Raw genomic sequence first — 457,812 nt, 5'->3', positions numbered from 1 at the left:
TAGACGTTGTAGGTGACACCGTTTTCGACGATGAGCCGGCGCGTCAATTCGAGCGAGCGGCGCACCGCATCGGGCGATTCGTCGGCGCGCAGGCGGTCGATGAGCGGCCGCCAGTGCGCACGCATCGCGCCCTGCGAATCGCTCAGCTCGTCGTATCTACGAAGGTCGGCCGGCTCGAGAACCGCGCGCATGTCAGCAGAATTCACGCATCAGACTTTACGCAGGTCCAGCGTGAACGGGAATTCGACATTCGGCGATTCCGGCGGAGCTGTGACTCCGTTCGGCGTGTGGCCCATTCTGACAAATCGCGCCAGCCGCCGGCTTTCCGACTCGAAGGCATTCACCGGGAAAGTGTCGTAGCTGCGGCCGCCGGGATGCGCGACGTGATACTGGCAGCCGCCCATCGAACGATTCATCCACGTATCGACGAGATCGAACGTCAGTGGCGACTGCGCCGGGATTAGCGGATGCAGCGCGGATGGCGGCGCCCACGCCTTATAACGCACGCCCGCGACGAATTCGCCGACACTTCCCGTCGGACGTAACGGGATTTGCCGGCCGTTGCAGGTCATCGTGTAACGGTCGGGCGCGAGTCCCGTCACCTTCACCTGCAGCCGCTCGACCGAGGAATCCACGTAACGCACGGCGCCGCCAGCGGCGCCTTCCTCGCCCATCACGTGCCAGGGTTCGAGCGCCTGGCGCAATTCGATGTCCGCGCCGTACACCGAGAAATCGCCGTACTTGGGAAAACGGAACTCGAAATGTGGCGCGAACCATTCGCTCTTGAGCGGAAAACCCGCGGCCTTCTGCTCGGCAATGACGTCGGCCAGGTCCTTGTCGATGAAGTACGGCAGCATGAAGCGGTCGTGCAGCTCGGTGCCCCATCGCGCGAGGCGCGGAGGTGTGTACGGTTCACGCCAGAACCGCGCGATCAGCGAACGCAGCATGAGCTGCTGCGTGAGGCTCATGCGCTCATGCGGCGGCATCTCGAAGGCGCGCATCTCGAGCAACCCGAGCCGGCCCGTGTTGCCATCGGGCGAGAACATCTTGTCGATGCAAAACTCGGAGCGATGCGTGTTGCCGGTGGAATCGATCAGCAGGTTGCGGAACAGCCGGTCGACCAGCCACGGCGGCGCGGTCTGCCCAAGCGGCGGCAGCTGTTTGAAGGCGAGCTCGAGCTCGTACAACGAATCGTTGCGTGCCTCGTCGATGCGCGGCGCCTGCGATGTGGGGCCGACGAACAATCCGCTGAACAGATAGGACAGCGCGGGATGGTTGTGCCAGTACGCCAGCAGGCTGCGCAACAGATCGGGGCGGCGCAGGAACGGCGAATCCGCCGGCGTCGCGCCACCGAGCACGAAGTGGTTGCCGCCGCCGGTGCCGGTGTGGCGCCCGTCGACCATGAACTTCTCGGTAGTTAGCCGGGTCTGGCGCGCCTCGGCGTACAGGTGCGTGGTGCGATCGACCAGCTCGTTCCAGCTGCCCGAAGGATGGATGTTCACTTCGATGACGCCCGGATCCGGAGTGACGCTGAAGCGATTCAGGCGCGGATCCTTCGGCGGCTCGTACCCCTCGAGCACCACCGGCACGTTCATCGCCGCCGCGGTGGCCTCGACCGCGGCCACCAGCTCGAGGTAATCCTCGAGGCGATCGGCCGGCGGCATGAAGATATAAAGAGTGCCGTTGCGCGGCTCGGCGCACATGGCGGTGCGCGTGATCTCGGTGGCGGATTGCAGGAAGCCGGGCGCGGCGGCCGGGCTGACTACTGCATCGCGTGCGCGCGCCGCGCGGCCCGGCGCAGGCTCGGGACGCACTTCGCCTTCGCGCAACTGCCGGCGGATGTCGGCGTGTGGCGGCAACGTGACGGGCGGCGCCATCGGGTCCGGCTCCGACATGTACGGGTAGTCGCTCTTCTTGACCCAGGGCTGCGAATCGAGCGGCAGGCGATAACCCACCGGTGAATCGCCCGGGATCAAGTAGCAACGTTCGCGGCGCAGAAACCAGGAGCCGGTCCGCCAGCGCTTGCCGGAAGTATCGCGAGCGACCGGCAGGATGTGACCGACGACACTGTCGAGTCCCTGTTCAAAGACTTTGGCGAGCCGTTCGCGCTCGATCCGGTCTTCGAGTTTCGAATTGAATGGATCGACGTTGACCGGCAGGCGGCGCTCGCGCCACATGTAATAGAACGCGTCCTCGAAAGCCTCGAACACATTCTCCGCCGGCATGCCGAGACGTTCGGCGACGCCGGCGAGAAACGCACCGGACACTTCGGCGGTGGCGCCGCGGCCCGGGCGTTCGTCGTCCAGTAACGCGGCGTTCTGCCACAACGGCTGGCCGTCGCGGCGCCAGAAGCAGTTCAGCGACCAGCGCGGCAATTGCTCACCCGGGTACCACTTGCCCTGGCCGAAATGCGACAGGCCGAGCGGCGCGTATTTTTCCTTGAGCCGGTTGTAGAGCCCGACCGCAAGCTGGCGCTTCTTGGGTCCCAACGCAGCGGTGTTCCACTCCGCGCCGTCCGGATCGTCTACCGACACGAACGTCGGTTCGCCGCCCATCGTCAGGCGCACGTCGCCGCTCAGCAATTGCGCGTCGATCTGGTGGCCCAGCTTCTCGATCTCGGTCCACTGCGCTTCGGTGTACGGCTTGGTGACGCGCGGCGCTTCCCACACGCGCTCCACCTTCATGTGGTGCTCGAACTTGACCTCGGCCTTGTCCACCGCGCCGGTGACGGGCGCCGCGCCCGTGGGCTCCGGCGTGCAGGCCAGCGGGATGTGTCCTTCGCCGGCCAGCAGGCCGGAGGTGGGGTCGAGACCGACCCAGCCCGCGCCCGGTAGATAGACCTCGCACCAGGCGTGCAGGTCGGTGAAATCCTTCTCCGGCCCGGAGGGGCCGTCCAGGGATTTCATGTCGGCGGTCAGCTGGATCAGGTAACCGGAGACGAACCGCGCCGCGAGGCCCATGTGCCGCAGCAGTTGCACCAGCAGCCAGGATGAATCGCGGCACGAGCCGGATAGTTTGGTCAGCGTGAGCTCCGGCGTCTGCACGCCGGGCTCCATGCGAATGAGGTATTTGATGTCGCGCGCGAGCTTCGCGTTGAGCTCGACCAGCCAGTCGATGGTGCGTTTGCGTTCGCGCGGGATGGTGCGCAGGTATTCCTTGAACAGCGGCTCGCCGCGGAACATCACCAGATACGGCGCGAGGTCGCGTTTGTCGACACCCTGGTAGGCGAACGGATAGGTCTCGGCGTACGGCTCGAGGAAGAAGTCGAACGGATTGAGCACCGCCATCTCGGCGACCAGGTCGACCTCGATGCGGAACTCGTCGGTCTTCTCGGCGAACACGAACCGCCCGAGGTAGTTAGCCTCCGGGTCCTGCTGCCAGTTGATGAAGTGTTTGGCCGGCGTGACCTTGAGCGAATACGAGAGGATGCGCGTGCGGCAGTGGGGCGCCGGGCGCAGGCGGACTATCTGGGGGCCGAGCGAAACAAGCCGGTCGTACCGATAGTGCGTGACGTGATTGAGTGCGACATGAATGGACACGCGGGCATTCTACACAGGACCCCTGTTAGTCAGGTCCGCACCAAATTGCGCCAATATCGCACGCCCGGCACCACGGCGATGCGTGAAGCGGGTCGTTCTGCACTTATTTGAACGCGTTCATTTGGCTCTGGTATTTTTGGGCTGCGCGATGCGTAAAACATGAAGACCGACTGGACCTCTTACCCCTCTCCCGGATTCCACGACGAACTCGTTGGGCCCGGCGGTGGCGCCCGTGCGGCGGGTCGCGCGCTCATGCGTTATTTGACGGATATGGATGGCGGCGAGATCGCGGTCCGCCAGCAGGCGGCCGAAATCGCGATCAAGGCGATGGGCATCACTTTCACCGTCTACCACGAGCAGGACGGCTCGATAGACCGCTCCTGGCCGCTCGACATCATCCCGCGCACGATCTCGCGCAAGGAATGGCAGAAGATCGAGGCCGGGCTGATCCAGCGCGCCGCCGCCTTGAACCTGTTCATCGACGACGTCTACCACCAGCAGAGATTCATCAAGGACGGGCTCATGCCCGCCTCGATCATCGCGACCTCGAAGAACTTCCGCGCCAACGTCAAGGGGATAAAACCACCGCTCGGCACCTGGGCGCATATATGCGGCTCGGATCTGATCCGCGACAAGGACGGCACGGTGTACGTGCTGGAGGACAACCTGCGCGTTCCGTCGGGTGTGTCCTACATGCTCGAGAACCGGCAGGTCGTGAAGCGCGTGTTTCCCGAGTTGTTCGAGAGCGCGGCCATCCTGCCCGTCGACGACTACCCCTCGCAGCTCTACGACATGCTGGCGGCGCTGAGCCCGCGCAAGGAGACGCGGCCCGAGGTCGTGGTGCTGACTCCTGGCATCTACAACTCGGCGTACTTCGAACACGCCTATCTCGCGCGCCAGATGGGCTGCGAGCTGGTCGAAGGCCGCGATCTCGCGGTAGATAGCGACGACGTGGTGTACATGCAGACGGTGCGCGGCTGGACGCGCGTCGACGTCATCTACCGCCGCATCGACGACGATTTCCTCGACCAGGAAGTCTTCCGCAAGGATTCCTCGCTCGGCGTGCCGGGCTTGATGCGCGCCTGGGCCAAGGGCAACGTGGCGCTGGCGAATGCGCCGGGCGCGGGCGTGGCGGACGACAAGCTCGTCTATACCTACGTGCCCGACATGATCAAGTACTACCTGGACCAGGATGCAATCCTGCCGAACGTGCCCTCGTGGCGTTGCGGCGACGCGAAGCAGCTCGAACACGTGCTCGGCAATCTCGAGTCGCTGGTGGTCAAGCCCGTGGATGGCTCCGGCGGCTACGGAATGTTGATGGGCCCGATGTCGACCAAGGCCGAGCGCGCCAAGTTCGCGGACTCCCTTCGTGCCGATCCGCGCAGCTTCATCGCGCAGCCGATCGTCACGCTATCTACCGTGCCGACCCTGGTGAACGACAAACTCGAGCCGCGTCACGTCGATCTGCGGCCATTCATCCTGAGCGGGCCGCAAACATCCGTGACGACCGGCGGCCTCACACGCGTGGCGCTGCGCAAGGGCTCGCTGGTGGTCAATTCATCCCAGGGCGGCGGCAGCAAAGACACCTGGATCGTGGATACGGATAGTTAGTGGTGCCGGGGTGCAATTCTCGTAATTGCGCCGGCGCCGGAGAAACCATGAACGATCGCCTAATTACGAGAATTGCACCCCGGCACCGCCATGCTTGCTAGGGTCGTCGAGAACGTCTATTGGCTCTCGCGTTATCTCGAACGCGCGGAGAACACTGCGCGCATCATCGGCGTGAACACCAACCTGCTGCTGGACCTGCCGGGCGGCATCGCCCCGGGCTGGTTGCCGCTGGTGGATATCTCCGGCAATCGCGCGGAGTTCGACGCGCGGAACGAGGGCAAGGGCGCACGCGGCGACGAGCGCGATGTGGTCCAGTTCCTCATATCGGACAAGGAAAACCCTGGCTCGATCTGCTCGTCACTCGCGGCTGCGCGCGAGAACGCGCGCACCTTGCGAGAGATCCTGCCCACCGAGGCATGGGAGCTGCTCAACGAGTTTTTCGCCGAGTTCAACAAGGATGCCGCGACCGGCATCAACAAACGCACGCGTTTCGATTTCCTCAAGCGCATCGTCGTCGCGCTGCAAACCATCGCCGGCATGCTGGACGGCACGATGAATCGCAACGACGCGCACACCTTCAGCACGCTGGGACGCAATCTCGAGCGCGCCGACATGACCAGCCGCATCGTCGACGTGCGCTCCGCCCAACTACTGCCCGCCGAGACCCCCGAATTGCGCCCGTTCGAAACCGTGCAGTGGATGAGCGTGCTCAAGTCGCTGTCGGGTTACCAGATGTATCGCCTGCGCATGCGTACGCGCGTCAGGCGCACCGACGTGCTCCAGTTCTTGTTGCGCGACGACCAGTTCCCACGCTCCTGCCAGTTCTGCCTCACGCAGCTCGACAATTCCCTGAAGCCGCTGCCGCGCAGCGAGGGCGTGCTCGAGCAGATAGAGACCGCCGCGAAGTTCATCGAACGCGCGCCGCTCGCCACGCTCGATCAACCCGGGCTGCATGAATTGATCGACAACATCCAGCTGCACATCCACAACGTGCACAACGGGATCGCGGAGAGTTACTTCCCCTCGGGCAACGTCAGCGGCGTGCAGCGCATGAGCTTGCAGTCGCAGACCCAGTCGCAGCGGCAGACGTCCCTGTCTTTCGGCGAGCGCGCCAAGGCCTGAGGTAGACCGCCGACCGGGAGGCTAGAATGCCGCGGCCACTGAGGAAGTGGCATGGGACAAGGAATTCCCGCATGGCGGTCACCAGCCCCGAAAAGCTCAACGAGCGTTACGACGCGCTGTTCCGGGTCGCCGACCTGGAGAATCTCCTGGCCCTGTATGAGCCCGACGCGGTGCTCTCGGCGGTGCCGGGAAAAGAATTGCGCGGCCACGCCGAAATTCGCGCTCAACTCAAACGGCTGCTCAAGTTGCGCGGGGAGCATATTTCGACTCTGTTGACCTGCGTCCGCCAGAGCGACATTGCATTGCTCCAGGTCCGCTGGTCATTCAGCGGAAAAGGGCCTGGCGGCAGCACGATCGTGATGGGCGGCGTGTCGGCGAAACTCGCGCGCCGCGGCACCGACGGAGAATGGCGCTATGCGATCGATCTGCCGGCGACGCCGCACGCATGAAACGCCGCGTTCAGGCCGAAGCCTTCCTCCCCCCACGCTCGATCGACGCACACGCAAACTCCCGCTCGAGCAGCGCCTTCGACATGTCGACACCGCGGCCGACGAGCGCACGTGCGCCGGCCCGCAACGAATCGCTGGCCTCGACATAGTCGACGTTCCTCTCCATGTCCTCCGCCTCCCATCCCAGCGAATGCGCGATATACGGAAACTGCGGCAGTAGATAGCCGATCTCGCTGAAGAACCCCATCATCTGCCCCGCCACCGCCTGGATGCCGTCCTGGCCGCCGGTGATGATGAACGAAGCCACCTTGTTCCGGATCAACACCTTGTTGTTGAGGGTGATCTGGTTCTGGATGCAGTTCATACGCTCGACCATCTTGTAGTACAGCGAGCTGGCCGCGCCCCAGCGGATCGGCGTCGCGACCAGCAGGATGTCGGCCCAGTGCACCGCCAGCTCGTATACTTGGTCGAGCTGGTCGCCCTGATCCATCGAGGTGATGGAACACGGCCAGGTGCAGGCCTTCGCGGACTTGGAGTAGTAGCCCTCGCAGTTGCGGAATTTGAGGTCGTTGAGCCGTATCAGTTTCGTCTCGGCACCGAACTCGGCGGCGGCATGTTCGAGCGCCACTCCTAACAAGTGTTCCGAGGTGGAGAAGCGCGGATTGCCCGCATCCATCGCCGTGCTGGAAATACCGCCGACCCGCAAAACTCCGGGCGCGCGTGTCGTCGGCCGCGTCAGCGGATGCGGCTCATGAGGCAGATGTCCGCGTTTGCTGGTGGCTTTGGCAGTGACCCACAGCCGGCCGCCCTCTTCCTTCACTCCGTAGCCCGGCACCTTATCGGCTTCGTAACCCGGTTCGCCCTCTCCCGTGCAGCGATGGAACTTGTATTGATGCCAGGGACACACGACGAACTCGCCGTCGAGGCGGCCTTTCCCCAAAGGTCCACCGACGTGATTGCAGACATTGGAGATGACGCCGAACCTGCCGTCCTTGAACGATACGGCCACGAGCCGGTCGCCGAGTTTTGCTTCCCGCAACGGCGCGCGCTTGAAGTCTTCCGCGGCACCGACGTCGATCCACTCTTCACCTGGCTCGCCCATGTTCACCTCCCGAACGTTGGCCGCCATGATATGCCCTACACTGTCGCCGATCATCGGGGAGCGGAATGACACAGCAAACAATGTCGGAGCTCGAGCGCGTGACGATGGCGCGCGTCACCTGGCGTTTGTTGCCGTTCCTGCTGCTGCTGTACATCGTCTCGTGGCTGGACCGCGTCAACGTCGGCTTCGCCAAGCTGCAGATGAACGCGGATCTCGGCTTCAGCGAAACGGTGTACGGACTCGGTGCCGGCATTTTCTTCGTCGGCTACGCCTTGTTCGAAGTACCGAGCAATCTGCTGCTGGTGAAGTTCGGTGCGCGCCTGTGGATCGCGCGCATCATGATCACCTGGGGCCTCATCTCCGCCGGCATGATGTTCGTGCACGACACGACCACTTTCTACGCGATGCGGTTTGCGCTGGGAGTGGCGGAAGCGGGCTTTCTGCCCGGCATCGTCTTCTACCTGAGTCAGTGGTTTCCGCGCGAGCAGCGCGCCCGCGCGGTGTCGTGGTTCATGATCGGCATTCCGCTGTCGGTGGTCTTCGGCGGCCCGCTGTCTGGCTGGTTGTTAGGCTTCGACGGCCACATGGGCCTCAAGGGCTGGCAGTGGCTGTTCCTGGTCGAGGGATTGCCGGCGGTGTTTCTCGGTTTCGTGGTGCTCGGCTTCCTGACCGACAAACCCGCCGAGGCCCGCTGGCTGACGGCGGAACAGCGTTTATGGCTGAGCGAGCGCATCGAAACCGAACACGCGGCGGCGCAGAAAAAACACGGCTTCTCGGTGGGCGAGGCGCTCAGGCACCCGACGGTCTGGCTGCTCGCCTTCATCATGTTCTGCTGCCAGACCGGTAGTTATGGGCTCACGTTCTGGGTTCCTTCCATCGTGAAGGGTTTGTCCGGCTACACGAATCTCGAAGTCGGCCTGTTCTCGGCGTTGCCGTACATCGCGGCCGCCGCCGGCATGGTGCTGATCGGCCGCAGCTCGGATCGCAGCGGCGAACGATTCTTCCACGTGGCGATACCCACCGCGATCGGCGCGCTGGGTTTCATTGCGACGGGCCTGCTGCATTCGCCCATTCCCGCCATGATCGCGCTGACGGTCGCAGCCGTCGGCGACTACGGCACGCGCGGGCCGTTCTGGGCGATGCCGGGCAAATTCCTCTCGGGCAGCGCGGCGGCCGGCGCCATCGGCCTGATCAACGCGATGGGCGCGGTCGGCGGCGCGATCGGCCCGCCCGCGGTGGGTTACCTCAAGGACGTCACCGGCTCGTTCGTCGGCCCGATGTTCCTGCTGTCGGGCATCCTGTTCGCCGGCTCATTGATGACGCTGGTGCTGCGCAAATCGCCGGCCCTCGGAGACTAACTACCAATGGGAAAGGCGCCAGCAAGGCTGTACGGCATCCCCAACTGCGACACGATGAAAAAGGCGCGTGTCTGGCTCGACTCGCACGGCGTCGAATACGAATTCCACGATTACAAGAAATCGGGTGTCAGCCGCGCAAAACTCGAGGCGTGGGTGAAAACCACCGGCTGGGAAGTGCTGCTGAACCGCGCCGGCACCACGTTCCGCAAACTGCCGGAACCGGCGAAGGCGAATGTGGATCGGCGCAAGGCGATCGAGCTGATGCTCGAACAGCCATCGATGATCAAGCGGCCGGTGCTCGAGCGGGGCGCGGCGCTACTGGTGGGCTTCAGCCCCGAGAAGTACTCGGCGCTGGGCCAGGCACGGCCGCAAAGGTCAGGGAACAAGAAAAAGGCGCCGCCGGATTGACCGGCGGCGCCTACCTGAAGGGGAGCGACTTTTATTTCCGCCGGAAAGTCAGTCTCGTCCCCGTTCCCCCTCGCCTTGAATCTGCAACGCAAGCCGCGCCGCTTGCGCGTTCGCATAGATACGCCTGCACGCGGCAAAAGGAAAGCTTTTGTTGTGCCAAAGCGACCGAAAAACTTCGGCGTGGGCTGCATCGAAGCAAATATTGTGGACCGTGAGCAACGAGTGGTCGCCGCCCAGGAGAACACGCCCGGCGCGGCCGCCGGAGCAGGCGATCTACGACCAGAAGGCAATTGAAGTGGCTCGTGGCGGCTGGTAGATGTGCGCGGCGGTCGAATGGGAGTTCGAATGAATTTGAAACAGCAGGCGCGCATTGCGGTACTGCGCTGCTTCTTGATATGCGCATTGGGCGCGTGCGTTCTTGGCAGCGCTCACGCCGAGGACGGGCGCTTCTACGGCATGTTGCGATCGCGCGATCTCACCCCGTTCGGCGGTCTGCGCCTCGACATGCGCCCCGCCCACGCCGTCTCCATCGAACCGCATTCGTTCGCATTCGAGGCGGAGCTCGGTTACCAGAACACCTGGGCGCTCTCGGCCAACGTCGAGAAATACCTGACCGAACTCGAGAAGACGGGCGTGCGGCGGGAAATCGGGCCGGCGGAGGTCCAGGCGATTCGCGATCTGCCCGGCGAGAACTACCTGCTGGATCTCGAGTCCGCGACGCTCGACCTGACCATGCACTACAAGATATCGAGCCAGTGGTCGGTGTATGCCATCGCCACCGCGGTGTCGTATCACGGCGGCTTCATGGATTCGGGAATCGAGAAATTCCACGAGACCTTCGGCTTCAGCACGTTCGGCCGGCATGCCGTCGCGCGCAACCAGACGAATCTGGTCTACGACCTGAAAGGCTCGCAGGCGGTGCTGATAGGTGCGCCGCAGACTTCCGGCTTCAGCGATCCGACCTTCGGCCTGCGTTACACGGGGTTCAAACTACCGGGGCGCTGGCAGATGTCGGTCGAGACCGCGGTCAAGGTGCCGCTCGACGGCGAACGATTGTTGCTGTCGACCGGACGCACGGACTACGGACTGCAGGCGTCCATCCGGCGGCTGGGCCGGCGCAATGCGCTGCACATGGATTTCGCCGCCGTCTACTACGCCGGCCAGGAGATTCCCGCCGAGCAGGATGCGCAGGTCGTACCGACGATCGTCATAGGCTGGGAACGCCAGATGACCGGCCGCACCAACGTCAATCTGCAGGGCTACGCCAGCAAGAGCGTGTACCGGCGCGAGCAGACGGATCTGAAGGAATTGCTCAGCGACAAGTTTCAATTGAGCCTGGGCGTGAGGCATCGTTTCGATTGCTGTGTCGCTTCGTTCGCCGCCACCGAGAATCTGCAGAATCTCAACAACACGCCGGACATCGGGTTCCAGCTCGGGTTCGCGTGGGTGCCGAAGATCAGGCCTCAGCGGTGAGCGGTGCCGGGCAGGGGTTTCCGGGGTTGCGAACCGTCAGCGCACATTGGATGCGCCGGCCGAACGCAACCCCGGAAACCCCTGCCCGGCACCGCTCTCTTCCCGCGCGTGCAGCGCGCTCGTGACGGTGGTTTCGCCGGCCGTGAGCATGGCCGTGGCGTTGAATTCGACGATCCATGCCAGGCACTTGTCGGCCGACAGGGCGCGCGAATAGTGAAAGCCCTGCGCATAGTCGTAGCCCGCGGCGGCCAGAAACTGCGCATCCCACTCGGTCTCGACTCCTTCGGCCACGAGCTCGAGCCGCAGCGCATTCGCCATCTGCGCGGTCGATTCGACGATGATGCGGTCTTCGGTGTTGTTGCGCATGCCCATCACGAACGACTTGTCGAGCTTGAGCGAATGCGCTGGCAGGTCGCGCAGATAACCGAGTGACGAATAGCCGGTGCCGAAATCGTCAATCGAGATGAGCACGCCGAGCTTGTCGATCTCCTGGATCACGCGCAGCGCGCGCGCCGGATCGAGCATCATCGCGCTCTCGGTGATCTCGAGCTCGAGCGACGCGGCGGGAACGCCCGCCTCTTCCAGCAACTCGCGTAGTCGCACCGGGAAGCCGGTGTCCTGCAGCAGGCGCGCCGACAGGTTCACGGCGATGCGCACGTGCACGCCCTTGTCGCGCCAGCCGCGGATCTGCGTGAGCGCGCCCCGCAGTGTCCATTCGGTGAGCGGCCGGATGAGATCGGTGGCCTCGGCAATCGCGACGAACTCCGCCGGGCTGATGGAACCCTGCGAGGGATGAAACCAGCGCACCAGCGCCTCGGCGCTCTCGACCATGCCGCTGCGCAGGTTGACCTGCGGCTGGAAGTGCAGCTCGAGCTGGTTGTTGGCGATCGCCGAGCGCAGCTCGCCGCCGATCGCCAGCTTGCGCACGGTGTTCTCGTCGTGTGCGGCATCGTAATACTCGTAGGACGCGCCGCGCCGTTTGGCTACGTACATGGCCACGTCCGCGTGGCGCAGCAGTGTCTGCGCGTCGCCGGCGTCATCGGGGTATCGCGCGATGCCGATGCTGACGCCGACTTCGATGGAGATGCCGGCGACGTCGATGGGCGCGCGCAGCGAATCGGCCAGCGCCTGTGAGGTCTGCGCAATACCTTCGGCGCTCTGCGCCTGGTCGAGAACGACGGTGAACTCATCGCCGCCGATGCGCGCGATGAAGCCGCGCTCGCTCAGCGTCTGCGCGAAGCGCTGCGCGACTTCGCACAACACGCGGTCGCCGATGTTGTGGCCGAGCGTGTCGTTCACTTCCTTGAAGCGGCACAGATCGAGCATCAGCAGCGCGATGGACGGTGGCGCAAGCCGCGCGGCCAGCGCCATGTCCAGCCGAGTGATCAGTGCGGCGCGATTGGGCAGGCCGGTCAGCGAATCGTGCGTCGCCTGGTGCTGCAGGCGGCGTTGCTGCGCACGGCGGTCGCGGATGTCGCGCACGATGGCGGTGTACAGGCGTTCGGTGTTGAGCCGCACGCGGCTCACGGAGATCTCGACCGGGAAGACTTCGCCGGTGAGCGTACGCGCGTCGCATTCGCGGATCACGCCGTGCAACGCGCCGAGCCGCGCGCCGGAATTGTCGCCGGCGAGCAGCGTGATGAATTTCGCGATGGGCTCGTCGAGCAGCTCGTAGGCGGCGCAGTTGAACAGGCGAGTCGCGGCCGGATTCGCGGTCTTCACGATGCCGGCTTCGTCGACGCAGATGATGGCGTCGGTCGAAGACTGCACGACGCTCTTGAGCAGGGCGTCGCGGCGGCGCATGCCGAGGCCGTATGCCAGCGCGCGCCAGGTCTGCAGGTCGAGCGAGCGGACCGTGGCCGCGATGAACAGCAATGCGATCGCCAGCATCGGCGCGGCCGCGTCCAGCACCAGGCGGCTGCCGGCAAAGGCGTAGCAGGCCGCGCAGGCCGCCGCAGCCATCCCGGCACTAACTACCGCGAGGTTGCGGCGCCAACTGCTGCCGTGTTTGCCGGAGAACAGCAGCGCGGCCAGCGCGGTCCAGGCCGCCAGCAGCGCGAGAGCGGCCCAGTCCGGCAACACGCGCGGCGCGCCACGGTTGACGGTTTCGGTGGCCAGCGCCTGCAATTCGACGCCCGGTAGCGAGCCGTAGACCGGCACCGCCAGCATGTCGCGCAGTTCGAGCGCCGTGCCACCGACGAACACCGTCTTGCCGGCCAACGCCTCGCGCGGCACGAGGCCGTCGAGTACGTCGATATAGGAAACGTGGACGAAGGATTGCGGTGAGATCGAGAAGTCGATGCTCACGGCCTGGTCGTCGGAGAGCAGGCGGTGTGGGTCGATGACGCTCGGCATCCTCTGGCCATCCAGCGTCCAGGAATTGCGCCATTCGCGCGTCAGGCTGTCGGGAGCAGGCTGCGCGTTCACGGCGGCGAGCTCGACGCGCCGCGCGAATCGCGGCCGTGGTTTGCGCACCACCAGCGTGTCGTCCTCGGCGCTGCGGTACTGGAGAAACGCCGGCAACACGACCGGGAAATCCCGCGGCCGCGCCAGCGCGGATTCGAGCAGCGCGTCGTCGAGCGGGTTGGACGCCGAACTGAAATCGATGTCGAGGAACACGCGCCGCGGCGCGGCTTTCGCCAGCTGGTTGATCAGCTCGGCATGATTGCGGCGCGGCCACGGCCACTGGTCGAGCGCGGCGATGCTCTTCGCGTCGATGGCGACGATGACGATGTCGCTCGGCACCTCGCTCCTGAGCAGCCTGGCGCGCACGTCGGAGACGAAGTTCTCGAGCGGACGCAACGCGCCGCCCAGTCGCAACGCACCCACGACGACGAATGCGGCGAGCGCGATCAGCCACCAGACATGACGGCGGCCGATTCGGATCATTTTCTGCCTGGCCGCCGCAGCAGACCGTCCAGCAATCCACCGACGTCGATCACGGGTGGCGTGGGAGTGGTGGTGGGCGTGGTCGTGTCGGTGGTCGAATCCTTGCCGAGGCCCAGATCGAGGCCGACGTTCAGCTCGATACCGGCGACGTTGACACCGAGATCGACATTGCCGGCGGCCACGTCCACGCCGGTCGTGACGGCCGCGCCGATGCCGGCGACATTGGCGCCGACATCGACATTGGCCGCGACATTGTTGCCGAGATCGACCGCCGCTCCCGCGCCGGCATCGACCACCGCAACGCCGCCGACATCGGCGTTGGCGCCGAGATCCACATTCGCGGCGACATTGCCGGGCGCGACGTCAACCGCGGCGCCCGCGTTCACCTCGGTGACCAGCGGACCCGCATCGATCGCGGCGTTGGCCGCGACATCCACCGCCCCGGCACCGAGATCCACATTCGCTGCGGCGCCGACATCGACCGCGGCCGGGCCGGCATCGATGCTGGCGGCAACGCCCACGTCAACTGCGCCGCCACCGACGTTCACGGCGGCATCCACGCCGGCATCGACGGCGCTACCTAGGTTGACGCCGGCATTGACGGCGGCACTCACGCCACTGGAATTCAGATCAACAGCGGCGCCAACGTCGACGGCCGCTGCACCGAGGCTGGCCGCGACGCCCGCGTCCACAGCCACGCCATCGCCCACTGCGACGTTTGCGGCGACATCCACGTTGAGAGTGGCGGCGTTCACCTGCACGCCCGCCGCAAGGTTCGCGCCCGATTCGTTGCCGCGAACATCCACGTCGATTCCGGCATCCGCGGGGCTGCGCAGTGGCTCCGCGAGCGGGGCTGCCGCAACGGCGCTGCCCGGATTCTGCCCGCGATCGGCGAACAGCGGATCGCCACTCACGACCGGTGCCGGCCGTGTCGAACCGGGCGCGGAATTACCGCCGTTCGAGCCGCTGGGGCCTGCGGGCCCGCGCTGCGTGGGCGGCGCCTTGCCGCTGTCCATCTTGATGACGCTGATCGATTTGTCGCCACGCTTGCGGGAGGCGATCTCACCCGCCTTCAGATCGATGACCGCGCTGTCATCGCTGGCCCGGACTTCGAGCAGGCCTTCGAACAGCGAGATCGTCGTCGCTTCGTCCTGCGCCGCGACGTTGAACTGCGTGCCCTTGATCACTCCGACCAGGTAGGGCGTCTCGACGCGCAGGCGGCGGCCTTCGCGTTTGCCGATGTTGTAGAAGGCATTGCCGCGCGGTTGCACGATGCGGTCGATGGGAGCGCCGCGTTTCTCGAGCGCGGGAAATTCCAGCCGCGTCTGCGGACCCACACTCACGGTGGTCGCGCCCTGGCGCAGCTCGATCGCGCCGTCGCGGCCGGTGTCGACAGTCGCGGGCAACTCGAGTACCGCCCCCGCGCGCACCGCGGCGGCGGCGCCATTCATCGTGACATGCACTTCGCCGCGGACGCTCTCGACGACGATGTCACCGCTGTCAAGCGCGAATGCGGCGCGCGGCAAACACGCGGCCAATACCAGCGCCAGCACGGCGATCGATCTAACTAGATTGGTCATACCCGGCTCATTATGGTTATTCGCACAAAACCCGGCCCACAGGCCGCTTCATCGCTGCGGTGGATCGTACTAAGAGAGCGCCGACCACAATGTGAGTCGCATCTCATCGTGTGTTGCGCGGTTGAAGGAGAATGCCCGCCGGTTTCCCGCCGCAGCGAAATATGCACGCCCTAATAACAATAACCAGCCCGGCAACTCCCGGCGCGCCACATGCGCGGTCACGCGGCGGCATGCTTGTCATAATTGCCGCGGGCATATTCACGGCCTTTTCCGCGATCTGCGCCAGCGCGGAGCGGCCATTGCTAACTACCGTCGCCGTCCCGGCGCCGGCCGCGAAGGCCGCCGTGCCGACGCTGACCACGGTCATCGTCGCCGGCTCGACTATCTATTCCACGCCGCGGCTGTTCGCCGCCTACCGCGATCAGCTCGGCCTCGACATCAACCGCGACAACGCACGCGCGATCGTGGACGCGCTGACGGCGCTCTACGTGCGCGACGGCTACGTCAAGCCCGAGATCTCGCTCGACGACTCGATGACCGGGCGCGGAGTGTTGCGCGCGCAGGTGTACGAGGCACAGGTCACGCGCGTCGTTTACGAGGGTGACGACGGTGCGTTCCTGCCGGCACTCAAACGCATCGGCCAGGAGCTCGAAGGCGCTCGGCCGCTGCGCAAGGACGATGTTCCACAGGCGCTGCGCCGCATGCGCGAAATCGCCGGCCTCGCGGTCACCGCCAGCACCCGGCGCGATGCGGAAACCCGCAATGCTTTTGAACTGGTCGTCGATTCGGATTATTCGGCCATCGACGGCGTGCTCCGCATGAACAATCGCGGCACCGACCAGGTCGGTCCCCTGTTCCTGCTCGGGCAGGTGTTCGCCAACGGGTTGTTCGGCCACCAGGAAAAGATCGGTCTCATCTTTGCCGCCGCCACCGATCACGAGGAATACCTGGGCGGCGGGCTTTATCTCGACACGCCGCTCGGCGACCGCGGCACGCGCGCCAACGCGCTGGTGTTCAGTTCGCACTCCGCGCCCAACGAAGCGCCGGTGAACCTCGACGACGAGTACACGCGCGAGCGCGCCACGTTCAAGCTGAGCCAGCCGCTGCGGCAGGACGCCGCGTTTTCGCTGACCGGCAGCGTCGGTCTCGAGGCCGACGATCTCACCATCAACCGCGCGGGTACCGCGATCCGCGAAGACCGGCTGCGCATCATCGAGACTGCGCTGCGCGGCGGCTTTCGTGCTGGGGCGATCCAGTACTCGGCCGGCCTGCAGCTGCGCAAGGGTCTGAACGGGCTCGGTGGTGGCTTGCAGGCCGCCGATCTCGCCGAGGATCCGCGGCGCGCGGACTTCCTGCTCACGCAGCTCACAGCCAGTGCGTATCGGCGCTTCGCCGACCGCTGGTCGCTGCGCCTCGATCTGCTTGCACAACACACCGGCTACGTGTTGCCCGACAGCGAGCGCTTCAAGATCGGCGGCGACCGCCTCGGTCGCGGTTTCGAAGTCGCCGAGATCGCCGGCGATCGCGGGCTGGGCGGCAAGATCGAGCTGCGCCGCGATCTGCTCAACACCGAAACTTTGATCGGCCGCCTTTCCACGTACGGCTTCTACGACATCGGTTCTGCGTGGAAGCAGGATCGCCCGGGCCGTGAATCGGCCGCGACCACGGGCGTGGGATTCGCGATGCAGGGCGCGAAGCTCACCGGTTATCTCGAGCTCGCCGCGCCGATCTCCGGTCCGGACATCGAAGGCCAGCGTCACGCGTCGGTGTTCGGCGAGTTGAGCTACCGCTTCTAGCCGCATCATTCGCATGCGTCGTCGACGCATGGCTATCGTCACGCCTGCGGTTTATAAGAATCGTCTTCCCATAAACAGCCTGGGTCGAGAGGCGCCTTAGCAGCATGTTGTTCGAACGAATCGATCCGCTGGACCGCGTGCTCGACCAGCACGCGGGCGCGCTAGGCGCCGATTTCACGGCCTATCGCAACCACACCTACCGAGTTGCGAACCTGTGCATGGCGCTCGCACCCGGCGGCGATGCCGTTCTCGAGAAGGTGGCGCTGGCCGCCGCCTTCCACGACCTCGGCATCTGGACCGCGCGCACCTTCGACTATCTACCGCCGTCTATCGAGCTCGCCTGCGACCACCTCGCCTGCTCGGGGCATGGAGACTGGCGCGATGGAATCGCGGGCATGATCCGCGAGCACCACAAGATCCGCCCGGTTCGCGGCGATGCGGGTGGGTTGATCGAGCCGTTCCGGCGCGCCGACTGGATCGACGTATCGCTGGGCGCGTTGTCGTTCGGCCTGCCGCGCAGCGAGCTGCGCGCCATCCGCGCCCGCTGGCCGAACGCCGGCTTCCACCGGCGGCTCGCCCAGCTGGCATGGAAACGATTCCGCGAACATCCCCTGAGCCCGCTGCCGGTGCTCAAGTGGTGAGGCGCGGCATCAGGCCTTGCGAAGCAGGTTCCGTATGAGCAGCGAGACGAGCACCACCGCGAGAAACCCGAAGCTCGCGTAGAGCTCCGTGTCTTTCCCGGCGATCTGCGACATCGCCACCATCACGATCAGGATGGCGGCGGCCGCGCCGCCCGCCAGCACGTTCGCCACGCGCGGGCTGCCGGAGTTGCGCGCCGCGTAGGCAGAATACGGAAAACGGAAATGCGCGAGCGCGACGAAGAAGTAGACGATCAGCATGATCGCGCCCGACGCATTGATGAGAAACGAGAACAGCTTCGACATGAACTCGTTGTCCGGCGAATCGCTGCTGATCAGCATCGCGATGAAACCGAACGCGCTGCCCAGCAGGATGGCGCGCGTCGGCACCTGCCGCTTGTTCACCGCGGTCAGCCACTGGGGCGCATCACCCTTGTCTGCCAGCGCGAACAACGTGCGCGCCGTGACGTACACGCCCGAATTGAGGCAAGACAGCACCGCGGTCAACACGATGAGATTCATGATGGTTCGCGCGCCCGGAATCCCGATGCGTTCGAGCGCCATGGCGAAGGGCGAGTTGCCCGGCTGGATGTCGGTCCACGGCAGGATGCAGAGGATCAGCAGGATCGCGATCACGTAGAACAGCAGGATGCGCACCACCACGCTGGCCGCGAGCCTCGACATGGTCTTGCCGGATTCCGCCGACTCCGCGGCCGCCACCGTGATGATCTCCGCGCCGCACATCGAGAAGATCACCGTCGTCATGCCGGCGAACACCTTGCCGTAGCCGAATGGCGCGAAGCCGTCGTGCGCGGTCAGGTTCGAGAACCCCGGGCTCGCCGGGTTGTGGAAGCCGAGCAACCAGGAAGCCGCGACGACGATGAACACGATGATCGCGGCCACCTTGATGGACGCGAACCAGAATTCGAACTCACCGTACGAACGCGCCGAGGTGAGATTGACCAGCGTGAGCACCACCATGAGCCCGATGCCGATCTGCCAGTCCGGGAAGGGCATCCATTCGGTGAGGATCTTTGCGCCCGCGATCGCCTCGATGCCGACCACGATCACCCAGAAGTACCAGTACATCCAGCCAGTGACGAAGCCGGCGCCCGGCCCCAGCGCGACGCGCACGTATTCGGTGAATGCGCCCAGGCCCGGCTGATCGACGGCCATGCCCGCGAGCACCTTGATGACCGCGAACACGATGATGCCGGCGAACAGGTAGCTGAGCACCACGGCGGGGCCGATCTGCGCGATGGCCGTGCTGCTGCCGACGAATACGCCGGCGCCGATGATTCCGCCGATGGAGATCATCGCGAGATGGCGGGCTTTCAGCGTTTTGGAAAGGCGCGCGGAGGCGCTGGGGATCACTGCGGGATCGGTGGCGTTCAAGGTGTTCGCTCTTGTTGTGTGCCTTGCGGCCGCACCATACCCCGGAAGCGCCACCTTGAAAATGGCGGGCGGAAAAAGGGCCCCGGAGAATCCGCGTAGTCGCGGTGGCCGTGGATGTGAGGATCCCCGGTTCGGCACGTCGCGTCACCCTGGCGGTAGAACCTCGCATACGGGCCGGAACATGCCCGGTGGCGGCTAACTACCGCAGCGCCTCAACCGTATTTAAGCTTGAACCCGAGAATGGTCGAGGCCAGCGCCAGCGTGATCGAATTCGCGGCGATCATCGGCCAGGAATCGATCGCGATGCCGTAGGCCAGCCAGACCGCCACACCGGCCGTGAACACGAGGTACATGCCGAGCGAGATTCCGCTGGTATTGCGCGTCCGCAGCGTCATGAACGCCTGCGGGATGAAAGAACTCGTGGTAAGCGCGGCGGCGGCGTAACCCAGCCAGTCGGAATGCATGGGAGCGGCTCCAGCAATTGAAGAATGGGCGGCCGGGTTGGCGAGGCCGTGTTCGGCGAGCGAGCCCCTGCTTGGCCGCCATCGTTCAACTTTTCTCGCCGCGCAAAAAAATGGTGGCCGGGGTCGGAATCGAACCAACGACACGCGGATTTTCAATCCGCTGCTCTACCAACTGAGCTACCCGGCCACGGTTGGAATCCCCCTCCAGGAGGGGCCCTCGATCGAGGGGCGCGTATTAGAACGGCAGGCCCCCGACCCGTCAAGCAACCGGGGCCTCAATGCCTTGATTTGCGGTGCTTTGCCACCACGTCGGGCCGACCATGAATACCGAATCCATTGTTGCCACCAGCCCGCGGGCGGTCATCCAGACGCTTCGCGGCCAGCCAGCCTCCGACGGAGCCGGCGTCAAGCTCACTCGTGTGATCGGCCAGCCCAAGCTGCCGGATCTCGACCCGTTCCTGCTGCTCGACGAGTTCGGCACGGACAAGGCCGAAGATTACATCGCCGGGTTTCCGGAGCATCCGCACCGCGGCTTCGAAACGGTGACGTACATGCTCGACGGGCGCATGCGCCACAAGGACAACCACGGCAACGAGGGTGTACTCGAGCCGGGCGCCGTGCAGTGGATGACCGCCGGCCGCGGCATCGTCCATTCCGAGATGCCGGAGCAGCGCGAGGGGCGCATGCGCGGCTTCCAGCTGTGGATGAACCTGCCCGCCAGGGACAAGATGACCGCGCCTAACTACCAGGAGTTCGGCGGCGAGAAACTGCCCGTGGTGCAGCAGCCCGGCGTGAACGTCAAGGTGATCGCCGGCAAGCTCAATGGTGTCGAGGGGCCGGTGCGTCAGCCGGCGACCGATCCCATCTACATGGACATCCGTCTCGATGCCGGTGTCGATTTCGCGCTGCCCGTGCCGGCCGGCCATTCGGCCTTCGTCTATGTGTACGAAGGTGGAGTGGCGGTGGGTGTGTCGCGCGAAGCGGCGACCATCAACGCGCAGGAGCTGGCGGTGCTCGGTGACGGCGGCGAAGTCCGCCTGCAGGGCCGCGCGCCGCAGAGCCGTGCGATTCTCGTCGCGGGCCGCCCGCTGCGTGAACCGGTGGCGCGTTATGGCCCGTTCGTCATGAACACCCGCGAAGAGCTGCAGCAGGCGTTCGCGGACTATCAGTCGGGCAAGTTCTAGTCGGGTGATGCCGGGGACGTGAATCCCGGCATTGCCCACTCAGGGGCGGCTACCCCTCCGCCCCACACCTGGGACGGCGCAGACAACTGCGCCGTCTTTTTTTTGCGCGTCGACACCTGCGTGACCGCTACGGCGGCGGCACGAATTCCTTCGGCGCGTTCGAGCCCTCGCCGAAAAAGAACTTTTCCATTTCGAATTCGAGGCGCTTGCGATGCGCGGGCTCGATGGGCGTGAGCCGGTATTCGTTGATCAGCATGACCTGGTGCTTCACCCACTGCTGCCAGGCTTCTTTCGACACGTTGTCGAAGATGCGCTTGCCGAGCGCGCCCGGGTACGGCGGCTTGTCGAGGCCCGGCGCTTCTTTCTTCAACAGGACGCATTGAACCATTCGGGTCATCACTCGTTCCCTTCCGTCAAACTACCCAGCAGTGTCTTGATGGGCGCGGGCAATCCCACGCGCGCGGGCTTCGCAAGGTCGTACCATAACGCGCCTGCTTCGCCGACGCCGGGTAACGTGCCGACCTGCGCCACGATCGGCGTGATCACCAGGTCGAAATGCGTGAAGCTGTGCTCGATGTCGGGCAGCGGCGCAAGCACCAGGCTTACGTTGGTGAGCCGCGCGACGGCAAAGGATTCGGCGGCGTCGCGATCCGCGAACTCGGGCAGGCACCACAGGCCACCCCAGATGCCGTTCGGCGGACGCTGCACGAGCAGCACCGCGGAATCCTTGCGCGCCACCAGCATCACGGCGCGTTTGAGTTTGCGCGCGGCGCGTCTGCGTTTCGGCTCGGGCAATTCCGTTTGGCGCCCTTCGATGCGGGCCCGGCAATCGGCGGCGATGGGGCAATCGTCGCAGAACGGTTCGGGCGCGCGGCATACCGTTGCGCCCAGGTCCATGATCGCCTGCGTGTAGGTGGCGACGTTCTCCTCCGGCGTTTCGCGCTGCGCGAGCTCCCAGAGCTTCGCCTGCGTCGCAGCCGAGTCCACCGCGCCGGGCACGGCGAGAAACCGCGCGAGCACGCGCTTCACGTTCGCGTCGAGGATGGCGTGGCGCGCGCCGGTAGCCAGGGCCAGGATCGCGCCGGCTGTCGAACGCCCCACGCCGGGCAATTCCACCACTGCGTCGAGCGTGCGCGGAAATTCGCCACCGTGTTCGTCACGGATGAGCTGCGCGGCGCGATGCAGATTGCGCGCGCGTGCGTAGTAGCCGAGCCCCGTCCACAGATGCAGGACTTCGTCGGCCGGCGCGTCCGCGAGCGCATGCACATCGGGAAATCGCCGCATGAAACGTTTGAAGTACGGGATCACGGTCGCAACCTGCGTCTGCTGCAACATGATCTCGGAGACCCATACCCGGTAAGGGCTGCGGTCCTGCTGCCAGGGCAGATCGTGTCGGCCCGCTTTTGCATGCCAGGCCAGCAAGCGCGGCGCGATGGGCGCCGGAGCAGTCACGGCGCGGCTTCCGCGGGTTTCGATTCACCGTGCAACCCGCGCTCGTCCAGCACCAGCCGCAGTGTCACGCCTTTCATCACGATGTCGTCGTAGGTCGCCTGCTCCAGCTCGAGCACGCCGCGGTACTTGAGATCCTTGAGCATGGCCGTGGGGAACACGAACGGTTCGCTGGCAGGGTCGGCTGGCGGAAGGTAGCGCGAGATGTTCAGCGCATCGCCGCGCAGCGTGAATTCTCCCACCGGGTCTACCCCCGCGCCGCGCAGGAAATCGCCCGCGAAATGCGTGTCATCGAGTGTCAGCGCCAGCGGCTTGATCGCGACCGCGCCACGATCGAAGGCCCAGGAGCCCTTGAAGCGAAGCTTGCCGAGGACGCCCGGGTCGGTGGTCTTCGGCGCTTCGATGCCGACAGCGGCCAGCAAGGAGCGTGGATCGAATTCATTCGTTTCGATCGCGCCCGACAGCTTCGGCGCCTCGCCGAGCGAGCCCTTGACGCCGCCCTGCGCTTCGAACCCGCCGAACGAGAGTTCATATTCTTTTACGTCGACGCTCGAATAGTCCGCGGGCAATACGGCCTCCGGGACTTCGAGGCGAAACGGCACACCCGCGGGCGCAAAACCGTCCGTGTGCAGCACCCCCGCGACCTCGTTGCCGGTGAACGGCGCGCCGGGCGCTATTTCTTTGGTAGTTAGATTGAACGCAGTCACCTCGACGCGGCGCGGCACGGTCTCGTCGACGTAGGAAATGCGGCTGTTCCTGATCTCGACGCCGTCGATACGCAGCTCCATGGGTTTGGCGTCCGGAGCGGCGGGCTCGTTGCCGCCAATACCGTCCCAGTTGGCGGTTCCATCGGCCCGCCGCACCAGCGTGACCTCGACGCCCTCGAGGCGCACTCGGTCGGCGATCAGCTGACCACGCAGCAGCGGAAACAATTTTGCGCCGAGCTGGGCGCTCTTCCAGCTGACCATGGGCTCGGGGCCGAAACCGGGCGCATTCCCGAACCGCCCCTCACCGGCGCGCAGCGCCAGCCAGGGAAAGAAGCCGAGATCGATGTCGCCTACCAGCGTGAATTCCCGGCCAGTGGCATCTCTAATCGCCGCTTCAATGCGCGGCTTGAATACGTTCGGATCGACGAACCAGACGATCGCCAGCACGCCGAGCAGCGCGAGCACGACGAGGCCCGCGAGAGACAGGGAAATCCATTTGAGTAACCGCACGCGGCCGACATTGTAGCGATGTCGGCCGCGTGAAAGGCTGGTGGCGCTAGGGTTTTGCCCCGCGCGTTTCGGGCCGGTCTGCTAGCGGTCGCAGATCTCGATGTCGCCGGACAAGGTCTTGGCACGCACACGCGCGCCGCCGCTTTCCACGGCGCGCAGGTTGAGGCGCGTGCCCGGGCCGTATTTGCTCACGCGTTCCACGGAGCCCGCGAGACAACCTTCGATATCGCCGCTGAAGGATTCGATTTCCGTGGACAGGCCGCCCGGCGCCGACACATTGAGCGTGATGTCGCCGCTCACGCCTTCCACGTCGACGCGGCCGTCGCGCGTGAGTTTGGCGCTCAGTTCGAGATCGCCCGAGGTGGTGCGCCCGCGTATTTCGGTGGCCTCGCCCATCTGCACGCGCGCATTGCCGCTCACGGTGACCAATTCGAGCTTGCCGGCGCCGTGCGTGAGGTCGAGGCTGCCGCTCACGGAGTTCGCGCGCAGCGAGATCGGCTTGCCGCTGCCGCGCACGGTCAGATCGCCGCTCACCGAGCGCACTTCCGAATCGTCGCCCGTGATGTCGGCGGTGATCTCGCCGCTCACGCTCTTGAGCCGCTGCGTGCCGAGCACGCCCTGCGAAGACACGTCCGCGCTGACCGCGGCCACTTCCACCGTGCTGTTCTTCGGCACCTGCACCGAGATGTCGGCGTCGCCGTCATTCGAGCTGCCGCGCGGCAGGACGACCTTGACGATGGTGCGTCCGCCGCTGGTCGTCAGGTCGAGCCGTTCGACGTCCTCGCCCAGGTGGCCGGTAACCTGGACTTCGTTGCGATCCCAGCCGCGCACGTCGATCGAGCCCGACACGTTCGAGATCACCACCTCGCCGTTGGGCTCGACCGCGATCCGGCGGTCGACATTGCCGGTTTCGCGGGCCGGCGCCAGCAGCGGCAGCGCCGCGGCAACTAACAAACCGGCGAACCGGTAACTGGTCGGAATTCTCATGATCAGGTCTCCTGGTTGCCGGAATCGCGCACCGCGGTCAGCGCGCGCATTTCTTCCTGGCAGGAATTGACTAACAACTCTTGCAGCAGCGCGTTGGCCGGATCGCGTCCGAGCGCCGCTTCGATTTCGCCGATGGAGCGGCGCAGCGTGGCGAGACTGGCCGCCACCTTCACGCGCTCCCCGGCGGGCATGGTTTCCAGCTTGTGCTGGACTTCGACCAGCAGCACGTCGCGCTGCTTGCGGTAATTCGCGTCGCGCAGCGCGGCCGGAATCACGTTGGATGCGGGCTGACCCGTGCTGGCGGTTTCGACGAAGCGGACCGGGCCGAAGCTGCGGCCGATCAACACGCCGATCGTGACCAGGACCACCGCGGCGGCCATGCCGGCCGCGGGCAGCCAGCGCTGGCGGCGTTGCGGAACCGCGGCAGCGGTGACGGATTTCTCCGCCTCGATGGCCGCGGCGATCGCGGGCCACAGATCGCGCGGCGGCGGCACGGTCTGCGCCAGCTCATCGATACGTTTGATGCGTCGCATGTTCATCAGACACCTCGTTCCAATCTGTCCCGCAGCAGGCCGCGTGCGCGATGCAGCTGCGCCTTGCAGGTACCCACGGCGATGCCCAGCATCGACGCGGCCTCCGAATGTTCGTAGCCATACACGCCGCACAACACCAGCGCGTCGCGTGCGCCCTGCGGCAGCGATTCGATCGCCGCCTCGAGTTCGTCCTCTTCGACCGGTGAATCGAAACTCAGCACCGGCTCCTGGTATTCCGTGGGGTCTTCGACCGCGATCTCCGCATTGGCCGGGCCGCGGCGCTTCTCGAGCACCGTGTTGACGGCGATGCGATGCAGCCAGGTCGAGAAACTGCTGCGCGCCTCGAATTTGGGCAGCGCCTTCCAGGCCTTGATGAAGGCATCCTGCGCGCAGTCGGCGGCGAGATCGGGGTTGCGCGTCATGCGCAGACACAGGCCGTGCACCCGGCCCACGTGATCGCGATACAGACGCTCGAAGGCCCGCGAATCACCGCGCCGCGCGCGCTCGATGAGCGCCACGTCGAAATCGACGACCGTGTCGGATTTGGTCATTCGGGCTGTCGCGCCATCCGCCAAGCGAATCTCCTCGAAGCGTAGTGACAGACGGCTCGTCTGTCCCTACATGCTTAGAGGGGCGCGGGGCCGCGCGGGTTTGAAAACGCGCGTAAGTTACGGATGCAGCGGAAGATTTCTGAAGTGGTGCCGGTGGAAGTGGTGCCGGGGTGCAATTCTCGTAATTGCGCCGAGGCCCGTTTTCACGCCAACGCTGGCGCAATTACGAGAATTGCACCCCGGCACCACTTCCGACGGCACTCTTCAGCTGCGCTGGGTGCCGCCGCTGAACCACTTCATGGCGTATTGCAGGAGCTGGCTGTTCGTCGCGAGGCCGAGCTTGTGTTTGATGGTCTGGCGATGCGACTCGATGGTCTTGACCGAAAGCGTGAACTCTTGAGCGATTTCGCGCGAACTCATGCCGCGACCGATCATGTTCAGGATCTGCACTTCGCGATTCGACAACCGCGCCACTGGATCGTTGGTCTCCGAACGGCTCTCACCGGCGCGCTGATCGAGCGAGCGCTGTACGGTTTCGCTGACATACGTACGGCCGTCGAGCACTCGCCGCACCGCGATGAGCAGCTGATCGGACGCCGCCTGCTTCATGATGTAACCCATCGCGCCGGCGGCGAGCAGCCGTTCCGCATAGATAGTTTCGTCGTGCATGGAGAGCACCAGCATGCGCAACTCAGGCATTTCAGCGTGCATCTGCCTTACGAGCTCGATGCCGTCGCCGCGCTCCAGGGACAGGTCGACCACCACGATATCGGGCTTGCGGGCGCGAATCGCCTCGCGCGCGGCCGGCTCGCTGTCGGCTTCGCCGCAGACGGTCAGGTCCGGCTCGGCCTCGAACATGCGCCGCAACCCCTGCCGCACGATTGGATGATCATCGACTATCAGGATCTGGCGCTTGGTGGCCATGGCTGCGGTCATTGTCCGTCCCCTACGCGCATTTATTAGGTGTGAATCGTGACTAAGAAGCAGCGGAGCGTCAATCCTTTGTCCTACGTATACCTGCGTATAGTTAGACAGGAGTCCATTCCGCGCCTCAATCCTTCAATGGAAATCCACCGCGCGGCAACGAATCCCCGCCGAGCGGCGCCCGATGCGGGCAAGTGCAACGAACGACTACTCCTCCGCCCTTGTTATTCGCGATGGTGACGTCTCCGCCGAGCATTTGCGCGCGATATCGCATGAGTTTCATGCCCATTCCGTTGTTGCTGGCGTTTCTCTCATCGAAACCCCTACCGTTGTCCTGCACGCTCAGGGTCAGAGTGCCTTCTGCCGTGGCCAGTTCAATCGTGACCTGCGTAACTCGACCATGGCGAATCGCATTCGTGAACGCTTCCTGCGCGATCCGATAAAGGTGCGTAGCGGCGCCGTCGTCGAGAGTCAGCGGTTCCTTCAAAGAGGTATTGAACTGGGCTCTCACCCCATAACGTTCCATACCGCGCACGGCCATCGATTGCAGGCCGGCGATGAGCCCACCGCGATCAGCACCCACCGGCGCCAGACCGCGCGCCATCGCGCGCGTGCTTTCGATGGCCCCATTGACCAGGCTGATGATGTCTTCGACATCGGTGCGGGCCGAGGAATTTTCCTTGCGAAGCTGGGCGACCACGCTGCGCAGCATAAGCGCAACACCGGTGAGGTCCTGACCGAGGCCGTCGTGCAGATCCGAGCCGATGCGCAGTTGTTCGCGGCCGGCGATTTCGAGGATCTCGCGCTCGAGGCCGCGGCGCTCTGTCACGTCGGTGATGACGGCAAGGCGATGCGTGGCGCCATCGACGTGGGTCAGCGTCGCGACGCAAGCCGCATCGAACGTGGATCCGTCGCGGCGCCGGCACTTGAACTCCACCGGCGCGAGCCCCGGCGGATCGCTCATCGAGCCTAACAACTGGTGATCGAGCCGGTTACGGCGCACGCCCGGCGCCTGCGCGATCAGATCGTTGATCGAAGTGTCGACCGCGGTGCCGGTGGCGAACCCGAACATACGTTCGAAGGCCGGATTCGCCATGCGGATCATGTCGACCGCGTCGATGACCACCACGCCTTCGTGCAGCAGCTCGAACATGCGCGCCTGCGTTTCGCGCAGATGCATGGCGGCATGTTTGTCGGTTATCTCGGTGATGTTGATCACCGCGCCGGTGATCTGGCCGGAGGACCGCACCGCGCGAATGCGCGAATCGAAGCAGCGGCCGCCGTACTGCGAGCCCGAGCTCGTGAGCTGCAGATCGAGCGATTCACCCGTGGTGAGCACCTGCGTGAGGGCCGCCAGGATCCTGGGCTGATCCTCGGGCACGGCGATCTCGTCGAGACGCTGGCCAATGATGGATTCGCGTGAATGCGAGCGGATGCCGCGATTGATGAACTGCACGCGCCGCTCCGTGTCGACCAGGATCAGCCAGTCGCCCGTGCCGGCGGCGACGATCTGCAACATTTCCTGCGACGCGCGCAGCGCCTCCTGGTCGCGCGCCTGCTCGCTGATGTCGATCGCCACGCCGACCACGCGAACCACCCGTCCGGCCGCATCGCGCACCACGCAAGGCGAGTCGAGCAGCGTGACGTAGTGGCCGTCACGATGGCGGATGCGGTACTGGAGCGCGACCATCGACTCCGCGTTGCGGTCGAACCATTGGCGCAACAACGGCTGGTCGTCGGGATGGACCAAAGCAGCCCAATCCACGGCGCGCGGCAGGGCGTCCGCCGGGTATCCGAGGACGCGTTCGACGCCTTCGCCGGTGGAAAGCCCGGTCTCGGCGTCGATCTCGTAGATCACGCAGCGCAGTTCGCGCGCCACGGCGCGGAAGCGCTGGTCGCCGGCCGACAGCGCGGTCTCGCGGATCTTGCGTGCCGTGATGTCGACCACGAGGCCGAGTACCCGGCGCGTCGTACCGTCCGCAGACCGCTCGACCACGTGGGCGCGATCGAGCGCCCAGTGCCAGCTGCCGTCGGTATGCCGAAAGCGGTATTCGGTTTCCAGCACCTGGGCGGATGGATCCACCTGCCGCAGCCGCTCGCGAAACTTCTCGATTTCCTGGTCTGGATCCGTGCCGAGCATCTGCCGCCAGGTACGGATGTTGGCGCGGCCGAAGGCGGGGTCGACCCCGAACACGTGGTAGTAGCCATCGGTGTGATTGGTCTCGTTGTGTTCGACGTCCCAGTCCCACACGCCAGCGGTGGTCAGATGGAGCGCCGTCTCGACCCGTTCGTTGCGCGCGTTCGCGCGGCGCTCGGCGACCTTGGTCTCGTCGAGATCCATACACACGCCGAGCATGCGGATGGCCTTGCCGTTCGCATCGCGCTCGACCACGCGGCCGCGTTCGAACACCCAACGCCAGATGCCGCTCTTCGTCTTGATGCGGTATTCGGCGTCGTAGTAGTCGGCCTTGCCCGCGACGTGTTCGCTGAACTTGCGCGTGGCCTCCGGACCTTCGTCCGGATGCAGATTGTCGTCCCAGCGTTGCACGTGGCCGTCGCCGTCGCAGGGATAGATGTCGTGCCGGTCGCACCAGTCGTTGAACCAGCGCGTCTTGTCGGTGATGAAATTCGTCTCCCACAGGCCCACGCCCGCGCCCCAGGCCGCGGTCTCGAGCATGTGTTCGCTCGACGACAGATGCGCCTCGGCGCGTTTGGCGCCATCGATGTCGAGCGTGACGCCGATGACCAGCACCGGGTGCCCGTCCAGATCCCATTCGACCGCGCGGCCGCGGTCCTGCATCCAGCGATATTCACCACTGGCCGTCTGGAAGCGGTATTCGAATTCGACCGAGTCGCGCAATCCCTGCGTGTGTTCCTGCAGCTGCCGGTCGACGCGCTCGCGATCGTCGCCATGCAGATTGCTGAACCACGGGTTCGGCATCGCGTCCCACTGCGCGCGCGAATAACCCGTCATCGCAAGCCACAGCGGACTGGCGGTGCGCGCGTTGCTGGGTACGTGCCACTGCCAGAACGCGGCGCGCGCACCCCACAACGCGGTGGCGAGGCGCGACTCGCTGTCGCTGCGCGCCACCTCCTCGCTCTTGCGGCGGTCGATATCCAGCAACAACCCGGTAATACGCGCGGCCGCGCCATCGCGCTCGCGTTGCACGACACGGCCACGGTGCAACACCCACAACCAGCGATGCCCCGCGGCTAACAACCTGTACTCGCATTCGAAACGATCGCCGCCGTGGTGACACGAATCGGCCGCGGCGTTGAATGCGCCAACGTCGTCGGGATGAATGCGGCGTTTCCACTCGGCGATCGTGTTGGTGGCACTGACCTCGACGCCGAACGCGCGCACCCAGGCCTCATCGATCTGGAACCGGTCGGCGGCCAGCTGCCAATCCCAGACTGCCGCCTGCGCCAGTTCGAGCGCCGAACGGAATTCGGCGGGCAAGGCAGCGGCCCCTTCGGTTTGCGTGGCTTCAGGACGGGCGTTCATGACCAATTATTGTTACCTGCGCCGGGGCAAACACACCTTGACCTACTCGCCAGATTTCCACGATTCAGGCCCCCAGCCAGCGGATTTGAGTCCGCTTCCACGATTCTGCGACTATTGGGCGGCCGGATAGGGCTTCTCGTAAGGGTCGTACGGCTACTGCCGGTCATAACCTGTCAGTATTCTCTGACATAAGGTTTTGACAAAACCTGCTTCGAATAACTAATGGACTAGCGGGGACGACACAGTGATTGACGGCAGCACGACGCGAAATCCCATGGTCGCGGACTACTCGGAATGGAAGGCTCGCGACTACTTCCAGACGTACTACAGCGAGGTAGTACTCCCGGACGAGCAGGCCGTCCTCGCCTATCAGATCGATGTACTGCGCGCGGCGCGCGCGCGTTTCGGCCGCGGTCTCGAATACGGCTGTGGGCCCACGCTGCACCGGGCCATCGCGGCGTCGAAGTATACGTTTCGCCTCGACATGGCCGACTGGCTGGCGGACAACCTGGCCGAAGCGCGTGAATGGCTGTGCGCGGATGAAAGCGCTTCCGAGTGGAAGCGTTTCACCCGCTACGTGCTCGCCTGCGAAGGGCATGCGCGACCGAACCTCTCGCGGGTCGTCCAGCGCGAACAACAGACGCGCAAGGTAGTTAGAGGGCTGTACGTGAGCGACGCGCGCCTGCGCCAGCCGCTCGGGCCCACGCGCGAAGGGTTCTACGATCTCATCATCACCGGCTTCTGCATCGACGCGATCTCGAGCGACCGCTCGGTGTGGCGCAACTGCATGCGCAACGTCACCTCGATGTTGCAACCGGGCGGCACGTTCATCATTCACGCCTTGCACCAGTGCAAGGCGTACAAGTGCGGCGACCGCATGTTCCCGGGGTCGAACCTCTCCATCGACGACATGCATGAAGCGATGCTCGACAACGGCTTTGCGCCCTCGAGCATCGACGCGCAGGTGATTCCGTGCCGCGACAACAATATCTACGGTTATTCCGGAATCCTGACGGCCTCGGGCCGCAAGGCGATCAAGAAGCGCTAGGGGAAGCAAAAAGGGGACAGATCTATTTATTGGATGGCACAACAAGCAGAGCCAATAAATAGATCTGTCCCCTTTTTCGCATTCCCCATTTCATAGGCGCTGCAGCAGCCAGACGACGCCGGCGGCGCCCAGCGCGCACGAACCTAGCGGCATCACGCCGCCCGCATACCAGCGAGTGCCGCGCGCCATATAGATGAGCGGCAACACCAGCGCGACGATGCCGAGCTGCGCAATTTCCACGCCGATGTTGAAGCCCGCCAGCAGCGGCAACAGCGCGATTCCGGTCGCGTCGATCTCGCCGAGCGCGTTCGCGAAACCGAAGCCGTGTACGAGTCCGAACCCCAACGCCAGCGGCAGACGTAGCCGCGACAAGCGCGGCAGCAGGTTGATGCCGCCCGCCACCGCGATCGATGCGGCGATCGCGACCTCGATGGGCTGCGTCGGCAGATGCACGGTGCCGGTGACCGCGAGTGCGAGCGTGGTTGAATGCGCGACGGTGAACGCCGTGACGATGGTCACGATGTCGCGCGCCACCTGCGTAAACCGCGTCTGACCCTGCCACTTGCCATCCACCGGCCGCAACACCGACGGCAACAGCAGCAGCAACACGAACGCGATGTGGTCGTACCCGATGACCACGTGCCAGATCCCTTCGCCGACGAAGCGCTCGAAACTCGCCCAGGCCGAAGCCCTCGCGGGTTCATTCCATTGCGGCGCTTCGGCACCGATCGTGCCGGCGAGTTGCTCGTTGCCACGCGTCGCGCTCAACAACAGCCGTTGCGAAGCAGCGCCGCTCATGAACAATCCGCCCGACAGCGCCAGCAAGCCGGGGTGCGGGCAATCGGCAATCATCGCAACCGACAGGAAGGCCTGGTCCGCACGTGTGGTCAGCGCGAGATCCTCGACGCGCAGCGCACACGCCAGACCGCCGCGATACAAAACGATCTGACCGCGTACCGCGGTCTCTATGGTCGCCCGCGCGGTCGCGACTTCCGCCGCGGTGACCACGCCATCGAAATCGCGATCGATGAACACGGTCCAGACGAGATCGTGCAGCGGCAGGTCCCAGCGCACACCGACCGGCCCAGCCGCGTCCGGCACGTCGAGCCGCACGAAACTCGTGCTGACGGCATGAGCCATCGCCGGATGGTGGCCCAGGACACCGAAACTCAGCAGCGCGGCGAGAGCCAGACGTTTCACGCGCACACTCTAGCTGCCGCGGCACGGGAAGGTCGATACAGGGACGCGAGCGCTGCGTACGGATATATTCCCCCGCACATGTCGCCGATCCCTTCGCACAAACTCACCGCGTTGAGCCGCCTCATCGGCGGCACGCCGCTGCTCGAGATCCACTGCCGATATCGCGGGCGCGCGCAGCGCATCTACGCCAAACACGAGGCGTACAACTTCACCGGCAGCATCAAGGACCGCATGGCGTTGTACATCCTGCAACGCGCGTACACGAGCGGCGAGATCGCGCCAGGCGATGTGATCGCCGAAGCCACGAGCGGCAACACCGGCATCTCCTTCGCCGCGATCGGCCGCGCGCTGGGCCACCCCGTGCGCATCTACATGCCGGACTGGATGAGCCGCGAACGCGTGCTCGTCATCCAGAGTCTCGGCGCCGCCGTCATTCCCGTGTCGGCGGAGCTGGGCGGATTTCTCGGCTCCATCCGCATGGCCGACGAGTTCGCGCGTGAGTCCGGCCATGTGTTCCGGCCGCAACAATTCGACAACGCCGCAAACGTGCAGGCGCATTACGAGACCACGGGTCCTGAGATCACGGCGCAACTGGCGACCATCGATCGCAGGCCGAGCGCCTTCGTTGCCGGGGTCGGAACCGGCGGGACGGTCATGGGTGTGGCGCGCCACCTGCGCGAGACCCTCGGCGCCGTCGCGGCCCATCCTCTCGAGCCGGCCAATTCACCGACGCTGCGCACCGGTCACAAGACCGGCCGCCATCGCATCCAGGGCATCAGCGACGAATTCGTGCCGTCCATCGTGAAGCTGGGCGAGCTCGGCCGCATCCTCGACATCTGGGACGGCGATGCCATCGTCATGTCGCAGCGGCTGGCGAATGAGCTCGGCATCGCCGTGGGCATCAGCTCCGGCGCCAACCTGCTGGGGGCACTGGAGATCGCGCATGAACAGGGCGACGCCGCCTGTGTCGTCACCGTGTTCTGCGACGACAATAAAAAGTATCTTTCCACCGACTTGTGCAGCGACGAGGAATGCAAACCGCACTACCGCTGCAACGACGTGGAGCTGCTCGATTTCCGCGTGATCCAGCCCTGTGCGTCCGGGGCGCGCGGCTAGAACCCCGCGAGTAACGCAACCGCAACGTGCTGCGTTGTAGGCTGCGCGAAATTCCGGGGTTCCAAAACAATGAAGCAGGTTGGCTTTCGCCTGAGCGTCCTTGCGCTCGGCACCGTGGCATCGCAGGTATTCGCCGCCGGTGTGCCCACCGACGATCTCGACGAGGTCGTGGTCACGGCGCGGCGCCATAAACTCATCGGCAGGGTCGAATCCTCGAGCCAGGGCACCGTGACCCGCGCGCAGCTCGAGACGCGTCCGGTGCTGCGCACCGGCGAGCTGCTCGAGACCGTTCCCGGCCTCGTGGTCACGCAGCACAGCGGCGACGGCAAGGCGAACCAGTATTTCCTGCGCGGCTTCAATCTCGACCACGGCACCGATCTGGCGACCAGCGTCGACGGCATCCCCGTCAACATGCACACGCACGGCCACGGGCAGGGCTACACCGACATCAACTTCGTCATCCCCGAGCTGCTCGACCGCATCGAATACAAGAAGGGCACGTACTACGCCGACGAAGGCAACTTCTCCGCGGCCGGCGCGGTGGACCTGCGCTACCGGCACAAGCTCGACGACACATTGCTGTCGCTGACCGTCGGCGAGGATTCATACACGCGCGGGTTGTTAGCCGGTTCGGCCGGCCTCGCGGGCGGCGATCTGCTCTTCGGTCTCGACTACAGCGCCACGGATGGTCCGTGGGATCTGAAAGAAGACCTGCGGCGCGTGAACGCCCTGATCAAATATTCGCGCGGCGAGCGCCACGACGGATATGCGATCACCGCTTCGGCCTACGACGGCCGATGGAACTCCACCGACCAGATTCCCGAGCGCGCCGTGACTTCCGGCCTGCTCGACCGCTTCGGCTTCATCGACGGCAGCGACGGCGGCGAATCGCACCGCTATGCATTGTCGCTGGACGTGGCCAAACCACTCGGCGACTGGAACCTGAACGCCAATGTCTACGCGCTCGATTACCAACTCGATCTGTTCTCGAACTTCACGTACGCATTGAACGCGGTGGATGGCGACCAGTTCGAACAGTTCGACGACCGCAAGGCGTATGGGCTGCATGCCGACATCAGCCGCGCGACGAATTTCGGCGGCCTCACGGGCCAGCTGCGTTTCGGCCTCGAATCGCGCTACGACGACATCGGCCGCGTGGGGCTGTACCTCACCGACGAGCGCGTGCGCCTGACGACCATCCGGCAGGACTCGGTCGAGCGGCTCGGCCTCGGCTTCTATGTAGAACAACAAGTGCAGGCCACCGACTGGCTGCGCGTGATTGCGGGTTTGCGTCACGACCGCGCGGATTTCGACGTGCGCAGCGGCCTCGCGCTCAACAGCGGCAGCGCCAGCGACTCCATCACCAGTCCCAAGCTCTCGCTGGTGTTCGGGCCATGGGCCGAGACCGAGCTGTTCGTGAACGCCGGACGCGGCTTTCATGAAAACGACGCGCGCGGTACCACCATCCGTGTCGATCCGGTCGACGGCACGACCGCGGCGGATCGCGTGAACCCCATGGTGCGCGCCACCGGCGCGGAGATCGGCGTGCGCACGGCGCTGGTGCCGTACACGCAGCTCGCGGTCACCGCGTGGACCCTCGACCTCGATTCGGAATTGCTCTACGTCGGCGATGCGGGCGCCACCGAGGCGAGCCGCGCCACCAAACGGCACGGCGTCGAAGTCGGCGTGTACGTGATGCCGCGCGCGTGGCTCACGCTCGATGCGGACCTCGCCTGGTCGCACGGCCGCTTCAGCGAATTCGACGCCGCGGGAGATTTCATCCCCAACGCCGTAGAGAGCGTCGCGTCGGTCGGCGTCGCGGTCCAGCATCCCAGCGGCTGGTTCGGCGGCGCGCGTTTCCGCCACTTCGGCGCGGCGCCGCTGGTCGAAGACAACAGCGTGCGTTCCGATCCGACCACGCTCGTGAACCTCGAGATCGGGCGACGGTTCGGCAAGCGGTTCTCGGTTTCGCTCGCGGCCTACAACCTGTTCGATTCGAACGACAACGACATCACTTATTTCTACGAGAGCCAGCTGCCCGGCGAGAGTGCGCCGGTCGAGGACCGACATTTCCACCCGGTGGAGCCGCGCACGCTGCGATTGACCCTGGAGACTCGTTTCTAACGAGTTGTGAGGCGATGCGCGGCCGCGCGTAGAATCGCCGCCATGCTTGGCCTCAGATCGCGCGCCGTTTCCGTGGCTTCGGCATGTGCCGCGGCGTGTTTGCTGTCGTACACCAGCTCCATCGCCGCGGCGACCGACGCGCCGGACAAGAAGGCGCCGACCACGGTGAAGAAGCCCGTGCCGGCAGGCCCGAAGCCCGCTGCGTCCAAAACCAGCGCGGGTGCGGTCAAGAAAGCGCCGCCTGAGAAAGCCGCTCCGCCGCCGCCCCCGGTCGAATTGATCGGCTTGATCGTGATGCCTACCAATGCGCTGCGTGACGGGCCGCCGTCGGGCCAGTTCGACGGCGCAGGCCGGCGCGGCGCCGCGGCGCGATTCGAATCGCAGCCGGTTCAAGGCGTCAGCTCCATCAAGCCCGGCCCTACCGCCGGCGCCTGGTGGGCGCTCTCCGACAACGGCTTCGGCGCCAAATGGAACAGCTCCGACTACCGGCTCTGCATCTATCTATTCGACGTGCGGCCCCGCACCGAAGCCGGTACCGATTCGCGCACCGCGTTACAGGCGGTCATCGAACTATCCGATCCGGCGAAATTCTTTCCCTTCCGGCTCACCGACGAGAGCGAGCCCGAGCGCCTGCTGACCGGCGCCGACGCCGACCCGGAATCGCTGGTCGCGATGCCCGACGACACCTTCTGGGTGGGCGACGAATTCGGACCGTGGCTGCTGCACTTCTCGGAGGACGGCGAGTTGCTCGCGCCGCCGGTCGAATTGCCCGGCGGATTGCATTCGACGGATCACCCGCTGGTGATCGCGCATGCCGAAGAACCGCGCATCGCGCATTCGCGCGGCTTCGAGGCGATGGATCTGTCGGGCGACGACAAGACCCTGGTGACCATTCTCGAAGGCCCGGTCGCGGGCGACCCGCCGAAAACATTGCGCGTGCAGCGATACGACACCGCCGCCGGCAAGTGGCTGCCGGTCACTCTTATATATGAGCTCGACGCGGATACGGTTTCGGTCACCGACATGTCGCGGATCGAGGGCAATCGCTTCGTGGTCATCGAACGCGACAGCCTCGAAGGTGACGCGGCGAAGGCCAAGCGCGTCTATTCGATCGATCTCGACAATGCGGCGCCAGGCAAACCGCTGCAGAAGAAGCTGGTCATCGACCTGCTGTCGATCGGCAATGCCCGCGGTCTCGCGCAGGTCGCGACACCGGGGGCGCCGTTCCGCTTCCCGTACCTGACCATCGAATCCATCCAGGTGCTGGATCGCAAACACGTCGTGATCGTGAACGACAACAACTTCCCGGCCACCGGCGGGCGCGGCGCGAATGTGCCGGACGCCACCGAGTGGATCTGGCTCGAACTGCAGAATCCGTTGTGACGCTGATCGCCATCAAGGATGCCGGACTCGCGTTCGGCCTCACGCCGCTGCTCGACGGCGCCGCGCTCGCGGTGCAGGACGGCGAACGCATCGGGCTCATCGGCCGCAACGGCACCGGCAAGTCGTCGCTGCTGTCGGTGTTGCTGGGCAAACTCGCACTCGATGAGGGCGAAGTGCAACGCAAGCCGGGGCTGACCATCGGCAGCGTCGAGCAGGAGCCGGTGCTGCCGCCCGCCGATACCGTGCGCGAGTCGCTGCTGCTGCACGGCAAGTTCGACGACATGCACGACGACCGCCGCCGCTATGCGATCGAGGCGCGGCTCACCGAATACCTGCACCGTTTCGAGGTGAACGAGGAAGCGAATCCCGCGTCGATGTCGGGCGGCGAACGCAAACGCGCCGCGCTGGCGCTGGCCTTCGCGCTCGAGCCCGAGATCATGCTGCTCGACGAACCCACCAACCACCTCGACTTGGACGGCATCGAGACGCTCGAAGAGCTGCTGCAGAAGAACGTCACCTGCATCGTCATCACGCACGACCGGCGCTTTCTCGACAAGGTGGCGACACGCATCGCCGAGCTAGATCGTGGCCAGCTGCGCACCTTCCCGGGCAACTACAGCGTCTACGAGCAACGCAAGGCCGAGATCAATCTCGCAGAAGACCTGGCGAAGCGCCGCTTCGAGAAATTCTGGGCGCAGGAAGAAGTGTGGATCCGCAGGGGCGTGGAGGCGCGGCGCACGCGCAACGAAGGCCGCGTGAAGCGGCTCGAACACCTGCGCGAGGAACGCGCCGCGCGGCGCGAACGCATCGGCAGCGTGCGCCTCAACGTGGACACGGGTGAGCGGTCGGGAAAACTCGTGGCGGAGTTCGAGAACGTCAGCAAGACTTTCGGCGAACGGAAGATTCTCGACGATGTCAATTTGCGCGTGATGCGCGGCGATCGCGTCGGGTTGTTAGGGCCGAACGGCGCGGGCAAGACGACCATGATCAAGCTGATCGTGGGCACGCTCGAGCCGGACAGCGGACGCGTCAAACGCGGCACCAACTTGCAGGTCGCGTACTTCGACCAGTTGCGCGAGCAGCTGGATCCCGAGCGCACGCTCGCGGAGACCGTGAATCCCGGCTCGGACTGGGTGGAGATCGGCGAAAGCCGCAAACACATCTCGAGTTACCTCAACGATTTCCTGTTCGACAGCCGGCGCGCGAACGCGCCGATCCGCATGTTGTCGGGCGGCGAGCGCAATCGCCTGCTGTTGGCGCGGCTGTTCGCGCGGCCGGCGAACATGCTGGTGCTCGACGAACCCACCAACGATCTCGACATCGATTCGCTGGAATTGCTCGAGACGATGCTGGTCGATTACCCGGGCACGCTGCTGCTGGTCAGCCACGACCGCACGTTCCTCGACAATGTCGTGACGCAGACGATCGCCGCGGCGGGCAAGGGCCAGTGGCATGACTACGTCGGCGGCTATACCGACTGGCTCAGGCAACGCACGTTGCCGCGCGCGGTGTCCGTGCGCCGCGCCGCGCCCGCGGCGCCGGCTGCGCTGGCGCCGGTTGCCGCGGCACCAAAACGCAAACTCAGCTTCAAGGAGCAGCGCGAGCTCGAATCGCTGCCCGCGGACATCGAGAAACTCGAACGCGAGCAGCTCGAGTTGACGGAGAAGAGTTATTCGCCCGATTACCACAAGGCGGGCGCGGAGCAGATGCGTCGCGATCGTGAACGCGCCACCGAACTAGCCACCTTGATCTCCACCAGCATGGAACGCTGGGAGACATTGGAGGCGCTCGCCTCGAGCATTGCGGCGTCGAAGTCGTGAAACCCGGCCAGCCCAACAAACCACCCGCCATTCGTATCTGGAAGGAAACTGCGCATCGCGGCGGCAAGGGCGTGAGTGCGATCAACGGAATTCCGCTGCCCGGTCCGCAGCTCGAAGAGATCTGCAGCATGCTCAAGAAGAAGTGCGGCACCGGCGGAACCGTCAAGAACGGCGTCATCGAAATCCAGGGCGATCATCGCGACCGGCTGGTGGAAGAGCTCAAGAAGCTCGGTTACACCGACGTGAAAAAGGCGGGCGGGTAGATTTAGCCGTTTTTACACAGTCCTGTTATGGAATTGCAAAGTTGCGCTGGCGAAATCGTCGCCATGATCGCCTCAACCTTGCAGACCGCGAGCCGCGCCGTACCGACCGTCGGCGTGGTGTTTACAACCTACAACCGGCCCCAGGATCTGCGCCGGGTTCTCGCGGGATACGCGCGGCAGAGCCATCGCAAGTTCGAAGTAGTGATCGCCGACGACGGCTCCGGCAGCGAAACTCGCGAGTGCATCGAAGAGGCGCGTCGAGAATGGCAGCTCGACATCCGGCACGTGTGGCACGAGGACATCGGTTTTCGTAAATGCCGCATCCTCAATCGCGCCATCGCGGAGACCAGCGCCGAGTACCTGATCTTCACGGATGGAGATTGCATTCCGCATCCCGAATTCGTAGCGGGGCATCTGGCGCTCGCGCGGCCAGGTTATTTTGTTTCTGGCGGCTGCGTCCGCCTCGGCAAGACGGCGACCGACGCCATCGACTCGCGCCACGTGCTCGCCGGCAGCGTGTTCGAGTCGCGCTGGCTGGCCGAACTTGGCGAGTCGCCGGTCAACCTGCGCAAGCTGCTGTTTTCGGTGCGGCCGTGGCACAACCTGATGAACGGCATCACGACCACCCGCCCCACCTGGAACGGCCACAATTCATCGACGTGGCGCGAAGAAGTGCTCGCGGTGAATGGGTTCGACGAGCGGCTGGGTTACGGCGGCCTCGACCGTGAGTTCGGCGAGCGCCTCGAACGCTGCGGCATGCGCGGCATCCAGGCGCGTTATTCGCTGATCTGCCTGCACCTCGAACATCCGCGCCCGTACCGCGCGCGCGAAATCATGGACGCCAACAAGCAGATCCGCCGCGACAACGCGCGCCGGCGCGTGCGGCGCACCGCACACGGCCTCGTCGCCCAACAACCCGGAGTGCAGCGCTGGTAGTAAAAGGGGACATGCCTATTTATCGGCGGCCGATAAATAGGCATGTCCCCTTTTACTTGCCGCGTACGCCGCCGGTGAGCACGATGCGCATCGCCTGCTCGACTGACAGATCCGTCTCGTGAACCTTGCTGCGCGACACGTACAGCGTGTACCCGCCGATCTGGTAGCTCATCGGTAGATAGACCGCGACGAGATCATCGCCGCCGCCGATACCCAGCGTGTTGGCGTGTTCCTGGGTCACGAAGCCGATCAGCTTGCCCGGGCCGTAATCGAGCGTAACCACGCGGTCGAGATCACCTTTCTTCTTGTCGGTGTTCACCAGCCGCGTCATGTCACGGATCGCGCTATACACCGTCTTGACCACCGGCACGCGCAGCAGCAGGTCTTCGCCCAAGCCCAGCACGCGGCGCACGACGAAGGCGTTCACCGCGAGCCCGACGAGGAACAGGATGACGAAGCCGGTGACCAGACCCATGCCCGGCCAGTAATTGTCCCCGACCACGAACTTGATCGGCTTCGACAGCAGACTCTCGGTGGTGATGCCCAGCCAGTACACGAAGTACACGGTGAGTCCGATGGGCAGGATGGTCACCAGCCCCTTGAGAAGAATGCTGCCGATCTGCTTCATCGATTACTTCTTCGGCTTCACGAAGCGCAACGTCATGCGATCGGATTCGCCGATGGCGTCGTACTTGGCGCGATCGAACGCAGGATCGACCGGCTTGCCGTCTTCCGACGACTGGCGCGTCGGCGGCAGCGTCCAGACGCCAAACGGATGATCCTTCGTGTCCTTGGCGTTCGCATTGATCTCCGACTTGCCGTCGAGCTTGAAGCCCGCCTTCTCCACCGCGTCGATCACCGTCTTCTCCGGCACGTAGCCGTTGAACACGGAAGGATCCTGGTCCGCCTTGGCACGATGCTGCTCGATCGCGAGCACGCCGCCCGGTTTGGTTGCCTGGAACACGTTGGCGAGGTTCTTGTCGACCGAGCCACCACGCTGCCAGCCATGGAAGCCGCGCGTCAGCACGACGAAATCGAACTTGTTAGCCGGCAGCGGCGCTGCATTGCCGCCCCAGTTGACCAGGTTCACCTTGCCGTAGACCGCGACGTCGGAATATTTGGCCGCGAAATCGGCGCGGCCCTTCTTGGCGTTCTCCGACAGCTTAGGATCGCCGAGGTCGGCGGCTGTCGCATAGAACTCGCCTTTGTTGGCGCGCGCAAACGGCGCGAGAATTTCGGTCCACCAGCCACCGCCCGGCTGGATTTCGAGAATGGTGGCGCCGGGCTTCAGGCCCCAGAACTCGAGCGCATCGACCGGATGGCGAAACGCATCGCGCTCCTTGGCATCGGCGCTGCGCCAGCTGCCGGCGACGGCCTGCTCGATGGCAACCACGCTCTTCTTGTCAGCGGCCGCGAAACTGGCGCTGGTGGCGAGAGCTCCCAGCGCTACGGCTGCGAACAGGGTTTTGAACTTCATTGAGGTCCCCTCTCGATTCGATTTGCGGGCAAGCATGCTAATGAATCCGCACGCGTTCGGCCACGGATACCGCCTCGCCTACGCCTTGGCGATCAACTCGAAGGAACGCAGCCTTGCCGCGTGTTCATAGACATCGGAGACGATGATCAACTCGTCGGCGGCGGTCTCGGCCACGAGCGCGTCGATCCCCGCACGCACGGTGCTTTGAGACCCGACGATCGAGCGCGCGAGCATCTGCATCGCCTGCGCCTTCTCCATCGGAGACCAGTAACTCTCGATGTCATCGATCGGCGGCTGGCTCAAGCCGCGCGCGCCGCGAAACATGTCCGCGAACGACATCTGCTGCGTGGTGAACAGCCGGCGCGCTTGCGCATCGGTCTCGGCGGCGATGATGCTCACGCCGACCATGACGTAGGGTCTGTCGAGTTGCCTCGAAGGCCGGAAGCGGCTGCGATAGATCTGCAACGCGGACATCAGCTGCTGGGGCGCGAAATGCGACGCGAATGAATATGGCAGCCCGAGCTGCGCGGCGAGCATCGCGCCGAACGTGCTCGAACCCAGGATCCACAACGGCACACGCGTGCCCGCCGCCGGCACCGCCTGGATCTGCTGGCCCGGTTCGACCGGCTCGAAGTACGCCTGCAACTCGAGCACGTCCTGTGGAAAAGCCTCTGCCGCAGCCGGCGAAGTGCGCAATGCCTGCACCGTGAGCTGATCCGTTCCCGGCGCGCGGCCGAGCCCCAGGTCGATGCGTTCCGGGAACAGGCGCGCGAGTGTGCCGAATTGTTCCGCGATGACCAGCGGCGCGTGATTCGGCAGCATGATGCCGCCCGCGCCGACGCGGATGCTCTTCGTTCCGGCCGCTATATGCGCGATGACGAGCGACGTCGCCGCGCTCGCGATACCGGGAAAGTTGTGATGCTCGGCGACCCAGATGCGGCGATAGCCCAACGCCTCCGCATGCCGGGCGAGATCACGCGCGTTGTCGAGCGCGCCCCGCGCATCGGTTTCCTGGGTGACGCGAACCAGGTCGAGGATCGACAGTGCAACCATGGGGGATCTCGGTGCGATTAAATCTGGAGTCGTGGCTGACGGCTATGTTGGCTCGTCACTGTGGAGGCGATTTACTGTTCGTCAATCTCAGAAAGGTCTCCTAGCGGCTTTTGGCTCAGGGTAGATGTGTCCGGTGCGGGTTGCGGCCTCGTTCATACGTCCGCGCCAGAAATTGCACGCAAACGCGCGGCGACCAGACGCGACTTCCCTTCGTTGGTGTCGTCCTGAATGATCCCGGGCAGGTAATGATCGAAATCCAGCATGGCCAGCAGTTTGCGGCACTGTTCTTCAAGGTATCTCCGCAATTCCGCCGGCGCTGTCACGACCTCTTCGATCAGCTCGGTGCGGCCTGAGACGACATTCAGGATGTCTTCCAGATCGTGGCTTGCGAGCAGGTCACCCTTGCCGCGATTGCGAAACGCTTCGAACTTGGTGGCGAGAAATGCCGGTCCACTGATCAGGCGAATTTGCCGGCCACTCGGCAACTTGACTGCCAATGCCGTATCGGTTGCGACGGAATACCACGGATGCTGAAGCCCAGTACGGATGGATCGGTAGGCATCAAGTCCACTTTTATGGTGCCGTGCACCCAGCGGCAGATCGGTGCGTCCTGACTGATGTCGTGTTTGAATCCCAACGATTCGAACTGCCTCTCCACGTGTTGATAGTCGACGCGTGTGGTCGCACGAACCAGCAAATCCACGTCCAGCGTCGCACGTACCGGCGGCGCTGCTCTGTCCGTGATCAGCAGACCGGCGGCACACCCACCCACGAACACTAACTGCTCGCGCAGTGAGCCCAGGGCGTCGGCAACCAGTTCCAGCTGCTCGACGTTCGGATCCTGCAGTGTCACCGCAGCCGCTCTTCCAGTATTTTCTGTGCCAGCGCGCGCTCTCGAGCCTGGCCGGCTCGCAATCCGTCGAACAACGCAAGTAGTTCGTAGAGCTTCGGATCGCGTTGGGACGCATCGGGCACGGATGGATAAAGCGGCGCCAGCGTCACTCCACGAGTGTCGCCATTCTTGTGAGGCCAGACCGGGACCGGGTCGGAAGATGGTGCAATCTCTGCGTTCAACGGCGGCGCTGCGTACGCAGTAGCTACCCCACGGGCCAAGCGTCCGTGAACTGCCGGAAAGGCATAACGCGCGCCATGCAGAACGAACTCCCGAAGCTGGGGTTTGAGAAGCGCGACCTTGCGGTCGCGGATCGAGGCAAGACCCGCCGCTACCGCCCGTTTGATAGACGCGTGAACGGCTGAAGGGGCCAGGCCTGTCTGGGCCGAAAGATCCGGGTAGGTGACACTGCCATCGCCGTGAGTGAGCAAGGCGAACAGGACGAGTAAATCCTGCGGCTTCAGTGCGATTTGGCTGCTGCTGAGCTTGGCCATTCTTGATTCTTGAATTGAGAATAGGGAAGGAAAGGGAAGGTATATGGAGGCCCCCGCGCACGTCAATGTTCTCATTTCAAGAATCGAGAACGGGCGCAGGAGTCTGTTCACTATTTTCAAGCAATATCAATCGATTGGACTTCAGGAGTGCAAATCAAACACCGTGTGAATCGCTGTAATCCCGTTAACTGACTGCCAAAATCCACTCTTCTATATTCGATCCACCGCTCCCTCGCGACAAAGGCGCTTTAAAGGGAGCCATGAATCAGTCTGCGGTAAATGCCCGTGCCGCGTTGGTCAGGAGTCAGACCGTACGAACAAATTCCGTTTCAGTGGTCGTGCCACATCGAACACAGGCAGGGCGTATTCGAACATCACAACTTCCTCGATTTGACCGGCAAGGATCCCTCGCTCGAATGCATCAAACGTATGTGCGAAGTCATTCGCGCCGACGACAATGGGCCCATATTTGTGTACTACGCAACTTACGAGAAAGGCCGCCTCAAGGAATTTGGACAGCGTCATCCTGAGTTCGAGCGCACGATGGATTCGTACATCGCGCGCTTGTTCGATCTGCATCCGCTCGTCAAATCGCATTTCTATCATCCGGCGATGCGCGGCTCATTTTCGATCAAGAAAGAAGGGCGGGTTTGCTCGCGTATTGCGGACAGGACACCTGGGCCACGATCGAAGTCGCGTACTTTCTCGAGGACAAAGCCCGACCGATGCGATCTCGTTGACGGAAAAATTGGAGCGGGTGATGGGAATCGAACCCACGTTAGTAGCTTGGGAAGCTACAGTTCTACCATTGAACTACACCCGCGCGGGGAAGCGAGAATAGCCGAGCCGCAAACACCTTCTCAACAAAACGCATGTCCCTACCGCGAATATTGATCGTCATGGCGCTGCCGCAGGAGTCGCGCGGCCTGCTGGAGCGCGCCGGAGCAGACGTGCTTTATACCGGCGTCGGCAAGGTGAATGCCGCGCTGACGCTCGCGCGCAGGCTCGCGGAAATCCGCTGCGCGGGCAATGGCCTGCCGCTGGTGGTGAACATGGGCACCGCCGGCAGCCGCAGCATTCCCGCCCATACCCCGGTCGCGGCCACCCGCTTTGCCCAGCGCGACATGGACGTGAGCGGGCTTGGGTTCGCACCCGGCACCACGCCATTCGACGCCACGCCCGCGATCATCGAGTTCCCGCCGGTGTTCACCCAGCTGCGGCCCGTGCTGTGTTCCACCGCAGACTCGTTCGCCACCCATCGGCACGAAATCAGCGGCGATGTAGTCGACATGGAGGCGTTCGCGCTGGCGCGCGTGTGTCTCGCCGAAAACGCAAGCTTCGGCTGCGTGAAATACGTCACCGACGGCGCCGACGCGGATTCCGCCGCGCACTGGGAGGCAGCCCTGGATAATGCGGCGCACGCCTTCGTCACCGCTTATGAGTCCTTGCGCACAACCTGATGAACGAGATTCGCAACCGTCCGATCCGCAGCTTCGTGATGCGCACCGGCCGCATGACGGTCGCGCAGACGCGCGCGCTCGAGCAGCTCTGGCCGCGGCACGGCGTCGATTTCTCGTCGCAGCCGTTGCCGCTCGACGGCCTGTTCGGACGCCGCGCGCCGCGCACGCTCGAGATCGGCTTCGGCAATGGCGAACACCTCGCGGCGTTGGCCGCCGCACACCCCGGGCGCGACTATCTCGGCATCGAGGTGCATCGGCCCGGCGTCGGTCACCTGCTGCTCCAGGTGGAGACGCACAGCCTCAGCAACGTCCGGGTGATCTCGCATGACGCGGTCGAGGTGCTGCGCGAGCAGATCGAGCCCGCCTCGCTCGACGAGGTGTTGTTGCTGTTCCCCGACCCCTGGCACAAGAAGCGCCATCACAAGCGGCGGCTGATCCAGCAACCATTCGTCGAACTCATTGCTTCGCGGATGCGCCCCGGCGCCGTCTTCAAACTAGCTACCGACTGGGAGGAATACGCGCTGCAGATGCTCGAGGTGCTGGGCGCGGCAACGGCGCTGTTCACGAATCTTTCCCCCACCGGCGACTGGATGCCGCGCCCCGAAGAACGCGCGCCCACGCGTTTCGAGAAGCGCGGCGCGCGGCTCGGCCATGGCGTGTGGGACCTGAGTTTCGAGCGGCGCGCCTGACTACTGCGCCTTGAGCACGGCCTGCAGCCCGGGCACCAGCGCCTGCATGTTCGCATCGCCGCTCTCGCGGGCATTCACGTACAACGCGTAGAGGAATGCATTCAGGTTGTGATGCCTGGCCAGGCCGGCACGCGTGCGATAGGCATCTTCTTTGCTGGTCGACGCTGGCGGCGCCGCCAGTGCGCGCAACCACTGCTCCCATTCCGCCGCCGTGAACAGACCGCGTTGGGCGATGAACAGCACCGGCCGAGCGAGACGCTCGGATTCGCCGTCGATGTAGGAGTGATCGCCGGCCGGCGCGACCTGCGCGGCAACCGCGCTCAGTAACCGCTCGAGAGCGGCACGGTCCACCGCCGGATTCAACGCGAGCTGCAGAACCAGGTCCGCACCATGCGCTACGCCGTGTCGCCAGCCTTCCTTCGGATCGAAGCCCCGATAGTCGCGGACCGAGGCGAGGTAGCTCGCAGCTTGGACGACCAGAGTGGCGCGCTGCGCGGAAGTGAGCCACGGCGTCACGCGATCGGTGCGTGCGACTTCGGACAAAGCGAGCGCGGCAAATGGCTGACGGAATCCGCCGCGATCGGCCTGCCCGGGTTCGAGCATGGCGCTGAGGCGTTCGAGCAGCTGCGTCCGCGTATCAACATCGAGGCGATTCGCGCGCAGCCACGTGTAGTAAGCCTCGAACGCGATGCCGTCGCGCAATTGCGGGTCGGCAACGGCGAGGCAAGGCAGCAGCGCCAGCGCGAGTGCCTGGCGCCGTGCGTCGTCGGCAATCTCGAAACCCGCAGTCTTCAGGGCCGCGAGTGAATCGCGTTCTTCACCGGGCGGCGGGCAGGCCGCAAGCCCGGGGCGCGCCGCCGCAAGGCACGCGAGCATCGCCAGTAGATTGAGGAGCGGCGCCCGGCCCACGCGATGTCCGTCACAGGCCCGCGAAACTGGCGCGTAGTCCATCGACGACAAACTGAACGGCCAGTGCTCCCAGCACGACGCCGAACAATCGGTTCGCCACGTTCGTGCCGGTGACTCCGATGATGCGCATGAGCGGAGCCGCCACCCACATGGCGAACAAGCAACATGCGAGCACCACGAGCGCACAGCCGAACATCACCAGGAACTGCACAGGATGCTGCGTGACCGGAATCGGTCCGAACCAGAGCAACAATGTCGTCAATGCACCAGGACCGGCCATGAAGGGGAATGCAAGCGGGAAAACCGCAATGTCCGCGCGCTTGCGGCTCTCTACTTTCTCGTCGCTCGAAGTGCGCGTGCCGGATTCGCGGGCGAAGACCATCTCGAGCGCGATGAGGAAAAGCAACAGTCCGCCGAAAATCCTGAACGAGTCGATCGAGATTCCCATCGCCGATAAAAATCCGGCGCCAACCAATGCAAACAGCAGAAGTATTCCGCTTGCAACCAGCACGGACTTGAGGGCCATCTTGTGTTTGAAGCGCGCGCTCGCGCCATCGGTGAGCCCGGAGAACACCGGGATCAGCGAGATCGGTTCGACCACGACGAAGAACACGATGAAAAACTTCAGTGCTTGTTCGAGCATGATGCTTTGCGCAAGAAATTCGTTCTTGTAAGTGCCACTTTTCGGGAGCAACATGATTGCGACTCACGGAAAAGCCCGGTCAGCATAGCAGCAACGCGATTCGGAGGGATTCGATGAAACCCACCATCGGCAACTGGTATCGCATTCAAGGAAGCGAGTCGTTCGAGGTGGTCGCCTTCGACGAAGACGACGGCACCATCGAGCTGCAGTACTTCGACGGTACGGTTGAAGAGATGGATCTCGAGGACTGGAACGCTGCGAAGGAAACCGGCGCGCTCGAAGAAATAGAACCTCCCGAAGACTGGACTGGCTCCGTCGACGTCGATCCCGAGGAAGACGAAGCGCGCAGCGCCACCGGTGGCTTCGACAAGGACGACGACCGGCGCCAGAGCGCCAGCAAGCTCGATGGGCTCGACCTGTTCGAATAGCCGTCGTCAGTAGTTAGAGACGCCTACAGCGCGTTCGCCAGCGCCTGCGGATCTGCGCCTTCCGCCAGCAGCACGAAATTCCCCAGCACCTCGATCGGCACCGCCGTCAGCGACTGTCCCGGGCACGGTCCGGCGATACACAGGCCATTGTCGCGCGCGAACAGCGCGCCGTGCGAGGCGCACAGGATCAGGTTGCGATCGGACGTGAGAAACCGGTTCGGCCGGAAGTTGAGCGGATGCCCGGCGTGCGGGCAGGTGTTGACGTAGGCAGCGACTCCCGTGGCCGTGCGCACGACGAAGCCGCGCAACGGCCAGTCGCCCTCGCCGACGGCGAAGCCGCGGCTGCCGGTCTCGTCGAGCTCGCTCAGCGAGCACAACACGCGCGTGGTATCAATTTCGCGCGGCGGCGATGTCATGGCGCGAGAGCCACAGCAGCAGCAAGAGCCCGGGAATACTCAACGTGGCGGTGTACAGGAAGAAGTCTCCGTAGCCGAGCGCGTCGACCATGAAACCGGACGTGCCCATCAGCAGCTTGCCCGGCAGCGAATACAGCGACGACAACACCGCGTATTGCGTGGCGGTGTACTTGGCGCTTGTCAGGCTCGACATGAAGGCGATCAACGCGGTGCCGTGAACGCCGAGCGCGAGATTGTCGAACCCGACGATGAACGACAGCCCGAGGTCGGTCGCCGGTCCGCGTGCGGTGACGTGGCTCACCCAGAACGCAAAGGTGCCGTTCTGCGCGCACTCGAGCGGCATGTGGCACGCGTATGCGCCATAGGTCGCATAGAACACGTTCGAAATGATGACCAGCACACTGCCCAGCAAAAGGCCGCGGATGCGGCCGATCTTCGCGACCAGTACGCCACCGAACACCGCGCCCACCAGCGTCGACGGCCAGCCGAAGAATTTCGCGATGACGCCGATCTCGGCCACGCTGTAGCCGATATCTATATAAAAGGTGTTGGCCATCGTGCCGGACACGTAGTCCGTGAGCCGGTACGACGCGATGAACGCGAAGATGAGCAGGCCCAGGCCCAGGCCATAACGCCCGAAGAAGTCGACGATGGGCGCGACGACGGCGCCGAAGAACCACGCGCCGGCGCTCTGCAGCCAGCGCGGCCAGTGCGCGCGCGTCGCCAGCCAGTCGACGGCGCGTTGCTCGCGCTGCTGCGACACGTTCGCGATTTCACGCACCGGTTCGAGCACGAGGAAAGTGGTGATGATGCCGATGCCCATGAGCGCGGCCATCGTCATGTAGCTGGCGCGAAAACCCGACTCGCCGGCAATGACCAGCGCGCCGGCCGAGGCCACCATGAGCCCGCTGCGATACCCGATCTGGTAGGCGGCAGCCATCGCACCTTGTTTGTCAGCGGGGGCGGACTCGACGCGCCAGGCATCGAGCGCGATGTCCTGGGTGGCGGCAAAAAACGCGACGCCGAGCGCGAACACGGCGATGTGAGTCACCCCCTGCGCGGGATCGCTGAGCGCGACATTGAACAGGCAGATCGCGACGCCGATCTGCGCGACCAGCATCCAGGAGCGGCGGCGGCCGAGCAGCTTGTCCAGCACCGGCAGGCCGACACGATCGACGATGGGCGCCCACAGAAACTTGAACGAATAACAGAGGCCCACCCAGGCCAGCATTCCGATGGTGGCGCGTTCGATGTGCGCGGTCCGCAGCCACGCGGACAAGGTCGAAAAAACCAGATAGAACGGCAACCCCGCCGAGAAGCCGAGGAACAGCATCGACAGCACCGGCCGCTCGGTGTAGACGAGCATTGCCTGACCCCAGCTGCGTTTTGCGGGCGTTTCAGCAGCCATCGTTGGGTATCATTCGCACCGCCGCATCATACGGAACACGACGCACGTGCAGGAATACCAGCGAACCTTCATCGATCTCGCCATGTCGCGCAGCGCGCTGCGCTTCGGCAGTTTCAAACTCAAGTCCGGGCGCGAGAGTCCGTATTTCTTCAACGCCGGATTGTTCAATGACGGCGAAGCCATCGCCGTGCTCGGCCAGTGTTACGCCGCCGCGCTGACGCGTTCCGGCCTCGAGTTCGACATGTTGTTCGGCCCTGCCTACAAGGGCATCCCGCTGGCGACGACCACGGCCGTGGCGCTCGCGGAACACCACCATCGCAGCGTGCCGTGGGCGTTCAATCGCAAGGAAGCCAAGGATCACGGCGAAGGCGGCAACATCGTCGGCGCGCCGCTCAAGGGCCGGGTGGTCATCGTCGACGACGTCATCACCGCCGGCACCGCGATCCGGGAATCGGTCGAGATCATCCGCGCGGCGGGGGCGGTTCCCGCCGGCGTGGCGCTCGCACTCGATAGGCAGGAGCGCGGCCAAGGCGCGCAATCGGCGGTTCAGGAAGTGTCGGCGCAGTTCGGTTTGCGCTGCGTCAGCATCCTGACCCTGGCCGATCTCATTGATACGTTTGAAAAAGAGCCGAGTGATGCAGTTCGCATTTCTCGCGATCAGTTCGCCGCTTTGCGTGCTTATCAGCAGAGTTGGGGCGTCGGCGCCGTATCCGCAGGCGGATGAGCTGGGGCAGAATACCGCGCATGCGCAATGCCACTCCCTTCCTGGCGACCGTGCTCGCCGGCCTCATGCTCGGCCCGGCCGTGCATGCGCAGGACAAGGGCAAGCAGACTTTCAAATGGGTGGATGAAAAAGGCGTCATCCACTACGGCGACAGCATCCCTGCCGAGTATTCCCAGCGTGAATCGCGCGTGCTGAATTCCCAGGGCGTGGAAGTGCAGAAGTACCGCGCGGAAATGTCGCCGGCCGAAGCGGCCGCGTACGCCGCGAAACAGAAAGAAGAAACGCAGCGCCGGCAACACGACATGTTCCTGATTTCCACTTACCCGTCGGTGAAGGAAATCGAACAGGTTCGCGACACGCGCCTCGACCAGATCAACGGCCAGGTCTCCGCTGCGGAGGCCTACATCTCGAGCCTGAATTCGCGCGTCGACGGATTGAAGCAGCGCGCGATGCTGTTCGCGCCTTACAACAAGAAACCGGACGCGCGCCGCATGCCCGACGATCTCGCCGAAGAAATGGTGCGCGCGTCGAGCGAGCTGCGCACGCAGAAATCGGCGCTGGCGCAGCGCCGCAGCGAATTGCAGAACGTCGTCGATTCCTTCGACGCCGACATCCGGCGGTTCAAGGAATTACGCACCTCGGCGGCCGCGCGCCTCAACGACGCCAACCGCACCAAGAAACAGTAGTTAGTTCTTCAGCGGGTGCCGGTGTGGCCGAAGCCACCCGCGCCGCGTGAGCTCGCGGCGAAGTCTTCCACCACTTCCAGCCGCACCTGCACCACGGGCACGATCACCATCTGCGCGATGCGTTCGCCCGGCTGCACCACGAAATCCGTGGAACCGCGGTTCCAGCAGGACACCATGAGCTGGCCCTGGTAGTCCGAATCGATGAGCCCGACGAGATTGCCGAGCACCACACCATGTTTATGGCCCAGGCCCGAGCGCGGCAGGATCACGGCCGCGAGACCCGGGTCATCGACATGGATGGCGAGCCCGGTGGGGATCAGCTCCGCCTTGCCGGCAACCAGAGTCAGTGGCGCATCGAGGCAGGCGCGCAGATCGAGCCCGGCCGAGCCAGCCGTCGCATAAGCCGGCAACGGAAACTCCTTGCCGATGCGCGCATCCAGGATGCGAACTTTCAACGCGCGCTGCGCGCCGCGAGGATCGATCTGCGTGGATACCTGCGCGTTCATGCCGACACGCTGGTGAGGCGGGCGCCGGATTTGCGTTCGGCGTACAACTCGGCGATGAGCGCGATCAGATCGCGCGCGAGCGCCACCTTCGGCGCATGCGGCAATTCGCGGCGGCCGTCGCGCCACAGCACCAGCAACGCGTTGTCGTCCTTCTCGAACACCTTGTCGTGTCCGACTTCATTGGCGGCGATCATGTCGAGGTTCTTCTTGAGCAGCTTCTGACGCGCGTATTGTTCCACGGAATCCGTCTCGGCCGCGAAGCCCACCACGAAGGGGCGCGCGGCGCGCGCGGCCACGGTCGCGAGGATATCCACGGTGCGTTCCATCCGCAGGTCCATGGACTCGGAAGTTTTCTTGATCTTGCGTTCCACCGGTGAGGCCGGGCGGTAGTCCGCCACCGCGGCGGTGGCGACGAAGATGTCCACGCCCTCGATGTGCTGCATCACCGCGTTCAGCATGTCGGCGGCGCTTTCCACGTCGATGCGTTTCACTCCGGGCGGCGTGGCGATGTTCACGGGGCCAGCCACTATCGTCACGTCCGCACCAGCTTCGCGGGCGGCGGCGGCCACCGCAAAACCCATCTTTCCCGAACTGCGATTGCTGATGAAACGCACCGGGTCGATGCGCTCGCGCGTGGGGCCCGCCGTGAGCAGCACACGTTTGCCGGCCAGCGGGCCGGTCGGTGCGATTGAATTCGACACATAGTTGGCGAGCTGCGTCGGCTCGAGCATGCGGCCCGCGCCCACTTCACCGCAGGCCTGGTCGCCTTCGCCCGGACCCCAGACGTGAACACCGCGCGCCTTCAGGGTGGCGACGTTGGCCTGCGTGGCCGGGTTCGCCCACATGAGACGGTTCATGGCGGGAGCCAGCGCGATCGGTGCGGCGGTCGCCAGGCACAGAGTAGTTAGTAAATCGTCGGCCTGGCCGGTGGCGAGGCGCGCCAGGAAATCCGCGGTGGCCGGCGCGATGATCACGAAATCCGCCCAGCGGGCGAGCTCGATGTGCGACATCGCCTTCTCGGCTTCCGGATCCCACAAGTCGCTGCGCACTTCACGGCCGGACACGGCCTGGAACGTCATGGGAGTCACGAACTCGCGCGCGCCCGCGGTGAGCACGACCTGCACTTCGGCGCCCTGCTCGCGCAGGCGACGGACGAGGTCGGGGCTCTTGTAGGCGGCGATGCCGCCCGTGACGCCGAGGAGAACGCGTTTGCCGTGCATGGGCGGGCATTATCGGCAGGGCCATGCGCAACGCGCCAGTCACATAAGTTTCACAACTAGTTTCTGCGGTTATGAGCCCAGTAACTGGTCATTCGCGCCGCTTTGGCGAGTGCATGACAGCACCCGCTTTCGCCCATGATTGCTCGATGGATCAGCAGCTTATGAGTGGCGTAAATCCCCGGAACATCAACACGTGGCCGCACGCGGAACGCCCGCGCGAGCGGCTCATCGCGCGCGGCGCGCAGACTCTCTCCGATGCGGAGCTGCTGGCGGTCATTCTCGGCACTGGTTCCGCCGGCGCCAATGCATTGGACATAGCCCGTCAGCTGCTGCAGCACTTTGGCGGCAGCCTGAGGCGAATGCTGACCGCGGACACGCAGGCTTTGCTGTCGCGCCGCGGGCTCGGCCCGGCGCGTTACGCCAGCCTGATGGCCGCGCTGGAGCTCGCGCGCCGCCACTACTGCGAAGCGCTGCGTGCCGGGCCCGCCATGAACGCACCGGCGGCCACGCGCCAATTCCTGACCGCGCAGCTGCGCGATCGCCCATATGAAGTGTTCTGCTGCCTGCACCTCGACAACCGCCATCGTCTCATCCATTTCGAAGAGGTGTTCCGCGGCACCATCGATGGTGCGAGCGTGCATCCACGCGAGATCGTCCGGCAGGCGCTGCGGTACAACGCCGCCGCGCTCATCTTTGCGCACAATCATCCGTCGGGTGTCGCCGAGGCGAGCCAGGCGGACGAACTCATCACGCGCCGGCTGCGCGACGCGCTGGCATTGGTCGACATCCGCGTGCTCGACCATCTCATCGTCGGGGACAACAACTGTCTGTCGTTCGCGGAGCGCGGCCTGCTGTAGCGCTCAGGGGTTGAACTGTCTGTCCAGCCAGGCAATACGCGCCTCGAGCCACGTGTCTAGATAGGCGATTTCGCCGGCGTAGCTGCCGGGGATCATGTAGTTCGGCCAGACGTACATCTCGAGAATCGGCCAGCGCTGGAAATTGTTGAGCTGCGGCTGCTGCAACTTCGCCGCATTGACGGGGATGGACTGAAGCATCGCGGCCAGTTCATCGTTCTTGATCTCATTCCACAGTAGTTTGACGCGCGCGGCGAAGGCCGGATCTTCGAACAGGCGCGAAAACCACGGCCCGGTGCGGACCCGCCAGCCGTCGGTCTTGAATGCGTCCTCGTAGTTGACGTTGCCGGCGCCGAGATCGAAATCCCACAGCGGGCCCATGTGCAGCTTTCCGCCGCGCGGTTTGAACATCCAGCAGCTCGTCCACATGTTCGCGTCGACATTGCGGAAGACCTCGTTGACGAGGTACCAGCGGACGAACGAATCGACGTCGATATAAGCGGCATATCCCGTTGCCGGGTCCGCGAACCCACTCGAATGCAGCACGGTCTCGAACTCGTCGACATAACCCTTGATGTAGGTCTCCTGGGCCGGCGCCGGCTCCTCGGGAGACTGGAACACGATCGGCAGATGGTCGACCGCCGAGAACATCGTGTGCCCGTCCTGGCGGAAATCTACTTCGAGCAGATAACCGCCGGTGATCTTGTCGGCGCCCACATCCGCGAGTGCGAGCTCATCGATGTTCACGCGATCCTTTGCGACCTTGATGTTCTCCATGAGCTGGTAGACGCCGTCGTACCTGCCGTTCAGGTACACCTCGACGTACGCCGAGCGCGGGCTCCAGGGCAAACCCAGCTTCGTGCCGAGATCGAGCGCCAACGCATTGCGCAGCAGCGTCTTGTCGGAGTAGTTAGCGAGCAGCACCCAGTCCCTGGATGACGGCAAACCGAGCAGCGACTGCTTGTCGGTGAGCTTGAGGCGATAAGGCTTCTTGGGCATGTCCCAGGTCGAATTGCCGCGGCCGCGGATCTGCAGGCCGCCGATGACCGCGGCTTCGCCCGCCACCGTCGATGCGAGATTCATCTGGCCGGTGATGTAGACGTCCTTGCTTACGATCGGGGCACCGTTGTCGGTCGTGATTCGCAGCACCGGCAAAGCCACGTGTTGCGGCAGGAATGCGGCAGGCACGCCGGGGGCGGTGAACACATGGGTCGCGGTCGTGCGCTGGCCGCCGGCGGCGTCGACCGTGAGCTTCAGCTGCACTTCGCGGACGGTCTTCGACGCGCAGGAATTCGGGATCGTCATGGTCGCGGAGGTCGCCGTCGCGGGCAGCGCGCCCGCAGACACGACGCAACTCGTCTGCCCTGGACTCGTGCCCGATAGCGCGGTGGCATCGAGCGTTACCGCCGTGATGTTCGCCCCCGCCGGCAGTACCCACTGGACCGTAAAAGGTTGGCCGAGCTCGGCATCCGCGGGCGTGGTGCCCGTCAGGTCCTTGAAGACGACGGGCGAGAGCCCCCCAGGCGGAGGAGCCGGGGTGCCGCCGGAATCCGCTCCGCCCCCACCGCCGCAACCCGACAACAGACTGGCCGCGACGAAAACGAGGATATTGAGTGGTTTCATATGCCTTGCACCGTCTCGCACCTCGGCGCCGCCCGCAAGGGTTCGAGCGGTCGTCTGGCCGCGCTGGACAGCGGTTCGATGACTTTGGCAGCAGGCTGTTGCTCGCGTTCTGGGGGGCTGGTATAAAGACGGCCCTCTGAACGGCCGGAAAACCGGCTTTTCACTAGTTAACTAACTGATTTCCGGGATTTTTATGAGCCGCGTCTGCGAAGTCACGGGTAAGAGCGTTGCGGTCGGCAACCGCGTTTCCCACGCCAACAACAAGAAGCGCCGCCGCTTCCTGCCCAATCTGCACACCCAGCGCTTCTGGCTCGAGGGTGAGCGCCGCTGGGTCAGCCTGCGTGTTTCCACGCGCGGCCTGCGGACCATCGAAAAGAATGGCATCGACTCCGTGATCTCGGATCTGCGTGCCAAAGGCAAGAAGGTCTAAGCCATGCGTGAAAAAGTAAAACTGCTGTCGTCCGCCGGCACCGGCCACTTCTACGTCGCCACGAAGAACAAGCGCCTGCACCCGGACAAGATGAGCATCAAGAAATACGATCCGGTGGTGCGCAAACACGTCGACTACAAGGAAACGAAGATCAAGTAAGCCGATCTTCCGGTCCGCGAATAAAAAGGCCCCGCCAGGCAACTGGCGGGGCCTTTTCTTTGCTCACTCCACAGCTCATGTAAACGATTGTGGGTCGGGCGGCTGGTAAAGTGTCGCGGCCGCCTTTAACAGCAGTCCGAAGTTGGGGTGGCGGCCGGCTGTGTTTCGCTCGGGGTTACGAGCTCCGCACGGGTTCTCTTTGCAGGAGGGTCCAGCCGCCACCCACAATCGTTCGTGCCTGATTAGACGCATGAGCCGGGCAAAACGTTGCAGGTCATTCGGCGGACCGTGTCAAACCAGCGACGAGCCGCCGCAGCCAGACGCCAACCCGTGCCAGAACTTCCCGAAGTCGAAACAACCCGCCGCGGCATCGAGCCGCACGTCGTAGGACGACGCATCCATCGGCTCGTCGTGCACGATCGTCGCCTGCGCTGGCCGGTGGAGCCCGGGCTCGCCGAACTAGTCGGCGGAAGCGCGATTCGCCGCGCCGGCCGCCGCGCGAAATACCTGCTGCTCGAAACCGACGCGGGCACGTTGATCCTGCACCTGGGCATGTCGGGCAGTCTGCGGGTCCTGCCGGTGGCGACACCGCGCATCGCGCACGATCATGTCGACATCGAGCTCGACTCGGGCGTGACGCTGCGCTTCAACGATCCGCGCCGTTTCGGTAGTTTGTTGTTCACTGCCGGCGATCCGGCGCTGCATCCGCTGCTGGAGGACCTCGCCCCCGAACCGCTGGAAGACGGTTTCGATGCCGACTACCTGTGGAAGGTAACGCGCCGCCGCAAGGTGGCGATCAAGCAGCTCATCATGAACGCGAAGCTGGTGGTGGGAGTGGGCAACATCTATGCGAGCGAGGCGCTGTTCCGCGCGCGCATCCGTCCGCGGCGCCAGGCGCGTTCGCTGAGCCGGGCCGAGTGCGTGAAACTCGCCCGCGCGATCAAGACGACATTGGCGATGGCCGTGAAAGTCGGCGGCACCACGTTGCGCGACTATGTCGGCGCGGACGGCAGTCCCGGGTACTTCCGCCAGAAGCTCTATGTATATGAGCGCGACGGCAAGCCCTGCCGCGTGTGTGGCAAGCCGGTCAAACAATTCACGCAGGGTCAACGCTCCACGTACTGGTGTTCGAACTGCCAGAAGTGACGGCGGCGATTAGAATCGGCGCATGAACACTCCCGCCTCGATGTGCACGCCGGCACAGCTCGCTTCCTTCAAGCGACGTCTGGCGAAAATCGACCCGATCCTTGCGAACCTGATCCGCGCCGCCGGAAAGTTCACGCACACCACCAGCGCGCAGCATTCGCCGTTTTATTCGCTGGCGCGCGCCATCGCACACCAGCAGCTCAACGGCACCGCGGCGGAGAGCATCTTCGGCCGCTTCGTCGGCCTCTATCCCGAGGCGCTGCTCGAGGCGGAACTGGTGCTTGCGACTGCCGACGAAAAGCTCAGATCCGTCGGCCTTTCGTACGCGAAGATCGCCAGCATCAAGGATCTTGCGGCCAAGACGCTCGCGGGCGTCGTGCCACCGCACGAAATCCTGCACACACTAGCCGACGACGAAATCATCGAGCGCATCTCGCAGGTGCGCGGCATCGGCCGCTGGACGGTCGAGATGATGCTGATGTCGCGGCTCGGGCGGCCCGACGTGTTGCCGGTGGACGATTTCGGCGTGCGCAACGGATTCCGCCTTGCGTACGGGCTGCGCGGCATGCCGACGACCCGCGCACTGGCGGAATTCGGCGCGCGTTGGGCGCCGTATCGTTCGGTGGCCGCGTGGTATCTGTGGCGCGCCGTGGACCTGCACCGCGCAGGCAAACTACCCGCGCCCGCCACGCCGACGCGTATCAAGATCGTGAAGACGAAGCCGAAAAAGGCGGCGGCAAAGAAGACCGCAAAGAAACCAAAACGCGCTGCCAAGAAAGCGGCCCGCAAGAAATAATCAGTAAACCATCCCTTCGCCGACGCCGCGCGGGTCGGAGGCGGCTTCCACTTTTCCGGTCTTGTAGTCCCAGGTGACCACCTGGGTATTGCCCCACTTGCGCGAACCTTCCTTCAGCGTGTGCCCGCGCTTCTCGAGTTCCGCGCGTTCTTCGGCCGTGAGGGAGCCCGGTTCGAATTCGATGACGTCGGGCGAAAACTGATGATGGAAACGCGGCGCCGCGACGATCTCCTGCGCGTTCTTGCCGTCCATGAAATTGAGCGTGCCGAGTATCACCATGCCCGGAATGCGGCTGCCACCCGGAGACCCGATGATCATGAGCCCATTGGGCGCTTCGACGAACGTCGGCGTGGAAGACGACAGCGGGCGTTTCTTCGGCGCGATCGCATTGGCGTCGGCGCCGATGAGCTGGAAGCCGTTCGGGGCGCCGGGCTTGACCGAAAAATCATCCATCTGGTTGTTCAGCAGGATGCCGGTGCCGGGGATCATCAGCCCCGAGCCGTAGAAGAAATTGAGCGTGATGGTGGCGGCGACCATGTTGCCCTGGCCATCCAGCACGGAGAAATGAGTAGTTTGAGTGCCGGCCGGCGCCGAATCGACACCGGGCAACGAAGCGCTCGGCGTCGCCCGGTCCATGCGGATCGAGGCGCGTTGCCCCGCGGCGTAGTACTCGTTGATCAGGCGCGTCACCGGGACGTCGACGAAATCGGGGTCGCCGAGATAGATGGCGCGATCGCGATGTACGCGGCGCATCGCTTCGACGACCAGGTGCGTGCGCGTGGTGTTGTCGACCTTGTCCAGATCGAAACCTTGCAGGATGTTCAGCGCATCGATCAGCGCGATGCCGCCGGAAGTCGGCGGCGAGCCCGACACGATGCGCGCACCGCGGTAGTGGCCCACCACCGGCGCACGCTCGACCACCTTGTAGTTTGCGAGGTCGGCTTCGGTCCAGTTGCCGCCGAGCTGCCGCACGCCCGCGACCAGCTTCTTCGCGAAGGCGCCCTTGTAGTAGCCGTCGGCGCCCTTCGTGGCCAGCAGCTCGAGGCTGTCGGCAAGATCGGGCTGCTTGATGACGTAGCCGATCTCGGGCGCCTGGCCATTGACCAGATAGACGGCGGCCGCGTCGGGTGTCTTGAGGAAAGCATCCTTCTTGAAGGTGACGGAGCCGCGCATGCGTTCGTACAGCGGAAACCCTTCGCGCGCCAGCTTGATGGCCGGCGCCATGCTGACCGTCAGCGGCAACTTGCCGAACTTCTTCGCCAGGTACACGAGGCCGGCCGGCTCGCCGGGGATTCCGGCGGCGAGCGCGGAGTCGCGCGACAGGCTGTCGACGGGATTGCCGTCCTTGTCCAGGTACATGTCGCGCGTGGCGGCGCCGGGCGCCATCTCGCGCAGATCGATCATGGTCTCGTAGCCGTCGCTGGCACGCCGCAGCAGGAAGAACCCGCCGCCACCGAGGCCTGAGCAGCATGGCTCGACCACGGCCAACGCCGCAGCAGTCGCCACGGCGGCGTCGAATGCATTGCCGCCCCTGGCGAGGATCTGCTTGCCCGCATCGCTCGCGAGTGGATAGGCGCTGGCGATCGCGGAGTGGCCCGGGCCCGCCTTCGGGATCCCGGTTTTCGCAACGGCCGGCTTGGGGGCGTCGGCCCGGGCAGGCGCGAGCTGCAATACAACGGCACAAAGAACGAAGACTCGCGCGAGACGCGTGGCGGGCGCCTTCATCCCGGTCAGACCCGCTTCATCTTCTTGAGCTCCGCTGCCACCAGCGGATGCACGAATTCCTTCACGTCGCCGCCGAGAATCGCGATTTCGCGCACCAGTGTCGAAGAAATGAAGGTGAACTGTTCCTGCGGCGTGAGAAACACGGTCTCGAGATCGCGGGACAGGTGCCGGCTCATGTTCGCGAGCTGGAATTCGAACTCGAAATCCGACATGGCGCGCAGGCCGCGCACCACGACCTGCACACCTTGCGCGCGCGCGAAGTCGACGGTGAGTCCCGAATAACCCATGACCTCGACGCCGGGAATATCAGCCAGCACCTGCTTGGCGAGCGACACCCGCTGCTCGAGCGGGAACATCGGTGTCTTGTTAGGGTTCGACGCGATCGCGACGATCACGCGCTCGAACACGGACGCGGCGCGGCGCACCAGGTCCTGGTGACCGTTGGTGATGGGATCGAAAGTTCCGGGATAGACGGCGCTGCGTTTCATGTGGCGAACAGATGATACCCGACCTCACCGGCCCGTCCGTCGCGAAGGCTTCGCCAGCCTTCCGGCAGCCGCGGCAGCGGATCGCGCGCACGGCTTTCCAGATAGACACGGGCATCCGGCGCGAGCCTGCCGCTTGCAGCAAGCGCCTCCGCCGTCGCCGACAGCAAGTCCGCGTCATAAGGCGGATCGAGGAAAACGATATCGAAAGGCGCGGAGTCGCGCGGCGCCTGCGCCAACCAACCGAGCGCGTCGGCACAGACTACCGACGCCGCGCCTTCCTGCCACTCCTGGATCAGCGACTCGATCGCCACCGCAGCACGCCGATCTCTCTCGACGAAAGTGACCTGCGCGGCACCGCGCGAGATGGCCTCCAGGCCGAGCGCGCCACTGCCGGCGAATAGATCGAGCACGTGCGCATCGGCGGTGCGCTGCTGCAGCCAGTTGAACAGGGTTTCCCGCACACGATCCGGCGTCGGACGGATATCGACTCCGGCGGGAAAACGCAGCTTCCTGCCACGGTGACGGCCACCAATGATGCGCAAGATGCGCGCGCTCGCACTCGCCGCGCGCGCACCACGAACCGCATCACTCGCGCGTGCCGGGGCACGATTTTTTCCGCTGTTTTTCGCCTTCGCCAAAGATTGCGACCGCATCCGCGTGGCTTGCCACCTTTTGGGGCCCAAGCGTACGCTACCGCCCCAATACGACAAGTTCGGCGCATCGTTCTGCACGGCGAGGGAATGCGACCGGATTGAACTTCCGAAACAGAATTCCGAGGAGCGAACTCATGAAGAGGCTATCCGCAGCCGCAGTTGTACTCGTGGCCGCACTGACGGCGGCCGGCTGTTCGAGCTCCACGGGCAATTCTCCTGACGTGGGTCCCACCGATCCGACGACCGGCAACCTCAATCCAGGCACCGGCAGCGCGACGCCTGCGGCGACTGCGGCGCTGTTCCAGCCTGCGCAGGGCATCTTCCCGTTCCCGAACGACCTGTACTTCTCGGGCACCACCGACGGCACGATCAACATCCAGCCGGCCAACGGCCTCATTCCGAACCAGGTGGGTCTCAATGCGCTCGATGGCTGGTCCACCACCGCCCCGATCCGCATCCGTTTCGGCGGCGCGCTCGATCCGGCGTCGTTCAGCGCCGCCAACATCCGCGTCTATCAAGTACGTATCAGCAACACTAACAAGTCGGTCATCGGATTCACGGCGCCGCTGACCTACGGAACCGATTTCTCCGCCAGCGTCGCCACCGATGGAGGCGTCGGCCCGACCATTCTCGAGATCCAGCCGCTGAAGCCGCTCCAGCCGTCCGCGGGACCGGCATCGCCGAGCGATCCGGTGCCGGATGGAACCGGTTATCTGGTGTTGTTGACCGACGGCATCCGCATGGCCGGCGGCGCCGCGGCCACGGCGGACACGGACTACGCCACGATCAAGACGACGCTTGGCGCCACGCCGAGCCCGGCAAGCGCCGCCAACTGCGCCGCGCTGCCAAATACACCGATGCAGGGCGCCTGCGGTCTCACGCTCTCGCACCTGCTGGTCGCGGGTAATCCTGCGCTCGGCCCGCTCGCGTTGAATCCCGCCAATGTCATCGTGTCGTTCCACTTCACGACGATCGCCACGCGCGACACGCTGCGGGCACTCGGCCTCACGATCTTCAATCCGGCCGCGCCGGTGCCCGCGATCGCGGTCGCCCCGGGGCCGGGCATTCCGCTCAACAACATCAACGCGGCGTTGCCGACCTTCGCCAGCGCGCGTTTTGGCACGGTGACGGTGCCTTACTACTCGTACATCCCGCAGACTGCCGCGCCCGGCGTCATCAGCACCGACGCGGCGACCCTGCGCACCGCCTGGCGCGCCGCGAATCCGCCGCCCGCTCCGCTCGCGGATCCGGCCGCTGAATTCAACTTGACGAGATTCAATCCGATCCCGCTCAAACGCGCGGACAAGGCGATTCCGTTGCTCGTCATCGTACCGAACGTCGCCGTCAAGCCGACCGCCGGCTGGCCGGTCGTCATCTTCGAGCACGGCATCACGCGCGACCGCAGCGATGCGTTCGCGCTGGCGCAGGCGTTCGCGTCGCAGGGTTGGGCGATTGCGGCCGTCGATCTGCCGCTGCACGGCATCACCGCGACGGCGAGCCCGCTTTACCAGGCGGCGAACGAACAGACGTTCAATCTCGACCTGGTGGTCAACGCCACCGGGGCATCCGGTCCCGACAGCGTCATCGATCCGACCGGCACCCACTTCATCAACCTCCCCTATCCACTCGCGAGCCGCGACAATCTGCGCCAGGGCGTGGTCAATCTGCTCGCGCTGACGCGCGCGCTGCCGACGCTCGATCTCGACGGGGATGCCAACACGGTCGATATCGACGGCGCGCGCATCGCGTTCGTCGGCCAGTCGCTCGGCTCGATGGTGGGTATCACATTCGGTTCGGTGCTGCCGAACCCGGCGCTGGTCCGCACGATGACCTTGTCGGTGCCGGGCGGTGGCGTGGCCGCACTGCTGCAGGGTTCGCCGACTTTCGGCCCGCGCATCAATGCGGGCCTGCAGGGCCAGGGGTTGCTGCCGGGCACGTCGCTGTACGCGCAGTACTTCCGCGACGTGCAGAACATCGTCGATGCCGGCGACCCGCTGAACTTCATCGTCTCCACGGTCGCGCAGCGGGCTATCTACATTCAGCAGGTCGTCGGGGGCAGCGGCAGCCCGGCATCCCTGCCGGACCAGGTCATCCCGAATTCGGCAACCGCCAGGTTGCTGACGGCGGCCGGCGCCACGGCGCTGCCGCGCGTCCCACCGGGTCCGCGTATCGGCTCGGGCTACGTGAACTTCGTCGCCGGTGACCACGGTTCGCTGCTGTCGCCCACGGCGAGCGGCGCGGCCACGGTGGAGATGCAGACGGAAACCGCGACGTTCACGTTGTCCGGCAACCCGCCCAGCCCGGGTGTATCCACGCCGACGATCAATGTCTCAAACGCGGCGGTGGTTCAGCCTTAGACTTCGCCACTTCGAATCACGGGGCGGCCCTGCATTCGGGGGCCGCCCTTTTCATTTCCGGAGCCGGATTCTTGGCTGAAGACAAACCACAGTCATTCATCGCGCGCATGCGCGCGAAGATCAACCGGCCGGGTTCCTGGCTCTCGTACGACCTCGCCAATCTCGTTCCCGGCCGCAAGATCGACGCCGAGGTGCTCGACGAACTCGAGACGCGCCTGCTCACCGCGGATGTGGGCGTCGAAGCGACCGAAGTCATCCTCGAAGGGCTGCGCAAGAAAGTGGCGCGCCAGGAACTCGACGACGTCGACAAGCTGATCAAGGCGCTCACCGACGCCATCACCGCCATCCTGCTGCCATCGCAGCAGCCGCTCGAGATCGGCAAACACAAACCCTTCGTGCTGCTGGTCGTGGGCGTCAACGGTTCGGGCAAGACCACGACCATCGGCAAACTCGCGCGGCGCTACAGCGACGCGCGCAAGCAGGTGATCCTCGCTGCCGGCGACACCTTTCGTGCCGCGGCCATCGAGCAGCTCGGCGTCTGGGCCGAGCGCAGCGGCGCGGAGATCATCCAGCAGCAGGCGGGCGCGGATCCTGGCGCCGTGGTGTTCGACGCCGTGCAGGCCGCGCGCGCGCGCCGCGCCGACATCGTCATCATCGACACCGCCGGCCGGCTGCACAGCCAGTCGCATCTGATGGATGAACTCAAGAAAGTGAAACGCGTGATCCAGCGCGTGGAACCGGGCGCCCCGCACGAGGTCTTGTTGGTTCTCGATGCCAACCAGGGCCAAAATGCGCTCACGCAGGCAATCCAGTTTCACGAAGCGGTCGGCGTCACGGGCCTGGTGCTCACCAAGCTCGATGGCACCGCCAAGGGCGGCATCGTGATTGCGATCGCGCGCAAGCTCGGGCTGCCGATCCGTTTCATCGGCGTCGGCGAGCAAGCCGAGGATTTCGGCGAATTCGACGCACGCGCGTTCGCCACGGCGCTGGTCTCGGGCAACCAGCCCGCGGCGAGCTAAGATCGCGGCCCATGATTTCCTTCGACAACGTCGCAAAGCGGTACCCGAACGGGCGCGAGGCGTTGGCGGGCGTCACCTTTTCCGTTCAGCCCGGCGAGTTCGTGTTCCTCACCGGGCGTTCGGGCGCCGGCAAGAGCAGCGTGCTCAAGCTCATCGCACTGCTCGAGCGCCCCAGCCGCGGCACCGTCACGGTCGCGGGGCAGAACACCGGCAAACTCAAGCCCGGCAAGATCCCCGCGTTTCGCCGCGCCATCGGCGTGGTTTTCCAGGATCACAAGCTGCTGGTCGACCGGCCCATCTACGACAATGTCGCGCTGCCGCTGGTGGTCGCCGGTACGCCGCTCAAGGAAGTCGACCGGCGCGTGCGCGCCGCGCTCGACCAGGTCGGGTTGTTAGGCCGCGAACGATCGTCGCCGCTGGAACTGTCCGTGGGCGAGCAGCAACGTGTCGGCATCGCACGAGCCGTCGTCAGCAAGCCGCAGCTGCTGATCGCCGACGAACCCACGGGCAACCTCGACCCGGGCCTCGCGGTCGAAGTGATGCGGGTGTTCAAGCGTTTCCAGGAAGTCGGCGTGACGGTGATCATCGCGTCGCACGATCCGCACCTGGTCGAACAGTTCGGCCAGCGCGAGATCGTGCTCGATGCGGGACGCATCGTGACCGACACCTTCCGTGGCGACCACGCTGCGCGGATGACGGCGCAGGGGCCGCGCCTGTCCGACCTGCCAGAGATCCACACGTGAGCGGCGCGGTTTCCTCGTATGGCACACGCCACCTGCAGGCCCTGTTCGGCGCGCTGGGTAGATTGGTGCGCGCGCCATTCGCAACGCTGCTGACCCTCACTGTCATCGCGGTTGCCCTGGCTCTGCCCGCGGGTCTCGCATTGATCGTGAACAACCTGCGCGCGGCGACCGGCGACCTCAGCAACGCCGTCGACTTCACCGTGCACTTCAAGCTCGGCACCCCCATCGAACGGGTCCAGCAAATAGCCAGGAGCGCGCGCGAACGTGCGGGCATCGATTCGATCACGGCGGTCACGGCGGACCAGGCGCTCGAAGAGTTCAAGCTGGCCTCCGGCTTCGGCGACGCGCTGGCGGCGCTCGAGAGCAACCCGCTGCCGCATCACCTGGTCGTGCGTCCCGCCAGGAACGCCAGTGGACCGGCGGAGATCGAATCCCAGCGGCGTTACTTCGCGGCGTTTCCCGAGGTGGAGATCGTGCAGCTCGATCTGGACTGGGTGCGCCGCCTGCACTCCCTGCTCGAAGTGCTCCGGCGCGTGTTGTGGGTGGTGATCTCCGTGCTGGGACTGGGCGTGCTTGCGGTCATCGGCAACACCATCCGCCTCGAGATCCAGCAACGCCGCCCGGAGATCGAGGTCACGAAGCTCGTGGGCGGCTCCAATGCGTTCGTCCGGCGGCCGTTCCTGTACACCGGCCTCTTCTATGGCCTCGGCGGGTCCCTGCTCGCGGCACTCATCGTCTTTGGCGGCATGGCCTACCTCGACCGTGCGGTTGGGGTGCTGTCGGCCCAATACGGCAGCCAGTTCCGAATGGCTGGGCTGGACGGCAAGAGTCTGGGGTTGCTGCTGGCCGTGGGCGCCGGGCTCGGCTGGTTGGGAGCCTTGATCTCGACCGGCCGGCACCTGAGGCAGATCGAACCGCGTGCGTGAGCAGCGCGTTTTATATAGATCAATAACTTATGGTTTCGGTCTCTCGTCCGAGGGATGGAACTGATGGGGTCCTTAGCACTCTAATCACCCGACTGCTAACATCCCGGCCCACGAGATGAGCAGATCGCCCAGGAGGTTTCGCTACATGACCACCATTGCGCCCGCTGCCACTGCCCTGACCCGCAAGAACGACTTCGTACTCGCCGGCCCCATCGGCAGTTTCGATGCGTACATGGACAAGGTGAGCCGCATCCCCGTGCTGACGCGCGAGGCCGAGGCGGTGCTTGCCCATCGCTTCCGCGACGAAGGCGACCTCGGGGCGGCCCGTGAACTCGTCATGTCGCACCTGCGCTTCGTGGTGCACATCGCGCGGGGCTACTCCGGATATGGCCTGCCGCTGGGCGACGTCGTCCAGGAAGGCAACGTCGGCCTCATGAAAGCCGTCAAGCGCTTCGACCCGAACGTCGGCGTGCGCCTGGTGTCGTTCGCGGTCCACTGGATCCGCGCCGAGATCCACGAATACGTGCTGCGCAACTGGCGCCTGGTGAAGGTCGCCACGACCAAGGCCCAGCGCAAGCTGTTCTTCAATCTGCGCAAGATGAAGAAGAACCTCGCGTGGCTGTCGCACGAGGAGACGCTGGCCGTGGCCCGCGATCTCAAGGTGACCCCGGCCGAAGTGACCGAGATGGAAAAGCGCCTCGCGGCGCGCGACCTCTCGTTCGACCCGGTTCCGGACGCCGGCAGTGAAGACGGGGACGAGACCTACTCGCCCGCCGCCTATCTACCCGCGCCCGATTCCGACCCGGCCATCCAGATCGAAAACGCGCAGTGGGAAGACACCACCGGCGATCGCCTGCAGGCCGCCATGAAGACCCTGGACCCGCGCGCGCGCGACATCCTGGTGAATCGCTGGACCGGCGAGGCGAGCGCCACGCTGCACGATCTCGCCGAGAAGTACGGTGTGTCGGCCGAACGTATCCGCCAGATCGAAGCGAATGCGATCAAGAAATTGCGAGGCCTCATGGTCTGACCGCGGGCCGCCAGCGGGCGGCTCCGGTTCCGACCGGCAGCTCTGACAGCTATTCAAACCCCGGCGCCTCGCCGGGGTTTTTTCTTTTGATCGCTTCAACTTTTTTTGGTTGTGCCCACGGTTCCGCCGTGAATAAATCCGCCGTCATGACCAGCACTGCACTCAATCCCCAGGGCGAACAGATGGCCGACGAATCGATGATTCGCAACCTCGCGGCGCAGATCGAGGCGATCTGGCCGCAGGAGAAGCGCCTCATCGACCTGTACCGCCTGCCGCGTAATCCGCGCGTGCTGGACGTCGGCGCGGGCAGCGGCGAATTCAGCGCGCGCTTCGCGCAGACGCATCCGGACGCGACGGTGCTCGGAATCGAACTACTGCCCGCCTCCGTGGAATACGCGCGCGGCAAACACGCGGCGTTGGCGCCGCGGGTGCGGTTCGAGACCGGTGACGCCTTCCACCTCGCACAGCCCGATGACAGCTTCGATCTCGTGGTCAATCGCCACATGGTCCAGTCGGTGCCGCACGTCGATCGGATATTCGCAGAGCTGGTGCGCGTCACGAAACCCGGCGGCCGTGTGCACGTGCTCGCCGAGGATTACTCGATGCTGCACATGATGTCGGGCCCGCTCGACCCGGATGTGCTGTGGCGCAAGGGACCGATCGAATTCTCCGAGCGGACCCACACCGATTCGCGCATCGGCCGGCGCGCTTGGACGCTGTTGCGCGCCGCCGGCCTGCAGGACGTCCGCGTCGACTACGTCGTGATCGACACATTGCGGGTGCCACGGCGCGTGTTCGCGGACATCATCACGGCCTGGCGCGATGGCTACACGGAAGCTTTGTCGACGCCGGAATGGCCCGCTGCTGTGGTTCGGCAGCACTTCGACGAGATCATCGCTTCGATCATGAATCCGGATCACTATGCGGTCTGGCACCTGCCCATTGTTTCAGGATTGAAATAGTCAGGCGCTGCGCGCCACAACGGAAAACGGCGGCCAAAGGCCGCCGTCCGTGAGTGTGTCGAGAGTTCTCTTTAGCCTTCGGTGATGGGCTGCAGCTTGAGCTCCACGCGGCGGTTCTGCTGTTTGCCTTCAGCCGTCGTGTTGCTCGCAACCGGACGCGCTTCGCCGGCGCCGAACGTCACGATGCGCTGGCCGTTCACCCCGTGCGACTGCAGGTACGTACCAACCGAAGTCGCACGCTCGAGCGACAACTGCTGGTTGTAGCTGTCGCTGCCATCGCTGTCGGTATGGCCTTCGACGTCGATGAGCGTCTTGTCGAACTCCTTGAGCACGAGGCCGACGGAATCGAGCACGCGGAAGAAGCTCGAGTTGAGATCGGCGCTCGCCGTCTTGAAGGTGATGTTGCCGGGCATGTTGAGTGTGAGGTCGTTGCCGTTGCGCGTGACCGAGACGCCCGTACCTTCGAGCTGCGCGCGCAGCTTGGCTTCCTGCCGGTCCATGTACGCACCAACGCCGGCGCCAGTGAGCGCACCGACGCCCGCGCCGATCAGCGCGCGCTTGCGACGCTCCTTCGAATTGTCGCCGGTCGCCGCGCCGAGTACTGCGCCGGCCAGGGCGCCGATGCCCGCGCCCTTGGTCGTCTTGTTCACCTTTTTCTCGCCGGTGTAGGCGTCGGTGGTCTGACAGGCCGTCACCGTGAATGCGGCGGTCATGACTAACAACATGCTGCGGACGAGGATCGAGGTCTTCATGTGCTTTATCTCCTTAAGGCAAGCGTCGGGCAAACATAGCGGCGTGCATCTGAACGCCGAATGAACCCGCTTTCCGTGTTCCAGTTCTCAGTCGACGGCTTCGGACGAAGCCGGCGGCGTGGTCGCGCGTTGGTAGCCGCGCGGGCGAATCGCGACCGTATTGCGTATCACCGTGCAGCGCACACCATCCGTGGTGTTGTAGCCGTATTCAAATGTCGGTGTTGAACGACCATCGCGTTCGAGTTCCAGTCTAACTGCCTGCTCCTGTTCGGGAGTCAGTGAAAACCGCATCTCGAGGTCGGAATTGCCGCCGTGATCGAAGGAAATCGTCATGGCGCGCGTCCAGACGGAAAAACCGGGGAATACGCGTGCACACGCCAGCGCGGCGATGGGGTCGGCGAGCGCGGCCTGGTACCCACCGAACATCACGCCGCCGGGATTGCGCGACATCGCATTCAGCGGCAGCAGGATCCGCACGCTGCGCCATCCGGCCGAGATTTCCAGCACCTTGATACGCATCGGCCGGAACGGCGGATACAGCTCCAGCAGCCGTGCATCGGACAAGATTCCGCTGCGCGACATGAATCGCATGAATCGCTGCATCAGCGGCATGACCATTCCCTGTGTTGCATGGCACTTTGCGCGGGCGTAGCGTTCCTGCCCATGCGCACGGTCGAACAGTGGTTCGGTGAATATGGCGAAAGCCACAGCCACCCCGGCAATGAGCTGCTGCACATCATATGCGTGCCGCCGATCGTGATGACGGTCATCGGATTCCTCTGGTCGATCCCGGTGCCCGCCAGTGTCGCCGCGGTTTCGCCGTGGCTCAACTTCGCCACCGTCACGGTCGCCGCCGCGATCGTCTACTACTTCCGGCTGTCGTTTTCGCTGGCACTCGGCGCGGCCGCGGGCCTCGTCGGCCTGCTGTTTGTTGTTAGCTGGCTGGATACCCTCGCGTGGCCGCTGTGGCTCACCTGCAGCGCCATCTTCGTGGTCGCCTGGATCGGCCAGTTCATCGGCCATTCCATCGAAGGCAAGCGGCCTTCGTTCATGAAAGACATCCAGTTCCTGCTGATTGGCCCCGTGTGGCTGCTCGGGCACCTGTATCGCAGACTCGGCATCCCGATCTAGGAAGTGGTGCCGGGGTGCAATTCTCGTAATTAGGTCGCGGTTGCGCGCCCGCGCAACGACAGCGTAATTACGAGAATTGCACCCCGGCACCACTTATCATTGCGGGCATGCTCAACCCACTCGATCTCTACGACGTCCGCGGTCTGCTCACCGAGGACGAACGCGCGGTGCAGGATTCCGTCGGCCGTTTCGTCGACGAAAAAGTGCTGCCCATCATCCAGGACTGCTTCGAGAAGCATCATTTCCCGAAGGAGCTCATCGCCGAGATCGCCGATCTCGGGTTGTTAGGCTCGTCCATCCAGGGCTACGACTGCGCCGGCCTGAATGCCGTGAGTTACGGCCTCATCTGCCAGGAGCTCGAGCGCGGCGATTCGGGCATCCGCAGCTTCGTGTCCGTGCAGAGCTCGCTGTGCATGTACCCCATCTACGCCTTCGGCAGCGAGGAGCAGAAACAAAGATTCCTGCCCGACATGGCCAAGGGCAAAAAGATCGGCTGTTTCGGCCTGACCGAGCCGCACGGCGGATCGGATCCTTCCAACATGAAGACGCATGCCAAGAAGAAAGGCGGCGACTGGGTCATCAACGGCGCGAAGATGTGGATCACCAACGGCGCCATCGCCGATCTCTGCATCTGCTGGGCGATGACGGATGACGGCATCCGCGGCTTCATCGTCGAAAAAGGCACCAAGGGGTTTTCGGCGCCGGAGATCGAGCGCAAGTTCAGCCTGCGCGCCTCGGTCACCTCGGCCCTGTTCTTCGACAACGTCGTCGTGCCCGAAGCGAACCTGCTGCCCAACGTGAAAGGACTGAAAGGCCCGCTGTCCTGCCTCACGCAGGCACGCTATGGCATCACCTGGGGTGTGATCGGCGCGGCGCAGGCCTGCCTCGCGCAGCTGATCGAATACACCAAGACCCGCGTGATGTTCGGCAAACCACTGGCCGCGACGCAGGCCATCCAGCTGCGGCTCGCCGAGATGGCGCGCAAGATCACCACCGCCCAGCTGCTGAGCCACCAGTTAGGCCGGCTCAAGGATGCCGGCAAGATGCAGCCGCCGCAGGTGTCGCTCGCGAAGTGGAACAACTGCCGCATCGCGCTCGACATCGCGCGCGATTGCCGCGACATGCTGGGCGGCTCCGGCATCAGCGCCGAGTACGTGCCGATCCGCCATGCGCTCAATCTCGAAAGCGTGATCACGTACGAAGGCACGGAAACCATCCACCAGCTCACCATCGGGCGCGAGCTCACGGGCATCAACGCCTTCTAGCCATTCGGGACGAAGAACGGCACGCGGGTGTCCTGGAACACCGGCAACGATTCGCAGCGCGCCGCCAGGGTGGCCAGCGACTGGAACATGACCTGGTCCGCGCCGACCCGCAGCGCATCGTTGAGGAAGGTGAACGAACACACCACGGTGATATCGGCTTGCGTCATGCGTTTGCCGACCAGCCACTGCGAGACGCCACGCTCGCCCAGGTAGCGATCGATCTCGCCCAGCGACGAGCTCATCTGCAGCCGGCAACGATCCACCCAGGGCGCGTGCCGCTTGGCCTCGGGGCGAAACACCCGCTCGTACACCTGCAACACGCCTTTTTCCGCCGCACCGGTGGCCATCGCCATGAGATTCAGCGCCTGGCGCCGCTCCACACCAGCGGCCGGCAACAATGCGCGATCGGGACCCGCGAGCTCATCTAGATAGTCGAGGATCGCGGCCGACTCCATGAGCTTCTCGCCTTTGTCGGTCACCAGTGTCGGCACGCGCCCGAGCGGGTTGTACTGGCGGATGCGGTCGAAATCCCGGCCCACCGACCAGTTCGCATGTTCGAACGGCATCTCCAGGAGCTTCAGGGTGATCGCCACGCGGCGCACGAAGGGCGAATCGAACATACCGATCAGGAGCATCAAACGCTTCCTCTATAAAAAAAGTAATAGATGAGGCCCGCCGCGATGAGCGCATCGACGAGCAGGAACCACATGAAGATCTTGCGGCGCAACGCGCGTTGCTGCGTTTCGAGCTGAACGCGCAGCATCGGGTCCTGCGCGATGTGCCAGTCGACCCAGTCCTTGGCCTGCTTGAGGTCCAGCCCGTGCGAGGCGCGCAGCACCTTGATCGCTTCGATCACCTTGCCCTCGGTGAGCAGCGTCGCAGGCTCCGCCGGCAACGGTTTGAACTTCGGGTCGGCTCTCATGGTGTTTTCCGCGCGCAAAAACCCGGCGCCATGCGGCCGCGCGTTATGCCTTGTACGAGGTGAATCATGTCCGCCGGGTCTCCCACCGTCGAGCCGCAGATGAACGCCACGCCGCTCATCGACGTGATGCTGGTGCTGTTGATCATCCTGATATTGACGGTGCCGGTCGCAACCCATGCCGTCAAACTCAATTTGCCACAGCGTGCGCCGGGCGCGCCACATCCGTCGGTGCGCCTCGACATCGCCTTCGATGGAGCGATCTACTGGAACGGTGAGTTCGTCGCATCGATCGAGGCGTTGCGACCCAGGTTCGAGAGCGTGTTGCAGCGGGAAGACCCGCCCGCGATCAGCGTAGTCGCCGAGAAACGCACGCGGTACGAACGCGTGGCGCAGGTGCTGGCCGCGGCGCAACGCGCGCACGTGACGAAGCTGAGCGTCGCTCCGGTTGCCGACCCATAGGCAGCACCCACGAATTCAGAAGCCGCGCGCAGCGCACAGCGACGCCTCGGCAATCCAGCAAACAACCAGCACGCCCACCGCGATCCACGAATAGATCTTCTGCACGGCGTTCATAACGGCAACCAGCGCGTGCTGTTCGCCTCGCGGCGATGCAGATAGGCAAAACGCGCTCGCGAGAGCCGCGTGGCGAAGTCGTTGCTGGGTGTCCCGACCCTTTCGAGAAAGCGGCGCCAGCGTTCGCCCTGTGCCGTCGCGAACTGCGGGCTGTGCTCTCGTCCAATGTCCGGCGTGTGTGTCATGGCGGCTTCCTGGCGTTGATCCGAGTCACATTCCGCGCCCGGCCGCCGGCCATGCCGTGATGACTTGATGACGAACCACCGCTGGAAAGTGACCAAATGTGGCCGTGCCACCGGCGCGGGCGCCGCTGCCTTACACTTGCCGCCTGCATGAAAAAGCCGGCTGCATGAAAAAAACCATCGCCATCGTCGAAGACGAACGCGCCATCCGCGACAACTACGCCGCCGCCTTCTCGCGCGAGGGTTACGCCGTGCGCGGCTACCCCAACCGGCGTGAAGCCATGGCGGCTTTCGTGGCGCGGCTGCCGGACCTCGCCGTCATCGACATCTCGCTCGAAGACGAACCCGAAGGCGGCTTCGAGCTGTGCCGCGAACTGCGCGGGCTGTCGCCGGAGCTGCCCATCATTTTCCTGACCGCGCGCGACAGCGAGCTCGATGCGGTTTCTGGGCTTCGTCTGGGCGCCGATGACTTCCTCACCAAGGACCTGTCGCTCGCGCATCTGATCGCGCGCGTGAATGCGCTGTTCCGCCGCGTGGACGCATTGCGCCGGCCCGCCGAAGAAAAGCAGGTGATCCGCCGCGGCGCGCTGTCGCTCGACAGCGAACGCATGTCGGTGGAATGGAATAGTCAGGTCGTGCTGCTGTCGCTGACCGAGTTCTGGATCGTCTACGCACTCACCAAACATCCCGGCCACGTGAAGAACCGCCAGCAGCTGATGGACGCCGCGAACGTCGTGCTCGACGACAACACCATCACTTCGCACATCAAGCGCATCCGCCGCAAATTCCAGGTGGTCGATGAAAAATTCGACGCCGTGCACACGGTGTATGGCATGGGATATCGCTGGGTAGAGTGAACGTGGCGGGTTTCCTCGAACTACTGAAGGCCGGTCCGATCTCGGGCCTCAGGCTGCGCACCAAACTACTGTTGCTGGCGCTGACCACGCTGGCGCTGCCGTGGGCCGGCTGCCAGTACGCGCGCGAGATGGAAACGGTGCTGCGCGAAAGCGAGCAGCAGTCGCTGCTGGCCGTGACCACGACCATCGCAGGGTCGCTGAAAGGCCGGCAGGAACTGCTGTTCCGCGCCGACTCGCTGCCGGCGCTCGACGGCAACAACGCCCGCGACATCACACCCGTGGTGTTGTCGGGCGCGCCGCTCATCGATGGCCGCAGCGACGAGTGGGACACCAACGAACGCAACCTCGTGCGCGTCGCGGGACCGGGCGGCGACGGCCTGAGATTGCTGGCCGCCACACACGAGCGCTGGCTGTACCTGGCGCTGCTGGTCCGCGATCAGAAGGTCGTGTTCGACGCCTACGAAATGTCGCCGCTCGATTCGAACACGATCGGCGACCGGATCTGGCTGGCCTTCGACGACAAACGCGGCGGCCAGCAGCGGTTGTTCTTCGGCGGAGCCGGCACCGGTCCCGTGCCGGCGCGCCGCATCGAGACGCGCGAATACGGCCGCGAGGAAGCGGTCGAGGAACCGCGTATCGAAGCGGTCTGGCAGCGAGCGAAGGAGGGCTACGTGCTGGAGATCGGCATTCCGCTGTCGCTGGTCGGCCAGCACATCGGCGTGCTCATCGACGATCGCGACCGGCGCGGCGCCGCGCGCCAGAGCTACGGCACGCTCGACGTCGCCGATCTGCGCGCCACCGGCCGCCTGATCGCCGCCTCACCCGATCTCAACGACCACCTGCGGCAGTTCTCGCAGCCGGGCGTGGAATTGACGGTCGCTTCGTCGAGCGGCGCCACGCTCACGCGGCTCGATGCACCGGCGCTGCCCGGTGATTACACGAAGATGCGTGGCTTTCTGCCGCGCATGTACCGGCTGTTCCTCGATGGCGGCGCGATCCCGCGCAGCGTTTCCCAGCCGGAGCGCGAGCGCTCGGCGCAGAGCCTCACCGCGAAGGCCGCGCGCGGCCAGCCGGAGACCGCGCTGTTCGCCGGGCGTTATGAAAACAGCGTGATCGTCGCCGCGGCGGCGCCGATCTTCTCGGCCGACGGCAAGCAGGTGCTGGGCGTCATCCAGCTCGCCCAGACCGCGGATCGCTGGCTCACCTTGCGCGACCGCGCGCTGACGCGGCTGCTGAACCTGACGCTGATCGTCACGCTGTTCGCCGTGGGCGCGGCGTTCTGGTTCGCGGGTCGCATGACCCTGCGCATCACGCGGCTCGGCACCGCCAGCGAAAATGCGCTCGGGCGCGAGGGCAGTCTGTCGCGCGTGCTGCCCGAGGCTGATGCGAAGGATGAGCTCGGCGAGTTGTCGCGCAGTTTCTCGTCGCTGCTCGGCCGTCTGGATGAGTACACCGGCTACCTGCGAACGCTGGCCGGGAAGCTGGCCCACGAAATCCGCACGCCGCTCACGATCATCCGCTCTTCGCTCGAGAATCTGGAGTCGGAGGCGCAGGGCTCGAACGGAATGGGCGACAACGCCCGCCTCTACATTGCGCGGGCGCGCGAGGGCAGCGAGCGGCTGGGCGCCATCCTCACGGCCATGGGCGCGGCGACCAAGGTCGAGGAGGCCATCGCCCATAGCGAACGCCAGCGCTTCGACCTGGCGGCGCTGGTGCGCGCCGCGGTCGGCGCCTATGGAAGCGCATTCCCGCAGCGGCGGTTCTCTTGCGAGGTGCCACCCGAACCCGTGGAGATCACGGGCGCACCCGAGCTCATCGTGCAGCTGCTGGACAAGCTGATCGACAATGCCGTCGATTTCAGCGCCGATGGCGCCACGATCTGCGTGGTTCTGCGGGCGGATTCGTCGGTTGCCGAGCTCACCGTGACTAACCCCGGCCCGCCGCTGCCGCCCGAAGGAGCGGCAAAGCTGTTCGAGTCGCTGTGGCAATCACGGGTGGAAACCGACAAGCGTCCGCACTTCGGGCTCGGGCTCTACATCGTCCGGTTGATCGCGGAATTCCATGGCGGTACCGCCCAGGCCGCCAACCTGCCCGACGAGTCCGGGGCGAGCTTCTCGGTCCGCTTCCCGCGCTGATTCGCAAAGGCCGACCGCGTCATCTCCCGCGTCCCGTCTTTGCGCCGATATGTTTCCTGACCCGCTGTCGCGCCATTGAGACATTGTGGCGAAATGGATTCGGCGTATGATCCTGCCTCGCGTAGCCCCGAAACCGCCGCTAAGTGTCTGCATTTAAAGGCCCACAGCGCCGGTTGTAAGAGTTACGAGTTGTTAGTCTCCCGCGCTGCGTCAGCGAGTGATGCGCCCAGGACACAAACAACGACACGCAGAATTTGCGACGAGATTGACTATAGAAACTCGGGATTTGCTCACGGGCACGGGTGCAACCGGTAGCTGAAATCTGGCTACTGGTGGGAACGACAAATGCGTGGCACGACACGCGGGCTTAATTGTTTAGCCGGAGGCCGAAAGGCCGCCAACGTTCCAGCCGGATGAATAGCAGCACGTGAAGTCGACGCGGTCGGCTGACAGCGATTACCTAAGTCGACGTAGACGCAACTAACAAGCCCCGCGCAAGCGGGGCTTTTTTTTTAGGGTGCCGGGTGGGGAAAGTGGGGAGAGGTGCTTCGCCCACCTGTTTTGATTGAAACCGTGGACCTCTCCCCACTTTCCCCACCCGGCACCCTCCTAAAATCCGGCGCATGCGTTTCGTCGCCACGGCAATGTTGTTAGTCCTGTGCACGCCGCTCGCCGCGTGCAAGAAGGAAGTCACGCGCCAGGAGGTCGCCGAGTTCATCGATCAGGCGGACAACGCCGCGCGCAAACGCTTTGCGCCGGAGATCTGCGAGCTGCGCGGCAAGGATTTCAAGATGAAGCTCAGGTTCCAGGGCTACGAGCCGCACATGCAGCCCACCGAAATGGAAATTGGCCGCAAGCTCTACTGCGCGAACGCCGGCAGCTTCTCGCGCCTGCGCCAATACCGGCTCGAGCGCAAATCGATGGACATCGACATCGCGACCGACCGGCGCACCGCGCGCGTGACCGCCGAGTACGTCGAGACCATGCCGTACTACGAACCCGACATGAGACCCGCGACGCCGGACGACTTTCGCAACTTCCAGGTGGTCGAGTCGCGCGATGAATCCGTCGTCGGCGTCGAAGATGGCGACCTCGTATTCCTGAACACCGAATCCGACGCGCACCAGACGCTGATCGGCAAAGGCTCGGTCGATATTCCGTATGACTGAGCGGCGCACGCGACGCGAGGCACCTCGATGAAAGCGCTGGCAGGCCCCGCGATGTTGCTGGTGGTATTCGGTGGCCTTGCGATCTACCGCATGGCATCGAAGGAGGACGCGCCCTCGCGCGACTTCCTCGAGCTGGAATTCGCCGGCGCCGATGCGGACCACACCGGCAGTTGTTATTCGCTCAGCACCGTACTCATCGCCAACGGAGTGTTCGGTGGCGCGACGCGCACCTGGAAGGCCGCAGGCGAGGATGCCTGGACGTTGGGCGTGGAAGCCGTCACGCAGGCTAACAACGGCCCGGTACACGAATTCCAGAATTTCACCTTCGGGAAATCCGGCGGCCACGCGCGTCTGAAATCGGTCGAGGCTTCGAAGGGCCGCCCCACGGACGTCAACAAGAACATCGACCTGCTGCTCGACGCGCCGGAGGCGCGACGCTCCACGCCAGTCGATCGCTGCAAAGAGGCCGGCGCGTCCGGATACCGCTTCAAGCCGCGCAAATGATTCGCCCGCGCTGAACATTTGCAGGCCGATGTGGCATCGTTCGGCGCCATGCGTACATCATTCACGGCCACTGCCTTGCTTCTTGCGGCCGTCGTCGCGGCCTCACCAAGAGACACTGATCCATGAATTTTTCGCAGACACCGGCCTCGATGCTCATCCTCGGAGCCATCGCCGTCGTGAGTTTCCTCGCGCTGCGCGTGTCGCCGCAAATCCTGCAACGCAACCTGCTGCGTCCGTACTGGATGCTGCGCGAGCGCACCTACGACACCGTCATCACCAGCGGATTCATCCACGGCGATTTCGGCCATCTGCTGTTCAACGGGCTGACGCTGTATTTTTTTGGTCCCGGGCTCGAGGCGCGGATCGGCACCGCTCGCTTCGTCGCGCTGTATTTCATCGGGCTCGTCGTCAGCAGCCTCGGCACCGTCTACAAACAACGCAACAACCCCGACTACGCTGCGCTCGGTGCGTCGGGCGCGATCCTCGCGGTGTTGTTCGCCTATATCGTCTATTACCCGACGCGGATGCTGTACCTGTACTTCGCGATACCGATCCCGGCGGTGTTGTTCGCGTTTGGATATCTCGCGTACAGCTGGTGGGCGTCGAAACACAAGCGCGACAACATCAATCACGACGCGCATCTGGATGGCGCGTTCACCGGATTGATCTTCGTGGGCCTGACGGATTTCCCGGCCTGGCGCCGCGCCTTCGAACAGGTCGCGGGGTGAGGAAAAAGGGGACAGATCTATTTATTGAAAAGAGGGCCGGCAGGACCCCTTTTCAATAAATAGATCTGTCCCCTTTTCAGAACCAGCTGTAGTTGAACGAAATCGAAATCCGTTCGGCTTCGCTCGGGTTCGGCGCCACCTCGTGGCGCAGCCAGCTCTCGAACAACACGAGTTTGCCCTGCTCCGCCGGCACGGTGACCCACACCTTGTTTTCCCGCCGCGCCGTCGACTTGCGCGGCGGCGCGGCCATGAAACGTTCTAGCCGCGGATCCTCGAACTTGAGTCCCGAACAGCCGCGTGGCGTACGCACGTAATACGTCCCGCTCAGCGACGCGAGCGGATGCAGGTGCAACCCGTGCACCACCTGCTTCGTCATCACGTTGACCCAGCAATCGGTCATCGCGAGCTTGCGTCCCGCGAGGTCGAAATCCAGCGTGCGCGCGAAGCCGCGCACGTGCGCATCGATGCGCTTTTCGAGCGCGGCGAACGTCGGGGACATCCGGTGCATGCGGGCCGCGGAGTTGTAGGACGTATACCCGCCTGGATAGTTAGTCGCGGACCAGGCCCGCCCCGCGGCGTCATCCTGCGCCAGCACGCGGCATTCGCGCAGCAACCGAGTATTCAAGGTGTTAGCCGCCGCTCCCGAGAGCTTCGCGGTGTACACACGGGTGGGGAACAATGTCTGCAGGGGCATGCGGGCAGCATAGGCAATCTGTGGCGGCACGCAAAGCGCCGGGCCTATACTTTGCGTCCCTTCCGTCACGGCGCCATCCAAGGATCGACAGTCATGAAGAAGCCTCTCGCCACGCTCGGCGGTTTCGCGCTCGCGCTGTCACTCGCCGCGGCCGCGCACGCCGATCACAAGCTCGCGAAAACCTGGGAATCCGCCGCCACCCTCAAGGTCCCGGAATCCGTGCGGCTCGATGCAAAACGCAAGGTGCTGTACGTCTCGAACATCGACGGTGAGCCGTGGAACGCGGACGGCAAGGGCTCGATCGCAAAGCTCGGCCTCGACGGCAAGGTCATCGCCGCCGAATGGGTGACCGGCCTCGATTGCCCCAAGGGCCTGGCGCTCTCGGATGACGGCAAGTGGCTGTACGCCGCGGACATCGGCGGCATCGTGGTCATCGACATCGAAGCGGGCAAGATCAAGAACAGGATCGCGATCCCCGAGGGCATACAGCTCAACGACCTCGTCAACGACCACGGCACGCTGTACGTCTCGGACTCCAAGGGCAAGAAGGTCTACGTCGTCAAGAATGGTGCCGCCGCCGTCTATCTAGATGAAAAAGCGCTCAAGGGCCCGAACGGCCTGCTGGTGCACGACGGCGCGTTGTACGTGCTCGACAACGACAGCCTCAACCGCGTCGAGAAGGACAAATCCCTCACGGTGCTCGCGAGCGGCATGCCGGGCGGCGTCGACGGCCTCGAGAACGTCAAAGGCGGCGACTTCCTGGTCTCCGCGTGGAGCGGCGCCGTGTGGTACGTGAAGGCCGACGGATCCAAGGAACTGCTCTTCGACGGCAAGGCCGAGAAGACCAGCACCGCCGACATCGGCTGGGATCCGGCGACGCAGACCGTCTACGTACCGACGTTTTTCAAGAACACGGTCATCGCGTTCAAGGTCGAGTAGCTAGTTCCGGTGCGCGGGGTGGGCACCCTCGGACGCCTCACCCGGCACGCATCGTGAGCCACAGTCCGAATGCGCCGGCCAGCAAGATCGCAGCGCAGATCCACAACAGCATCCGGCGGATGGCGGCTTTTTCGGCGCCTGCCGGCGCCACGGCTTCGTCGATCACGTCGTGTTCGCCATCACGGATATGGCGCGGGACCGCCCGCCGATCGGTAGTGGGTTCCCTGGAAGGATCGTGCGGCAGATTCATGCCGCCGACTCTATGCGCGCCGGCTCCCGGCGGCCAGTGTGAATTGCTCCACAGTTAGGCCTTCGCGCCGCCGCTGCCGTGCCGCAACAAACCTCAGTATTCCCCCCGCGTGCCGACACCAGTTACAGGAGTGGAGCGTTCCGAGGTCGCGCCTTGCGCGCATGAATCAAGTGAACCCCGATTTGAAACTACAACTGGCGCGCGCGTTCGGCCTTGAGTCGGATGCCGACGTCGAAGCCCTGATCGCGGCGCTGCGCTCGGGCGGCGACGTCGATTTGCAGACGCTGCGCAAGGGCTGTCTCGCACTGGTCGACAACGTGCACGAGGCGCGCACCGCGCACGCGGAAAGCGCTCAACGGCTGAAGATCGCGCTCGAAGCGACGGACCTCGGGTTGTGGGAATGGGACATCGCGACGAACGAGGTGTTCGTCGATCACGTCTACTGCAAGTTCACCGGCCGCGGAGATGAAGACCGGGTCTGGCCGCTGCATGTCCTGGCCGAAACCGTGCACCCGGAGGACCGCCCGCTGTTTCGCGCCGCACTGAACGCCGCGGTGGATGGCACGGCGCCGAAATTCCAGATCGATCATCGCGTCCGGCATGCGGATGGCCGCTGGGTCTGGCTCGAAACCTTCGGCGATGTCACGCAGCGCGATGCCGATGGCCGCGCGGTACGTATGACCGGCACCCACGCCAATATCACAGAACGCAGACAACTCGAACGCGCGCTCAGCAATACGCTGCGCGTGATGCACGCGCTGCTGGAAACCTTGCCGCTACCCGTGGTCATTCGCGACGCCGACCGCCGGGTGACCATGGTGAACGCCGCCTGGGAGGAGATGCTGGGGTTCTCGCGCCAGGAAATCATCGGCAAGACGCTCGATGCGGATGCCGCACGCCCCAAGACGATCGGTCACCGCGAGACCGATGAAGAGATTCTCGCCACGAAGAAATCGATGCGCTACGAGACCGAGATCCACGCGAAGGGCGGCGCCGTCTACAACGTGCTGGTCGCGAAGACTCCGCTGCTGTCGGATGACGGCTCGATCGTCGGCATCGCTTCGGTCACCACCGACATCTCCGAGCAGAAGCGCACGACCGAAATGCTCGAACGCGCGCGTGTATCGGCCGAGGCGGCGGTACAGGCCAAATCGCGGTTCCTCGCCAACATGAGCCACGAGCTGCGCACGCCGCTGAACGGCGTGGTCGGCATGGCGTCGCTGCTGGAAAACACCGCGCTCGATGCGAAACAGCGGCGCTTCGTCCGCACGCTCAAGAGTTCCGCCGAGGCGCTGATCACGCTCATCAACGACGTGCTCGATCTGTCCAAGGCGGAAGCCGGCAAGCTGGAACTGGCGCGCGCGCCGTTCGAGCTGCGGCGCGAGCTCGAGCAGGTGGTCGGTTTGTTCGGCGCGCGCGCCTACGACAAGAACATCGAGGTCGCGGCGCACATCGCGCGCAACGTGCCGGCGACGATCCACGGCGATGCGATCCGGCTGCGCCAGGTGCTGGGCAATCTCGTCAACAACGCCGTCAAGTTCACCGAGAGCGGTGTCGTGTTGCTGGCCGTCACGGCCGTGCCGGGCGAGGGCCGGGAAACGATCCTGGACTTCTCGGTGACCGATACCGGTGTGGGCGTCGCACCGGACGAGCAACGGCGGATCTTCGAAGCCTTCGAACAGGCGGACGGCAGCGTCACGCGCAAGTTTGGCGGCACGGGCCTGGGGCTCGCCATCAGCCGCCAGCTGGTCGAGCTCATGCACGGCAGCATGGATCTGCAGAGCGAAGCCGGCGTCGGCAGCCGCTTTTCATTCCGCATTCCGGTCGGCGTGCCGCGGGTCGAACTACCGCAACCGGCGCCGGCGGCGGATCTCGGTGTGCTCCTGATCGGCGCACACCCGATCATCGGCGGCGCGATGCGCGAAACCCTGTCGCTCGAAAGCTCCCACGTAGTCAGTGTCGATTCTTCGAGCGCCGCGATCGCAGCGCTGCAGGATTTCGACCCACAGGTGAAACGCATCCGCGTCGTCATCGATTCGAACGCCGTCGCGAAGCTGGAAGTGGCGGCGAACGCCATTCGCACGGCCGCCGCGCCGCGCCAGGTCGAAGTGATCGCGTTGTTGCCGCCCGATGCCGACGCGACGCCGCCCAAAGGAGTGAACCGCGGCTTGGTGAAGCCGCTGTGCACTGTGGACCTGCTGTCCGCCCCAAAGCCGGCGGACACCGCGCAGAGCATGCGCGTACGGGTGTTGCCGACCAGCGGTTCGCGCGGGCGCGCGCTGGTGGTCGAAGACAACGCGGTCAACCAGGAAATGGCGCGCGCGATGCTCGACATGCTCGGCTTCAACGTCACCACCGCATCGAATGGTCGCGAGGGCGTGCTGGCCGCGGCGGCCGACCCCGACCTCGACCTCATTCTCATGGATTGCCAGATGCCGGTCATGGATGGGCTGGCCGCCGCGCGCGCGATCCGTGAAGCGGAAACCGGCGGCGCACACGTTCCGATCGTCGCGCTCACCGGCAACGCGATGCCGGGCGATCGCGAAGCCTGTGTAGCCGCCGGCATGGATGACTACCTCGCCAAGCCGTTCTCGCTGACGGCGCTCAAGGCCATGATCGACAAATGGACCGGCAGCGCGACCCTGCCCGCCGGCAAGGCCGCCATCGTCACGCGCCCCGGTTGACTAGCTACTTCGCGCATAAAAAAAGAGCCGCCATCAGCCACGTTCGAAGCGCCGCAATACTAACAATGTCAGCCGCCGGCAGCCCTCTTCCGTAAACGTACGAGCTCGATGCGCGCGCGCAGCTGCTCGGTCATGCCCCCGGCGGGCTGCGTGCCGATCCAGCGTGCGGCGGCCGCGAAATCTTCCATCGCCCAGCCGTGCACCAGATTCTCCAGGTACCCGTCGTCACGGCCGATGCCGAATACATAGGCCACCTCGATCGCCTGGCCGGGCGCGCTGGCCGCGACGGAATCCACCGCGGCGGCGGCGGCCGCGCTGCGCTCGGCGTCATCGAGGGTTTTCAGCCACTCGATCGCCGCCTCGGGATCACGCGTGATCCACAGCCGCGCGACTTCCGTGCGCAGCGTCTCGCGCGCATCGCCCGGTGCCTGGCGCGCGACCATCGCCGCCACACGCGCCGGCTCGAACTGCAGCAGCTGCGACAGTAGATGGGTGAAGGCCGTCTCGAGCTCCACCGGGTTTGATGACCGCAACGCGCGCTCGATTCCGCGCGCGAGTTCGCCATTCCGCTCGCGCGCGTCGCGTTCGATTTCTTCCTGGGTGGGCGCAGGGTCTTTCGCCGGATGAAATTCCGCCGAGGGAGCGGGCGGTGGCGCCGCTTTGGGATACGGCTTGCGCGGCGCGTCGGAGTTGATCCGCCAGATGCCGCCGACCGACGCCAGACCCAGCAATGCGGCCAGTACGACTGCGACGATGGAGGTGGTTTTCATGAGCGATGCGCAAAAAAAAGAACGGGCAGCATTTGACCGCCGCCCGCAAGTGTAATCAGGCATCAAGCGAAGTTCAGCGGCTGCTGTTTCACCCGCGCCTGGCGGGGTATCGCATCCAATCGTCAGAAAAACCTGACACCATGGTGTGCGTTTTCCCGGCCAAGCGTTATACGTACCTGCCGCAGGCCGTCGTCGCGGCTATTTCCACTCGAGCTGTTGCAACGCCGCCGCGACGTTGGCGCGCGCCTGCTTCTCGTATTTTGCGTAAAACCAGTCGTGCTGATAGATAGCCGGGCGTTCGAGCAGCGAACGCAGCAGCTTGCTTCGGCCGGCCACGTACCGGGCGCGCGGCGCCCACCAGTATTCGCGCCGCACCGCGCGTTCGAACTGACTGTAGATTTCCGGCGGCGCGCCGAGGATCGCGAGGTCGATGTCCAGGATCAACGCCGTGTCGCCGCTGAAGCCGGCATCGCGATGCGCAGTGGCGAGAATCATCTGCCGGATCCGGTCGACGACATCTTCGCGGGCTGCGCGCAATGTACGCACCGCCAATGCCGCGCTCTGCGGTTCGTTGTCGCGCCGCCAGCTCTTGTAGATCGCATCGTGAAACCACAGCGCAAGTTCGACCTCGGCGGGTTCGAGCACGAGCTCCCGTGCGGCATCGAATTCGCGCAGGCAGGCTTCAAGATGCGAGAGCGTGTGGTAGTGGCGACCCATGCCGCGCCAGGCGCTGCGAATGCGCCGGTAATCGCCCTGGTCGGGGACGACGCCCACCGCGACACAGATCTCGCTCCATCGCCCGAAAGTGACGAGGGGAGTCATGGCACTAGAGTGCGCGCGCGGCGGCCGCAAATCCATAGAAGGGGTGGTCCCCAAAGGCCGACCAGAACGTTCCGGGCAACTCGGTTGGCAGCATGCGGGCAGGAGTGTCGTGGGAACACGCCTGGCCGGCCCTCAGGGTGGAGACAGGCTAACAACGTCGCGTGCGCCCCGTAATTGCGCGTGCACGAGATGTGCGGGACGGCGCAGTCCTACCGGCGTGTGAGCATCAGCTCAGGGCCGGAGGCATGGGTATTACCGGATCAACCCGAGCAGCAGCGCCGCGGCGAGAAAGAAAAGAGTCGTGAATGTCGCAGGTAGATACGAAATCGAAGTCACTTCATCGGCCCCGGTGTTCGCCTGGCCCCGGCTCTTCTCTGAGAGCGCTTTGAGCCATTTGTTTGAATGCGTGCCCAGTGTGGCGTGTGCGCAGGCGGCCCGGCAAGCCAGGAAATTTCGGGATACCTGCAAACCGAGACTTTTTCCCGTTTTCGCCGGCGCGCCGGACTTGCATGTAAACAGCTGATATCAAAGGGGGCGGTAGCCGCGAGGCAGTTTGGGGCGGCCTTGAGGCCGCGGTGGCGGCGCTTCTCGAGCCCGCATGAGTGACGCACACCATCATGCGGCGCGTTCCGACAGAACCCGCGGGTGCCGCGCGGCAAGTTGCGGCTCCATGGCCCTTACCTTGAACGCGGACAGCCGCGGCACGGGCGGCACGCCCGTGTTGTTCGTGCACTCCTTCGCCGGCGATCTGACCCATTGGAGCGCGGCGCAGGAGCACCTCAAGGCAAAACGCCGCAGCGTGGCGTTCGATCTTTCCGCACACGGCGCATCGCCCGGTGCGCTCGGCAGCTACACGATCCAGGAGCTCGCGAAAGACGTCGCGGCGGTCGCCGGTTCGCAGGGACTGGAGAACTTCGTGTTGGTAGGGCACGGCACCGGAGCGCAGATTGCGGCCGAGTACTCGAGGAGGTATCCCCAGCGCGTCAAGGCGCTGTGCCTCGTCGATCCCCCACCCGCCCCGGCGTTGCCGAAAGAGCAACTTGAGCAGCTGCGTGCCGCGGTCGAGTCTGATCCGTACGGCGCCATCGAACGGTATTGGCGCGAAGGACCGTTTATGGGCGCGCGGGCGGAAACGCAATTGAAACTGCTGGCGTCGCTGCATCGTCTGCCGCGCAAGACGGCGATCGAGCTCACCGCGAGCAGCCTGGAATACGATGCAACCGCGCCGCTGCGCGGTTACACGGGGCCGAAGTTCGCGATCGTCACGCCTAACAACGATACGGCATCGAGCCTGCACAACGTGGTGCCGGCGTTTCAGCACACCGTCGCCAAGGGCACCGGCCACTGGATCCAGCTCGACGACCCGCCAGTTTTCAACCAGCTCCTGGATCTCTTCCTCCCTCCCTGAAAAGGGGACATGCCTATTTATGAAAAGGGGACAGATCTATTTATTGGTCCACCGCCGTCTGGTCGGCACTGCGAGACTCAATAAATAGATCTGTCCCCTTTTCATAAATAGGCATGTCCCCTTTTCTGGTATGAAGGGCGCTAGGGGGAATCTGCTTGGACAATACTCAGCGCCCGACGCGCACTCGACACGTGGTCGTGTTCTTCATGGTCACGCTGGCCATGGTCACCTACCTCGACCGCGCCTGTATCGGTGTCATGGCGCCGAAAATCTCCGCGGAATTCGGCCTCGACGAGGGCCAGATGAGCTGGGTGTTCTTCAGCTTCATCTTCGCCTACGCCCTGTTCGAAATCCCCACCGCGCGCTGGGCCGACACGCACGGCGCGAAATCCGTACTCATCCGAATCGTGACCTGGTGGTCCGCCTTCACCATGATCACCGCCGGCGCGTTCAACTATGTCTCGTTGATAGTCGCCCGTTTCCTGTTCGGCGCGGGCGAAGCCGGCGCGTGGCCCTGCGTCGCGCGCGTCATGTCGCGCTGGATCCCGCTGCGTTCGCGCGGCACCGCCAAGGGCATCTTCTTTGCCGGCGCCTATGCTTCGGCAACGCTGACAGCCTTGCTCGTCACGCCGCTGCTCAACTACTTCAGCTGGCGCTCCATACTCGTGGTATTCGGCTGTATCGGACTCGTCTGGGTCGTCGCCTGGCAACGCTGGTTCCGCGATGAACCGGCCGATCACCCCGCGACCAACGACGCCGAACGCGCACTGATCCTTGCCGATCGCCCGGCCGTCGCGCCTCATCCCAAGGGCTGGCCATTCTGGAAGAGCCTGTTACGCCAGCGCAATGTGCTGCTGCTGTGCATCACCTACATGCCGAACTGCGCCACGTTCTACTTCTGCATCACGTGGCTGCCTACCTACCTCATCAAGCAGCACGGATTCGAGAAGGCCGAGCTCGGCATGTTGTCGGCTTTGCCCCTGGGGTTGAGCGTGATCACGCAGTTCCTCGGCGGATACGTGTCCGATGGCATCACGAAGAAGTTCGGCATCAGGGCCGGGCGGCGCACCCCCGGCGCGCTGGGTTACACGCTGGCCGCGGTGTTCATTCTCGGCGCCGCGCTGTCGACTGCGCCCGTCGCCGCCGCCGTGTTGATCGGCCTCGCCGCCGCGAGCTGCATGCTGACCACCGCGCCCGCGTGGAGCACCTGCCTCGACATCGGTCACGAACATTCCGCGACCGTCGGCGCCACGATGAACACGGCCGGCCAGATCGCCGCGATGGCCAGCGCGCCGATCGTCGGCTACTCGGTGAAATGGTTCGGCGACTGGAACATGCCGTTCTGGTTGTTAGGCGCGTTGTACCTGCTGGGCGCGCTGTGCTGGCTGTTCATCGATCCGAAGGAGCCGCTGTTCGCGGCAGAAGCTCGGACGTAAATCCTGCAGGCGCAGTGAGGCTCTCACCCCGCCCGCGTCACCTCACGTTGCGCAGCCGGTATTCCACGAAGAAACCGGCGATGCCCGCGAAAGTGAACAAGGTCCCGAACAGCATCAGCCAGCGCTTGATATCGTGGATCTTGCGCAAGGCATTGGCATTGAGAAGGTTGGCGACGTCCGGAATCTGCCGCAGATCGCCGTGGACGATCTTCTGGTCGACACCTTCGAGAAAGCCGGCGACGTCGATGGAAAAGGCCTTGAGCACAGCCTGGAAGATATCGGCCGAGGGCACCGATTAAATTCCCGCGCGGATTGAAAGATGAATATCGGCGAATAGTAAGGAATGATCGCGTCAATTCGTGTCGACGGCGCTTTCGCGCACGATCACGAGCAAAGGCGCACCGTAGCGTTCGAGCTTGGTCGCGCCGATGCCCGATATTCCTCGCAACGAATCCAGCGAGCCGGGCAACACCCGCGCGATCTCCGCCAGCGTGGCGTCATGGAACACGGTGTACGCCGGCACCCCGTGCTCCTTCGCCACGCCCTTGCGCCATTCGCGCAGCGCCTGGAACACGATCTCGTTGCTAGAGCCGCCCGCGAATGTTTCGCGCGCCGGCCGGGTGGATAGTTCCGCCCGCTTCCCCTTGCGTTGCTTCGCCTGCTTTTCCGACGGTTTGCGAAGCTTCAGCACGCGCCGGCCGCTCAGAACCTCCCGAGCCGCCGGTGTCAGTTGCAGGATGTTGAAACGGTCGTAGTCCACTCGCAGCAGCCGCAGCGCGACGAGCTGGCGAATGACGGCGCGCCACTGCAGGGCGGAAAGGTCTTTGCCGATGCCGAAGGTGCTCACCCGGTCGTGACCGTATTGCTCCACCTTCGGCGTGCGCTGACCCGTGATCACATCGATGATCTGCATCGCGCCGAATCCGAAACCACTCGCCTGCTCGCAGCGGTAGATGCAGGACATGAGTTTTCGCGCCGCCTCGGTCGCGTCCCATTCTTCCGGCGGCACGAGGCAGTTGTCGCAGTTGCCGCAGGGCTGGCTCGCCTCGCCGAAGTAGTCGAGCAGACGCACACGGCGGCAGTCCACGGTTTCGCACAGGCCCAGCAACGCGTCCAGCTTCGCGCCCGACACGCGTTTGTGCTCCTCGCCCGACGGTGACTGGTCGATGAGCCGGCGCTGCTGCACGACATCCGCGAGGCCGTACACCATCCACGCATTGGCCGGCAGACCGTCGCGGCCGGCGCGGCCCGTCTCCTGGTAATACGCCTCGATGCTCTTCGGCATGTCGAGATGCGCGACGAAGCGCACGTCGGGTTTGTCGATGCCCATACCGAAGGCGATGGTCGCCACCATCACGATGCCGTCCTCGCGAATGAAGCGGCCGAGATGTTCGCCGCGCGTCTCGTGTTGTTTGTCCGCGTGGTACGGCAAGGCGTTGATACCCGAATCCACCAGGAACGCGGCGGTCTCGTCCACGGATTTGCGCGTGAAGCAGTACACGATGCCCGAGTGGCCCGCGTGTTCTTCGCGGATGAACTGCAGCAGCTGCTTGCGCGCATTGTCGCGCTCGGCAATGCGGTAGCGGATGTTCGGGCGGTCGAAACTCGAGATGAAGACGCGCGCATCCGCAAGCCCGAGGCGCGCGACGATCTCCTTGCGCGTGGCGGCGTCCGCGGTCGCCGTCAGCGCGACGCGCGGGATGCCTGGGTAACGCTCGGCCAGCACCGACAGCCGCATGTACTCCGGGCGGAAATCGTGGCCCCACTGCGAGACGCAGTGCGCTTCGTCGATGGCGAACAGGGAGATAGTCGCCGCATCCAGCAATTGCAGACAGCCATCCGTCACGAGCCGTTCGGGCGCGACGTACAGGATGTCGATTGCGCCGGCTCGCACGGCCTTTTCCACGCGCTGCTGCTCGGACCACGACAACGATGAGTTGAGGAATTCCGCGCGCACGCCCGCTTCACGCAGCGCCGCGACCTGGTCCTGCATGAGCGCGATGAGGGGCGAGACCACGACGCCGATACCGTCGCGCACGAGCGCCGGCACCTGGTAACACAGCGACTTGCCGCCGCCGGTGGGCATCAACACCAGCGCATCGCCACCGCCAGCCACGTGACCGATGATTTCCGCCTGCGGCCCGCGAAACGCCGGGTAACCCCAGACTTCGTGCAACACCTGGCTCGCGCGGCTCATGACTTCGTCCATAAGGCCGCGATTGTTGAGAGTTTTGGCGGCGGCGCAAGCCTTTAATCAACGCGAATGGAAATAAAGACAGACTGCGGGATCCTCGGCCGCGGCAAGCGGGGACTCGCCTCAGCGAGGGCTCGCCGGGCACATCGGGATGAACCTCTCGAGCAGGAAATCCGTCAGCACGCGCACTTTGCGCGGCGGGTGATCGCCGGGCGGGCGCACGATGAACAGCCCCGCCGCCGGAATCGGATACTCGGGCAACAGCCGCACCAGTCTGCCGGTGGCGAGATGTTCGTTCGCGAGGAATTCCGGCAGCGCGATCACGCCGAGACCCGCCAGCGCGGCCTGCACCAGCGCCAGCCCGTTGTCGGATTTGAATCTGCCCTGCGGATGGACGACCACGATCTTGTCGCCATCGCGGAAGCGCCAGGACTCGGTGCCCTGCATGAGCGCCGGATGGCTCTGCAGTTCTTCGAGCGACTTGGGCGCGCCATGTGCCTTGATGTAGTCGGGGCTCGCGACCAGCGCTCCGCCCACGTCACCCACGCGTCGCGCGACCAGCACGGAATCCTGTAGATAGCCCACGCGGATCGCCAGGTCGAAGCCTTCGCTGATCAGATCGACGAGGCGGTCGCCGTACGCCACGTGCAATTGCAGCAGCGGATGACGCGCGGCGAACTGCGCGAGCATCGGCGCGAGTTGCGCGACGCCCAGCGACATGGGCACCGCGATGCGCAGCAGGCCGCGCAACTCACCGTTCGGCGAAACGCTTTCGCGCGCCGCGTCGATCTCCGCGACCGCGCGCGCCGCATGTTCGCGGAAGGTGGCGCCGGCTTCGGTGAGCGCGGCGCCGCGGGTGTTGCGCGTGAGCAGTTGGGCGCCGAGCTCGTGCTCGAGCCGGCCCAGCCGGCGGCTCACGATCGACTTCGGCAGGCCCAGCCGCCGCGCGGCGGGTGACACACCGCCGGTGTCGGCGACAGCTACAAAAGTCTCTAAATCCTCGAGATTTGGCATTGGCGTTCCACTTCATGCAACACAGATACGCGGTTTTAGCGGCTAGTGTGCCGTTCCGCGGGACGCCAGACTGCGCTTCAAAGAGAAAAGGAGCAAGTCATGACAAACCTACTGGTCATCAACAGCAGCGCCGCCGGCACGGATTCCGTGTCGCGCGTGCTGGTCGCGGATGCCGTTTCGAAACTGCTGGCCGCGCAGCCGGGCGCGCAGGTGACGCATCGCGATCTCGACGCGTCGCCGGTGCCGAATCTCACCAGCGCGACCCTGGCGGGTGTGCGCGGTGTCGCGAAGACGCCTGTGGAGATCGAAGCACGCAAACTTTCGGACCAGCTGATCGCGGAGCTGCGTGCGGCGGACACCATCGTGATCGGTGCGCCGATGTACAACTTCAGCACCTCGACGCTGCTGCGTGCGTGGTTCGACTACGTACTGCGCGCCGGCGAGACATTCAGCTACTCCGAAGCGGGCCCGAAGGGTTTGTTAGGTGGCAAACGCGTGATCGTCGTGGAAGCGCGTGGCGGCTTGTATAGCGAAGGTCCCGCGGCGGCGGCGGATTTCCAGGAACCGTATCTGCGGCATCTGCTGGGCTTCATCGGCATCACCGATGTGACGTTCGTGCACGCCGAGAAACTCGGCTACGGCCCGGACGCGCGTGAAGCGGCGTTGAAGAGCGCGAAAGCACGGATCGGCGAGATTGCCGGCGCGCCGGCGAGACAGGCGGCATAGGCCATTGCAAACGGGGACGTCGAGGCGCGTCCCCGTTGCCGTGCTTTCCCGGGGGCATGCCACCGCTTGAATCCCGCGGCGCTGCCCTGACGATGCGAGAGTGGATTCTCCCCCTTCCCCGATTCCCGCCGACGATGGCGATCTGCTCGACGCCTATTCGCAAGCCGTGACCACGGCGACCGACGCCGTCGCGCCCGCCGTCGTCCATATAGAAGTGAATGCCGCGCGCGACGGCAAACAACGTCGCGGCACGGGTTCCGGCTTCTTCTTCACGCCCGATGGCTTGTTGCTGACCAACAGCCACGTGGTACACGGCGCGCGCGAGATCAGGGTTTCCACCCAGGATGGCGAGCGCTTCGCCGCCGATATCGTGGGTGACGATCCCGACTCCGACCTGGCGGTCGTGCGCGTCAGCACGCGCGGTGCGCCACACGTGAAGTTCGGACAGTCCGCGAAGCTGCGCATGGGCCAGATCGCCATCGCGATCGGCAATCCGCTTGGGTTCGAACATACGGTCACCGCGGGCGTGGTGAGTGCCCTCGGCCGATCCTTGCGCGCGAGCACGGGAAGGTTGATAGACGACGTGATCCAGACGGATGCCGCGCTGAACCCCGGCAATTCCGGCGGGCCGCTCATCAATGCGCGCGGCGAAGTGATCGGCGTGAATACGGCCATCATCCCTGGCGCGCAGGGTATCTGCTTCGCTACCGCGAGCGACAGTGCGCAATGGGTGCTGCAACAGTTGTTAGCCCATGGGCGCGTGCGGCGCGGCTGGCTCGGTGTCGCCGGCATGAACGCGACGCTGGCGCGGCGCATCGCGCGGCATCATGAGATCGGGAATGCGTCGGGCGTACGTGTGCGCAGCATCGAGCCACGCAGCCCCGCGGCGGCGGCTGGAATCGAAGCGGGCGATCTGATCGTGGGGCTCGATGGCGAAACCATCACCGGCATCGACAAGCTGCAGCAGACTTTGAACGCGCAGCGTATTGGCAGGCCGATCGAGCTCGTGTTGTTGCGTCACACGCGCAAGGTGACACTGCGGATCACAGCCATCGAACGGCCGTAGCAGCGCTTCACGCTGCTTTCTTTTTCTTCGCCACCGTTTTCTTTCGCAGCCCCGCGAGATCCCAGACATCCGCCGCCGCCTTCTTGAGCCAACGCGTCATGTCCTTCGAACTGATCTGCGACGCATCCGAATAAACAATGTGCGCGGCCTTGAAGCTGCCCACGGCCTCGAGCGTCGGCTCATCGAAAGATTGGCCATTCCAGAACATCAACGCCACGCCCTTCGGCTTCTTCGTGTAACCCACCACCGGGTTGTCGCCGATGAACCAGACCGGGATCGCGTGCCAGATCTTCGACGTAGCCTTCGGCAGCCGCGCGTCGATGGATTTTCGCAGGCTCGCGCAAATGGCCGATTGCTTCGGGCTCAGGGACTTGGCGTACGCAGCGACGGGATCGTCAGCCATGGGTTCTTCCTCTTTATGGGTGGACTGTAGCTGATGGTCGAACGGCCAGTCGCAGGATCGACATCGGAGGTGCCGGGAAGGGGAGTGGTGCCGGGGTGCAATTCTCGTAATTGCGCCGGCGCTGGCGCGCGCACGAACGGCTACTCAATTACGAGAATTGCACCCCGGCACCGCTGCGCGCCACCGCTGCCGTGTTTCAGAGCACGACGAGCGTGACTTCGATGTTTCCGCGCGTGGCGTTCGAGTACGGGCAGACCTGGTGCGCCTTCTCGACCAGCTCCTGCACCTGCTCCCTCGGCAGGCCGGGCACGGAGATCTCGAGCTGCACTTTCAGTGCGAAGCCGGTGGCGATCGGACCGATGCCGACCGAACCGGTGATGTTCGATTCCGCGGGCAGCGCGATCTTCGATTTGCCGGCGACGAATTTGAGCGCGCCCAGGAAGCAGGCCGAGTAGCCGGCAGCGAACAGCTGCTCGGGATTCGTGCCCGCGCCACCGGCGCCGCCGAGTTCGCGCGGCGTGGCGAGGGAAACGTCGAGCACCTGGTCGGATGAAACGGCGCGGCCGTCGCGGCCACCGGTTGCCTTCGCCTGGGCGGTGTAGAGGATCTTTTCGGGGGACATGGTCGACTCCTTGCGGTTGGGTTAATACGTTTGGTGGAGTGCACTTTGCCCGCGGAATCGATACGATTGGCTACCTTACGTATTGGTTACTTGATCGAGAGTATTTCCCATGGCAGATCGACTCCAGGCCCTGCTCGCCCATTTCGCTGTCAGCGCCCGCACGTTTCACGCCGGCGCGTTGTGCGGCATCACTTCGCTGGATGGCACAGGCCCGTACGGACAACTGCACCTGGTCCGCGCCGGCAAGGTGGAAGTGCGGCATGACAGAAGCGTCGCAGCACGTATCGAACAACCGAGTCTGCTGTTGTATCCGCGGCCGATGGCGCACCGCTTCATCTCCGATTCCGAACGCGGCGCAGATTTCGTCTGCGCAAACCTGAGCTTCGAAGGCGGCAGCGCGAACCCCATCGCCGCCGCGCTGCCGCCCTTTGTTTGTTTGCCGCTCGATCAACTGCACGGTTGTGAGGCCGTGCTGAACCTGTTGTTCATCGAAGCGCATGAGCAGTACTGCGGCCGGCAGGCGATGCTCGACCGGCTGTTCGAAGTCGTGTTGATCCAGGTGTTGCGCCAGCTCATGGAGCAGAAAAAGACGCAAGTGGGCATGCTCGGCGGAATGGCGCATCCGCAACTGCGCCACGCACTCACCTCGATGCACGATGAGCCGCACAAGGAATGGTGCCTGGAAGACCTCGCGGCCGTGTGCGGCATGTCGCGCAGCGTGTTCGCCAACAGCTTCCGCGACACCGTCGGTGCGACGCCCGGTGCCTATCTACAACGCTGGCGCGTGGGCCTGGCGCAGAAGGCCTTGCTGGCGGGCAAGTCGCTCAAGCTGATCGCGCAGGATGTCGGGTACGGCAGCGAGGCCGCATTGTCGCGCGCGTTCAAGGCGCAGAGCGGCCGCAGCCCGCGGGAGTGGCGGAAGGAAGCATCCGCGTGAGCCCGCCCGCGCTCGCGGGCTTGGCACGCCGCCCTTGTTAAGCGTAGGTTTGCCATCAATGTCGAGGGCACTATGAAGCGAAAAGTGGGACACCCATTCAAACTTGCGGCCATCGTCCTGGGCGCGTCCGCGATGCTGGCCGGCTGCGCCTCCGCTCCGCCGGCGGCGGCGGAAGTTTCGGACGACGGTCTGCAGCGCGTCGACGTCTCGCTGTTCGACGAGCTGTATGTCGCCCCGGGCGTGTCGCTCGCGAACTACCAGCGCGTGATGCTCGACCCCATCGAGATCACGTTCAAAAAGGACTGGCGCAAACAACATCCGGATCTGAGCGACCGTGAATTCGAAGCGTTTCGCGGTGAACTCGCGCGGCTGCTGCGCGAGAAGCTGGTCGCCGAGCTGGCGCACGGCGGCTACACGATCGCCGAGTCGCCGGACAAGGATGTGATCCGCTTGCGCGCCAGTATCGAAAAGGCCGACTTCGCGGGCCCCGAACCGCTGGGTGACAAGAAGACGCTCGCGTATACCGATGGCGAGATGACATTGCGCGTGCTGGGGTTCGACGGGCCGAGCGGCGCATTGATCGCGCGCGCGAAGGACTATGAAGAGGATTCCGAGACGCAGATCCTCGAGCGCGCGGATCGCATCAGCGCGTATCACAACGCGCAGAAGATGTTCGCGAAATGGGCGGAGGCGCTTCGCAGCGCGCTGGATGTGGCGAAGGTGCGCGCCGGGGCCCGCTCGCCCAATCAATGAAGCTGAATCCACGCGTCTCGGGCGTTCCTACACGGTTGCACGGCGCCCGCTGATCACGGCGCGCCCGCGCGGCCCGCAGGCTGGCGGCAAGAGGTGCATCATGCCGAAGCCAAATCCCATCGATCTCGATTCGCTGCTCGATGAATCGGGCAATGAATTTCCCAAGGGCCACGACATCCGCTCGCTGGGCCCGAGCGACAGTTCCGACACCGGCGCCGACATGGTGGGCGTTGGCGGGTTGGATAACACATCCGATCGCAACGGCACCGGCGAACGCGCCAGCGTGGAGAACGATGCCGAGCTGGATCTCGAATCGGACATCGGAGCCGATGGAATCGTTGCAGCGGAAGAAGCAGGTCTCGGCGGCGGACTCGACCAGGCGGAAGAAGCGCAGCTCGGCGTCACCGATGAAGAGATAGACGCGGCAGTCCGCGAACGGCTGGGGCTCGACAGCAAATAACAGCGCGTGCAGGACGGATGACGTCGCTGGCGCGCGACGGTCCTCGGGTCCATTCGGACGCGGCTCGCCGGAACGCGGGTGTTTGTCTTACACGGATTCTTGTGAGGCCTCGTTATGGTGGGCCCTAACAAGTGAGGAGCTGATCATGCGTATATCCAGTGCATTCCTGCCGCTCGCGGCGGCCACTATCCTGATGATGGGCTGCGGCAGCGAAGAACCCGCCAACAAGGCCGTCGCACAAGCCACCGAATCGGTGGAAACACTGCGCCCCGAGGCAACCCAATTCGCGCCGAAGGAGCTGGCCGCGGTGGACGCCACGCTCGCCCGCATGAAGGCGAATCTCGCCGCGGAGAAGTACTCGGCGGTGATCAAGGATGTTCCGCAGATCAATACCGAATACGCCGCGGCGTATGAGGCGACGAATTCGATGAAGACGTTGAGCGCCGCGGCGCATAACGAATGGGAAGAGCTGAATACCGAGGTTCCGAAAACGGTGCAGGAACTCGAATCGCGCGTCGCAGCGCTCTCCGGTGGCGCGTTGCCGAAGGAGATCAGCAAGGAGACGCTCGCGTCGGCGAAGGAAGAGCTCAAGGGCATGAAGGCGACGTGGGCTGAAGCCACCTCCGCCGCGTCCTCGGGCGATACGTTCGCGGCCACGGACAAGGGCCGTGCCGTGCAGATGAAGGCCGAGAAGCTCAAGGATCAACTCGGGATCGGTTCAACCGTCGCATCACTCTAACTAGCATCCGGGAAAGCCCGGCCGGGTCGCAGGACCTGGCCGGGCTTTTTTTTGGAGCTGGAGAAGACTCCGGACTCCCGCCATCAAACGCCGGGCATGCACGATTCTCGGGTACATCCCTCCTCATCCCCTTCGGTGTGATAATTTCCGCGCAGCTTTTCGAAGGGGGCTCTCGATGAATCACTTGCGCGCCGCCTTGTGCGTGGCTGCTGTCTTGACCGCCGGAGGCCTTCCGGCCGCAGCGCCAGCCGCCGACACCATCCGCATCACCGTCGATGCCGCGAAACCCGGCGCCACGATCGACCGCAACATCTTCGGCCAGTTCGCCGAGCATCTCGGCCGCGGCATCTATGAGGGTATCTGGGTCGGGCCGGATTCGAAGATCCCCAATACGCGCGGCATCCGCAACGACGTGGTCGCGGCGCTCAAGGCCATCAAAGTGCCGAACGTGCGCTGGCCGGGCGGCTGCTTCGCCGATGAGTACCACTGGAAAAATGGCATCGGGCCGCGCGATAAACGCCCCGCCACGCTCAATCCCAACTGGGGCGGTGTAATCGAGCCGAACACTTTCGGCACACACGAGTATTTCGATTTCCTCGAGCAGATCGGCGCCGACGCCTATCTATCCATCAATGTCGGATCCGGTACCGCCGCCGAAGCCGCGGACTGGCTCGAGTACCTGACGACACCCCAGCCCACGGCGCTGCAGCAGCAGCGCGCCGCCAATGGACACCCCGAACCGTATCGTGTACCGATTCTCGGCCTCGGCAACGAGACCTGGGGTTGCGGCGGCTCGATGACGCCCGAGTACTACACCGACCAGCTCAAGGTGTACGCCCGCTACGCGCGCAACTACAACGGCAAACAACCCATGCGGCGGATCGCCGTCGGACCCGACAGCGGGCACACCGAATACACCCAGGCCGTGATGGCCGCGTGGAAGAACAAGACCTGGGCCTGGGACATCGAGGGCATCTCGCTGCATTTCTATACCGTCGTGAAATTTCCGCCGGCGTTCAAGTCCGTGGATTTCGACGAGGACGACTACGCCACGCTGCTCAAGGAAACGCGGCGCATGTACGACCTGCTGAAAATCCACGGCGACATCATGGATAGATACGACCCCGGGAAGAAAGTGTTGCTGTCCGTCGACGAGTGGGGCGTGTGGCTGGAAAAGACGCCAGGGACACAAGAAGGGTTTCTCGAGCAGCAGAACAGCCAGCGCGATGCCGTCATCGCGGCGCTCAACATCAACGCGTTCGCGCGGCATGCGGATCGCGTACGCATCGCCAATATCGCGCAGATGGTGAATGTGCTGCAGGCGATGATCTTCACGCGCGATGAAAAGATGCTCCTGACGCCTACCTACCATGTTTTCAAGATGTACGTGCCATTCCAGGACGCGGTGTTCCTGCCCGTGCAGTTAGACGCCGGCACGTATGAACATGGAGATATCGAAGTGCCGCGCGTGGATGCCATCGCGGCGAAGGGCAAGGATGGCAAGGTATGGTTGGCGCTCACCAACCTCGATCCGCATCGCGCGGTCACGATCGATGTGCAGGTTCCCGGTGTGAAGGCAACGCGCGTGCGCGGAGAGACGTTGAGCGCGCCGCGGTTCAACAGCGTGAATACGTTCGAGGCGCAGGAAACGGTGAAACCGAAAGCGGTGAGCGTGAAATTGTCGGCCGTGACTCTGGCGCCCGCATCGGTGACCGTGGTGGCGCTGGAATAACATGGCGCTCGGGGCAACCATCTACACGTTCGACATCGAACTCGCCGATTCCGATCGCGGCGTCTACGAGTCGCTGAACCTGCGCGTGGCGCAGCATCCGAGCGAGACGCCGGACTATCTGCTGACGCGTGTCCTTGCGTACTGCCTGGAGTTCTCCGAGGGCATAAACTTCTCGAAGGGGCTATCGGATCCCGATGAACCGGCAATCTCCGTACGCGATCTGACCGGTGCGCTCAAGACCTGGATCGACATCGGCCTCCCGGAGCCCGATCGGCTGCATCGCGCCAGCAAGGCGGCGCCGCGTGTGGCGGTGTACACGCACAAGGATCCGGCGCAGTGGGTTGCCAAACTCGACGCGGCGAAAATCCACCGCGCCGAGAAACTCGAAGTATTCGTGTTCGATCGCGCGTGGCTCGCGCAACTCGTCACGCGCCTGGAACGGCGCATGAAGTTCTCGCTGGCGCGCTCGGAAGGAGAGATGTATCTGACCGCCGGGGACGTCACCTCCCAGACCGTACTCGCGCGACCGCTGGGTTGAGCCAGGCGCGTCCCTAATCGCCGCGCGGGTCGCGCGGCTTCTTCCGCAGGTGCCGGATGCGGCGGAAGCTCACCAGCTTCTTCGACGTTTCATCCCACAGCCGGAAATTGAGGGATGTCAGGCTGCCGAACAGCGTGATCGGTGTGACCTGCTGGAACACCGGGTCCGCGAGATGGCAGCGCTCCAGATTGTAATTGGGGATGTTCGAAGCCAGGTGGTGGATGTGATGGAACCCGATGTTGCCCGACAGCCATTGCAACAAGCGGGGCAGCTTGTAATACGAGCTGCCCTGCAGCGCGGCGGCCGTGTAATCCCACAACTCGTCGCGTTCCCAGTATGCGTCTTCGAACTGGTGCTGGATGTAGAACAGCCAGATGCCCGACGCGCCGGCCACCATCCATGCCACGCCCTGCAGGAGTAGATAGGTCCAGAAGCCGAATGCCCAGCTCATCAGCACGGCGACCACCAACAGCGCGAGATTCATGAGCCACACCGAGTAACGTTCGCGCGGGCTCGCGTCGGAAGCCGCGAAGCGCTGGCGGAACAGGAACACGTACAGCGGCGCGATCACGAACAGCACGAACGGGTTGCGCACGAAGCGGTAGGAAAAACGCTTCCAGCGCGTGGATTCCAGGTACTCCTGCACCGTCATCGTCCAGATGTCCCCGACGCCGCGTTTGTCGAGGCGGCTCGACGTGCCATGGTGAATCGCGTGCTGCCAGCGCCAATGGTAGTAAGGCGTGAACGTGAGGACACCGCACAGGAACCCGAACACGGCATTCGCCCAGTGCGATTTGAAGAACGAGCCGTGGCCGCAGTCGTGGAAGAAGATGAAGACACGCACCAGCAGCGTGCCGGCCAGCACGGCAAGCGGGACCGCGAACCACAGCGAAATGTCCTTCACGAACCACATCAGCACCCAGAGCAGCGCATACGGAATGATGGTGTTGAAGAGCTGCCACAAGGCGCGGGCCGTCGAGGGTTTCTGAAAGTGCACGAGCACGGCACGCAGGCGTTTCCGTTCGTCGCGATCGAGTGCGCCGGGTGCAGGTGGTGGGATGGTCACGGCGGCCATGATGCTCCCGAAACGGGCGTTTCGCAGTCCGAGAAGTCTGAGTGTGGCGTCGTCTTTGTCCTTGTTGCGAAGAGCGGCGCGGCGCTCTTAGGCGAGCGCCGATGATCCATGTCAGCTGAATGCCGCGCGATCAGCCCAGCCGATCTTCCAGTTCGTCGATCAGGGCGCGCAGCCGCGTACATCGCGCGACCACCGCATCGAGCCGCGCACGCGCGGCGGCCACGAGTTGCGGTTTTGCATCGCTACGGCTGGCCAGCTCACGCAATTCCGCGCGTGCCTTGTCGTAGGCGTCACGGGCCGCGGCATAACGTTGTTCCGCGAGCGCCAGGCGGCGCTCGCGCTCGTCGCCGCTGACGACTTCGGCGCGAGGACCGGTGTTGCCAGAATGATTCACTGTGTCCACGTTGACGTCCTGCAGCAGCGGCTCGATGGACGGCAGCGTGCCAACGCAATCTGATGGTTGTGTGGCAGCCCCGTGAATCGGGCGCATGGCCGCACGGGTCCTGACGATTCGCGGCTTTGAACGTCCTTCATTGCCAGCACCGTTCAAGGGCCGTCATAAGAACCGCCCATGAAACTCTCGAATGTCTTCGCGCTTGCCGCGTTTGTCGTTGCCGCCTCGGCGCAGGCAGAGCAGCGGCAGACGGAAATGGCTGCGCAGTCCGCCGAGAGCTTCGCCACATTCATGGACAACCAGCACCGCTTGCAGGAGCGACTCAGCGGCCAGGTCTAGGAGGACCGCGCGATGTTCCTGACCACAGCGCCGCTGCCGGCGCAACGCAATGGCTTGTTAGGCCAGTGGAAACTGGACAAGACGAAGACCGCGGCCGCCAACCCGTTCGCGGAATTGAACGCGATGATTTCGCGGCCGGCGTGCGAGATGGTGTTCGGCGACGGGATCTGGGATTTTCGTGCCGAGGCGTTGTGGAGCAACGACGAAGGCTTCGGCGAGCAGATGATGACGGAGGTCGATTACCGCGGGAACGAGGGCATCGTCGGCGTGGTGCCGAAGACGTTCATGCGGTTGCTGGTCTTCAAGGTGGTCGATCGCAATCGCGTGCAGGAGCTCACGTCGACGCGGATCGGGGCGGATCCTTGTACGTTCGTGCGCGTGGGCGGCGGGAAGGCTGTGACTGCGCCCGCGCCGGCTGGCCGGGTGGCGAGTGCGGTTGCGACGAACGCACCGGCGGTGGCGCCGCCGCGCTCGACGCTGGATCGCCCTTCACGCGAGGTCTGCGCGATGACGCTGCTCGACAAGTTAGGCCAGGTCGGCGTCAACCAGGCGCGGGCGATGTCGGATGTGCGGTTCAAGGAGCCGGCAATCGAAGGCGTGGCGCCGGGAACGGGCGGCCTGCGAATCGATCTGCGTGGCAGCGTGTGCGACGACCAACGTGGTCACGACCCGACACAATCTTCTTCGCGAATCCAACAAATGCGCCTAACAACAGTCCGGCAGGGACGATGTACTGAAGAAATGCCGCAAGAGTCTGAATGTACGCAGCACTGATGTGCTGACTCAAGTCCTCGACGCTCTTCACCGAACGTGGATCCGACTTTTGATCCGCCAATTGATGCAGACCCACGAAGGCTACGAGCGCGAGTGCGACACTGGCCCACCAAGGGATCGTCGATGCGACTTTGATCACGTCGTCAAAGCTGGAGAGCTTTTTACGTGCCATTGCGCTACAGATTGGTGATCAGATCTTTACGCTTCGATTCGTACTCTTCCCGGGTTATCAACCCCACATCGAACGCGTCTTTGAGATCGGACAGTTTCCGAGTGAGTTCGCTCGTTGGCGCAGGATCAGCCGCGCGGGCGGAACTCTCATTCAGGCTCACTGGCACGTCAGGATTCGCCGTCGCGATCGAGGGGCCGCTCGGCCGGACCACCTGGGCGAGCACTTGATCCATGACCGGCAAGATCTTTGTTCTCGTATTGGCCCATTTATTGAGCGAGAAGCCGCCGCCGCCCTTGAGATGGTAGTTGGCGGTCGCGATCTGTCGGCCGTCGCGGAGAATGTCGATCTGCGCATCCGTCATGTACATCGCAAGATCCCAAGTACGCCGGGCGGTGTATTCGGAGGTAAAGGGACATCCCGGCGCCATCGATCCAGTAATCACTTGGCTCGTGATCCCGTACTTTTGGAAGCCCTCCCGCATGACGTCGACAAAATCGCCGACCATTACGCGAGGGTTGTCGCTGATACAGACGTGGGTAATTTTGTGCTCGGCGCTAACCGGCTGAACGCGCACCGAGGTGCAACCTCCAAGAGCAAAGCTTCCGATCAGCACTAAAACGCCGAAATTCAGCTGATTATGTGATAACCGCACTGACGTCTCCTTTTGGTCACGACAAGGCTCGACCGGCCCGGTCACCTTGGCGTTTCGAAAGGAGAAGCCTAAATCGCGTTGAGGAATCGGCCGTTGACGTATTTCACACTCAATCCCTTAGGTCTAACTAAATTAGACGGCATCGCGATTGAGTGCGAGTAGCTGTGATGAGCCCGCGTACTCAAAACCACCCATGGACTCGCCGCGTTTCACAAGCAGAGTTACGATTCATGACGCTTCCGCAATTGCTGTCCTGAACGCCTTGCCTGGATCAACAAGACGCAGAAAACTCCGGAAATTCCATCCTCGAGCCGGGAGGCGAATAAGACTGTGACAGAATCGGGACATGTCCAGTCTCCCGCCCTGCCCGAAATGCGCGTCCACCCTCACCTACGACGATGGCGCCCTGCTCGTCTGTCCGGAGTGCGCTCATGAGTGGAAGGAGTCCGCGATCGTTGCACCGACCGAAGAGACGTCGGTCATCCGCGATGCTTTCGGCACGCCACTCACCGACGGGGACAACGTCACCGTGATCAAAGATCTGAAGGTGAAAGGATCTTCGTCCGTGGTGAAGGTGGGAACGAAGGTCAAAGGCATTCGCCTCGTGCACGACGGCGATCACAACATCGACTGCCGCATCGAGGGCGTCGGCGCGATGGGGTTGAAGTCGGAGTTCGTGAAGAAGGCGTAGAGACGTTATTCGCGGAAGCGATCTGCGCGCGGCGCGTTTTTGAACAACGCGCCGCGCGATGGCGAAGCCGGTAGATCAGTTGGCGGTGAACCCGTTGCCCGTCGCAGCCCAGTAGATGCCACCGTAGATGTGGTGCATGAAGCTCGCATCGCCATACGTCGCGGGCAGGTGCCCCAGCGCCGTGTAGAACGCGCGGCCACCGTCATATTCCTGGTACCACGCGAGCGGATGGAAGTTGCCCATGCCCTTGCCTTCCTTCGTGCCCCAGTTCGCGTAGGGTTTGTACGTCTTCTCGTCCACGCTGAGTAGATAGTGCAGTTTGTTCGAGCGCGAGGCGTCGAACTCGTACCACTCCTCGGTGGCCAGGAACCGCTTCGGGAAGCGGTCCATGCCCGGGAAGTTCGCGTCCTCGACGTTGATGGCCGCGGTCTGCACCAGCGGATGGATGTGGAACATGTGCCCGACCATCTTGGTGTACCAAGGCCAGCCGTATTCGGTGTCCGCCGCGGCGTGGATCCCGACGAAGCCGCCGCCCGCCTTGATGTAGCGCTCGAACGCGGCCTGCTGATCGTCGTTGAGGATGTCGCCGGTGGTGCTCAGGAAGATCACCGCCTTGTACTTCTTGAGCTCCGCGTCTTTGAACACCAGCCCGGCGTCTTCGGTCCAGAACACCTTGAAGTCGTGCAACTGCCCGAGACCACGGATCGCGTTGACACCTTCGAGAATGGATTCGTGGTGCCAGCCGGCGGTCTTCGAGAACAGCAGCACGCTGAACTGTTCCGCGTGGGCGGCGGTCGTGGCTAACAAACCGAGCAGGGAAAGCAGGAGCAGGCGGCCGTGTTTCATCGTGTCGAACCCCTCAGACAAAAGATTTGATCAACTGGCAGAGCCATCGTCGGCATGTAATGGGCGCGGCGACTGCCGCGGCGCGTTACGTCTTGCCGCCGCGAGGCCCCAGGAAATACCACAGGATCAGCCCCAGCAGCGGCAGCAGCAGCACCACGACCGTCCAGAGCAGTTTCTTTTCGTTGGATGCGGAGCTCTGGAGGATATTGATGATCGCCCAGACGTCGCCGATCAGGATCAGCAGGCCAAGGAGGCCGCTGTAGCCAGTGTTGAACATTGCTCGATTCCTTCCGCTTTTTTTGTCGAAGTGCTGAATGACCGGGCGCCATTCTGCACCTTTGGGACGAAAGATATAGAGGTGGAACCCCATCGGGCGTTTTCATTCCACCGGGTATCCGTGCCTGTTCGTCCCGGCGGCGTATGTGATCAAATTGCCTGAAATGACCGATGACAACCTCCCTCCGGCCAAGCGCCGCGAGAACCTGCGCGAAGAAGCCCTGGCCTACCATGAGTTCCCGACGCCCGGAAAACTCTCGGTCGTACCAAGCAAGAAACTCACCAATCAACACGATCTCGCGTTGGCCTACTCGCCCGGCGTGGCGATCGCCTGCGAAGAAATCGCGGCCGATCCGCTCGCGGCGCTGCGTTACACCACGCGCGGCAACCTGATCGGCGTCATCACCAATGGCACGGCCGTGCTCGGGCTCGGCGCCATCGGTCCTCTCGCGGCCAAACCCGTGATGGAAGGCAAGGCCGTGCTGTTCAAGAAGTTCGCCAACATCGACGTGTTCGACATCGAGATCAACGAACGCGATCCAGCAAAGCTGGTCGAGATCATCGCCGCCTTGGAACCCACTTTCGGCGGCATCAATCTCGAGGACATAAAGGCGCCGGAGTGTTTCGAAATCGAGCGCGCATTACGCGCGCGCATGAAGATCCCCGTGTTCCACGACGATCAGCATGGCACCGCCATCATCGTCGCCGCGGCGACGCTCAATGGGCTGGCCGTGGTCGGCAAGAAGCTAGCCGACGTCAAACTGGTGGTCAGTGGCGCGGGCGCTGCGGCGCTGGCCTGCGTGGATCTGCTCGTGGACCTGGGTTTGCCGAAGGAAAACATCTGGCTTGCGGATCTCGCGGGCCTCGTCCATGAAGGGCGCACCGAGCTCATGGATCCCGACAAGGCGCGCTTCGCGCAGGCGACTGCGCAACGCACGCTGGCCGAGGCCATCGTGGGGGCCGACATGTTCCTGGGGCTTTCCGCCGGTGGCGTGTTCAAGCCGCCGATGGTCAAGGCGATGGCACCACGCCCGCTCATATTTGCGCTCGCGAATCCCACGCCCGAGATCCTGCCCGCCGAAGTGCGCGCGGTGCGCGACGACGCCATCATGGCCACCGGACGCAGCGACTACCCGAACCAGGTGAACAACGTCCTGTGTTTTCCGTTCATCTTCCGCGGTGCGCTGGACGCGGGCGCGACCAGCATCACGCGCGCGATGGAAGTGGCGGCCGTGCACGCGATCGCCAGTCTCGCGCGCATGGGACACAGCGACGTCGTGGCAAGCGCCTACGGCATCGCGGATCTGACGTTCGGACCTGACTACCTGATTCCCAAGCCCTTCGATCCGCGGCTCATCGTGCACGTGGCGCCGGCCGTCGCGAAGGCCGCGATGGACTCCGGCGTCGCCATGCGCCCGATCGCCGACTTCGATGCCTACCGGCAGCAGCTGCAGCAGTTCGTGTACCAGTCCGGCACCATCATGAAGCCCGTGTACGCCTCCGCGCGACGCGCCGAGCTCAAACACTCGCGCATCGTGTTCGCCGAGGGTGAAGACGAGCGCGTGTTGCGCGCCGTGCAGATTATCGCCGAGGAGAAGATCGCGCATCCCGTCCTGGTCGGGCGGCCGCGCGTGATCGAGTCGCGGATCAAGAAGTTTGGCGTGCGCTTGCAGCTCGGCGAGGACTGCACCGTCGTCAACCCGGAGCAGGACGATCGGCATCGTGAGTTCTGGATGGAATATCACGGGCTCATGAACCGGCGCGGCGTCACCGCGCAGTACGCCAAGCTCGAAATGCGCCGGCGCACCACGCTCATCGCCGCCATGCTGCTGCGCAAGGGCGCGGCCGACGGCATGATCTGCGGAACCATCAGCACCGCGTCGCGGCACCTGAAATACATCGACCGCGTGATCGGCAAGGCGCCCGGCGCCACGGTCTACGCGGCAATGAACGCGTTGATCCTGACCAACCGGCAGATGTTCATCGTCGATACACACATCAATCTGAATCCCACCGCCGCGCAGCTGGCCGAGATCACGCTGCGCGCCGCTGCCGAAGTCCGCCGTTTCGGACTCGTGCCGAAGGTAGCCTTGCTGTCGCACTCGAACTTCGGCACACACAGCGACGAATCCGCGCTCAAGATGCGCGAAGCGCTGGCGCTGCTGCGCGCGGCGGACCCCACACTCGAAGTCGATGGCGAGATGCATGGCGACTGCGCGCTGGACGAGACGATCCGCAGACAGATCCTGCCCGACAGCACGCTCACCGGCGCCGCCAATCTACTCGTGATGCCGAATCTCGATGCCGCGAACATCTGCTACAACCTGCTCAAGACCGCGGCCGGCAACAATGTGGCGGTGGGGCCGATTTTGCTCGGCGCCGCGGCGCCGGTGCATATCCTCACACCGTCCACCACCGTGCGGCGCATCGTGAACATGACGGCGCTGACGGTGACCGAGGCGAATGCGGTGGATCGCGGGGCGGTGACGCCGGCGTGAAATGAGAGGCGCGTTGATGATGCGCGGGTCGCCCGCGTCACTTCGCCTTTGCGCGTCCGCGCTTTTGCTTGGCGGGTTTCTTGCGGGCCGGTGGGGCCTTCGACTTGCGCTTGGCCGCCGACTTCGCCTTCTGCTGGCGTGCCACCTGCTTGCGCAAACGTGCCTCGCGTTCGAATTCCACTTCCGGCACGAGATCGGCGAGATCTTCCATCGAGTAACACGGGCGAATCTCCAGCACTCCTTCCTCGCCGGGCATGGGGTTCGGACATTGCCTCGCCCACTCGACTGCCTCGTCCAGCGACTTCACGTTCCAGATCCAGTAGCCCGCCACCAGCTCCTTGGTTTCCGCGAAGGGGCCGTCGACGACGACCGCGGGGCTGTTGTCCGAGAACTTGATGCGCTTGCCCGCGCTGCTGGGTTTGAGACCGTCTGCTTCCTGCATGATGCCGGCCTTGACGAGTTTCTCGTTGAAGCGGCCCATGTCGGCGAAGAGTTTGTCTGTGTCCGGAGGGAAGACGCCCTTTTCGCTGTTGGGGGTGGCTTTGACGAAGACGAGGAATTTCACGGGGGGCTCCTGGGAAATGAAGTGTTCGCAGGGTAGTCGAACGGAGCTGCGGTTTTTCGACAGGACGTTTGAAGCACGGGCCTATCCATACGCGGGAGGACTCGCGTCTTGAAATCGCAAATTGCGATTTCAAGCGCGCAAACGGCTGATTCATTTCGAGAATCGCTCATGGGTGCGATGGCAGTCGCTGGGAGCTTTTCGAAAAGCTCCATCTGAAGAATGCAGGCGGCACCGGCCCTAGCTGCGTGACTTCCAATATCCTGGCTCGCGCGCGAGATGGGCCACCGCCAGAATTAAAACGAACTCGCGTTCGACGGTGTATCGCATCAATAAATCTATTTCCGAGGCCGGGTTGACGCGCTTCGTAGTACTCGACAGCGCTCGCCAACTCTGCGAGCGCATTCGAGTGAAACTCCAGCTTCATCGTTTGAGCGTATCGCGTACCTGCCGCATGACGTCAGCTGCGGGAATGGTGGACACGCTGCCCGATCTCACCTCGTCGCGCCGACGCTTCGCCTCGTCCAGCCACACGCGGTCAATCCTGCTCAGCTGCGCGGCGTCGAGACTTTCAACCAGGAGATCTGCCAACTGGGCACGGCCTTCTGCAGGCAGTTCCATCGCCTTTTGCGCCAGTTCTTCAGGAGTTACAGGCATGGTCCGCACGATAGCCCCTCGCGTATTCGTGTCAAGTAAACAGCCGAAGCTGGATCCAGCCTGAACAAGGACCGCAGTCTCCTCAAGCGGAATATATGCCGTGTTCACGCGGAAATGCTTTCGGAAGGCGCGCGCCTCCGGCGTCCAGTTCCATTCCGTTCAAGGTCACAATTTGTGACCTTGAACACCTGAACGTCAGTGGCTGCGATCTCAAACCACCACCAACTGCACATCTACATTCCCCCGCGTCGCATTCGAATACGGGCACACTTGGTGCGCCACTTCGACCAGCTTCTGCACCTGCTCCTTCGGCAATCCCGGCACGGAGATCTCGAGCTTCGCCGCGAGCGAAAACCCGCCCGCCGAGTTGGGGCCGATGCCCACCGTGCCCGTGATCGACGAATCCGCGGGCAGCGCGATCTTCTGTTTGCCCGCGACCAACTTGAGCGCACTCAGGAAGCAAGCCGAGTAGCCGGAGGCGAAGAGCTGCTCCGGGTTCGTGCCGACGCCGCCGGCACCACCCAGTTCGCGCGGGGTTGCGAGCGCGACGTTGAGCACTTGGTCGGATGAGATGGCGCGGCCGTCGCGGCCACCGGTGACGGTGGATTTGGCGGTGTAGAGGATTTTCTCGGGGTTCATGTCTTGTCTCCTGTGAGGGGTTGGGTATTCGTCTGGAGCGAACTTTACGGCTGAAAGCTGGACGAATTACTACCTTCAGTCCCGGTAACTTGATCCGGAGTATATTTTCTAGCCGCCCGCCTCCAAGACAACTCGTTCACGCCGTCAGCGCGCGCACGTTCCAGGCCGGCGCGTTGTGCGGCATCAACCCGCTCGACGGCACCGGCACCGACAGCCAATTACATCTCGTCCGCGCGGGCGAGGCGGAGGTGCGGCACGGGAAGGGTGTCGTCCACGTCCGCGAGCCCTCACTACTGCTCTATCCGCGGCCGATGGCGCACCGCTTCATCACCGATGCGGAACGCGGCGCGGATTTCGTGTGCGCGAACTTGAGCTTCGAAGGCGGGAATGCGAATCCGATTGCGTCAGCGCTGCCGCCGTTCGTGTGTTTGCCGCTCGAGAGCCTGCAAGGTTGTGAGGCGGTGCTCGAGTTGTTGTTCCGCGAGGCCGAGGCGCAGTACTGCGGGCGACAGGCGATGCTCGATGCGTTGTTCGAGGTGGTGTTGATCCGGGTGCTGCGGCAGCTCATGGAGCAAGGGCAGACGCAGGTGGGGATGCTGGCGGGGTTGGCGCATCCGCAGTTGCGGAAGGCGATCGTGGCAATGCATGAGGAGCCGCAGCGGGAATGGAGCCTGCCGGCGCTGGCCGCGAAGGCGATGATGTCGCGGAGTGCGTTTGCGAACGGGTTCAGGAAGGCAGTGGGGGTGACGCCGGGGGGCTATCTACAGAGGTGGAGAGTGCGGTTGGCGCAGAAGGCGTTGCTGGAGGGGAAGAGTTTGAAGTTGATTGCGGGGGATGGGGGGTATGGGAGTGAGGCGGCGTTGTCGCGGGCGTTTAAGGCGGTGGGTGGGAAGGGGGTGAGGCAGTGGCGACACGAGAAAGCTTCGAGCTAGTTGAGAATGCGCCTGCCGACGTAGACGCTCATCCGTTCCGCGCGTGGGCTGTTGCTTCGCTGATAAGCGTGGCATTGTCCAAAACACTAGCGACACATCCTTCGATCCGATGTCATGGGAGTGGGACATCCATCAGAATGACCAATAACCAGTGACTCAATGGTCTTCGACAATGAATGGCTCAACTACCTCAAAGCGTCCACTCGCGCTATTGGTTCTTCTTTCGGTGCTTGCGGGTTGCGGTGGTGGCGGTGGCGGTGGCAATCCGCCTCCCGCCGCTCCGCCGAATCCTCCGCCGCCCACCGTCCCGCAGGTGACGGTGACGTATCTCCATACTTTCCAACTTGCCCAACTTGCTTCTTCCGACGGCGGTCAGCCGAACGGTCCGTTGCTGCAAGCGAGCGACGGCAATCTGTACGGAACGACGCGCTCAGGGGGCGCCAATACTTGCAGGCCAGCAGAACCAATTCGCTGCGGCGCAATTTTCAAGGTCACGCCCGCCGGTGTTGAAACGGTGTTGTATTCATTCGGCACGTCGGCGAGTGATGGTTACTCGCCTTCCGGGCCGTTGATTCAAGGACAAGACGGTGCGCTCTATGGCGTAACCGACAACGGTGGCGTCTATGGTGCAGGCGGCACCGTGTTCAGAATCACGCTAGACGGAATTTATAGCGTGCTGCATTCGTTCGGCGCCTCTCCAACCGATGGCATCGTTCCGTTGGGAGGTCTGGTCCAGGCGAACAACGGCGATTTTTTTGGAGTCACCGCCTCCGGAGGCGAAAACCACTGCGCGCAGATTCCTCAGGGCGGAAGCAATTGCGGCACGGTCTTCAAAGTGACGCCAAATGGCGTGGGGACGATCGTGTATTCGTTCGGCAGTTCGCCGTCAGATGGTGTCACTCCTATCGCCACACTAGTCCAGGCGAACGACGGCAATTTCTACGGGACAACTATAAACGGCGGCGCCAACAGCTGCGGCGGTCCCAATAGTTGCGGCACGGTGTTCAAGATCACGCCCGCGGGAGTCAAGACGACGTTGCACTCCTTCGGTACTGGATACACTCCTGGGCTCCTTCCTACCGACGGCATCGCTCCTCAATCGGGCGTGATCCAGGGGCGCGACGGCGCACTCTACGGAACCACTGCCTCCGGAGGTACTGGACGATGTGGCTTCGAGTACGGGTGCGGTACGGTGTTCAAAATCACTCTGGCGGGTGAGCTAACTATTGTGCACGCGTTCGCGGTCGATTCTCGGGAAGACGGAATCGGTCCAACGCAGTATTTGATCCAGGCAAGGGACGGCAATCTCTACGGCATGACACGTTCTGGCGGTGCTCATCTTGCGGACCTGACCGGAACCGTTTTCAGGATGACCACTTCCGGGGTCAAGACGACGCTCTATTCCTTTGGGCCTTCTGGTAGTCAGCCGACGAACCCGGAGGGCGGTCTGATTGAGGGGAGCGACGGCGCGTTTTATGGTGTCACGGCCTATTCCGCGAATGCCGGCGGAACGGGCACGGTGTTCAAGCTAACCGTGCAATAGGACAAAGGGCGCCTGCGAATATCCGCATCAAGTGCGGCAACGGATCGCTCCAGCGCTTCCATCTTCCGCGAGGACGAAATCGTCAGGAAACGATGCTTCAGCCGGTCCGGTGGGCATGGAGAGTAAGCGTCCGGTCTGGGCGCATTGACACGCGATCAGGCGGCGAGCTTGAGCTCAGGTAGTTCGGCGGCGATGGCCCATGGCAGGAGTTCATCGACGTGGTTGATCGGATGCTCGGGCAGGCGTTCGAACAGGTAGCGCAGATACGCCTCGATGTTCAAGCTGTTGAGCTGCGCGGTCGCGATGAGCGAGTAGATCCCGGCAGCACGCTCGCCGCCATCATCGCAGCCGGCAAAGAGCCAGTTCTTGCGCCCGAGCGCGACCGTGCGCAAGGATCGCTCCGCCGCGTTGTTGTCGATCTCGATGCGCCCGTCGTCGCGATAACGCGTGAGCGCCGTCCAGCGCGAGAGCGTGTAACGGATCGCGAGCGCGAACTGGCTCTTCTGGGCGACCTTCGACAACTGCTCGTGCAGCCAGGCGTGCAAGGCGTGGAGTGCGGGACCGGCGCGGGCCTGGCGTACTTCTCGACGTTGATCGGGCGGCGAGCCTCGGATCTCATCCTCGATTGCGTAGAGTTCGCCGATGCGCGCGAGCGCTTCGGCGGCGACGGGAGAGCCGTTCGCGGCGTGCAAGTCGAAGAACTTGCGCCGCGCGTGCGCCCAGCAAGCCGCCTCGATCAGCGGATCTTTGGGTCGGTCGTACAGTCCCTTGAACCCGGCATATCCGTCGGCCTGCAGGACTCCGACGAACGTAGTTAGGTGAGCGTTGGGCCGCTCGGCTTTACGATCCGGCGAGTAGCGCATGAGCACCGCTGGCGGCTCTGTGGATCCGGCAGGCCGATCATCGCGCACGTAAGTCCACAGCCGTCCTTGCTTGGTCGTGCCACGACCAGGGGCCAGAACCGGCACCGGCGTGTCGTCGGCGTGCAGCTTCTCGGCCGACAACACGTAGCGGCCCAGTGCCTCGAGGAGCGGCGAGAGCAACTCGCTTGCGCCTCCGACCCAGTCGGCGAGCGTTGAACGGTCCAGATCGATCCCATCGCGGGCAAAGATCTGGCTCTGCCGATACAGCGGCAGATGATCGGCATACTTGGATACCAGGACGTGTGCGAGCATCCCGGGACCGGCAAGGCCTCGGGCAATCGGACGAGCAGGAGCCGGTGCCTGCACGAGCTTCTCGCACTTCACGCACGAGAACTTCGGCCGCACGTGACGGATGACTTTGTAGCGCTCCGAGATCCACTCGATCATCTCGGCGACGTCTTCGCCTGCGGGGCGCAGCGCGCCGCCGCACTCCGGGCAGGCGCAGGCGCTCTCGTGCACGATCGACTCGCGCGGCAGATGCTCGGGAAGCGGCCGGCGCACGGGCTTGACCGCCGGCTCCTTCGGGGGCGGTTGCGTGTGCGCGGGACGGGCGGCGAGCTGCGACTCCAGATCCTCGAGCCGAAGCTGCATCTGCAAGAGCTCCCGGTCGGCTTGTTCTGAGGATCGGCCGTACTTCTGGCGCTTGAGCACCGCGATCTCGAAGCGCAGCTTCTCGAGCTCGAGTGCCTGGGTGAGCGCGAAGGTCGTGAGAGTCTCGAGATCCTTCGGCAGTTGCTCGCGTGTGAGCGCCATGGGTGCGCATGATACCGCACCCGATCGACAGTGGCTAACTACTTATCACACCGCCAGCGTCGGCTCGTACGTGCGCTCGATACGCCGCCAGTCGATCCCTTCCAGCAGCATCGACAGCTGCGCGCCGGTCAAGTTGACCGAGCCATGGGTTGCCTGCGGCCATACGAACCGGCCGCGCTCAAGTCGTTTGGCAAAAAGACACATCCCATCACCGCTCCACCACAGGATCTTCACCCGATCGCCCGCTCGGCCACGAAACACAAACAGCTGTCCGGAGAACGGATCCTCGGCGAGTTGCTCCTGCACGCTTGCAGCAAGGCCGTCGAACCCTTTACGCATGTCAGTGGCGCCGGCGGCCAGCCACACCTTCACTCCCGCCGGCAGCGCGATCATCGACGAGAAGCCCACTCGAGGATGTGGGTGAGCGTCGCGGGCGGGATCTCGCCGTGTAATCGCACGCTCACGGCGCCCGCGAACGCGATCTCGACACAGATGGGAGTCTGCGCTGCGGGAACCTTGGCGCGCGTCGTCGCCGGTGCCGTTGCCCGCTCGCTCGGCGTCAGCGTCGGCATCGTCACCTTCACCGGCAGCAGCCGCGGCCCCATCTCGCGCTGGCGCTCGAGCAATCCGCGCCGGTGCAGTCGTCGCCATCCAAACACCAGGTTGGCGTTCACGCCGTTACGAAGCGCCACCGCCGCAACCGACGCACCAGGCCGGCTCGCTTCTTCGACAATCCGCAGCTTCTCTTGCACTGATCGAAACTGACGCTTGCCGCCTTGCTCACTCTTGCTCGAAGTGTCCATCTGGGCTCCAAGTGGACACGACCTCCGTGCCACTCATCGCCCCATCATGCGTCGACGCGATCGATCTCAAGAGTGTGCCCAGACCGGACGCTTACCATGGAGATAACGATGCCCGTAATTCTGTTCGGCGCACAGACCGCTATCGAGTGTGAATGGGCAGAAACGTAGCGTGGCCGCCTGAAGAGGGAATTTGGATGAGACTCTTTTATCAGGCGCCTTTCACTCGCCTGACCGAGACGACTTTGTCCTGACGACGCAACTCAAAGTGATTCGATGCTTCGAGCAGATCGCTCAGCTTTGAATAGCCGTAATTGCGGGAATCGAAATCCGGCTCTTTCTTATTCAGTATGCCACCCACTGCGCTCAAGTGAGCCCAGCCACTATCCTCCGATGCGTCATCTACGGCGCCACCCACCAAATCTATGAAGCGCTGATTACGGTCCAGCTCCGCCGCTGATTGCCGGCGCGGTGCCTGGCCCTCTACCGAGGTGAAAATCTCGGTGTAGATGAACCGGTCGCAAGCGGCAACGAACGGCCGCGGTGTCTTCTTCTCTCCAAAACCGTAGACGCGCCTGCCTGACTCCTTGAGCCGCGAAGCCAGCCGCGTGAAGTCGCTGTCACTCGACACGATGCAGAAGCCATCGAGATTGCCGGCATACAGCAGGTCCATTGCATCGATGATGAGGCTGCTGTCGGTCGCGTTCTTGCCTTTGGTGTATGCGAACTGCTGGATGGGCTGGATCGAATGCTCCAGCAACGCTTCTTTCCACGAACCCAAATTCGGCGTAGTCCAATCACCGTAGATTCGGCGAACCGTGGCACGGCCTAGCTTTGCAACCTCGTCTACCAAACCTTTGACGATGGCCGGGCTCGCATTGTCGGCGTCAATGAGGATGGCGAGGGTGCCGCTGGATTCTTGTGGGTTGAGCATAGATTCAGCTCTGTCACTACGGACGGCTACGTGACATCCGAAGTACGTTTCGCGATGGTATTCAAGAAAGGCGCGCCATCCTTCCGAGAACACACATACGCGAGTTGGGTGACCTAGTGCGCGAGGGAGCGGAGCTGTTAGCCTTCGTGCATCAATAAACGAAGGTGCGTTCGATGGCATTTCTAAAAGCTCAGGACGTATATCTGGCACCGCCTGCGCGCGGCTGGATTCCCTGGGGCGCACTCGCGCCATTCCTGTTGCTGGTGTTCGTGATCGCCACGGCACTGCTCGGCGACGGGTTGATCGCAAAATTCGTCAACATGAGTGCGGAAGGAAATCCGCTTGATCCGACCGCGCTGGTGGCGTTCACGCTGGTGCCATTCAGTTTCCTGCTCCTCGTGTTGCTGGCGTGGGTGCGCTTCGTGGAGCGGCGAACCATCGAGAGCATTGGCATTCGAGGCGAGCACAGGATGCGCGATTTCCTTCGCGGCCACGCGTTCGGACTCGCGGGAATATCCGGGATCGTCTTGATCATGTGGATCAGCGGCGGGTTGCAGCTCGTGGCGGTGGCGCCCGTGTTTTCTCAACCCGCGTTTCTCGTGCCGATCGTGCTGCTGTTGTTTACGTTCGCGCTGCAGGCGAGTGTCGAAGAAATCCTGTTCCGTGGCTGGTTGCTGTCGGTGCTTGCGAAGAAATTCAACCTGCCCATCGCGGTCGTCGTGAGCTCGGCGCTCTTTTCGCTGCTGCACTTCGGTCGCGGTCAGCACTGGCTCGTGACCATCGGCACGTTTCTCTTCGCGTTGTTTGCCTGCGCCTGGGTGCTGCGCACGCGCAGCGTGTTGGGGATCATGGGTTGGCACGCCGGCTGGAACTGGTTGCTGGCCGTCGGCTTTGGCCTGCCGGTCACGGGGCTCGACGTGGGAATTCCCGCGCTGTTGGTCGATATGCAACCGGGGGGACCGCTCTGGCTGACGGGTGGTGCGCAAGGACCCGAGGCCAGCGTCGTGTGCCTCGGCTATTTCATCCTGGGAATCGCCGCGATGCGGTTTCGGCTCGGAAAATCCGGCATCGCATCCTGAGCGCTGGCGGGCTTGCCCGTCGCAAACGTCGGACTGGCTATTGTCCTTCGGAGAATATGGCAACGTTCAGCACCGCACGCGGACTGTTGAGAATGCTCGCCGCCATGATGGCGCCGTACTCCGTGAATACGCGTGGTCGCTTTCGACGTCCGCCATGAGCGCCGGTCATCCAACTTGATGTCGCAAATTGCGACTTCAAGTTTTCAACCTCCTGATCTGAAAGCTCAAAGCTGAAATCAGCGGGGAAGCGGGGCCTCATTCCGGCGCACTTGTTCGTTGAACCGACGAGTCGACACGCCATAGACCACTGCCAAGTCAGAGTCGAGCATCACACGCTGGCCACGGATGTTCATGATTCGTGTGGTGATTTCGGATGTGGCGTCCGTGGGCGTATTCGACATCTGCGAAGACTATGCCGCTCCTCGTTCGCTGCGCCCACGCGGAAATCGTATGCGAATGCGCGGAAACGCCGTCTTAACTCGTCGAATTCGACGGGATTAGAAAGCTCGTGTTATCCCGCTCATGGCTCGCGACCAAATGCTCCAGCCGCTCTACCTTCGTCACCCGACACGCGCGCTCGACTCCCTGCACGTTGGCGCGAAATCTCCCCTGCCCCACGCGCGCCTGGATGATGGCTTCGCGCTGGGTGTCGGGAATCTTTGAATCCTCGCGAATGTCGTGTTCAACGCGCTCCTCCCATCGCTCGAGATCCGGCTCCCGCGATGGGCTCAACTGCTCCGCGCGATCGACTTCCTTCGCGACATCCGCAACCTTGTTGGCTTCGCCGCCGATGAGACGGAACAGCGCCGCGGCGAACGGCCGGCCGACTTAGGCGTGGTACACGCTCTGCAGTCCGTCGCCGTTGATGCGCAGCGGTGAGTACTTCTCCGGCAGCAGGCGACGCAGCTCGTCGATGTGGCTCTTGGGATGGATGCGGTTGTCCAGCTCGCTTGCGCTCACTCTTTGGCTTGCTCCATTTCCTGCAGGGCACGGAGCGCCCCCTGTCCAAGCGTCAGCGTCTGCATCTGACGGATGGCGATAGCATTGAGCCGTTTGAGCCGATCTCCTTGCGTTAGCTTCATGTGGATGAACTCGGCGTTCATACCTTCGATGTTTGCCAAGACCAGCAATTGCTCGATGGTGGCATGGTCGCGCATGTTGCCGTCGAGTTCAGGGTTCGCGTCTCGCCACTGCTTCGCGGTTCGGCCAAAGAGCGCAACGTTGAGTACGTCTGCCTCGTTTGCGTACGTCGTTGCCGCCTGCGCAGGCGTGACTTCAAGCGGCACGAGGTGCGCTTTGACGGCGTCGGTGTGGATCCGGTAGTTGAGCTTCGAGAGCGTGCGATTGAGATTCCAGGCCAGTGACATTCGGCGGCCTTCGTCTTCCTTGAGGCGCTGAAACTCTTTGATGAGGTAGAGCTTGAACTCCACCGAGATCCAAGAGGCGAATTCAAAAGCAATGTCTTTGTGGGCGAAGGTGCCCCCGTAGCGCCCTGGCTGCGAGACAATGCCGATGGCGCCTGCCTTCGCAATCCACTGCCGAGCGGTAAGGACGAAACTGTTGAGCCCCGCCTGTTTTCTAATCCCATCGAATTCGATGGGATTAAAATCCGGGTTGTTGAGCTTCTCCCATATCCCAAGGAATTCGATCGTGTTCCGACTCCGCATCCAGTTCTGGATGATGTAGTCGGTTCTTTCGCTGTCTTTGTGCCGTGCAATGTCGGTCAAGCTGATGAAATCGGCATGCTTCCGCGACAGAATGGCAATGGAAGTGCCTCGAACATCGATCGTGGTTTGCTTCCGCTTGGCCATGAACTTCCTTGTTCATCGACGTAGCAGGTTGCAGGCCGCACTTCGAAAGCGCCACACACAAATCTCGTCTCATCGGCGAGAAATTCGCAATTCGGCGTCGTCACCAAGTGACGAGTTCGAGATCGGCTATCGGGTAGCTCAACTGCCCCGCGCGATCGACTTCCTTCGCGACATCCGCAACCTTGTTGGCTTCGCCGCCGATGAGACGGAACAGCGCCGCGGCAAACGGCCGGCCGACTTCGGCCCGGTATACGCTCTGCAGTCCGTCGCCGTTGGCGCGCAGCGGTGAGTACTTCTCCGGCAGCAGGCCGCGCAGTTCGCCGATGTGGCTCTTGGGGTGGATGCGGTTGTCCAGCTCGCGAAAGTTCACGTCTATCTTCCAGCCGATCGCCTCCCAGTAGCTGCCGGCGCGCATGTGCCGACTACTGCTTCTTTGCCGCCGGGCTCATCAATCCCAGGATCGCCTCGTACAGCTGTTCGAACTGATTGCGAGTATCAGCGTCGAGCGTATCGACGCGGCTCTTGAGCGTGGCGAGGTCTCGCGCCAGCACCGTGTGCGCCGCCAGCGACTCTCGTATTTTCACGAAAGCGCGAACGACGTAGACGCTCATCTGCTCAGCGCGCGGGCTATTGAGAATTGTCGCGGCCATGATGGCGCCATGTTCGGTAAAGGCCATTGGCAGGTATTTGACGTTGGATCCGCGCCCGCTGTTCAAGGTCACAGATTGTGACCTTGAACGCGCAACTTCCTGATTTGTCAGCTCGAACAGAAAATCTCCCGGGAAGCGGCTGCGATTGCGCCGGACAGCCTGATTGAAAGCTTTGGTCGAAACGCCATAGAGCCGCGCCAGATCAGCATCCAGCATTACCCGATGACCGCGTACGACGAGAATGCGGCTGGCGACATCGGCCAATGGATTGATGGCGTCCTTGCCCATGCGGTGATGGTAGGTCGGACGCGCTGCGAGACATGAGCAGCTTTTCGGTGTCTTTGCGCAAATTTGGCACTGCAGCCTCCTCCCATCGCTCGAGATCCGACCCCCGCGATGGGCTCATGTCCGTTACGCCTTCCTTCGCGACATCCGCAACCTTGTTGGCTTCGCCGCCGATGAGACGGAACAGCGCCGCGGCGAACGGCCGGCCGACTTCGGCCAGGTACACGCTCTGCAGTCCGTCGCCGTTGGCACGCAGCGGTGAGTACTTCTCCGGCAGCAGGCCGCGCAGCTCGCTGATGTGGCTCTTGGGGTGGATGCGGTTGTCCAGCTCGTGAAAGCTCACGTCTATCTTCCAGCCGATCGCCTCCCAGTAGCTGCCGGCCGTGCCGAACTCCGTCGGCTTCGGGCTCTCGTAGCAATAGGAGCGCGCGATGCCGAGCGCAACGATGCGCGTGTCGCGGAAGGAGAAGATGATGTCGCCCGGCGCGTCGCATGGCGACTACTGCTTCTTCGCTGCCGGGCTCATCAACCCGAGAATCGCCTCGTACACTTGGTCGAATTGACTGCGAGTGTCGTCGTCGAGCGTATCGACACGGCTCTTGAGCGTGGCGAGTTCGCGCGCCAGAACGGTATGCGCCGCCAGCGACTCGCGCAACTTCACGAATGCACGGACCACGTAGACGCTCATCTGTTCCGCGCGGGGACTGTTGAGAATCGTCGCGGCCATGATCGCGCCGTGCTCAGTAAAGGCAAGCTGCCGATACTTTCGATGCTCTCCCCGTCCAGTCTTTAAGGTCACAAATTGTGACCTTAAAGACGCAACTTCCTGATTTGTAAGGTCGATCAAGAAATCTCCGGGGAACCGGACGCGATTGCGACGCACAGCCTGATTGAAGGCCTTGGTAGAAACGCCGTAGAGCTGCGCGAGATCGGCATCCAGCAAAACCCGCTGCCCACGTACGACAAGAATGCGGCCGGCGATTTCGGCCAGCGGATCGGTGACGTCCTTGCCCATGAGGTGATGGTAGGCGGGACTCAAGCCGAGATAAGAGCCGCATATCGGCCGCCTTTTTGCAGATTGGCGTTGATTCACCAGCGAGCTATCGGCGCCTCGACATCCTCAGTACATTTTCTCGGTGATAGTTCAGAAACACTCGCTGCCCTTCCGAAAACACTCCAACGTTCACCTTCCCTTCCGGCTTGATCCCCATCTTCAGCAACGACGGCCGATCCGCCACAGGCGAAACAATGAGATCACCGCTGTTCTCGAACGAAATGAACCCCTTATCGAACAGATGATCGATCGTCGGCGTCAGCAGCAGCCCGTTCTCCCCATCAAGCCGCTCCTCATTCGTGCTATCCCGCCACGGCTTGGTATGGCTCGCGACCAGATGCTCCAGCCGATCCACCTTCGTCACCCGACACGCGCGCTCGACTCCCTGCACGTTGGCGCGAAACCTCCCCTGCCCCACGCGCGCCTGGATGATGGCTTCGCGCTGGGTGTCGGGGATCTTGGGATCCTCGCGAATGTCGTGTTCAACGCGCTCCTCCCATCGCTCGAGATCCGGCTCCCGCGATGGGCTCAACTGCTCCGCGCGATCGACTTGCCTAGCGACATCCGCAACCTTGTTGGCTTCGCCGCCGATGAGACGGAACAGCGCCGCGGCGAACGGCCGTCCGACTTCGGCCAAGTACACGCTCTGCAGTCCGTCGCCGTTGGCGCGCAGCGGTGAGTACTTCTCCGGCAACAGGCCGCGCAGCTCGCCGATGTGGCTCTTGGGGTGGATGCGGTTGTCCAGCTCGCGAAAGCTCCCGTCTATCTTCCAGCCGATCGCCCCCCAGTAGCTGCCGGCCGTGCCGAACTCCGTCGGCTTCGGGCTCTCGTAGCAATAGGAGCGCGCGATGCCGAGCGCGGCAATGCGCGTGTCGCGGAAGGAGAAGATGATGTCGCCCGGCGCGACTTCGCGCATGGACTCGTAGAAGGGATTGCGGGCTTTGTTAGTGTTGCGCTTGGGCGACCAGAGATAGCCGCCGGCAATTTCGTGGCGGTAGGTTTGGTTTTGGTTGACCCACCAATAGCGCATCGAGGGCTACGAGGACCTGCGTTTGCTGGATGCCTGCAGAATAAGCTTCAACTCGCCAATCAAAACTGCCGGTCTCTTGCGATGAAGCATCGCATGGCAATTCGGACATACCGGTCTTAGGTCTCGAATCGGATTGGTTTTTGCGCCAGTACCCATGAGAGCCACCTGGTTCAAGTGATGAACGTGAATAAATCCCTGACCGAGCTTTCCGTAAACCTTTCGAAAATCGAATGAACATACGTAACAAACAGTTCCGTAGTGATCGATGCACTTCTGACGGGCCTCAGGATCACGCTCATATGCGTTTACTTGGACAGTCTTCTTCATACCTTCCGGGTACTCAATACTCGGATCAACTTCGTCCGGCCGAGGGTCAGCGACCGTAGCTAACAAATCTCTGTCACCCTCAAAATATCCGAACTCGTCCAGCCGAGATCGCGCGACATCCAGTTCGCCTTCAGCAAAAAAATGACTCCAGCGAGGATTGAGAACGACCGCTTCTACGCTAATGTCCATACGATTTTGCCGAACCAGACGCGCGAAGCCCTCTGTCGGATCTTTGTCGGCTCGCAACCAATGCCTCGCGGCGGCTAGACCACCGTCGTCCACGATCTTTCGACGAAGGTAGTTGGCGACATACCCTAACTGGGACTTAGCATCTTCGTAAATCCGTAGCATTCGCTCTGTGAACTCACTTTCGCTGCCTTTGGCGAAAGCCGCGATATTCGTTCGAGTCATTTGCAGATCCTTCGGCCCCTCGCTCACTTGCCAGAGCATCGGATCAAACGACGTCCCGCGTGCGGTTTTCGATCCGGATTTCCCATCTTCCACAACAACTACTCGAATCAGTTTCCCAACGCTCGTGCTGACGCCTTTGAAAACCTTTTCCGCTTTTCCGGATAGATGCCCGTTCTTACCCCAAGTTCGCACATCAAGATCTGCTATCAATCCCCTATCGCTCACCCGCAAATAGCTACGCCATAGGCAGAAAACTGGCATTCCGTCATCAGCTTCCACGATCCATTGGACGTTTCGTTGACCAACAGCACCTGCGATCCCAGCATCCCGAAATGATTGATAAAAGGGTTGGCGGCCGAACGGAATCTCGCGAAAGATCTGTTGCGCTTCGATTTCGGAAGGATTGATCATCGCGAGAGTTTCCTTTTCATCGATCAGAGAAGATCGCATCGCCGTCATTACATTTGTAGTCTGCGGCTCTCGAAAATCTACGACGCCTTTCGCTGCCAAAGCTCCCGGAAACGCTTGTATCCCAGTTCTGGTCGTGCCGAACGATAGTTATCTTCGAGATCTACGATTTGACAGGTGGCGGTCCCACCAAATCGTGGTCCACGCAAGCCGCGTCCGACCATCTGCTCATACAAGACCTGACTAACGGTTGGTCGCGCCATGATTACGTGCGTGACCTTTGGCGCGTCAAAGCCTGTAGTCAGTACTTCACAGTTGCAAAGAACCTGAATTCTCCCCGCCTTGAAATCACCAATGAGTTTTCTACGGGATACGTCTCGTGTTTCGCCGCTAACAAATGCAGCCTCAATACCTTGCTGACGTAGCAAGAAAGCCATGCATTCGGCATCTTGAACTGTTGGACCAAAGTAGATGACGAGCGCTGCCGGATCGCGACAGAGTTCAACAATTCGATCAAGCGCGATTAGCCGGCGATCTGGCTTGTCGGCGCGAAGCTTCAATGCGTAGTCGATCTTCTCAATATCGTCTTCGGTAGGATTGTCTACGTTCACACCTTCAGGAGTTCTAAGGCGTGTTTCCGTCTTGATCACGTCAAACATGGGCTGGGCAAGATAGCCCCGTTCTTGAAGCGTCACGCGCGGATCCTCACCCAGAACATCGATGGGCTCGATGATCGTCCGAAATAGCTCCCGCAGCTCCAAGGTACCGGCTGTTGGATCGTTCGCTGAGTATTCCTGTCGGAATGGCGTCGCGGTTAGCCCGACGATCGCAGGTTCCTGAGTCGCTGGCGCGAAGTGGCCGATTAGCTGCCGATATGTTGGGGCTGCGGCTCGGTGTGCCTCATCTATTACGATCATTCCGACTAGCGACATGAGGGCGCTAAGAATCGGTTCACTGTTCGCGATTTTTCCGTCGATCAGGTTTGACAGCCGCTGGGGAGTCGACACCAGAACAGCCGGGCGTTGACCCATAGTCAGGAGCGTCTCGCGATGCTCTTCTAGGTCTCGTGTATATCCGCCCCAGAATCGGAAAAGGAGCATTGGGCACACATCGCTCGATCCCTGCCAGACTTCACGAAAGCAGATGGTTGCCTGCTCACACAATTCTTCGGTGTGAGCGAGCCACAACACAACATTCCCCGTACCCGAGGCATTCAATCGAAATCGATTTGTCAGCCAGTCCCGAATCGTGTCCACGGCTACACGGGTCTTTCCGCCACCCGTCGGAAGGGTGACGATTGCACGACCCGCACGACCATCGAGCACTCCAAGCAGCTTCTTCTGCACCTCGAGCTGAAAATCTTGCAACGGATGGAGATCCACGCGGCCTTCCAGGTACTCGAAATCATCCGGCGGCTCTTCGGCTGGAATCCCCGCGTACTCCGCAGGAAACACCAAAGTCTCCACAAACTTAAGCGCTGTTGCTTTTCCCGGATGCCATCGACCTGGAGATTTCACTTTCGCCCGCTTAGCGATCAGCCCTCGAACTTCGGTGTCACTGAGCAGATCAATCCCGTACTTGGTCAGCAGCGCGGCGGCCAACTCTGCTTTCGTGCCACGGCGGTCCTCGCCCGTTTGACGAGACCGCGCTCGACGAATCGTATAGACGAGGTCGCCGAGAAGTTCTTCAAGATCAGCGTGAGAGAGCAGCTCGCGAAGTCTTTCACAGGCAAGCCGCTCAAACTCTGACTTAAATGTGGGAATCGGAATGTCTTCATCGTCCACCGCTTTCGGACGGCGGTTGTATCTCGCGATGAAGCCCCCAATGCGCCGGGGTCCAGGCTCGATGAGCTTTTCGTCTTCCAATCGGAACTTGAGGGAGGCGTACTCTTCTTCGGCCAGATTCCAGAGTAAACGAATGTCGTCTTTGCTAAGACGTCCTCGGTCCAGAATCATCTGAATGATGTCATTGACCGGTAGTGTGCGGCCGGACCCGAGTGCTAGTTGTTCTTGTTTCATCTGGAGCTATCTCCGCGGAACTTGGATTGCCTATCTTTGCGATTACCGTAGCTGAAACAGAGCCGGAGCGGTGGCAGTATCACCAATGCTTGAGAAGTTAGAGGTCCCGCCTGACTCACCATCTTTCCTCACGTACATTCGCTCATCTGCAGACCTAGGGATGCCGCCCGATGTGCGCGACGACCGTGGCGCGCAACTTCTCGTCATAGTCAAAGTAGATCCGCACACAGCGATCGGGATGCGTGCCTTCGGCGGGCTTCAGGTGAAGATCGAAGTATCGCTTTCCTCCTCCACCGTCTCCCCATGTGCGGCGACTTCGCTCAACAGTATTGTTCTCGACAAGCTGGCTTTCTCCCGAGCACTGAATTCCCTGATCCCGCAGCCATCCGAGCGGGTCCTTTCCTAAGCCACCATTGCGGCGGGCACGAGTCATGTCCGCCAGTACTTCCAAGTATCGAAGGATTTTCGGTGGTGGGCCGGCATCAGCGACAATCTCGCTCACGGAGCCATCCACGTCTTCCCCGAATACAAGCAGTCCGTTGTATAGCTCCTTTGCGCGCGAAACCGCTTCTTCGACTGTTTCTGGTGGCGTGTCGGTATCTGGCGGTATATCGCCAGCGACCGTATTTGCTGCGTAATCTTGGTACTGCCAGACCTGTTCCAGGCTCGCGACCTGAGCTAACAGGTCCTCATTCTTTTGACGTTCGATCGCCAGCTTCTTCTCCAGGCCATCACATCGATCGAATAACTCTTCGGACAGAGACTGATAGTTTCCTTCCTCCGCTGCTTTGGCTTTCGCGGCTTGGAGGTTCGCACTGGTGGCATCTCGTCTCAGGTCGAAGAAAGCGGATGGTTCGTCCACCGCATAAGTAGAGAGCTCGAACAGCCAGCGTCGCAGCTGAGCACGTATTTGATTTGACGCAGCCTCTACTGTCCCAGCTGCCTCGCGGAGGCGGTCCAAGGTCCACAAGGGGCAATCGCGAAAGCTTGCAACGCCGGTGCGCATCGGCCAATAGAGTCGAATCGCGCCGTTGAAGCATGCCCACTCTCGTCCTGCCACTTCCGTCAATGCCCAGCTTGCGGCCTCGTCCAGGTCCGCCACAACTGCCAGCGCCCCTAGCTCTCGTCCCAGATCCGCGGCTAATGTCGTCGTCAATGCCTGACCTTGAAACCGCGAAACCGCGATAACCGGCAGATTGCGCTGGGGATGCCTAATAACCTTCCAGAGCTTGTGTCCAGCTGCCGAGCCATGCCACGGAATCGGTTTGGCAGAAATCAATGTCTCGCCAACTAGCCAGGACCTCGAGCCCAGCAGATGTGCCAGAATTTTGGGTGTGCGCACTTCGAAGTGGACTGGTGCCATGTGGTAGCCTTCAGCACCCGCGCGCATCTCGAGGAATAAGTGCACCGTCGAGCCCCGCACACCCAAAAGTACTCGGGTGAGAAAGCGTCGGCCATCTCCGGGCTCATCGAAGGTGACCTCCCATTCCACATCTTTACCTGCGCGCGTCTGTGTGATGGTTGCCAATGCGTTGCGCCCGCCCTTGGGCACTAGCGACTTTCCCTCACTCCATTCCGCGAGGCCTTTCCCAGCTAGCCATACCCTCACGTGGGCTAGCAGTTCTTCGATCGCTCCGGAGGACGTCTCATCATCCTTTAGAACGGAGGATGCGACGAAGCAAGCAACACGTCTCACCGGGTGGTCGCTCTTGCTAGCTGGTTGATTTCTTCTGGGCGCATACCTAAATCTCTATTCCTTTCGTGGTCCGCCGGCATTTAGCAGTCCATCTGTCTTGAGCTTTTCGCCTAGTTTGAGAACTGCTTCCGCAAGATCGCGGTAGCGATCTATCGACATTGCAACGCCCTGCTTGCCTGGAGCCCATTGGCCGGTCTCGGCGCGGTAGTGCACGCGCACGTTGATGATTTTCCTGCCGCGGAAGTCGTCGACACTTACCCAGATTTCCTCGCGGGAGTTCTTTTCGAACTTTGCGACAACTTCGGTACTGCTAGCCTGTTCCATGAACTACCTCCGGTGAACGGTGTTAAGCGAGGAGCAACTTCAGGTCGGCCATGATGGCGGGCGTATCCGTGGCACCCTTGAGCGAACGCTCTTCCGCTGGAGTCAGCTTGAGTCCGAGCTTCAGCTTCAGGAAGGACGATGTGTCCATTCGGCTTTGGCGGCGATTGACCACGTCATTGCCGCTCATCGCGACGCCTTGCCATTCCTTGTTAGTTCGACGCCAGTCGATGACTCGCAGCGCATCGAGCTTCTGCTTCCAGTCATCCGGATAGGTCGAAATCAAGGTCTGGCCCATGGCGCCGATCGCCCAAAGCATTACCGCATGGGAGTGGATGTACTCCTGGCGGAGCTCGACCGGCTTCAGAATACCGCTGGTCACTTTGCCCCACTCCGACAGCACATCAGCAATCGCTTGGAAGTATTCGATTGCCAGATCTCGCTTCAGATCGAAGTCGGGCTCCGACACTGAGCCGAGCAACGCATTTATTGCATCGTAAATCGCACCGAGCGTGAACAACTTTGGCGAACGAAGGGGAAGCGAGATGCGGTCCTTGTCGACCATGCCCTTGAATGCGTCGACCTTCTCAATGACCGTGAGCGCGATCTGGCTCATCAGGTCACGGTGGTTGTAGAGGATGTTGAGGGACTTCGACGTGGTGCGCGCCGTGCGATTCAGGTCAGAGAACATCTGCTGCATGCGGTCGAGGTCCTCCCACGGGAAGAGAACAACCGAGATGGTCTCGTTGCCTAGCAGCGGATTTTCCTTCAGTGCTTCCTCAATGGCCGCCCGGCGGTGCTGGCCATCGTTCACGACGAGATCCGCCTCGAAAGGAATTTCAAGGACACCCATTTCCACCTGTTCCTGCATCGGATGGAAAACCGGGTCACAGTTGTAGGAGGCGGTCAGCGACGAAAACAGATAGCCGTCCTCGTTTTCCAAGATGTACTGCGTGATCTCTGGGATGCGTGACTTCTGGATCACGCGCTGCGCTCGCTGCTCTGGCGGCAATTCCGCCCAATCACGGAACTTGAAGAGCTTGGGGATGAGGGACAGCTTCATCATCGCGACGTAGTAGTCGCGGCGGCCCATACGGCCTCTCATGGCGGGAAACGACAGTTGCATGGCACTTTTCCTGTGAAAACGTGCCGACGTTCTACAGTATCGACGTACAGTACGTCAATATTGTGAGTTATGTTGAGTTTTGGCTACGTACGTTAGGTGGCGAACAGTCGGTACGAATATCCACTTTGACCCGTTTCTCTGTTCCCCACGGGCTCCCGCGATGGACTCAACCGCTTCGCGCGATCGACTTCCTTCGCGACATACGCAACCTTGTTGGCTTCGCCGCCGATGAGACGGAACAGGGCCGCGGCGAACGGCCGTCCGACTTCGGCCAAGTACACGCTCTGCAGTCCGTCGCCGTTGGCGCGCAGCGGTGAGTACTTCTCCGGCAACAGGCCGCGCAGCTCGCCGATGTGGCTCTTGGGGTGGATGCGGTTGTCCAGCTCGCGAAAGCTGACGTCTATCTTCCAGCCGATCGCCTCCCCAGTAGCTGCCGGCCGTACCGAACTCCGTCGGCTTCGGGCTCTCGTAGCAATAGGAGCGCGCGATGCCGAGCGCGGCGATGCGCGTGTCGCGAAAGGAGAAGATGATGTCGCCCGGCGCGACTTCGCGCATGGACTCGTAGAAGGGATTGCGGGCTTTGTTAGCGTTGCGCTCAACGCGGGCGGGTTGCATTTCTTCCATCAAGAAGAGCGCCTATTTTCTGCTCCCCCACATATCCTGCACTCAGTACTTGCCAGCGAATTGCGCTTCACGGTTCCCTCCGCAAAAGAGAACGCCATTCGATTTGGCGGAGATTGGGTGCCTGCGAATGAGGTCACCAGTCGCATGAACTCGATCACTCCCGCTCCCGCGACGAAGGTGTTGAAAGCCATCACGCTCGGCTGAGCTTCATGCGCACCCTCAATGTAGCCCTCGCGGACTAAAGCCTCCCGATCAGTCGCCGCGAGCGACTCGATTCGAAGCGCATGCGGGTCAATATGACCCCAGCACGAAAGGCACGGGCGACCCGGCCCGATTACCACGACGCGTCCTGCATCACTCACCATCGAACCGGAGTCATCGACACGGAAAACCGTTCCGAGATCGATGGTCGGCACAAAGTACCGATAGGCGATTTGGTTGAGCAACGCGCGTGGCAATTGGCGGTCCACACAAGAAAACGCAACATCGCAACCTGCGAGTAGAGCTTCGTGTTCCGGGCCTAGGTAGGCCGGGTGAATCTCGATTTTCGAGAATCCCAGCGACTCCGCATAACGCCGAGCGACCTCCACCTTGGCCGTTCGACCAACATCTTCCTGTGTCGCGCCCACGATCCGCGACAAGTTCGAAGCTTCGACGACATCGCCGTCGATTAGAACTAGTTCGCCTACGCCAAGATGCACGAGTTGCATGGCCACCACCGACCCGATGCCGCCTAGTCCGACGACCGCGACGCGCACCTTCCGCAGCCGCGCTTGCCCGCTGCGCCCAAGTGCAACCTCTTGGCGCGCAAACCAAGGCTCAGAGCGGACGGATATTGAATTGGGCGTGTGCAGTGTTCTGCCCACGGCGCGCACCTCCATCGGCTGAAGCGCGCCGTTCGATTCAAGGCTTCGCGCAACGACGTGTCCGCTATCCACAACGACCAGCGACCCGTGAGGTGCATTGGGCATCTGGCACGCCAGCGACGGCATCAATCGAGCGTCTCCCGCATTGTCTGCATGGGAAAACCACGCTTCCGACGCGCCCGGATGAGTGTGGATGGTGAACACTCCCCACCCGCGATCGCGGGCGGGACGGGTGAGGCGATTGAGAGCTATTGGGTCGATGGAGATTTGATCGCGACGGCGAATGGCGTAAGCACTCTCGGGCAGCGCAAACGCTTCGCGCACCACCCCCACCGTGCCTGCCATCGTCTGGGTTGACTCGACGAGCATTAGGCCCGCCGTTTCGACATCGTCACGCACGAAGAGCTGCGTGCGCAACGAGCTCCAGAGCTGTTCAGAGATTCGGAGTTTCATGGCGCGCTCCCCTAGTTCCGCTTCTCGAAACGCGCGCGCACGCATCGCATGTAGTCGCGCAGCGTACTTGCACCGGCGCGCCACGCGCCGGGTTGTAGATGCCACGAGAATCTCTGCCACTGAGATCCCAGCAGATCCTCCTTCGAAGTGCCCTGAGGCATCGCGCCGAGTTCAGTCTTCACGTCCGGGCTGATCCAGAACATGTCGGGCGCGGCGTCCGGAAATAGCGGCGGGAGCTTGATGAGCAAACGTGCGACACGCGGAAGAAACCCTTCGGGCAGCCTGTACTCGGGGACCACCAGAAACGTCCACCCGTCCGGCTGCTTCAGTGCCTCGTATCTCTCGTAGCCGACGTCAGCCGCCGTGATAAGGGTTCCGTCGCCGTAGTTCGCGGGCGGAGAACTGTGGAAGCAGTCGCCGTGCCGTAGAACCACCTTCGCATCGTCCGGAATGACCTCGTCTTCCCCGGGCCGGTCGCGGAAGAGAACGTCACCCAACGGGATTCCCGCGCGCTCTTTGATGGACTTGCCGGTCTGCCGAGGGCTCGGAAAATCATACGACTTGCCGTTGATCGTCACCTTCACGCCATGCCCGGACGGCGCAATCGACCAGAAGTGCTGGTGATCCTTGAGATGCAGCACTTCGTCGTCACCGACGAAGCTCAACTCTCCATCGTGATATCGGTCGCCGTGCGCTTGCGGGTCGTCGTCGTCCACGCAGAGCTTGTGGTCGATATGAATATGCGCACGCTCCTTGATGGAACGGCCAGTCTGTTCGTGGTGATCGAACTCGACCTTGACCTGGTTGACCAGGACTACAACTCTTTCGTGCTTCGGCATTTCCTTCTCCAATCGCGGGGGATCCGCGTGAAGAAAGGATGCGGGTCGACATGCTCGATGTCGGTGCCGACGTGGTGACCTAGAATGCGCGTGTGCCTAGGCCGCGAAGTCACCGGAAAGGCACTGCCGACCTACTCGAGTACTTTGGCGGTCCCTTGCAGGGCATATCCATTTGCTATTGCCCTGAACAGGGCTCCGATCTCCGGTGGGCTTGAAAGACCCTTGGCCTTAAAGCTGGCTCTAACCGCTTTGATGAAGCCAGACTTCGCCTTTTTGGCAGGCTCATCATCACTGCGATTCGCGGAAAGCAAGGAATTGAGATCATTCTTTGACACCACGTTGCCACCGGCCTTCGCCACTGCAGCTGCAAATTTGAACGCGTGTGTATCCGGGCGAAGTTCGTCCAGCGCGGTTCCTCGATACCAACCCAAGCCTTTGGCCGAGTCGAGAATAAGATCGGCGGAAGACCATATGTTTGCCGGTACAGATGCTTGCCAGCCGAGCTGAACAACTATTTTCTCGACGACATCATCGTACGGTCCATGGGGCAGTCGGCACGCGACGCCCGCTCCAGGCGCAACAGGATTGTGTCCGCATTCCGGATACAACACGACAGCCGTTCCCCGAGTTTTTGCTTCAGTGTCGACGACAGCGGCGACTGCATCGTTCGGTTGTCGAAGACAAAGAAAGACGGCGATATCGCGATTGAGTTGGAAGGTTCTTTGACCCAAGCACCATAGACCATTGCTAAGCTCTCGACATTCGCCCTGAAGGCCAATTTTTTGCTGAATTTCTTGCGCGAGATCTGCGGGCTCAAGTTGGTAGCCTTCGATATCCGACGACGTCAGCATCCGCACCCCAACGGCTTCATCCTCACTCGCGCCAATCAGAGCACCACCCTCGGTTCCTACGACCTCCAAAGCCACGCCCGATGTGTGACCAGGGTGTGAAACTGCTGCAAGCGATATCGGTCGCAGCGTCCTGCGCCCAACAAGCTCGTCAAAGGAACTTCCGAGCCTTCGACGCCACTCAGCCTCTTTCAGACGCCACGGGAAAAGACCCCAGAAGGTTCGAGGCGCGCCATCATCAGCGAAAGAGCCACGCAGGCGAACCGAGTCTAGGAAGCGCTCGACCAGAGCCTCGCGACCTCCCGCCTTGATATCGATGATGTTCGGAATTTTAAGAACCACTTGACCGGGGCGGCCACCCACCGAGAAATGCACGAGTAATCTTGCTTCGGCAATTTCCCCTTCCTGGAGTTTCGCCTCCAAATCATCCAAAACCTTGAAGCAGTCACGACCTCTTACCCAGACCTTATCGCGCTCGCCACGTCGCCAAAGCAACTCGACGGTGTCGATGCGCCGAATTCCGAGAGGAAGCCTATCCTCAGCAAACAGCGCGCCACGCTGCTCTTCAAGCGGCCTGAGAGAACAAATGTTTTCACCGGCAAAGAACTGCTCATCGCCAGCCAAACAGCTGCCGAGTACTGCGCGATACCCCTGAATCATCTGCCCATAACGGGTCGCTATACCGATGCGACCTGTCTTCGGATCAAATCGAAGCAAATCGGTAGCGGCGGGGCGGTATTGCAGCGGGACAATGGCTTGGCCCTTGACCTCCATCACGCGCTTCACGTCGTCGCCGCGCACGATTTGGCAGTACCACTCCTCGTTAACCAAATGCACCTGGACAGTGACAACATCGTTCTTCTGGTGGTCGCGACACCAACTCTCAATTGCCGCTTTTAGTTTCTGCGCGTTTAGTTTCGCCTCAGTTGGAGTTGTCTTACCGACGTACTCCCGATACTTACGCGGCGACTCAACTGATCGGAGCGAAAGCTGCGCGACCTGCAAGAGTTCATTGATTTTCTGTTCGCCCGCCCTGCGCAGAATCAGCTGGGCGGCGAATTCGCGCGCCGGAAGATCCGATGCCGAAACAGGCAGCGAAATACTCTGCTCGTTGGCAAGTTGCTGAATGTGCGCTCGACCGTCGTCCGTCCCTAATTCCTGGACAATCTCGAGTGCGCTGTAAAACTCTGGCGCAATGTCTCCAGCTACTAGAGACGCTATCAGCTCTTGATGCGAGAAGGCCTTCCCTGAAAGCCGTGCCTGTTCACCGTTCGCGTCCAGCAAGGCGCGCCACGTCGCTACTTCAACTTCCATAAACATGGAAGCATCCTGGAGCGGAGCTGAGAGCATCGTCGCCACTTCCTTGCCGGTCGATACGGCATCGCCTACTTACCCGATTCATGGGCAGGCCGACACTAATCGGCCTGCCCCATCACTTCACAACGACTACTAGGACGATTCTACTTGTGAAGTTAGTCGCTTCGCGAGGCTAGTGACGCGATTTTGCGATGGAATCGATGAAGAGGCGATGAGCGTCCGCCGTCGCGCCGTTAGATAAGCGGATTCTGGTTAGACCTCGTTGGCGCGGGAAACGGCGACAAACGGCGTCATAGGCCCCGGGCTTGCGATAGCCCTGGAATTGCGCTACGAACTAACAAAAGACTGTGGGAGAAACCAATGGCTGCAGTACGCAAGAGGAATCGCGAGAGCATCTATGCTGCGCTCGGTGAATATCTGTCTAACCTTCCGCATTCGACACGGGAAATAGTCTTGACCTTTATCGAAGTCGAAGAAATTCTCGGCAGAGAGTTGCCGGCTACCGCGCGCAATCACAGGCAGTGGTGGGAGAATCAGGAATCGAGCCCACAAGCCGGTCAATGGCAGAGAGCCGGATTCAAGACCAGCCCAGTAGAGATGGACGATGAGACCGTGCGCTTCTACCGCGATGGATCAATTGCGCCCCGGACTCGCCCGCGCGCAATGAGCTTACAGCAGGTTGTGACGGCGCTGAACGAACATGCCCTGGCCCATCCCATCGGCGGCCTGCCGGAGTGGCGAAAGCAGCACAAGAGGAAGGAGCGACTGCCGCGCACGATCTTCTACGCAAAGGTTCCTGACGCCGACAAAGACAGAGACTATGTTTTTCACGTCGGCGGCCTAAGTGAGCTGCAGTTCAACGTGGGCTTCGAGCTGGTAGACGACATTAGAACCTTTCGCTACGGCATCGCTTTCTCATTGCAGCCGACGCGGGAGCTTCCCGAGGATAAGGTCGTCGCTCTTTTGGCCCCAAAAATCGAGCGCTTCAACAAGTTTTTCCGCGTCTATCCCGAGACATTCGAGGGGTTTGAGATGTGGCGCTGGGATAGCGGGCGCAAGCCGAACCATCCGGTTGCCACGATTCCAACTGAAGACATTCACCTCGGCAATTTCATCTTCATCGGCAAGCTTCAACCCGCCGATGCAATCGACTTGGATGCCGCTCTGGATGACCTGGATCAGCTATTGCCGGTGTACGAATACGTCGAGGGCGAAGAGAGCTTCCCGGCAGGCACCGCCGAACGCGAACGGCAAGGTTCCCGCGCCAAGTCGCGCGCAGCCAAGACCTCTTACATACGCACTGCAAAGACGATCGAAGTCGATCTGCATCACAACAAGATCGGTGACGCGCTCGCCGTTTATCTTGAAGCGATCCACGGCGAAGGCAGCACCAAGAAGGAGTATCCGACAGGCAACGGCACGAGCATCGATGTCTACGTGCGTGGCGGTAACGAGCGCGTCTATTACGAGATCAAGACCGCCGGATCGGCGCAAGCATGCATCCGCGAAGCACTCGGACAATTACTTGAATATTCCTGCTGGCCGGGTGCAACGAGAGCCAACCGACTGGTCGTTGTCGGCGAAGCTGGCTTTGACAAGAAGGCAAAGGCCTATATCGAATGTCTGCGTCGGGACTTCGTCCTGCCCATTGAGTATCAACAGTTCGATATGAAATCAAAGCAGTTGAAAACATCATGACGAACGAAACCCATGATGAAATTCTGGCTGTACTCTCCGAGGCGAAGAAGCTCGCCCGGCGCTACCGCACATTGACCGGCAAGCCGCTCGGCGTCACGGGCGAAGTCGCGGAATTCGAAGCGGCGCGCATTCTCGGCCTGGAACTGACGGAAGCCAGAACGGCGGGCTATGACGCGATCCGTCTCGAGAATGACGTCCGCGTCCGTCTTCAAGTCAAAGGCCGCTGCATTCTTCCGGGCAGCAAGCAAGGTCAACGCATCGGCAAAATCGACATCAAGAAGGAATTCGACGCCGTGCTGCTTGTGCTGATGGATGAGGCGCTTGATGCGACTGCAATCTACGAAGCCAACCGCGAATCAGTCATCGCGGCGCTAACAGCGCCAGGATCGAAGTCGCGCAACGAGCGGGGAGCGCTCGGCATCAGCAAGTTCCGATCCATCGGAAAATGTGTCTGGAAAAGACAAACTACAACGAAGGGAGCCGCGTGATGCCGCTCATTGCGTGCCTGGGCTGGGGATCGCTGGTCTGGAAGCCTGAGAAACTCCGCCTGAAGACCGCATGGCTCACAGACGGCCCGCAGGTTCGCGTGGAGTTTCTTCGAAAATCGGATGCCAAGAAAACGGCGAACGGTCGATTGACGCTCGTACTTCACCGCTCCGCCGATCCGGTACCAGCTCTGTGGGCCGTTATGGACTATCCGGACATTGTTTCGGCGATAGAAGGATTGAGAATCCGAGAGGGAACTGCCGCTGCCAGTATCGCTTCGTGGACGAAGGGACGTTCGCCAAAGAATATCGTTGGCCTTCCTGCGTGGGCGCGGGAAAGAAGGATCGACGTCGTGATCTGGACGGCGTTAGGGCCTGACCTCCCTCGAAAGCGCACGGCAAAACAGGTCGTCAAATACCTCGGCGGCTTGACCGGCGAAGAACGCCAAAATGCAGAAAACTACATTCGGTTCGCGCCGCCTCAGATCGCCACGAGCTATCGTAAGAAAATAGAAACCGAACTCGGCTGGACTCCCGCCTCACCTGCTTGAGCAGGCGCTACAGGTCTTTCAGTAACTCATCGCGCTCGGCATCGGTCGGCATCCGCGCGAAAGTCGGTTCGCGCTTTTCGCTGCGATGACGGCGAACGCCGAATTGCTTCTTGCCGTAGCTTACATTCTGGATGTGATTCACCTCGATTGAGTCGAGATCGATCTTGAGGGTCGTCGGTCGCGTATCGTCATCGCGCGGCATTCCAGGATGGCGAGTTAGCGCCTCGATGAAGTCGGAAACGCGATCATGTTTCTCCGGCTCCTTCTTCGCGGGCGGCACTTCCTCGTGCACCGAGTAGTCCGGAGACTCGCCGTCCTCATCGTAGTGATGCAGGAAGGAACTGATTTCAGTTCCAGCGGGAAGATCGAGATTCTCGACCCGCGCCGCCTTGTGAAGCAGAACGATGTTCTTTTTGTTGCCGCCATCTTGAACCGATGGATAGATGATGCCGTCAATCGCGAGGTCACTGCGGCCCGCTAGATAGTCGGCTATCGCCTGTGTAACGAGATAGTCGAACAGCTCATCATCCGGCATAACTGGTGCAGTAATTCGGTGACTCACCGTGCGAAGGAATTTGGCTTTCTCCAGCCGACCCAGAAAGCTGCTATCGAAGATGCTGCCTTCGACAAAAATTTCGCGCAGTACTTCGATATCAAGGAGCCGGAGCGGGCGCGTAATCTCAAATCTCGCGACAGCCACCTTGCTCCCGACCGGGGGCCTCGTCTCGGCGAGCGCGACATCAGAGTCAGTCGCGCCATAGAACACGGCGATTCCACGCGCGTTCATCCTTCCCGCCATCGCGAACTTGGGTGGCGGCGGCCCCAAATCGCGGTCCGGCCGCTTGAGCGCGTCCTCGAGCTTCTCACCAGACTGAAAAACCCGCGCCCGGTACAAGGCGCTAATCGGCTTGCCCGGCCCCGCATCAACAATCGCCGAGCGCCCGTCGTGCGTCTTGTGCTCTTCGACCTTCTCAAACACCGAATCCAGCGTCGCCGCCGCCGCGCTGTTAAACAGGCGCGACTCCGTCTGCAGGCTTTTTTGAAAGTGCTGCCATTCCGCTTGCAGCTCGTAATCCTGGACGGGCCCTTCCTCGTAGTGGGCGTCCTCGTCAAACTCACCCTCCGCCCCGGTCTTCGCCTCATGGTGATCGTAGTGCCGGTCGGAGAGAATCTGTCGCACATGCTCAGCGGGGTCTTCGTCGATCCGGGCTGCATTGCCTATGGCGTCGGTCGAACGCTCGCCTGCGCGCTCCCAATTGCCCTCCTTCGCCATGAGCCAGTCGATTCCATCTTCGGGATCGGGCGACGTGCGGTGGTAGTGCTGCTCGAACGCGGTATCGATGTAGTCCGAGAAGTCTTCCAGCGAGATCGTCTTCTCCTCGCTGTCGCAGTACGAGCAAGCTTCGTTCGTGCCGAGGCGTTCGATTTCAGCGCGCAGAAAATCCTCGCCGACGCAATCGACGCAAATCCAGTTCTTCTTTAAATCTTCAACATCAAGGTCGTCGTCGCTCACATCGCTCTCCAGCCACTCGCCACGCTTAAGCCCAGGCTAGCTTCTCGGAAATTGCCGCTGCGCACACACAGGCCTTAGCTTGCATCCGGATCACGCAACCCACTCTCAGGGCGCTTCCCGTCGGTCTTACTCCGGACCCGGTTGAAGATTTCGGCAGCCAGGTGCTGATGCGCGGCGGTACGGAATGCGTTGTCGGTCATGACTCGCGAGAAGATCTCTTCGTTGCCTTCCATCCTATCGATGAACAGTTCGTCCAGCACGCGATCCAGATAGGCGGTGAAGTCCGGCAGGTTGTTCGCGCGCGCGGCTTCCGCGATCTGTTCGCTCTGCTCGGCAGTGGCGCGAATTTGGTCGAAGAACAGCTGATCTGCCTCCGTGAAATTGGTGCCAAAGCGCTCGTTCAATCTATCCACCAGGCTGGATAGAGGCACTTCTTCGTCGGCGACGCGTGCCGTGCCCACGTCGGTAGGGCCCTTCAGCGGCGCCGCATAGCCTTCGGACAACTCGATCGATCCTTCCGTCATCTGCTGCAGCCGGTAATAGCGCAGCGCCACCTCGTCATCGAGCACGAAATTCCCGCCATCGTCAGGCGGCGGCAACTTCGCGATCAGGTTGCGCGAGAAGGTGTAGAGCTTTTCCAGCTCGGTGTCCTGGTAAGGAATGATCTGCGACAGAAAGGCATAGAGGTTGCGAAAGGCTGTCAGCTGTCCACGGAACTCTTCCCGCTCCTCCACTTCGCGCTCGCCGAACTGCTGCACCACTTTGTCCAACACCGAGTTCATCAGGCGGTGGTCGCTGGCGGAATGGTCGCGCTTGCGTCGATACCAGACTTCAGCGAATACCTGAACATCGGCGGGCGTGAATATCGCCGATTGCAGCAACCTGTGCTGCAGCTCCGACAATTGTCCGGGGTCGGCGTTATCACCCACCGGAGTGAACTCATAGTAAGGCTTGAATGCGTCGTAGATCTCCGCTTCCTCGTTGACGAAGTCGAGTACGAAAGTTCGCGCCTTGCCCGGCGCCATCCGATTGAGTCGCGACAACGTCTGTACCGCCTGCACACCGGCCAGCCGCTTAACTACGTACATCGTTTGCAGCAATGGCTGATCGAAACCGGTCTGGTACTTCTCCGCCACCAGCAGAACACGGTAGTTATCGCCGTCGAAGGCCTCCGGCAGTTCGCTCTCGGACAATCCTTCGTTCATCGACACTTCGGTATAAGCCGAGCCGGGATCGTCGGGATCTTCCACCGTGCCGGAAAACGCAACCAGAGAACGGATGCCTTCGTAACCTTGGTCTCTGATGTAGCGATCGAATGCCAGCTTGTACTTGACCGCGGACAGGCGAGAACCGGTCACAACCATCGCTTTGGCGCGGCCGCCCAGTTCGTGGAGCACGTTCAGCCGGAAGTGTTCGACGATGACCGACACCACCTGTTCGATGTTGACCGGATGCAGCTCCACATGCCTGGTCAACGCCTTGGCCGCCTTGCGCCGCGGAACGTCCGGATCGTTCTCCACCTTCTTGATCAAGCCGAAGAACCGCTTGTAGGTGGTGTAATTCCGCAGCACGTCCATGATGAAGCCTTCCTCGATGGCCTGACGCATGCTGTATTCGTGGAAGGGCGAAGTGCCGTTCGGTCCCGGCTCGTCGAACAAGGCCTTGGTCTTGAACTTGGGGGTTGCGGTGAAAGCGAAGAAGCTCAAGTTCGGTTGGCGCGTGCGTTTCATCGCGTCGCGCAGGATGGTCGCTCGAACCTCTTCGGTCAGACTGTCATCCTCTTCATCAGATAGCTGCGCCGCAATTGCCGATTCGATACCGGCGCGATTCAGCATGCCGCGCAACGCGGTCGCCGTCTCGCCACTCTGCGAGGAATGCGCCTCGTCCACGATCACCGCGTAGCGCTTGCCGGCGGTATCTATCTTCACGCCCTCGCCCTTCTTGTCCAATGTCGCCAGCGCCTGCGAGATAAATGGGAACTTCTGGATGGTGGTGATGACGATGGGTGTACCACCGGACAACGCGCGCACGAGCTGCTGCGTGTTCTCGTCGATCTTTTCGACCACGCCGGTCTTGTGCTCGAACTGGTAGATAGTGTTCTGCAGCTGCTGGTCGAGCACGCGGCGGTCGGTGACGACCACGACGCTGTGGAAAACCTTCTGATCCTGCTCGTCGTGCAGGCTGGCAAGCCGATGCGCCAACCACGCGATGGAGTTCGACTTTCCGGAACCGGCCGAATGCTGAACCAGGTAGTTGCGACCCGAACCGCTTGCCCGGGCATGGGCGACCAGCCGGCGCACCGCATCAAGTTGGTGGTAGCGCGGGAAGACCATCGTTTCCTTGACTATCGTGCGCACACCTCGATCCGTCTTGATCTGCCGTTCCTTCGTTTCCAGATGCATGAAGCGCTGCAGGATGTCGAGGAGGCTGTCGGCCCGAAGCACTTCATCCCAGAGGTAGTGGGTCTTCCAGTTGCCTTGGACCGGCGGATTGCCGGCGCCGTGGCCATTGCCACGATTGAATGGCAAGAAGACGGTTTCCTTGCCCTTCAACCGAGTGGTCATGCGCACTTCGTCGGGATCCACCGCGAAATGCACCAGCGCGCGTTTCTTGAACGCGAACAGCAGATCGCGTTCGTCACGATCGTTCATGTACTGATGCACGGCGTCGGCGACACGCTGTCCGGTCAGCGGATTCTTCAGTTCGGCGGTAGCGACGGGGAGGCCATTGACGGCGAGTGTCACGTCAATGATGCACCTGCGCTGGCCACCCTCTGGCTTCTTCAGCACCGACGTAAAAGCGACCTGGCGAGTGATGGTGAAACGGTTGTGAATGTACTTTTCCACCGCCTCGGGGTTCATGCCGGTGTTGGGCCGAAAGTACGCCAGCCTGAAGGTTTTGCCGTAGCTCTTGAAGCCGTGGCGCAGCACGTGCAGCGTGCCTTTGATTTCCAGTTCTCGGGTGAGGTCGCTGAGGAGCGTGTCTCCGGTTTTGTCACCAAGCAGCTTTTGCAGTTGATCCCATTTGAGAGGTTGGCTGTCTTTCAGGAAGCCGATCACGTCTTCAGGAAACAGTGCCAAAGCTCCGCTATAGGCGCTTGGCGAGCGTTTCTCGTAGTCGCCCGCGCCAACAAGGCCGGCTTCAATCGCGGCTTCGAAATCGTTCTCGGTATGGCCGGACATGCAAACTCCCGACGTTCAGCGCAGTTCTGAAATCTGACCTGTGACAGCGGAGGTTATTAGCGCCGCGCGGTATTCCGTCAGTTTCTCAACTGACTTCCGAACGCGCATTGCAACCTGATCAATTGCGGTCGCTCTCTGGAAGACGAAGTCGACGATTGCTTTCTGTTCATGGAGGGGCGCGACGCAAATCTCCAGACCAGCGGCAACCCCCTGATAGATAGTCTTGTGTGTCGAACCGCTTGTGCTTTCTTCGAATTTTTGTATCATCGCGCGGAAGAGCAACAATAAATACTCCGGGTGCAATCTTGGTCCGCAAATCCAGTTCCAAAAGTCCTGAGTTGTCGCCATTGCGACAGGCATGATGCCCGAGTATCCAACTGATGCAGTTCTGGAGAAAATGACTGTACCGGCCGGAAGTAGCTCCGCCGCGGAGTTTGCTAGCCCGAGTTCACTGATTTTTTCCTCCGTTTCCCCCAGATACCAACGCGTGCCATCACGTAGTTGCCAGACATCGGTCAGAGAGAACCATGGAATTTTGCAGTCATCCCAGTACTCAGCAACTAATCGAGACGGCGTGTGTCCGGTTCTCATCTGCGCGAATCTACGGAGGTTTCCTATCTCCCAATGCGCCGGAACATCTCCTAACCAGTTAACACCTGACGGCTTCGTTGGTACTTGAGTATTCAAGCCCCTAGTCACGACCCGCGCGATGAGCGCCTGACGCTTCTCGGCCAGCCGCTCCAGCAGCGCACGCTTCCTGGCGATCAGCGCGTCGATTCGCGCGGTCTTTTCATTCAGGAACGCAGCAATATGACGTTGAGATATGAGCGGCGGCAAAGGCACATTGATCGTGACTAACTCGCTTGAATTGATCGCCGGATAGCTGACACCAACCGAGCGTGAGACGACTTCAGAAACAAAGGGTTCAGACTTCGCAACCCAACCTAGAAATTCCGAATCAACAGCATCCCCCGGTCGAACTACGCAGAAACCCGTCGACGCAATCAAGTTATCTGGTGCGAGCTTGATTGCCGCAATTGCCCTCAAATAAGTGCGCACTGTTGAAATCAGGATGTCGCCACTCTTAACCCTTCTCCGTGCACGCGAAGGCGCTTTATAGAACGCGAGTCTGTTGACCTCTTCGAGTCCACCAATGAGCGACACGCCGGAAATCTCGACGTAGTGGATCTCTGTCAGATCTTCCGTATTTTCAGGCAATACTTCATCGTTATAGGTGGCGACGAACTTTAGCCGCCTTTGCGACCAACCTGCGGGATGGCTCATTTGCCTGTTCTCCCACAGATCAGTAGTTGGCCTTCGGTGGCTGGCGCGATGTCCTTATTCACGAGACCAAGCCTTTCAGCAACCGCGCGATTTCGGCTTCCAGCCCCGCAATGTCCGCCTCGATCTCGGCCAGCGGACGCGGCGGCTTGTATACGTAGAAATGCCGGTTGATCGGGATTTCATACCCGACCTTGGTCTTGGAGTAGTCCACCCACGCATCGGGTATATGGGGCAGCACTTCGCGCGCAATGAAACCGTCAATGTCCTTGCGGAACTTCTTTACCAGGTCCGCGTTGTCTTTGTCCGGGCCGAACGCCATCGGCAGCGGTAGTTTGGTGTCCGCTGGCAGAGGAATGTTTTCGGTATCGCGCAGTTCGCTGTCCGGCTCCGGATTGCCTTTGGCATCCCGGCAGATTTCCGCTTTCGGATCTCGTTCGCCCAGCGCCGCGAGCACGGCGTTCTTTACCGGCGCTGCCAGCTTGATGTCGGTGCGCTTTGCCGAATCCGTCAGGTCAATTTCGAACTGCGCGCGATCCCGGTAGCGTCCCTTGCCAGCCATCGAAGCCAGCAACTTCCGGATCAAATCTTGCTGGGCTTCGCCTTCGGCGACTTCACGCTGGCTCGCCTTGGTGTCCTTGCGCTTCTTTGAGACGGCCAGGTTGACGAATGCCGTCTGATCGTTCAACCGCGCGATGCGCTCGGCGCTGGCCTCGAAATTCATTCTTAGCGAACGCTCGACGGTTACTTTGAGATACCCGAATTCGTGATTTTGAAAGATGCGGGAAACCACTCGGGTCTCAATCTCGTCGTCGATCTTCACCCGCGCGGTCTCGCCGTCCCGGTGGTTACCGTATAGGTGCGTCAGCTGCCGGATCTGCTCTTCGGTGATCTCGTTACGCTTGTTGTTCAGGCTCTTCTTCATCTTCTGGAAGAAGCGCGTACCGTCGATGAGCTGCACCTTGCCTCGCCGCTCCTTCGGCTTGCGGTTGCTCACCAGCCAGACGTAAGTGTAGATGCCCGTGTTGTAGAAGAGCTGGTCCGGCAATGCGACGATGGCATCCAGCCAGTCCTTTTCGATGATCCAGCGGCGGATGTTGGAAGGGCCCGAGCCCGCGTCGCCTGAGAACAGCGGGGAACCATTGAAGACGATGGCGATCTTCGATCCCACCGCATCCACGTCACCGTGTTTGTACGGGTACATCTTGGAAATCATGTGCTGCAGGAACAGCAGCGAGCCGTCGTTGATGGCAGGCAAGCCTGCGCCGAAGCGGCCGTCGAAGCCGAGATCGTTGTGCTCTCTCTCGACGGTGACCTTCTGGTCCTTCCACTCCACGCCGAACGGCGGGTTAGCCAACAGGTAGTGGAAGTGTTTGCCTTGGAACCCGTCACGGGTCTTGCCGTCGCCCAGAGTGTCGCCGAGGACAATGTTCTTAGTGTCTTCGTCCTTGATGAGCATGTCTGAGCAGCAGATCGCCCAGGACTCGTCGTTGTATTCCTGCCCGAAAAGCGCGAGGTTGGCTTGTGCGTTCTGATCGAGGATGAACTTCTCGGATTCAGACAGCATGCCGCCGGTGCCGCAGGTCGGGTCATAGATGGTGCGGTAGATGCCGGGCGTGTAGACATCCTTCTCCCCGGTGTAGACCAGGTTGGCCATCAGTCGGATAACTTCGCGCGGTGTAAAGTGATCTCCGGCCTCTTCGTTTGCCTGTTCGTTGAAGCGCATCACTAGATGCTCGAACAGGTAACCCATCTGCAGGTTGTCGATGCGCGATGGGTGCAGATCGATCTCGGCCATCAACTTAACGATGGTGAACAGCCGGTTGCTGGTATCCAGCTTCTCGATCTGCTCGCTGAACTTGAACTTCTCGAAAATGTTGCGTGCGGTGGGCGAGAAGCCATCGATGTACGACACGAGATTGGACGCGATGTTCTCGGCGTCGCCCAGGAGTTTCTGGAAGGTGTACGAACTGGTGTTGTAGAGGACAGTGTTCTTGCGCTTCCGGTCCGCGGCCTTGCTGAGGATTTTCTCGAGCGCGGCCGGAGCCAGCTTCTTGTTTTTCTCGTGTGCCTTTAGAACCGCATCCTTGGTCGGTTCGAGCACGCAATCCAGGCGCCGCAGCACCACAAGCGGCAACATGACCAAGCGGTACTGCGGCGGGCGGTATGGGCCACGCAGGCGGTTGGCGATATCCCAGATGTGGCTCTTGAGTTCTTCGTGGGTGTGGACATTCATTGCGTCAGTGGCATCTTATTGGTTCTCTCGACTTTTCTTATGCTGCCGCTAAGCCCCAATTCAGTTGCTGGGGCCGGGCCGAAGTGTAGCCTAAATCAATATTTCGGACCGATCTCGGCGGTTGTGCGGCCACTTGTCCGGCCCGTCCACTTGATGGCCCCGGCGTGGTAGTTAGCCGTGGGTAGGATGTGTGTAACTGCGAGCCTGACAGGCATAGCCGCGGATAGTGAACGCGAACTTCTACCCCACGCTCTTTCATCGCATCTTCGATGCCTCCCCGCGATGCCGTTGGCGTAGCAAAGAATCAGCACGGGTTTGCTGGCCGCCCGCGCCAGATGTTCGGCGCGAAAGGCCAGGATGAGCGTCTTTCCCGATCCGGCGACGCCACGAATGATTCGGTGGCCTTCGCCTAATGACCGCGCCACCTGCTCCTGATGCAAGTCCATCACCGCGAGGATTTGATCTCTTTGCCCTGACGCCTTCGCTTCCAGCGGAAGCGCGATCTGACGAATCCGAATCTCGGGAAAGAGTAGGCCGCGCAAGCGATCGAACTCGGGGAGAGTCAATGTCGAACCCACCCGCGGCGGCACCATCTTCCAGAGCCGAGCGCAAAAGGCTTCTGGATCGACACTCTCACTCATCTCGTCTTTGAACACACAGCGGTCTTCAGGAAAAGCTTCATGCAGGTCAGTCTGCGCGAACTGTTTGCGAATGATGTTCGTGAACACGACGCCATACCCAAACGGCACGATCGACTTGCCCTGATACGGGTGACCCGGCGGATGGAGAAGCACCCCATCGCTCTGGATCAGCTTCATCACATCGAACATGTAGCCGCGGGCTTGTTCGAAGAGGCTGAGCGTTCGAACCGTTCCACCGGTTGTCACGAGCTCCACATCCGACTTGTTCGCGGACGCAATCGTGTCCATCCGCCAGTCTTTCACCTCGAGCACCAACGCGCCCTTAGCAGGGTGGACGATGACAAAGTCGGGATGCCGGCCGCGCGGGCCCATCGGCAGGTTGTGCCAGATGTAGGCGTTCTCTTCGAGGAAGTCTTTGAGGCGTTCGGCCAGACGCAGCTCGCCGCGGCTGTCGAAGCGGGCGGAGCCGAGGGAGCGGATCAGTGTCGCCATGATTCATTCGGCGCGAGCATAGAGGGCTGCTGCGGCCAGCGGTCTCGTTCAATGCACATGTCCGCCTCTAGCGTCATCTCAAGTCGAACCCACTTTCCACCCGGATTCTGCCAGATGGGAAAGCTAGACCCTGGAGGCAGCGCCCTGCATGCGCGGCCCGAGTGACGAGATGTTCATGAACGTCACGTCCCGGATCCGAGTTTGTCCAGGTAGGCCTTATAGGAGAACGAACGATCGCGCTTTCTGCCCGTGGTTTCCACGAGCACGCTGGCCGCGACGAGGGTATCGATCGCCTTCGCAGCAGTCGGTTTGGTGGTGCCAAGCATCCGCATCGAACTAGTAACGCTCAGCACCGGGTGGGCGGGCAACATCTCGAACAGCCGCGCGGCGGCGACCGATGTCGAGCTTTCCTCCAACACCTTCGCGCGATCCACGGCGACCAGGTTGAACAACTCCCGCGCAAGCGTGACCGCTTCTTCGCCCACGGTGGCCACTCCATCGAGGAAATAGTCGAGCCACCCTTCCCAATCGCCATCCGTGCGCACCCGACCCAGACGGCGGTAGTACTCGGACTGGTGCCGCCGAAAGAACAAGCTGAGATAGAGCAACGGATACGGCAGCAGCTTCCAATGTTCGAGCAGCAGCGAGATGAGCAAGCGCCCGATGCGGCCGTTGCCATCGAGATATGGATGAATGGTCTCGAACTGAACATGGACGAGCGCCGCACGCGCAATCGGCGGCAGCGCATCGTCGCCGTGCACATACTTTTCGAGCGCCGCGAGTAGTTGGGGAACCGCCTCCGGCGGCGGCGGTACGAACGCGGCGTTGCCCGGACGCGAGCCGCCGATCCAGTTCTGCGTGCGACGGATCTGCCCGGGTGCTTTGTGCGCCCCACGCGCGCCGCGCATGAGTCGTTTGTGCGTCTCGTTGAGCAGGCGCATGGAGAGCGGCAAACCCTTGCGTGATGCCAGCTGCGCACGCGCGTATTTCAGCGCCTCGACATAGTTGCAGACTTCTTCGACGTCAGGCGTGGGCTGCGTGTCTTCACTGGCTTCGAATTGCAGAAGATCGGTGAGCGTCGCCTGCGTGCCTTCGATCTGCGACGACAGGACGGCTTCCTTGCGCACGAAGCCATATAGAAACCACTCGACCGACGGCACCATCTGCGATGCGAGATCGAGGTGGCGCAGTGCCTGTTCCGCAGCGACTAGCCTCTGCGCGAGGATTCCATCCAGGGAGATGGGCGGATGGGTAACGGGCAAGGGCGCGGGCACGAAAGCCCGCACTTTTTCGCCTGCTGCCGAGTTGGATATATAAGAGCCGGTGGTTCGGGGCACTTTGCTTTCCTAACGAATGTATCTAGGAAAGAAGTCTTTCTTATACGCATTATACAAGTCAAGATATCTTTCTTAACGGATGCACCGGTTGAAATTACTTCGAAAAATCAACGGTTTGACGGTCATAGGTTGGACCGCTTCTTGCGGGCCAGAACGAAAAAGCCCCGGAAGCTTTCGCTGCCGGGGCCTTTGGACTACTGGCTGGTCAACGATCAGGTCTTGGAAGCCTGGTAGATGGATTCAATCGCCGTATCCAGCGACTTGTTGAACTCCGCATCGCTCTGCTGCGCCGTGAGCCCTTCAGAGAGCGCCCGCGAGAAGCTCGCAATCATCCCGTTCTGCCGCGCCAGCCGCTTGTTGGCCTCGTCGCGCGAGTAACCGCCCGACAACGCCACCACCTTCAGCACGCGCGGATGCTTCACGAGATCCGCATACAAATTGTCCACATCCGGAATCGTGAGCTTCAGCATCACCTGCTGATTCGCCGGTAGTTTGTCCAGCTCCGCGAGGATTTCCTTCTTGAGGATCTCTTCCGAACCCTTCTTGTCCGGATTCTTGATGTCCACTTCCGGCTCGACGATCGGCACGAGATCGTGCGACAGCACCTGCCTTGCGATCTCGAACTGCTGCTTCACCACAGCCTTGATGCCTTCCGCATTGTTCTGCTTGATGACCGACCGCTCCTTCGTGCCGAAGATGCCCTTGCTCTTCGCCTTCTTGAGCAGATCATCGAGCGTCGGCATGGGCTTCATGAGCTGCACGCCATTCACCTCATCCGCGAGACCCTTGTCGATCTTGAGGAACGGCACTACCTGCTTGCCCCACAGATAGTCAGCCGCCGGCTTGCCACCGAACTCGCGATCCATGGTCGCCTCGAACAGGATGGCGCCCGCGATGCGCTGGCCGGTGAACACGGGGCTGGTCACGATGCGCGTGCGCATCTGGTGGACGAGATCCATCATCTGCGCCTCGCCCGAGTAGGTGTTCTCTTCAACGCCGTAAAGCTTCAGCGCCTTCGGCGTGCTGCCGCCGCTCTGGTCCAACGCCGCGATGAATCCCGGCTGGTTGCGGATCTTGGCTGCCTGCTGCTCATTGATCATTGAATCGCCCCTCTGGTTAGCCTTTTATAAGAGGCGGGCATGGTAATGGGGGCCCCCGCATCAGGCAATCGCGGACTCAACCGCCCTCGACGTCGCTTTCGAGATCCTCTATCTCGTTGATTTCAAGCGAGGATTTGGCGCCCGCACTACCCGGAGCCGCGCGATCACTGCTGACATCCGCATCCTGCTCCGGCGCTTCGTTTTCCTGGTTGGAAACGGCGTCGACCGCCGTGCCCGGCTTGGCGGAGGCATTGGGACGTTCGGGGCTGATGGGCTGGATCGGGTTCATGGCAGTCCTCCTGGAACGGCAGCCTACCGGGCTGGCTACTCCTCTCTATAGGCGCTGGCCGCGCCCGGCCGTGAGACGGCGAGCCAGCTCACTGCTGGATCAGCTTGCCGCCATCGTTGAACCACAACGCACCTTCCACGGAAGACAGCCGCACACCAGCCGCCCAATCGTCGACCGGATTCGCCGGGTAGTTTGACGCGGCACCTTTCACGACCTCGGCGCCGAACGGGGTGAGCTTGGCTTCGGTACTGCGGATGCTCGACTGATCGCCGCTCAGCGCAAGCAACGGTTGCGGATTCCGCTCGCCGCCGAGCCGCAGCAGCCGGCCGAAAAGGTACCAGTCGCCGACGAGATCGCCTTGCTCGAAGGTATCGGCCATGGTGTAACCGATGATGCGCGACACTTCCGGCCCACGCGCCTCGACGCGCGACAGCAACGCGTGATCCCAATAACTCAACCCGTTACGTTTGTCCGGATACCGGCGCGTCATCAATTGCATCGCAAGCTTGAGCCAGCGGTTTGCCCGCGGATGCTCGCGCACAAAACCCGCGAGCAGCGACGGATCGGGGAACGTCAACGCTTCCCACGCGCGCAGGTAATGCTGTGTCATCTCCTCCGGCATCGGCCTCGGTTCGGGAGCAGCACGCATCTGGCCTTCGTTCAGCTCGCCGAGCCCGATGATGCGGCGGCCATTCATCATCTCGCACTCCACCAGCGAGATACGCGCGAGGTCCCCGCCGACCAGCTTCACTAGATAGACGGCAAACGCGATGAACAGCTGCTCGCTGACCCCCGTGGCCGCCCAGATGTTCACGCGCTCGGCATCCGCGAGGCGCTGCGCGTTGTCGACGAGATTGAAACGCGAATGGACGTGTTCGCTCGCGCCGCCGGGCACGAAGCTGCTCCAGTAGTCGAAGCGCAGCTTCGTCCACGCGGCGAGATCGGTGACGTACGGCGTGGGTCCGCAGGACAATACGTCCTGGTCGATCAGCAGCCGGTCGCGCGCGAAGAACACGCGCGTGAAGATGCCGCCCGCGGAGTCGCCGAGGATCAAGTGCAAACCGGGCGGCAACAGCTTGATCACTGCGGCACTTTCATGAGGAAGGAGAGGGCTTGTGAGGCGAAAGCATCAGGCGTCGATCCTAACGCGAGAGCCCGCAGGCGCGGCAATCGGTGCGGCATCTTGTAAAAGTTTCCAGCCGTCTTGCGTATTTGCCGGTCGCGGCCGGGGCAAGGCTCGAAACCGGCGTAACGAGCAGTCGCCACCGCTCGCCGCAATCTTCAGGGCGGCAGCGATACCGAGGCGAGCAATCCCAGCAAGATCGACGCGAGCGCGGCAGACTCCGGATTCACGGATAGCTGCGCGACAGATGCAGCGCCATCGATGCGTCGAAACCGCGCTGCTGTCCGGCGTTCAGCGTGTCGCGAATCGCCGCCGCACCGGCGTTCATGGCCCTGTCGCCCTCCGCACCCGCCGCCGGGTCGCCAAACAACCCGCTCGCAATGTCGAAGCCGAGCCAGTAGGAGCCGTCTTCCTCCAGCGCAGAGCGCGATGCAGATAGTTCGGTGTCCGCGGCCGCGATCGCACCACCGACACCGACCAGCGCGGCGTATTTGTTGCGCGTCAGCGAGTACGCGGCCGCAATGTCGAAGCCGCGCTGTTCGGCGCTCGTCAATGCATCGTGATAACGCTGCTTGCCGGGGCCGGGCGCAGTGTTGCCTTCCCAGATCCCGAGGCCGATGACGAACCCGCGCCGGGCCGGGTCGTCGGGCAGGCGGGCCAGCAGCATCGTGGCCAGTTCGTCGCTGGCCGCCATCTGTCCACCGCGCACGCTCATGGCATCGAGCTCCGCGTTGGCAGGGCCCGCGGCGGCGTTGCCCCCGTTTCCGCGGCACTGGTTGACGAGACTGGGCGCGGCGGGCGACTTGCGCGCCAGCGCGTCGCGCGCCGCGTCGCAGATCGAGCGCGTCGGCAGCGGCGCCGAGCCGGTATTCACGCGGCCTAACGACTTCACCGGCTGCTGCTGTTGGGCCTGGCATTGCTTCTCGAGATTCGGCGCGGCCGGTGAATTGCGCGCGCGGGCTTCGCGCGCCGCCTCGCAGATGGGTTTCGGCGGCCCCGACGGTGTCCCGGTGTTCACGCGGCCCAGCGATTTGACGGGCACCGACGGCAGCTTCGAGGAATCGAGATACAGCCGGCCGCAGATGAGGCCGACGGCATCGACCCAGATCCCGGAGCGGCCGTGGATGCCTACGGGAACTAGGCCCGCCGGGCAGGTCTGCATTCCGCCGTACAACAACACCGGGTCGTAGCCGGTGAAGGGCCCCGCGTCGGTGTGATGGATCTGCTTGCCATCGAACATCGCCGTGGGGTAGTTAGTCAGCGGCTGATTCGGTTTGGCGATGCTGCAGTACAGCCGGACGTTGTTCACGATCACGGTGTCCTGCCCCTCGTACTTGATTTCGAGGCCGGCGATCGCGGGCGCGTTATCCGGGCACAGCAGCGTCAGCGGGCCGCCGCCGCCACTGCCGCCAAAGCCGTTCGAAAAGGCGTGCCGCGGCCCGATGACGTCCGGCGCATACGCGGAGACGCAGACGGGGCGGATGTTGTCGACGTCGTTGCCGGTGCGCAGCTCGAAGCCGGTGAGGATGTCGCCGCCAGCGCAGCGCGCGACGAACCGTCCGCCGCCCTCGCCGCCCTGGGGCGGCAGGAATTGATCGACCTGCGCGAACGCGGGGCTCGCGAGCAGCAGGCCGAAAAACAGGGTCGAGGCGAAGGATTTGCGGATCATGTTGCGTACTCCCTATTCAGGAATACGCGGCGGGTGCGGCGTGTTGGACAGCCCGCGGGCTATTTTTCGGGGGAGCCTCGCAGGCGCAGCGCCCGCAAGGACGGCGGCGCGATGAATTGCGGCGTCTGGGGCCCGATACGCCGGTCGCGCAGCTGCTCGACCGTGCGTGCGGCGCCGGCAAACCAGTCGGCCACGGTGAGGACGCCGTCGCCCTTGAGCCCTTCGATCAATCCATAGGTGAACAGGCCGTGCCGGCCCGGCTCGTATTCCTGCGACTCCTCATCGCCTTTGGATGCGAGGATGAACGCGACGCGCGACGACGCCGAGCGCTTGAGCAGCGAAAAATCCTGCACGGTGCCGAAGATCTGCCGCGCGGCGCAGGTGTCGACGATCAGCAAGCGCCGGCCTGCCGTGTTGCGCAGCGCCGCGGAGACTTCCTGCCAGCCGACCAGCGACGACACGGCCGGCAGCGAACCGCCGCCCAGCAACGTATCGATGTCCGTGCGTTTCGCATCTCGCGGCACGAAGAAGTAGTTTCCTTGTTTGTCCGAAAGACCATGCGAGGCGAGGAACACGACCACGGTGTCCGCACCCGTCGCGACGCTCAGGCCGTCCAGCGCTTTCAGGACGGCCGCGCGAGTCGGCAGTGTTCCGTTGTCGCTCAACGTCTGCTGGTGCACGCGACGGAATTGCCCGGCGCGCGCCGCCACGAGAGTCTTCGCGAACTCCTCCGCATCGCTGGCGCTGTATGAGAGCGACAGGTCTGCATCGAGATCGGTGAACTTGTTGGCGCCCACCGCGAGCACATACAAGTCGCCGGCGGGAGCGCTCGCCGTCTCGCCCGTGACGAACTTCTCCGTCTCGCCCAGCGAATGGCCGTTGGACACTTCGATGCGCACGGTGTTGTCGCGGTCGGTGATCGGCACGTCAAGCTCGCGCGTGAACTTGAGCCGCTCGTTCGCGCGTAACGCCCGACTCGCCGACGGCGTGACCGGTATGTCGTTCACGTACGCGGCCAGGTCGCTCATCGGCAGACCCAGGCTCTCTGCCCGCACGCGGATGCGGCGTGTATGTGTCGCGGGCGAAACCGACAGCAGCTCGACGCTGATGCGCGGCGGCGCGCTGTCGATGAGCGGCGCGGCCGCCTGCGGCGCTTGGCCCGTGAACGGACCGCCTAACAACTCTGGCCGGTACAGGGTGCGTTCGAACTGCACGGCGCGGAAGAAATCCGGTTTGGTGTCCGCGCCGCGATTGATCTGCCAGCCGACGATCCGGTCCCCGTACGGCGACGCGGCGTAATAGCCCTGCGGCGTCCAGGCGACCCAGTCCTCGCCGTTCGCGTGAATGAAGGCGGACGCAAGCAACGCGCCGTCGACGGAAAACCAGTGGATTGCGCCGTCGCCCAGAACCACGACCACGGCGTGTTCGTCCGCGCTGACGTTCACCGCGCGCACCACCGTTGGCATGCGTATCGACCAGCGCTGCACGCCATTGCGGTCGAGCGCGCGCAGCGCCCATTCGGTGCCGAGCACCATCAGGCCGGCGCGCGGCGCCAATGCATACGCGTGCGGTGTTTCGAAGGGCTCGAGCGCGGGCGGCTTGGCGTTGATCGTGAGCGGCGCGTCTTTCGCCTGTTTTATCTTCCAGCCGGGGGCGCCGACGGTCGGTGGCAGCAGCGCAGCGTCTGGGGCCGCGGGCCGCGCCAGCTGCGCGCGCAGCAGCGAGAAGCGCCGCAACGATTGCGGTTGCGGCGCGAGCGCGATTTCGATCGTCGCGCCGTCGCGGGCCACGCGCAGCGTTTGTTGAGCGGTCCGGTAGTCGGGCACGCCGGACAGCAGCAGATAGCGCCGCCGGCCGGCGGAGTCGATGAGCCCGAGCGCCGGATCTTCGGCGGCAAACAACACGCTGTCGTCGCTCGTGACGGCGAGGTCGCCGATGCGCGCGTGGGCCAATGGCATTTGCAGCGGCGGCCCGGGCGCGGTCACCACCCAGCGGAAGACGCAGGCATTCTGCGGCGCGACCGGCTCGCCGGTGGCGATCAGCGCCAGGGACTTCCGGTTCCACGCCACGCGCGTGAGATTGCGCGGCGCGCTGGCGCCGTCGAGTTTCAAGGTGCGCAGCACCGACAGATCCGCGGCGTTGAGGATCGAGACGCGCGGCACGTCGTTGTACCCCACGGCGACGTAGCGCCCGTCGGGGGAATAACGCAGGCCGAACGGCTCGTGGCCGGCAAGTCCCGCGTTCACCCGGCCCGAGAGCTTGAACGCGCCGTCATACACGCGCAGGAAGCCGTCCAGCGAGGAGGTGATCAGCGTGTTATGCGGACTGAAGTCGAGCTCGAGCAGCTTGCCGCGGTATTCGGTATCCGCCGCTACGCGCAAGCGATCGGCGACTCGATATACCTCGAGCCCCGCCGCGCCCATCATACCGGCCGCGAGGTGTTTGCCATCCGGGGAGAAACGCAGCGTTGCGACCACTTCGGGCAGCCCGGCGATCCGGCCGCGCAGCTCGCCCGTGCCGGAGTCCAGTAGATAGATGCAGGCGTGATGCTCGGTGTCCCAGCAGGTCCAGCCGGCGGCCGCCAGCGTGCGACCATCGGGCGACAGTGCGAGTGCGTAGAGCTGGCCCTCGGCCTGCAAACCCGCCGGCACGCGGAACGTATCGAGCAGCCGGCCATCGGCCAGACGCCACACGCGGATGGTCTTGTCTTCAGAGGCGGAGTACGCCTTGCCGGCGGATTCGTCCAGCGCCAGCCCGTGGATGAACGCGGTGTGCCGGCCCGTATCGATGCGCAGCAGCGGGGCCGTTGGCAGCGGCTCCGCGTGCGCGGCCGCGCAGGCCATGGACGACAGCGCGAGCAGCGCTGCTGCCAGGCGCGCGTTCACATCCCGACTTGGATGCCGAAGAAGAACCGCGCGTCGCGATTGCCTTCGGCGGCCACGTCGCGGTCGAGCGGAATGGCGTACTCGATCGCGCCCTGCCAGCGCTGGCTGGTCAGGCGCAGGCCCACGCCCGCGGAACTGGCATGCTCGCTGGCGCTTTCATTCACCGGCTCGCGGAATCTCACGCGGCCGACGTCATAGAAACCGTACACCGAATACCCAGCGACACCGCGGTCCGGCAACGCGCCGGCGTAGCGCAGTTCGAACTTGAAGGCCTCGCCGGAATCGCCCGCGAGCTCGCTTGCGTCGTAGCCGCGCCCGAAGGTGTCGCCGCCGAATGCAAACAGCTCCGGCGCGAGCAAGGTGGTGAAGGCGTGCTGCGCGCTCACCGCCGCCAGCGCCGACCACGATCCGCCCCAGGCGTTGCCCAGCGATTGCAGTCGCGCCAGGTACAACGTGGCCTTCGTGAAATCGCTGCGGCCGCCGGCGCGCGACAATGGCGCGGTCGCCGTGCCCTGCTTGCGCGCGCCGAGCGCGTCGAGGCCCTGGGCGATGTCGAAGTCCACGGTGTTGATGCCGCGCGCACCGTCGGCGACATCGAACGACACGCCAAGGTGAATGGCGCGGATGCTGTCGTTCGACAGATCGGCGCTCTCGAACTCGCTCTGGCCGTCGAACGTGGTGAGTGCTGCGCGTAGATAGAGGTTGCGGGCGCGGGAACGCGCAAGCGGCGCGCGCACTTCCAGCTGCGAGGCGATGGATTTCGTCTCGAGATCGGCGGTCTCGAGGTTGGCGGCGCGGCCCGGCCGGGCGCGTACGCCCGTCGTGCTCAGGTCCCACTGGAGGCCGTGGGCGCCGAACGCCGAGCCGTAGTCGAGGCCGACAAAGGTGAGCTTGTCGTCGAGGCTCGAGCCGGCATGTACGCCGAGGTGATCCCACTCGCCGATCAGGCCGTAGCTGCCGAAGTCCAGGTTCGCGCGCTTCGTGCCGAGCGAGCGGCTGCTGCGGTTGTTGCTGGCGACGGAGACGGTGGTGTAGTCGCGTGCGACGTCGACGACCAGGTCGGCCGCGCCTTGCGTCGTGGCGGACGGCACCAGCGTGCCGCGGCCGCGCACGCGCGCGAGATCGTTGATCAGCAGCAGGTAACATTCCAGCGCCACCGAGGTCAGCGGCCGCGTGCCCTCGAGCTGCGCGCCATATTTCGTCAGCAGCCTGTCATCGGCTGCGACGTTGCCGCGCAGCTGGATGTGATCCACGTAGCCTTCCACGGCCAGTAGTTTGAGCTGGCCGGACTTGATGTCCTGCGCGGGCACCAGTACCTGCGACAACACGTAGCCATCGCGACGGTAGCGCGCGGTGAGCGCATTCGCGATGCTGAACACCTGCGCTACGGAGATCTCCTGGCCGATCGTGAACGCGCTGGTCAGCGTCGATGTCTCATACACCGTCGCGCCTTCGATGGTGACGCCGCGCAGTGTGAATTTGAGATCGGCGGCATTCGCGGGCGGCACCTGCTCGGGTGTCGGCGGCGCCACCTGCAGCACGCTGCGCTCCGGCAATCGCAGCTCGTGCAGGCCGCGCTGGATCTGGCCCGGCTCGAGGCCGGGCGGGATCACGATCTGCGCGCTCGCCGCAGAGGCCACCAGCAGCAACGCCAAAGTTCTCGGGATGAATGAGTGGTGCACGGCTCGTACTCAGCGGTGATGCAGCGTGATGGTGACCTGCCGCGGCGACATGTCGCCCGAACCGAGCTCGGCGGGAGAAATCGGATCGAGCGCGAACGCGGTGCCGCCTTCGACCGACACCTTGCGGATATCGCGCGTCTTCGGCGTTTTCTTGAGGCCGCGCGTCGCCGTATTGTTGCAATCGTCGAATCCCATCGGGTTGTTAGCCACCTGGTTCGGCGCGCCCTGTGCTTTGACGATGGTGCGCGTGATCGCGTACGTCTGCGGTGTGACGCAGGCCGATAGCTTGAGGATCAGCGTTTCCTCGCCCTGGCTGTCGGTGAACTGGTACGGGCCGAGGCTCGCGAGCTGGCCGGCCGCGACCACGCTCGAATCGATCTGCGAGTTCTGGCCGAGCGCGTTGATGTTGAACACGTCGACGCGTCCGGGCAGCGACGGCCGGTAGTACACGCGGAACTGGTCGCCGGTGCGAAAGTTGTAGCTGGCGGGATCGACGGGCAGCGTGCTGCCATCCGGCTGCAGCAAGTGGATCTCGTAGGCGATGCCGGCGTAGAGCTGCGACGGCGGCGCGGCGGCCGGCGCCTGGTAACCGCCGCCGGCTGGTGGATAGGTATTCGTCGGCGGATAGGCGTCCGCCGGTGGATAGGCATCCGTCGGCGGATAACTCGCATTCGGATCGTATGGGGCGCTGGCCGGGTAGGCATTCGGATCGCCGGGCTGCGGATAGCTGCCGCCGTCGGGCGCGGTCCCCGCGGGATAACTCTGCGGTGTCATCGGTGTGCCGGGGATCGGCGCGGCCACCGGCGCCGGGTAATAGTTGTTGCCGAGCGCGCCATTCGCGCCCTTCTTCACGCGTTTGTTGTCGAACCAGGTCTTGAGCGCGCCGGTCAGGCCGTCGGCCACGGCCACGATGGCCGCGCTGCCCGTGGCCTGCGCCATCTGCGCGACACTCGAGGCGAACATCGCGCGCATCGGGCTCTGGCCCGCGGGCTGCTGCTGAAACTGCTGGTAGGGCTGCTGCGGATAGCCGGTCTGCGGATAAGGCGTCTGCGCGGCGCAGGTGCCGATCAACGCGAGACTCAGAACCACGCAACGTGTGGTCGTTTTCATCGAAGCCCTCCAAACACAACTGCCCTATCCATGAATACGAAGTTGGCGGCGCGCGTGGACATCCTTCATGCGTCTTGTTCACCGGCTCTATTTGTGTGCCGCGCTGTCCGCGAGCGTCCCCGTGCGGCGTATGTTTGTTATGACCTTGAAACGCAGCGCCGCCCAGTACGCGGTTCTCTCGCGCCTGCTCGATGAGGCGCTGGAGCTCGACGAGCTGGCGCGCCTGCGCTGGCTGGCGGAGCTATCCGGCGAGCATGCCGGTGAGCGAGCGGCGCTGACGCGCATGCTGAGTTTCGACCAGGCGACTTCGAACCGCAGGTTGGCGGATCTTGAAGTGAGCCTGCGCAGCAGCGCCCGCGGAGTGCGGGCGCTGCGCGACCTGGTCTGCGACAACTAGCGACTAGTTAGCGGGCTTCGGCCGGCAGGCATTCGCGGCGAACGGCGTCAGGCACAGGTAATCCGCGATCTGCGTATCGTCCGCGCCGCCGGCGGGTGCGAGCACGGAGTAGTTGGCGCCGAAGACGTCGGGGCTGGCACCGGCGACGGGACCGGAGCGGCCAAGATCCGCGACCTGCGCTACACCAGGCCCGCCCACCACCAGCAGCATGGGCGTATCGCCCCCCACGTCGTTGCGTCCCGCCTTGACGATGGCGTCCGTGGTGTCCGCCGCATCGCGCGTCAAACCATTGGCCGTGTTCGCCACCTGGTTGTTGAGATTGTCGGGACCGGTTCCGGGACCACCGGTCGACGGCGGCGGGAAGCTCACCGGGATCGCGGCCAGCGTATCGCTGGCGCTCGACGCGAAGCTCGACGGCGCGCCGCCATTGGGTCGCAGTGTGCCCACCGGCGTTTCGACGCCCGCCGCATCGATGGTCGGCAAATGATTCGTGTAGTCGGACACGCCATTGTTGGTGTACGCGTGGATGAGCACGGGCTGATCCGTCTGCCGCGTGACGAGATCCGGATCGTTGACGAAATTGCGCGTCGTGGCGCCGGGGTTCGAATCCCAGATCAGGCGCGGGCTGCCGTCCGGCAGATTGCCCACGGCGTCTCGCATGCTCACGAGGCTGGTCGGCGCGAGCTCGAGTGTGTTGCCGATGATGGCGGCGAAACCCGCGAGCTGCGCCTCGCCCGTGATGCCGATCATGCGCGCCTGCGAACCCATCGACGTCACACCGCTGTCGCTGACGACTTCCATGATGCCGGCGCGATTCACCGCGCCGGAGGAGACATTGATCTCGCCGTTCAACGTGGTCGCCAGCGTGGAATACAAACGAATGGTGCCGCCGTCGCCCGCGCCGCCTGTGCCGTCCTGCGCGCACGCGGCCGTGCCGCAGGCGCTGACGAGCGCGCCGAGATCGACGGTAGTTTGGCCGGTGGTTGTCGCCGCCGTACCGCTGCCGAACGAGCCCGAGTCTTTGCCGCCGAGCACGACCATGCCGCCGCCGCCGAGGCCCGAGGCGTTGATCCGGGCGGTATTCGTCAGATGCAGGGTGCTGCCGATGACGGACACGTCTCCGCCCTGCACGCCCGCCACGGCGGAAGACGCATCGATGCCGCCTCCGATCGTGATGGCGCCCTGGTTGGCCAGCAGCGAGATCTCGCCGCGCTGGTTCAGGCCCACGCTTTGCGCACGCAGGACACCGGATAGATTGATCGCATCGTTGACCACGCCCACCGCCGCCGGCACGGACAGCAACACGATGCGTCCGCCGTCGGCCGTCAATTGCCCGCCCGCGCCGATCTGCGCGGTGAGCGCGCTGCCGGTGTTGTCCATCAGAGCGCCAGCAACGGAATCCCCGAGCGCGAGCCGGATCAGATCGTCGCCAAACAAGTCCAGCGTGAAGTGCGTAGCCGACGCGAGCTCGATCGTGCCGAGCCGCGCCGTGATGACGCCGGAGTTCTTCACGCCCGGCGCGACCAGCGCGACCATGCCGCCTTCGGCCACGGTGATGTTGCCGGCATTCACGATGCTGGCCGTACCCGCGCCCGGCGCGAGCTCATCGAAAGCGTACCTTCCCGCCGCGGCCACCGGATCGCGCATGAACGCCGCGGTCGAGATGTTAGCCGTGCTGACAAAGAACGAGCCCACGTTGATCGTGGCGCCGTTGCCGATCAGCACGCCATTCGGATTCACCAGGAACACCTGGCCGTTCGCGGTCAGCGTGCCCTGCAGCGAGGAGAACTGGCCACCGGTCACGCGATTGAGCACCGCCGCTTGCGCGTTCGGCTGCAGGAAATTCACCGTCTCCGCCGGTGCGATGTTGAACGTGCGCCAGTCGATCACCGCGCGGTTCGAGGTCTGGGTGACGGTGGTGGTGTTCGCCGTCTGCGAGATCGTGGCGGTTCCGCCGCGAACCACACCGTCCGCGGGCCCGGCGTTGGCGCAGGCCGCAAACAACAGGCCGGGCAATGCCAATTTCAATGAACTCATGGACGGCTCCCCAAACAACGGAATGGCGGTCCCGCCGCCAGACGGCGCGACTCTTATATATGCATACGCGGTGGCCGCCGTGGTTTGGACAGCGCCCGTTCCGGGCCAGCGGGCTTTTCTCGCGTTTCGGTTCAGTGCCCGTTCAAAATGCCGCCCGTATCGTCTGGAGGCCTTCATACTGAGGCCACTCGAGAGAACAACGTCATGGGGAATGTCAGGGTGATGACGGCGGACGAGTCAGGCAGCGTAACCGGCATGCTCGAGGCGGCGGGCCAGGGCGACAAGACCGCGATCGGCCAGCTCTACGGAATGCTCTACCCGGAGTTGCGCAGCCTCGCGCACCAGCGCGTGCGCAGCTTGAACAACGTGCAGATGCTCGATACCACCTCGCTGGTGCACGAATCCTATCTACGGCTGGTGAAAGCCGGCCGCGTCAACGTCGAGAATCGCAAACACTTTCTCGCCTACGCCGCGCACGTCATGCGCTCCGTGGTCGTGGACTTCGTGCGCCACAGCCGCACGGAGCGCGCCGGCGGCGCGGAATTACACGTCACGCTGAATTCGGACGTGCTCGACGCAGTCGCCTCGCCGGCCGACGAGATCCTGCGCATGCACGAATTCCTCGAAGAGCTCGCGCAGGTCGACCAGCGCCTGGTGAGCGTGATCGAGATGCGTTACTTTGCGGCGCTCGACAACGACCAGATCGCCGAAGTGCTGGGCGTCACGGATCGCACCGTGCGCCGCGATCTCGAAAAAGCCAGGCTGCTGTTGTTAGACGCGCTGCTTTGAAACGCGACGCCGCCGAGATTGCCGAACTCTCGCGGCTCATCGATGCGGCGCTCGAACTACCGCCGGAAGAGCGCGCGACCTGGATCGAGAACCTGCCGGCCGCGAACGACACGCTGAAACCGGCGCTGCGCAATCTGCTGACCATCCCCCCGGGCAACAACTCCCACACGCTGAGCGACGTGAGCCGCCAGGTGCATGCGGCGATCGCGGGCGCGGTCAGCGTGGCGGATGCCGTCACACTGGCCGCGGGCGCGCGCGTCGGCCCGTACGAGCTCATGCGCGAACTCGGCCGCGGCGGCATGGGCGCCGTGTGGCTGGCGCGGCGCACCGAAGGGCTCACGCGCCGCACCGTCGCGCTCAAACTACCGCACCCCGGCATGTTGCACGCGGAGTTCGCCGCGCGTATGGGGCGCGAGCGCGACATCCTCGAAAGCCTCGCGCATCCGAACATCGCACGGCTCTACGATGCCGGCGTCACGGCCGGCGGCCAGCCGTATCTGGCGCTCGAATACATCGAAGGTGTGCCGATCAATGTGTACTGCGATGAGAAGCAGCTCGGGGTGCGCGAGCGTATCCGTCTCTTCATCCAGGTATTGCAGGCGATCCAGCACGCGCACAGCCACCTGGTCATCCATCGCGATCTGAAGCCGGCGAACATCCTGGTGACGGCGGCGGGCGCCGCGGTGGTGCTCGACTTCGGCATCGCGAAACTCACGGTGGAAGGCAGCACCGCCGACACCGCGTTGACGCAGTTCGGTGGCCGCGCGCTCACGCCCGACTACGCCTCGCCCGAGCAGATCGCGGGCGCGCCGCTCACGACCGCGTCCGATGTCTATTCTCTCGGCGTCATCCTGTACGAGCTGCTGACCGGCGAGCGTCCTTACAAGCTGGCGCGCGGTTCCGCCGCGGCGCTGGAGGAAGCCATTCTCGCGGCCGACATACGCCGGCCGAGCCAGGCCGTGGGCGATGAAACCAAGGCGGCCGCGCGCGCAGCCTCGCCTAACAAGCTGGCGCGCGCGCTGCGCGGCGATCTCGACACCATCGTGTTGACCGCCATGCGCGCCGCATTGAACGAGCGGTATCGCACGGCGGACGCGCTGACCGTCGACATCCAGCAGTACCTCGACGGGCGCGCGATCAACGCGCGGCCCGAGAGCTGGTGGGAAGGCGCGCGCCGATTCGTGCTGCGACACAAACTCGTGGTGGGTTCGGCCGTCGCGGTCACACTGGCGCTCGCCGTGGGCTTGAGCACCGCGCTGTGGCAGCGGCGCATCGCGCAGCTCGAAAGCGCGAACCAGAAGGCCAGCAAGGAGTTCGTCATCGGCCTGTTCGAGTCTGTGGCCGAAAACACGCCGCAGGGGTTGTCGCCCGCGGATGCGACCGCGAAGCAGATGCTCGACCTCGGAACCCGCAAGCTGTTCGCCGAACACAGCGCGGATTCGCAGGTGCGGCTCGATCTGCTGATCCTCATGGCGTCGCTCAACGATTCGCTCGATCTGCTCGACGCCGGGCTCAAGGCCGCGGACGAAGCCGTCGGGGTCGCGCGCCGGCTCTATGGAGAACGCGACCTGCGGTACGCCGAGGCGCTCGAGGCCAAGGCCGAAGTGCTGGTACGCAAGGGAGATTTCACGCAGGCGACCGCGGTGGCGGACAACGTGCTGACGGCGCTGGGTCCAGCGAATTCCGCCAACTCGGCCGTGTTTGCGCGCACTCATATCCTGTTAGGCAATGTGCACAACCAGATCGATCCGCCCGAAAGCAAGGTGCCGCGCGAGCACCTCGAACTCGCGCTGAAGTCGCTCAAGGCAGCCGGCGCCCACAGTGCCGATCTGTCGCGCGCGGGTTTCTACCTGGCGCGGACGCTCGAAAGCGCCGGCGACTATGCGGGTGCCGAGCCTTATTACGTCGATGCCATCAAGGCGGCCGAGCAGAACTTCGGTGCCGGCACCTATCTAGCCGCGTTCGGTTACGACAACTTCGGCGACATGCTGCGCCACGTGCATCGCTACGCGGAGGCCGAGAAATACGTGCGTGCCGCAGCCACGACCTACCAGGCCTTGTACGGCCCGGAGCACGCGAACGTCTCGATGACGAACATCAATCTCGGGTTGATCCTCGCGGCCGAAGGCAAACGGGCCGAAGCGGATCAGCGCATGAACACCGCCATCACGAGCCTGGTGGCGAGCCGAGGTCCGGACGATCGCGTCGTCTCGTACTTCCGGCTGCACCGCGCGCGCGCGACGCTCGCGATGGGCCAGCTCGAAACGGCGCGCTCGCTGCACGATGCAACGCTGAGCTCACCGTATGCCAAGGACCCGGCGAACCTGCGGCAGATCCTGATCACTGGCGTCGAACAGGCGCAGATATTGATCCTGCTGAACCGCCTCGACGAAGCTGCCGGTTATCTGAATGCAGCCGCGGCAGGATTCAAAGGCACCTCCGATACGGGCACGACGCGCGACGTGCGGCTGCTGCTGCGCGAAGGTGAGCTCGCGCATGCCAGGCACGATGCTGCCGGCGCGCAGTATCCGCAACAGGCGCTCGACCTGGTGCTGAAGCTGGGCGAGAACGCGAGCGATGCGCTGCCGGAGACGTTGTTCTCTTATACGCAGCAGCTGCCGACGGCGCCGCTCGCACGCCAGACGCTGACGCGGCTCGAATCGCAGCCGCTGATCAAGACCGTGCGCAGCGGGGGCGCGTTGAGCGTCGACGAGGCGATCCAGCTGCACACGGCGCTCGGGCGCCTCGAGCAGGCGGCTGGCGATCTTCCGGCTGCGCGCAAGGACCTGGACGCGGCATTGGCGCTGCGCACGAAGTACGACGATCCGGCGAGCCCGTGGGTCGCGCAGCTGCAGGGCATGATGGCGGAGTACTTCCTGCAGGCCGGTGACCCCGCGCGGGCGCGCGGCGCGTTGGCGCGGGCCGAAGGCGTGCGGAGTGCGGCGGCGCTGCCCTGGTTCGCGCAACCGCTGGCACAGCTGCGCGCACGCCTTCCGGCTAACTAGCACCGCGACTTTCGGACCGGCTGCTGTCCGGAGTGAAGGGCGCTTCTCATATTCTTGAACGAGGGCGCTATGTCCGGCGTCCGCTAAGGGTGTTTAGTTAGCCGGCTCGAATGCGGTTCCCGTTCGAGTTGGGGATGAGTTTCAGGATGAACGCAGCGGATTTGCGGCTGTGCGGATGTCCAGGGTCGAGGGAAACTGTAAGGACGATATATAAGAGTGGGTATGAGCCATGGATGGCGCGATTACCGTCGGTGTGGCGAAAGAAGAGCCGTCGCTGGAAAGTGTTGCGGCACCCGTCGACATTGATGCGCGAATTCATCGGGTACGCGGCTCATCCATCATGCTGGATACGGACCTGGCGACGCTCTATGGCGTGACCGTGAAAGCATTGCTTCAGGCGGTGCGTAGAAATCGAAAACGCTTCCCGTCAGATTTTGTTTTTTCCCTTACTCGTCAAGAACTTATGCGTTTGAGGTCACAGTTTGTGACCTCAAACATTCCCGAGGGGCGCGGTGGGAGGCGATATCAGGTGATGGCCTTTACCGAACAAGGCGTCGCCATGCTCTCCAGCGTTTTGCGCAGCGACACCGCTATCCGCGTCAACATCGAGATCATGCGAGCGTTCGTGCGCCTGCGGCGGGCAGCGGTAGTTAGCGAACGGCTGATGGCATTCATCGAAGATCTATCGACGCGAGTCGAGGCGCATGACGTCGTGATCTCTGATCTGGTGGAGTCGATCCGACAGATCGTCGAAGTGCCCGCAAAGGGGCGCGCGCGGCCGATCGGTTTCACGGCAGACGTTGAAGGCGGAGATCCGTCGGCTCGGCGGAAGGCAAGACGGTGAGCGTGCGCAGCACTCGTCCGGCGCGATATCGCGCTGGCGAGTCCCCCGCTGCTCCATCCGGAAGAGAATCGCATCCACTGTTTTAAAGGGGACATTCCGAATTACTCAGAAATTCGGCATGTCCCCTTTTCTCATTCCACTGGTTGCGGCAAGCTCGGCGCGTGTTCATCCACTTCGACGCCGAGCGGACTTCGGACTCTCCGTTCATCGAGCGGGTCTGGACCTGCCACAGCGAAAGCGGCGGCAAGTTTCTTGCGGTGGCATCCAGCCACTGGGAGTTGGTGGTTACGCGTCTCGCTGGCGCCACGACCGTGACTATTCACGGCCCGGAGACCCAACCCCGCGAGGTGTATTGCCCGCCAGACGGGGAATGGTTCGCTATCCGCTTCAAGGCGGGCGCGTTCATGCCCGAACTACCCGTGTGGCGACTGCTGAACGGCAATGACGTGAGCCTGCCGCCGGCGTTTCGCAAGCGCTTTCGGCTCGCGGGCGATGCCTGGGAAATCCCCGGCTTCGACAATGCCGATGTCTTCGTGAACCGGCTCGTGCGCCGCGGCCTGCTAGCGCGCGACGCGGCGGTGTCGGCGGCGCTCGCCGGCGACCGCACCGCGCTCAATATCCGCAGCGCCCAGCGCCACTTCCTCAATGCGACGGGCATGAGTCACGCGGCGCACCGGCAGATCGAGCGAGCCCGCCGTGCCACCCAACTATTACGCGCGGGCGCATCGCCGGGAGAAGTCGCGCACGACGCGGGCTACTTCGACCAGGCGCATCTCACGCGTTCGCTGCGCAAACTCATCGGCCTCACTCCGGCGCGGATCGCGCGCGGGGAACGGCAGCTGTCGTATCTGTACAAGACCTGAGTCCGCCCGCCTCCTAACATCCAGCTCCCTGACGAAAGGTGCAGAACCATGCGAGGAAAAATGTGGTGGACGGGTTTCGCGATGAGCGCGCTGGTGGTGTTGTTCCTGCTCGCCGACGCGGGCGCCAAACTCGCGGCGATCCAGCCGGTGCTCGATGCGGGCGCGCAAATCGGCTTCCCGGGCTTGGATATGGCCCGCAAGCTCGGCGCCATTTTGCTGATTTGCACACTGCTCTACGTCTATCCGCGCACGAGTTTTCTCGGCGCCATCCTGGTCACGGCCTTTCTCGGCGGAGCCGTGGCGACGCACCTGCGGCTGGGCAATCCGCTGTTCTCACACGTCTTGTTTGGCGTGTACGTGGGCGTGTTGATGTGGGGCGGCCTGATCCTGCGCGACGCGCGCCTGCGGGTTTTGCTGCCCTTTTGAGCGGGCACCCTACGATCATCCTTCCATTCGTCCTACACCGCTGTTAGCTTCCGCGCACGTAACCTAACAAGGTTGCTTGTAAGGAGTTAATCATGCGTATACCAAACATCATGCTGGCGATCGCGGCGACCACGCTGCTGGCGGCCGGCTGTGCCCAACAAAAGGCCCCGGCGAGCAAGGCGCTGGAGCAGATCGAAGCCTCGCTCAAGGACGTGAGGAGCGAAGCGGCGAAATACGCGCCGGACGGCCTCAAGGGCGTCGAAGCGCAGTACGACCGGCTCAAGGAGAGCCTCGACAAGAAGGAGTACGAAAACGTGCTCGCCGGAACGCCGCAGCTGCAGAAGGCGGTGGATTCGCTGAAGGACGCGGTCAACGCCGGCAAGGCGCAGATTGCCGCGGCGACCAAAGTCGCCAAGACGGAATGGGCGAATCTCAAGGACGAAGTGCCGAAGATGGTGGACACCATTCAGGCGCGGGTCGACACGCTCGACAAGTCGAAGCGTCTGCCGTTCGGCATCAGCAAGGATGAGTTCGAAGGTTCGAAGTCGGTACTCGAGTCGATGAAGTCCACGTGGGCCGAAGCCACGAAGGATTACAAGGCGGGCAACGAGATCGAAGCGGCGAGCAAGGCGAAGACCGTCCAGGGCATGGGCGCGGAAGTCATCGAGAAGCTCAAGATCAAGAAGGCCTGATCGAGGAAAAGGGGACAGATCTATTTTTGCCCGACCGGCCTGCCGCGCTCGCGCACCTTCATCAAAAATAGATCTGTCCCCTTTTCCCGTCCCCTTCTCCGTCAGCGCGGCAGCAGCATCGCCAGGAGATCGTGCTGCACGCGGCAGCGATGCGCGAACTGCCAGCGCGTGAACAGGAGCGCCGCCCACTTCGCCGCGAAGCCGAGGGCGAACGACAGCGCGAGCACCAAGGCAAGCTCGGCGATCGGCTGCCATCCCAGCAACGATGCATTCTCGTGCAGCACCTTGCTCACGCCCGCGAGCATCGCGATGAACATGACCGCGGCGCCCGCCAGGCTGCCACCACGTTCCTGCAGGCTGTTGAGCGCATCCTGCGCGCGCATCAGCATGGGGCGCGACAACTCGGGGATGTCGAGCATCAGTGGCACGCGGCCGCGATATCCATTGACGTGCCGGTCGTGGGGCAGCGTCAGCAATTCATCCAATGAACGCACTACTCGCATGAGTAAATCCTCCCTGTGCGAGGAGACTAGTCTCGTGCGGCGCGGCAAAATCCACGCGCCAGTTTGACAATTTCTGGTTCTGTGAAAAATTCCCGCAGAAAAGAAGGGTCCCCGATGAGACTTCGACCTTGGCTGGGCGCGGCCGCGCTGATGCTCGCTTCGTTTTACGCCGGAACCCTGTGGGCACAGAAACCCGCAAAGCCGCCGCTCGAGAGCCATATCTGGAAGGCCGCGGACGCGCGCAGATCCACCGGGTCGTGGGGGTGGATATCGATCTACACCGAAGACGGCCAGCCGACTTCAGGCACGTCGAGCGTGTTGACCGCGGAGCTGGAGTTTCTGCCGGGCAAACAACTGCAGCCGCCGCATCAACACGCGGACGAGGAATTCCAGTACGTGATCGAAGGCTCGGGCACGTGGTCGCTCAATGGCAAGGACGTGCCCTTGCAGGCCGGCGACCTGATGTATTCGAAGCCGGGCGATCTGCACGGCATCCGCAACTCGGGCGACCAGCCGATGCGGTTCTTCGTATTCAAGTGGAAGGCGGCGGCGGACGCCGCCTCGCCTGCCAGCCAGTGAGGCGCGTCCCCACTACTTCGGTTCGGACTCGACCTTGCGGCAGTTCACCTCACCCTCGAGTTTCACGCCGCCGGCGGTCTCGCCGCTGAAACTGAGCAGCACGGTGTTGCCGCGTTCCATGAGCATCGTCGTCGCCTTGCCGGTCATTCCCTTGTTGGCCCGCTCGGCGCGCTTCGATGCATCCAGCACCGAATCCGGCCGCGTATCGATTTCGTACGTGAGGCTCGCGACGCCGTTCTTCGTACCGCCCGCGGCTTTCAGATGCGAGATCACCAGCACGATCTGAATCTCGTTCGCATGTTTCTCGTCGATGTTCGGCATGTCGACGGACAGCGATGAATCCACGCCGGAAAACACCGCCGACAGACCGAGCGGCTTCGTGCCGAACGCCACCAACACGCAGGCATCCGACGGCGACGCATCGTACTTGCCCGCTTCGGGGCCGGTCTTCACGGTGACGCTGGCGGTGCTGCCCGCCTGCGGCCACGCGGCGCCCGCGGCGAACACCAGCACCATGCCCGCGGACCACGCCGCCTTCATGTAGTTGTTCATTTGATGTTGTAGACCAGATTTATCGTGACCAGGGTATCCGTGCTTTCCGCGAGCGGCGGCGGGTTCGAGTTGTATCGAATCGCATAACCGACCGCGAGCGCCAGCGCATCCGTCATCGACACCTGCACCGCGAGATCGTTCTGCACCGCCGTATTGTCGGAACCCGATTCCGCCAGCAATTTGTTGGTGAGCTTCGTCGTGGCGGTGAAAGCATTTTCGTAATTGGAGCTGAACGTGGCGACGGGCTCGTCGTCGGCATCGCCTTCGCTGCGGTCGATGACTTCGCCCGCGTCGGTTTTCACCAGCGTCTCGCCCTTGGAACGGCGCAGACCGGCACCGAGCGAAGCGCTGAGCTTCGTGGTCGGGCTGTCGATGAACTGGTAACTCGCACCGCTCGACACCGTCGCCTGGTAGGCGAAACCGCTGAAGCGATCCTGCTCGCCGCGGATGCCGCCGAACCAGCTCGCGCGATCGGTGATTTTCCAGTCCGCCTGGTAACGCGCCTCATAACGTTCGGCGGTGGAGAATTCCGCGTTTTCGCCGTACAACGCGCCGACGAAAAAGTTGTTACGCCACTTCGCGCCCTCGTGTGTCAGATCGAACTTGGTATTCGCGGAGGTCGACTCGCTGTTGCCGCTCGAAGACAGAAAGCCGAGCTCGGCCTTGCCGGTCCACTGCGCCTGCGCCGCCGGCGCGGCGATGAACGCCAGAATGAACACTGCGAATCCCCGGAATTTCAACTGCACAGGCGCTTCCTTTCGTTTGCTTGTTGTTAGGCGCGGAGTGTAGCGGCCTGCGCTACTCCGCAGCAGCTTGACAACGTAGATTCGGAAACGTCCTACGGGGTTCCCGGCCGCGGGCGAATATTTCGCCGCATTGCACTGCGCAATCCGATCGGAGCAGGCCGTCGTTCAGACCAGGTGATAACTCACGTTCGGTCCGGTCTGCGTCACGTACTTGAGCCGGATCAGCTCGTCGATCAGGTGCTCGATGGTCTTCTCCGGCAGCTCCCCGCCGTGTTGCTTGAAGTAATTGCCGATGGTTTGCCCGAGCTTCTTGCGGGTGCCCGGTTTGCCAGAGAGCGAATGCAGCTGCTTGATGATGGGTGCGAGTTTTTCCGCATGCGCTTTGCGCGGCGGCGGCACGTGCGGTGTGGCCGGCGCACGCTGCGGCTTCTGCGCCGGGCGGGCACGCACCGCGGTCTGCGCGAGTTTCACGACCTCGGCAATGGTCTTGGAGCGTTTGCACGCCACGCCGGCGGCGCGCAGGTATTCGAGCAGCGGATCGAAATCGGTGTCCTTCGAAATGATGTGGATCACCGCGTCACGCTCGCGTTCGAGGATCTTCCCGACGAAATACGCGATGTGCATGTCGACGGCGTTCGGCCCGCTGCGCGCGATCTTCACGTACTCGGCGTTCGCACCCAGCATCTGCATGGAATGCGACAACTCGAACGAGATACGTCCCTTCGCCTGCGCGGCGCCGACGAACACCTTTACCTTGAATTGCCCTTCGGCGAGTGATGCCAGCGTGTCGGGCTGGACGTTCTCGAAATCGACCAGCACGTAGTTAGTGGTCATCGGCGGCTCCTGGGGTCTCGGGGGGCATTCTGCGCCGTGTTCGCCTTTCGTGACCACGCAGCGGCGCGGCAGCGCCGGCCAGCAAATGTAAAAGATCGGCGGGCCTGGCGGGAAGAATGTGTGCCCGGTTCCACCCATTGCAGGCCGCGCGAACTAGTGCTTGCTTCGCCCCGGATTCCCACGCACCATGTCACCGGTGTCATTTTAAGCGTCTGGAAAGGCGCAGACGCATATTCGGCAATTTTCAGGGGGAAATTGATGTTTATTCCTGGCATGTCCCGGAGACCTGGGTTCTGTATGTCTACCGGTTTCCTGCTCGAGGCGGCCGCCGCTGCCGTCCCCGCCGCCGGCCCGTGGCGCTGAGATTCACCCCATGGCTCGTTATCGATACGTCATTCGACGAACCTACAACCGCTTCGCGGATGTGCACCTTCTCGACGACTCGCAGCCGGTGTCCTTCGGACCCGGCTACCAGGTGCACGACGGCCTGCTCGACATCATCCATGAGTCGGACTGCGTCACCGTGTCGTGGAATCAGTTTGTTTCCCACGACAAGGCGCTGCTGTTCGGCCATTCCGCTGAAGCGGCCGCGGACCGCGGCAGACTGCGCGTCGCGCTGCATCACAATCTGTTCGAGAATCTCCGCCAGAGCATGCCCTGCCTGCGTTATGGGCGCGTGCACGTCTACGACAATCTCTACCGGATCAGCGGCGATACCGACTACCAATCGAGCTGGGGTGTGGGTTTCGAGTCGCGCATCTACGCCGACAACGATTATTTCGACTTGAGCGCGCGGTTTTGCCCGATGGAAGTCCTCGACGGTAGGAAGGGCATGGGGCCGACGGCGATCGGCAATTGGTGGACTGAAAAGGCCGGTGACGAGCCAACGGAATTCGTCGCGGTGTGGAACGCCACGTTCGATGTCGCTGTGAATGCAGAAGCGGGCTGGTCGCCGGCGCTGCATGGCGCGGCGCCGGTGGAACTTGCGCGGAGGCGGATTCTGAGTGAGCACGCGCCTGCGTGGGCTAACAAGAAGGAGTGAAGGGAGCCTTTTGGCTCGGCGGCTTCGAAGAGGGGACAGTCCCCTGTGGGGACAGTCCCCCTCAGAACTCGGAGTACTTCTTCGCGCTGCCGCGCGCCTTGTCCACCGGATACTTCTGCGCGTTGAGTTTCATCTTCTCGCGCGCGGCTTCCAGCAGATTCACGTCGAGCTTGTCCGCCAGCCGCACCAGGTAATTCAGCACGTCCGCCATTTCGTCGCGCACGCGCGCGAGCTCGGCGGGCGGCAGCGAACGGCTCTCATCCTCGGTCAGCCACTGGAACCGCTCGAGCAACTCGGCGGCTTCGACGGATAACGCCGCAGCCAGATTTTTGGGGCTGTGGAACTTGTCCCAGTCCCGCTCGGCGGCAAATTCCCGCAGGGCATCCCGGAGCTGCGACAAACCGTGCGAATTCGGTGCGGTCATGGGCGCGGACAATAGCACCGGCCTACAAAAAGCCGTGACCTGATCGCGATCTGGCGGCCGCGCGCCGGGCTATTCTTCTGCCAAATCGGAGGACGCTCCACCTCATGCCCACGCCGCTTCGCCGCCTGGTTCCAGGCCTCGCCGCCCTGCTCCTGTGCACCGCCGCGCACGCCGCGGAGATCTGGGACGCTCCTTCGTTCACCACGCCCGCGCGCGAGTTGCAGCAGAGCGCCGCCAGCATCAAACGCGAACGCGCCGTCGACATCGTCGTGATGCTCGACGAGCGCATTTTCATCCTCGACGAGCAGCATCGCCTCACGCGCACCAACCGCATGATCTATCGCGTCGATTCGCCGGACGGCGTCGAGCGCTGGGCGGCGAGCAGCGCGCATTGGCAGCCCTGGCACCAGGCGCGCCCGACGATCCGCGCCCGCGTCATCACGCGCGACGGCGGCGAGCACCAGCTCGACCAGAAGCTGTTGCAGGACGCGGGCACGCGCGATCCGGCCGTCAACCAGGTGTACGACGACGATCACGTGCTCGAAGGGCCGTTGCCGGCGGTCGAGATCGGTTCGGTGGTCGAAGAGGAAATCACCGTACGCGACGAGCAGCCGTTCTTCGCGGCGGGCTCGGCGTATCGCGAATTCGTCGGCCGGCCCGTGCCGGTGATGCACACGCGCGTGATCATCGATGCCCCGGAGTCGCTGCCGCTCAAGCGCATGACCCGCCTCCTGCCCAATGCGCAGGTGAAGGAGACGCGCGCCGCCGGCCGCGTGCGCTGGGTGCTCGAGCAGGGTGCGCTCGACGAGATGAGCGAGGTGGCTTCGAACCTGCCCTCCGACACGCCTTCGTGGCCGAGCGTGGAGTTCTCGTCCGGCGCGTCGTGGCAGGCCGTGGCAGCTAACTACCGGCAGATGACGGAAGGCCGCATCCGCAGCGAGGACGCCAAGCCGTTGCTCGCGGGCCTGCGGGTGCCGCCGCGCCTGGGCGCCGCGAACGGCAGCGCCGGCGCCACCATCGGCTCGGGCTTCGCGGATTCGCTGCCGCACTCGCCGACGCGCGAATACATCGGCAAGGTGGTGGAGCGGCTGCATCGCGAAGTGCGCTACACGGGGGTGGAGTTCGGCGCGGCGCGGCTGATCCCGGAATACCCGTCCGAAACGCTGCGGCGCCGCTTCGGCGATTGCAAGGACAAATCCACCTTGTTGGTGGCGGCACTGCGCGCGTCGGGCATCGAGGCGTACCTGGCGCTGCTGGCCGCGGGCGACGATCAGGACATTTCGCCCGATCTGCCGGGCATGGGCATGTTCGATCACGCCATCGTCTACGTGCCGGGCGTGGAGGATCTGTGGATAGACGCCACGGCCGAATATTCACGCGTCGGCACGTTGCCGCCGCCCGACGCGGACCGTCTGGCGCTGGTCATCCGCGAGGGCACGACGGGGCTGATCCGCACGCCGGCGATGCGGTCGCTCGACAACCGCCAGATCGAAACGCGGGATTTTTTCCTCGCGGAATACGGCCCATCGCGCGTGATCGAGACCACGGAAACGCACGGCACGATCGAAGGCGAATATCGCGGCTGGTACGCGGGCCCGGACACGAAGGCGCGGCTCGACGATCTGAAGACCTACGCGCACGACGCGTATCGCGCCAAGGCGCTGCTCAACTACGAACACACGGCGAGCACGGACTTTTCGAAACCGTATTCCATGAGCATCGAGATGAAGGATGCGCCGATCGGCTTCACCGATCTGGAAACCGCGGCGGTGGGCATCAATGTGGCGAACATCGCCGCGCGGCTGCCGGAGTACTTCGACTCGCGTTTGGCGAAGGACGACGAGGAAGACCGCACGCGCACCGCGGATGTGGTGTTCGAGCCGTTCGTCACCGAATGGCGTTATCGCATCCAGCCGCCCGCGGGGTTCCAGGCGCGGCGCCTGCCGTCTAACAACATCGTGAAGCTGGGGCCCGCGGAGCTGATATCGGAGTTCAACGTGACGGCCGACGGCGCGGTGCACGCGTCCTGGCGCTTCGACACCATCAAGAGCCGCTACACGCTCGGTGAAACCGCGGCGCTGCTCAAGGCCTTGCGCGAGCTGACCGCGGCGGAAACGCTGCTGATCGCATTCGACCAGGTGGGCGTGGCCTTACGCGCCGACGGAGATTTCAAGGGCGCGTTGCAGGCGAACGACGCGCTGGTGGCGAAGTATCCGCGCAAGGCGGTGCATCACCTGCGCAGCGCGTCGGCCTTGCTGGACGCGGGCCTGGGTGCGCGTGCGCAGCGTGAAGCCTTGGCCGCCACGAAACTCGAGCCGAAGTCCGCGCTGGCGTGGAAACAGCTGGGCTGGGCGCTGCAACACGACGTGGTCGGCCGCCGTTTCGGTGCGGGTTACGACCGCGCGGGCGCGATCGCTGCGTATCGCAAGGCACGCGTGCTGGAGCCTTTGAACGCCGACATCGCCGCCGACCTCGCGGTGCTGCTCGAACACGATGCGGGCGGCGTGCGTTATTCGCCCTCGGCGAACATGAACGAAGCGATCGCGGAATACCAGGCGCGCCGCAAGATGCTGAGCGAGGACGACGCGAAGTCGGACGAGTTCGCCAACAACCTTTTTTATGCATTGCTGTACGCGAAGCGCTACGAGGAGCTGCGCGAGGCGTTGCGCAAGCAGCCTGCAAACGCGGCGCAGCGCGCGTTGTTGATCACGTCGGTGGCCGCGGAACAGGGCGGACCGGCGGCCATCGAGCTCGCGCGTGCGCTGGTCAGCGGCGAGACGGACCGGCGCAATGCACTGGCCAGCGCCGGAAGCATCCTCATGCGCCTGCGCGAATATTCGAGCGCCGCGGACCTCATCGAAGCGAGCACGCGCGGCCAGACGACCACGGCCGCCAACACGCAGCGCATCGCGATGCTGCGCAAGACGCAGCGGTTCGATGGTGCGTCGATTCAGCCGGTCGATCCGCGCGGCGTGGTGTTGCGTTCGTTCGTCGAGCTGTTGACGGCGGACGGAAGCGAGGCCGGGTTCCGCAAACTACTGAGCAAACGTGCGCAGGCGGCCAACGCGGAGGATTTCCGGCGTGCGCAACGCAGCCTCATCAACGCGCTGACACGGCAGGAGCTGCCGTTCGAAGTGGGCGCGGACCTGCTGTTCGGCAACGTGCGCGTGAACGTGGATGGCGATGACGCGCTGGGTTATCGCGTGCAGTTGCGCGCTGCCGGCGAGTCGCAGGGTTTCTACGTGGTTCAAGAGGGCGGGGCTTATCGCATTCTTACGGTGGCGCCGATGGCCGGGCCGCTCGGGGTGATGGCGCTGGAGCGCATCGACGCGAATGATTTCGGCGGCGCGCGCCGCTGGCTGGATTGGGCGCGTATGGAACTGCGCGCGGCGAATTCCGAGGATCCGCTGGAGGGGCCGGCGTTCGCCCGTGCCTGGACGGTGGGCGCGGAGGCGGACATTGCGGCGGCCCGCGCCGCGGCGGCGATGTTGTTAGCCGACTGCGCGATGGGTGAACGCGCGTTGCCGTTGCTGCTGGTGGCGCGGGCGGGCGCGGTCGAATCGACCGACAAGCTCAGCCTCGATCTCGCATTGGCGAAGGTGTACCTCGAGCTCGGCCAGTGGCCGCAGCTGCAGGAGGTCGCGACGCGGCTGGTGAAGGCCGTGCCGGCATCGGCGCTCGCGTTCCGGTATCAGCAATGGGCCGGCATCCAGTTGCGGCAGTGGGATGCGGTCGAAGTTGCATCGCGCGAACGGCTGGCGCGCCTGCCGGACGATTCCATCGCGCGCGAGATGCTGGTGCATCGAGCCGAGGCGCGCGGCGCGTTCGGTGAGATTCCCGCGATCATGCAGCCACTGCTGGATAGCGGGCGCGCGAGCGCGGCTGACTACAATCAATACGCGTGGTCGGCCTTACTGGCGCAGCCCGTGCCGGAGCAGGCGGTCGAGGCCGCGCGCATGGCGTACGACGAGTCACAGGGACGCAGCTTCGCGATCGCGCATACGCTGGCGTGCGTGTATGCTGCGAGCGGCAAACCCCGCGAGGCACGCGATCTGCTGCTGAAAGGGATGGAACAGCTCGGCATCGACAAGCCCGATGATTCGGCCTGGTATGGCTTCGGCCTGGTAGCCGAGGCGTATGGCGATGCGGGTTCCGCGCGCAGCTACTACGCGCACGTTCAGAAGCCGACGAAGGGCGTGATCCAGGCGAGCAGCGTGTATGCGCTGACGCAAGCGCGCCTAGCGGCCCTGCGGTGAGTGGTGCCGGGGTGCAATTGTCGTAATTAGCTCGGCCGCGCAATGCGCGGCCGAGCTAATTACGACAATTGCACCCCGGCACCACTCACGGTTCGCCCAGCGGTTTCCTGCGCTTCACGCGGATGCTCTCGGCCCATTCCTGCGCGAAGTCGCGCTGCAGGCGCCGGTTCACCAGCGCGGTGACGACCATCGCGATCAACGCGCCGAGCGACGCCAGCGCCATGTCCTTGTGTGCGTCCCACACATCGCCCTGCGTGCCGAGATAGGCCATGCCGAGCTCGCCACCGAAGTACTCCGCCGCGGCCCATTCGATCAGCTCGTACAACATCGACGTCGACATCGTGAGATCGAGCGGCAGGAAATAACCCCAGAAGCCGCGCACGTTGCCGATGCGCAGGAACATCTCGCGGATCGGGTATGCCAGCAGCAGTCCATAGGCGAAATGCACCAGCCGGTCGAAGTGGTTGCGCCCGCCCGCAAGGACCGGAAACCATTCCTGGTACGGCACCTTTGCATACGTGTAGTGCGCGCCGAGCGCGTGCAGCATCATGAAGACGAAGATGCAGGTGTACGACACGCGCGACAGCGGAAACGATTTGTACGACCACACCAGCAGCCCTATGCCGAGCACCACCAGAAAGTTCTCTAGCAGCCAGTCGCTGAAATCCAGCGGCTTGATCGCCATCAGGATCCACCAGACCAGGTAGACGCCACCTAACAACCACAGATAACTCTTGCGCGACATTCTAGGTTTTCCCCACGGAGCGCTTGAGCACGACGCGCTGCCAGTAGCTGGCCAGGTCCGCGCGCAGCTCCGGTATCAATAGATAGACCGCGATCAGGTTCGGGATCGCCATGCTGAAATTCAGCGAATCGACGATGTTGACGATCTGGCTGAGCTTGAGCGTACCCGCGACCGACAGCACCGAGCACAGGAACAGCCGGTATGCCACACGGCTGGAGTAGCGTTCGGAGAACAGCCACGTCCAGGCCTGTTCGCCGTAGTAGCCCCACGACAACACCGTGGACAGCGCAAACAGGATCGCGACCACCGCCAGCACGATCGGAAACCACGGGACCACGGTGGCGAAGGCATCCGACGTCAACGCGATGCCTTCACTCGAGCTGGTTTCGTTCACGCCGGTCACGACGACCACCAGCGCCGTCAGCAGGCAGATGATGACCGTGTCGAGGAACGGCTCCATCAACGCGGCGAAGCCCTGCGACATGGGCTCGTTGGTGCGCACCGTCGCGTGCGCCATCGGCGCGGAGCCGAGCCCCGCCTCGTTAGCGAAGAACGCGCGGCGAAATCCCTGGATCAACGCGCCGACGATACCGCCCGTCACCGCGTCCGCATCGAACGCGCCGCGCACGATGCTCACCAGCGCGTCGGGAACACGCGAGTAGTTCGCGCCTAACACCACCAGCGCCGCGACCACATAGAGCAGGCACATGAACGGCGATAGTTTGTCGGTCCATTTGACGATGCGCTGCACGCCGCCGAACAGGACGATGCCGATCCACACCGCGATGACCAGGCCGAACACGAAGCCGTGGTCGAAACCCGTGACCGCGTGAAACTGCGCGTACGCCTGGTTGACCTGGAAGATGGTGAGCGAACCGCCCACCGCCGCCACGCAGAAAAAGCCCGCGAGAAATTTGCCCAGCCGCGGCATGCCGCGGCGTTCGAGCGCCACGGGGACGTAGTACATCGCGCCGCCCGATACCGTGCCGTCGGGCCGCACCTTGCGGTATTTCACCGAGAGCGTGACCTCGGCGAACTTGGTGCTCATGCCGAGGAATCCCGCGACCACCATCCAGAATGCGGCGCCCGGGCCACCCAGCGTGACCGCGACTGCCACGCCGCCGATGGCGCCGAGTCCGACCGTTCCAGACACTGCCGTGCTCAAGGCCTGGAATGGCGTCGCCTCGCCCGGATGCGATTTATCCGAGTAGTCGCCGCGAATGACCTGCAACGAGTGTTTGAAGCCGCGCAGATTCACGAAGCGGAATGCCAGCGTGCAGACGATGCCGCCCATGATCAGCCAGACGAGAATCAACGGCAGCGGCGCGCCGTGCACGGGGATCGAGAAGAAGACCACTTTTCCGAACCAGTCGGCGACCGGCGCCAACCATGCGTTTATGGTTTCGTCGAGATTCATAAGTGGCGGATTATGGTTCATTGGAACCTGTCAAACCGCAAGAATCGCGACTTGTTTGGCGAAAGGGATGCGCGCCTCGACGCTTTCTCCCGATTTACGTTTCCACCTATTGCGAGCGCGCCGCGACGGCTTCTAACCTGCGCCATCGACATCCGCACGAGGTCGTTCGAGATGGTCCTCCGGGATCGCTTCTTCGGGTTCGCGCTTTGCCTGTTAGGGGCGGGCTCGCTCGCCTGTGCCGGCGACGATCGCAACGAACGCCCGGCCGCCACGCGGGCACCGATGCAGATTCCGCACGCGCAGGATATCGAGCTCGCGTACCAGGCGCGCCGCCGCGATCGCAAGCCGGATAACGTCGAATCCTTCCAGTTTCTCGACTTGACCCCGGGCCTCGCCCCGCTCACCTGGCCCAGGAACAGCGACATGCGCGCGCGCCTGCTCACGCCGGAATTGCGCCGCACACCGGTGGTCGGGTGGATCGCGGAGAACCTCTATCGCAGCAAACGCGACAACGGCTGGTGCCTCGAGGTCGATCCGGGCGAAGGCGAATACGTCGTCTTCTATCGCCTGCACCTGAATTAAAGGGGACATGCCTATTTATCGGTCCGCACCACCTGATCTCGGATGAGCGATTTCGATAAATAGGCATGTCCCCTTTAATTCAGATGCAGGCGCGATACACCTGCGCGACCGAATAACAACGCGCATCCATCGCACGCAGTACCTCCGCCGCTCGCGTCGCCTTCACCGCGTCATTTGCACAGATTTTCCCGGCCAGCCGCAGCGCTTCATCCGCGGCGAGGCTGCGCAGGTTCTGCACCGCGAAACAACGCCCCGGGCGAACCAGCGCGTCGTCGATGTCCGTGACGTTCGGCAGGTTCGTCGTGAAGATGATCTTGCGGCCCTGCGAACGCGCCACTCCATCGGCGATCGCGAGGAACCGGTGCATCTCCTCGTTGCCGCTGGTGCGCGCCTTGAGCAGATGATCGGTGTCTTCGATCACGAACGCGTCGTGCGATCCGGTGATGAATTCGACGAAGATCTCGTCGCTCTGCAACGCGCGCTTGTCCGCGGTGTACATGACTTCGGCGTTCTCGCCCTTGCGGCGCGAGACTTCCGAAAGGATTGCGCGCACCAGGCGTGTCTTTCCCGTGCCCGGCGGGCCTAACAGGATCAACACACACTCCGACGCATCGAGGTATCTGGCGATGAACTGCTGCGCCGGCATTCCGAGCGATGGATAGGCTTCGTCGAGCAGCAGCGGATCGGCCAGCTCCTGGAACGACGCGCTGCGCAGTTCGCCGCCGCTGTTGGTGAATTGCCAGTCGAGCGTGAAGGTCTCGTCGTGCATGCGGGTTTCCGCGGCGATCGTCTCGAGCTGCGCGATCACCTCCTCGGCTCGCACACGGCTTTCGGCCCACAGCGAGAACCAGCACGAGCTGTAGCTGCCCTTGCTGTGTCCCTGCGCGTGGACGAACACGCCGGGCGCGGCGAGCAGCACGACACCTTCGCGCGCGCGATGCGCAACGAACGCGGCATCGAGCGCGAGATCGTCGAAGAAATCCGTGAGTTTCCGGCGCACGGACCAGCGCAGCCGACGATGCACCGGCAGTTGCCGCAAGTCGAACTCGCAGCCCTGCGCGGCGCGCGCCCGCACGATGGCGTCGCCCAGGTTGTACATGTCTTCCTGCAGCGTGACGCTGAGGCTCGCAGTGGCCGCGGCGCGGCTTTCGCGCTCCGCCGGCAGTTTGTAGATCGACATTTCTCTGTTCTCTCTGGCGCGGGGGCGTCGCTCCAAATGACGAGGCCCCGGGGGCGACTGCCGACCGGGGCCTCGTTGAGAGACTTTCCGGAGGGCGGCCTTTGGCAGGCCCTCCGTTCGCGAAGAGCTAGCCGTGTTCCATATCGTCCGCATACGAACGCTTCGCCGGCGGTGCCGCCAGCGCATGCGAAAAGTGCGAATTGGAGTAGTTAGGATTCACAGGGGCGCGCATTGTAGGCGCGTTTGTGTGGCTGTCAAGCGGCGACGCCGATTATTTCGGGAAACTCCTACGGCCCGATCCAATTGCGCGGCGGGCGCTCCCGCACGCCATGGCCCTTGAGCCACTCGTACACCGCCTGCGTCCGCTCCGGATCGATCCAGCGCGTGCCGTGGATGTAGAACGCCGCGACCCGGTTGCCGCTGAAGATCTGCACCTGGTTGTATTTGCCCATGTGCTGCAGGGCAACGCCGTCCATGTTGGTGAGCGTCAGCTGCAGCTCGGAGATGAGATAGCCGTCTTCGAGGGCGAACAGATTGAGGTCCTTCTCCGTCTGCACGTACACGCAGTTGAAGAACTCCGGCGGATCGTCGGTCTCGACCACCGCCGCGGAGCATTGCTCGCGCAGCTTCGCTTCCGTCGGCGTGACACCGGCGGATTGCAGCAGCGTGTCGTCGGTGACCGCCTTCTGCACATCGCGATAGTTGGATGCCGCGGCGACGCCCACGACGAGCGACAAGAGGCTGACGATCAGGGTACGCATCGCCCGACTCTAGGCAGCGTGCCCGCCGCGCGCGGTCAGACGGCATTACCTCGCCGCGCGGAAAAGGGGACATGCCTATTTATGAAGAAGGGTCCCCTTTTTCATAAATAGGCATGTCCCCTTTTCCGCAGGCAAAAAAAAACGCGTACAGGCCCTTCCGTTCCTGTACGCGTCTGTCCAGCAAAAAGTCTCACGAGGGGGGAGGAGAACATTCCGCAGACGATCTAGATAAAGCAATCGCCGTGCCAACTCCAAAAATCCCAAATCCGGCGGGCAAAGGCGCAAATCGGCCGTTTGACAGCCTGTCTGGAGAATGACGTCCCAGGATGAGTGCACTCGGGCCGAAATCGCTTCGATCCGGTGCAATGTGCGGTGCGCAAACCCGGCGAAATGGCCTAGTTGACCCGCACGCGGAATTGCACGGTAAACGTCGGGTTTCCGGTGCCCGCGGCGCTCATGATCCCGCCCGGCGCGACGCGCACGGCCTTCACATTCGCGTCGTAGCCGTTCACATCGGGCACCGGTGTGTACGTCCACGGTCCGCTCGCGCCTACCGACGAATACGACACGTTGCCCGCATAAACGAACGTGAGCCCGCTGGCGTTCGCGCCCACCCCATTCGTGAACACCACCGGGTTCGCCGGCGTCGTCGACACGTACATCGTGGCGCCCGCCGGTACCGCATCGGTGATGACCAGCGTATTCGCGTCCACGGTGCCGGGCCCGCTGTTGGTCACGCTGATGTCGTACTGGATCACCGACAAGGGAATACGCTTCGGCACCGCGCTGCCCGTGGGATCCGAAAGCACCGACGAGGTCTTCACCATCGTGATCGACGGCTGCGGCATCGCCACGATGAAGCTGCCGACACCGAGATCCGTCACGGTGCCCTCGACACCCTCGTTCGCCGTCACGCGCACGGTCCAGCCGCCGAGCGCCGGCGACGCCGGCACGGTGTATTGATACTGCAGCACGCAGGTCGGCGACGTCGTGAGTCCGCAACCGGCCGCCGCTCCCTGCGCCGTCATCGCCACGTTGTTGACCTGTGCGACGTTGGCCGGGTCGACGATCGAGACCGCGGCCCCCGCGATGTCGAAGCTGCCGAACGGATCGCCGACCGTCGCGCGCACGAACACGCTGGTACCGGGATAAAAGGTCGTCTGCACCGCGCCGCCGTTCCAGGCGGCGCTGAACATCTGCACGCTGTCGACATTGATGACGGTGGTCGTGTTCAGCTCGACGCGCGAGTTGTTGGGCACACCGCCCGTGGCGCCGCCGTTGCCGTTGGGCCAGACGTTGAAAGCATTGTTGCCGGCATTGGCCACGGTCAGCGTCAAGGTCGCGCCCGCGGGTACGGTGCGCAACACCGTATTGTTGAGCGTGAAGCTCGCGAGCGCCGGCGCGGTGGTGCTGTTGTTGGGATTGATCGACAACGTCTGCGAGACGCTGAGGCCACCCGCGCTCGAGGCCAGCGTCACGGTGATGTTGCGCGCGCCGGTACCGCCATTACGCGACAACCACAGGCGCACGGGAATGTTGCCCGCCGGCACGACCAGGTTTTTCTGCAGCGCCGGCGCGATGACCCAGGTGTCGTTGCCGTTGGCGGCCACGGACTCCGTGGTATCGGCGGTAGTTGGGCGCACGCGCGACAGCGAACGCACGCCGCCGGCCGTGCGGCGCAGGTACAGGAATTTCACGCCCGCGGCTGGAATCAGCGAGGGATTCACGACCAGCTGTGGCGCCGCCGGACTGTTCTCGGGACCGAATGGATTGTTGACGACGGCCGTGTTGTCGATCGTCTCGCCGGGCGCGGTGCCGGCCACGACGGTCACGTCGAACACCACGGCCGCCTGGCCGCTCGCCGGTACGGTAATGCCCGACACCGTGATCTGGCCATTGTTGTTGGCGCCGGCCGGGGCCGGTGCGAACGCGGTGGTCGCGCCAACGGGCACCGAGACAAAGCCGGCAAACGTCGTGTTGTCCGGAATGCTGTCGACCACCGAGACGTTGATCGCCTGGCCGCCAGCGGACTCCTTGAGCGTCACGGTGTAACGCAGGATGTCGCCCGGAGAGGCTTCGCCACCGTTGATGTCCACCACCGTCTTGGTCGAGGTAGACACGTTCGGGTCGATCGTCGCGGTCACGTCGGTGGCCGTGTCGTTCGCGGCGTTCGAGTCGTAGCTCGCAGAGCTCACGGTGACGGTGTTCGTCACGGACGCGGCCGCGGCTTCCAGCACGTTCACGGTCAGCGTGATCGGCGGCAACGACGCGCCTTCGTTGAGAATCGGCGCGTGGGTGCAGGTGATCACCTGCGCGACGGCGGCGCAGGTCCAGCCCGTGCCGGTCGCGGAATTGAACGTGAGCCCGGCGGGCAAGGTGTCCTTGACCGTGACGATGTTGTCTTCGCGCTCGATGTTCGGGCCGGAGCCGTTCGACACGGTGATCGTGTACTGCCCGGTGGCGCCGGATATGAACGTGCCCGTATGCGACGCCGTGACGCCCAGGTCCACCGCCGGATCGGAGGTCGCACTGACCACCTGCGCCATCAGCAGCACGAGGTCCGCGCCCGCGGAGTAGACCGTGGTGGCGCTGGTCTGCCCGGGCGCAAGCAGCGCGCTCACGTCGTACTGGTCGACGTCGATGCCGTAACTCGTGACGCTGCCGGCGCTGCTGATGGTGCCGTCGAACTGCTGCACGACCGGGTCGCTGCCGGCCGGTACGAGGCCGTCGTCGAGCAGCGTGCCGTTGAATCGCAGCGCTTCGCTGACGCCGCCCGAGGCGGTGGAATTCTGCGGATCGCCCTCGAGCGTGAAGACCGCGATGCGGCCGTCGATGTTCGTCGCGGGTACACGGAAGCCGCTCGGCGTCTGCGTCATCTGGCTGCCGTAGAAATAGTCGAGGCCGTCGTAGATGTTGATGGCGCGCAGGCGCTCGGCCGCGCCTTCGTACACCACGACCAGCGACCAGCCGCCGACCACGGCCTCGGATCCGCACCATGGCGTGCCGGTGCTGACGGTGAGCCCGCCGAACGTATAACTGCCGTTGCCGGGGACGAGGCTGGTGACATCGGCAAAGGCGCCGAAGAAATTGAACGCGGTGCCGTTGTTGAACGTACGGGCGAAAGTGCGCGTCGCGGTGACGGTGGTGCCATTCAGCGTGACGCTGGTGTCGGCCGAGTTCCCCGAGCCGCCCCAATACAGGTACGCGTTGCGCACCGTACGCAGGGCGGGGATGCCGGAGAGATTCTGCGTGCTCGTCGTGTTGATGGAGCAGGCGTTGGTCGTGTTCGGTGCGCTGCGCAGCGAACCGCCGGTGGTGACGAAATTGATGTTGCCGGTGTCGCGCTTGTAGAGCGATATGGTCTGCGCGAACGCGGTGTTCGCGCCGCACAGCGCGAGCAACAGCAACGCAAAAAGACATCCACGGCTCTGGCGGCCGCGGATGCCGCTGACCGACGGCTCTCTCATGGGTTTTACTTTAAGCACTCACGCTGCAGCGCGACTGTGCACGGCTCTCAGAATGCGGGCACCCGTAAGTGCCGGATTGCGAACGAGTTCACACCGCCTGGAGCGGCGCGACGTGCAGCACGGGACCGGTCGGCAAGCCCGTTGGAGAGCCCCCGGCAGGCTCCAGGGTGACGGCCAACTGCTTGGCGCCATGCAGTGCGGACCGCTGCGCGGGGTTCAGGGCCCGGTGGTGGTCGCCGGTGACCGGCAGCAGACCCAGGGACACCGGCGTGCCACTCGCAGTCAACGCCCACAACTCGAGCGCTTTGCCCGGCGGCAGATCGTGCACCACGTGCACGTGCATGCTGAGCTCCTGGTTGTCGCCGAGCAGCTCGACGCGCCAGTAGATAGTCTGCGGGTCCGCCTGGATGAACGCCTTCTGAGTCGCCGCGAGCTGCGGCGCCTTGATGACGGTGCCGCCGAACCGCTGTACGGCGAACACGCCGAGCAGCGCGACGAACAGCAGCGACGCGGCAAGGGCGAGGTAACGCGCCACCGGCGCGCGGCCGAGCTTGCGCAGTTCGAGGCGTGACTCGATGCCCTGCCACACGGTGGCCGGCGGCGCGATCGCCGTGAGCGGCGGCTCGAGACCCGAGAGTCTTTCTTCCCACGCCTTCACCAGAGCCTCCACCTGCGGCGACAGCAGCCAGCGCTCGAAACGCCGGCGCGCGCGAAATCGCAGCGTGCCCAGTACGTATTCCGCCGCGAGCCGGTCCAGCAGTTCACGGTTGGCAGTCTTCACGTGGGCTGCCCCTCGGAAGAGAGACATTCCTTGAGGCTCAGCAGGCCACGGCGGATCCAGCTCTTGACGCTGCCGAGCGGGCTCGCCGTGGCGCGCGCGATCTCATCGTGCGAACGGCCTTCGACGAAGGCGAGCGTGAGGCAGGTACGCGTGTTGTCGTTGAGCTGGCCGATGCAGAAATCGAAGTTGTTAGGCTTTTCGATCGCGTCGGGTACGGATTCATCTGCAATGTCGTTCAAGGCGTCGTCGCCAACCAGTGTCATGCGCTCGCGGCGCATGAGGTCGATGGCGCAATAACGCGCGATGGTCACCATCCAGGCGAGTGCGCGGCCGCGGTGCGCCTCGAACTGCGCGGCCCTCTCCCAGATGCGCACGTAGACGTCCTGCAAGGCTTCTTCCGCCACGCTGCGCCGGCGCAACATGCGCAGCAGACGGGCGAACAGGATCGGCGAGGTCTTGTCGTACAGCGAGCGGAAGGCGGCCGGATCGCGGGCGGCACAGCGCTGCAGGAGCTGGGCGAGCTCGATCTCCGGCGGCAGGCTGTCTATCCGGTGCATGTGCTGATCTACGAAGGCGTTCCTTTGCCGGATGCAAGGCTAGCACGGCGGGTTACATATGCCGGAGAATGCGCGGCCCCATGACTTCATCACGCGCCGCACTCACCTTCGTCCTGCTGTCGGTATTCATCGACAGCCTGGGGTTCGGCATCATCATCCCGTCGCTGCCGACGGTGATCATGCAATTGACCGGTGAGCCGGTGAGCACCGCCGCCGACTGGAGCGGCTACCTGATGGCGGTGTACGCGCTGCTGCAGTTCTTCATGGCGCCGGTGTTCGGAAACTTGAGCGACCGGTTCGGGCGGCGGCCGTTGCTGCTGGCGTCGTTGTTCGCGTTCGGCGTGGATTTCCTGCTGACCGGCATGGCGACTTCCATGTTGTGGCTGTTCATCGGGCGCGCGTTCGCTGGCGTGTTCGGCGCGTCGTTCTCGGCGGCGGGCGCGTACATCGGTGACATCAGCGACGACAGCAATCGTGCCAAGAACTTCGGCTTCATCGGCGCGGCCTGGGGCTGCGGGTTCACGCTCGGGCCGGTGATCGGCGGATTCGTGGCGGAGCACATCGATCCGCGCGCGCCGTTTTTCGTGGCGGCGGGGCTGGCGTTTGCGAACGTGGCGTTTGGACTGTTCGCGTTGCCGGAGTCGCTGCCGGTCGCGTTGCGCCGCCCTTTCGATTGGAAACGTGCGAATCCATTTGGGGCGTTCAAGAGCCTGGCCCATCTACCGATGGTGGCGGGATTGTTGTTCGCGATGTTCCTGTACCAGATCGCGCACGACTCGCTGCCGGCGGTGTGGATGTTCTACACGCAGTACAAGTTCGGCTGGACACCGGCGCAGATGGGGTTGTCGCTCACGTTCGTGGGGATCATGACGGTGATCGTCATGGGGGGATTGACCGGCGTGGTGGTGCCGCGGCTCGGCGAGCGGCGGGCCATCCTGCTGGGGTTCGGATTGATGACGGTGGGTTTTCTCGGCTACGCGTTCGCGTCGCAGGGCTGGATGATTTACGCGGCGCTGGCGATCGGGTCGCTGGGCGGCATCGCGAACCCCGCTGTGCAGAGCGTGATGTCGAAGCAGGCCGGGCCGAGCGCGCAGGGAGAGCTGCAGGGCGCGAATGCGAGCATCACGAGCGTCGCGGCGGTGTTGTCGCCGCTCTTCATGACGCAGACGTTCAGCTATTTTTCCGCGGCGGATGCGCCGGTACATTTCCCCGGCGCGCCGTACCTCGTCTCCGGCGTGCTGGTGTTCTGCTGCGTGCTGATCTGCGCGCGGGCGGTGAGGTTGGGGGCGTAAGTCGGTGCCGGGTGAGACTTGTGAAAAAGGGGACAGATCTATTTTTCACGTGAGTGCTTGGAGTACGGCACGGCGCCCGAGAAAAATAGATCTGTCCCCTTTTTCACAAGTCTCACCCGGCACCGACTTACTCCCGCTACATCGCCACCTTCGGCCACAGCCAGCCGAACACGCCGGCCATGACGAGGCTGTAGATCAGGCCGTCGAACATCAGCTTGAACGTCGTGCTCCACTTGCGCGAATACCAGATCGAATTCACCGGCAGACCTAGCACCAGCGCCATGAACGCGGCGCTGCCGACGTAGCGGAATACGTCTAGATAGTGGGCGCCGGGCGCGAGCGCATGCGAGGCGATGTACCCCGCGAACAACGCGATCAGCAGCAGGTGCAGGAACCACAGCGCCATCATCGGCCCCATCCCGGGCATGCCGTTCGGGCGCACCGTGAGCATCAACACCGGGCCCTCGTTCATTTTCTGCAGGAATTCCGGCGAACGCATCTCGGCGTGTGTGTCACAACGCGGCAGCATGTACTCGCCGGGCGGAATCCCGAGCGGCCCGAGCGCGGCGCGCGTCCGGTCTTCTTCGGGGACCTTGGGAAAATCGTTGCGATGCCAGAACGGCCCCACGTGGAAAACCGCACTCAGCAGGTGGACGAAAACGGCGGCTAACAGGATCGGCAGCCACAACGCGGCTAGTTCGGTCATCTCGCTCTCCCCGGTTCTTGTTGTCGTAGGCCGCGTGCATTCTGCAGCGGAACTCCTTGGCAAACAACCGCTTGCGCCGAAGCGAGTGGATCGCGATGCCGCACGGGCGCGGGGCAGCCGATGGCGGCCGGTCACACCATGTCAGCCGCCTCCCACACCCACCCTGCCTGCGCCGCCGAGTGCGCGTGACCCGCGAATGGCTTTTGCTAGGCATGTTCTTGTTTGGCCGACGAGCCGGCGGTGCGCCCCGGGGCGCAAGCGTCGAACGTAGTTAGGCAACAGGGAAATCGCCAGGGAATCCGCGGACGGCATGTGCGGCGCCCGTTCGCCTCGCGACCCGCCATCGTCCGGCTCGTCGGCCGGAACATCCGCACCCCTCGTCCGGCGGGCGCGGCCCGCATTTCTGCCACACTAGCGTCCCGATTCGCGCGGACGCCCATGGAAAACATCTCGGTCTCGACGGTTCTCACGATGGACGACTGGCGCGCGCTGAGCGCCGCCGCGCGGCAGCGCCTGTGGACACCGGCAAGCCGTTGGCGCCGATGGCTGCTGCGGGCGCCGTTCATCCTGCTCGTGCTGATGCTGCTGGGCGGAATGCTGCTCATGCCGACCGACCCGGAAATCCGCGCCTTCGTGATCGGCATCTTCGGCACCTTCCTGCTAGGCGCCATACAGGCACAGATTGCCGGGCGCGGCGCGGACCCCATGGCCGACGGGATGTTCCTCGGCCCCACGCGTTTCGTGTTCGGTGCCGATGGCATCCAATGGGAACACGTCGACTCGTCCGCGCACGTGGCATGGGCCAAGGTGCTGGAGATTGAAGCGACTTCGACTCACGTCTTCCTCTGGGTCGCCGTGAATTCCGGCTACGCGGTGCCCGCGCGGGATCTGTCCGGGGGACTGAACGCGACGATCCTCGCGCAACGGCTGCGTGCATTCATCGCCGACGCAAAAGCCGGCGGCGCCCTGGTGGCGGCGTCCAACTTCTCCGTCCCGCCTCCGGCGCCGGACACGCTGCCCTCACCGCTGCATTTCAGCATCGCGCAGCAGCTCGCCGCTGCGGGCAAACTACTGCTCCTGCTGCGCGCCGACGCCGCCCGGCTCGCCGGCAGCGACGGCGCCATCGCGCTGCTTGGGGCGATGGCGTTGGCGCTCTGGCTGCCGCTCGACCGGCTCATTTTCCCGGGCCCGATGGATTTCGTGCTCGAACAGATCGGCGGCCTGAGCTTCGTGATCGCGGGCGCACTGGCATTGGCCTGGATCGCGGGGCGGCTCAGCGTGCCGCGCATCGAGTACCGGCGCGCCCTGCTGGTCGTGACTGCCTCGATGTTCATTGCGATCGCGGGCTCGGCGTCGTTCAACCTGTTCGCGGAGCGCTGGTTCCCGGGCACGCTGGTGGCGCTCGCCGCCGCCGCGTATGCGACGTTGTTTTTCAAGCGGGCGCTGCGCACGCTGACCGGCTTCGTCCAGACCCGTGCGCTGCTGGTGGGTGCCGTCGCGACTTTCGTGTTCGTTCTGACGATGGACCGCCTCTATATCACACCCAGCCTGTGGGCCTACCCGGATGAGGACGGCGCCGGGCTCGACGGCGGCGCTAACTACCAGGATGCGTGGCGGCGCATCGAAGACCTGCAGTTCGATCAGCGCGCCCGCATCGATGCGCAGGTGGCCGGCATCGCGGCGCAATCGGCCGCGGATGCACAGGTTTATTTCGTCGGGTTCGCAGGTTACGGCGAGCAGCGCGTGTTCGCGCAGGAGATCGGGCTCGCGGCAAAACAGGTGGCGCAACGCTACGACGCTGGCGAGCGCGAAATCCTGCTCGTCAACGACCGGCGCGATCTCGAGAAGTATCCTTTGGCGACGGCGCGCGCGCTGCGCCACACCCTGGTGTCGCTCGGCAAGGTGATGGACGCGGACGATGTGTTGTTCCTCGCGTTGTCGTCACACGGCGATGAGGATGCGACTTTGTCGGTTTCCAACGCCGGGATGATGCCGGGCGAGCTCGATTCCGGGCAGGTCGCCGATGCCCTGCGCGAATCCGGCATCCGCTGGAAGGTGATCGTCATTTCCGCCTGCCATGCGGGCAGCTTCATCGAGGCGCTCGCGGATGATCACACGATCGTGTTGACCGCGGCCGCGGCAGACAGGACTTCGTTCGGCTGCGCGGACGACCGCGATCTCACCTACTTCGGCGAGGCGTTCTATCGGGATGCGTTGCCGAAGGCGGCTTCGTTGCGCGCCGCGTTCGAGGCGGCCAAGGCGAGCATCGCGCAACGCGAGAAGGCGGAGGGGATCGACGCGTCGAATCCGCAGGCTTCTTACGGCGCGGCGATTGAGGCGAAACTCGCCGGCATCGAAACGGCCGCGGGCGCGCGGTAAGGCGGTGCCGGGTGAGACTTAGAATTTGAAAAAGGGGACAGATCTATTTTTCGTGAAACTTCATCAAGGTAGCACGGCAGTCGGCGAAAAATAGATCTGTCCCCTTTTTCAAATTCTAAGTCCCACCTGGCACCGACTTACGGTAGTTCGGTCGCGCCCATCAGCCAGCGGTCGCACTCGCGCGCGGCTCCGCGGCCTTCGTTGATGGCCCACACGACTAGGCTCTGGCCGCGGCGCGCATCGCCGGCGGCGAAGACGCCCGGCACGCTGGTGCCGTACTTGCCGTACTCCGCCTTCACGTTCGAACGCGGGTCGGTCTCGACCTTGAGATCCTTGAGCAGCGCCTGCTCGGGTCCGAGGAACCCCATGGCCAGCAGCACCAGCTGCGCAGGATGTTCTTTTTCGCTGCCAGGCTCTTCCACCGGGACGAACTGACCCTTGTCGTTCTTCTCCCAGCGGATATTCACGGTGACGACCGCGGCGAGGTTGCCCGCGCCGTCGTCCTTGAGCTTCTTCACGGTAGTCAGATAGACGCGCGGGTCAGCCCCGAATTTCGCGGCGGCTTCTTCCTGCCCGTAGTCCATCTTGTAGACCTTGGGCCACTCCGGCCACGGATTGTCCGCGGCGCGATCCATCGGCGGCATCGCCATGATCTCGATCTGCGTGATGCTCTTGCAGCCATGGCGCAGCGAGGTACCGACGCAATCGGTGCCGGTATCGCCGCCTCCCAGTACCACGACATCCTTGCCGTCCGCGTAGATCGGCGTGGAACTCGGCTTGTCCCTGAGCACCGCCTGCGTGCTGGCGGTCAGGAAATCCATCGCGAAGTGCACGCCCTTGAGCTGGCGGCCCTCGACGGGCAAATCGCGCGGCACGGTGGCGCCGGTGCAGATCACCGTCGCATCGAAATCCTTCATCAGCAGTTCCGCCTCGACGTTCTCGCCGACGGTCGCATTGCACAGGAACTTGACGCCTTCTTTCTCGAGCAATGACACGCGCCGGGCGACCACCTCGCGCTTGTCGAGCTTCATGTTGGGGATGCCGTAGGTCAGCAAACCACCCGGACGATCCGCGCGCTCGAGCACGGTCACGTTGTGCCCCGCCTTGTTCAGCTGCGCCGCGGCCGCCAGGCCCGCTGGGCCCGACCCGATCACCGCGACTTTCTTGCCGGTGCGCGTGGTGGGTGGCTCCGCGACGATCCAGCCTTCGTCGAAGCCCTTGTCGACGATGGCGTTCTCGATGTTCTTGATGGTGACCGGCGGCTCGTTGATGCCGAGCACGCAGGACCCTTCGCAGGGCGCCGGACACACGCGCCCGGTGAACTCGGGAAAGTTGTTGGTGCGATGCAGCCGGTCGAGCGCCTCGCGCCACAACCCGCGGAACACCAGATCGTTCCACTCGGGAATGAGATTGTTCACCGGGCACCCCGACGCCATGCCGGAGATCAGTTTCCCCGTGTGGCAGAACGGCACGCCGCAGTCCATGCAGCGCGCGCCCTGCTGGCGCAGGCGCTTCTCGTCCATGTGGTGGTGGAACTCGTTCCAGTCGCGCACACGCTCGACCGGCGTGCGATCCACCGGCAGTTCGCGCAGGTACTCTATGAATCCGGTTGGCTTTCCCATCTAACTTCTTCTTAGTTTCCGCCGACGCGCGACAGGTCGCGCGCGTTTTCTTCGAACGCCGCCATGATGGCTTCGTCGCCCGACAATCCCTGGTCGTGGGCCCGCTTGAGGCAGGCCAACGCGCGTTTGTAATCCTTCGGGATCACGCGCACGAACTTCGGCAGCTTGGTGGCCCAGGCCGCGAGAATACGCTGCGCGTGCTCGCTGCCCGTGTACAACACGTGTTTCTCGATCAACGCCCGCAGCGCCTCGGCTTCCGCCGGATCCTCGACGCGTTCGATGTCGACCATCTGCGCGTTGATGCGCGTGCCGGATTCGTTGTGCTCGTCCAGTAGATAGGCAATGCCGCCCGACATGCCGGCCGCGAAGTTGCGGCCGGTGGGGCCCAGCACCACCACGCGCCCGCCGGTCATGTATTCGCAGCCGTGGTCGCCCACCGCCTCGACCACCGTGTCGACGCCCGAGTTGCGCACCGCGAACCGTTCGCCCGCCATGCCGCGCACGAACACTTCGCCGCGCGTCGCGCCGTACAACGCGACGTTGCCGATGATCATGTTGGTCTCGGACGGGAACGACGACAGCGGCGACGGGAACACCGCGAGCTTGCCGCCTGACAGCCCCTTGCCGAAGTAGTCGTTGGCGTCGCCCTCGAGCGTGAAGCTCATGCCGTTCGGCACGAACGCGCCGAAACTCTGCCCGGCCGAACCCTTGAACTTGATCTTGATGGTGTCCTCGGGCAGGCCCCCGACGCCCCACTTCTTCGTGACCTCGCTACCGGTGATGGTGCCCACCACGCGGTTGACGTTGCGCACCGGCACTTCGGCCGTCACCTTCTCGCCACGCGCGATCGCCGGTTCGCAGATCTTGAGCAGCGTCGTGACGTCGAGCGACCGGTCGATGCCGTGATCCTGGCCGATCTGCCGGAAACGGCCGATCTCCGGTCCCGCGTCCGGCGCGTACAGGATGTTGCTGAAGTCGAAGCCCTTGGCCTTCCAGTGATCGATGGCGGCACGCGGCTCGAGCATGTCGACCCGGCCCACCATGTCCTCGAGTTTGCGGAAGCCGAGCTGCGCCATGATCTCGCGCAGGTGCTGCGCGATGAAGCGCATGAAATTCACCGCATGCTCGGGCTTGCCGGCGAACTTCTCGCGCAGGCGCGGATCCTGCGTCGCCACGCCAGCGGGGCAGGTGTTGAGATGGCAGACGCGCATCATGATGCAGCCCACGGCGACCAGCGGTGCCGTCGCAAAGCCGAATTCCTCAGCGCCTAACAACGCGGCGATGGCCACGTCGCGGCCGGTCTTCAGCTGCCCGTCCGTCTCGACCACGATGCGCGAACGCAGATTGTTGATGACCAGCGTCTGGTGCGTCTCGGCGAGGCCCAGTTCCCAGGGCAGACCGGCGTGCACCAGCGACGTCAGCGGCGATGCGCCGGTGCCGCCGTCAGCGCCGGAGATCAGCACCACATCGGCGTGCGCCTTGGCGACACCCGCGGCGATCGTGCCCACGCCCACTTCCGCCACCAGCTTCACGCTGATACGCGCGTCGCGGTTCGCGTTCTTGAGATCGTGAATGAGCTCGGCCAGATCCTCGATGGAATAGATGTCGTGATGCGGCGGCGGCGAGATGAGGCCGACGCCGGCCGTCGTGCCGCGCGTCTTCGCGATCCACGGATACACCTTGGTGCCGGGCAGCTGTCCGCCCTCGCCGGGCTTGGCGCCCTGCGCCATCTTGATCTGCAGCTCTTTCGCGTTGACGAGGTAGTGGCTGGTGACGCCGAAGCGGCCCGACGCCACCTGCTTGATGGCGGAGTTCTTCGAATCGCCGTTTTCCATCGGTATGTAGCGGTCCGGATCTTCGCCGCCCTCGCCCGTGTTGCTCTTGCCGCCCACGCGGTTCATGGCGATGGCCAGCGTCTCGTGCGCTTCCTTCGAAATGGAGCCGTAGCTCATCGCGCCCGTCTTGAAGCGCTTCATGAGGCTCTCGACCGACTCCACCTCATCGATTGAAATCGCTTCGCCCTGTTTGAAATCGAGCAGGCCGCGCAAGGTAGATAGATTCTTGGCGCGATCATCGATGAGCTCGGCATAGCTCTTGTACGTCGCGTACGAACCCGTGCGCACCGACTTCTGCAGCCGGTGGATGGATTCCGGGTTGAACAAATGGAACTCGCCATCCGAACGCCACTGGTACTGGCCACCCGAGGGTAGTTCGGTCTGGCTCTGCGGCTTGCGCTCGGCGAACGCGGCCGTGTGGCGCATCAGCACTTCACGCGCGATCACGTCGAGACCGACGCCGCCCACGCGCGAAGCCGTGCCCGAAAAATACTCGTCGATCACGTCCTGGCGCAGCCCGACCGCTTCGAACACCTGCGCGCCGTGATAACTCTGCACGGCCGAAATGCCCATCTTCGACATGACCTTGACCACGCCCTTGACCGCGGCCTTGGCGAAATTCGCGCAGGCCAGCTTGTGTTCGATGTTCGGCAGCAGGTCTTCGCGGATCATGCCGTCGATGGTTTCGAACGCCATGTACGGGTTGATGACGCTGCAGCCGTAGCCGATCAGCAGCGCGAAGTGATGCACCTCGCGCGCGTCGCCGGTCTCGAGCGCCAGCGACACCTTCATGCGCAGGCCCTGGCGAATCAGGTAGTGATGCAGGCCGGACACCGCCAGCAGCGACGGGATCGCCGCGTATTCCTTGTTCACGCCGCGATCGGAAAGGATGAGGATGTTGACCTCGTCCTCGTCGATGAGGCGCATGGCTTCCGCGCGCATCTCCTCGATGGCCTGCACGAGTCCGTCTTCACCGCGCTCGGCACGGAACAGTATCCGCAGCGTGCCCACCTTGAGGCCCGGCAGAGACAGGCGCCGCACTTTGGCGAACTCTTCGTTGGTGAGCACCGGGCCCTTCAACTCGAGCCGCCGGCAGTCGCCCGGGCGCGGGTCGAGCAGATTGCCCTCGGAGCCTAACCACACATCCGACGAGGTGATGATCTCTTCGCGGATGCAGTCGATCGGCGGATTGGTGACCTGCGCGAACAGCTGCTTGAAGTAGTCGTACAACATGCGCGACTTCTGCGAGAGCGCGGCCAGCGGCGTGTCGTTGCCCATGGAGCCGACGCCTTCATTGCCATCGCGCGCCATCGGCGCCATCAGGATGCGCTGGTCTTCGAAGGTGTAGCCGAACGACACCTGGCGCTTCGCGAGCGTCACCGGTTCCGGCAGCGGCATTTCCGGCGCGGCCGGCAGATCTTTCAGATGCACGAGATGCTGCTTGAGCCATTCCGCGTACGGACGCTCGTTGATGATCTGCGACTTGATCTCCTCGTCTTCGATGATGCGGCCCTGTTCGGTGTCGACCAGGAACATGCGGCCCGGCTGCAGCCGGCCCTTGCGCAGGATCTGCTCGGGCGGGAATTCGAGCACGCCCGCTTCGGACGCCATGACGACGAGATCGTCTTTCGTGACGTAGTAGCGGCCCGGGCGCAGACCGTTGCGGTCGAGCACCGCGCCGATACGTTTGCCGTCGGTGAACGCGATGTCCGCCGGACCGTCCCACGGCTCCATCAAACTACTGTGGTACTGGTAGAACGCGCGGCGCGCCGGATCCATCGAGGTATGTTTCGACCACGGCTCGGGGATCATCATCATCACGGCGTGCGGCATCGAGCGGCCCGAGAGCACCATGAGTTCGAGCACGTTGTCGAACATCGAGGAATCCGAGCCGTTGGGATTCACGATCGGCGGGATCTTGCGAATGTCATCGCCGAACACCGGCGACTGGAACAGCGCCTCGCGCGCGCGCATCCAGTTGATGTTGCCGCGCAGCGTATTGATCTCGCCGTTGTGCGCGATGCAGCGGTACGGATGCGCGCGGTCCCAGCTCGGGAACGTGTTCGTGCTGAAGCGCGAATGCACCAGCGCGATGGCGGTTTCCATCGCCGGGTTCTGCAGGTCGAGGAAATACTGGTCGAGCTGCATCGTGGTGAGCATGCCCTTGTAGACCAGCGTCTTGTGCGAAAGACTAACTACGTACCAGAACTCCGCGCCGCCGATCGTCGAGACGCGGATCTCGTTGTACGCGCGCTTGCGGATGACGTAGAGCTTGCGTTCGAACTCCGCCTCGTCGGGGGTATCCGGCCCGCGGCCGATGAACACCTGGCGCGTGAACGGCTCGGAGGCCTTCGCGGTTTCGCCGAGCATGGTGTTGTTGGTCGGTACGCTGCGCGCGCCGAGATACACCTGGCCTTCCGCCTGCACGACCCGCGCGAACACTTCTTCGATCTTGCGGCGCTGCGTCGCGTTGCGCGGCATGAAGATGTTGCCGGCCGCGTAGTGGCCCGGCTCGGGTAGATCGATGCGCGAATCTTTCTTGGCGACCTTCTTGAGGAAGGCGTGCGGCATCTGCATGAGCAGGCCCGCGCCATCGCCGGTGTTCACCTCGGAACCGCTCGCGCCGCGGTGATCGAGATTCTTGAGGATCTGAATGCCTTGCTTGAGGACGGCGTTCGATTTGCGACCCTTGATGTCCACGACGAAGCCGACGCCGCAGGCGTCATGCTCGAACTGAGGGTCGTAAAGGCCCTGCTTGGCAGGCGGTCCCAATCGAATCGCGGTCATTTTCGAATCCTCCAAACACGAACGCGCGGGGCGCAACTTCCCCGCGCTATGGACCGGCGGCCCATAACTTCCTCGTTTTCAATTGGTTACATCTGGAGGCACGGCCGCGAGGGCGCGCTAAGTCAGTCAGATATATATGAGTCAGATCATACAGACCGACACTCATCGGTCAATCACTGATGTGGGCTCCGTAACCCGATTCTTTCGGGACTGCAGCCAGCCGTGGCCGAACACCGCGGCGAGCACGATGACGACTCCCACATAGAAGAGTGAGTCGAGCTCGCGCGCCTCGCCCAGGAACAACACCGCGAGCGTGATCGCGTACAGCGGCTCCAGGTTGATCGCGAGCTGCGCGGTGAAAGCGGACAGATGCCGCAGCGTGGCAAGCGACATCGCGAAGGGAATGAGGGTGCAGAGGATGGCGAGAATGACGAGCAGCGCCCCATCGCGGACATCGGGCAGGACAACGGATCCGCCCGCCGGGCTGGCGAATGGAACGATCGCGGCGACCAGCAGAAAACCCGCACCAAGCTCGAGCGAGGTCACCGCCATCGCATCGTGATGGCCCAGGAAACGCTTGTTCAGCGCGATGAACACCGCGGCCAGCGCCGCCGACAGGACGCCCACCCAGAAGCCGAGGTGCATGTCGCCCGGAATGCCGCCCATGACCAGCGCGACGCCGGGAATCACCAGGATTCCAAGCAGGAGATTATGTCGCTCGAAGCGCGCACCCGTGATCCACGGCTCGATCAAGGCAGTGACGGCCGGCGCCAGCGCCATCGTCGTGGCGGCGACGGATGCGTTCGCGAGCTTCACGGAGCCGTAGAACGCCAGCCAGTGCACGGCCACCACGCCGCCGATGCCGCAGTAGATGAGGATGAGCCGCGGCGGAATGGTCTTGAGCGCCCGCCAGACGCGCGGAAAACACGCCAGCGCAATGCTGACTAACAACAGGCGCCACCACACCAGCTGCAGCGCCGGCAGCGTGATGAGTTTGCCGAGGATGGCGGTGAAGCCCCAGAGCACGACGCAGATATGCATCTCGAACAGCGCTCGGGCGTGGGCGGTCATGGCGCTAGATAGACGCAGGTCGGGCGGGCGAATAGTCTACCGTCATGAACGCGAAGCGTGTGGCCTTGACCGCCTTCTCCGGCCTGTTTGCGTTCTGCGCGGGTGCGCGCGAGCCGGATGTGTCGGGTTTGCGGGCGTGGTCGCTGCCGGAGTACACAGTCGTCACCCACGATCCGAAAGCCGTCGGCTGGGTCGCGCAACGCACGCCCATCGTGGACCAGCTGCTCGTCCGGTTGCTGGAGACCGACAAGCGCCGCAGGGCCACGCCGACGTACATCTTCGTCGTGCGCAAGAGCCTGTGGCAGGACTGCTTCCAGGTCAGCGACGCCATGGTTTCCGAGTTCGCGCCGGCCCGTTTCGCGAACTACCTGCTCATCGGCGCGCCGCCCGACGAGTATTCGGTGACCGGCGCGGTCGCGCACGAGTACAGCCACTATTTCCTGCACACGCAGTTTCACGGCGGATTCCCGCTGTGGTTCGACGAAGGGCTGGCGACGCTCGTGACCTTTACACAGGTGTGGCGCGGCATCGTGACCGTCCGCAATCCGTATTTCGGCGAGCACCTGTCGCGCCGGATTCCCATGGAGCGGCTGCTGCGGATCGACAAGTCGTCGCCCGAATATCTGAACATGCCCACCGCGAGCGGGGTTCACGAACAATCCTGGGGGATCGTGCACAAGGGCCTCATCGACGATCTCAAGTTCGGTTCGCGCATGTTCGCCTACCTCAAGGCCGTCGACGACCTTCAGCCCATCGACGCGGCCGTCCCCGAATATTTCAAGATGAGCGTGTCCGAGCTCGACGCCGAGATCACGCGTTACCTGCACCAGTGGTCGTTCGCGCGCGCCGAGTTTTCGTACCGGGCGCCGCGTTCTGTCGCGGCCGGCGCCGGCCGTGCGCTTGGTGAACGCGAAGCACTGGAAATGATCGCGGGCGTCATGCTCGATACCGCGCTCGATGCAGGCTGTCTTGCCGCGAGCATCGATGCCGCGCAGAAACGTGCGCCGAATGCCGCGAGTGTGCAGGTGCTGCGGATGCGAATGGCCGCGCGCGCGCGTGACGATGCCACGTTGAGTACTCTGCTGCTCACCCTCGGGAACGAGACGCAGGATGCCGCCGTCGCGCGCGGCGCCGGTCTCGCGTTGTTCGAGCGGGTGCGTGAAGAACGCGACGGCGGATCGCTGACTGCCGCCCAACGCCAGGCGTGGAGCGCAGCGGCGCTGGAAATGCTGGATCGTTCGCTCGCGGCGAATCCGGATGACGTCGAGGCCGCGTGGAGCTTCGGGGTTCTGTCGGCGCGACTGGAGCGCGACCGCGAGCTCGCCTTGCGGCGCCTGCAACGCGCCAGCGAACTCATGCCGGGAAACGCGGATCTGGCGAAGGCCAGGCTCGAGTTGTACGAAGGAAGCGGTCAGTCCGAACAGACGATCGCGCTGCTGAACGAGATCGCGGCGTTCACGGATTCCGCCGAGGTGCGGCAGTGGGCGAAGAAGCGCATCGCCGCGGCAAAGGTGGGGCAGTAGATCGCGCTCGAGGCCGCCGCGAGCGGCTACTTCTTCTTGCCGAGCAGCTGATCGAGCACGGCGCCGCGGTCGGCGGAACCGGTGACACCCTGGCGCTTGGCGGCTTCACCCGGACGCTGGCCGCTGCCGCGCTGGTTGTACGGATCGCCGCCGCCGCCGACATCGCGGCCCTGCGGCGCGATGGTCAATTTCGTCGGAGCCGTCTCTTCGATCTTGAGCTCGTCGATGGAAAGTTTCTGCATCGCGCGCGTGGTGGACAAGGTGGCGAACTCGCCGGTGGCCACGGCCCAGTCCCAGACGGCCATGCCGCGCTCGTCGTGACGCACGCGTCCGGACGGACGATCGCCGGACAACATGTCGGCTGCTTGGGCGCGTGCGGATTTCTGTTCGCTTTCCGCCTTGCCGGTCTCGGAGCGGCGCAGGGTCAGCGACTTGAGACGCATCGTGGTCGTCTCGATGCTGAAGCCGACCGAATCCGACGGCAGCAGAGCGCCATCGGGGCGGCTGCTTGTCTCGACGGGCGGTTTGCGGCGGTCAGGCATCGTGGGGCTTTGAAGAAGGGTTTACTGCTCTCTCACAGACAGTTGTCGGCGCCGTTTGATCCGGATTAAACCGCAGAAAGGTGACTGCGGTCACATATTGCCGTTGATGGCGATGCCTGTGCCGAAGCGAAGCCCCGCTCAGCGCACCACCCGGTCCGCGCGGGTGACTAGCCACTCTGCCGCCGGCCGGCGCAGCTCTACATCGAGCGTCACCGAATCCCCGCCGAGCTGGTCGAGGGCGACCGACACCACGCCGACGCGCGCACGCGCCAGGCCGTCGGCAGGGAATTCGAGCGACTCGACGTTCACGAGCAGTTCGATTTTGGGATGCGACAGGAAAAATCCGCGCAGGAAATTCTGCAGCTGGGGTTTGTCCAGACCTTGCCTGTCGGAGTAGTCCGGCGCGACGTGCGCGAGAACGTCGCTGGTGTCGCGCGCTTCCGCGGCCTCTTCCACGCTCGCGATGAGCGCGCGAATCTGCTGCTCGTCGCTCGACTTCGCCGTGCACGCGGCGAGCAGACTTGCGGTGATGAGAAGGGTGAGAAATTTCATGGTGCGTCCTATTGCAGTTGAGTTCGCTTAGCCCTAATGTTCGCGCGCGTTGCGGGGTTGGGAACCGGTCGTGACGTCCAGAAATGGTGCCCCGGACCCAAGTGGAGGTGGATGACTGAAATGAAGAAACTCGTTGCGTCGAATGACAGCGACTCTGGCCCTCGTCTTCATACCGTCAATCAGTATCTCGAGAAGAATTTCCCCGACTTCTTTGCCGAAGCCCGTTTCCACGTTGGGAACGACGATTACTTCCTGTACGCCCGCTTCGGCAAGTACCTCGCCAGCTCGATCGAGCACCGGCGTTTCAAGAGCGACAAGATTTCCCGCGGCTTCACCGTGCTGAACAAGCTGGCGCGCAAGGCCGCGAACGATCCCAAAGTGCGCCACATCCTCGTGAGCGGCCCGCTGGAGCAGATCGTCGACGAACCCAAGGCCCGCGAGATGGCATTGAAACGCCTGTCGCCCGCCGCGCAGGGCTATCTCGAAGGCCTCTGCGAGTAAGTCGGTGCCGGTAGTGGTGCCGGGGTGCAATTCTCGTAATTAAGTCAGCGTCGGCGCGAACGCGGACGCTTGCTTAATTACGAGAATTGCACCCCGGCACCACTACCTCCACAACCCGCCGGTCTTCCAGGCGTTGAACGCCCAGCGCAGCCAGCCGACCAGCGCGAACGCCATCCAGCCGGCCCAGACGAAGAACAGCAGCCGGTAGCTCCACATCGGCACCGAGTAGATGGTCGGCGACTCGAGCGCGCCCGCGGTCTGATCCTGAAACCAGGCGAACCGCCCGAAGCCGGAGCCGGGCCCGGTCACTCCCATGTCGGGCGCGGACAGAAGCCCGTTGCGGATTCCCGAGAACACCAGCGTCGACACCGCGATCACGGTGAACGCCGCCAGCAAAACCTGCACGCCGTTGAACCGCCAGCGCGCGAGCGCCTCGCCCGGCTGCCACTGCTCGCGCCAGCGCATCACGATCAACCACGCGGCCGTGAACGAAAACACCCACCAGGATTGCGTCGACAATCCGAGGCCGAGCAGCAGCCACTCGTGGAACTTCAACGGCGAATGTTTCCAGCGCCCCAGCAGCCAGGCGAGCGCGATGAACACCGCCAGCTCGCCCCAGTACAGCACCGCCGGCCCCACGCCGCGGCCGGTGGCGAACAGCGGCCAGCGCGACTGCGGGATCTCGACGGTCCGCGTGATGTTGCTGGCCGGTGAACCCAGATCCACACCCGACGGCCGCGTGCGGAACGACACGTCGTCCGACTCTTCCCAATCCACCCGCACGGCGTGTTTGCCCGGCGCCAGCGCCAGCGCCAGCTCGCCCTTCGCCGGCCGCACCTGCACCGGCTGGCCGTCGAAGCTCACCTGCGTCACGCGCGCCACCGCCGGCAGCTTGACGATGTGACGGCCCCCCTGCGTGCTGCGGTACTCGAACTGCAGCGTCGAATTGGCGGAGCGATTGCCGACCGTCGTCGACAGACGCACGGAATCGATGGCGAGCGTCGCGCCTTCCACGCCCTTCGGCCGTGTCACATGCACGACGAGTTTTTCCCCCGGCCGCGGGATGAAACGAAACACCCAGCTGGGCGCGTTCTCCTCGTCGGGCAGGACGGGCGGAAAGCCCTCGAAGTCCACGTGCCATTGCGGATTCACGAGGAAGCTCCACACCTCGGTGCGCGCGGAGCCCTCGGGCAGCGAAACCTCCAGCGTGTCGGCACGCGCCAGGCCCGACTGCCACTGCGTGTTCGATTCACCCGTGCCGAGGCCGACCAGCGCGTACGCGCCGTCGCGCACCTCGACGCCGGGAGTCAGCACCGACTCCCCCTTCACCAGCGGAATCTCCACCGACACCGCGGAGCGCAGCGGCGCGATGCGCGTCACCACGGTCGTCACCGACCAGTCGAGATCGAGATTGAAGACGCGATCGACGCGCACGAAGGCCGCGAACTCGCTGCCCGTCTCGAGCTGCTCGCCAGCATCCGAACGTTGCGCGCCGCGCTCGCGTGCCAGCTCCAGCGTGCCGGACACCAGCCGTCCTTCGTTCGTGCCGGTGACGCTCCAGCCCGACGCGCTGACGTCCACGGCGCGCGGCGGCTGCGGGAAGGCGACCTGGATCGACTCGGCGGGCGCGAGCCGCCCGGCGAGCCGCACGGTATGCGCGCCCGGAGCGAGGGGCACCCACAACGTGGAATCGCCTTCGCGCGCCATGGCCAGCGACGCGCGAGCGTCGACCGCGACGTCGTCGAGCTGCCAGCGATCGCTGGCGTGCGGCATGGCCACCGCCACGTTCGCCAGTGCGCTCACGCGCAGCGTGATCTCGAGCCGCTGTCCGTCGACCACGACGCGCGCCTCGGTGATCTCCGCGCAGTGCGGCGCGCAGGGCGGCGCTTCGATCAAGCGCTGTTTCAGTTGCGTGAGCAGTTCGGCATCCGGCGCGGTTTGCGCGGCGGCCGGTGCGGATATTCCGAGCACGAGCGCGGTCAGCAGCAGCAACGGAGTGCACGTGGCGGCCACAACGCCAGCCGACGCGGCCCTGCGCGGCAGACCCGGCAGCCGCCAATTGCCACCGTAGCTGACGGATGCGAGCCACAGGAACAGCACTCCCAGTGCGGCCACTCCGAACAGGCGCCAGAAGAACAAGGTCGCGGGGCCGAGGTATACGAAACGCACGGTGTCGCCGGCTTCGACCGGGCCGGACCAGTGGTAGTCATACGAGTTGTAGCGCCACGCGGGGATGCCTGGACCGGTCTGCAGGCGCGTACCGCTCGCATAACGCTGCACGACATTCATCGAATTGAGGCCGGACACCTTGTTGCGCAGCGAATACGAATTCGCGAGATAACCATCGGCGGATGCGTCGGCGCGCTGCATCGCTTCGGGTGCGGGTGGAGGTGCTGGAGCTGCCGCGGCATCTGCCGCCACCCCGATGTCCTCGGCGACGATGTTGGCCACGATCGGCGGGGCCATCTGCTGCATGGGCGCGGCCTGGCCGACGGCGGCGTAATAACCCTGGTTCTCGAGCTGCGGATACAGCGCGACCCGCACCTGCATCCACATGAACGGCAGCAACGCCAGCGCGAGCACGACGAAACTCGTGGTGCGGTAGCCGTTCGCGAGGCGCCGGAAGCGGCCTTCGGGCGCGGCGCGTGCCACGGCCAGCGCTGCGAGCAGGTTGCCCCACAACCAGATGTACGCCGGCTCCTCCTGGTACGTCAGCACGAATGCGAACGCGGCGATGGCGGCGGGCACCAGGCCCGCGGTCCAGTACACGAATGCCACGACGATCAAAACGCCGAACACGCTCCACAAACCCCAGCGTTCGAACCACGAACCCGGCGCCGAGTCGGCGCCCAGAGCCGCGATCAGCCGATGGCCGGGCGGCAGGTGCAACGTGCCGTCGACGCCATCGAAGCGGCCGGTCCAGCCGGTGGCGGGCAACGCGCCGCCGGCGTGCACGCGCGCCACGGTAGTTAGAGAGAGCTGCGGGGTGCGCACTTCGAGCCCGGTGTGCCCGTCGGCGCCGGCGGTGACCAGCAGCGGCTCGCCGCCGGACGAGGCGCTCTTGAGCTCGAAGGGCGCTGCCATGTCGAGCCGCCACTCTCGGCGCATCGTGCCGGTGATGTTGTCCATGGCCGTGAAGCCGCCGTGGTCGAAATCCAGCCAGAGACTGCGATCGAGCTGCAAGCGGTTGTCGTCGGCATTCGCCAGGCCGCGACTGCGCTCGACGACAGTCAGCTTCGAATCGCCCGCCATGCGGAACGCCGGGTATCGCTGCCACTCGCGCGGCACGTTGGCCTGGATGGGATCGATGCCCTCGGCGCCTTCGGCCGCCGCGACACGCAGCGCGTCGTCGGCCGCGAAACTCCACACCTCTTCGCGCGCCCATTTGCCGCCGCCGGGGTCCGGGCGTGTGAGTGTGGCGGCTACATTCATGGCGCGCGCGGTCAGGGTGATCTCGTGCGAGCCGGCGCGGGCCTGCACGCGTAGTTTGCCGTCGCGCTCGAGGCGCGCCGGCAGACCACCGGTGAGCGTCAGCGGCGTGAAGCCGTTGGGCAGCGCGGTGCCCAGCAATTCCTCGCGCGCATCGCCCGACACGTTCAGCCGGATGCGGGTGATTAGATAGGCCGGCACCTGGTCGCGGACCAGGCGGTACACCTGGACTTCGAGCGCCGCGGGTTGCTCGGCGCTGCGGCGTTTGCCCAGCCACACCGCGCCTCCCAGGCGCTCGGGCTGCGTCACGCGCTGATTGTCGACGCTGAGATCCACCAGCGCGGTGAGATCGGCCAGCGGCAAGGACTCCGGCCGCGTGCTCCAGGAGAAGCGGCCGCTGACCGCATGGGCGCCGGGTTGAAGCCGCAGCGTCGGCGCGCCGTCCACGGCAACCACGGCCGCGGGCGCGCCGTTCAGGCGCACGTCGAGCGGCCAGTGCTCGAGATTGCCGGGCAGCGTCACCCAGCTTTCGGAGAACACCTGCCAACGTTGCGCGAACGTGCCGCCGCGCGCGTCGACGTTCAACGTGAGCCGCTCCGGCCACACGCAGCGGAACGCGCTGGCGTCGATGGGCTGGGCTGGCTGCGGATTTGCCGAGGCGAGAAACGGGCAGCGGCGGAATTCCTCGCCGCGCAGTACCCAGCCCTGCCAGTCGCGCAATGGCGGCGGGAGTGTTTGCTGCGCCTGTGCCACGCTGGATCCCAGCAACGCCAACGCGACGAGCCCCAAGCGGATCAGCGTAAACATGACTGGCACCCTCTACCCCGTAACAGGCGCGAGTGTACCAACGCGCGCGGCGCCGCAATTGGTCTAACATGCCGCGCTGCATGCACAGCGCGCGCGAGGTACTCGAATTCTGGTTTGGCGCGCCGCCTTTCGATACCGCACGTCTCGAGGAACGCAACCGCTTCTGGTTTGGCGGCGACGGCGAAGCCGCTCAGGCAGCGCGCGATGTATTGATCCGCTCGACGCTCGAGCCGATGCTCGAGCGCGCGGCGCGCGGGGAGTTCGCCGCCTGGGCTGCGAGCCCCAAGCGGCGGCTGGCGCTGATCATCCTGTTCGACCAGGTGCCGAGGAATGCGTATCGCGGTACCGCCGCGGCGTATGCATTCGATCGCGAGGCGCTGGCGCTGGCCTTGGAAGGGCTGCAGCTCGCCGCCGACGCCGCGCTCGATCCGGTCGAGCGCCTGTTCTTCTATCTACCGCTGGAACACGCGGAGTCGCTCGACGTGCAGAACGCATCGATCGTGGCTTTCGATCGCTTGGCAGCCGAAGCGCCGCCAGAGCTGCGCGAGTTCGCCGAATCCCTGCGCGGCTATGCGCGCAAGCACCGCGACGTCATCGAGAAGTTCGGCCGCTTCCCCATGAGGAACGCGCCTCTGGGCCGCGAGAGCACACAAGAGGAGCTCGAGTGGCTCGCGTCCGGCGCGGCGTGGGGCTAAAAGGGGACATGCCTATTTTTCGGGCCTGCCCTTTTTTCCGCGCAGGTTTTGACCCTTCGCTCGCGCGAATGGAGCGCGCGGAAAACGAGGCGTGAAGCGAAAAGCCCCTGATACCCGTCAGCGCAGCCATTTCTGAAAATGTAGCTTTTCGTAGCCTCGTTTTCCGAAACCCGAAGGGCGCGCTCCCTTGAGTGCGAGCGAAGGGTCAAAACCTGCGCGGAAAAAAGGGCAGGCCCGAAAAATAGGCATGTCCCCTTTTAGTCCGCGACGTCGGGTTCTACGAAACACCACACGACTTCCGGGAATTTTCCTTTGATGCGCTGTTCCAGCGCGTTGATATGCGAAACCGCCGTCTCGATGGCGATTCCCGGTTTCATGCGCACCTTGAGCGCCAGCATCACATCCGGCCCGAGTTGCATCGTGATCGCGTTCAGCAACGCGGCGATGTTGGGATCCGCGGCGATGTCCGCGCGGATCGCTTCCTGCAGGTCATCCTCCGCCGAGCGCCCGACGATCAGCGACTTGATACGCACCGCGACGAAGATTGACACGCACACCAGCACCACGCCGATCACGATGGAGCCGATGGCATCGAACACGGGATTGCCCGTCGCGGCCGCGAGCGTCACGAACACGAATGCCAGCACCAGCCCGACCAGCGCCGCGACGTCCTCGCCCAGCACGACGACCAGTTCCGCGTTGCGCGTGTTCTTGAGCCAGTACCCCAGCGACCGTTCCTTGCGCAGCTTCCGGATCTCGCGCAGGCAGCCCATCAACGAGCCGAACTCGAGGCCGACCGACACGGCCAGCACGAGCAATGCCACCCACACCTTGTGCAGCGGTTCCGTCGAATGCAGCTTGTGCCAACCCTCGTTGATCGAGAACAGCCCGCCCATCGAGAACAGCAGCAACGCGACGACGAAGCTCCAGAAGTACGTGACCTTGCCGTAGCCCAGCGGGTGCTTCGCATCTGGCGGCTTCTGCGCCTGCTTCAACCCGATGAACAACAACACCTGGTTGCCGCAATCCGCGAACGAGTGGATGGCTTCCGCCAGCATGCTGCCAGAGTGCGTGTAGATAGCCGCCGCCAGTTTGGCGAGCGCAATCCCCAGGTTCGCGACGAACGCGTAGAGAATCGCCTTGGCGGACGAGCCGTGATCTGACATCGCCAGCTTCCTTAAGACACGGGCGCGAAATCGGGCTGCGAGAGCTTCATCTCCGTGACCGCGCCGTACTTCGCCGCCGCCGCGCGGATCTTCGCCGCATCGCCGATCAGCACCAGCACGAGATCCGCCGGCCGCGGGAACGCGTCCGCCGTCACCGCGGCAGTCTCCGCCAGGTCCACCTTCGCCAACGCCGGCCCGTACCCTTCGATGTAGTCCTTGCCGAGGCCGTAGAACTCGAGGTCGGCCAGCGTTGCGGCCCAGTTCGCCGCGGTTTCGAGCCGCAGCGGGTACTGGCCGAGCACGTAGGCGCGCGAGGACTCGAGCATCTCGGGCGCGAGCGCGTCGTGTTTGAGCGTATCGAGCGTCTGCAGCGTGAGATCGAGCGCCTGGCCGGTGGTATCCGTCTGCGTGAACGAGCGGATCGAGAATTCGCCCGGCACGCTGCCGCGCACGAATGACGAATTCGCCCCGTACGACAGGCCCGACTTGATGCGCAGCTCGGTGTTGAGAATGCTGGTGAAACGTCCGCCGTACAGCGTGTTCACCAGATCGAGCGCCGGGCGGCCACTGTAACGCCTGTCTACTCCGACGTTGCCGAGCCAGAAATAGGTCTGCACCGCGCCGGGCGAGTCGATCAGCAACACGCGGCGGCCGGTGATGCGCGGCGCCGGCTTGAGCTGCGGCGGCGCGGCTTTCGCCTTCGCCCAGCCGCTGAACGCCGTGGTCAACGCCTGCTTCATCCACTTCGCGTCGAGATCGCCGGCGAACACCAGCGTGGTGCGATCCGCGCCAAAGTTCGTGGCGTGATAACTCACCACATCACCCTGCGTGATGGCGGCGAGCGAGCGCTCGCTGCCGCCCTGCGGACGCCCGTACGGGTGCGCGCCGAACAAGGCCGCGCGGCCGTAGATGCCGACCAGCTGCGACGGATCGGAATCCTTCGCCGACTTGATGAATTCGATCTCGCGGTCGCGGTAGCTCGAAAACTCGTCCGCTGCGAAATGCGGCCGCATCAGGGCATCCGACAGCAGCTCGACGAGCAGCGCGCGGTCGCGCGCCAGGAACTGGCCGGACACCGTGATCGCCTCGGCCGTGGCACCCGCGCTGAAAGTGCCACCGACGCCTTCGACGGCATCCGCGAATTCATACGCGCTGCGTTTGCCCGCGCCGCGATCGAGCAACCCCGCCACCAGCGAGGCGACACCCGGCTTGCCGTCCGGGTCGACCAGCGCGCCGCCGCGGACGAAGCCGCTGAACGCGATCAACGGCACGTCTTTCTTCGGCACGAGGATGACGGTGAGGCCGTTCGGCAATACGAAGCGCGTGTGGTCCGGCACCTTGACGCCGGGTGTGGCCACCTCGGCAGCCGCCGCACCGATGGACACGCAGCCCAGGACCAGCGCAACGAAGGCAGTAGTGAGGCGGGTTTTCATGAGGCGCTTCATGGCTTCGCCTCCCGGGTTGCGGCAGCCGGGGTAGCGGGCGCCTCCGGCGGTGACTGCAACAAGCCGACCGTGCGATGGTTTTTCTGGAACACCAGCGCCGCCGCCTTCTGCACGTCTTCACGCGTCACTTTCTCGTACACGGCCGGCGAGTCGAACAACTTCCGGTAGTCGCCTTCGTAGACCTCGAAGCTGCCTAACAACTCCGCCTTGCCGTCGATGGTGGCGAGCTGTTTCCAGAACGACGACGCGTACTGGTTCTTCGCGCGCGTCAGCTCGGCCTCGGTGACGCCCTGAGCGACGACCAGGTCGAGCGCGCCGTCGAGCGTCTTCTCGGCTTCGGCCGGATTCGCGCCTTCGGGCAACGTGAGCAGCAGCCAGGACAGGCCGGGGTCGAATCCTTCCTGGAAGCTCGCGCCGACATCGATCGCAATTTTCTTTTCTTCGACCAGCAGCCGGTGCAGGCGCGACGAATCGCCGCCGGCGAGGATCGACATCAGCAGATTGATGGCGGGACCCTCCGGGTCATTGGCCGCGGGCGATTTGTACGCGATGTACAGCAGCGGTGTCTGCGCATTACGTTCCACCAGCACGCGTTTCTCGCCGAGCTGCTCAGGCTCGGTGGTGCGCACCTTGGGCGGCGGGGCCTGCCTGGGTATCGGTTCGAGATATTTCTTCGCGAGTGCGAAAGCCTCCTCGGCGCTCACGTCGCCGACCAGCACCAGCGTGCAGTTGTTAGGCGCGTAGTTGGTCTTGAAGAAGGTCTGCAGGTCCTCGATCGTCCAGCCCTGGATGTCGGCGGGCCAGCCGACGGTCGGAATCTGGTACGGGTGCGCGACGAACGCGGTGGCCTGCACCTGTTCGGCGAGAAAACCTTCGTTGCTGTCCTCGGTGCGCAGCCGGCGTTCGGAATAGACCACGCCGCGTTCGCTCTCGACCACTTTCGGGTCGAAGGAAAGATTCGCGAGACGATCCGACTCGAGGTCGAAGACCAGATCGAGCGCGGTGCGCGGGATCCAGTCCTGGTAGATGGTCACGTTGTCGCTGGTGGAGGCGTTGTTGGATCCACCCTGCGCTTCCATCTGGCGATCGAACTCGCCCGGCGGGCGTTTGCTCGTGCCGTTGAACATCATGTGTTCGAAGAAATGCGCGAGGCCGGTGATGCCGGGCACTTCGTTGCGGCTGCCGACGTGCACCCAGTTGTACAGCGCGATGTTCGGGATGTCGCGGTCGGGCCAGACGATGACCTTCATGCCGTTCGCGAGCGTGATGGATTGCACCTGCTCGAGGCCGGGCACGCGTGTCGCGGCGGGCTTGGCGGGTTTGCCGGCGGCGCCGGCGGAAACGTTCAGGCCAAGCAGAACGCAGCTGGCCCAAGCCCAGCCGAGTGAATACTTCGACATGCGCACACCTCGAATTTTGCGATGCGCAACTCTACTCGCTCGGCTTGCAGAAAAGAAAAAGCGCCGCGTACGGGGGAAGTCGTGCGCGGCGCCAAGAAGCGAACACCGGGGAAGAGTTGTTCGCAGACCTTTTTGAGGACCTACCTCTGTGAGGTATTACCTCGAAACCTTGACCGCCTGGATCGCGCTGATCTGCGCGCGCGCGAGCCGCGCGTCGACCGGAGCGAACATCACGCTGCCCGCGCGACGCCGCTTGATCATCATTCCCGCCAGCGCCGGCCGCGTGCTCGCGACGCCCTGCGCGTGGGGAAGAATCAGCGTTACTGTGGATCTGGCAATCACGGTGTAGGACAAAGCAATGCGCGTGCCAGCACGCGACATTCATACAAATCAGTGAGTTAGGAGACCAGCGCGGCGGCCCGCCGTGGGCCGGGTGACGTGCAGCGTCACGATGTGACGCGCGGTATGCCGGCCGCGCTGATTATTGCCGTCGTTCTGTCAACGAGCGGCGCGACCTCATGGCCCGTGGTGCGGAATCACCGGCACGCAGGGTTTGTTCGCGAGCTTGAGCCCGCCGCAGATCGCACGGGCCTGCGCTTCGTCGCGCACTTCGGCCTGCAGCCGATAGATAGTCTTGCCGCCGGCGTCGCCGACGACCACGCGGGGGCTCAGCCCGTCGAGCGAACCGGAGGCTTCTTTCTGAAGCTTTTTCCATTCCTCGTTGGCGCGCTCAGCCGAGGAAAATGCGCCGAGCTGAACGCCGAAACCGCTGCCCGCGCCGTCGGCTGGCGGCGGCGCCGTGGCCGGCAACGAGGCACCCTCGCCTGCCGCCGATGGCGCTGGCGCCGCGGCCGCGCCCGCGGCGGCTCCCGCGCCGGCGGGCGCGACATTGCCAGCGAAGCTGTCGATGCGCACCTGGGCTTCGTGCGCCCACTTTCCGGCCGGGTATTGCGTGAGGAATTGCTGGTAGGCCTCGAGCGAATCCGTACCCGCCGCGCTGCGCCAATCCTTTTCTTCCGCGAGTTGCCCGAGCCGCTCGCGCGCGGTGACGGTCAGCGTGCTGTCCGGATGCGCCGCGAGGAACTGCTGGTACGACTCGGTGGTGTCGGCGGCCTGGGCCGAACGCCAATCGCTCTTTTCGCGGCTGCAGGCGCTCAACGCGAGCAGCGGGACTGCGAACAGCATCACGAGAGTTCGGGTGGACATGGTTATGATCCGGCGGCAACGACCGATTTATTGTAAACGCTGCAGCTTGCCGGAGTGACCGCCATGAGCGATGAACCCAAACGCAGACTCGCCGACCGACTCGGCCTGTCGCCCACCGTCATCGCCGAAAGCACCACCGTGGTCGGCAACGTGGAGACCCGCGGACCGCTCATGGTGTCCGGTCACGTGCAGGGCAATGGCCGCATTGGTGGCACGCTGAGCGTGGGCAAAAGCGCGCACTGGGAAGGCGACATCACGGCCAGGCAGGCCGTGCTCGCGGGCAAGGTCACCGGAAAAATTGTCGTCGAAGACAAGCTCGAGATCAGCTCGAGCGCCGTGATCCACGGCGAGATCGTGGCGAAGATCCTGGCGATCGCGAACGGCGCGCGTATCGAGGGGGAAGTCACCGTGACTTCCGGAAAGCCGATCCTCAAGTTCGAAGAGAAACGCACGACCACCGTCGCCTAAAAGGGGACATGCCTATTTTCGGGCGTGGCTTCTTTCAAGCCGGCTTTGGCCCTTCGCCCGCGCTCAAGGGAGCGCGCCCTTCGGGTTCCGGAAAACGAGGCTACGAAAAGCTACGTCTTCAGAATTTGATGCGCTGAAGTGCATTGGGGGCTTTTCGCTTCACGCCTCGTTTTCCGCGCGCTCCATTCGCGCGATCGAAGGGCCAAAGCCGGCTTGAAAGAAGCCACGCCCGAAAATAGGCATGTCCCCTTTTAGTTGCAGGTGGTCAGGCCGTTCACCCAGTTGGTGAGCAGCTGTACTCCCGCCGTGTCGATCTTGTGGCGCATGAGCGGCGGCATGGCGTCTGCGTCGGTGCGATTCACTCGCGCCACCACGACGGAGCGCGCGGCGGAACCGGGGGCGATGCGGCGCGGGTCGGTGATTCCCAGGTCGCCGCGGTCCGGCGTGATGTCGCAGGTATTCGTCGCCGACAACGCTGTGGTGTATCGGAAGTCCATGTCGGTCGGGGCGGGGCCGCCGGGCTGATGGCAATACGCACAGTTCGAATGCAGGTAGGCCCGCGCGCGCTGGCCGAGCGCAGCACTGCCGAACGGGTTGGGAATCACCGGCAGCTGGGCCGGTGCCTGCGCCAGCGCCGGCGTCAGCGTATCGATGGCGTTCAAGGTAGTTAGCTGATTGGCGGTGCGCCCGGTCGGATAACCGAAGTCGCCGTTCAACTGGCCGATTTCGAGGCCGAGCGTGCGCCCGGCTGCCACGGAGTGGCATTGCAGACATTGCGCCTCGCTCGGGAACTGCCAGGTCTGCCCACCCACGGTCACGGTCTTGCCGCCGACGACGCGCGTGGCCTCGGTGCCACCCGCGTTCCACTCATAGGTATATCCGGCCCAGACGCCATCGCTGTGACGCATGAACAGCCGCGTCTCGACCAGCTGCGCACCCAGCGAGAAGTTCTTCACCAGCACGCTGCCGTTCGGGAAATCGAAATCATTGCTGGCGGTGACAGTGATGCGCTCCGCGCCCGGCAACGCCAGCCAGCGCCCCTTGATCGCGTCGTCCGAGTAGAACGGCGCGTTGGGCGCGTACGGAATCAACCCCGCCGCCGGTAGTTTGGGATCGGCCGGATTGACACAGCCGGTCTGCGACAGCTGGTTGGGAATCGCGCGGCCACCGCCGCTGCCCGGCACGATCTTGTGCAGCGTGCCGCCGAGGTGAACGATATAAACCTCGCCGTCGGTGTCCTGGCCGAAGGAGGATATCTGCAGCCCGGTAGACAGGCCGGCACCCAGCGTCTGGGTCGGTGTCGTGGCGCGCGAGATGTTCCACAGGCCGCCGCCGAAATCGCCGAACACGTAGCGGCCGTGCAGGTTCGGGATCGTGCTGCCGCGATAGACGAAACCGCCGGTGGTCGAAAAGCCGAACGAGTGCGTGTATTGCGCGACCGGCGGGATCGGATTCGGGTTCGAACCGCAGGTGCTGTTGAACGCGTTGGTGCCCTCGAAACAGCGCCAGCCGTAGTTTCCGCCCAGCGTCACCTTGTCGACTTCCTCGATGGCGCCCTGGCCGACGTCGTTGAGCCACAACTCGCCGCTGCCGCGGTCGAAACTCCAGCGCCATGGATTGCGGAAGCCGAAGGCGAAGATCTCCGGGCAGTTGGCCGAACCGGTGCCGTTGGTATTGCAACGCGTGTTGGCCGCGTACGGGTTGGTCGGCGGGATCGTGTAGGTGTTGGCCAGCGTCGTGGCCGACACATCGATGCGCAGCATCTTGCCGAGCAAGGTAGTCAACAACTGGCCATTACCGATGCTGCCGTGCCCATCGTTGGCGCCCCCACCGTCACCGATTCCGATGTACAGGAAGCCATCCGGCCCGAACGCGATGTTGCCGCCGTTATGGTTGGATTCCGGATCGGCGACGTTGAACAACACGATTTCGCTGGCCGGATCGAGTGTCGCGCCGCCCGCGGCCAGCCGGAACTGCGACACGCGATCCACCAGGCCCGGATTGCTGCCCGTGTAATAGAAGAACACGCGCGGATCGGCCGGGTAGTCAGGATGAAACGCCATTCCCAGCAGACCGCGTTCGTCCTGGTCGCTGCCCGGGGCGGAATTGAGTCTCGAGGCGAGGTTGATGAACTCGCTGGTGGTCGAAACTCCCGGCGCGTTGTCGAACACGCGCACCGACCCGGTTTTCTGCACGACGTACCAGCGGGCGGAGTTGCCCGGCGCCTGCAGCATGGCGACCGGCTGGGTGAAATTCGGCAGGTTCGGGAAAACGCGCTGCACGGCGATCGAAATGTTCGTGCTCGGCGGATCGCCCGCGAGGCAGGTGGCATTCGCGGGCCGGCCATCGAGACCGCCGGCGGACGGCGCGGCCGTGGTCGCGCTGACCGGTCCCGACAGCGCCGATTCGTTCACCGGCGTCGCGGTATCGAAGGCGCTGACGGTGTACGTGTAGGCCGTCGAGGCGGTGAGGCCGCCGTCCGTGTAGTTAGTCGCGGTCACGGTCGCGATGGCGGTTGCGCCGCCATTGCGGAACACGTGATATCCGCCGATGCCGCTGGCATCGGTCGACGCGCTCCAGCTCACCCGCACCTGCGTCGAGGACTGCGCCACGGCGGTGACGCCCGCCGGCACGCTGGGCGGAGTCGTATCGGCCACGGGCGCGGCGGGCGTGGTCGCATTGGCCGCGGCGGATGGCGCGGATTCATTGCGCGGCGTGGCGCGATCGAAAGAACGCACCGTGTAGCTGTAGCTGGTGGCGGCGGCGAGCGCGGTGTCGGTGTAACTCGTCCCCGTCACGGTCGCGATCGCCGTGGCGCTCGCGCCGCGGTACACGAGATATCCGGCGACACCGGTGCCGGCATCGGTGGATGCGGTCCAGGTCACGAGGATGCTGGTGGGGCTCTGTGCGACGGAAGTCACGCCCGCCGGTACCGTGGGCGGCGTGATGTCTGCCGCCGGTGGCGGCGGTTCGCTTTCGGACGTGCCGCCGGTACCGCCACATGCCACGAGCAGCAGCGCCACCGCCTGAATGAACAGACACGCAGCGTTTCGCGCCGATTTACGCATGATCGAGACCTCACCTTTCCGGGCCCTCGTCCCGGGTTGTTAGCAGCTCACCACACTCGCGTGGGGCCGCCTAGCTGTCCCGGTTCCGCGACAGCAATTCGACCATCTGCCGGTCGATCCAGTTGCCGTCGCGCAGGCCTTCGATGAAGCCGCAGTGGCCACCGTGGGCGGTCGTGACGATTTCCAGACGGGGCGCGCGCGCCAGCCGGTTCAGATCATTCGCCGCGATGATCGGGTCGTCGAGCGACGTGAACACAGTGGCTGGAGCCGTGAGAGTTGTCAGACGATCGCCCGTGATGGCGTAGCCCGCGAGATACTCCTCGAGGGACGGATACTCGGTGTGACGCAGAACCATCTGCCGCGTCATCTCGCGCAGGCTCTTGAGTCGCAACATCTCTTCGAAATCATAGAGGTCGGGCCAGGCCAGTTGTTTGCGACCGAGCGAGCGGCCCCACTTGAGGATGAAGTAACGCTCGTAGATGGAGAGGCCCTGCTCGAGCGTGTCGATGGTGATGGCCGGATCGAGCACGGGCGAGATGGCGATGACGCGCTCGATCGGCAGTTGCCGCCCCTCGCGATGCGCGGCCACCCGCAGCATGAAATTGCCGCCGAGCGAGAAACCCGCCAGCACCATCGGCATGGGGAAACGCCGCGCCAGCGCCTGCACCGCCCCGACGACTTCAGGCAGGCGGCAGGAATGAAACAGTTCGCGATTGAGGTGATGCGTGGCGCCGTGATCGCGCAGGTTGAGGCGCACGACTTCGAGTCCCTGCTCGAACAGCGTCTGCGCCAGCGACAGCTGGTACTGCGATTCGGCGCTGCCCTCCCAGCCGTGCAACAGCACCGCCACTTTTTTCCCGGGCTCGCGGCCGCGTCTGGCGGGGCTCGAATGAAAGGCCTGGAGCGTGACGCCATCGCCGCAGTCGAGCAGCAGCTCTTCGCTCGCGGCGCGCACCGGGATCGCGCGCCGCTCGACGCGTGCGCGGCGCGCCGGCCAGTTCGGCAGGATGGTCTGGAAATGCCGGCCGCGCAGCCAGCGCGGTGGGGAAAACGTGTCGCCGGGCGCGTCCGTCACTTCGCCTGGATGGGCTGCGGTTCGGCGGTGGCCGCGGGCGCGCTCGAAGCCGCGGGCGCCGGCTGTGTCTCTGCCGCGGGCGCGACCACGGCCGGTGCCGGCGTATGGACGGCAACCGCCGCGGGCGGGGCCGCCACCACGCTGCCGTTCGCGGGGACCAGCTCGACGGCAGCAGAGCTCGCGCTGGCGGCATCGGGCGCATCGGCGGCGGGCACGACGGCATTCTCGTCGACCGGCTCCGCGGCCGGCGGCGGACTAACTACTACCGGGCGGGCGCGCAGCGTTTCGACTTCCGCATACGCGGCATCGAGATCGGTATGCAGCGCGGCGATCTCGGCACCCTGGTTCCACCACAGGTACGACATCACCGCGGCACCCGCGAGCGCGAGCACCGCGAACGACCAGCCGAAAACCGCGGCGGTGCGCCGCTCGGGCACGAGCGTCGGCATGTCGAGATCGGGCGAGCGCGTGGCGGGCAGCAACGCGGACAGGTCGCCCTGCAACCGCTCCGAATGGGAGTCGAACGTCGCGCCGATATAGCTGCGCAGCGCGGCAATTTCCTTCTGCAGCGAGTTGTCGAGCGCCGCACGGATCTCGAGCGTCATCCGCGGCAACAGCTGCGAGAACTGCGAGGAGTCGTCGGGGCCGGCGGCGGCGGTGTCGCTGGGCGCCGGCGTAGGCTCGGCCGGCGGTTTGTCGTGCACGAGGATCGTCGATTCGTTGGCGGGCGTCAGATCCCCGGCGCGGGACAACGCGCGGAATGTAGTTTGCTCGCCGCCGCGGCGGTCGGCGACCAGGCGCAGCTGATAGAGCATCTTGGTGACGTCGGCCTGCTTGATCTGCTTGGGCAACACGCCTTCGGCACCGAGCGCGCGCGCCTGGCCGAGATACAGGTCCCCTTCCTGCGAGGTGTACATGAGGATGGGAATGGTCGAGGTGCGCGGATTGTTCTTGATCGATTGCACGGCCTGGAAGCCGTCCATGCCCGGCATCATGTGATCCATGAAGATCACGTCGGGTTTGTTGCGCGTGAGGTAGTCGATGGCGGCCTCCGCGGACTCCGCGGCGTCGACGGCGATCTCGTGACGCTCGAGAATTCGCGACAGGAACGCGCGCGCGGACTTCGAATCGTCCACGACCAAGGCTCGCTTGGCAGACATCAGTACTCCTCCCCAATTCAACGGATCGGCGGAACACATCAGCGGATTTATGGAAAGTTTAGCGTCATCGCGCGCGGGATGCGCGCGTTCCACCCGGCGACACCCCACTTTTTTTCAGTTGGGATTCGTGACTCGCAGGAAAACCGTAAACTTTTTCGGCACTGTCGCATCGGCGTTTGTCGCAGATATCGCGGTCGCGCGCCGCGGACACGGTTCGCGCATGGTACGCACCCGACGCGAAACGCGACCGCGCTTTCGAACCTGCCAGCATCAGCGCACCGAAAACGGGCGCACGGGCACGCAGGGGAATGGCGCGAGTTGAAGTGCGAAATGTCAGGGGCGCGTGACAAGGAATCCGACACCGCCAACCGCGCGGCGAACTACCGGATATCAGATGTCCTCGAGCACTCCACGACCTGTGTGATCCAGCGCACGAATGACGAATTTTCCGGCGCCACCGCGCGCAATCCTGCAAATCGCGAGTCGCATACTCGCGCTGTCGAAGTTTCCTGCGATGGCGAAGGTAAGTGCGTCGAGCAGGTGACAGTGGATCGACGGCCCTGAAATTTTTGGGCAAAGTCGATCGGGGTCTTGGTGCGAGCCACCCCAACCGCTGCGAGATGTGCTTCATCCCGCAGCATTCTTCGGAGCTACGGCTCCACGCGCGACGGGGTCCGGAACGGGCCCCGTCCGTTCACTCGAACCGATTCCTGCGCCTCCGCGATGACCCGTTCGTAGAACGAGATCAACCGCCGCGCCATCGCGTGCGAGGCCCAGGATTCGGCGTGAGCGCGCAATTGCGCGCGGCGCGGATCATCCTGCTTCAGCGCCAGCGCGTTCACTACTTGCTGCGCGAACACCTGTTCCTCTTCGGGAACGACGAAGGCGCCGCACCCGGGCGTGAGTATCGAGCGCGTGCCGAGTTCCGCGGTCGAGACGACCGGCGTGCCCTGCGCCATCGCCTCGAGCAGCACCAATCCTTGTGTCTCGGTGCGCGAAGCAAACACGAACGCATCGCCCGCCGCATAACAATTCGGCAGGTCGGTGCGGCGATCGAGATAACCGATGAAACGCGTCGACTCGGCGACCCCGAGCTCGCGCGCGAGTTTCACCAGGTGTTCACGCGCCGGGCCTTCTCCCGCGATGACGAACAATGCGTCGGGGCGTTGCGCGCGCAGTTTCACGAACATGCGCAGCAGGAAATCGATGTTCTTCTCGAATGCCACGCGGCCGACGTACAGCAGCAGCGGCTGAGCGGCCGGCAGATCGAACTGCTGGCGAAACTTCGCGCCGTCGCCGCGTAGCAGCGTTTCCGCCGGCAAGCCGGTCGGCAACACTTCGATCGGGGTGTTCACGCCGTAGGCGAGCAATGCATCGCGCATCGGGGCGCTCGGCGAGATCAATGCGGCGACGTCATCGCACTGGGACAACGTGAAGCGGCGCGCGAGGAAGCGGCCGATGCGACGCGGCAGCACGGGCACGTAGTGGTGCAGGTAGTCTTCGAAGAAGGTGTGATACGTCGCGACCACCGGCAAGCCGTACTGGCGCGCGAACCGCACACCGGCGTAGTGGGCGATGAACGGTGTATGGATGTGCACCAGATCCGTCTGCGCCGCGAGATCTGCATTCAGCGCGCGTTTGAGCGGGCCGCCGAGAAAACGCCGGTCTTCGGGATCGCGCGGCACGCCGCCCGAAGGGACGCGAATGATGCCGGGCTCGGTATCCGCGGGCGCACCCGGATATTCAGGGATGACCAGTCTGGTTTCGACACCCGCCTGCGCGAGATCGCCGCGAAACGTGCGGATCGAAGTGGAGACGCCGTTGACTCGCGGAAAATAGACGTCCGAGACGAACGTGACCCGCATCGTCAGGTGAACGACGCGCCGATCGCGCCGCTCGCCACGCCTAACAAGGCGCCGACCAGCACGTCGGTGGGATAGTGCAGTCCCAGCACGACACGCGACGCGGCGATCGCCAGTGCCAGCGGTATCAATGCCGGCGCGAGTTCCGGAAACGCGGCGCAGGCCTGCCAGGTAAAAGCGGCGGCGTGCAACGTGTGGCCAGACGGGAAGCTGTAACGATCGAGCGGCGCGCCGGCGAGCGAAATGCCCGCGTGACGGATGAACGGCCGTTCGCGCACGAAGGTGCGTTTGAGGAGTTTGTACACCGCAAGACCGACCGCGCTGGTCGCCAGCATGATCAAGGCGACCTTGAAGCCGCGCTCGCCGTACATGAGGGGCAGCACCGCCATCAGGATGTACCAGATGACGCCGTCGCCGAGCCGGCTGGCGGCCATGAAGAACACTCGCACCGAGCGGTGTTGCACTCCGCGGTTGAGACGGCGGCAGAACCGGTATTCGGCGGCGTCGAATCGTTCGAGCAGCGAGATAGGGGTAGCCATGGGACAGGCAGTCTCGGCCGGGCACAAGGCAGCGCAATGACGGGAGTGTTAAGGAATTGTTGCCAAGTACCTGAAATCGTTAAATGGGAAGCCCTTCGGGGCATTCGGCCTTCCGGCAGGGGCACGGGCGGGGCCGGCGCTACAATCGCGCCCCATGTCGCGGCACGCCCACTACCGGTACCTGGCTCTGACCGGCGCCTTGTCATTGATGAGTCTCGCGCCGGTGGCGCGGGCGGTAGACGCCATCGTGCTCGAAGTTCGTGAACTCACCGTGGCGGGTATTCCGGTGGCCGGCGCGAGCGTGCGCCTCGACCTGCTCGCCGACCAACAAACCAGCCTGACTGTGAAAGCCCAGGCGGCGACGCTGCCCGATCCGGTGGGCAGGCTCACCAATCTTTCGCTGACCTGTGCGCGGCCCGTGATCGCGGATCCGAGATTCGGCTGCGCCGCGGGCCGGTTCACCGGCCGGGGTGGCCCGACCGGCGTGCTCGACATGAATATCTCGGCCGAGCTGCGCGCCGACACCGGCGTCACCACCTTCAGCGGCCGCGATTTCAAGGTGGCCGGAACTGCCGCGGCCTTCGAAGGGCAGATGGACGACAAGGGCTGGCAGGTGAAGGGGCGAACGGGCACGACGACCCTGCCGGCGCTGCGCAAGTTCGCGAAGCCGTGGATCGAGATTCCGGCCGACCTCACGATCGACGGGAAGGTCAGTCTCGAAATGGCGGCCGCGGATTCGGGCTCGGGCGTGGTGGCGGATATCGACGCGAAACTCGAAGGCGTGGACCTCACCAACGAGGCCAGCACCATCGTCGGCGAGAAGGTCAACGCCACCGCCCGCCTGCGCGCGACGTTGCACGACGCATCGACCGGTCTCGACGTGTACCTCACGGGCACGCAGGGGCAGACTTTGTTAGGGCCGGTGCTGCTCGATCTTTCGAAGAACCCGCTGGTGCTCGAGCTGCGCGGCACGCTCGCCGGCGACGTGCTCGCCATCGACGCGTTGCACTACACGCAGACGGAGCTCATCGACGTGAGCGGCGCCGGCCGGGTGAATCTCGCTGGTGAAACGCCTTCGTTCAGCGGGGATTTCAAGCTCGCGAAACTGCAGTTTCCGGCCGCGTACACCAGCTTCATGCAGATCACCCTGGCGTCGAGCCTGCTCGGCGATCTCGCGAGCGAGGGCGGCTTGAGCGGCGAAGTCAGCGTCGCCGACAACGCGGTCACGTCGTTGCACGTGTTGCCGCGAGACCTGGAGTTACACGACAAAAAGGGCCGGCTCGATCTGTCGAAGGTCAACGGAGACGTGTACTGGGCGCCGGCCGGCGGTGTCGAGGCGCGCGCCTCGAAACTCTCGTGGGCGTCGGGTGGCGCCTATGGCCTGTCGGGCGCCGGCGCCGAACTCGAGTTCATCGCCTACGGCATGAACTTCGCGCTGACCCGTCCCACCAAACTACCCATTTTCGACGGGGCGCTCGCGATCGACCATTTCGTCATGGGCAATCTCGGCGCAGACAACATGGAGGTCGCGTTCAAGGGTGCGGTCGAGCCGATCAGCATGCAGAAGCTTGCCAAGGCGTTCGGCTGGCCGGAATTTTCCGGCACCCTGGCTGCCGCCATTCCTGGCGTAACGCTGAAGAACAACATGCTGACGTTCGACGGCAACGTCGAATCGCAGGTGTTCGGCGGCAGCATCGTCGGCAGCAACATCCGGCTGCAGGATCCGCTCGGCAACTTTCCGCAATTTTTCGCCGACGTGCGCGCGCGCGATCTGGACCTGGGCCTCGTGACGCAGACCTTCGAGGTGGGCAGCATCACCGGCAAACTCGAGGCCGACGTACTGGGGCTCGAGTTGTTTGCCTGGACGCCGCAGAAATTCGACGCGCGGCTCGCGACTCCCAAGGGCGACAAATCGCGGCATCGCATCAGCGCGAAGGCCGTGAGCAGTTTGTCGAACGTGGGCGGCGGCGGTGGCGGCGTGGTGCAGGCGCTGCAATCGGGCGTGCTCAAGTTCTTCGATGAATACACCTACGACAAACTCGGCATCACCTGCAAACTGCGCGGCGATGTGTGCGAGATGTCCGGCATCGAGCCGGCGGGAGCGGGGTACTACATCGTCAAGGGCGCGGGGATTCCGCGCATCGACATCGTCGGCAACGCCGGGCGGGTCAACTGGAACCAGCTCATGTCGTCGATCAGCACGACGGAATTCGGCGATGCGAGCGTGCAATGACCCGGATGGACTCGGCGCGCGTTCGGGCCAATAATCGCGCGCACATTTGACGTATGACGCGTTCAGGGCGCATTCATCGATCCGCCCCGATCATGTCCGCCAGGGAAAATAAGGAGATCTCAATGCGACGTGTATTGCCCTTGAAAATTGCGCTGGCGACGATGCTGATCGCCGCGTGTGTCACCATCAACGTCTACTTCCCGGCCGCCGCCGCCGACAAGGCCGCGGACCAGGTGATCAAGGACATCACCGGCGCCAGCACCACGCCGCCCACCGGTTTCTACGTGCCCGCGCACGCCGAGCCTAACTTCCTCGTGGCGGCGCTCGGCTCCGCGCTCGACACGCTGGTGCCTGCCGCGCAGGCGCAGGGTGCCGAAGCGCTCAACGTGAGCTCGCCGGCCATCACGCGGATCACTGCGTCCATGGGGCAGCGTTTCGGCGAACTGCGCAAGTTCTTCGAGAGCGGCGCCATCGGCCTCACGAAGGACGGCAACGTCGACGTGCGCGACCTGAACGCGGTCGGCCTCGCGGACCGTGCCACGGCCAAGCGGCTGGTTTCCGAAGACAACGCCGACCGCGCGCAGCTGTACGCGGAGATCGCCAAGGCCAACAACCACCCCGAGTGGGAAGCCGACATCCGCAAGAGCTTCGCCAAGCGCTGGGTGGCGACCGGCGCGCAGCCGGGCTGGTATTACCAGGACGACAGCGGCGCCTGGAAGCAGAAGTAACTAGTTAGATGATGGAGACCGGGCCCGAACCGCGACGCGGCTCGGGCCCTGTTTTTTTCCGGCGACGCAGCGTCATCGTCGCCGCGGTCGTGCTGGCGCTGTTCGTCATCGGGCCGTTGATCGCGACCTGGGCCATCCAGCGCTACGTCACCTTTCCCCGCCCGCCCGGCAGCGCGTGGAATCCGCAGGCCCGGGCCGAGAACGGCGGCGAGTTGCTGTGGCTGGATGCGGACGGTGCGCGGGTCGAGGCCTGGTATCTGCCACCCACCGCAGGTCCGGCCGCGACGCCGCTCATCATCTATGCACACGGCAATGCGGAACTCATCGACATGCGCGCCGGCGATTTCGCGACGCTGCGCGCGGCCGGCATCGGAGTCCTGCAGGTCGAATATCCAGGATACGGCAGATCTGCCGGATCGCCCTCCGAGGAAAGTCTGATCGCGGCGCTGGTCGCGGCCTACGACTGGGCCGCGCATGATGCCCGCGTCGATGCGCGGCGCATCGTGGGATATGGCCGTTCGCTGGGCGGCGGCGCGATCGCGCAACTCGCCGCGCGGCGCCCGCTCGCGGCTTTGGTGTTCGAATCCACGTTCTACAACTTCGACGATGTGGTGATGGCGTACGGCGTGCCGCGCTGGTTGCTCATCAATCACTTCGATACCGGCGCGGTGGTGCGGCAATATCCGGGGCCCGTACTGCTCCTGCACGGCACACGCGATCGGGTATTTCCGAGCGAGGATGCGGAGAAGCTGGCGGAGGCCTCGGGACACGCGACCCTTCACCTGGACGCCTGCGGTCACAACGATTGCCCGCGGCACTGGGAACTGGTCCGCAGATTCCTCGCGCAGAACGGGGTATGTAGGAAACCTGATCCGGAGATTCCCCATGAAGACATCAGCGTTTGTTAGCGGATTCGTATTCCTCGCCTCGTCGGCGTTGCTGGGCGGTTGCGGACTCGCGGAGACCAGCGCCGTGGCGGTGAGCCAGGCCGAGTCGGCCGCCGAGCAGGCGAAGCAGGGCAAGGAAATGGAAGCCAAGGTGCAGCGCGACATCGAGGCAGCGCAGAAAGCTGCCGCGGATCAACGTGCTGCGGCCGAAGAACAGAGCCAGTAGCGGGAGACAGCAAAAAGGGGACAGATCTATTTATTGACCACTGCCAGCGACGCGGCGCAGTCCTGGGCAATAAATAGATCTGTCCCCTTTTTGCTGTCTCCCTTTTTCGCTACTCGCGCATGCCGGTGCCGCGGTTCATGAAGAACACCGCGGTGGCAAACAACACGACGGCCGACGCCAGCATGATCGCGAACGCGGCGTAGACATTCACGTCGCTGGTACCGAGGAAGCCGTAGCGGAATGCGTTCACCATGTGCAGGATGGGGTTCGCGTACGACACGTGCTGCGCCCACTCCGGCAACAGCGTGATGGAATAAAACACGCCGCCGAAATACGTGAGCGGAGTCAGCACGAACGTGGGGATCCAGTTCACCTGGTCGAAATTCTTGGCGAACATCGCGTTGAGGAAGCCGCCCAGCGAGAAGACGACGGACGTCAGCACGACGGCGCCCACGATCACCAGCGCATGATGCACGTGCAGGTTGGTGAAGATCAGCGACACGATCGTGACGGCGGCGCCCACCAGCAGGCCTCTGACCAGCCCGCCGCCGACATACCCCAGCACGATGATCCAGTTGGGCAGCGGCGCCACCAACATCTCTTCGACGTGTTTGCCGAACTTCGCGCCGAAGAACGACGACACGACGTTGCCGTACGAATTGGTGATGACGGCCATCATGATGAGCCCGGGCGCGATGTACTGCATGTACGGCACGCCATCCATGAGCCCGACGCGTTTGCCGATCAAACTACCGAAGATCACGAAGTACAGCGCCGAGGTGACCGCGGACGGCACGATGGTCTGGGCCCAGATGCGGATGATGCGGCCGTACTCACGGATGACGATGGTCTTGAGGCCGGTCCACTGCGCGGCGCCCAGGGCCCTGGGAGAATCGGCCTTGGGTGAATCCGCCGGCGGCACCGCTTCGGCAGCGTCGGTACTCATGGGGCTGCCACGCCGCCGGGCTTGCGCTCGACCAGTTTCATGAACAGCTCCTCGAGCCGGTTGACCTTGTTGCGCATCGAAAGCACGCCGATGCCCTGCGCAGTCAGGCTCGCGAACACTTCGTTGAGGCTCTGTTCCTTGGAAACCTCCACCTCGAGCGTGTGCTCGTCGATGAGATCGAATTCATAACCGGCGAGCAGCGGCACGCTGCTCACGGCTTCACGCAGGTTGAGCACGAACGTCTCCGCCTGCAATTTGCGCAGCAGGCTCGACATGCGATCGCGCTCCGCGATCAATCCGCCATTGATGATGGCGATGTTCCGGCAAAGGGTTTCGGCTTCTTCCAGATAGTGGGTAGTCAGGATGATCGTAGTGCCGCGGGCATTGATCTCGCGCAGAAAGTCCCACATCGAGCGCCGGATTTCGATGTCCACGCCGGCGGTGGGTTCGTCGAGGATCAACAGGCGCGGCTCGTGCACCAGCGCCCGCGCGATCATCAGGCGGCGCTTCATGCCACCCGACAAGCCGCGCGCCATCTTGTTGCGCTTGTCGTCGAGCTGCAGAAGCGCCAGATATTTTTCCGCCCGCTCGCGCGCCAGCCGGCGTTCGATGCCATAGAAGCCGGCCTGGTTCGTCAGGATGGTCAGCGGGGTTTCGAACTGGTTGAAATTCAGTTCCTGCGGAACGATGCCGATGCAGGCCTTCGCCGCCTCGAGCTCGCGATCGAGATCGTGACCGAACACGCTGACACTGCCCGCGGACTTGTTGACGAGCGAGGTGAGGATGCCGATCAGCGTGGTCTTGCCCGCGCCGTTGGGCCCCAACAGCGCGAAGAAATCGCCCTGCTCGACATCGAGGTCTATGCCCTTGAGCGCGTGGACGCCGTTCTTGTAGGTCTTGGTCAGGCCGCGAATCGACAATGCATACATGGTGCCGGGAGCTTGAGCGTTCACGGCACGAATTCTATCGTCCAAAGGAGAGAGGTCCATCGGAGAGATTCCCATACGGGACTAGCCCCGGGCGAAAGACCTTCACTTCGGAACGGCTTCGTCCATGACGGGCTTGAAGACGCCCTCCCAGAACGGCGCCTGCGGATTCTCGCCGCAGCGCTCCGCGGATTCCTTCAGCGCCTTGAGCGCCACCTTCCAGACTTTCACATCGACGTAGTCGCCCGCTTCGGTACGTGCGGCGGCGTACATCGTCGTGGCGATGCGCGGCATGAATTCGGAGGCGGCCGCGGAGGCGGCTTCCTCGCGGATCAGATCCCACTCCCAGACGAAATCGGCGCAGCGCATTTTCCCGATGCGCGCCTTCTCCTTGTCGGTGAGCTGGGGATCCGGCTTCGCGGCCACCGGTTTGGGCTCGTCGCCGGTGGAGGACCGCAACTCGACTTTCATGGCGATACTGGCTTCGACAGGTTTGCCGGCGGCGTCGATCGCGGGCCTGAAACGCGCGCTCTGCAGAACCTTCGTGAGCTGCGGTTCGAGCCCGGCATCGGCGGTGTTCTCCGTGACTTCCACCGCACGCACCCGGCCGTCTTCACCGACGCGCACATTGGCCAGCATCTGGCCGGCGAGTTTCCGGCTGCCTACATTGACCTTCGCGGTGGAAGCCGCGGCAATGACCTGCGGATCGGCGGGACCGGTCTGGCCCAGGGCCGCGAGGGGAACCAGAAGCGAGACGAGAGATACCACTGCACGGACAGTCGAAAACATGTGTGAGCTGACTCCGTTACGTCGGTAGTTGGTTCGCCAACAACGGCCGGCACCCGCCTTTTGGCGGATGCCGGCCCTGATATGTTGTTAGAAGCCGCGGGTGGCGCGCAGCGCCCGCTGCGCGTCCACGAATCCGAATCCGGTATCGAAATCGAATCCGCCGGCATTATCGACCCGTTGCGGCCCGATGTCGCCCCCGAAATTACGCAACTTCAAATCATCCGCCGTCAGGCGAATGGCCCAGTAGATGGCGTCCGGATCGAGATTTCGGGGCCCAATGAAGCGCTTGCGATCGGCGATGTCGCGCGCCCGCTGATCCAGAATGAGCGCGGCGACTGCCGCGACGTGTGGCGCGGCGGCCGAAGTTCCGAAGAAGTTCGGATAACCATCGGGCTCCGTCGAACCAGGCACTTCGAAATCCATGTCGAAATAGAAAAAAGAAGTGTTACCGCCATCCGGCCCGGTGACTCCGGGTTTTATGCGCACCTCGGGCACGCCCAGGCGGCGGCCGTTCTTGCCGAAGAACACCGGCGTGCCGCCAGCTGATGAGAATGAGTTGAGGCAGGCCGGCAAACACTGCGGGCGTAACGGGCTGCCCCACTCCTGTGTCTGGTACCAGGCGGCCGCACCGACCGCTTCGGCACCCGCGGCGTTGGCGTGGCCATATACGGTGCCGCTGGCGGTGTCGTATTCGTCGACCGTGAACACGCCGGCGTCGAGATCGAACCACACGTACTTGATGTAGTTAGGCACCGGACCCTCGTACAGCTCCACGCCGATCTGCACGGTGATGTCCAGTTCCGAGAAGTTCACCATGATCGGTGTCTCGACCGCGTCCACGCCGACGTTGGCATCGAAGCCCGGGATCTGGCAGACGAGCTGCTCCGGGTCGTCCGTGCAGATCTCGAACGGCTCGCCGTTGGCATCGTAGAACCACACATCGATGTCGCTCTGCGCGCCGCGTTTGCCGTTGGCGGAAAGCGATGGCTGGTCCCACTGCAACGAGAGCAACGTGGCGCTGAAAGCGGAAGCGGTGGCGCTCTGCAGGCCGTCAACCTTGCGGCGTCCGGTGGCGAAATCGTGACGCCGGCCCGACAAGCCCTCTTCCGCGGACAGGCGGAAGGGTGACTCGTACGAGAGGCGCGCGTCGTTGCCGGCGGCGGAGAAATACGCGACGCCTTTCTTGTAAACGTCGTCCACCGCCTGCGCGATGATGCCGTCCTCGAACATGGGCTCGGCGTAGTAAATGATGTCGTCGACGATCACCTTCGAGCCCGCCTTCGCCAGCGCGCGAATGCCCGCGGCGAAATCTTCCTGGCTGACGAACGCCGTGTAAAATGCGAGCGGCGCGCCCGGCGCCACGTCGTGGATGATCTGCATCATCGCGCGGCCTTCGTCGGAACAGTCGCTGCTCGGTGCGGTTTCGAGATCCTTGAGCAGCAGCACGTCGCGCGGCAGATCGCCGCGGGCGATGTCCTGCGCGGCGCGCGTAAACGGCGCGCCTTCGTCGAAAGCGCCCGGTGCGCAGTCGTAGCTGTCGGACAACACACCGACCCGCACACCCTTCCCGGTGACACCGGAATCGCGCCGCGCGCGGTCGGCGCGCAGCGAACGGTCGCCCTGCGAAACGACACCGGTGTAGGTGCGGGCCATCGCCAGGGTGGGCCGCAGCGATTTGAGGCCGGCGGTTGCAGCCATGTCGCCCAGCGCCGCGATGGGGGCCCTGCCCGACACGGCCGTTTCATGCCGCGTCGCGTCCTTCAGGCCCTTGGCCACGAGTTGCACCTCGAGCGCGGCGAGGTCGTCGCCGTAAGCACTGACGGATACGTAGCCCTGGCTCGCACGCAGCGCGGGTAGTTTGCGAGTGAGGTTGCGGGTGACGTCCGAGACCGGAACGCGGCGCGCAGCCGCCCTTTGCAGGATCGCCAGGCTCGCGCCGAGGCGCGCTCCGTCGCCCGACTTTGCGGCGTTCTTCGCGGCAATGACCTGTTCACGGGTGGCGCCGACGGCGCCCATTGAAAACAACACGGCCACTGCGGCCAACGCCGCGATGGCTGACTTCTTGCTGATCATTTTGCTCCCCCGATATTTGAGTGGCAGGCTCCGCCCGCATCGTCCGAGACCGCTGATTCGCGAGATTTTCGTCCATGAATCCCGCATGAATTTTCAAGGAGCATGCGCCGCGAGGGATTCGGCCGCAAGGCGCTGGATCCCTCCGAGCAGCAGCTCGTGCAACCGTGTGTCGGCACCGATCGACGATGCGGACAGCAACGCGTTCCAGAACGCAATCTGGTTGGGCCAGCGCGGCCGCAATGCATCGGCGTTGCGTTCGGCGGCCGCTTCGAGGGCCGTGAGTGAACAGGCTGCCAGCGACTCGATGGCGGAAATGGTGGAGCCGAACACCAGGCAGGCCGCGCGCGGCCGGCTGCGCGCGAGGTGCCAGCCGTAGACCAGCATGCGCCGCGTGATGGAACGCGCCGCAGCGAGCTCGAAATAGGCCGGCTCGACGCGTTGCGCCTGGTCGTGCACCCCGCGGGTGCGTAGCTCGAGCCAGCGCGGCGCCGATGCGAAGCCGGCATCGAAAAGGCTGAATGGCGCGGCAGACAGGCGCCGCACGGCCTGTGCCGACAACGCAGCCCATGAGCCGCGCAGCGCCACCAGCAATGGTGGCGCCACCTCCGCTACGCCCAGGTCGGCGGCGCGCATCACCAACAGCCCGAGGCATTCGGCGTTCAGTTCCGCCAATGGCGCCGGATCGACTCCCTGTGAAGGCAACCAATGCCGCCCATCGTCGCGGCCCGGTTGACCTGACCGACTAACCATTGTCATTCCTCCCTGTTCGCGCGAGATATCTTGCGCCCGACCCCCTTGAAAGTCATTTCGAAATTTGGGAAATTTTTCCCAAAATTGCGACTGATGAAAATTGCACTCAAACAGGGAAAAACACACATGAGAATCTCCGACGACCGCTACAGCCGCGACCGCCTGCGACTCGACCTCGCACTGCGCTTCATCCATCACGAGGCACGGACGCACACCATTCGGATATGGACCGGCCTGACCGACGATCGCATCCGCAAGCTCTATCGCACCTATCTGCACGAGGCCGATGGCTCGGGGGTTCCGCGTCACCGCGGCAAGTCGCCGCGGCAGGCGGCTTTCTTCACGCGCAGCCTGCGCATGCGGCGCGAGGCGGCGGTGTTCGCAAGCGTGAGCAGCCTGTTCGGATTGATCACCGCCCAGGCCATCCTGCTCGAGCGCGGAGCGCAGCCCGCACCCAACGTCGCGCGCGGCGCGTTGCTGTGTGAGGCATTCGAAACCTACAGCGCGCTGGTCAACGAGCCGCAGATCTCCTTCGAACACGCCGTGTACCTGCTCGGCGCGCTGCTCACCGGGGACGAGTTACGTGTCTCTCACTGTCGCGACTGCGCGGGCGTGCTGGTAACCGACCGGCTCGCGCTGCGTACGCCGATATGCAACGACTGCGCGACGGTCAGGTTCCCGGCGGCCGCACCCGATCCGGACACCGGTCCGTCCGCCTAGGCGCCAAGCTCACCGCGCGGATGGTAGATTCGCGCGGTGAGCATTCGCCCGACCCTTTTTTCCGTCCCGTTCCTCGAGCGCCGCGCCGAGCTGCGCGACGATCCGGCGTGGCTCGCCGCGGCGCGCGGCGATCCGGCCACGCGTTACCTGATCGCCGCGGGTTCGACGCAGCTGGTCGCGCCGGGCGAACCGGTCGAGATTGCTTTCCTGCCCGGCGATCATCCGCTGGTGCTCGCGGCGCGCGCGGAAGACCTGACCTTGTTGGGTTGGTTCCGTGGTGAGCGTACCGTGTTGATCGAACTACCCGCCGCGGTGGCCGACGCGCAGCTGCCGCCCCACACCGAGTTGCGCGAGTTGCGACCGCTCACGCCGGTGCTGCTGCCCGAATCGGCCTCGCTGCTGGCGTACGCGCGTGCCCTGTCGCTGTGGAAGGCACGCCACCGCTTCTGCGGCGTGTGCGGCGCGCCGAACGTCCCGGCGCGCGCCGGTCACGTGATGCGTTGCAGCCGCGAGGGCTGCGCCAGCGAGACCTTTCCACGGCTCGATCCGGCCATCATCGTGCTGGTCAGCGATGCAGGCGGCGAACGCGCCTTGTTAGGTCGGCAGGCTTCGTGGCCGGCGGGCCGTTATTCCACCATCGCCGGTTTCGTGGAGCCCGGTGAAAGCCTCGAGGACGCCGTGGTGCGCGAGGTCGAAGAGGAAACCGGCGTCCACGTGACGGACGTGCGTTACGAGTCCTCACAACCTTGGCCGTTCCCCTCTTCGCTGATGCTGGGATTTCGCGCCGTTGCGCGCACGCACGAGATCACGCTGCGCGACGGCGAACTCGAGGATGCGCGCTGGTTCACACGCGCCGACCTGGCCGCAGGTCATCCGGCTTTGCCGCCGGCGGGCTCGATCTCGGCGCGGCTCATAGACGGCTGGTACAACGCGGCCGCCGGCCCGACGCTCGACGGTTAGGCCACCATGTGTTTGTTAGTCCTCGCGTGGCGAACACACCCGCGCCATCGGCTCGTGGTTGCGGCGAACCGCGACGAGTTCCACGAGCGGCCGGCCGCGCCGCTCGCCGCCTGGGAGGAGCCCGCGGGCGTCGTGGGTGGGCGCGACCTGCAGGCGAATGGCGCATGGTTCGCCGTGGATACGCGCCGCCGCTGCGGAATCGTCACGAACTTCCGCGAGTTCGGCCGCCGCCGCCGCAGCGCCCCGTCGCGCGGCGGGCTCATTCCCGCCTTCCTCGCGCGGGACGAGGCGCCGGGCGCGTACCTCCAGTCGCTCGAAACCGATGCGCCGGGATATGCGGGGTTCAACCTGCTGCTCGCGGACCGGGAATCGCTCTGGTACGCCTCCAACCGCGCCGACCAGTTCGCGCGCGAGCTGCCGCCCGGCGTTTACGGCTTGTCCAACGAATTTCTCGACACCCCGTGGCCCAAGCTGGTTCGCGTGCGCGCACGGTTCACGGCGCTGCTCGAGGCCGATGCCACGGCGGCCCACCCCGCCTTGGCCGACAGCTTGTTTGCCCTGCTCGCGGACCGCGAGACAGCGCCTCCCGACGCATTGCCGGCCGGCGATTTGTCCCCCGAATGGGCCCGGAAACTCTCCGCGCCTTTCGTGCTGGACGAGACTTATGGCACGCGTTGTTCGACGGTGCTGACGATCTCGACGGACGATACGCTGCGAATCGCCGAGCGCCGGTTCGACGCGCGCGGCATGTCGAGCGGTGAAACTGAACACGTCCTGAACGCCACGTCGCGGGGTTGATCGGCTTCTCATCCGGGCGCGGAACCCGCGCGTAACTGCGCGACTCTCATTAGAATCTCCGCCATTCCCGCCCCAAAGCGGTGTCATGCCGACGTTGCAGAACAACTATTGCGCGCGCCTTTCCGCACTCACGCTGCTCGCGTTGGGTATGGCGCAGTTTGCGGCGCCCGCCTGGTCCGGCATCGAAGTCGAATTGCACGGCATCGACGACGAACAGGGCATGCGCTCGAACGTGCTCGCCTATCTATCGTTCGAACGTTACAAGAACTCCGACGACCTGTCGCCCGAGTTCGTCGAACGCCTGCAGGAACGCAGCGAACGCGAAGTGCGCGCGGCGCTGCGCCCCTTCGGCTTCTACGAGCCGACCGTCAAGTCGGAAGTGAAGCGTGAGGGTAACGGCAGCGAGCAGAACTATCGCGTCACGTTGACCATCACTCGCGGCGTGCCGGTGGTGGTCGAAAAAGTCGATGTCAGCGTGGCCGGCCCGGGCGCGAACGACGAACGTTTCACCAGGATCACCAACGACCTGCCTATCCACCCGGGCGACCGCCTCAATCACGCCGACTACGAGAAGATCAAGGGCGACCTGCTGCGCACCGCGCTCAACTTCGGATACCTCGATGCGCGCATGGTGCGTAACGAGATGCGTGTCGATCCGCAGGCGCGTATCGCGGACATCGACATCGCCTTCGAAACGGGCGAACCGTACCGCTTCGGCGCGACCACGATCAGCCAGGACGTGATCGACGACGCGCTGGTGCGGCGCTTCCTGCGTTATCACGAGAACGAGCCGTTCAACGCTGGCGAACTGCTGCGCACCCAGTTCGCGCTCGACGACAGCCAGTATTTTTCCACGGTCGAAGTGTTGCCCGAAGATCGCGACTCCGTGACACACATCGTCCCCATCAGCATCAATGCGGAACCCAATCGCCGCAGCCGTTACTCGTTCGGCGTGGGTTATGGCACCGACACCGAAGCGCGCGGCACCGCCGCCTGGGAGAACCGGCGCGTCAATCACAATGGCCATCGTTTTCGCACGGAGATCAAGGCGGCGGCGCTCGAGCAATCGATCGATGCGCGGTATCTCGTGCCGATCGGCGATCCGGCCACCGAACGTTTCACCATGCAGCTCACGGGCGGGCACGAACGTATCGCCGACTTCGATACGCAGTCCGTCAATTTCACGCCGAGCTTCACACACCTGCGCGGCTCCTGGTTCGGCAATCAGAGCTGGCAGCGCGTGACCTATGTCGAGCTGCTCGATACACAATCCGAGGACATCACGTCGGGTGACCGGGACGACCAGAAACTGCTGATTCCCGGCATCAGCTTCGCACTCGTTCCCAAGAATTATCTCGGCGAGGCGTTGTTCAGCCGCGCGATCTTCGCCGAGCTGCGCGGTTCGCACACGTCGCTGGGATCGGACTCCGACTTCCTGCAGATCCGCCTGCAGGCGGAGCGCGTGTTCGACATCGACCGGGTCGAGAAGAAGTGGCACCTGCTGCTGCGCGGCGATCTCGGCGCAACCGCCTTGTCGAAAACCAGCGCGCTCGCGCCGACCCAACGCTTCTTCGCGGGCGGGGACCGCAGCGTGCGCGGCTTTGGCATCAACGATCTGTCGCCGGTGGAACAGGCCAGGGACCGGGACGGCACACTGCTGTTCAACGAGGACGGCACGCCGAAATATACGAAGGTCGGCGGCAAACACCTGTTCGCCGGTTCGGTGGAGCTGGTGCGCGATCTGCCGCGAAACCTCGCCGTCGCGGTATTCGCCGACGCCGGCAACGCGTTCGACAACTTCGGCGATCCGCTCATGTATTCGGTCGGCATCGGCATACGACTGCGCCTGCCGGTGGTTTCAGTGGGCATCGACATCGCGCAGGCGCTGACCACCCCGGCCGGCAGCACCGAACGGCCGGGGCCGCGCCTGCACCTGAACTTCTCGCCCAAGCTGTGATGAAGCGCCGGCTCAAGATCGCAGCCCTGCTCCTCGGGTTGTTAGTCCTGGTTCTGCTCTCATGCGTCGCCTGGGTGGTGTACACCGAGGCGGGCCTGCGCTTCGCGGTGGCACGGTTGCCGGAGAAGCTGGGCAAGGTCACGCTCACGATCCACAACGTGCATGGCACGATCGCGGGCGGCTTCGGCGCCGACTGGGTCGACGTCGATCACGAGCGCACCCACGTGCGCGTGGAACGCGGCCAGGCGCACGTGAGGATCTGGCCGCTGCTGGCCGGACGTATCGCGGTGCGCGAGGCGCGCGCCGAGCTCGTGTTGATCGAGGTGAAACGCCGGCTGACCCCGCCGCCCGACACCGAGCAGAAATTCCTGCCGCGGCTGCTCAGCATCAGCGCCGAGCAGGCCTACGCGAAGAGCCTGGTGATCGTCGCGCCGAACGGCCGCCGCGTGGAGTTCAACGAGGCCAGCGGCGCCGGGATCGTCGCCAGCAAGACGATCCGGGTGTTCGAGGGGAACATCATCTACGGCATCCTGCAGGCACGCGCGATCGGCGAGCTGCGCGCGGCCGATCCGATGCTGCTGCGTGGCGAGGCAACCACCCGCATGATCATCGAAGGCCAGCCCGAGTGGCGCGCCGACGCGAACTTCGACGGCTCGCTCGACAAACTACCGCTCACCGCGAAGTTGCAGGAACCATTCCGCGCCGACCTGCGCGGCGAATTACTGGAGCTCGCAAGCAATTTCCACTGGACCGGCAAGGCGGACGTCCACAATTTCGACCTGCGCGCCTTCGGGGCGGGCGGCGCGCTCGGCATCATCGAAGGCCCGCTCGAGGTGGGCGGCGCGATGAACGAATTCCATGCGCGCGGCCCCTTGATGGTGCCGGGTCTCGGCGCGGGGCCGTTCGACCTGGTATTCGAAGGGAACTATGCCGACCGCGTGGTCAACGCCACGCACTATGAAGTCACGCACCGCGCCACCGGCAGCCACGCGGAAGGCCAGGGTACGATCGAGACCGCCGAGAACGGCCCCAAACTACTGCTGCACGGCGACTGGCGCGGGTTGCGCTGGCCGCTGGCGGCGCGTTTCACCGCGGAATCTCCGCAGATCTTCTCGAGCCCGCAGGGCAAGTACCGCCTCGAGGGGTTGTGGCCCTACGCCATCACGGCAGCCGGCGATCTGCACATCCCGCAACTCGACCCGATGGCCGTGGAGCTGCGGGGCGCCCTGCACAAGGATCACCTGCAGATCGATCAGCTCGACCTCGGCGCCTTCGGCGGCCACGCACAACTTGCCGGCGAAGCGCGCTGGACTCCAGGCGAGAGCTGGTCGCTGGCCGGCAGCGTGAAGGGTTTCAATCCCGCCGAATTGCGGCCGGGTTTCAGCGGTGCGCTCGACTTCGATCTCAAGGCGAGCGGCGCACCCTTCGGCGCCGGTGCCGCGCTCGACATTGCGTTCAGCGATCTCACCGGCCGGCTGCGCGGCAACGCCGCGAGCGGCAGCGGTCGCGTGCGCAATCAGGGCGACGACTGGAGCTTCGAAAAGCTGCGCTTCCGCGCCGGCAACACCAGCATGGCGATCGACGGCTCGCTGAGCGCAAAACGCGACATCGATCTCGATTTCAGTCTCGACGCGGACAACCTCGCGTTGCTGGCCGAAGGCGCGCGCGGCGAACTACACGCCAGGGGAAAGATCGGCGGCACCGCCGCAGCGCCGGTTATCAAGTTGACGGCGCAGGGCAGCGGCATCCAGCACGAAGACGTGAGCGTCGACAAACTATCCGCGAACATCGATCTCGACTGGCGCGGTCAACGCGCCTCACACGCCGACATCGCGATCTCGCGGCTCGAAGTCGATCGGCGCGTGCTCAACCAGTTCAATGCCGCGCTCGATGGATCGACTTCCGATCACAAGCTCAAGATGGACGCACTTGCCGGCAAGACCGCGCTGCACCTGTCGGGCAAGGGTGGCTTTGCGAACGGGACCTGGAGCGGCACGATCACCGACCTGTTCATCGACGACACCGAGAATCTCAATCTGCAGCTCGATGAACCGGTGGCGCTGACGGTGAGTGCCGCGGCGGGAAAACTGAATTCGCTGTGCCTGCACGGCAAGATCGCGCGGCTGTGCGGCGGCGGCGAATGGACGCAAGCCGGATGGAGCGCGCGCGCCGACGCGCGCGATCTGCCCATCAGCACGCTGACCGCCGGCCTGACTCCGAAGGTCGAATACCAGGGCACGCTGAATGCAACGGCCAGCGTGAGCTCGACCGGCGGCGCGCCTTTCCTCGGCGACGCGCGCGTCGACCTGACAGACGCGGCGATCCGTCACAAGCTGGCGAGCGGCCGCACCGACGTCATCACGTTCGGCTCCGGCTTCGTCACGCTCAAGGCGGAGCCCGATCACATGAACGCGGAGCTGCGGCTCGATGCCGCGGAGCGCGGCCTCATCTCCGGCCGCATGCGCGCCGACCGCAACGGCGACGACATGCTGAATTGGCCCATGCACGGGCAGCTGCAGATGGCGACCGGCGAGCTCGGCTTCATCACGCTCTACGTACCCGACATCGACCGTGCCAGCGGCCACTTCGACGCCAATCTGAGCTTCGACGGCACGGTCGGCGCGCCCAATGCCAGTGGCGTGCTCAAACTATCGCGCGCCGAGCTCGATCTCTATCAACTCAATCTCTCGTTGCGCGAGCTCGAGATGGAGGCGCGCATCGTGCGCAACAATCTCGAGTTCACGTCCGCCGCCAAGGCGGGCGCCGGCAGTCTCGCAAGCTCGGGCAAGATCGAGTGGCGTGAGAATCTGCCGTACGGCGACCTCAGACTCTCGGGCGAGAACCTGCGGGTCGTGGACGTGCCTGAAGCGCGCATCGACGCGTCTCCCGATCTCGATTTCCATATCGCGGGGCGCGAGATTCTCGTGAAGGGTGAAGTCAAGGTGCCGCTGGCGCGTATTCAGCCGGCCGATCTCACCAACGCCGTATTGCCGTCGGCCGATGAAAGGCTGGTCGGCCCTACCGAGGAAGTCGAGAAGGATCCTTTCCTCGTCACCAGCGAGATCACGGTGACGCTGGGCGATAAAGTGACGATCGAAACTTACGGTCTTTCGGGCCACGTCACCGGCAGCATCACCGAACGCACCTTGCCGGATCAGCCGAGCCGCGCCACCGGCGAACTGCAGGTCAAGGACGGACAGTACACCGCGCTGGCGCGCAAGCTCGATATCGAACGCGGCCGGCTCATCTTCAACGGCGGTTTGCTGGCCGATCCCGCGGTCGACATCCGCGCGGTGAAAGTGCTGCCCGACGTGAAGGCCGGCGTGAACGTGCGCGGCACCTTGCGCGAGCCGCGGCTCACGTTCTTCTCCGAGCCGTCGATCCCGCAATCGCAGATCGTCTCGCTGATCCTCGCCGGCAGCTCGCTCGAATCTGCGCAGCGTTCGGATCGCGTCGGCACCGGAGCGGCAGGCCAGGAAGTCGCGGGGCAGGCGGCCGCGCTGCTGGCGGCGCAATTCGGCAGCAAACTTGGCATCCCCGACATCAGCGTCGAATCCGATACGTCGAACGATACTTCGCTGGTGCTCGGCAAATACCTGTCGCCGCGGTTGTTCGTGAGTTACGGCGTGTCGCTGACCGAATCCATCAACACCATCAAGATGCGGTACACCATCGACGACAAGTGGACGATCAAGACCGAGGCCGGCCAGGAGCGTTCGGCCGACCTGGTCTTCACCATCGAGAAGTGAACACGCTCGAGCTCTTCGCGAACCCGGGCGCTGGCGAGGCGCTGGTCCTCGAGCCCGGGATCACACTGCTGCGCGGCTTCGCGCGTTCCGCGGAGCTGATGCCGCTGATCGAAGCCGTGTCGGCAGCCGCGCCGTTCCGCCATCTCGTCACCCCGGGCGGACAGACGATGTCCGTCGCGATGACCAACTGCGGGCCCGTCGGGTGGGTCAGCGATCGCAGCGGATACCGCTATAGTTCGCGCGATCCGCTCACCGGCAGGGACTGGCCCGCGATGCCCGGCGGATTCGTCGCGCTCGCGCTCGAGGCGGCCCGGCGCGGCGGCTTCCCCGATTTCGTGCCCGACGCCTGCCTGGTCAATCGTTACTCGGCCGGCAGCCGCCTCACCCCGCACCGCGACGCCGACGAACAGAACTACGCGCAACCGATCGTCTCCGTGTCGCTGGGATTGCCCGCGAGTTTCGCCTTCTATGGGCTGGCGCGCGGCGGCAAGGGCCGGAGCGTCGCATTGAACGACGGCGACGTGCTCGTCTGGGGCGGGCCGGCGCGGCTGGTGTATCACGCGGTGCGGCCGGTCAAACCGGGCAATCACGCTCTCACGGGCGAGTTCCGCTACAACCTGACCTTTCGCCATGCCCGCTGAGGGTAGTTAGCCCCGGGTCCGCGGCAACCGGCCATGGCGGGGACAGGCCACATAGGGGTCTCGCCGCTGAAGAATTCGCGCTGCGCGCGGCAGCGCACTGAAATATCATGCAGGCGCCACCCCTGCCCCGAGACCGCCATGCACTTCCTGCTCTTCTATACCTACGTTCCCGACATCCTCGAGCGCCGCGCGCAGTTTCGCGGCGCGCACATCAAGCTCGCCTGGTCGGCGCAGCAGCGCGGAGAACTGGTGCTCGGCGGCGCCCTGACGGACCCGGTGGACATGGGCGTATTGCTGTTCTCAGTGCCGTCGAAGGAAGTCGTCGAGAAGTTCGTGGCCGAGGATCCGTACGTCCAGGGCGGGTTGGTCACGAAGTGGTCGATCCGCAGCTGGATGACGGTAGTGGGTGATGCCGCCACGAACCCGATCCGGCCCGATGCGTAATTCCACCGCAACGCCGCACATATAGAAGAGTGGCCGGTGTCCAGAATGCCGCAATCGGGCATTGACGCCTCCTGCATTTTTATGCACCATGCGCGCTCTTTATTCACGGGTGGATTCATTTCCATGCTGACCGACCATCACCGCGAGGCGCGTCGTACCGCCATCGTCCGCCTGCTGCGCAGCTCCCCGGTGCGCCGCCAGCAGGAACTCGTGCGCCTGTTGAAGCGCGAAGGTCATGCGGTCACGCAGTCGTCCATCAGCCGCGACCTGCGCGAACTCGGTGTCATGAAAGCCAGCGATGGCTACGTCCTGCCCGACACCGCGGAGCTGTCTTCCCGCACTCAGGACAAGTTTTCCGCGGTGGCATCGTTCGTGCGCGAAGTGCGCACCGCCGGCCCGTCGATCACCGTCGTCAAGACCACGATCGGCTCCGCCGGCAGCGTGGCCGCCGCCATCGACAAGGCCGGCTGGAACGAAGTGGCCGGCACGGTGTCCGGAGACGACACGATTTTCATCGCAACCGCCGACGCGCGCGCCCAGGGCGCGGTGTTGGCGCAGTTGCGCAGCGCCTTTGGAGTCTGAATAAAAATGCCTGCTGAGAAGAATTCATCGCCCATCGTGCTGGCCTATTCCGGCGGCCTCGACACCTCGTTCCTGGTGCCGTGGCTGACGGAGAACTATGGCCGTCCGATCATCACGGTCACCGTCGACACGGGTGGCATCGACGCGGCTGGTGCAAAAACGCTGGCGGAGCGTTCGAAGGCCTACGGCGCCATCGCGCACCACCAGATCGACGCGCGCGCGGACTACTTCGAGCAGGTGCTGCGTTTTCTCGTCATGGGCAACGTGCGCCGCGGCCAGCTCTATCCGCTGTGTGTGGGCGCGGAGCGCGTCATGCAGGCGCAGCAGATCGCGCTCATGGCGCGCAAGCTCGGCACGAATTCCATCGCGCACGGCTGCACCGCGGCCGGCAACGACCAGGTGCGCTTCGAAGTGGCGATGCGCACGCTCGCGCCGGAGCTCGAGGTGATCGCACCGGTGCGCGACAAAGCCTTCAAACGCCAGGAAGAGCTGGACTACCTGACGGCGCGCAACCTGCCGTTGCCGCCGTACGGCGCCGCGTATTCCATCAATCGCGGCCTGTGGGGCGCCACCATCGGCGGCAAGGAAACGCTGACCTCCGAAGGCAGCATTCCCGATTCGGCCTGGGTGTTGTCGAAGGATGCGTTCACGAATCCGCGCCCGCCCGCGAAACATACGATTCATTTCGAAAAGGGCCGTCCGACCGGCATCGACGGCAAGACGATGTCCGCCGTCGAAGTGGTCGAAGCGCTGGAAACGCTGGGTGCGCCCTACGGCATCGGCCGCGGCATCCATCTCGGCGACACCATCATCGGCACCAAGGGCCGCGTGGCGTTCGAAGCGCCGGCCGCGGAAACGTTGCTCACGGCGCATCGCGAACTCGAGAAGCTCGTGCTCACGCCGCGCCAGCAGCGCATCAAGGAATCGCTCGCCGGTCCCTACGGCGACTGGGTGCACGAAGGCCAGTTGCTCGACCCCGTGTGCCGCGACATCGAGGCGTTGTTCCTGTCGTCGCAGGAACGTGTCACCGGCAAGGTGCACGTGTTGTTCCGCGCCGGTAGTTTGTTCATCGAAGGCGTCGAGTCGCCGCATTCGCTCATGGCCGTGTCCAAGGGCGTGTATGGCGAGTCGCATGGCGAGTGGTCGCCGCAGGATGCCCTGGGCTTTTCCAAGATTGTTTCGCTCACGGGCATGTTCCATGCACGTGCGGGAGGAAAGTGATGCGTACGGTAGTCGTGGACAAGATCGCTTCGGTGACGCAGGCCTGCGGCCTCGGTAACGAGGTGCGCGTCGCCACCGACAACATTCCCGCCGAGGAAGGCGTGGTCGTGGTCGTGGAGATCCTGACCAACAAGTCGACCTACAACACGCTCGAGCTCACCAGCGGACGCATGGCGAAGGTCGGCAAAGGCGATATCGTGGTCGGCGCCCTGGGGCATCGCAAGGCGCTGTTCGGTTATTCGGGCCACGTGCCCGAAAGCGTCAAACCCGGCGACGTCATCCAGATGCTCAACATCGGTGGCGTGCTGGGTCTCGTCGACTCGGTGAACCCGGACAAGGGCAAACCCTTCGACTGCCGCGTGATCGGTGGCGTGCTGCATTTTCCGTATCTCGGCGAGCGCATCGGCATTCCGGCGCGCGTCGGATACCGCAAGTTCGATCCGGACGCGAAGCTCGTCATCGACAACGTGCCGGTGGTGGCGCTGGCCGGCACCTGCATGGAGGCCGGCAAGACCGCCGCGGCTGCCGCCATCATCTCGCGCATGCGCCATCGCGGCCTCACGGTCGACGCATTCAAGGCGACGGGCGTTTCCCTGCGCCGCGACATCATGGCGTTCGAAGACGCCGGCGCGCGCAACACGCTCATCTTCACGGATTTCGGCATCGTCTCGACCACTCGCAAGGTGGGCCCGGCCTTGACGCGCACCATGTTGACGGAGCTCGCCGAGAAGAAACCCGACGTCATCGTGTTCGAACTCGGCGACGGGTTGTTGGGCACGTACGGAGTCGATTCCATCCTTGAATGCGAGGACATCCGCAAGGCGCTGACCGGCGTGGTGCTCTCGGCCAACGACCCGGTGGCGGCCTACGGCGGCGTCGACATCCTGCGCAAGCGCTTCAGCATCGAACCGATCGCCGTCACCGGGCCGGCGACTGACAACGACGTGGGTGTGGCCATCATCCGCGATCAATTGAAGGTGCCCGCGTTCAATGCGTTGGCGGCCGGCGCGGCGCTGGGCGACTCCATCATCGAATCGGTCGGGCTCACGCAAGCGCGGCCGCTCGATCGCGTCGCCAACGAGTAGCTCGGCCATGACTACCATGCGCATCCCGGCCATCGTGCTCGGTGGCACCGGCTACGTTTCGGGCGAACTGCTGCGGCTGATCCTCGGACATCCGGATTTCGCGCTTGCCGGCGTGTTGTCGGACAGCCAGCCCGGCGAACTGGCGGGCAAATCGTTTCCGCATCTGGCCGGCAGTCTCGGCGATACCGCATTTAAATCGTTGGCGGACATCACGGCGCTGATCGCTCACGAGCCCAAGTCCGCGGTCTTCTGCGCGGCACCGCATGGCACCGCCGCGGCACTGATCGATTCGCTGCTGAAAGCCGCCGAAGCCGCGGGCACGAAACCCCGCGTCGTCGACATCTCGGCGGATTTCCGCTTCACCACCGCGGCCGCCTACGAGGCTGTCTACAAACATCCGCACGGCGCTCCGCAGCGCCTGGCGCAATTCACCTGCGCCGTGCCGGAACACCTCGCGGCCGTGAAGACGCCGCACGTCGGTCACCCCGGCTGCTTCTCTACTTCCATCCTGCTGGCCAGCGTGCCGCTGCTGAAGTCCGGCTGGGTCGAGCCCACGTTGTTTGTCAGTGGCGTCACCGGCAGCACGGGCTCCGGGCGCAAGCCGGTCGAAGGCACGCATCACCCGACGCGTCACAGCGATCTGTATTCGTACGGCGCGCTCGGCCACCGCCACACGCCGGAAATCGTGGCGCTCGCAAAAGCGGCCACGGGCATCGAGGCTGACTACTCGTTCGTGCCGCATTCGGGTCCGTTCGCGCGCGGCATCCACGCCACCGTGCAGGCGCGGCTCAAATCGCCGCGCGATGCCGCCGCCGTGATCGGCCTGCTGCGCGACTTCTATGCCGGCTGCCCGTTCGTGCGCGTGCTGGATACGCCACCGCGCGTGAAGGACATCGTCGCCAGCAACTTCGCGCATCTTTCCGCCGCGGCCAACGGCCGCACCGTCGCGGTGATGAGCGTGGTCGACAACCTCAACAAGGGCGCTGCCGGCGGCGCCGTGCAGTGGATGAACCGGCTGTTCGACCTGCCGGAGACCGCCGGTCTCACGGCGCCCGCGCCCGGCTGGACCTGAAGCCGTGAACGCAGAGATCAAACAGACAACCTCGCCGGCCGACGGTCTCGCGCCGGTTTACGCGCAGTACCCGATCGAAGTGGTCGGCGCCGACGGCGTGTGGCTGCACACGCGCGATGGCCGCAAGGTGCTCGATCTGTACGGCGGCCACGCCGTGGCATCGCTGGGTTACGGCCACAAGGGCTGGACGAAAGCGCTGAGCCAGCAGGCCGCGCAGATGAACTTCCAGACCAACGCCGTGCCGATGGAAATCCGCGCGCGCGCCGCGCAGCGCCTGCTGAAATTCTCGAAGCTGCCGTTCGACAGCGTGTTCTGGATCAACTCCGGCGCCGAGGCCAACGAAAACGCCTTCAAGCTGGCGTTCAAGACGCGCCCCGGCCGCACACACGTGGCAGCGGTGGAACAGAGCTTCCACGGCCGCACCGCGGCCTGCGCGTCCACCACGTGGAACGCGCCGCAGAAGTGGTTCTTCCTGCCGCGCGCGCCGTTCGACGTGAGCTGGATCAAGCGCCGCGATGTGGCGGACATTGCGAACCACGTCACCGAGAACACCGCCGCCGTCATCGTTGAACCCGTGCAGGGCGTGGGCGGCGCATTCGACATGGGCCAGGAATTCCTCGCCGCGCTGCGCAAACGCTGCGACGAGACCGGCGCGCTGCTCATATTCGACGAAGTGCAATGCGGAGTGGGCCGTTCGGGCACGCCGTTCGCCGCTAACTACTACGGCGTGATGCCGGACATGATCACCACCGCCAAGGCGCTGGGCAACGGCTTCCCGGTGTCGGCGTTGCTGCTGACGCCGCCGATCACGGCCTCGCTCAAGCTCGAGAATCTCGGCACCACGTTCGGCGGCGGCCCCATGGCCTGCGCCGTCGCGGAGGCGACTCTCGATGCGATCGAGCAGGAAGGCCTGCTCGAGAACGTCACGCGCGTCAGTGCCTACCTGCGCAAGACCTGCAGGGTCGGCCCGGTGATGGATTTCCAGGGCCTGGGTTTCCTGCACGGACTGCGCATGAACAAACCCGCGAAAGACATCCAGCAGGCGCTGCTCGCGCGCGACATCCTGGCGGGCACGGCGGGCGATCCTTCGATCCTGCGTCTGCTGCCGGCCTTCATTCTCAAAGAGGAACACATCGACCTGCTGCGCGCCGCGCTGATCGATCTCTAACCCATGAACCATTTTCTCGATCTGGCGGATATGCAGCGCGAGCAGGTCGTCGAGCTGCTCACGCTCGCCGACCGTCTCGCCGCCAAGCCGGAACCACACGCGCTGGCTGGCAAGATTCTCGGCCTGCTGTTCTTCAACCCGAGCTTGCGCACGCTGGCGTCCTTCCAGGCGGCGATGGCGCGGCTCGGCGGCAACTCCTTCGTGATCTCCGCGGGCCAGGGCACGTGGCAGCTCGAGACGCGCCGCGGCGCCGTGATGAATGGCGCGCCAGCGGAGCATGTGCGCGAAGGAGTGCCCGTATTGGCCCACTATTGTGACGCTCTGGGCATTCGTGCCTTCGCCGGCGGCACGGATCTCGCGGCCGATCTGGCCGAGACGTCCTTTAAAGAGATGGTCGGCCTGGCCAACAAGCCGGTCATCAACATGGAGTCGGCGGTTAATCATCCCTGCCAGGCGCTGGCTGACTGGAAGACGCTCGACGATCTCGCGGTGCCGAAGCGCGCCAAGTTCGTGTTGTCGTGGGTGAACCATCCGCGCGCGTTGCCGCTGGCGGTGCCCGCCGCCACCGTGCACATGGCCGCGATGCGCGGCATGGAAGTCGTGGTCCTGCGGCCCGAAGGTTTCGCGCTGCCCGCGCCGATCATGCAGAAGGCCGCCGCCGCCGCGGCCGCCGCCGGCGGCACGCTGCGCGAGACCGCCGACCGCGACGACGCGCTGAACGGCGCGCACGTGGTCTATGCCAAGGAGTGGGGCGCGACGAAAAGCTACGGCGACGCCGAAGCCGATGCGCGCCTGCGTTCATCGCTGGCCGACTGGTGCGTGCGCGACACCTGGTTCTCGCGCGCCGCGGTCGACTGCAAACTCATGCACTGCCTGCCGGTGCGGCGTAATGTCGCCGTCGCCGACGAGGTGCTCGATGGCCGCCGCAGCGTCGTGCAGCGCGAGGCCTACAACCGGATGGTGGTGCAGACCGCGGTGCTTCACCGCCTGCTCGCCACGCCGCAACACTAACAACCTGCCGAACGGAATCTCAGCATGATCATGCATCGCCCCGACCCCGCCGCCGCCATCCGCAGCCTGCGCAGCGCGGCTCCCTACATCCGCATGTACAAGGGCAAGACCTTCGTCGTGAAGGCGGGCGGCGGCGTGTTCGCCGACGCGGCCGCGGTGCGCGGCCTCATCGAACAGATTGCCATCCTGCACTACTTCGGCGTACGCGTCGTGTTCGTGCACGGTGGCGGGCCGCAGCTCACCGAGATCACCGAGCAGCTCGGCGTGCCCACGCGCATGGTGCAGGGCCGCCGGGTCACGGACCAGAAATCGATCGACGCCACCTCGATGGTGCTCAACGGCCTCATCAATACGAAGCTGCTGTCGCTGTGCCGCGAAATGAACATCGACGCGGTGGGCATCAGCGGCGTGGATGCCGGCCTGATCCGTGCTCACAAACGCCCGCCGGTCAAGCTGGCCGACAGCGGCGAGACGGTCGACTACGGTTTCGTCGGCGACATCGATGCCGTCGACACGAACGTGATCATGAAGTTGCTCGACAACGGCCTGATGCCGGTCGTGAGCCCGCTCTCCGCGGACGAAAACGGCGTGCTGCTCAACATCAACGCGGACACGGTCGCCGCGGCGCTGGGCGCGGCGTTGTCCGCCGAGAAGCTGATGTTGTGCACCGGCGCGCCGGGCATCCTCGAACGCGTCGACGACCCGAGCTCCATCATTTCGTACACGGACCTCAACGGCCTCAAGCGCCTGCGCGAAGAGAAACGCATCGTCGATGGCATGTTGCCGAAGGCGAAGGCGATCGAAGAGGCGCTGCGCGGCGGCGTGCGCCGCGTGCACGTGATGTCGTACAAATCGCCGGAAGGCATCCTCGCGGAAGTGTTCACCAACGAAGGCGCGGGCACGTTGATCGTGGCCGATGTCAACGCGTTGTCGCCGGCCGAACAGCTGGTGGGCAAGTAACGGCCATGAGCCGGCTCTGGGACAAGGGCGTCGAACTCGATCAACGCGTGCTGGCGTACACGGCCGGAGACGATTTCGCGCTGGACGAGCGGCTCGTCGAGTACGACGCGCGCGCTTCGATCGCCCATGCCGAGATGCTGCATGCGGCGAAGCTGCTCGGCGACGCCGATCTCGCCGCGATTCGCGCGGGGCTCAGTGCGCTGGCGGAAGAACATGCGCGCGGCGAATGGAAAATCGAGCTGGCGGACGAGGACGGCCAGACCGCGCTCGAGAAACGCCTGACGGCGCGCATCGGCACGGCGGGCGGCCGCGTGCACCTCGGACGGTCGCGCAACGACCAGGTACTGACCGCGCTGCGCCTCTATCTACTTGATGCCGGCAAGGACTTGGCCGCGGCCGCCAGCGCCGTTGCCACGGCCCTCGACGCCCTGGCGCAACGCGAGGGCGGAACTCCCCTGCCCGGCTACACACACATGCAACAGGCCATGCCGAGCAGCGTGGCTTTGTGGGCGGCAGGCTTTGCTGCCGAGTTGCGCGACGATGCGGCGGGGCTCGCGGCCACCGCGCGCCGCGCGTCGAAGAGTCCGCTGGGTTCGGCGGCGGGCTACGGCACGCCGGGCCTGCCGCTCGATCGCGAAGCGACGCGTGCCAGGCTCGGCTTCGCGGAAGTACACGCGCCCGTGACCGCGGTGCAGCTCGCACGCGGCAAGGCCGAGGCGCAGATCCTGTTCGAATGCGCCTTGCTCATGCAGGACCTGGGACGGCTGGCCGCCGACCTGCTGCTGTTCTACACGCAGGAATTCGCGTTCGTGACGCTGCCGGATTCGTTCACCACCGGCTCGTCGATCATGCCGCAGAAGCGTAACCCCGACGTATTCGAGCTGGTGCGCGGCCGTTCCGCGGTGGCGCAGAGCTGCCTCGCGGAAGTGCTCGGTATTTTCGCGAAGCTGCCGTCCGGTTATCAGCGCGACCTGCAGTTGATCAAGCCGCCGCTGTTTCGCGGCATCGACCTGGCGCTCGCCACGGCCGCCATCATGGCCGTAGCCATCGACGGCGTGCGTTTCCGGCCCGAGCGGATCAAACTCGACCCCGCGATCCACGCCGCCGAAGAAGCGAATGCGCTGGTGGTACGCGAAGGCATCCCGTTCCGCGAGGCATATCGCCGCATCGGCGAGAAATACCGCAAGTAACGCGCGGATACGCGCGCCTTCTAGTTAGCAGCGCGAGAGGTCAAGATGGCAATCTGGTTCGCCCATCCGAGCATCGAGGACGCGAAAGCGAGCCAGGTGGGCCTGCTCGCACCCCACCTCGGCATCGAGATGACGGAGTTCGGCGCGGACTTCCTGCGCGGCACCATGCCGGTGGAACCGCGTACCCGGCAGCCGATGGGTTACCTGCACGGCGGCGCGTCGCTGGTGCTGGCGGAAACCCTCGGCAGCGTCGCGGCCAATTTCGTCGTCGATCGCGCAAAATTCCGTTGCCTCGGCCAGGAAATCAACGCCAATCACCTGCGGCCCGTGTCGGACGGCATCGTCACCGGCACCGCGCGGCCGTTTCACATCGGCGCACGCAGCCAGGTGTGGAGCATCGAAATCCGCGACCCGAAGGAACGACTGGTGTGTATCTCGCGTCTGACCGTGGCGGTGGTTGAATGGCGGCCCAGGTCCGAGGATCCGAATTCGTGGAAGTGATGCGAGCCTGCAAAACGATGGCAATCCGCGCCGCTTGCGCGCTGCTCGCGGGCACACTGGCCGGTTGCGGTCTCAAGGGCCCGCTCTATCTACCCGAACAATCCAGCGGGATCGTGACGCGGCCCACACAGACGCCGCCCGAGGCCGCGAGCGCGCCGAACTCGCCCCAGACGGTCGATTCGCCGCAGGACGGCGCTGCCCCCGCGCCTGAAGTCACGCCGCCGCAGTCCGTCGAAGACGAGGCCAAGAAGAACAAAGACCCGGACAAGAACGGAACGGGCGCGATCGCGCCGCCGCGTTGAACTCCATGAAACGGCCCGATCTCGTCCTCGTCGACGGCTCTTCGTATCTGTATCGCGCGTTCCACGCGTTGCCGCCTTTCTCGAATTCGCGCGGCGAACCGACCGGCGCGGTGTTCGGCGTGCTGAACATGTTGTCGAAGTTCCTCAAGGACTACGACCCCGATCGCATCGCCGTGGTGTTCGACGCACCCGGCAAGACCTTCCGCGACGAACTGTTCGCCGAGTACAAGGCGCACCGCCCGCCGATGCCGGACGACTTGAGATCCCAGATCGAGCCCTTGTTCGAGGCGGTCCGTGGCATGGGTCTGCCCATCCTGCGCGAAAGTGGTGTCGAGGCAGACGACGTGATCGGCACGCTGGCGTGCGCGGCGGCGAAGGCGAACCTGAGCGTGCTCATCTCCACCGGCGACAAGGACATGGCGCAGCTGGTCTCGCCGCACATCACGCTGATCAACACCATGAGCAACACGGTGCTCGATCGCGAGGGTGTCAAGGCTAAATTCGACGTGTTCCCCGAGCAGATCATCGATTACCTCGCGCTGGTGGGCGACAGCTCGGACAACATCCCCGGCATCGACAAGGTCGGACCGAAAACCGCCGCCAAGTGGTTGGGCAAGTATTCGACACTCGATGCGTTGATCGCGGACGCGGCCAGCGTCGAGGGCAAGGTGGGCGAAAACCTGCGCGCGGGTCTGGCCACGCTCGAGCTGGCGCGCAAACTTGCGACCATCCGCACCGACGTCGCGCTGCCCGTGTCGCTCGATCAGCTCAAGCGGCAGCCGCCCGACACCGAGGCGTTGCGCGGCTTGTACGGCAGGCTCGAGCTGCGTTCGTTGCTCAAGCAACTCGACGGCGCGGCCGCACCGGCCGACTCCGGCGGCACGCCCGCCGCAGCCGCCACCGGCCACGCCGTCGTCGTCGGCGCACCCGCGGCGGCTGGAATCAGCCAGGGATTAAGCGACAGCGCCCAGATCATCGCCGCGGCGCCGCGCAACTACGAAACCATCACCACCGAGGCGCAGCTTGAGAGCTGGATCGCCAAACTCAGCGCGGCGGAATTGTTCGCGTTCGACACCGAGACCACCAGCCTCGAATACATGCACGCGGAAATCGTCGGCGTGTCGTTCGCGGTGGCGCCGGGTATCGCGGCCTACCTGCCGCTGCGGCACGACTACGCCGGCGCGCCCGACCAGCTCGATCGCGATGCAAGCCTGGCGAAGCTCAAGCCGCTGCTGGAGTCGGAAACGCACGCGAAGGTGGGCCATCACCTCAAGTACGACGCCCACGTGCTGGCCAATCACGGCATCAGCCTGCGCGGCATGCGCTTCGACTCGATGCTCGAGTCGTACATCTGGAACAGCACCGCCACGCGCCACGACATGGACTCGGTTGCGGAACGTTATCTAGGCCTGCGCACGATCCATTACGAGGATGTCGCGGGCAAAGGCGCGAAACAGATTCCCTTCAGCCAGGTGCCGGTCGACAAGGCGGCGGAGTATTCCTCCGAGGATTCCGACGTCACGCTGCGCCTGCATGAGGTGTTGTGGCCGCAGATCTCGACCGTCCCCGCGCTCAAGACCTTGTACGAGGAATGCGAGCAGCCGCTGGTGCCGGTGCTGCTGCGCATGGAAGACCGCGGCGTATTGATCGACCGGCAGATGTTGCGCACGCAAGGCAACCAGCTCGCCAAGCGGCTCATGGAGCTGCTGGCCGAAGCGCACAAGGAAGCAGGCGCGCCGTTCAACCTCGATTCGCCGAAACAGCTCGGCGCCATCCTGTTCGAGAAGATGCAGCTGCCGGTGGTGCGCAAGACCCCGACCGGGCAGCCGTCGACCGCCGAGGACGTGCTCGAAGAGCTCGCCGAGACGTACGCGCTGCCGAAGCTCATCCTCGAGCACCGCAATCTCTCCAAGCTCAAGTCCACCTACACGGACAAACTACCCGAGCAGATCAACGCGAAGACGGGGCGCGTGCACACCAGTTACCACCAGGCGGTGGCCGCGACGGGCCGGCTCTCCTCGCAGGACCCCAACCTGCAGAACATCCCGATCCGCACACCCGAAGGACGGCGCATCCGCCAGGCCTTCGTCGCACCGCAAGGGCAGGTCCTGCTGGCTGCCGACTACTCGCAGATCGAACTGCGCATCATGGCGCACCTGTCGGGTGACGCCGGGTTGTTAGGCGCGTTCGCCAGCGACCGTGACATCCACCAGGCGACCGCGGCCGAGGTTTTCGGCACACCGCTGGCCGAGGTCAGCGCCGACCAGCGCCGCTCGGCGAAGGCCATCAATTTCGGGCTCATCTACGGCATGAGCGCGTTCGGTCTCGCCAAGCAGCTCGGCATTGCGCGCGGCGCCGCGCAGGAATACATCGACCTGTACTTCGCGCGTTACCCGGGCGTGAAACGGTACATGGAAGAGACACGGGCGCAGGCCAAGTCGCAGGGTTACGTCGAGACGGTGTTCGGCCGGCGCCTGTACCTGCCGGACATCAATGCGCGCAACAAGCAGTTCCAGCAGGCGGCCGAACGCGCGGCGATCAACGCGCCCATGCAGGGCACCGCCGCCGACATCATCAAGCGCGCGATGATCGCCGTGGACGCGTGGTGCACGCCGTCAAGCGGCGCGCGCCTCATCATGCAGGTGCACGACGAACTGGTGCTGGAGGTCGAGAGCGGCAAGGTGGCCGAGGTCTCGGCCGCCGTGCGGCAGCACATGGCGGCGGCGGCGAACCTGCGGGTGCCGCTGCGCGTCGACATCGGCACGGGCGCGAACTGGGACGAGGCCCACTAGTTCGGCCCTAACATTCCTTGTTTGTGTCGGCGACTGGCGACGGTTTGTGTGGGAGCCCGCGCTCCCCGTCACAATGCCGTCCGCAGTTCAGGAACCGTTAAGTGTTCCTGCTCTCTAATCCTGCTTCCCAAACGAGGAGAGGTCTCATGAACATGAAGTTCGCCGCGCTCGCCGTGCTCGGCACGTTTTCCGCAGTTGCACTCGCCCCCCATGCCGACGCCGCCGACAACGGCTTCTATCTCGGCGCCGGAGTCACCCGCACCGATTTCAAGCTCAGCGTCGACGGCATCGATGGCGATGAGACCCTCGATGACAGCTCATTCAAGGTGATCGCAGGTTTTCGCCCGCTCGACTGGCTGGCGGTCGAAGCCAACTATCTCGACCTGGGAAAGGCGGAGTTCGAGGATGGCACCGGCGTATCGATCGACTCGAAGGCGCTCAGCGCCTCGGCGCTGTTCATCGCGGAGTTCGGCATCGTCGATCTGTTCGGAAAAGTCGGCGTCGTGAAATGGGATTCGGACTACCGCCAGACCGACGTGGGCACCGTTTCCGATGACGGCGTCGAGCCGATGTTCGGAGCGGGCCTGGGACTGCACTTCGGCAGCATCGGAGCGCGGCTCGAATACGAGTTGTTCAAAACCGAAGCGCTCGACAACGAAGTGAACAACGACATCAAGACGCTTTCGCTCAGCGTCACCTACACCTTTCTGTAGCGCCGACGCGACAGGTCGCGTCGTAACCACATGATTTTCCGGCAGTACTTTTTTAAAAAGATTGGAACCTTTCCGGAGGGTCCGATGTCTCATTACCCGAGCGCGTAAAAACGCTCCACGCTTCCCTCCCTGAGCGTGTAGCCCGGAACACGAGACCTGTGCCGGGTTAGTCTGGCCCCGGTGGTTTACCACCGGGGCTTTCTTTTTATGGGGTCCCGTTCGGAGCCGGAAGCCGGAGCATCTGATCCAGCCGCTTCTGCGCCGCCTGAATGCCGATCTTGTCCGTCGCCGAAAAGACCTGGGCAGTCATTCCTTCCGCAATCCGGTCCTGGGTGTCCTTGAGCGTGGCTGCCCGCTCGCGCTGATTGATCTTGTCGGCCTTGGTCAAAAGGACGTGCACGTTCCAGCCCGAGGCGTGTGCCCAGTCCAGCAACTGCTCGTCCCCTTCCTTCAGGCCGCGCCGGATATCCACGATCAGGAACAGACCGCGGATGGATTGCCGTGCCGGCAAGCGCGCAATGAGCCCGATCCACTGCTTCTTCTCGACGGGACTCGCCTCGGCATATCCATAACCGGGCAAATCGAGAATGCGTCGCCCCTCATCGACCTCGAAGAAGTTCAGCAACCGCGTCCGGCCCGGGGTCTTGCTCGCGCGGGCCAATCCATTGCGAACCATGATCGCGTTGATCGCGCTCGATTTGCCGGAATTGGAGCGTCCCGCGAACGCGACCTCGGCACCCACGTCCTGCGGAAACTGTTCTTCACTCGCCGCGGACAGCAGGAAGCGGACATTCGGAAACTGGCTCATGGGAGGCTAGGCTGATGCGACACACGCTAGTGTACAATTCGGCGCCTTTCAGGGAGCCCGCAAGACCATGATTGAGAGCAGATTTTCCTTTGGCGTAGCCGCGGCGTTCATTTGCGCCACGTTGAGTTTCGGCGGCGTTGCCTCCGCCGACGACGTCCTCAAGGGCTCGGCCGACGCCGGATCCACGAAAGCTGCGGTTTGCACCGCCTGCCACGGCGTCAACGGCAACAGCACGAACCCGGAATGGCCGGTGCTCGCTGGCCAGAACGCCGCCTATATTCGCGAACAGCTCGCGGCGTTCAGGACGAAGAAGCGCAACAACCCGATCATGCAGCCGATCGTCGATTCACTCACCGACCAGGACGTCGCGGATCTTGCCGCGTTCTATTCGGCGCAGACACCGACCGGTCTCGAAGCCGATCCTTCCTACTGGAAAGCGGGCGAGGCGCTGTACCGTTCGGGCGACCTCAAGCGCAACATCCCGGCCTGCACCGCCTGCCATGGACCCGCCGGCCAGGGCAATTCGGGCTCGGGGTATCCGGCACTTCGGGCGCAGCATTCGGTCTACACCGTGAAGCAGCTTCAGGACTACCTGACACAGAATCGCTACCGTGACGCCACCGATCCGGCGAAGGTTTATCAGACGCGCAACAGCGTGATGATGACGACCATCGCGGCGCGGCTGACGCCGGAAGACATCCGCAATGTGGCGTCGTATCTGCAGGGGCTGCGCTAACTACCATCGCCCGGAGTTTCGACGATGACTCGAGCGTACATTCTCGCCAGCGCGCTCGCGGCCGCCGCCATCGCCAGCTCGTTTTCGCTGCAGGCCTGCGCCCGGGTCGCCGCCCCGGCGCCCGCCGCAGCCGCCACCGCCGGGCCAGCGCCCGCACCGGCTGTCAACCCCCGGGCCATCGGCGACTGGCGCCTCGGAACTAACTACACGCTGCTGGAAGAACCGCAGCCGCCGAACGTCGGCGCCGGCAAGGTCGAGGTCGCCGAAGTCTTCTGGTATGGCTGCGGCCATTGTTATGCGCTCGATCCGGCGCTCGAGAGCTGGAAGGCGGGCAAGCCCGAGTACGTCGAATTCGTGCGCATCCCGGTCATCTGGGGCCCGCCGCATCGTCAACACGCGAAGCTCTTCTACACGATCCAGGCGCTCGGCCGCCCCGACCTGCACGCCAAGATCTTCGACGCCATTCATCGCGGCGGGAAGACGCTGTCCGCGCAGCGTGACGAGGATGCGCGCGCGCTGCAGCTCGAATTCCTGAAGGATTACGGCATCACGGAGAAAGCTTTCAACGCCGCATACGATTCGATGCCGGTCGCGACCAACGTGCAGCGCGCGGAGGCACTGACCCAGCAGTACTTCGTTTCCGGCGTGCCAACCATCGTGGTGAACGGCAAATATGTCACGGGCGTCGGTCAGGCCGGTGGTGCACCCCAGTTGCTTTCGTTGATCAACGACCTGGCGGCCAGCGAGAAGGGTCGCTAGCGGCTCGCCGCTGGCACTTTCCCGGGCGCTTCGCAGACAGCAGCCATCATGCTGAGCGCCTTCGTCGCACAACCCCAGGGACTCGCGCGCTTCGAGCTGCGCTCCGGCGCCGCGATTCCGGGCGAATCCATCTGGCTCGATCTGCTCGAGCCCACCCCGAGCGAAGAGAAGCAGGTCGAAAGCTTTCTCAGCATCGATGTCCCGACGCGCGACGAGATGCGCGAGATCGAAGCTTCGAACCGCCTCTACGAAGAAGACGGCGCGCTCTACATGACGGCCACCGTCGTCACCAAACTCGACAGCGATCTGCCCGAGAGCACGCAGATCACGTTCATCCTCTCGGCGGCCAAGCTGGTCACCAACCGCTATGTGGATCCGTTGCCGTTCCGGCGCTTCATCGCATATGCCGAACGCCACCCGAATTCCTGCAATTCGCCGCCGGCGGTGCTGGCCGGCCTGCTGGAGTCCGTCATCAATCGGGTTGCGGACGTCATCGAAAGGGTGGCCACCGATCTGGATTCCGCTTCGGTCGAAGTCTTCACTGCTTCACGCAAGAAGCGCGGCGCCTTCCGCGATTTTCGCAAGACTCTCGAGCGCCTTGGCCAGAACGGCGAACTCATTTCCAAGGCCCGCGAGAGCCTGGTGAGCCTCGGACGCCTCCTGACCTTCGTGCAGCAGAGCACCTCGGTGCCGATGTCGGCGGAAGTGCGGGCCCGGTTTCGCACGCTGACCCGCGACGTGATGGCCATGAGCGATCACGCCTCGTTCCTCGGGACCAAGGTGTCGTTCATCCTCGACGCCACCCTGGGCCTCATCAACATCGACCAGAACAACATCCTCAAGATCTTCTCGGTGGTCACGGTATTCCTGCTGCCGCCGTCGGTCATCGGGGCGATTTTCGGCATGAATTTCTCGAAGATGCCCTGGCTGCACGAGGAATGGGGCTTCTGGGCGGCCATGGGCGTGATGGTGGTGTCCGCCATCGGCCCTTTTGTGTTCTTCAAGCGGAAAGGCTGGCTGTGAACGGCTAGAATCCGCACCCCCGCGCCCGTAGCTCAGCTGGATAGAGTACTGCCCTCCGAAGGCAGGGGTCACTGGTTCGAATCCAGTCGGGCGCGCCAGATTACTGATCGATTAACTGACAGATATACTTCGCGCCCATGAGCAAACAAGACTCGCACTTCTTCAACAATTTCAGTCTCGTCCTCGGCATCTTGTTTGCCGTGACCCTGGGGCTGTTCGCCTTTGCCCGTCATGTCGGTGCCGAACACCAGGGCAAGCAGGTCACGACCGATCCGCGCTTCATAGAGAGCACGGAAGAGCGCCTGCAGCCGGTGGCCCACGTGGCCGTAGCCGGGCAGGACAATTCGGCATTGAAGATCGAAAGTGCGGGCCCGCCGGTCGCCGCCGCCGCATTGCCGGAGAACGGCACCGCCGCGTACGAGACTGCCTGCGTCGCCTGCCATGGCGCAGGCATCGCCGGCGCCCCGAAGGTTGGCGACAAGGCCGCCTGGGGTCCGCGCATCGCCCAGGGCAAAGAGACGCTGTACAACCACGCGTTGCATGGCTTCAACGGCAAGACCGGCGTGATGCCCGCCAAGGGTGGCCGCACCGACTGGCCGGACGATCTGGTCAAGCAGGCCGTCGACCACATCATCGACCTGAACAAGTAACGCCGAACTACTCGATCGCCCGCCGCAGCTGCAGGGCTTCGGCGAGATGCACGGGGCCGATGGATCCATTCCGCGGCCCCGTTTGCATTTCTGCCTCTTGCAGATCGGCAATGGTGCGTGCCACGCGCAGCACACGATGGATACCGCGCGCCGACAGGTTCAGCTTCATGCGCGCCTGCGCGAGCAGCCGGCGGCAATAACGATCGAGCCCGCAGGCCTGCTGGATTTCCACGCCGTTCAAATCCGAGTTGAGCTTGCCACCACGAGCCTGCTGCAGCTCGCGCGCGGCGCGCACGCGCCGCGCGCACCCGGCGGTGCCGCCGGCGTGATCGGGCGCCGCGCCTTCGCCTAACAACTCCTCGCTCGGCAACGCCGGAACTTCGACGCGCAGGTCGATGCGGTCGAGCAGCGGCCCGGAGATGCGCGACCGGTAGCGCGCTATTTCCGGCGGCGCACAGCGGCAGCGGCCGGAAACATCCCCCAGGTGGCCGCAGGGACAGGGGTTCATTGCGGCTATCAACTGGAAGCGCGCCGGATACTCCACCTGCAGCTTCGCGCGCGCGATGGCGACGACGCCCGACTCGAGCGGCTCGCGCAGGGATTCGAGCACCGCGCGATTGAATTCCGGCAGCTCGTCGAGGAACAACACGCCGTGGTGCGCGAGGCTCGCTTCTCCGGGGCGCGCGTGCGGTCCGCCGCCGATGATGGCGCTGGCCGAGGCGCTGTGATGCGGCGCGCGGAACGGGCGCCGGCCGTAGTCGCGCGGCGCAAATCCGCGGCCGCTCACCGACGCGATGGACGCGACCTCGAGCGCCGCGCCGGCATCGAGGCGCGGCAGCAACCCGGCCAGCCGCTGCGCCAGCATGGTCTTGCCGGTACCCGGCGGACCCACGAGCAGCAGCGAATGCGCACCCGCCGCCGCGATCAGCAGCGCACGCTTGGGCTGCGCTTGCCCGCGCACGTCGGCGAGGTCGAGAGTTCGTTCGCCGATCGAAGCTCCCGCTGCGTCCGCATGGGAGATCGCGGCGCACGGCAAGGTGTCGAGAGAGGCACGACGGCCGAGTTTCTCGCACACCTCTGCCAGGCTGGCTGCGCCATGCGCGCTTGCGGGCGCCGCGAGGCGGGCCTCGGCGAGATTGACCGCCGGCACGACCACGGTGCGCGCCTCGCGCGCGGCATGCGCCGCGGCCAGGATCACGCCTTTGATGAGCTTGAGCTCACCGGCAAGCCCGAGCTCGCCGTAGAACTCACAGTTGTCGAGCAGGTCGGGCGCGAACTCGATCTGCCCGGAGGCGAGCAGGATGCCGAGCGCGATCGGCAGGTCGTATCGGCACCCCTCCTTCGGCAGATCGGCCGGCGAGAGATTGACGGTGATGCGACCGGCCGGAAATTCGAAACCGGAAGTCGCAATCGCCGCGCGCACGCGATCCCTGCTTTCCTTCACCGCCGTCGCCGGGAGCCCGACGATGTTCGAGGTCGGCAAGCCACCGCCCAGGTGCACCTCGACCATGACTCGCGGAGCTGAAAGCCCAAGTTGCGCGCGGCTGGCCACGCGTGCGAATCCCATGACTCCTCCTTGAGTCAGAGCTGGCTTGAGTCACAGCTGGCGTGGGCCAACCTGGACTGGACGCCGGCATCCGTGCCGCCGTCGTGTAATGCGGAAAGTCAGCCGCCGGTGTTGTCCGGCGATTTCGCTTCCAGTTCGGCCACCCGCTTTTCGAGCGCCTCGAGCCGCGCGCGCGTGCGTTCGAGCACCTTGCGCTGCGCGTCGAATTCGTCCCGGCCAGCGAGATCCAGCTTGCCCAGGTTGGCACGCAGCACCGCGCGAAAGTTGCTTTCGAGATCCTCGCGCAATCCGCTGGCACCGGATACGAGCCCGGGAGGCAGCCCTTGCATCAGGCTGCGCAGCAGTTCTTCGACCCTGGGAATCTCCACCGATGGCTCTCCTAACAAGTTGTCATGCGTCTGCCCCGTTTTGTTGCGCACTCGATTCCATCGCCCCAACTTTGGGCGCGGCCGCGAGAAGGCGCCCGCTTTCGCGCCGCAGCGGCGCCCTCCTCGCATGCGAAGGGGCTGGCATGGAACCTGCACTTCGAACACAGGCAAATGAACAAGTAGCTGATTGGGAGCATACGCGTGTCCGACGGACACGCTCCATCGGATAACAATGCCAAAGCGATGAAAATGATCACTGCAATCATCCGCCCGTGGAAGCTCGACGACCTTCAGATGGCCGTTGCGCGACTGGGCGTGCAGGGGATCACCGTAACCGAGGTCACCGGTTACGGCAGACAGCGGGGGCATTCGGAGCACTACAAGGGCTCTGAATATCAGGTGGAGTTCGTGCCAAAGCTGCGCGTCGAGATCGTGCTCGACGAGGCTTCAGCGGAGGCCGTCGTAGAAGCCATCAGCAACGTATGTCGCACGGGAAAAACCGGCGACGGCAAGATTTTCCTGGCGCCAGTCGGTGAAGCGGTGCGGATACGTACCCGTGAATCCGGCGCGGCGGCAGCCTGAGATGTCGTTGAGGAGCTTTTACATGCATCAAGATAAGAAGATAACGAAGGGTAGCAGCCTGATGCGCGGTCTCGGCGCAACGCTGTCGAAGGTGGGGTTTGCCACACTGGCGGCAATGACGCCGATGCTGGCGGCTGCGCAGGACGCGGCGGAAGCGGCGCCGGTTCCGAACAAGGGCGACACCGCATGGATGATCGTCGCCACCTTGCTCGTCATCATGATGGCGGTGCCAGGACTGGCGTTGTTCTACGGCGGCATGGTGCGCGCCAAGAACATGCTGTCGATCTCCATGCAGGTGTTCATCATCTTCTCGCTGTGCACGGTGCTCTGGATCGTCTATGGCTACAGCCTCGCGTTCAACGGACCGGGCGAGTGGATAGGCGACGCGAGCCGCTTCCTCATGCACGGGCTCACGGCCGATTCCAACGCGGCGACCTTTACGAAGGGCGTCGTGATTCCGGAGTTCGTGTTCGTGGTCTTCCAGGCGACCTTCGCCGCGATCACCACCGCCCTCGCGATCGGCGGCTTCGCCGAACGCACCAAGTTCAGCGCGGTGCTGATCTGGGCGGTGCTCTGGTTCACCTTCTCCTATCTGCCGATCGCGCGCATGGTCTGGTACTCCGAGGGCTACCTGTTCAAGCTCGGCGCCCTCGACTACGCGGGCGGCACGGTGGTGCACATCAACGCCGGCATCGCAGGCCTCATGGGTGCGCTCATCGTCGGCAAACGCACGGGTTACGGCACGGTGGCCATGCCGCCGCACAACGTACCCTACGTGATGGTCGGCGCCGCGCTGCTGTGGACCGGCTGGTTCGGCTTCAACGTGGGTTCGGGTCTCGAAGCCAACAACTTCGCCGGCCTGGTATTCCTGAACACCTACGTCTGCACGGCAGCCGCTGCCTGCGCGTGGAGCCTCGGCGAATGGATCTTCCGCGGCAAGCCGACCATGCTCGGCGCAGCCTCCGGTGCCATCGCGGGTCTGGTTGCGATCACCCCGTCTTGCGGTGTGGTCGGCCCGGGCGGCGCGATCGTGTTGGGTCTCGTCGTCGGCCTGGTCTGCCTCTGGGCCTGCTCTTGGCTCAAGAAGAAGCTCGGCTATGACGATTCGCTGGATGTCTTTGGCGTTCACTGCATCGGCGGCATCATCGGCGCCCTCTCGTGCGCGGTCCTCGGCCATGCGTCGCTGGGTGGTGTCGGCACGTTCGAGAGCATCGGTGCGCAGCTCGGTATCCAGGCCACGGGCGTCGGCATCACGCTGCTCTGGTCGGGCATCGTGTCCGCCGCGATCTTCCTGCTGCTCAAGTTCACGATCGGTCTGCGGCCGAGCGAGGAAGTCGAGCGTGAAGGCCTCGATACCAACGAGCACGGCGAACGCGCCTACGACGCCTGATCCGCGTCGACTCGTAGGACGAGATTGATCGTCAGGCCCCGGCAACCCGCAAGGTTGCCGGGGCCTTCTTCTTTGCGGAGCCCTCTTCGCCGGATAAGGCGCCGAAAGAGGCCGCCGTAAGGCAAAACGCCGAAAGAGGCGGCTTTTGAACGCGTTCGCGGCCCGAATGCCCCTTGTCTGTGATGGAGATCAAGGGTTCTCATACGCCTCTACCTGCATAATCCGGCAACCGGAGGAAGCGCATGCGTCACTCGAAATATCTGGTCGTCATTGCGGGCGTTCTGCTCGGCGCGGCAGCGCAGGCGGGCGACGTCTACAAATACGTGGATGAGCGCGGCAATACGCTCTACACCGACAAACCCATTCCGGGCGCCGTGCGTGTCGCCACCGGTGCGCAGCGTCCGCCCGAAGCCGCCGAGCGCGCCTATGCATCGCAGCAGTCCGCGACCAATCGCACGCTCGCCGACAGCAATCAACGTATCGCCGGCGCGCAGAGCGATCAGCGCGTCGCCGCCACGGTCGCCAAAGATCTCGAAGCCACGCGTGCCGCGCGTTGCAAGCAGGCGCGCGCGGACTACCAAAGCGCGATCCAGTCGCGTCGCATGTACAACGAAGGCAAAGACGGCAAGCGCACCTATCTGAACGATGCCGAGTTATCGCAGCAGCGCGTCGACTTGGCCAAGCAGGTCGAGACCATCTGCGGCCCCCAGGGATAACTACCCTTTATAGATCTCCACGGACGCCGCCCCTTTCTCCTGAAAGGGGCGGCGTTTTCCTTTGTGGCGCTCGCGCCTGAAATAGCGGCGTTTTCCTTTGTGGCGCTCGCGCCTGATAATCCCTGCCTATGACACGTGTCGGATTTGCAGGTCTCGGTGCCATGGGTGCTCCCATGGCGAAAAATCTTCACAAGGCGGGGCTGCTGGCCGCCGTCTGGAATCGCAGCAGCGACAAGGCGCAGGCGCTTTCCGCGGAGCTCGGTTGCGCGGCACCCCCAGCCCTCGACAAGTTCGCCACCCTGCTCGACGCGGTGGTGATCTGCGTTTCCGCGGATGCCGATGTGCGGACCGTCGTGGAAGCGATGGCCCCCGGGCTTGCCCGTGGAGCGCTGGTCATCGACTGCTCCACGGTGAGCGCGGGCACCGCGCGCTGGGCGGAAAAATTTCTCGCCGAACGCGGCGTACGCTTTCTCGACGCGCCGGTCAGCGGCGGCACGGAAGGCGCCAGGAACGCCGCGTTGGCCATCATGTGCGGCGGCGAACCCGCCACGTATGAAGCGAGCCGCCCCATCCTCGCCGCCATGGGCAAGACCATCGAACACTTCGGTCCGGCGGGCTCGGGCCAGGCGACCAAGGCCACGAACCAGATCATGTGCGCGGGCATCATCCGCGCCTGCGCCGAGGCGATGGCCTTCGCCGGCGCGCATCAGCTGCCGCTCGAACGCGTCGTGACGACGCTCGGCGCCGGCGCCGGCTCGAGCTGGTACTTCGTGCACCGCGCACCGAACATGGTGCGCGGCAGTTACCCGGCCGGCTTTCGCATCCGGCTGCACGCCAAGGATCTCGGCATCTGCCGCGACATGGCGGCGCGCTTCGGCGTCTCGCTGCCGGTGGTCGACTCCATGCTGGCCGAATACGCCGAGCTGATCGCGCAGGGTTACGGCGACGAGGACATCTCGGCGACTCACCGGCTCAAGCAGGCGTTGTTCGACGACGCGTCGCGTCGCGACGCATGAGCGGGCCGCTGCGCGAAGTCGAGGGAGCCCGCCAGCTCTATCTACCCGACTTCTGCAAGGCGCACGCGGTTCTCGCGGTGGTCATCATCTGCGAACTGACCGCGCTGATCCTGTCGCTGGCGCGTACCGAATCGACCTCGGGCTTCTGGCCGGATCTCGGCCGCACTTCGATGTTCCTGTTGTGGGTCGGCCTGTTCGGCGCCGCGCTGTTGTGCCTGCTGCGCGGTTATCTCACCCGCCAGACGCTCGCGAAGGGGTCGGCGATCGTGCTCGCGATGACCGCGTCGCTGGTCGCGATGATCTCCGCGGTGGCCTATTTTCTCGGCAGTCGCGCCGGCTGGTTCGCGGATAGCGGGCTGATTCCCGACGACCAGTGGCCGTTCCTGGTCCGCAACGTATGCATCGCGCTGATCGTCACCGCTCTGGCGCTGCGCTACTTCTACGTGACTTACGAATGGCGGCACAACGTCGAGCTGCAGGCCCAGGCGCGCGTGCACGCGCTGCAAGCCCGGATACGCCCGCACTTCCTCTTCAACAGCATGAACACCATCGCCGCGTTGACGCGCAGCAACCCGGCGCGCGCCGAAGAGGCCGTGCAGGATCTCGCCGACCTCTTCCGGGCCAACCTCAACGAGAAGCGCAACCAGATCTCGCTGGCGGAAGAGATCGACGTGGCGCGCACCTACCAGCGCATGGAACAGCTGCGCCTCGGCAACCGGCTGGTGGTCGAATGGAAGATCGACGTATTGCCGAACGACGCGCTGGTGCCGGGGCTCACGCTGCAGCCGCTGCTCGAAAACGCCATCTACCACGGCGTCGAGCCGCGGCCGGAAGGTGGCACGGTCACGGTCACCGGGGAGTTCAACAAGGGCATGATCACCATTGTCGTCCGCAATCCATTGCCGCTCGCAAACCTGACGGTGCGCGACGGCAACCGGCTCGCGCTCGCCAACATCAAGGAACGCCTCGACCTCATGTACGGCGAACGCGCGACGGTCAAGGCCGGGCGTTTCGACGACGAATACATCGTGACGCTGCGTTTTCCGTTCGCCGCCGGCGAGGGCGCGCGTACCGCATGAACATGCGGGTGCTCATCGTCGATGACGAACCGCCGGCCCGCGAGCGGCTGCGTTCGATGCTGGCGGAGGATGGCGGATTCGAGGTGGTCGGTGAAGCGGGCCACGGCGAGCAGGCGCTGCAGCTGGTTGAAAGTCTCGTCCCCGACATCGTGCTGCTCGACGTGCGCATGCCGGGCGTGGACGGGCTCGAAGTCGCGCGGCAACTGGCCATACATCCTGAGCCGCCCGCGGTCATCTTCACCACCGCGTTCGACGAATACGCGCTGCAGGCTTTCGAATCGGAGGCGGTAGCCTATCTACTGAAGCCCATTCGCGCCGAGAAACTGCGCGCGGCGCTCGCCAAGGCCGCGCGGCTGACGCGCCCGCAGATACAGCGGGTGTCGCTGGCCGCGCGCGAACCCACCCGGCGCTCGCACGTCGGCGTGCGCGGCCGCGACGGGCTCAAGCTCATCCCGATCGAGGAAGTGTTCTGTTTCCAGGCCGACCAGAAATACACCACCGTGAAACACCTGAAGGGCGAGGATCTCATCGAAGATTCGCTCAAGACACTCGAGGACGAGTTCTCGGCGAATTTCCTGCGGATCCATCGCAACGCGCTGGTGAACACGCGGTTCCTCGAGCGCATCGCACGCGATGCCAGCGGACAGCATTTCGTGCACCTGCGCGGATTTCCCGACGCGCTCGAAGTCAGCCGCCGCATGGCGGGCGATCTCAAGGACCGCTTCCGGATCTAGCGGCGCTAGCGGGGGCGATCGAACGGCCCGGCGATGCGCAGTCCACTGCCGGCAGCCGGTTTGCCGTCCAGCCATTGACGCAACGCGCTGCCGTCCGGAGTCGACTCGACATCGATGATGCCGGCATCCACTCCGACAACGGCGAGCCGCTCGGCGTCGCCGGCGGGATTGCGCAGCTCGACGAACTGCCCCGGCCGCGCGTCGAGCGAGCCCGACACGATGCGCAGCCGCACGCGCAACGCGCCGAGCGGCAATACATCGGTCGCCAGCAGTTCGGCCGTCGCGAAGGCGGATACGCGCAATGGCATGCGGCGCGATTCAATGGACAGATCGCTGCGCGGCCGGGCCTGGCAGAGCAATACATCGCCACGCTCGACTTCCGCCGGCGTGATGCCCGGTGGCCGGCCGGCCGGATATTCGATGACGCCGGACAACAGCCGCGACTTGCAGGACGCGCAGCGACCTTCGCGGCAACTGTGCGGCATGGGAATTCCGGCGGCCAGCGCCGCGGCCAGCACGTTCGCGCCCGGCGGCACGAGGATGTCGTGACCGCCCGGTTCTATGTGCACGCGAAACCCTGCCGGCAATACTTCGCTCAGGTGTTTGCGTCCTTCTTCTTGCCGAACAGCTTCGCGACGTACCCGCCGATCGCGAGCACCGCCACGATGATGACCTTCTTGGCGGCCAGCAACAGCGCCAGCAGCTTGCCGAACAATCCAAGCTTGGCGGCCACGCCCGTGGCGATCAACGCGCCGAGTCCGTATTCCGCCATGCGATCGGTGCTCTTGTTGAACTCCGCGTATCGATGCCCGGTGTTGAATTCCGCCGCCTCGAGCAGCGGCCGCATTTCGCCGCGGATCATGTCGAGCTGATCGATGTTCGCAACCGCCTCCATCGACAACACGCCTTCGCGGCCGAGCACGCGCACGTCGTAGTTGAGCGCGTGCACGGGGCTACCCTCGAAGTCGATCTCCTTCGCCCAGTAGAGTTTCTTCGTGGCCGCGTCGTAGCGCGGCGGTTCGGCCCACTTGACGAGATGCAGGGCGCTGTAGCCCTGCTGCTTGCGCGCCGGGTTGTTGTCCTCGGCGCTTTCCTTCATCTCCTTGAACATGTCGTCGTAGTCGATCTTCGCGGCATCGGAATCGTCTACGTGGCCATCGTCTATGTAGGTGAGGAACACTGCCCAGGCGCCATCCGTCAGCGGATCGACTTGCGCGGGCAGGATCGCGCCCTGCGTTTCCCCGTCGGGCGGATTGCCCCATTCCATGAGCAGCCGGTTGGTCTCGGCGACGTCGAGGTAGTGGTACTTGTCGCCGAGATGCAAGGTCGCTACCTTGTTAGGCAGCACGACGTCGCCGGTCTGGTACTTGAACGGAGCGATGTCGCGGCCGGCGGATTCGGGCGCCGCCGCTTCGGGTTCGGGAGCGGCGGGATCGTCCGCGAAGGTGGGCGCCGCGAATGCGGCGCAGGCTATCCACACAGCCGTTATATTGGTAACACTCATCACGACCCTCCCAGGTTGAGTGCCGGGACGCTAGCACAACACGAGGCGCGCTCATGTTCGAGAACCCCACGAAAACCGAGATCGACGCGTTCCTGCGCCGGATCAAGAGCATCGCCATCCTGGGACTTTCCGAAACTCCCGGGCGCCCGAGCTACAACGTGGCGGCCGCGCTGCAGAACTTTGGCTATCGCATCGTGCCGGTGAACCCGACCGCGCGGGAAATTCTCGGGGAACGTGCCTGGCCGGATCTCGAATCCGCGCTCGCCGGGGCGGGGCCGGTCGACGTGGTGGATGTCTTCCGCCGTCCCGAACACGTGGCCGCCATCGTCGACGACGCGATTCGCCTGAAAGTGCCGGCGTTGTGGCTCCAGCAAGGTGTGATCGACGCGGACGCGGCGGAGCGGGCGCGCGCCGCCGGCATCTTCACCGTCATGGACCGCTGCATGTTCCGCGACCGCTCGTCACTCGGGGACTGATGCGCTTCGACGCACGGCCGAAGTAGTTCGCACCAGACGCCGCGACCGGATCGATGTCGCGCACCCGCAGGCCGAGGTGCTCGATGCCTGCGTTCATGGGCTGAGATCGCAGAGCAGTACGTCGTCGGTCTGCGGATCGCTGCCAACGACGAAGATGTGATTGCCGACTTTGCGGAAGCCGTGTTTGGCGTAGAACGCCTGCGCGCGCGCATTGCGCTCCCACACACCCAGCCACAAGCAGGTGGCGCCGCGCCGGCGCGCACGGGCCTTGGCGGCCTCCATCAGCCGGTGCGCGAGCCCGCGCCCGTGCCAGGGCTGGTCGACATAGAAGCGCCACAGCTCGATGCTGCCCGTGGCCGGCACGCCGTCGGACACATGCCCGGCGCGAAGTTGCGCGTACGCGATCGGGGTGCCGCCGTCGATGCGCATGAGCAAGGTGTCGATCGCCGGATTCCGAATCTCCGCCAGCTGCAGCTGCGGTGTGTAGGACTCCTCGAGATGCCGGCGCATGTCGTGCGGATCATTGTCGGCCGCGAATGCCTCGAAGAAGGTGCGCGCGGCGAGCTCGGCCAGCAGCGGCGCGTCTGCGGCGGTGGCGTCCGCGATCGAAACTTCACTAACTACCTGCGAATCGGCCACATTCATGTCAGGGCTCCAGCACGCGTGCGTACGAGGCCAGCAGTATCTCGCAGGCCCCGGCGCCGGTGTCGCTGCGCGACAGCGAGGTGGACATGCCGCCTTCCCGGCCCTCGATGTCGACCAGCCGTCCGCGCAATGACACGACGTTGCCCGCGCGCAGACTCCCGAGCACGCCTCGTACCGCCTCGTTGCCCGGGATCAGGTGCCAGTTCGCCGAATGCGATTCGATCTCTGCGCGCCCGATCGGCCAGTCCTGCGTGCGCCAGAAATAGAAGCGGTTGCCCTGGCTGACTTCGATGCGCTCGAGCACCGCGCTGTCCGACATGCGGCCCCAGCCCACCGCGAAATCCGTCGGCACCAGCGCCGCCATTGCACCGATCGAGTAATCCTCCCGGCGAAGGACACGCACCGTGGCGTCGAATTCCGCGCGTGGCCGCAGGCGGAATTCCCCGCGCTCGATGACCGGCGCTGCGTCGATGATGCGTTGGACGGGATCCGCGGCCGCGAGCACACCGGGCGGATGATGGATGTCGCGGGTCGAGTACAGCCGCCAGAACGCAAGAAGCGCGAGCGCGGCAACTAACCAGGGCGTTGGACGCATACCTCCAAAGCGTAAGGTATTCTTCCGCGCATGCAGCTCGAGTTCACCAAAATGCACGGCCTTGGCAACGATTTCATCGTCTTCGACGCGCCGCTCGACGGCCAGTTGCCGACGCCGGCGCAATGGCGCGCGCTGTCCGCGCGGCATACGGGTATCGGGTTCGACCAAGCCCTGGTGCTCGAACCGCCGCGCCGCCCCGGCACCCAGGTCTATTACCGCATCTTCAATGCCGACGGCGGCGAGGTGGAACAATGCGGCAACGGCGTGCGCTGCCTCGCGGCGTTCCTGCACGGTCGCAAGGGCGTGCAGCCCGGCGGCGACCAGGGCGAGATCCTGCTCGACAGCCCCGCGGGGCTCATCCGTGCCCGCGTCCACGACGCGAATCTCATCTCGGTCGACATGGGCGTGCCGAACTTCGACCCCAAATCCCTGCCGTTCGAAGCGTCGGCCGAAGCACACGTCTATCCGCTGGCCGTCGCAGGCACGGAAGTCGAGATCGGCGCCGTGTCGATGGGAAATCCGCACGCCGTGCTCACCGTCAATTCCGTGTCGAATGCGCCGGTGGATCGCCTGGGGCCCGCGATCGAGCGTCATCCGCGTTTTCCCAAGCGCGTGAACGTCGGATTCATGGAGATCGTCGATCGCGCACACATCAAACTGCGCGTGTTCGAGCGCGGCGTCGGCGAAACCCAGGCCTGCGGTACCGGCGCCTGCGCGGCTGTCGCGGTAGGCAGACGTCATGGACGCCTCGATGAGACCGTCAGCGTCGAATTGCCGGGCGGAAAACTCGAGATCACCTTCCCCGCGCCCGGCGAACATATTTGGATGAAGGGCCCAACCGCTGTATCTTTCACGGGCCGAGTCGAGTTCTAGAGTTTCGGTAGAGGAGATCCGCACAGCATGAGCACGCTACCCGCACGTGGTTTGGCCGCAGGTCAGACGGATGAGGAACGCATCGAGCGTTACCTGAGCCTCAATCCCGATTTCTTCGAACGCCACCAGCCGCTGCTTGCACGCATGCGCCTGCCGCACATGCGCACCGGCTCCACCGTCTCGCTGGTCGAGCGCCAGGTGGAAGTACTGCGCGAACAGAAAACCGACGCGGATCGCCGCCTCGCCGAATTCATCTCGGTCGCGCGCGCCAACGATCAGCTCTCCGAGCGCATCCATCGCTTCACGCGGCGCCTGCTGCGCGCGCCGTCGCCGGTCGCCGCGCTCACCTCGCTCGAAGCCTCGCTGCGCGAAGACTTCGACGCGTTTCATTCGGTGCTGCTGCTGACCGCGCCCATCGAAGCCCTTCGCAATGGCGCGTACGAACCGTTCCTGCGCGCCGTCGCGCCCGACGACGCGAACCTCCGTTCCTTCGAAGCGTTGCTCGCCACCGGCAAGCCGCGCTGCGGCCAGGTACGCGACACGCAGCGCGATTTCCTGTTCGGTCCCGAAGCCGCGAGCATCGGCTCGGTCGCGCTGGTGCCGCTGGGTGATGGCGGCTCCGTGGGCCTGCTGGCTCTCGGCAGCGCCGAGCGCGAACGCTTCCACCCGGGCATGAGCACGGAGTTCCTGAAACGCATGGGCGAGTTGATCACCGATTCGCTGCTGCGCAACTGATACGTGGCCCTCGATCGTTCGCTGATCGACGGCTACCTCCGGCATCTCGGTTTCGAGCGGCGTCTCTCCCCGCACACGGCCTCTAACTACGCGCGCGACCTGCGCGCGCTGGCGGAATACGCCGAACGCGGCGATCTCGACGACTGGAAACGCATCGACAGCCAGCACGTGCGCATGTTCGCGGCGCGTTCACATGCCGGGGGGTTGAGCCCGCGCAGCGTGCAGCGGCGCCTGTCCGCGACGCGCGGATTCTTCAACTACCTGATCCGCGAAGGCGTGCTGCGGAGCAATCCGGCGGTGGACATTCGCGCGCCCAAGGCCGCGAGACGCCTGCCGGGCACGCTCGATGTCGATCAGATAAACCAGCTGCTCGACATTTCGCCCGAGGACGCGCTGGCGATTCGCGACCGCGCATTCATGGAGCTCTTCTATTCTTCGGGACTGCGGCTCGATGAACTCGTGGGCCTCGATCTCGCCGGACTCCATGTCGCCGATCGGATGGTGCGCGTCCTCGGCAAGGGTTCGAAGACGCGGATCGTGCCGGTGGGGCGCAAGGCGATCGAAGCCTTGCGCGAATGGTTGAAGACGCGCGCGACGATCGCCTCCCCCGAGGAAGCGGCGATGTTCGTCGGCCGCAATGGCACGCGCCTCAAACATCGCGCGATCCAGCTGCGGATCGCCTACTGGGCGAAGCGCAAAGGCCTGCCGGCGCGTGTATATCCACATCTGTTCCGTCACTCCTTCGCCACTCATCTGCTTGAATCGAGTAAGGATTTGCGCGGCGTACAGGAGCTGCTCGGCCACGCCGACATCTCCACGACGCAGATCTACACCCACCTTGATTTCGCCCACCTGGCCCGCACCTACGACGCTTCCCACCCTCGGGCGAAACGCAAGACGTAGGTCTCCATGAGTGAATTCAATCCGCACGGCACCACCATCCTGGCCGCGCGGCGCAACGGCGCTGTCTCCATCGGCGGCGACGGCCAGGTCACCCTCGGCAACACCGTGATGAAAGGCAACGCGCGCAAGGTGCGGCCCCTCGGCAATGGCAAGGTGCTCGGCGGTTTCGCTGGCGGCACGGCCGACGCCTTCACGCTGTTCGAACGCTTCGAAGGCAAGCTCGACAAGTTCGGCAACCTCACGCGCGCGGCCATCGAGCTCGCCAAGGACTGGCGCAGCGACCGCTACCTGCGGCGCCTCGAGGCGTTGTTGCTGGTCGGCGATACGAAGAACTTGTTCGTGATCTCGGGCAATGGCGACGTGATCGAGCCTGACCACGACGTGGTCGCCATTGGCTCCGGCGGGCCGTTCGCCCAGAGTGCGGCGCTCGCGCTGCTGCAGAACACCGAACTAGACGCGCGCAGCATCGTCGAGAAATCGCTGAACATCGCCGCCGACATCTGCATCTACACCAATCGCAATCTCACGATCGAAGAGTTGAAAGGTTAACCAATGACTCCGCGCCAAATCGTTGCCGAGCTGGACAAACACATCGTTGGCCAGGGCGCCGCCAAGCGCTCGGTCGCGATCGCGCTGCGTAATCGCTGGCGCCGCATGCAGATCGAAGACCCGCTGCGTCAGGAGATCACGCCGAAGAACATCCTCATGATCGGTCCCACCGGCTGCGGCAAGACCGAGATCGCGCGCCGCCTGGCGAAACTCGCGAAGGCGCCGTTCGTGAAGGTGGAGGCCACCAAGTTCACCGAGGTTGGCTATGTCGGCCGCGAAGTGGATTCGATCATCAAGGACCTCGCCGAAGTCGCCGTGAAGATGGCGCGCGAGGAAGAGACCGCGAAGGTGCGCGATCGGGCCGGTGATGCGGCGGAAGAGCGCGTGCTGGATGCGTTGTTGCCGCAGCCCAAGATGATGGGGTTCTCCACCGACGGTGAGGCGTCGCCGCGCGATGCCGAGACGCGCCAGAAATTCCGCAAGATGCTGCGCGAGGGTTCGCTGAACGAGCGGGAAATCGAACTGGACCTGCGCGCAATTGCGCCCGGCGTGCAGATCATGGCGCCGCCCGGCATGGAAGAGATGCAGGAGCAGCTGTCGAGCATGTTCGCGAACCTCGGCGGCAACCGCACCAAGCCGCGCAAGCTCAAGGTGAAAGAGGCGTTGAAACTGCTGGTGGAAGAAGAAGCGGGCAAACTCGTCAACGAGGAAGAGCTGCGCGCGCGCGCGATTCACAATGCCGAGCAGAACGGCATCGTGTTCATCGACGAGATCGACAAGATTGCGCGCCGCCAGGAAACGCTCGGCGCCGATGTGTCGCGCGAAGGCGTGCAGCGCGACCTGCTGCCCCTGGTCGAAGGCAGCACCGTGTCGACGAAGTACGGGCAGATCAAGACCGATCACATCCTGTTCATCGCCTCGGGCGCGTTTCACATGTCGAAGCCGTCGGATCTCATTCCCGAGCTGCAGGGGCGTTTCCCGATCCGGGTCGAGCTCGATTCGCTGAAGGTCGATGACTTCGTGCGCATCCTCACCGAGCCCGATGCTTCGCTGACCGCGCAGTACAAGGCGCTGATGGGCACCGAGCAGGTGGACGTGAAATTCGCCCCGGGCGGCGTGCGGCGCATCGCCGAGATCGCCTTCAGCGTGAACGAGAAGACCGAGAACATCGGCGCGCGCCGGCTGCATACCGTGATGGAGCGGCTGCTCGAAACCGTGTCGTTCGACGCCGCCGAGAACGGCGGCACCCATGTCGAGATCGACGCGGGGTACGTCGACGAACATCTCGGCAATCTCGCCAAGGATGAGGACCTCTCCCGCTACATCCTGTGAAGAAAGTGGTGCCGGGGTGCAATTCTCGTAATTGAGTTGCCGGCGCACCTTGCGCCAGCGTTCACGCAATTACGAGAATTGCACCCCGGCACCACTTGGAAACGGCACCATCCAGAATGCGTATTGCTAAACCCTTGTTGTTGGTCATGACGCCGATCGGCGTCGGCTGGGGGCTGCTCGAAGCGTGGCGCTTCCACTGGTGGCTGGCGGTGTTGATGGGTGCGCTGCTCTCGGTGATCAGCCTGTTCATGTGGATGACGGTCAAGCGTATCCGCACGGAGCGCCGCCAGACGTGACCAACGAGTTGTTGAGTTCGCCCGCCGCGGAACGCAACAAGGATCCCATCCTCACCGTGCTCGAATCCGTGCTGCCCGAATCCGGCAGCGTGCTCGAAATCGCCTCCGGCACGGGCCAGCACGTGTGTTTTTTCGCCAGTCACCTGCGCGGACTCACCTTCCAGCCCACCGAGCCCGATGCCGCCGCGCGCGACAGCATGATCGTCCGCATTCGCGCAGCCGGGCTCACGAACGTCGCACCGCCGCTCGCGCTCGACGTACACGATGCACGCTGGCCGGTGGCCACCGAATACGATGCCGTGTTGTGCATCAACATGATCCACATCTCGCCCTGGTCCGCGACGGAGGCGTTGTGCCGCGGGGCGGCGCGACACCTGCGCACCCACGGCAAGCTGTTGCTGTACGGGCCCTATCTGGAAAACGGCACCGCGGTGCAATCCAATCTCGACTTCGATGCGTCACTCAAGCGGCGCAATCCGGAGTGGGGAGTGCGGGACCTCGACGAGGTGATGCGCGTGGCCGCCGCACACGGACTGCAACGCCAGCAGGTCGTGCGCATGCCCGCCAACAACCTGACCGTGGTGTTGACCAAGTCGCTGTAGCCGCCCGGCAAACCGGAATCCGCCCGCCGTCGCGACACCCAGCTACTGCAGCGTCTCTTCCTTCATCGCATCACACCCCCAGCCGTCGTAACTGCCGCCATTCTGCGTGGCGAGCCGCGCCAGTTCGAGCGTGATGCCGTTGATCGTATGCGAGTCGATGGGATCCACGCGCGAGACCACCAGCACGTAGGGGAGCGGATCGTCGGGCTCATCCGACAACGTCTCGTCTTCGACCGTGAACTCGATGGCGGCGAGCGTATCGCGGCAAACGGTACGCGCGGCTTCCGTGGCGAAATACATCCAGTGGTCCACCTTGCGCGGCACCTCGTGCACGTCGCCCTGTTCCGCCAGCGCCTCGAGCAGACGGCGATTCTGCATACGCTCGAGATTGGATTCGGACGGATACAGCAGGTTGATGTATTGATCCCAGTCCGGCTGGAAGCTGCTGCCGGTCTCGTACTTGTAGGTGTCGAAATTCTTCATGGCATTCGCCGTGGCGGTGTCGAGTTCGCCCGGTTCGGAGGCATAAAAATAGAACTCGCGGCGGCCCGCACCGGTGATGCGCCCCACCATCTGCGCGCCACAGGTGACCGAGATCATTGCATCGAGCGATTCGCCGATCTCGTGCATGCGCGGCGCTTCTTCGTTCGAGGAAAGCCCATCCGCTCGCGCCGACTGCATCTCCACCCACACCCACAACAACCACGGACGTTTCTCGATCGGCGCGTCTTGCCGAATGCCGAGGTCCACGAAGATCGATGCCACCGCGTCGTTGACGCGGGCGAAGTAGAAGTCCCACTCGTCGGACAAGGTGTTTTCCTCAACGTTCTGGCTTGAGCCAGCGGTCGAGCCACGCCGCATTCTCGGCGTAGAACAACCGGCTGTCCTCGCCTTTCAGTATCCAGTGGTTCTCGTCCGGGAACACGATCAGCCGGCTCGGCACCTGCATCCTCTGCAACGCGCTCCAGTACTCGAGCGCATTGTTGAGCGGCACGCGGAAGTCGTTCTCCCCGACGGTGATCAGCACAGGCGTGCGGAACTTCGCCGCCAGCCGGATCGGATTCTGTTCGCGCCACACGGGGCCCTGCTCCCAGGGCGGGCCGCCCATGTTGACTTCGCGCGAGTAGATAGTGTCGCTGGTGCCCCATTGCGTCTCGAGATTCACGAGGCCGGCGTGGCTGAACAGGCACTTGTAGCGGGTGGTCGTCCCCTGCAGCCAGTTGGCGAGGTGCCCGCCGTAACTCGCGCCGCCGGCACATTGCCGGCTGCCGTCGATGAAGCCGAACTGCCGGATGGCGGCATCGGCCGCCTCGTTGAGCTCATCGCCGGGACCCTTGAGCGGATCGCCCTGGATCGAGCGCGCAAACGCCTCGCCGAAGCCGGTCGATCCGGAGTAGTTGGTCAGCAGGAAAACGTAACCCGGCGCCGCGAGCAGGTGGTAGTTCCAGCGGACGAAAAACTGGTCGCGCCACATGCCGTGCGGACCGCCATGGATCATCACCACCAGCGGATATTTCTTCGCCGGGTCGAAACCGGGCGGACGCACCAAGAAGCTGTGAATGCGTTTGCCGCGGCTGCTCGTGAACCAGAAGTTCTCGATCGGCGGCAGGTCGAGCTGCGCGGCGCGCGCGGCGTTGAACTTGGTGAGCACCACGGGTTTGCCGAAGGGAGTGACCAGGGCGACTTCGCCCGGTGCGCTCGCGCTCTCCCAGTTCGCATACATCGCGAAGCGGCCGGTGCGTGTTGGAATCGTGAGGTTCGTGTAACTGCCCTTCTCGACGCCGAACAACGTCTGCACATTGCCGCCCTCGATGCGCACTGAATACACCTTCTCGTTGCCGCCATCCTCGGCGGTGAAATAGACCGTGCGCGAATCGGGCGTCACCGCGAAGCTGTTCACCGCGCGATCCAGGCCGTCGTTGATGACGCGGGGTTTACCGCTGTCGGGCCAGGAGAAAGCCGCCAGCCGCGCCTGGTTGTAGACATAGTTGCCGCTCTGCGCTTCGAGCACCGCCAGCAACGTGCGGCCGTCGGGCGTGAAGCGCGGCTGGGACCAGGTGTCGTTGCCCTGCGTGAGCTGCCGCGGCTCGCTACCCGCGACGTCGACCAGGAACAGTTGCGAGTCGGTGAACGAGCGGGCGGCGGCATCGCGATTGGTCGTGGCGGCGAACACGATGGCCTTGTCGTCCGGTGTGAATTCGACGTCGATCTCTTCGCCGGTGTCGGTCTGCCGGCCGGCAAATCCGGGGTTCGCGGCGAGTTTCGTGCCGAATGTCAGGTCGCGCGGCGCGCCGGCCGGCAGGCCGTTCTCGTCGAGCGGCAGCACGAAAATGCGCGCCTGCCGGTCGTCGACCCAGTGGTCCCAATTGCGCACCGGGAAGCCGTCGTAGATGCGGGCCGCGGATTTGCGGTCGCGATGCGCCTGGATCTTCTCCTTGTTAGCCGCATCGTCGCGCGCGTCCGCATACATGATCGAGATGAAGGCGAGCTGCCGCCCGTCATGCGACATGACCGGTACGCGCCCGCCGCCGGACAGAGTGGTCAGCCGTTGCGCCTCGCCGGCCGCGGCGAGGTCGAGCGAATACACCTGCGGCGCGTCGTCGTTGTCGCGTTGCGCGCTGAACAGGATGCGGCGGCTGTCCGCGCTCCAGATCACGCCGGCCTCGGGGCGCCGCGTCGAGGTGAGACGGCGGCTCGAATTGCGCGTGGTGGTGTCGATCAACCACAGGTCGCTGAGCTGCGCACTCTCTTCGTACGCGGGCTCGATGACATTGACCACGATCCAGCGGCCGTTCGGGCTCACCACCGGCGGACCTACGCGTTTCATGAGCCAGATGTCTTCGTGGGCAGGAATACGCTTCGTGTCCGCGCGCGCCGCGGCCGGAAGCGCGCAGCAGATCACCATCAGCAGTGCAACGAGTGCGCGGGCCATGACGGCACTCGCCGCCGGATCGGTGGCTGTTTTCATGGGCGTCAACGTTAGCGCAACTGCGCCGGGGTTTGTTTATCTCTTGCCGGACACTGTCCCTGACGCGAGACTACCCGCGTGACTCCCGAATCCATGAATCCCGCTCCACCCACCCGGGGCTTGCGGCCCGGCGCGTTGCTGGTCAGCGGCGTGATCAATCTCGCTGGCGCATTGCTGGTCGTATTCGCGCTGCCCGGCGCGGCGAGCGATGACCGTATCGCCGCGGCCTGGGCGCTGGTGCAGTTCATCTCCGGCGTGTGGGCGGGAGTGCTCGGCGCGAACAGCCCGTTCCTGCACGGTCTGGTTGCCGGCGTGCCGGCCTTGTTGTTAGGGCTGGCGCTGGGAAGCCGGCTGCCGGCGCAATATGTCGCCGTGTCGTGGTTTCTCGCGCCGTGCGCGGCGCTGCTGGCCGCGGCGCTGATGCGCTACATGCGCCGCCGGCAATAAAGGGGACATGCCTATTTTTCGGGCCGGCCCGAAAAATAGGCATGTCCCCTTTATTGCCGGCGGCGGTCCTGCGTGGCGTCGCCGAAGGTCTCTTCGTAGTCCGCGCTCGAGGCTTCGATCACTTCCTTCGCGTGTTCGTACCCGTACTTGCCCGAGATCTTCATCTTGTTAGGCTCGCCAGGCACCATCTTGTAGGTGCCGAAGTAATGCTCGAGCCGTTCGACCAGCACGGGCGCGAGCTGCGAGATGTCCTTCACGTGGTCCCAGACGTAGTCGCCTTCGAGCACGCCGATGATCTTGTCGTCGGCCTCGCCGCGATCGAGCAGCTTGATACCGCCGATCACGCGCGCGCGCAGGATGACCTCCGAGCGCTCGATGGGCCGTTCGCTGATCACGCAGATATCGAGCGGATCGCCGTCGCCACGCTCCGAACCCGGTGCCAGTTTGGCGACACGTTCGCCGCAATACGTCTTGGGAATGAACCCGTACAACGCGGGCGGATGGCTCGATGACCGCTGCGGCCGATCCACGCGCAGGTAACCCGAGACCTTGTCGATCTCGTACTTGATCATGTCGAACGGCGTGATCTCGATGTAGGCATTGACGATGCGCGGCGCATCTTCGCCCAGATCCAGGCCATGCCACGGATGCGGGCGCCAACGCGAAAAATTGTGTTCGGTCATGGGCGTGGACTGTACGGGACCGGCGCGCGTCTCGCCATGGCGAGACGCTCCCGGTGCGCTTATCCTTCCCGCCCATGTCAGCAACGAGTTCGCGGGGGGCGGCCATCGTCGGCTGGGGCAAGTGTCTGCCTCCGGCGGTGCTGAGCAATCCCGACATCGCGACCTTCCTGGACACCAGCGATGAGTGGATCACTTCCCGCACCGGCATCCGGGAACGGCGGGTGTCGCACGTGCAGCTCGGGGAGCTTGGGTTTGTCGCCGCCGCGCGCGCGCTCGCCGCCGCCGGCATCGACGGCCGGCAGATAGAGCTCATCGTCTTCGGCACCACCAGCTACGACGACCAGGTGCCGAACGTCGCCTCGGGCATTCAGCGCCGCATCGGCGCCGAAGGCTGCGCGGCCATGGACGTCAACACCGCCTGCACCAGCTTCCTCTATTCCCTATCTACCGCCACGGCGCTGATCAAGACCGGCGTGGTCGCAAACGCGCTGGTGATCGGCGCCGAAGTCATCTCGCCGTTCATCGACTGGAGCGATCGCAACACCGCGGTGCTGTTCGGCGACGGCGCCGCAGCGGTGGTGCTCAGCGCCACCGGAGGCGAGGAAGGACTGCTGGCCGAGAAACTCGGCTGTTATGGCGAGTCGCGCGAGATCCTGCGTGTGCATGGCATGGGCGCGGCCTACGCGCATCAGAACCGCATCATCGGCAAGACCGAGTGGCAGTTCGAAGGCCAAGAGATCTTCAAGAAGGCCGTGCAGGGCATGGCGAGCGCCTGCCAGGAAGCGCTCGGCAAGATCGCCAAGACGGCCGCCGACGTCGATCTGGTGATCCCCCACCAGGCCAATCTACGCATCATCGAGGCCGTCGCGAAGAAAACCGGCGTGCCGATGGAGAAGGTTTTCACCAACGTGCATCGCTACGGCAACATGTCCGCGGCCACCGTACCGGTCGCGCTGTGCGAGGCGCTCGAAGAAGGCCGGGTCAAACCGGGCGCGTTGCTGCTGATGCCGTCGTTCGGCGGCGGCCTGACTTTCACCGGGCACGTCGTGCGTTGGGGTCAACGTGTCGCGCCGCTCGGTGTCAGCGACATCGAATTGCCGCCTAACAACAAGACCGCACTCGAGATCGTCAACCGCTATCGCGGTATCAAGTCGCTGCAGGTAACTCCCGCCCCGAAATGACGAAGCCCGCGTATTTGACTACGCGGGCTCCGTCGGACCTGTGCTTCAACGTCTGGCTATTGGCTTTCTTTACGGGCTTACCTTACTCAGCCTTTTTTCTTCGCCTTCGCAGCTCGTGCTTTTTTCTTGGCTGGACTCTTCGGGCGGGACTTTCCGAAAGACCCCGCATACAACTTGCCGCGCTTCGTGCGGCGATCACCCTTACCCATTCGCCTCTTCCTTGTTCTGTGAAATCCACAGCAAGGCGGCTTCGATATCCGACAGCTGCGCGGCGGTCATGCCCGGAATGCGGCCACCGCCGGCTTCCTGCTTGACGCGCGCGAGTTCCGTGGACGAAACCGTGCTTACCCAAGTGAGCCCGCGGCGCACTTTGGAGGTGAATTTCTGGGACTTCTCTTCTTCAGTCATGTCGACTCCTGGGCCTACCGAATCCGCATTGCGGGCCGAAACATAGCGCGGCTAACGATATCTGGCCAGAACTTTCGCCAAGGCCGCCGACCCCGGCGACAGCCGGTTGTGGGGGATCTGGTTGAGCGGAATAGCCGGTGTCTCATTGACATCGTGGAACTCCTTGCCGGTCGTATCCACGTATAAAAGCCCGGTCAGGAATTCACCTTTTTTCAACTTCTCGCCGATGGCGGCGGTCGCCCTGGCGCGATCGGTGGGGTCGTAGTTGGAATCGATCTTGCGCAGCAGGATCCGGCTGCCATCGTGCAGCACCACGGGCAAGGCGTCGCCCTCGGCGTATTGCGCCGAGATTTCCCGCTGGAACGGCACGAAGTCGGCGTGCACCGCGGCGTCGTAATGCTCGCGCGTGTACTGATAACTCTTGGTGGATCCTTCGTGATCGTTGAAGGTCACGCAGGGCGACAACACGTCGATCAACGCGAAACCCTTGTGGCGCAACGCGGCCTGGATGAGCGGCACCAGCTGTTGTTTGTCGCCGGAGAAACTGCGCGCGACGAAGGTGGCACCCAGGGTGAGCGCCAACAACACCGGGTCGATCGGCGGCTGCTGATTGACCTCGCCCTTCTTGGCCTTGGTGCCCACGTCCGCCGAGGCGGAAAACTGGCCCTTGGTGAGGCCGTACACACCGTTGTTCTCGATGATGTAGGCCATGTTCAGATTGCGGCGGATCGCGTGGCAGAACTGCCCGAGGCCGATCGACAAGGTATCGCCGTCGCCCGAGACGCCGATGTACATGAGATTGCGATTGGCGGCATTTGCGCCCATCGCAATGGATGGCATGCGGCCGTGAACGGAGTTGAAGCCGTGTCCGCCCGACACGAAATACGCCGTGGTCTTCGATGAGCAGCCGATTCCGGACAGCTTCACCATGTTCTGCGGCTCGACGTCGAGACCCCAGGAGGCCTCGATAATGGCCGCGGTGATGCTGTCGTGGCCGCAGCCCGCGCACAGGGTAGACAGGCCGCCTTCGTAGTCGCGGCGCGTGAGGCCGAGCGCGTTCTTGGGCAGCGACGGATGGCGGACTTTCGGTTTGGGAAGGAAGGTCATGCGACACCTTTGACTTCAGTCTTGCGCGCCTTGGGTTCGATCTCGGCCAGCACACCCTTGACGATGAACTCGGACGAAATCGGCAGGCCGCTGTAGTGCAGCAATGAACGCAGCTTCGCCTTTTCGACGCGCGTTTCGAGCGTCAGCAACGAACGCATCTGCCCGTCGCGGTTCTGCTCGATGACGAACACCAGCTTCTGCTGCTCGAGGAATTTTTCGACCTCTTCGCCGAACGGAAAGGCGCGCAGCCGCATGTAGTTGGTCTTGACCCCGTGCGCCGCAAGAATGTCGAGCGCCTCGCGCACCGCACCATCCGAGCTGCCGTACGCCACCAGGCCGATGTCGATGTGCGCGTCCTGTTCGATGACCGGCTTCGGCACGAAACGTTTCGCGGTGTGGAACTTGCGCGTCAGGCGGTCGAGCACGATCTGGTACTCGGCGGAATCCTCGGTGTACGCGCCGTACTGCGTGTGGCCCGAGCCGCGCGTGAAATACGCGCCCTTCGGATGCACACCGGGCAACGTGCGGTACGGAATCCCGTCGCCATCCACGTCCAGATAGCGATGGAATTTCTCCAGCTTCTCGATGGCTTCCTTGTCGAGGATCTTGCCGCGGTCGGGGACGTAGCTGTCGTCCCACTTGAGATCGGGGCACATCCAGTCGTTCATGCCGATGTCGAGATCGGACATGACCATGATCGGCGTCTGCAGCCGTTCGGCGAGATCGAATGCGTCGCGCGCGAAGTAGAAGCACTCTTCCGGATCGCGCGGGAACAGGCAGACGTGTTTGGTGTCGCCGTGTGAGGCGTAGGCGCCCTCGAGGATGTCGCACTGCTGCGTACGAGTCGGCATGCCGGTGGACGGGCCCACGCGCTGGATGTCGAACAGCACCGCGGGGACTTCCGCGTAATACGCGAGCCCGAGGAATTCATTCATCAGCGAGACGCCGGGACCCGAGGTCGCGGTGAACGCGCGCGCGCCGTTCCACGACGCACCCAGCACCATGCCGATGGCCGCGAGCTCGTCTTCCGCCTGGATGAAGGCGAAGTTCTTCTTGCCGGTTTCCGGATCCACTCGCAGCTTGTCCGAGAAGCTCTTGAACGCATCCATCAGCGAGGTGGACGGCGTGATCGGGTACCAGGCGCCGACGGTGGCGCCCGCGAATACGCAGCCGAGACCGGCGGCGGTGTTGCCGTCGATCAGGACGTGGCCCTTCGTCTTGCCGCCGCCGGGCAGCGGCGCCACGTGCACGGGCAGCGGGCACTTGAAGTTCTCGCGCGTGTAGTTGTAGCCGAGCTCGATGGCCTTCATGTTCGAATCGACCAGCGCCGGTTTCTTCGCGTAGGTCTCGGCCAGCAACTCGCGGATCTTGCCGATGTCGAGATCGAGCAGCGCCGCCAGCACACCCGCATAGCAGATGTTCTTCATGAGGATGCGCGTGCGCACGCCGTTGAAGTTCTCGTTGCATAACTTCGCCAGCGGCACGCCTAACACGGTGATGTCGTCGCGCGCCAGCAGCGCGGGACGCGGCCAGGTCGAGTCATAGATCAGGTAACCGCCGGAGGTGACTTCGCGCACGTCACGCGCATAAGTTTCGGCGTTCATCGCGACCATGACGTCGATCTTTCCCGAACGCGCCACGTACGAATCCTTGGTCACGCGGATTTCGTACCAGGTGGGCAGACCCTGGATGTTCGAGGGGAAGTAGTTCTTGCCCATCACCGGGATGCCGGCGCGGAAGATGGATTTCATCAGCAGCGAGTTGGCGCTGGCCGAACCGGTACCGTTGACCGTCGCGATCTTGATCGCGAAGTTGTTCACGAGGTCTGTCATGTCAGGCTGTCTTCGGAAGCTTGGCGGCGTTGGCAATGGCCTCGTCCGTGGCGTGTGGCCACTGGATCACGGACTTCTGCATGTCCCAGGCCGCGGTCGGGCAGCGTTCCGCGCACAGGCCGCAGTGCACACACAGGTCCTCGTCTTTGACCATGACACGCGCCGTGTGTTTGAGCGGCGGCGAGACGTACAACGCCTGGGTGACATTCTTCGCCGGCGCCTTCAAGCGCGTGCGCAGCTCGGCCTCCTCGCCGTTCGCGGTGATGGTGAGGCAATCCACCGGGCAGATGTCGATGCAGGCGTCGCACTCGATGCACAGCTTGGTTTCGAACACCGTTTGCACGTCGCAGTTGAGGCAGCGCTGCACTTCCTTTTCGATCTGCTCGACCGTGAAGCCCAGCTCGACTTCGATGTTGAGCTTCTTGAACCTTTCCTTGAGCGACACATGCGGCATGAGGCGCCGCTCGGCCGGGTTGTAGTCGTTGGAATAGGCCCACTCGTGCATGCCCATCTTCACCGACTGCAGGTTCACGCCCGGAGCGAGACGTTCCGTGACCTGCTTGCCCTGGCAGTGGTTGTGGATGGAGATGGCGGCCTGGTGCCCGTGCTCCACCGCCCAGATGATGTTCTTCGGGCCGAACGCCGCGTCGCCGCCGAAGAACACGCCGTCGCGCGTCGATTGGAACGTCTTGAGGTCGACCTTCGGCACATCCCACTTGTCGAACTCGATGCCGAGATCGCGTTCGATCCACGGGAAGGCGTTTTCCTGGCCGATCGCGAGTATCACGTCGTCCGCTTCGATGAACTCCTGGCTAACTACCTGCTCGGCGGTGATCGCGCCTTTCGCGTCGAGCTCGTATTCGATCACGTCGAAGTTCATGCCCTTCAACTTGCCGTTCTCGACGACGAACGCCTTGGGCGAACGGTTGATCACGATCTCGACGTGTTCTTCCTCGGCGTCTTCCAGCTCCCAGGCCGAGGCCTTGAAGAACTGGCGCGGCTTGCGCGCCATGACTTTCACGTCCTTCGCGCCCAGCCGCAACGACGTGCGGCAGCAATCCATCGCCGTGTTGCCCACGCCGATGATGAGCACTTTCTCACCGATCGACTTGATGTGATCGAACGCCACCGACTCGAGCCAGGTGATGCCGATGTGGATGTTGGCCCCGCCCTCGGCGCGGCCGGGCAGCTTCAGCTCCTTCCCCTTCGGCGCACCGGCACCGACGAACACCGCATCGAACCCGCCCTTGCCGAGCAGCTCCTTCATCGACTTGATCGGGTGATTGAGCTTGAGATCGACGCCCATGCCGGTGATCTGCGCGATCTCGTCGTCGAGCACCTCGGCGGGCAGGCGGAACGAAGGAATGTTGGTGCGCATCAGGCCGCCGGGCACACCCCATTGCTCGAAGATCGTGACCGAATAACCGAGCGGCATCAGGTCGTTGGCCACCGTGAGCGAGGCGCAACCCGCGCCGATCAGCGCGACTTTCTTGCCGTTCTTGAGCTTCGGGATCCTGGGCAGACGCGCGGTGATGTCTTCATCGCGATGGTCGGCGGCGACCCGTTTCAGGCGGCAGATGGCCACCGGCTTTTCTTCGACGCGGCCGCGGCGGCACGCCGGCTCACAAGGCCGGTCGCAGACACGACCCAGGATTCCGGGGAAGACGTTCGAATGCCGGTTCACCATGTACGCGTCGGTGAAGCGGCCTTGCGCAATAAGTCGAATGTATTCGGGGACGTCGGTGTGTGCTGGGCAAGCCCATTGGCAATCCACGACCTTGTGAAAATAGTCGGGTTGCGAAGTGTCCGTCGGTTGCATATCCCCCCGGGTTGAGCGCCAGTTTTCCCCCTCCGGCGCGGTTGCGAGTATAGGCTTGCCGCCCTCTCATGACGATTCAAAACCAGAACCTGGCCATCGAAATAAAGCTGCGGACCCGCTCGCGCGTGCTGGAAGTCGCGTTCGATGATGGTGCGCGGCACCTGCTGCCGTTCGAATACCTGCGCGTGTATTCGCCGTCTGCTGAAGTAAAGGGACACGGCCCGGGGCAAGAGGTTCTGGTGCTGGGCAAACAGAATGTCGGGATCAAGGCCGTCGAACCGGTCGGCCAGTACGCCGTGAAGCTGGTCTTCGATGATGGCCACGACAGCGGGCTGTACTCGTGGAAGTACTTGCGTGAGCTCGGCGACCACCAGCAGGAGAACTGGGCGAAGTACCAGGCCCGGGTGCACGCTGCCCAACAGTGATTTATGTAGCGGTCGAAGTGTGTTCAGCGGCTGCGCCGCGAATTCAACGCCGGCCTGCCGGCTCCATGAAATAAAGGGCGGGTTGCCGTCAGGCGACCCGCCCCTCCCAAGACCCCCGCTCGAATAGTTGGGCTTTGTAGCGAAAGCCCGCGCGAATTGCCAGCGCTTTCGGACCGGACTGACGACACGACTATACTGGCTACCCTGTGAGCGACCCCAAGAAAACCCCGGAAACCGACTTCGGCTACCAGCGCGTGCCGTGGAGCGAAAAGCAGCAGCGCGTACGCGGCGTGTTCGACTCGGTGGCGGGAAACTACGACCTGATGAACGACCTCATGTCCGGCGGCGCGCATCGCCTCTGGAAGGAGTTCACGCTGTCGTTGACCCAGCTGCGTCCCGGCCAGCGCGCGCTCGACGTGGCGGGCGGCACCGGCGACCTGACTACCGGGCTCGCCAAACAAGTCGGCAAGACGGGCCTGGTGATCCTCTCGGACATCAACGCCGCGATGCTGGGTGAGGGACGCGACCGCCTGCTCGACAACGGCCTGGTCGGCAACGTGGCACCCGTGCTGGCGAATGCAGAGAAGCTGCCGTTCGCCGATTCGCAGTTCGACTGCGTGACCATCGGTTTCGGCCTGCGCAACGTCACCGACAAGGCGGCCGCGCTCGCCGACATGCGCCGCGTGCTCAAGCCCGGCGGCCAGCTGCTGGTGCTCGAGTTTTCGAAACCCGTCGTGCCGCTGCTCAAACCGCTGTACGACCTGTATTCGTTCCGCGTGTTGCCGCTGCTCGGCAAGCTGGTCGCGAAGGACGAAGACAGTTATCGCTATCTCGCGGAATCGATCCGCATGCATCCCGACCAGGAAACCCTGCTGGGAATGCTGCGTGATGCCGGTCTCGAGGATTGCCGTTATCACAACCTCTCGGGCGGGATCGTCGCGGTCCACCGGGGCTATCGTTACTGACGCGAAGGAGCGGTCATGGATGCAAATCTGGCTCTCTCGTACGGTCTCGCAGCATCGGTCTTCGTGCCGTTGTTCGTCGTCGCCGTGATCATGCTGCGCTCGTTCGGCCGGGCGCTGGTTTTGACGCTGACGTTCGCCGCCGGGGCCGCCGCGGGATTTCTCGCAGCGGTCGCGTCCGGCCGCGGATTGATGCGTTCCACGATGGGCGCTCCGCCGCCGGACGTGCTGTTGGTCGTCTTCCTGTCCGCAGCCGCGATCGCGGGCGGCTTGATCGCGGTGTTCATTCTCGGCCGTTTCAGCAAGAACTCGCCGTGGCGGAGAACCTGACCGCGTGATGTTTCCATGCTGACCGAGGCCATCGAGAATCTGCTCAACCGCAATCTGCCGCGTTCGCCGCGCGCGCTCGAGCTCACTGCCGCCTTGAAGGGCAAATCGGTGCGCATCGAAGCGCGCACGCTCGGCTGGGCATTGCGCTGCGAATCGCTTGGCACTTCCGTGCAGCTCACGCGTGCCGGCGACACACCTGCGGACGCGGACATCTCGGGTAGTTTGATGAGCCTGGCCGCCTTGTCCGGGGCCCGTCCCGAGGAAGTGATCCAGCGTGGCGATGTCACCATCCGCGGCGACGCCGAAGTTGCGCAGAAATTCCGCGCGCTGGCGATGCTGCTCAAACCCGATGTCGAAGAGGAACTGGCGCGCCTGATCGGCGATACACCGGCGCACCAGGCACTGCGCTTCGTCAAGCTGGCGACCGGCTTCGGCCGGCGCGCCGCGAACACCGGCGTGCGCAACGTGGCCGAGTATTTCGCGCATGAAACCGGCGATCTCGTGCCGCGCGCCGAAGCCGAGGATTTCTATCGCGGAGTCGAACGCCTGCGGGAGGACCTCGATCGTCTCGAAGCCCGCACCCGAATCGTGGCAACGCCCGAGGAAGAAACCCAGCGATGAAATTTCGCGTCATCGCCCGTCTCATCGAAATCCAGCGCGTGCTGGTGCGCCACGGCCTCGACGAATTCGTCCGCGCCACTCATCTATATCGGCCGCTGCGGTTCATCTTCCTGCTGAGCCCATGGACCTGGGCGGTGCGCCGTGGCGAGGCGCCGCGCGCCGAACGGCTGCGGCTCGCGCTCGAGGAGCTCGGCCCGATCTTCGTGAAATTCGGCCAGGCTCTCTCCACGCGGCGCGACCTGTTGCCGCTCGACATCGCCGACGAACTGGCGAAGCTGCAGGACCGTGTACCGCCGTTCGACGGCAAGATCGCGCGCGCCATTGTCGAAGCCGCCTACGGCCGCGCGGCCGAGCAGGTGTTTTCCAAGTTCGACGAACAGCCGCTGGCCGCAGCCTCCATCGCCCAGGTGCATACCGCCGAGTTGCGGCCCGAAGTGCTGCTCAACGGCGCCAAGACGCGCGAAGTGGTGGTCAAGGTGCTGCGGCCGGGGATGCACGCCATCATCGCGCGCGATCTGGAAGTCCTGCATGAGCTCGCACGTATCGCCTCCGAACACTGGGATGGCAGCCGGCGGCTGCGGCCGCTCGAAGTGGTACGCGAATACGAGAAAACCATCCTCGATGAGCTCGACCTCATGCGCGAGGCCGGCAATGCCTCGCAGCTGCGGCGCAATTTCGAGGGCTCTCCTCTTCTATATGTACCCGCCGTGCATTGGGATTTCTGCCGCCCGGGCGTGATGGTGATGGAGCGTATCCGCGGCGTGCAGATCTCGAACATGGCGCGGCTGCGCGAAGCGGGTACGGACATCCGCAAGCTGGCGGAGAACGGCGTGGAGATCTTCTTCACGCAGGTGTTCAAGCACAACTTCTTCCACGCCGACATGCACCCGGGCAACATCTTCGTGCTGATCGAGAACCCGTCGCAGCCGAAGTACGCGGCGGTGGATTTCGGCATCGTCGGTACGCTCGACCCGCGCGACCAGTACTACCTCGCGGAGAATTTCCTCGCGGTATTCGATCGCGACTATCGCAAGGTCGCGACGCTGCACCTGGAATCCGGCTGGGTACCGGAAGGCTCGCGCGTCGACGAGATGGAATCCGCGATCCGCACCGTATGCGAACCCATCTTCAACAAGCCGCTCAAGGAGATTTCCTTCGGCACGGTGTTGCTGCGGCTGTTCGAGATCTCGCGCCGCTTCAACGTCGAAGTGCAGCCGCAGCTGATCCTGCTGCAGAAGACGCTGCTCAACATCGAAGGGCTGGGGCGCGACCTGTATCCGGATCTCGACATCTTCAAGACCGCGGGCCCGATCATGCGCGACTGGGTGCGCGAGAAGATGAGTGGCCGCGCGTTGCTCGAGAATGCGCGCGCGCAGCTGCCGGAGATCCTGACCAGCCTGCAATCGCTGACGCCGCTGGTGCGTTCGGCGGTGCAGCGCGCGCAGGATGGCCGCTTGCGGCTGGCGGTGGAAGCTCCCGAGATCAACGCGCTGCGCAACGAGATCCGGCGCACCAACCGCCGGCGCGACAAAGTGACGGTCGCGTCCGTAGTCTTGTTAGGTGGCATCGTCTGGCTGGCGCTGGCGCGCGAGCCGTTCTGGGCCGGATGGGGAATGATCACCGTCGGAGTCGCCTGGCTGATCAGCGAGATTCGCCGATAGGGTGCCGGGTGGGGAAAGTGGGGAAAGCGGCGAAGCCCGCTTTCCCCACTTTCCCCACCCGGCACCCTCCTCTAGGGAAAAGCCTGAGTAGACTCTGTCTAACTACATTTGCGGCACTGCACGCACAGGAGTAGTTTGCCTCGCCATGGAAATCCCGGAGACCGCGGATTCGAGTAGATACCTGGCGCGTTTCGCGGCATTCGTCGCGCTGGCGGCCGGTCTGTTCGTCTACTTCGGCTGGGTGTTCGGCATCGATCCGCTGACCAACCTGGTGCCGGGCTGGCCGCGGATGTCCCGGCTGACCGCGCTCGAATTCGTGGTGGCCGGCGGCGCGTTGTGGCTTGCGACGATCGATGCACGGCGTCTCGCCATCGGCGCCGCGGCGTTGTTGATCGCGGTCGGCCTGCTCACGCTGTTTCGCTATGTATTCGGCTGGGTCGCCTACATAGACCAGCTCTCGCTGGCGCCGATGCCCTCGATGATCGACGGGGAACTGCCGCCGCGCATGGCGCCGTCCACCGCGATCGCGTTCTGCCTGTTCGGCCTGTCATTGGTCTGCTCGCAGTACAGGCGCACGCCGGTTGCGCACCAGGTACTCGCGATGCTCGCCATGATGATCGGCTGGCTCGGCCTGTCGCGCTTCATCTACGGTGGCGAAGCCCTCGTTCCATTCGTCAACATGGCGGCGCACGCCTCGATCGTGTTCCTGCTGCTGACGGCGGGCGCGCTCACGCTGCGTCCCGACGCGGGCATCGCCAAGCTGATGGCCAGCGACGGGGTCGGCGGCACGATGGCGCGGCGACTCCTTCCAGCCGCGGTGCTGGTGCCGCTGGTGGCGGGCGCATTGACGCTGCATCTCGAACGCAAGGAAGGTTTCGGCCTGGAAGCCGCCGTCTCGGTTCTCGCCATCGTCAGCGTCGTCGTGTTCATCTCGCTCGTGTGGGTCAACGCTGCGCGCGGCGATCGCGCCGACCGGCTGCGGCGCAAGGCCGAACACGATCTGCAGCTCTCGGAGGAGCGCAATCTGCTGATCGTCGAGACGTCGCTGGACGCGGCCGTCACGATGAACAACAAGGGCTTGGTGACGGGCTGGAATGCGCAGGCCGAGCGCATGTTCGGCTGGGCGCGCGGCGAGGTGCTCGGCCGCGAGCTGGCCGAACTCGTCATCCCCGAGCGGCTGCGCGAAGAGCACCGGATCGGCATGCGGCGCTATATAGACACCGGCGTCGCGCGCGTCCTCAACAAACGCATCGAGTTGTCGGCCATGCACCGCGCGGGGCACGAATTCCCGGTGGAGCTGGCGATCACGCCCATCGGCTTCGGCGCAGATCTGATGTTCAGCGGATTCATCCGCGACATCACCGGCCGCAACCGGGCCGAAGCAGCACTGCGCGAAAGCGAACAACGATTCCGCTCCACCGCCAATAGCGCACCCGTCCTCATCTGGATGAGCGGACACGACAAGCGCCGCACCTGGTTCAACCAGCGCTGGCTCGATTTCGTTGGCCGCGATATGGAACAGGAGCTGGGCGACGGCTGGTGCGACAACCTCCACCCGGCCGATTTCGATCGCGCGCTCGACACCTATCACGCGGCGTTCGACGCGCGCCGTCCCTACGAAATGGAACACCGGCTGCAGCGCGAGGATGGCGCGTGGCGCTGGCTGCTCGAGCGCGGCACGCCGAACCTCGGCCCCACCGGCGAGTTCGAAGGCTACATCGGCACTTGCATCGACATCACGGAGCACCGCGAGACCGTCGAACAGCTGCGCGAATCGCGCGCCCGGTTCAAGACCCTGGCCGAGTCGCTGCCGCAGATGATCTGGACCTGCATGCGTGACGGGTACTGCGACTACCTGAGCCGGCAGTGGCTCGACTACACCGGCCGCAGCGAGGCACAGCAGCTGGGCCGCGGCTATCTGGAGCAGGTGCATCCCGACGACCGCGTCAAAGTGCAGATGGAGTGGGCGCGCGTCATCGGCACCGGCGACAACTTCGACATGAGCTTCCGTATCCGCCGCTTCGACGGCATCTACCGCTGGTTCAAGACCCGCGCGGTGCCGCTGCGCGACCCGGCGGGCCGCATCCTCAAGTGGTTCGGCTCGAATACGGACATCGAAGATTTCGTGATGGCCGAGCGCCGGCTCAAGGTGCAGCTCGAGCGCATGCAGCTGCTCGATCGCACCACGCAGGCGATCGCCATGCACCAGGAACCGCGCAAGGTATTCGAAGTGGTGCTGCGCAGCCTCGAGGAAAACCTCGGCATCACGTTCGGCTGCCTGTGCCTGTACCAGGCCGAGCCGGAATTGCTCACGGTCGCCTGTGTCGGCGACCGCAGCGCCGCGCTCGCGCGGCAGATCGGCCTTACCGTACAGGCGCAGATCGAGATCGACGAGAATTCACTGGCGCGCTGCGTGCACGGCGAGCTGGTCTACGAACCCAATATCGAGGAGTCGCAGTTCCCGTTCACCGCGCGCCTCGCGGCCGCGGGCCTGCGGGCGCTGGTGGCGGCACCGTTGATGGTCGAGAAAGAAGTGCTCGGCGTGCTGGTGGTCGCGCGCAGCGAGGCCGACTCCTTCACGGGCGACGACTGCGAATTCCTGCGCCAGCTGTCCAGTCACGTGGCGCTGGCCGGACAACAGGCGCGGTTGTATGCCGCGCTGCAGGAGGCCTATCACGACCTGCGCGAGACGCAGCAGACGGTGATGCAGCAGGAACGGCTGCGCGCGCTCGGGCAGATCGCCAGCGGCATCGCGCACGACATCAACAATGCGCTGTCGCCGGCCGCGTTGTACACGCAGTCGATGCTGGCCCACGATGCCGGCCTGAGCGAGCGGGCGCGCGAGCAATTGAACGTGATCCAGCGGGCGATCGAGGATGTCGCCCGCACCGTGCAGCGCATGCGCGCCTTCTATCTACCGCGCGGTCTGGAGCTGACGCTGGCGCCGGTGGACGTCAACAAGATACTGCTCGAGGTCATGGACCTCACCCGCGCGCGCTGGAGCAACATCCCGCAGGAGCGCGGCGTGGTGGTGCACGTGGATACGCAACTCGCGCCGGATCTGCCGCATATCCTCGGCGCCGAGAACGAGGTGCGCGACGCGTTCACCAACCTGTTGCTCAACGCGGTAGACGCCCTGCCCGACGGCGGCACCGTGACGCTGCGGACACGGCTCGATACTCGCGACAATCAGGTGATCGTCGAGGTCCAGGACAACGGCGTCGGTATGACCGAGACGACGCGCAGCCGCTGCCTGGAGCCATTCTTCACCACCAAGGGTGAGCGCGGCACGGGCCTGGGGCTGCCCATGGTGTTCGGCATGGTGCAGCGACACAGCGGCGAACTGGAGATCGACAGCGAGCTCGGCCACGGCACGACGATGCGGCTGATCTTCCCGCGTGCGCCCACCGGAATGACGCTGCGTGAACAGATCCTGGGCTCGCCGACCCGCTCGCTGCGCATCCTGCTGGTCGACGACGATCCGCTGCTGCTCAAGTCGCTGCGCGACGCGCTCGAGCTCGACGAACACGAGGTGGTGACCGCTGAAGGCGGCCAGGCGGGCATCGATACGTTCGCGGCTGCCGTCAAGGCCGGCACGCATTTCGACGTGGTGATCACCGATCTGGGCATGCCCTACGTGGACGGGCGCAAAGTCGCGACGCGCGTGCGCCAGCTCGCGGGGCAGGTGCCGATCATCATGCTGACGGGATGGGGGCACCGGCTGGCCGCGACCGACGACAAGCCGGAGAACGTGGACCGGGTGCTGAGCAAGCCGCCGAAGATGGTCGAACTGCGTGCCACGCTCGCCGAACTGGTCCGGCCGCGCGGCGTGTGACGCCGTTATTTCGCGCAGGCCCGGTAGTCGAACGGAATCGCGAAAGTCTTGCCGTCTTTTCCCGGGCCTGCAATTTCGGCGTAGAGGCCGTCGGTCGTTCGCCGGTACTCGACGCGTTTGGGGAAGTCGTTGGCGGTGTTTTCGAAGCGCGCCCAGTCGGCGCCGCCCGCGGTCCATTTGAACGTCACCGGCGGATGGCCCTGCGGCTGCGCGATGTAGCTCGGCACGCCCGCGGCCCATTCGATGCGCAGGAATTCAAAGCTCGAGGTGCGGGCGCCTTTCACGGTGCGTGACATTCCGAGCAACAGGTCGCCGCGTGGCGCGAGCCATGTTTCTTCGATGAACTCGCCATTGCGCTCCGAACACCAGTGGCCGGAGAACCAGTCGAGCGCGGCAGGTTTGTCGCTGGCGAACACGCGGAGCGAGATCGCCGCCGCCAATGCAAGTCCGGGAATGCTGTGTTTGTTCATGCGCGAGATTGTGGGGGGAGGCCGCGGGCTTGGCTTGAACAAATGCGCAAACATGATTAATTAGCCGCGTGGACTATCGAGAGCATCCGGTTCCGGACCATCTGCGGCGGCACATCGCCTGCGTCTGGAGGCTCAGCGATGCGAACCCGCGCGCCGGCGTCAACACCATCTACCCGGACGGCCGCTGCGAATTGATCGCGCAACTGGCCGGACGCTCGCGGCTCTGGGACGCGATCGACGGCTGGCACGAACAGGCGCCGACGCTGTTCGCCGCGCAGCGCGTGACGGCCGTGCAGTTCGAGCCGATCGGTGTGCTCGACGATCTAGGTGTCCGCCTGCAACCGGCCGCATCGACGCTGGTGACGCGTGATCTCGCGCCGCTGCGCGACCGGGTGGTCGACCTCGCCTCGCTCGATGCCGGGGTGAGCGTGGCGCTCGCATCGGCCGCGCGCGAATTTGCGGCCGGCAAGCCGGAGGCGTTATGGGCCCTGTTGTCGCGGCTTTGTTCCGCCAACGCCCTCGATGCGAAAGTCGAAAGGGCAGCCGCGCGACTCGATGCCGGCGGCCAGACGAAGATCGAGGCGATTGCCGCGGCCGCTTCGCTCAGCGTGCGCTCGCTCCAGATGCGCTTTCTCGCCAGCGTCGGGCTCACGCCCAAGGAGTTCGCTGGAGTTCAGCGTCTGCAGGCAACGCTGCGCGCGCTCGACGGCCAAACGCCGCTCGTCGAACTCGCCACGGATTCGGGGTTTTCCGACCAGGCGCATGCGACACGCGAGGTCAAGCGGCTCACGGGTTTCACGCTGGCGCGCCTGCGTGACGAACTGCGACGCGACCGGGATGGAGAGGCCGCGATCGAGATCGCCGCGGCTTTCGTGCGCGGTTACGCCTGAGAATGCGGCGCGGCGGGCGGCGAGTGTTCGTGCCAGCGCCGCGCGAGATACCAGAAGACCGATGCCAGCGACGTGAAGGCGAGCGAAGCCCAGGCGATCCATTCGAGCCGGGGCAACACCAACGGGGCGACGATACCGAGCGTGAAGGCGGTGAAGACCAGCGCGACGAACGACTGCGCCGCGGCGGCGGTGCCGCGCGCGGCGGGGAACAGGTCGAGCATGCGCAAAGTAAGCACCGGGAAGGCGAACTGCGCGCCGATCGCCGCGAAGAACAGGATCCCCTGCTGCAGGCCGCGCGGCGGAGCCGCGAGCGCGAAATGCATGAGCACGCGGGTGGTCGCGGCAATGAACGTGAGCCCGAAACCGATGCGCACCTGTTTCGCGAGATCCATACGCCCTGCGACGCGCGTCGAGATGATAGCGCCGGTGAGGATGCCGCCGATCACCGGCAGGAACAGCTGCCAATACGAGGTCTCGCCCAGGTGCCAGTGGCGCTCGACGATGGCGGGCGCGGCGCCGATGAAACATGCGAGCGACGAGAAATTCACCGCCGCCGCGAGCGCCAGCATCAGGAATTCGGGATGGCGCAACACGGTGGATGAAGTACTAGCGAGATTGCGCGCGTTGAATGGAATACGCGCCGCGACCGGGTGCGTCTCCGGCAGACGCCACCATGCCGCGAATGAGAAGACGATGCCGCAGATCACCATGACGGCGAACACCGCACGCCATCCATAGGCCACGTGCACCCATCCGCCGATGACCGGCGCGACCGCGGGTGCAATGCTGAAGATCATCGTCGTCATGCTCATGAGGTGCTGCGCGCGCGGCCCCTCGTACAGATCGCGGATCACCGCGCGGCCGATGACCATGCCGACGCCGGCGGTGGCGCCCTGCAGGATACGGGCCGCTATCAGCGCGTAATAGTTAGGCGCCAGCATGCAGGCGATGGAGCCGACGGTGTACAGGACCATGCCGCCGATCATCACCGGCCGGCGGCCGATCGCATCCGACAGCGGGCCGTGCACCAGCGAGGCGAACGCGAAGGTCAGCATGTACGCGGTGAGCACCTGCTGCAGCTGCCAGGCGCTGACGCCCAGCCCGCGCTCCATCGCGTGGAACGCCGGGAAAAACGTATCGATGGAGAAAGGACTGACCATCGACAGCCCGCCGAGCAACACGGCGAGCATCGCGTAACCGGGTAACTTGTGTTGCAAGAGTTGGTTTTAAGGGCGCAGCGATTGCAGGAACGCCGCGGCATCCGCGCCGCTTTCCAGCACTTCGACCAGCGCGGATCCTACGATGACGCCGGCCACGTGCCCCTTCAATTGCTCCACCTGCACACGGCTGCGGATGCCGAAGCCGGCGCACACCGGTAGTTTGGCGGCCTTGCGCACGGCATCCAGATAATGCGTGACCTCGCCGGGCACGGAGGCGCTGCGGCCCGTGGTGCCGGTCATCGTGACGGCGTACACGAAACCCTGGCTGGCAGCGCACAACTTCGCCAGCCGATCGGCGGGCGTCACGGGTGTCACCATCTGGATGAGCGCGAGGCCGTGAGCGTCGAGCGCCTTGCGGAAGTCGCCGCTTTCCTCGAGCGGCAAATCGGGAATGATGAAGCCGCATACGCCCGCCTGCGCCGCCGCGGTCGCAAGATCGGTGAAGCCGAACGCCAGCAACGGATTGAGATAACTCATGAGCACCAGCGGCGCTTTGGGCAACTGGCCAGTCCCCTGCATGGCGGTGAGTTCTTCCAGCAGCCAGCGCAGCGTGAATCCCTGGCGCAGCGCTTCGCGGCTCGAACGCTGGATGGTCATGCCGTCGGCCATCGGGTCGGTGAACGGCACACCGATCTCGACGACATCGGCGGCGCTGCCGACCTGCGTCAGGTGCTCGCGGAATTTCTCGCGTTTCGGGAAACCCGCGGTGATGAAGGCCACGATGGCGGTCTCACCCTGGGCGGCCGCTACGGCCCCGCTGATCTTTTCGCTCGGAGTCATGGTTGTTTGGCTTCCGCTAACACGGTGCGTTGCAGGGTGGGCATGTCCTTGTCGCCGCGGCCGGAAAGGCCGATCAGGACTTTCTTGCCGGGGTTCAGTTTCGCCCAGCGCTTCGCGCCGGCGAACGCATGCGCCGATTCGATGGCGGGCAGGATACCTTCGGCGCGGCAGCATTCCGTGAGTGCCGCGAGCGAATCGTCGTCGGTCGCGGCTTCGTAACGTACGCGCCCGGCCCACAGCAGCAGCGAGTGTTCGGGCCCGACGCCCGGATAATCCAGACCCGCGGACACCGAATCGGTCTCCTGGATCTGGCCATCCTCATCCTGCAGCAGCAACGAGTACGCGCCCTGCAGTACGCCGGGCCGGCCATACGCCAGCGTCGCGGCGTTCTGGCCGAGACCCTTGCCCTTGCCACCGGCTTCGATACCGATGATCTCCACGGACTGGTCGGCGAGAAACGGGTGGAACATGCCGATCGCGTTCGAGCCGCCGCCCACGCAGGAGATGACGGCATCCGGCAAACTACCGGACTGGGCCAACATCTGCGCGCGCGCCTCCTTGCCGATGACCGTCTGCAGTTCGCGCACCAGATACGGATACGGATGCGGGCCCACGGCGGAACCGATGATGTAGAAAGTATCGCCGGGATTGCTGACCCAGTCGCGGAACGCCTCGTCGATCGCGGCGCGTAATGTCTGGTCGCCGTTGGTCACCGGCACCACGGTCGCGCCTAACAACTTCATGCGGCCGACGTTCGGCGCCTGGCGCTCCATGTCCACCGCGCCCATGTACACCGTGCACGGCAGCCCGATACGCGCGCAGGCCGCGGCGCTCGCAACGCCATGCTGGCCGGCGCCGGTTTCGGCGACGATCCGGGTCGCGCCCAGGCGTTTGGCGAGCATGGCCTGGCCCAACGCGTTGTTGATCTTGTGCGCGCCGGTGTGCGCCAGGTCCTCGCGCTTGAGCCACACGTCCGCACCCCAGGCTTTCGACAGCTTCGCCGCATGGGTGAGCGCGGTCGGCCGCCCCACCCAGCTCGACAGCTCGCGCGTGAGCTCGGCCTGGAAGTCGGCGCGATGCAGGTGTTCCTTCATGCCGGCTTCGAGTTTCTCGAATGCGGCGAACAGGGTTTCCGGCACATAGCGGCCGCCGAAGGGGCCGAACCGGCCGCGCTCGTCGGGATATTTTCCCGCCAGCTCGTCGGCCAGTAGTTTGGCGGGGTCCAACGAGGTATCCATGGGCTTCATTGAGTCAACTCCAGGGCCGCCGAACGCGCGGCGGCTACGAACTGTGCGATTTTTTCGATGTTCTTGATGCCGGGCTCACCCTCGATGCCGCTCGAGACATCGACACCGAACGGGCGCACGTGACGAATCGCCGCGGCGACGTTGAGCGGATTCAAGCCACCCGCCAGGATGAGCTCGAGGCGCAGCGCCAGGCCGGCGGCCGTATCCCAGTCGGTAGTTTGCCCGCTGCCGCTCACCGGCCCCTCGAACAACACGCGGCGCGGCAAAACGCCGGCGGCAGCCGGACCCGGTCGCATCACCGGCAACACGCTCAACGAGTCCGGCAGGTGTAATGCTTCGAGATCGTCGAGGTCGGTCTGCAGGATGTCGGGTTTGAAGTCGCGCAGGATTTCGTCGACTTCAGCGCGCGTGGGATGGCGGGTGACTGCGACGCAGGGCAGCTTGTGACGCGCCACTGCCGCCAGTTCGTTCGCGCGCGCCGTCGTCACGCGCCGCACCGACGGCGCGAACACGAAGCCGATGGCGTCCACTTCGTGCGCCAGCGCCGCGGCCACCGCGGCGGGCGTCGTCATGCCGCAGAGCTTGATGAACGGCGGGTTCATGCGCGGCCCGTCACCAGCGCGGGCCGCGCTGACACTGCGGCACGCGCATCCGCCAGCATGGCGCGTGTGAGCGCGGCCGGATCGGGCGCGGACATCAGCGCGCTGCCGACCAGCGCGAGGTCGTAGCCATTTCTCGCGGCGCGCGCCGCATCCGTGGGAGTGGCGACACCACTCTCGGCGACACGCCGGACGGCGGTGGGCAGCAGCGCGGCAAGCGCATCGAGCCTGCCGGGCACCACCTCGAGAGTGACGAGGTCGCGCGAGTTCACGCCGACCAGCAACAGTTCCGCATGTTGGCGGCGCGCGTCGACCAGCACATGCGCGAGCTCGATATCGCGCTCGTCGAAAGCCTCCAGCAGCACGAACATGCCGAGCTCGAGCGCGGCGTCGAGCAGTTGCTCGAGCTGCGCGCGCGGCAGCATGCGCAGGATGGCGAGCACGCCGCCCGCGCCCGCCGCGCGGCCTTCGAGCACCTGATAGGAATCGACGAGAAAATCCTTGCGCATCGCCGGTACGGCCAGTGGCGCCAGCGCGCGCGCGCCCGCGGCGAGGTCCGCGAGCGAACCATCGAAGCGGCTCGGCTCGGTGAGGATGGACACCGCGGCCGCGCCGGCCCGCGCATACGTGGCCACTCGCGCGCCCACGTCTTCGTCGGCAGCGGCCTTGAGCAATCCCATCGCCGGCGAACGCAGCTTCACTTCGGCGATGAGATCGAAGCTCGCGAATTTGAGGATCGGCGGCGCTGGCAGATCCACGATGCGCGCGCGCAGCTCGCGCGCCGGCAGCGTGGATTGCGCAGCCTGCGAACGCGCGCGGCTGGAATCCGCCATTTCTGCGAGGAAGTCGCTGCTCACAGGCCGGCTCCGTTGCCGAACGAGGCCAGCGCGGCCAGCGTCCGGCGCGCGGCACCGGTGTCGATGGCGGCACTCGCCAGCGCGACGCCGTCGCGCGGATGGTCGACGCGACCGACGATCTCGAGCGCCAGCGCCGTGCCTAACAACAATGCATCGCGATGCGGGCCGCGATCCGACCCTTCGAGCACGGCGCGTAGTGCGCGCGCATTCGACGCCGCATCGCCGCCGGCCAGGTCGCGCGCACCGCACAGAGCGAGGCCGTAGTCCGACGGGCTGCGGATCGACGCCTTCACCTCACCGGGCCGCACATCGAGCACGGTGAACGGGCCGAGCGGTGTCGGTTCGTCCCAACCCTCGGCGCCGTGCACGACGAACGCGCGCTCGATGGGCAAGCCCGCCAACGCCTCGGCCATCAACTGCGCGGTGGGCAGGTTGAAAGCGCCGGTGAGCTGAAACAACGGCGCCGCCGGGTTGGTCAGCGGCCCCAGGATGTTGAACACCGTACGCACACCCATCGCCTGGCGCACCGGGCCGATCGCCTTCATGGCCGGATGGTAGTAAGGCGCGAACAGGAACGTGAACTTGGTGGCGGCCAGGCAGGCACCGGCCGCGGCCTCGTCGAGCGGCAGCTTGAGGCCGAGCTGTTCGAGCACGTCGGCGCTGCCGGATTTGCTCGATACCGAACGATTACCGTGTTTGACGACGTCCACGCCACAGGCGGCCGTCAGCAGTGCCGCGCCGGTAGATAGATTGAAGCTGCCCGAGGCGTCGCCACCGGTACCGACTATGTCGATGGCGCGCGGCGCGGGCGGAATCGCCGGCACGCGGGCCAGCGCGCGCATGCCGCGCGCAAAGCCGCGCAATTCATCCGCGGTCACGCCTTTCGAGCGCAACGCGGCCAGCAATGCGCCCGCCATCGCGGGCGGCGTATCGACGGCGGTCAACGCACGCAGCAGCTCGCCTGCCCCGGCCTCATCCATGGATTTGCCCGACAACAGGTGCTCGAGCGTCTCGCGCAGGATCACTGCCGGCCTCCGGCCATCTTGAGGAAGTTGCCGATCAACGCCGGACCGTCGGGCGTCAACACGCTTTCCGGATGGAACTGCACGCCTTCCACCATGAGCTGGCGGTGGCGCACGCCCATGATTTCCCCTTCCGGCGTGCGCGCGGTCACCTCGAGATCGGCCGGCAACGTGTCCGGCTTGGCGATCAACGAATGGTAACGGCCGACTTCGGCCGGCTGCGGCAGCCCGGTGAACAGCCCCTTGCCGTCGTGTGTGACCGGCGAAGTCTTGCCGTGCATGAGCCGCCCGGCTCTAACTACCTTGCCGCCGAAGACCTCGACGATGGACTGGTGACCGAGGCACACGCCAAACACCGGCACCTCACCCGCGAAGGCACGGATCATGTCCATGCTGACGCCGGCGTCGTACGGCGTGCCCGGCCCCGGCGAAATGCACAGGTGGGTCGGAGCCGTGGCCTTCGCCTGCTCGACGGTGATTTCATCGTTGCGGCGCACGTCCACTTCCGCGCCGAGGATCATGAAGGCCTGCACCAGGTTGTAGGTGAAGGAGTCGTAGTTGTCGATCAGCAGCAGTCGTACGTTCGCTGGCACGCTCATAACCCCTCCGCCGCGAGCTTCAGCGCGCGCGCCATCGCGCCGCTCTTGGCGAGTACTTCTTCATATTCCGTGCTGGGCACGCTGTCGGCGACGACACCGGCACCGGCCTGGTAGCTGTATTCATCGCCGCGGAACACCAGCGTGCGGATGGTGATGGCCTGGTCCATGTCGCCGCGCGCGCCGAAGTATCCGACGGTGCCGCCATACAGGCCGCGTCGTACCGGTTCGAGCTCGTCGATGATTTCCATGGCGCGTACCTTCGGAGCGCCGACCAGCGTGCCGGCGGGAAAGGTTGCCGCGAACAGGTCGAAGGCATCCCGGCCCGGCGCGAGCTGGCCTTTCACGCCGCTCACGATGTGCATGACGTGGCTGTAGCGCTCGATGACGCGATACGGATCGACGTGCACCGTGCCGGCCCGCGCGACGCGCCCCAGGTCGTTGCGCGCCAGGTCCACCAGCATCACGTGTTCGGCATTTTCCTTCACGTCCGCCAACAGGTCCGTCTCGTGCTGCGCGTCGGCGGCAGCATCGTCGGCGCGCGGCCGCGTGCCGGCGATGGGGCGCAACTGCGCCTCGCCGCGCGCATTCACCTTCACCAGCGCCTCGGGCGAGGAGCCCACGACGGTGATGTCGCCAAGTTTGCAGTAATACATGTACGGGGACGGATTGATGAGCCGCAGCGCCCGATAGGCCTCGAAAGGATCGAGCGTATGTTTGCCCGCGAAACGCGACGACAACACCAGTTGATAGACGTCGCCCGCGGCGATGTATTCCTGCGTGCGTTTGACACCCGCCATGTACTCGTCGCGCGACAGCGAACCCACCGCTGGCGAGTAGCGCTCGGCGGAGCCCGCGCCCGGGATCGTGTAGTTGGGGATGCCGCCGCGCAGCGCCTGGATCACTTCGCGCCGCAGCGATTGCCGTTCGGCTTCGCTGCCGGCGTGCAGCAGTGCGATGCCGCGCGTCAGGTGATCGAACACCAGCATGGATTCCGGCGCGACGTAGTGCAGATCGGGCACGGGGTTCTGCGCGCGTGCATTCGCGGGCAGCCGTTCGAAGTAACGCACGACATCGTACGAGGAATACCCGACCAGGCCGCCGGCCAGTGGCACGCCGGCCATTTCCGGCAACGGCCGCGGCGCGGCGGCCAATGCCTTGCGCAGCGCGTCTAACAACTCCGCCTTCGACGCCGGGCGTGGCAGCCGCGCGGCACCAACCTGCAATCCGGATGCATCGAGCTTGACCTCGAGGCCGCTGCCCAACCCGATGAACGAATAACGCGCGAGGCGTTCGCCGCCCTCCACGCTTTCCAGCAGGAAGCGTGGATTGAACGCGCCGAGTTTGGCGAATGCCGACACCGGTGTGTCGAGGTCGCCGGCGATGTCAAAGGGCGGTTTCACCGCTTTTTCTCCATTTATTTTCGTACAGGCAACAAAAAACCCATCTCAGGCAGTACCGGAGATGGGTTTCTTTGAAAGACGTTCTGATCAGGTCAGAGGCGTAAACAAGCAGGCCCACTCCTTATTGGAGGCGCCACCACCAGACATTGCTGAGGTTGTTCACGTTCATCGGGCGGCGAGTATCGCCGTCGGTTCGACGCGGCGTCAAGGCTTGGCGGCCCTTCCGGCGTCTCACTTCCCTTGTTTCACTTTTTTGGCTTCGAACACTTCTGTCCGATTTCGTCGACCATGTCGCGGCCGAATTGCAGGGCGGCGGGCGATTCGGTCATCTGCTTGCCGGCGATCTTGCGTCCCAGGTCCGAGCTGGCGAAGGCGGAAATGGCGTCCCGCTCCTCGGGCGATATGTCTTCAACGCCTGCGATTTTCGGCAGCCCGGAGTCTTCGCCCAACGAGGCGCGCAGGCGGCGGAATGTCCCTTCCACGTATTTCACACCCGCCGAGGACTGATAGAACGTGAGTGCGGTTTCGATCTCGGCCGGTGTCAGAACCTGGTCTACCACGCGAGAAAACCGCGCGGTGAAACTCTTGTAGTCCACGCGTTTGAGGCAGCTTGCGCTGGCGTCCGCATAACCTTCGACGGCACCGCTGGCAAAGGCACGTTTCGCGGCGCTCACCGCCAGCTCGTCGGAACGCATGGCGCGCACCAGCGTTTCGGCGGGAGACGCGGCCGTGTCCGGCAAGGCGGTGAGCGGCATGGCGATCAAGAGGGCGAAGCAGGCGATGGCGGTGTTTTTCATACGGCGTTGCGTCATGGGAACCGTGGCAGAATCCGGGGCGAAATATAACGCCCGAAGCATTTGCGAGGAACTGTCATGGCGCGTCGATTGATCTCGTCCGGTTCGACTTTCGAAAAAAGCATCGGATATTCGCGCGCGGTGGTGGATGGGGACTGGATTTTCGTCTCCGGCACCACCGGGTTCGATTATTCGAACATGACGATCCAGGAAGACGCCGTCGCCCAGTGCGAGCAGGCGCTCAAGAACATCGCCGCCGCGCTCAAACAAGCCGATTCGGGATTCGCAGACGTTGTGCGCGTTCATTACCTCATGAGCAGTGCGGCGGATTTCGAGCGTTGTTGGCCGGCGATGGGCAAGGCGTTCGGCGAGGTCCGCCCGGCGGCGACGATGATGGTGGTCGGCCTCGCCGATCCGCGCATGAAGATCGAGATCGAGGTGACGGCACTGCGCCGCAAACTGGTGCCCCGCAAGAAGAAGGCCAAAGCCGCCAGGCGCAAGAAGTAGACCCAACGGTCAAGGTTCAGGCAACCCCATGCCCACCGACTACGAAAAGTTAGGCTCCTTTTATCTAGGCCGCGAATTCGACGCGACGAGCGGGGCGCTCAAGGACGATCTGGTCCTCTACGACTCGCAGGACCTGACCACGCACGCGGTGTGCGTCGGCATGACGGGCAGCGGCAAGACCGGCCTGTGCCTCTCGCTGCTCGAAGAGGCGGCGATCGACGGCGTACCGGCGATCTGCATCGATCCGAAAGGCGATCTCGGCAACCTGATGCTTACGTTCCCCAATCTCGCGGCCGCGGATTTCGAACCGTGGGTGGACGCGGGTGATGCCGCGCGCAAGGGCCAAAGCGTCGCGGACTACGCCGCCGCCACCGCCGCGTCGTGGAAGAAGGGCCTCGCCGAATGGGACCAGGCGCCTGAGCGTATCGGCAAGTTACGCGCCGCGGCGCAGGTCTCTATCTACACGCCCGGCGCAGAAACCGGCCTGCCGTTGTCGGTGCTGCGCTCCTTCGCGCCGCCCGCCGCGGAATTGCTGGCCGATGCCGGGGCCTTGCGCGACCGCGTCGGCTCCGTGGTCTCCGGCCTGCTGAGCTTGTTAGGCATCGAAGCGGATCCGATCGGCTCGCGCGAACACATCCTGCTTTCGAACGTTCTCGAGAGCGCCTGGCGCGCCGGCCTGTCGCTCGACATGACGGGGTTGATCCAGGCGGTGCAGAAACCCCCGTTCGACAAGCTCGGCGCGTTCGACCTCGAGACGTTTTTCCCGGCGAAAGACCGGCTCAAGCTCGCGATGGGGATCAATTCACTGATCGCCTCGCCGGGTTTTGCGACCTGGATGAGAGGCGAGCCGCTCGACGCGCAGCGGCTGCTGTTCACCCCCGAAGGCAAGCCGCGCATCTCGGTGATTTCGATCGCGCATCTCAACGACGCTGAGCGCATGTTCATCGTGACGCTGGTGTTGAACGAGATGATCACGTGGATGCGTACGCAGTCCGGCACTTCTTCGCTGCGCGCGATTTTCTACATGGACGAGATCTTCGGCTTCTTCCCGCCGACGGCGAATCCTTCGTCCAAACAGCCCATGTTGACGCTGCTGAAACAGGCGCGTGCCTTCGGGCTCGGCGTCGTGCTGGCGACGCAGAACCCGGTCGATCTCGATTACAAGGGGCTCGCCAACTGCGGCACCTGGTTCATCGGCCGGCTGCAGACCGAGCGCGACAAGTTACGCGTGATCGAGGGCCTCAAGTCTGCGCTGGCGGGCGCGGAAGACGGCACTGATCTCGAAGTTTTGATGTCGAGCCTCACGCAACGCGTGTTCCTGATGCGCAACGTGCATGAAGACGCGCCGGTGCTCATGAAAACCCGCTGGGCGCTGTCCTACCTGCGCGGACCGCTGACGGGGCCGGAGATCTCCAGGATCATGGCGCCGCGCAAGGCCGCGGCACCCGCACCCGCGGCGCAGGCTAACTACACAGACGTGGCGCCGGATGCGGCGATGGCGAACTCCCGGCCGGCGCTGGGAACGGGCATCACCGAATATTTCCTCAAACCCACGCAGGGCGCGGGCGCGGTATCGTACAAACCCATGGTGGCGGGATTCGCCAAGCTGCATTTCGTGGATCCGAAACTCGGGCTCGACGAATGGCAGACCACGGGATGGCTGGCGCCCTTCGACGATGGCGGCGGCAACGCCTCGTGGGAAGACGCGGCGCAGAGCGCCGATCTCAAGTCGCGGCTGGGCACGGCACCCGAGGCCGCGGCGCAGTTCGGTGAGCTCTCCGGCGCGGCGTTGCGGACGGCCAGTTACGCGACCTGGGGCAAGACCCTCCAGTCGCATCTGTATGAGACCGCGCGCGCCAACCTGTTCGTTTGCGACGCATTCAAGGCGGCGTCGAAAGCCGGCGAATCCGAGGGCGACTTCCGCGCCCGGTTGACACTCGTGGCGCGCGAAAAACGCGACGCGGCCGTCGCCGAGCTGCGCAAGCGCTGGCAGGCCAAACTACTGCAGCTGCAGGATCAGATCCGCCGCGGCGAAGAACGGCGCGAACGCGAGAAGAGCCAGCTGTCGCAGCAACGCATGCAGACCGCCGTGTCCATCGGCAGCTCGATCCTCGGCGCCCTGCTCGGCCGCAAGGCCATTTCCGCGACCAACATCGGGCGCATCGGCACGGCGGCGCGCTCCGCCACGCGGATGGGCCACGAATCGCAGGACGTGACGCGCGCGGAAGAGAGCCTCGACGTGTTGCAGCAACGGCTCGAGGATACGAAACGCGAAGTCGACGCGGAGGTCGCGCGTCTCGAATCGACCCTGGATGCGGGCACGGCGGTGTTGCGTTCCGTCGAAGTTCCCGCTCGCAAGGCCGACATCGCGGTCGGCGAAGTCGCGTTGGTGTGGGTGCCCTGGCGCAAGGGCGCCGACGGATTCCCGGCGCCGGCTTACGACTGACAACGGTACGTCTGAAAACGAAAGGAGAGCCGCATGAAAGAGCTCGTAGACATGTTGACCAAGAATCTCGGCATCGACGGCAAACAGGCCGAAGGTGGCGCGGCGGTGCTGTTCAACGCCGCGAAGGAGAAATTGGGGGGCGCGGAATTCGGCCAGCTGCTGGGTGGCGTGCCCGGACTCTCCGACCTCATGCACAAGGCGCCGGCGTCCGGCGGCGGTGGTTTGGGTGGCTTGTTAGGCGGGCTGGCCGGCGCGATGGGCGGCAACGCCGGCCTGATTGCGACGGTGGTCGGCGGCTTCAGCAAGCTCGGTCTTAAGGCCGACGACGCCAAGAGGTTCGTGCCGGTCATTCTCGAATTCCTGCGGTCCAAGGTCGGCGCCGACGTGGTGTCGAAGCTGGAAAAAACCCTGCGCGCCTGAGCTTCGCCACCATGCCGTCATTCGATGCCGTCTCCGAGCTCGACAGCCATGAGCTCACCAATGCCGTCGACCAGGCGAACCGCGAGCTCACGCAGCGCTTCGATTTCAAGGACACGGGCGCCATCTTCGAGCTCGCGGAAAAAGAGATGACCGTGACCATGAAGGCACCGGCCGAATTCCAGCTGCGCCAGATGCTCGACATCCTGACGCTGCGGCTCGGCAAACGCGGCATCGATGTGCGCTGCATGGAGAAGAAGGACCCGGTGAGCAACCTGGCGCAGGCGCGCCAGGACATCGTGCTGCGTCATGGCATCGATGCCGATTCCGGCCGGAAACTGCAGAAAATCGTCAAGGAATCAAAGCTCAAGGTGACGGCCGCGATCCAGGGCGACAAGCTGCGAATCACCGGCAAGTCGCGCGATGATCTGCAGGCGGCGATGGCGCTGCTGCGCAAGTCGGAACTGGACCGTCCGCTGCAGTTCAACAATTTTCGGGATTGACTCGCGATCAGTACGCGATACGTGCAGCACCGCGCGCAATAAAAAACCCCGCTCGCCTTCCGGCGAGCGGGGTCAAGTCTGTAAAGACCTGTCAGTCCGATCAGAACGTCATGCGTGCGACCACCGAAACACGCCGGTCGTTCATGAACCAGGACCGGCCGGCAAGCAGCAGGTCGTTGTTCAGGACCTGCGTGGTCTTGGTGACTTCGTTCGCCAGGTTCACACCCTGGAAGCCGACCTTGATCTTGTCGTTGATCGAGTACATGAACGAGGCATCGAGCTGGCCTGTGTCCTCGTTGTAGATAGGCGCGAACGGCGTGATCACGTCCCGCACGGTCAGGATGAAGCGCGAGCGCCAGCTGTAACCGACGCGGGCCGAGACCGGGCCCTTCTCGTACATCAGGCCGAAGTTCACGTTGTCCTTCGACAATCCCGCCAGTGGCAGCAACGAGGTGTCCACGTTCGCCTCGCCGGAGGCCGGAGTATCCGTCGTGGCGTTCAACGAGCTCTGCGGTACACCCTTACTGTCAATGTACGTGTAGTTCGCGTTGATGCCGAAGCCGCTCCAGAACCCGGGCAGGAAGTCATAGAACTGCTGGTAACCGACTTCGAGACCCTTGACTGTTCCTTTCTCATCCGAATTGACCGGCTGCACCGTGTAGATGTCGTAGGTTTCGCCATTGTTCGTGATCGGAACAATGCCAATACCGTTGGTAACCACGTCGGTCAGCGACTTGTAGAACGCCGAGAAAGTCACCGAGCCGACTGGTGCGAAGTACCACTCGATCGAGCCGTCGTACTGGGTCGCCCGGGTGGGCTTGAGATACGGATTGCCGGTGCCGCCACCGGTCTCGCCCACCTGGAATCCGGACCAGACGCCATCCACCGTACGCGGCGCCATGTTGAACACCGAGCGGGTCAAGCCCAGATCGGGCCGCGCCATTGCCTTCGAGAAGCCGAAGCGCAGCAGCAATTGAGGTGACAGGTTCACCTTCAGGTTGAAGCTGGGCAGGAAGTTGTCGTAGGTGTTGTTCGCGTGAACCGGATCGCTGCCGCCTGTCGCAAAAGCCCGCGCGCGCTGGCGCTGGTCAAGAGGCAACAGGCAGAACGCAGTAGGCGCCTGTCCTTCTTCCAGATCCAGGCAGTCCGCCTCGCTGGTCAGGGAACCCGCAACCGGGTAGGCCACGCTGCCATCGGCGGTAAAGTCCGTCCTCACCCAACGCACGCCCACGTTGCCGCTGATTCCAACGCCATCGTCCGCGGCGTCTTTCCCGAACTTGATCATGGCGTACAACGAGTCGGTCTGTTCGTTGGTGACGTTGATCTCGCTCGGCAGGAATGGCGTGCCGGGAATGACCGCTCCGCGCCGCGAATCGGCGAGCGGCTCCCAATACTGCGAGCCGCCGACGTTATTGACCCACTCACCGGCAACATTGAGCGCGTACGCCGAAAGCTCGTCATACCCTTTGCGGCTGGTGAGGTTGCCGGAATAGAAAGGCACGACTGCCGCGACCGGAACGTCGCCACGCATGAAGTTATCGAAGGCGAAGAGCGCGGTTTGTGCGCCGGCGGGTGATCCGCCCGTGCCGCCAGGGACACCATCGGCCGGGTCATCGAACCAGACCGGTCCGCCATTGCCCCAGATTTCGCTCAGCACACCCCAGTTGTAAGTCGTGAAGCGCGTGGTCTGATCGCGCTCCGCGATGCGCCCACCGACCTTGATGCTCTTGAGAATGCCGGCATCTTCGAAAGAGCGTTCGATATCGACGCGGTAGGCATCTTCTTCGCCTTCGCTCTGCTCGATGTGATCCATCGCGGCGCGCCAGAAGCTGTTGTACGGATCGGAGAAGCTATTGTGGCTGCCGTTGAAATAAGACGGGCAGGCGCCGGTGGGCGGCGTGCAGTTGTCGACCGTTCCATCCTGTGACGGGCCGCTGAAATTCACGCGCGGAATCCCGTGCTGCAGGTCGATCGCCGCGTTCTGATAGGTCGAGCCCCACATCGTCATGCTGAGCACGTCCGTCGTGGATTCGACATGCTGGGCGTCGAAGGTCACCGCCCAGGCATCGTTCGGACGCCACTTGAAGTTCAGGGCGTAGTCCGAAGTGACGTAGTTGTCGTTCTCGCCACGCGCGATGTTGTTGCTCTGCAGACCGTAGATAGGTGTGCGCTGGTTGCCCGCCGCGTTCTGGTCGTCGCGCCAGCCGGTGTTGGCGGTGATGAGACCATTGGTGAACACACCCTCGTCGTTGAAATCGAACGTGGTGCCGAGTTGCGGATACGAAGCCTGCGCCTGCTGTTCGACCACGTCGGTTGCGATTTCGACCGCGTGCTCCGTCCACTTGGTGGTCGCATCCGACCGCAGGTACTGCAGCGTGGCGACCATCGTCTCGTCGTTGCTCTTCCACTGCGCGGCGAACGCCGCGCCGATACGCTCGCGATCGTAGTCCTGGGTGCGGAACGCCGCGCCGGACGGGAACCACAGATCGTCAGCGGAAGGATCGCCGGGGACACGGCCCGGGCGCTGCTGGAAGCTCGATGCCTGCGCGCCGTCCGACCGGGACTTGAGCTCGGAATAGACGCCGTTGAGCAGGATTCCGAACTGACCGACACCGGTCTCCCAACGGTCGGAATAGAGGAACGAGCCGGTCGGCGCCCATTCCTCCACGAAATCGCCGTAGCTCGCTTCGGCAGTGAAAGCGAACACACGACCCTCGGCATCGAAAGGCGTACGCGTGCGCAGGTTGACCGTGCCCGCAAGACCGCCTTCGATCAGGTCGGCAGACTGGTTCTTGAAAACGTCCACGCCGATCATGAGTTCCGGCGGAACGTCGGCGAAGCTCAGATAGCGGCCGTTGTTGGCCGAGAACGTGTCGCGGCCGTTCAACTCGCTGCGCACCTGATTCAGGCCGCGCACCACGACACCGCTGCCCTCGATCGAGAAGTGATCGGGATCGTTGGCGCCGGCGAAACGATTGATGGCGACGCCGGGTATGCGCTGCAACACCTCGGTCACGCTGCGATCGGGCATCGCGCCGATATCTTCGGCGGTCACCGAATCGACGAATACGTCGGCGCTCTTCTTGATTTCCTGGGAAGACTCCAGGCTCGAACGAATGCCGGTGACGACGACTTCCTGCAAGTCCTGCGAGTCGTCCTTGTTAGCCGCGGCATCTGCACTCTGCGCCTGGGCGAAGGATGGAGACATGGCGATGGCGCCAAGTGCGAGCGCGGAAATTCCGCTGCGTGCCGCAGGCCTCGCCTTCAGACAAGACCTAACTAATTGCGCAAGCGCAAAGCGCTTCTGTTGATCAGACACCGTGAATCCCCCCCTGTGTAGTCGATCTGGCACTGGTAACGACTGTCCTCTCACAGTCGCGCCAACACTCAAGTTCTTGCACGATCTTGCAACTTCTTGCAGGTTCTTGCTTGCCGGTATTAATAGCTGATGTGTTTCGCCATCGCAACTGGTATTCCGGTAGTTGCGCTGCACTTGGACTCTGTCTTATGCGCTTGGAAACGCATGTTTTCCCGTGCTTCCGCGAAGGGGCGATACGCAGCAGTTAGGGCAACGTTGTAGTGCTGCGACAGCGTGATGTCTTCACATGACAACGGTACATTGAGAAGACATTGAGCGATCAGGAGGCCCTGCCGCGTCGCGGCATCCACGGTGCCGCTGGTTCGCACGTTACGAAAAACGTGGATAGGTCATGCGGAGCCAGTCCGTGGCGCAGACCCGCCGCTGATTCCGAGTTGTTCGAGATATCGCTGGTGCGTGGGCATGGCCTCGGCCGCCTGGCGCATGATCTCGGCCATGCGGCGAGTCTGGGATGCAAGCTGCGCGGCATCCAGCGATAACGTGAGCGGGTCGGGCAGCGCCGGCCACACTCCTTGCCCGAGCAACACGCTGACCCAGTCCGACTCTTCGAATAGTTCGTCGTCGAACGCCGCGAGGCGGCCGCCGCGCCTGAACAGCTTCAGCCGATAGTCGAGAATCGGCGGCGGCGACATGGCCCGGCACGCACGCCAGAACGGCGAGTCGACGCGTAGTGAGGTGCAGTAAGGAAGCGCGGCGAATTCCAGTGCGCGTTCATATTCCAACGTGGTGAGCCGCTCGTACTCGCCCACCAGTCCCGCAGCGCAGTCTTGCTGCGGAAGCAGGCTGGTGAGGCGCGCGATGGCGTTGTAGATGAGCTGCACCGACGTGCTCGCCAGCGGATCGACAACCCCGCCGGCGGCGCCGATGGCCATGCAGTTGCCAACCCAAAACTTGCGGCGGCGACCGCTGGCCAGCGTTGCCGACGCGGGCAACGCATCAGGGACCAGGCCGAGCGACTTGCCGAGTTCGCGTGCTGCCGCCTCGTCCGTGCAATGCGCGCTCGCGTAAAACAGCGCGTGCACATCCTGGGACTGCAATGGCAGTTGCAACTGCCAGCCCACGGCACACGCTCTGGCCAGTGTGGCCGGCGGCGGATCGCCGGCGCGTGCGGTTCGCAGGTGCACTACCCGATCGCAGGGCAGCCACCGGCTCCAGCTGTCGAACGGAACTCCGAGGGCCTGACCCAAGAGTCGGCTGTGGGCGCCTGAGCAATCGAGGAACAGCTGAGCGGTCACACGCTCGCCGCCTTCGAGCGTCACACTTTGCAGAAATCCATCTGCTCCGACCCCGACATCGCGGATGTGACCGGCGAGCATGCGCACGCCCTGGCGTTCAGCGAGCGCACGGAAGTACGCCGTGGCCGCGGCAACGTCGAATTGGTACGCGTAGTCGTACGTCGAGGTCACCGAGCGATTGTCCGCGGCGGGATGCGTGAAACGGCCGGCGCGCGCCGCCACGGCGGCCAGCGAACACTGGTCGGGTCGAGGTATCGGCTCGTGTGCCAGCCGTGCGCGATTCAGCAACTGGTGAAAAGCCACCGAATCCAGCCTCGCGCCAATGTCACCGAAGGCGTGCAGGTACGATTCGCCCGGTGCGCGAAAGTCCTGGAACACGGTGGCGAGTTTGAACGTCGCGCCGGTCGCGCGCATGAATCCCGACTCGTCGATATCGAGCCCGTAGTGCGCGGCGGCGACCGCCGGCCGGCACGAGCCCATGAGCTCCTCGATTCTGGTGTCGGCGTCGGGGCGATCGGCGGCCACGCGCAACGCGACGCGGCCTGCGGTGGCGCGCGCCAGCATCGCGGCGCTCGCCCAGGCGGCGAAGCCGGAACCGGCGATCAATATGCTGTCAACGGGTTTGCCCAAGCGGCCGCCTAACTACGTGGCGCGCAATAACGCGCGATGAATTCGGCGTGAGTCGGCAGAGTGCCGGCCGCCTGCCGGATGGCGGCGCGTATCACCGTTGCGTCGCGTTGCACCTCTTCGAGAGACGCAATGTCCGCGAGTGGATCGTAGCGCGCTGGCATCACGCGCTGACCCAGGTACACCGCGAGCCAGCTCGGCTCGTGGAACAATCCGACCTGATAATTCATCACCACGCCGCGCTCGCGGAACAGTTCCATTTTGTACGCCAGGCTGTCCGGAATGGGCATGGTGCGCACGTAGTTCCACAGCGGCGTGTCGTCTCGCTCGGTGGCGTGGTAGTGCAGCACGATGAAATCGCGCACACGCTCGAATTCGATGTCCATGACGCGGTTGTATTCGCCGCTGTTGAGCGCATCGAAATCGCGGTCGGGGAAAAGTTCGAGCAGGTGCGTGATCGCCGCCTGGATCAGATAGATGCTGGTCGATTCCAGCGGCTCGACGAAACCGCCTGCGAGACCGATCGCCACGCAGTTGCGGTTCCAGGTCTGCTTGCGCCGGCCGGTGACGAACCTGAGGAACCGCGGCTCGGCCAGCGCCTTGCCATCGAGATGGGACATCAAGGTTGCCGCCGCCTCGTCGTCGCTGACGTACCGGCTCGAATACACGTAGCCATTACCCGTCCGATGCTGCAGCGGTATGCGCCATTGCCACCCGGCAGTGCGCGCGGTCGCGCGCGTGTACGGCAGTAGCTCGCCATGGCTCTCGCAGGGCACGGCCACCGCGCGGTCGCAAGGCAGCCAGTGAGTCCAGTCTTCGTAGCCGGTGTGCAGAGTCTTCTCGGTCAGCAGCCCGAAGAATCCGGAACAGTCGAGGAACAGGTCGCCCTCGATGCGCTCGCCACTCGCCAGCGTCAACGCTTCGATGAAGCCGTCGGTCCCGCGCAGCTGCACGTCAACCACGCGGCCTTCGGTGCGTTGCACACCGCGATTCTCCGCGTAGGCGCGCAGGTACGGCGCGAACAATGTGGCGTCGAACTGGAAGGCGTACGAGAAAGTCGACAGGACCGAGGCTGGATCGCCGCTGGGCGGTGCGAAGCGCGCCAGCCGTGCCGCGGCGATGGGCAGCGAATATTCGTCGATCTGCGTGTCATCGCCCGCGAGTCGCAGCCGGTTCCAGTAGTGATGGAATTTCACGCCGCGAAGTGACCGGCCGTAATCGCCAAACGGATGGATATAGGAATCACCGAGGCGCGCCCAGTCGACGAATTCGATTCCGAGTTTGAAAGTTGCCTGCGTCTTGCGCATGAAGTCGGCTTCGTCGAAGCCAAGCGTCTGGTTGAAGAAGCGGATATGCGGCACCGTGGCTTCCCCCACGCCGACGATGCCGATCTCCGCCGACTCGACCAGGCGGATCGAATACAACCCGGGACTCAGGAATCGCGACAGCGAAGCCGCCGCCATCCAGCCGGCGGTTCCACCACCGACGATCACGATGTTCCTGATCCTCCGATCACTCATCGATTCAGTTCCGCGGCGCAGTGTTTTTCGATGAAGGCGCGATGCGTCGGCAGGCTCTCGACCGTCAGGCGGATCGCGGCGCGAATCTGTTCGAATTTGCGTTTCACCGCAGCTTCATCGACGCCATCGACGAGCGGATCGTAGGAATCGGGCAGCACGTTCTGACCGAGCAGAACGGCTACCCAGTTCGCGTCCGCGAACAGCTCGTACTCGTGCTGGAACAGGCGGCCGTGCAGGCGGAACAGATCTATCTTGTGTCTGAGCGTCTCGGGAATCTGCATGTTCCCGCAGTAGTTCCAGAAAGGCGTGTCGCGCCTCTCGGTGGCGAAGTAATGGAGAATCAGGAAATCGCGGATGCGCTCGTACTGGCTGCGCATGAGCTTGTTGTATTCGTCGATCTCGATCTGATCGAAGTTGCGGTTCGGGAAGAGCGCCAGCAAGCGGGTGATGCCGGCTTGCACCAGGTGGATGCTCGTCGATTCGAGCGGTTCCATGAACCCACTCGCCAGACCCAGCGCCACGCAGTTCTTCACCCATGAGTTACGGCGCATGCCGCCGGTGAATTTGAGGATCTTCGGGTCCCCCAATGCGGGCCCATCGAGATTGCCGAGCAGCGTCGCGCAGGCTTCGTCGTCACTGAGATAACGACTGCAGAAGACATGGCCATTGCCGATGCGATGCTGCAGCGGGATACGCCATTGCCAGCCCGCGCCATGCGCGGTGGCGCGCGTAAACGGTGTGAGCTCGCCGCCGCTCTCGCACTGCACGGCCGCGGCCCGATCGCAGGGCAGCCACTGCGACCAATCTTCGTAACCTGACTTCAGTGTCTGCTCGATCAGCAGGCCGCGAAATCCACTGCAGTCGATGAACAGATCTCCCTCGACGGTCGCGCCACTCGCCAGGCGCACCGCCTCGATGAAGCCGTCGGCCGCGCGCCGCAGAACTTCGACGATTTCCCCTTCGTGGCGCACGACGCCGCGACCCTCGGCAAACCCGCGCAGGTAACGCGCATACAGCGAAGCATCGAAATGAAACGCGTACTTGAGGCGCGACAGCACGCTGCGCGGATCCGGATCGGTGCGCGCGAAGCGGCCCAGCTTGCATGCCACCGCAGGAACACAGTACTCGCTGATGTCGGGAACCTCACCGCGCTGGTGGAACTTGCGCCAGAACTGGTGAAACTTCACGGCCTCGATGTCGATGCCGAATTCGCCGAACGGATGCAGGTAACGATGGCCGAGGCGCGTCCAGTCGACGAATTCGATGCCGAGCTTGAATGTGCCCTGGGTCTTGCGCAGGAAATCGTTTTCATCGATGCCGAGCAGCGAGTTGAACATGGAGATGGGCGGAATCGTCGCCTCGCCCACTCCGACGCGGCCGATTTCGTCCGACTCGACCAGGCGGATGGTCTGCGCTCCGGGGCGCAACACGCGGGCGAGCGCGGCCGCCGCCATCCATCCGGCGGTTCCTCCCCCAACGATGACAATGCTGCGGATCGGGTTGTTGCCGCCCGTGGCCGGCAAGCTACTCATGCGCTCGCTGCCGAACTGCGCTTGCGTGCATCGATATTCCGGGTTTCGTGAAACAATTGGCGTGGCGGTGCAACCCGGAGCATCTCCGTGCCCTGTGCTGCCGGATCGATTTGTTAGACATCATGCAAAATTCCTAAAGACATGAGCCATCGAAGTGAACACCAACCGACTTAGAACCATCGTCATCGTGGGAGGCGGAACGGCGGGCTGGATGGCCGCGGCGACGTTCGCGAGATTTCTCAAGAACGACTACTGCAAGGTTCGCCTCATCGAGTCGGAAGAGATTGGCACGGTGGGTGTCGGCGAGGCAACGATTCCGCAGATCAACACCTTCAACAGGATGTTGGGCGTCGACGAAAACGACTTCATCCGCAGGACGCAGGCGACCTTCAAGCTCGGCATCGAATTCGTCGACTGGACGCGGCTCGGACACAAGTACATCCATCCGTTCGGTCCTTATGGCTTGAACATGGAGGGCGTTTCATTTCATGCGTACTGGCTGAAGCTGCGTGAACTCGAACCCGATACGGATCTGGGGGATTTCTCTTTACAGGTGGCTGCTTGCCGGCAGGGCAAGTTCATGCGGCCGGTCGATGCCGGCAATTCGCCGCTTTCGAAGATCGCCTATGCATTTCACTTCGATGCACGGCTGTATGCGCTTTTCCTGCGTGACTACGCGCAACAACGCGGCGTCACGCGGACCGAAGGCAAGATCGTCGATGTCAAACGGCGCGCTGCGGATGGATTCATCGAAGCCGTGGTGCTCGAAAGCGGCGAACGCGTCGACGGAGATCTGTTCATCGATTGTTCGGGCTTTCGCGGCCTGCTCATCGAGCAGGCGCTCGAAACGGGCTACGAAGACTGGTCGCACTGGTTGCCGTGCAACAGCGCGGTGGCGGTGCCCTGCCAGAGCGGTGGCGAGTTCACGCCCTACACGCGTTCGACCGCGCGCAAGGCGGGATGGCAATGGCGCATCCCGCTGCAACATCGCATCGGCAATGGCTACGTCTATTCGAGCGCGCACATCGGCGACGATGAGGCTACTTCCTCCTTGCTCGCGAACCTCGACGGAGCGCCGCTGGCAGCGCCGCGCATCCTGCGGTTCGTCACCGGGCGCAGGAAGAAGTTCTGGGTCAAGAACTGCGTCGCGTTGGGGCTTGCTTCGGGATTCCTGGAGCCGCTCGAGTCGACCAGCATTCATCTCGTGCAGAGTGCGCTGGCTCACCTGATGACGTTGTTTCCGGATCGCACCTTCGCACCGGCGGAGATCGATCAATACAACCGCGTGTTGACGTGGGAATACGAGCGGATCCGCGATTTCCTCGTGCTCCACTACAACGCGACGGAACGGGACGACTCACCGTTCTGGAACTATTGCCGCACGATGAGTGTTCCGGACTTCCTGCAACAGAAACTCGACTTGTTCCGCGAGCGCGGCCGCGTTTTTCGCGAGAACGAAGAACTCTTCACCGACACGAGCTGGTTCGCCGTCATGGTCGGCCAGAACGTCCAGCCGCGCAGTTACGATCCGCTCGTGGATGTCCTGACCGAGGACGAGCTGCGCAAACGCCTGTCGCATATCAAGGCGACGATCGGAAAATCCGTCGACACCATGCCCACGCACCGCGAGTTCATTGCGCGCAATTGCGCGGCAGCCCCGGGGTAAAGCGCACTGACCGCCGCATCCCGGCGGCGGCGGCTATTTGCTCAGCAGCCGCACGAGGATGGATTTGATCTCGCGCGCGCGTTCGGGCGTCATCGCACCGAGCAGGCCGCGATGCTCCGGCGCCAGGTGCGCCATCGGATCGCCACTGCGCTGGAACACGAAATGGTCGAACACGATGCGCCAGGCTTCGCGCTGCTCCGGCGGCAAATCGCGCAGCGTCAGGATGCCATGTAGCAGACAGTCGAACGGCGAGCCGCCAAGGGTGCGTGCCGGATTCCACCAGTAGTTCACCAGCACGTTGAAGCTCTCGAGCGATTCGACGTGGTGCCACCAGAAGTACGGAATGTAGAGCGCATCGCCCGGGCCGAGTTCGGCCGTCTGTGCGTGTTCGAGGGCGTCCTTGAATTTCGGATACCGGCCGAGATCCGGATCGTGCAGCGAGACCATGCTCACGGGCGGACCAGACAAGGTGAAGTCGAACGGACCTGCGTAGAGATTCGGTAGTTGGTCCGGCGGAAACAGCGTGAATCGCCTGCGGCCTGCCACGACGCAGGCGATGTTGTGCTGCAAGTCGAAGTGCGTCTGCGCGGTCACGGTGTTGCCGAGCCAGATACGCGGCGCGACCGACGACGGCAGCAGTGCGAGCGGGTTCTCCGCGGTGAAGCCGGGCAGATGTTCGGCGATGGGCGTGGATTCCAGGTACGCGGCCGAGTGACGTTCGCCTTCGGCTGGACTGATCAATCGATCGAGCATTTCTCCGAGCAACACTTCGCGACGCTCGAAATTGAATCCGCGCATGTCGCTGCGGTAAAAAAAGCGGCCCTGGATGGACGCGTCACCGAACAACGCGCGCATCCGCCGCCCTGCGTCGAACCGCAGCAGATAGTCCCGGATGGCAAGGGCAGATCGCGTCCCTTCAAAGACCGCCGGCCATTTTGCGACGACGCCTCGCAGCACCACCGGACGATTCTGCGCGACGATCTCGGTGTGGAACTGGTCTGGATCGACGTTGTCCCGGACCGTGATGGCTTGATAGGGCGTGCTCATCGCTTTCGATCGACCTCGACCGGGAGCCTATCGCAAACGGCTTCCGCGCGCGCGATCGAGCACGGCGCACAACTCGGCGGTCGCGGCGATCACAGAAGGACCCATGCGATCGATGCGCTCGTCGGAGTATTCGACCAGGTGGGCATCGCGCACCGCGGTGAGCATCGGAAACTTGCGCCATGCGGCCAGCCATTCGGCCGCCGCCGACGGGGGCGCCGAGACGAGAATGACTTCCGGATTGCGCAACACCACCGCCTCGCGCGTCACCGCCGGGGCCGCGGTCTGCAGATCCGCGAAAATATTCGTGGCACCACACAGCTCGAGCGCATCGCTGATCACGTGCCGGCCGCCGATCGTGTAGATAGGCAGATCCCATATCTGGTAGAGCACCCGCAGGCGCGGCCGCCCGCCGTAGCGGGCGCCGATCGATGCGAGTTCGGCGCGCAATAACGCGGCCTTGCGAGCCGCCACCGGCTCGGTGCCGGCAAGTTCCCCGAGCCGGAGCACCGAATCGGCCATGTCGGAGAGCCGCGTCACGTGAACCTGGTAGACGGGAATCTTCAGCGCGCGGATCCGGTCGATGCGCACGCGCTGCACCACGTCCACGGCGACGACGACGACCGTCGGCCGCAGCGTGATCAACTGCTCGAAATCGAGCGTCTCCGCATCGCCGACGATCGGAACCTGCGCCGCCTCGGGCGGCTCATCGCTATGCGCGATCGTGCCCACGAGGCAATGGCCCGCGCCCGCGGCGTACAACATGGCCGTCGTACCCGGTGCCAGCGAGACGATGCGGCAGCCGTCGGTCGCAACGGCGACGAGCTCGCCCGTGTCGTCGCGCACACTGCGCGCAGGTGCGGCGAGCGCCGGCCCCACCAGCAGCGCAACAACGAAAGCGCAGGCGAATTTCACCGCGGTGGATGATTCGGGCGCGTGCCCACATTGGCCGCGCAGCCGGCGCAACCCGTGCCCGCGGCACGCAGGATGCGCGGCTTGAGCGACCGTTCGCGCCAGCGCGCCAGCGACGCATGCTGCGCAGCCCAGGCATCGAGCGCCAGCAACGCGCGCAACCGCCGCCTCGCAGGCATGAGTTTCCACACGCTGGCCGAGAACCCGGCGATCACGATGGCTGCGACGATGATCTGCTGAATCATGATCTCCCTCACGTCCACGCCGCGACAGCGCGGTAGGTGATGAACGACGCGACATACGCCAGCGCGAACAGATAGGCCGCCATGATGATGGGATAACGCCAGGAGTTGGTCTCGCGCTTCACCACCGCAAGGGTGGACAGGCACTGCGGCGCAAACACGTACCAGGCCAGCAGCGAACAGGCGGTGGCGAGGCTCCAGGTGCTGGCGATCACCGGCGACAGCTGGCCGGCGACGTCGTCGCCCGCGGCGGACATGGAATAGACGGTGCCGAGCGCGCTGACCGCGACTTCGCGCGCCGCGAGCCCAGGCACCAGCGCGATCGAGATCTGCCAGTTGAAGCCGATGGGCGCGAAGACGTATTCGAGCATCTGCCCGAGTTTGCCCGCAAAGCTGTACTGGATCGCCGGGCCCGTGGCGTCCGGCGGCGGCGCCGGATAACTCGACAGGAACCACAACACGATCATCAGCGCGAGGATGATGCCGCCGACGCGGCTCAGGAAGATCTTCACGCGCTCCCACAGGCCTAACAACAAGTTGCCGGGGTGCGGCCACTGGTAGTCCGGCAGCTCCAGCATCAGCGGCGAATACTGGCGTACGCCCGCGAACAGCTTCATCACGTACGCAACCAGCACGGCCGCGACGATTCCGGCGACGTACAACACGAACATCACCAGTCCCTGCAGGTTGAAACCGCCGACGGATTTGGCCGGGATCAGCGCGCCGATCAGCAGTGCGTACACCGGCAGGCGCGCGGAGCAGGTCATGAGCGGCGCGATCATGATGGTCGTCAACCGGTCGCGCCAGCCCGGGATGGTGCGCGCCGCCATGATGCCGGGGATCGCGCAGGCGAAGCTCGACAGCAGCGGAATGAACGCGCGTCCCGAGAGCCCCACGCCGCCCATCAGCCGGTCGAGCAGATAGGCCGCGCGCGGCAGGTAGCCGGAATCCTCGAGCGCGAGGATGAAGAGAAACAGGATCAGGATCTGCGGCAGGAACACCAGCACGGCGCCGGCGCCGCCGATGACGCCGTTCACCAGCAGACTATTGAGTGGTCCTGCGGGCAGGTGCGCACCGGTCCATGCGCCGAGGCTGGCCATTCCGCCGTCTATCCAGTCCATCGGCGCTTCGGCCCAGCTGAACACGGCCTGGAACATCACGAACAGGACCGCGGCGAGGACCGCGAGGCCGCCGGCGGGATGCAGCAGCAGCGCATCGAGTCGCGCGAACCATGCGCTTTCCACCGGCGCACGGTAACCGACCACACCGAGCACGCCCTGCAGATCCTTCTGCCGCTGTTCGGCATCTTCGGCCGATGGCTCCAACCAGGCCGGCGTCGCGATGCTGCGTTGGTTCAGCCAGTGCATCGGCTCGATGGCTTCGATCAGCGCGTCGGCGCCGCCGCGTTTCACCGCGATGGTCGGCAGCACCGGCACGCCGAGTTCGGCCGACAGCTTCGCCACGTCTATGTGCACATTGCGCCGCTTCGCGACGTCCATGCGGTTGAGCGCCAGCACCATCGGCAGGCCGAGGCTCTTCACTTCGAGCGCCAGGCGCAGGCCGATCGGCAGATGCACGGCGTCGACCACACACACCACGAGCTCCGGCGCCGGCGCGCCGGCCACGCGGCCCAGCAAAACGTCGCGCGTGATCGCCTCATCGAGGGTCGTGGGCTTGAGGCTGTAAGTACCCGGCAGGTCGAGCACGTGCTGCACGCGGCCGTCGGCCGCGATCCGTTCCCCCTCGCGCCGCTCGACCGTCACGCCAGGGTAGTTAGCGACCTTCTGGCGGCTGCCGGTCAGGCGGTTGAACAGCGCGGTCTTGCCGCAATTGGGCACGCCGACCAGCGCGATGCGCAGGGGTTTTACGGTGGCGTCCATGTAGGTAGGTAGAGGCGAGCCGGCGAATCAGGCCGCGGCCAGCTGCGCGACACGCGTGACGCGCACCGCGGCGGCTTCGACGCGGCGCAGGGCGAAGGTCGAACCGCCGATTCGCACCGCCACGGGATCGCCGCCGAACCACATGCGCGCGATCACCTCGCAGCGGGCACCGGGAATGAAGCCCAGATCGCGCAGACGCGACAGCATCGAGTCGCGCTCCTGCGCGCTTTCGCCCAATGCCGCCGCGTTGAGGCCGTTCACCACGCCACTTTCGCCGCGGCGTAATTCGGCGAGCGCAATGGGTGGGAGGCTGCTCGGATCGGGCGTTTTCATGCATAGAAGTATGGGTTTCGGGGTCATTGAAGTAAATGCGAGGGGTTCGCATTTGCGTCCAGTCGCAGTTTGCACATAGCTCTACTAATTGACATTACGTCAGACCCGCGCCTAGGCTCTCCGCCCATGAGCTATATCGCCGAACGAAGACTCGAAGAGAAGGAACGACGCCGTACCGAGATCGTGGATGCCGCCGAAGCGGCAGGCCGCGAGGTTGGACTCGATGCATTGACCATGGACGACGTGGCGCGCCGCGCGCGGTTGTCGCGCGCCCTGTTGTACGTCTATTTCCAGGATCGCTCCGATCTCATGTTCGGGCTCGCCGAGCGCGCCATGACCATGTTGCATGCGCGTTTCGTCGAGGCCGCCGAACGCCAGCGGACCGGCCTCGACCAGGTCAGCGCCATGGGCCGCGCCTACGTCGCTTTTTCGCAGGAATTTCCCGTGCTTTTCGACGCACTGGCGCGCTGCGAGCTGCACACGCCAGAACCCACCGAGGGCTCGCCTTCGGAGCAGGCGTGCGCGCTCGGCGGCGACCGTCTGCAGGCGACGCTGGTCGCAGCCATCGAAGCCGGCGTCCGCGATGGCAGCGTGCGCGCCGACATTGGCTCGCCGCTGCTGATGAGCGTGACGCTGTGGGGCTTCATGCACGGCATCATCCAGCTCACCACCACGAAGGCCTACGCCCTCACACATCACGGCGTGACCGCCAAGGCGCTGATCGACCATGCCATCAGCATGATCACGAGGGATCTCAAGGCCTGAAGTCCGGCTTCTTCAACAGGGAATGTTTTGCGTCCGCCATTAGACATGCGTCCAGCGACTGAACATCTGAGAAATCTGGCTCTGCCGGCCCTGTTGCTGTTGGGGGCCTTTTGCCATGAAGCGCGGGCTCAGACGGCCGAGGAAGCCGCGCGGCCGCTGGCGGCGGTAATCGACGGCTACGTGCGCGAAGGCCTCCGATCCAACCTGAGCCTGCGCGCGCAGTCGCTCGAAGTGGAGCGCAGCCAAGCGGCGCTGGACGAAGCGCGCGCGCGTTATTTTCCCGAGCTCGGATTCGCCGCGCGTTACAGCCGCTCGGAAGGCGGCCGCACCATCGATCTGCCACTGGGCGATGCGCTGAATCCCGCCTACCAGACGCTCAACGATCTGCTCGTGGCGCAGGGGCAGCAGCCGCAGTTTCCCGTGGTGCAGAACGAGACCATCGCCTTCCTGCGCGAGCGCGAACAGGACACGCGCATCACGCTGCGTATGCCGCTGATAGCGCCGGCGATACCCGCCGCCGTGCGTGCGCAACGCGAGCTGCTGGGCGCCAGCGAGTATTCGCACCAGGCCCTGGCGCGGCGGCTCAAACGCGACATCACCGTGGGTTACCTGACCTGGGCGTCGTCGGTGCGCACGCAGGGCATCGTCGATGCCAGCCTCGCATTGCTCAATGAGAACCTGCGCGTGAACGATTCGCTGTTTCGCAACGGGAAAATCACGCAGGACCAGGTGCTGCGGGCGCGCGCCGAATTGCTGGCGGTCACGCAGCAGTCGCGCGAGGCGCGCAACGGCGCGTCGCAGGCGCAGAGTTACCTCAACTTCCTGCTGAATCGGCCGCTCGACACCGTACTCGAGGATGCGCAGATCGCCCCGGAAGTGAGCGCCACCACGCGCGCGCTGGCGGAGCTGCGCCAGGCGGCGCTCGACAACCGGCCGGAAATCGCGCAGCTGCAGGCGCTGACTCGCGCCAGCGAGGCGCAGACGCGGCTGGCCAGCGCCGACCGCTGGCCGACGCTGTCGCTCGGCGCCGATGGCGGCATCCAGGGCGAGGAATACGAATTCGGCCGCGGGTCTAACTACGCGACCATCTCGCTGCTGCTCAACTGGACCTTCTTCGATGGCGGCGCGCGCCGCGCCGCGGTGCGCCAGGCCCACGCCGTGGCGCGCAGGACGGCAACGCAGCGCGATGAGCTGACCCAGCAGGTGCAGCTCGAGGTGCAGCAGACTCTCGACCGCCTCGAGACCAGCGCCGATTCGCTCGCCACTGCCGCGGCGCGTGCCGAGGCCGCGCGCGCCGCGTTCCGGATCGCCAGCCGCAAGCGCGACGAAGGTGCGATCAGCCAGGTCGAATTCATCGACGCGCGCTCGAGCCTCACGGGCGCCGAGCTCAATCTCAACGTCACGCGTTTCGAAGTGCTCGCCCGCCAGGCCGAGCTCGACTACGCCACCGCCGCAGGCCGCCTGCCTGTCGACCCATCATGAAGACAGCAACATGAACACTGAAAAGAAATACGGAACGTTCGCGGGCGCATCGATCGTCGCGCTCGTGTTGCTGATCACGCTGCTGACCGGCTGCGGCAAGACTCCCGCGCCGGAAGTGGCGAAGGCGACGCCGGTGCGTATCCAGCATGCCCGCAGTGGACCGGCGGTGCCGCCCATCGACACCAGCGGCATCGTGGTCACCAAACACGAAATGCGCCTGTCTTTCAAAATGGGTGGCGTCGTGCGCCGCATCCATGTGCAGGAAGGCGATGTCGTGAAGAAGGGCCAGCGGCTGGCCGAGATCGAGCTGACGGAAGTCGGCGCGCAGGTCGAGCAGGCGCGGCAGCTGGCCGACAAGGCCGAGCGAGATCTCAAGCGCGGCGAGAATCTGTACGCCGACCAGGTCATCAGCCTCGAGCAGTTGCAGGATCTGCGCACCCAGGCCGCCATGGCCGGCGCGCAGTTCAAGTCCGCGCAGTTCAACCTCGGTTTTTCGGTGATCACCGCGCCGCGCGACGGCATGGTGATGCGCAAGCTGGCCGAGGAACGCGAGCTGGTGCCGGCCGGAGCGCCGGTGCTGGTGCTGGGCGAAAGCGACCGCGGTTACGTGGTGCGCGCGGCGCTGGCCGATCGCGAGATCGTCAACGTGAAGCTCGGCGACAAGGGCGAGATCCGCATGGATGCGTTCCCGGGCCAGCCGATGACGGGCACGGTGGTCGAGATTGCGAGCGCCGCCGACGAGCGCACCGGCATGTTTCCGGTCGAGGTGCATTTCGATTCACCGCCACCGCGGCTGGTAAGCGGCCTGGTGGCTCGCCTGCGGCTCGCGCCGACCAACGAAGCACCGCCGCTGACCTACGTGCCGATGGCGGCGCTGGTCGAAGGCGACGGCGACCGCGCCAGCGTGTTCGTGATCGACGGCGGCAAGGCGCAGCGTCGCGATGTGCGCGTGGCGTTCATCACGGCGGACAGCATCGCGCTCGAAAGCGGGCTCAGTGCGGGCGAAGCCGTGATCACCGATGGCGCGCTGTTCCTCGAGAACGGGGAAGCCGTCGAGGTGCTGCGCGACACCACCAAACAGGCGGAAAACCGCCCGCCCACGCCCGCGGCCTCCTGAAACACCGGGGGATCGCGCAATGTCATTCCTCGAATTCCCGATCCGCCGCTACCAGTTCACGCTGGTCGCGTTCTTGTGCCTGATCGCGCTCGGCTGGTACGCGTTCACCAAGGTGCCGCGCGAGGAAGACCCGTACTTCAAGATCCCTGGTTACACCATCGCGGCTATCTACCCGGGCGCGGACCCGAAGGACCTGGAACGGCTGGTCTCGAAACCCATCGAGGACAAGATCGCCGCGCTCGATGACGTCATGAAGATGGAGACGTCGATCCGTGATGGCGTGTCGTTCACCGCGGTCGAATTCGAAACCTTCGTCGATGCGGACAAGAAGTTCGACGAGGTCACGCGCGAAGTGAACGCGCTGCGGCCGGACATGCCGCCGGAAACGCAGATCGTCATCCGGCGTTTCTCGCCCGGGCTGGTCAATACGCTGCAGGTGGCGCTGGTGTCGGACGACGCCCCGTATCGCGAGCTCGAGGATTACGCGCGCGAGCTCAAGGACACGCTGAAGACGGTCGACGGCGTGCGCACCGCGGAGAGCTGGGCCTATCCGTCGCGCGAGCTGCGCATCGCCGTGGATCTCAAGCGCATGGGCGAGCTGAATCTTTCGCCCGCGCAGGTGATCGGCGCCGTGCAGAGCGAGAACGCCAACATCCCGGCCGGCTTCGTCGATCTCGGTCCGCGCAGCTTCTCGCTGAAGACCTCCGGTAGTTATACGACGCTAGACCAGGTGCGCGACACGGTGATCGCCTCGGTCGACGGCCGCATCGTGCGTATCCGCGACGTGGCGGACGTGAGCTGGAACACCTCGGCCTACAGTTACACCGGCCGTTACAAGGGCAAACGCGCGGTGTTCGTCACCGCCAACCAGAAAGACGGCTACAACATCCTGGAAGTGCGCGAACGCGTCGTCGCGGCCGCCAACAACTACGCCGCGAATCTCCCGAAGCGCGTCAGCATGGAGATCGGCTTCGACCAGTCGGAGAACGTGCGGCACCGGTTGAATCGCCTGTACGGCGACTTCGGCATCGCGATCGCGCTGGTGCTGCTGACGTTGCTGCCGCTGGGCTGGCGGGCCGCGGGCATCGTGATGATCTCCATCCCGCTGTCGCTGTCGTTCGGCCTCGCCTGCCTGTATTTCCTCGACTACTCGCTCAACCAGCTGTCCATCGCGGGCTTCGTGGTCGCGCTCGGATTGCTGGTCGACGATTCGATCGTCGTGGTGGAAAACATCGCGCGGCACATGCGCATGGGGAAAACACGCATCCAGGCCGCGCTCGACGGCACGCGCCAGATCTTCGTGGCGATCCTCGGCTGCACCGCGACGCTCATCTTCGCGTTCCTGCCGTTGCTGGCGCTGCCGGGTACCGCCGGCAAATTCATCCGCGTGCTGCCGATGGCGGTGGTCAGCACCATCATCGGTTCCCTGCTGCTGGCGTTGTTCATCATTCCGTTTCTCACCAGCCGCGTGTTGAGCGAGAAGGCGCAGTCGCACGAGAACGTGTTCCTGAAGAAAGTGATGGGTGTCATCCACAACTACTACCGCCCGGCGCTGCACTGGTGCCTGAATCGGCCGAAGCTGACGGTCGCCGCGGCGATCGGTGGCTCGTTGCTGTTGTCCGCCGCGGTGGTGCCGGTGATCGGCTCGAGCCTGTTCCCGAAAGCCGATACGCCGCAGTTCCTGATCCAGGTCGAGTCACCCAACGGGACATCGCTGTCGGAGACCGACCGCGCACTGCGCTTCGTCGAAGACGAGTTGCGCCGCATGCCCGAAGTGCGCAGCTGGTTCTCGAACCTGGGCCATGGCAATCCGCAGATCTACTACAACCACATCCAGCGCAACGACGCCGCCAACTACGCCGAAGTGTTCGTGCAGCTGCACGAATACGACACCGGCGCCACGCCGCAGAAGCTGCAGGAGCTGCGCACGCGGCTCGGCCGCTACGCTGGCGTGCGTATCTATGTGAAGGAATTCGCCAACGGGCCGCCGATCTCGGCGCCGATTTCGGTGCGCGTGATCGGCAACGACCTCACCGTCATCGAAAGTCTGAGTCACAAGGTCGAAGAGCTCGTGAAATCGACGCCGGGCACGCGTGATGTGTGGAACCCGCTGAGCGTGGCGCGCACCAATCTCAAGCTGCGCATCGATTCGCGCAAGGCGCAGCAGCTGGGCGTGCAGACCGCCGAGCTCGACCGCGCGGTGCGGCTGTCGGTGGCGGGAATTCCCGTCGGCACGTTCAAGGAGAACACCGGCGAGCAGTATCCGATCGTGGTGCGCACTCCGATCACGCAGCAGGCCGAGTTCGGCGCGCTCGAGCAGGTGCGCGTGCCTTCGCTGAGTGGCGCCACGCTGCCCCTGTCGCAGCTCGCCTCGCTCGAGTTCGAGCGGGCGCCGACGCTCATCCAGCGCTTCAACCGCGAACGCGCGATGACCATCGATGCCGACGCGGCCGAGGGGTACAACGTCGGGCAGCTGACGCAGGAGATCACCGCGAAGCTCGACGCCATGCAGTGGCCGCGCGGTTATCACTATTCGCTGGGTGGCGAGAAGGAAGCCGGGCAGAAGGCTTTTGGCGGCATCGGCATCGCGATTATCGTGGCAATTTTCGGGATCTTCGCCATCCTCGTGCTCGAGTTCGGCAACTTCAAATCGACGCTGATCGTGCTGACGGTGGTGCCGCTCGGCGTGTTCGGCGGCCTCCTGATGCTGCTGCTGTCGGGCAACGACCTTTCGTTCGTGGCGTCCATCGGCTTCGTCGCGCTGGTCGGCATCGAGATAAAGAACTCGATCCTGCTGGTGGACTTCACCAATCAGCTGCGCGAGCAGGGCGTACCGCTCGACGACGCCATCGAGCAGGCCGGCGAGATCCGCTTCCTGCCCATCCTGCTGACCTCGGCGACGGCCATCGGCGGCCTGCTGCCGCTGGCGCTGCAGAACATCGGGCTCTATTCGCCCATGTCGTGGGTGATCATCGGCGGATTGATCACCTCCACGCTGCTGGCCCGGCTGGTCACACCCGTGATGTACAAGCTCATACCGCCGTCAATTTCACTCCAGGCGCAATCAGGTGGCACACTTGCCGTCCCGGCCGGCGCAAATTTCGCGCCGGCCTCGCGCCTGGAGAACTAGTTAGGTGAGAGCAGTATTCCTGGATTTCGGCACGGTCAGCCACGACGACCTCGACACGGCCAATCTCGAGCGTGTGTTGCCCGGCGTCACGCTGCATGCGGCCTCGAGCGAGGCCGAGGTGGAACAGCGCATCGCGGGTTGCGGGTTCATCCTCACCAACAAGCACAACATCACGCGGGCGCGTATGCGTGCGGTGCCGGGCTTGCGCTTCATCGGCCTGACCGCCACCGGCACCAACAACATCGATCTCGAAGCCGCGAAAGAGCTTGGGGTCGCCGTGTGCAACATCACCGATTACTGCACCGTGTCGGTGGCCCAGCACGTGCTCGGCGCCATCCTCACGCTCACGCATCGCTTCCGCGCCTATGGCCAGGCGGCGATCGACGGCACCTGGTCGCGATCGGAGCAATTTACCGTGCCCGGCGCGTCCATCCGCGAACTTTCCGGCAAGGTGCTGGGCATCGTGGGGCATGGCACGTTGGGACGTGCGGTCGCCAAGGCGGCGCGCGACGCGCTCGGCATGCGCATATTGGTCGCCGAGCGGCCGGGCGCCGGCCACCAGGCCGACAGCCCGGTCTCGGTCGGTCCCGAGCGCGTGTCGCTGGATGAAGTCCTGCGCACCTCGGATGTGTTGTCGTTGCACTGCCCGCTCACACCGGCCACGACCGGACTGATCGGCGCGCGCGAATTGGCGCTGATGAAACGCGACGCGTTGCTGATCAATACCGCGCGCGGCGCGCTGATCGACCTCGCGGCGCTGGTCGACGCGCTGCGCGGCGGCACGCTGGGCGGCGCGGCCATCGACGTGTTGCCGCAGGAACCACCCGTGAATGGCAGTCCGCTGTTCGCGCCCGGCATTCCGAATCTGCTCGTCACGCCGCACATCGCCTGGGCGGCCTTCGAAGCGCGCCAGCGCGCGGTCGACGAACTCGCGCTCAACGTCGAGGATTTTCTGCGCGGCGGACGGCGCGGGCGCGTCGTGTAGTTAGCCGGCGGTATCCCGCGCCCAGCGCAGCACCGGCCAGAGACGCTCGGGTACCAGTTGCTGCGCGGCTTCCCACTCGCACCAGCGCCATTCGTGGTGCTCGGCTTTGCCGAGCTCGGGATTGATCGGCAGGAATATCTGCTCCGTCGCCGTACGCGCGACGAAGTAACGCGCCACCTTCTTCTCGCGGCCGTACGGAACGGTGTCGATGTGGCGCTCGCCCCAGGCGAACTCGAGATCCTCGAGCGTGGTTTCTTCGCGGGTTTCGCGCTTCGCGGCAGTCAGCGCGGTCTCGCCGGGCTCGACGCGTCCCTTGGGAAAATCCCAGTAGTTGTAGACGCGCAGCAGCAGCACGCGCCAGCCTTCATCGGTCTTGCGCAGCACCACGACACCAGCCGAGAAAGCGGCCGGCGCTGCGGCGTTATCAAAATGCTGGACTGGTAAAACCACGGTGGGTGAGGGAGGTCGGTGCCGCAAGTCGGTGCCGGGTCGGACTTACGGGAATTAGCGCGCCCCGCTTCTGCTAGAGCGCGACCGTCAGAGCTAATTCCCGTAAGTCCGACCCGGCACCGACTTGCGGCACCGACTCAGGCGGCGAGGTCGGCGGAGCCGGCCGCGACCGGCTGGCTCTGCTCGAACTCCAGGACTCCCGCCACGGCATGGATCGTTGCTGCGATACGTACCGCGCTCTGGATCGCTTCCCGCGACACATCATGCGAACGCAGCTTTTTCTCGTGCGATGTCACGCACAAACCGCAGCCGTTCACCGCCGACACGGCCAGCGAGATAAGCTCGAAATCGAGCTTGTCGATGCCGTGATTGGCGATCACGTTCATGCGCAGGCGCGCGGGCATGGTCTGGTACTCACTGTCTTCCACGAGATGCAGGAAACGGTAGTAGATGTTGTTCATGCCCATGATGGCCGCGGCCGCCTTGGCGCCCTCGACCTCCACGTCTGCGAGATGCTGCTTCGCCTGCGCCTCGATCGACCGCGCGAACGAGGTGTTGCGCGCGGCGATCGCGGAGGCCAGAGCGATCGACCAGACCTGCTTTTCGTTGAGTCCGGGCGCGCCGCTGACGGTCAGCACCGAGCCCAGGTTCAACTTGAGATCGCGTGCGTAGTCGGGCAGCGAGTCGCGGATCTGTTCAATGTTCATCGCATTCTCCAAACTGACTTGACGTGTCTCAGGCAGCCTTCAGCGTGTCGTCGCCCTGCTTCCAGTTGCACGGGCACAGCTCGTCGGTCTGCAGCGCATCGAGCACGCGTAACACTTCATCCGGGCTGCGGCCGACCGAAAGATCGGTCACGTACACGAAGCGGATCACGCCTTCCGGATCGACGATATACGTCGCGCGCTGCGCCACACCCGCGTCCTTGTCGAGGATGCCGAGCTCGGTCGACAACTCGCGCTTGATGTCCGAGAGCATCGGGAACGGCAGCGTCTTCAGCTCTTCCTTGGTGGAGCGCCAGGCGTGGTGGACGTACTCGCTGTCGGTGGAAACCCCCAGCAGCTGCGCGTCACGCGCCTTGAATTCCTTGTCGAGCTTGCCGAACGCGGCAATCTCGGTCGGGCAGACGAAGGTGAAATCCTTCGGCCAGAAGAAAACGACGCGCCACTTGCCCTTGTTCGTGTCCTGGTCGAACGGCTGGAAAGCCTTCGCCTGGTCGTTCGAAACGACGCCGGTGAGCGAATAAGCGGGGAATTTCTGTCCAATACCTAACATTCGGTGCTCCTTCATCTTTGAAAACTGGCTTGCCCCGGGCGCGGAATGCGTGGGGCTGGCTACGTTGGCGGGCATTCTCCGGGGTAGACCCGGTTTCAGCCAATCGATTGATTGTATAAACTCAATAGATCGCATCTATCGGGCCTCATCCGGCAGGAACAAGACGTGGCCGATCTCAAGCTCAAGGACTTGCGTTATCTCGTGGCCGTGGCCGATACCCGTCACTTCGGCCGTGCCGCGGAGCGCACCTTCGTCAGCCAGCCCACCCTGTCCGCGCAGCTCAAGAAACTCGAGGAATACCTCGGCGTGCAGTTGATCGAGCGCGCGCCGAAACGCGTCTCGCTGACCGCGGCCGGCGAAGAAGTGGTCGAACGCGCGCGCCGCATCCTCGAAGCCAGCGACCAGATCGTCGAATTGGCCAAGGGCCACAGCGACCCGCTGGCCGGGCGGCTGAAGCTCGCGCTGCTGCCGACCATCGGCCCCTATCTACTGCCGCACGTCGCGACCAAGCTGCGCAAGCACCTGCCGCGCCTCGAATTGATGCTGTACGAGTATCAGACGGACCTGATGCTCGAGAAACTGCATTCGGGAGAAATCGATGTCGGAATCCTGGCACTTCCGGTGCCGATGGATGGTCTCGACTCCTACGAGCTGTACAAAGAACCTTTCATGGTGGCGATGCCGAGCGGACACCGGCTCGAGAAACGCGCCAGCATCAAGGTCGACGACCTGGACGACGAAACGCTGTTGCTGCTGGAGGATGGCCATTGCCTGCGCGACCAGGCGCTCGAGATCTGCTCGGGCACCGATATTCACGAGAAGCAGGATTTCCGCGCCACCAGCCTCGAAACGCTGCGGCAGATGGTGGCCTCCGGCGTCGGTATCACGCTGCTGCCGGAGCTCGCCGGGCGCGGCGCCTACGGCAATGCGCGCGGGGTGGTCATCAAGCCGTTCGCGAAACCCGTGCCGACGCGCACCATCGGCGCGGTATGGCGCAAGTCCACCGCACGAAAGTCGGTCATCCTGGCATTGGCGAAACAGATCGAGGCGCACGCGCTGTGAGCGTGATGCCCGAGCCGTTCCGGCTGCGCGCGGCCGACGGGCGCGAGCTCGCGGCGCACTGGTTCGCCGCGCGCGACCGGCGCGGTGGCCTCGTCATCAACGCGGGCACCGGGTTTCCGCAGACCTTCTATTTCAAGCTGGCTAACTACGCCGCGGGCCGCGGCTACGATGCGCTGGTGTACGACTACCGCGGCATGGGCGCCTCGGCGCCGGCGGACCTCGCGGCCGAAACCACGCTCATGAGCGACTGGGGGCTGCTGGACATGCGCGCCGCGCTCGCCACTGCGGCGCAGCGCGTGAATGGCGCCCCGCTCGCAACACTGGGCCACAGCATCGGCGGCCAGTTCCTCGGGCTGCTCACGAATCATTCGCTGGCGCGCGCCCACGTGCAGATCGCGACGTCCATCGGCTATTGGCCCTGGGAAAACGCGCCGTTCAAGTATCTCGCCTGGTGGTTCTGGAGAGTGCACGGCCCGCTGATGCTCGCGATCAAGGGCTACATTCCCACCGGCGGCGGCTGGGCAGGCTTGCCCCTGCCGCGCGGCGTATATGAAGAGTGGCGGCGCTGGTGCCTGCGGCCCGAACATTTCGGCCCGGAGCTGTCCACGCGCCTGAAGGACAACGTGTTCGCACAGATGCGCGCGCCGTTGCTGACCGTCGGATTCACCGACGATCCGATCGCCACCCGCCGCACGGTCGGCGAGATCAACAAGTTCTTTCCGAACGTGCAGCGCGAATCGCGCTGGTATTCGCCCGCCGATGCGGGCGGCGTCCGCATCGGCCATGAAGGATTTTTCGCGTCGCGCAACCGTGACACCTTGTGGCGGCCGGTCCTCGACTGGATAGACGTCAAACTCGGGGTGGCGGCTTGACGCAGGGAACGAACAACCCGGGCACGCCCGCGGATCACATCACGCCGTACGACCGGCTGGCGATCGACGAGGCGACGCTCGTTTCGCTGCTGGCGTCGCCGACGCGTAACGAGGGTCTGCTCGACTACTTCGGCGCGGAGCTGCACGCGGAGCTGGTCAAGCTCGCGCGCACGACCACGCGGCGCACGCGCGCCGCGCCCGGCCGGCGCGTGTACGTGCTGCCCGGAATCATGGGTTCGCAGCTCGGTTTCATTCGCGGCGGCCAACGTCCGAACGACATCCTGTGGCTCGATCCCGTAGACATCGCGTTTGGCCGGCTCATCGAGCTCAGACTGGATGGCGGATCGCGCGTCGTCGCGCTCGGCGCGATGAACTACACCTATCTCAAGATCACCTTGTCGCTGCGCAAGGCGGGGTTCGACGCGGTGCTGCTCGACTACGACTGGCGCCGCGACATCGCCACGCTCGGCAAACTACTGGCGGAGCGTATCGCCGCCGATGGCAAGGAAAATGTCGCGCTCATCGGGCACAGCATGGGCGGGCTGGTGGCGCGCGCCGCGCTCACACACGCCGCGGGCGCGCGGGTTTCGCAGCTGGTCATGCTCGGCACGCCTAACTCGGGGTCGCTGGCGGCGGCGCAGGCGCTGCGCGGCACGTACTCCGTGGTGCGCAAGATCGCGATGCTCGATCTGCGCCACGATGCGGAATTCCTCGCGCGCGAGGTGTTCTCGAGTTTTCCGGGCTTGCACGAATTGCTGCCGGCCGGCAATGCGGTCAGCGACTTCGATCTGTTCGATCGCGAGATGTGGCCGGCCAAGGGCCCGGGTCCGGACCCCACCTTGTTGGCGGAAGCGGCCGGCCTCGCCCAACGCATGGCGCCGGCCGATGCGCGCTTCAGCATGGTCGTCGGCTGCAATCGCACCACCGCCACCGGCGTGGCGGTGCGCGACGGCGATTTCGAATACGAATACAGCCTGCAGGGCGACGGCACCGTGCCCATCGAGCTCGCGCGGCTCGCCGGCGCGCGCCACAGCTACGTGGAATGCGGCCACAGCGACATGCCGCTGTCCGACCGCGTGATCGCCGGCGTCGTCGATCTGCTCGAGACGGGCGCGACGCAGCGTTTCGCGGCATCGCCGCCGATCAAGCGCGGCACGCTCACGCGCGTGCGCGACGCGGAGTTGCGCGAGCAGTACCAGGGCAAGGTGGACTGGCCGCACATGACACCCGAACAGCGGCGCCTGTTTCTCGACACGCTCAACGAGCCGCCGCAGGGGCGCCCGCATCGCCGGCCACAGCGACGGGTCGCCGCGAAGCGGCTTCTCGTCCGTGTCTGCATCGGGGATGTCGCAAAGGCGCGCACCGCGGCCACCGCGGTCGCGGTGTTACGCGGCGTCAGCGCCGGTGGTGCCGCGGCCGACGTGGACAAGCGGCTGGGCGGGATCATCGGCGAATGGATGGAGCATCGCGTGGTCAGCGGCGATGCCGGCAGCATCACGCCCATCCCGCGCAGCCTGCGGCGCGGGCGGAAGCCGGCGCATACTAACTACCTTCTTGTCGGTCTCGGGCGTTTCGACCGGCTGGCGTTGGATGTGATCGAGCTCGCCGCCGAGAACCTGGCGCGGTTCGCCGAGGCGCCGCCATTCCGCTCGCTCGCCACCGTGGCCTGGGGTGCCCGCGCCGGCATCGATCCGGCGGATTCGTTCGCCGCGCAGTTGCGCGGCTTCCTGCGGGCGCGCGCAGCCGGCAATTCGAAACTCACGCGCATCGACCTGCATGTATTGAATCGCACCGAGGCGCGCCGCGTGTTCAGCCGGATCGGGGACTTCGTCAATTCGCGGCCGGCGGGCGCGCTGAAGCTGGCGCCGCTCGCGGCAGCGCGTGCGATCACGGCAACGGCGGCGGCCCGCAAGGTCCGCGGCACCGCCCACCTCATCGTTGCGGCGGAAGCAAGACGGGATGGACGCGAGACCTGGCGCGCCTCGTTGCTCACCGGCGGGAGCACCGCGGCGATCTTCTCCCAGAGCCAGGAGTTCGCGGCCGGCGCGCTCGACAAACTCGATTCCGCCTTTGCCAGCCCGGCTCTGACTACGGCGCGCGTGAAGGAACTCGGGCGGAAGTTAGGCGACCTGGTGTTGCACCCGGCACTGGCGCAGGCCTTGCGGGCCACGCGCGGCCAGGCGCTGTCCGTGGTCCACGATGCCGCCGCCAGCCGCGTGCCCTGGGAAGCGCTGAATCTGCGCGGCTGGGTTCCCGCGCTCGAAGGTGGGTTGTCGCGGCGTTATGCGACGGCGGACCTGGTGCCGGCGCGTTTCGACGCGGCGCGGCGTACGCAGCAGGAGCTCGGTGTGTTGGTGATCGCCAACCCCACCGGCGATCTGCCCGGAGCGGAAATCGAGCGCGTGCGCATCGCGAAGATTCTCGGCGCGGCGCGTGGCGTGCGGATCACCGAGGTCGCGGGTGAAGCGGCGACGCTGGCGCGCGTCACCGCCGAATTCGAATCCGGACGCCACGACGTCATCCACTACGCCGGGCACGCCTGGTTCGATGCCCAACAGCCTGGCGAATCCGGCCTGGTCCTGGCGGATGGCGAGCTGACCGGCACGGCGCTCGCCGCGCTCGGCCGCCTGCCGCCGCTGATCGTGTTCAATGCCTGCGAGTCAGCGCGCCTGCGCAGGGGCGCGCGAGCAGCCTTCACCCAACGCGCGCAGAGTATCGCGAAGAACCTGAGTTTGGCCGAGACGCTTCTGCGGGCGGGCCTGGCGCACTACGTCGGCACGCACTGGGCGGTGGACGACGCATCGGCCAGTGCCTTTGCCAGTGTCTTTTACAAGGAGCTGCTGCGCGCGAGCATCGGCACCGCGCTGGTCAAGGCGCGGCGCGCGATCCACGCCCGCCGCTCACCTGACTGGGCCGACTACGTTCACTACGGGGATGCGGAGTTCCGGCTGAAGTCGGTGTCTAAGTCGGTGCCGGGTCGGACTTAGCGAAGTGGCGAAACTTGGGAAGCCGTTGCCAGCTCACTAAGTCCGACCCGGCACCGACTTAGACACCGACTTCAGCCACCGGTCGAACCACTCGATGTTGTTGCGCATGCGGTGTACCAGGTAGCTGGGCACGGAGAGGCCGTGGTTTTCACCCGGATAGACGATGAGCTTCGTCGGGACGCCGCGGACTTTCAGCGCCAGGTACATCTGCTGCGCGCCGGCGCACGGCACGTTGTCGTCGGCGCTTGCGCACTGGAACAAGGTCGGCGCGGTAATGCGTTCGGGGTGCAGGAACGGATAGGCGAGCTTGCGCCAGGTGTCGAAGTTCTCCCAGGGCGTTCCGAGTTCGAACACATACTCACGGGCGTACATGTCGACGCCGAACGTCGCGAGCACGTTCGCGACGCCGGCGCCGGAAACGGCCGCCTGGATCCGTGTGTCGCTGGCGATCATGTAGTCGGTGAGGATGCCGCCGTAGCTCCAGCCGAACACGCCAATGCGCGCGGGGTCCGCGATACCGGCGTCGATGGCGTGCGTGATCCCGGCGCTGATGTCCTGCACGTCGAGATTGCCCCAGTCGGCATAGATGGCGCGCGAGAAGTCGAAGCCGCGGCCGGATGAACCGCGCGGATTGACCGACAACACCGCGTAGCCCGCCGCGGCGTACAGGCGCGGCGCAAGTTCGAACTCGTGGCTGTGCTGGTAGACCGGGCCGCCGTGTAGATAGGCCAGCAGCGGGTAACGCTTGGCGGGATCGAAATCGGCGGGCAACGTGACGTAGCCATGGATCTCGGCGTCGCCGCTCGCGAACGACACATCGCGGACTTCACCCTGCGCGCGGCTTTCCGTCCAGGCGTTGTGATGCGTCAGCTGGCGCAGGCCATCCACCGCGAAGATCTCCGCCGGCTGGCTCATGTCGCTGTCGAGCAGCGCGAGGCGGCCGTTGGCGGCGACCGCGAAGTCGCTGCCGAATCGTTTGCCGGAGGTCAGGTATTCGATGTGGCCGCTGGCCGGATCGATGCGCGCGAGCCAGGTGTCGCGGTCCTGCTCGATCAGCGAAACGATCGAACCGTCCGGTGCGAATTTGGGAAAGTAGAACCAGCGATCGATACGGCCCGGGCGTGTCACCGCGCCGGTCACGACGTCCGCGACCGCGAGCTGCGGCGTCGCGTAGTAGATCCACTTGTCCTCGCCGCCTTCGAGCCACAACACGCGGCGCGAATCCGGCGACCACGCGGGCCGCGCGCCCCAGTCCGGATCGTTGTCCGGCCCGGATGAGGTGCTGAGCTTGCGCGCCTCGCCCGCGTCGACTCCCTGGACGAAGACTTCGTAGTTGGAATCGCGGTCGGTATCGCCGCGATCCTTCGCCGTGTAGGCGAGCGACGCGCCATCCGGCGACCACGCCGGGTGCCAGTGATCGCGCTGACCTGTGGTCAGTTGCCGCGCCTTTCCCGTCGCCAGGTCGACGATGAACAGCTGCTGCGTGCGATCGTCGAGATAACCCTTGCCGTCCCACTTGAACAGGAAGCGCTCGGTCTCGATCGGCGGTGGAATGTCGGACTTGTCACCGACGTGAAGCCCCACCTCGGCGATCACCGCCGCGCGTTTGCCATCGGGCGACAGATCGAAATCGCTGATGCCGCCCGGGATATCCGTGATCCGGCGCGCGCCGCCGCCCCGGGCCGACATGCGCCACAACTGCGTCGTTTCACCCTTGCCCGCATCGGACAGATAAAACAGCGACTTGCCGTCGCCGCCGAAGCGCGGTTGCCACTCGCTGGCCTTGGGCGTACGCGTGAGCTGCACGGGCTTGCCCCCGCTCCACGGCACCGACCAGATGTCGCTGGTGGCCTCGTCGTCTTTTTTGAGGTTGAGCGAGACGCTGTACACGATCGAATCGCCCGACGGCGAAAAGGCCGGCTCCGCAACACCCGCCAGTAGATAGAAGTCGTCGAGCCCGAAAGGCGTCGCCGCCTGCGCGCACAAACCGGGCAGCGTGGCCAGCAGCAGCCCGGCCACCCCCGCATTCAGTTTCCTCATCGGCCGGCGGCGCCGAAGTTCATCCTCGCGCCCGCGTAGAAGTAGCGGCCCATCGCGGAGATCGGATACGAGCTGTTGGAGCCGTAACCGAATGCCGGCTTCTGGTCGAAGAGATTGTTGATGCCGGCGTAGACGTTCACGTGTTCGCCGATGTCATAGGCCACGTTGATCTCGTGATCCCATTTCTGCTTCACCTTGAAATAGCGAGGGTCGCTGTAGTCGGGATCGCCCCCCAGCGTCTCGCGCGTGAACCGGTCGGTCTTGCCGAACCAGTTGAGGCCGTAGGCGACCGTCAGCGGGCCCTGCTTCCAGCTCAGGTCGAGCGTGGCGGAAAATTTCGGGTAGTACTGTTCCTCGAGATCGTTATCCACCTCGGCGCCGGGCACCGGGATGAATTCGAGCCGGTCGAGATATCCGCCGACCAGCTGCAGCTTGAATCCGCCGTGATTCTCGGTGTCGAAAAGATAGTTGATGGCGACGTCCAGGCCGGCGGTGCGGAAACTCGCGACGTTGTCGGGCCGCACGGTGAAGCCGACGATGTAGCCGGTCTCGGGATCGCGGTCGATGCCCGCGCAATACGGGTTGTCGAGCGAGGGATTGTCGACGCACAGCTGCGCCACTTCCTGCGCCTCGGGTGTGTTGATGGCGTCCTCGATCTCGATGTCGTACCAGTCGAGCGCCACGGTCAGGCCGGACGCGAACTCCGGCCGCAGCACCACGCCCGCCGTCCACGTGGTCGCAGTCTCCTCGCGCAGCGCGCGGTTGCCGCCGTAGATGCCCTCTGTGTACAAGGTCGCCTGCGTCGTGTTCGACGGCAGGAACGACCCCGGATCGACACCCAGCCCGGTCAACAACTCGGCGCAATTCTCTTCACGCGTGCTCGTGCCGTTGTTCAGCTCGTTGATGTCGCAAGGATCGGTGATGAAATGGAACGTGGTGGTTTCCGGGGAAAACAGCTCGGCGATGTTCGGCGCGCGCACGGCCTGGGCGTATGTGCCGCGCAGCGTCACCGAACGCACCGGCGCATATACCGCATCGACCTTCCATGAACTGGTGGAACCCACCGTGCTGTAGTCCGACGCACGGAAGGCGGCGCCGAACGACAGCCGTTCCGCGAACCGCGCGTCCTTGAGCAGCGGCACGTTCACCTCGGCGAAAACTTCCTTGACGTCGAAGCTGCCATAAGACGGTGTGACGGGACCGCTCCACGACGAGCCGTCCTGGATCTCGGGCGCAGGCACGGAGTCGCTGGTTTCGCGCCGATATTCGGCGCCGAACGCGAAGCCGATCGAACCTCCCGGGAGTTTCAGGGCATCGCCGAAATCGCCGGACATCGAACCCGAGACGACCTGCTGGGTCACCTTCGTGTGCGAAACGCTGTCGGTGTTGACGAAATCGGCCGCGCCCTGGTTCCGCACATCGTTGCCGAAGATGTTGTAGGGAACGCAGCCGGCGAGGTAGTCCTCCGCTTCCGGATCGAGCGAGCGGCGGCAGACCGGCACCCCGGTGATCGGGTCGGTGACGGCATCGATCGCCGCAGCCCAGTTGTCTTCGGAGCGGTTCTTGATCGTGACGATCCGGCTCTTGGTTTCACCGTAGACATAAGAAGCTTCGTATTGCAGGTGATCGCTCACCGTGCCGTTCGCGGCCAGCACGCCGCGCAGCGTCTCGCGCGTGGTGTCTTCCGCGTTGACGCCGAGATCGTAGTTGTCGCGCGTGAGCAGCACGCCGTCGGGCGTCTCGGGATCCTCGAAATATTCCGCTGCCGCGCCCGGCACGATTGCGTCGCGGATCTCGTCGGGCATGTACGGGTTGTCAGGCGTCATGAAGAGGTAGAAGTCGTACGACGGCTGCGCCACCGAAAAAGCGTGCGAGCGCACGTACTTGCCCTCGGCGGTAATCGTCAGCGAATCGCTCACGTCGAAGTGGCTCACCAGGTTGACCAGGTGGCGATCCATCTTGGGGAACAGATCTCCCTGGTAGCCGTTTACCGGGGTGCTCGATCCACCCTGCGTGTAACCGCCGGAGTTTTCGAGCAGGAAGCCGCGGTCGTACACGCTGCCATTGCCTTCGAAATCCGGGGCGAAATCGAAGTCCACGTCGACCGCACCGGTGGGCGAGCTGTCGGCGTAACGGATGTCGTTGTAGGGAATGTTGTCGGGTACGTTCGGATCGTCGTCCAGATCATCCTGGTTCTGCGCGAGCTCGGCGGCGCGCGGTGCGCGCAGGAAGGAGCGGGCCTGGTCGTTCACGCGCTGGTCCGCGCTGAACTCGTACGCCAGCGCGACATTGCCGCGGCCTTCCGCGAAATTCATGCCGGCGGTCAGCGCGGCGAAATTGTTCTGGCCATCGCCATGTTCCGACGCGCTCGTCTGCCCACGGAAGGTGATGCCCTCGAAATCCTTCTTGAGCCGGAAATTGACCACGCCCGACACACCGTCGGCACCGTAGATGGCGGAGGCGCCGCCCGTCAGCACGTCCACCGCCTCCAGCAGATCGGTCGGGATCGCGTCGATGTCGACCGCCGCGGAACCCGCGAGGCCGGACACGTGGCGGCGTCCGTCCACCAGTACGAGCGTGCGGGCTACACCGAGGTGGCGCAGGTCGAGCAGGTTCAGGCCCACCTCGCCGAATCCGGGGTTGGACCCGGCCGTCAGGTCGCCGGTGATGGATCCGACCAGTGCGGGTGACTGCGCGAGAAAGTCCGCCAGGTCCGTCTTGCCGGATTGGACGATGTTTTCCGCAGAAAACGTGGTCACGGGATTCGCGAAGCCTTGTTCGGTCTGCCGGATACGCGACCCGGTGACGACCACTTCTTCAATCGCCTGGTCGGCCGCGGGGCTCTCCTGGGCAGGTGCCCCGGAGGACGCAAGCGCCCCCAGAACCGCGCTCAAGAACAACGGCAATGGCTTCGATCCACGCATGATTTGCTCCCTTGACCCTGCAATCCGGCTTGATCGCCAGGAGGCAGGATGTTGTGAAACCCGGGGGCGAGTCAACAAAAGCAGGATGAAATGATCTTGTCCCGGGATGCGTGGGGCTAGCGCTCACGGCATCGCGAGTATTTTCCCCGCGAAGTCTTCTGCCGACCCCGCTTTCGGGACCGGCAGCGTCAGCAGCCCGGCGGCGTCGCTTCTCAGCAAACGCGCGCGGGCCCATGACCCGGTGCGCGGATCGAAGGCCGTGAACGAGTAGTTAGTCTGTGGATTGAAGCCGCGCATCCGCGGCGGCGGCGCGCCCTTTTCGAAATACAGCAGCGCGAAGGCTCGATCGGGGGTGCGCATGAGAAAGCCCCAGCCGTCGAGACCGTCGTCGCGGGCACCCGGAATTCCGCGCGGCAGGAGATCGGCCGAGGCGAGTTGCAACTGCTGGTAACGCGCGCCTTCCGACAACACGAACGCGGCGAGGTGCCGCATCTGCGCGCCGGATTCGTAACGCAGCGCGGTCCAGATGTATGGACGCCAACCAGGCGGCTCGCCAGTGGAGGTCACGTCGTACGCACCGGTGCCATGTACATGACCCGCCAGCGCGCCCGACAGCACCGAGCCGTACATCATCGCGCGCGCGAAATAATTGTCGCGCGCGGAATTCTCGGCCGGCGTTTCGCCACCCGGGCGATTGATCGAATGATTCCAGCCCGTGTAGTAAGGCTCGAGGTTCGCGGCCGGATAAGGCGGCTGCAGGCGGAAGAGCTCTTCGATCGAGGCGTAGATGGCGTGATTGCGCGGATTGTTGCCCACCGTGTGCATCGTGAGCCAGGGCGCGGCGGCGCCATGCCCGAATGCCTTGTAGGTGGATCGATCGATGAGCGTCGTATACGGCTGGCCGAACGGCAACGGGCCGTACTTTGCGTGGTGCTGGGTAAGCGCGGCATTGAACTCATCCGCGGTGAGACTGAATTCCTTCGGTATCCAGTCGAGATGGATGCCACTGAAGATGAGATTGAACGCGCCGTACCGCGCGATGAGGTACTGCACGAAGCGGCCGTACGAGGCGTTGAAATCGAAGTAGGCCTTCCACGAGGGAGCGTTGTCGCGGCGGATCGTTTCGAGAAACGGCACGAATCCCTGGTCGGACAGGTAACGCATCTTGCGATCGAGGCTGGCGAAATATTGCGGATTGATGCGATCGAAATTGGCCAAGCCCTCGCGATCCGCGAACACTTCGAACGGGCGGTTGCCATGTTCGTCGTGCATGTCCTTCGCGGTGGTGGTCGCGCCGTCGGCGGTGGAAATCTTCGCGTTCGGTGCCCAATAGCCGAACTTCTCCCAGGCATTGCGCAGGAAGACTCCATCCTTGTTCGCAAAGGTCGCGCCGCGTGCATCCGCTGCCCAGTTCGGAAACGCAGCGATGAACGAGACGGAGTTGAACCCCTGGCGCTTGCGGTACGACACCGCCTCCTCGAAGCCGATGCCCGGCGCGGGTAGATAGTCCGCGGTCGGCTGGCTCCCCTTCCATGGCAATCGCCACGTCGATGCGGCCAGCCAGGTGTCGCCCACCAGGAAGAACGGCGTGCCATCCGCGTAGCGCAGCGCATGACCATTCTCGCTGGCGCGCACGAAACCGCGGCGGTTCGGATTCTCCTCGAGCTCGGCCGCGCTCCAGCCAACCGCCTGGAATTTTCCGCCGCCGCCGTTGAGTCCGGAATCGTTCGCTTGATTTGCGCCCGACGTCCAGCTCCATTCACCGGGCTGCGTCGCGACGAAGCGTGCCTTGAACGTGCGTCCACCATCCCAGAACCCGTACACGCGCCGCGAGAATCCCGGCCCGGAAAGATCGACCCAGAATTCGACGTCGACGTAAGGATTTGCGTAATCGCGGGCCGCCTCGAACGTGACTTCCTGCACCTGCCATACCGGCACTTCGCCCGATTGCAGCCGCGCGAACGACGCCGGGGGAAAACCCGCGAGCCACAGCGTCGCGATCAGCGGCAGAAACAGGCGGTGTCCGGATGTCCGTGGCGCAGTCATGAATGGCCGCAAGACTACAACGCGTTGCGGTAAACCAATACTCGTCCGGCCTGTCATTGCGCATCGCCACTTGAGCTAATATCGCGCCCACTCATGGAAGCCATTCTCGCGCTGCTGTCCGATCCACAAGTCTGGATCGCATTCTTCACTTTGACGGCGCTCGAGCTCGTGCTCGGCATCGACAACATCATTTTCATCTCGATCCTGGTCGACAAGCTGCCGCCCGTGCAGCGCGAACGGGCCCGGCGCATCGGCCTGTTCCTCGCGATGTTCATGCGCGTTGGCCTGCTGCTGGTGCTGTCGTGGATCGTCGGCCTCACCGCGCCTTTGATCACGCTGCTCGGCGAACCTATCTCGGGTCGCGATCTGATCCTCATCGCGGGTGGCCTGTTCCTGGTCTGGAAATCCACCAAGGAGATTCACCAGCTCACCGAGGGCGAAGAGGGGCACGCCTCCGGCGCGGTCAAGAACGCCTTCGCCGCGGTCATCCTGCAGATCATCGTCATCGACATGGTGTTCTCGCTCGACTCCATCATCACGGCCGTCGGCATGGTCGACAACGTTTCGGTGATGATCGCCGCGGTGGTCGCTTCGGTCGGCCTGATGATGTTGTTCGCGCGCGGCATCGGTGAGTTCGTCTCGGCGCATCCATCGATCAAGATGCTGGCCTTGTCGTTCCTGCTGGTGGTCGGCGTCATGCTCATGGCCGAGGGCTTCGATCACAAGGTGCCGAAGGGCTACATCTACTTCGCGATGGCCTTCTCGGTGGCGGTGGAGATGCTCAACATCCGCATGCGCAAGAAAAAGGCGAAACCCTCGCCGGTGGAATTGCACGAGCCCTACAAGAAGTAGCCAGGTGAACCGGAGCCGCTGCGATGCCCGCGATACTGCTGCGATTGTTCGGAATGGTGTGGTTCTTCGGCGCGTTGCTGTTCACCGCCAGCGCCACGTCGAGCTACCTGTTTTCGGGCGAACGCCAGCCGGACCGTTCGCTGCGCTGGCAATCGCGCCTGCGCATGGCGCTGCTGTGGCCGATCGCAATATTTTCGGCCGCCGGGCGCGCGCGCCTGCGCAAGGGTTGAGAGGGTAGTTTGAGCGACTCATCCCTGCCCGCGCTGATCTTCGACTGCGACGGTGTATTGATAGACAGCGAGTACCTCGCGAGCCGGGTGGAGAGCGAGCAATTACACGCGCTCGGCGTGGAGCTCGGGGTCGAGGAGGCGCATGCGTTGTTCCTCGGCAAGACGGTCGACGGCGTTCTCGATGCGATCGCGGCGCGCACCGGCACGCGGCCCGGCTCATCCTGGATCTACAACTGGGCGTTCGCGACCGCGCACGCATTCATGCGCGAGCTCAAGGCGGTCGACGGCGTCGGCGTCGCCATCGAGACGCTGCGGCGCCGCGGGCATCGCATGGCGGTCGCGTCGCAGTCGCCGCTGGCACGCGTGCAGCTGTCGCTGCAGGTCGCGGGACTCGCGGGCCAGTTCGGCGAACACATCTACGTGAGCTCGATGGTCGCGCGGCCCAAACCCGCGCCCGATGTCTATCTACTGGCGGCGGAGCGGCTCGGCGCGGCGCCCGTGGATTGCGTCGTCATAGAGGATTCACCCGCGGGCGCGGCCGCTGCCCGCGCCGCCGGAATGCGTGCCATCGGCTACGCGCCCGGGACGGCATTCGAGGCAATGCGTGCGAGCGGCGCTTCGGTGATCCGCTCGATGGATGAGCTGATCGCGCGAATCGACGCGAAATAGCGCCGGATCGGCGCCTTCCTACGCCCGTTTTCTCGGCCGGGCGCCTGCGACGCGATCCCGTCCGACGGCGCGGAGTACCCATGCGCCCCATATTGTCGACCACACGACTCCAATAAAAAGTGGGACTTCGGCATGACTCGGAAGATGGCATTCGCGGCGGCGCTGTCGCTGGGACTTTTGCTGTCCGCCTGTGGCGGCGGCGGCGAAGGCTCCTCTCCCCCACCGTCGCAGCCCGTGCAGCCGCCCGCGGCCGATACGACTCCGCCGTCGGTGCCCGTGGGCGTGACCGCCGTGGCTCAATCGCCCACTTCGGTGCTCGTGAGCTGGACCGCGTCCACCGACGCCAGCGGCATTGCCGAATATCGCGTGTTCCGCGATGCGGGCGCGACGCCGGTCGCGACTCTCACGGCGACTTCGTACACCGACACTGCGCTCGTTGCCGCCACCGCTTATAGCTATACGGTTGTCGCGGTCGATGCCGCCGCTGCGCCCAATGTGTCGGCGGCTTCGAGCGCTGCGAGTGCGACCACGCTGGCGCTCCCGCCGTCACCACCACCGGGTCCACTGCGTCTCGCAGTGCAGAGGGTATATGCGGGACTCGAGGGGCCCACGGGACCCGTCGCCGCCCATTCGCTGCTGCGCGCCCCGCATGACACGAGCCGCTGGATCATCGTGCAGCAGGATGGCCACGTCGTCAGTTTCGCGGATGCCGCCAACGTCACCGCGACCAGCAACGTCCTCGACATCAGCGACCGCGTGGTCTTCCGCAACGTGCACGGGTTGTTAGGCCTGGCCTTTCATCCCGACTTCCCGGCCGACCACCGCGCCTGGGTGGCCTACACGCATGAGACCACCCCGGGAGTGATCGTGTTGCGCGTGTCGGTGTTCACCACCGCGGACAATGGCGCGACCCTCAACCCCGGCTCCGAACAGATCGTGTTCGAGATGGCGCAACCGGGTGGCCACAACAACGGCGGACATCTGCTGTTCGGACCGGATGGATATCTCTACATCGGCATGGGCGACGGCGGCAACGACGACAGCGACTCCGCCCAGGCCGGCAATGGCCAGCTCACCAACAACCTGCTCGGCAAGATCCTGCGCATCGATGTGAGCGGCACGACGGCCGGGCGTCTGTATCGCATTCCCGCGGACAACCCATTCGCCGCCAATGCGCTGTGCAATCTCGACGGCAGCGGCAGCGCCGATTGCCCGGAAATCTTCGCCTGGGGATTCCGCAATCCGTGGCGCTGGACCTTCGACAGCGCGACCGGCGCGTTGTGGCTCGGCGACGTGGGGTCGCATACGCGCGAGGAAATCGATCTCGTCACCAAGGGTGGCAACTACGGCTGGCGCTGCAAGGAAGGCACGCTCGACACGGCGCTCACCTGCGGCAGCCCTGCGACGCCGCTCATTCTGCCCGTGGCCGAGTACGAGCATCCGGTGGGCCAGGCGGTGACCGGCGGCTTCGTCTACCACGGCACGGCGATCCCGGCGCTCACCGGACGCTATGTGTTCGGCGACTACAGCTCGCAGTTGATCTGGACGATTCCGACGAATACCGCGCCGACGCTACCCCTCTCCTACGCCGACGGCTGGGATTCGGACGTACACGTCACCTCGTTCGCGCAGGATTTCGATGGGGAGCTGTATCTCGTGGACGTGCGCGACAGCCGGTTCTACAAACTCATCGAGGCGCCGTAGGAGGGTGGTGCCGGGAAGGGGGTTCCGGGGGTTTCGAAAAATGGGGAATGTCCCATTTTTCGAAACCCCCGGAACCCCCTTCCCGGCACCACTCAACCCACCGCGGCGATGATCTGCGCGCGCTGCTTGCCGTCGGGTAGTTTGCCGATCGCGGCGCCGAGATTGTCGACCAGATTGCGCGCCTTGCCGGTGGCCGGGATCACGCAGGTCACGGCCGGGTGCGACAACACGAATTTGAGGAACACCTGCGCCCAGCTCTTCGCGCCGAAGTCCGCGGCCCACGGCGGCAGCGGCTTGCCCTGCACCTTGCTGAACAGGTTGCCGTCTTCGAAGGCGCGATTGACGATCACCGCGACGCCCTTGTCGGCGCACAACGGCAGCAGCCGCTGCTCCGCTTCGCGCGTCACCACCGAATAGTTGAACTGCACGAAGTCGGGTTTTTCGCGCTCGATGATGGCGATCAGGTCGGGGTAAGAACTGGTGGTGTAGTGCGTCACGCCGAGGTACTTGATCTTGCCTTCCGCCTTCCAGCGCCGCAGCGTCTTCAGGTGCGGCTCCAGGTCGACCAGGTTGTGAACCTGCATGAGCTCAATGCGCGGATGTTTGAGCAGCGCCATCGAACGCTGCATCTGCTCGATGCCTTTCTGTTCGGCCGCATTGCCGGAGCCCGGCGTCCACACCTTGGTGGCGACAAACGCCTTCGCCTGCTGCTCCGGCGTGAGCAGGTCGCCGAGCACCGCCTCCGCCGTGGAATACATTGGCGAGGTGTCGATGAGCCGGGCGCCCGCGAGGAAGAACGCCTTCAGCACTTCGCGCAGTGGTGCGCGCGCGGCTTCGTCCGCGCCGACTTCGAACGGACCCGAGGTGCCGAGGCCGATGGCTGGAATTGCTTCCCCGGTCGACGGGATGCGCCGCGTCAGCAGCGAGCCCGTGGGAATGATCGTGCCGTCCGGCAGGTGTTCGTGCGGAAACCCGATGTCATGGCCGCCAGCGGTGGTTGCCCCGGCGACCGCCGCAACACCGCCCATCGCAAGAAAACTTCTTCGGTCCATCGCCATTCCTCCGATCTGGGTCAAATCAGCGCGGCATCGGTGCCCACCACCGCATCGCTGCCGTGGCTGACAATCTGTTCCAGCGCCAGCACTTCTGGCAACACTTGCGATCCGTAGAAATGCGCGGTCGCGAGCTTCGCTTCGAAGAACGGCCGGTCGGCCGTGCCCGCGGCGAGTTTTTGCGCCGCGACATCGGCCGCGCGTGCCATCAGCCAGCCACCGATGGCCAGACCGCACAACTTGAGAAACGGTACCGATACGGCCATGGCGCGATCCGGCGCCGTGGACAAAGACCCTAGCAAGCTGTCCGAAGACTTGCGCAACCGCACCAGCGCGTCGAGCGCCGCCGCGCGCGACTGGACCGCCTCGACGCGGCCGGCGGCGAGCGCCTCGAGCGACGTCTGCATTTCGCCGATGAAGGCAAACAGCGTGGCGCCGCGGTCGCGGCCGAATTTGCGGCCGATCAGGTCGTTCGACTGGATGCCCGTGGTGCCTTCATAGATGGACGTGATGCGCGCATCCCTGAAGATCTGCGCGGCGCCGGTTTCTTCGATGTAGCCCATGCCGCCGTGCACCTGGATGCCGGTCGAGGCGATGTCGATGCCGGCCTCGGTGCAGAAGCCTTTCACGATGGGGATCAGCAGGTCGCCGCGCGCTTGCGCCGCCGCGCGCACGGCGTCATCCGCATGCGCGGCGCCGAGATCGAGCTGGTGAGCGGCGTACAGCGCCAGCGCCCGGCAGGCTTCGACCGTGGATTTCATTTCCAGCAACATGCGCTTGACGTCGGGGTGCCCGATGATCGGCGCCGGAGAGGAGCCCGTGCCCATCGAAGCCGATCCCGAGATCCTGGCGAGCGGCACCGGGGGTTTGCCCTGCACGCGGGTACGCGCCCATTCCGCCGCGCGTTGAAAGGCACGTTCGCCCTGCGCATAACCTTCGAGCCCGACGGACAGGCGTGCAGCGTTCATCATCACGAACATGTATTCGAGGCCGCGATTGGCTTCGCCCACCAGCAGACCGAGCGCGCCTTCGTTTTCGCCGTACATCATCACGCAGGTGGGGCTCGCGTGGATGCCGAGCTTGTGTTCGATCGACGCGCAGTTCACGTCGTTGCGGGGTCCGAGTGTGCCGTCGGCGTTGACCCGGAACTTCGGCACGATGAACAGCGAGATGCCGCGCACCCCGGGCGGCGCGCCCTCGATGCGCGCCAGCACCATGTGCACGATGTTGGCCGCCATGTCGTGCTCGCCGTAGGTGATGAAGATCTTCTGCCCGTTGATGCGGTAGTTAGATCCGGTGGGCACCGCGCGGGTGCGCACCTGCGCCAGGTCCGAGCCGGCCTGCGGCTCGGTGAGGTTCATGGTGCCGGTCCATTCACCGCTCACCATCTTCGGCAGGTACAGCTGCTGTTGCTGTGGCGAGCCGAAGTGCTGCAGCGCCTCGATGGCACCCTGGGTGAGCATCGGGCAGAGCTTGAATGCGAGATTGGATGCCGCCCAGAGCTCTTCCACCGCGGTGCCGAGCACGGTGGGCGCGTTCTGCCCGCCGTATTCGGACTTCGAGCGCAGGGCCGGCCAGCCGCTCTCGCAGAACTGCTGATAGGCGTCGCGGAAACCCGCCGGCATGGTCACGCCATTAGGCGACCATGACGCGCCTTCGCGATCGCCGCTCTGGCACAGCGGTTCGAGCACGACTTCCGCGAAGCGCGCGGCCTCGCCGAGCACGGCGTCGGCCGTTTCGCTGGAGTATTCGGCAAATTCGGGGCAGCCCCGCAAGCCTTCGGTGCCGATCAGTTCATCGAGAACAAACCGGAGATCCTTGACCGGTGCGCGATACATCGAGAGCGCCTCCTTCGAATCAGCTGGCCAGCGCCGGCACGATGTTCGCGGCGGCGAATTCCACGAAGCTGCGCACGCGATGGTCGTCCTCGAGGCCGGCGGGAAATACCGCATACAGTGGCGCAGCGGAGGGAGCCTGCCAATCGGCGAGCACCTTGCGCAGTTTCGCCGTGGCCACGCCTTGGCGGCACAGGAACTCGGGCAGCAGGCCGATGCCGAGTCCGGCAACCGTCGCACTGTGCAGCACCGCTGGATCGTCCACGGCGAGTTTGGGGCGAACGCGCACTTCGGCGCGCGCCGACGCCTTTGTCATCTGGAAGTGATACTCGGCTCCGACGCCGGCGGGTGTCAGCAGCGCGTGATCGCGCAGACCTTCGGGCCGCTCCGGCGCCGGATGCTTTTGCAGATAGGCTGGCGTAGCGCACAACACCGCGGGCGGCGCGCCGAGCAGCCGCGCACCGAGTTTCGGGTCGTCGGACTTGCCGGCGCGGATGGCGACGTCCCACTCCGTGCTGTCATCCGCATCCAGCACCACGTCGAGCGCGATGTCGGGAAAGCTGTCGAGGAATCGCGGCACGAGCGGCGCCAGCAACACGCGGCCGTAGGTCGGATCGGCGATGACGCGCAGCGGGCCGGTGCTCTTTGTCGCGAAGCCTTCCGCGAGCTGGCGTACCTTCTCGACCTCGATGCCGATGGCGCGCGCGTGCGGCAGGACGGCCTCGCCCGCGGCGGTGAGAAAAATACGCCGGGTGGTACGCTTCATGAGCTGCACGCCGATGGATTTTTCCAGATCCGCGATGGCGCGACTGATGGCGACTTTCGGCACCTGGTAGGCACGCGCGGCGGCGGAGAAGCCGTTGAGCTCGACGACCCGGGCGAATACGGCGAGCTGAGCTGCTGACCACAATTCACTCATAATGCGCACCAAAGCCACCGTTGGTGCGCCCATTGTTCCACTAAAGAATCTAAAAAGGAAAGACCTCATGAAGATTTCGATGCACGCGATGAGTCACGACGTGTTCCAGCGCGCGCTCACGCAGCTGCTGTTCGTCATGGAGAAGGGCGTGGCGAATGCCAAGGCACGCGGCTTCGATGTGAGCGTGCTGGTCAACGCGCGACTGGCGCCCGACATGCTGTCTTTCGCGAAGCAGATACAGCTCACCAGCGATTTCGCCAAGAGCACCGTGGCGCGGCTCGCGGCGCTCGATCCGCCGAAGTTCGAAGACAACGAAGTCACCATGGACGACCTGGTCGCACGCGTGAAGAAGACGCTCGACTACATCGCCACGGTGCCGGCCGCCGCGCTCGAGGGCAGCGAAAGCCGCGACATCAAGATTCCGCTGCGCGACCGCACGGTCGAGTTCAAGGGCCTCGCCTATCTGCAGAACTGGGCGATCCCGAATTTCTTCTTCCACCACGTGACCGCGTACAACCTGCTGCGGCACAACGGCGTGGACATCGGCAAGCGCGACTTCCTCGGCGGCTGACGCAAAAAAGGCCGGCGAGGAAAATTGCTGGTGGTTAGATCGACGCCGGGCATGCGGCAGGTGTACCTGCGCAGCGCCGATTCGCGGGCCTTTTCCCGCGTAAAACAGCCAATGTGACCTGCTGCGCGAAACCGGACCGCATTCGACATAACGGCGTCAAAAGCCCGCGACGCCTTGTCGGGGAACGCGAGCTATGTCACGGCGGGACATTCGCTGATTTGCGACTCTGCATCTTCAATCCGGGGAAATTTCGCAAATGCAGGCGAGCGCGAGTGTCACAGCTACGGGCGATTCGAAAGCCGCGATCGGCGAAGCGCTGAAGCAGGCGCTTTCCGGCAACCGACTGCAATCCATTTCCCTGCACGACGAACGCGGCGACGTCCTGTGGTTAGACGAAGGCGCGCTCGGTCCCGACGAACACAATCTCGTGGTCGAAGCCGCCGCGGCCCTCGCCGCCGGCCCGGACAAGACCTACGTTTTCCAGGGCATCGGTGACGGCCGCGCGGCGGCTTTCCTGCCGGCGCGTTCGCCGCTCAACGACCTGGTCGGTCTCGCGATGATCATCGCGGACGCGAAATTTCTCGACAGCAAGGGCGCGGCAAAATTCGTCACGCCGACCAACACGAATCTCATGCGCCGCCTGGCATTCCTGCGCAAGCCGCCTGCGCCGGCCGCGCCGCCGGCTCCCGCCGTCGGCGCCAAGGTAGTTAGCCAGCCGGCTCCGCCGGCGAGGCCGGGAACTCCGGCCGCCGGCTCCCGACCGGGTGTGCCCGCGGCTCCCGCTCGGCCGCAGGCTTCGGGCACTCCTGCCGCGCAGCGTGCGGCCGTTCCGCCCGCCAGACCCGCAACGCCGCCGCCGGCTGCAACGCGTCCGGCCGCGCCGGCCCGACCCGCCGCGCCGCCGCCGAAAGCTGCCCAGCCCATGCCCGTTCGCCCGCCGGCTCCGCCAGCGCGTCCGGCGGCACCGGCCGCGAAACCCGCCGCCTCACAACATCCGCAGCGCCCGTCGACCGGCGTGGAAGCCGATTCGATCGCGTTCGAGATTTCGGATATCGATCCCAAGTCGCTGCTCAAAGGCACGCAGAAATCCGCCGCGCAGGAACCCAAGCGGCCCGACCTGCGCGTGGTGCAGACCGATCGCCTGCCGACGCTCGAGCTGTCGCTCGCGTCGGATCCCATCCCCGAGCTCATCGCCGACGACACGCCGGTGGAAATACCGGAAGAGATGTCGATCGACGGGCCGGTCGAGCAATACGAAGAAATTACCGCCGAAGAACCGACCACCGAGGTCGAAGCGCTGGCGGATTCCGAATCCAACATGGACGTCGAACCGCAGTTCGTCGAAGAAACGCCGCAGATGTCGGCCGGCGCCGGCCAGTTCGAGTTCTACGGCCAGATCTTCGAACTCCACGTGCAGCAGCTGGTGAAGCTGCGCGCCGGCGGCGGCACGCGTCGTTTCGAGGTGCTGGTGCGCGACGCACACGCCGACAATGAATTCGGGGTCGCGCCGGAACGGGTCATGCAGGACGTGCACGACCCGAGCGCCAATTCCGATCTCGATCGCATCGTGGTCGAGCAGCTCGTGACCTGGCTCGGCGAGAATCACGAGGCCTGGGATTCCGATCCGGCCAGCTTCTCCGTGAACGTCGGCATGGGCACCATCGCGGATCCGAAATTCGCCAGCTTCGTCGCCACCGTGCTCAAGAATCACAAGGTGCCGGCCAAGGCGCTCGGCTTCGAGATCACCGAGAAGTCGTGCGTCGAGCAGGTACGCGACGTCGACATGTTCGTGCAGGCTTGCGAAAAGATAGGCTGCCACATCGTGCTCGACGACTTCACCTTCCACCACAATTCGGTGCGCTGGTTAGGCTCGAGCGCGGTCAAGTTCCTCAAGCTCGAGCCGAAGATCACCGCCATCGCGATGAAAGAACGCGTGCCGCAGGCGCTGGTGGTGGCGATCTGCCAGGCGTCCAAGGTGCTCGGGCTGTCGTGTGTCGCCAAACGCGTCGACACGCCGGCGGTACGCGAGTGGCTGGCCGCGGTGGGTATCGACTACGCGCAGGGCTTCCTGCTCGACCAGCCGAAGGCGCTGGTCACTCTCGCCGCCGCTTCCGGCAAGTAATTACGCCGAGTCGAGTGGTTTGATCGCCAGGACGTTTGTCCGGCGCGCCCAGCTCCCGTACCTTTGCGCGATGGCCGGCTTCGACCCGCTGCGACACAACCGCAATTCGCTCTTCTGGACGTTACACGTCGGCGGCTGGCTGGGTTACGCGCTGACCCAATACCTGGGCGCATTCATCTACGAAAAGATGACGGGTTATCTGCTGATCGTCACGTTGGCGGCGGTCAGCGGATTCCTGTTCACGCTCGAGCTGCGCTACATCTATCGGCGGCTGTGGACGCGAAGCCCGCGCGTGATCGTCATCGGTGCGCTCGTCTGTTGTTACGTGTTCGCGCTGCTGCAGCGCATCGTCATCAACGGCACCTGGATGCTGGTCGAGCCCGAAATGGAGATGCGCAGCATCCTCGAGATCTTCGGCGCGACCATGTCGTCGATGTACCTGCTGCTGTGCTGGTCGGCTATCTACTTCGGCGTCAAGTATTACGAATCGCTGCAGGAGCAGCGCGAGGCGACGCTGCGCGCCGGCACGCTGGCGCAGGAAGCGCAGCTCAAGATGCTGCGTTACCAGCTCAATCCGCATTTCCTGTTCAACACGTTGAACGCGATCTCGACGCTGATCCTCGACAACGAGAACCGCACCGCCAACCAGACGGTGATGCGGCTGTCCGAGTTCCTGCGCTACACACTCGACCAGGACCCGATGAAGAAGGTGACGCTGCGGCAGGAGATCGAGGCGATGAACCTCTACCTGACCACGGAGAAGCTGCGTTTCGGCGATCGCCTCAAGCTCGAGTACGCGGTGGAAGACGCGGCGCTCGATGCGCTGGTGCCGAGCCTGCTGCTGCAACCGCTGATCGAAAACGCGGTGAAGTACGCGGTTTCGCCTTCCGAGAAAGGCGGTGCGATCCGCATCGAAGCCCGCACGCGCGGTTCGATGCTCGAGCTCGCGGTCGCGGATGACGGCCCGGGCATGAGCGCCGGCGCGGTTCCGGGCACGGGTCGCGGCGTCGGATTGCGCAACACGTGCGAGCGGCTGGCCGTGCTGTATGAGGACCGCCATCGCTTCGTGACGCTCGACAACAAGCCCGGGCTTCGCATCGAGCTGGGATTGCCGACGGAGGTTGCTCCGCAATGACGCCCAATGCCGCGCGCAAGCTGCGAACCCTGCTGGTCGACGACGAGGCGCTGTCGCGGCGTGGCCTCGAGCTGCGGCTGCGCATGGCGAACGACATCGAGATCGTCGGCCAGTGCACCAATGGCCGCGAAGCGCTCGCAGCCATCCGTGCGCATCAGCCGGATCTGGTATTCCTCGACATCCAGATGCCGGGGCTGTCCGGCTTCGACGTGCTGGCCGAGTTGCAGCCGCACGAACTGCCGATGATCGTGTTCGTTACGGCGTACGACCGCTTCGCCGTGCAGGCCTTCGAAGCACGCGCCATCGACTACGTGCTGAAACCCGTGGACGACGTGCGCCTGGCCGCGACGCTCACCCACGTGCGCGAGCTCAACGATCAGCGCACCGCGGTGGCGGAGCGCGATCAGCTGGTGAACCTGCTGGCCGAGCTGCGCGGCAGCGGCGAGATCGAGCCGGGCGAGGCAACCAACGGGGCGCAGACGCCGAACTGGCTGCCGATCCGCAACGGGCGCGAGACCGTGCGAGTGCCGGTCGAGGCCATCGAGTGGGTGGACGCCGCCGGCGACTATCTATGCATTCACGCCAGCGGGCATACACACATCCTGCGCGCCACCATGCGCGAGATGGAAAATCTGCTCGATCCACGCCTGTTCCAGCGCGTGCATCGTTCCACCATCGTCAACCTCACGCGCGTCAAGAGCCTGCGCGCGCACATGAACGGCGAATACTTCCTGCGGCTGGAAGGTGGGCAGGAACTCAAGTTGTCGCGTACCTACCGGGACAAGGTCGAATACTTCCTGAAGCGGCCGCGCCCGCATTGACCGGGCGGGCGGGCCGGCGGCGAGCGCATCACCACGTGTAGCGCACGCGATAACGGACCACCGTCTCGCCATCTTTCGCGACCTTCACCGGGAAATTGATGGTGCGCGCATCTTCCTTCTGGAACTCGTGCGTCTTCGTGAGGATTTTCCAGTTGCTCCAGCGGTAGAGGTTTTCCTTCACCACCACGTCGACCGGCTGCGATTTGTGATTGCGCAGCTTCACCTCGATCTCCTCTTCCATCACTTTCGCGTTCGTGTCGATCGAGAAGTTGACCTGGCGGCGTTCACCCACGACATCGAAGGCGGAGCCGAGCTTGATGTGCACCTGCTCGTCCTTGGGTGTGTGGTCGATCTTGTCTTCGCCGATGAATTCCAGGCTGCCGTCGGCCTTGTCGAGTTGCGAGACGCGCAGGCGGCCCGCGGGCAGCGGCACGCCGAGCCCGTACTGCTTGTCGTTCTTGAATTCGAGATACACGTCGACCTTCGTGTTCATGGCGATTCCCATGTTCCGGTCCGTGTATGGCGTCGGGTAAAAATACGGCTGCGGGGCGCCGTAGTACGTCAGCACCTTCTTTGCCGGGATCTGCTTCGCCTGGTCGAAAAGCTCGATCTGCTTGGTGGAATTGTTGGGCAGCGTGGTCGGGCGGCCGAGCGTGTACAGGTGGAATTCGAAGAAATCCTTTTGCGCGAAACCCTCGTCCGCGCGGTCCGCCACCGAGGCGGCCATCATCAATTCGCGTTTGACGCGCATGTCGGTCTGCGGCTGCACGCGGTTCACATCGCCCGCGATGAGCTTGAGCTTCGCCTCTTCGAACGTGGCGCCCGACTGATTGATGATGCTCACCCAGGCCGACAGGTCGAGCAGACCGCTGTTCGCATCGGCGCCTTCGTTGAACGTGAGATTGTAGTCCGCCCACCAGGTGATGCCGCCGGTCTGGTAGGTGACGCGCGTTTTCTGCGTACCGCCCGATGGCGAGGACACATCCCACACCAGCGTCGGGCGCGTGTTGAGGCCGCCTGGCAGGTCGGGAAACCTGACCGAGGTATACGCGGGCAGCGAGTAGATGGAGCCATCGGTGCCGCGCAGAACGATCCCGTCGACGGCCGAGAGCAGCGTGCCGGTGATCGGTGTCACCGTGTTGCCCACGTTCTTGTCGACCGTGATCTGCTTGTCGATGAACTTGAGCAACAGCTTCTGCGTGCTCACGAGGTCGAACTGGAAATTCTGCTCCAGCACGCGCGTCGCCGGATCCGACAACGACGTGAACGTGACGGTGGTCGGATCGATCAACGCCGCGACATCGGTGAACGACAGCTGCGAGCGGCCCTTGGTGACTTTGATTTCGCGATCGTCGCGCACCAGCGCGTAACCCGGCACCGACATCGCGTTGGGCACACCCTGCCCGGGCAGCGGGCGATAGAACTCGGGAGAAATCGCGCCCGGCTGGGCGGAGCTGTAGATGGTGATCGCGGTCGACGAAGATCCGGCGGCCGCTGCAATGTGGGCCATTCCCAGGCTGGCGGCGACGGCAAGGGCGAGCGGTTTGCGATTCGACTTCATGGACACATAGACCTCGTTAGATAGGGACAAACTGCGAACTGCGTCGCAGGTTTGCGGGGAGCCCGTGCGCGGAATGTGAAGCGCCGCAGCGGCTTCCGGACATAAGAATCGCAGCATAAGCGGGTGCGATCCTGTAGGACCAATGGCCGTTACCAGCCCGAATGGCGTCTGGCATTTTTGCGGCGCATTAAACCGGCCAAGACTCTGCGGAACTTCGAACCACGATGGAAGCTGCGACTCGTATCGATACCTCTGGTGTAAACAAGCTGCCAGGTGCAACCACGCCGGGCATGCAGGCGCCCGCCATGGATCGTGAATTCATCATCAAGAACCAGATCGTCGAGCGATATCTCGCCGGCCGTCTGCCGCCCAAAGGCGTCACCGATTTCGAAAGACTGATCCGTCAGCGCCCGGAGCTCATCGAAGAGCTGGGGCTGCCCGAAAAGGTCAATGCGGGTCTGCGTCTGTTAGACGCGGCCGGCGTGGCCGAACCTTGGGCGGAGAAGGAAAAAAAGGCCTGGGAGAAGCCGGCCTTTGCCCTCGGCGCCGCCGCACTGGCCGCAGTTGCGGTGATCGGATGCGCGGTGCTTGCCATGCAGGTGTCCTCGCGAGACTCGGCAATCACCAAGCTCAAGGCCGAAAATCACGATCGTCCGATCGCCCCTTCCACGCACAAACGCACGATTCTCGTCGGTACCGCGCGCAACGGTCCGCCGTCCCAGTCTACGTTCACCATCGCCTCCGGCGATTTCGCCGAGTTCAAGGCAGATCTTTCCTGGACCCGTTACGGCACGTTCAAAGTGGCGATCGATCGCGTGAACCAGGGGCGTGTTGCCGTCATCGATGGCATTGCCAAGGATTCCAACGGCCATGTGCGCCTCTCGCTCAACGCGGGTGCGTTCGGTCCCGGCGACTACATGGTCCAGCTCGACGGGCTGAACATGCGCCGCGAAGGGCTGCCGGTCGCCTGGTTCCGCTTTACCGTCGCGCGCTAGTCAGCCGCGCACGGAAATCTTGTCGATGAGCCGCGGCGCACTCGCGCGCGGGTCGTCGGCTACGGCGGTCTCCTCTCCTCCACGTATCGTCGTTCGCCAACGGCGCGGCACCCGGTCGATGGCGATCGAGTAGATGGTGAGCGTCCCCGATGCATCGATGCGCAGTCGCAGCCATTGCTTGAAATCCTGGATGCGCAGCGACGAGAAGGCCTCGGTCGAATGCCGGCCGAAGATGCGGATGGAGGCGAATAGATAGAGCCCGAGGATGAACGGGCCGACGATCGCGCCCAGGATGACGGCAACCAGCCCCGACAACAGCAGCTGCAGCAGGCTGCCGTAGTGGAGATCGAATCCGCGTACCGTGATCAACAAGGCGCACCAGCCGACCAGAAACGCCGCGGCCAGGTGCAGCAGCGCGTGACTGGCGCCGCCCACCACCCGCCAGGAACGGACGTGTGTGTCGGTGAAGAAGATGAACCCCGCGACGATCGTGATCAGCCACATCCCGTTGAGCGGGTCGCGGATCGCGGCATTGATCGCCGCGCTCAACGCACTCGGCAGGTCGATGACATCGGACGCCTCGAGACTGGCCGAGGCCAGCCACGCCGACATGGCGTACAGAAAGGCGTACAACCATCCGGCTTTCGGATTCAGGAAGGGAAACAGGAAATTGCGCCACGTCAGCCGGCGGGAGGTCTGTTCGTCGGGATAGACGGCCCGCTGCTCGAAGCCGTTGCGCAGTAGTTTGGTGGCGGGCGCGTGTGTCGGGTGCAGGAAGGCGCCACCGCCGCCGGCGGTGATCTTCTGCACGCCAGCCGCGTTTTCATGGCGCTTGTAGAAGTGCAGGTCGCCGGTGAGGAACACGCGCGCCTTGCGCTTGAATACTTCCTCTTCGAGGAAACGCGTGCTGGTTTGCTCCTCGTAACTCACGTGGCGCGGATACGCGTCCTCGAAGATCCAGCGCGGCTCGGGCACGCAGAAGATGAGTCGTGCCGCATCGTCCATACGCGCCGCGACTTTCTGGAAGTACTGCACCTGCGGCTCGTCGAGGTCGGCGCCGAGCTGCAGATCGATCGCCAGCAACCACCAGTTGGCGGGTAGTTTGAGCGCAAAATAGCTGCGCGTCTGGCGCGTGGCGCAGCCCGCGAAGCCGCGCTCCGGCCGGCAGAAGGTGCGCGAGAACGCGACCAGGCTGTCGTACCAGTCGTGGTTGCCGGGTATCGCGAAGACGTCCGGATGCGCGCGGCCGGCAAAGGCCATCTTGTAGGGCGTCTCCGTGCGCACGTCGTATTCCGAGCGCGACGGGTATGGATAGACCTCGTCGCCACCGAAGACGAGCAGGCTGCCCGCCTTTGTTGGTTCGACCGTGTCGCCGGATTGCAGGTCGAGTGTTGGCTGCGCGATCGCGTCCGCGATGGCGTAAGTCGGATTCCAGCCATCGCCGATGTCTGCGGCGTAGTCGAACCAGAAATCGCCGGACGGCGGTGTCGCGGAGTAGTCGAACTCGTTCTGCGGCTGGCTGGCGAGCGCTTCGATGAGGCGCGTGTCGGAGTGACGCCCGAAGACGTTGGCGATCGCCACGAGGTAGGCCGAGTGCGCCAGCACGCGCGGGTCGTACCAGCCGACCATCGAACGCCGCCGCGGCTTCTGCCCGGGCATCAGGAGCTCCGCAGTGTGAGCACCGGAGGTTGATTGACCACCGATCGGGTGACCAGCCAGCCGGCGAAACAAACTAACAACCCGCCGCCGACGAGCCCGTAGAACCAGACCCATGGATCCGGCGAATACGGAATCTGCAGCACCCGTTTGGCGATGTAGGCGCCCGCGATGGATGCACCCGCCGCCGCGAGTGCTCCCGACAAGATGCCGAGGGCGGCGAACTCCGCCAGCAGGCCCTTGAGCACGGTGGAACGATTGGCGCCGAGCGTTCGCAGGATCGCGCTTTCGAAGCGGCGTTCTTCGCGGCTCGCCTGCACCGCCGCCACCAGCACGACGAGCCCGGCCATCAGCGTGAACAGGAAGACGCTCTGCACCGCCGCCAGCGCCTTGTCGATCACCGAACGGACTTGCCCGAGCAGATCGTCGACGTTGAAGACCGACACGCTCGGGAAACGACGCACCAGGTCCGCCACGGTCTTTGGGTTGGTCCCATCGAGATGCGCCGCGGTCATCCACGTGCCTTGCGCGCCCTCGAGCAATCCGGGCGCGAACATGAGGAAGAAGTTGGGCTGGAAACTGTCCCACTTCACGCGGCGGACGCTGCTCACGCTCGCGGTCTGGGTTTCACCGGCCACGTCGAACTGCAGTGTGTCGCCGAGTTTGAGGTTGAGCTCCTGGGCGTACTCGGTCGAGACTGAAACGAGCGGCTTGCCTTTGTCTTCCGGCGTGAACCAGCGGCCCGCCGTGATTTCGTTGTCGCGCCCGAGTTGTTCGGCCCAGGTGATGTTCTGGTCGCGCGTGGCGAATTCCCGGGCGCGCGGCGTCGCGAACTTCATGTCGTCGATCGGCTTGCCGTTGATGTGCGTCATGCGGGCGCGAACCATCGGCAATGCGCGCGTACGTTCCGCACCGCGGTCGCTCAGGAACTTGGCGAAGGCCTGGTGTTCATCGGGCGGGATATTGATGAAGAAGAAGTTGGGCGTATCGGCCGGCAGGCTGCGGCGCCAGTCATTGAGCAGGTCGTTGCGCACGACCACGAGCAACAGCAGCATCATGATGCCGTGCGCGAACGCGGTGAGCTGCACCACGCTCTCGGTGCGGCGGCGGCCGAGATTGGCGACCCCGTAGCGCCAGGAAACTCCGACGCCACCGCGGAAGCGGGTCGTCAGCTTGACCAGCAGCCAGCCGGCCGTGGCGACGACGATGACGAACGCCGCAAGGCCACCAATGAAGCTTCCAAAGATGACCGGATCGCGGAGCACCCAGTAGACCAGGAATACGATCGCCAGCATCGCCGGGCCGAACGCCAGGATAACCAGCGGCGGCGGCGGCCCGATGTCGCGGCGCAGGACCCGCAGGGCTGGCGTGCGCGACAGCTGCAACAAGGGCGGCAGCGCGAAGCCGCCCAGTACGGCCACCGCGGTCAGGAAGCCAATGCCGAGCGGTGCGAGGCTCGGCGCCGGCAGTTCCCCCTTGAGCAGATCCGCGAGCGCGACGACCAGCCAGGCCTGCGCACCGAAGCCCAGGATCGATCCGAAGACCGCGGCCAGCAATCCGACTAGGATGAGCTGCGTAAGGCTGACGGTGAGCGTGAAGGCACGCGTGGCGCCCAGCGTCTTCATCAGCGCCACCGAGTCGAGATGACGCTGCACGTAACGCCGTGCAGCCATCGCGACTGCGATTGAACAGAGCAGCACGGCGACCAGGCTGGCAAGGCTCAGGAACCGGCCGGCGCGATCGATGGCGGTCTTGATCTGCGGCGCCGTCTCGTCGACGTCGAGCAGGCGTTCGGAATCCTGTTTGTTGGCTTTGAGCCATGCTTCGAAGGAATCGATGTCGGAACGGCCGCCCGCGAACAGCAGCGCGCGCGTGAGCCGGCTGCCGGGCTGGATGAGCTGCGTCGCCTCGATGTCCTGTTCGTTCATGAGCAGGCTGGGCGCGAGATCGACGAACGTCGCGCCCTGGTCCGGCCGGCTGATCATGATGCGTGCGACGCGGAACTTGCTCGCGCCGATCGAAAGCTCGGTACCGATGCTGGCGCCCAGTGCCGCCGCGAGCCGCGAATCCGGCCAGACCTCCCCGCGGCCCGGATTGCCGACCACCGCCGTCGGCGCGCCGAAGGGCTGGTCCGACAACATGACTTTTCCGCGCAGCGGATATTCCGGCGACACCGCGCGCACGGCCGTCAGCTGGCTCACATCGCCGTTGAACACCACGCTGAACATGCCGGTGCTGCGCGCGACCTCGATGCCACGCTTCGTGGCTTCGTCAGAAGCTTTGGAGTCGAATGGCTGCGACGATTCCAGCCGCAAATCCGCGGCGAGCACTTCGCCCGCCTGGTTGTCCACCGCGGCGCTGATGCGATCGACGAGAAAGCCGACTCCGGTGAGCGCTGCCACGGCCACCGTAATCGCGAGCACCAGCACGCCGAGTTCACCCGACTTCCACTCGCGGAACAGAGTCCGCAGTGCGATGGTGAGTGCCCTCATGACCCGGCGATCATTTGAGCTGGCCCGCATCCATCTGCAGGAGACGGCCGCAGCGCGCCGCCACCGTGCGGTCGTGGGTCACCAGCACCAGCGTGGTGTGCGACTGGGCATTGAGGTCGAACAACAGTGAGACGATTTTCTCGCCGGTGTGCTGATCGAGATTTCCCGTCGGCTCATCGGCAAACAAGACGGCCGGCCGCGTCACGAACGCACGCGCGATGGCGACGCGTTGTTGTTCACCGCCGGAAAGCTGGCGCGGGTAGTGCCCCGTGCGCTGTCCAAGGCCGACGCGGCCGAGCGTTTCGCTGGCCGCTTCCCGCGCGTCGCGGCGGCCGGCCAGTTCGAGCGGCAACATCACGTTTTCGAGCGCCGTCAGCGACGGCACCAGATGGAACGACTGGAAGACAAAACCCACGCGTTCCGCGCGCAGGCGCGCGCGCCCGTCTTCGTCGAGCGCCGTCAAGTCGGCGCCGGCGAGCGTGATGCGCCCGGAAGTCGGAGAATCGAGGCCAGCCAGCAGTGCCAGCAGCGTAGATTTACCTGCGCCCGAGGCGCCGACGATGGCAACTGATTCCGCCGCCGCGATGTCCAATGACACGTCGTCTACGATGGTCAGCATCCCTTCGGGACTGGTCACCTTTTTTGTGAGGTTTTCGGCTTTGAGTACGCTCATCAGATCCATTCAGTTGGTATTGCTGTTCGCGCTGGCGATGCCTGCGATTGCCGCGACCCCAGCGCCGCGCACCATCGTCGTGCTGGGCGACAGTCTCAGCGCCGGCTATGGCATCAAGGTTCAGGAAGGCTGGGTAAACCTGCTGTCGAAGCGGCTCGCTTCCGAAGGGTACGGATACAGCGTGATCAATGCCAGCGTGAGCGGCGAAACCACCCAGGGAGGACTCGCGCGGCTGCCGCGGGTGCTCGAATCGCACAAGCCGGCCATCGTGATCGTGGAACTTGGTGGCAATGATGGGTTGCGCGGCCTGCCGCTCGCCACCAGCCGCGAGAATCTGCGGCAAATCGTCGAGCGTGCGAGCGCGGCGAAAGCGCGCGTCGTGCTCGTCGGCATGGTGATACCGCCTAACTACGGTGCGCGTTACGGCCAGGAATTCCGCGACATGTTTGCCGCGCTGGCGGCCAAGTACCCCGTGGCGTTCGTGCCGTTTTTTCTCGACCAGGTGGCGCTCAAGCCCGATCTCATGCAGGCCGATGGGCTGCATCCCAATGCGCTCGGGCAGCCGCAGCTGCTCGAAAACCTCTGGCCGAAGCTCAAGCCGCTGCTAGTTGCTCCGGGGAAACCCGCAAGCTAGCCTGCGACACCATATTCGAGGGGTCGCCGTGGAAAAGCATTGGCTCAAGTCTTATCCGCCGGGTGTCCGCGCTGAAATCAATGTCAACGAATACCCCTCGCTCAAGGAGATGATCGAGCGCGGGCTCGCCATCCACTCCGTGCGCGATGCCTATGTCCAGATGGGCAAGGCCATGACGTACGGCGAGCTCGATGTGCTGTCGGCGCAGTTCGGCGCGTTCCTGCAGACGAGCTGCGGGCTCAAGAAGGGCGACCGCGTCGCCGTGATGATGCCCAACACTCTGCAGTACCCCATCGTCGTGCTTGGCGCGCTGCGCGCCGGCTTTACCATCGTCAATACCAATCCCCTGTATACCGCGCCCGAGCTCGAGCATCAGCTCAGCGATTCCGGCGCCACTGTGATCGTGATCGTCGAGAACTTCGCGCACGTGCTGCAGGAAGTGATCGCGCACACGCCTATCAAACATGTCGTGCTGACCAGTGTCGGCGAGATGCTGGGGTTCCCGAAGGGCAACATCGTCGACTTCGTCGTGCGGCACAAACGCAAACAGGTGAAACCGTTCAGTTTGCCCGGCGCATGGAAGTTCAAGCAGGCGCTCAAGGCCGGCTCCAAGGTCCGGATGCAGCCCGTGTCGTTGAACCACAGCGACATCGCGTTTCTGCAGTACACCGGCGGCACCACCGGTATCGCCAAGGGCGCGATGCTCACGCACGGCAACATGGTGGCGAACGTTTTGCAGGCGCTCGAGTGGATAGGCCCGGCGTTTCCGCGCGATCCGGCTACGTTGATAACCGCGCTGCCGCTGTATCACATCTTCGCACTGACGGCGAACTGCCTGCTGTTCGTGGTGCTCGGCTGGCGCAACGTGCTCATCACGAACCCGCGCGATTTCCCGGCGTTTGTGGCGGAGCTCAAGAAGTACAAGTTTACGTACATCAGCGGCGTGAACACCCTGTTCAACGCGTTGCTACATACGCCCGGTTTTGACACCGTCGATTTCAGCAGCTTGCGCATCACGCTTGGAGGAGGCATGGCCGTGCAGGAGGCTGTCGCGAAGCGCTGGAAGGAAGTGACCGGGAAGATTCTCACGCAGGCGTGGGGGCTCACCGAGACATCGCCGGCAGCGTGTATCAACAAGCCGGGCGACGACTTCAACGGGTCTATCGGTTATCCGATTCCGTCGACCGAGATCAGCATCCGCGACGATGCGGGTAATGAGCTAGGGATCAATGAAGTGGGGGAGATTTGTGTGCGCGGCCCGCAGGTGATGGCTGGTTACTGGAATCGGCCAGATGAAACCGCGAACGTGATGATCGGCGCCGATCTGCTGCGCACCGGAGATATCGGGCGGATCGATGAGCGCGGACTCGTGTTCATCGAGGACCGGAAGAAGGACATGATCCTCGTATCGGGATTCAATGTTTATCCGAATGAAGTCGAGAGCGTCGCCGTGACGCATCCTGGCGTGCTCGAGGCCGCCGCGATTGCGCAGCCGGATGAGAAGTCGGGAGAGGTTGTCGCGCTGTTTGTCGTGAAGAAGGATCCGAGCCTTACTGAACAGCAGGTGATCGAGCACTGCAGGAAAGCGTTGACGGGGTACAAGGTGCCGAAGCACGTGTATTTCAGGGCTGAACTGCCGAAGACGAATGTGGGGAAGATTTTGAGGAGGGCGCTGAGGGAGGAGTTGCCGAAGGCCTGATCGAGCGTGCGCATCGACAACTGCTAGTCCATCGCACTTTCATCGAGGAATGCAAATGCAAACACGCCCGCGGTGCATTTCTTTGAACGGGACTTGCTCGACTCCTCGACACGCGCTTCGAGCCAGTCATCCACGACAGCCAAGAATGCAATAGCTTGTTGATTCACAAGCGTTCGAAAATCTGGGGCAGCGGAGACAGGGAATTCGCGGACTTTACTTGACCGTTCGAACAAGGTGTTTTCCTTCCGGCGCGTTGTGACGTTTCTAGTAACGGTCTCCACGTACCGGGAAACGCCTTCGGCCAAGTGTGCTAACAACTCCTGGGAAATCATTGGCACCACACCATACTTCCCCGTAGGAATCCACTTCTTTTGCCTCGTCTCTTTGATTAATCCAGATTTTCGTAGCCCGTCAACTACAGTTTCAAATTTCTCAGGATCAAAGTACGAACCGACGAGCTTTCGAAGGCCATTTTTTCCGGTGAGCCCGAGCGGGCGCGGTAAACCATCCTTCGAAAGGTATTTCGTTTCCCGATGCCACGTCCTAAGTAGACTGCCAATAGTTTGAACATCGGACCCGATTGTTTCTTGTGGGTCAATATTGGCTTTCTTTGATGCCGAGTCCACGCACTCCAGTGCGAAAAGCCTAAGGGCGTCGAGACTGGTCCCAGAACCAAGCTGAAGCGCGAATAGTTGGACTACGGCTTCGCGAATCACAAGTTTTCGATCGCTTGTCAGTTGCGCTCGGTTCATGTTCAGCTCCGTGAGGCAATAACTATCGACTAGCTTTCTTTGCGCGCAGAGGCTTTGCGGCTGCAACTGCAACCGAGATGGTGAGCTCATATTCCGCATTTTTACTTGATCGAGTACCGAGAAGTTCCAGGCCTGTAATAAACGATGCTCGCCGATTCTCGATCTCTCGTACGGCCGCATAAACCTGAGGCAGCGACTCGAAATGAATTTTTAGCTGTCGTGCTGTGGAAGTCAGGTCTTCATTGCCTCCCTCATCGCCCGACTTGCTGAAGAAGTTCACCCATGGGGAGATCGCTCGAATAGCCGCAAGCGCTGGCTTTACTGCCCGTGAATTTCCTCTGACTAGTTCGACGAATCCAATCTCGCTTTCTCTCACCATTCCTAGTCGTTCCATCTCAAGAAGCATTGCTCGAGCAGGAATATCACCGCTATATTTTTTGACGAGCCTAGTAAAGCTTGCGTCAGAGGCGGCAAACGGCAAGCGCCGTGGTCGGTTTCTTTCGCCAAGGAAGGCCGCATCAGAACTCCAGCCTAATGCGACGCTTAGTGCTCGATTCAATGGGGTGGTTTCAGTTAGTTGCGATGCCGATCTGGCCCGTCGAAGCTGCGACACCTCAATGCGTGTTAGCCCAGTGGCGGCCGCGATTCTCGCGATGCTTGGTCGCAAATCCGAACCTGCATCGAGAGCTACAGCAGCTTCAACAAACGCCAATCTCGCGAGTTTATTGAAGCGACGGAACCCGTAGCCGTTCCGCAAGAGCAGTTGCGCAACGTTTACTAGTATCTGCATCAAGTGTCGATCGATCTGATTCGACGCCGAAAGCGCGGGTGCTCGGGCGTTCCTTTTTTGGCGCCCTACTATGCGTGCTCGACGTTTCATGTTCGACGGAAGGATAGAGGATCGCGCAGTGCGGCCGGGCCTTCTGTTCGGAAGCTGTTGTGCTGGGAACTTTGTACGCGGCGACGCGGAGACTGCTAACCGAATTTCACGTCATTCGCAGCGAAAAGCACTATTGAGTTCCGCGAAACTCGCGTGGCGGCATGGCACACGAAGCGATTGCGGATTCGCGTGAACCCTCCAGAAGCTATTTACCGCTTCGGGAGATATGAACAATTTTTGTGCTTATTGATCGCCGGGAACTTTGCTCGTATCCCAAAAAAGTAGCTAACCGGTACCTTGGATACTCTGCCTGCCGGTGCCCTGGATGCTGAGGCTTTTGACGCCGGTACCTTGAATGCTCTGCTTGCCAGTGCCCTGGATGCTGAGGCTGTTAGCGCCGGTACCTTGAATGCTCTGCTTGCCGGTGCCCTGGATGCTGAGGCTGTTAGCGCCGGTACCTTGAATGCTCTGCTTGCCGGTGCCCTGGATGCTGAGGCTTTTGACGCCCGTACCTTGAATGCTCTGCTTGCCGGTGCCCTGGATGCTGAGGCTGTTAGCGCCGGTACCTTGAATGCTCTGCTTGCCGGTGCCCTGGATGCTGAGGCTTTTGACGCCCGTACCTTGAATGCTCTGCTTGCCGGTGCCCTGGATGCTGAGGCTTTTGACGCCCGTACCTTGAATGCTCTGCTTGCCGGTGCCCTGGATGCTGAGGCTGTCAATCCCCGTCTCCAGAATGCTGATCGGCTCATTACTGTCGATTTGGGTTGCCCAAATCTGCTGGCGCGGGTTCGCCTGGTAGCCCACAACCGTGATCGTAGCGCCGACCGAAATCGGTGTTGCTACCTCAACAGATGCGTCAGACACATAGATCTGCGCGCTCCCGATCGTTGCCAAGCCTGTTAGTTGATCAAACTTCGAAACTATACCTGCCAGCAGGACTTCGCTCGCGCCAGCGACGTAAGGCGATTCGTCAACAAGGAATGAAGATGCGACCAACGAGCCGTCGGCGGAACGTTCCCCCTCGATATACAGGTAGGCTCCCAAGCGCAGATTCAATGATGTGTCCGAATACTCCGCCCTACCCTCAATGGAATGAGAGCTGCGAATCTTGAACACTTGGCCGAGGACTTGAACAACCGATCCGTCGACCGAAACTCTTTCCACTGGGCCCACGGCGATGACGTTGTCAGCGCTTGCGTTTGCACAAAGACTTGCAGCAAGCACGGCTGCTCCAAAGCGGAATCTTCCAGTGATGCCCATATGTGATTCCCGCGCCCAATCCATGAGGTGGACGACATTTTACAAAACGAGACCAAAACTGCGACCTGCGTCACAAACATTACTGCCAATTGAGCCCTTAAGTCAAAAGGGACGCACAAAAACGACAGCAGAGATGTTTAGACGACGGGCCTAGCGTCACGGGCATCGGACGCTACTTTCTCGCGAAGGGGGGTCGAATCGACAACAGGATCAACGAATTGAAATACAGCCAATCCCACCTTCTCAAACTCAACACCCGGCTCTACCTGCGCGGAGTAAGGGCTGAGCCAGTTGTCCAAGTCGATAAGCAGTTCTGAAACGCGCTCCCGAACATGTTTCTCAAAGATTGGCACTACCGAGGTAGGCAGGCCGCGATCTGAGATGACTGAGCGCTCTAGACGCTTAGTCGAATTCAGCCGGTCCATGTTGAACTGGAGTGTATTGGCGAGCCGAGTCAGTGCATTGCCAAAAAACTCAAGCTGCGCAGGCGACATCTCTTCGATCGGAATGAATGCTCGAGACACAGTTCGGACGTGCGTATCGCCAGACCAAACAACGGTGCGCAATCGAATTAGCTCTTCTAAAACATCATGAACACTTACCTGAGAGTCAACTGCATTCACAAGCTCAGAAAATGAGCGGGTCTTGTGGCTTTTGACTTCAAGTTCTAACGGAATCCCATATGGACCGACAAACTGTGGATCGGTGTGCCACTTGTTAAGGATTTCCGAGAGAGTGGCCGTCAAAGTCTTCGGCGGCAGAGGAAGCGCGCCATCGTTGTCGATAAAACGATCTACATCGCTGCGTGGGACGCCAGTCGAAATCGAGACCTTTGCCCGCGATGGCTTGGCGCCATCGCCCAAGCCGTCACGGACAGCAGTTTCGACATACACGCCACGGATCAGCTCAAGGAATTCGTCATATCGAACCCCCGACCTAACTAAGATTCGCATTAGCGGCCGCAATACTCTGCGAAAAGCATAAAGTAGTTGGTCGCGCGAATTGTTTGGCATCAGCTATTCACCTGTATCGCAGCGCAGCTTACGCGACGCCGTTCTGGTAGTCGGACAACCGTGCAATCTTCGACCTTTCCAGGTACGCAAACCTATCCGTCATCCCCGCCACATAGTCCGCCACGACGCGGGCACGCGCGGCCTCACCGCCCTCGGCGTCGGCACGAGCAGCAAGCGACTGATGTTCTGGCGGCAGGCGCGACGGATCCTTCATGTACGCCTCAAAAAGTGTCTTGAGCGTGGCGCTCGCTTCATCCATGACTTCCCTGACTCTTGGGTGATTGTAGAGCTTCGTGCGCAGGAAACGCTTCAATTCCTGATGCTGCTCGAGCGCCTCCTCGCTCAGCGCGATCAGCGGCCGCGCATGAACTCTCACCGCATCGATACTGTCGACGCGGGCATCGCTGACATTCCTCTGCGAATGCATGATCAAATCGCTCACGAGGAAATCGACCATTCGCCGGATGGTCTCGTAGAGCTGCCGGCGCGCAGACACCTCGGGATACTTCTCGAGCACCTGTGAATGCAAGCGCTCGAAAACTCGTACGTCGCGCAGCTCTTCCACGCTGATCAACCCGGCGCGCACGCCGTCGTCGACATCGTGATTGTTGTACGCAATAGCATCCGCAATATTCGACAGCTGTGCTTCGAGACCGGGCTGCGTCCGGTGCAGGAATCGCTCGCCAACATCGCCGAGCAGTCTCGCGTTCTGCACGGAACAATGTTTGAGCACTCCCTCGCGGCACTCGAACGTGAGATTGAGGCCCGAAAAATCCGCATAGCGTTCTTCGAGCTCGTCGATGACGCGCAGCGATTGCAGGTTGTGTTCAAAACCGCCGTAGTCGCGCATACATTCGTTGAGTGCGTCTTGGCCGGCGTGGCCGAACGGCGTATGACCGAGATCGTGCGCCAGGCAGATCGCTTCGGTCAGCGTCTCGTTGATACGCAACGCGCGCGCAACGGTGCGGCCGATCTGCGCAACTTCCAGGGAGTGCGTAATTCGCGTGCGATACAGATCGCCCTCGTGATTGACGAACACCTGGGTCTTGTAGACGAGGCGACGGAATGCATTCGAATGGATGATTCGATCGCGATCGCGCTGAAATTCGCTGCGAAACCGCGGTGGCGGCTCTGGAAATCGGCGTCCGCGACTTCGTTCGTCGATCGCGGCATACGGCGCGAGCGGCTCGTTCATGGCTATCCGCAACGGACGCGCAGCGTCTCTCGCAACGCCGCGTCGTCATAGTCGCCGGTCACCACGGATTTTCCGATGGCGTTGAGCAGCACGAGGCGAATCCTGCCGGCTGCCACCTTCTTGTCGATCTTCATCTTCTCCGCCAACGTGGCTGCCGAGAGTTCGCGAACGTCGGTTCGTAAACCGAACGCCTGCAGCACCTGTTCCACGCGCGCCACGTCAGGGGCTTTGAGCCAGCCCAGTCGCTGCGACATGTCGGCCGCCAGCAGCATCCCGGCGCCAATCGCTTCGCCATGCAGCCAGGTCGAGTAGCTAGTCGCGCTCTCGATGGCATGGCCGAAAGTGTGGCCGAGATTCAGCAGGGCGCGATCGCCCTGCTCACGCTCGTCGCGCGCGACGATGTCCGCCTTGATTTCGCACGAACGCTTGATGGCGTGAGTGAGCGCAGCGGCATCACGCGACAGCAACCTGGCCGCGTTCGCCTCGAGCCAGTTAAAAAACTGCGCGTCGACGATGAGGCCGTACTTGATGACTTCGGCAAGTCCGGCGCGCAGCTCCCGATCGGGCAGCGTGGCGAGCGTATCGGTGTCGGCAAAAACCGCGGCCGGCTGATGGAAAGCGCCGATGAGGTTCTTGCCACCCGGGTGATTGACGCCGGTTTTCCCGCCAACCGAGGAATCGACCTGCGCCAACAAGGTCGTCGGGACCTGCACGAAGGCGATGCCGCGCTGGTAACACGCCGCTGCGAAGCCCGCCATGTCGCCGACCACACCGCCGCCGAGCGCAACGACGCAGGCATCGCGCGCGAAGCGATTCGCAACAAGCACGTCGAGCATTCGCGAGATGTTCGCGAAGGTCTTGTGAACCTCGCCGTCCGGCAGCGTCAACTCGATGCAACGTCGAGGCGCTAGCGCGGCGGTCAGTTTTGCGGCGTACAACGGCCCGACCGTCGTATTCGTCACAAGCAGAACGTCGCGGGCCGGAATGGCGCGCGCGAATTCTTCCGCATGCGTCATCGCTCCGGCGCCGATGAATATCGGATAGCTGCGAGATCCCAGTCTTACTTCGATGCGCTGCACGCGTGTTCCAGATCAGCCGGCCTCATTGGCCGCGGTAGCGAAGTATAAGCGGCCTCAAGCGGTGTTCTGCGCGGCCTTGAACGCTGCAAAAATCGAGTCCGCGACGACGTGTACCTTGCGCCCGTCCGTGCCAATGCTGAAATCCGCCAGCGACTCGTAGAGCGGCTCGCGCACGACCATGAGTTCGGTGAGTTTGGTCAGCGGATCGACGTCGTGCAGCAGCGGCCGGTTGCGTCCCTGGCGAACTCGCTCCACCTGTTGTTCGAGCGAAGTACGCAGATACACCACGAAGCCGCGTTCATGCAGCGCTTTGCGATTTTCCTCGAGCAGGATAGCGCCACCACCGGTCGCAAGCACGATCGGGCATTCGCGGGTGACATCCTCGAGAACTTCGCGCTCGCGCTGCCGAAAACCGGCCTCACCCTCGCGCGAAAAAATATACGAGATGTCGACGCCGGTACGGGATTCGATTTCCGCATCGCTGTCCCGGAAAGGCGCACGCAGCAGGCGCGCCAGGTGTTTGCCCACGGCGGTCTTGCCCGAACCCATGGGGCCTACGAGGAAAACATTGGAATTGCGTGATGTCATTCGCCATTGAGAATAGCGGAAAAGAAGCGGCCGCCCGAAGGCGGCCGCTATCTAGCCGGAATGAATGGCCGATCAGTAGACGGTGACGCCTTCGCGCAGGATCTTCGGCGTTACGAAGATCAGCAGCTCGTCCTTGTTGTTCGTCTTGCCGGTGGTCTTGAAGAGGCGGCCCAGGACCGGCACGTCGCCGAGGTACGGAACCTTCTTCTCCGTCTCGCGGCGTTCGGTCTCGAGGATGCCGCCGAGCACCACCGTCTGACCATCGTTGACGATGACCGAGGTCGTGATCGTGCGGGTGTCGATCGAGGGCACCTGCTGGCCGGCGCCGCCGACGATGATCTGGCCAACGCTGTCTTTCTTGACGACGAGGTCCAGAACCACGCGGTTGTCCGGAGTGACCTGCGGGGTGACTTTCAGCGACAGCACGGCCTTCTTGAACGAGATGGTCGTTGCACCGGAAGAAGCGGATTCCTGGTACGGAATTTCCGTGCCCTGTTCGATCATGGCTTCGCGCTGGTTGGCGGTGATGACGCGCGGGGTCGAGATGACTTCGCCACGGCCTTCGGCCTGGGCCGCCGACAGCTCCAGATCGATCAGGAAGTCTTTACCGAGGAGCATGTAAGCCAGGCTGCCCGCGGGGCTCGCCACCGGCAGGTTCACGTTATAACGCGGCGATGCGGTGCCCGGACTGTCGGAGAACACGAAGGGCACGCCGTCGTTGGTCGCATCAGCGTCGTTGGCCCGCTCCAGGAAATCGCTGATCGCCGTATCGTTGGCGAGGGCCGATCCGCTGGTGTATCCGAGGTTGTTGCCGAAGAAGTCGAAGCCGGAGAAGCCGGCGCGGGCGCCGAGCTCGCGTGAGAAGTCATCGCTGACGATCACGATGCGCGCCTCGATCTGCACCTGGCGGATCGGGATATCGAGCGTGCCCACCAGGCGGCGGATGTCATCGAGACGATCGGCCGAATCCTGCAGCAGCAAGGTGTTGGTGCGTTCGTCCACGGCAACCGTGCCGCGCTTGGAAAGCAGACCGGCTTCGCCACCCGACGATTTGATCAAGTTGGCCAGATCTTCGGCCTTGGCGTAGTTGACCTGCAGGTATTCGGAACGCAGCGGAGCCAGATCCTGAACGTCGGCGCGAGCCGCCAGTTCTGCCTTCTCACGCGCCGCGAGTTCTTCGGTCGGCGCCACGATGATCACGTTGTCGTTGCGACGTTTGTCGAGGCCCTTGGTGCGCAGGACGATGTCCAGCGCTTGATCCCACGGGACATTCTGCAGGCGCAGCGTGACGCTGCCCGAGACGGAGTCCGATACAACGATGTTCTGGCCGCTGGCGTCCGCGAGGAGCTGCAGCACTGCGCGGGTTTCGATGTCCTGGAAGTTCAGTGTCAGGCGCTCGCCGGTGTAGACGCGTTTCTCTTCGGCTTTCTGCGCGGCCTTGCGGGCCGGCTGCACTTCGACGACATATTGGTCGTCGGACTGATAAGCAAGCTGCTCGAAATCACCGGCGGCGCTGATGGACAGGCGCACACCGTCGCCTACGCGCACAACGTCGAAGCCCGTAACCGGGGTGGCAAAATCTGCCGCGTCATAACGGCGCGCCAGGTTGCTGGCGATTTCCGCGCCCGCGAAATCCACGACGATCTGGTTGCCGAGCTGGCGCAGGCTGGCGGGTGTACGCGGGTCGGACAGACGAACGATGATGCGGCCCGTGCCGCCATTGCCGCGGCGGAAGTCGATCCCGCGAATCGCGCGCGGACCGGAGGGAGCGGCGGAAGCCGAACGCGGGGCAGACGGCGAACCGGCCGCACCACTCGAAGCGGCCGCCGCAGCGGCAGGCGATGATGCCGCGCCACCGATGAGGACGATGACGTCATTGCCCGAGACGCGCGTCGTATACGGCATCAGTCGGTCGAGGTTCAGAACGAGGCGCGTGCGGCCTGAGGCTTCGGCGGCCAGGACAGAGTCGACACCACCGGAGCGGACGTCGATGCGGCGCGAGGGAAGTGCCAGCGCGGTATTCGCCAGATCCAGCGAGATGCGCGCGGGATTGTCGATGGTGAACGCGACCGGCTCGGCGGGCGGTGCCGAGTGATGCAGCGTCAGCTGAATCTGCTGGCCGGCAAGGTTCTGCACGTCCACCGACTCGAGCTTGTTGGGTGTGCCCTGTGCATAAGCCGCCTTGCTGGCGAGCGCCACGATGACACACGCAGCGAGCCACGAAAGGGTCGAGGTGGCCAGCTGACGGATGGTGATCTTGTTCATTCGCATCTACTCCCTGACGTGGTCTTCAATTGTTCAAGCCGAGCGAGGCAGGCCGTTCCATGTAGCCGCCAAGTCCGTCCGGAACGATTTCCACGACACTAATCTTCGAAGGCGATATCTCGGTGACCCTGCCGTCGGCCTGCCCCAGGTAGTTGCCCGGGAGCACGCGATGTACGAGGCCGTCTTTCGTTTTGATCAAACCGTAGGTGCGATCAGCCAGGCGCAACGTGCCCACCATTCGCAGCGTATCGAGCGAAAATTGCTCGAGGAATTCGCGATTGCGGCGCTGGTCGGGACGCAGAGAACCTGCGGCTCCTCCACCCGAGCCGCCAGGCATGAACGGCGAGCGCATGCTCGCGGACTCATACCCGTAAGTCTCATAGGGCTTGAGTTCCGGTAGCGGCTCGACGCGGCCGCCGGGCTCTTTTTTGGTGTCGGCGATGAACTGATCGAGTTCTTCGTCCCTGCTCGAGCATCCCGAAAGAGCGCTCGCGGCAAGCAACAAGGCGCTGACAACAAGCCAACTGTTCTTCTGTTTCGAAAACATATCCGTTACCTGTGTTTTCGCTGTTAACCGGTCGGCCGAGTCGGCGAAGTCTTGCCCTTCTCCGCGGCAACTTCGGCGTCGTCAAGGTAGCGGTAGGTCTTCGCCGTCAACTCGAATGACAGGACGTCGTAGGCGTCCTTGGTCTCCGGTTTGATCGTCAGGTCGCCGAGCGTGACGATGCGCGGCAGCGCCGCGATGCCACTGACGAATTCACCCATCTGGTGATAGGACCCGGTCAGCCTGATCTTGATCGGCAGTTCCGCGTAGAAGTCCTTCTTGACCTCTGCGGAGGGCTGGAAGAGTTTCTCTTCGAGGCCGGCGCCCACGCCGACCTGCGAAATGTCGACCAACAGGTTCGGCACTTCGGTGCGACCGGGCAGCTGGCGCAGTAACGCGCCGAACGAACGCTCGATGTCCGCGAGCTGCTGCTGATAGACCGCAAGATTCACGGCCTTCGAGTGCTTGGTCTTGAAGACGTTGCGCAGTTCCTGTTCTTCGGTCGCCGCCTGATCGAGGCGCGGCTTCTGGTCGCTCCACACAAAGAAGTAGAACAGCGCGGCCGACAGAATCACGAAGCACAACGCCACGGTCCCCGCGCGCACCGGCAGCGGCCAGCGGCCCGGGTCGTTGGGATCGAGTGATTTGAGATCGTCGAGAATGCTCATTAGTTGCCCCCCGCGGACGCGATGCGCCGCTTGGGTTTGTTCGGATCGGCTTCCGGCTCGGCCGGAGCGCCCGATTGATCGGCATACAACACAAAGCTGGCGCCGGTCGTCGCACTCTTTTCGGTGCGCACGACTTCGAGCTCGGGGTTCTTGAGATAACTCGATCCGTCGATATTGCGCATGAAGGCGGATACGCGCGTCGAAGACTGCGCGACGCCTTCGAACTTCAAGCGGCTTCCGGTCTGCGTGATGCCCGTCAGATAGACGCCATCGGGCAACTGCTTGGCGATCTCGTCGAAGATGTGCACGATTTCGGGACGCGAGCGCTGCAGCTTCTCGATGACGTCCATACGCGCGATGAATCGCGCCTTGTCAGCCTCGAGGCTGTTGATCTTTTCGATCTGCTTGTCGAGCTCGGCGATTTCGGTCTTGAGAGTCTGATTGCGCGCGTCCTGGGCACTGACCATCGAATCCATCAGCAGATAGCCGACGAACGCGGTGAGGCAGGCACCAATGGCCGCGCCGCCGAGCCAGACGAGAAAGCGGAGCTTGCGCTCCTTGCGTTGTTCGTCGCGCCAGGGAAGTAGGTTTATGCGAGGCATTAGTCGAAGCTCCGCAGTGCGAGTCCGCAGGCCGTGAGCAGCGCGGTCGCGTCACGGGCCACCGCCTGCGCCTTGGCGCGGGAGGAAAGTTTCATCTGGCCCAGCGGGTCGCCCTTCTCTGCGGAGATACCGACGCGGCTCGAGATCACGTCGGACACGCCGGAGATGTTGGCGCAGCCACCGCAGATGAGGATCTTCTCGGGCTGATCGCGCCCCGAACCTGAAGCCAGATAGAACTGCAGCGAGCGACTGACCTGCTGCGTCATGTCGTCGATGAACGGATCGAGCACTTCGGCCTGGAAATTACCGGGCAACCCGCCTTCTTTCTTGGCGCGGCCGGCTTCTTCCATCGAGAGGCCATAAGTACGCATGATTTCTTCGGTGAGCTGCTGCCCGCCGAACGCGAAGTCACGCGTGTAAACAACCTTGAGATTGCGCAACACGCTGAACGTGGTGCTGCTCGCGCCGAAGTCGACGACTGCGATGGTGCGATCGATGCCGCCATCGGGCATCTGATGCGTCATCAGTTTGCAGGCGTTTTCCAGGGCGAAAGCTTCGACGTCGACGATCTTGGCCGTGAGACCGGCGGCATTCACCGCGGCCTGGCGCTGCTCGACGTTTTCCGTACGCGTCGCGACTAACAACACGTCGTTGGTTTCGGGATCTTTCTCGGATGGGCCTAACACCTCGAAGTCGTAGCTGACTTCGTCCATCGGGAATGGAATGTATTGATCGGCCTGCATCTCGACCTGAGCTTCGAGATCGCGCTCGCGCAGACTGCGCGGCATCTGGATCACCTTGGTGATCGCGGCGTCACCGGAGATCGCGATGGCGACTTCCTTGGCACCGGCGCCAGAGCGTTTGACGGCACGACGAATGGCCTCACCGACGGCTTCTGCGTCGACGATCGCCTTTTCGTTCATCGCGTTCTGCGGTGTTGGTTCGGCTGCGTACGATTCGACGCGATACGAACCACCACTCATCACGAGCTCGATCAACTTGACCGACGATGTCGTTATGTCAAGCCCGAGTACGGGACGATACTTGCGCGTTAAGAACAGCACTTTCGCAGTCCTTTCATAGTGTTATTGCGAGAATCGCGCACCCTGTCTTAAACCCAGGGCACTATATATCAGCGTGAAGTTAAATTGAACGAGACGCTCCTCACGAAACTAACGGATTCCTCGGGATACCCCTTGGAAGCCCGTTTCGGGCCGGGAACTCACGATGCCGGGGGACGAGCATTGGAACCAGACGGCAGTTGTCCGTATCAACTCGAACTGTGAAGTGTTCGAGCCGGCAACCCCGCTGTCGTAGGCCAATGCGCTGACCCTTAGACCGGAAGCTTTGCGTCCCCACCTTTCGGTGAGTATGCATATCGACGGCGGTTACTATGCAACCGGCTATTTGACCGCGCAACTGACGAGAGCCAGATTCTGTGAAGCCAAACTACTTTCGATTGTTCGTGCAGGCGGTCTTGGGTGTGACGGCGTTCACACTTGCAGTCGCCTATGCCTTCGTCTGCAGCTACGTGTACCTGGAACCGACGCTCCCCACCGTCGCTGCGATGAAAAACAACGAGCTCGCGGTGCCATTGCGGGTCTATACCCGCTCCGGCGACCTGATCGCCCAGATCGGCGAACAGCGCCGCAACCCGGTCAAATACGACCAGATCCCCCTGATCGTGCGCCAGGCTTTCATCGCGGCGGAGGACGACCGGTTCTTCGAGCACCACGGCTTCGATTGGCAGGGCATCCTGCGCACCTTGTTCGTCAACGCGACCTCGGGCGAATTGCAGGGCGCCAGCACCATCACCATGCAGGCGGCGCGCAGCGCGTTTTTCACGCAGGAACAGACCGTGCGCCGCAAGTTGCAGGAGGTGTTCGTCACCTATCGCCTCGAGCGCGAATTCACCAAGCCGGAAATCCTCGCGCTGTATCTCAACGTGATTTTCTTCGGTCAACGCTCCTATGGCGTGGCGTCGGCGGCGGAAACCTATTTCGGCAAGCCGCTCGATCAACTCACGCTCGGCGAGGCGGCAACACTCGCGCGCGTGCCGCAGTGGCCTTCCCGGTACAACCCGATCACGAATCCGACCGGCGCCGCCGAACGCCGCGGCTACGTGCTGCGCCGCATGCGCGAACTCGGCTTCATCGACCCGGCCGCCGCCGAGGCTGCCTCGCACGAAGTAGTTAGAGCGGAAGCGCACCGTGCGCTCGCCGACGTCGAGGCGCCCTACGTCGCCGAGATGGTTCGCCTCGAGATCATCAAACGCTTCGGCGCGGCGGCGCAGGACGCGGGTTACAAGGTCTACACCACGCTCGATGGCCGGCTGCAGACCGCCGCGGATCGCGCGCTGCGGATCGGGCTGATCGACTACGACCGCAGACAGGGCTGGCGCGGCGCCATCAATAAGGTCGAGCTTTCGGGCAACGAAACTGCCGAAGCGCTGGAATTACTGCTCGATGAGTACGGCAGCGTCGGAATCCTGCAACCCGCGCTCGTCAAGAACGTGGGTGAGAAGCAGGCCCAGGTGTTCATCAAGGGTGCGGGCGACTCAACGATTGAATGGCCCGGCATGTCGTGGGCGAAACGACGGCTGGATGGCAGCCCGCTCGGGCCGGACCCCAAGACGGCCGGTGAAATTCTGGCGCGCGGTGACGTGGTGTACGTCGTTCGCGAGAAGGCCGATGCGCCCGCCGCCCTCGCGCAGATACCGGAGGCCGAGAGTGCGCTGGTCGCACTCGATCCGAACAACGGTGCGATCCTCTCGCTGGTCGGCGGGTTCGATTACTTCGACAAGACCCTGGGCAAATTCAACCGCGTAACGATGGCGCACCGGCAACCTGGCTCGGGTTTCAAGCCGTTCATGTACGCCGCCGCGATGGCGGGCAACTACACACCATCGTCGGTGATCCTCGATGCGCCGATCATTCTCGACGACAGCAATCTCGAAGAGGTGTGGCGTCCGGAAAATTCCGGCGGTGGGTTTCGCGGGCCCTTGCGGCTGCGCGAGGCGCTCGTTCAATCTCGCAACCTCGTATCGATTCGGCTGCTCAAGGAGATGGGCGTCAAGCCGGTCATCGACTACGTGCAGAATTTCGGTTTCACGAAGCAGCAGTTGCCCACCAACCTGACGTTGGCTCTCGGCAGCATGCCGGCGACTCCGCTGGAGGTTGCGCGCGGCTTTGCCGTGTTCGCCAACGGCGGGTACCGCGTCGAGCCGTTCTATATAGATCGCATCGAGGGTCCTGGTGGTCAGATCGTCTTCAGCGCGGAGCCGAAGACGGTATGCGCGGACTGCGTCCAACCCATCGTCACCGTGAGCGACGCCGAGCGCGCGAAACAGGCCGACGTCAGCGCGACTTACGTGCCGCCCACGCCGCTGGCCGGCCCGCGCCGCACTGAGCCCGTCGAACAGGCCATCACGCCGCAGGTATCGTTCCTCATGAACGACATCATGCGCGAGGTGATCACCCGCGGAACCGGACGCCGCGCACTCGCGCTCGGTCGCTCGGATCTGCGCGGCAAGACCGGAACGACCAACCTGAATTTCGACACCTGGTTCAATGGCTTCAATGACAACATCGTGGCGAGTGTTTGGGTTGGCCTCGACGAACCCGGGCCGCTCGGCGCCGGCGAAGAAGGCGCGCGCACCGCGGTGCCGATCTGGGTCGATTTCATGCGCGAAGCTCTGCGCGGCGTGCCCGAGAAAGCGCGCACGATTCCCGAGGGAATCGTCGAGATGAAGGTGAACGCGGCAACCGGCGGAACCAGGAATGCGGATGCAGATCCCTTGTTCGAATACTTCCGCGCCGACATGTTGCCGACGGAGGAGGGTTATATCGGCAGCGAATCCGTCGGCCCGCAGGACATCGATCCGAGTTCCCCCAACACCCCGCAAGGCGGAGCTGACCCGATCTTCTGAACCATGAAGAAATTGCCTCCACGCGCTGAAAATCTGCGTCGCGCGCTCGCCCAGGAGGCGGCGCGCATCATGTCCGAGCACGGCATTCGCGATTTCCTCACGGCCAAGCGCAAGGCGGCGGAGAGATTCGGCGTCACCGACGGTTCGGTGCTGCCCAAGAACACCGAGATCGAGGATGCGCTCGCCGAGTATCAGCGGCTATTCGGCGGCACCAGACATGGTGAAACGCTGGCGGCGCAACGCAACGCTGCGTTGTCGGCGATGCAGATGTTGTCGGACTTCCAGCCGCGGCTGGTCGGTCCGGTGCTCTCCGGTACGGCCACCGAGCACAACGACATCCAGCTGCATCTGTTCGCGGAAAGGCCGGAGTCCATCACCTTCCGGCTCATGGATTTCGGCATCGACCATGAAGTGGTGGAACGGCGCGTGCGCTTCGGGGTCGATCGTGTCGTCGCCTATCCGGGAGTGCACTTCGAGTTCGAAGACCACGTCGTGGATGCGACGGTGTTCCCGGTGGATGGAATCCGGCAGGCGCCCGTCAGCCCGGTCGACGGCAAGCCGATGCGCCGCATCGATGCCGACGAGCTCGAGGTGCTGTTGGACGTCGAGGACGCGCCGCTCGCGCAGTAGCGAGGCGGCTAACGCGTGCCGATGTCCTGGTACTGACGCAGCGTCGGGCCCGTATAGAGCTGACGCGGCCGGCCGATCCGCATGGCAGGGTCGGAAATCATCTCCTGCCAGTGCGCCACCCAGCCCACGGTGCGCGCGATCGCGAACATCACCGTGAACATGGAGCGCGGAATGCCGAGCGCCGAATAGATGATGCCCGAGTAGAAATCGACATTGGGATAGAGCTTGCGTGCGACGAAGTATTCGTCCTTGAGCGCCGCCTCTTCGAGGCGCTGAGCCAACTCGAGCAGCGGATTGTCCTGCTTGCCCAGCTTCTTCAGCACCTTGTGGCACATGTCGCGGATGATCTTGGCGCGCGGATCGAAGTTCTTGTAGACGCGGTGGCCGAAACCCATGAGACGGAAGTGACTGGATTTGTCCTTGGCCATCGCGAGGTATTTCGGAATCTGATCGGCAGTGCCGATTTCCTCGAGCATCTGCAGCACGGCCTCGTTGGCGCCGCCATGCGCGGGCCCCCAGAGCGCGGACACGCCGGCGGAAATCGCCGCGTAGGGGTTTGCGCCGGTCGAGCCGGCCAGCCGCACCGTCGAAGTACTCGCGTTCTGCTCGTGATCGGCGTGCAGGATGAACAGCAGATCGAGCGCTTCGGCCGCGACCGGATCGACGTTGTATTTCTCGCAGGGCACCGCGAAGAACATGTGCAGCATGTTCGAGCAGTAGTCGAGATCGTTGCGCGGGTACACGAACGGCTGGCCGAGCGAATGTTTGTAAGCCGCCGCGGCAATCGTCGGCAATTTCGCGACGATGCGGTGCGCGAAGATCTCGCGGTGCCGCGGGTTATGGATGTCCATCGAGTCGTGATAGAACGCCGACATCGACGCGACCACGGCGGACACCATCGCCATCGGATGCGCATTGTGGTGGAAACCACCGAAGAAGCGCAGCAGCGACTCGTTGATCATCGTGTGATTGCGAATGCTGTGCGTGAACTCGTCCAGTTCGGGCCGGGTCGGCAGATTGCCGTTCAGCAGTAGATAGCAGACCTCGATGAAAGAGCTCTTCTCGGCGAGCTGCTCGATCGCATAACCGCGATGCATGAGGACGCCCGCATCGCCATCGATATAGGTGATCTTGCTCTCGACTGCGGCGGTGGCGCCGTAGCCCGGGTCGTAGGTGAAGGCGCCGAATTCCTTGACCATCGGCGCGATGTCGACGACGGAGGGACCAATCGTGCCGAAGCGCACGGGCAACACGGCTTTCTTGCCGGTGGCGGGATCGAGAAGCTCGAGTTTCTTATCGGACATGACGAAGAGGCCCTGAAAACGCACACGGCGCGTGGAAAAACTGGATCGAGACGAGACTTACACGGCCCGCGTATGGAATCAAGGCAACGGACGCGCGAACATGCGCGTCGTCATCGGCACCTACTCGACGATCTTGAACAACTGACCCGGCTTGGGCTTCTTGTTCGGGTACATCGCGTTGATGAGCTCGAGCGTTTCCTTCTTGAACTTGTCCTCTGGCATGTCGGCCGCGTAGTCGGACAACTTGGTCTGCTCGGTGGCCTTCACGACTTTCAGGCGATACGGCTCCGCGAGCGGAAATTCCGCGGGACGCAGACCGCGCAGCGTTTCGGCTACCGACAAGACGATCCCATCAATCTCCGGCACTCCATTCAAGGCCGAGCGGCTCGCGCCCGCCGTCAAGAACACACTGTTGCCGCGATACACCGCCGCCCAGCGCGCCGGACCGTTGTCGATTGGAGATCCATTGCGGGTCACGATGGTGTAGCCCTCGTTCCCTTCGCTCGTTGTGATCGGCTCGCCCTTGAATACCGACGCGCCCTGCAACTTGCTCAAAAGAAATTCGCGCGGTGCCTGCTTGTCCGGCTTCCTGTCGATCAGTATCTGAATGAGCGCGTCCTTCTTCGGAGTGTACGCAAGCAGGCGATCCCGCTGATTTTCGATGGTCCAGCCTTTCGGGAAGGCGACGGTAATGCCCATGTCGGCGTGATAGAAACGGTTGTCACGCACGATGCCTTGCGCCTTGCTCGAGCCGTAGGCGATTCCGTTGATGGTGGTCAGATACTCGTCGTGCCGCTCGATCCATCCGCCCGGCGGCTCTGTCTTGATGTTCGCGGAGCCCTTCGCCGCCTGGACGGCGCGCTCATCAGGACTCGGGTGGCTCGAGAAAACGCCGTGATAGAGGCGCGGCTCCCGGCCCTCGGCCTGCGCACGCGCGCGCTCGAATTTCTCGCCGGCCTGAAACATCGAGAAGACGTGGCCGATCGATTCGGGATCGTACCCGGCCTTCACCATGTACTTGAGACCAAGCCGATCGGCTTCCATCTCGTTTTCCCGCCCGTATCCCATCATCCAGGCCTGCCCGCCGATGTTGGCCAGCTGACCGATGGCGTTCGAACCGGTGAGGATCGCTGCAGCCATCGCACCGAGCGAGGCGGCAACACCGCGCGCCTGGCGACGGGCGGGATGACGCGCGGTGACGTGACCGATCTCGTGCCCGAGCACACCGGCGAGCTCCGCTTCTGAATTGAGGTTCAGCAGCAGGCCGCGATTGACGTAGACGTTGCAGCATCCGGTCGTGAATGCGTTGATCGCCTCGTCGTCGATGACGAAGAATTTGAATTCCTCGTTGGGCAGATCGCTCACGAGGGCGACGCGTTGCCCCACCACGTTCACGTATTCCTGCGTGGCCTGATCGTCGTACAGACCCAGCGCCTTGACGATTTCCTGGTGATTCTTCTGGACCGTCTTCTTTTCGCCTTCCATGCCGCCGACGCCGACGCTCTTGCCACCGGTGGACGGATTGCTCACGCAACCCAAAGCCAGGACGCAGGACGCCGTTACGACGAACAGGGCATGAACAGAGCGCTTCATTATTGGGTCTCCGCGGACGGGGCCGAGCGCGTATTTAACTACGATCCCGCTCTGACCCGACAAGTTCCGGCGCGCCACATTACGAGTGCCCGGGCCCCACAGCACAAAGGCGCCCGAAGGCGCCTTTGTGAGTAGCGGTGACCGCTGGAAGAGTTCTTCAGCGCGTGGATGCCGCGGCGTATTTCTTGCGGAATTTGTCGACGCGGCCGGCGGTGTCGACGATCTTCTGCTTGCCCGTATAGAACGGATGGCAGTTCGAGCAGACTTCGACCTGCAGATCGTGTCCCAGAGTCGAGCGCGTCTTGAACGCGTTGCCGCACGTGCAGGTCACGTTGATTTCGGCGTATTCAGGATGCGTATCGGCTTTCATGGGAGATCTCTCTTTTGGTTTGGCTGGATTTTGCCAGCCTGATGCTGAGAAGACAGGGCTTGGAAAAAGGGCGCGCAGTCTAGCGGGCCATGTGTGGGTTCTCAAGCGCGAAAAACAACCCGGCGTTATCCACAGAAAGTGTGGATAACTCTGTGGGTAGTGCCGTTTTCTGGAGCCAAAAGCGCTGCGATCTGCGCAAATCCGTTACCTTGGTCAAATAATGACCATTGCATTAAGCGCTTTTTAATCAATCGTTTACGGGCACTTTGTAGTGCAACAGGATTGAAACCTGCCGTAATCCCATTGTTTGTGTGCCCCTCGATGGGCATCTGTGCATAAAAACGCCCAGCGGTGGCGCGCGAACGTTCACGGCGCTGCTACGGGCCCTGCCGCTGGCAACAGTTCGACCAGTATGTCGTTGAGAAATCGGAAGCCTTTGGAGGTGGCAGCCCATCGGCCCGGCTGTCTTTGAACGAGGCCGCGACCGACCAGACCGCCGAGCGCTTCCTCCAGAACCGTGCCGCGAAGTCCGGTCCGGCTTTCGAACAGCTCGTCCGAAAAGCCTTCCACGAGGCGGAAGCCATTCATCGCGAACTCGAACGGCAAGTCGCGGACTGCGATCGGTTTACGCATCAGCGAGTCCGGCTCCTCGGCAAGGTAGCGGCGCGGCTCTCGCATCCGCTGCGTTCGCACGATCTGACCCAGATCTGGATCGGTGATCTTGCCGTGAGCGCCGGCGCCGATGCCGAGGTAGTCGCCGAACGTCCAGTAGTTGAGATTGTGTTCGCAGCGCCTGCCCGCGCGCGCATAGCCGGACACTTCGTATTGCTCGAACCCCGCCTGCATGAGCGTGTTCAAGGAACGATCCAGCATGTCGTCGACGATATCGTCGGCCGGCTGCACTGGCGGCGCCGCCGCGAACAAGGTACCGGGCTCGATCGTCAGGTGATATTGCGACAGATGCGCAGGTTCGAGCGCGAGCGCCGCGCGCAGATCTGCTTCCGCTTCCTCCCCCGTCTGCCCGGGCAACGCGTACATGAGATCGAGATTGAAATTCGACAGGCCCGCGGCATGCAGTTCTTCCGCCGCGCGCCGTGTTTCGTCGGCCGAATGGATGCGGCCTAACAACTTGAGCTGCCGCGCGTCGAAACTCTGGGCACCGAGCGAAACCCGCGTGACACCGGCGGCGCGGTACTCCGCGAAGCGGCCGCGCTCGATGGTGCCCGGATTGGCCTCCAGCGTGACCTCGGCGGCGCCGGCAAACCCAAGCCGAGACCTGGCGTGTGTGATCAAACGTCCGATCGACGCCGGTGAAAACAGACTGGGCGTGCCGCCTCCGAGGAAAATGCTGCTGAGCGCGCGTTCCGCGACGGCCGGCACTTGCGCGTCGAAATCGCGCAGCAGCGCATCGAGGTAACGCTGTTCGGGCAATTCGTCGCGCAGCGTGTACGAATTGAAATCGCAGTAGGGGCACTTCTGCACGCACCACGGGAAGTGCGCATACAAGGCGAGCGGCGGTGCTTTCACGGGCGCGTCCGCGCGCCAAGTTGCGCCAGGAATGCGCGCATCGCCTGCCCGCGATGACTGGCCAGATTCTTCTCGTCCTGCGGTATTTCGGCCACGGTGCGCGTGTCGCCCGCGGGCACGAATGACGGGTCGTAGCCGAATCCGTTGCTGCCGCGGCGCGCGTCGATGATCCGGCCTTCCCAGGTTCCCGCGGCGATGAGCGGGTGCGAGTCTTCCGCCTGGTTCACGTAGACGATCACGCAGCGGTAGCGAGCGGTGCGTTTCGCATCGGGCAGCCCCGCCAACGCGCCTAACAACTTCGACAGATTGTCCGCGTCACTGGCGTCCTCGCCGGCATAACGCGCGGAATACACACCGGGCGCGCCGCCCAGCGCGTCGACCTCGATGCCCGAGTCGTCGGCGATCGCGGGAAGTCTGGTGATACGCGCCGCGTTGCGGGCCTTGATGAGCGCGTTTTCGAGGAAAGTGCCGCCCGTTTCAGGCGGCGGCACGACGCCGAAATCCGACTGACGAACCGGGACAAGGCCGCTGGCGGCTAACAACTCCGAGAACTCGCGCAACTTGCCGGCATTGCCGCTGGCGAGCACGACGCGTTGCACTTCCATGGCTGCGTCGACCGCGGGTCAGGCGGCCGTGCGCACTTCGGTCTGCAACTGGTGGAGTTTCGCGATGCCGCTGGCCGCCAGATCGAGCAGCGCGTCGAGCTCGTGACGGCGGAATGCGTGGCCTTCCGCCGTGCCCTGGATTTCGATGAAGCCGCCGCCGTTGTTCATGACGACGTTCATGTCGGTTTCGGCGCCCGAATCTTCAGCGTAATCGAGGTCGATGACCGGAACACCGTTGCAGATGCCGACCGAGATGGCGGCCACCTGGCCATGCAGCGGCGATGCGTTGATGAACCGCTTCGCGACCAGCGCGTCGCAGGCATCGGCCATCGCGACGTAGGCCCCGGTAATGGCCGCGGTGCGCGTGCCCCCGTCCGCCTGCAGTACGTCGCAATCGAGCGTGATCGTGCGTTCGCCGAGCCCGGCCATGTTGGTCACCGCGCGCATGCTGCGGCCAATCAATCGCTGGATTTCCTGGGTGCGTCCGCTTTGCTTTCCCTTGGCGGCCTCGCGCGGGCTGCGGGTGTGCGTGGCGCGCGGCAACATGCCGTATTCGGCGGTGACCCACCCCTGGCCTTTGCCGCGCAGAAACCCCGGCACGCCTTCTTCGACGGTGGCGGTACAGAGCACGCGCGTCTGGCCGAACTCGACCAGCACCGACCCTTCGGCGTGCTGTGTGAATCGACGGGTGAAACGCACTGCGCGCAACTCATCCGGTGCGCGGCCGCTGGGACGGGTGGCCATCAGCCGTTACCGATCCAGCGCACGACCGCCGCGGAGGTGTTGTCGCTGCCGGCGCCGACCGCGCTGATCGAACGTTCGGCGAGCCGCACCAGTTCGTCACGCAATGGCGCGCGTGCCGGGGGAAAGGCGGCGCCAATATCGGCATCTTCGAGACCGCCCCACAAGCCATCCGAGCACACTAACAAGATGTCGTTGGCCTCGAGCGGCTCGCGGGTGCCCAGCGACATCTCCGGCAGGAAGGGTTCGCCGCCGAGGCAACATTCGACGAAGTTGCGCATGGGATGCGACAACGCCTGATCGGCGGTGATGACACCCTCGCGCAGCAGGAATTCGACATGGCTGTGATCGCGCGTGCGTTTGAGGACCTTGCCACGGCGCAGGAGATAGACGCGGCTGTCGCCGATGTGGGCCCAGAACGCGCTGCCGTTCTGCACCAGGCACACCGCGCAAGTGGCGCGCGGCCGATGTTCCAGCGGCAGATTGGTGCCGAGTTTGGCGACTTCCTCGTGCGCACGTCCCAGCGAAATATGCAGGAACCCGAGCGGATCGAGGATCGGCTGCGGCGTATGCCAGAACGCCTCGACCAGCACCTTGATGGCGGTCTCGGCGGCCTTGGCACCGTCGGAATGACCGCCCATGCCATCGATCACGACGAGCAGGGCCGAATGCTCCGAGACCGCAACGGAGACGCGATCCTGATTGTCGCTGCGACAACCTAGCAGGCTGACTTCGGCGTATTCGATGCGCAAGGCGTGGTGGGGGGTCTGATAAACTGCCGCGCAGTCTACTGCACTGCTTCCCCCAAGAACCGAGAACTTCAAGCGCCATGATCGCAAGCATGACGGGTTTCGCACGTCGCGAACTGGCGGGCACTTGGGGCACGCTCACCTGCGAGATCCGCAGCGTGAACCACCGCTACCTGGAGCCGGGATTCCGGCTGCCGGAAGAGCTGCGGCCTCTCGAATTCGACTTAAGACAACTGCTGGCGAAGCACCTGAAACGCGGCAAGGTCGATTGCACGGTGCATCTGCGCAGCGTGCAGGCTTCCGAGCGTGAGCTGCGTATCGACCAGGCCGCGCTGGCTCGCGTCGCCACCGCTGTAGGTCTCGTCTCACGGGCGGTGCCGGGTTCCACGGTCGATGCCGTCGAGGTGCTGCGCTGGCCGGGCGTCATCGAGGCCGCCAATCCGGACTCGGAAGCCTTGTTAGGTGCGGGCCGCACGCTGTTTCAGCAGACGCTCGAAGAGCTCGGCGCGATGCGGCTGCGCGAAGGCAAACGCCTGGGCGAATTGATCGAGCAGCGTTGCGTCGGCCTCGCCACCCACGTCACGCAGGTGCGCGCGCGATTGCCGGAAATCCAGGCGCGGGTGCGTACCCGGTTGCACGAGCGCGTCGCCGAATTGCTGGCCACCGTGGACCGCGAACGCGTCGAGCAGGAGATCGTCCTGCAGCTGCAGCGTCTCGATGTCGCCGAAGAGCTGGATCGCCTCACCGGCCACATCGAAGAAACGCGCCGCGTGATGGGTGCCAGCGAGGGCGCGGGCCGCAGGCTCGATTTCCTGATGCAGGAGCTCAATCGCGAAGCGAATACGCTGGCGTCCAAATCGCAGGATCTGGACACCACGCGCATCACGGTCGACATGAAAGTGCTGATCGAGCAGATGCGCGAACAGGTGCAGAACGTCGAATGAGCGCCGCACGGCGTGGTGCGCTGTTCGTGATCGCTGCGCCGTCGGGCGCCGGCAAGACGAGCCTCGTCAAAGCGGTGCTCGAGCGCGATCCTTCATTGCGCGTGTCCGTGTCGCACACGACGCGCAAACAGCGCGAGAAGGAAATCCCGGGCCGGGACTACAACTTCGTCAACGTCGATGAGTTCAAGCGCCTGCGCGACGCGGGCGAATTCCTCGAACATGCGCAGGTGTTCGACAACTTCTACGGCACCGGCCGCGCGCAGGTCGAAGCGCTGCGCAACGCCGGCCACGATGTGATTCTCGAGATCGACTGGCAGGGTGCGCGCCAGGTGCGCGCCGCGCAGCCCGACTGCAAATCCGTCTTCATCCTGCCGCCCTCCCGGCGCGAACTCGAAACACGGCTGCGCAATCGCAAGACCGACAGCGATGAGGTCATCGAGCGGCGCCTGCGCGATTCGATCGCGGACATGTCGCATTTCGCCGAGTTCGACTGTGTGATCGTCAACGACGAATTTGAAGCGGCGGTCGCCCACCTGCTGGAAATCCTGCGGGGTGACGCGGGTTTCGCCCCCGGGCGCGCAGAGCTCGAGCCGCTGCTGGCAGAACTGCTCGCCTGAGGCGCCGGTCCACCGGTTCGGTGCTGGAACCTCGGCGGCTGGTGCAAATCCCGGCAAAACCACACGTTTTTCCAGTAGACTTTGCACCCCCCGCAGCTTTGGTCACCTGAGAGATTCATGGCCCGTATTACCGTCGAAGACTGCCTGCCGAACGTCGAGAACATCTTCCAGCTCGTGTTGCTGGCCGCCGCGCGTGCGCGCCGCCTTGCCAATGGCGCCGAGCCGACCGTGCCATGGGAAAACGACAAGCCGACCGTGGTCGCGCTGCGTGAGATCGCCGAGGGCAACATCACCCCCGAGATGCTGCGCGAGCCCGAGCCGCCGCCGCCGGAAGCGACCCTGCCCGATGCCGACAACCAGTCCCTGTTCCGGGCGCCGCAATTCGGCCTGCAAGGCGATCGTGACGTTCAGGAATAAATCCTCCGCCTGATCCTTCTTCAAGGAGCGCCCGCGCCGCCATGGATTACGCGTCGACGCTCCTTCAGCTTCTGCCCAGTGCCCGGCGTCTGCCGGGCCTGCGCGAGTTGCTCAACAGCCTCGAGACGTACCTGCCAGCCGAACAGGTAGGCCGGGTACGTGCGGCCGTGGAATTCGGCGCCGAGGCCCACGAGGGGCAGAAACGGCTCTCGGGCGAGCCTTACATCGCGCACCCGCTCGCGGCCGCGCAGATCCTCGCGGACCTGCATCTCGACCCCGACACCATCATTGCGGCGATCCTGCACGACGTCATCGAAGACACGCCGATCTCCAAGGAAGAGCTGTCGGAGAAGTTTGGCGCGCCGGTGGCGGAGATCGTCGACGGCGTCACCAAACTCGACCAGATCCAGTTCAAGTCGCGCGCCGAGGCGCAGGCGGAATCCTTCCGCAAGATGGTGCTCGCGATGGTGCGCGATCTGCGCGTCATCCTGGTCAAACTAGCCGACCGCACGCACAACATGCGCACGCTCGATGCGATGGCGCCGGCGCGCCGCCGCGCGGTGGCGCGCGAGACGCTCGACATCTACGCGCCCATCGCCGGGCGCCTCGGGCTCTACAACATGAAGCTCGAGCTCGAAGATCTCGGCTTCGAAGCGGCGTTTCCGCATCGCTACAAGGTGCTGGATCGCGCGCTGAAAAAGGCGCGCGGCAACCAGAAGCAGTTCCTCAACAAGATCGCCGAGACGATGCGCGTGGCATTACTCAAGGCGGACATGAAAGCCGACGTCAGCACGCGCGAGAAACACCTCTACAGCATCTACAGCAAGATGCTGCGCAAGGCCGCGCCGCTTTCGGAGATCGTCGACGTATTCGGATTACGCGTCGTGGTCGACAAGGCGGACTCCTGTTATCGCGCGCTCGGCGTCGTGCACGCGGCGTACAAGCCGATGCCCGGCCGCTTCAAGGATTACATCGCGATTCCGCGCGTCAACGGCTATCAATCGTTGCACACCACGTTGTTCGGCCCCAACGGCATCCCGATCGAAGTGCAGATCCGCACCGAGGACATGCATCGCGTGGCCGAGGCCGGCATCGCCGCGCACTGGAAATACAAGGTCAGCGACAGCGAAGGCGGACAGGACGAACGCGCGCGCGAGTGGCTGGCGAATCTCGTCGACATGCAGGAAGGCGGCAGCTCGGAGGATTTTCTCGAGAGCGTCAAGGTCGACCTGTTTCCCGACAAGGTCTATGTGTTCACTCCCAAGGGCGAGATCCTGCGGCTGCCGCGCGGCGCGACCGTCGTGGACTTCGCCTACGCCGTGCACACGGACGTCGGCAATCGCTGCGTCGCCGCCAAGGTAGACAGGCGCCTGACGCCGCTGCGCACGCCGCTGCGCAACGGGCAGACGGTGGAGATCATCACCGCGAAGGGCGCGATGCCGAATCCTTCCTGGGTGAACTTCGTCGTCACCGCCAAGGCGCGCGCCGCCGTGCGTCACTATCTGAAGGGTCTGCGGCGCCAGGAAGCCATCGAGCTCGGCGCACGTCTCATCAACCAGGCGCTGGGCGAGTTCCGGCTGTCGCTCGAAGAGGTGGCTGCAGAGACGCTGAACGCGGCCGTGGTCGAGCTCGGCATGCACGATGTCGACGAGCTGTACGAGAAGGTGGGACTGGGCGAACGCCTCGCGCCACTGGTCGCGCGGCGGCTGCTGCCGACGAAAGCCAGCGAGGAATCATTTTCCGGCGCGCCGGCGCCGCTCGCCATCGCCGGCACCGAAGGCCTGCTGGTGGCCTATGCGCGCTGCTGCTTCCCGATTCCCGACGATCCGATCTTCGCGTTCCTCTCGACGGGCCGCGGCGTGGTGGTGCACCGCGAGAACTGCGTGAACGTCGAGGACTACCGCAAACATCCCGAGAACTGGCTGCCCGTCGCGTGGCAGGCGACCACTGACAAGGTGTTCAGTTCGGAGATCCGCGTCGACGTCGCCAACAAGATGGGCGTGCTGGCCGCGGTCGCGGCGGCCATTTCTGCCGGCGATACCAACATCGAGCGCGTGGCGGTCGAGGAGAAGGACGCCGACAGTTCCTCACTGGTATTCGAATTGCGTGTGCGTAATCGCGAACACCTGGCGCGCGTCGTGAAAGTCATCCGCCGCATGCCCGAAGTGCTGAAGGTGACGCGTACAATTGCGAGCCACGGACGCGCCGCGCGCTCGTCCGACTAGCTCGAATCAATTCCAGGAGTTCGTGATGTCCATCGTCCGCCAGGCCATCCATTCGGATCAGGCCCCCAAGGCCATTGGCCCTTATTCCCAGGCCATCCGCGTCGGCGACACGGTGTACATGGCCGGCCAGATTCCGCTCGATCCCGTCACGATGCAGATGGTCGAGGGCGACTTCGAGAAGGAAGCGCGCCGCGTGTTCGAGAACATCAAGGCGGTCATCGCGGCGGCGGGCGGCGGTTTCGAACACATCGTCAAGGTCACCATTTTCCTGACCGACTTCGCCAATTTCGCCAAGGTGAACGAAATCATGGCCGAGTACTGCAAGGCCCCGTATCCGGCGCGTTCGACCGTCGCAGTCGCGGCGCTGCCGCGCAACGCGCGCGTCGAAGTCGAGTGCACGCTGCACCTGGGCTGAAGGTTTCCCGCTACCGTGGCAACACCGGCGCCACACGTCACGCCGCTCGAGCAACGTCCCGTCGGTTCGTTGCGCGGCGTGGGACCGGCGCTCGCGGAAAAACTCGGGAAACTCGGCGTCACGCAGGTGCAGGACCTGCTGTTCGTGCTGCCGTCGCGTTATGAGGATCGCACGCAGATTTCCGAGATCGGCTCCGTGCGCCACGGCATGCGCGCGGTGGTCGAAGGCGAGATCCAGCTCACCGAGGTCGCCTATCGGCGGCGGCGCCAGCTCCTGTGCCGCATCAGCGACGGCACCGGCTCGCTCACGTTGCGGTTCTTCTACTTTTCCGGCGCGCAACAGGCGGGTTTGCAGCGCGGCACGCGCCTGCGTTGTTTCGGTGAGGTGCGGCGCGGGCCGCTCGGCCTCGAAATCGTCCATCCGGAGTACCGGCGCACCGCCGAGGTTTCCGAGGCGCTCGAAGAGGTGCTCACGCCTATCTACCCGACCACCGAGGGCGTACCGCAGGCGCGCCTGCGCTCGCTCATAGACCTCGCGCTGCAGGAGGCGGAACGCTCGGGCGTGCGCGACTGGATTCCGCCGGAGATGCTCGCGAAACTCGGGCTGCCGACGCTGGTGGATGCGCTGTCCATGATGCATCGGCCGCCGCGCGCCGCGCATCTGGGCGAATTGCTGAGCGGCCGCCATCCGGCGCAGCGGCGTCTCGCGTTCGAAGAGCTGTTGGCCCACCAGTTGTCGCTGCGCCTGCTGCGGCAGACGATCCAAGCGGATCCGGCCGCGCCGCTGCACGATCCGGAAAAGCTCGAGCGTCGGCTGTTAGAATCGCTGCCATTCGCGTTGACCGGCGCGCAGCGCCGCACGCTTGATGAAGTCGATCGGGATCTGCTCGCCGACCGGCCCATGGTGCGGCTGGTGCAGGGCGACGTGGGTTGCGGCAAGACCGTCGTGGCCGCCGCCGCCGCTGCGCGCACCGTGGGCTCCGGCTTGCAGGCTGCGCTGATGGCGCCCACCGAGTTGCTGGCCGAACAGCACGCGAAGAATTTCGAGCAGTGGTTCCGGCCGCTCGGCATCCCGGTGGCATTGGTGACGGGCTCACTGCCGGCACGCACGCGGCGCAGCGCACTCGAAGCCGTGGCGGGAGGCGAGATCAAACTAGTCGTGGGCACACACGCGTTGTTCCAGGAATCCATGGAATTCGCGCGGCTCGGGCTCGTCATCGTCGACGAGCAACATCGCTTCGGCGTGCATCAGCGGCTGGCGCTGCGCGAGAAGGGCGCCCGCGCGGGCCAGTTGCCGCACCAGTTGATCATGACGGCGACTCCCATTCCACGCACGCTGGCGATGACCGCCTACGCCGATCTCGATGTGTCGGTGATCGATGAACTGCCGCCGGGCCGTACACCGGTGAAGACCGTGGTGTTGCCGGAGAGCCGCCGCGACGAGATCGTGCAGCGCATTCATCGCCAGGTGCTCGAAGGACGGCAGGCGTATTGGGTCTGCCCGCTCATCGAGGAATCGGAGGAACTGCGCTACCAGGCCGCCGAGGAAACCGCCGCTGCGCTCGCCGAAGCGTTGCCCGAAGTCCGGGTCGGCCTCGTGCACGGGCGCATGCCGGCGCGCGAGAAAGAACGCGGCATGTATGCGTTCAAGGCCGGCACCATCGGGTTGTTAGTCGCCACCACCGTCATCGAAGTCGGTGTCGACGTACCCAACGCCACGCTGATGGTGATCGAAAATGCCGAGCGCATGGGCCTCGCGCAGTTACACCAATTACGCGGCCGCGTCGGGCGCGGCGCGCACGAAAGCCATTGCGTGCTGCTCTACGGGGGCAAGCTGAGCGAGATGGCGCGCGCCAGGCTGGCCGCGATTCGCGAAACCAACGACGGCTTCGTGATCGCGCGCCGCGACCTGGAACTGCGCGGCCCCGGTGAACTGCTCGGCACGCGCCAGACGGGTCTCGCTGAAATGCGGGTCGCGGACCTCATGCGGGATTCAGACCTGCTGCCTGAAGTGCAATCGGCGGCAGAGGTGCTGCTTAAACATAATCCTGAGGCGGTGCACGGACTTACGCGCCGCTGGGTCGGGGCCGGCGAGCGTTACGGCCGCATCGGCTAGTGCTGTGGCCCGCAATCCGGGCACATAGAGAAGAATGGCGGTTGAGCTCCAAATGCGAATCATTTACATTCGTGGGCCAAACACATGGCCGTCCAAATCATCAATGAAATGCCCGACGCCGAGGTTCATCGAGGTGAACCGGTCCGGGCGTTCCTGCGCGAGCTGAATCTCCAGCGCTCCACCTCCGCGCCGAAGTCGCGCTGGTCGGGCCGCGCCATGATCCTCGCCGGAACGATTGCGATGCACGTGATCGCGCTGATTGCGTTCATGCAGATGCAGATGGCCCAGCACGCGAAGACAGATCCCGCGCCCATCATCGCCTCACTGATCGAAGCGCCCGCGGCGCCGGACGAGAAGCCGCCCGAATACACGCCGCCGCCGCTCAACGTCGTCTATTCGTTGCCGACTCCCATCGACCTCTCGATCGAAACGGAATCCATCACGATTCCCGAGCCGACTCCCACCACGACTTCGCCCACTCCCTCGACCGCGGCCCCGCCGATGATCGATTCGGTCGAATACGTGCGCGCGCCGCCGCCGGTGTATCCGCGCGAATCGCAGCGCAAGCGCGAACACGGCACCGTGGTGTTGCGCGTGCTGGTCGATGCGCTCGGGCGCCCGGCGCAGATCCAGATCGAACGCTCGAGCGGGCACGAACGCCTCGACAGCGCCGCGCGGGATGCGGTCGCGAAATTCCTGTTCCGGCCGTATGAAGTCAACGGCGTCGCGAAGCCCGCGCAGGTGCTCATTCCCATCGGATTCGAACCGCGCGCCAGCTGATCCTCCGCGGTTATGATTCACGGCAGTGGCTAACCAGCTCCTGACGGATTTCGACCTCGCGCCGCCGCCTTCCGGCGCGCGCCTCGCGGCATTGCGTTATTCGCGCCGTATCCGTGACCTCATCGAACTCGCGCGCCTGCACCGACCGATCGGCATCTGGTTGCTGCTGTGGCCGGTGTTGTGGGCGGTATGGATCGCCGGCGGTTCGCATCCGAGTCCCACGGTTGTCGTGATCTTCGTCCTCGGCACCGTCGCCATGCGCTCCGCCGGCTGCGTGATCAACGACCTGTTCGATCGCGACTTCGACCCGTTCGTGAAACGCACGCGCGACCGGCCGGTGGCGTCGCGCCGCATTTCGCCGGCCGAAGCCGTGGTGTGGTTCCTGGCGCTCATTGCCGTCGCGCTCGCGCTGGTGGTGCAGCTCGATCCCTTCACCATCTGGATGTCTCTGGTCGGCGCGTTTCTCGCGGTCACCTATCCACTGTTCAAACGCTTCTTTCCGCTGCCGCAGTTCTACCTGGGCGTGGCCTTCAGCTGGGGCGTGCCGATGGCCTTCAACGCGCAGAACGGCAACATCCCGCGCGTCGCGTGGATCATCTTTTTTGCCGGCATCATCTGGGCGGCCGTCTACGACACGATGTACGCCATGGTCGACCGTGACGACGATCTCAAGATCGGCGTGAAATCGAGCGCCATCGTGTTCGGCGACATGGACCGGCTCATCATCGGCATGCTGCAGGCGCTGATGTTGTTCGCGTTATACCTGGTCGGCACGAACATGGAGTTCGGCTACTGGTACAACGCGGGACTGGTCGGCGCCGCGGTGTTCTTCACCTGGCAGCAATGGTTGATCCGCAATCGTCAGCCCGAGGCCTGCTTCGCCGCGTTCCTCAACAACCAGTACGTAGGCCTCTCGATCTTCATCGGCATCCTGCTCGAGTACGCATTCCGGGCCGGCTGACGCGCCACGCGTGTGCGGCCCCGCTTGCCCACGATCACCAGCCCCAGCAAGCCGGCTGCAAACAGCGCGAACGTGCCGGGCTCGGGCACCGCCGTCTTGTATAGATAGACACCCATGGAAATTTCGCGCATGTCCACCGGCAGTTGACCGGTCAGCGTGAACGTGTCGGCGCTGGTGCTGGAGTCGAAGCCGGTGCTCGCATTGAAAACGATGCCGGCGTACAGATCGCGCGTCACACCGTTCATTACGTTCATGATTCCCGGGCCGATACCGAACTGGATGGTGGGTTCGAACGTGCCGAAGACGTTCGCGCCATATCCGGCGGCGGCAGAGAATGTGGCGGAAAAATCGTCGAGCGAACCGCTCGGCAAGCCGGCCACTTCATAAAAGAGATCGCGCACTTCGTTGCGCGACGCCCATCGATAACCCGTGACGTCGAGATCGCCCGAGAAGGCGCCCGTCGATGCGAGTGTTCCGGAACATTCGCCAGAAGCGGCGCTGCACACCGCGGCGATCTCGTCCCAGGAACGGTACCTGCTGTCGTTGAGGTCGAGCCACTCACGGCCCACGGAGTCCTGGTAGACAGGCATCGCGATGGCCGCGTTGCCAATCGCGCCCGACAAAAGCACCAGTAACCCGATTGCATTCCTTTGCATGGTCGTACCTCGCCTGATTGATTGAGCCCGCCCACCGAGGGGGAACGTGTATGACAATAAGCGCAGCGGGCGAACGACTGCGTTGTAGGACAGCACGGCGCAGGCCGGGCATGTGACCTGCATCACATATCCCGGGCGGCGGCGCCGGGGCGAAAGTTACAAAGCTGCGTGCCGCGTACGGATCGAGCGCGGTAACCCCGTTGCGGCAACTGCGCCGAGCGTACGGATCCGGTCCGTGCGTCGGCGTCTCAAGTAGTTAGCCGAATCATGGCATCGCCATGCCGCCGTTGACGTGCATGTTCTGGCCCGTGATGTAGCCACTGAGCGAAGCCGAGGCGAAGAACAGGAAAGCTCCCACGCAGTCCTGCGGCGTACCGACACGCCCGAGCGTCACCGCCTTGCGCATGACTTCCATCCGTTCCGGCGGCGTCGCATCGTGAAATGGCGTGGCGATGACGCCGGGCGACACCGTGTTCACGCGGATGCCGCGCGCGCCGAGATCGCGCGCCAGATGGCGCGTCAGGTTGTGGATGAAGGCTTTGCTCGAGGCGTAGACCGCCGAACCCGGGCCACCGCCGTCGAGTCCCGCGATCGAGCCCACGTTGATCACGGACGGCGCCGTGCTCTTTTCCAGCAGCGGGATCGCCGCGCGCACGGCGTGAATCACCGCGCGCACGTTCAGGTCGAATACCGAGTCGATCAATGCGTCGTCGATGTCCGCGAACGGCCGGCGCGTAATGAGCGAGCCGGCGTTGTTGATGAGGATGTCGAGGCCGCCCAACGCCTGCGCCGCTTCATTCACCAGCCGCTGCGGCGCGCCGCGTGCGGCCAGGTCCGCGCGCAACACGACGGCTTTCGCGCCGCGCGCCTCGACTTGCGCGGCGACCGCGCGTGCCTCGGCTTCGTGTTCTCGATAGTGGATGGCTACCGCACATCCTTGCGCCGCGAACGCAACCGCGGCGGCCGCGCCGATGCCGGTGCTCGCTCCCGTGATCAACACGCGTTTTCCCGCCAGGTCTTCGATCTTCAATTTCGTCCCCTCGAATGGTCGTCAGTCGATGAATGGTTCGACAATCTCGCACTCGCCGATCAGGAAGGCATCGGCGACCAGCTGCATTGGCCGCCAATCCACTTCGGATTTTCGCGCCTCGCACAACTCGAAGAAATGATCGTACAGGCGCGCGTATTCGCCGCGCAGATCACCCGGCTCCTGTGGCGCTCCGTCGATGGAGAACTTGCTGCCGCCCATGGCCAGCTTGAGCGCGCCCTGATCGGTATCGAGCTCGATGTCCCAGGTCTGGACGCCGGTGTAGCGAAAGTCGAACTCGGCTTCGATGGAGACGCCATCTTCGGTGCGCATTCGCAGATCGGCGGCGATCGGCGCCTGTTTGTTGGCTGGAAACTTGAGGCGCGCGGAGGTCACCAGCACTTCGGCCGACAGGATCCCGGTCAACATCGACAACGCGTTGATGCCGGGATCGAACACTCCGTAGCCACCGGCTTCCCAGATCCATTGCTGGCCTGGATGCCAGATACGCACGTCTTCCTTCCACACGATGCGGCCGCGTTTGAGCGTGCGTTTGCGCAGCCAGTCGCGCGCCGGGGCTACACCGGCTGCGAATCGCGAGTGCCAGCTCTGAAACAAAGTGGGCCCGAGTCGCGCGGCCTGTGCGGCGAGCAATGCGATCTCGCGCGTCGTCGTGGCCGGCGGTTTCTCGAGCAACACGTGTTTGCCGGCCTCGAGCGCGAGCGCCGCGGCGGAGAAATGCGCCTGGGGCGGCGTGCAGATGCTGATGCAGTCGATATCCGGGCGCGCAGACAGCATCGCGGGAAGATCGGTGAAGCTCGCGACGCCCTCGACGTGCGCATTGCGGCTGGCGCAGGCGACCAATTCGAAGCGCTCACTCGACTGCAGAACCGGGATGTGCTGATCCCGCGCGATTTTTCCGATGCCGAGCAGACCCACGCGCAGGCGCCGCATATCCCATCCCCTCAGAAATTGCCGTCGTAGTCGCGGAGAATCTACCCGCTGCCGCCGCACATCAGAAGCGTACGCGAATATGCGGAGCAGGACACGCAGCCGGGACTAGGCGCATGCGCCCCAAGTAGGCAACATGCCGGGGCGGCGCGCGATGCCGCACGAGGGGATCTTTCGGAAATGGGCAGGATTCTTCCGTCGCCTGCGGGCAGCAACTGATGGCGCACGGTGCCTTCATCGCGGGTGACTGGGGCACCAGCCAGTTGCGCCTGTATCTGTGTGATGCCGCCAACAAAGTGCTCGAGACGCGCGTGGCGCGCGGCGCGGCGGCGGCGCGCGGCGAACACGAGATCGTGCTCGACGGCGAGATCGCCGCCTGGGAAAGCTCCACAGGTCCGCTCCCGATCGTGTTGTGCGGCATGATCGGATCGAGCATCGGCTGGGTGCCGGCGCCCTATCTACCTGCGCCAGCCGATCCGCAGGGCCTGGCCGCCGCCTGCGTGAGCCTGCGCGCCGGACGCGTGCGCATCGTGCCGGGAGTGAGCTGCCGCAACCGGCTTGCGGCGCCGGACGTCATGCGCGGTGAAGAAACCCAGATTCTCGGCGCCCTGGTGCTCGACCCGCGCCTGCGTACGGGCCAGCACGTCTTCTGTCTGCCGGGCACTCACACCAAGTGGGTGGTGGTGCGGGACGGCGCCATCGTCGAGTTTCTCACGGCGCCGACCGGCGAGATCTTCGATCTGCTCAGCAAACACAGCGTGCTGGTGCGCGACGGCGCCGATGAGCGCCCGATGAACGACCAGGCCTTCGACGCCGCGTTGCAACGCGTACGCACGCAACCCGGCACTGAACTGCTGCACCGGCTGTTCGAAGTTCGCAGCCGCCGGCTGCTGTCGGAATTGCCGGCGGAAGATGCGGCCAGTTACATGTCGGGACTGCTGATCGGCAGTGACGTCGCCGGCGCGGCGCGCATTTTCGCGGACGAAATGACGGGCAATCCGGTCTATCTGATCGCCGCGCCGGGACTCATCCGTGCGTACTCGACTGCTTTGCGCGCCTTCGGGCTGACTCGCGGCGTCATCGATGGCGGCTCGGCCTCGATCGCGGGCCTCGGTGAAATATTCCGTCTGTCGCAGCCGGCAGGAGCGCAACGTGCCACACGCTGACACGGCCACTCCGATCGTCGCGATCCTGCGCGGCCTCACGCCGGATCGCGCCTCGTCCGTCGGCAGCGCGTTGCGAGGTGCCGGCATCCGTATCCTCGAGGTCCCGCTCAATTCTCCGGATCCATACAAGAGCATCGAGCTGCTCGCCGCGGAATCCGGCGGCGACTGCCTGGTGGGCGCCGGCACCGTGCTCAGCGTCGAGCAGGTCGAACGTACCTACACGGCCGGCGGCCGGCTGGTAGTTTCGCCAAACACGAATCCGCTGGTCATCCGTGCCGCGCTGGCGCGCGGCATGCAGGTGATGCCGGGTTTCGCCACCGCGAGCGAAGCGTTTGCCGCGGCGGAGGCGGGTGCGCAGATCCTCAAACTGTTTCCGGCCGCCACGTACGGGCCAAAACATCTGCGTGCGCTGCGCGAAGTGCTACCCGCCGGCACGAAGATCTATCCGGTAGGCGGCATCGGCGCGGCAGATGTCGGGCCCTGGCTCGACGCGGGCGCCGGCGGGTTCGGTTTCGGCTCGGAATTGTTCAAACCTCAGTTCACACTCGAAGAAATAACGGCGCGAGCCGCGCGGGTCGTCCAGGCCCTCGCGAAGCAACCGCTCTGACGTTCAGCGGCGATTTTTCCCCGGGGGGATCAACATGTCTCTATCCACTCTCGATATCGCGATCGTCGCGATCTACGCGGTTTTCATCTTCGTGCTCGCGCAATGGGTATCGCGCGAGAAGGGGCAACACCAGAAGAGCGCGCAGGATTACTTCCTCGCTTCGCGCGCGTTGCCCTGGTGGGCGATCGGCACATCGCTGATCGCGGCGAACATCTCGGCCGAACAGATCGTCGGCATGTCCGGCTCCGGCTACGTGATGGGTATGGCGATCGCCTCCTACGAATGGATGGCGGCGCTCACGCTGATCATCGTCGGCAAATGGATCCTGCCGGTGTTCCTCAAGAACGGCATCTACACGATGCCGGAATTCCTCGAGAAACGTTACAGCCCGGCGGTGCGCAACGTCATGGCGGTGTTCTGGCTCGCGCTGTACGTGTTCGTGAACCTCACGTCGATCCTGTGGCTGGGTTCGCTCGCGGTGAATGCGATTGCGGGCGTCGACCTGCAGGTTGCGATCACCGGCCTCGCGTTGTTCGCGCTGGTCTACGCGCTGTACGGCGGCTTGAAGGCGGTGGCGCTGACCGACATCGTGCAGGTGTCGCTGCTGGTGCTCGGCGGCATCATCATCACGTATATCTCGCTCGACAAGGTCGGCGATGGCGCAGGCGTCATCGCGGGTTTCCAGACGCTCACCACGAAGTACCCGGACAAGTTCGACATGATCCTGTCGCCCGACAACCCGCACTACAAGGACCTGCCGGGTCTCGCCGTGTTGTTAGGCGGCATGTGGATGATGAACGTGAGCTACTGGGGCTTCAATCAATACATCATCCAGCGCGGTCTCGCGGCCAAGAGCGTGAACGAGGCGCAGAAGGGCATCGTGCTCGCGGCGTTTCTCAAGTTGATCATGCCGGCAATCATCGTCATCCCCGGGATCGCCGCGCTGGTGCTGGTGCCCGGACTCGAGCGCACCGACCAGGCGTATCCGAGCCTCATGGCCATGCTGCCTACCGGCATCAAGGGCATCGTGTTCGCCGCGCTGGTGGCGGCGATCGTCGCGTCGACGGGCTCCAAGATCAATTCGATCGCGACCATCTTCACGATGGATCTGTATCGCGCCGCGCGGCCCGATACGGACCAGAAGACGCTGGTGTTCGTGGGCCGCATCGTCGCGGTGGTATCGGTGGTCATCGCGATCTTCATCACGAAGCCGTTCCTCAGCAATTTCGGACAGGGCTTCCAGTACATCCAGAACTTCACGGGTTTCGTCACGCCGGGCATCTGCGTGATCTTCCTGCTCGGCCTGTTCTGGGCGCGCACCACGGCAACCGCAGCGATGGTGTCGATGCTCGCGACGGTCGTGTTGTCCTGGGTATTCTACAAATACCTGCCGGACTATCCGTTCATGAACCGCGTGGGCTGGTGCTTCGTCGCCGGCATCGTGATCGCGGTGGTGATCTCGCTGATGACGCCGAAGAGCGAGGCGGCCATGCGTGTCGACATCCACAACGTCGATTTCTCGACCGGCACGTTCTTCAACGTCGCGGCGCTGATCGTGGTGGGTGTGCTCGCCGCGTTGTACGCGGTGTGGTGGTAATCGTGCGCGCGGCGGGACAACAAGGCACGGCGACTGGATAGGACTCACCGGTCCGCCGAATACGCCGTCCGGATAGTCAGACCGTCTCTTCGACGCCCAGCTCCTTGAGGATCGCGACGCGCAGGGCCTGCGCCTGCGGGCTCGACAGCTTGCGCGGATGCGCGAATGGCACGTCGAACGAGGCCTGAATGCGCGCCGGCCGCGGCGACAGCACCAGGATGCGATCGGCCACGTGAATCGCTTCCTCGACGTCGTGCGTGATCAGCATGACGGTGTGTTTTTCCTTCGCGAGGATGCGCAATAGTTCGTTCTGCATGCGCAGGCTCATCAACGCGTCGAGCGCCGAGAACGGCTCGTCCATGTAGAGGATCTCGGGCTTCACCACCAGCGCGCGCGCGATCTCCGCGCGCTTCAGCATGCCGCCGGAGAGTTCATGCGGATAGTTGTTCTCGAAACCCTTGAGGCCCACGAGCGCGGCGTATTCATCGGCCAGCGCGTCGCGGTTCGGCATTTCCTCGGGCAGGCCGAACAGCAGATTCTGTTTCACGGTGAGCCACGGGAACACCGAACCCTGTTGGGTGATCAGCACACCCTTCGGGTTCGGCTTCAGACGCGGCTTGCCGTCGACCAGCACCGCACCCGAATCCGGCGCGAGGAAGCCCGCCATGATGTTCATCAACGTCGTCTTGCCGCAGCCCGACGGGCCCACGATGGCGACGAACTCGCCGTCGCGCACGTCGATGTTGAGATCGTCGATGACCTCGAGCCGGCCCTTGTCGGCATCGAAGCCCTTGTGGACGTTCTGGATCCGGATCTTGTTGTTAGTGGGCATAACGCCACCGCACGATCTTCATGCTTTCGAGCAGCCTCATGATGCCGTCGAGCATGAGCCCGATCAGGCCGATGATGATCATGCCGGCGATCACCAGGTCGTAGCGGTTGCCGGCGTTGCGCGAGTCAATGATCAGGTAGCCCAGGCCCGAGCGCAGCGCGATCATTTCGGCGGCCACCACCACCAGCCAGGCGACGCCGAGGCCGATACGCATGCCGACGATGATGTCCGGCAGCGTCGCCGGGATCACCACCTGCAGGAAAAGCTTCTTGCGCGACACGCCGAAGTTCTCGGCCGCGCGCAGGTAACGTTTCTCGATGGTGTGCACGCCGGCGGTGGTCTGCACGATCATCGGAAACACCGAGGCGATGAAGATGAGGTAGATAGGCGAGGCGTTGCCCACGCCGAACCACAGGATCGCGATCGGGATCCACGCGATCGGCGAGATCGGCCGCAGGATCTGGAACAGCGGGTTCAGCGTGACGAATGCGCCGCGCACCCAACCCATCCACAGGCCGAGCGGAATCGCGAAGGCCACCGCGATGCCGAAGCCCGCGCCCACGCGCATCAGTGAAGCGCCGATGTGTTCCCACAAGGTGCCGTCTTCCGCGAGCTCCAGTGTGCCGGTCACGACGCCCCAGGGCGTCGGGAAAATCGCGCTTTTGGTAACCCAGACGGCGGCCCACCAGATGCCCACCACGGCCGCGATCACGACGATCGACGGCAGCGCCTGCTTTGGCCCCTTCATCTTGTTCTGTTCTCCCACCATTCTCGAAAACGCCAGTGGATCTTCGACCAGGGCATCACGGGTTCTTCTTCGACCAGGATCGTCATCTGCCCGCTGGCGTGCGCCGTGCAGGCAAAGTCGTAGCGCGAGGCTTTCTCGAACGGCAGCCGAAGACTCTGGCCGGGCATCATGATCGTCGGCCCGAACACCTGCGGCACGTCATCGAGATTGCGCAGCAGCAGCACATCGTTCAGGCCCAGCGTGAGCCGGATCTGCGATGGCAGGATCTCCACCTGGTCGCCCTTCATGCGGCGCGCATACGTGCCGTTCGGAATCTCGAACAATTCTTCGTGTGTCGGCAACGTGATGGGCGCGAAGCCGGCCCAGGCGAGTACAGCCACGGCCGCGCCGATCGGGGCCCAGGCGATGATCCCGACGCGCCTGCTCATTCACTCAGCAGGATCTTGAGGTCATTCACGAAATCGTCGGACGGATGGCCGTAGGGCATGACGGCGCGCAGGCCGCCTTTCCGGTCGATCAGGTAGATGGATGAAGAGTGGCCGATGGTGTAGCTGCCGTCGGCATTCATGTTCTTGACCGAGCTGATTCCCCAGCTCTTCTCGGCGGCGTCGATCTGTGCCCGTGTGCCCACGCCGCCGACGAATGTCGGATCGAAGCTGCCGAGGAATTTCTTCATCTGCGCCGCATCGTCGCGTTCCGGATCGACCGTGACGTAGACCACCTGCACGTCCGCGCCAGCCGTGCCGAGTTTCTTGCGCGCGCCGGCGAGCGTGGCCAGCGTGATTGGGCAGACCTCGCCGCAATTGCTGAACCCGAAGGCCACCAGCACGACCTTGCCGCGAAACCGCGCCAGCGTGACCGGTTTGCCGTCGGAGCCGGGCAGCGTGAGCTCCGGGGCGGGCATCACCGGGCTCAGCGTGCCGGCCTTGAAGAGATTCGCGGGCGGTGCGGCCAGCCGTGTCGGTTCGGCCGCGGCGGCGCAGGCGATACCAAACAACAATCCGCTGATGATGAGCCGCTTCACAGCGGAATCGTGGCGGACTTGGCCGCCTTCACGAAGCTGTCGTCGATGTAGGTTTCGTACGGAATGGCGTGCTTGATGGTGCCGGCTTCCATCGACAGCCTCATGAGGTCCTCGAACTCTTCGCGGATCATGCGCAGGTCGCCGTAGGTCACGCGATCGGTGGGATTCTCCATCACGAACTTCAGGATGTTGGGATCCTGGTTGAAGAACCCCTTGCCCGCCGCGATGGCCACGGCCTTGTTGCGGTTGTCCTGCTTCTGATCGAGCCACTCGCCGGCGCCCTGGATGGTGTTCACCAGGTCCTGCACCAGCGGGCGATTCTCCGCGATCAATTCCTCGCGCACCGTGAGGCAACAGCAGATGTAGTTGCGCCACTCGTCGCGAGTCATTTTCAGCACGCGCGCATATCCGGCACGCTGCGCGGCCGCACCGAACGGCTCGCCCGTGCAATACGCATCGACGGCCTTCGCATACAACGCCGCCGGCATGTCGGGCGGCGGCATCTCGACGATCTCGATGTCCTTCGGCGACATGTTCTCGCGCGCCAGCATTTTGCGCAGGAACAGGAAATCGACGGCAAAGCGGCTCGGGATCGCGATGCGTTTGCCCGCCAGCTCCGTGAAGTGCTGGTAGGTCGAATCCTCGCGCACCATGATCACGGCGCCCGAGCGATGACCCAGCGACACGATCTTCACCGGGATCTTCTTGTCGGCGAGGTCCATCACCAGCGGCGCCAGCATGTAGCCCGCCTGGATGCGGTTCGCCATCAGCGATTCCTTGATCTCGGGCCAGCCGCTGTACTTGCTGTACTCGTATTCGAACTGCGGTCCGCCCGGGTTGGCCTTGTTGATGGCGATCTTGGCGGAGCAGGAAACCGGCAGCGTGAGGTTGCAGGTAACCGGCAGTCCTCCCACCACGAGCGGTGCGCGTTTGGCTGCCTTGTCGCTCGAGCAGCCGAACATCGACAAAGGCAACGCCGCGGCGGCTGCGCCTTGCAGTAACTGACGTCGTCCGAGGAGATGCGCGCTCAAGAGGGGATGTCCCTGGCCGGTTGTACCGGTCTGTAACTTTCGTGCGCGGCAGCGTAGCCGACGAAAGCATAGCTTTCGACTATGAGTGCCGCGGCCACCGCAACTACAATCGGGCGTCCAGGCACCGGGGGAATTCATGGCTTTCATCAGCGCGGCCGACGCAGACAAGAATTCATATGACGTAATCGTGGTCGGTTCCGGTGCCGCGGGCGGCCAGACCGCCTACACCCTGACCATGGACGGCGCCAAAGTGCTGATGCTGGAGGCCGGGCGCAACTACCAGCCCGCCACCGAAACTCCCATGCTTCAGGCCAACGGCGAAGCGCCGTTGCGTGGCGCGGGGACGCCCGAGAAGCCGTTCGGCTTCTGGGATGCGACCGTCGACGGTGGTTGGCAGGTGCCCGGTGAGCCCTATTCCAGCGCATCGGACGACCCGGCGCGGCAATTCGTGTGGTGGCGCGCGCGCATGCTCGGCGGCCGCACCAATCACTGGGGCCGCATTTCCCTGCGCAACGGCCAGTACGACTTCAAGCCGCACTCGCGCGATGGGCTTGGATTCGACTGGCCGATGGACTACGCGGATCTCGCCCCGTACTACGACAAGGTCGAGATGCTGATCGGCGTGTACGGCGCGAACGATGGACTGGAGAACACGCCAAATTCCAGCCCTGGCGTCCTGCTGCCGCCGCCGAAGCCGCGCGTCAGCGACTTGCTCACCAGGCAACGCGCCGCGAAGCTCAACATCCCCGTGATTCCCGGCCATCGCGCGGTGCTCACGCAACGGCTCGATCACGTGCGTCTGCCGAAGCTGCTGCATCCCGGCAATGCCAAAGCGCAGAAGATCCTCGCCGCCGACATGCAGAAACGCGCGGCGTGTTTCTTCGCCACGCCCTGCGGCCGCGGCTGCTCGATCCGGGCTAACTACCAATCGACGACGGTGCACCTGCCGCCGGCGCTGGACACCGGCAACCTCGACATCGTCACCGATGCCATGGTGCGCGCGGTGACGAAACGCCCGGATGGCCGCGCCGAAGGCGTCATCTTCATCGACCGCAAGACCGGCGCGGAACATCGCGTGAAGGCGCGCGTGGTGGTGCTCGCGGCGAGTGCGCTCGAGTCGGTGCGCATCATGCTCAACTCGGGCGTCGCGAATTCGAGCGGCAAGGTCGGCAAATACATCATGGATACCGTGGGCGCCGGCATCGGCGGCCAGATTCCGTTGCTCGAGGACATGCCGCTGCACAACGAAGACGGCGTCGACGGTTTCCACTTGTACACGCCGTGGTGGCTGTACAAGGAACAGCTCGCGGGGAAACTCGGCTTCGCGCGCGGATATCACATCGAGTTCGGCGGCGGCCGGTCGATGCCCAGCATGGGTACGGCCGCGGGAATGGAATGGCTCAACGGGGGCACGTACGGCCGCAAGTTCAAGGAAGAGGCGCGGCGTTACTTCGGCTCGTTCATGTATTTCTCGGGACGCGGCGAGATGATCCCGAACGACGACTGCTACGCGGAGCTGCATCCCACGCAGAAGGACAAGTTCGGCATCCCGACGCTCAACTTCCACTGGAAGTGGTCGAAGCACGAGATCGGCCAGGCCGCGCACATGCAGACCACCTTCGCGGAAATCATCGACGCGATGGGCGGCCGCATGCCAAGCCCGCCGCAGCCCGGTGAAAAAGCCATCAAGCAGGGCGGCATCATCATTCATGAAGTCGGCGGCGCGATGATGGGCAACGACCCCGCCAAATCCGTCACCAACAGCTTCGGTCAGAGCTGGGACATGAAGAACCTGTTCATCACCGACGGCGCGACGCTGTGTTCGAACGCGGACAAGAACCCGACGCTCACCATCATGGCGCTCGCCTGGCGCGCGTCCGAACACATGCTGGGTCTCATGAAGAAGAAGGAGCTGTAAGCCATGGACCGTCGCACCACCATCAAGTGGATGTTCGCCGCCGCGGCCGCGATGCCTTCGCTGAAGACGTTCGGTTACACGCCCGCGAAACTCGCGCTCGACGTCGCGCCGAACCTGCCCGGCTACGGCACGGATCCCGATCTCGTCAAGGAATGGAAACCCGGCGGTCCGTGGCCGCTGACGCTCAGCGCGCCGGCGCGCGCGCTGGTGGCCGCGTTGTGCGATCTCATCATTCCCGCGGACGATGTCTCGCCCGCGGCCTCGTCGGTCGGTGTCGTCGATTTCATCGACGAATGGATCAGCGCGCCGTATCCGGAGCAACGCGCCGATCGCCAGATCGTGTTGCCAGGTCTCGTGTGGATCGACGCGGAAGCCGACAAACGTTTCGGCAAGCAATTCGCGGAGCTGAACGACGCGCAACGCAGCGCGATCGCCGATGACATCTGCCAGCCGGCGCACGCGGCTCCGCAGTTTCAGACCGCGGCCAATTTCTTTGCCACCTTCCGCGATCTGACGGCGGGCGGCTTCTACACGACGCCAGTCGGCATGAAGGACATCGGTTATACGGGGAACGTGCCGTTGGAAAGATTTGATGGCCCGCCGCTGGAAGCACTGAAGAAAGCAGGGCTGGCCTGAACCAGGCGCGCTCCGCGGCAACTTTCACAACGCCCTCGCCACGGCCCACACATCCACCTGCCTGACGCCCGCGGCCAGCAGGATTCGGCGCAGTTCGCTCATGGTGCTGCCCGTCGTGACCACGTCATCGACGATGGCCACGTGTCCGGCCTCTAACAACCTGCGCAGCGCGCGCCTGCCACCGACGGCGAACGCTTCGCGTACATTCCGATGGCGCTCGGCGCGGTCGAGCGAGGTTTGCGAAGGTGTGTTTCGCGTGCGCCGGACCGCACGGTTTGCACAGGGAATTTCGAGCATGCGGCCGGCGTAACGCGCCAGTGCAGCCGCCTGGTTGAAACCGCGCTCGCGCAGCCGCGCGATGTGCAGCGGGACGGGCACCAACAACCTGGGTAACGGCGCATCGCATTCGCATGCCGCCTGCGCCAGCAACACCCCGAGCACACGCGCGTTGGCGAGAGCACCCTGGTACTTCAGCCGGCGGATCAGATCGTCGACGGGGTATTCGAACCGGAACGCGAACAACTCGCCCGCGCTGCGCAAACCGTTCCAGGGAAGATCCGCGCGGCAGTAGCCGCACAGGTCCAGATCGAGCGACGCGCCCTCGAAGCGGCATAGGCAGCAACGCGGCGGAAACAGCGTGGCCGCCATGAGCCGTGCGAACTGGCGCGCGCCCGTCAACCGGAGCCGGCTCCAGCGGTTGACAATGAGTGGGCTGCTCCCGAACATGCAGCCAGCTTCGACGCGTGCCGGCTGGATGACCAGTCGGAAAAGCGATGTAAATCAATAGATATAGGGCTGGGCATGACCGACACGACGCGCCACGATTGGACCATCGACGAAGTCGGGCAGCTGTTCGCGCTGCCATTCGCCGACCTCATGTTCCGCGCCCAGGAAGTCCATCGCGCCCACCACCCGCACAACGCCGTGCAGATGAGCACGCTGCTTTCCATCAAGACCGGCGCCTGCCCCGAAGACTGCGCCTACTGCCCGCAGTCGGTTCGATACGAAACCGGGCTCGAGCGCGAGAAGCTCGTGCCGCTCGAAGAAGTGCGCACGCGCGCGCAGGCGGCGAAAGAGGCCGGTGCCACGCGGTTCTGCATGGGCGCGGCCTGGCGTTCGCCAAAGAAGAAAGACGTCGAAGCCGTCGCCGCGATGATTCGCGAAGTGCGCGCGCTCGGCATGGAAACCTGCGCGACGCTCGGCATGCTGACGCCCGATCAGGCGCACGAGCTCAAGGACGCCGGCCTCGACTACTACAACCACAACGTCGACACCTCGCCGGAGTTTTACGGCGAGATCATCACCACGCGCACGTACCAGGATCGTCTCGATACACTCGCCGCCGTGCGCGACGCGGGCCTCAATGTCTGCTGTGGCGGCATCGTGGGCATGGGCGAAACCACGCGCGATCGTGCGTCGATGCTCGCGACGCTCGCGAATCTTCCCCAGCATCCCGAGAGCGTGCCGATCAACCAGCTGGTGCGCGTGCCGGGCACGCCGCTGGCTGGCGCCGCCGCGGTGGATCCGTTCGATTTCGTGCGCACGATCGCCGTCGCACGCGTGGTGATGCCGAAGGCTTTCGTGCGTCTGTCCGCAGGCCGCGAAGTGATGGCCGACGAACTGCAGGCGCTGTGTTTCCTGGCCGGCGCCAATTCCATTTTCTACGGCGAGAAGCTGCTGACCACGGGCAATCCGGACGTCGCGCGCGATCGCGCCTTGCTCACGCGTCTTGGGATCGAGCCGCTGGTGCCGCCGGGCCTCGCCGCGCGCGCCGAAGCTGCGCTCGAACAGGAAGACGAAGAGCACGTGCACGGCCCCGGCTGCTCGCACGCCGCGCCGCGGCCAGGTGCGGCATGCAACGCGACCCGGCAGCGCTGAAGGCGGCGCTCGACGACCTCGAGCAGCGCAACCTGAAACGCACGCGCCGGCTGATGCCGCGCGCGGATCTGGTCAACTTCTGCAGTAACGACTACCTCGGGCTCAGCAATCATCCCGACGTTCTGCGCGCCTTCGTCAATGCCGCGAACGAGCACGGCGTGGGCAGCGGCGCTTCACATCTCGTCACCGGTCATGGCCGCGAACACCAGGCGCTCGAAGAGGAACTGGCCGCGTTCACCGGGCGCAAAAAAGCGCTGGTGTTCTCCACCGGCTACATGGCCAACACCGGCGTGATTAGCGCATTAGCGGATCAAACAGCCACCATAGTGGCGGACAAGCTCAATCATGCGTCACTGATCGATGGTGCCCGCCTGACGCGCGCGCACTCCTTGCGGTACCGACATAGCGACGCGAGCCACGCACACGAGCTCCTGGCCGCGCTGGATGAATCCATCGAAACGCGCCTGCTGATCACCGACGGCGTGTTCAGCATGGACGGCGACCTTGCGCCGCTGCCAGCGCTCGCGCAGCACGCGCGCGCCGCCGGCGCATGGTTGATCGTCGACGATGCGCACGGACTCGGGGTGCTCGGGCGAACCGGCCGCGGCGCCTGCGAACACTTCGGCTTGAACAGTGACGACGTGCCCGTGCTCATCGGCACGTTCGGCAAGGCCTTCGGCACTTTTGGCGCCTTCGTCGCGGGCGACGCCGACCTCATAGAATTCCTGCTGCAGAAATCGCGCACCTACATCTACACCACGGCATTGCCGCCGGCCGTCGCCGCGGCCACGCGGGCTGCGTTGCGCGTGAGCGAACGTGAATCCTGGCGGCGCGAGAAGGCGTTGGCGCTCGCAGCGCGATTCCGCAAAGGCTTGCACGCGCTCGACGTGTCCAGCGAGCCGCGTTCGCGGGACCCCCTGCCCGGCACCACCATCGTTCCGGTCATCCTGGGCGAAGCCGCGCGCGCATTGGCCGCGAGCACAGCGCTCGAAACCAGGGGCTTTCTCGTCAGCGCGATCCGCCCGCCGACGGTGCCCGCGGGCACGGCGCGATTGCGCGTCACATTCTCCGCTGCGCATGAAGAACCGCAGGTCGATGCGTTGATCGCGGCGTTGGCGCAGGCGTTGAAGCCGTGAGCGCTCGCGATCCGCGCGAGGTGTTCTCGCTCGATCGCCGCGCGGTCGCCACGGCGTTCGATCGCGCCAGCGCGAGTTACGACGCGGCGGCGGCATTGCAGGAACGCGTGCGCAACGAATTGCTCGGCCGTCTCGATGAATTGAAAGTCGAGCCGCAAACCATCCTCGATCTCGGTGCCGGCACCGGGCACGCGTCGCGCGCGCTGAAACGCCGCTATCCCAAGGCACTGACCGTCGCGGTCGACATCGCACCCGGCATGCTGGTGCGCGCGAAGGCGCAGTCGCGCTGGCTGCGGCGTTTCGAGCGCGTGCGCGCCGATGCGTATGCGCTGCCGTTTCGCGACGCGAGCCTGGACCTCGTTTTCAGCAGCCTGATGCTGCAGTGGTGCGACGATCTCGCGGCCGTATTCACCGAGCTCGCGCGCGTGCTCAAGCCCGGCGGACTGTTGCTGTTCAGCACCTTCGGCCCGGGCACGCTGGCCGAGCTGCGCGATGCCTGGGCCGCGGCCGACGGCCAGCCGAACCACGTGAATCACTTCTTCGATCCGCCCGTGATCGGCAGCGCGCTCATGCAGGCGGGGCTGGCCGAGCCCGTGCTCGATGTCGACCGCATCGTGGTCCACTACCCGGATGCGATCGCGCTGATGCGCGAGCTCAAGGCCATCGGCGCCCACAACGTCACCCACGGGCGTACCCGCGGGCTCACGAGCCGCCGCCGTCTGGCGGCCATGACGGCGGCGTACGAAACCCTGCGCCGCGACGGCAAACTACCCGCGACGTACGAAGTCATCCACGCGGTCAGCTGGGGCGCGGAGCGCCGCGAGCCTGAAAATGAAGGCTTTCCGCGCGAGGCGTTCATCAGCCCGGATTCGATCCGCCGGCGTGGCGCATGAGCCCGACTGACAAGATGCCCGCGGGGTTCTTCATCACCGGCACCGACACCGGTGTGGGCAAGACGCTGGTCGCGGTTGCGCTGACGCGCGCGCTGGTCGCGCGCGGCTTGCGCACCGCCGTGATGAAGCCGGTCGCGGCCGGCGGCGTGCGCACACCCGAGGGTTTCTTCAACGACGATGCGCTCGAGTTGTTAGCCGCGAGCAACGTCAAGGCACCGTACGAGGATGTGAATCCATGGATGTTGTCGGTGCCGGCGTCGCCGCACCTGGCGGCGCGCGCGGATGGCGTGTCGATCCGGCACGAACGCATCGCCGCCGCGCTGGTTCGTCTCAAGACCTCATCTGACCTGGTGCTCGTGGAAGGCGCGGGCGGCTGGCACGCGCCGATCTCCGCCACCGAAACCATGGCCGATGTCGCCGGCAGACTGGCCCTGCCGGTGGTGCTCGTGGTCGGCATCCGCCTGGGCTGCCTGAATCACGCGTTGCTGACCCGCGAAGCGCTGCGCGCGCGCGGCATGGTTTTCGCGGGATGGATCGCGAACAAGCTGGCCGTCGAGATGCCGCTGGCGAACGCGAATATCGACACGCTGAGCAGCCGTTTTGGCGCGCGCCCGCTCGCCGTGGTGCCCGCCGGAACCCGTGCCGGACCCGTTCCCATCTCCGGCGTTCATTCATGGGCGGACGAAGTGGCGGAAAGACTCCTAAGTCCTTGAGTGCACCGGCAAATTCGCTGGTATAGTCGCGCCCCGTGCCAGCCGCCGCCCGCCACATCGACCTTGCCCCGCATTGCTCGCTGAGTCCGCGCGGCGCGGTGGTCTTCTTCGGCGCGGTCTGCGCAGGAACGTTCGGAGTCGCCGGGGTCGTAACAGTGCTGGGTTTCTGGCCCGTGTTGCCTTTCGCGGGCGCCGAAATGCTGCTGCTGGGCTGGGCACTCAAGGCGAACATGGCGCGCCGGTTCGAAACCGAGAGCATCGACATTTCGGAAACCGAAATCGTCATCGAGTACGCGCGCGGCACGCCGCAACGAGTTGTGTTCCCGCGCCACTGGGCACGGGTTAAAATCCGCCGCCCGAAATCGCCCCTCCACCGCGGCCAGCTCGTGATCGAATCGCACGGCCGGGCAGTCGAGGTAGGGAAGTTTCTGACAGAGGAGGAGCGTCGCCAGCTGGCAGCCGAATTACGGCGCCTGGTTGGCGGCATGAACCAGTCGCCGGCATTGCCGTCGCCGTGTTCGCCGGATCAGTTTTCTTGAGGTCATCGATGAGCTTTCACATGAAGAACGCCAAAGCGCGCCGTGGTTTACAGGCCGCCGTCGCATCCCTGTTCGCTGTCCTTGCATCCGTTGCACACGCCGACTGGGGCGGGCTCAACATGCACGAAGGCGTCACCATCCTGAGCCGCAAGATCTACGGCCTGCACATGACCATCTTCTGGTGGTGCGTGGCGATCGGCGTGGTCGTCTTCGGCGTGATGATCTATTCGCTGGTGAAGTTCCGGAAGTCGCAGGGAGCGCAGGCCGACACGACGCTGGTCCACAGCACCAAGGTCGAAATCATCTGGACCATCATTCCGATCGGCATCCTGGTGCTGATGGCGGTACCTACCGCCAAGACGCTCATCGAAATCGAAGACATGGGCAACGTGGGCCTCAACATCAAGGTCACGGGTTACCAGTGGAAGTGGGAATACGAGTACCTCGGCCAGAATGTCAGCTTCTTCTCGACGCTCAAGCGCGACAGCAACCTGGCGCGCCAGCTCGGTTCGGGTGTCGATCCCAAGACCGTTCCTAACTACCTGCTCGACGTGGACAACCCGCTGGTGGTCCCGGCGGGCACCAAGATCCGCTTCCTGCTCACCGCGCAGGACGTGATCCACGCCTGGTGGGTGCCGGCCTTCGGCATGAAGAAGGACGCGATCCCGGGCTACATCAACGAAATCTGGGTGCAGGTCGACGCGGACAAGCTCGGCACGTACCGCGGCCAGTGCGCGGAGCTGTGCGGCCAGGATCACGGCTTCATGCCGATCGTGGTCGAGGTGAAGTCGCCGGCCGAATACGACGCGTGGCTGCGCGCCAAGCAGGCCGAACAGAAGCTCGCCGGCGTCGCGCCGAATGCAACGAGCGCAATCGCCTCGGCCGCGCCCGCCGCCGTCATCCAGCAATAAGTTTTCGACGAGAAGCACGCACATGGCACACGAACACACCGCCGACAATCACGACCACGCACACGACGACCATGCTCACGGCCCCGCCCATGGCTGGCGCCGCTGGGTGTACGCGACGAATCACAAGGACATCGGCACGATGTACCTCATCTTCGCCTGCGTGATGTTCTTCGTCGGCGGCCTGATGGCGATGATCATCCGCGCCGAACTGTTCAAGCCCGGCCTGCAGCTGGTCGAACCGCAGTTCTTCAATTCCATGACCACCATGCACGCGCTGGTCATGATCTTCGGCGCGGTCATGCCGGCCTGGACGGGTCTCGCGAACTGGATGATCCCGATGCAGGTGGGCGCGCCCGACATGGCGCTGCCGCGGCTCAACAACTTCTCGTTCTGGATCCTGCCGTTCGCGTTCACGCTGCTGCTCAGCACGTTGTTCGTCCCGGGCGGTTCGCCGGCCGGCGGCTGGACGTTGTATCCGCCGCTGTCGCTGCAGGGCGGCGACGGTTTCCCGATGGCCATCTTCGCCATCCACCTGATGGGTGCATCGTCGATCCTCGGATCCATCAACGTGGTCGTCACGATCATGAACATGCGCGCGCCGGGTGTCGGCCTGCTCAACATGCCGCTGTTCTGCTGGAGCTGGCTGATCACGGCCTATCTGTTGATCGCGACCATGCCGGTGCTCGCGGGCGCCGTCACCATGCTGCTGACCGACCACTTCTTCGGCACCAGCTTCTTCTCCGCTTCGGGCGGCGGCGACCCGGTGATGTTCCAGCACATCTTCTGGTTCTTCGGGCACCCCGAGGTGTACATCCTGATCTTGCCGGCCTTCGGCATCATCTCGGAGATCATCCCGACGTTCTCGCGCAAGCCGCTGTTCGGTTATGACGCGATGGTTTATGCGACGGCGGCGATCGCGTTCCTGTCGTTCATCGTGTGGGCCCACCACATGTTCACGGTGGGCATGCCGCTCGCCGGGCAGCTGTTCTTCACGCTGTCGACCATGATGATTTCGATTCCGACCGGCGTGAAAGTCTTCAACTGGACCGCGACGATGTGGAAGGGCTCGCTGAGCTTCGAAACGCCGATGCTGTTCGCGCTGTCGTTCCTGTTCCTGTTCACGATCGGCGGCTTCTCGGGCCTGATGCTCGCGATCGTGCCGGCCGACTTCCAGTATCACGACACGTACTTCGTCGTGGCTCACTTCCACTACGTGCTGGTGCCGGGCGCCGTGTTCGCCATCATGGCGGGCGTCTACTACTGGCTGCCCAAGTGGACCGGCAAGATGTACGACGAGAAGCTCGCCAAGTTGCATTTCTGGTTGTCGACCATCTTCGTGAACGTGTTGTTCTTCCCGCAGCACTTCCTCGGACTCGCCGGCATGCCGCGCCGCATCCCGGATTACTCCGTGCAGTTCGCGGACTGGAACATGGTGTCGTCGCTCGGCGCGTTCGGCTTCGGGCTCTCGCAGCTGCTGTTCCCGTGGATCATCTACAAGTGCGTGAAGGGTGGCGTGAAGGCCGAGGGCCGTTCGTGGGAAGGCGCGCACGGGCTCGAGTGGGAACTCAGCTCGCCGCCGCCGTACCACAGCTGGGATCCGCCGCCGTCACGTGAGCTGGTCGCGCGCGGCGTGCAGCACTGATGCACGCGAACGACGCCAACGCGGATCAACAACGCAAACGCGTGCGCCGCTCCGCCATCCTGTTGGGTGCCGTGGCGCTGTCGTTCTACGTGGCGTTCATCGTCATGTCGGTGATGCGTTCCTGATGGACCAGAACAAGAAGCTCACGTTGAAGCTCGCCGCGTTCGCGCTCGGCAGCTTTGCGTTCGGCTTCGCGCTGGTGCCGCTGTACGACGTGTTGTGCGACATCACCGGCTTCGGCGACCAGAGCCAGCTCGCGCGGGCGCGTATGGCCATCGATGCGCCCGACGATTCGCGCACCATTACCGTGGATTTCGTGGCCGATCTGCCGTCGGTGGGCAACTGGGAATTCCGGCCGACGGTCGCGTCGATGGATATCCATCCGGGCCGCTTGTACAAGACGGAATTCTTCGCGCACAACCTGACCGGTTTCGCGACCACCGCCCAGGCCGTGCCGAACATCGCGCCCGGCAAGGCGGCGGGCTATTTCCGCAAGACCGAATGTTTCTGCTTCACGCCGCAGAAGTTCGCCGTGAACGAGCAGCGGCCCATGGTCGTACGCTTCGTGGTCGATCCCGCGATCCCGCGCTCGGTCGACCGCATCACTCTTTCGTACACTTTCTATGATGAGTTCACGCGCGTGAGCTCTTTGAACTAGCACAGGGTTTATTCATGTCACAGGCATCTGTCGGTCACGAAAAGTATTACGTCCCCCACGAGAGCCGCTGGCCGATCATCGGCTCCGCTGCGTTCTTCACGATGTTGCTCGGCGTCATCTCGCTGCTCAACGACTGGGCGCCGGCATGGGCGATCCTGCCGGGCTTCGCGCTCGTGGTGTACATGTTCATCGGCTGGTTCGGCACCGTCATCGGTGAAAACCAGCAGGGCGTGTACGGACTCGACGTCGACCGCTCGTTCCGCATGGGAATGATGTGGTTCATCTTCTCGGAGGTGATGTTCTTCGCGGCCTTCTTCGGCGCGTTGTTCTACGCGCGTGTGTTGTCCGTGCCGTGGCTGGGCGGCGAAGGCACCAAGGTCATGGCAAACGAGTTGCTGCATCCGCTGTTCGAGAACGCCTGGCCGACCAACGGCCCGTCGAAGCTCGGCCCGAACGCCAGCGGCACGTTCGAGATCATCCCGGCGATGGGTTTGCCGGCGATCAACACCATCATCCTGCTGCTGTCGGGCGTGACGGTGACCGTCGCGCATCACGCGCTGCGTGCCGGCAAACGCGGTCTGCTCAACATTTTCCTCGCCGCGACCTTCCTGCTCGGCTTCCTGTTCGTCTATCTGCAGGCGACCGAGTATCACCACGCGTACACGGAGCTCGGACTCACGCTCGGCACCGGCATCTACGGCTCCACGTTCTTCATGTTGACCGGCTTCCACGGTTTCCACGTGACGCTGGGCGCGATCATGTTGTTCTGCATCTGGCTGCGCACGATGAAGGGCCACTTCACGCCGGAGCGGCATTTTGCGTTCGAGGCGGTGGCCTGGTACTGGCACTTCGTGGACGTGGTCTGGCTCGGCCTCTTCATCTTCGTCTACTGGATCTGACCCGGACCGGGTCGGCTTCCTGATGGCAGACGGCGCGCTTCGGCGCGCCGTTTTCATTGGCGGCGTTGTGAATCGCGCGCGACTGCGGTAGCGTCCGGCTCCATGAATCGCAACGAACAGCCGGGCTTCACGCCCTTTTGCCGCGCCACCGCGCAGGCGCTGCTTCGTTCGCTGCTCCTTCTTGCGCCCTAGGCGCAAACACACTCGCGTCACCAGTCGGCGCTTACAAGACTGGAACCCACGACCTCCGCCCACCGCGGAGAAGTCCCGTGCATCGTTCCGAGTGATTCAGCCATGTTGAAAGATCCTTCCAAGAGATACCGCCCGTTCGCGCCCATCGACCTGCCCAACCGGCAGTGGCCGTCGCGCACGCTCGACACCGTGCCCGTGTGGTGCAGCACCGATCTGCGCGATGGCAACCAGGCGCTGTTCGAGCCGATGAGCCGCGAGACCAAGAAGCGGCTGTTCAAGACGCTGGTCGGCGTCGGCCTCAAGGAAATCGAAGTGGGCTTTCCCTCCGCGTCGGACACGGATTTCCAAACCGTGCGCGACCTGATCGAGCAGAAGCTCATCCCCGATGACGTGACGATCATGGTCATCACTCAGGCGCGCGAGGAACTGATCAAGCGCACGGTCGAGTCGCTGCGCGGCGCGCGCCGCGCCATCGTGCACGTGTACAACGCCACGGCGCCCGTGTGGCGGCGCGTGGTGTTCAACATGAGCACGCCCGAGGTGATGCAGCTCATCAGCAAACAGGTCGGGCTCATCAAGCAGCTGACGGATGCGCAGCCGGAAACGGAGTGGGTGCTCGAGTATTCGCCCGAGACCTTCAGCATGACGGAGCTGCCGGTGGCGCTCGAGGCTTGCAACACCGCGATTCGCGCCTGGGATGCCGGCCCCGGCCGGCCCATCATCATCAACCTGCCGACCACGGTCGAGAACGCGACGCCGAACATCTTCGCCGATCAGATCGAATGGATGTCGACGCAGCTTCAGCGGCGCGAACACGTGGTGTTGTCCGTGCACACGCACAATGATCGCGGCACGGGTGTGGCGGCGGCCGAGCTCGGGATGCTGGCGGGCGCGCAACGCGTCGAAGGTTGTTTGTTCGGCAACGGCGAACGTTCCGGCAATGTGGATCTGGTGACCCTGGCGCTGAACTTCTACTCGCAGGGAATTCATCCGGGGCTCGATTTCTCGGACATCAATTCGGTCGCGCGCGCGGTGGAAGAGGCCACGCGCCTGCCGATCCATCCGCGCCATCCGTACGTGGGCGACCTTGTGTTTACGGCCTTTTCTGGCTCGCATCAGGACGCCATCAAGAAAGGCATGGCGGCGCAGAAGCCGGATGGGATCTGGGAAGTGCCGTACATCCCGGTGGACCCGGCCTGCCTCGGCCGCACCTACGACAGCGTCATCCGCGTGAACAGCCAGTCGGGCAAGGGCGGCATCGCCTATCTTCTCGAACGCGACTACGGAGTCGTGATGCCGCGGCGCATGCAGGTGGAATTCAGCGCGCTCGTGCAGAGCCACGTCGATTCGTCCGAGACCGAGATGACCTCGCAGCAGCTCTGGGCGCTGTTCGAGTCGACCTATCTCGCCATCGATCTCGACGTGTCGTACCACGGGCATCACCTGTTCGAGGAAGGCGACAAGCAGGGCATCGAGCTCGAGATGACCGTGGCCGGGAATCGCCGCAAGCTGCGCGGCGTCGGTTCGGGCCCGATCGCGGCCACCGTGAATGCACTGGCGCTGCCGATCCGCATCGACAACTACGAGGAACGGGCGTTGCGCTCCGGGGCCGATGCGTCGGCGCTGGCGATCGTCGAGGCCGCGCGCGACGGCGTACACGGCGTTCGTTATGGCGCGGGCCGCCATGCGAATATCGCCACGGCTTCGGTGCTGGCGGTGCTCAGCGCCGCGCGCCGGCTCGGCGTCAGCGCGAAGGATCTGCAGGCGGGTCGTTAGGCCGCCTAGTCAGGCAGAGTCGTCAGCCAGCGTCGTCAGGCAGTGGCGGCCGGAGCGGCGCGGCGGCGAAAGATCAGCAGCGCGATACCCGCAACGATGCAGAGCACGGAGATGATCTGCGCCTGCGTGATCGCCGCGCCGGCGATGTCATACGTCGTGTTCACACGGATCGGCTCGATCGCGAACCGCTCGAGCCCGACCAGCAGCACATACAGGCCGAACAACCAGCCGGGTTTGTGGCCCTGCTTGCGTAACCGCCACAACACCGCGAACGCGATGAAGGCCATCACGCTCTCGTAGATGGGCGTGGGATACACGCCCGGCGCATCGATGAGCACACCGGCGATGTTGCCGTCGTAGGTCTGCGCCCACAGCCAGTCGGGCAACCAGCCCGGCTTGGCCGCGAGGTCCGCGGCGATGCCCCAGTCGCCGTCGCCCGAAATCTGGCAGCCGATCCGCCCGATGCCGTACGCCAGCATGAGGCCGGGCGACACCGCGTCGAGCATGGTCAGCGGCGGGGCGTGTTTCTTGCGGACGTAAATGAGCCCGCACAGCAACCCGATGATGAGGCCGCCGTAAATCGTGAAGCCGCCGCGCGACAGCAGCATGGCGATCGGGTGTTCGAGGAACTCGCGCGGATGCTCGAGCAGATGGAAGAGGCGCGCGCCGATGAGCCCGGAGAAAAAGCCGATCATGCCGACGTTGGCCATGAAGTCGGGCTGCTGACCGGGCACCAGGCGCCGCGTTTCGCGCGTCGCGACGTGCAGGCCCGCGAAAAAGGCGATTCCCACCATCAGTCCGAAGGTGGGAATCGGCAGCGGCAGGTTGATGCCGAGCGCGTGCAGGACGTCTGTCAGGTAGGGAAATGCCACCGGCGGAGTATGCGCGATCGGCGCGGCGCAGATCGCAGTAGCGCTCGGCCCGCCTGTTAGGCGGCGTACCGCGGAATCGGGTCGAGATCGGGCTCGACGAATCGCGCGCGTGCCCGGTCCGAGAACAGCAGCTCGGTACTGTAATGAGAAAGCATGATGCGGCTGTCGAGCAACATCGGCTCGCGCTCGATGAAGTCGTCGGCCGACAGCGCCGTCGGGCAGCAATGCATGAAGTGATGCACGGCGAGGATCCAGCCGCGCGTCAGGGTCTCGTGGTACTTCGTCGGCGTGATGCCGTGGAGCTTGAGGAAATTCACGAGCGCGGCGCGCATGAGTTCGGAGGCGCGTTCGATGTCGTTGTCGGCCAGGTACACGTACGCCAGGCGGATGTGCGCGCGGTGGGAAAAATCCGCGGGCGCAAATGCGCCCGCTTCGAATGCCGTGCGAAATTCCCGGTCGCTGGCGGAAAGTTCATGTTTCATCACGGCGGCCTCGCTCGATCGATACCGGTGTGAGTACATCAGGCCAATAAACGTTCCGCAATCTGAACGGCATTTAATGCGGCGCCCTTGCGCAGTTGGTCGCCGGCGACGAACAGAGCGAGCGTGCGGCCCGTGGGATCGCTCACGTCCTTGCGGATGCGGCCGACCAGCACTTCGTCCTTGCCGCTCGCGTCGACCGGCATGGGGAAGTAGTTTCGCTCCAGCTCGTCCACCACGCGCACGCCGGGGGCGGCGGCCAGAATGGCGCGCGCTTCGGCGACCGACAGCGGCTCTTCGAGCTCGATGTTCAACGCGATGCAATGGGCGCGTAACACGGGGACCCGCACGCAGGTGGCGGTGATGCGCAGGTTCGGCTCGCCGAAGATCTTGCGCGTCTCCTGCATCACCTTGGTTTCTTCCTCGTTGTAACCGGTCTCCGGGTCCACCTTCGTGTTGTGCGAGAACACGTTGAACGCGTACGGATGCGGCAGCACCTTGGGCGTGAAGGCACGGCCTTCGAGATGCGCGCGCGTGGATTCGCTGAGCTCTTCCATCGCGGCCGCGCCGGCGCCCGAGGCGGCCTGGTAGGTGGACATCGTGATGCGGTTGATGCGCCGCTTCCGATGCAGCGGCCACAGCGGCGTCGCGGCTACGATGGCCACGCAGTTCGGATTCGCGATGATGCCGTTGTGGCGTGCGAGCGCGCCGGCGTTGATCTCGGGTACGACCAGCGGCGTGTTCGCGTCCATGCGGAAGGCGGAGGAGTTGTCGACCACGATCGCACCGGCTTTCACCGCGACGGGCGCGAAGCGCTTCGACTGCGCGCCACCGGCGGAGAACAACGCAATGTCCACGCCCTCGAGGCTCTGGTCCGTCAGCTCCTGCACGGCCAGATCGCCGCCGCGGAATTTCATCGTCTTGCCCGCGGAACGCGCGGAGGCCAGCAGGCGCAGCTCGACCAGCGGGAATTTGCGCTGTTCGAGGCACTGCATGAGCTCGACGCCGACGGCGCCGGTGGCGCCCGCGATGGCGACGACGGGATTCTTGCGGCTGCGGACGGTTTGTTCGGACGATGACATTGGTGGCTCCGGAAATGAAAAGGCCCCGCGAAGTTTCCTGCGCGGGGCCTTGGGATTCTTGGTGGCTGTCGAATCAGCGCGCGCAAGACCTCAAGGCCCCAGAGGGCTTGGTCTTGATCGTCTTTTTCGTGATGGCGCGAATCATGGGGGGCGCAATGTAGCGGAGCCGCCGGTGCCCGGTAAAGGGGACATGCCTATTTTTTCGGAAAAAAATAGGCATGTCCCCTTTACCGCGCTACCTAGTGCGGGGTGATCTTGTTGGGCTCGATCAGGCCGTTGTAGTACGCGAGCATCAACAGAATGAAGAGGATGACCGACAGGCCGACCCGGACGGTCAGCGCGCGCGCCATCTTCTTCGAATCGCCTTTGCCTTTTGACAGGTGAAACAGCGCGCTCCCCAGGCTTCCGATGATCGCGAAGAGCACGACGATGACAAGAATCTTGATCACGTCCATGGGGCCGCACTTTACACTTCGTCCCCATGCCGATCCGATTTTCCGCGTTTGGGAGGGTATTCGCGCCGTCCTGGCCGATGACCCTGCTCACGCTCATCGCGCTGCTGGCTTTCTTCGGCCTCGGACGCTGGCAATGGCAACGCGGTGAGGCCAAGCAGGCGGTCTGGGCGGAGTACGAACGCGATGGTGGCGCGGAAAAACTGGGCTCCCGGGCGTTCGACAATCTCGCCCGCTTCGCGCGCATCGAAGTCACCGGGCACTTCCAGCCCTGGCATCAGTTTCTGCTCGACAACATCTCGCATGAAGGACGGCCCGGCTACGAAGTACTCACGCCCTTCGTCCTCCTCGACGGCCGCCGCATCCTCGTGAACCGCGGTTGGGTGCCGTTCAGCGGCTATCGCGATCGCCTGCCCGATGTGAGCCTGCGCGATCCCGGCGAAGTCACGATCACCGCCCGTATCGATGAGCTGCCGAGCGGGGGGCTCGCCAGCGGTCGCGCGGCGCCGGAGGCCGGGCCGAACTGGCCCAAGCTCACCAGCTTTCCGACACCTGCGGATCTCGCCACCGCGCTCGGCACGAAGCTTTCGAGACGCATCCTGCTGCTGGATGCAAACAACCCGCATGGCTACGTGCGCGACTGGCAACCACCCGGTCTGCCGCCGATGCGGCATCTTTCGTACGCCATTCAATGGTGGGGTTTTGCGGTAGTGCTGCTCGTGCTCTACTTCGGCCTCAATTTTCGCAAGGTGTCCTGATGCAAGATCCACGCGCGCGTGGCCGCCGCACACTGTTGATCGTCGCGGCGGTGTTTTTCGTTCCGGTGATCGCCGCGTTCGCGCTGTATTACGGCGAGGTATGGCGGCCGGCGGGTTCCTCCAGCAAAGGGGAGCTCATCACGCCCGCGCGTCCGCTCGAGATCGCCGGGCTGCGCAATCCCGACGGCACACCGGCCGCACCCGGCGTGCTCGCCGACAAATGGACACTCATCTATATAGGTGACGGTGCCTGCGATGCGGATTGCCGCGCGGCGCTGGTATACGGGCGCCAGTCGCGGCTCGCGCTCAACAACGAGATGACACGCGTGCAGCGGGTATTTCTCGCCACCGGCAACTGCTGCGCCCACGATTATTTCGCCGCGGAACAACCCGGGCTGCTGGTGCTGGATGCGTCGGCGGCCGCCGCCTTGTTAGGTGAGTTTCCGGCGGATCGCTCCCGCTCGCTGTTCATCGTCGATCCACTCGGCAATCTCATGATGCGGCACGACGCCGGCGTTGCCAACCAGACCAGCAAGGACCTGCTGACCGATCTCAAAAAGCTGCTCAAGCTTTCGCACATCGGGTGAGCAACCCCGACCATAAACACGTGGTTGCCTGGATCAGGCGGCTCGCGCTGTTCGGCGCGCTGCTGTGTTTCGGCGTGGTGGTGCTGGGCGGCTACACGCGGCTGTCGAATTCCGGACTCGGCTGCCCCGACTGGCCCGGATGTTTCGGTCATATCGCGCCGACCGGCAGCGCTGAGCACTACGCGAGCGATGCCGACGTGCGCAAGGCGTGGGTGGAGATGATCCACCGTTATTTCGCCAGCACGCTCGGGCTGATCATCGTCGTCATCGCGGCGTTGTCGATCCGCGCGCGCCGGGAGCGCGGCGTGAGTGTGCCGTTCGCGACGACGCTGCTGGTGCTGGTCGTGTTGCAGGGCATGCTCGGCATGTTGACCGTCACCTGGCTGCTGAAGCCGCTTATCGTCACCGGCCATCTGGTCGGCGGACTAACTACCTTCGCTATGCTGCTGTGGTTGTGGTTATCGATGCGCGCGCAGGCGCGCGAAGTCGATGGCGCAACGGTGCTGGCCGGCAACCGGCTGGTGCAGTTCGGCGGCCGCGCGCGCCTGTGGGCCGGGCTCGCGCTGGCGGCGCTGGCGCTGCAGGTATTCCTCGGCGGCTGGACCAGCAGCAATTACGCCGCGCTCGCCTGCCCGGATCTGCCCCGCTGCCAGAACCAGTGGATCCCCGAGGCGGACTACGAGGATGCATTCGTGTTGTGGCGCGGGCTCGGCATCAATTACGCCGGCGGCGTGCTCGATCATCCGGCGCGCGTGGCCATTCATTTCATGCATCGGGTGGGCGCCGCCGTCGCGACGATCCTGCTGCTGCTGGCGGCTTTTTCGGCCCTGCGCGGGCTCGGACGAGCGCCCCGCGTGGCCGCGCTGGCCGTGATCGGCGCGCTGGTGTTGCAGATTTCAATTGGCATTTTCATGGTGTTGCGTGCCTTTCCACTCGAACTCGCGGCGGCACATAACGCGGGCGCCGCGCTGCTCGTAGGAGCGACGGTGCTCCTCAATCGCAGGCTCCGGCCGGTGGCGGATTTTCGCTGATCGATTGGGCTAAACTGCCGCCCCTTTCCAGGAGCCCAGGCGTTTGGCCACCCCCGACCCCATCGTCGCAACAGCATCCACCGCGAGCTGGCGCAGCTACTACGAGCTGACCAAACCGCGCGTCGTCATGCTGATCGTGTTCACGTCCATCGTGGGCACGTTGCTGGCGTCGACCGGAATGCCGCCGTGGGACGCGCTGGTGTTCGGCAATCTCGGTGTCGGCTTCGCGGCGGCGAGTGCCGCGGTGATCAACCATGTGCTCGACGAGCGCATCGACGCGCAGATGTCGCGCACGAAACGGCGGCCACTGCCCACCGGCAAGATGACGCCGCGCTCGGCGCTGGTGTTCGCCGGCGTGTTGTGTGTGTTGTCGATGAGCATCCTGGTGCTGCTGGTGAACGTGCTCACCGCGTTGCTCACCTTCGCTTCGCTGATCGGCTACGCGGTGGTCTACACCGTGTGGCTCAAGCGCGCGACCTCGCAGAACATCGTCATCGGCGGAGCTGCCGGCGCCGCGCCGCCGGTGCTGGGCTGGGCCGCCGTGACGAACTCGATCGATTCGGATGCGCTGCTGCTGTTCCTGATCGTGTTCGTCTGGACGCCGCCGCACTTCTGGGCGCTGGCCATTGCGCGCAAAGATGAATACGCCAAGGTCGGCATTCCGATGCTGCCCGTCACACACGGCGTCGCGTTCACGCGGCTGCAGGTGTTGCTGTACACGGTGTTGCTGACGGCCGTGACGCTGATGCCGTTCGTCACCGGCATGAGCGGGCTCATCTACCTGGCGGCGGCGCTGGTGCTCAACGGCATGTTCATCTACTACGCGCTGCAGATGAAGCTGACCGAGCGCGCGCACCTGCCGATGAAGGTGTTCCGGTTTTCGATCACGTACCTTATGTGGCTGTTCGCCGCGCTGCTGGTGGATCACTATCTACCGACGACGCAGGGAATCAAGCTGCTGCCCGTTTGAGCTTGACGACGCCACTGCAACTGCCCGCGCGTTTCAACGGCCAGTTCGGCCTGGTGCTCTATTACCAGCATCACGGGTTGTTGCTGCTGCGTTCCGGCGACCGCGACGATGGCGGGCCGAGGCGCATCGACCTCTTGTTCCGCGGCGTGGTGTGGATGTCGATCCCGTCGTGGTTCGGCGATTTCACCGTCGAGCAGTGCCTGCTCGATGAAGTGCTCGAATACATTCCGCCGAGCCAGCGCGGCAAGGCCGAATCGCGCAAGGTGTACCGCGTGGATATCGATCGCACGCCGCACTACATCATCGCGGGCGGGGTGTTCGCCTCGAGTGACGACGCGTCGTACTTCGATCCGTCACCGCTGCTGCCCGAACTAGAGGTAAACCTCAAGTTCAACGATTGAAGGGGTTAAAAGGGGACATGCCTAATTAACTGAGGGGTTGCGCCGGTGGCGCAACCCCTCAGTTAATTAGGCATGTCCCCTTTTAACCCCTTTAATTCGCGGTCACATCTCGGGGATGATTTCCGTGCGCAGGAAATCCAGGCGCGATTGCAGCTCGCGCGCGTTGTCTTCGGTGGGCTCGGCTTCCACCGGGTACACCTCTTCCATATCGGTGTCGTTGACCACCGCGGCGACCCAGTCATCCATGATGTAGCAGTAACACTCCAACGCCGCGCGCGGCGTATCCGCGCTTTCGCTGACGAAGTAGGCGGAAGGCAGGTCGCCGACCACGATCCACAACGAATCGTCGGGCGAATCGGCGATCGCTTCCGTGAAATCCACCAGGAACAACGCGACCACCTCGCCGATGCCGTACGCCAGGTAGAAATTGCGGATCGGCGGGCACCACTCCTGGCCGGTGATGAAATCCTTGGCCTCCTCGCCCATCTCCTGCAGCAGTTTGGTGTCTTCGTCGTCTTCGCCGCGGATGTCCGCCAGCAGTTGAAAGCTTTCGCGATTGAGGCTCATGGGGCCGAAGTCTAAGGGGCGCGCCCAGCGCCTGCTGCAATTCCGTCGTTGGAGAAACTCCGCAAGGAGTCCAAGATGCCCCTCCAAATCACGAGGAGACGTCCATGTCAGTCGCCAAGGTCATCGAGATCATCGCGGGCAGCAAATCGAGTTTCGAGGATGCCGTGAAGAAGGGCATCTCGCGCGCATCGGAGTCCGTCAACGACATCACCGCGGCATGGGTGCAGGATCAGAACGTGATCGTCGAGAACGGCAAGATCGTCGAGTACCGCGTGACGTTGAAGGTCACGTTCGTGCTCAAGAGCAAGAAGAAGTAAGAAGCCGCCGGCAACAGCTGCCTGGTTCGCGGAATCGGCGACCGGCGCCGATTCCGCGAACGTTCACTGCATGCGGCGAATGATGCGGTTCTGGCGCGCCATGGGCTTGGACACCCATTGGCCCTGGAGCGTGCCGCCCGCCAACGACGCCTTGGCAACACGCGGCGGCGACACGCCCGAGGCGGTCGGACACGTGAGGTTGTTGCTCGCGCGAAATGCCAGCGCCGCCGCGATACGGCCTTCGGCCGCGTCACCCATTGCGTGCGTGTAGTCGTCCGCAACCGAACAACCCGGCACGACGGTGCCCGCGTCGGCGGCCGCGGTGTTCGCCGGGGAGAAGCCATCGGTGTAGTCGCCGAAATTCATGGCGTTCTCACCGCGGAACTGGATTGAGAAATAGGTGACGCCGCAGTTGTCGGTGGGATAGAAGCCGTACGGTTTGCCGCAGGTGGTAGAGCCGATGATGAAGACTTCCACGCCCGCGCCGCGCAGCGAATTGATGATGGACTCGCTCGCCGAACAGGTGCCCGGACCGACAATGACGTAGACACGTGTCAGGTTGAGCGTGGGCAAAGCCTGGTCGAGCGGAGCCTGGAAGCCCGTCGTCGAATGGAAAGGAGTCGGCGCGAGGATTTCGCCCGTGACCGGATTGCGGCTCGGGTTCTTGTCGTTGAAGACTATCTTCTCGAACGTCTTGCCGGTGAGCAGCGAGGTGTTGCCGATCATGTAGGCAAGCTCGCTCGCCATGTCCAGATAACCGCCGCCGTTGTAACGCACGTCGAGGATGAGGTCGGTGACGTTCGCGGTCTTGAGCGTGTTGATGGCCGTGATCAGCGGCCGTTCCGCCGTCGCGATGTGGTCGTTGAACTGGATGTAGCCGACGGTGCCGTTCTCGAAGGTCTTGTAGATAGGCACCGGTGAGTGCGTGATCGTGGCGGAGGTCATGGTCACGGTGCGCGACACACCCGCGGTGTTGCGCACGCGGAACGTGTGCGTCTCGCCGGTGTTGGCGGGGAACAGGCCGGCGTTCAGGACGTCGGAATTCCCGGCGACGACGTCTACCCCGTCCACCTGCAGAACTTCATCGCCGCGGTTGAGGTTGGTTTCCGCGGTCGTGCCCGGGTCGGTGTACACGACCACGATGCGGCGCGGAGGATAAGCTGCGAGCACGTCGAATTCCGCGCCGTACCCGGCCTCGGTCCCACCCTGCGAGAGCGCTTCCCACTCGTCGGTGTCATAGGTGAAATGGAACTTGTCCTTGTCCGCATTTTTGGGAGCCGTCTTCGCGGGAGTCTTCAGCAGGTCGAAGTAGGCGTCGGTGGTGTACAGCGCCGGATTGAGGTCGGGCACCTCGGAGTACCAGAGGTACAGCTCGTTGGTCCAGGAACGCAGCCAGTTGTTCTGGTCCGTGATCGTTCCGGCGCGATCGGCCGTCCCGGGACGCGGGTTCACGCATTTGGCGTCGAAATTGGCCGAGGGCTGAAATACGCCCGGCTGCCAGGTTGAACCGCCCGGAAAGCTGCCGCCGCCGTTGCCACCCCCATTGCCGCCACCCCCATCACCGCCGCCACCGCAGGCGGCCAGCGCGAGGAACCAAGGAAGCAGCAAGACCCTGAATTTATAGTCTCTTTTCACCGGAAAGCCCTCTCGAACCCTTTCGCAATCGGTTTATGCGCCACTATGCACGCGTGGAAGCAAACAACAAATCGTCGCTCCCAAGCTACGGTCCAGGTCTCGTTCTATTATTGCAGCGGTCATGAATCGTCATCTTCGACCGTTCGGACTGAAGTTAGGTCCCCTGACCGCAGCGGCAGTCTATTTTCCGTTGCATTTCGTTGCCGTAGGCATCGGCCTCACCCTGCTGATCGCGCCGCAGGGGGTCGGGGTTTTCTGGCCGGCGACGGGCACCCTGTTCGCATTCCTGTTGCTGTATCCGGCGCGTTACTGGCCGGCGCTGGCCGCGTTTGGATTCGCGGCCGAGTTGTCGGCCCACGAATTGTTCGCGCCGCAGATTCCCTACACCGTCTCCGGCCTGCTCTTCTTCGTGAAGTTCGCCGCGGCCTTGCTCGGCACCGCCCTCATGCAAGTCGGCGTGCGCGGCCCGATCTCCTTCGCGCGCCTGCGCCACGTGTTGTGTTTCGCGGTCGCGGCGCTGGGGTCGACACTCGTCTGCGCGATCGTCTCCGTCGCGCTGCGCGCGGGCACCTTCACGGCTGGGCGCGAATTCTGGCTGTCCGTCCAGAACTGGTGGATCGGCGATTTCCTGGGCGCATTGGTCGTCACGCCGTTGCTGCTCACCATCGGTTTCCATGGCCTGGCGCTGACCGGCACGCGCGGCGGCCGCGCGGCTACCTACTCGGCGTTCGGCGTGCTGCTGCTGCTGTTGGGCGCGGTATTCCTGCGGCACCGCGGCCCGGAGCTGACGCCGCTCGACGTGCCCTACATCGTCTACCCGGTGCTGGTGTGGATAGCGCTGCTGGGCGGCGCCCGCCGCACCGCGCTTGCGGCGGGTCTGGCCGTCGCCATCGCGTCCCTCGCCACGACGCGCGGGCTCGGCCCGTTCGAAAGTCCCTACCAGCTGCAGACTTTCCTGGCGCTGTGCGTGTTGCCGGTGTTGCTGCTGCAGGCGGTGATGGCGGAGCGCGACGTGGCCATCGAAAAGGCTCGCTGCAGCGACGAGCGTTACCGCGCCTTCATCGCCAACAGCTCCGAGGCGATCTTCCGCACCGAGCTCGCGGAGCCCATGCCGGTGACGCTGCCGCCCGACGATCAGATTGCGTGGGTGCGCAAACATGGCTACGTGGCCGAGTGCAACACCGCGTTCATGGTGGCGCTGGGCGTGAAGGATGCACCGAGCCCGATCGTCGGGACGCGGCTCGGCGATCACCCGACCTGGTCGCGGGTTTATATAGAACGCATCCGGGAAGCGATCCGCAATGGCTACCAGGTGCGCAATATCGAACACGTGGTGCACGGTCCTTACGGACTCGATCGCGTGTTGCTGATTTCGATGATCGGCATCGTCGAGAAGGGGCACGTGCTCAGGTTCTGGGGCAGCGGCCGCGACGTCACGGCTATGCGCGAAGCCGAACACGCCTTGTCGCAGCACGATTCGCAGCTGCGCGCGCTCGCGACGGAAATCACGCTGGCCGAGGAACGCGCGCGCCGCAAGCTCGCGAGCGAGCTGCACGATGGGCCCGCGCAGAACCTCGCCGGCATGGCGATGCAGCTCGCCGAGATCAAGCGCGGCATGAATGATCGCGACAAGCTGCAATTGCTGGTCGAGGCCGAGCAGGTCCTGGCCGATGCGACCACGCAGACGCGCACGCTGATGCTGGAGCTCGCGCCACCCGGGCTGCACGACACCGGCCTGATCGAGGCGTTGCGCTGGCTGGCGGATCGTGTCGGCAAGCAGCAGCGCATCGCGGTCACGATCGAAGATGACGGTTCTTTGAAGCCTTTGGAAGATCAGATCACCGTCCTGTTGTTTCAGACGGTGCGCGAACTGCTGCAGAACGTGGTGAAACATGCGCGTTCCAAGCGCGCCACGGTGCGCTGCGGCGTGGCCGACGATCTGCTCACGCTCGACGTGCTCGATCCCGGCGTGGGTTTCGAAGTGCACGCCATCGACCGGCTGCCGACGCGGCAGGGCGGCTTCGGCCTGTTCAACATTCGCGAGCGCCTCAAGCTCATGGGTGGCAGTATCGACATTCACTCCATCGTCGGTGAAGGCACCACGGTCCGGATCCGGGTTCCCTTGAAGCCGCAACATGGATTGTTCGACGAAGCCTTGAGGGCCTGAAGTGAAATGCTGATCGAAAGAATCTGGGCCGCGAACGAGTTACGCAATTTCCAATACCTCATCGCCTGTTCGCAGAGCGGTGAGGCACTCATCGTCGATCCGCTGGATGCGCGGCAATGCCTCGATGCGGCGCGCGCGCACAACTTCACGATCACGCAGGTTCTCAATACCCACGAACATCTCGATCACACCGCGGGGAATGCGGCGGTGGTCGCGGCGACCGGCGCGAAGGTGCTGGCGCATGCCGGCGCGGCGGGCGTGATCGGCGGGGTAGATAGGGGGCTCGCGCGCGGCGACGTCATCAAGGTCGGCAAGACCGTGGAGCTCGAGGCGCTCGATACGCCGGGGCATACACGCGCGCATGTCTGCGTGCTGGCGCATTGCGATGCGCCAGCGCTGTTCTGCGGCGACACGTTGTTCAATGCCGGCGCGGGCAATTGCCACAACGGCGGCGATCCCGGGTTGTTATACGAGACGTTCGTGAACCAGCTCGCGAAGCTGCCGGAAGGGACGCGCGTGTATCCCGGGCATGAATACATGGCACGCAATCTGGCATTCACGCTCGATCGCGAGCCGGGCAATGTGGATGCGGCCAAGGCGTATGCCACGGCCCGCGCGCAGGACCCGGCGTCGGCGCGTATCACCACACTCGGTGAGGAGAAACGCGTCAACGCGTTCCTGCGCCTGCAGAATCCCGAGATCATCGCGCGCCTGCGGGAAAAGTTTCCCGGCATCGGCGAGAGCCCGGATGCGCGCACGGTGTTCGTGAAGCTCCGCGAGCTGCGCAACAAGTGGTGAGGAAGGGAGTGGTGCCGGGGTGCAATTCTCGTAATTGAGCAGACGGTCGCTCTTGTACATACGCCGGCTCAATTACGAGAATTGCACCCCGGCACCACTACGCGACGAACTCTCCGCGCCCGGCCGGGTAATGTTTCTCCCAGTTGCGGCCGTCAACGGCGTTGATCTTCATGCTCTTGATCGTGTCCGAATCGATGCAACGCGCGTTCACGCTGAAACCATCGGGATGCGAGCGCGGCACGTAGAACGACTTGATGCCGCAGGTCGAGCAGAAGAGATGTTTCGCGGTCCCGGTGTTGAACGTGTAGTTCGTCAGCGCGTCCTCGCCCCGCAGCAGCCTGAATCGATCCGCGGGCACGATGAGGTGCAGAAAGCCGGTGCGGTTGCACATCGAACAATTGCAGTCGTCGATGATGAGCTCGGCCGGCGCGTCCACCTCGAAACGGACGCGGCCGCAATGGCAGCCGCCCTGGTGTTTGATCATTTCGATGAATCCCGTAAGTGTGGGCGCGCCACCAGCATGGGTGTCACGAACATGAACGCCAACCCCAACAACATCAGGCCGCCTCTGGCCGGATTGTAGTCGGAGAGCAGTCGATCCCATGGCGTACCCACCGCCCGGCCGATCGAGAATTCGAACACCAGAGTGAGAACGACCCACAACCCGCCGACGATGAGCTGCTGGCGCCGCGTGCGCGCGCCCAGCCAGCGCGAGGTGAACCACGCGACGGCGAAGATGATGACGCAACCCACGGGAACGCCCATCTGTCGGGCGCGTAACCCGCCGATCACGGGAGCAATGAACATCTCACGCACCGCGCCGTGTGCGGTCTCGACCAGCATGAAGCCCATCCACACCACGACGGCGCGATGCCACGGCACCGCGGTCAGCGTTTCGCTTCGTGATCCAGTGTCCATTGCAAGGCATCCGCCGCACCGGCATCGCTGGGCCGGCCGCGTTTTCGCAGCTCCGCGATGAGCTTCTCACGTTGCTCGCGGGTCCGGTTTTGCGCGAGCTTCCACTTCACCTTGCGCGCGCGCACCGTCAGCGTCAATGCGCGGATTTCCTTGAACGGCCCGCGATACATGGCATGCGCGGTGCTCACCGGCGTGTGCCCGCCCGCCGGCTGATAGTGCGCCATGAGCCGCTGCTGCTGCGCGGCGAGCACTTCCGCATCTTCGGACACCACCGCGTCGCACTCGAAGATCACCACGCGGTGATAGGCGGTCGCGAACATCGCGTTGGTCGCGTGGATCCAGTTGGAAGGGATGGTGCCGTGGATCTCGTCCACCTCGAATGCGCATTTCTTGTTAGTAAGCAGATCCGTCAACTGTTCGTCATCGCGATGCAGGTGGATTTCGACGGTCTCGCCGAGGAACAGGAACGGATACAGCCCGATGTGCGGCTGGCCGTCGGCGCTCACGGTGACGAACCGGCCCAATTCCTGTCCGGAGACGAATTCGCGCAGGACCGCATCGGGAACGTCTGCGTAGTAGTCGTAGAAGATCATCCGCGCATCTTAGTCACGCACCTGGGCGCCAGACAGGGCCAGCGGGCGCGAAACCCGCGGACACCCGGCATCACAGCCGGATACACCCCAATCTGCAGCGCTGGTAGTCGAACTTCCGCGCGCGTCGCTGGCGCTGCGCGCAAAATCCATCTAGCAGTCCTCACGTCACGGCTGCGAGGATAGAAGAATTGCGTCAGCGCGGCGCACGGATCGCGCCGATGGCCAGACACAACCAGCCGGTCAGGAATGCCAGACCGCCGAACGGCGCGATGGCGCCCAGCCATCGCGTCCCGGTCAACGCCAGTAGATAGAGACTGCCGGAGAAAATGACGATGCCGACGATGAACATCCACCCGGCAACCGCAAAGGCCTTGTTCTGCCACCGCGCCCAGGCCCAGGCGGCCGCGACGATCGCGAACACGTGGTACATCTGGTACCGCACAGCCGTTTCGAAAATCGCGAGAAGATCTGGTGCGAGCCGTGACTTCAGCCCATGCGCCGCGAACGCCCCGAGCGCGACACCCACGAAGCCGGCCACGCCGGCGAAAATATAGAGCAGCCGATCCAAGCGGACTTACATCGCCCGGCCGTTGAAGTGCTGCACCGGGATCTTTTCGAGCTCGATCCCGTCGAGCACGCGGACATTGACCGCCGCCATCTTGTTGCCCTTGGGGTCGACACCTTCGCCGAAGGAGAGGATGCCGCAGGTCTTGCAGAAGCGGTGCTTGATGACGTGTTTGTTGAAAGTGTAGGTGGTCAGCTCCGTCTCACCTGTCAGCTTCATCTTGTCTCGCGGCACGAACCACAACAACGAACCGCGCTTCTGGCAGATGGAGCAGTTGCACGAGATGACCCCGGCAATCTCGCCTTCGACTTCGATGGTGACCTTGCCGCAATGGCAGGCGCCGCGATGGACCATATCGCCCCTCCCTGTAGTTAGTTGCCGGCCGGCGTCAACAGGTTCGCGTCGCGCGCCAGCTGCCACCGTCCCGCCGTCTTTCGAAACACCGGGAGTGTATGCCCGGCACGTCGGATCGGCACACCCCCGGGCGGGGTGACGAGGTCACGGCTTCTTTTCGGGTTCGGGCGGCGCGTTGATGTACACCGCTTCGGCGGACATGATCGCCCCGCCCACAGGCGCCGCGCTGGTAAACGTCACGTTGCCGTTGGTGACGCCACGCATGACGCGGCGGGGCCCCGCCGGCATCGCCATGCCGAACTGCGCGCGCATGTCTTTCTGCGCCTGCTGATATTCCGTGTAGGCGTTGTTCTGTTCGGTGCTGAGGATGCCGCGCGCCTGCGACGCGACGCGGTCGTTGTAATCCTCTTCCCAGGCCATGCGGGTCTTCTGGAATTCTTCCATGTCCATGCCGTCGGCATAGTCGGGGGCGGGCACGCGATCGCGTTCTTCCGCCATCGCCTTCAGCAGGCGCTTGCGTTGATCTTCGTTGAGCGGGGCATCGTAGCCTTCGAGCTGGCGCGAGAGCATTTCGAGCTCCGCCCGGGCGGGCAGCGACTTCTGATACTCCTGCAGCGATGCGACATTGTCGTCGCCGATGAGTGCGTCGATCTCGGACTGCAGCCTGCGCTGCTTCTCGGCCCACGCATTCTGAAAGTCCACCGCTTCCTGCCCTTCGCGGAACGGCTCGAGCGAACCTGTCTGCTGGTCGGTGATCAGGTCGATGAGCTTGTTAGTCTGGTCCTTGCTCAAGCCGAGCGCCGAACCCACGTCGCCGTACAAGCGCTTGTTGTGCGCCCTGGTCTGCGCTCGCATCATTTTCTGCATGGCCTCGGAACGCTGCGGTAACGGCCGGGCCGACCAGGGGGACATCTTTGGCCCGTCGGCCTCGCTCACCGTGGAGCCGGAGGCGGGCGCCGGCGGCTTGCCGGGTTCGCCCGCGACGCGCCCGCCGAAGGTGTTGGCGGCCACGAAAACTCGCGCGCTGAATGCCCCGCGCGCCTTTTCGAGCTCCGCGATGCGGGCGTTGAGTTCCGCACTGTGCGCTTCGACCTGCGCGGCGCGAGCGCGCTCGTTCTGCAATTCACTCCACAGATAGAACGCACTGCTGCCCGACGCAGCCGTGGCCACGATCAGCCCCAGGCTCCATGCTTTCATTCGAGTTGCTCCCTTGTCAGCCACAACAGATGACCGGCAGACGCGCAGCCGGTTCCATTGCACGGGCCATTGTCCCCGTGGAGGGTCAGCGGGAGAAGTCTTTCAGGCCTGCTGCGCCAGCAGCAAATCGAGGTAGGCGCCTTCGATCAGCTGCCCGGGTTGAATCCCGAGCCGATCCATGAGGTCGCTTGCTTCTCGAACGCCCTGTTCTGCCGGCTCATCGTCCACCAGCATGACTTCGAGCTCGAGAAAATGGCCGAGACCCTCGACGCGGTCCAGGTGAACGCGGGTACGCCCGACCAGGAAGAGAGTGCGGTACTTGCGGATGCGACCGATTTGTCCGTAGGCCAGCGAAAGCGATTCACGAAGTGTCTCTGGTGAAGAAGTGGGGGACCGTAGATAGAACGACTCCTTCGGTCCCGTCTGGTTCACTCGCCGGTAGAAAATAAGTTCGCCGGAGTCGTTGGAGAAGGCGCGCAGCTTGAGGCGGCCCGTGTCGCAGGTGAAGAAGGTGTCGTCCTGCGCGATCTCGAGAGGACCTTCCGAGGCGATCCCGGCCACCAGGGGTTTGAGCACGGCCACGTTTTCGATACGCGCCTTGATCTCGATGTTACGGGCCATCCGTGGCTGCCTGTGTTTCCCGGGCCTTGGCCGGCCTACAGCTTGAGGCGCACTCCGCCATTTGAGCGCGGCATGTCGTTGGCGCGCAGTGCCGCATCGACCGAGAAACGGCCGGCGCCATGGGTCGCCAGATACAGGCCGATGAAGACCAGGCAACCCGACGGGAACACGCCGCGCATGCCTTCGAAGCGATCGACCATGGCGATGGCGATGGCGAAGTTGAGGGCGCAGAAAATGCCGGCCCAGCGCGTGAACATCCCCAGGATGAACCCGGCACCGATCGCGAGCTGCAGGTACACGGAAACAGGCGCCAGGATCCCGGGGCTCGGAAAGCGATGTTTGCGCAGGAATTCCGCGAATTCGTGCATGCGTTCGCTGCTCGCCACGTTATCCCAGACACCCCAGATCAGGAAAATTCCCACGAACACTCGCAGCAGCAGCAACGCGAAGTCCGCGAATTGCTGCGCGGAGTTCAGTAACAGGAGTTTCCGCATGAATCCCTCTGGCGCCCGGGTACGTATCGGGCCCGCAAGAGTATGGGTGGTCTGCCGGGCGCGACCACGCGATAGTAACCGCATCGCGGCCCATTCTGACCCGTCTCCGGGTGGCGACGCCCGGATAAGTCACTGCCCGGTGTGGGCGCGCTCCACCTCAGCCACCCGGGTTCCGGCGTGCGCGCGCCGGGCGGCGGTCACCCGTGGGACGACCGGGACGACATCGTGATTCCAGCGCCATCCGCGCCACGCGCGCGCTTTCCCTCACGCCGGCTTGTGCAGCAGCACTACGTGGCCGGGTTGCGCCGCGACGCGCTCTAACCACTTGCGCACGTGTGGATAGGGAGTGAGATCGTGACCACCGTCCGGCGCGACATGTGAATACGCATACAACGCAATGTCGGCGATGGTGTAACGGTCGTCCACGAAGAAGTCGCGCGTGGCGAGGTGCTGTTCCATCACGGCGAATGCGGCCCGGCCTTTCTCCAGGCGCGCGGGAATCTCGGCGCGGCGCGGGTGGTCGGCCGGAAAATGCCGCATCAGGTAGCGAGGCGTGGCGACGTACGGCTCGTGGCTGTACTGCTCGAAGAACATCCACTGCAGCACCTGCGCGCGGCCGAGCTGCGTCGCCGGCACGAAGCGCGAACCTTCGGCCAGGTACCACATGATGGCGTTGGATTCGGCCAGGTTGGTGCCGTCGTCGAGCTCGAGCGTCGGGATGCGTCCGTTTGGATTGCGCTTGAGGAACTCCGGCGTGCGCGTCAGCCCCTTGTCGATGTCCACGTCGGTCCAGTCGTATTTCTGGCCGAGCTGCGCGAGCAGCAGGCGCACCTTGTAGCCGTTGCCGGAATCGAGATAGTCGAACAGGTGCATGCGTGTTCCCCGCGGTAGTCTGGCTGCGCAGTATCGGGCCGCTGCCGGAAATGCGCGACACGCAAGGTTTTTCGCTGAGGCTAAGTTATTCTTGCGCTGGATGCGCCGCCTGCCGCCACTCAATGCCCTGCGTGCTTTCGAAGCCTCCGCCCGGCTGGGCAGCTTCGTGGCCGCGGCCGCGGAGCTGCGCGTGTCCGCCGCCGCGGTCAGCCAGCAGGTGCGCCGGCTCGAACAGTATCTCGACACCGATCTCTTCCAGCGGCTGGCGCGCGGACTCGTGCTTACCGACCAGGGCCGGGACTATCTACCCGAGCTGTCGGCGGGGTTCGACCTGCTCGGCGAATCGACCACCCGCCTGCGCGCCAAACGCGCCGATGGCGTGTTGACCATCACCACGCTCGCGGCGTTCGCGAATGGCTGGCTGCTGCCGCGGCTGCATCGCTTTCGCGTCTGCGCGCCGCGCATCGACATCGTGCTGCGCACTTCGCGCCAACTCATGGATTTCCGCCGCGACGCCATCGACCTCGCGATCCGCTTCGCGCCGGCGCCGGGCCGCGGACTGCAGGGTGAGCTGTTGTGCCGCGAGGAGCTGTTTCCGGTCGCCAGCCCGCAATTGTTCGGCGGCGGGCGCATGCCGGACAACCTCGCCGCGCTCGCCGACTACCCGCTGTTGCACGACACGGATGCCAACCCGGAGCAGCCGTGGCTGGGCTGGCGTGGCTGGTTCGAGCGCGCCGGGTTGTCGACCGCGTCCGTCGGTCGCGGGCCGCAGTTCAGCGATTCGATCGTGTTGATAGGCGCGGCGGTCGCGGGGCTGGGGATCGCCATCGGGCGCGCGCCGCACGTGGCGCCGCTGCTCGCGCGCGGCCAGCTGGTGCGCGTCACGCAGGAGAACTGGATGGCGCCGTGGAGTTATTACCTGACTGCCCCGCCCGCGCATTTCCGGCGGCCGGTGGTGCGTACCTTCGTCGACTGGGCGCTGGGCGAGGCGCGCGGCAGTTAGAGCGACAACGGCAGCTCGAGATGCCGCGCGTACATCATGTCCCGGTGTGCGAGCAGCGCGGGATCCACCGCCGCCCGTGTTTCATCGTCGACGAGCTCGAATGCCGCGCGGGTGCCGGGGTGCATCGTGCATTGATGCCCAGGCAATGGACTGAAGAACGCCATGAACGTGGCGCTGTAGATGTCGGCGGCGGTCGGCACATCGCCGAAATAGTAAGGCTCGCCGGCCGGCCGCCGGGTTTTGAGCAGGGCTGCGAATTCGCCTAACAAAGTGCGGACACGCGCGCCGTTCTCGGCAACACGCGCCGGATCGTAGCCGTATTTCTGGCCGAGATATGCGGCGACACGTTCGTTGAAGCCGCCGTTCTTCGACAGGCCGGCGTGAACCATCTGCAATCGGCGGAACCAGCCGAGACCGTCCTGGCCGCAGAATTTCTGCGACAGCAGCAATACCTGTTCGCGAAGTCCGGTGTCCGTCGGAAGCAGCGGTGGATCCGGTTGCAGGCGCTCGGCGAGCGTCAGGATTTCTTCCCATCCCGAGCGCGGAGCTTCGTCGTCGTAGACGGCTACCGGACCCGTCAGTTGCCCTGCCCATTTCGCCAGCGCGGGATCGTCGTACACCAGACGCACGGCGGACCAGCGGATACGTTTGACGTGGAAAACACCCTTGGCCGCTTCTCCCCAGGGACTCGGCACCTTGCCTACCACCACCATGCGCAGGCCGGGCCGCTCGATTGCATCGGCGACAGAAACATATTCGAAGCTCATGTGCCGGTGAGCATCACCCGGGCGGACGCTTTCTTCAATCGCACACGTCGAATTCATTGACGCGGATTTCCGCGCAATCGCGGCGCACGAACGCAGCGGTCTCAGGCCTGTTCGGTCCGCAGCCACTTTTCCAGGTGAATACCATCGGCGATGCCGCGGTACATCTGCCGCGTGATCGAGAGCTCGTGATATCCGTGCTCGGAGTAGAACAACCGCGCGGGGCGGTTCTTGCTCAGACACTCGACGCGGATCTTCTTCGCGCCGGCGTTGCGCGCAACCTCTTCCAGCCAGTGCAGCAGCGCACTGCCGACGCCCTTGCGCTGCTGCGATCTGCGCACCGCGAACAGCAACAGGTGTGCGTCCTCGAGGGTGTGAAACATGATGCCGAAGGCGGTCACCGCGCCGGAATCGCCGACCACCGCCACGTTGGTTTCCAGGTCGACGATGGCGCGCGCGATACGGTCTTCGGTCCAGGTCCATGGCAGGCCGCGCTCGATGTAGTCGCGCGACATGACCGCGATTTCAGCGGCATCGGCGAGGCGGGCGAGGCGAATGGTGACGTCTGCGATCATTGAGCTGGTGATGGTACCGGGTCCGGCCGCCGGCAGAAGCGGAACACGCATCACGTTAGCGATACTGTTGCCTGCACAAGAACTTCTTGGTCATGGTTCGCCACGGGCGGCGGCACGGTTCTCTACAATCGCGCGATGTCAAAGCGCGGCTGGATATTGTTTCTCGCCCTGGGCCTGCTCTGGGGCATGCCCTATCTTTTGATCCGCATCGCGGTGCAGGAGATCGATCCGCTCGTGATGGCAGGTACACGCACGCTCATGGGTGCGCTGCTGCTGCTGCCGGTTGCCTGGCATCGCCATGCACTCGCCCCGGCGTTCGCCAGGTGGAAGTGGTTGATCGCGTTCACCTTGATCGAGATCAGCGTGCCGTGGTTGCTGCTCGGCCATGCCGAGACGCGTTTGAACAGCTCGACCGCGGGACTCCTGATCGCGGTCGTGCCGCTGTTTGCCGCGGTGATCGTGACCAGGCTCGGTCACGAGAAGCTCGAACCGCGGCGGATATTCGGATTGGTGCTCGGTTTCACGGGGGTTGCACTGCTGGTAGGGCTCGACATCCACTTCTCGGATTACCTCGCCGTCGCCGCCATCATCGTGGTGTCGCTGTGTTATGCGATCGGCCCGATCATCGTCGACCGCAAGCTCAAGGACGTCCCGGCGATCGGGGTGATCGCCGCATCGATGATCGTGGCCACTCTTATATATGTGCCGTTTGCCCCGTTCCTGTGGCCGGACAAGGTTTCGGCGACGGCCGCTTGGTCGGTGGTCGGCCTCGGTGTGTTCTGCACCGCCGGTGCGTTCATGGTGTTTTTCGCGTTGATTGCGGAAGTCGGGCCCTCGCGCGCAACAGTGATCACGTACGTGAATCCGGCAGTGGCGATCACGCTCGGTGCGCTGGTACTCAACGAGCCGCTGACGGTGGGCATGTTGATCGGATTCCCGCTGGTGATCGCGGGGTCATTCCTCGGCACGATGCGCGCGCGGCCGGCCGAGCCTGCGCGGGCACCCGCCAAGGCTTGACAGGTATCCGGAAACGATCGGGTCCGGCTTTCAGCTAGCTAGTCGCCGTCACGACTTTCTTGTACAGCAAACCGAGTTCGGTCCAGAAGCGGGATTCGTCTTCGAAGAACGCAACGGCGGAAGCTTCGCATTCGGGCGAGAAGGCGCCGCTGCCTTTCAGGGTTTCGACGCGCCGCGCGAGTTGCCACTTCGACGCATCTTTCCAGCTGGTGTTGTCCACCGCTTCGGCCAGTGAGGACAACACGGCGAGTGACGCGGCGAGCTTTTCTTCGGCCGTCGCGCCGCTGGCGGCGAGTTTCTCGACGCCTTCCCATGGCGGGCCCACGTCGACGCCATCGCCGAAGCCACCCGCTTCGCGCAGCCGGCCGATCACATCCTGCAGCGTCGGAAAATCCATGCCCGATATTGCACCGGCCAACCGGCGTTGACGAGCGGAAAGTGCCGCCCGCGGCGCAGGGTTGTTTGGCGCTGGAGTCGGCACCGCGACGGAGCAGGCGTCTTACTGGCGCCCGAGAATGGGATTGTACTTGTCGCGCAGCGCGCTCTCGATCCGCGGCATGATCAAGTCGTAGTTTTCAACTTCGAGTTTGATGGTGCTCAAGCGGAATCGATGGGCGGCCATGTTTTTTCGCTCTCTTATCTTGAGAGCCGTTGTCGGCTGGCTGAGCTTGTAGTTCAAATGCTGCCTGATCCGTCCCGCAATCGAACTCGCCTTCCCGATGTATATCGGAACCCACTCGCCAAGCTCGGTATGAGCCTTCAGTCGGCCCGCCCTCGGGTTCGGAACGAACCCCATCTTGTATTCCGGCCTGACCCACTCGGCGCAGAACCACTCCGCCCAGCTTTCAAACGTTTCGTGTTTGCCCGTGACGCGAATATCGATCTTGTAGATGCCGGCGTAGTCCTGCTTGTCGACTTCGGCGTCTTCGCTCAATTCGCAAACTCTCTCGAATTCGAGCTCGTCGGCCAGCGCCTCGAAATTGCTGAAGATCCTGCTCAGCTCGCCATCGAGTTCCGCGATCCTGTCCATGTGTTCTCCGCTCCTGCGTTCGCACGTCCCTCCGGCAGCAATTTACTTAGTTAGGCGGCGGAAGAATAGCCTCCGTCAACGGGAATTGCGGTTCCGGTGATGAAGTCGGACTCCGCACTCGCCAGAAATACGGCGATCCCCTCGAAATCCACGGCGTCGCCCCAGCGTGCGGCCGGGGTGCGCGCGAGCACCCGCTCGTGCAGTCCCGCAACCTCGGAACGCGCTTTTCGCGTGAGGTCCGTATTGATCCAGCCCGGAAGGATGGCGTTCACCTGGATGTTGTCCGCCGCCCAGCCGGCCGCCAGGGATTTGGTGAGCTGCACGACCCCGCCCTTGCTGGCGCCATACGCCGGCGCAAAACCCGCGCCGAAGATCGACAGCATCGAGCCTATATTGATGATCTTGCCGGACTTCGCCTGCTTCATCGGTAGATAGGCGGCGGCACAGCAAAGGTAGGCGCTGGTGAGATTGGTGTCGAGGACCTGCCGCCACTCTTCGAGCGCGAGATCCTGCACCGGCTTGCGGATGTTCAACCCGGCATTGTTGACGAGAATATCGATACGTTCGCAGCGTTCCTGGACCTGGCTGAAGAGACTGTCCACGGAATTCTTGTCCGTGACGTCGACCGCAAAGGCGAGTGCGTCCGAACCGAGCGTTTTCAGCTCGGCCACCGCCGCCGCGGATTTCTCCGTATTACGTGCGGCGACGACGATGCGTGCGCCGGCCTTCGCGAGCCCACGCGCCATGCCGAGCCCGATGCCGCCGTTGCCGCCGGTCACGATGGCCACCTTGCCGCGCAGATCGAACATGTTTACTCCGCCAGACCCAGGACGTCGTTGGACATGATGAACCAGGTAATGGCGAAGACGACGGCAAGAATCGCGAGCACGAACAGCAGGCTGACACCGACAACCACCCACCAGGAGCCGCGCTTCCCGCCGGCCGCGAGATGTTCTCCCACGATCTTGCGAAAATTCATCTCCGCATACGCGCGTGCCGAGATGAGCGCCACGACCGAAAAGACGACCGCGGGCACCCTGTCGGGAAGCATGTAAGCGATACCCATCATCGCAACTGTTGCGAAGACCCCGACCCAAAGCGCCTTGGCCTTCTTTTCCGGCTGACCGATGGCCACCAGATTCTGGGCGTAAAACCAGGACGCGGCGAGAAACGAACCGAGAAACGCGGCCACGCCGATCTGTTGATGCGTGTAGAGCTTTGCAGAGCTGATCGGCGCGCCGGGCGCCACCGATTCCAGATCCGAAACCTTTGCTTCGGGCGGTGCGTAGGGGTTGTGCACCGCCGTCGCCTCAGCCCGCATCGCCCACGGTCGCGATGCATTCGACTTCAACCAGCGCACCGAGCGCGAGACCGTTGACGCCGAGCGCACTGCGCGCCGGGAAATGTTTCGTGAAGTACGTGACGTAAATCGCGTTCATCTTCGCCCACTCGGACATGTCCGCCAGCATCACGGTGCATTTGACGACGTGATCGAGCGAGGAACCGTTGCGCTCGAGAACCGTCTTGATGGTCTCCATCACCTGCCGGGTCTGGCCTTCTATGCCGCCGGGCACCAGGGTACGGGTTCCCGGAGTGAAGCCGATGACGCCCGATAGATAGAGCGTGTTGCCGACGCGCACCGCCTCCGAGAAAGGCAGGTTGGCTTTCAGTGTCTGCTCAGAACTCAGGTATTCGACGGCGCTGGATTTGGGCTTGTCAGCCGCGAGCGCGGCGGTTGTCGTCAGGCCGAAGGCGGCGATCGCGAGCAGCATGGGCTTCAAGTGGTTTCTCCGGGAGTCGAATTGTTGTGACACGCGTCAGGGAGAGAGAGATTGATAGATCGAGAACAGATTGCCAAGGATATGCATGGCGATCGGCACGTACAGCGATTTGGTGAAGTGGCGCGCGAGGCCGAGCGCCAGGCCGTCGATGAAGATGATCGCGAGCAAAATCGGTGCGTACTGCAAATGGATGATCGACCAGAGGGCGGCGGTGATCAGGATCGCGCCATAGATACCGACGCGCGTACGGCCGAGCATGCGCAGGAAAAGGCCGCGAAAGACCAGCTCCTCGGCGATGGGGCCAAGGACACCGATCGCGAGGATGCGCAGGAAGAGAATGAGTGCCGGGTACGCGGGCCAGACTTTGATGCCGGCGCCGGCCATGCCCCTGGTGACACTCTCCTCGAGCGCGATCAGGCAAACCCAGAGAATCAGGAAGAAGGCGGCGAACTTCCACTCGGGTTTGCGCAGGCCCAGGTCTTCCGCGAGTGAAAAACCTCTACGCTTCGCCACGAACAGCAGCACCACGATGGCCAGCGCCGGCAGCAGCACTTTGGGCAGGGTTGTGAGGAGCAGGTCGGTCATGCCGTCGATCCGATAGTAGGCGGATGTGCAGGTCAGGGCACGCGAATTTCCGCCCGCTGGGACGCGTGACCGTGCGAGCGGCGGACCGCCGGTTCACGGCGACGGTCCGGCGGGACCGCGCTCATGACGAGCATGAACGATGAACTCATCTTCTCCACGCGCTATCCATTAGTTAGACAGGAAAGTTCCGCGTGGCAAATGTGCGGCTCCGCGCTCGGCAATATTGCCCTGCCACGGGTGGTTCGAAAGCGGTCTTGCGTCGTGTTTGGGCGCGAACAGCGGCGCGAACGTGCGGGCTGGTTTAGCGCCCCAGCGGCCTCTCGCGTCAGACGCTATAGACCGCCCTCTCCCCTCACATATATAAGTGTGCCCACAGATTTTGCTCCGCAAGGATCCCCGTGGAGTTCTACACAAAAGCCTTTTTCGTGGTGCTGGCGGCTCTCGTCGGCTACGGCCTGTTGCTCGTGCTCCAGCCGATATCCGGCGCATTGGCCTGGGCGATCTTCCTGGCTTTCATCCTCTATCCCGTACACGTCTGGCTCACGCGCAAGCTGAAGGGCCGCGCCGGATGGTCCGCGGGCATCCTCACCGGCATCACGCCGTTCGCGATCCTCACGCCGCTGGCCTTCCTGGGCGTCGTGTTTGCGAACCAGGCGCGCGCGCTGATCGCGTTCGTACAGGAGAAGGACCTCCACTTCGACGCCACGTTGCTGGCGAGGCTTGAGACGTACCCCGTCATCGGGCCCGTGGCGAAATACGCCAATGAAGAGATGTCGGTGAGCGGCGCGGATCTGCAGCAGTGGCTGGCCAACGCAACGCAGACGGTGCTGAAGAACGTCGCCGCCGTCAGCGGCGGAGTGGCGCTCTCGGCGCTGGGGGCGCTGATCGGTTTCTTCCTCATGTTGTTCCTGCTCTTCTTCATGTTCCGCGACGGGCGCGGCATGTTCCTGCGCTTTCAGCGGTTGATCCCGGTGCCGGAGGAACATCGCGAGCAGCTGTTCAACCACCTGGCGAGCGTCACGCGCGGCGTGTTCTACGGCATCGGCCTGACGGCCATCCTGCAGGGCATCCTGGTTGGAATCGGCTTCGCGATCGCGAGCCTGCCGTCACCGGTGGTGTTCGGCGTGCTGGCGGCGATCCTCGCCCTGTTGCCCGCGGGCGGCGCGGCCATCGTCTGGATCCCGGGTTTCCTGTTTCTCGCGGCGTCGGGTAGATGGGGAATGGCGGTCTTCATGCTCGTCTGGGGAGTGGTCGTATCGACGTCGGACAACTTCCTGCGCCCGATCCTGGTGGCGCGTTACGCGCCGGTATCGGCGTTCATGGTGTTCGTCGGCGTGGTCGGCGGCATCGGCGCGTTCGGCACGATCGGCATCGTCGTCGGACCGGTGTTCCTGGCGCTGGTCGCCGCGATCCTCGAGTACTTCGACGAGAAGATCATCGCGCCGAACAAGAAGGAACTCGACGCGCAAGCGGAAAACCCACCGACGCCCTGAGCGCCAGGGCCGATGCTTCGGCCCGCGGGGACACCCGCGCGTATCGAATCGGATATTCTTTGCATGGGAAACAAACCCAATTTTCCAGACGGAAAATTCGGGGCGGTCCCCATATAATCCGCGCCCCCATGGAACTCTCCCCGATTCTCGCCTCGCTCAACGACGCCCAGCGCGCCGCGGTCTCCGCGCCCGTGGGGCCGGTGCTCGTACTCGCCGGCGCGGGCTCGGGCAAGACGCGTGTGCTCATCCATCGCATCGCCTGGGTGATCCAGAATGAGGGCGCGTCGCCGCACTCGATCCTCGCGGTGACGTTCACGAACAAGGCCGCGCTCGAGATGCGCCAGCGCATCGAGAAACTGCTCGGCATTCCGGGCAATGCGATGTGGGTGGGCACGTTCCATGGCATCGCGCACCGGCTGCTGCGCCTGCATTGGCGCGACGCGGGCCTGCCGCAGGGTTTCCAGATCCTCGACGGGGAAGATCAGCTGCGGCTGATCAAGAAGATCGTGCGGGCGATGGAGCTCGATGAAGCGCGCTGGGTGCCGCGCGAGATCCAGTGGTTCATCAATCACAACAAGGACGAAGGTATTCGTCCGCCGGTCATGAAAGACGCCGGCGACCCGACGCGCAAGCAGCTCATCAAGATTTACGCGGAATACGAAGCGCAGTGCCAGCGCACGGGCGTGGTGGATTTCGCGGAGCTGCTGCTGCGCGCGTACGAGCTGTGGCTCAAGAATCCTTCGCTGCTCAAGCATTATCAGCACCGCTTCAGACACGTGCTGATCGACGAATTCCAGGACACGAACGCCATCCAGTACGCCTGGGCGCTGCTCATCGCGGGGCAGGACGGCGCACCTTTCGTGGTGGGTGACGACGACCAGTCGATCTACCGCTGGCGCGGCGCGCGGGTGGAAAACCTCACGCGCTTTTCGAAGGACTACCCGGCGGCGAAGCTGTTCCGCCTGGAACAGAACTACCGCTCCACCGGCAACATCCTCAAGGCCGCAAACCAGCTCATTTCGAACAACACGGGCCGCCTCGGCAAGAACCTGTGGACGGAGGGCACGGACGGCGAACGCATCAAGCTGTATGCCGCGTTCAACGAGCGCGACGAAGCGGAATTCGTGATGAACCGGATCCGCGAATGGGTGAACCAGGGCGGATTGCGGCGCGATGTGGCGATCCTGTACCGCTCGAACGCGCAGTCGCGCGTGTTCGAAGAGGTGTTCATGAACGCGCGCATGCCTTACAAGGTGTACGGCGGGCTGCGGTTCTTCGAGCGGGCGGAAATCAAGGATGCGCTCGCCTATCTACGCGTGATCACGAATCACGCCGATGACGCGTCGTTCGAGCGTGTGGTCAATCTCCCGACGCGCGGAATCGGCGCGCGGTCGCTCGACATCGTGCGCGAGCAGGCCAAGGTGGCGAGCACTTCGTTGTGGGATGCGGCGGCGACCTGCATCGCCAACGGTGCGTTGGGCGCGAAGGCGGAATCCGCGGTCAACGGATTCCTGCAGCTGGTGGAACAGCTCGGCCGGGACATCGCGGGCCTCGAGCTGCACGAGCAGGTCGATCACGTGATCAACAACTCCGGGCTCGTCGAGCACCACAAGAAGGAAAAGGCCTCGGATCGCGGCGAAGCGCGGGTCGAGAACCTGAACGAACTGGTGTCCGCGGCGCGCGGGTTCGAGCCGGATGGCGCGAACAGCGATGAAGAGACGCTGCCGCCGCTCGAGGCGTTCCTGTCGCACGCGGTGCTGGAATCCGGCGAGGGCCAGGCGGAAGCCTGGGAAGACTGCATCCAGATGATGACGCTGCACACGGCCAAGGGATTGGAATTCCCCATCGTGTTCATGTCCGGCCTGGAAGATGGATTGTTCCCGCACCAACGTTCGCTGAACGACCCGGAAGGCCTGGAAGAGGAACGGCGGCTCTGCTACGTCGGCGCGACGCGCGCGATGAAACAGCTGTTCCTGACGTATGCCGAGCAGCGGCGGCTGCATGGCATGGACAGTTTCGGCACGCCGTCGCGGTTCATCTCGGAGATCCCCGAGGATCTGATCGAGGAGATCCGGCCGCGTATCCAGATCTCACGGCCGGTGGCCGCGGGGCGTTTCAAGGCGCCGATCGAAGAGCTGGCGCCGGGCGTCAAGCTCGGCGCGCGCGTGCGGCACAAGAAATTCGGCGAGGGCGTCATCCTGAAGGTGGAAGGCCACGGACCACAGGCGAACATCCAGGTGAACTTCTCGTCGCTCGGTGTCAAGATCATGATGCTCGAGTATCTGGAGGTAGTTAGATGACCTTCGCGGAAAAACTGCGCGCCTCGTGGCAGGCCGCCAATTCGCTGGTGTGTATCGGGCTCGATCCCGAGCCGCGCAAGTTTCCGGATGAGTTTCGCGATGCGCCAGGCAGCATCTACCAATTCAACAAGGCGATCATCGACGCCACGCGGGATCTCGTGTGCGCGTACAAGCCGCAATTCGCGCACTACGCGGCGCATTCGGCGGAGAACCAGCTCGAGCACACCATCGACTACATCAAGTCGACCTGCCCGAATGCGATCGTCATCCTCGACAGCAAACGCGGTGATATCGGCAGCACGGCCGAGCAATACGCGCAGGAAGCATTCGAACGGTACGGCGCGGATGCAGTAACGGTGAACCCGTATCTCGGCCGCGATTCGGTGGAGCCGTTCCTCAAGCACGAGGACAAGGGCGTGATCATCCTGTGCCGCACCAGCAATCCGGGCGCGAAGGATTTTCAGGACCTGACTGTCGGCCCGGACAAGAAGCTGTTCCAGCACGTGGCCGAGACGGTCGCGAAGGACTGGAATTCCGCGGGCAATTGCATGCTGGTGGTCGGGGCGACTTACCCGGAAGAGCTGGCCGACATCCGCAAGCGCGTCGGTGACCTGCCGTTCCTGGTGCCGGGTGTCGGCGCGCAGGGCGGCGATGTGGCGAAGGTGATGGCGGCGGGCAAGACCGCAGCCGGCACTGGTCTCGTGATCAGCTCGTCACGTGCAATTCTTTACGCGAGTTCCGGCGCGAACTTCGCCGAGGCCGCGCGCAAGGCGGCGACCGATCTGCGGGATTCCATCAACGCGCAGCGGTAGGGTTGGTGTCAGGTGGGAGTTACGGGAACTAGCTTCGTCGGCGTGCCCATTGCAGACGCCTCGCGCGCCAGTTCCCGTAACTCCCACCTGACACCAACTCTTCCTACGGCCCCCAGCGAAAGATAGGCGGCGGCACAACGTCGTAAAGCGGCTCAGCCGGCGGCGCATTCAGGTCGGGCAGGAAGATTCTCCAGCTCCGCAGCGGATTTCGGGCCGCGTACCAGAGCGAGCCCAAACCCCCGGGCACGGGCAGCTCCGACTTCAGCTTCGGCGTCACGCGCGCGCCTTCCACGACGACTTCGGTCTTGTCCGCATCGGGAGCGTTGATCGCCGCGAGATATTCTTGCGGGGTCATGTACTTGCGGATGTCGCCAATCTTGAGAGCGAGCGGCTTGGCAGCCGGCAGTACGACTGGCGGTTTTGGAGGATCAGCAGCCTGCGCGACCGCGCAGAGCAGCAGGGCGAATCCCATTCCCAGGCCGTGTTTCATGACGCGCCTCCTGTAAAGGATGCGACCGTGCCATGCGGGGATAGTTTCGGAGGGAAGCTGCCCGCCGGGGCGAACGTCTACTAATTCCCATATTTCCCACCCGGCACCAATACAATACCGGCCCCATGAAGATCGTGATACTCGGCGCCGGCCAGGTCGGGCGCACTGCGGCATACCACCTGTCGCGGGAAGAATCGAACGAGGTCACGGTCGTCGACACCAACGAAGAGGTGTTGCGCGACCTGCAGGATCGCCTCGACATCCGCACGGTCGCCGGCAACGCCGCCTACCCTTCGGTGCTCGAAGCCGCCGGTTGCGCATCGGCCGACATCATCGTCGCGCTGACCTCGAGCGACGAGGTCAATATGATGGCCTGCGAAGTCGCGTACACGCTGTATCGCACGCGTACCAAGATCGCGCGCATCCGCTCGTCCGAATACACGAAACATCCGAAGTTGTTTGCCGACGAGGCACTGTCGGTGGACGTGTGGATCAGCCCCGAGCAGCTGGTCACCGAATACGTGGCGCAGCTCATCAAGTACCCGGGCGCGTTGCAGGTGCTGGATTTCGCCGACGGCCGCGTGCGACTGGTGGGCATACGCGCCCGCAAGGGCGGATTGCTGGTCGGGCAGAAGCTCAGCAAGCTCAAGGAGCATCATCCGAACACCGAGGCGCGCGTGGTGGCTATCTACCGCGCCGGGCGCAGCATGATCGCAACGGGTGAAAGCGTCATCGAAGAGAATGATGAAGTGTTCTTCATCGCCGCGCGCGACGACATCCGCAAGTTCATGAGCGAGATCCGCAAGGAAGAGGCGCCGGCGCGGCGCGTGGTCATCGCAGGCGGCGGCAACATCGGCCTGTCACTGGCGCGCAGCCTCGAGGAGACGAACCAGGTCAAGCTCATCGAGCGCGATCCGAAGCGCGCGCGGCGCGTTTCTGAGCTGCTGCTCAACACCATCGTGCTGAACGGCGACGCCGCGGACGAAGAGCTGCTGATCGAGGAGAACATCGACAGCTGCGACGTGTTCGCCTCGCTGACGAATTCCGAGGAGGCCAACATCCTTTCCGCCATGCTGGCCAAGAGGCTGGGGGCGAAGAAGGTGATGGCGCTGATCAACAAACCGTCGTACGCCGAGCTCATGGAAAGCGGCAGCATCGACATCGCGATTTCGCCGCAGACCATAACCATCGGTTCGCTGCTGGCGCACGTGCGGCGCGGCGACGTGGTGCGCGTGCACTCGTTGCGGCGCGGCGCGGCCGAAGCGCTGGAAGCCGTGGTGCATGGCACGGACAAGACTTCGCGCGTGGTCGGCCGTCTGGTGGGGGACATCCCGCTGCCGGATGGTTCGGCCATCGGCGCCGTCGTGCGCGGCGACACGGTGCTGATCGCGCACCACGACACGATGATCCAGAACGACGATCACGTGATCGTGTTCCTCTCGGACCGGCGCCACGTCGAGCAGGTGGAGCGCCTGTTCTCGGGCCCGGGCGGCCGTTGAAGCGACCCGGAGCGCAAGCTTGTTAGCTGTCGCGCACCTGCTCGGGCTCATGATGGCCTTTTTCGGCCTGCTCTATCTATTGCCCATCGCCTGGTCGCTCGGCGTGCAGGATGGCGCGGTGATGGACTTCGTCGCGGCCGGGCTGATCAACGCGTTCATCGGCCTCGCGCTGGCGGCGGCGACGCGGCGCTTTCGCCGCGAGTTGAAGCCGCGCGACGGCTTCCTGCTGGTCACGCTGTCGTGGGTGCTGATGTCGGGCTCGGCCACGATCCCCTTGATGATGGCGCTGCCGAATCTGACCTTCACCGACGCGTACTTCGAGGCGATGTCGGGCCTCACGACCACCGGCTCGACCATCCTGAGCCACCTCGACGATCTGCCGCAGTCGATCAACCTGTGGCGCCACCTGCTGCACTGGATCGGCGGTATCGGCATCATCGTGCTGGTGGTGGCGGTGTTGCCTTTGTTAGGCGTCGGCGGCATGCAGTTGTACAAGGCGGAAACGCCGGGCCCGGTGAAGGACGAGAAGCTCACGCCGCGCATCACGGAGACCGCCAAGGCGTTGTGGTTCACGTACCTGGTGCTGACCGCCGCGGGGATCGTCGCGTTGCGGGTCGCGGGCATGACCTGGTTCGATGCGATCTGCCATTGTTTCTCGGCGATCGGACTCGGCGGGTTTTCCACGCATGACGTGAGCGTGGGCTACTTCGATTCGTTTCCGATCGAGATCGTGCTGATCGTCATCATGGTGGTGGCGGCGTTGAATTTTTCGCGCCACTTTCTGGCCTTCCGGAACATCTCGCTGCAGCCGTACAAGACGGATTCCGAGGGCAAGGCGGTGCTGGTGGTGCTGGGCGGTTCGGTGGTGCTGGTATCCACCTTGCTGTGGGCCAACGGCACGTATCCCAGCGAAATCGAAGGCTTTCGGCACTCGATCTTCAACGTGGTATCCATCGCGACGACCACCGGGTTCGTGACGGAAGACTATGAGAAGTGGCCGGCGTTTCTGCCGGTATGGCTGCTGTTCCTGAGCTGCATCACCTGCAGCACGGGCTCGACCGGTGGCGGCATCAAGATGTTCCGCACGTTGCTGCTGGTGCGGCAGGCGCGGCGCGAGCTCAAACTACTGGTGCATCCGAGCGCGGTGATTCCGATCCGCATCGGTGGGGCTTCCATCCCCGAGCGCGTGGTGCACTCCGTGCTGGCGTTCATTTTTCTCTACTTCGGCACGATCCTCGTGCTGACGTTCGCGCTGCTGGCGACCGGTCTCGATCTCGTGTCGTCGTTCTCGGCGGCGGTAGGTTCGGTCAACAACGTAGGTCCCGGACTGGGCCAGGTCGGCCCGTCGACCAACTTCGCGAGCCTCAGCGATTCGCAGACCTGGATCTGTACGCTCGCCATGCTGATCGGCCGTCTTGAAATCTTCAGCGTGTTGGTGCTGTTCACGCCGAGCTTCTGGCGCAAGTAGGAAAGCGGTGGCGGGGAGAAGTGGTGCCGGGGTGCAATTCTCGTAATTGAGTGACCGCTTGTACTTGAGCAACCGGCGACTCAATTACGAGAATTGCACCCCGGCACCACCACCACTAGCTGCGGATATAGGTCTCGAGATCGGCGATCGTGCGCTCCTGCTCCTCGATCACCGCGCGCACCAGGTCGCCGATCGACAACACGCCGACGACGCGATCGCCATTCATCACGGGCAGATGCCGGATGCGCATGTCGGTCATGAGCCGCATGCAGTCGTGTGCGTCCTGGCGTGGCGTCACCGTGACGACTTTCGCAGTCATGATCGCCTCGACGCGCGTCTCTTCGGACGAGCGGCCCAGCAACACGACCTTGCGCGCGTAGTCGCGCTCGGAAATGATGCCCGCGAGCCGGTCGCCCGACATCACCAGCAACGCGCCGACGTGGTGTTCGGCCATCTTCTTGATGGCGGTGAGCACGGGATCCGAGGGCATCACCGAGAAGATGCCCCTGGGCTTCTGATCCAGCAACTGCTGCACGGAAAGCATGGTTACCTCCGGCGGCGCAGGTGCGCCGTCTAACTAGCGAATCGTCCCTGATTCAAATCGCGATCACCGTCAGGATGGTGCCATTCACCCCGGTGACGCGTACACGCGCGCCTGCCGGCAGCTCGGGGCCGGCAACTTTCCAGACGCCGTCACCGACCCTGGCCTTGCCCGAGCCCTGCTCGATGGGTTCGACGAGCACGAGCTCGGTGCCAACGTACTGATGCCCGCGCAGGTTGAGGTTCGGCTGTTCGTCGACATCCGGATGTTTGTCGCGCCAGCCGCGATACAGCAGCATCGCCACGACGCCGAGCACGGCGAAGCCGATGAGCTGGTACTGCCACGGAATGGGGATGACGATGAGCAGCAGGCCGATGACCGCGGCAGAGGCACCGAACCAGATGGCAACCGCCCCGGGGAGGAACGCCTCGGCCGCCGCCAGAAACAGCGCGAGCACTATCCAGTGCCACCACTGCAGATACATGAGGGAGTTGAGCATGCGGGCTATCTCAGGTCTGCGAAACGCGCGGCGGCGGCTGGCGCGCGGCGCCCGGCGTGCCGGGCGGCAGGTTGCTGGGCTGACGCTGCATGGCGTCTTTCGCGAGCTCGACGATGCCGCCGAGCGCGCCTAACAAGCCGGAAGATTCCATCGGCATCATGAACACCTTCTGGTTCGGCGAATTCGCGAACTCTTTCAGCGCCTCGACGTATTTCTGCGCCACGAAGTAGTTGATGGCCTGCACATCGCCTGCCGCAATGGCTTGAGACACCATTTGTGTAGCACGCGCCTCCGCCTGTGCCAGGCGCTCGCGCGCTTCGGCCTCGCGAAATGCGGCTTCCTTGTTGCCTTCCGCGGCCAGCACCACGGCCTGCTTCTCGCCTTCTGCCTTGAGGATCGCCGCCTGGCGGAAACCTTCGGCGTCGAGGATGTTGGCGCGTTTTTCGCGCTCGGCCTTCATCTGCCGTCCCATCGCCTCGATGAGGTTGGCCGGCGGCGTGATGTCCTTGATCTCGATGCGCGTGCACTTCACGCCCCAGGGCGTGGTGGCGTCATCGACCACCTTGAGCAGGCGATGATTGATTTCGTCGCGCTTGGACAGCGTTTCGTCGAGATCCATGGAGCCGACCACGGTGCGAATGTTGGTCATGGTGAGATTCACCATCGCGAGGCGCAGATTCGCCACTTCGTAAGCCGCTTTTGGTGCATCGAGCACCTGGTAGAACACCACCGCGTCGATGGCCACCATGGCGTTGTCCTTGGTGATAACTTCCTGGCGCGGAACGTCGAGCACCTGCTCCATCATGTTGATTTTCTGCCCCACGTTGTCGAGAAACGGGATCAGCCAGTGGGGACCCGGGGGCATGCTTTCGGAGAATTTGCCGAGCCGCTCGCGCGTGTATTCGAAACCCTGGGGCACGATGATCAGGGTCTTGATCGCCAGTGTGACGATGAAGATGACGACCAGGATGACGGCGGTGGTACTGCCGAACTCAAACATGTTTTTCCCCTCAAAGCGCGATCGGTCGAACGCGGAAGATCATACGCCGGGCCCCCAATCCGGCGCGAACTCCAATGACTCCAAATACGTACGTAGCCGCGCTGCGACATGGGAATGGCGCGCCGACTCTGCGATGATCCGCGCACCGGGGAAGCCAGCGAGATGCCAGCCACTAGAAGCGGGCGCGCGCTGGGCATAAACAGCCTCTAGTATCAGGTCGCCGTGTCAGAAGCTCCCGTTCCGGAAATCACCGTCGAGCCCGATCATTTCGACGTTGTGACAAGAGACGTCGTGCTGGTCGCCCGGCTCGATTCCACGTTCGCGTTATGCCTGTACGACGCGGTGCTCGAATCGGGTGCGCTGGTGCATTTGCGCGTCGGCCCGCCGGGCCGTGTGCAGGATCCCGAGCTGACCGACACCACCCTCTCGACCGATCTGCTGCTGCTCGATCGCTGCTTCTCGGAGCTGCGCAAAGTAGAACCGCGCGCGCAGCACTGGCAGGCCAAAGTGGTCGGCCAGGTGCAGGACACACCCGGCGGGCGCGAAAGATTCGACGGCGTCATCGCATTCCTGACCGCGTTCCTGAACGACACGAATGTGAAGCTGGTTTCAAGCGATACCCATGTCGACCACGTTCAGCTTCTGCGTTTCCGGCCCGCCATGGGACACGTGCGCGCAGAACCTCTTGCCGCTCAACGCTTGGGTAGCTGAGAATCGGCGCACTATGCGCCGTACTAAAGTTGCCTTGTTGGTCCCCCTCGTGGGGTTGCTCGCCGTCAGCACCGCGTTTGCCGCGAAAGCCCCGAAGCCTTCGCCGCTGCAGAAGATCTACGACCAGGTCTGGCAGGAGGACATGGCGGACGATCCGATCACTGCCACCCAGCTCGGCGACCACCGCTACGACGACAAATTGCCCGACATGTCCCTCGAAGGGATCGACAAGCGCAACAAGCGCAACTTCCCGCGCCTGCAGGCACTGACCAAGATCAACAAGGAAAAGCTCGACAAGGCCGAGCAGCTCAACTACGACCTGTTTTATCGCGAGATCAAGGGCCGCATCGACGTGTCGGTGTTCAAGCCCGAGGCGTATGAATTCCGCAGCATCGCCGGACCGCAATTGCTGGCCGAGCTCACCGAGGTCGCGCCGTTCGCCACGGTCAAGGACTACGACAACTGGATTGCGCGCCTCAATGCATCCGGCATCTACATCGACCAGTGGATCGTGTTGCTGGGCCAGGGCGTGACGGAAGGCCGCACGCAGCCCAAGGTCATCGTCGAGAAGGTTCTGGCACAGGTGCAGGCGCAGCTGGTCGAACCGGATGCGAGCCCGTTCTACGCGCCGTTCAAGAAGATTCCCGCCAGCATCGACGCCGCCAACAAGGCACGCCTCGAAGCCGCCGGCAAGGCCGCCGTGCAGACCGTGGCGATCCCGGCGTTCCAGCGCCTCGACGCGTACCTGCGCGGCACCTATCTACCCGCCGCGCGCGACGCCGATCACGTGGGTGTGTGGGCGACGCCGGCCGGCAGCGAGTACTACCGCAACCGTATTCGTTACTACACCACCATCGACAACATGAATGCGGTGGCCATTCACAACCTCGGGCTCGAGGAAGTGAAGCGCATCCGCGCCGAGATGGAGAAGACGCTCGAGGGCATCAACTTCCTCGGCACGCTCGACCAGTTCCTGGGGTTCATCCGCAACGATCCGCGCTTCTACTTCAAGACGTCGGATGAGTTGCTGGCCGCGTACACGAAGACGGCGCGCGACATCGAGCCGCAACTGCCGAAGCTGTTCGGCAAGCTGCCGAAAAGCAGCTTCGGCATCCGCCCCATTCCCGCGGCGAGCGCACCCAGCAGCACGACGGCCTACTACCAGCCGCCGTCACTGGACGGCTCCCGCCAGGGCAATTTCTACGTGAACCTGTACAAGCCGGAGACGCGGCCGACGTGGGAAGTCGAGGCGCTCACGGCGCACGAATCCGTACCGGGGCATCATCTGCAGATCGCCCTGCAGTACGAGCTCACGGGTTTGCCGGATTTCCGCCGCAACGCGCAGTACAACGCGTACGTCGAGGGTTGGGCGCTGTACGCCGAGAAGCTCGGCTACGAGCTCGGGCTGTACCAGGACGACTTTTCGAAGTTCGGCCAGTTGAACTACGACATGTGGCGCGCGGTGCGCCTGGTGGTCGACACCGGCATGCATGAGCTGCACTGGACGCGCGACCAGGCTATCTACTACTTCAAGCAGAACACCGGCAAGAACGAGCTGGACATCACCAACGAGGTCGACCGGTACATTTCATGGCCCGGTCAGGCGCTGGCGTACAAGCTGGGTCAGCTCAAGATCCAGGCGCTGCGCGCCGAGGCCGAGAAGGCGCTGGGCGATCGCTTCGACATCCGCGCGTTCCACGACCAGATCCTCGGCACGGGCCCATTGCCCTTGTCGGTGATGGAAACGGAAACGCGCGCCTGGATCGCGGCGCAGAGCGCGCGCCGGTAATCGTCGGCCGTATGGCGGCGCATCAGGCGTCCTCCATCCGTTCTTCGAGCGCGTCGATGGCCCGCAGCAGCGCTGCGCTGCGGGTCTCGGCCGCGGCGCGCTGGCGCTGGGCGTGCGCGAGCAGGTGAGCGGGAACGTCATCCCGGTTTTCGAGCAATTCCAGCTCGAAACGCGCCTTCGATGCGGCGCGGCTCGCGGCGGCGTAACGGCGATGCAGCTGTTCGAGCTGTTCGTCGAGCGCACATCCGGCGACGTCGACCATCTCCTGGAACTCCGTCGGCACGAAGGCGCCGCGGGAATCTGCGAACAAACCTGACATGTTTCTCACGGGAGCTCCTTGAACCGCGGCGCATCGGGGTGCCGGGTGTGGAGAGCATCGCTTTACGCCATGTTGGTTGAATGTCGGTGGCGTGACGGATCGGTGTAGGGACGGTCGGCCGCGGCCGTGTCGGACGAGGCCTTGGTGTCAGGTGGGACTTCGGGGAACTAAGTCGGTGCCGGGTCGGACTTACGGGAGCAGGCAATTCGCTTCAAGAATTGCGGGCATCGCGTAAGTCCGACCCGGCACCGACTTAGTTCCCCGAAGTCCCACCTGACACCAACTGCAGGTCCTGCGAGTACGTGACGTTCATGACGTTGTCGTACCAGCCATGCACCTCGGGTTTCACCAGGTGCTTGTTTACGTAGAAGTAAATCGGGATCAGCGGCTGGTCGTCGAGCATGGCGCGTTCGGCTTGTTCGAGCAGGTCGCGGCGCCGGGTCAGATCGGTTTGACGCGAGGCCTCGGCTAGCAACGCGTCGTACGCCGCGCTCTTGTAATGCGGCAGGTTGATGCCGAAGTCGCCCTTCAAATATTGCAGGAACGTGTATGGATCGTTGTAGTCGCCCACCCAGGAGAAGCGGAACACGTCGACGTCGCGCCGATCGACATCCTGCATCAGCGATTTGAACTCGACCGCGGTGAGCTGGGCTTCGACGCCGAGCGCTTCCTTCCACATCGAGGCAACCGCCACGGCCACCTTGGCATGCACTTCGCCGGTGTTGTAGCGCAGCTCGAACCGCAGTGGCTTCGCGGGCGAGTAACCCGCCTCGCCTAACAACTTGCGCGCGGTGACGATGCGTTCCGCGATCGGCTGCTTCGCGTAATCGGCGCTCTGCGACGTGTAGTTGAAAACCCCCGGAGGCACCCAGCCGTAGGCCGGCAACTCGCCGACGCGCAGCACGGAGTTCGCCAGGCGTTCGCGGTCGATCACCATCGACAGCGCCTTGCGGACCTTGGGGTCCTTGAACAACGCGCGATCGAGATTGAAGCCGTAGTAGTAGATGGTGAGCTGCGGCGAAATATGCAGCTCGTTGCCGAGGTTTTGCTCGATCCAGTCGAACTGCCCGCGCGGCACCACCGCCGTGAAATGCAGCTCGCCCGAGCGGTACGCGCGCAGCTCCGCATTTTCGTCGGCGATCTGCAGGTACTTGACCGCATCGATCTTGTTCGCCGCGTTGCCCCAGTAGTGCGTATTGCGAACCGCGCGGATGTAACTGCCCTGCAGCCATTCCTTGAGCACGAAGGCGCCGTTCGACACCTGCTCGCCCGCGCGCGCGAAGCGATCGCCGAGCCGCGCGAGCGACGGCCGGTGCAGCGGCGCGGTCGAGGGATGTGCCATCAGTCCCGGTAGATAGGGCGCAGGTGTTTCCAGCGTGATCACGACGGTCATGTCGTCTGGCGCCGCAACACCGAGTTCGGCGACCGGCTTCTTGCCGGCAATGATGTCGGGCGCGTTCTTGATGACGTCGACCACCTGCGCATATTGCGAGGCGGTAAGCGGATCGACCAGCCGGCGCAGCCCCGCGGCGAAGTCTTCCGCGACGAGCGGATCCCCATTCGACCATTGCAGGTTCGGCCGCAGCTTGAAGGTGTACACGAGCCCGTCGCCGCTCGCCGTCCAGCTCGCCGCCTGACCGGGAATCGGCGCGGCATCGTGATCGAGGCGCGTGAGCCCTTCGAACAAATCCCGCAGCACCACCATGGCTTCCATGGCGCGCGCCTTGTGCGGATCGAGCGAATCCGGATCCGGGCCGTTGCCGCGGCGCAGCTCGACGATGGATTCCCCTGCGGCGTTCTTCGCGCTGTCGCGCTGACTGCAGCCGGCAAGCGCGATGGCTGCCGTGGCGAGTAATACGCAGAGGAGCGGCGTGCGAAACAGCGACGCGACCATCAGGCAGCGCGGCTGATTTTCTTGAGATGCACCAGCAGGATCGAAACCGCCGCCGGCGTGATGCCCGCGACGCGTGCCGCCTGGCCCACCGTGTCCGGGCGAACCTGCGCCAGCTTCTGCCGCACTTCGTTCGACAGCCCCACGACGCGCATGTAATCGAGGTCCGCCGGCAAACGCGTTTCCTCGTTGCGGCGCTGGCGCGCGATCTCTTCTTCCTGGCGTTCGATATAGCCGGAATATTTCGCCGCGACTTCGAGCTGGATGCGCACCTGCGAGGCAATGCGGTCGTCGGCATTCGCGGCCGGCGCACCGATCAATTCGATGACCTGGTCGTAGCCGACTTCCGGCCGGCGCAGCAGGTCGAACGCGCTAACTACATCGCGCACCGCCGAATCGCCCAGCACACGCGTGCGCCACTCGGCGGGAATATCCGCGGCCTTGATCCGCGTGGTTTCAAAACGCGCGAGCTCGCGCGCGCTGCCATCGCGCTTCGCTTCGAAAAACGCCCAGCGTTCGTCGTCCACCAGGCCGAGCTCGCGGCCGGCCGGCGTGAGCCGCAGATCCGCATTGTCCTCGCGCAGCAGCAGGCGGTGTTCGGCCCTGCTGGTGAACATGCGATACGGCTCGCGTGTACCGCGCGTGACGAGGTCGTCGATGAGTACACCGACATAACTCTCGCTGCGCGACGGCCTGAATGCGTCCGCGCCACGCACCAGACGCGCCGCATTGATGCCGGCGATGAGGCCCTGCGCAGCGGCTTCCTCGTAACCCGTGGTGCCGTTGATCTGGCCGGCGAAGAACAGCCCCGCGAGCACCTTCGTCTCGAGCGAGGATTTGAGGTCGCGCGGATCGAAGAAATCGTATTCGATCGCATAGCCCGGCCGCGTGATGTGCGCATTCTCGAATCCCTTGATCGTGCGCACGAATTCGTACTGCACGTCGTAGGGCAGGCTGGTCGAGATGCCGTTCGGATACACCTCGTGGGTATTGAGGCCTTCGGGTTCGATGAAGATCTGGTGCGAAGCCTTGTCCGCAAACCTGACTACCTTGTCTTCGACGCTCGGACAGTAACGCGGGCCGACGCCTTCGATCTTGCCAGTGAACATCGGCGAGCGATCGGTGGCAGCACGAATGATCTCGTGGGTGCGCTCCGTGGTCGCGGTGATATGACACGGCAGCTGCGCGGGATGATCGCTTTCGCGGCCTAGATAGCTGAACACCGGACGCGGCGCGTCGGAGTACTGCGCTGCGAGCTGCGAATAGTCGATGCTGCGGCCGTCGATGCGCGGCGGCGTCCCGGTCTTGAGACGCGCCACGCGAAACGGCAACGCACGCAGGCGCTCGCTGAGCTTGTTAGACGGCGGATCGCCGGCGCGGCCGCCCGCGTAGTTGTCCAACCCGACGTGGATACGCCCGCCGAGGAAGGTGCCGACAGTCAACACGACCGAAGGCGCACGGAACTCAATGCCGGTGACGGTGACGACCCCGCGCACGGCGTCGCCTTCGACGATGAGATCGCCGCACTCCTGCTGGAACAACGTGAGGTTCGGCTGGTTCTCGAGCGTGCGGCGCACGAACGCCTTGTAGAGCTGACGATCCGCCTGCGTGCGCGTGGCGCGCACCGCGGGACCCTTGCTGGCGTTCAACGTGCGCGACTGGATCGCGGCGGCATCGGCCGCGCGCGCCATCACGCCGCCCAGCGCGTCGATCTCCTTGACCAGGTGTCCCTTGCCGATCCCACCGATGGCCGGATTGCAGCTCATCTGCCCCAGCGTCTCGATGGACTGCGTGAGCAGCAAGGTGCGCGCACCCATGCGCGCGGCCGCCAGCGCGGCTTCCGTGCCTGCGTGGCCGCCGCCGATGACGATTACGTCAAATGTTGCCGCTGAACCCAAGGAAATACCGTGCGATCAAGGAGTTAAGGGCGCGCATTGTAGGCCCGCGGCCGCGTCAACGCCACCGCGCCCGCGGCGTTGTTAGAGAACAAGAGCGCCGATTTCCGGCTCGAATTGCAGGAGAGATCCACATGAAGAAGTCGACCCTACTGGCCGGTCTCGGTCTGGCTGTTTCGCTGGCGATGGCGGGCACTGCCGCCGCCGGCACGCCCCGCCTCGATCGCCGCGAAAACCATCAGGCGGGACGCATCTACAACGGCGTGGCCAATGGCGAACTGACGCGTCGCGAAACGCGCCGTCTCGCCGCCGGCCAGGTCCACCTGCGCCGCGCCGAAGCCCGCGCGAAGTCCGACGGCACGGTGACCGCGCGCGAGCGCGCCCACCTGCAGCACGAGGCGAACCAGCAGTCGCGCCGCATCTATCGCCAGAAGCACGATGCCCAGGATCGCAACTAGTCGCAGCGGACGATTGCAGGAGTCGGGGCGCGTCGAGCGATCGGCGCGCCCTTTTCATTTCGCGTTCTGAAAATTCGTCCACTGCGCCGGGCGCGGCCGGACATTCGCGCTCGTGTATCCTGCGCGCCGCATGAAGCGTCTTTGCGCCCTCACAGGACTCTTGGGATTCGCCGCAATCGCGCAGGCCGAGGTCAGCACCCCGACGATTTTGCTCGCTCCGTGCCGGCTCGAACATCCAGCCCGCATGCTGGCGCTGTCCGCCGAATGCGCGACGTTCAAGGTCGCGGAGAATCCCGACCAGCCGAATGGCCGGCAGATAGAGCTATTCGTCGCACGTGTGCCGGCGATCAGCCTCAACAAGGCGCCGGACCCGTTGTTCCTGATCGCGGGCGGTCCCGGCACGTCGGCGGTGGATCTGTACACCTCCTCTGCCGCGCCGTTCGATCGCGTGCGCCGCGACCGCGACATCATCCTGCTCGATCAGCGCGGCACCGGCCGCTCGCATCGTCTCGACTGCAACTACGAGACGGAAAACATCTTCGAGAAATTCAACGAAGTGGAAGTCGGTCCGGCGAATCGCAAATGCCGCGACGATCTCTCGAAGACCTCGGATCTGCGCCAGTACACCACCAGCATCGCGGTGCGCGATCTCGACGCGGTTCGCGTGGCGTTGGGATACGACCGCATCAATCTCTACGGTGGGTCGTACGGCACACGCGTGGCGCAGCATTACGCGCGCAAGTATCCCAAGGCGACCCGCTCGCTGATCCTCGACGGCGTGATCAATCCCGAGCAGGTGCTGGGCCCGGCAATCGCCATCGACGCGGAGCGCGCACTCGAGCGCATCCTCAAACGCTGCACGAACGATGCCTCCTGTGCGAAAGCGTTCGCGGATCCGAACGCGGACTATCACGCGTTGCGTGCTGCGCTGGAGGTCAAACCAGTGCGCGCGGTCGTGGCGGACGCGGTCACCGGACGGCCCATCAATTTCGATTTCACGCCACGGCACCTTTCCGCCGTGTTGCGATTTGCCAGCTACAACGACGACCAGGCGGCGCTGCTGCCGCTGTCGCTGCATCTGGCCGTGCACGAACAGAACTACACGCCGCTCGCCAACCAGTTCCGCGTGTTCGCGCATTCGCTGGAGGAGGCTTTTGCTTACGGCATGCACAACAGCGTCGCGTGCAGCGAAGACACGCCGCTCATCGACACCGCGAAGCTCGATCGCGCCGCGCTGGCTGGCACGCACATGGGTGCGCTGCAGGTCGAGCAGCTCATCGAGGCCTGCGCCGACTGGCCGAAGGGCGTCGTCGATGCCGACCTGCACGCGCCGCTCCAGAGCGAGGCCGCGGCGCTGCTGCTGTCGGGGGCCGACGATCCCGTGACGCCGCCCGAATACGCCACGTTGGCGCAGCGCGCCTTCGCCGACAGCAAACACGTGATCGTCGCCGGCCACGGGCACGGGCAACTGGCCGCGCCCTGCGTCGATCGCGTGATCGCGGATTTCATCAAGGCGGGAAGCGCGAAGGGTCTCGACACCAAGTGCACCGCGAAACTCGCGCCGATGCCGTTCTTCACCACGCTGGCGGGCCCCGCGCCGTGAATCCACGCCAGATGCCATGTTAGAAGCGCGCGCCCTCAGCAAGTCCTTCGGCAGCGTCGCCGCGGTGCGCGGCGTGAGTTTCACCGCGCGCGACGGGCAGATCACCGGGTTGTTAGGCGCGAACGGCGCCGGCAAGTCCACGACCCTGCGCATGTTGTACACGGTGCTCAAGCCCGACTCGGGCGATGCGTTGATCGACGGCACGAGCGTGACCGCGGATCCGATCGCGGCGCGGCGTGCGATTGGCGTGTTGTCGCACGGTGCCGGCATCTACAACCATCTGACCGCGCGCGAGAACATCGCCTACTTCGGCGAGTTGCATGGCATGTCGCGCGCCGATCGCGACGCGCGCGCCGCTGAGTTGATCGAGCTGCTCGAGATGCAGCCGTTCGCGGACCGCTACGCGAAGGGCTACTCGCAGGGGCAGAAGCTCAAAACCGCGCTGGCCCGCGCGCTGATCCACCGGCCGCGCAACGTGTTGCTGGACGAGCCGACCAACGGCCTCGACGTGATGGCGGTGCGTGGCCTGCGCAAGCTGCTGCTGCAACTGCGCGATGCCGGGCATTGCGTGCTGTTCTCGAGTCACGTGATGCAGGAAGTCGAACAGCTGTGCGACGCGGTGGTCGTGATCGCCGGCGGCCAGGTGGTGGCCGCGGGCGCCCTCGCCGACATCCGCGCGCACGCCGGCAACAGCCAGCTCGAAGATGCATTCGTGCATCTGATGGGCACCGGCGACGAGGCAACGAAGTGAACCTGCACGGCGTCTGGGCGGTGTTCCGCAAGGAGTTCCGCGAGAACCTGCGCGACCGGCGCACGCTGATGTCGGCGTTGGTGTTCGGCCCGTTGTTTGGCCCGATTCTCGTGGCCGCGATCGTGCAGTTCGGCATTTCACATGCCGAGGAGCAGTCGGACGAAAACATTCAAGTAGCCGTCACCCATGCGGAGCGCGCGCCCAACCTGCTCGCGCACTTGCGTGCGCGAGGCGTCGACATCGAGCCCGTCACGCTCGATGAAACTGGAATGCGCGACGCAGTCGCGACGCAGACTCACAAGATCATCCTCGATATCCCGGAGGATTTCGGCACTCGCCTGCAGGCGGGTGAGCCGGCGCCGGTCGTCCTCTATTCCGACGGTTCGCGCGGCTTCGATCGCCGCGGCGTCGGCCGCGTGCGTGCGTTGATTTCGCAGTACGGCATAGAGATCGCGCAGCTGCGTTTCCTCGCGCGCGGCATCGAGCCTTTGTCCGTGCTGCCGATCTCCGTGCAGGAGATCGACGTGTCGACACCTTCCAGCCGCTCGGTGCTGGTGCTGAACATGTTGTCGTACATCGTGCTGCTGGCGATGTTGTTTGGCGGCCTGTATCTCGCGATCGATGCCACCGCCGGCGAACGCGAGCGCGGCTCGCTCGAAATGCTGCTCACCGCACCCGTGCCGCGCGAGCATCTGATCTACGGCAAGATCGCCGCGGCCGCGACGTACATGTTCGTGTCGCTGGTGCTGACGGTGATCATGTTCGCGATTGCCATCAGCTTCGTCGGCCTCGAGCAGGTGGGCATCACCGCAAACTTGGGTCCGGCCGCAGCGACCAAGATGATCGCCTGCTGCGCGCCGCTCATCCTGTTCGGTGCTTCGTACCTGAGCATCATTTCCGGATTCGCGAAGAGCTACCGGGAAGCGCAGACGTACCTCGGCCTCGTCATCACCATTCCGACGATGCCGCTGATGTTCGCCGGCATCCTCGGGCTGCAGGCGAAAACCTCGCTGATGTTCGTGCCCTTCCTGAGCCAGCATCTGCTGCTGACGACCATCGTGCGCGCCGAGCCCATCGTGCCGCTGCACGTGGCGATCTCGGTGACGAGCACGCTGGTCTACGGCGTATTGCTGATGTTTCTGGCCGGCCGGTTGTACCGGCGCGAAGCACTGCTCGGCTGAGTCAGCTCAGGCGGATTTGCGCCGGATCGGGTGCACGCCCGGTGGCAGCGCCGCCGTGCGGTGCTGCGCCAGCAGCGCCCGGTAACGAAAGATCTCCGTCGAGGTGTATTCGCGCGCTTCCACTTCGTAGCGATTGTCCCAGTAGCCACGGCGGAAACACTCGAGTAGATAGCGCGGAATCGTCATATCGCCCGTCGCCCACTGGCGGATCACGTGGAAGTACTCGTGCAGCACCAGCGGCCCGTCGGCGAAGAACTCCTTGCCGCTGCCGCGCAGGTAGATGCGATCGGGGCGCGTGGTGGCGATCGCGCGCCAGTGGAAGCGCACGTAGATCGAATACTGGATGACCTTGATCCCGGCCACGGATTCGCCGAACAGGCTCTCCAGCGCGAGCTGCACGTCGTTCGGCGGATAACAGCGATTACCTACCCACACGCCTTCATTTTCCTATGCAAAACGATCCGAAGATGCGGCCTAACAAGTCGTCGGCGGTGAAAACTCCGGTGATCTCCTCGAGCGCCTTCTGCGCCGCCCGCAGATCCTCCGCCACAAGTTCTCCGGCGCGGCTTTGCGTAAGTTGCCGCGCCGCACTCTCGACACATTCCCGCGCGTGCGCGAGGGCTTCGATGTGACGCCGCCGTGCGGAGATGCTGCCGTTGCCCGCCGTCTGGAAACTTACACAATCCTTGAGGTGCGCGCGCAGCAGATCGAGGCCGGTTCCGGTCACCGCGGATACATGGACACGCGGCGGCCCGGACGAGGCATCGGCCATGGGTACGCCGGTACCCAGGTCGATCTTGTTGAACACCAGCGTGACGGGAACATCGGGCGGCAGCCGCGCATGTTCCTCCGTGAAAGCCTGGCCCAGCGGATCGTTGGCCGTGTCGATCACGAACAACACGCGATCGGCGCGCGACATCTCCGCGGACGCACGCCGCACACCTTCGCGTTCGACGAGGTCGTCCGAGTCGCGCAGACCGGCGGTGTCGAGCACGTGCAGGGGCAGGCCATCGATGTCGATGCGTTCGCGCAGGATGTCGCGCGTGGTGCCCGGGATGGCAGTGACGATGGCCGCGTCGTAACCGGCCAGGCGATTGAGCAGGCTCGACTTCCCGGAGTTGGGACGCCCGGCGAGCACCACGGTCATGCCGTCGCGCAGCAAACGGCCCTGCCCGGCCGCGGCCGTGACGCCGTCGAAGTGTCCGCGCACGGTAGCTAGACGCTCGTGTAGTTCCGTATCGCCGAGAAAATCCACCTCTTCCTCGGGAAAGTCGATCGCGGCTTCCACGTAGGTGCGCAGGTCGATCAGCGCGTCGGTCAATCCCTGCACCATGCTCGAGAACTCGCCCTGCAGGGAGCGCATCGCCGCGCGCGCGGCATCACGCGAGCCGGCGTCGATGAGATCCGCGACGGCCTCCGCCTGCGCAAGATCGATCTTGCCATTGTGGAACGCGCGTTCGGTGAATTCACCGGGCCGCGCGCGGCGTGCGCCGAGCTGAATGCAGCGTTCGACCAGCGCCTCGACGATCACCGGGCCACCATGGCCTTGCAGCTCGAAGACGTGCTCGCCGGTATATGAATGCGGCGCCGGAAAAAACAGCGCGAGACCGACATCGATCGGCTCGCCGGCGGCATCGAGGAATTGCGCCAGCGTGGCGTGGCGCGCGACGGGCAGTTCACCGACCAGTGTAGCCGCGATCTCCGGCGTCTTCGGCCCCGAAACCCGCACGACACCGACTCCGCCGCGTCCCGGCGGGCTGGCCGCTGCCACTATGGTTTCGGTATGACTCATGTGTACACGCAGTTCCGCGCGGAAAACGAGTCTACGCCGGTTGCCCGGCGCTGCAGCGCGGCAGCTACTTCCTGCGGGCCTTGTCCTCGGCCGCGATCGTGCGGTTGATGTTCCACTGCTGCAGGATCGACAGGCCCGTGTTCGTCACCCAGTACAGCACCAGGCCGGCGGGGAACAACGCGAACATCACCGAGAACACCAGCGGCATGAACTGGAACACTTTCGCCTGCACCGGATCCGGCGGCGGCGGGTTCAGCTTGTACTGCATCCACATCGCAAGACCGTTGAGTGCGGGCAGGATGAAGAACGGATCGCGCGCGGACAGATCGTTGATCCAGCCGAAGAACGGCGCCTGGCGCATCTCGACGCTTTCGAGCAGCACCCAGTAGAACGCCAGGAACACCGGCATCTGGATCAGCATGGGCAGGCAGCCCGAGAGCGGGTTCACCTTCTCGGTCTTGTACAGCTCCATCGTCGCCTGGCCGAGCTTGGTGCGGTCGTCCTTGTACGTGTCCTGCAGCGCCTTCATGCGCGGCGCCAGCGCCCGCATGCGTGCCATCGAGCGGCCCGAGTACTGCGCCAGTGGATAGAACATGAGCTTGAGCAGCAGCGTCGCGAGGATGATCGACACGCCCCAGTTCTTGACCAGGCCGTGCAGGAAATCCAGCAGCGCGAACAGCGGCTTCGAGAGGAAGGTCAATACGCCGTAGTCGGCCACGCGCGTCAATTCGGGATGCAGCGTGTCGAGCTGCCGCTGCAGCTTGGGACCGACGAACAGGTTTTCCTTTATGAGAAGCTGCGCCTTCGGTGCGACGGTCTCGGTCGGGCCGAGGGCGCCGAGCACGTACAGGCGATCGCGCACGAGCAGCGAATAGCGGTAGGTCTTCGAGCGGTCGGGCACGATCGCGCTGACGAAGTGGTGCTGCATGCCGGCGAGCCAGCCGTCTTTCACGTCGACGGGCACCTGGTCCTCGGCCTTGTCGACCTTGAGACGGCGGTAGCGGTTCTCGCGATTCGGCTCGTTCTTGTCGACGGCCCACATCGCGGGCCCGCGGAAGGCGAAGCTCTCGACCTTGAACATCGAACGTTCGACCGCCGGATCGGTGCGCATGATGCGCGCGTAGGAGTGCGCGACCCACGGGACATCGGACTCGTTGTCGATCGAGTACTCGAGATTCACCACGAACATGCTGCGATGAAAGACGAAGGTCTTGGTGACGGTGACGCCG

433 protein-coding genes, 3 tRNA genes, 3 pseudogenes and 1 riboswitch (2 of these 440 only partly in view) are annotated in these 457,812 nt (G+C 64.2%); of the genes and pseudogenes, 202 read left to right on the top strand and 237 right to left on the bottom strand.

The annotated features are described in order from the left end of the window. Together WDO72_12730 and WDO72_12725 are read right to left on the bottom strand one after the other, a co-directional pair. Nucleotides 1–191, bottom strand: partial view of a circularly permuted type 2 ATP-grasp protein gene (locus tag WDO72_12730; GenBank protein ID MEJ0086544.1) — the 5' portion only. The gene continues 2,236 nt to the left of window position 1, outside the view; 191 of the gene's 2,427 nt are visible here — the first part of the coding sequence; it begins with the start codon at nt 189–191; its stop codon lies off the left edge, out of view. Between the two features lie 18 nt (nt 192–209). Beyond that, on the bottom strand, nt 210–3,539 hold the full coding sequence (locus WDO72_12725) for a transglutaminase family protein (GenBank protein ID MEJ0086543.1): 3,330 nt from the start codon (nt 3,537–3,539) through the stop codon (nt 210–212). A gap of 159 nt (nt 3,540–3,698) precedes the next feature. Here WDO72_12725 and WDO72_12720 point away from each other — a divergent pair, with 159 nt between their 5' ends. The 3 genes from WDO72_12720 to WDO72_12710 all read left to right on the top strand — a co-directional run bounded on the left by WDO72_12720 (nt 3,699) and on the right by WDO72_12710 (nt 6,721). Further along, nucleotides 3,699–5,150 carry a circularly permuted type 2 ATP-grasp protein gene (locus WDO72_12720; GenBank protein MEJ0086542.1) on the top strand — a complete coding sequence of 484 codons (1,452 nt, stop codon included), beginning with the start codon at nt 3,699–3,701 and terminating at the stop codon, nt 5,148–5,150. Nucleotides 5,151–5,240: 90 nt separating this feature from the next. Then, nucleotides 5,241–6,272 (top strand): alpha-E domain-containing protein, encoded by a 1,032-nt coding sequence (locus WDO72_12715; GenBank protein ID MEJ0086541.1) that lies wholly within the window; start codon nt 5,241–5,243, stop codon nt 6,270–6,272. Nucleotides 6,273–6,343: 71 nt separating this feature from the next. Beyond that, nucleotides 6,344–6,721, top strand: a complete 378-nt coding sequence (locus tag WDO72_12710; GenBank protein ID MEJ0086540.1) for a nuclear transport factor 2 family protein — start codon at nt 6,344–6,346, stop codon at nt 6,719–6,721. 10 nt (nt 6,722–6,731) lie between these two features. Here WDO72_12710 and WDO72_12705 read toward each other — a convergent pair whose 3' ends face one another. Then, nucleotides 6,732–7,823: a Rieske 2Fe-2S domain-containing protein gene (locus WDO72_12705; GenBank protein ID MEJ0086539.1), complete on the bottom strand. Its 1,092-nt coding sequence runs from the start codon at nt 7,821–7,823 to the stop codon at nt 6,732–6,734. Between the two features lie 65 nt (nt 7,824–7,888). Here WDO72_12705 and WDO72_12700 point away from each other — a divergent pair, with 65 nt between their 5' ends. The 4 genes from WDO72_12700 (at nt 7,889) to WDO72_12685 (ending at nt 11,062) form a co-directional block, all read left to right on the top strand. After that, nucleotides 7,889–9,181, top strand: coding sequence for an MFS transporter (locus WDO72_12700; GenBank protein ID MEJ0086538.1), 1,293 nt, complete (start codon nt 7,889–7,891; stop codon nt 9,179–9,181). Between the two features lie 6 nt (nt 9,182–9,187). Next, the gene (locus WDO72_12695) at nt 9,188–9,589 is read left to right on the top strand and encodes an ArsC family reductase (protein MEJ0086537.1); all 402 of its coding nucleotides are present in this window, start codon (nt 9,188–9,190) and stop codon (nt 9,587–9,589) included. A gap of 75 nt (nt 9,590–9,664) precedes the next feature. Then, nucleotides 9,665–9,883 (top strand): hypothetical protein, encoded by a 219-nt coding sequence (locus WDO72_12690; protein MEJ0086536.1) that lies wholly within the window; start codon nt 9,665–9,667, stop codon nt 9,881–9,883. Between the two features lie 51 nt (nt 9,884–9,934). Further along, a complete protein-coding gene (locus tag WDO72_12685) occupies nt 9,935–11,062 on the top strand; it encodes a DUF3187 family protein (protein MEJ0086535.1) in 1,128 nt (375 codons plus the stop codon). Nucleotides 11,063–11,098: 36 nt separating this feature from the next. Here the strand turns inward: WDO72_12685 and WDO72_12680 are convergent, their stop codons facing one another. After that, nucleotides 11,099–13,951 carry an EAL domain-containing protein gene (locus WDO72_12680; protein MEJ0086534.1) on the bottom strand — a complete coding sequence of 951 codons (2,853 nt, stop codon included), beginning with the start codon at nt 13,949–13,951 and terminating at the stop codon, nt 11,099–11,101. After that, a complete protein-coding gene (locus WDO72_12675) occupies nt 13,948–15,531 on the bottom strand; it encodes a FecR family protein (GenBank protein MEJ0086533.1) in 1,584 nt (527 codons plus the stop codon). The genes WDO72_12680 and WDO72_12675 overlap by 4 nt, the downstream gene beginning before the upstream one ends. 230 nt (nt 15,532–15,761) lie before the next feature. Here WDO72_12675 and WDO72_12670 point away from each other — a divergent pair, with 230 nt between their 5' ends. Together WDO72_12670 and WDO72_12665 are read left to right on the top strand one after the other, a co-directional pair. Further along, nucleotides 15,762–17,327, top strand: coding sequence for a ShlB/FhaC/HecB family hemolysin secretion/activation protein (locus tag WDO72_12670; GenBank protein ID MEJ0086532.1), 1,566 nt, complete (start codon nt 15,762–15,764; stop codon nt 17,325–17,327). 104 nt (nt 17,328–17,431) lie between these two features. Further along, on the top strand, nt 17,432–17,968 hold the full coding sequence (locus tag WDO72_12665) for a hypothetical protein (protein MEJ0086531.1): 537 nt from the start codon (nt 17,432–17,434) through the stop codon (nt 17,966–17,968). A gap of 9 nt (nt 17,969–17,977) precedes the next feature. Here the strand turns inward: WDO72_12665 and WDO72_12660 are convergent, their stop codons facing one another. The 3 genes from WDO72_12660 to WDO72_12650 all read right to left on the bottom strand — a co-directional run bounded on the left by WDO72_12660 (nt 17,978) and on the right by WDO72_12650 (nt 20,011). Further along, nucleotides 17,978–19,360 (bottom strand): amino acid permease, encoded by a 1,383-nt coding sequence (locus tag WDO72_12660; protein ID MEJ0086530.1) that lies wholly within the window; start codon nt 19,358–19,360, stop codon nt 17,978–17,980. Between the two features lie 212 nt (nt 19,361–19,572). Then, a complete protein-coding gene (locus tag WDO72_12655) occupies nt 19,573–19,824 on the bottom strand; it encodes a SemiSWEET transporter (protein MEJ0086529.1) in 252 nt (83 codons plus the stop codon). Between the two features lie 111 nt (nt 19,825–19,935). Further along, nucleotides 19,936–20,011: transfer RNA gene (locus WDO72_12650), tRNA-Phe, on the bottom strand. Between the two features lie 133 nt (nt 20,012–20,144). Between WDO72_12650 and WDO72_12645 the strand changes: the two genes are divergently transcribed. Further along, the gene (locus tag WDO72_12645) at nt 20,145–21,008 is read left to right on the top strand and encodes a pirin family protein (GenBank protein ID MEJ0086528.1); all 864 of its coding nucleotides are present in this window, start codon (nt 20,145–20,147) and stop codon (nt 21,006–21,008) included. A 127-nt stretch (nt 21,009–21,135) separates the two neighbouring features. Here WDO72_12645 and WDO72_12640 read toward each other — a convergent pair whose 3' ends face one another. The 8 genes from WDO72_12640 to WDO72_12605 all read right to left on the bottom strand — a co-directional run bounded on the left by WDO72_12640 (nt 21,136) and on the right by WDO72_12605 (nt 30,174). Further along, complete coding sequence (locus WDO72_12640; protein MEJ0086527.1) at nt 21,136–21,405, bottom strand: oxidative damage protection protein; 270 nt, start codon at nt 21,403–21,405, stop codon at nt 21,136–21,138. Next, nucleotides 21,405–22,460 (bottom strand): A/G-specific adenine glycosylase, encoded by a 1,056-nt coding sequence (gene mutY / locus WDO72_12635; GenBank protein MEJ0086526.1) that lies wholly within the window; start codon nt 22,458–22,460, stop codon nt 21,405–21,407. Before mutY ends, WDO72_12640 begins: the two co-directional genes overlap by 1 nt. Next, nucleotides 22,457–23,674, bottom strand: coding sequence for an AsmA family protein (locus WDO72_12630; GenBank protein ID MEJ0086525.1), 1,218 nt, complete (start codon nt 23,672–23,674; stop codon nt 22,457–22,459). The genes mutY and WDO72_12630 overlap by 4 nt, the downstream gene beginning before the upstream one ends. Nucleotides 23,675–23,755: 81 nt before the next feature. After that, on the bottom strand, nt 23,756–24,661 hold the full coding sequence (locus WDO72_12625; protein MEJ0086524.1) for a DUF4097 family beta strand repeat-containing protein: 906 nt from the start codon (nt 24,659–24,661) through the stop codon (nt 23,756–23,758). Between the two features lie 2 nt (nt 24,662–24,663). Next, entirely contained in the window at nt 24,664–25,200 is a 537-nt protein-coding gene (locus tag WDO72_12620) for a hypothetical protein (GenBank protein ID MEJ0086523.1), read from the bottom strand. Beyond that, on the bottom strand, nt 25,200–25,745 hold the full coding sequence (locus tag WDO72_12615; GenBank protein ID MEJ0086522.1) for a sigma-70 family RNA polymerase sigma factor: 546 nt from the start codon (nt 25,743–25,745) through the stop codon (nt 25,200–25,202). Before WDO72_12615 ends, WDO72_12620 begins: the two co-directional genes overlap by 1 nt. Nucleotides 25,746–26,009: 264 nt before the next feature. After that, nucleotides 26,010–26,681, bottom strand: a complete 672-nt coding sequence (locus WDO72_12610; protein MEJ0086521.1) for a response regulator transcription factor — start codon at nt 26,679–26,681, stop codon at nt 26,010–26,012. Nucleotides 26,682–26,796: 115 nt separating this feature from the next. After that, nucleotides 26,797–30,174 carry a PAS domain-containing protein gene (locus WDO72_12605; protein MEJ0086520.1) on the bottom strand — a complete coding sequence of 1,126 codons (3,378 nt, stop codon included), beginning with the start codon at nt 30,172–30,174 and terminating at the stop codon, nt 26,797–26,799. Between the two features lie 244 nt (nt 30,175–30,418). Here WDO72_12605 and gntF point away from each other — a divergent pair, with 244 nt between their 5' ends. Beyond that, on the top strand, nt 30,419–31,222 hold the full coding sequence (gntF, locus tag WDO72_12600; protein MEJ0086519.1) for a guanitoxin biosynthesis pre-guanitoxin forming N-methyltransferase GntF: 804 nt from the start codon (nt 30,419–30,421) through the stop codon (nt 31,220–31,222). Nucleotides 31,223–31,312: 90 nt separating this feature from the next. Here the strand turns inward: gntF and WDO72_12595 are convergent, their stop codons facing one another. Then, nucleotides 31,313–32,422, bottom strand: coding sequence for a HupE/UreJ family protein (locus WDO72_12595; GenBank protein MEJ0086518.1), 1,110 nt, complete (start codon nt 32,420–32,422; stop codon nt 31,313–31,315). Nucleotides 32,423–32,500: 78 nt separating this feature from the next. Between WDO72_12595 and WDO72_12590 the strand changes: the two genes are divergently transcribed. The 6 genes from WDO72_12590 to WDO72_12565 all read left to right on the top strand — a co-directional run bounded on the left by WDO72_12590 (nt 32,501) and on the right by WDO72_12565 (nt 40,064). Next, complete coding sequence (locus WDO72_12590) at nt 32,501–33,538, top strand: PLP-dependent cysteine synthase family protein (GenBank protein MEJ0086517.1); 1,038 nt, start codon at nt 32,501–32,503, stop codon at nt 33,536–33,538. Between the two features lie 69 nt (nt 33,539–33,607). Further along, complete coding sequence (locus tag WDO72_12585; GenBank protein MEJ0086516.1) at nt 33,608–35,662, top strand: TonB-dependent receptor; 2,055 nt, start codon at nt 33,608–33,610, stop codon at nt 35,660–35,662. A gap of 42 nt (nt 35,663–35,704) precedes the next feature. After that, nucleotides 35,705–37,045 carry an esterase-like activity of phytase family protein gene (locus tag WDO72_12580; protein ID MEJ0086515.1) on the top strand — a complete coding sequence of 447 codons (1,341 nt, stop codon included), beginning with the start codon at nt 35,705–35,707 and terminating at the stop codon, nt 37,043–37,045. Then, on the top strand, nt 37,042–38,865 hold the full coding sequence (locus WDO72_12575; protein ID MEJ0086514.1) for an ATP-binding cassette domain-containing protein: 1,824 nt from the start codon (nt 37,042–37,044) through the stop codon (nt 38,863–38,865). Before WDO72_12580 ends, WDO72_12575 begins: the two co-directional genes overlap by 4 nt. Further along, nucleotides 38,862–39,128 carry a stress response translation initiation inhibitor YciH gene (locus WDO72_12570; protein ID MEJ0086513.1) on the top strand — a complete coding sequence of 89 codons (267 nt, stop codon included), beginning with the start codon at nt 38,862–38,864 and terminating at the stop codon, nt 39,126–39,128. Before WDO72_12575 ends, WDO72_12570 begins: the two co-directional genes overlap by 4 nt. 63 nt (nt 39,129–39,191) lie before the next feature. Continuing rightward, nucleotides 39,192–40,064 (top strand): glycosyltransferase family 2 protein, encoded by an 873-nt coding sequence (locus tag WDO72_12565; GenBank protein MEJ0086512.1) that lies wholly within the window; start codon nt 39,192–39,194, stop codon nt 40,062–40,064. Nucleotides 40,065–40,116: 52 nt separating this feature from the next. On the opposite strand, the gene WDO72_12560 is transcribed toward WDO72_12565, so the two are convergent. From WDO72_12560 to WDO72_12525, 8 genes are all read right to left on the bottom strand, one after another. Further along, nucleotides 40,117–40,692, bottom strand: a complete 576-nt coding sequence (locus tag WDO72_12560; GenBank protein ID MEJ0086511.1) for a DUF502 domain-containing protein — start codon at nt 40,690–40,692, stop codon at nt 40,117–40,119. 3 nt (nt 40,693–40,695) lie between these two features. Further along, a complete protein-coding gene (locus WDO72_12555; protein MEJ0086510.1) occupies nt 40,696–41,541 on the bottom strand; it encodes a methyltransferase domain-containing protein in 846 nt (281 codons plus the stop codon). Nucleotides 41,542–41,619: 78 nt separating this feature from the next. Then, complete coding sequence (locus tag WDO72_12550; protein MEJ0086509.1) at nt 41,620–42,594, bottom strand: LLM class flavin-dependent oxidoreductase; 975 nt, start codon at nt 42,592–42,594, stop codon at nt 41,620–41,622. A 152-nt stretch (nt 42,595–42,746) separates the two neighbouring features. Further along, nucleotides 42,747–43,091 carry a hypothetical protein gene (locus WDO72_12545; protein MEJ0086508.1) on the bottom strand — a complete coding sequence of 115 codons (345 nt, stop codon included), beginning with the start codon at nt 43,089–43,091 and terminating at the stop codon, nt 42,747–42,749. Next, entirely contained in the window at nt 43,052–43,447 is a 396-nt protein-coding gene (locus tag WDO72_12540; GenBank protein MEJ0086507.1) for a hypothetical protein, read from the bottom strand. Before WDO72_12540 ends, WDO72_12545 begins: the two co-directional genes overlap by 40 nt. Beyond that, nucleotides 43,444–43,980 carry a helix-turn-helix domain-containing protein gene (locus WDO72_12535; protein MEJ0086506.1) on the bottom strand — a complete coding sequence of 179 codons (537 nt, stop codon included), beginning with the start codon at nt 43,978–43,980 and terminating at the stop codon, nt 43,444–43,446. The genes WDO72_12540 and WDO72_12535 overlap by 4 nt, the downstream gene beginning before the upstream one ends. A 297-nt stretch (nt 43,981–44,277) precedes the next feature. Beyond that, the gene (locus tag WDO72_12530) at nt 44,278–44,577 is read right to left on the bottom strand and encodes a hypothetical protein (GenBank protein ID MEJ0086505.1); all 300 of its coding nucleotides are present in this window, start codon (nt 44,575–44,577) and stop codon (nt 44,278–44,280) included. A 152-nt stretch (nt 44,578–44,729) separates the two neighbouring features. Next, nucleotides 44,730–44,803, bottom strand: a tRNA-Gly gene (locus tag WDO72_12525). A 49-nt stretch (nt 44,804–44,852) separates the two neighbouring features. Here WDO72_12525 and WDO72_12520 point away from each other — a divergent pair. Together WDO72_12520 and trmB are read left to right on the top strand one after the other, a co-directional pair. Beyond that, nucleotides 44,853–45,440: a 5'-nucleosidase gene (locus tag WDO72_12520; protein ID MEJ0086504.1), complete on the top strand. Its 588-nt coding sequence runs from the start codon at nt 44,853–44,855 to the stop codon at nt 45,438–45,440. Further along, a complete protein-coding gene (gene trmB, locus WDO72_12515) occupies nt 45,440–46,129 on the top strand; it encodes a tRNA (guanosine(46)-N7)-methyltransferase TrmB (GenBank protein MEJ0086503.1) in 690 nt (229 codons plus the stop codon). Before WDO72_12520 ends, trmB begins: the two co-directional genes overlap by 1 nt. Here trmB and WDO72_12510 read toward each other — a convergent pair whose 3' ends face one another. Beyond that, entirely contained in the window at nt 46,130–47,005 is an 876-nt protein-coding gene (locus tag WDO72_12510; protein ID MEJ0086502.1) for a DUF2785 domain-containing protein, read from the bottom strand. A 43-nt stretch (nt 47,006–47,048) separates the two neighbouring features. After that, nucleotides 47,049–47,735, bottom strand: a complete 687-nt coding sequence (locus WDO72_12505; protein MEJ0086501.1) for a MarC family protein — start codon at nt 47,733–47,735, stop codon at nt 47,049–47,051. Nucleotides 47,736–47,794: 59 nt separating this feature from the next. Here WDO72_12505 and WDO72_12500 point away from each other — a divergent pair, with 59 nt between their 5' ends. Next, nucleotides 47,795–48,109, top strand: a complete 315-nt coding sequence (locus tag WDO72_12500) for a DUF6763 family protein (protein MEJ0086500.1) — start codon at nt 47,795–47,797, stop codon at nt 48,107–48,109. A gap of 23 nt (nt 48,110–48,132) precedes the next feature. On the opposite strand, the gene WDO72_12495 is transcribed toward WDO72_12500, so the two are convergent. Beyond that, on the bottom strand, nt 48,133–48,525 hold the full coding sequence (locus WDO72_12495; protein MEJ0086499.1) for a Rieske 2Fe-2S domain-containing protein: 393 nt from the start codon (nt 48,523–48,525) through the stop codon (nt 48,133–48,135). Then, nucleotides 48,500–49,933: an MFS transporter gene (locus WDO72_12490; GenBank protein MEJ0086498.1), complete on the bottom strand. Its 1,434-nt coding sequence runs from the start codon at nt 49,931–49,933 to the stop codon at nt 48,500–48,502. Before WDO72_12490 ends, WDO72_12495 begins: the two co-directional genes overlap by 26 nt. A gap of 46 nt (nt 49,934–49,979) precedes the next feature. On the opposite strand from WDO72_12490, the gene pyrE reads away from it, so the two are divergent. Both pyrE and WDO72_12480 read left to right on the top strand, forming a co-directional pair. Then, nucleotides 49,980–50,657 carry an orotate phosphoribosyltransferase gene (gene pyrE / locus WDO72_12485; protein MEJ0086497.1) on the top strand — a complete coding sequence of 226 codons (678 nt, stop codon included), beginning with the start codon at nt 49,980–49,982 and terminating at the stop codon, nt 50,655–50,657. Nucleotides 50,658–50,677: 20 nt separating this feature from the next. Beyond that, on the top strand, nt 50,678–51,343 hold the full coding sequence (locus WDO72_12480) for a DUF4124 domain-containing protein (GenBank protein MEJ0086496.1): 666 nt from the start codon (nt 50,678–50,680) through the stop codon (nt 51,341–51,343). Between the two features lie 8 nt (nt 51,344–51,351). Here WDO72_12480 and dut read toward each other — a convergent pair whose 3' ends face one another. Continuing rightward, nucleotides 51,352–51,849 carry a dUTP diphosphatase gene (gene dut, locus WDO72_12475; protein ID MEJ0086495.1) on the bottom strand — a complete coding sequence of 166 codons (498 nt, stop codon included), beginning with the start codon at nt 51,847–51,849 and terminating at the stop codon, nt 51,352–51,354. Continuing rightward, nucleotides 51,846–53,069, bottom strand: a complete 1,224-nt coding sequence (coaBC, locus tag WDO72_12470; GenBank protein ID MEJ0086494.1) for a bifunctional phosphopantothenoylcysteine decarboxylase/phosphopantothenate--cysteine ligase CoaBC — start codon at nt 53,067–53,069, stop codon at nt 51,846–51,848. Before coaBC ends, dut begins: the two co-directional genes overlap by 4 nt. A gap of 161 nt (nt 53,070–53,230) precedes the next feature. Here coaBC and radC point away from each other — a divergent pair, with 161 nt between their 5' ends. Further along, nucleotides 53,231–53,926: a DNA repair protein RadC gene (gene radC / locus WDO72_12465; protein ID MEJ0086493.1), complete on the top strand. Its 696-nt coding sequence runs from the start codon at nt 53,231–53,233 to the stop codon at nt 53,924–53,926. Between the two features lie 3 nt (nt 53,927–53,929). Here radC and WDO72_12460 read toward each other — a convergent pair whose 3' ends face one another. Next, a complete protein-coding gene (locus WDO72_12460) occupies nt 53,930–55,546 on the bottom strand; it encodes a CotH kinase family protein (protein MEJ0086492.1) in 1,617 nt (538 codons plus the stop codon). Between the two features lie 193 nt (nt 55,547–55,739). Here WDO72_12460 and rpmB point away from each other — a divergent pair, with 193 nt between their 5' ends. From rpmB to WDO72_12440, 4 genes are all read left to right on the top strand, one after another. After that, the gene (rpmB, locus tag WDO72_12455) at nt 55,740–55,976 is read left to right on the top strand and encodes a 50S ribosomal protein L28 (GenBank protein MEJ0086491.1); all 237 of its coding nucleotides are present in this window, start codon (nt 55,740–55,742) and stop codon (nt 55,974–55,976) included. A gap of 3 nt (nt 55,977–55,979) precedes the next feature. After that, nucleotides 55,980–56,135 carry a 50S ribosomal protein L33 gene (rpmG, locus tag WDO72_12450; GenBank protein ID MEJ0086490.1) on the top strand — a complete coding sequence of 52 codons (156 nt, stop codon included), beginning with the start codon at nt 55,980–55,982 and terminating at the stop codon, nt 56,133–56,135. Between the two features lie 330 nt (nt 56,136–56,465). Then, nucleotides 56,466–57,281, top strand: coding sequence for a bifunctional DNA-formamidopyrimidine glycosylase/DNA-(apurinic or apyrimidinic site) lyase (mutM, locus tag WDO72_12445; protein ID MEJ0086489.1), 816 nt, complete (start codon nt 56,466–56,468; stop codon nt 57,279–57,281). A gap of 22 nt (nt 57,282–57,303) precedes the next feature. Further along, nucleotides 57,304–58,077: a DNA-3-methyladenine glycosylase 2 family protein gene (locus tag WDO72_12440; GenBank protein ID MEJ0086488.1), complete on the top strand. Its 774-nt coding sequence runs from the start codon at nt 57,304–57,306 to the stop codon at nt 58,075–58,077. Here the strand turns inward: WDO72_12440 and ggt are convergent, their stop codons facing one another. Genes ggt through rsmD form a run of 3 tightly spaced genes read right to left on the bottom strand, consistent with a single transcriptional unit; the run spans nt 58,078 to nt 61,021 of the window. Further along, a complete protein-coding gene (ggt, locus tag WDO72_12435) occupies nt 58,078–59,802 on the bottom strand; it encodes a gamma-glutamyltransferase (GenBank protein ID MEJ0086487.1) in 1,725 nt (574 codons plus the stop codon). A 5-nt stretch (nt 59,803–59,807) separates the two neighbouring features. Then, nucleotides 59,808–60,290, bottom strand: a complete 483-nt coding sequence (gene coaD / locus WDO72_12430) for a pantetheine-phosphate adenylyltransferase (protein ID MEJ0086486.1) — start codon at nt 60,288–60,290, stop codon at nt 59,808–59,810. Then, a complete protein-coding gene (rsmD, locus tag WDO72_12425; protein ID MEJ0086485.1) occupies nt 60,287–61,021 on the bottom strand; it encodes a 16S rRNA (guanine(966)-N(2))-methyltransferase RsmD in 735 nt (244 codons plus the stop codon). The genes coaD and rsmD overlap by 4 nt, the downstream gene beginning before the upstream one ends. Before the next feature lie 56 nt (nt 61,022–61,077). Between rsmD and WDO72_12420 the strand changes: the two genes are divergently transcribed. The 6 genes from WDO72_12420 to WDO72_12395 all read left to right on the top strand — a co-directional run bounded on the left by WDO72_12420 (nt 61,078) and on the right by WDO72_12395 (nt 67,980). Beyond that, nucleotides 61,078–63,300: a hypothetical protein gene (locus WDO72_12420; protein MEJ0086484.1), complete on the top strand. Its 2,223-nt coding sequence runs from the start codon at nt 61,078–61,080 to the stop codon at nt 63,298–63,300. Between the two features lie 71 nt (nt 63,301–63,371). Then, on the top strand, nt 63,372–64,319 hold the full coding sequence (gene ftsY / locus WDO72_12415) for a signal recognition particle-docking protein FtsY (protein ID MEJ0086483.1): 948 nt from the start codon (nt 63,372–63,374) through the stop codon (nt 64,317–64,319). An 11-nt stretch (nt 64,320–64,330) separates the two neighbouring features. Further along, a complete protein-coding gene (ftsE, locus tag WDO72_12410; GenBank protein MEJ0086482.1) occupies nt 64,331–65,062 on the top strand; it encodes a cell division ATP-binding protein FtsE in 732 nt (243 codons plus the stop codon). Continuing rightward, the gene (gene ftsX, locus WDO72_12405) at nt 65,059–65,988 is read left to right on the top strand and encodes a permease-like cell division protein FtsX (protein MEJ0086481.1); all 930 of its coding nucleotides are present in this window, start codon (nt 65,059–65,061) and stop codon (nt 65,986–65,988) included. The genes ftsE and ftsX overlap by 4 nt, the downstream gene beginning before the upstream one ends. Before the next feature lie 145 nt (nt 65,989–66,133). Beyond that, nucleotides 66,134–67,018 carry an RNA polymerase sigma factor RpoH gene (gene rpoH, locus WDO72_12400; protein ID MEJ0086480.1) on the top strand — a complete coding sequence of 295 codons (885 nt, stop codon included), beginning with the start codon at nt 66,134–66,136 and terminating at the stop codon, nt 67,016–67,018. Nucleotides 67,019–67,164: 146 nt separating this feature from the next. Continuing rightward, entirely contained in the window at nt 67,165–67,980 is an 816-nt protein-coding gene (locus WDO72_12395; protein ID MEJ0086479.1) for a methyltransferase domain-containing protein, read from the top strand. Nucleotides 67,981–68,051: 71 nt separating this feature from the next. Here WDO72_12395 and WDO72_12390 read toward each other — a convergent pair whose 3' ends face one another. Together WDO72_12390 and WDO72_12385 are read right to left on the bottom strand one after the other, a co-directional pair. Further along, nucleotides 68,052–68,732, bottom strand: a complete 681-nt coding sequence (locus tag WDO72_12390; protein MEJ0086478.1) for an OmpA family protein — start codon at nt 68,730–68,732, stop codon at nt 68,052–68,054. Nucleotides 68,733–68,819: 87 nt separating this feature from the next. Further along, nucleotides 68,820–69,344, bottom strand: a complete 525-nt coding sequence (locus WDO72_12385; protein MEJ0086477.1) for a DUF4442 domain-containing protein — start codon at nt 69,342–69,344, stop codon at nt 68,820–68,822. 51 nt (nt 69,345–69,395) lie between these two features. On the opposite strand from WDO72_12385, the gene WDO72_12380 reads away from it, so the two are divergent. Beyond that, nucleotides 69,396–69,863, top strand: coding sequence for an Mpo1-like protein (locus tag WDO72_12380; protein MEJ0086476.1), 468 nt, complete (start codon nt 69,396–69,398; stop codon nt 69,861–69,863). Between the two features lie 107 nt (nt 69,864–69,970). Further along, nucleotides 69,971–71,128: an acyl-CoA dehydrogenase family protein gene (locus WDO72_12375; protein ID MEJ0086475.1), complete on the top strand. Its 1,158-nt coding sequence runs from the start codon at nt 69,971–69,973 to the stop codon at nt 71,126–71,128. Here the strand turns inward: WDO72_12375 and WDO72_12370 are convergent. Together WDO72_12370 and WDO72_12365 are read right to left on the bottom strand one after the other, a co-directional pair. Continuing rightward, nucleotides 71,125–71,763, bottom strand: coding sequence for a glutathione S-transferase family protein (locus WDO72_12370; GenBank protein ID MEJ0086474.1), 639 nt, complete (start codon nt 71,761–71,763; stop codon nt 71,125–71,127). The genes WDO72_12375 and WDO72_12370 overlap by 4 nt on opposite strands. After that, nucleotides 71,763–72,050: a hypothetical protein gene (locus WDO72_12365; GenBank protein ID MEJ0086473.1), complete on the bottom strand. Its 288-nt coding sequence runs from the start codon at nt 72,048–72,050 to the stop codon at nt 71,763–71,765. Before WDO72_12365 ends, WDO72_12370 begins: the two co-directional genes overlap by 1 nt. A 66-nt stretch (nt 72,051–72,116) precedes the next feature. Between WDO72_12365 and WDO72_12360 the strand changes: the two genes are divergently transcribed. After that, nucleotides 72,117–72,509: a biopolymer transporter ExbD gene (locus tag WDO72_12360; protein ID MEJ0086472.1), complete on the top strand. Its 393-nt coding sequence runs from the start codon at nt 72,117–72,119 to the stop codon at nt 72,507–72,509. Nucleotides 72,510–72,619: 110 nt separating this feature from the next. Here WDO72_12360 and WDO72_12355 read toward each other — a convergent pair whose 3' ends face one another. Continuing rightward, entirely contained in the window at nt 72,620–72,808 is a 189-nt protein-coding gene (locus WDO72_12355) for a hypothetical protein (GenBank protein MEJ0086471.1), read from the bottom strand. A 164-nt stretch (nt 72,809–72,972) separates the two neighbouring features. Here WDO72_12355 and pdsR point away from each other — a divergent pair, with 164 nt between their 5' ends. The 5 genes from pdsR (at nt 72,973) to WDO72_12330 (ending at nt 78,198) form a co-directional block, all read left to right on the top strand. Further along, a complete protein-coding gene (gene pdsR / locus WDO72_12350; protein MEJ0086470.1) occupies nt 72,973–73,662 on the top strand; it encodes a proteobacterial dedicated sortase system response regulator in 690 nt (229 codons plus the stop codon). Nucleotides 73,663–73,664: 2 nt separating this feature from the next. Continuing rightward, a complete protein-coding gene (locus tag WDO72_12345; GenBank protein ID MEJ0086469.1) occupies nt 73,665–75,797 on the top strand; it encodes an ATP-binding protein in 2,133 nt (710 codons plus the stop codon). Nucleotides 75,798–76,420: 623 nt separating this feature from the next. Next, complete coding sequence (locus WDO72_12340; GenBank protein MEJ0086468.1) at nt 76,421–76,966, top strand: hypothetical protein; 546 nt, start codon at nt 76,421–76,423, stop codon at nt 76,964–76,966. Nucleotides 76,967–76,993: 27 nt separating this feature from the next. Next, the gene (locus tag WDO72_12335) at nt 76,994–77,470 is read left to right on the top strand and encodes a hypothetical protein (GenBank protein MEJ0086467.1); all 477 of its coding nucleotides are present in this window, start codon (nt 76,994–76,996) and stop codon (nt 77,468–77,470) included. 122 nt (nt 77,471–77,592) lie between these two features. Continuing rightward, nucleotides 77,593–78,198 carry a rhomboid family intramembrane serine protease gene (locus tag WDO72_12330; protein MEJ0086466.1) on the top strand — a complete coding sequence of 202 codons (606 nt, stop codon included), beginning with the start codon at nt 77,593–77,595 and terminating at the stop codon, nt 78,196–78,198. A gap of 76 nt (nt 78,199–78,274) precedes the next feature. On the opposite strand, the gene WDO72_12325 is transcribed toward WDO72_12330, so the two are convergent. After that, nucleotides 78,275–78,892, bottom strand: coding sequence for a TIGR02466 family protein (locus tag WDO72_12325; GenBank protein ID MEJ0086465.1), 618 nt, complete (start codon nt 78,890–78,892; stop codon nt 78,275–78,277). A 93-nt stretch (nt 78,893–78,985) separates the two neighbouring features. On the opposite strand from WDO72_12325, the gene WDO72_12320 reads away from it, so the two are divergent. After that, nucleotides 78,986–79,831, top strand: coding sequence for an ATP/GTP-binding protein (locus WDO72_12320; GenBank protein MEJ0086464.1), 846 nt, complete (start codon nt 78,986–78,988; stop codon nt 79,829–79,831). A gap of 37 nt (nt 79,832–79,868) precedes the next feature. On the opposite strand, the gene WDO72_12315 is transcribed toward WDO72_12320, so the two are convergent. Beyond that, the gene (locus WDO72_12315; protein MEJ0086463.1) at nt 79,869–80,081 is read right to left on the bottom strand and encodes a hypothetical protein; all 213 of its coding nucleotides are present in this window, start codon (nt 80,079–80,081) and stop codon (nt 79,869–79,871) included. Between the two features lie 161 nt (nt 80,082–80,242). Between WDO72_12315 and WDO72_12310 the strand changes: the two genes are divergently transcribed. Then, nucleotides 80,243–82,765, top strand: coding sequence for an ATP-binding protein (locus WDO72_12310; protein ID MEJ0086462.1), 2,523 nt, complete (start codon nt 80,243–80,245; stop codon nt 82,763–82,765). Between the two features lie 68 nt (nt 82,766–82,833). Here the strand turns inward: WDO72_12310 and WDO72_12305 are convergent, their stop codons facing one another. Both WDO72_12305 and WDO72_12300 read right to left on the bottom strand, forming a co-directional pair. Further along, nucleotides 82,834–83,535 carry a hypothetical protein gene (locus WDO72_12305; protein ID MEJ0086461.1) on the bottom strand — a complete coding sequence of 234 codons (702 nt, stop codon included), beginning with the start codon at nt 83,533–83,535 and terminating at the stop codon, nt 82,834–82,836. A gap of 198 nt (nt 83,536–83,733) precedes the next feature. Beyond that, nucleotides 83,734–84,357, bottom strand: coding sequence for an N-methyl-D-aspartate receptor NMDAR2C subunit (locus WDO72_12300; protein MEJ0086460.1), 624 nt, complete (start codon nt 84,355–84,357; stop codon nt 83,734–83,736). Nucleotides 84,358–85,027: 670 nt separating this feature from the next. On the opposite strand from WDO72_12300, the gene WDO72_12295 reads away from it, so the two are divergent. Together WDO72_12295 and WDO72_12290 are read left to right on the top strand one after the other, a co-directional pair. Beyond that, a complete protein-coding gene (locus WDO72_12295; protein MEJ0086459.1) occupies nt 85,028–85,765 on the top strand; it encodes an alpha/beta hydrolase in 738 nt (245 codons plus the stop codon). Nucleotides 85,766–85,920: 155 nt separating this feature from the next. Then, on the top strand, nt 85,921–87,201 hold the full coding sequence (locus WDO72_12290) for an MFS transporter (protein MEJ0086458.1): 1,281 nt from the start codon (nt 85,921–85,923) through the stop codon (nt 87,199–87,201). Between the two features lie 37 nt (nt 87,202–87,238). Here WDO72_12290 and WDO72_12285 read toward each other — a convergent pair whose 3' ends face one another. The 3 genes from WDO72_12285 to WDO72_12275 form a co-directional block, all read right to left on the bottom strand. Then, complete coding sequence (locus WDO72_12285; protein MEJ0086457.1) at nt 87,239–87,493, bottom strand: hypothetical protein; 255 nt, start codon at nt 87,491–87,493, stop codon at nt 87,239–87,241. A gap of 60 nt (nt 87,494–87,553) precedes the next feature. Next, the gene (gene recQ, locus WDO72_12280; GenBank protein ID MEJ0086456.1) at nt 87,554–89,398 is read right to left on the bottom strand and encodes a DNA helicase RecQ; all 1,845 of its coding nucleotides are present in this window, start codon (nt 89,396–89,398) and stop codon (nt 87,554–87,556) included. Between the two features lie 120 nt (nt 89,399–89,518). Then, entirely contained in the window at nt 89,519–90,409 is an 891-nt protein-coding gene (locus WDO72_12275) for a LysR family transcriptional regulator (protein MEJ0086455.1), read from the bottom strand. Between the two features lie 99 nt (nt 90,410–90,508). On the opposite strand from WDO72_12275, the gene WDO72_12270 reads away from it, so the two are divergent. Continuing rightward, complete coding sequence (locus tag WDO72_12270; protein ID MEJ0086454.1) at nt 90,509–91,135, top strand: FMN-dependent NADH-azoreductase; 627 nt, start codon at nt 90,509–90,511, stop codon at nt 91,133–91,135. Between the two features lie 100 nt (nt 91,136–91,235). Next, entirely contained in the window at nt 91,236–92,201 is a 966-nt protein-coding gene (locus tag WDO72_12265) for a trypsin-like peptidase domain-containing protein (GenBank protein ID MEJ0086453.1), read from the top strand. Between the two features lie 7 nt (nt 92,202–92,208). Here WDO72_12265 and WDO72_12260 read toward each other — a convergent pair whose 3' ends face one another. Further along, the gene (locus tag WDO72_12260; GenBank protein ID MEJ0086452.1) at nt 92,209–92,604 is read right to left on the bottom strand and encodes a DUF1801 domain-containing protein; all 396 of its coding nucleotides are present in this window, start codon (nt 92,602–92,604) and stop codon (nt 92,209–92,211) included. A gap of 196 nt (nt 92,605–92,800) precedes the next feature. Continuing rightward, the gene (locus WDO72_12255) at nt 92,801–93,226 is read right to left on the bottom strand and encodes an organic hydroperoxide resistance protein (GenBank protein MEJ0086451.1); all 426 of its coding nucleotides are present in this window, start codon (nt 93,224–93,226) and stop codon (nt 92,801–92,803) included. Between the two features lie 109 nt (nt 93,227–93,335). On the opposite strand from WDO72_12255, the gene WDO72_12250 reads away from it, so the two are divergent. The 6 genes from WDO72_12250 to WDO72_12225 all read left to right on the top strand — a co-directional run bounded on the left by WDO72_12250 (nt 93,336) and on the right by WDO72_12225 (nt 98,385). Continuing rightward, the gene (locus tag WDO72_12250; GenBank protein ID MEJ0086450.1) at nt 93,336–94,163 is read left to right on the top strand and encodes an AraC family transcriptional regulator; all 828 of its coding nucleotides are present in this window, start codon (nt 93,336–93,338) and stop codon (nt 94,161–94,163) included. Nucleotides 94,164–94,235: 72 nt separating this feature from the next. Beyond that, nucleotides 94,236–94,916, top strand: a complete 681-nt coding sequence (locus WDO72_12245; protein MEJ0086449.1) for a DUF3313 family protein — start codon at nt 94,236–94,238, stop codon at nt 94,914–94,916. 100 nt (nt 94,917–95,016) lie between these two features. Next, nucleotides 95,017–95,376 (top strand): hypothetical protein, encoded by a 360-nt coding sequence (locus tag WDO72_12240; GenBank protein ID MEJ0086448.1) that lies wholly within the window; start codon nt 95,017–95,019, stop codon nt 95,374–95,376. Between the two features lie 145 nt (nt 95,377–95,521). Continuing rightward, the gene (locus tag WDO72_12235) at nt 95,522–96,115 is read left to right on the top strand and encodes a hypothetical protein (protein ID MEJ0086447.1); all 594 of its coding nucleotides are present in this window, start codon (nt 95,522–95,524) and stop codon (nt 96,113–96,115) included. A gap of 175 nt (nt 96,116–96,290) precedes the next feature. Continuing rightward, complete coding sequence (locus tag WDO72_12230; GenBank protein MEJ0086446.1) at nt 96,291–97,847, top strand: alpha-L-arabinofuranosidase C-terminal domain-containing protein; 1,557 nt, start codon at nt 96,291–96,293, stop codon at nt 97,845–97,847. A gap of 1 nt (nt 97,848) precedes the next feature. Next, on the top strand, nt 97,849–98,385 hold the full coding sequence (locus tag WDO72_12225; GenBank protein ID MEJ0086445.1) for a YaeQ family protein: 537 nt from the start codon (nt 97,849–97,851) through the stop codon (nt 98,383–98,385). Nucleotides 98,386–98,398: 13 nt separating this feature from the next. Here the strand turns inward: WDO72_12225 and WDO72_12220 are convergent, their stop codons facing one another. Both WDO72_12220 and WDO72_12215 read right to left on the bottom strand, forming a co-directional pair. Next, on the bottom strand, nt 98,399–99,451 hold the full coding sequence (locus WDO72_12220) for a fatty acid desaturase (protein MEJ0086444.1): 1,053 nt from the start codon (nt 99,449–99,451) through the stop codon (nt 98,399–98,401). Nucleotides 99,452–99,590: 139 nt separating this feature from the next. Further along, a complete protein-coding gene (locus WDO72_12215; GenBank protein MEJ0086443.1) occupies nt 99,591–99,950 on the bottom strand; it encodes a hypothetical protein in 360 nt (119 codons plus the stop codon). Nucleotides 99,951–100,031: 81 nt separating this feature from the next. Between WDO72_12215 and WDO72_12210 the strand changes: the two genes are divergently transcribed. Then, nucleotides 100,032–100,193, top strand: coding sequence for a hypothetical protein (locus WDO72_12210; GenBank protein ID MEJ0086442.1), 162 nt, complete (start codon nt 100,032–100,034; stop codon nt 100,191–100,193). A gap of 12 nt (nt 100,194–100,205) precedes the next feature. After that, nucleotides 100,206–100,967 carry a hypothetical protein gene (locus tag WDO72_12205; protein MEJ0086441.1) on the top strand — a complete coding sequence of 254 codons (762 nt, stop codon included), beginning with the start codon at nt 100,206–100,208 and terminating at the stop codon, nt 100,965–100,967. A 176-nt stretch (nt 100,968–101,143) separates the two neighbouring features. On the opposite strand, the gene WDO72_12200 is transcribed toward WDO72_12205, so the two are convergent. Then, a complete protein-coding gene (locus tag WDO72_12200; GenBank protein ID MEJ0086440.1) occupies nt 101,144–101,791 on the bottom strand; it encodes an Sbal_3080 family lipoprotein in 648 nt (215 codons plus the stop codon). 346 nt (nt 101,792–102,137) lie between these two features. Between WDO72_12200 and WDO72_12195 the strand changes: the two genes are divergently transcribed. After that, nucleotides 102,138–102,482 carry a zinc ribbon domain-containing protein YjdM gene (locus WDO72_12195; GenBank protein ID MEJ0086439.1) on the top strand — a complete coding sequence of 115 codons (345 nt, stop codon included), beginning with the start codon at nt 102,138–102,140 and terminating at the stop codon, nt 102,480–102,482. Between the two features lie 75 nt (nt 102,483–102,557). Here WDO72_12195 and WDO72_12190 read toward each other — a convergent pair whose 3' ends face one another. Both WDO72_12190 and WDO72_12185 read right to left on the bottom strand, forming a co-directional pair. Continuing rightward, the gene (locus tag WDO72_12190; protein MEJ0086438.1) at nt 102,558–103,328 is read right to left on the bottom strand and encodes a ThuA domain-containing protein; all 771 of its coding nucleotides are present in this window, start codon (nt 103,326–103,328) and stop codon (nt 102,558–102,560) included. 85 nt (nt 103,329–103,413) lie between these two features. After that, nucleotides 103,414–103,605 carry a PLDc N-terminal domain-containing protein gene (locus tag WDO72_12185; protein MEJ0086437.1) on the bottom strand — a complete coding sequence of 64 codons (192 nt, stop codon included), beginning with the start codon at nt 103,603–103,605 and terminating at the stop codon, nt 103,414–103,416. Nucleotides 103,606–103,768: 163 nt separating this feature from the next. Here WDO72_12185 and WDO72_12180 point away from each other — a divergent pair, with 163 nt between their 5' ends. Further along, the gene (locus tag WDO72_12180) at nt 103,769–106,102 is read left to right on the top strand and encodes an NADP-dependent malic enzyme (protein MEJ0086436.1); all 2,334 of its coding nucleotides are present in this window, start codon (nt 103,769–103,771) and stop codon (nt 106,100–106,102) included. A gap of 124 nt (nt 106,103–106,226) precedes the next feature. Here the strand turns inward: WDO72_12180 and WDO72_12175 are convergent. The 4 genes and pseudogenes from WDO72_12175 to WDO72_12160 all read right to left on the bottom strand — a co-directional run bounded on the left by WDO72_12175 (nt 106,227) and on the right by WDO72_12160 (nt 107,960). Continuing rightward, nucleotides 106,227–106,667, bottom strand: a pseudogene (locus tag WDO72_12175) (YciI family protein). A gap of 237 nt (nt 106,668–106,904) precedes the next feature. Next, a pseudogene (locus WDO72_12170) lies at nt 106,905–107,091 on the bottom strand (hypothetical protein). Continuing rightward, nucleotides 107,088–107,429, bottom strand: a complete 342-nt coding sequence (locus tag WDO72_12165) for an addiction module protein (protein ID MEJ0086435.1) — start codon at nt 107,427–107,429, stop codon at nt 107,088–107,090. Before WDO72_12165 ends, WDO72_12170 begins: the two are co-directional and overlap by 4 nt. Nucleotides 107,430–107,531: 102 nt before the next feature. Continuing rightward, entirely contained in the window at nt 107,532–107,960 is a 429-nt protein-coding gene (locus tag WDO72_12160; protein MEJ0086434.1) for an organic hydroperoxide resistance protein, read from the bottom strand. Nucleotides 107,961–108,061: 101 nt separating this feature from the next. On the opposite strand from WDO72_12160, the gene WDO72_12155 reads away from it, so the two are divergent. Together WDO72_12155 and WDO72_12150 are read left to right on the top strand one after the other, a co-directional pair. Then, nucleotides 108,062–108,892, top strand: coding sequence for an AraC family transcriptional regulator (locus tag WDO72_12155; GenBank protein ID MEJ0086433.1), 831 nt, complete (start codon nt 108,062–108,064; stop codon nt 108,890–108,892). A 172-nt stretch (nt 108,893–109,064) separates the two neighbouring features. Next, on the top strand, nt 109,065–110,435 hold the full coding sequence (locus WDO72_12150; GenBank protein MEJ0086432.1) for a choice-of-anchor tandem repeat GloVer-containing protein: 1,371 nt from the start codon (nt 109,065–109,067) through the stop codon (nt 110,433–110,435). 155 nt (nt 110,436–110,590) lie between these two features. Here the strand turns inward: WDO72_12150 and WDO72_12145 are convergent, their stop codons facing one another. From WDO72_12145 to WDO72_12130, 4 genes are all read right to left on the bottom strand, one after another. Next, complete coding sequence (locus WDO72_12145) at nt 110,591–112,111, bottom strand: IS66 family transposase (GenBank protein ID MEJ0086431.1); 1,521 nt, start codon at nt 112,109–112,111, stop codon at nt 110,591–110,593. Between the two features lie 45 nt (nt 112,112–112,156). Then, nucleotides 112,157–112,504 (bottom strand): IS66 family insertion sequence element accessory protein TnpB, encoded by a 348-nt coding sequence (gene tnpB, locus WDO72_12140; protein MEJ0086430.1) that lies wholly within the window; start codon nt 112,502–112,504, stop codon nt 112,157–112,159. Continuing rightward, on the bottom strand, nt 112,501–112,914 hold the full coding sequence (locus WDO72_12135; protein MEJ0086429.1) for a transposase: 414 nt from the start codon (nt 112,912–112,914) through the stop codon (nt 112,501–112,503). Before WDO72_12135 ends, tnpB begins: the two co-directional genes overlap by 4 nt. A gap of 208 nt (nt 112,915–113,122) precedes the next feature. Beyond that, nucleotides 113,123–113,845, bottom strand: a complete 723-nt coding sequence (locus WDO72_12130; protein MEJ0086428.1) for an NYN domain-containing protein — start codon at nt 113,843–113,845, stop codon at nt 113,123–113,125. Between the two features lie 173 nt (nt 113,846–114,018). Here WDO72_12130 and WDO72_12125 point away from each other — a divergent pair, with 173 nt between their 5' ends. Further along, nucleotides 114,019–114,924: a type II CAAX endopeptidase family protein gene (locus tag WDO72_12125; GenBank protein ID MEJ0086427.1), complete on the top strand. Its 906-nt coding sequence runs from the start codon at nt 114,019–114,021 to the stop codon at nt 114,922–114,924. Nucleotides 114,925–114,961: 37 nt separating this feature from the next. On the opposite strand, the gene WDO72_12120 is transcribed toward WDO72_12125, so the two are convergent. The 18 genes from WDO72_12120 to WDO72_12035 form a co-directional block, all read right to left on the bottom strand. Then, nucleotides 114,962–115,183: an ORF6N domain-containing protein gene (locus WDO72_12120; protein ID MEJ0086426.1), complete on the bottom strand. Its 222-nt coding sequence runs from the start codon at nt 115,181–115,183 to the stop codon at nt 114,962–114,964. Beyond that, the gene (locus WDO72_12115) at nt 115,161–115,253 is read right to left on the bottom strand and encodes an ORF6N domain-containing protein (GenBank protein MEJ0086425.1); all 93 of its coding nucleotides are present in this window, start codon (nt 115,251–115,253) and stop codon (nt 115,161–115,163) included. The genes WDO72_12120 and WDO72_12115 overlap by 23 nt, the downstream gene beginning before the upstream one ends. Nucleotides 115,254–115,752: 499 nt before the next feature. Further along, on the bottom strand, nt 115,753–115,884 hold the full coding sequence (locus WDO72_12110; protein ID MEJ0086424.1) for a hypothetical protein: 132 nt from the start codon (nt 115,882–115,884) through the stop codon (nt 115,753–115,755). Further along, nucleotides 115,881–116,735 (bottom strand): KilA-N domain-containing protein, encoded by an 855-nt coding sequence (locus tag WDO72_12105; GenBank protein ID MEJ0086423.1) that lies wholly within the window; start codon nt 116,733–116,735, stop codon nt 115,881–115,883. The genes WDO72_12110 and WDO72_12105 overlap by 4 nt, the downstream gene beginning before the upstream one ends. Before the next feature lie 100 nt (nt 116,736–116,835). Beyond that, nucleotides 116,836–117,150, bottom strand: a complete 315-nt coding sequence (locus tag WDO72_12100) for a hypothetical protein (protein MEJ0086422.1) — start codon at nt 117,148–117,150, stop codon at nt 116,836–116,838. Nucleotides 117,151–117,157: 7 nt separating this feature from the next. Next, nucleotides 117,158–117,673 (bottom strand): ORF6N domain-containing protein, encoded by a 516-nt coding sequence (locus tag WDO72_12095; GenBank protein MEJ0086421.1) that lies wholly within the window; start codon nt 117,671–117,673, stop codon nt 117,158–117,160. Next, entirely contained in the window at nt 117,588–118,013 is a 426-nt protein-coding gene (locus WDO72_12090; GenBank protein ID MEJ0086420.1) for a hypothetical protein, read from the bottom strand. The genes WDO72_12095 and WDO72_12090 overlap by 86 nt, the downstream gene beginning before the upstream one ends. Before the next feature lie 156 nt (nt 118,014–118,169). Next, nucleotides 118,170–118,685, bottom strand: coding sequence for an ORF6N domain-containing protein (locus WDO72_12085; protein MEJ0086419.1), 516 nt, complete (start codon nt 118,683–118,685; stop codon nt 118,170–118,172). A gap of 85 nt (nt 118,686–118,770) precedes the next feature. After that, on the bottom strand, nt 118,771–119,754 hold the full coding sequence (locus tag WDO72_12080) for an HNH endonuclease signature motif containing protein (GenBank protein ID MEJ0086418.1): 984 nt from the start codon (nt 119,752–119,754) through the stop codon (nt 118,771–118,773). 6 nt (nt 119,755–119,760) lie between these two features. Continuing rightward, nucleotides 119,761–120,951, bottom strand: coding sequence for a hypothetical protein (locus tag WDO72_12075; GenBank protein MEJ0086417.1), 1,191 nt, complete (start codon nt 120,949–120,951; stop codon nt 119,761–119,763). Nucleotides 120,952–120,980: 29 nt separating this feature from the next. Then, nucleotides 120,981–122,918 (bottom strand): DEAD/DEAH box helicase, encoded by a 1,938-nt coding sequence (locus WDO72_12070; protein MEJ0086416.1) that lies wholly within the window; start codon nt 122,916–122,918, stop codon nt 120,981–120,983. A 154-nt stretch (nt 122,919–123,072) separates the two neighbouring features. Beyond that, nucleotides 123,073–124,446 carry a hypothetical protein gene (locus WDO72_12065; protein ID MEJ0086415.1) on the bottom strand — a complete coding sequence of 458 codons (1,374 nt, stop codon included), beginning with the start codon at nt 124,444–124,446 and terminating at the stop codon, nt 123,073–123,075. A gap of 222 nt (nt 124,447–124,668) precedes the next feature. After that, on the bottom strand, nt 124,669–124,938 hold the full coding sequence (locus WDO72_12060; protein ID MEJ0086414.1) for a transcriptional coactivator p15/PC4 family protein: 270 nt from the start codon (nt 124,936–124,938) through the stop codon (nt 124,669–124,671). Between the two features lie 22 nt (nt 124,939–124,960). Further along, nucleotides 124,961–126,061, bottom strand: a complete 1,101-nt coding sequence (gene dndB, locus WDO72_12055) for a DNA sulfur modification protein DndB (protein ID MEJ0086413.1) — start codon at nt 126,059–126,061, stop codon at nt 124,961–124,963. Between the two features lie 92 nt (nt 126,062–126,153). After that, a complete protein-coding gene (locus tag WDO72_12050; protein ID MEJ0086412.1) occupies nt 126,154–126,393 on the bottom strand; it encodes a hypothetical protein in 240 nt (79 codons plus the stop codon). Nucleotides 126,394–126,684: 291 nt separating this feature from the next. Next, entirely contained in the window at nt 126,685–128,004 is a 1,320-nt protein-coding gene (locus WDO72_12045) for a ThiF family adenylyltransferase (GenBank protein MEJ0086411.1), read from the bottom strand. A gap of 11 nt (nt 128,005–128,015) precedes the next feature. Further along, complete coding sequence (locus WDO72_12040) at nt 128,016–128,843, bottom strand: E2/UBC family protein (protein MEJ0086410.1); 828 nt, start codon at nt 128,841–128,843, stop codon at nt 128,016–128,018. A gap of 131 nt (nt 128,844–128,974) precedes the next feature. Then, nucleotides 128,975–131,011, bottom strand: a complete 2,037-nt coding sequence (locus WDO72_12035; protein ID MEJ0086409.1) for a hypothetical protein — start codon at nt 131,009–131,011, stop codon at nt 128,975–128,977. A gap of 357 nt (nt 131,012–131,368) precedes the next feature. Here WDO72_12035 and WDO72_12030 point away from each other — a divergent pair, with 357 nt between their 5' ends. Genes WDO72_12030 through WDO72_12020 form a run of 3 tightly spaced genes read left to right on the top strand, consistent with a single transcriptional unit; the run spans nt 131,369 to nt 133,742 of the window. Beyond that, nucleotides 131,369–132,706 (top strand): hypothetical protein, encoded by a 1,338-nt coding sequence (locus tag WDO72_12030; GenBank protein MEJ0086408.1) that lies wholly within the window; start codon nt 131,369–131,371, stop codon nt 132,704–132,706. Continuing rightward, nucleotides 132,703–133,194: a hypothetical protein gene (locus WDO72_12025; protein ID MEJ0086407.1), complete on the top strand. Its 492-nt coding sequence runs from the start codon at nt 132,703–132,705 to the stop codon at nt 133,192–133,194. The genes WDO72_12030 and WDO72_12025 overlap by 4 nt, the downstream gene beginning before the upstream one ends. After that, on the top strand, nt 133,194–133,742 hold the full coding sequence (locus tag WDO72_12020) for a hypothetical protein (protein ID MEJ0086406.1): 549 nt from the start codon (nt 133,194–133,196) through the stop codon (nt 133,740–133,742). The genes WDO72_12025 and WDO72_12020 overlap by 1 nt, the downstream gene beginning before the upstream one ends. A 7-nt stretch (nt 133,743–133,749) precedes the next feature. On the opposite strand, the gene WDO72_12015 is transcribed toward WDO72_12020, so the two are convergent. The 13 genes from WDO72_12015 to WDO72_11955 all read right to left on the bottom strand — a co-directional run bounded on the left by WDO72_12015 (nt 133,750) and on the right by WDO72_11955 (nt 154,282). Next, nucleotides 133,750–135,255 (bottom strand): RES family NAD+ phosphorylase, encoded by a 1,506-nt coding sequence (locus WDO72_12015; GenBank protein ID MEJ0086405.1) that lies wholly within the window; start codon nt 135,253–135,255, stop codon nt 133,750–133,752. A gap of 74 nt (nt 135,256–135,329) precedes the next feature. After that, entirely contained in the window at nt 135,330–138,437 is a 3,108-nt protein-coding gene (locus tag WDO72_12010; GenBank protein MEJ0086404.1) for a type I restriction endonuclease, read from the bottom strand. Between the two features lie 15 nt (nt 138,438–138,452). Continuing rightward, on the bottom strand, nt 138,453–139,721 hold the full coding sequence (locus tag WDO72_12005; protein ID MEJ0086403.1) for a restriction endonuclease subunit S: 1,269 nt from the start codon (nt 139,719–139,721) through the stop codon (nt 138,453–138,455). Between the two features lie 58 nt (nt 139,722–139,779). Beyond that, complete coding sequence (locus WDO72_12000) at nt 139,780–141,954, bottom strand: class I SAM-dependent DNA methyltransferase (GenBank protein MEJ0086402.1); 2,175 nt, start codon at nt 141,952–141,954, stop codon at nt 139,780–139,782. Nucleotides 141,955–142,049: 95 nt separating this feature from the next. Continuing rightward, entirely contained in the window at nt 142,050–143,087 is a 1,038-nt protein-coding gene (locus tag WDO72_11995) for an NERD domain-containing protein (GenBank protein ID MEJ0086401.1), read from the bottom strand. 182 nt (nt 143,088–143,269) lie between these two features. After that, nucleotides 143,270–144,424: a Fic family protein gene (locus tag WDO72_11990; protein MEJ0086400.1), complete on the bottom strand. Its 1,155-nt coding sequence runs from the start codon at nt 144,422–144,424 to the stop codon at nt 143,270–143,272. Nucleotides 144,425–144,636: 212 nt separating this feature from the next. Next, the gene (locus WDO72_11985; GenBank protein MEJ0086399.1) at nt 144,637–145,524 is read right to left on the bottom strand and encodes a fructose bisphosphate aldolase; all 888 of its coding nucleotides are present in this window, start codon (nt 145,522–145,524) and stop codon (nt 144,637–144,639) included. A gap of 76 nt (nt 145,525–145,600) precedes the next feature. Next, a complete protein-coding gene (locus tag WDO72_11980; protein ID MEJ0086398.1) occupies nt 145,601–145,813 on the bottom strand; it encodes a hypothetical protein in 213 nt (70 codons plus the stop codon). 88 nt (nt 145,814–145,901) lie between these two features. Further along, nucleotides 145,902–146,897 (bottom strand): DUF1835 domain-containing protein, encoded by a 996-nt coding sequence (locus tag WDO72_11975; GenBank protein ID MEJ0086397.1) that lies wholly within the window; start codon nt 146,895–146,897, stop codon nt 145,902–145,904. 265 nt (nt 146,898–147,162) lie between these two features. After that, nucleotides 147,163–148,605 (bottom strand): hypothetical protein, encoded by a 1,443-nt coding sequence (locus WDO72_11970; GenBank protein MEJ0086396.1) that lies wholly within the window; start codon nt 148,603–148,605, stop codon nt 147,163–147,165. Between the two features lie 59 nt (nt 148,606–148,664). Then, complete coding sequence (locus WDO72_11965) at nt 148,665–151,490, bottom strand: hypothetical protein (protein ID MEJ0086395.1); 2,826 nt, start codon at nt 151,488–151,490, stop codon at nt 148,665–148,667. Next, nucleotides 151,487–153,172, bottom strand: coding sequence for a ShlB/FhaC/HecB family hemolysin secretion/activation protein (locus WDO72_11960; GenBank protein ID MEJ0086394.1), 1,686 nt, complete (start codon nt 153,170–153,172; stop codon nt 151,487–151,489). Before WDO72_11960 ends, WDO72_11965 begins: the two co-directional genes overlap by 4 nt. A 9-nt stretch (nt 153,173–153,181) precedes the next feature. Further along, nucleotides 153,182–154,282, bottom strand: coding sequence for a hypothetical protein (locus WDO72_11955; protein MEJ0086393.1), 1,101 nt, complete (start codon nt 154,280–154,282; stop codon nt 153,182–153,184). A 139-nt stretch (nt 154,283–154,421) separates the two neighbouring features. Here WDO72_11955 and WDO72_11950 point away from each other — a divergent pair, with 139 nt between their 5' ends. Continuing rightward, nucleotides 154,422–154,679 (top strand): hypothetical protein, encoded by a 258-nt coding sequence (locus WDO72_11950; protein ID MEJ0086392.1) that lies wholly within the window; start codon nt 154,422–154,424, stop codon nt 154,677–154,679. A gap of 3 nt (nt 154,680–154,682) precedes the next feature. Here the strand turns inward: WDO72_11950 and WDO72_11945 are convergent, their stop codons facing one another. Then, a complete protein-coding gene (locus WDO72_11945) occupies nt 154,683–156,716 on the bottom strand; it encodes a filamentous hemagglutinin N-terminal domain-containing protein (GenBank protein MEJ0086391.1) in 2,034 nt (677 codons plus the stop codon). A gap of 204 nt (nt 156,717–156,920) precedes the next feature. Here WDO72_11945 and WDO72_11940 point away from each other — a divergent pair, with 204 nt between their 5' ends. The 6 genes from WDO72_11940 (at nt 156,921) to WDO72_11915 (ending at nt 163,335) form a co-directional block, all read left to right on the top strand. Next, nucleotides 156,921–157,505 (top strand): ECF-type sigma factor, encoded by a 585-nt coding sequence (locus WDO72_11940; protein MEJ0086390.1) that lies wholly within the window; start codon nt 156,921–156,923, stop codon nt 157,503–157,505. Continuing rightward, nucleotides 157,502–160,510: a serine/threonine-protein kinase gene (locus WDO72_11935; protein MEJ0086389.1), complete on the top strand. Its 3,009-nt coding sequence runs from the start codon at nt 157,502–157,504 to the stop codon at nt 160,508–160,510. The genes WDO72_11940 and WDO72_11935 overlap by 4 nt, the downstream gene beginning before the upstream one ends. Before the next feature lie 229 nt (nt 160,511–160,739). Beyond that, nucleotides 160,740–161,354: an ORF6N domain-containing protein gene (locus WDO72_11930; protein ID MEJ0086388.1), complete on the top strand. Its 615-nt coding sequence runs from the start codon at nt 160,740–160,742 to the stop codon at nt 161,352–161,354. Between the two features lie 161 nt (nt 161,355–161,515). Then, entirely contained in the window at nt 161,516–162,217 is a 702-nt protein-coding gene (locus WDO72_11925; protein ID MEJ0086387.1) for a helix-turn-helix domain-containing protein, read from the top strand. Nucleotides 162,218–162,265: 48 nt separating this feature from the next. Next, nucleotides 162,266–162,643 carry a DoxX family protein gene (locus tag WDO72_11920; protein MEJ0086386.1) on the top strand — a complete coding sequence of 126 codons (378 nt, stop codon included), beginning with the start codon at nt 162,266–162,268 and terminating at the stop codon, nt 162,641–162,643. A gap of 92 nt (nt 162,644–162,735) precedes the next feature. Continuing rightward, nucleotides 162,736–163,335: a hypothetical protein gene (locus WDO72_11915; protein ID MEJ0086385.1), complete on the top strand. Its 600-nt coding sequence runs from the start codon at nt 162,736–162,738 to the stop codon at nt 163,333–163,335. Between the two features lie 101 nt (nt 163,336–163,436). Here WDO72_11915 and WDO72_11910 read toward each other — a convergent pair whose 3' ends face one another. Then, nucleotides 163,437–163,838, bottom strand: a complete 402-nt coding sequence (locus WDO72_11910; protein ID MEJ0086384.1) for a hypothetical protein — start codon at nt 163,836–163,838, stop codon at nt 163,437–163,439. Nucleotides 163,839–163,952: 114 nt separating this feature from the next. Between WDO72_11910 and WDO72_11905 the strand changes: the two genes are divergently transcribed. Next, nucleotides 163,953–164,417, top strand: a complete 465-nt coding sequence (locus WDO72_11905) for a cupin domain-containing protein (protein MEJ0086383.1) — start codon at nt 163,953–163,955, stop codon at nt 164,415–164,417. Between the two features lie 12 nt (nt 164,418–164,429). Here WDO72_11905 and WDO72_11900 read toward each other — a convergent pair whose 3' ends face one another. From WDO72_11900 to WDO72_11890, 3 genes are all read right to left on the bottom strand, one after another. Continuing rightward, entirely contained in the window at nt 164,430–164,969 is a 540-nt protein-coding gene (locus WDO72_11900) for a hypothetical protein (GenBank protein ID MEJ0086382.1), read from the bottom strand. Next, on the bottom strand, nt 164,966–165,688 hold the full coding sequence (locus tag WDO72_11895) for a DUF481 domain-containing protein (GenBank protein ID MEJ0086381.1): 723 nt from the start codon (nt 165,686–165,688) through the stop codon (nt 164,966–164,968). Before WDO72_11895 ends, WDO72_11900 begins: the two co-directional genes overlap by 4 nt. A gap of 192 nt (nt 165,689–165,880) precedes the next feature. Continuing rightward, complete coding sequence (locus tag WDO72_11890) at nt 165,881–166,549, bottom strand: PIN domain-containing protein (GenBank protein ID MEJ0086380.1); 669 nt, start codon at nt 166,547–166,549, stop codon at nt 165,881–165,883. A 373-nt stretch (nt 166,550–166,922) separates the two neighbouring features. Here WDO72_11890 and WDO72_11885 point away from each other — a divergent pair, with 373 nt between their 5' ends. Continuing rightward, a complete protein-coding gene (locus WDO72_11885) occupies nt 166,923–167,591 on the top strand; it encodes a hypothetical protein (protein MEJ0086379.1) in 669 nt (222 codons plus the stop codon). 61 nt (nt 167,592–167,652) lie between these two features. Here the strand turns inward: WDO72_11885 and WDO72_11880 are convergent, their stop codons facing one another. Beyond that, entirely contained in the window at nt 167,653–168,015 is a 363-nt protein-coding gene (locus tag WDO72_11880) for a nucleotide pyrophosphohydrolase (GenBank protein MEJ0086378.1), read from the bottom strand. A gap of 104 nt (nt 168,016–168,119) precedes the next feature. Between WDO72_11880 and WDO72_11875 the strand changes: the two genes are divergently transcribed. Next, entirely contained in the window at nt 168,120–172,271 is a 4,152-nt protein-coding gene (locus WDO72_11875; protein ID MEJ0086377.1) for a DUF3857 domain-containing protein, read from the top strand. 85 nt (nt 172,272–172,356) lie between these two features. Here the strand turns inward: WDO72_11875 and WDO72_11870 are convergent, their stop codons facing one another. Both WDO72_11870 and WDO72_11865 read right to left on the bottom strand, forming a co-directional pair. Continuing rightward, complete coding sequence (locus WDO72_11870) at nt 172,357–173,016, bottom strand: DUF2238 domain-containing protein (protein MEJ0086376.1); 660 nt, start codon at nt 173,014–173,016, stop codon at nt 172,357–172,359. Between the two features lies 1 nt (nt 173,017). Then, nucleotides 173,018–174,433 (bottom strand): alanine/glycine:cation symporter family protein, encoded by a 1,416-nt coding sequence (locus tag WDO72_11865; protein ID MEJ0086375.1) that lies wholly within the window; start codon nt 174,431–174,433, stop codon nt 173,018–173,020. A gap of 171 nt (nt 174,434–174,604) precedes the next feature. Here WDO72_11865 and WDO72_11860 point away from each other — a divergent pair, with 171 nt between their 5' ends. Beyond that, on the top strand, nt 174,605–175,015 hold the full coding sequence (locus WDO72_11860) for a hypothetical protein (GenBank protein ID MEJ0086374.1): 411 nt from the start codon (nt 174,605–174,607) through the stop codon (nt 175,013–175,015). Between the two features lie 79 nt (nt 175,016–175,094). Here the strand turns inward: WDO72_11860 and WDO72_11855 are convergent, their stop codons facing one another. The 5 genes from WDO72_11855 to WDO72_11835 form a co-directional block, all read right to left on the bottom strand. Continuing rightward, complete coding sequence (locus WDO72_11855; protein ID MEJ0086373.1) at nt 175,095–176,195, bottom strand: AAA family ATPase; 1,101 nt, start codon at nt 176,193–176,195, stop codon at nt 175,095–175,097. A 287-nt stretch (nt 176,196–176,482) separates the two neighbouring features. Continuing rightward, a complete protein-coding gene (locus tag WDO72_11850) occupies nt 176,483–176,956 on the bottom strand; it encodes a hypothetical protein (GenBank protein ID MEJ0086372.1) in 474 nt (157 codons plus the stop codon). 395 nt (nt 176,957–177,351) lie between these two features. After that, nucleotides 177,352–180,423, bottom strand: a complete 3,072-nt coding sequence (locus WDO72_11845; GenBank protein ID MEJ0086371.1) for a hypothetical protein — start codon at nt 180,421–180,423, stop codon at nt 177,352–177,354. A gap of 88 nt (nt 180,424–180,511) precedes the next feature. After that, nucleotides 180,512–181,204, bottom strand: coding sequence for an anti-sigma factor (locus WDO72_11840; GenBank protein ID MEJ0086370.1), 693 nt, complete (start codon nt 181,202–181,204; stop codon nt 180,512–180,514). Next, nucleotides 181,201–181,761, bottom strand: coding sequence for a sigma-70 family RNA polymerase sigma factor (locus tag WDO72_11835; protein MEJ0086369.1), 561 nt, complete (start codon nt 181,759–181,761; stop codon nt 181,201–181,203). Before WDO72_11835 ends, WDO72_11840 begins: the two co-directional genes overlap by 4 nt. An 80-nt stretch (nt 181,762–181,841) precedes the next feature. On the opposite strand from WDO72_11835, the gene WDO72_11830 reads away from it, so the two are divergent. Continuing rightward, entirely contained in the window at nt 181,842–183,053 is a 1,212-nt protein-coding gene (locus tag WDO72_11830) for a TCR/Tet family MFS transporter (GenBank protein MEJ0086368.1), read from the top strand. 136 nt (nt 183,054–183,189) lie between these two features. Here the strand turns inward: WDO72_11830 and WDO72_11825 are convergent, their stop codons facing one another. Next, a complete protein-coding gene (locus tag WDO72_11825) occupies nt 183,190–183,759 on the bottom strand; it encodes a hypothetical protein (GenBank protein MEJ0086367.1) in 570 nt (189 codons plus the stop codon). Nucleotides 183,760–184,197: 438 nt separating this feature from the next. On the opposite strand from WDO72_11825, the gene WDO72_11820 reads away from it, so the two are divergent. After that, nucleotides 184,198–186,138: a C13 family peptidase gene (locus tag WDO72_11820; protein ID MEJ0086366.1), complete on the top strand. Its 1,941-nt coding sequence runs from the start codon at nt 184,198–184,200 to the stop codon at nt 186,136–186,138. A 137-nt stretch (nt 186,139–186,275) separates the two neighbouring features. On the opposite strand, the gene WDO72_11815 is transcribed toward WDO72_11820, so the two are convergent. The 3 genes from WDO72_11815 to WDO72_11805 form a co-directional block, all read right to left on the bottom strand. Beyond that, nucleotides 186,276–187,760: a glutamate synthase subunit beta gene (locus WDO72_11815; protein ID MEJ0086365.1), complete on the bottom strand. Its 1,485-nt coding sequence runs from the start codon at nt 187,758–187,760 to the stop codon at nt 186,276–186,278. An 11-nt stretch (nt 187,761–187,771) separates the two neighbouring features. After that, nucleotides 187,772–192,382 carry a glutamate synthase large subunit gene (gene gltB, locus WDO72_11810; protein ID MEJ0086364.1) on the bottom strand — a complete coding sequence of 1,537 codons (4,611 nt, stop codon included), beginning with the start codon at nt 192,380–192,382 and terminating at the stop codon, nt 187,772–187,774. A 162-nt stretch (nt 192,383–192,544) separates the two neighbouring features. Continuing rightward, entirely contained in the window at nt 192,545–193,453 is a 909-nt protein-coding gene (locus tag WDO72_11805) for a DMT family transporter (GenBank protein MEJ0086363.1), read from the bottom strand. A gap of 44 nt (nt 193,454–193,497) precedes the next feature. Between WDO72_11805 and WDO72_11800 the strand changes: the two genes are divergently transcribed. Further along, entirely contained in the window at nt 193,498–194,976 is a 1,479-nt protein-coding gene (locus tag WDO72_11800; GenBank protein MEJ0086362.1) for a hypothetical protein, read from the top strand. Nucleotides 194,977–195,002: 26 nt separating this feature from the next. Here WDO72_11800 and WDO72_11795 read toward each other — a convergent pair whose 3' ends face one another. Next, on the bottom strand, nt 195,003–195,518 hold the full coding sequence (locus tag WDO72_11795) for a hypothetical protein (protein MEJ0086361.1): 516 nt from the start codon (nt 195,516–195,518) through the stop codon (nt 195,003–195,005). Between the two features lie 138 nt (nt 195,519–195,656). Next, the gene (locus WDO72_11790) at nt 195,657–196,070 is read right to left on the bottom strand and encodes a hypothetical protein (protein MEJ0086360.1); all 414 of its coding nucleotides are present in this window, start codon (nt 196,068–196,070) and stop codon (nt 195,657–195,659) included. Nucleotides 196,071–196,190: 120 nt separating this feature from the next. Here WDO72_11790 and WDO72_11785 point away from each other — a divergent pair, with 120 nt between their 5' ends. Beyond that, nucleotides 196,191–196,571 (top strand): hypothetical protein, encoded by a 381-nt coding sequence (locus tag WDO72_11785; protein ID MEJ0086359.1) that lies wholly within the window; start codon nt 196,191–196,193, stop codon nt 196,569–196,571. A gap of 102 nt (nt 196,572–196,673) precedes the next feature. Here WDO72_11785 and WDO72_11780 read toward each other — a convergent pair whose 3' ends face one another. Next, on the bottom strand, nt 196,674–200,807 hold the full coding sequence (locus WDO72_11780) for a hypothetical protein (protein MEJ0086358.1): 4,134 nt from the start codon (nt 200,805–200,807) through the stop codon (nt 196,674–196,676). 80 nt (nt 200,808–200,887) lie between these two features. Between WDO72_11780 and WDO72_11775 the strand changes: the two genes are divergently transcribed. Further along, nucleotides 200,888–201,502, top strand: coding sequence for a DUF924 family protein (locus WDO72_11775; protein MEJ0086357.1), 615 nt, complete (start codon nt 200,888–200,890; stop codon nt 201,500–201,502). A gap of 257 nt (nt 201,503–201,759) precedes the next feature. Here WDO72_11775 and WDO72_11770 read toward each other — a convergent pair whose 3' ends face one another. The 5 genes from WDO72_11770 to WDO72_11750 form a co-directional block, all read right to left on the bottom strand. Beyond that, complete coding sequence (locus WDO72_11770; protein ID MEJ0086356.1) at nt 201,760–202,668, bottom strand: cation diffusion facilitator family transporter; 909 nt, start codon at nt 202,666–202,668, stop codon at nt 201,760–201,762. Between the two features lie 11 nt (nt 202,669–202,679). Then, on the bottom strand, nt 202,680–204,101 hold the full coding sequence (locus tag WDO72_11765; GenBank protein MEJ0086355.1) for a pitrilysin family protein: 1,422 nt from the start codon (nt 204,099–204,101) through the stop codon (nt 202,680–202,682). An 8-nt stretch (nt 204,102–204,109) separates the two neighbouring features. Further along, entirely contained in the window at nt 204,110–205,513 is a 1,404-nt protein-coding gene (locus WDO72_11760) for a pitrilysin family protein (protein ID MEJ0086354.1), read from the bottom strand. A 156-nt stretch (nt 205,514–205,669) separates the two neighbouring features. Continuing rightward, the gene (locus tag WDO72_11755; protein MEJ0086353.1) at nt 205,670–205,855 is read right to left on the bottom strand and encodes a hypothetical protein; all 186 of its coding nucleotides are present in this window, start codon (nt 205,853–205,855) and stop codon (nt 205,670–205,672) included. 174 nt (nt 205,856–206,029) lie between these two features. Beyond that, on the bottom strand, nt 206,030–206,719 hold the full coding sequence (locus tag WDO72_11750) for an SPOR domain-containing protein (GenBank protein ID MEJ0086352.1): 690 nt from the start codon (nt 206,717–206,719) through the stop codon (nt 206,030–206,032). Nucleotides 206,720–206,782: 63 nt separating this feature from the next. On the opposite strand from WDO72_11750, the gene WDO72_11745 reads away from it, so the two are divergent. Then, the gene (locus WDO72_11745) at nt 206,783–207,187 is read left to right on the top strand and encodes a polymer-forming cytoskeletal protein (protein ID MEJ0086351.1); all 405 of its coding nucleotides are present in this window, start codon (nt 206,783–206,785) and stop codon (nt 207,185–207,187) included. Nucleotides 207,188–207,438: 251 nt separating this feature from the next. On the opposite strand, the gene WDO72_11740 is transcribed toward WDO72_11745, so the two are convergent. From WDO72_11740 to WDO72_11720, 5 genes are all read right to left on the bottom strand, one after another. Next, the gene (locus WDO72_11740) at nt 207,439–210,255 is read right to left on the bottom strand and encodes a PQQ-dependent sugar dehydrogenase (GenBank protein MEJ0086350.1); all 2,817 of its coding nucleotides are present in this window, start codon (nt 210,253–210,255) and stop codon (nt 207,439–207,441) included. Between the two features lie 70 nt (nt 210,256–210,325). Continuing rightward, nucleotides 210,326–211,330 carry an alpha/beta fold hydrolase gene (locus WDO72_11735; protein MEJ0086349.1) on the bottom strand — a complete coding sequence of 335 codons (1,005 nt, stop codon included), beginning with the start codon at nt 211,328–211,330 and terminating at the stop codon, nt 210,326–210,328. Then, nucleotides 211,327–212,490 (bottom strand): response regulator, encoded by a 1,164-nt coding sequence (locus WDO72_11730; protein MEJ0086348.1) that lies wholly within the window; start codon nt 212,488–212,490, stop codon nt 211,327–211,329. The genes WDO72_11735 and WDO72_11730 overlap by 4 nt, the downstream gene beginning before the upstream one ends. A gap of 650 nt (nt 212,491–213,140) precedes the next feature. Further along, the gene (locus tag WDO72_11725; protein MEJ0086347.1) at nt 213,141–214,355 is read right to left on the bottom strand and encodes a glycosyltransferase; all 1,215 of its coding nucleotides are present in this window, start codon (nt 214,353–214,355) and stop codon (nt 213,141–213,143) included. A gap of 2 nt (nt 214,356–214,357) precedes the next feature. After that, complete coding sequence (locus tag WDO72_11720) at nt 214,358–214,891, bottom strand: phosphatase PAP2 family protein (protein ID MEJ0086346.1); 534 nt, start codon at nt 214,889–214,891, stop codon at nt 214,358–214,360. Nucleotides 214,892–215,045: 154 nt separating this feature from the next. On the opposite strand from WDO72_11720, the gene WDO72_11715 reads away from it, so the two are divergent. The 4 genes from WDO72_11715 (at nt 215,046) to WDO72_11700 (ending at nt 218,965) form a co-directional block, all read left to right on the top strand. Continuing rightward, nucleotides 215,046–217,124, top strand: coding sequence for a hypothetical protein (locus tag WDO72_11715; protein ID MEJ0086345.1), 2,079 nt, complete (start codon nt 215,046–215,048; stop codon nt 217,122–217,124). A 122-nt stretch (nt 217,125–217,246) separates the two neighbouring features. Then, on the top strand, nt 217,247–217,852 hold the full coding sequence (locus WDO72_11710) for a DUF1318 domain-containing protein (protein MEJ0086344.1): 606 nt from the start codon (nt 217,247–217,249) through the stop codon (nt 217,850–217,852). 8 nt (nt 217,853–217,860) lie between these two features. After that, nucleotides 217,861–218,760, top strand: a complete 900-nt coding sequence (locus WDO72_11705; protein MEJ0086343.1) for an alpha/beta hydrolase — start codon at nt 217,861–217,863, stop codon at nt 218,758–218,760. After that, on the top strand, nt 218,738–218,965 hold the full coding sequence (locus tag WDO72_11700) for a hypothetical protein (GenBank protein ID MEJ0086342.1): 228 nt from the start codon (nt 218,738–218,740) through the stop codon (nt 218,963–218,965). The genes WDO72_11705 and WDO72_11700 overlap by 23 nt, the downstream gene beginning before the upstream one ends. A gap of 109 nt (nt 218,966–219,074) precedes the next feature. Here the strand turns inward: WDO72_11700 and WDO72_11695 are convergent, their stop codons facing one another. The 5 genes from WDO72_11695 to WDO72_11675 all read right to left on the bottom strand — a co-directional run bounded on the left by WDO72_11695 (nt 219,075) and on the right by WDO72_11675 (nt 224,449). Then, nucleotides 219,075–219,911, bottom strand: a complete 837-nt coding sequence (locus WDO72_11695; GenBank protein ID MEJ0086341.1) for an ABC transporter permease — start codon at nt 219,909–219,911, stop codon at nt 219,075–219,077. Continuing rightward, nucleotides 219,908–220,840 carry an ABC transporter ATP-binding protein gene (locus tag WDO72_11690; GenBank protein MEJ0086340.1) on the bottom strand — a complete coding sequence of 311 codons (933 nt, stop codon included), beginning with the start codon at nt 220,838–220,840 and terminating at the stop codon, nt 219,908–219,910. The genes WDO72_11695 and WDO72_11690 overlap by 4 nt, the downstream gene beginning before the upstream one ends. Nucleotides 220,841–220,942: 102 nt before the next feature. Beyond that, nucleotides 220,943–221,626, bottom strand: coding sequence for an energy transducer TonB (locus WDO72_11685; GenBank protein MEJ0086339.1), 684 nt, complete (start codon nt 221,624–221,626; stop codon nt 220,943–220,945). A gap of 87 nt (nt 221,627–221,713) precedes the next feature. Further along, nucleotides 221,714–223,699 (bottom strand): S8 family serine peptidase, encoded by a 1,986-nt coding sequence (locus WDO72_11680; GenBank protein MEJ0086338.1) that lies wholly within the window; start codon nt 223,697–223,699, stop codon nt 221,714–221,716. Nucleotides 223,700–223,792: 93 nt separating this feature from the next. Next, entirely contained in the window at nt 223,793–224,449 is a 657-nt protein-coding gene (locus WDO72_11675) for a hypothetical protein (GenBank protein ID MEJ0086337.1), read from the bottom strand. 126 nt (nt 224,450–224,575) lie between these two features. On the opposite strand from WDO72_11675, the gene WDO72_11670 reads away from it, so the two are divergent. The 19 genes from WDO72_11670 (at nt 224,576) to WDO72_11580 (ending at nt 246,315) form a co-directional block, all read left to right on the top strand. Beyond that, nucleotides 224,576–225,169 carry a hypothetical protein gene (locus WDO72_11670; protein MEJ0086336.1) on the top strand — a complete coding sequence of 198 codons (594 nt, stop codon included), beginning with the start codon at nt 224,576–224,578 and terminating at the stop codon, nt 225,167–225,169. Nucleotides 225,170–225,205: 36 nt separating this feature from the next. Then, the gene (gene nudC / locus WDO72_11665) at nt 225,206–226,129 is read left to right on the top strand and encodes an NAD(+) diphosphatase (GenBank protein MEJ0086335.1); all 924 of its coding nucleotides are present in this window, start codon (nt 225,206–225,208) and stop codon (nt 226,127–226,129) included. Between the two features lie 6 nt (nt 226,130–226,135). Beyond that, on the top strand, nt 226,136–226,927 hold the full coding sequence (locus WDO72_11660) for an NRDE family protein (protein MEJ0086334.1): 792 nt from the start codon (nt 226,136–226,138) through the stop codon (nt 226,925–226,927). Nucleotides 226,928–227,012: 85 nt separating this feature from the next. Then, nucleotides 227,013–228,884, top strand: coding sequence for a BamA/TamA family outer membrane protein (locus tag WDO72_11655; GenBank protein ID MEJ0086333.1), 1,872 nt, complete (start codon nt 227,013–227,015; stop codon nt 228,882–228,884). Beyond that, nucleotides 228,884–232,633, top strand: coding sequence for a translocation/assembly module TamB domain-containing protein (locus WDO72_11650; protein MEJ0086332.1), 3,750 nt, complete (start codon nt 228,884–228,886; stop codon nt 232,631–232,633). Before WDO72_11655 ends, WDO72_11650 begins: the two co-directional genes overlap by 1 nt. Further along, on the top strand, nt 232,630–233,274 hold the full coding sequence (alkB, locus tag WDO72_11645) for a DNA oxidative demethylase AlkB (protein MEJ0086331.1): 645 nt from the start codon (nt 232,630–232,632) through the stop codon (nt 233,272–233,274). The genes WDO72_11650 and alkB overlap by 4 nt, the downstream gene beginning before the upstream one ends. 138 nt (nt 233,275–233,412) lie before the next feature. Continuing rightward, nucleotides 233,413–233,718 carry a YciI-like protein gene (locus tag WDO72_11640; GenBank protein ID MEJ0086330.1) on the top strand — a complete coding sequence of 102 codons (306 nt, stop codon included), beginning with the start codon at nt 233,413–233,415 and terminating at the stop codon, nt 233,716–233,718. A 123-nt stretch (nt 233,719–233,841) separates the two neighbouring features. Next, nucleotides 233,842–234,300, top strand: coding sequence for a hypothetical protein (locus tag WDO72_11635; protein ID MEJ0086329.1), 459 nt, complete (start codon nt 233,842–233,844; stop codon nt 234,298–234,300). A gap of 6 nt (nt 234,301–234,306) precedes the next feature. Further along, nucleotides 234,307–235,521, top strand: coding sequence for an argininosuccinate synthase (gene argG / locus WDO72_11630; GenBank protein MEJ0086328.1), 1,215 nt, complete (start codon nt 234,307–234,309; stop codon nt 235,519–235,521). Next, entirely contained in the window at nt 235,521–236,606 is a 1,086-nt protein-coding gene (locus WDO72_11625; protein ID MEJ0086327.1) for a hypothetical protein, read from the top strand. The genes argG and WDO72_11625 overlap by 1 nt, the downstream gene beginning before the upstream one ends. Before the next feature lie 7 nt (nt 236,607–236,613). After that, the gene (gene argC, locus WDO72_11620) at nt 236,614–237,678 is read left to right on the top strand and encodes an N-acetyl-gamma-glutamyl-phosphate reductase (protein MEJ0086326.1); all 1,065 of its coding nucleotides are present in this window, start codon (nt 236,614–236,616) and stop codon (nt 237,676–237,678) included. A 4-nt stretch (nt 237,679–237,682) separates the two neighbouring features. Then, nucleotides 237,683–238,846: an aminotransferase class III-fold pyridoxal phosphate-dependent enzyme gene (locus tag WDO72_11615; GenBank protein ID MEJ0086325.1), complete on the top strand. Its 1,164-nt coding sequence runs from the start codon at nt 237,683–237,685 to the stop codon at nt 238,844–238,846. A 3-nt stretch (nt 238,847–238,849) separates the two neighbouring features. After that, nucleotides 238,850–239,857: an N-acetylornithine carbamoyltransferase gene (locus tag WDO72_11610; protein MEJ0086324.1), complete on the top strand. Its 1,008-nt coding sequence runs from the start codon at nt 238,850–238,852 to the stop codon at nt 239,855–239,857. 24 nt (nt 239,858–239,881) lie between these two features. Next, nucleotides 239,882–240,817, top strand: a complete 936-nt coding sequence (argB, locus tag WDO72_11605; GenBank protein ID MEJ0086323.1) for an acetylglutamate kinase — start codon at nt 239,882–239,884, stop codon at nt 240,815–240,817. 5 nt (nt 240,818–240,822) lie between these two features. After that, complete coding sequence (argH, locus tag WDO72_11600; GenBank protein MEJ0086322.1) at nt 240,823–242,007, top strand: argininosuccinate lyase; 1,185 nt, start codon at nt 240,823–240,825, stop codon at nt 242,005–242,007. 45 nt (nt 242,008–242,052) lie between these two features. Then, on the top strand, nt 242,053–242,508 hold the full coding sequence (locus WDO72_11595; GenBank protein MEJ0086321.1) for a hotdog fold thioesterase: 456 nt from the start codon (nt 242,053–242,055) through the stop codon (nt 242,506–242,508). Between the two features lie 17 nt (nt 242,509–242,525). After that, a complete protein-coding gene (locus WDO72_11590) occupies nt 242,526–242,810 on the top strand; it encodes a lipoprotein (GenBank protein ID MEJ0086320.1) in 285 nt (94 codons plus the stop codon). Nucleotides 242,811–242,815: 5 nt separating this feature from the next. Further along, nucleotides 242,816–245,602, top strand: a complete 2,787-nt coding sequence (gene polA, locus WDO72_11585; protein MEJ0086319.1) for a DNA polymerase I — start codon at nt 242,816–242,818, stop codon at nt 245,600–245,602. A 146-nt stretch (nt 245,603–245,748) separates the two neighbouring features. Further along, a complete protein-coding gene (locus tag WDO72_11580) occupies nt 245,749–246,315 on the top strand; it encodes a porin family protein (protein ID MEJ0086318.1) in 567 nt (188 codons plus the stop codon). A 205-nt stretch (nt 246,316–246,520) separates the two neighbouring features. On the opposite strand, the gene yihA is transcribed toward WDO72_11580, so the two are convergent. Then, the gene (yihA, locus tag WDO72_11575) at nt 246,521–247,123 is read right to left on the bottom strand and encodes a ribosome biogenesis GTP-binding protein YihA/YsxC (GenBank protein ID MEJ0086317.1); all 603 of its coding nucleotides are present in this window, start codon (nt 247,121–247,123) and stop codon (nt 246,521–246,523) included. Nucleotides 247,124–247,190: 67 nt separating this feature from the next. On the opposite strand from yihA, the gene WDO72_11570 reads away from it, so the two are divergent. From WDO72_11570 to WDO72_11550, 5 genes are all read left to right on the top strand, one after another. Next, nucleotides 247,191–247,859 carry a c-type cytochrome gene (locus WDO72_11570; protein MEJ0086316.1) on the top strand — a complete coding sequence of 223 codons (669 nt, stop codon included), beginning with the start codon at nt 247,191–247,193 and terminating at the stop codon, nt 247,857–247,859. 24 nt (nt 247,860–247,883) lie between these two features. Beyond that, the gene (locus tag WDO72_11565) at nt 247,884–248,618 is read left to right on the top strand and encodes a thiol:disulfide interchange protein DsbA/DsbL (GenBank protein MEJ0086315.1); all 735 of its coding nucleotides are present in this window, start codon (nt 247,884–247,886) and stop codon (nt 248,616–248,618) included. Between the two features lie 48 nt (nt 248,619–248,666). Further along, nucleotides 248,667–249,641 carry a magnesium transporter CorA family protein gene (locus WDO72_11560; protein MEJ0086314.1) on the top strand — a complete coding sequence of 325 codons (975 nt, stop codon included), beginning with the start codon at nt 248,667–248,669 and terminating at the stop codon, nt 249,639–249,641. Between the two features lie 21 nt (nt 249,642–249,662). Beyond that, nucleotides 249,663–249,739, top strand: a tRNA-Arg gene (locus WDO72_11555). A 39-nt stretch (nt 249,740–249,778) separates the two neighbouring features. After that, the gene (locus tag WDO72_11550; GenBank protein ID MEJ0086313.1) at nt 249,779–250,291 is read left to right on the top strand and encodes a cytochrome c5 family protein; all 513 of its coding nucleotides are present in this window, start codon (nt 249,779–249,781) and stop codon (nt 250,289–250,291) included. 7 nt (nt 250,292–250,298) lie between these two features. On the opposite strand, the gene WDO72_11545 is transcribed toward WDO72_11550, so the two are convergent. Together WDO72_11545 and WDO72_11540 are read right to left on the bottom strand one after the other, a co-directional pair. Continuing rightward, nucleotides 250,299–251,858 (bottom strand): YifB family Mg chelatase-like AAA ATPase, encoded by a 1,560-nt coding sequence (locus WDO72_11545; protein MEJ0086312.1) that lies wholly within the window; start codon nt 251,856–251,858, stop codon nt 250,299–250,301. Between the two features lie 98 nt (nt 251,859–251,956). Next, nucleotides 251,957–252,187, bottom strand: coding sequence for an accessory factor UbiK family protein (locus WDO72_11540; GenBank protein ID MEJ0086311.1), 231 nt, complete (start codon nt 252,185–252,187; stop codon nt 251,957–251,959). 282 nt (nt 252,188–252,469) lie between these two features. On the opposite strand from WDO72_11540, the gene WDO72_11535 reads away from it, so the two are divergent. The 6 genes from WDO72_11535 to WDO72_11510 all read left to right on the top strand — a co-directional run bounded on the left by WDO72_11535 (nt 252,470) and on the right by WDO72_11510 (nt 257,743). Then, on the top strand, nt 252,470–252,808 hold the full coding sequence (locus WDO72_11535; protein MEJ0086310.1) for a P-II family nitrogen regulator: 339 nt from the start codon (nt 252,470–252,472) through the stop codon (nt 252,806–252,808). Nucleotides 252,809–252,923: 115 nt separating this feature from the next. After that, nucleotides 252,924–254,198, top strand: coding sequence for an ammonium transporter (locus WDO72_11530; protein ID MEJ0086309.1), 1,275 nt, complete (start codon nt 252,924–252,926; stop codon nt 254,196–254,198). A gap of 242 nt (nt 254,199–254,440) precedes the next feature. Then, a complete protein-coding gene (locus WDO72_11525) occupies nt 254,441–254,914 on the top strand; it encodes a DUF4124 domain-containing protein (protein ID MEJ0086308.1) in 474 nt (157 codons plus the stop codon). A 128-nt stretch (nt 254,915–255,042) separates the two neighbouring features. Then, complete coding sequence (locus WDO72_11520; GenBank protein ID MEJ0086307.1) at nt 255,043–255,930, top strand: NAD(P)-dependent oxidoreductase; 888 nt, start codon at nt 255,043–255,045, stop codon at nt 255,928–255,930. After that, nucleotides 255,927–257,009 carry a sensor histidine kinase gene (locus WDO72_11515; GenBank protein ID MEJ0086306.1) on the top strand — a complete coding sequence of 361 codons (1,083 nt, stop codon included), beginning with the start codon at nt 255,927–255,929 and terminating at the stop codon, nt 257,007–257,009. The genes WDO72_11520 and WDO72_11515 overlap by 4 nt, the downstream gene beginning before the upstream one ends. A 2-nt stretch (nt 257,010–257,011) precedes the next feature. Next, on the top strand, nt 257,012–257,743 hold the full coding sequence (locus WDO72_11510; protein MEJ0086305.1) for a LytTR family DNA-binding domain-containing protein: 732 nt from the start codon (nt 257,012–257,014) through the stop codon (nt 257,741–257,743). Nucleotides 257,744–257,748: 5 nt separating this feature from the next. Here the strand turns inward: WDO72_11510 and WDO72_11505 are convergent, their stop codons facing one another. Together WDO72_11505 and WDO72_11500 are read right to left on the bottom strand one after the other, a co-directional pair. Beyond that, a complete protein-coding gene (locus WDO72_11505) occupies nt 257,749–258,312 on the bottom strand; it encodes a 2Fe-2S iron-sulfur cluster-binding protein (GenBank protein MEJ0086304.1) in 564 nt (187 codons plus the stop codon). 26 nt (nt 258,313–258,338) lie between these two features. Continuing rightward, entirely contained in the window at nt 258,339–259,247 is a 909-nt protein-coding gene (locus WDO72_11500; GenBank protein MEJ0086303.1) for a DUF2167 domain-containing protein, read from the bottom strand. Between the two features lie 53 nt (nt 259,248–259,300). Between WDO72_11500 and WDO72_11495 the strand changes: the two genes are divergently transcribed. After that, nucleotides 259,301–259,723: a CoA-binding protein gene (locus tag WDO72_11495; GenBank protein ID MEJ0086302.1), complete on the top strand. Its 423-nt coding sequence runs from the start codon at nt 259,301–259,303 to the stop codon at nt 259,721–259,723. A 93-nt stretch (nt 259,724–259,816) separates the two neighbouring features. Here WDO72_11495 and WDO72_11490 read toward each other — a convergent pair whose 3' ends face one another. Continuing rightward, nucleotides 259,817–260,368: a GNAT family N-acetyltransferase gene (locus WDO72_11490; GenBank protein MEJ0086301.1), complete on the bottom strand. Its 552-nt coding sequence runs from the start codon at nt 260,366–260,368 to the stop codon at nt 259,817–259,819. A gap of 1 nt (nt 260,369) precedes the next feature. After that, entirely contained in the window at nt 260,370–260,963 is a 594-nt protein-coding gene (locus WDO72_11485) for a hypothetical protein (protein MEJ0086300.1), read from the bottom strand. Between the two features lie 30 nt (nt 260,964–260,993). On the opposite strand from WDO72_11485, the gene dapF reads away from it, so the two are divergent. The 7 genes from dapF (at nt 260,994) to WDO72_11450 (ending at nt 266,253) form a co-directional block, all read left to right on the top strand. Further along, entirely contained in the window at nt 260,994–261,836 is an 843-nt protein-coding gene (gene dapF / locus WDO72_11480; protein MEJ0086299.1) for a diaminopimelate epimerase, read from the top strand. Nucleotides 261,837–261,863: 27 nt separating this feature from the next. Then, nucleotides 261,864–262,571: a DUF484 family protein gene (locus WDO72_11475; GenBank protein MEJ0086298.1), complete on the top strand. Its 708-nt coding sequence runs from the start codon at nt 261,864–261,866 to the stop codon at nt 262,569–262,571. Between the two features lie 3 nt (nt 262,572–262,574). Next, nucleotides 262,575–263,474: a tyrosine recombinase XerC gene (gene xerC, locus WDO72_11470; protein MEJ0086297.1), complete on the top strand. Its 900-nt coding sequence runs from the start codon at nt 262,575–262,577 to the stop codon at nt 263,472–263,474. Between the two features lie 6 nt (nt 263,475–263,480). Further along, nucleotides 263,481–264,023, top strand: coding sequence for an ATP-dependent protease subunit HslV (hslV, locus tag WDO72_11465; protein ID MEJ0086296.1), 543 nt, complete (start codon nt 263,481–263,483; stop codon nt 264,021–264,023). Nucleotides 264,024–264,026: 3 nt separating this feature from the next. Beyond that, nucleotides 264,027–265,355: an ATP-dependent protease ATPase subunit HslU gene (hslU, locus tag WDO72_11460; GenBank protein MEJ0086295.1), complete on the top strand. Its 1,329-nt coding sequence runs from the start codon at nt 264,027–264,029 to the stop codon at nt 265,353–265,355. A 116-nt stretch (nt 265,356–265,471) separates the two neighbouring features. Then, nucleotides 265,472–265,651, top strand: a complete 180-nt coding sequence (locus tag WDO72_11455; protein ID MEJ0086294.1) for a hypothetical protein — start codon at nt 265,472–265,474, stop codon at nt 265,649–265,651. Continuing rightward, nucleotides 265,648–266,253, top strand: coding sequence for a DUF938 domain-containing protein (locus tag WDO72_11450; GenBank protein ID MEJ0086293.1), 606 nt, complete (start codon nt 265,648–265,650; stop codon nt 266,251–266,253). The genes WDO72_11455 and WDO72_11450 overlap by 4 nt, the downstream gene beginning before the upstream one ends. Before the next feature lie 42 nt (nt 266,254–266,295). On the opposite strand, the gene WDO72_11445 is transcribed toward WDO72_11450, so the two are convergent. Then, nucleotides 266,296–267,063, bottom strand: coding sequence for a DUF695 domain-containing protein (locus WDO72_11445; GenBank protein MEJ0086292.1), 768 nt, complete (start codon nt 267,061–267,063; stop codon nt 266,296–266,298). Nucleotides 267,064–267,073: 10 nt separating this feature from the next. Further along, complete coding sequence (locus tag WDO72_11440) at nt 267,074–269,221, bottom strand: S9 family peptidase (protein ID MEJ0086291.1); 2,148 nt, start codon at nt 269,219–269,221, stop codon at nt 267,074–267,076. A gap of 78 nt (nt 269,222–269,299) precedes the next feature. Here WDO72_11440 and WDO72_11435 point away from each other — a divergent pair, with 78 nt between their 5' ends. Then, nucleotides 269,300–269,668, top strand: a complete 369-nt coding sequence (locus WDO72_11435) for a hypothetical protein (GenBank protein MEJ0086290.1) — start codon at nt 269,300–269,302, stop codon at nt 269,666–269,668. A 50-nt stretch (nt 269,669–269,718) separates the two neighbouring features. Here WDO72_11435 and WDO72_11430 read toward each other — a convergent pair whose 3' ends face one another. Next, nucleotides 269,719–270,351, bottom strand: a complete 633-nt coding sequence (locus WDO72_11430) for an inorganic pyrophosphatase (protein MEJ0086289.1) — start codon at nt 270,349–270,351, stop codon at nt 269,719–269,721. A gap of 74 nt (nt 270,352–270,425) precedes the next feature. Between WDO72_11430 and WDO72_11425 the strand changes: the two genes are divergently transcribed. Next, nucleotides 270,426–271,532 (top strand): ketoacyl-ACP synthase III, encoded by a 1,107-nt coding sequence (locus WDO72_11425; protein MEJ0086288.1) that lies wholly within the window; start codon nt 270,426–270,428, stop codon nt 271,530–271,532. Between the two features lie 86 nt (nt 271,533–271,618). On the opposite strand, the gene WDO72_11420 is transcribed toward WDO72_11425, so the two are convergent. The 5 genes from WDO72_11420 to WDO72_11400 are packed head-to-tail and all read right to left on the bottom strand — an operon-like array spanning nt 271,619 to nt 276,698. After that, nucleotides 271,619–271,741, bottom strand: coding sequence for a 30S ribosomal protein THX (locus WDO72_11420; GenBank protein MEJ0086287.1), 123 nt, complete (start codon nt 271,739–271,741; stop codon nt 271,619–271,621). After that, nucleotides 271,734–271,940, bottom strand: coding sequence for a hypothetical protein (locus WDO72_11415; GenBank protein MEJ0086286.1), 207 nt, complete (start codon nt 271,938–271,940; stop codon nt 271,734–271,736). Before WDO72_11415 ends, WDO72_11420 begins: the two co-directional genes overlap by 8 nt. A gap of 51 nt (nt 271,941–271,991) precedes the next feature. Further along, complete coding sequence (locus WDO72_11410; GenBank protein ID MEJ0086285.1) at nt 271,992–273,047, bottom strand: 2-oxoacid:ferredoxin oxidoreductase subunit beta; 1,056 nt, start codon at nt 273,045–273,047, stop codon at nt 271,992–271,994. Beyond that, nucleotides 273,044–274,879: a 2-oxoacid:acceptor oxidoreductase subunit alpha gene (locus tag WDO72_11405; protein MEJ0086284.1), complete on the bottom strand. Its 1,836-nt coding sequence runs from the start codon at nt 274,877–274,879 to the stop codon at nt 273,044–273,046. Before WDO72_11405 ends, WDO72_11410 begins: the two co-directional genes overlap by 4 nt. A gap of 1 nt (nt 274,880) precedes the next feature. Further along, nucleotides 274,881–276,698 (bottom strand): FAD-dependent oxidoreductase, encoded by a 1,818-nt coding sequence (locus tag WDO72_11400; protein MEJ0086283.1) that lies wholly within the window; start codon nt 276,696–276,698, stop codon nt 274,881–274,883. 68 nt (nt 276,699–276,766) lie between these two features. Between WDO72_11400 and WDO72_11395 the strand changes: the two genes are divergently transcribed. The 6 genes from WDO72_11395 (at nt 276,767) to WDO72_11370 (ending at nt 284,532) form a co-directional block, all read left to right on the top strand. Continuing rightward, nucleotides 276,767–277,123, top strand: coding sequence for a DUF971 domain-containing protein (locus WDO72_11395; protein MEJ0086282.1), 357 nt, complete (start codon nt 276,767–276,769; stop codon nt 277,121–277,123). 206 nt (nt 277,124–277,329) lie between these two features. Then, nucleotides 277,330–278,088: a bifunctional demethylmenaquinone methyltransferase/2-methoxy-6-polyprenyl-1,4-benzoquinol methylase UbiE gene (ubiE, locus tag WDO72_11390; GenBank protein MEJ0086281.1), complete on the top strand. Its 759-nt coding sequence runs from the start codon at nt 277,330–277,332 to the stop codon at nt 278,086–278,088. Between the two features lie 15 nt (nt 278,089–278,103). Beyond that, nucleotides 278,104–278,415 carry a hypothetical protein gene (locus WDO72_11385; GenBank protein MEJ0086280.1) on the top strand — a complete coding sequence of 104 codons (312 nt, stop codon included), beginning with the start codon at nt 278,104–278,106 and terminating at the stop codon, nt 278,413–278,415. A gap of 15 nt (nt 278,416–278,430) precedes the next feature. Next, a complete protein-coding gene (locus WDO72_11380) occupies nt 278,431–279,036 on the top strand; it encodes an SCP2 sterol-binding domain-containing protein (protein ID MEJ0086279.1) in 606 nt (201 codons plus the stop codon). Further along, on the top strand, nt 279,033–280,697 hold the full coding sequence (gene ubiB, locus WDO72_11375; GenBank protein MEJ0086278.1) for a ubiquinone biosynthesis regulatory protein kinase UbiB: 1,665 nt from the start codon (nt 279,033–279,035) through the stop codon (nt 280,695–280,697). Before WDO72_11380 ends, ubiB begins: the two co-directional genes overlap by 4 nt. 145 nt (nt 280,698–280,842) lie before the next feature. Next, nucleotides 280,843–284,532, top strand: coding sequence for a PAS domain S-box protein (locus tag WDO72_11370; GenBank protein MEJ0086277.1), 3,690 nt, complete (start codon nt 280,843–280,845; stop codon nt 284,530–284,532). 5 nt (nt 284,533–284,537) lie between these two features. On the opposite strand, the gene WDO72_11365 is transcribed toward WDO72_11370, so the two are convergent. Continuing rightward, on the bottom strand, nt 284,538–285,002 hold the full coding sequence (locus WDO72_11365; GenBank protein MEJ0086276.1) for a DUF6265 family protein: 465 nt from the start codon (nt 285,000–285,002) through the stop codon (nt 284,538–284,540). Nucleotides 285,003–285,070: 68 nt separating this feature from the next. On the opposite strand from WDO72_11365, the gene WDO72_11360 reads away from it, so the two are divergent. After that, nucleotides 285,071–285,892, top strand: coding sequence for a helix-turn-helix domain-containing protein (locus WDO72_11360; protein ID MEJ0086275.1), 822 nt, complete (start codon nt 285,071–285,073; stop codon nt 285,890–285,892). Here the strand turns inward: WDO72_11360 and WDO72_11355 are convergent. The 9 genes from WDO72_11355 to WDO72_11315 all read right to left on the bottom strand — a co-directional run bounded on the left by WDO72_11355 (nt 285,883) and on the right by WDO72_11315 (nt 294,413). Then, nucleotides 285,883–287,109, bottom strand: a complete 1,227-nt coding sequence (locus WDO72_11355) for a multidrug effflux MFS transporter (GenBank protein MEJ0086274.1) — start codon at nt 287,107–287,109, stop codon at nt 285,883–285,885. The two genes, WDO72_11360 and WDO72_11355, sit on opposite strands and share 10 nt — an antisense overlap. A gap of 9 nt (nt 287,110–287,118) precedes the next feature. Beyond that, nucleotides 287,119–287,892, bottom strand: coding sequence for a tryptophan synthase subunit alpha (gene trpA / locus WDO72_11350; GenBank protein ID MEJ0086273.1), 774 nt, complete (start codon nt 287,890–287,892; stop codon nt 287,119–287,121). After that, complete coding sequence (trpB, locus tag WDO72_11345) at nt 287,889–289,130, bottom strand: tryptophan synthase subunit beta (protein MEJ0086272.1); 1,242 nt, start codon at nt 289,128–289,130, stop codon at nt 287,889–287,891. Before trpB ends, trpA begins: the two co-directional genes overlap by 4 nt. A gap of 5 nt (nt 289,131–289,135) precedes the next feature. After that, nucleotides 289,136–289,741 (bottom strand): phosphoribosylanthranilate isomerase, encoded by a 606-nt coding sequence (locus WDO72_11340; GenBank protein MEJ0086271.1) that lies wholly within the window; start codon nt 289,739–289,741, stop codon nt 289,136–289,138. Then, on the bottom strand, nt 289,738–290,595 hold the full coding sequence (locus tag WDO72_11335; GenBank protein ID MEJ0086270.1) for an indole-3-glycerol-phosphate synthase: 858 nt from the start codon (nt 290,593–290,595) through the stop codon (nt 289,738–289,740). Before WDO72_11335 ends, WDO72_11340 begins: the two co-directional genes overlap by 4 nt. Continuing rightward, nucleotides 290,592–291,620, bottom strand: a complete 1,029-nt coding sequence (gene trpD, locus WDO72_11330; GenBank protein ID MEJ0086269.1) for an anthranilate phosphoribosyltransferase — start codon at nt 291,618–291,620, stop codon at nt 290,592–290,594. The genes WDO72_11335 and trpD overlap by 4 nt, the downstream gene beginning before the upstream one ends. Beyond that, nucleotides 291,617–292,216 carry an aminodeoxychorismate/anthranilate synthase component II gene (locus tag WDO72_11325; protein MEJ0086268.1) on the bottom strand — a complete coding sequence of 200 codons (600 nt, stop codon included), beginning with the start codon at nt 292,214–292,216 and terminating at the stop codon, nt 291,617–291,619. Before WDO72_11325 ends, trpD begins: the two co-directional genes overlap by 4 nt. Next, the gene (locus WDO72_11320) at nt 292,213–293,616 is read right to left on the bottom strand and encodes an anthranilate synthase component I family protein (GenBank protein ID MEJ0086267.1); all 1,404 of its coding nucleotides are present in this window, start codon (nt 293,614–293,616) and stop codon (nt 292,213–292,215) included. The genes WDO72_11325 and WDO72_11320 overlap by 4 nt, the downstream gene beginning before the upstream one ends. A gap of 245 nt (nt 293,617–293,861) precedes the next feature. After that, complete coding sequence (locus WDO72_11315; GenBank protein MEJ0086266.1) at nt 293,862–294,413, bottom strand: hypothetical protein; 552 nt, start codon at nt 294,411–294,413, stop codon at nt 293,862–293,864. Between the two features lie 75 nt (nt 294,414–294,488). Here WDO72_11315 and WDO72_11310 point away from each other — a divergent pair, with 75 nt between their 5' ends. From WDO72_11310 to WDO72_11295, 4 genes are read left to right on the top strand one after another with little or no spacing between them, the layout of a single operon-like run. Beyond that, nucleotides 294,489–294,917: a RidA family protein gene (locus WDO72_11310; GenBank protein ID MEJ0086265.1), complete on the top strand. Its 429-nt coding sequence runs from the start codon at nt 294,489–294,491 to the stop codon at nt 294,915–294,917. A 28-nt stretch (nt 294,918–294,945) separates the two neighbouring features. Then, the gene (locus WDO72_11305; GenBank protein ID MEJ0086264.1) at nt 294,946–297,363 is read left to right on the top strand and encodes an ATP-binding protein; all 2,418 of its coding nucleotides are present in this window, start codon (nt 294,946–294,948) and stop codon (nt 297,361–297,363) included. Nucleotides 297,364–297,396: 33 nt separating this feature from the next. Beyond that, complete coding sequence (locus WDO72_11300) at nt 297,397–297,783, top strand: DUF2780 domain-containing protein (GenBank protein ID MEJ0086263.1); 387 nt, start codon at nt 297,397–297,399, stop codon at nt 297,781–297,783. Nucleotides 297,784–297,794: 11 nt separating this feature from the next. Next, nucleotides 297,795–298,283, top strand: coding sequence for a YajQ family cyclic di-GMP-binding protein (locus tag WDO72_11295; GenBank protein MEJ0086262.1), 489 nt, complete (start codon nt 297,795–297,797; stop codon nt 298,281–298,283). Nucleotides 298,284–298,383: 100 nt separating this feature from the next. Here the strand turns inward: WDO72_11295 and WDO72_11290 are convergent, their stop codons facing one another. The 4 genes from WDO72_11290 to WDO72_11275 form a co-directional block, all read right to left on the bottom strand. Then, nucleotides 298,384–301,491, bottom strand: coding sequence for a TonB-dependent receptor (locus tag WDO72_11290; protein MEJ0086261.1), 3,108 nt, complete (start codon nt 301,489–301,491; stop codon nt 298,384–298,386). Between the two features lie 500 nt (nt 301,492–301,991). Continuing rightward, nucleotides 301,992–303,527, bottom strand: coding sequence for a tryptophan halogenase family protein (locus tag WDO72_11285; protein MEJ0086260.1), 1,536 nt, complete (start codon nt 303,525–303,527; stop codon nt 301,992–301,994). Between the two features lie 8 nt (nt 303,528–303,535). Beyond that, complete coding sequence (locus WDO72_11280) at nt 303,536–305,044, bottom strand: tryptophan halogenase family protein (GenBank protein MEJ0086259.1); 1,509 nt, start codon at nt 305,042–305,044, stop codon at nt 303,536–303,538. Continuing rightward, nucleotides 305,041–306,576, bottom strand: coding sequence for a tryptophan halogenase family protein (locus tag WDO72_11275; GenBank protein MEJ0086258.1), 1,536 nt, complete (start codon nt 306,574–306,576; stop codon nt 305,041–305,043). Before WDO72_11275 ends, WDO72_11280 begins: the two co-directional genes overlap by 4 nt. 154 nt (nt 306,577–306,730) lie before the next feature. Here WDO72_11275 and WDO72_11270 point away from each other — a divergent pair, with 154 nt between their 5' ends. Next, nucleotides 306,731–308,242, top strand: coding sequence for a tryptophan halogenase family protein (locus tag WDO72_11270; GenBank protein MEJ0086257.1), 1,512 nt, complete (start codon nt 306,731–306,733; stop codon nt 308,240–308,242). A gap of 33 nt (nt 308,243–308,275) precedes the next feature. Here WDO72_11270 and WDO72_11265 read toward each other — a convergent pair whose 3' ends face one another. From WDO72_11265 to WDO72_11245, 5 genes are read right to left on the bottom strand one after another with little or no spacing between them, the layout of a single operon-like run. Then, the gene (locus WDO72_11265; protein ID MEJ0086256.1) at nt 308,276–309,289 is read right to left on the bottom strand and encodes a cupin-like domain-containing protein; all 1,014 of its coding nucleotides are present in this window, start codon (nt 309,287–309,289) and stop codon (nt 308,276–308,278) included. A 27-nt stretch (nt 309,290–309,316) separates the two neighbouring features. Beyond that, on the bottom strand, nt 309,317–310,201 hold the full coding sequence (locus tag WDO72_11260) for a helical backbone metal receptor (protein ID MEJ0086255.1): 885 nt from the start codon (nt 310,199–310,201) through the stop codon (nt 309,317–309,319). Then, the gene (locus WDO72_11255) at nt 310,198–310,443 is read right to left on the bottom strand and encodes a DUF6587 family protein (GenBank protein ID MEJ0086254.1); all 246 of its coding nucleotides are present in this window, start codon (nt 310,441–310,443) and stop codon (nt 310,198–310,200) included. Before WDO72_11255 ends, WDO72_11260 begins: the two co-directional genes overlap by 4 nt. A gap of 8 nt (nt 310,444–310,451) precedes the next feature. Continuing rightward, nucleotides 310,452–312,320, bottom strand: a complete 1,869-nt coding sequence (locus WDO72_11250) for a ferrous iron transporter B (GenBank protein ID MEJ0086253.1) — start codon at nt 312,318–312,320, stop codon at nt 310,452–310,454. 27 nt (nt 312,321–312,347) lie between these two features. Further along, complete coding sequence (locus WDO72_11245) at nt 312,348–312,653, bottom strand: FeoA family protein (GenBank protein MEJ0086252.1); 306 nt, start codon at nt 312,651–312,653, stop codon at nt 312,348–312,350. A gap of 126 nt (nt 312,654–312,779) precedes the next feature. Between WDO72_11245 and WDO72_11240 the strand changes: the two genes are divergently transcribed. From WDO72_11240 to WDO72_11220, 5 genes are read left to right on the top strand one after another with little or no spacing between them, the layout of a single operon-like run. Next, nucleotides 312,780–313,418, top strand: coding sequence for a TetR/AcrR family transcriptional regulator (locus tag WDO72_11240; protein MEJ0086251.1), 639 nt, complete (start codon nt 312,780–312,782; stop codon nt 313,416–313,418). A 45-nt stretch (nt 313,419–313,463) separates the two neighbouring features. Continuing rightward, the gene (locus tag WDO72_11235; GenBank protein ID MEJ0086250.1) at nt 313,464–314,900 is read left to right on the top strand and encodes a TolC family protein; all 1,437 of its coding nucleotides are present in this window, start codon (nt 313,464–313,466) and stop codon (nt 314,898–314,900) included. 10 nt (nt 314,901–314,910) lie between these two features. Continuing rightward, nucleotides 314,911–316,017, top strand: coding sequence for an efflux RND transporter periplasmic adaptor subunit (locus WDO72_11230; GenBank protein ID MEJ0086249.1), 1,107 nt, complete (start codon nt 314,911–314,913; stop codon nt 316,015–316,017). Between the two features lie 19 nt (nt 316,018–316,036). Continuing rightward, nucleotides 316,037–319,147: an efflux RND transporter permease subunit gene (locus tag WDO72_11225; protein ID MEJ0086248.1), complete on the top strand. Its 3,111-nt coding sequence runs from the start codon at nt 316,037–316,039 to the stop codon at nt 319,145–319,147. A 4-nt stretch (nt 319,148–319,151) separates the two neighbouring features. After that, nucleotides 319,152–320,132, top strand: a complete 981-nt coding sequence (locus WDO72_11220; protein ID MEJ0086247.1) for a D-2-hydroxyacid dehydrogenase — start codon at nt 319,152–319,154, stop codon at nt 320,130–320,132. On the opposite strand, the gene WDO72_11215 is transcribed toward WDO72_11220, so the two are convergent. The 3 genes from WDO72_11215 to WDO72_11205 form a co-directional block, all read right to left on the bottom strand. After that, a complete protein-coding gene (locus WDO72_11215) occupies nt 320,133–320,582 on the bottom strand; it encodes an NUDIX domain-containing protein (protein MEJ0086246.1) in 450 nt (149 codons plus the stop codon). Between the two features lie 137 nt (nt 320,583–320,719). Beyond that, nucleotides 320,720–321,289: a carboxymuconolactone decarboxylase family protein gene (locus tag WDO72_11210; protein MEJ0086245.1), complete on the bottom strand. Its 570-nt coding sequence runs from the start codon at nt 321,287–321,289 to the stop codon at nt 320,720–320,722. 28 nt (nt 321,290–321,317) lie between these two features. Further along, complete coding sequence (locus tag WDO72_11205) at nt 321,318–321,857, bottom strand: peroxiredoxin (protein MEJ0086244.1); 540 nt, start codon at nt 321,855–321,857, stop codon at nt 321,318–321,320. A gap of 165 nt (nt 321,858–322,022) precedes the next feature. On the opposite strand from WDO72_11205, the gene WDO72_11200 reads away from it, so the two are divergent. Genes WDO72_11200 through WDO72_11190 form a run of 3 tightly spaced genes read left to right on the top strand, consistent with a single transcriptional unit; the run spans nt 322,023 to nt 326,778 of the window. Then, nucleotides 322,023–322,919: a LysR substrate-binding domain-containing protein gene (locus WDO72_11200; GenBank protein MEJ0086243.1), complete on the top strand. Its 897-nt coding sequence runs from the start codon at nt 322,023–322,025 to the stop codon at nt 322,917–322,919. Between the two features lie 5 nt (nt 322,920–322,924). Next, nucleotides 322,925–323,791 (top strand): alpha/beta fold hydrolase, encoded by an 867-nt coding sequence (locus WDO72_11195; GenBank protein ID MEJ0086242.1) that lies wholly within the window; start codon nt 322,925–322,927, stop codon nt 323,789–323,791. Then, nucleotides 323,788–326,778, top strand: coding sequence for a CHAT domain-containing protein (locus WDO72_11190; GenBank protein MEJ0086241.1), 2,991 nt, complete (start codon nt 323,788–323,790; stop codon nt 326,776–326,778). The genes WDO72_11195 and WDO72_11190 overlap by 4 nt, the downstream gene beginning before the upstream one ends. A gap of 36 nt (nt 326,779–326,814) precedes the next feature. On the opposite strand, the gene WDO72_11185 is transcribed toward WDO72_11190, so the two are convergent. The 3 genes from WDO72_11185 to WDO72_11175 form a co-directional block, all read right to left on the bottom strand. Then, nucleotides 326,815–328,818, bottom strand: coding sequence for a S9 family peptidase (locus tag WDO72_11185; protein ID MEJ0086240.1), 2,004 nt, complete (start codon nt 328,816–328,818; stop codon nt 326,815–326,817). Then, entirely contained in the window at nt 328,815–331,742 is a 2,928-nt protein-coding gene (locus WDO72_11180; protein MEJ0086239.1) for a TonB-dependent receptor, read from the bottom strand. The genes WDO72_11185 and WDO72_11180 overlap by 4 nt, the downstream gene beginning before the upstream one ends. Nucleotides 331,743–331,865: 123 nt before the next feature. After that, nucleotides 331,866–333,788: a DUF5060 domain-containing protein gene (locus tag WDO72_11175; GenBank protein MEJ0086238.1), complete on the bottom strand. Its 1,923-nt coding sequence runs from the start codon at nt 333,786–333,788 to the stop codon at nt 331,866–331,868. Between the two features lie 102 nt (nt 333,789–333,890). Here WDO72_11175 and WDO72_11170 point away from each other — a divergent pair, with 102 nt between their 5' ends. The 4 genes from WDO72_11170 to WDO72_11155 all read left to right on the top strand — a co-directional run bounded on the left by WDO72_11170 (nt 333,891) and on the right by WDO72_11155 (nt 337,243). Beyond that, a complete protein-coding gene (locus tag WDO72_11170; GenBank protein MEJ0086237.1) occupies nt 333,891–334,640 on the top strand; it encodes a TerC family protein in 750 nt (249 codons plus the stop codon). 23 nt (nt 334,641–334,663) lie between these two features. Further along, nucleotides 334,664–334,870, top strand: coding sequence for a hypothetical protein (locus tag WDO72_11165; GenBank protein ID MEJ0086236.1), 207 nt, complete (start codon nt 334,664–334,666; stop codon nt 334,868–334,870). Nucleotides 334,871–334,879: 9 nt separating this feature from the next. Next, the gene (locus WDO72_11160; GenBank protein ID MEJ0086235.1) at nt 334,880–335,539 is read left to right on the top strand and encodes an HAD-IA family hydrolase; all 660 of its coding nucleotides are present in this window, start codon (nt 334,880–334,882) and stop codon (nt 335,537–335,539) included. A 132-nt stretch (nt 335,540–335,671) separates the two neighbouring features. Then, nucleotides 335,672–337,243, top strand: coding sequence for a PQQ-dependent sugar dehydrogenase (locus WDO72_11155; protein MEJ0086234.1), 1,572 nt, complete (start codon nt 335,672–335,674; stop codon nt 337,241–337,243). A 92-nt stretch (nt 337,244–337,335) separates the two neighbouring features. Here the strand turns inward: WDO72_11155 and WDO72_11150 are convergent, their stop codons facing one another. Genes WDO72_11150 through WDO72_11140 form a run of 3 tightly spaced genes read right to left on the bottom strand, consistent with a single transcriptional unit; the run spans nt 337,336 to nt 341,040 of the window. Beyond that, complete coding sequence (locus WDO72_11150; protein ID MEJ0086233.1) at nt 337,336–338,295, bottom strand: aldo/keto reductase; 960 nt, start codon at nt 338,293–338,295, stop codon at nt 337,336–337,338. Nucleotides 338,296–338,315: 20 nt separating this feature from the next. Then, on the bottom strand, nt 338,316–340,133 hold the full coding sequence (locus tag WDO72_11145) for an acyl-CoA dehydrogenase (GenBank protein MEJ0086232.1): 1,818 nt from the start codon (nt 340,131–340,133) through the stop codon (nt 338,316–338,318). A 19-nt stretch (nt 340,134–340,152) separates the two neighbouring features. Next, nucleotides 340,153–341,040, bottom strand: coding sequence for a LysR family transcriptional regulator (locus tag WDO72_11140; GenBank protein ID MEJ0086231.1), 888 nt, complete (start codon nt 341,038–341,040; stop codon nt 340,153–340,155). A 76-nt stretch (nt 341,041–341,116) separates the two neighbouring features. Between WDO72_11140 and WDO72_11135 the strand changes: the two genes are divergently transcribed. The 4 genes from WDO72_11135 (at nt 341,117) to WDO72_11120 (ending at nt 345,698) form a co-directional block, all read left to right on the top strand. Continuing rightward, nucleotides 341,117–341,620, top strand: coding sequence for a DUF1993 domain-containing protein (locus tag WDO72_11135; protein ID MEJ0086230.1), 504 nt, complete (start codon nt 341,117–341,119; stop codon nt 341,618–341,620). Between the two features lie 256 nt (nt 341,621–341,876). Then, nucleotides 341,877–343,742, top strand: a complete 1,866-nt coding sequence (locus WDO72_11130) for an EAL domain-containing protein (GenBank protein ID MEJ0086229.1) — start codon at nt 341,877–341,879, stop codon at nt 343,740–343,742. A gap of 70 nt (nt 343,743–343,812) precedes the next feature. Next, complete coding sequence (locus WDO72_11125; protein MEJ0086228.1) at nt 343,813–344,877, top strand: histidine kinase; 1,065 nt, start codon at nt 343,813–343,815, stop codon at nt 344,875–344,877. Further along, nucleotides 344,874–345,698 (top strand): LytTR family DNA-binding domain-containing protein, encoded by an 825-nt coding sequence (locus WDO72_11120; GenBank protein MEJ0086227.1) that lies wholly within the window; start codon nt 344,874–344,876, stop codon nt 345,696–345,698. The genes WDO72_11125 and WDO72_11120 overlap by 4 nt, the downstream gene beginning before the upstream one ends. A gap of 28 nt (nt 345,699–345,726) precedes the next feature. Here WDO72_11120 and WDO72_11115 read toward each other — a convergent pair whose 3' ends face one another. Beyond that, nucleotides 345,727–347,259: a DUF4139 domain-containing protein gene (locus WDO72_11115; protein MEJ0086226.1), complete on the bottom strand. Its 1,533-nt coding sequence runs from the start codon at nt 347,257–347,259 to the stop codon at nt 345,727–345,729. 224 nt (nt 347,260–347,483) lie between these two features. Between WDO72_11115 and WDO72_11110 the strand changes: the two genes are divergently transcribed. After that, nucleotides 347,484–348,254, top strand: a complete 771-nt coding sequence (locus WDO72_11110; protein MEJ0086225.1) for a hypothetical protein — start codon at nt 347,484–347,486, stop codon at nt 348,252–348,254. Here WDO72_11110 and WDO72_11105 read toward each other — a convergent pair whose 3' ends face one another. The 3 genes from WDO72_11105 to WDO72_11095 are packed head-to-tail and all read right to left on the bottom strand — an operon-like array spanning nt 348,255 to nt 353,075. Beyond that, nucleotides 348,255–349,913, bottom strand: coding sequence for a hypothetical protein (locus tag WDO72_11105; protein MEJ0086224.1), 1,659 nt, complete (start codon nt 349,911–349,913; stop codon nt 348,255–348,257). Beyond that, entirely contained in the window at nt 349,913–352,402 is a 2,490-nt protein-coding gene (locus WDO72_11100) for an FtsX-like permease family protein (GenBank protein MEJ0086223.1), read from the bottom strand. Before WDO72_11100 ends, WDO72_11105 begins: the two co-directional genes overlap by 1 nt. Before the next feature lie 10 nt (nt 352,403–352,412). Next, nucleotides 352,413–353,075 carry an ABC transporter ATP-binding protein gene (locus WDO72_11095; protein MEJ0086222.1) on the bottom strand — a complete coding sequence of 221 codons (663 nt, stop codon included), beginning with the start codon at nt 353,073–353,075 and terminating at the stop codon, nt 352,413–352,415. Here WDO72_11095 and WDO72_11090 point away from each other — a divergent pair. Together WDO72_11090 and WDO72_11085 are read left to right on the top strand one after the other, a co-directional pair. Continuing rightward, nucleotides 353,062–353,709, top strand: coding sequence for an arylesterase (locus tag WDO72_11090; protein ID MEJ0086221.1), 648 nt, complete (start codon nt 353,062–353,064; stop codon nt 353,707–353,709). The genes WDO72_11095 and WDO72_11090 overlap by 14 nt on opposite strands. Nucleotides 353,710–353,737: 28 nt before the next feature. After that, nucleotides 353,738–355,408 carry an AMP-binding protein gene (locus WDO72_11085; protein ID MEJ0086220.1) on the top strand — a complete coding sequence of 557 codons (1,671 nt, stop codon included), beginning with the start codon at nt 353,738–353,740 and terminating at the stop codon, nt 355,406–355,408. Between the two features lie 23 nt (nt 355,409–355,431). Here WDO72_11085 and WDO72_11080 read toward each other — a convergent pair whose 3' ends face one another. The 12 genes from WDO72_11080 to WDO72_11025 all read right to left on the bottom strand — a co-directional run bounded on the left by WDO72_11080 (nt 355,432) and on the right by WDO72_11025 (nt 367,318). Continuing rightward, nucleotides 355,432–356,160, bottom strand: coding sequence for a DUF6502 family protein (locus tag WDO72_11080; protein ID MEJ0086219.1), 729 nt, complete (start codon nt 356,158–356,160; stop codon nt 355,432–355,434). 22 nt (nt 356,161–356,182) lie between these two features. Continuing rightward, a complete protein-coding gene (locus WDO72_11075) occupies nt 356,183–356,950 on the bottom strand; it encodes a DUF6502 family protein (GenBank protein MEJ0086218.1) in 768 nt (255 codons plus the stop codon). A 375-nt stretch (nt 356,951–357,325) separates the two neighbouring features. Further along, nucleotides 357,326–358,300: a DUF5666 domain-containing protein gene (locus WDO72_11070; protein ID MEJ0086217.1), complete on the bottom strand. Its 975-nt coding sequence runs from the start codon at nt 358,298–358,300 to the stop codon at nt 357,326–357,328. A gap of 137 nt (nt 358,301–358,437) precedes the next feature. Next, complete coding sequence (locus tag WDO72_11065; GenBank protein MEJ0086216.1) at nt 358,438–359,313, bottom strand: DUF6502 family protein; 876 nt, start codon at nt 359,311–359,313, stop codon at nt 358,438–358,440. A 28-nt stretch (nt 359,314–359,341) separates the two neighbouring features. Next, nucleotides 359,342–360,508 carry a deoxyguanosinetriphosphate triphosphohydrolase gene (locus WDO72_11060; protein ID MEJ0086215.1) on the bottom strand — a complete coding sequence of 389 codons (1,167 nt, stop codon included), beginning with the start codon at nt 360,506–360,508 and terminating at the stop codon, nt 359,342–359,344. A 2-nt stretch (nt 360,509–360,510) separates the two neighbouring features. Then, on the bottom strand, nt 360,511–361,587 hold the full coding sequence (gene aroB, locus WDO72_11055; GenBank protein MEJ0086214.1) for a 3-dehydroquinate synthase: 1,077 nt from the start codon (nt 361,585–361,587) through the stop codon (nt 360,511–360,513). A gap of 54 nt (nt 361,588–361,641) precedes the next feature. Continuing rightward, nucleotides 361,642–362,175 (bottom strand): shikimate kinase, encoded by a 534-nt coding sequence (locus WDO72_11050; protein ID MEJ0086213.1) that lies wholly within the window; start codon nt 362,173–362,175, stop codon nt 361,642–361,644. Between the two features lie 72 nt (nt 362,176–362,247). After that, entirely contained in the window at nt 362,248–364,440 is a 2,193-nt protein-coding gene (locus tag WDO72_11045) for a type IV pilus secretin PilQ (GenBank protein MEJ0086212.1), read from the bottom strand. A 25-nt stretch (nt 364,441–364,465) separates the two neighbouring features. Continuing rightward, nucleotides 364,466–364,987 (bottom strand): pilus assembly protein PilP, encoded by a 522-nt coding sequence (locus WDO72_11040; protein ID MEJ0086211.1) that lies wholly within the window; start codon nt 364,985–364,987, stop codon nt 364,466–364,468. Between the two features lie 23 nt (nt 364,988–365,010). Continuing rightward, on the bottom strand, nt 365,011–365,652 hold the full coding sequence (locus WDO72_11035) for a type 4a pilus biogenesis protein PilO (protein MEJ0086210.1): 642 nt from the start codon (nt 365,650–365,652) through the stop codon (nt 365,011–365,013). Then, the gene (locus WDO72_11030) at nt 365,652–366,254 is read right to left on the bottom strand and encodes a PilN domain-containing protein (protein ID MEJ0086209.1); all 603 of its coding nucleotides are present in this window, start codon (nt 366,252–366,254) and stop codon (nt 365,652–365,654) included. The genes WDO72_11035 and WDO72_11030 overlap by 1 nt, the downstream gene beginning before the upstream one ends. After that, nucleotides 366,254–367,318, bottom strand: coding sequence for a pilus assembly protein PilM (locus tag WDO72_11025; GenBank protein ID MEJ0086208.1), 1,065 nt, complete (start codon nt 367,316–367,318; stop codon nt 366,254–366,256). Before WDO72_11025 ends, WDO72_11030 begins: the two co-directional genes overlap by 1 nt. A gap of 231 nt (nt 367,319–367,549) precedes the next feature. After that, nucleotides 367,550–367,640: riboswitch (cyclic di-GMP riboswitch) on the bottom strand. A 52-nt stretch (nt 367,641–367,692) separates the two neighbouring features. Between WDO72_11025 and WDO72_11020 the strand changes: the two genes are divergently transcribed. Both WDO72_11020 and WDO72_11015 read left to right on the top strand, forming a co-directional pair. Then, a complete protein-coding gene (locus WDO72_11020) occupies nt 367,693–370,182 on the top strand; it encodes a PBP1A family penicillin-binding protein (protein ID MEJ0086207.1) in 2,490 nt (829 codons plus the stop codon). 3 nt (nt 370,183–370,185) lie between these two features. Further along, nucleotides 370,186–370,812, top strand: coding sequence for a hypothetical protein (locus tag WDO72_11015; protein ID MEJ0086206.1), 627 nt, complete (start codon nt 370,186–370,188; stop codon nt 370,810–370,812). 8 nt (nt 370,813–370,820) lie between these two features. On the opposite strand, the gene WDO72_11010 is transcribed toward WDO72_11015, so the two are convergent. The 7 genes from WDO72_11010 to WDO72_10980 all read right to left on the bottom strand — a co-directional run bounded on the left by WDO72_11010 (nt 370,821) and on the right by WDO72_10980 (nt 377,704). Next, a complete protein-coding gene (locus WDO72_11010) occupies nt 370,821–372,116 on the bottom strand; it encodes a citrate synthase (protein MEJ0086205.1) in 1,296 nt (431 codons plus the stop codon). Between the two features lie 120 nt (nt 372,117–372,236). After that, nucleotides 372,237–373,709, bottom strand: a complete 1,473-nt coding sequence (locus tag WDO72_11005; protein ID MEJ0086204.1) for a M48 family metalloprotease — start codon at nt 373,707–373,709, stop codon at nt 372,237–372,239. A 157-nt stretch (nt 373,710–373,866) separates the two neighbouring features. After that, entirely contained in the window at nt 373,867–374,079 is a 213-nt protein-coding gene (rpmE, locus tag WDO72_11000) for a 50S ribosomal protein L31 (protein MEJ0086203.1), read from the bottom strand. 366 nt (nt 374,080–374,445) lie between these two features. Next, entirely contained in the window at nt 374,446–375,606 is a 1,161-nt protein-coding gene (gene hemW / locus WDO72_10995; protein MEJ0086202.1) for a radical SAM family heme chaperone HemW, read from the bottom strand. Further along, the gene (gene rdgB / locus WDO72_10990; protein ID MEJ0086201.1) at nt 375,603–376,211 is read right to left on the bottom strand and encodes an RdgB/HAM1 family non-canonical purine NTP pyrophosphatase; all 609 of its coding nucleotides are present in this window, start codon (nt 376,209–376,211) and stop codon (nt 375,603–375,605) included. The genes hemW and rdgB overlap by 4 nt, the downstream gene beginning before the upstream one ends. 18 nt (nt 376,212–376,229) lie before the next feature. Beyond that, entirely contained in the window at nt 376,230–376,958 is a 729-nt protein-coding gene (rph, locus tag WDO72_10985) for a ribonuclease PH (protein ID MEJ0086200.1), read from the bottom strand. After that, on the bottom strand, nt 376,955–377,704 hold the full coding sequence (locus WDO72_10980; GenBank protein ID MEJ0086199.1) for a PP2C family serine/threonine-protein phosphatase: 750 nt from the start codon (nt 377,702–377,704) through the stop codon (nt 376,955–376,957). Before WDO72_10980 ends, rph begins: the two co-directional genes overlap by 4 nt. Nucleotides 377,705–377,781: 77 nt before the next feature. Here WDO72_10980 and WDO72_10975 point away from each other — a divergent pair, with 77 nt between their 5' ends. The 8 genes from WDO72_10975 (at nt 377,782) to ubiA (ending at nt 386,175) form a co-directional block, all read left to right on the top strand. After that, complete coding sequence (locus WDO72_10975) at nt 377,782–378,645, top strand: YicC/YloC family endoribonuclease (protein ID MEJ0086198.1); 864 nt, start codon at nt 377,782–377,784, stop codon at nt 378,643–378,645. Further along, on the top strand, nt 378,642–379,262 hold the full coding sequence (gmk, locus tag WDO72_10970; GenBank protein MEJ0086197.1) for a guanylate kinase: 621 nt from the start codon (nt 378,642–378,644) through the stop codon (nt 379,260–379,262). The genes WDO72_10975 and gmk overlap by 4 nt, the downstream gene beginning before the upstream one ends. Before the next feature lie 117 nt (nt 379,263–379,379). After that, nucleotides 379,380–379,679, top strand: coding sequence for a DNA-directed RNA polymerase subunit omega (rpoZ, locus tag WDO72_10965; protein MEJ0086196.1), 300 nt, complete (start codon nt 379,380–379,382; stop codon nt 379,677–379,679). An 89-nt stretch (nt 379,680–379,768) separates the two neighbouring features. Next, on the top strand, nt 379,769–381,904 hold the full coding sequence (locus WDO72_10960; protein MEJ0086195.1) for a bifunctional (p)ppGpp synthetase/guanosine-3',5'-bis(diphosphate) 3'-pyrophosphohydrolase: 2,136 nt from the start codon (nt 379,769–379,771) through the stop codon (nt 381,902–381,904). Between the two features lie 31 nt (nt 381,905–381,935). Further along, on the top strand, nt 381,936–382,319 hold the full coding sequence (locus tag WDO72_10955; GenBank protein ID MEJ0086194.1) for a RidA family protein: 384 nt from the start codon (nt 381,936–381,938) through the stop codon (nt 382,317–382,319). A 15-nt stretch (nt 382,320–382,334) separates the two neighbouring features. Continuing rightward, on the top strand, nt 382,335–384,434 hold the full coding sequence (gene recG / locus WDO72_10950) for an ATP-dependent DNA helicase RecG (GenBank protein ID MEJ0086193.1): 2,100 nt from the start codon (nt 382,335–382,337) through the stop codon (nt 384,432–384,434). 84 nt (nt 384,435–384,518) lie between these two features. Beyond that, on the top strand, nt 384,519–385,214 hold the full coding sequence (locus tag WDO72_10945) for an energy transducer TonB (GenBank protein ID MEJ0086192.1): 696 nt from the start codon (nt 384,519–384,521) through the stop codon (nt 385,212–385,214). Nucleotides 385,215–385,239: 25 nt separating this feature from the next. Next, the gene (gene ubiA / locus WDO72_10940; GenBank protein ID MEJ0086191.1) at nt 385,240–386,175 is read left to right on the top strand and encodes a 4-hydroxybenzoate octaprenyltransferase; all 936 of its coding nucleotides are present in this window, start codon (nt 385,240–385,242) and stop codon (nt 386,173–386,175) included. On the opposite strand, the gene WDO72_10935 is transcribed toward ubiA, so the two are convergent. The 3 genes from WDO72_10935 to WDO72_10925 all read right to left on the bottom strand — a co-directional run bounded on the left by WDO72_10935 (nt 386,076) and on the right by WDO72_10925 (nt 388,812). Beyond that, nucleotides 386,076–386,831: a PEP-CTERM sorting domain-containing protein gene (locus WDO72_10935; protein ID MEJ0086190.1), complete on the bottom strand. Its 756-nt coding sequence runs from the start codon at nt 386,829–386,831 to the stop codon at nt 386,076–386,078. The genes ubiA and WDO72_10935 overlap by 100 nt on opposite strands. Before the next feature lie 265 nt (nt 386,832–387,096). After that, a complete protein-coding gene (locus tag WDO72_10930; protein MEJ0086189.1) occupies nt 387,097–387,861 on the bottom strand; it encodes an SDR family oxidoreductase in 765 nt (254 codons plus the stop codon). A gap of 21 nt (nt 387,862–387,882) precedes the next feature. Then, nucleotides 387,883–388,812 carry a Gfo/Idh/MocA family oxidoreductase gene (locus WDO72_10925; protein MEJ0086188.1) on the bottom strand — a complete coding sequence of 310 codons (930 nt, stop codon included), beginning with the start codon at nt 388,810–388,812 and terminating at the stop codon, nt 387,883–387,885. A 215-nt stretch (nt 388,813–389,027) separates the two neighbouring features. Here WDO72_10925 and WDO72_10920 point away from each other — a divergent pair, with 215 nt between their 5' ends. The 3 genes from WDO72_10920 to WDO72_10910 are packed head-to-tail and all read left to right on the top strand — an operon-like array spanning nt 389,028 to nt 392,179. Then, the gene (locus tag WDO72_10920; GenBank protein ID MEJ0086187.1) at nt 389,028–389,975 is read left to right on the top strand and encodes a 2-dehydro-3-deoxygalactonokinase; all 948 of its coding nucleotides are present in this window, start codon (nt 389,028–389,030) and stop codon (nt 389,973–389,975) included. Then, the gene (locus WDO72_10915) at nt 389,962–390,582 is read left to right on the top strand and encodes a 2-dehydro-3-deoxy-6-phosphogalactonate aldolase (protein MEJ0086186.1); all 621 of its coding nucleotides are present in this window, start codon (nt 389,962–389,964) and stop codon (nt 390,580–390,582) included. Before WDO72_10920 ends, WDO72_10915 begins: the two co-directional genes overlap by 14 nt. A gap of 34 nt (nt 390,583–390,616) precedes the next feature. Then, entirely contained in the window at nt 390,617–392,179 is a 1,563-nt protein-coding gene (locus WDO72_10910) for a sodium/sugar symporter (protein ID MEJ0086185.1), read from the top strand. Nucleotides 392,180–392,255: 76 nt separating this feature from the next. Here the strand turns inward: WDO72_10910 and WDO72_10905 are convergent, their stop codons facing one another. From WDO72_10905 to WDO72_10885, 5 genes are read right to left on the bottom strand one after another with little or no spacing between them, the layout of a single operon-like run. Continuing rightward, the gene (locus tag WDO72_10905) at nt 392,256–393,011 is read right to left on the bottom strand and encodes an ABC transporter ATP-binding protein (protein ID MEJ0086184.1); all 756 of its coding nucleotides are present in this window, start codon (nt 393,009–393,011) and stop codon (nt 392,256–392,258) included. Continuing rightward, a complete protein-coding gene (locus tag WDO72_10900) occupies nt 393,001–393,759 on the bottom strand; it encodes an ABC transporter permease (GenBank protein MEJ0086183.1) in 759 nt (252 codons plus the stop codon). The genes WDO72_10905 and WDO72_10900 overlap by 11 nt, the downstream gene beginning before the upstream one ends. Beyond that, entirely contained in the window at nt 393,756–394,187 is a 432-nt protein-coding gene (locus WDO72_10895; protein ID MEJ0086182.1) for a hypothetical protein, read from the bottom strand. The genes WDO72_10900 and WDO72_10895 overlap by 4 nt, the downstream gene beginning before the upstream one ends. Further along, nucleotides 394,184–394,783, bottom strand: a complete 600-nt coding sequence (locus tag WDO72_10890) for an SCO family protein (protein ID MEJ0086181.1) — start codon at nt 394,781–394,783, stop codon at nt 394,184–394,186. The genes WDO72_10895 and WDO72_10890 overlap by 4 nt, the downstream gene beginning before the upstream one ends. Then, nucleotides 394,780–395,814, bottom strand: coding sequence for an ABC transporter substrate-binding protein (locus WDO72_10885; protein MEJ0086180.1), 1,035 nt, complete (start codon nt 395,812–395,814; stop codon nt 394,780–394,782). The genes WDO72_10890 and WDO72_10885 overlap by 4 nt, the downstream gene beginning before the upstream one ends. Nucleotides 395,815–395,950: 136 nt before the next feature. On the opposite strand from WDO72_10885, the gene WDO72_10880 reads away from it, so the two are divergent. Further along, on the top strand, nt 395,951–397,732 hold the full coding sequence (locus tag WDO72_10880) for a GMC family oxidoreductase (GenBank protein ID MEJ0086179.1): 1,782 nt from the start codon (nt 395,951–395,953) through the stop codon (nt 397,730–397,732). 3 nt (nt 397,733–397,735) lie between these two features. Continuing rightward, nucleotides 397,736–398,368 carry a gluconate 2-dehydrogenase subunit 3 family protein gene (locus WDO72_10875; GenBank protein ID MEJ0086178.1) on the top strand — a complete coding sequence of 211 codons (633 nt, stop codon included), beginning with the start codon at nt 397,736–397,738 and terminating at the stop codon, nt 398,366–398,368. A 24-nt stretch (nt 398,369–398,392) separates the two neighbouring features. Here the strand turns inward: WDO72_10875 and WDO72_10870 are convergent, their stop codons facing one another. Continuing rightward, the gene (locus tag WDO72_10870) at nt 398,393–399,094 is read right to left on the bottom strand and encodes a ComF family protein (protein MEJ0086177.1); all 702 of its coding nucleotides are present in this window, start codon (nt 399,092–399,094) and stop codon (nt 398,393–398,395) included. A 75-nt stretch (nt 399,095–399,169) separates the two neighbouring features. Between WDO72_10870 and bioB the strand changes: the two genes are divergently transcribed. The 11 genes from bioB to leuA all read left to right on the top strand — a co-directional run bounded on the left by bioB (nt 399,170) and on the right by leuA (nt 409,605). After that, complete coding sequence (bioB, locus tag WDO72_10865) at nt 399,170–400,246, top strand: biotin synthase BioB (protein MEJ0086176.1); 1,077 nt, start codon at nt 399,170–399,172, stop codon at nt 400,244–400,246. Beyond that, the gene (bioF, locus tag WDO72_10860; protein ID MEJ0086175.1) at nt 400,222–401,382 is read left to right on the top strand and encodes an 8-amino-7-oxononanoate synthase; all 1,161 of its coding nucleotides are present in this window, start codon (nt 400,222–400,224) and stop codon (nt 401,380–401,382) included. Before bioB ends, bioF begins: the two co-directional genes overlap by 25 nt. Beyond that, a complete protein-coding gene (gene bioC / locus WDO72_10855; protein ID MEJ0086174.1) occupies nt 401,379–402,275 on the top strand; it encodes a malonyl-ACP O-methyltransferase BioC in 897 nt (298 codons plus the stop codon). Before bioF ends, bioC begins: the two co-directional genes overlap by 4 nt. After that, nucleotides 402,272–402,988, top strand: coding sequence for a dethiobiotin synthase (gene bioD, locus WDO72_10850; protein MEJ0086173.1), 717 nt, complete (start codon nt 402,272–402,274; stop codon nt 402,986–402,988). The genes bioC and bioD overlap by 4 nt, the downstream gene beginning before the upstream one ends. 35 nt (nt 402,989–403,023) lie before the next feature. Further along, entirely contained in the window at nt 403,024–403,527 is a 504-nt protein-coding gene (locus tag WDO72_10845) for a DUF2244 domain-containing protein (GenBank protein MEJ0086172.1), read from the top strand. Nucleotides 403,528–403,547: 20 nt separating this feature from the next. Beyond that, the gene (gene coxB / locus WDO72_10840; protein ID MEJ0086171.1) at nt 403,548–404,438 is read left to right on the top strand and encodes a cytochrome c oxidase subunit II; all 891 of its coding nucleotides are present in this window, start codon (nt 403,548–403,550) and stop codon (nt 404,436–404,438) included. Between the two features lie 22 nt (nt 404,439–404,460). Further along, entirely contained in the window at nt 404,461–406,080 is a 1,620-nt protein-coding gene (gene ctaD / locus WDO72_10835; GenBank protein ID MEJ0086170.1) for a cytochrome c oxidase subunit I, read from the top strand. After that, complete coding sequence (locus WDO72_10830) at nt 406,080–406,205, top strand: hypothetical protein (GenBank protein MEJ0086169.1); 126 nt, start codon at nt 406,080–406,082, stop codon at nt 406,203–406,205. Before ctaD ends, WDO72_10830 begins: the two co-directional genes overlap by 1 nt. Further along, complete coding sequence (locus tag WDO72_10825; protein ID MEJ0086168.1) at nt 406,205–406,738, top strand: cytochrome c oxidase assembly protein; 534 nt, start codon at nt 406,205–406,207, stop codon at nt 406,736–406,738. Before WDO72_10830 ends, WDO72_10825 begins: the two co-directional genes overlap by 1 nt. A gap of 14 nt (nt 406,739–406,752) precedes the next feature. After that, a complete protein-coding gene (locus WDO72_10820; GenBank protein ID MEJ0086167.1) occupies nt 406,753–407,637 on the top strand; it encodes a cytochrome c oxidase subunit 3 in 885 nt (294 codons plus the stop codon). Nucleotides 407,638–407,931: 294 nt separating this feature from the next. After that, the gene (leuA, locus tag WDO72_10815; GenBank protein ID MEJ0086166.1) at nt 407,932–409,605 is read left to right on the top strand and encodes a 2-isopropylmalate synthase; all 1,674 of its coding nucleotides are present in this window, start codon (nt 407,932–407,934) and stop codon (nt 409,603–409,605) included. Nucleotides 409,606–409,640: 35 nt separating this feature from the next. Here the strand turns inward: leuA and WDO72_10810 are convergent, their stop codons facing one another. The 4 genes from WDO72_10810 to WDO72_10795 form a co-directional block, all read right to left on the bottom strand. Continuing rightward, nucleotides 409,641–410,477 (bottom strand): prolipoprotein diacylglyceryl transferase, encoded by an 837-nt coding sequence (locus WDO72_10810; protein ID MEJ0086165.1) that lies wholly within the window; start codon nt 410,475–410,477, stop codon nt 409,641–409,643. A gap of 56 nt (nt 410,478–410,533) precedes the next feature. Continuing rightward, a complete protein-coding gene (locus WDO72_10805; protein MEJ0086164.1) occupies nt 410,534–410,959 on the bottom strand; it encodes a hypothetical protein in 426 nt (141 codons plus the stop codon). A gap of 38 nt (nt 410,960–410,997) precedes the next feature. Beyond that, complete coding sequence (locus WDO72_10800; GenBank protein ID MEJ0086163.1) at nt 410,998–412,038, bottom strand: aspartate-semialdehyde dehydrogenase; 1,041 nt, start codon at nt 412,036–412,038, stop codon at nt 410,998–411,000. A 239-nt stretch (nt 412,039–412,277) separates the two neighbouring features. Beyond that, nucleotides 412,278–412,493, bottom strand: coding sequence for a twin transmembrane helix small protein (locus tag WDO72_10795; GenBank protein ID MEJ0086162.1), 216 nt, complete (start codon nt 412,491–412,493; stop codon nt 412,278–412,280). Between the two features lie 77 nt (nt 412,494–412,570). Here WDO72_10795 and WDO72_10790 point away from each other — a divergent pair, with 77 nt between their 5' ends. From WDO72_10790 to WDO72_10770, 5 genes are read left to right on the top strand one after another with little or no spacing between them, the layout of a single operon-like run. Beyond that, nucleotides 412,571–413,248 carry an SURF1 family protein gene (locus WDO72_10790; GenBank protein MEJ0086161.1) on the top strand — a complete coding sequence of 226 codons (678 nt, stop codon included), beginning with the start codon at nt 412,571–412,573 and terminating at the stop codon, nt 413,246–413,248. Beyond that, a complete protein-coding gene (locus tag WDO72_10785) occupies nt 413,248–413,835 on the top strand; it encodes a cytochrome oxidase assembly protein (protein ID MEJ0086160.1) in 588 nt (195 codons plus the stop codon). Before WDO72_10790 ends, WDO72_10785 begins: the two co-directional genes overlap by 1 nt. Next, the gene (locus WDO72_10780) at nt 413,832–414,866 is read left to right on the top strand and encodes a COX15/CtaA family protein (GenBank protein MEJ0086159.1); all 1,035 of its coding nucleotides are present in this window, start codon (nt 413,832–413,834) and stop codon (nt 414,864–414,866) included. The genes WDO72_10785 and WDO72_10780 overlap by 4 nt, the downstream gene beginning before the upstream one ends. Nucleotides 414,867–414,909: 43 nt before the next feature. Beyond that, entirely contained in the window at nt 414,910–415,836 is a 927-nt protein-coding gene (locus WDO72_10775) for a heme o synthase (protein MEJ0086158.1), read from the top strand. A 2-nt stretch (nt 415,837–415,838) separates the two neighbouring features. Beyond that, nucleotides 415,839–416,237: a hypothetical protein gene (locus WDO72_10770; protein ID MEJ0086157.1), complete on the top strand. Its 399-nt coding sequence runs from the start codon at nt 415,839–415,841 to the stop codon at nt 416,235–416,237. Between the two features lie 102 nt (nt 416,238–416,339). Here the strand turns inward: WDO72_10770 and WDO72_10765 are convergent, their stop codons facing one another. Then, complete coding sequence (locus WDO72_10765; GenBank protein MEJ0086156.1) at nt 416,340–416,804, bottom strand: hypothetical protein; 465 nt, start codon at nt 416,802–416,804, stop codon at nt 416,340–416,342. 104 nt (nt 416,805–416,908) lie between these two features. Between WDO72_10765 and WDO72_10760 the strand changes: the two genes are divergently transcribed. Then, a complete protein-coding gene (locus WDO72_10760) occupies nt 416,909–417,121 on the top strand; it encodes a dodecin family protein (GenBank protein MEJ0086155.1) in 213 nt (70 codons plus the stop codon). Nucleotides 417,122–417,184: 63 nt separating this feature from the next. On the opposite strand, the gene WDO72_10755 is transcribed toward WDO72_10760, so the two are convergent. Continuing rightward, on the bottom strand, nt 417,185–418,729 hold the full coding sequence (locus WDO72_10755; protein MEJ0086154.1) for a S41 family peptidase: 1,545 nt from the start codon (nt 418,727–418,729) through the stop codon (nt 417,185–417,187). Nucleotides 418,730–418,877: 148 nt separating this feature from the next. Here WDO72_10755 and WDO72_10750 point away from each other — a divergent pair, with 148 nt between their 5' ends. Then, complete coding sequence (locus tag WDO72_10750) at nt 418,878–420,923, top strand: MASE1 domain-containing protein (GenBank protein ID MEJ0086153.1); 2,046 nt, start codon at nt 418,878–418,880, stop codon at nt 420,921–420,923. A 6-nt stretch (nt 420,924–420,929) separates the two neighbouring features. Then, complete coding sequence (locus WDO72_10745) at nt 420,930–421,721, top strand: hydroxyacylglutathione hydrolase (protein MEJ0086152.1); 792 nt, start codon at nt 420,930–420,932, stop codon at nt 421,719–421,721. Nucleotides 421,722–421,818: 97 nt separating this feature from the next. Here the strand turns inward: WDO72_10745 and WDO72_10740 are convergent, their stop codons facing one another. From WDO72_10740 to WDO72_10695, 10 genes and pseudogenes are all read right to left on the bottom strand, one after another. Further along, nucleotides 421,819–422,205 carry a GFA family protein gene (locus WDO72_10740; GenBank protein MEJ0086151.1) on the bottom strand — a complete coding sequence of 129 codons (387 nt, stop codon included), beginning with the start codon at nt 422,203–422,205 and terminating at the stop codon, nt 421,819–421,821. Beyond that, the gene (locus WDO72_10735; protein ID MEJ0086150.1) at nt 422,202–422,639 is read right to left on the bottom strand and encodes a hypothetical protein; all 438 of its coding nucleotides are present in this window, start codon (nt 422,637–422,639) and stop codon (nt 422,202–422,204) included. Before WDO72_10735 ends, WDO72_10740 begins: the two co-directional genes overlap by 4 nt. Then, nucleotides 422,609–423,232, bottom strand: coding sequence for an FMN-binding negative transcriptional regulator (locus WDO72_10730; GenBank protein MEJ0086149.1), 624 nt, complete (start codon nt 423,230–423,232; stop codon nt 422,609–422,611). The genes WDO72_10735 and WDO72_10730 overlap by 31 nt, the downstream gene beginning before the upstream one ends. 193 nt (nt 423,233–423,425) lie before the next feature. Continuing rightward, nucleotides 423,426–423,800, bottom strand: coding sequence for a DUF423 domain-containing protein (locus tag WDO72_10725; GenBank protein MEJ0086148.1), 375 nt, complete (start codon nt 423,798–423,800; stop codon nt 423,426–423,428). 6 nt (nt 423,801–423,806) lie between these two features. Then, nucleotides 423,807–424,151 carry a GFA family protein gene (locus WDO72_10720; protein MEJ0086147.1) on the bottom strand — a complete coding sequence of 115 codons (345 nt, stop codon included), beginning with the start codon at nt 424,149–424,151 and terminating at the stop codon, nt 423,807–423,809. Between the two features lie 17 nt (nt 424,152–424,168). Beyond that, nucleotides 424,169–424,291 (bottom strand): annotated as a pseudogene (locus WDO72_10715) (DUF4440 domain-containing protein). A gap of 4 nt (nt 424,292–424,295) precedes the next feature. Then, a complete protein-coding gene (locus WDO72_10710) occupies nt 424,296–425,348 on the bottom strand; it encodes a hypothetical protein (GenBank protein ID MEJ0086146.1) in 1,053 nt (350 codons plus the stop codon). A 102-nt stretch (nt 425,349–425,450) separates the two neighbouring features. Then, nucleotides 425,451–425,969, bottom strand: a complete 519-nt coding sequence (locus WDO72_10705) for a class IV adenylate cyclase (protein MEJ0086145.1) — start codon at nt 425,967–425,969, stop codon at nt 425,451–425,453. 35 nt (nt 425,970–426,004) lie between these two features. Next, nucleotides 426,005–426,463 carry a DoxX family protein gene (locus WDO72_10700; protein MEJ0086144.1) on the bottom strand — a complete coding sequence of 153 codons (459 nt, stop codon included), beginning with the start codon at nt 426,461–426,463 and terminating at the stop codon, nt 426,005–426,007. A gap of 264 nt (nt 426,464–426,727) precedes the next feature. Then, a complete protein-coding gene (locus WDO72_10695) occupies nt 426,728–427,336 on the bottom strand; it encodes a glutathione S-transferase family protein (GenBank protein ID MEJ0086143.1) in 609 nt (202 codons plus the stop codon). Nucleotides 427,337–427,436: 100 nt separating this feature from the next. Here WDO72_10695 and WDO72_10690 point away from each other — a divergent pair, with 100 nt between their 5' ends. Further along, nucleotides 427,437–428,339: a LysR substrate-binding domain-containing protein gene (locus WDO72_10690; protein ID MEJ0086142.1), complete on the top strand. Its 903-nt coding sequence runs from the start codon at nt 427,437–427,439 to the stop codon at nt 428,337–428,339. Here WDO72_10690 and WDO72_10685 read toward each other — a convergent pair. Both WDO72_10685 and WDO72_10680 read right to left on the bottom strand, forming a co-directional pair. After that, the gene (locus WDO72_10685; GenBank protein MEJ0086141.1) at nt 428,336–429,106 is read right to left on the bottom strand and encodes a hypothetical protein; all 771 of its coding nucleotides are present in this window, start codon (nt 429,104–429,106) and stop codon (nt 428,336–428,338) included. The two genes, WDO72_10690 and WDO72_10685, sit on opposite strands and share 4 nt — an antisense overlap. A gap of 101 nt (nt 429,107–429,207) precedes the next feature. Next, entirely contained in the window at nt 429,208–429,729 is a 522-nt protein-coding gene (locus WDO72_10680) for a GNAT family N-acetyltransferase (GenBank protein MEJ0086140.1), read from the bottom strand. Nucleotides 429,730–429,813: 84 nt separating this feature from the next. On the opposite strand from WDO72_10680, the gene WDO72_10675 reads away from it, so the two are divergent. Beyond that, a complete protein-coding gene (locus WDO72_10675; GenBank protein MEJ0086139.1) occupies nt 429,814–430,695 on the top strand; it encodes a DMT family transporter in 882 nt (293 codons plus the stop codon). A gap of 34 nt (nt 430,696–430,729) precedes the next feature. On the opposite strand, the gene WDO72_10670 is transcribed toward WDO72_10675, so the two are convergent. From WDO72_10670 to WDO72_10645, 6 genes are all read right to left on the bottom strand, one after another. After that, nucleotides 430,730–431,092, bottom strand: a complete 363-nt coding sequence (locus WDO72_10670) for a hypothetical protein (protein MEJ0086138.1) — start codon at nt 431,090–431,092, stop codon at nt 430,730–430,732. A gap of 102 nt (nt 431,093–431,194) precedes the next feature. Further along, on the bottom strand, nt 431,195–431,725 hold the full coding sequence (locus WDO72_10665; GenBank protein ID MEJ0086137.1) for a GIY-YIG nuclease family protein: 531 nt from the start codon (nt 431,723–431,725) through the stop codon (nt 431,195–431,197). Nucleotides 431,726–431,775: 50 nt separating this feature from the next. After that, nucleotides 431,776–432,534 (bottom strand): glucose 1-dehydrogenase, encoded by a 759-nt coding sequence (locus tag WDO72_10660; protein MEJ0086136.1) that lies wholly within the window; start codon nt 432,532–432,534, stop codon nt 431,776–431,778. A gap of 2 nt (nt 432,535–432,536) precedes the next feature. Continuing rightward, on the bottom strand, nt 432,537–433,085 hold the full coding sequence (locus WDO72_10655) for a hypothetical protein (protein ID MEJ0086135.1): 549 nt from the start codon (nt 433,083–433,085) through the stop codon (nt 432,537–432,539). Further along, nucleotides 433,036–433,497: a Rid family detoxifying hydrolase gene (locus WDO72_10650; protein ID MEJ0086134.1), complete on the bottom strand. Its 462-nt coding sequence runs from the start codon at nt 433,495–433,497 to the stop codon at nt 433,036–433,038. The genes WDO72_10655 and WDO72_10650 overlap by 50 nt, the downstream gene beginning before the upstream one ends. Nucleotides 433,498–433,542: 45 nt before the next feature. Then, nucleotides 433,543–434,091 (bottom strand): CPBP family intramembrane glutamic endopeptidase, encoded by a 549-nt coding sequence (locus WDO72_10645; GenBank protein ID MEJ0086133.1) that lies wholly within the window; start codon nt 434,089–434,091, stop codon nt 433,543–433,545. 398 nt (nt 434,092–434,489) lie between these two features. Between WDO72_10645 and WDO72_10640 the strand changes: the two genes are divergently transcribed. From WDO72_10640 to pyrF, 3 genes are all read left to right on the top strand, one after another. Continuing rightward, complete coding sequence (locus WDO72_10640) at nt 434,490–435,584, top strand: AI-2E family transporter (GenBank protein ID MEJ0086132.1); 1,095 nt, start codon at nt 434,490–434,492, stop codon at nt 435,582–435,584. A 128-nt stretch (nt 435,585–435,712) separates the two neighbouring features. Then, complete coding sequence (gene uvrD / locus WDO72_10635; protein MEJ0086131.1) at nt 435,713–437,884, top strand: DNA helicase II; 2,172 nt, start codon at nt 435,713–435,715, stop codon at nt 437,882–437,884. Continuing rightward, nucleotides 437,881–438,696, top strand: a complete 816-nt coding sequence (gene pyrF, locus WDO72_10630) for an orotidine-5'-phosphate decarboxylase (protein ID MEJ0086130.1) — start codon at nt 437,881–437,883, stop codon at nt 438,694–438,696. The genes uvrD and pyrF overlap by 4 nt, the downstream gene beginning before the upstream one ends. A 103-nt stretch (nt 438,697–438,799) precedes the next feature. Here the strand turns inward: pyrF and WDO72_10625 are convergent, their stop codons facing one another. Continuing rightward, nucleotides 438,800–439,186 carry a hypothetical protein gene (locus WDO72_10625; protein MEJ0086129.1) on the bottom strand — a complete coding sequence of 129 codons (387 nt, stop codon included), beginning with the start codon at nt 439,184–439,186 and terminating at the stop codon, nt 438,800–438,802. Nucleotides 439,187–439,311: 125 nt separating this feature from the next. Between WDO72_10625 and trkA the strand changes: the two genes are divergently transcribed. After that, nucleotides 439,312–440,685 (top strand): Trk system potassium transporter TrkA, encoded by a 1,374-nt coding sequence (gene trkA, locus WDO72_10620; protein MEJ0086128.1) that lies wholly within the window; start codon nt 439,312–439,314, stop codon nt 440,683–440,685. 19 nt (nt 440,686–440,704) lie between these two features. After that, nucleotides 440,705–442,153 carry a potassium transporter TrkG gene (locus WDO72_10615; protein MEJ0086127.1) on the top strand — a complete coding sequence of 483 codons (1,449 nt, stop codon included), beginning with the start codon at nt 440,705–440,707 and terminating at the stop codon, nt 442,151–442,153. Nucleotides 442,154–442,268: 115 nt separating this feature from the next. On the opposite strand, the gene WDO72_10610 is transcribed toward WDO72_10615, so the two are convergent. From WDO72_10610 to WDO72_10600, 3 genes are read right to left on the bottom strand one after another with little or no spacing between them, the layout of a single operon-like run. After that, on the bottom strand, nt 442,269–442,697 hold the full coding sequence (locus WDO72_10610) for a CBS domain-containing protein (protein ID MEJ0086126.1): 429 nt from the start codon (nt 442,695–442,697) through the stop codon (nt 442,269–442,271). A 52-nt stretch (nt 442,698–442,749) separates the two neighbouring features. Next, nucleotides 442,750–443,193 carry an NfeD family protein gene (locus WDO72_10605; protein ID MEJ0086125.1) on the bottom strand — a complete coding sequence of 148 codons (444 nt, stop codon included), beginning with the start codon at nt 443,191–443,193 and terminating at the stop codon, nt 442,750–442,752. A 10-nt stretch (nt 443,194–443,203) separates the two neighbouring features. Further along, a complete protein-coding gene (locus WDO72_10600; protein MEJ0086124.1) occupies nt 443,204–444,193 on the bottom strand; it encodes an SPFH domain-containing protein in 990 nt (329 codons plus the stop codon). Nucleotides 444,194–444,415: 222 nt separating this feature from the next. Between WDO72_10600 and WDO72_10595 the strand changes: the two genes are divergently transcribed. After that, nucleotides 444,416–444,904 (top strand): hypothetical protein, encoded by a 489-nt coding sequence (locus WDO72_10595; GenBank protein MEJ0086123.1) that lies wholly within the window; start codon nt 444,416–444,418, stop codon nt 444,902–444,904. A gap of 34 nt (nt 444,905–444,938) precedes the next feature. Further along, nucleotides 444,939–446,693, top strand: a complete 1,755-nt coding sequence (locus tag WDO72_10590) for a DUF885 domain-containing protein (GenBank protein ID MEJ0086122.1) — start codon at nt 444,939–444,941, stop codon at nt 446,691–446,693. 22 nt (nt 446,694–446,715) lie between these two features. Here the strand turns inward: WDO72_10590 and WDO72_10585 are convergent, their stop codons facing one another. The 3 genes from WDO72_10585 to mnmG form a co-directional block, all read right to left on the bottom strand. Next, nucleotides 446,716–447,021 carry a hypothetical protein gene (locus WDO72_10585; GenBank protein MEJ0086121.1) on the bottom strand — a complete coding sequence of 102 codons (306 nt, stop codon included), beginning with the start codon at nt 447,019–447,021 and terminating at the stop codon, nt 446,716–446,718. A gap of 244 nt (nt 447,022–447,265) precedes the next feature. Next, the gene (locus tag WDO72_10580; GenBank protein ID MEJ0086120.1) at nt 447,266–448,906 is read right to left on the bottom strand and encodes a peptide ABC transporter substrate-binding protein; all 1,641 of its coding nucleotides are present in this window, start codon (nt 448,904–448,906) and stop codon (nt 447,266–447,268) included. After that, the gene (mnmG, locus tag WDO72_10575; protein ID MEJ0086119.1) at nt 448,906–450,801 is read right to left on the bottom strand and encodes a tRNA uridine-5-carboxymethylaminomethyl(34) synthesis enzyme MnmG; all 1,896 of its coding nucleotides are present in this window, start codon (nt 450,799–450,801) and stop codon (nt 448,906–448,908) included. Before mnmG ends, WDO72_10580 begins: the two co-directional genes overlap by 1 nt. A 131-nt stretch (nt 450,802–450,932) precedes the next feature. On the opposite strand from mnmG, the gene WDO72_10570 reads away from it, so the two are divergent. From WDO72_10570 to WDO72_10555, 4 genes are all read left to right on the top strand, one after another. After that, nucleotides 450,933–451,256 carry a hypothetical protein gene (locus WDO72_10570; protein MEJ0086118.1) on the top strand — a complete coding sequence of 108 codons (324 nt, stop codon included), beginning with the start codon at nt 450,933–450,935 and terminating at the stop codon, nt 451,254–451,256. A 130-nt stretch (nt 451,257–451,386) separates the two neighbouring features. Next, a complete protein-coding gene (locus WDO72_10565; protein ID MEJ0086117.1) occupies nt 451,387–452,859 on the top strand; it encodes an alpha/beta hydrolase in 1,473 nt (490 codons plus the stop codon). Nucleotides 452,860–452,875: 16 nt separating this feature from the next. Continuing rightward, on the top strand, nt 452,876–453,610 hold the full coding sequence (locus WDO72_10560) for an ATP-binding cassette domain-containing protein (GenBank protein ID MEJ0086116.1): 735 nt from the start codon (nt 452,876–452,878) through the stop codon (nt 453,608–453,610). After that, on the top strand, nt 453,607–454,791 hold the full coding sequence (locus tag WDO72_10555; protein MEJ0086115.1) for an ABC transporter permease: 1,185 nt from the start codon (nt 453,607–453,609) through the stop codon (nt 454,789–454,791). The genes WDO72_10560 and WDO72_10555 overlap by 4 nt, the downstream gene beginning before the upstream one ends. A gap of 6 nt (nt 454,792–454,797) precedes the next feature. Here WDO72_10555 and WDO72_10550 read toward each other — a convergent pair whose 3' ends face one another. From WDO72_10550 to yidC, 3 genes are all read right to left on the bottom strand, one after another. Further along, the gene (locus tag WDO72_10550; protein ID MEJ0086114.1) at nt 454,798–455,226 is read right to left on the bottom strand and encodes a hypothetical protein; all 429 of its coding nucleotides are present in this window, start codon (nt 455,224–455,226) and stop codon (nt 454,798–454,800) included. Nucleotides 455,227–455,230: 4 nt separating this feature from the next. Beyond that, nucleotides 455,231–456,583, bottom strand: coding sequence for a tRNA uridine-5-carboxymethylaminomethyl(34) synthesis GTPase MnmE (gene mnmE, locus WDO72_10545; protein ID MEJ0086113.1), 1,353 nt, complete (start codon nt 456,581–456,583; stop codon nt 455,231–455,233). Between the two features lie 64 nt (nt 456,584–456,647). After that, nucleotides 456,648–457,812, bottom strand: the 3' portion of a protein-coding gene (yidC, locus tag WDO72_10540) for a membrane protein insertase YidC (GenBank protein ID MEJ0086112.1). The gene runs 575 nt beyond the window's last position; 1,165 of the gene's 1,740 nt are visible here — the last part of the coding sequence; its start codon lies beyond the right edge, outside the window; it ends in the stop codon at nt 456,648–456,650.

The organism is Pseudomonadota bacterium (genome assembly GCA_037200975.1).
Lineage (GTDB): Bacteria > Pseudomonadota > Gammaproteobacteria > Steroidobacterales > Steroidobacteraceae > CADEED01.
The sequence above is the reverse complement of the archived record's forward strand: the minus strand, read 5'-3'. Positions and strand labels throughout refer to the sequence as shown.

Excerpts from the sequence above, each read along its gene's own strand:
- WDO72_11210 (MEJ0086245.1), bottom strand. The coding sequence starts at position 321,289 with ATGAACATTGAACAGATCCGCGACTCGCTGCCCGACTACGCACGCGAT.
- trkA (MEJ0086128.1), top strand. The coding sequence starts at position 439,312 with ATGAAGATCGTGATACTCGGCGCCGGCCAGGTCGGGCGCACTGCGGCA.
- WDO72_12210 (MEJ0086442.1), top strand. The coding sequence starts at position 100,032 with ATGAAACTCTCGAATGTCTTCGCGCTTGCCGCGTTTGTCGTTGCCGCC.
- WDO72_12560 (MEJ0086511.1), bottom strand. The coding sequence starts at position 40,692 with ATGAAGCAGATCGGCAGCATTCTTCTCAAGGGGCTGGTGACCATCCTG.
- WDO72_10645 (MEJ0086133.1), bottom strand. The coding sequence starts at position 434,091 with ATGACCGACCTGCTCCTCACAACCCTGCCCAAAGTGCTGCTGCCGGCG.
- WDO72_10920 (MEJ0086187.1), top strand. The coding sequence starts at position 389,028 with ATGGCGCACGGTGCCTTCATCGCGGGTGACTGGGGCACCAGCCAGTTG.
- WDO72_11365 (MEJ0086276.1), bottom strand. The coding sequence starts at position 285,002 with ATGAACAAACACAGCATTCCCGGACTTGCATTGGCGGCGGCGATCTCG.
- WDO72_11800 (MEJ0086362.1), top strand. The coding sequence starts at position 193,498 with ATGAACGCGAAGCGTGTGGCCTTGACCGCCTTCTCCGGCCTGTTTGCG.
- WDO72_11030 (MEJ0086209.1), bottom strand. The coding sequence starts at position 366,254 with ATGCCTCGCATAAACCTACTTCCCTGGCGCGACGAACAACGCAAGGAG.
- WDO72_11930 (MEJ0086388.1), top strand. The coding sequence starts at position 160,740 with ATGGATGGCGCGATTACCGTCGGTGTGGCGAAAGAAGAGCCGTCGCTG.
- WDO72_10680 (MEJ0086140.1), bottom strand. The coding sequence starts at position 429,729 with ATGCGTGTTCCGCTTCTGCCGGCGGCCGGACCCGGTACCATCACCAGC.
- WDO72_12360 (MEJ0086472.1), top strand. The coding sequence starts at position 72,117 with ATGTCCGCCGGGTCTCCCACCGTCGAGCCGCAGATGAACGCCACGCCG.
- WDO72_11750 (MEJ0086352.1), bottom strand. The coding sequence starts at position 206,719 with ATGTCCACCCGAACTCTCGTGATGCTGTTCGCAGTCCCGCTGCTCGCG.
- WDO72_11650 (MEJ0086332.1), top strand. The coding sequence starts at position 228,884 with ATGAAGCGCCGGCTCAAGATCGCAGCCCTGCTCCTCGGGTTGTTAGTC.
- WDO72_12605 (MEJ0086520.1), bottom strand. The coding sequence starts at position 30,174 with ATGAACGCCCGTCCTGAAGCCACGCAAACCGAAGGGGCCGCTGCCTTG.
- WDO72_11570 (MEJ0086316.1), top strand. The coding sequence starts at position 247,191 with ATGATTGAGAGCAGATTTTCCTTTGGCGTAGCCGCGGCGTTCATTTGC.
- WDO72_12025 (MEJ0086407.1), top strand. The coding sequence starts at position 132,703 with ATGACGAACGAAACCCATGATGAAATTCTGGCTGTACTCTCCGAGGCG.
- WDO72_11775 (MEJ0086357.1), top strand. The coding sequence starts at position 200,888 with ATGCACAGCGCGCGCGAGGTACTCGAATTCTGGTTTGGCGCGCCGCCT.
- rpoH (MEJ0086480.1), top strand. The coding sequence starts at position 66,134 with ATGACCACCATTGCGCCCGCTGCCACTGCCCTGACCCGCAAGAACGAC.
- WDO72_11920 (MEJ0086386.1), top strand. The coding sequence starts at position 162,266 with ATGCGAGGAAAAATGTGGTGGACGGGTTTCGCGATGAGCGCGCTGGTG.
- WDO72_10670 (MEJ0086138.1), bottom strand. The coding sequence starts at position 431,092 with ATGGATTTTCCGACGCTGCAGGATGTGATCGGCCGGCTGCGCGAAGCG.
- argC (MEJ0086326.1), top strand. The coding sequence starts at position 236,614 with ATGACTACCATGCGCATCCCGGCCATCGTGCTCGGTGGCACCGGCTAC.
- WDO72_11745 (MEJ0086351.1), top strand. The coding sequence starts at position 206,783 with ATGAGCGATGAACCCAAACGCAGACTCGCCGACCGACTCGGCCTGTCG.
- argH (MEJ0086322.1), top strand. The coding sequence starts at position 240,823 with ATGAGCCGGCTCTGGGACAAGGGCGTCGAACTCGATCAACGCGTGCTG.
- bioF (MEJ0086175.1), top strand. The coding sequence starts at position 400,222 with ATGCAACGCGACCCGGCAGCGCTGAAGGCGGCGCTCGACGACCTCGAG.
- WDO72_11380 (MEJ0086279.1), top strand. The coding sequence starts at position 278,431 with ATGCTGACCGAGGCCATCGAGAATCTGCTCAACCGCAATCTGCCGCGT.
- ftsE (MEJ0086482.1), top strand. The coding sequence starts at position 64,331 with ATGATTTCCTTCGACAACGTCGCAAAGCGGTACCCGAACGGGCGCGAG.
- WDO72_11670 (MEJ0086336.1), top strand. The coding sequence starts at position 224,576 with ATGAGAATCTCCGACGACCGCTACAGCCGCGACCGCCTGCGACTCGAC.
- WDO72_12130 (MEJ0086428.1), bottom strand. The coding sequence starts at position 113,845 with ATGCTCAACCCACAAGAATCCAGCGGCACCCTCGCCATCCTCATTGAC.
- rpmG (MEJ0086490.1), top strand. The coding sequence starts at position 55,980 with ATGCGTGAAAAAGTAAAACTGCTGTCGTCCGCCGGCACCGGCCACTTC.
- WDO72_12310 (MEJ0086462.1), top strand. The coding sequence starts at position 80,243 with ATGAATCAAGTGAACCCCGATTTGAAACTACAACTGGCGCGCGCGTTC.
- WDO72_12080 (MEJ0086418.1), bottom strand. The coding sequence starts at position 119,754 with ATGCGCTATTGGTGGGTCAACCAAAACCAAACCTACCGCCACGAAATT.
- WDO72_12395 (MEJ0086479.1), top strand. The coding sequence starts at position 67,165 with ATGACCAGCACTGCACTCAATCCCCAGGGCGAACAGATGGCCGACGAA.
- WDO72_11135 (MEJ0086230.1), top strand. The coding sequence starts at position 341,117 with ATGAAGATTTCGATGCACGCGATGAGTCACGACGTGTTCCAGCGCGCG.
- WDO72_11510 (MEJ0086305.1), top strand. The coding sequence starts at position 257,012 with ATGCGGGTGCTCATCGTCGATGACGAACCGCCGGCCCGCGAGCGGCTG.
- WDO72_12695 (MEJ0086537.1), top strand. The coding sequence starts at position 9,188 with ATGGGAAAGGCGCCAGCAAGGCTGTACGGCATCCCCAACTGCGACACG.
- coxB (MEJ0086171.1), top strand. The coding sequence starts at position 403,548 with ATGAAGAACGCCAAAGCGCGCCGTGGTTTACAGGCCGCCGTCGCATCC.
- WDO72_12325 (MEJ0086465.1), bottom strand. The coding sequence starts at position 78,892 with ATGCCCCTGCAGACATTGTTCCCCACCCGTGTGTACACCGCGAAGCTC.
- WDO72_11610 (MEJ0086324.1), top strand. The coding sequence starts at position 238,850 with ATGAACCATTTTCTCGATCTGGCGGATATGCAGCGCGAGCAGGTCGTC.
- WDO72_11520 (MEJ0086307.1), top strand. The coding sequence starts at position 255,043 with ATGACACGTGTCGGATTTGCAGGTCTCGGTGCCATGGGTGCTCCCATG.
- WDO72_12705 (MEJ0086539.1), bottom strand. The coding sequence starts at position 7,823 with ATGGGCGAGCCAGGTGAAGAGTGGATCGACGTCGGTGCCGCGGAAGAC.
- WDO72_11915 (MEJ0086385.1), top strand. The coding sequence starts at position 162,736 with ATGCGTATACCAAACATCATGCTGGCGATCGCGGCGACCACGCTGCTG.
- WDO72_11640 (MEJ0086330.1), top strand. The coding sequence starts at position 233,413 with ATGCACTTCCTGCTCTTCTATACCTACGTTCCCGACATCCTCGAGCGC.
- WDO72_11900 (MEJ0086382.1), bottom strand. The coding sequence starts at position 164,969 with ATGAACAACTACATGAAGGCGGCGTGGTCCGCGGGCATGGTGCTGGTG.
- WDO72_11305 (MEJ0086264.1), top strand. The coding sequence starts at position 294,946 with ATGCCCACCGACTACGAAAAGTTAGGCTCCTTTTATCTAGGCCGCGAA.
- argG (MEJ0086328.1), top strand. The coding sequence starts at position 234,307 with ATGCCTGCTGAGAAGAATTCATCGCCCATCGTGCTGGCCTATTCCGGC.
- WDO72_10825 (MEJ0086168.1), top strand. The coding sequence starts at position 406,205 with ATGGACCAGAACAAGAAGCTCACGTTGAAGCTCGCCGCGTTCGCGCTC.
- yihA (MEJ0086317.1), bottom strand. The coding sequence starts at position 247,123 with ATGAGCCAGTTTCCGAATGTCCGCTTCCTGCTGTCCGCGGCGAGTGAA.
- WDO72_11765 (MEJ0086355.1), bottom strand. The coding sequence starts at position 204,101 with ATGAAAACCCGCCTCACTACTGCCTTCGTTGCGCTGGTCCTGGGCTGC.
- WDO72_11155 (MEJ0086234.1), top strand. The coding sequence starts at position 335,672 with ATGACTCGGAAGATGGCATTCGCGGCGGCGCTGTCGCTGGGACTTTTG.
- WDO72_11910 (MEJ0086384.1), bottom strand. The coding sequence starts at position 163,838 with ATGCGAGTAGTGCGTTCATTGGATGAATTGCTGACGCTGCCCCACGAC.
- WDO72_11710 (MEJ0086344.1), top strand. The coding sequence starts at position 217,247 with ATGCGACGTGTATTGCCCTTGAAAATTGCGCTGGCGACGATGCTGATC.
- WDO72_10880 (MEJ0086179.1), top strand. The coding sequence starts at position 395,951 with ATGGCTTTCATCAGCGCGGCCGACGCAGACAAGAATTCATATGACGTA.
- WDO72_11955 (MEJ0086393.1), bottom strand. The coding sequence starts at position 154,282 with ATGAAAACGACCACACGTTGCGTGGTTCTGAGTCTCGCGTTGATCGGC.
- WDO72_11395 (MEJ0086282.1), top strand. The coding sequence starts at position 276,767 with ATGACGATTCAAAACCAGAACCTGGCCATCGAAATAAAGCTGCGGACC.
- hslV (MEJ0086296.1), top strand. The coding sequence starts at position 263,481 with ATGAGTGAATTCAATCCGCACGGCACCACCATCCTGGCCGCGCGGCGC.
- WDO72_12645 (MEJ0086528.1), top strand. The coding sequence starts at position 20,145 with ATGAATACCGAATCCATTGTTGCCACCAGCCCGCGGGCGGTCATCCAG.
- WDO72_10600 (MEJ0086124.1), bottom strand. The coding sequence starts at position 444,193 with ATGTTTGAGTTCGGCAGTACCACCGCCGTCATCCTGGTCGTCATCTTC.
- WDO72_10935 (MEJ0086190.1), bottom strand. The coding sequence starts at position 386,831 with ATGCAAAGGAATGCAATCGGGTTACTGGTGCTTTTGTCGGGCGCGATT.
- WDO72_12440 (MEJ0086488.1), top strand. The coding sequence starts at position 57,304 with ATGAACACTCCCGCCTCGATGTGCACGCCGGCACAGCTCGCTTCCTTC.
- WDO72_11060 (MEJ0086215.1), bottom strand. The coding sequence starts at position 360,508 with ATGAACGAGCCGCTCGCGCCGTATGCCGCGATCGACGAACGAAGTCGC.
- WDO72_11240 (MEJ0086251.1), top strand. The coding sequence starts at position 312,780 with ATGAGCTATATCGCCGAACGAAGACTCGAAGAGAAGGAACGACGCCGT.
- WDO72_10605 (MEJ0086125.1), bottom strand. The coding sequence starts at position 443,193 with ATGCTCAACTCCCTCATGTATCTGCAGTGGTGGCACTGGATAGTGCTC.
- WDO72_12655 (MEJ0086529.1), bottom strand. The coding sequence starts at position 19,824 with ATGCATTCCGACTGGCTGGGTTACGCCGCCGCCGCGCTTACCACGAGT.
- WDO72_11535 (MEJ0086310.1), top strand. The coding sequence starts at position 252,470 with ATGAAAATGATCACTGCAATCATCCGCCCGTGGAAGCTCGACGACCTT.
- WDO72_11945 (MEJ0086391.1), bottom strand. The coding sequence starts at position 156,716 with ATGAGTTCATTGAAATTGGCATTGCCCGGCCTGTTGTTTGCGGCCTGC.
- mnmE (MEJ0086113.1), bottom strand. The coding sequence starts at position 456,583 with ATGAGTCATACCGAAACCATAGTGGCAGCGGCCAGCCCGCCGGGACGC.
- WDO72_11310 (MEJ0086265.1), top strand. The coding sequence starts at position 294,489 with ATGGCGCGTCGATTGATCTCGTCCGGTTCGACTTTCGAAAAAAGCATC.
- WDO72_10905 (MEJ0086184.1), bottom strand. The coding sequence starts at position 393,011 with ATGCCCACTAACAACAAGATCCGGATCCAGAACGTCCACAAGGGCTTC.
- tnpB (MEJ0086430.1), bottom strand. The coding sequence starts at position 112,504 with ATGATCGCGCTGCCGGCGGGAGTGAAGGTGTGGCTGGCCGCCGGCGCC.
- WDO72_11490 (MEJ0086301.1), bottom strand. The coding sequence starts at position 260,368 with ATGAATGTGGCCGATTCGCAGGTAGTTAGTGAAGTTTCGATCGCGGAC.
- WDO72_11175 (MEJ0086238.1), bottom strand. The coding sequence starts at position 333,788 with ATGACTGCGCCACGGACATCCGGACACCGCCTGTTTCTGCCGCTGATC.
- WDO72_10745 (MEJ0086152.1), top strand. The coding sequence starts at position 420,930 with ATGCTGATCGAAAGAATCTGGGCCGCGAACGAGTTACGCAATTTCCAA.
- WDO72_11980 (MEJ0086398.1), bottom strand. The coding sequence starts at position 145,813 with ATGAACCCGATCCAGCCCATCAGCCCCGAACGTCCCAATGCCTCCGCC.
- WDO72_12615 (MEJ0086522.1), bottom strand. The coding sequence starts at position 25,745 with ATGACCAAATCCGACACGGTCGTCGATTTCGACGTGGCGCTCATCGAG.
- WDO72_11495 (MEJ0086302.1), top strand. The coding sequence starts at position 259,301 with ATGTTCGAGAACCCCACGAAAACCGAGATCGACGCGTTCCTGCGCCGG.
- WDO72_12105 (MEJ0086423.1), bottom strand. The coding sequence starts at position 116,735 with ATGGCCAAGCGGAAGCAAACCACGATCGATGTTCGAGGCACTTCCATT.
- WDO72_12060 (MEJ0086414.1), bottom strand. The coding sequence starts at position 124,938 with ATGGAACAGGCTAGCAGTACCGAAGTTGTCGCAAAGTTCGAAAAGAAC.
- WDO72_12160 (MEJ0086434.1), bottom strand. The coding sequence starts at position 107,960 with ATGAACCCCGAGAAAATCCTCTACACCGCCAAATCCACCGTCACCGGT.
- WDO72_11885 (MEJ0086379.1), top strand. The coding sequence starts at position 166,923 with ATGGCTCGTTATCGATACGTCATTCGACGAACCTACAACCGCTTCGCG.
- WDO72_12495 (MEJ0086499.1), bottom strand. The coding sequence starts at position 48,525 with ATGACATCGCCGCCGCGCGAAATTGATACCACGCGCGTGTTGTGCTCG.
- ctaD (MEJ0086170.1), top strand. The coding sequence starts at position 404,461 with ATGGCACACGAACACACCGCCGACAATCACGACCACGCACACGACGAC.
- WDO72_11290 (MEJ0086261.1), bottom strand. The coding sequence starts at position 301,491 with ATGTCTCCATCCTTCGCCCAGGCGCAGAGTGCAGATGCCGCGGCTAAC.
- WDO72_10900 (MEJ0086183.1), bottom strand. The coding sequence starts at position 393,759 with ATGAAGGGGCCAAAGCAGGCGCTGCCGTCGATCGTCGTGATCGCGGCC.
- WDO72_11705 (MEJ0086343.1), top strand. The coding sequence starts at position 217,861 with ATGATGGAGACCGGGCCCGAACCGCGACGCGGCTCGGGCCCTGTTTTT.
- uvrD (MEJ0086131.1), top strand. The coding sequence starts at position 435,713 with ATGGAACTCTCCCCGATTCTCGCCTCGCTCAACGACGCCCAGCGCGCC.
- WDO72_10790 (MEJ0086161.1), top strand. The coding sequence starts at position 412,571 with ATGACCCTGCTCACGCTCATCGCGCTGCTGGCTTTCTTCGGCCTCGGA.
- trpA (MEJ0086273.1), bottom strand. The coding sequence starts at position 287,892 with ATGACTCCGAGCGAAAAGATCAGCGGGGCCGTAGCGGCCGCCCAGGGT.
- WDO72_11780 (MEJ0086358.1), bottom strand. The coding sequence starts at position 200,807 with ATGTTTACGCTGATCCGCTTGGGGCTCGTCGCGTTGGCGTTGCTGGGA.
- WDO72_12115 (MEJ0086425.1), bottom strand. The coding sequence starts at position 115,253 with ATGCTCGACTCTGACTTGGCAGTGGTCTATGGCGTGTCGACTCGTCGG.
- WDO72_12510 (MEJ0086502.1), bottom strand. The coding sequence starts at position 47,005 with ATGCTCGCGTGCCTTGCGGCGGCGCGCCCCGGGCTTGCGGCCTGCCCG.
- WDO72_11625 (MEJ0086327.1), top strand. The coding sequence starts at position 235,521 with ATGCGTACGGTAGTCGTGGACAAGATCGCTTCGGTGACGCAGGCCTGC.
- WDO72_11370 (MEJ0086277.1), top strand. The coding sequence starts at position 280,843 with ATGGAAATCCCGGAGACCGCGGATTCGAGTAGATACCTGGCGCGTTTC.
- WDO72_11035 (MEJ0086210.1), bottom strand. The coding sequence starts at position 365,652 with ATGAGCATTCTCGACGATCTCAAATCACTCGATCCCAACGACCCGGGC.
- WDO72_12260 (MEJ0086452.1), bottom strand. The coding sequence starts at position 92,604 with ATGGCTGACGATCCCGTCGCTGCGTACGCCAAGTCCCTGAGCCCGAAG.
- WDO72_11695 (MEJ0086341.1), bottom strand. The coding sequence starts at position 219,911 with ATGAGTACCGACGCTGCCGAAGCGGTGCCGCCGGCGGATTCACCCAAG.
- WDO72_11770 (MEJ0086356.1), bottom strand. The coding sequence starts at position 202,668 with ATGTCAGATCACGGCTCGTCCGCCAAGGCGATTCTCTACGCGTTCGTC.
- WDO72_12125 (MEJ0086427.1), top strand. The coding sequence starts at position 114,019 with ATGGCATTTCTAAAAGCTCAGGACGTATATCTGGCACCGCCTGCGCGC.
- WDO72_11100 (MEJ0086223.1), bottom strand. The coding sequence starts at position 352,402 with ATGAGGGCACTCACCATCGCACTGCGGACTCTGTTCCGCGAGTGGAAG.
- trpB (MEJ0086272.1), bottom strand. The coding sequence starts at position 289,130 with ATGGATACCTCGTTGGACCCCGCCAAACTACTGGCCGACGAGCTGGCG.
- WDO72_11275 (MEJ0086258.1), bottom strand. The coding sequence starts at position 306,576 with ATGAGTAGCTTGCCGGCCACGGGCGGCAACAACCCGATCCGCAGCATT.
- WDO72_11760 (MEJ0086354.1), bottom strand. The coding sequence starts at position 205,513 with ATGTCGAAGTATTCACTCGGCTGGGCTTGGGCCAGCTGCGTTCTGCTT.
- WDO72_11525 (MEJ0086308.1), top strand. The coding sequence starts at position 254,441 with ATGCGTCACTCGAAATATCTGGTCGTCATTGCGGGCGTTCTGCTCGGC.
- WDO72_10945 (MEJ0086192.1), top strand. The coding sequence starts at position 384,519 with ATGGCCGTCCAAATCATCAATGAAATGCCCGACGCCGAGGTTCATCGA.
- WDO72_12370 (MEJ0086474.1), bottom strand. The coding sequence starts at position 71,763 with ATGCTCCTGATCGGTATGTTCGATTCGCCCTTCGTGCGCCGCGTGGCG.
- rpmE (MEJ0086203.1), bottom strand. The coding sequence starts at position 374,079 with ATGAAAGCCGATACGCATCCTGAATACGCCGAAATCAACGTGACCTGC.
- argB (MEJ0086323.1), top strand. The coding sequence starts at position 239,882 with ATGATCATGCATCGCCCCGACCCCGCCGCCGCCATCCGCAGCCTGCGC.
- WDO72_11820 (MEJ0086366.1), top strand. The coding sequence starts at position 184,198 with ATGGAAAACATCTCGGTCTCGACGGTTCTCACGATGGACGACTGGCGC.
- WDO72_11595 (MEJ0086321.1), top strand. The coding sequence starts at position 242,053 with ATGGCAATCTGGTTCGCCCATCCGAGCATCGAGGACGCGAAAGCGAGC.
- WDO72_12375 (MEJ0086475.1), top strand. The coding sequence starts at position 69,971 with ATGCTCAACCCACTCGATCTCTACGACGTCCGCGGTCTGCTCACCGAG.
- WDO72_12490 (MEJ0086498.1), bottom strand. The coding sequence starts at position 49,933 with ATGGCTGCTGAAACGCCCGCAAAACGCAGCTGGGGTCAGGCAATGCTC.
- WDO72_11115 (MEJ0086226.1), bottom strand. The coding sequence starts at position 347,259 with ATGAAGTCGAATCGCAAACCGCTCGCCCTTGCCGTCGCCGCCAGCCTG.
- WDO72_10735 (MEJ0086150.1), bottom strand. The coding sequence starts at position 422,639 with ATGGACACTGGATCACGAAGCGAAACGCTGACCGCGGTGCCGTGGCAT.
- WDO72_10975 (MEJ0086198.1), top strand. The coding sequence starts at position 377,782 with ATGATCGCAAGCATGACGGGTTTCGCACGTCGCGAACTGGCGGGCACT.
- WDO72_11675 (MEJ0086337.1), bottom strand. The coding sequence starts at position 224,449 with ATGGTTAGTCGGTCAGGTCAACCGGGCCGCGACGATGGGCGGCATTGG.
- WDO72_12700 (MEJ0086538.1), top strand. The coding sequence starts at position 7,889 with ATGACACAGCAAACAATGTCGGAGCTCGAGCGCGTGACGATGGCGCGC.
- WDO72_11045 (MEJ0086212.1), bottom strand. The coding sequence starts at position 364,440 with ATGAACAAGATCACCATCCGTCAGCTGGCCACCTCGACCCTTTCGTGG.
- WDO72_11830 (MEJ0086368.1), top strand. The coding sequence starts at position 181,842 with ATGACTTCATCACGCGCCGCACTCACCTTCGTCCTGCTGTCGGTATTC.
- WDO72_11855 (MEJ0086373.1), bottom strand. The coding sequence starts at position 176,195 with ATGTCGATCTACAAACTGCCGGCGGAGCGCGAAAGCCGCGCCGCGGCC.
- WDO72_12245 (MEJ0086449.1), top strand. The coding sequence starts at position 94,236 with ATGAAGCGAAAAGTGGGACACCCATTCAAACTTGCGGCCATCGTCCTG.
- WDO72_11985 (MEJ0086399.1), bottom strand. The coding sequence starts at position 145,524 with ATGATCAATGAGCAGCAGGCAGCCAAGATCCGCAACCAGCCGGGATTC.
- WDO72_11040 (MEJ0086211.1), bottom strand. The coding sequence starts at position 364,987 with ATGTTTTCGAAACAGAAGAACAGTTGGCTTGTTGTCAGCGCCTTGTTG.
- WDO72_11300 (MEJ0086263.1), top strand. The coding sequence starts at position 297,397 with ATGAAAGAGCTCGTAGACATGTTGACCAAGAATCTCGGCATCGACGGC.
- WDO72_11970 (MEJ0086396.1), bottom strand. The coding sequence starts at position 148,605 with ATGATCCGCAAATCCTTCGCCTCGACCCTGTTTTTCGGCCTGCTGCTC.
- WDO72_12340 (MEJ0086468.1), top strand. The coding sequence starts at position 76,421 with ATGCGTTTCGTCGCCACGGCAATGTTGTTAGTCCTGTGCACGCCGCTC.
- WDO72_12005 (MEJ0086403.1), bottom strand. The coding sequence starts at position 139,721 with ATGAGCCATCCCGCAGGTTGGTCGCAAAGGCGGCTAAAGTTCGTCGCC.
- WDO72_10705 (MEJ0086145.1), bottom strand. The coding sequence starts at position 425,969 with ATGGCCCGTAACATCGAGATCAAGGCGCGTATCGAAAACGTGGCCGTG.
- WDO72_11475 (MEJ0086298.1), top strand. The coding sequence starts at position 261,864 with ATGAGCACGCTACCCGCACGTGGTTTGGCCGCAGGTCAGACGGATGAG.
- WDO72_11795 (MEJ0086361.1), bottom strand. The coding sequence starts at position 195,518 with ATGCCTGACCGCCGCAAACCGCCCGTCGAGACAAGCAGCCGCCCCGAT.
- WDO72_12180 (MEJ0086436.1), top strand. The coding sequence starts at position 103,769 with ATGACCGATGACAACCTCCCTCCGGCCAAGCGCCGCGAGAACCTGCGC.
- WDO72_12190 (MEJ0086438.1), bottom strand. The coding sequence starts at position 103,328 with ATGAAACACGGCCGCCTGCTCCTGCTTTCCCTGCTCGGTTTGTTAGCC.
- leuA (MEJ0086166.1), top strand. The coding sequence starts at position 407,932 with ATGTTGAAAGATCCTTCCAAGAGATACCGCCCGTTCGCGCCCATCGAC.
- dapF (MEJ0086299.1), top strand. The coding sequence starts at position 260,994 with ATGCAGCTCGAGTTCACCAAAATGCACGGCCTTGGCAACGATTTCATC.
- WDO72_12520 (MEJ0086504.1), top strand. The coding sequence starts at position 44,853 with ATGTCCCTACCGCGAATATTGATCGTCATGGCGCTGCCGCAGGAGTCG.
- gltB (MEJ0086364.1), bottom strand. The coding sequence starts at position 192,382 with ATGACCGCGATTCGATTGGGACCGCCTGCCAAGCAGGGCCTTTACGAC.
- WDO72_11110 (MEJ0086225.1), top strand. The coding sequence starts at position 347,484 with ATGGAAGCTGCGACTCGTATCGATACCTCTGGTGTAAACAAGCTGCCA.
- WDO72_10690 (MEJ0086142.1), top strand. The coding sequence starts at position 427,437 with ATGCGCCGCCTGCCGCCACTCAATGCCCTGCGTGCTTTCGAAGCCTCC.
- WDO72_10625 (MEJ0086129.1), bottom strand. The coding sequence starts at position 439,186 with ATGAAACACGGCCTGGGAATGGGATTCGCCCTGCTGCTCTGCGCGGTC.
- WDO72_11485 (MEJ0086300.1), bottom strand. The coding sequence starts at position 260,963 with ATGCGTCCAACGCCCTGGTTAGTTGCCGCGCTCGCGCTTCTTGCGTTC.
- WDO72_11415 (MEJ0086286.1), bottom strand. The coding sequence starts at position 271,940 with ATGACTGAAGAAGAGAAGTCCCAGAAATTCACCTCCAAAGTGCGCCGC.
- WDO72_12185 (MEJ0086437.1), bottom strand. The coding sequence starts at position 103,605 with ATGTTCAACACTGGCTACAGCGGCCTCCTTGGCCTGCTGATCCTGATC.
- WDO72_11385 (MEJ0086280.1), top strand. The coding sequence starts at position 278,104 with ATGGATGCAAATCTGGCTCTCTCGTACGGTCTCGCAGCATCGGTCTTC.
- WDO72_12215 (MEJ0086443.1), bottom strand. The coding sequence starts at position 99,950 with ATGCGCCCGATTCACGGGGCTGCCACACAACCATCAGATTGCGTTGGC.
- WDO72_12120 (MEJ0086426.1), bottom strand. The coding sequence starts at position 115,183 with ATGAGGCCCCGCTTCCCCGCTGATTTCAGCTTTGAGCTTTCAGATCAG.
- WDO72_11870 (MEJ0086376.1), bottom strand. The coding sequence starts at position 173,016 with ATGTCGCGCAAGAGTTATCTGTGGTTGTTAGGTGGCGTCTACCTGGTC.
- WDO72_11680 (MEJ0086338.1), bottom strand. The coding sequence starts at position 223,699 with ATGATCAGCAAGAAGTCAGCCATCGCGGCGTTGGCCGCAGTGGCCGTG.
- WDO72_11120 (MEJ0086227.1), top strand. The coding sequence starts at position 344,874 with ATGACGCCCAATGCCGCGCGCAAGCTGCGAACCCTGCTGGTCGACGAC.
- WDO72_12085 (MEJ0086419.1), bottom strand. The coding sequence starts at position 118,685 with ATGGGCAAGGACGTCACCGATCCGCTGGCCGAAATCGCCGGCCGCATT.
- WDO72_11655 (MEJ0086333.1), top strand. The coding sequence starts at position 227,013 with ATGCCGACGTTGCAGAACAACTATTGCGCGCGCCTTTCCGCACTCACG.
- WDO72_12000 (MEJ0086402.1), bottom strand. The coding sequence starts at position 141,954 with ATGAATGTCCACACCCACGAAGAACTCAAGAGCCACATCTGGGATATC.
- WDO72_12240 (MEJ0086448.1), top strand. The coding sequence starts at position 95,017 with ATGCCGAAGCCAAATCCCATCGATCTCGATTCGCTGCTCGATGAATCG.
- WDO72_10830 (MEJ0086169.1), top strand. The coding sequence starts at position 406,080 with ATGCACGCGAACGACGCCAACGCGGATCAACAACGCAAACGCGTGCGC.
- WDO72_11805 (MEJ0086363.1), bottom strand. The coding sequence starts at position 193,453 with ATGACCGCCCACGCCCGAGCGCTGTTCGAGATGCATATCTGCGTCGTG.
- WDO72_11875 (MEJ0086377.1), top strand. The coding sequence starts at position 168,120 with ATGCCCACGCCGCTTCGCCGCCTGGTTCCAGGCCTCGCCGCCCTGCTC.
- WDO72_11195 (MEJ0086242.1), top strand. The coding sequence starts at position 322,925 with ATGCCCGAGCCGTTCCGGCTGCGCGCGGCCGACGGGCGCGAGCTCGCG.
- WDO72_12675 (MEJ0086533.1), bottom strand. The coding sequence starts at position 15,531 with ATGACCAATCTAGTTAGATCGATCGCCGTGCTGGCGCTGGTATTGGCC.
- WDO72_12045 (MEJ0086411.1), bottom strand. The coding sequence starts at position 128,004 with ATGAAACTCCGAATCTCTGAACAGCTCTGGAGCTCGTTGCGCACGCAG.
- WDO72_11430 (MEJ0086289.1), bottom strand. The coding sequence starts at position 270,351 with ATGACCGAACACAATTTTTCGCGTTGGCGCCCGCATCCGTGGCATGGC.
- ggt (MEJ0086487.1), bottom strand. The coding sequence starts at position 59,802 with ATGAAGGCGCCCGCCACGCGTCTCGCGCGAGTCTTCGTTCTTTGTGCC.
- WDO72_11785 (MEJ0086359.1), top strand. The coding sequence starts at position 196,191 with ATGAAGAAACTCGTTGCGTCGAATGACAGCGACTCTGGCCCTCGTCTT.
- WDO72_12365 (MEJ0086473.1), bottom strand. The coding sequence starts at position 72,050 with ATGAGAGCCGACCCGAAGTTCAAACCGTTGCCGGCGGAGCCTGCGACG.
- WDO72_12270 (MEJ0086454.1), top strand. The coding sequence starts at position 90,509 with ATGACAAACCTACTGGTCATCAACAGCAGCGCCGCCGGCACGGATTCC.
- hslU (MEJ0086295.1), top strand. The coding sequence starts at position 264,027 with ATGACTCCGCGCCAAATCGTTGCCGAGCTGGACAAACACATCGTTGGC.
- WDO72_10665 (MEJ0086137.1), bottom strand. The coding sequence starts at position 431,725 with ATGGACAGGATCGCGGAACTCGATGGCGAGCTGAGCAGGATCTTCAGC.
- WDO72_12680 (MEJ0086534.1), bottom strand. The coding sequence starts at position 13,951 with ATGATCCGAATCGGCCGCCGTCATGTCTGGTGGCTGATCGCGCTCGCC.
- WDO72_12040 (MEJ0086410.1), bottom strand. The coding sequence starts at position 128,843 with ATGCCGAAGCACGAAAGAGTTGTAGTCCTGGTCAACCAGGTCAAGGTC.
- WDO72_11660 (MEJ0086334.1), top strand. The coding sequence starts at position 226,136 with ATGTGTTTGTTAGTCCTCGCGTGGCGAACACACCCGCGCCATCGGCTC.
- dndB (MEJ0086413.1), bottom strand. The coding sequence starts at position 126,061 with ATGCAACTGTCGTTTCCCGCCATGAGAGGCCGTATGGGCCGCCGCGAC.
- WDO72_10765 (MEJ0086156.1), bottom strand. The coding sequence starts at position 416,804 with ATGAGCCTCAATCGCGAAAGCTTTCAACTGCTGGCGGACATCCGCGGC.
- dut (MEJ0086495.1), bottom strand. The coding sequence starts at position 51,849 with ATGAACGCGCAGGTATCCACGCAGATCGATCCTCGCGGCGCGCAGCGC.
- WDO72_10650 (MEJ0086134.1), bottom strand. The coding sequence starts at position 433,497 with ATGCTGCTCGCGATCGCCGCCTTCGGCCTGACGACAACCGCCGCGCTC.
- WDO72_10580 (MEJ0086120.1), bottom strand. The coding sequence starts at position 448,906 with ATGGTCGCGTCGCTGTTTCGCACGCCGCTCCTCTGCGTATTACTCGCC.
- WDO72_11560 (MEJ0086314.1), top strand. The coding sequence starts at position 248,667 with ATGCTGAGCGCCTTCGTCGCACAACCCCAGGGACTCGCGCGCTTCGAG.
- WDO72_12550 (MEJ0086509.1), bottom strand. The coding sequence starts at position 42,594 with ATGGTTGCACTGTCGATCCTCGACCTGGTTCGCGTCACCCAGGAAACC.
- WDO72_11455 (MEJ0086294.1), top strand. The coding sequence starts at position 265,472 with ATGCGTATTGCTAAACCCTTGTTGTTGGTCATGACGCCGATCGGCGTC.
- recQ (MEJ0086456.1), bottom strand. The coding sequence starts at position 89,398 with ATGAGCCGCGCGAGCCAGGTGTTGCACGAAGTCTGGGGTTACCCGGCG.
- WDO72_12100 (MEJ0086422.1), bottom strand. The coding sequence starts at position 117,150 with ATGCGCGCCGGCAGCTACTGGGAGGCGATCGGCTGGAAGATAGACGTG.
- WDO72_12380 (MEJ0086476.1), top strand. The coding sequence starts at position 69,396 with ATGCGCACGGTCGAACAGTGGTTCGGTGAATATGGCGAAAGCCACAGC.
- WDO72_11105 (MEJ0086224.1), bottom strand. The coding sequence starts at position 349,913 with ATGCCCGGGCAGAAGCCGCGGCGGCGTTCGATGGTCGGCTGGTACGAC.
- WDO72_11080 (MEJ0086219.1), bottom strand. The coding sequence starts at position 356,160 with ATGAACCGAGCGCAACTGACAAGCGATCGAAAACTTGTGATTCGCGAA.
- WDO72_11890 (MEJ0086380.1), bottom strand. The coding sequence starts at position 166,549 with ATGACCACTAACTACGTGCTGGTCGATTTCGAGAACGTCCAGCCCGAC.
- radC (MEJ0086493.1), top strand. The coding sequence starts at position 53,231 with ATGAGTGGCGTAAATCCCCGGAACATCAACACGTGGCCGCACGCGGAA.
- WDO72_12195 (MEJ0086439.1), top strand. The coding sequence starts at position 102,138 with ATGTCCAGTCTCCCGCCCTGCCCGAAATGCGCGTCCACCCTCACCTAC.
- WDO72_11635 (MEJ0086329.1), top strand. The coding sequence starts at position 233,842 with ATGCTGACCGACCATCACCGCGAGGCGCGTCGTACCGCCATCGTCCGC.
- WDO72_11185 (MEJ0086240.1), bottom strand. The coding sequence starts at position 328,818 with ATGAGGAAACTGAATGCGGGGGTGGCCGGGCTGCTGCTGGCCACGCTG.
- WDO72_10730 (MEJ0086149.1), bottom strand. The coding sequence starts at position 423,232 with ATGATCTTCTACGACTACTACGCAGACGTTCCCGATGCGGTCCTGCGC.
- pdsR (MEJ0086470.1), top strand. The coding sequence starts at position 72,973 with ATGAAAAAAACCATCGCCATCGTCGAAGACGAACGCGCCATCCGCGAC.
- WDO72_10695 (MEJ0086143.1), bottom strand. The coding sequence starts at position 427,336 with ATGCACCTGTTCGACTATCTCGATTCCGGCAACGGCTACAAGGTGCGC.
- WDO72_11005 (MEJ0086204.1), bottom strand. The coding sequence starts at position 373,709 with ATGAAGCGCTCTGTTCATGCCCTGTTCGTCGTAACGGCGTCCTGCGTC.
- gmk (MEJ0086197.1), top strand. The coding sequence starts at position 378,642 with ATGAGCGCCGCACGGCGTGGTGCGCTGTTCGTGATCGCTGCGCCGTCG.
- WDO72_10685 (MEJ0086141.1), bottom strand. The coding sequence starts at position 429,106 with ATGAGCTTCGAATATGTTTCTGTCGCCGATGCAATCGAGCGGCCCGGC.
- WDO72_10910 (MEJ0086185.1), top strand. The coding sequence starts at position 390,617 with ATGTCTCTATCCACTCTCGATATCGCGATCGTCGCGATCTACGCGGTT.
- WDO72_11730 (MEJ0086348.1), bottom strand. The coding sequence starts at position 212,490 with ATGTCTGCCAAGCGAGCCTTGGTCGTGGACGATTCGAAGTCCGCGCGC.
- WDO72_12710 (MEJ0086540.1), top strand. The coding sequence starts at position 6,344 with ATGGCGGTCACCAGCCCCGAAAAGCTCAACGAGCGTTACGACGCGCTG.
- WDO72_11205 (MEJ0086244.1), bottom strand. The coding sequence starts at position 321,857 with ATGTTAGGTATTGGACAGAAATTCCCCGCTTATTCGCTCACCGGCGTC.
- WDO72_11425 (MEJ0086288.1), top strand. The coding sequence starts at position 270,426 with ATGTCAGCAACGAGTTCGCGGGGGGCGGCCATCGTCGGCTGGGGCAAG.
- WDO72_11050 (MEJ0086213.1), bottom strand. The coding sequence starts at position 362,175 with ATGACATCACGCAATTCCAATGTTTTCCTCGTAGGCCCCATGGGTTCG.
- WDO72_12320 (MEJ0086464.1), top strand. The coding sequence starts at position 78,986 with ATGAAGAAGCCTCTCGCCACGCTCGGCGGTTTCGCGCTCGCGCTGTCA.
- WDO72_12585 (MEJ0086516.1), top strand. The coding sequence starts at position 33,608 with ATGAAGCAGGTTGGCTTTCGCCTGAGCGTCCTTGCGCTCGGCACCGTG.
- WDO72_10760 (MEJ0086155.1), top strand. The coding sequence starts at position 416,909 with ATGTCAGTCGCCAAGGTCATCGAGATCATCGCGGGCAGCAAATCGAGT.
- bioD (MEJ0086173.1), top strand. The coding sequence starts at position 402,272 with ATGAGCCCGACTGACAAGATGCCCGCGGGGTTCTTCATCACCGGCACC.
- WDO72_12385 (MEJ0086477.1), bottom strand. The coding sequence starts at position 69,344 with ATGCCGCTGATGCAGCGATTCATGCGATTCATGTCGCGCAGCGGAATC.
- WDO72_11835 (MEJ0086369.1), bottom strand. The coding sequence starts at position 181,761 with ATGCACCGGATAGACAGCCTGCCGCCGGAGATCGAGCTCGCCCAGCTC.
- WDO72_11845 (MEJ0086371.1), bottom strand. The coding sequence starts at position 180,423 with ATGAGAGAGCCGTCGGTCAGCGGCATCCGCGGCCGCCAGAGCCGTGGA.
- WDO72_11815 (MEJ0086365.1), bottom strand. The coding sequence starts at position 187,760 with ATGGGAAAGCCAACCGGATTCATAGAGTACCTGCGCGAACTGCCGGTG.
- WDO72_10795 (MEJ0086162.1), bottom strand. The coding sequence starts at position 412,493 with ATGGACGTGATCAAGATTCTTGTCATCGTCGTGCTCTTCGCGATCATC.
- WDO72_11720 (MEJ0086346.1), bottom strand. The coding sequence starts at position 214,891 with ATGGCTACCCCTATCTCGCTGCTCGAACGATTCGACGCCGCCGAATAC.
- WDO72_10565 (MEJ0086117.1), top strand. The coding sequence starts at position 451,387 with ATGAAGCGTCTTTGCGCCCTCACAGGACTCTTGGGATTCGCCGCAATC.
- WDO72_12665 (MEJ0086531.1), top strand. The coding sequence starts at position 17,432 with ATGTTGTTCGAACGAATCGATCCGCTGGACCGCGTGCTCGACCAGCAC.
- WDO72_11905 (MEJ0086383.1), top strand. The coding sequence starts at position 163,953 with ATGAGACTTCGACCTTGGCTGGGCGCGGCCGCGCTGATGCTCGCTTCG.
- WDO72_12010 (MEJ0086404.1), bottom strand. The coding sequence starts at position 138,437 with ATGTCCGGCCATACCGAGAACGATTTCGAAGCCGCGATTGAAGCCGGC.
- WDO72_12420 (MEJ0086484.1), top strand. The coding sequence starts at position 61,078 with ATGAAGAGGCTATCCGCAGCCGCAGTTGTACTCGTGGCCGCACTGACG.
- WDO72_12720 (MEJ0086542.1), top strand. The coding sequence starts at position 3,699 with ATGAAGACCGACTGGACCTCTTACCCCTCTCCCGGATTCCACGACGAA.
- WDO72_11145 (MEJ0086232.1), bottom strand. The coding sequence starts at position 340,133 with ATGTATCGCGCACCGGTCAAGGATCTCCGGTTTGTTCTCGATGAACTG.
- WDO72_12145 (MEJ0086431.1), bottom strand. The coding sequence starts at position 112,111 with ATGGCGCTCACACGCGAGCAACTGCCGAAGGATCTCGAGACTCTCACG.
- WDO72_11540 (MEJ0086311.1), bottom strand. The coding sequence starts at position 252,187 with ATGCAAGGGCTGCCTCCCGGGCTCGTATCCGGTGCCAGCGGATTGCGC.
- WDO72_11940 (MEJ0086390.1), top strand. The coding sequence starts at position 156,921 with ATGGGGAATGTCAGGGTGATGACGGCGGACGAGTCAGGCAGCGTAACC.
- WDO72_11265 (MEJ0086256.1), bottom strand. The coding sequence starts at position 309,289 with ATGAGCACGCCCTATCAAGCCATCACGGTCCGGGACAACGTCGATCCA.
- bioB (MEJ0086176.1), top strand. The coding sequence starts at position 399,170 with ATGACCGACACGACGCGCCACGATTGGACCATCGACGAAGTCGGGCAG.
- WDO72_10740 (MEJ0086151.1), bottom strand. The coding sequence starts at position 422,205 with ATGATCAAACACCAGGGCGGCTGCCATTGCGGCCGCGTCCGTTTCGAG.
- WDO72_12020 (MEJ0086406.1), top strand. The coding sequence starts at position 133,194 with ATGCCGCTCATTGCGTGCCTGGGCTGGGGATCGCTGGTCTGGAAGCCT.
- rpmB (MEJ0086491.1), top strand. The coding sequence starts at position 55,740 with ATGAGCCGCGTCTGCGAAGTCACGGGTAAGAGCGTTGCGGTCGGCAAC.
- WDO72_12355 (MEJ0086471.1), bottom strand. The coding sequence starts at position 72,808 with ATGACACACACGCCGGACATTGGACGAGAGCACAGCCCGCAGTTCGCG.
- pyrF (MEJ0086130.1), top strand. The coding sequence starts at position 437,881 with ATGACCTTCGCGGAAAAACTGCGCGCCTCGTGGCAGGCCGCCAATTCG.
- trmB (MEJ0086503.1), top strand. The coding sequence starts at position 45,440 with ATGAACGAGATTCGCAACCGTCCGATCCGCAGCTTCGTGATGCGCACC.
- WDO72_11010 (MEJ0086205.1), bottom strand. The coding sequence starts at position 372,116 with ATGTCCGATAAGAAACTCGAGCTTCTCGATCCCGCCACCGGCAAGAAA.
- WDO72_11725 (MEJ0086347.1), bottom strand. The coding sequence starts at position 214,355 with ATGCGGGTCACGTTCGTCTCGGACGTCTATTTTCCGCGAGTCAACGGC.
- WDO72_11165 (MEJ0086236.1), top strand. The coding sequence starts at position 334,664 with ATGCCCGCGATACTGCTGCGATTGTTCGGAATGGTGTGGTTCTTCGGC.
- WDO72_12625 (MEJ0086524.1), bottom strand. The coding sequence starts at position 24,661 with ATGAGAATTCCGACCAGTTACCGGTTCGCCGGTTTGTTAGTTGCCGCG.
- WDO72_12235 (MEJ0086447.1), top strand. The coding sequence starts at position 95,522 with ATGCGTATATCCAGTGCATTCCTGCCGCTCGCGGCGGCCACTATCCTG.
- WDO72_12460 (MEJ0086492.1), bottom strand. The coding sequence starts at position 55,546 with ATGAAACCACTCAATATCCTCGTTTTCGTCGCGGCCAGTCTGTTGTCG.
- coaBC (MEJ0086494.1), bottom strand. The coding sequence starts at position 53,069 with ATGCACGGCAAACGCGTTCTCCTCGGCGTCACGGGCGGCATCGCCGCC.
- WDO72_10820 (MEJ0086167.1), top strand. The coding sequence starts at position 406,753 with ATGTCACAGGCATCTGTCGGTCACGAAAAGTATTACGTCCCCCACGAG.
- WDO72_11400 (MEJ0086283.1), bottom strand. The coding sequence starts at position 276,698 with ATGCAACCGACGGACACTTCGCAACCCGACTATTTTCACAAGGTCGTG.
- WDO72_10675 (MEJ0086139.1), top strand. The coding sequence starts at position 429,814 with ATGTCAAAGCGCGGCTGGATATTGTTTCTCGCCCTGGGCCTGCTCTGG.
- WDO72_10720 (MEJ0086147.1), bottom strand. The coding sequence starts at position 424,151 with ATGGTCCATCGCGGCGCCTGCCATTGCGGCAAGGTCACCATCGAAGTC.
- WDO72_11130 (MEJ0086229.1), top strand. The coding sequence starts at position 341,877 with ATGCAGGCGAGCGCGAGTGTCACAGCTACGGGCGATTCGAAAGCCGCG.
- WDO72_10785 (MEJ0086160.1), top strand. The coding sequence starts at position 413,248 with ATGCAAGATCCACGCGCGCGTGGCCGCCGCACACTGTTGATCGTCGCG.
- WDO72_12505 (MEJ0086501.1), bottom strand. The coding sequence starts at position 47,735 with ATGTTGCTCCCGAAAAGTGGCACTTACAAGAACGAATTTCTTGCGCAA.
- WDO72_10570 (MEJ0086118.1), top strand. The coding sequence starts at position 450,933 with ATGAAGAAGTCGACCCTACTGGCCGGTCTCGGTCTGGCTGTTTCGCTG.
- WDO72_11740 (MEJ0086350.1), bottom strand. The coding sequence starts at position 210,255 with ATGCGTAAATCGGCGCGAAACGCTGCGTGTCTGTTCATTCAGGCGGTG.
- WDO72_11580 (MEJ0086318.1), top strand. The coding sequence starts at position 245,749 with ATGAACATGAAGTTCGCCGCGCTCGCCGTGCTCGGCACGTTTTCCGCA.
- WDO72_11825 (MEJ0086367.1), bottom strand. The coding sequence starts at position 183,759 with ATGACCGAACTAGCCGCGTTGTGGCTGCCGATCCTGTTAGCCGCCGTT.
- WDO72_11545 (MEJ0086312.1), bottom strand. The coding sequence starts at position 251,858 with ATGGGATTCGCACGCGTGGCCAGCCGCGCGCAACTTGGGCTTTCAGCT.
- WDO72_12590 (MEJ0086517.1), top strand. The coding sequence starts at position 32,501 with ATGTCGCCGATCCCTTCGCACAAACTCACCGCGTTGAGCCGCCTCATC.
- WDO72_11690 (MEJ0086340.1), bottom strand. The coding sequence starts at position 220,840 with ATGTATGCATTGTCGATTCGCGGCCTGACCAAGACCTACAAGAACGGC.
- WDO72_10870 (MEJ0086177.1), bottom strand. The coding sequence starts at position 399,094 with ATGTTCGGGAGCAGCCCACTCATTGTCAACCGCTGGAGCCGGCTCCGG.
- WDO72_12565 (MEJ0086512.1), top strand. The coding sequence starts at position 39,192 with ATGATCGCCTCAACCTTGCAGACCGCGAGCCGCGCCGTACCGACCGTC.
- WDO72_12225 (MEJ0086445.1), top strand. The coding sequence starts at position 97,849 with ATGGCGCTCGGGGCAACCATCTACACGTTCGACATCGAACTCGCCGAT.
- WDO72_11225 (MEJ0086248.1), top strand. The coding sequence starts at position 316,037 with ATGTCATTCCTCGAATTCCCGATCCGCCGCTACCAGTTCACGCTGGTC.
- rdgB (MEJ0086201.1), bottom strand. The coding sequence starts at position 376,211 with ATGGAAGTGCAACGCGTCGTGCTCGCCAGCGGCAATGCCGGCAAGTTG.
- WDO72_12305 (MEJ0086461.1), bottom strand. The coding sequence starts at position 83,535 with ATGAAAACCACCTCCATCGTCGCAGTCGTACTGGCCGCATTGCTGGGT.
- WDO72_11850 (MEJ0086372.1), bottom strand. The coding sequence starts at position 176,956 with ATGCGTACCCTGATCGTCAGCCTCTTGTCGCTCGTCGTGGGCGTCGCC.
- WDO72_11295 (MEJ0086262.1), top strand. The coding sequence starts at position 297,795 with ATGCCGTCATTCGATGCCGTCTCCGAGCTCGACAGCCATGAGCTCACC.
- WDO72_11250 (MEJ0086253.1), bottom strand. The coding sequence starts at position 312,320 with ATGGACGCCACCGTAAAACCCCTGCGCATCGCGCTGGTCGGCGTGCCC.
- WDO72_11230 (MEJ0086249.1), top strand. The coding sequence starts at position 314,911 with ATGAACACTGAAAAGAAATACGGAACGTTCGCGGGCGCATCGATCGTC.
- WDO72_11315 (MEJ0086266.1), bottom strand. The coding sequence starts at position 294,413 with ATGAAAAACACCGCCATCGCCTGCTTCGCCCTCTTGATCGCCATGCCG.
- WDO72_12555 (MEJ0086510.1), bottom strand. The coding sequence starts at position 41,541 with ATGAAGTTCAAAACCCTGTTCGCAGCCGTAGCGCTGGGAGCTCTCGCC.
- WDO72_11790 (MEJ0086360.1), bottom strand. The coding sequence starts at position 196,070 with ATGAAATTTCTCACCCTTCTCATCACCGCAAGTCTGCTCGCCGCGTGC.
- WDO72_11515 (MEJ0086306.1), top strand. The coding sequence starts at position 255,927 with ATGAGCGGGCCGCTGCGCGAAGTCGAGGGAGCCCGCCAGCTCTATCTA.
- WDO72_10800 (MEJ0086163.1), bottom strand. The coding sequence starts at position 412,038 with ATGTCATCGTCCGAACAAACCGTCCGCAGCCGCAAGAATCCCGTCGTC.
- WDO72_12255 (MEJ0086451.1), bottom strand. The coding sequence starts at position 93,226 with ATGTCCCCCGAAAAGATCCTCTACACCGCCCAGGCGAAGGCAACCGGT.
- WDO72_12670 (MEJ0086532.1), top strand. The coding sequence starts at position 15,762 with ATGCTTGTCATAATTGCCGCGGGCATATTCACGGCCTTTTCCGCGATC.
- WDO72_11860 (MEJ0086374.1), top strand. The coding sequence starts at position 174,605 with ATGGTCCTCCGGGATCGCTTCTTCGGGTTCGCGCTTTGCCTGTTAGGG.
- WDO72_12715 (MEJ0086541.1), top strand. The coding sequence starts at position 5,241 with ATGCTTGCTAGGGTCGTCGAGAACGTCTATTGGCTCTCGCGTTATCTC.
- WDO72_11245 (MEJ0086252.1), bottom strand. The coding sequence starts at position 312,653 with ATGAAAACGCCCGATCCGAGCAGCCTCCCACCCATTGCGCTCGCCGAA.
- WDO72_11235 (MEJ0086250.1), top strand. The coding sequence starts at position 313,464 with ATGCGTCCAGCGACTGAACATCTGAGAAATCTGGCTCTGCCGGCCCTG.
- WDO72_10895 (MEJ0086182.1), bottom strand. The coding sequence starts at position 394,187 with ATGAGCAGGCGCGTCGGGATCATCGCCTGGGCCCCGATCGGCGCGGCC.
- WDO72_12640 (MEJ0086527.1), bottom strand. The coding sequence starts at position 21,405 with ATGACCCGAATGGTTCAATGCGTCCTGTTGAAGAAAGAAGCGCCGGGC.
- WDO72_12275 (MEJ0086455.1), bottom strand. The coding sequence starts at position 90,409 with ATGCCAAATCTCGAGGATTTAGAGACTTTTGTAGCTGTCGCCGACACC.
- WDO72_12610 (MEJ0086521.1), bottom strand. The coding sequence starts at position 26,681 with ATGACCGCAGCCATGGCCACCAAGCGCCAGATCCTGATAGTCGATGAT.
- WDO72_12315 (MEJ0086463.1), bottom strand. The coding sequence starts at position 80,081 with ATGAATCTGCCGCACGATCCTTCCAGGGAACCCACTACCGATCGGCGG.
- WDO72_11125 (MEJ0086228.1), top strand. The coding sequence starts at position 343,813 with ATGGCCGGCTTCGACCCGCTGCGACACAACCGCAATTCGCTCTTCTGG.
- WDO72_12070 (MEJ0086416.1), bottom strand. The coding sequence starts at position 122,918 with ATGAAACAAGAACAACTAGCACTCGGGTCCGGCCGCACACTACCGGTC.
- WDO72_12335 (MEJ0086467.1), top strand. The coding sequence starts at position 76,994 with ATGAAAGCGCTGGCAGGCCCCGCGATGTTGCTGGTGGTATTCGGTGGC.
- WDO72_12035 (MEJ0086409.1), bottom strand. The coding sequence starts at position 131,011 with ATGTTTATGGAAGTTGAAGTAGCGACGTGGCGCGCCTTGCTGGACGCG.
- WDO72_12330 (MEJ0086466.1), top strand. The coding sequence starts at position 77,593 with ATGAATTTTTCGCAGACACCGGCCTCGATGCTCATCCTCGGAGCCATC.
- WDO72_11950 (MEJ0086392.1), top strand. The coding sequence starts at position 154,422 with ATGACCTTGAAACGCAGCGCCGCCCAGTACGCGGTTCTCTCGCGCCTG.
- WDO72_10700 (MEJ0086144.1), bottom strand. The coding sequence starts at position 426,463 with ATGCGGAAACTCCTGTTACTGAACTCCGCGCAGCAATTCGCGGACTTC.
- WDO72_11995 (MEJ0086401.1), bottom strand. The coding sequence starts at position 143,087 with ATGGCGACACTGATCCGCTCCCTCGGCTCCGCCCGCTTCGACAGCCGC.
- WDO72_10610 (MEJ0086126.1), bottom strand. The coding sequence starts at position 442,697 with ATGCTTTCCGTGCAGCAGTTGCTGGATCAGAAGCCCAGGGGCATCTTC.
- WDO72_11500 (MEJ0086303.1), bottom strand. The coding sequence starts at position 259,247 with ATGAGTGTTACCAATATAACGGCTGTGTGGATAGCCTGCGCCGCATTC.
- WDO72_11075 (MEJ0086218.1), bottom strand. The coding sequence starts at position 356,950 with ATGCAGATACTAGTAAACGTTGCGCAACTGCTCTTGCGGAACGGCTAC.
- WDO72_12230 (MEJ0086446.1), top strand. The coding sequence starts at position 96,291 with ATGAATCACTTGCGCGCCGCCTTGTGCGTGGCTGCTGTCTTGACCGCC.
- ubiB (MEJ0086278.1), top strand. The coding sequence starts at position 279,033 with ATGAAATTTCGCGTCATCGCCCGTCTCATCGAAATCCAGCGCGTGCTG.
- WDO72_11070 (MEJ0086217.1), bottom strand. The coding sequence starts at position 358,300 with ATGGGCATCACTGGAAGATTCCGCTTTGGAGCAGCCGTGCTTGCTGCA.
- WDO72_11685 (MEJ0086339.1), bottom strand. The coding sequence starts at position 221,626 with ATGTTTTCGACTGTCCGTGCAGTGGTATCTCTCGTCTCGCTTCTGGTT.
- WDO72_11880 (MEJ0086378.1), bottom strand. The coding sequence starts at position 168,015 with ATGACCGCACCGAATTCGCACGGTTTGTCGCAGCTCCGGGATGCCCTG.
- WDO72_11530 (MEJ0086309.1), top strand. The coding sequence starts at position 252,924 with ATGACGCCGATGCTGGCGGCTGCGCAGGACGCGGCGGAAGCGGCGCCG.
- WDO72_12685 (MEJ0086535.1), top strand. The coding sequence starts at position 9,935 with ATGAATTTGAAACAGCAGGCGCGCATTGCGGTACTGCGCTGCTTCTTG.
- WDO72_11420 (MEJ0086287.1), bottom strand. The coding sequence starts at position 271,741 with ATGGGTAAGGGTGATCGCCGCACGAAGCGCGGCAAGTTGTATGCGGGG.
- WDO72_12480 (MEJ0086496.1), top strand. The coding sequence starts at position 50,678 with ATGCGCAATGCCACTCCCTTCCTGGCGACCGTGCTCGCCGGCCTCATG.
- WDO72_11150 (MEJ0086233.1), bottom strand. The coding sequence starts at position 338,295 with ATGGACCGAAGAAGTTTTCTTGCGATGGGCGGTGTTGCGGCGGTCGCC.
- WDO72_12500 (MEJ0086500.1), top strand. The coding sequence starts at position 47,795 with ATGAAACCCACCATCGGCAACTGGTATCGCATTCAAGGAAGCGAGTCG.
- WDO72_11255 (MEJ0086254.1), bottom strand. The coding sequence starts at position 310,443 with ATGATTCAGCAGATCATCGTCGCAGCCATCGTGATCGCCGGGTTCTCG.
- WDO72_12030 (MEJ0086408.1), top strand. The coding sequence starts at position 131,369 with ATGGCTGCAGTACGCAAGAGGAATCGCGAGAGCATCTATGCTGCGCTC.
- WDO72_11410 (MEJ0086285.1), bottom strand. The coding sequence starts at position 273,047 with ATGACCTTCCTTCCCAAACCGAAAGTCCGCCATCCGTCGCTGCCCAAG.
- WDO72_11340 (MEJ0086271.1), bottom strand. The coding sequence starts at position 289,741 with ATGAACCCGCCGTTCATCAAGCTCTGCGGCATGACGACGCCCGCCGCG.
- WDO72_10875 (MEJ0086178.1), top strand. The coding sequence starts at position 397,736 with ATGGACCGTCGCACCACCATCAAGTGGATGTTCGCCGCCGCGGCCGCG.
- coaD (MEJ0086486.1), bottom strand. The coding sequence starts at position 60,290 with ATGAAACGCAGCGCCGTCTATCCCGGAACTTTCGATCCCATCACCAAC.
- WDO72_10660 (MEJ0086136.1), bottom strand. The coding sequence starts at position 432,534 with ATGTTCGATCTGCGCGGCAAGGTGGCCATCGTGACCGGCGGCAACGGC.
- rpoZ (MEJ0086196.1), top strand. The coding sequence starts at position 379,380 with ATGGCCCGTATTACCGTCGAAGACTGCCTGCCGAACGTCGAGAACATC.
- WDO72_11590 (MEJ0086320.1), top strand. The coding sequence starts at position 242,526 with ATGGCAATCCGCGCCGCTTGCGCGCTGCTCGCGGGCACACTGGCCGGT.
- WDO72_10925 (MEJ0086188.1), bottom strand. The coding sequence starts at position 388,812 with ATGCGGCGCCTGCGCGTGGGTCTGCTCGGCATCGGAAAAATCGCGCGG.
- WDO72_11325 (MEJ0086268.1), bottom strand. The coding sequence starts at position 292,216 with ATGAGCGTGCCAGCGAACGTACGACTGCTGCTGATCGACAACTACGAC.
- WDO72_12095 (MEJ0086421.1), bottom strand. The coding sequence starts at position 117,673 with ATGGGCAAGGACGCCATCAATCCATTGGCCGATGTCGCCAGCCGCATT.
- WDO72_11865 (MEJ0086375.1), bottom strand. The coding sequence starts at position 174,433 with ATGAATCTCGACGAAACCATAAACGCATGGTTGGCGCCGGTCGCCGAC.
- WDO72_10750 (MEJ0086153.1), top strand. The coding sequence starts at position 418,878 with ATGAATCGTCATCTTCGACCGTTCGGACTGAAGTTAGGTCCCCTGACC.
- WDO72_10710 (MEJ0086146.1), bottom strand. The coding sequence starts at position 425,348 with ATGAAAGCATGGAGCCTGGGGCTGATCGTGGCCACGGCTGCGTCGGGC.
- WDO72_12535 (MEJ0086506.1), bottom strand. The coding sequence starts at position 43,980 with ATGGCCAAGCTCAGCAGCAGCCAAATCGCACTGAAGCCGCAGGATTTA.
- WDO72_12205 (MEJ0086441.1), top strand. The coding sequence starts at position 100,206 with ATGTTCCTGACCACAGCGCCGCTGCCGGCGCAACGCAATGGCTTGTTA.
- WDO72_11280 (MEJ0086259.1), bottom strand. The coding sequence starts at position 305,044 with ATGAGTGATCGGAGGATCAGGAACATCGTGATCGTCGGTGGTGGAACC.
- WDO72_12075 (MEJ0086417.1), bottom strand. The coding sequence starts at position 120,951 with ATGACGGCGATGCGATCTTCTCTGATCGATGAAAAGGAAACTCTCGCG.
- WDO72_11015 (MEJ0086206.1), top strand. The coding sequence starts at position 370,186 with ATGAAGAAATTGCCTCCACGCGCTGAAAATCTGCGTCGCGCGCTCGCC.
- WDO72_11095 (MEJ0086222.1), bottom strand. The coding sequence starts at position 353,075 with ATGAGCGTACTCAAAGCCGAAAACCTCACAAAAAAGGTGACCAGTCCC.
- WDO72_12620 (MEJ0086523.1), bottom strand. The coding sequence starts at position 25,200 with ATGAACATGCGACGCATCAAACGTATCGATGAGCTGGCGCAGACCGTG.
- WDO72_12390 (MEJ0086478.1), bottom strand. The coding sequence starts at position 68,732 with ATGAAGACCTCGATCCTCGTCCGCAGCATGTTGTTAGTCATGACCGCC.
- WDO72_11405 (MEJ0086284.1), bottom strand. The coding sequence starts at position 274,879 with ATGACAGACCTCGTGAACAACTTCGCGATCAAGATCGCGACGGTCAAC.
- WDO72_10805 (MEJ0086164.1), bottom strand. The coding sequence starts at position 410,959 with ATGAAACATGAACTTTCCGCCAGCGACCGGGAATTTCGCACGGCATTC.
- WDO72_12580 (MEJ0086515.1), top strand. The coding sequence starts at position 35,705 with ATGCTTGGCCTCAGATCGCGCGCCGTTTCCGTGGCTTCGGCATGTGCC.
- WDO72_11715 (MEJ0086345.1), top strand. The coding sequence starts at position 215,046 with ATGTCGCGGCACGCCCACTACCGGTACCTGGCTCTGACCGGCGCCTTG.
- WDO72_11180 (MEJ0086239.1), bottom strand. The coding sequence starts at position 331,742 with ATGCGTGGATCGAAGCCATTGCCGTTGTTCTTGAGCGCGGTTCTGGGG.
- WDO72_12150 (MEJ0086432.1), top strand. The coding sequence starts at position 109,065 with ATGAATGGCTCAACTACCTCAAAGCGTCCACTCGCGCTATTGGTTCTT.
- polA (MEJ0086319.1), top strand. The coding sequence starts at position 242,816 with ATGAAACGGCCCGATCTCGTCCTCGTCGACGGCTCTTCGTATCTGTAT.
- WDO72_12300 (MEJ0086460.1), bottom strand. The coding sequence starts at position 84,357 with ATGACTCCCCTCGTCACTTTCGGGCGATGGAGCGAGATCTGTGTCGCG.
- WDO72_11565 (MEJ0086315.1), top strand. The coding sequence starts at position 247,884 with ATGACTCGAGCGTACATTCTCGCCAGCGCGCTCGCGGCCGCCGCCATC.
- WDO72_12250 (MEJ0086450.1), top strand. The coding sequence starts at position 93,336 with ATGGCAGATCGACTCCAGGCCCTGCTCGCCCATTTCGCTGTCAGCGCC.
- WDO72_10560 (MEJ0086116.1), top strand. The coding sequence starts at position 452,876 with ATGTTAGAAGCGCGCGCCCTCAGCAAGTCCTTCGGCAGCGTCGCCGCG.
- WDO72_12530 (MEJ0086505.1), bottom strand. The coding sequence starts at position 44,577 with ATGCGATTTGACGAGCGGATGCAGATCGAACAAGCGCGCGATGTACGA.
- WDO72_11440 (MEJ0086291.1), bottom strand. The coding sequence starts at position 269,221 with ATGAAAACAGCCACCGATCCGGCGGCGAGTGCCGTCATGGCCCGCGCA.
- WDO72_11550 (MEJ0086313.1), top strand. The coding sequence starts at position 249,779 with ATGAGCAAACAAGACTCGCACTTCTTCAACAATTTCAGTCTCGTCCTC.
- WDO72_11700 (MEJ0086342.1), top strand. The coding sequence starts at position 218,738 with ATGAAGACATCAGCGTTTGTTAGCGGATTCGTATTCCTCGCCTCGTCG.
- WDO72_12135 (MEJ0086429.1), bottom strand. The coding sequence starts at position 112,914 with ATGGACACTTCGAGCAAGAGTGAGCAAGGCGGCAAGCGTCAGTTTCGA.
- WDO72_12295 (MEJ0086459.1), top strand. The coding sequence starts at position 85,028 with ATGGCCCTTACCTTGAACGCGGACAGCCGCGGCACGGGCGGCACGCCC.
- WDO72_11065 (MEJ0086216.1), bottom strand. The coding sequence starts at position 359,313 with ATGCCAAACAATTCGCGCGACCAACTACTTTATGCTTTTCGCAGAGTA.